Here is a 446,783-nt window from a genome sequence, read left to right as displayed (position 1 = left end):
CCACGACGTCGCGTCGGACTGCTCCAGCCGCCACTCGCCGAGCATCGGCTCGGACCTGTTGACCGGTCCGATGTTGTCCATGCCGAGGAACCCGCCCTCGAACAGGTAGCTGCCGTCGGCGTCCTTGCGGTTGACCCACCAGGAGAAGTTGAGCAGCAGCTTGTGGAAGACCTTGGCGAGGAACCCGCGGTCCCTGCTGCCGTCCGCGCGGTAGACCTGCAACGCCGCCCACGCGTGCACCGGCGGGTTGACGTCGCCGAACTCCCACTCGTAGGCGGGAATCTGGCCGTTCGGGTGCATCATCCACTCACGGCAGAACAGCAGCAGCTGCTCCTTCGCGAACGCCGGGTCGACCAGCGTGAACGGGATCGTGTGGAACGCCAGGTCCCACGCCGCGAACCAGGGGTACTCCCACTCGTCCGGCATCGAGATCACGTCGGCGACGTCGAGGTGCCGCCAGTGCACGTTGCGCGCCTCGGGCGTTCTTCGGCTCGACGGCGCCTCGGGCTTGGTCGGGTCGCCGTCCAGCCAGTCGCGGGTGCGGAACCGGTAGTGCTGCTTGGTCCACATCAGCCCCGCGAGCGCGCGCCGCAGCACGTGCTTCTCCTCGGGACTCGTGCCGGGCGCGATGTCGTCGTGGAACTCGTCGGCCTCGATCTTGCGGGCGCGCATGGTCTCCTCGAAGCTCGGCCCGAACGGATCGAGGTGCCCGTCGCCACCGACGAGCCGGACCCGGATGGTCACCGTCTCGCCGGGCTCCACCGGGTCGAACGAGTACCAGGCTGCGAACTTCGTGCCCGCCGCACCAGGATCGTCCGGCCCCACGACCTGACATGTGGACGTGCTGCCGTGCACCACGTAGTTGCAGATGCCGTCCTTGGCCCACGGCGACGGGTTGCGCTCGGCCCCGAAGAGCGACATCTCGTTGCTCTCGTTGTCCGTCATGAGCATCGACGGCGAGTCGTCCAGATGCAGCGTGTACCGGCCGAGATTGCCGTGGTCGGCAGTGACCTTGCGTCCGGTCGTGGTGCTCGCCACGAGCTGGCACGGCCGTTGGTCCCGCCCCCACGCCCACGTGTTGCGGAACCACAACTGCGGCAACAGGTGCAGCGGCGCGTCCTCAGGCCCGTGGTTCGTGGCGCTGATCTCGATGCAGATGTCGTCCGTCTCGGCCTTCGCGTAGGTGACCTGCACGTCGAAGAACCGGTTCTCGTCGAGGACCCCGGTGTCCGCGAGCTCAGGCTCGCGGTTCTCCCGCCCGGCGTTGCGCGCCATCTCCCGCAGCTGGCCGTAGGGGAACTCGCGCTGCGGATACCGGTAGACCACCTGCATCCAGGAGTGGGTGGGCGTCCCGTCGGTCACCCACCAGTGCTCCTTGACGTCCTCACCATGGTTGCCCTCGTCGTTGGTGAGGCCGAAGTACCGCTCCTTGAGGATCGGGTCCTTGCCGTTCCACAGCGCCACCGCGAAGTTCATGAACCCGTGCACGTCGCAAATACCGGCGATGCCGTCCTCGCCCCACCGGTAAGCGCGCGCACGAGCGTGGTCGAACGGGAACGAGGCCCACGCGTCACCCTCGGGCGAGTAGTCCTCGCGGACCGTGCCCCACTGGCGACCCGAGAGGTACGGCCCCCACAGCCGCCACGGCGAGGTCGGTGTGTCCGACTCCGCGAGACGCGCCCGTTCCGCTTGTTCGCCCATCGTCCCAGTGTGGGACACCAGGTCGGACGGGCGGTCGGGCCCACGTCTTGTCTGAGTTTTTCCTCACTAAACAACGGGTGGAATGGAGGCCGGGTGTGACCTGTTCGGCGTACTCACCGGGTACCTGTCCACAGGTACCTCCGCTTGGGGCTCTTGGGCGCGCCTTCCGCCCTGACCAGGCCTTCCTTGATCAGCTCCTCCAGGCGGAGGAGCACCGTCGGGCGCGAGTAGCCGGTAGCCGAGATGAGCTCCTTGGCGCTCGCCGAACCGAGCGTGCGCAGTGCTTCGGCGACATCGCTCTGGGGCGGGGCGATCGTGAAGAGGTCAGGAGCCTCCGCGGATGCGCCCAGCGAGTAGGTGGCGTACCGGCGCCCGCCCGTGCGTACGGCGAGTCCCTTGTTCGCCAGGTCACGCAGCACGGCTGTCGCATCAGCTTGGCTCGCGCCGAACTGCCGAAGAGCCGCATTGCTGATCGGTCGGCCGTGGTACATCGTCGCGAGGGCGAGTTCGTGCAGCTGAGTGAGTCCTGGCTCGTGCAGCTGCGCGAGCCATCGGCGCGTTGCGGGGTCGAGCAGCTCCGACCTGCTGAACTCGACCTCGAACCGGTTCGCGAAGTTGCGGAAGATCGGTCGTGCCAGGCCTGACCGCTGCAGCTCTTTGATCATCGAAGGGACACCGGAGGCCCTGTTCTCGGCAACGAGCCGGTCGCTCACCGGGAGGTAGGTGTCGGACAGCAGGGAGGCCAGGAACGAGTTGCGCGACGAACTCACTCCTTCGGTGCCGAGATCCTCCAGCACCACCGGCCCGAAGAGCCCTCCAGGGCTGCGCACGAGCAGCCGGTCGGGATGCAGCTCGATCTGGACCTGTGTGCCACGGGTCCCACCGCTGTAGTCGCGGTGCAGCAGGGCGTTGACCACGGCTTCCCGGACGGCTTCCATCGGGTAGTCGAGCTGTTCTCGTCGACCGCTGCCGTCGACGTGCGTCCGGACTCGCATGTGCCGGCGCAGCACCGCCATCGTCTCGGACACGAGTTCTGGAACCGGACCACGAATCACCGGGTTGTCGTCGAAGCGCGGACCGGTTTCGTCGCCGCTGTACACCACGACCGACACGGTCAGTTGCGGGAAGTACTGCTGGGGATAGGTGCCGAACGTCAGCAACCCGCCGAGAGACGGCACCAACGCTCCGTCCTCGGCTCTTACCAGCACACGCAGCCGTTCCAACGCCGTGACCTCGTCCATGTCGCGGAAGGCTCGCGACGTCTGCCGCACACGTTCGATGGTGCGACCGAAGGACACGCGGTCCAGGTCGCCGATGACTGCATCGGACACGGCTTCCAGGTCGTAGCGAGGCTGACCGCGGTTGGCGATCGCCAGGCCGATCTCCGCCTGCGTCATCCTGCGATCCCCATCGCCGACACGCACGTAGGAGCCGGTGGCGATGCCTTTGGACTCCACGTAGCACGGGCGATGGTCGGAAGGCAGCGGATCGATCTCCGCCAGAACGATCGGCCGGCCCTCGAACTCGACGACATCCACCGCGATGCGCAGGGGTGGGTGAAGGCAGTCGCTCGCCATGGCGGCCAGGTCGTCGCGCAACTTGGCCGCGTCAGCGAGCTGGGCTGGACGGAAACCATCGTTTTCGTCCAGCCCGAGCACCAGCGTTCCGCCATTGGTGTTGGCGAACGCCGACAGACTTTCAGCAGCGCTCTTCGGCAAACCGCCGGCAGCGGACTTCACCTCGACGTCGCACATCTCCGCACCTGTCCGGCGCAGGCGTTCGATGAGTGACTGCAGGGTCGATGTGTCCAACTGCGCTCCAGCTCTCAACTCTCAAACGAAATTTAAGAGTACCTTAGAGTAGTTGAGAGTAGCGGAGCGTTAGTTCTGTCGAGAATGCGAGTCGAGGACCAGCGCGACGGCCTCGGTGACCCGAGCCGCGTGCGCCAGGTGCAGCCACTCGTCCGGCACGTGGCAGTTCGAGTCCGGCCCGATCACGCCCGTCACCACGAACTGAGCCTCCGGGTAGGCCTCGTGCAGCAGCCCCATGAACGGGATCGAGCCACCCAGCGACACGGTCCGCCACGGCGCGCCGAAGATCTCCTTGCCCGCCTCGTCCAGCACGGCGGACAGCCACGGGGCCAGCTCGGGCGCGTTCCAGCCGTCGGCCGACTCGACCCGGGAGAGTTCCACCGTCGCGTTGTAGGGCACGTCGGTGGTGAGCTTCTCGCGCACCGCCTCCAGGGCGGCCGCGGCGGAGGCCGTCGGCGGCAGGCGGAACGACAGCACCAGCGAGGTGAACGGCCGCAGCACGTTGCCGGCGTCGTCCGGCAGCGGCAGGCCCTCGGCCCCGGTGACGGACAGGGTCGGCCGCCACCCGGAGTTCAGCGCCAGCTCGACCTCGTCGTCGGAGACCGGCTGCAGGTCGCCGACGCGCGGCACCGCACCCCACAGCGCGCCCGGCGCGGCTTCGACGGCCTCGCGGACCTCGGCCAAGCGGTGTTCGGGGATCTCGACGTGCATCTCCGGGACCAGGATCTCGCCGGTCTCCGAGTCCTCGATCCGGTCGAGCAGCTGCCGCGCGATCCGGAACGACGACGGCACGATGCCCGACGCCATGCCGGAGTGCAGCCCGCCTTCCAGCACCCGCACGGTGGCTGTGACCTGCACCAATCCGCGCAGCGACGTGGTCAGCCACATGCGGTCGTAGTCGGAGCCGCCCGAGTCGAGGCAGACGACCAGGGACACCTGGCCCAGCCGGTCGGAGAGGTGCTCCAGGTAGGCGGGCAGATCGGGCGAACCCGACTCCTCGCCGGTCTCCAGCAGCACGACGCAACGGGCGTGTGAACCACCTCCGGCGCGCACGGCCTCGATGGCGGCGACCGCGGCATATCCGGAATAGCCGTCATCCGCCGCGCCACGCCCGTAGAGACGTCCGTCACGCAGCACGGGGGTCCACGGACCGAGCCCTTCGCTCCAACCGCCCACCGGTGGCTGCTTGTCCAGGTGTCCGTAAAGCAACACGGTGTCGTCGGACGAGTTACCGGACGCGGGCACGTCGACGAGCAGGAGCGGCGTGCGTCCCGCCAGTTGGACGACTTCGAGCGTCGCTCCAGGCAGGTCTCGTGACTCGATCCAGAGGCGCACGTGCTCGATCGCGGCGGCCAGTTCGCCGTGCTCTTCCCAGGCGGGATCGAACGCGGGCGAGATCGCCGGCACGGCGACGAGCCGAGACAGGCTCGGGACGATGTCGTCGTCCCAGAGCGTCCTGACGGTGCTGGTCACAACTGAGCGGTCCACCTCTCGATCCTGTCACGACTCCGCCTCTGCTCGCGTGCTTAGCCTCTTACCAGGAGGCCCGCAGCTAAGTTAACGATCGGTAACCGGGACAGTGTCGTCCGGTAATCGGACGGCCTAGTCGGAGGACAAAAGGTCGAACCTCCGACTGTTGTCGCTGATCAGAACGTTGACTCGTGTGTTACGAAGTGGGACGGGTCTCACCAACTCGGGTGAGGCCGTGTCAGGATGTGGTCGTAAGCCACCGTCACCGTCGACGGCTGCCTCCGGCCCCACAGGGTTGGCGGCGACCGCCGACGTCGCCGCACGAGGTCGTCACGAGCGATCAGGCGGTCGGAGTAGACAGAGGAGAAGGCGCATGTCGTCCCCTGAGCAATGGACGCACCCTGAGCCGGATGCAGCGCCGGCCGCCACTGCCGCAAAACCGACAGCGGAACAGGTGATCGCAGGCTTGCGAGCGACAGACGAGGGCGGCGCCGACCTGGTGCAGCTCCTCACCCCGGAAGGTGAGCGGGTAAGCCACCCCGACTTCGACATCGACATCACGGCGGAGGAACTGCGCGGTCTGTACCGCGACATGGTCCTGATCCGCCGGGTCGACCGCGAGGCGAACGCCCTGCAGCGCAAGGGCCAGCTCGGCATCTGGGTGCCGCTGCTCGGCCAGGAGGCCGCGCAGATCGGTGCCGGCCGTGCGATGCGCCAGACCGACATGGCGTTCCCGAGCTACCGCGAGCACGGCATCGCGTGGACGCGCGGGATCAACCCGACGGAGCTGCTCGGCATCTTCCGCGGCACGGACCAGGGCACCTGGGACCCCGTCGAGAAGCGCTTCCACCCGTACACGATCGTCATCGGCAACCAGGTCCTCAACGCGGCCGGGTACGCGATGGGCCAGAAGTTCGACGGCAAGGTCGGCGACGACGAGGGAGAAGCCACCATGTGCTTCTTCGGCGACGGCGCGACCAGCCAGGGTGACGTGCACGAGGGCTTCGTGTGGGCCGCGGTCTACGACGCGCCGCTCGTCTTCTTCTGCCAGAACAACCAGTGGGCCATCTCCGAGCCCACCGAGCGCCAGTCGCGCCTGCCGCTGTACCAGCGCGCCCGCGGCTACGGCTTCCCCGGCATCCGCGTCGACGGCAACGACGTCCTCGCGACGCTCGCCGTGACGAAGTGGGCGCTGGACGAGTGCCGGCACGGCAACGGCCCGATCCTGATCGAGGCGTTCACCTACCGGATGGACGCGCACACCACCTCCGACGACCCGACGCGCTACCGGCTGTCGGACGAGCTGGAGATGTGGAAGCTCAAGGACCCGATCGAGCGCGTGAAGGTCTACCTGGTCCGTCAGCAGTGGGCCGACCACGAGTTCTTCGACAGCGTCGAGGCCGACGCCGACAAGCTGGGCGAGGAGCTGCGGGAGTTCTGCACGAACATGCCCGATCCGCCCGCTGAACGGATCTTCAGCAACGTCTACGCCGAGGGCAACCCCAACCTCGAAGCGCAGCGCGACGAATTCCTCGACTACGTCTCGGGTTTTGCTGGAGGTGAGCACTGATGGCTGCTCCGACCATGGACCGTTCCACGGCCGCTGCCCCGGCTTCCCCGGTGCAGACGCTCACCATCTCCAAGGCCCTGAACATGGGCTTGCGGGCGGCCATGGAGGCCAACCCCAAGGTCATCATGATGGGCGAGGACATCGGCAAGCTCGGCGGCGTCTTCCGCATCACCGACGGACTGCAGAAGGACTTCGGTGAGCAGCGCGTGCTCGACACGCCGCTCGCGGAGTCCGGCATCATCGGCACCGCCGTCGGCCTCGCGATCCGCGGCTACCGCCCGGTGTGCGAGATCCAGTTCGACGGCTTCATCTTCCCCGGCTTCGACCAGATCGTGTCGCAGGTCGCGAAGCTGCACTACCGCACACAGGGCAAGATCAAGCTGCCCATCGTGATCCGCGTGCCCTTCGGTGGCGGCATCGGTGCGGTCGAGCACCACTCGGAGTCGCCGGAGTCGTACTTCGCGCACACCGCCGGCCTCAAGGTCGTCTCGTGCTCGAACCCGGCCGACGCCTACTGGATGATCCAGCAGGCGATCGACAGCGACGACCCGGTGCTGTTCTTCGAGCCCAAGCGCCGTTACTACGAGAAGGGCGAGGTCGACACCACGGCCCAGCCCGGCAAGCTGTTCGAGTCGCGGGTGCTGCGCACCGGCACGGACGCGACGCTGGTCGCGTACGGCCCGATGGTCCGCACCTCGCTCGACGCCGCAGCGGCCGCCGCGGAGGACGGGACCTCGCTCGAGGTCATCGACCTGCGCACGCTGTCGCCGCTGGACCTCGCGCCGGTCTACGACTCGGTGCGCCGCACCGGCCGCCTGATCGTCGTGTCCGAGGCGCCGTCCGAGTCCTCGATCAGCAGCGAGATTGCAGCGAAGGTCCAGCAGGAGTGCTTCTACTCCTTGCAGGCACCGGTGCTGCGGGTGACCGGTTTCGACACCCCGTACCCGCCCTCGAAGCTCGAGGAGGAGTTCCTCCCCGACCTCGACCGGGTGCTGCACGCCGTCGACCGCTCTCTCGCCTGGTAAGGGGACAACCGGAAATGCCGCAGTTCAAGCAGTTCCCCTTGCCCGACACGGCAGAGGGGCTGACCGAGGCCGACATCCTCACCTGGCACGTGAAGCCGGGTGACACCGTCAAGGTCAACCAGATCATCGTCGAGATCGAGACGGCCAAGGCCGCCGTCGAGCTGCCGTGCCCGTGGGCCGGTGTCGTGACCGAGCTCCTCGCGGAGCCCGGTCAGACCGTCGAGGTCGGTGTCCCGATCATCACGATCGACACCGACCCCGGTGGCGCGGCCGCACCCGCCCCCGCTCCCGTCGCGGCGGAGGCGAACGGCAGCTCGTCCGGCAAGATCGGCGAGGAGATGCCGGGCGGGCGCATCGCGACGCTCGTCGGCTACGGCCCGAAGTCCGGTGCCGCGAAGCGCCGCGCCCGCAAGGACGCGCCTGCCGCTCCCGCCGCTGCTCCTGCCGCGGCCGTCGTGGCCCCGCCCGCTCCTGCTCCCGTTGTGGCACAACCCGTTGTGGTGGCCGCCCCGGTGCAGACGCCGGGCGGGTACGTGCCGCTGGCCAAGCCGCCGGTGCGCAAGCTGGCCAAGGACCTCGGGGTCGACCTGTACGCGCTCACGGGCTCCGGCCCTGACGGCGTGATCACCCGCGAGGACGTCGAGACCGCGGTGGCGGCCCCGGCCGCCGCTCCCGCAGCGTCCTATGTGGACAACGGCTCGCGCGAACGCCGGGTGCCCATCAAGGGTGTCCGCAAGGCGACCGCGCAGGCGATGGTGGACAGCGCGTTCACCGCGCCGCACGTCACCGAGTTCCTGACGGTCGACGTCACGCCGATGATGGAACTGCGCGCGCGCCTGAAGAACGCGCCGGAATTCCGGGGCGTGAAGCTGACGCCGCTCGCGTTCTGCGCGAAGGCGATCGTCCTCGCGGCCCGTCGTACGCCGGACGTCAACGCGACGTGGGACGCGGCGGCGAACGAGATCGTCTACAAGGACTACGTCCACCTGGGCATCGCGGCCGCCACGCCGCGCGGCCTGGTGGTGCCGAAGGTCCGTGACGCGGACCGGATGTCGTTGAAGGAACTGGCGATCGCGCTCGACGAGCTCGCCACGGTCGCCCGCGAGGGCAAGACCTCGCCGGCCGACATGATGAACGGCACCATCACGATCACCAACGTCGGCGTCTTCGGCGTCGACACCGGCACGCCGATCCTCAACCCGGGAGAGTCCGCGATCCTCGCCCTCGGCGCGATCCGCGACATGCCGTGGGTGGTCGACGGCGAGATCAAGATCCGCAAGATCTGCCAGCTCGCGCTCTCCTTCGACCACCGCGTGGTCGACGGTCAGCAGGGCTCGCAGTTCCTGGCGGACGTCGGCGCGCTGCTGGCCGAGCCGGGCATCGCGATGACCTACTGATCACACGGGCCGGGGGTGGTTTCCGTTGCTGTGCAACGGAAACCACCCCCGACCCACTTCGTCCTACGGCTTCTGCCGAATGGTGGCCCTGACGGCCTCCAGGCGCAGACCCTGGCCCTCGGTGCCGACGATCGGGCCGAAGCCGACCGGCTGGCAGTTCGGCCCCTGCCACCCGACGAACTGCACGTGGCCCTCAGCGCACGTGGGCAGAACGGTGCTGCCGACGAACAGCGCCTCGACTCGCAGGCTCTGGCCGCTCGTGCCGACCTCCAGGACCAAGCCGTCCTGCACGCACCGCTCGCCCTGCCAGCCGATGTTCTGGACGTGCGCGTCCGCGCAGGTCAGGCCGCCCGTACCGGTGGCGATGATCTGGATCGCCTCGAGACGGAGGTCCCGGCCGGTCGTGCCCGCGTCAGCCGCCGCGTCGGGTCCGTTGTCGCAGTCCCACTCCTGCCAGCCGACGTTCTGGACGTGGCCGCGGAAGCAGAAGTACGGGTCCTCCGCGTTCAGGCCCTTCGCCTGAGCCGGGAGGTCCGTCACGGCCTTGCCGGGCGTGACCACGGCTCCCTTGACGGCGCGGCTCTGGTTGCTGTCCGGCTTGGACGGTGCGGCCCCCGCCGGTGCGACCAGCGCACCGAACAGAACGGCTGCGATACCCGCGCCGCTCACGATGGTTCTCATGGCATGCGAAACAGAACCCATTGACTCCCCCAAGAGTGAAAAGTAGTCGGCGCACAACGAACGACCTTCGTTGAAGGTCGTACTTCGATGATCGCCCCCCGGTGATACCGACATGACCACGTTTTCACAGATCGACCGGTCCCGTCACTAGGTTATTCGGACCAAACGGGCCAGTCCGCCACCACCCGTTCGGCTAATCGGGTTTGACTCTCTAGTCGGTGGAGACTGCACAGTTGTCCCCGTGACGCGCTACCAGATCGGCGAGCTCGCCAGGATGACCGGACTCACCGTCCGCACCATCAGGTTCTACTCCGACTCGGGCCTCATCCCGCCCGCGGACAGGACCACCGGCGGCTACCGCACCTACGACACCGAGGCGGTGGCGAGGCTGAAGCTCGTCCGCACGCTGCGGGAACTGGGCGTGGACCTGCCGACCGCGGGCCGCGTGCTGGCCCGCGAGGTGTCGGTGACCGACGTGGCGCGTGCACACGCTGATGCGATCGACGCGCAGATGAGGACGTTGCGGCTGCGCCGTGCCGTCCTGCGCGCCGTCGCCAAGGGAGGGGAGATGGAACTGATGAACGAGTTGGCACGCATGTCGGACGAGGAGCGCCAGCGGATCCTCGACGACTTCTTCGAGGAGGTGTTCGGGCCCTACGAGCTGGACCCGCAGTTCGAGCAGCACATGCGATCCGTGCGGATCGAGCTGCCGGACGACCCGTCGACCGAGCAGCTGGAGGCGTGGGTCGAGCTCGCGAAGCTCGTGCAGGACCAGGACTTCCGCGCCTCGGTCAAGCGGATGTCCCAGCAGCACGAGGAACAGCGCCGTGCCGGTGCGGACATGGGTCCGCCCGGTGAAGGCCAGATGGAGGCGTTCACCTTCGCGATCGCCCAGGCGCGCGAGGCGCTCGACGCCGGCATCGCGCCGGAGTCCGCCGAGGCACGTGCCGTCGTGGCCCGCGTGAACGCCAACTGGGCGGAGGCGCTCAACCTGCCGAACGACGACAGCCTCGTCGAGCGGCTGCGTGAGCTCTCCGACTTCGCGGACCCGCGTGCCGAGCGGTACTGGGTCCTGATCGCGAGGATCAACGGCTGGCCCGCCACGCCGGACCACTCGCGCGAACGGGCCTGGCTGCGCGACGCCGGCCAGCCGTTCGGCTAGATCTCCCAGATCCTTCGGGAACCAGCTGGGCGCCCAGCTCGTTTCCGTGGCAACGAAGGGGGATCGTCATGTCCGCACTGTTCGAAATTCTCGGGGGCGTGCTCGGCGAGGCCTTCGGTCCGTCCGGCGACGACTACCGCGCAGGTGACGCCGACGTGCTCGTGGACGGCGAGTGGCAGGAGGGCGAGCTGTTCTTCGGCCCCACCAGGATCATCTGGGACGAGCGGATCATCTTCAGCGACGCGGAGGGCCGCGTGGAGCTGATCGTCGACCAGGACCCGCCGCACCCGAACTTCGTGGTGCTGCACTTCCGCCGCCCACACGACGTGGTGCAACTGGCAGTGCACCGCCGCGAGCTCAAACGCGTGGGCGCAGTTCTGACCCTGCCTCTCTAAGGCGAATCCGCAGCGCGCCGGCCGATCCCGGCGTAGAAGAGCGAGCCCGAGGCGAACGCGGCAGCCAGGCCCGTCCACCCGCGCTGGTTCGCGGTCTCGTCGAGACTTCCGAAGTCGGTGACGGTCAGCAGCGGGTAAGCGAAGAGGAAGATCCCACCCCAGAACGCGATCGTCGCCGCCACGATCAACCACACCGGCAGCCTCCTGCGCAGCAGCCTCCACATCGACGGGATGCTGTCGTAGCCGAAACCGCCCTTGGACCACAGCAGCGTCCCGAACAGGACGGCGATGGAGATCACCGTCAGAACGACGTTCGCCGCCCGCGGCAACATGGGACTGCCGGTCAGGAACCCGAACACGATGACGACGACGTCGATGCACAGCACCACGAACGCGGCCCCCTGCGGCGGCAACAACTTCATGCGTCACAACAGTAGGGCCACCAGGCCGTTTACCGGGCCATAACCGGGAACCGGGATGGTTTCACCGGTGGCCCGCCGGTTCAGGGGAACGGCGGGCCATCACTTCAGCCCTTTCACGACGCTGCGCAGCTCGGCCTCCTTGCGGTACAACGTCGGCACCACCTTGGTGACCTTCGCCAGCAACACCGTCTGCTCCACCGGCGCCACCGCGTCCCACGTGAGCCCACCGGGCTTGGCCAGCTGGTCCACCAACCCGATGGCGGTCTTCGCCGTGTCCGCGGCCACCGTCAACTCGGCCTTGCCCGCCTTGAGCGGCTGGGCCTCGACCACGGCCGCGGCCTCCGTGATCGCCTTGACCTGCCCGGGCAACGTGCACGGCACGTCCGGCGAATGCAGTCCCTTTAGTCCTTGCGCGGCAACGTTGTTCGCTTCCTTGGCCTCCGCGAGGAACCGGATGCCGTTGACCGTGGGCACCGCGAGACCCTCCGCGATCAACGCGGCGTTGACCAGCGTCCCGTCCTGTGTGGACAGAGCGGCGAACGGCCCTTCCCGCGTCACGGTCACCTGCGCACCGTCCGGCAGCAACTGGCCGAGCAGCTTCCTGGCCTCCGCGTGCAGGCACTCGTCCGCAGCGGGCGCTGCGACGTTCACGAGCTTGACGACCGAGACGCGATCACCCTCGCGCACCTCGACCGTCTCCACGTCGACCACGCGCACCACGTGACTCACGACGACCGGTGGCGGACGGTCCACGACCGTCACGACGTAGGCGCTGCCCGCGGCCCCGGCCAGGACCGCGGCGGCCATCAGGAACACATCCGGGAGCACCACGATCCCCCTAACGCCGACCTACTGGGCTGATCGGCGTAGTGGGACGTGGTGTTACTCCTCAATCACTCTCAGGCATGGCTCACTTGATCTGCATGCCCGAGATCATGCGGGACACCACCAGTCGCTGGATCTCCGAAGTCCCCTCGAAGATGGTGAAGATCTTGGCGTCGCGATGCATCCGCTCCACCGGGTGCTCCCGCGTGTACCCGGCCCCACCCAGGATGTGGATCGCCCGCTCAGTGGCCCACACCGACACCTCGGAAGCCTTCAGCTTCGACATCGACCCCTCGCCGGCGGTGAACGGCACGTTGTTGCGCCCCATCCACGCCGCCCGCCACACCAGCAGCCGGGACGCGTCGATCTCCATGCGCATGTTCGCGAGGTCGAACGCGATCGACTGGTTCTCGATGATCTTGCGCCCGAACGCCTCGCGGTCCTTCGCGTAGTCGAGCGCGTACTCGTACGCGGCACGTGCGACACCGACCGCCATCGCGCCCACGGTCGGACGCGTGGTCTCGAACGTGGCCATCGCCGCCTGGCCGCCCGCCTTCAGGCCTTCACGGGCACGGGCGAGCCGCGCCTCCAGTCGTTCCTTGCCGCCCAGGACGCAGCGGCCGGGGACGCGCACGTCGTCGAGGAACACGTCGGCCGTGTGCGAGGCGCGCATGCCGTGCTTCTTGATCTTGCCGGGGGACGACAGGCCGGGTGTGCCCGGCGGGACGATGAAGCCGGCCTGGCCACGAGAGCCCAGCGCGGGGTCGATGACGGCGGTGACCACGTGCACGTTCGCGATGCCGCCGTTGGTGGCCCACGCCTTCTGGCCGTTGAGCACCCACTCGTCGGTGGCCTCGTCGTAGCGCGCGCGGGTGCGGTAGCCGGCGACGTCGGAGCCCGCCTGGGGTTCGGAGGCGCAGAAGGCGGCCAGCTTCGGGTCCGACTCGTCGCCGAAGCACTCCGGCACCCACTCGGCCAGCTGCTCGGGTTCGCCGCCCGCGAAGATGCCCGCTACGGCGAGGCCGGTGCCCATCAGGGCCAGTGCGATGCCGGCGTCACCCCAGAAGAGTTCCTCGGTGGCGATCGGCAGGGACAGGCCGATCGGGTCGGCGAACCAGGTCGCGAGGGACTCGAAGCCGTAGAGGCCGATCTTCGCCGCCTCCTGGATCACCGGCCACGGCGTCTCCTCGCGCTCGTCCCACTCCGAGGCCGCCGGCCTGATCACGTCGCGGGCGAAGCCGTGCACCCAGTCGCGCAGGTCGGTCTGGTCTTCGTTCAGCTCGAGCGAGAAGCCACCCACAGAAAGTCTCCTAAGCCTTCGGGATGTTGAACAGGCTCATGAACCCGGCCGCGAACCCCAGGTCGCCCTTGACCTTCAGCTTGCCCGTCATGAAGAGCACCGGCGCGGACGCGTTGCCGGTCGCGAGCTTCAGGAAGTCGGCGGGCGTCAGCGTCACGATGGCACGGGCCTCGCGCGTCACGCCCTTGTTGATGGTGCACTGCGCGTCTTCGATGATGGCCTCGTAGACGTCCTCGAGCACGTGGAAGTGCACGACGGCACGAGTGGCGCCCGCTCGGTCCGCGCGGAAGTGGACCTCCATGCGGCGGAACACCTCGTCCAGCACGCGCACGCGCAGGGCGGGATCCGCGACGACCGCCTCGATCTGGTCCTTCGAGGCGCGCGAGATGATGCGGGCGAAGTTGGACGGGTCCATCTTCGCCAGGTCGAGGTCGGCGCCGCCGTCGGCCAGCGCGCCCAGGGCGTTCAGCAACGCGGCGAAGTCCTCGCGACCCAGCTTCTTCGGGTCGATGCCGCGGGCGATGACGTCGATGTTCACGTCGGCCAGCGCCGGGTCGTCCGGCGGGATCTGCTGCAACGTGCTGATCAGCTCGGCCGGGCTGAGCTTCGCGATCGCCTCGGTGGTGAGGTCGAGCGTCATGTGACACACCTCCTGGTACCTACTCGCGAGTAAGACTACTGATGAGTAGATAGAGCGGCAAGCCGATCGGATAATCTTGCTGCTCCGAACCGAGGGGTAATGATGCGCACAGAAGGTCGAGCCAAGCGCTTGCCACGCGCCGTGCGTGAGCGGCAGATCATGGATGCCGCGGTCGACGTGTTCTCGCGCCTCGGCTTCCACTCGGCGTCGATGGACGAGATCTCCGAGGTCGCGGGCATCTCCAAGCCGATGCTCTACGCCTACCTCGGCTCGAAGGAGGAGCTGTTCGCGACCTGCATCCGGCGTGAGGCCACCCGCATGATGGAGGCCATCGCGACGGGGGTGGAGCCGGACCAGGAGCCCGACGTGCAGCTGTGGAGCGGCCTGCGGGCGTTCTTCGGGTTCGTCGGTGAGAACCGGGCGAGCTGGCAGGTGCTGCACCGGCAGGCGTCCACGCAGGGCGGGCCGTTCGCGGTGGAGCTCACGGACATGCGCAGCCGGGCGGTCTCACTGGTCGCCGCGCTGCTCACCCAGTCCACGAAGGCGCCGGCGACCAAGCTCGAGGCCGAGTCGCTGGCCGCCGCGCTGGTCGGGGCCGGTGAGTCGCTCGCGGACTGGTGGCTCGATCACCCGGAGGAACCGGCCGGCGTCGTCGCGGCCCGCCTCATGAACCTCGTCTGGATGGGCTTCGGCGACCTCGTCGACGGCAACGTCTGGCACCCGCCGTCACGCCGCTGAACCGACCAGGTGGGGTCCCTTGCCCCACACCGCGAACTCCCAGCCCTCGGCACCTTCGGCCGCCGAGAACTCGACACGACCGGGGATGAGCAACGGCTTCTTGAACCGGACGTCGACCGTCACGGCCTCGGGAAGCCGTCCCTCCAGCGCCGCGAGGCAGCGCGCCTTGGTCCACATGCCGTGCGCGATCGCGCGCGGGAAGCCGAACAGCTTGGCGCTCAACGGATGCAGGTGAATCGGGTTCCGGTCGCCCGACGCCGCGCCGTAACGCCGCCCGATGTCCGCGGGCACTCGCCACACCGCCGAACCGACCGGCCGCTGAAGCTCCTCGCCGGAACCGGACGAGCCGCCGGTGCGTCGCAGGTAGGTCGAAACCCCTTCCCAGACACCGGAAACCGACGTCACCACGTCCACCTGGGTGCCCTGCGGGTGCGGCCGCAGGTCGCGTGCGGACACCGTGATCTCCAACGGCTCGTCCAGCGTCAGCGGACGCGACTGCGTGATCCGGTTCGCGACGTGCACGAGGCCCGGCAACGGGAAAGGGAACCCGGCGCCGGACATCAGCTTCATCTGCAACGGAAAGCCCAGCACGTGCGGGTACGTCAGCGGCAACGCGTCGCGCAGCCCGAACCCGCACACCGCGTTGTAGGTGGCCAGGTGCTTGAGCGACACGTCGACCGTGGCCGAAACCGGTTGCGCGGCAAGCGTTTCCCCGCGCCGGAACGACGTGAGAGCGGCACGCAGCAACATCACGCCCCCAGCAGCATCTGGCCGCACACCCGCACGACGTTGCCGTTCACGCCACCCGATCCCGGCGACGCGAACCACGCCACGGTCTCCGCGACGTCGGACGGCAACCCGCCCTGCGACAGGCTGTTCATCCGCCGCCCGACCTCACGCGTCGCGAACGGCACGGCCGCGGTCATCTTCGTCTCGATGAAACCGGGTGCCACGGCGTTGATCGTGGCCCCACGAGCAGCCAGAACCGGCGCCAGGGACTGCACCATCCCGATCACGCCGGCCTTCGACGTGGCGTAGTTGGTCTGGCCGACGTTGCCCGCGATGCCGGCGATCGACGACACCCCGATGATCCGCCCACCGCTGCGCAGCACGTCGCCGTCCAGCAGCGCGTCGTTGATCCGCTCCTGGCAGGCGAGGTTGACCTCCAGCACCGAGTCCCACAGCGAGGAGTCCATGCGCGCCAACGTCTTGTCGCGGGTGATGCCCGCGTTGTGCACGACGACGTCGACGCCGCCGTGCCGTTCCAGCAGGTACGAGGTCAGGCGAGCAGGGTCGCCCGTGATGTCCAGCTGCAACGCCGACCCGCCGACGGCGTTCGCGACCTTCGACAGCTCGTCCCCGGCCGCGGGCACGTCGAGGCAGACCACGTGCGCGCCATCGCGTCCCAGAGCCGTGGCGATCGCCTCGCCGATACCCCGGGAAGCGCCCGTGACCAGCGCGACCTTGCCGTCCAGCGTGCCTGCCGGCGAGCTCCCGGACACGTGGACGACCTGCCCGGACACGTACGCGGACCGCCCGGACAGCAGGAACCGCAGCGTCGACTCGGCCCCGTCCTCGGCCCCGTCCGCCACGTGGACCAGGTTCGCCGTGCCACCGCGGCGCAGCTCCTTGCCGACCGACCGCACGAACCCTTCGAGCGCCCGTTGCGCGATGGAGTCCGGCGACCGCCCGATCACGATCACCCGGCCGCACGGCCCGAGCTGGGTGATCGCGGGGTGGAAGAAGTCGTGCAGCTGCCGCAGGTCGGCGACCGAACCGAGCTCCGACGCGTCGAACACCAGCGCACCGTAGGGGGCGGGGCCTGTTTCCAGCTGCTTCATAAAGGGCAGCCGGGAAGCGCCACCGACGAGCACCGGTGTGGCCAGAGCGGCGTCCCGGCGGAGCGGATACGGGTTCGGCAGGCCGAGCCTGCGCACGAGCTGGCGCCCCAGCCCCGACGTCGCGAACTTCTGGTACCTGTCCACGCCGCACAACCTACTCGCTAGTAAGTCTACCCGCTAGTAGGTAGTATGGCGGCATGCGAGTAGCGATCATCGGCGGCAACCGCATCCCGTTCGCCCGCTCGAACGGCCCGTACGCCACCGCGTCGAACCAGGACATGTTCACGACGGTGCTGGACGGCCTGGTCAGCCGCTTCGGCCTGCAGGGCGAACGGCTCGGCGAGGTGGTCGCGGGAGCGGTGCTCAAGCACTCACGCGACTTCAACCTCGTCCGCGAGTCCGTCCTGGGCAGCAGGCTCAGCCCCGAAACGCCCGCGTACGACCTCCAGCAGGCGTGCGGCACCGGTCTGCAGGCGATCATCGCCGTGGCCAACAAGATCGCGCTCGGCCAGATCGAGGCGGGCATCGCGGGCGGTGTCGACACCACCAGCGACGCCCCGATCGGCGTGAACGAGAACTTCCGCAAGCTCCTGCTGGAGTTCAACCGCACCCGCAAGGTCAGCCTGCTGACGAGGCTGCGCCCGAGCCACGTCGTCCCGCACCTGCCGCGCAACGGCGAGCCGCGCACCGGCATGTCGATGGGCGAGCACGCGGCCGTCACCGCCGCCCAGTACGGCATCACGCGCGAGGACCAGGACGACCTCACCGCGCGCAGCCACCAGAACCTCGCCCGCGCCTACGACGAGGGCTTCTTCGACGACCTCGTCACCCCGTACCTGGGCCTGACCCGCGACCAGAACCTCCGTCCTGACAGCAGCGCCGAGAAACTCGCGAAGCTCAAGCCGGTCTTCGGCGACACGATGACCGCCGGCAACTCGACCCCGCTCTCCGACGGCGCCTCCGCGGTCCTGCTCGCCACCGAGGAGTGGGCTCAAGCGAGAAAGCTCCCGGTCCTCGCCTACCTGACGTTCGCCGAGACCGCCGCCGTCGACTACGTGCACGGCGACGAGGGCCTGCTCATGGCACCCGTCCACGCCGCACCGCGGATGCTCGGCAAGGCGGGCCTCACGCTGCAGGACTTCGACTTCTACGAGGTGCACGAGGCGTTCGCGTCGCAGGTCCTCGCCACGCTGAAGGCCTGGGAGAAGGAGCTCGGCGAGATCGACAGGGCGAAGCTGAACGTCAACGGCTCGTCCCTCGCGGCAGGCCACCCGTTCGCCGCCACGGGTGCCCGCATCGTCGCGACCTTGGCGAAGTTGTTGCACCAGCGGGGAAGTGGGCGCGGGTTCGTGTCCATTTGCGCCGCCGGAGGTCAAGGCATCACGGCTATTTTGGAACGGTGACGCTGCAGACGCTGCTCGAGTCCCACCGAGACACCGTCCCGGCCTCGGTCGCACTCATCGCCAGAGGCGGTGACGTCGAGGTCGCGGCGGTCGGCGAGTCCCGCGAGGCGGTCTTCCCGATCGCCTCGATCAGCAAGCCGATCGTCGCCACGGCGGCGGCGCTCCTGGTGCGGGACGGGAAGATCGGGCTCGACGACCCGATCGCGACCTGGCTGCCGGAACTGGCGAACCCGCTGGTCGTCCGCACCCCGGTCAGCGAGATCACCGACGTCGTCCCCGCGGCGGGGCCGATCACCGTCCGGCACCTGCTGACGTCCCGTTCGGGCTGGGGCTTCACCGCGGACTTCTCGTTGCCCGCCACCGCCAAGCTCTTCGAAGAGGCGCATCTGCACGGCCGCGCCGACCTGCCGTCCCCGGACGAGTGGCTCACGCGGCTCGCCCAGGTCCCGCTGCTGCACCAGCCCGGCGACGGATGGCTCTACAACACCGGATACGACGTGCTCGGCGTGCTGGTCGACCGCGTCACGGGCTCGCTGCCCGGTCACCTGGCCGACCGCTTCTACGAGCCGCTCGGCATGACGGACACCGGCTTCATCAGCGACGTCCTCCCGTCCGGCGCCGGCGGCATGCTGTCCACTGTGGACGACCTGCTGGCCTTCTTCCGCTTCCTGCTGACCAGCGACCTGCTGCCGTGGCTGGCGACCGACACGATGTCCGAGCAGGAACGCGAGGCCGCGCAGATCTTCCTGGAGGGCCAGGGCTGGGGCATCGGCGGCAGCGTCGACGTCGCCGAGGTCGACCCGTGGAACTCGCCCGGCCGCTACGGCTGGGTGGGCGGCTCCGGCACGGCCGCGCACGTCGTCCCGGCACAGGGTGCGGTCACGGTCCTGCTCACCCGCACGGCCATGACGAGCCCGAGCCCGACCGCGATCATGCGCGATTTCTGGCGGTACGCGGCGGGGTAAGGCTTGCCGAACCGGACGGTCCTTCATGCACACTCACAGTGTCGCTTCGTCGCGACACTGGGGGTGGGATGCGAGACCTGCAGGTTGATCCCGAGAAAGATCCGGTGCTGGCCAGAGCGCTCGTGGGCACTCTCCGCGACGAGTGGCGACCAGCCGCCGACGCGATGCGGTCAGCGCGCGAGTGGGAGCGCCGCGCCTACATCACGCTGACGCTGGCAGCGGCCGCCCGGCGCCGCGTCGACTGGCTCAGGAACTGGCTCAAGGCGCGTCCGGACGACCGCGATGCCGCTGCGGTGCACCACGCGATGGAGTCGCTCGACGAGCCCTGACCCCAGGCTCTGCTTGCCTCACGCGGGGCCCTTTCGTACTGCATGTCGGTACGAAAGGGCCCCGCGTGAGGCAAGCAACAGGGGAGGTGGGGAGGGTCGGTGGGCTTTGTGGACGGGCGTCAGTCCAGCAACGACCACGCGGCCGTGCACGACGCGGACACGGTGATCTGCTGCGCCTTCAGGTTCAGCTGGTCCACCATCCCGGCGGGCCCGGCCATCTCGAACGACGCGGCACCGCTCATCATCCGCGGCTGGTAGTGCGCGCCACCCTCGGTGTCGCCGATCCGCAGCAACGGCCCGAGCCGCCGCCCCAACGCCGATGCGTACCCCTCGGCGCGACGCAGGGCATCGGCGACGGCTTCCCGTTGCGCCTCGCGGATCGCCTCGGTGTCGTCCACGAGCGTCCACGACGGGCCGTTGATCCAGGACGGCTCCGCCTGCACGAGCTCGGCGAGCAGGCCGTCGAGGCGGTCCAGGTCCTTCACCCAGATCACGTACTGCTGCGAGGCGCGGCTGCCGACGCGCTGGTTGTTGTCCCAGTTGTCGTGCGCGGACAGCTGCCGCGACCGCACCTCGAACTCCGTGAGCAGCGGCTCGATGGCGGAGATGCGCTGGTTGAGCGTGCTCACCGCCTCGGAGCGCTCGGCACCGAGCGCCTCGAACGTCACGTCCACCTGTGCGCGGTCGGCGGTGCGCTCGACCTCGCCGGTCCCCTTCGTCACGACTTCAGCCACGTGGGCCAGCCAACCGGCAGCCGGGTTCATCCGCAACTATTAACCTCTATTGCTCTATCACTAGATAAACGTATACAGCGGCATCCGGCCCCACTTCGAGGTTCGTCTGCGCGTCTCTACAACACGTCCTAGAAACGCGGATACGGTGCGAGCCATGGACCCGGTGCGCAACCCGTTCGCTCCCGGTGCAGGCCAGCGGCCTCCTGAGCTCGCCGGCCGGGACAAAGAGGTCGGTGCGTTCGAGGTGGTGCTCGAACGCGTGGCCCGCGGCCGTCCCGAACGCAGCCTCGTGCTGACGGGGCTGCGGGGCGTCGGCAAGACCGTGCTGCTCGGTGAGCTGCGGTCGATGGCCGTCAAACGCGGCTGGGGCGCCGGCAAGGTCGAGGCCAGGCCCGACGCCGATCTGCGCAGGCCGCTGTCGGCCGCGCTGCACCGGGCGATCCGCGATCTCGCGGTCCGGCACCGCGCGCCGGACCGGGTCGAGGCGATCCTCGGGATCCTCAAGGCGTTCGCTCTCCGAGCAGCCCCGGACGGCGCCAAGCTGCGCGACCGCTGGCAGCCCGGCATCGACGTGCCCGCCGCGTCAGGACGCGCCGACTCCGGTGACATCGAGATCGACCTGGTCGAGCTGTTCACCGACGTCGCGGAGCTCGCGCAGGACGTCGGCACGGGCGTCGCGCTGCTCATCGACGAGATGCAGGACCTCAAGCCGGACGACATCAGCGCGTTGTGCGCGGCGTGCCACGAGCTCTCGCAGATCGGCGCGCCGCTGGTGGTCGTCGGCGCCGGCCTGCCGCACCTGCCCGCGGTCCTCTCCGCGAGCAAGTCCTACTCGGAACGCCTCTTCCGCTACGTCCGCATCGACCGGCTCAGCCGCGAGGACGCCGACCGCGCCGTGCTGGCCCCGGTCGAACGCGAGGACGCGGGCATCACCGACGAGGCGCTCGACGCGTTGTTCGACGCGTCCGGCGGCTACCCGTACTTCATCCAGGCCTACGGCAAGGCCGCCTGGGACGCCGCGCCGGCCGATCCGATCACCGCGATGGACGTCTCCGTGGCCGCTCCGGAGGCCGACGCGGAGCTGGCCGTGGGCTTCTACGGCTCCCGATACGAGCGTGCAACGCCTGCTGAACGCGAGTATCTCCGGTCGATGGCCGAGTTGACCGACGGAAAGGATGCGGGCGTCAACACCGCCCAGGTGGCCGACCACCTGAAGCGCAAGCCCTCGTCGCTGTCGCCCGCGCGGGACTCGCTCATCAAGAAAGGCCTGGTCTACAGCGCGGAACGGGGTCAGATCGCCTTCACGGTGCCGCACTTCGGCCGGTTCCTGCTCGGTCGCGAGGAGTGATGGTGGCTACCCGTCGTTGTCCGGCCGTCCACGTTGTCAGCCGATGATTCATCGGCGTGTGCCCCAACTCACCGGACAATCGCGTGCGTTTGAGGGCGGGAAGGTGCATACTTAAGTCACCAGCCAAGAAGAACCTCACAGAGGGAAGTGCAGACCGAGATGAACTTCGCAGCGAAGCTCCGCGCCCGTCGTGCAGATGCGCGCAACCGGAAGGCCGTGGCTCGCGCGATCGACATGGCGACCACCCCGTCCATGCGTCACGAGCTGATGGCAATCGCCCAGGCTCAGGTCACCACCCTCCGCTGACGACGACCCGGCACTCGCACGGCGCCCCGTCGCGAGTGCCTCCCCAACGGGAACCCCTGGAGCACCTCCCGCGCTCCAGGGGTTTCATTCTGTTAAACGTGATGCGCGCCACAGTATGATGGCGTTGTAACAGCGCACGTCGGTCCGCCGATGTCACTGTTGACCTCGCGGTGCTGTCGGACCCCCGACCTGGCAGCACCGCGAGGTTTCTTGTTTGCTGGGGGACATGAAGATCGCCGTGCTCGGCACCGGCCTCATGGGTGCCCCCATCGCTGCCAACCTCGCCGCGGCCGGACACGAGGTCCGGGTCTGGAACCGCACACGCGCCAAGGCCGAACCGCTCGCCGCGCAGGGCGCCACCGTCGCGGACAGTCCCGCCGCCGCCGTCGAGGGCGCGGAGATCGTCCTGACGGTCCTCAACGACGGCGCCACGGTCACGGAGGCCGTCCAGGCCGCCGCCGAGTCCCTGGCGCACGACGCGGTCTGGATCCAGGCGTCCACGGTCGGCATCGCGGCCACCGAGGACCACATCGCGCTCGCCCGTTCGCTCGGGCTGGAGTTCGTGGACGCGCCCGTGCTCGGCAGCACGAAGCCCGCGGCCGAGGGCAAGCTCGTCGTCCTCGCGTCCGGTGCGGAAGAACTGCGTCAGCGGGTGCAGCCCGTGTTCGACGTGATCGGCGCCCGCACGATGTGGGTCGGCGAGGCCGGCACGTCGTCGAAGCTGAAGCTCGTCGCGAACAGCTGGGTGCTCGCGCTGACCGCGGCCGTCGGCGAGGCAGTGTCGCTGGCCGAGGCGTCCGGGCTCGACCCGAAGCTGTTCCTGGAGGCCATGTCCGGTGGCGCGATCGACACCCCGTACCTGCAGATGAAGGGCGGCGCGATCATCGACCGCTCCTTCGAGCCCGCGTTCACCGTCGAGAACGCGCTGAAGGACGCGCGGCTCGTCGGGGAGGCGGCGGAACGGGCGAACGTGCGCCTCGACGTCGCACAGGCGTCCGCCGAACGGCTGAGCCGCGCGGTCGACGGCGGTCACGGTGACAAGGACATGGCCGCGTCTTATTTCGCCAGCTACGAATAAGCCCGACGATCGGCCGGTCCGGCGGGGCGTGCGGGCTCAATAGCTTGGCCTGGTGAACAGACTCGCACGCTCCCTGCTGGCGTTCGGCCTGGCCTCGGCGCAGGTCGTCGCCACCGCGGCGGTCGTGTCCGCCGCTCCCGACATCAAGGACCGCATCGCCGCCATACCCGGCGTGCGGATCATCAGCGAGGGGACGTCCGGCACCGCTCGGACGTTCGTCCTCGGCATCCAGCAGCCCGCGGACCACCGCAAGCCGCGCGGCCAGAAGTTCGAGCAGCGCTTCTCCTTGCTGCACAAGGCGGAGTCGAAGCCGATGGTGCTGCACACCACCGGCTACAACCTGCCGGGCTCGGTCAGCCCGTCCGAGCCCGCCCGTCTCGTCGACGGCAACCAGATCAGCGTCGAGCAGCGGTTCTTCCCGCCGTCGCGGCCCGCGCCCGCCGACTGGGACGAGCTGAACATCTGGCAGGCCGCCAACGACCACCACAAGATCGTCAGCGCGTTCAAGAAGATCTACGGCGCGAAGTGGCTGTCGACGGGTGCCAGCAAGGGCGGCATGACGTCGATCTACCACCGCCGGTTCTTCCCGCGCGACGTCGACGCGACCATCGCGTACGTGGCGCCGAACGACGTGGTGAACGACAGGGACGTCTACGGCGAGTTCATCCGCGAGGTCGGAAACGACCCTGCGTGCAACCGCGGGCTCGAAGGCGTGCAGCGGCAGATCCTGCAGCACCGCGACGAGTTCGTCGCGCGCCTGGAAGCCAAGGGCTACACGTACAAGCAGTTCGGCAGCGCCCACAAGGCGCTGGAGATCCTGGTCCTGGACACCCCGTTCACGTTCTGGCAGTACGGCACCCAGGAGCGGTGCGCGCTGGTCCCCGGCGCCGGTGCCTCGGTGGACGACCTCTGGAAGTTCGTCGAGCAGACCGTCGGCTGGGACTTCTACACCGACGCGGGCGTCGCGCCCTACACGGCGTACTACTACCAGGCCGGAACGCAGCTCGGCTGGCCGGAGGCGGACGAGTCGGCCGTGCGCGACCTGCTGCGCTACCCCGGTTCCTCGGTGCCGCGCTCGATGGTCTCGCCGGACATCAGGTTCCCGCGGTTCGACCGGTCGGCGATGCGCGACGTGGACTCGTGGGTGCGCCACCAGGGTTCGCGGCTGCTGTTCGTGAACGGCGAGAACGACCCGTGGAGCGCGGAACCGTTCCGCCTCGGGCGGGGCACGCGCGACTCGCTGTCGTTCACGGTGCCCTCCGGCAACCACGGCGCGAACATCGCCCGGTTGCCGGAGAAGGAACGCGCTGCCGCGACGGCCGCCGTGCTGCGCTGGGCAGGAGTGTCCGCCTCGGTGGGGACTCTTTCGGTGGACGAGGGGCCTGACTCGCTCGACGCACTGCGGGCACGGCGGGGCTGAGGCACGCTGGAGGCGTGAAGCCGTTGCTCGTGGTCGACGCAGCCAACGTCGTGGGATCGGTCCCCGACGGGTGGTGGCGCGACAGGGCGGGCGCGGCCGAACGCCTCCGCGACGCGTTGCGCGGCCGGGACGAGGAGGTCGTCCTGGTCGTGGAAGGCAAGGCGCGCAACGTTTCCTCCGTCGACGACGTCCGGGTGGTCTCCGCTCCCGGCGAGGGTGACGACACGATCGTCGAGGTCGTCCGAACCGAAGGCGCCGGACGCGTCGTGACGGTGGTGACCGCCGACCGCGCGTTGCGGCAGCGGGTGATCGCGCTGGGTGCCGAGGTGGCAGGACCCACCTCGGTGCCGCGCCGCTAGAGCCTGAAGAGGCCTTCGAGGATCTGCGCGACGCCGTCCTCGGTGTTCGGTGGCGCGTGGTTGGTGCAGGCCTGCTTCACGAGCGGGTGCGCGTTGCCCATCGCGTACGCCGTGCCCGCCCAGCCGAGCACCGACAGGTCGTTGGGCATGTCGCCGAACGCGACGACCTCGTGCTTGCCGATTCCCCTTGTGTTGCACAGGGATTCGAGCGTGGCGGCCTTCGAGACGCCGGGCGGGCTGATCTCCAGCAGGCCGAGCCCGCCCGAGTGCGTGACCGACACGTGCTGCCCGACGGCCTCGCTGGCGATCTCCATCATGTGGTCGGCCTCGGCGTCCGGCGCCCACGCGAGCATCTGCACGACCTGCTGCGCCTCCGCGAGGACGTGGTCGAGCAACTCCAGTGTCCTGTGTGGATTCTTCGGGCCGAAGCCCTGGAAACCGGGCTCCGACAACACCTCGAACCCGGTCTCGACCGCGATGCCGACGTTCGGGATCACCTCGGCCAGCGCCTCCGACACCTTCCGCACGACGTCGAGCGGTACCGTCTGCGCGTGCGTGACCTCGCGGTTCGTCAGGTCGTAGATCATCGCGCCGTTGGAGCAGATCGCTGTGCCGGTCAGCTGCAGGTCCTGCACGAACCGCGGCGGCCGCGCGGTGACGACCACGACGTCCGCCCCGACCGCGTGCAGCGTGGCGCGGGTGCGATCGCTCAGCACGCCGCCCGGTTGCAGGAGCGTGCCGTCGAGATCGGTCGCGATCAACCTGAACATCGGCCGATTATCGGGCAGTGACCTCGACGGCACGAGAGCTTTTCGCTGTTAGTCCGGCACCACCGCGAACATCCCGAACCGGCCGGCCGCGATGTCCTTCACTCCGCTGATCGAGGTCTTCACGGGAGTGGTCGCCCGGCAGACAGGTCCCGACGGCGAGTCGCACGAGGTGCCGTTGCCCAGGTTGCCCGAATCATCGTTGAAGCCCCACGCCCACACCGAACCGTCGGACTTGAGGGCGAACGTGGTCCCGTCACCGCCGCTGTCGATCGAGACGGGACCGGTCAGTCCCTTGACCTCGACCGGAACGCTGGCGTCGCAGGTTTCGGGAGTGGTGCACGGCACTCCGGTGCCGAGCTGGCCGTAGCGGTTGTCGCCCCACGCCCACACCTTGCCGTCGGAGGTGCTGGCGTACCCGACCTCCCTGCCGCCCCCGATCGTGACGACACCGGTCAGCCCGACCACCTGTGCCGGGCTCAGGACCACGTTGGTCGGGTTCGCACCGGTGCCGGTCTCACCGGAGAAGTTGCTTCCCCACCCCCACGCCGTGCCGTCGGAACGCAAGGCGTAGGCGGCGTTCGTTTCTCCGGCCGCGATCGCGGTGATTCTGGTGTCTCCTGGCAGGGGCACCGCTACCTGCAGCGGCATACCCGGCATGCAGGCATGGCCTTCCGGGCAGGTGGCACCGCCCGTGACGCCGGTCCACGGTTCGCTCCACGCCCACACGGTGCCGTCGGCCTTCAGCGCCAACGCGCCCTGGTGAGTGGCGGCGATGGCCGTCACGTCGGTGAGGCCCCACACGGCCACCGGAACGTTCGAGCCTTCCTCGTCGACGTTGATGCCGAGCTGGTGGTACCGGTTCGAGCCCCACGCCCACACGGTGCCGTCGGACCTCAGCGCGTAGCCGGCCCAGGTGCCCATGGCCACCGCGGTCACGTCGGTCAGCCCGGAGACCCGCAGCGGCACGGTCGAACCGCCGCCCGTGCCTCCGGCGCCGAGCTGGCCGTCCTGGTTGTCGCCCCAGGTCCACACCGTGCCGTCGGACTTCAGCGCGACGGCGTTGTCCTGGTTCGAATCCACCGAGGTGACGCCGGACAGCCACGAACGGCGTGCAGGCCTCGTGCCGTACCCGGCGGTCCCGCCCCAGCCGTACAGGCAGTCGGCGACGCACGGCGCCGGCGTGCCGAAGAAGCCCGCGACGTCGACGATCAGCTCCGTCGAGCCCAGGTTGTTGAACAGGTTGATCCGTGCGTCGCCCTGCAGCGCGACCACGGCGCCGTTCGCCGTGTCACGTCCCGGAGTGAGGTTCAGGCTCGTCGTGATCGGTCGCTCGACGTTGGGCGAGTGCGCGGTCACGAAGCTCACCGAGGTCGGTGCGGCGGCCGTCAGGTTCAGCACCGCGGCGGCCGCGGTGGGCGCGATCCTGGAGGCGAGGTCGACGACCCTGCTCTGGCCGGGGCCGACCGGGCCGCCCGGCGCCGTGCGGGTGTCGTAGGTCCGCACCGGGGACACCGGGAAGAACCTGTGGCCCCGGTCCGGCGAGTAGTAGCCGGTCACGTCCACGATCAGGTGGGTGCTGCCGAGGTTGTTGTACAGCGTCACCCGGCGGTCGGAGCCGAGCGCGACCGTCACGAGGTTGGGCGAGGTCTGGCCGGGGACCAGGTTGAGGCTCGACGCGTCCGGTCGGGTGCCGCCGGTCGGGTAGGCGGTCACGTAGGTGGTCGACGTCGGCTGGGTGCCGGTCAGGTTGAAGGTCACCGAGGTGGCCGAGGCAGGCACCAGGTTGCCCAGGTTCACCTCCACCGACGAGGCGGGGCCGACGGCACCGGTCGTGCGGGTGTCCATCACCCTGGTCGGGGTCGTCGGCGTGAACCGCGATGAAGTGGTTTCGCTCGTGTAGTACCCAGCGACGTCCGCGATCAGGTGGACCCTGCCGGCGTTGTTGAGCAGGTAGATCCTCTTGTTCGCCGGCACGGTGACGGTGACCTGGTTGGCCCTCGTCTCCCCTGCGACGAGGTTGAGGTTCGAGATGTCCGGCACGTTCTGGTTGGTCGGCGACACCCGGATGTGGGTGTTCGACGTGGGCTGGGTGCCGGTCAGGTTCAGCACCACCGCGGTCGCGGAGGCGGGCAGCGTCCCGGAGAGGTCCAGCAGCTGGTCGGCGCCCACGGGTTGGGCGACTCCGCCGTTGCCGGTGCCGTCCCTGGTGTCGAGCACCCGCCGAGGCGGCATCGGGACGAAGGTGGTGCCCTCGTCGGCGACGGCCTGGGCCACTGGATCGGCGTGTGCCTGTGTCGTTACGGGTTGAATCACGGCCAGCGCGAGCGCACCGGCGAGCATGACTGACAAACGTCTCACAAAAATCCCCCAGATCGATGACCAGCAGGCCAGAGCCTAAACGCGGCTTTGGCCGGAATCGACCCTTACCAGCAACTTCCGGCAAGATCGATCCATGACCCATCGCATTGACGACATGCCGTTGCCGATCTGGCTGCCGGAGTCCGGTTCCGGCCCCGGCATCGTGCTGATCCAGGAGATCTTCGGCCTGGACGGGTACCTGCGCGGCGTCGCCGAGAAGCTCGCCGCGCTCGGCTACGTCGTGGCCGTGCCCGAGCTGTTCCACCGCTTCCAGCCGGGCTGGGTGGGCGAGCACGACGAGGCGGGCATCGCGAAGTCGATGGAGGTCGTCGGCAACCTCGACTTCCCGCTCGCCGTGCAGGACGTCGTGAAGTCGGTGCAGTACCTGCGCGGCCTGCCCGAGGTCACCGGCGGCGTCGGCGTGCTCGGCTTCTGCCTCGGCGGCACCCTGGCCTACGCCGCGGCCGCCGCCTCCGACCCGGACACCGCCGTGTCGTTCTACGGCTCCGGTGTGCCGGACCAGATCGGCGCGCTGGACCAGGTCTCGTGCCCGATCCAGTTCGTCTTCGGCACCGAGGACGCGTTCATCACCGGCTACCGGAAGGTCGTCGACGCCGTGCCGTCGCACGAGGGCGCCGAGATCCACCTGGAGCCCGCCGGCCACGCGTTCCTCAACCACCTCGGCCCCTGGTACGACAAGGACGCCGCCGACCGCGCCTGGGACGTGTCAGTGAAGTTCCTCGCGCGCACCCTTCCTGTCTAGGAGATGCACGGCACCGCGAGCTGCTGCGAGAAGAACCTCTCCAGCGGCTTGCGGTGCAACCGGCGCTCGACGGCGATGAGCTCGTTGCGCCGGTAGTGCCTCACCTGCGTGCTCGTGACGACGAACCCGTGCCGTTCGGTCGTGGGCATCTCGTCGTAGAGCAACGCGTGCTGTCCTTGCGTCACAACGACATCCGCCAGCCCGTCCGGGATCTCGCTCGCCCGCGTCGCGATCGTCGCCGCCAGCGCGTCCGGCCGGTTGCGCAGTCGGCGGTGCGGCCACGGCACCCCGTGGTGCTCTGCCTCCAGCGACCGGTGCAACGCCCTGGCCGCGTGCCGGATCGCCTTGATCGAGTCGCCGGCGAGCACGTGCACCTCTGGCCCGTCCAGCGCGGTGTCCCTGCGGAAGCCGGTGCACACGATGACCCGGTCGTACCGCAGCTCGCCGGTGCCGTCGATCGTGGCGACGAACTCGTTGTCCTCCTTGACGATCCGCTGCACGGTCCGCCCGACGATGTGCGTGATCCTGGCCGTGGACGCGAGGTTGTCCGCCGTCTCGAACGCGCTGTGCCCGCGTCCGATGATCAGCACCCGCTTGCCCGCGTACTCGGTCGGGTCGGTGCTGGCGGTCGCGTACGTCTCGGCGTGCTCGACCCCGGGAACGCCGGGCAGGTGCGGTTTCTTGCCGGTGGCGACGATGACGTGCCGGGCGTTGTACTTGCCCACATCGCTGACCGGTGTGTTGTAGCGGATGTTCAACGGCCGCGCGAAGTCCTCCAGATAGCGCACCAGATCGTCCGCGTTGGGGAAGGACCTCTTGCTGTAGCGCGCGAACGGCACACCCTCGAACAGCGAGTTGTCGTCCGTCATGAGCACTCGATGTCGCGGGAACTTCCGGAAGAAACCCGCCGGCTCCGGTCCCGCCTCCACGATCAGGTAGTCGCGGCCTGCACGGTGTAGAAAGCGCCCCATCTGCAAGCCCGCCGGACCCGCACCGATCACCAGGTACTCCACCATCACGCACCTCCCGGCGTCCTCTACGCCGAACACGGCGAAAAGGTTCAGACGGGCGGTCTGCGTTCCATGATGAGGGCTACCGGCGGGTTCGCGTCAACTACCGTCCGCCTCGTGGATTCCGGCCTGCTGTGGTCAATCAAGCGGCACATCGGCCTGGTTGTGCTGATCGGGCTAGCCGTCTTTGCGGCGTCCGCCGCACTTCTGTGGTCCGCCTTGGGTTTCCCGGCGGCGGCGACGTCCAGGCTCGACATCATCAAGGTCGCCCTGACCGTCGTGGCGGGCGTCGGCGGTGTGGTGGCGTTGGTGGTCGCCTACCGCAAACAGCGCATCAGCGAGTCCGCCGAGACCCGCGAACGCGTGAAGCTGCTCAACGAACGCTTCGGCGCCGCCTGCAACCAGATCGGCAACGAGGCCCCGACCGTCCGCCTGGCGGGCATCTACGCCCTGGCCTCGCTGGCCGACGAATGGCCGGAGCAGCGCCAGGTGTGCATCGACGTGCTGTGCTCGTACCTGCGCATCCCGTACGAGCCGTCGCTGGAGTCGGAGTGGTACCTCGACGCCGAGTCCGAGGTGCGCCTGGCGATCACCAGCGTGATCTCCCGCCACCTGCGCGACGGCGCGCCGGTCAGCTGGCAGGGCTACGACTTCGACCTGGTCCGAGCGGTCCTGCGTTCAGCGGACTTCTCCGGCGTCCACGTCTCGTCCGGCAGGTTCTTCCTGAGCCTGGCGCGGTTTCCCGGCGGCTGGATCTCGTTCGACGGCATGGTGGTGTGCGGCGGCGAGGTGTGGTTCGGCGGCGCCTCGTTCGACGGCGCCCGCGTGACGTTCGACGGCGCCGAGTTCCGCAGCGGTGCCGTGCGGTTCGAGGGCGCGGAGTTCAACGGCGGCTCGGTGTCGTTCCGCGGCGCCAAGTTCACCGGCGGGCTGGTCGACCTGTCCGAGGCGGTCATCACCGTGGCGCCGGTGTTCGACGAAGGCGAGAAGCCCGGTCTGCGGCTGCCGTGAATTGTCGGTGCTCCCTGCCATGATCCCCGGCATGGGCACCTGGGACATCGGTCACTTCGACAACGACACCGCCGCGGACTTCTCCGGTTCGCTGGACGACGCGGCCGAGAGCGAGCGCGAGAACATCATCCGGACCACGCTGATCCGCGTCATCGAGACCGACGAGTACCTGGACAGCGACGAGGCGTGCAAGGTCCTGGCCTCGGCCGCGTTGATCGCCGCGCAGTGTCCCGGTGGGACTCCGATCACCACGGCCTACGCACCGGACAAGCCGCTACCGGTGTTCTCGGCGGACCTGCGGGGGCTCGCTGTGCGGGCGTTGGACCGGGTGGTGGCGGCGGACTCGGAGCTGCCGGAGCTGTGGGACGACACCGAGCACGGGCCGCAGTGGCGGCAGAGCGTCGCCGACCTGCGCTCCGTCCTTCTCACCTGATGGACACCGGAACACCACGACTGTCCACAGTGTTGGATACCGCCGTGACGACTGTGAAGCGCCGTGCCCGTGTCCGTGCCCCTGAGCTGGTAGGACGCGGCTGGCTGAACACCGGTGACACCACGGTCAGCCTCAAGGACCTGCGCGGCAAGATCGTGCTCCTCGACTTCTGGACGTTCTGCTGCATCAACTGCCTGCACGTCCTCGACGAGCTGCGTCCCCTCGAGAAGGAGTTCGAGGACGTCCTCGTCACGATCGGCGTGCACTCGCCGAAGTTCGTCCACGAGGCCGACCCGGACGCGCTGAAGGCCGCCGTCGAGCGGTACGGGGTGCACCACCCGGTCCTGGACGACCCGGAGCTCACGACGTGGCAGAACTACGCCGTGAAGGCGTGGCCGACGCTGAACCTCATCGACCCCGAGGGCTACGTGGTGCACGTCGCCGCTGGTGAGGGCCACGTCGAGGCGCTCAGGACGATCATCAAAGAGCTGATCGACGAGCACGACGAGAAGGGCACGCTGCACCGCGGCGAAGGGCTGTACCAGGCGCCGGAGCCGGAGAACACGACGCTGCGGTTCCCGGCCAAGGCCATCGTCACGCCGAGCGGCACGATCCTCGTCAGCGACTCCGCCCACCACAGCATCGTGGAGCTCGAGGCGGACGGCGAGACCGTCATCCGCCGCATCGGCACCGGCGAACGCGGCAGGCAGGACGGCCTCCAGCCCACCTTCTCGGAGCCCGCCGGCCTGACCCTCGTCCCCGGCACCAACAAGGTCGTCGTGGCCGACACGGTCAACCACCTCCTGCGCGGCCTCGACCTCGGCACCGGCGAGGTCACGACGCTCGCGGGCACCGGTGAGCAGTGGCGCGACGGTGAGACCGACGGCCCGGCCGACAAGATCGAGCTGACCAGCCCGTGGGACGTCGCGTGGTGGAACGGCGGTGTCGCGATCGCGATGGCCGGCAACCACACGCTGAGCTTCTTCGACCCCGCGGAGAACACCGTCAGGAGGCTGGCGGGCACCACCGTCGAGGGCATCAACGACGGACCTGCGGAAGGCGCTTTCTTCGCGCAGACGTCCGGGCTCGCTGCGGACGGCGATCGGTTGTGGATGGTCGACTCCGAGACGAGCGCGCTGCGCTACCTCGAAAACGGCGAGGTCCACACCGTTGTCGGCAAGGGGCTGTTCGCGTTCGGGCACAAGGACGGCGACGCGGACGAGGCGCTCCTGCAGCACCCGCTGGGCGTCACGGTCCTGAACGACCACTCGGTCGTCATCAGCGACACCTACAACAACGCGATCCGGCGCTTCGACCCAGAGACGAACACGCTGACCACCATCGCCACGGACATCGCCGAGCCGTCCGACGCGCTGCTGATCGACGGCGAGCTCGTCGTGGTCGCCAGTGCCGCGCACCGGCTGGAGAGGTTCACCTCGGCCGCCACGAAGATCGACGGCGTTGCCCACGAGGTCAAGAGGCCGTCCACGGACATCGCCTCCGGGGCGTTCGAGCTGGCGGTCGTCTTCACCCCGCCGAACGGGACAAAACTGGACGAAAGGTACGGCCCCTCAACGCGTTTGGAGATCACGAGCTCCCCGCCGGAGCTGATCCTGGAGGGCGCGGGCGTCACCACCGGACTGGTACGGGCGTTGCGGATCAACGATCAGGTCACGAACGGCGTTCTGCACGTAGTAGCGCAGGCGGCCAGTTGCAGTGACGATCCTGCCGACGAACACCCCGTCTGCCGCCTGACCAGGCAGGACTGGGGCGTGCCGGTTCGAGTTGTTGCCGATGCACCTACCAGGTTGCCGTTGCTCATGGGCGGCATGGACGAGGAAGGTCCGCAAGCCACGTAGACTCCCGGGGTGCCTGATGTCAAGCTAGAGATCCAGATGCTGTACGACCGCGTCATGGTCCGCATCTCGCCGGAGGACGGCGAGCGGCGTTCCAGCGGAGGCATCGTGATCCCCGCTACGGCCCAGATGGCGAAGCGGTTGGCGTGGGGTGATGTGTTCGGAGTCGGTACCAGCGTGCGCCACGTGAAGGTCGGCGACCGGGTGATGTTCAACCCGGAAGATCAGCTTGAGGTCGAGGTGCACGGCACCACGTATCTCGTGATGAGGGAACGCGATCTGCACGCGGTTGCGACGGAGCTGACCGAACACGGTACTGGTCTGTACCTATGAGCCGCCGGTTCGTGATCGACGCCTGATAGCTACACACACAAAGCCACCTCAGGAGACAGGGCAACGGGGAGAGCTGTGCCGTACGACGCTGACAAGACGAGAGCGATGCCTCCGGTGGGTCCCGGCGGCACGTCCTCGGAGCAGACGACCAAGATCGCTCCGGTCCAGGCGAACGCCCCGACCGAGGCGTGGCCGTCTGAGGAGCCGGACTCGAACGAGCCGACCGTCACCGCGGCAGTGCCCGGTGTCGGCTTCCCGGCCGGCGATGCCGCCACGGAGTACATGAGGCCGGTGGCGCCGCCGGAGCCGCAGCCGGAGGACTCGGGCGTCTACGGGCCCGTGATGATCGAGCCGGGCGAGGAAGAGGCCCAGCCCAAGAACACCAGGAAGAAGGCGTTGATCGTGGCCGCGGCCGTGGTCGGCGCCTTCGGTCTGCTCTACGGCCTCGACATCCTGGTCTCCAGCGGCAACGTGCCGCGCGGCGTGACGGTGGCGGGCGTCGACGTCGGCGGCCTCGGCCACGACGAGGCCGAGAAGAAGCTGAGGGACCAGATCGGTCCGCGCCTGGACAAGGCCGTCGCGCTCAAGGCCGGCGACGTCACCGCGGAGCTCGACCCGAAGGCCGCGGGCCTGGAGCTCGACTGGAACGCCACGATCGATCGTGCCGGCAGCCAGCCGCTCAGCCCGTTCACGCGCGTCACCTCGTTCTTCACCAGCCGTGAGGTCGGTGTCGCGACGAAGGCGGACGACGCGAAGGTCGCCGGCGCGCTCGAGGCCCTGCGCCCCAAGCTCGACCACGAGCCGATCGAGGGCACGATCAAGTTCGAGGGCCCGAAGCCGGTCGCGGTGGACCCGCACGACGGCCAGAAGCTCAAGGCGGAGGACGCGGTCGGCGCCGTCGTCGCGAACTGGGCGTCCGGCAGCCCCGTCGAGGTCCCGATGGACTTCACCCCGGTCAAGACGACCAAGGAGGGCGTCGAGAAGGCGCTCAACGACGTCGTGAAGACCGCGGTGTCCGGTCCGGTCGTCATCAAGGGCGAGGGCAAGGACGCGACGCTCGCGCCGGAGCAGATCGCGGCCACGCTGGCCTTCACCCCCGGTGAGGGTGGCGCGCTGAACGTCACGCCGAACAAGGACAAGCTCGCCGAGGTCACCACGCCCCAGCTCAAGGACACGGTCAAGCAGGGCAAGGACGCCGAGATCGTCTTCGAGGGCGGCAAGCCGACGGTCAAGCCGTCGGTGGACGGCCTCGACCTCGACTGGGACAAGAACCTCCAGCCGTACTTCGACACGCTGAAGAAGACGGACGCGCGCGAGGTCAAGTTCGAGTACAAGCACACGCCCGCGAAGGTCACGACCGAGCAGGCGAACAAGATGGGCATCAAGGAGGTCATCGGCGAGTTCCAGACCGGTGGCTTCGCCCCCGCCTCTGGCGTCAACATCCGGGTCGTGGCCGAGAAGGTCAACGGCGCGATCGTGAAGCCCAAGGAGACGTTCAGCCTCAACAAGTACACCGGCCCCCGCGGTACCGCGCAGGGCTACGTCGAGGCGGGCATCATCGAGAACGGCATCCCCGGCATGGCGGTCGGTGGCGGCATCTCGCAGTTCGCGACCACGCTCTACAACGCGTACTACTACGCGGGCATGAAGGACGCGGGCCACAAGGAGCACAGCTACTGGATCACGCGGTACCCGAAGGGCCGCGAGGCCACCGTGTTCATGGACGGCGCGGGCAACAGCCTGATCGACATCGCGTTCACGAACCCGGACGACACTGGCGTCGCCATCCAGACGATCTGGACGGGCTCCTCGATCAAGATCGTGTTGTGGGGCACCAAGAACTACGACGTCACCGGCTCCACCAGCGGCGACTTCAACCCCACCCAGCCGCAGGAGAAGAAGGTCAACAAGGCGGGGTGCTCGCCGAGCAACGGCGCCCCCGGCTTCTCGGTGACGGACACGCGGACGATCACGGACCGCCGCAGCGGCCAGACGCGCAACGAGTCGCGCACGGTCCGTTACGACCCGCAGTTCAAGATCGTCTGTGAGCCGCCGCCCGGCGGCTGAGCAAGAGTTTCAGGTTCACAGTGGCCACGCGGGGGTATTCACCCCTTCGTGGCCACTGTTGCGCAGCAAGCGCGAAGACACCCCGTCGTCCAGACCCTGGGCCGGGCGGGAATGGTGTTGTACGGGGTCGTCCACGTCCTGGTGGCGTGGCTGGCGATCCAGGTCGCGTTCGGTGACTCCGAACAGGCCGACTCGAAGGGCGCCGTGAGCGACATCGCGCAGGGCGGCGTCTGGCTGCTGTGGGCCCTCGGCATCGGACTCGTGTTCTTCGCCTTGTGGCAGCTGCTTCTCGCGTTCGTGGGCTACACGTACATCGGGAAGAAGCGGAAGCGGATCTCCAAGCGCATCGGGTCCGCGGCCCGCGCCATCACGGCGACCGGTATCGCGTTGGGTGCCTTCAAGTACGCGACGGGTTCCGGTGGAGGCGGCGACCAGAACCAGCAGCAGCAGGAACTGACGGCACAGGTGCTCGCCCTGCCGGCGGGCCAGTTCCTCGTCGGCGCCGTGGCGATCGGCATCCTCTCCATCGCCGGCGTGATCATCTACAAGGGCATCAAGAAGTCCTTCGAGAAGGACCTCGACATGAGCCGCGCACCGTCGTGGATCGAGCCGGTCGGCAGGATCGGCTGGATCGGCAAGGGCGCCGCGTACGGCGTGATCGGCGTCCTCGTCGGACTCGCCGCCATCAACGCGGACCCGCAGCAGTCCGGCGGCATGGACAAGGCGCTGAAGACGTTGGCAGCACAGCCTTACGGCATGTTCTTGCTGTCCGCCGTGGCGATCGGCATCGCCGCGTTCGGCGTCTACTGCTTCGCCGCCGCGCGAGCGCTCAAGGAGTGACGTCGGCGGCCGCGCGCCTGTGCCGATGCCGGGCCGCGGCTGCCTGCGCCTCCACCGTCATCGACGCCAGCACCTGTCCCGCCGCCACGTAGAAGACGTTGGGGCTGCTGGAGTCCGGCCCCCAGCCGGGACTTCCGCGCAGCAGGAGGAGATCACCCGGATCCGGGTTCATCGCCTCGAACCAGCAGTCCTGCTCGATCCCGGTCCGCTGCCACGCGATCACGGCCTTGGTGCCGCTCCCCGCTCGTTGGTACACCTGCGCGACGCTCGCCAGTTCAGCTCCCGGCGACGCGTCGCGCAGCTCGTTCATGTGCTGCTCGTACCCGGACCACAGGGCGTCCTGACGTGCCCGCCTGCTCTTCAGGCGGCGCAGGACGACCGTCGCGAGCGCCACGACGCCGGCGATCGCGCACACCATCAGCAGGTACAGGAACACCGGCCAATCTTTGATTCCGAACGAGCGAGTGTCAACTGACAACGAAATCAAGCTGCATCGTGTGAGGTGGTCGCGCTACGGTGCCGGGCATGTCGAGTCCTGAGGCATCCAGGGTCGGGTCTGCGGTCTAGCCGTCAGCCCCGGTAAACCCCTTCGCCTCTCGGAGCTCCTCCGTGCCTTTTTCGCTGTACCTGCTCGCCCTGGCCGTGTTCGCCATGGGCACCTCTGAGTTCATGCTCGCCGGGCTGCTGCCCGCCGTCGCCGCCGGTTTCGACGTCCCCGTGGGCACCGCCGGCCTGCTCACCTCCGCCTACGCGGCCGGCATGGTCGTCGGCGCACCGCTGATGGCCGCGCTGGCCCGCGCCTGGCCACCGAGGCTCAGCCTGTTCGGGTTCGTCGCGGTCTTCCTCGCGGCGCACGTGCTCGGTGCCGTCACCGGAAGCTTCGGTGTGTTGCTCGGAACCAGGGTGGTCGCCGCGCTCGCGAACGCCGGGTTCCTCGCCGTGGCGCTGACGACCGCCACGGCGTTGGTGCCGCCGCATCACCGCGGACGGGCGCTCGCCGTGCTGCTGTCCGGCACTACGGTGGCCACGATCGCCGGTGTGCCGGGAGGATCGCTGCTCGGCACCGCGCTCGGCTGGCGTGCCACGTTCCTCGCCGTCGCGATGCTCTGCGTGCCGGCCGCGATCGGTGTCCTCCAAGGGATTCCGTCTCGGCAGCAGCACACCACCGTCGCGTTGCGACCTGAGCTGGCGGAGTTGCGCAAGCCGAGGCTGATGCTGGTGATCGTGCTCGCGGTGCTGGTGAACGCGGTGACGTTCGGCCACTTCACGTTCCTGGCCACGGTCGTCACCGACGTAGCGGGGCTGGGCGAGTGGTGGGTGCCGGTCGTGCTGGTGCTGTTCGGCATCGGTTCGTTCGCCGGCGTCAACCTCGGCGGACGTCTGCCGGGCTCCGCGGCACGCCCGGTCGTCGCGATCGGCGGGGTGCTGGTGCTCGCCGGGTGGCTCAGCCTCGACGTGCTCGGCCGGGAGCCGATCGTGTTGCTGCCCTTGGTGTTCGTGCTCGGCGTGCTGTCGTTCGCGGTCGGCAGCACCTTGATCGCGAAGGTGCTGCAGCACGCGCCCGGAGCGCCGACGATGGCAGGTTCGTACGCGACCGCCGCGCTCAACATCGGTGCGGTGGCCGGTCCGCTTCTCTTCGTGGCGCAATGAAAAACGGGTCCGCGCACCTCGGGCAGGAGGTGTGCGGACCCGTCGGTCCTGGTGCAGTGCTCAGAAAGCGCTCTCGTCGATGTCCATCAGCGCGTTGTCCGTGGACTCGGCGATCTTGCGACGCGAGGTGAGCTCGGGCAGCACGGTCTTCGCGAAGAACGACGCCACCGCGATCTTGCCCTCGTAGAACGCCTTGTCCTTGGCGGACGGCGTGCCACCGAGCTTCTCCAGCGCGACCTCGGCCTGGCGCAGCAGCAGCCAGCCGACGAGGACGTCACCCGCGGTCATCAACAGGCGGACCGAGTTCTGGCCCACCTTGTAGAGGTTGCGGACGTCCTCCTGCGAGGTGGTCAGGAACCCGACCAGCGCGCCGAGCATGCCCTGCAGGTCTTCGAGACCCTGCTTGAGCAGCGACCGCTCCTCCTTCAGACGGCCGTTGCCGCCCTCGTTGTCGAGGAACTTCTGGATCTCGCCGTTGATGAACGTGAGCGCCTGGCCCTTGTCGCGGATGATCTTCCGGAAGAAGAAGTCCAGCGACTGGATGGCCGTGGTGCCCTCGTACAGCGAGTCGATCTTCGCGTCGCGGATGTACTGCTCGATCGGGTACTCCTGCAGGAAGCCCGAGCCGCCCAGGGTCTGCAGCGACTGCGCCAGCTGCTCGTACGCGCGCTCCGAGCCGACGCCCTTGACGATCGGCAGCAGCAGGTCGTTGACCTGTGCCGCCAGCTTCGCGTCGTCGCCGCCGAGCATCACCTTGTCCTGCTGGGTCGCGGTGTACAGGTACACGGCGCGCAGGCCCTCGGCGTACGCCTTCTGCAGCATCAGGCTGCGGCGGACGTCCGGGTGGTTGGTGATGGTGACGCGCGGAGCGGTCTTGTCCGTCATGCGCGTCAGGTCGGCGCTCTGCACGCGCTCCTTGGCGTAGGACAGCGCGTTCAGGTAACCGGTCGACAGCGTCGCGATGGCCTTGGTGCCGACCATCATGCGGGCGTACTCGATGACGTCGAACATCTGCGCGATGCCGTCGTGCACCTCGCCCAGCAGCCAGCCCTTGGCGGGCACGCCGTGCTGTCCGAACGTCAGCTCGCACGTGGTGGACGCCTTGAGGCCCATCTTGTGCTCGACGTTGGTGACGAAGGCGCCGTTGCGCTCGCCCAGCTCACCGGTCTCCGGGTCGAAGTGGAACTTCGGCACGAGGAAGAGCGACAGGCCCTTGGTGCCGGGCCTCGCCTCGACGCCGTCGCCCTCGGGACGCGCGAGCACCATGTGCATGATGTTCTCGGTCAGGTCCTGGTCGGCGGACGTGATGAAGCGCTTCACGCCGTCGATGTGCCAGGAGCCGTCCTCCTGCTTGAACGCCTTGGTGCGGCCGGCGCCGACGTCGGAACCGGCGTCCGGCTCGGTCAGCACCATCGTGGCGCCCCAGCCGCGGTCGATCATCAGCTGGGCCCACTGCTTGTCGCGCTCGGTGCCGTTGTTGTAGACGACCGTCGCGAAGCTCGGACCAGCCAGGTACATGTAGACGGCCGGGTTCGCGCCGAGCAGCAGCTCGGACGCGGCCCACGTGACCGAGGGCGGCGTGCCGAAGCCGCCCAGCTCGTTGGGCAGGAACAGGCGGTACCACTCGCCGTCCCACACCGCCTGGTACGACTTCTTCAGCGACTCCGGCAGGGTGGCCGAGTGCGTCGCCGGGTCGAACACCGGCGGATTGCGGTCAGCGTCGACGAAGGAGTCCCCGAGGACCCCCTCCGCGAGGTTCTTCACCTCGGCCAGCACGCTGCGCGCAGTGTCCTCGTCGGACTGCTCGAACGGCCCCGTGCCGAGGTGGTCCTGCACGTTGAAGACCTCGAACAGGTTGAACTCGAGATCCCGGACGTTGCTCTTGTAGTGGCCCATCTCGTCAGCTCACTCCTCAGGGTCGCGGCGGGGTCGCCTACTGACCGGTAACAACAGAGTATTACCCGACAGTAACCCCGGCAAGGCCGACCACCCACTGGTGGCGAATCAGACAGTCCTCTGAGTGACCTGAATCGGGCATGAGGGCCGGTCAGACGCGTACCGGTCGTTCGGGGACCATCTCGAGCAGCGCAGGGTTCGTCCGTTCGGCGAAGCTGACCGAGCGCGGCAACATGACAGATTCGTAGGCCCGCACCCCGTCTCGGACACCGTCGGCGGCGATCGCGAGCGCCAGTTCGGCCGCGTCCTGCATCGCGAGGTTCGCTCCGACGCCCAGTGGGGGTTGCAGGTGGGCGGCGTCGCCGAGCAGCGTGATGCCGGGCGTGTGCTCCCAGGTGTGGGGCACCGGCAGCGAGAACAGCGGGCGGTAGGTCAGCTCGCCCTCGAGGAACGCCAGCAGCGACGGGTGCCAGCCCGTGTAGAGGTCCCTCAGCTCGGCGTTGGAGGGCCTCCAGTCCTCACGCGCGCGCAGGCACGCGAACGCGCGGATGTGATCGCCGCTGTTGCGCTGCGACCAGATCATCAGGCCTTCGCCGTCGGCGACCATCGTGCCCTGGCCGGTGAGGCCGAGCAGGCGTTCGTCGTTGTCGTGCCGGGTCTCGACGAACATCACGCCGGTGTACAGCGGCACCGCGGGCGACAGGGCCCCGCGGACCCGTGACCAGGCGCCGTCCGCCCCGATGACCAGGTCGAACGTGGCGGTGGAGCCGTCGGCGAACGTGATCTCGCCCGGCTTCGCCGAGTCGACGCCGAGGCTCCAGGCGACCGTTCCCGGCGTGAGCGAGCCGAGCAGGAGCTGACGCAGCTGGCCGCGGTCGATCTCCGGCCGGAAGTCGCCCTGCGCCGGTTCGTGCTCGATCAACGCGGCGGTGGCGTGGTCGACCCTGCGCTGCTCCTGGCCCTCGAACCGGGCGAGCGCGCGCCACTGCTCGAACAGGCCGGCGGCGCGGACGGCCTGCTGGCCGCTGTCGGCGTGCAGGTCGATGGTGCCGCCCTGCTGACGGGCCTCCGGCGAGCTCTCCCGCTCGAAGACGGTGACGTTCTCGAAGCCGTGCAGCTGGAGGACGCGGGCACAGGTGAGGCCGCCGATGCCGGCCCCTGCGATGGCGATGCGTGGTGTGGTCATGTCTCCATGAAAGCGTATCGACTACAAAAGTGCAATCACTACACTTTTGAACTCGGTCAACTCTCGGTTAGGATCGGGAGGTGACCGAACTCGGCCGCCGCGAGCGCAAGAAGCTGCAGACCCGCCAGTCGATCTCGGACGCGGCGCTGGAGCTGTTCATGGCGCGCGGGTTCGACGACGTGGGCGTGAAGGAGATCGCCGACCGCGCGGACGTGTCGGTGACGACGCTGTTCAAGCACTTCCCGAGCAAGGAGTCGCTGCTCTTCGACGAGGACGAGGAGCAGGAGTCCGCGCTGCTGGGTGCGGTGCGCGGCCGACCGGCCGGCACGCCCGTCACACGCGCGTTGCGGGACCACTTCGTCGAGGCGGCCAAGGGGCACGCCGACCACCCGCTGTTCGCCGACTTCCAGCACCTGGTGCGGTCGACACCGGCGTTGCGGGCCTACGCGCACCGGATGTGGATGCGGCACCAGGAGGCGTTGGCGAAGGTCATCGCCGCGGACATCGGTGCACCCGAGGGTGACGTGCGGTGTGCCGCGCTGGCCAGGTTCGCCCTGGAGGCGCGGGACCTGATCTTCGACCGGCCCGATCGCGAACGGGCGGCCGACGAGGTGTTCGGACTACTCGAACACGGCTGGGCGGCCGATCAGCAGTCCTGACCGATAGGCGAGCGACACCGCGTGCGTCCGGTCGCGTGCGCTGAGCTTGCGCAGGATGCCTTTGACGTGGGTCCGCACGGTCTCCACGGACACGATCAGCTCGTCAGCGACCTGCTGGTTCTCCAGCCCGTCGGCGATGAGCGTGAGCACCTCGTACTCGCGCTTGGACAGCGTCGGCCGTTCCTTCGGCCGCAGGTCGGGGTGCACGTACCCGCGCGAACGGACGGTCTCGGCGATCACCCGGACGATCTGCTCCGGCTGGGCCGATCGCGGTACGACGCCTCGGACACCTGCCTCTAACGCGGTCGTCACGTAGTTCGCGTGCGAGTGCGCGTCGCGGACCAGCCCGATGACGAGCAGGGCCGGGTCGCGTTCGACCAGCAGCCGGGCCAGGTGGCCCACCGGGTCGAGCACGGAGTCGATGAGCAGCACGTCGGGACGCAGGCGTTCGTGCAGGCGAACGGCAGCGTGCAGGTCGCCGGTCGAACCGAGCCAGCGCAGGCCGAGCGTCCTCCTGATCAGGGCGGACAGACCTTCGCGGTAGAGCGGCACGGGATCGATCAGCGCGACGCCGGGGGCAGGCCGGCCTGGCGGGAGCATCAGCACCTCCGTTCGTGCTTCCAGAGGAGTGACGTACTTCCCTCGGACGTGTGACGCGGAATAGCCGGTTCACGTAGATGAACAAGGGTCACGAATGTGATTCAAGACGGCCGAAGGTCTTCCGCCCCACCGCAACAGTCTCGTAAGACCTACGTCACATATCCCGTGCGGATGTGCCAGGTTCCGCCGCCATGAGGCCTGGTGCTCTCGCGGGCACACGTGTGTGCACGCAAGGAGGTCACATGGGCACCCTCGATTGGGTCGTGGTTGTCGGCTATTTCTTCGTGATGGTCGGGATCGGACTCTGGTCGCGCGGGCGGGTCCACAACATCGCCGACTTCTTCACGGCGGGCGGCAAGATGCCGTGGTGGTTGTCCGGCATCTCGCACCACATGTCCGGCTACAGCGCCGTCATGTTCGTCGCGTTCGCCTCCGAGGCGTACCGGCTCGGACTGACCGTCTACGTGTGGTGGTCGCTGACGATCGGCATCGGCGTCGGCATCGGCGCCTTCCTGTTCGCGCCGCGCTGGAACCGGCTGCGCTCGAAGCACGACGTCAAGTCGCCGCTCGAGTACCTGGCCAAGCGCTACAACCTGCCCACGCAGCAGGTCATGGCCTACGCGGGCGCGCTGCTCAAGGTCGTCGACATCGCCGCCAAGTGGGCGGCAGTCTCGATCCTGCTGCGCGGCTTCGCCGGTGTCCCGATCACCTGGGGCATCATCATCATCGGCCTGGTCACGATGGTCTACTCGGTGCTCGGCGGCCTCTGGGCCGACGCGCTCACCGACTTCGGCCAGTTCATCATCCAGGCGGCCGCGGGCTTCGCGATGCTCTTCGCCGTCGCCGGCCGCCTCGGCTGGGACTTCCCCGTGACGATCTGGGACAAGCTCCCTGACAGCCACAGCGACCCGCTGGCGGGCCCCTACACGTCGACGTTCCTCATGGCGCTCTTCCTGATCAAGACGCTCGAGTACAACGGCGGCATGTGGAACCTGGCGCAGCGGTACATGGCCGCGCCGTCCGGCTTCGCGGCCAAGCGCTCGGCACTGCTCTCGTCCGCGCTGTGGCTCGTGTGGCCGCTCGTGCTGTTCTTCCCGATGTGGGCGGCGCCGCTGATCGTGCCGGGCCTCGAAGGGGCCCAGGCGGAGAACGCGTACATCGAGATGGGCAAGCAGATGCTGCCCGCGGGCATGATCGGCCTGGTGCTGGCGGGCTTCTTCTCGCACACCATGGCCATGGTCTCGTCGGATGCGAACGTCATCGCCGCGGTCATCAACCGCGACATGCTGCCGCACCTCTGGAAGCGGGTGAAGACGTTCACGGCGGACAACCAGCTGAAGCTGGCGCGGATAACGACGTTCGCCTTCATCGGCATCAGCATGATCATCGCGATCGCGTCCGGAGGCCAGGGCTTCGTGCTCAAGGTGGTCGTCGACCTGGTCGCCGCCACGATGGGCCCGATCGCGATCCCGTTGATGCTCGGCCTGCTGCCGTGGTTCCGCAAGATCGGTTCGACCGCGGCGATGGCCTCGGTGATCGGCGGCCTGGGCATGTGGGCGTTCCTGTACATCGAGCAGATGAACAAGGCTGCCTGGGTCACCAAGGGCGTGCTCGTGTCGTGGCCGCTGCTGCTGTCGCTGGTGCTCTACCTGGCGATCGGCTTCCTGAAGAAGGAGCCCGACACCGAGCGCGACATCCTGCTCGACTCGCTCAACTCGGACGAGCCTGAGCCGGAGAAGGTGAAGGCGTAAGCCTTTCGTTCCGCATGATCCTCGCGGCGGCGCACCCGAACAGGGTCGCCGCCGCGAGCCACACGTAGGGCATGGGCGTGCCGGTGTAGGTCTGGGCCGTCGTCGCCAGCACCAGCGTGGCGCCCGCGACCAGCCCGGTCGTCTGCGAGACGGGCTGCTCGCTCCGCAGCACCGTGACGACCGCGATGGGCACCAGCAGGAAGCCGTAGGCGAGCACGCGCGTGATCAGGTTGGCGTGATCGGTGATCTCGTACCTGAGCGCGGGGAGGGCGAGCACGGTCAGGACCGCGCCCACCACGAGCCCGGTACCGAGACTCTTCACGCTCTGCGCTTGCCAGGAACGCGTCATGCGGTACAGGACGTATGTGTGGCGCATCGGTTGCCGTGGCGTGCGTCATCGTCACGAGACACTTGTTGCTCGCGCATGCACAGTGGAACGCATGGGTAAGTGGTCTCCCGCAGACGACGCGGAACTCGCCACGGGCTGGCGGCTCTGGCTGGAGCTGAGCGACCGCGTGTGGCCGGACCCCTCGTGGGACGGCACGCCGGCCGACGCGATCCGACAGGTCCGGTCACTGCTGGCCGTGTGCGAGGAGATCCGCCTCTCCTACCTCACCGAGACCCCGCAGCCTTCCGTGGCGCTGCTGCAACTGCTGCAGTCCATGTCGTTCGTCGCGTCGTTCGCCGTTGACCTGTGGCACGACGACACGCACCCGTTGGACGTCGAACGCGCCGAGCTGCTGCACGGGGATCTGGCGTCGTTCGCCGAGCACGTGGCCGGGGTGCGTGCGGCTCTTGCGCGTGGTGGCGGCTGGGTGGAACTGGACCGCCGTCCCTGGGGCCTGCCGGTCGACTAGTCCTGGAAGTGATTTGGGGGTCTTTCTCACGTGAGAAAGACCCCCAAGCATTTGTGCGGCGTCCGATCAGGCCTAGACCATCAGATCGGACTCGATCCGCTTGAGCTGGTGCCGCGCCAGCGCGAGGTTCGCGTTGTCTCTTTCCAGCACCAGGTAGAGGAAGAGCGAACCCCTGTTCTTCACGCCGCCCATCAGCCGGATCAGGTGGTACTGCCGGTGCAGCGTGATCAGGATGTCCTCGATGGTGTCGCTGAGACCGAGCGACTGCATCACGCGGAGCTTCGACCGGATGACCTCGGTGTTCCCCGCCGCGGCGATCTCCAGGTTCAGCCAGTCGCCTCCGCCGCTGGTGCCCAGCGACATGCCGCTGTCGTAGTCCACCAGTGCGACACCGACAGCGCCGGAGATGGACATGGCCTCTTTCAACGCGGTATCGATGTTCATCAAAATCCACTTCCCTGTGTCTTCTTGTGATCGAGACGGCGCATCCGATCTGCCGTGTCTCGGTCGTGTGCGGTTCTGCCTCCATGACGAAGGCATCATTGAAGAGAGCCATGAACCAATCGTGGACATGTACTGCGACCATTTTTCGCGCAAGTGCGTCTACGCGGACAGAATCGCGCCGACCCGTTCGATCACGGGCCTGGTCTCGTGGAGGAGCCGACCGAGGTTCAGGCCCTTGTCGCCGAGTACGACCATCAGTGACAACCGGCCGATCGCGTACACGGCCATGTAGCCCTCGCTGCCGAACACGACGGTCTGGCTGAGCGTGCCCAGACCGATCACCTCCGCGGCCTGCCGCGCGATTCCCAGATCCGCGGCGGCCAGCGCGGAGATGTGCGCGGGGTCGATGTTCTTGGCCACGTCGGCGACGATGGGTATCCCGTCGGACGCGGCGATCACCGTGTCGGTCACTCCGGCGACGTTCTCTCGAAGCTTTCTCAGTTCGGCGCTCAGCGCGTCGTAGTCCAATTCACTCCCTTCCAGAATCGGAAATGTCGAACCGCTCAGTACAAACATCACACCTCCGACGACCTCAGGGAGTTTCCGAAATCCGAACCGGCTTCCGCCCGTGGGCGCAGCGAAGCCAGCCCCCAGTGCGAGCATCTGAACGACGTCGCAGGCGGGGCCATTTCCAGCAGTCCTTCACCCAGCATCCGGGAGACCTCGACGGTCACCGAATAGAGACTCCGTCCGAGCACGAAGGCGATATCGCGCGCGGTACGTCTACCAGTCGCGTGCGCGACGATCTCCCGTCGTTCCGCGGTCAGTCCAGCCGGCTCGACTCCGCCGGCGGGAACCAGCCGGTCCCGGTAAGGAGACAGCTGTCGCGAGGCGACCACGTCCAGCCGGCGGGCGGTCTCCGGCACCAACTTTTCCGGAACGACACCCTCATCAGCAGGCAGCAGCGGCGGGTCGGCGGCTTCGTCGACGACCCATCGTTCGACCTCACCGGCGGCCGCGGCGAACGCTCCGTCCAGCACGACGGCCAGCACGAGGTCCTGGACCTCGACGATCCCCCTCGCGACCAGCGCCGCCTGAAGGGACCGCGTCTCGACGCTCTCCACCAGTGCCGCGGTCCAGTCCCCTTCCGCGATCCGGCCAGAGCTCAGCAGCAGCACCTCCGCTCCTGGTGAACCGGAACTGTCCACCGCGATCACCGCGCCGTCGCGCAAATGAAACACCCCACCCACATTGCCCACAATGCGCAATGCGCCGGTGACTCGATCCGCGTGACATTGCGCCAGGGCTTGCGCGAGGACGTCGAATGCGGCTCGATTGTCGCGTCTCAGAGGTGACTCCGGGTTAATTCGGACTTACGGAGAGGAAGCGCCTGGCGGGGTTGGTCATCCGATCGAGTTCGTCACCCGAATCGAACGAGCGACCGCCAGGGCTACTTCTTACCCGCCGATACTGTCCAGCCGCGCCAAGCGTCACCTGATCGAGTGAAGCATTCCATTTCAGCGGGCAATACGGCGGGCTCTTTCATTTTCGATGGATCAACAAGCCTGGATCGGCTTTTGACGGCCCTGTCCTCGGCAGATGCCGATGGTTAGCATTGCGAGCCATGCGCGCTGTATTCCCCGGTTCGTTCGACCCGGCCACGCAGGGGCATCTCGCCGTGGCGCGCCGGGCGGCGGACATGTTCGACGAGGTCGTCATGTGCGTCATGACCAACCCGGAGAAGACCGGGCGGCTTCCTCTCCCGCAACGTCTGGCTCTGCTGGCGGAAATGACCAGCGAGCTGGCCAACGTCACCGTGGACTCCAGCGCCGGCCGGTTGCTGGTCGACTACTGCCGTGACGTGGGTGCCGGGGTGATCGTGCGAGGCGTGCGAACCCAGCGCGACCTGGAGCACGAGGTGCCGGTGGCCCAGATGAACCGTCGCCTCAGCGGCCTCGAAACGCTCTTCGTCCCGACCGGCCCGGAGCAGGCGCACATCTCCTCGACCGTCATCGCGGCAACAACGCGCTGACAGGTCGACCGGCCTACCGCTGCGCGGACCCGATCCGCTGCCGGACCACGCCGACGAAGTCCTCACCCAGCGGCGTACCGCTCAGCGACCCGCCGCGGTAGGCGGCGCACGGCACGCTGGAGCCGTCGGTCAGCACGAGGTTGACGCGCTGCATGCCCAGGACGTTCTCCCGCTCGACGTCGGCGATCCGGTCCCAGGTGATGTGGTGGTCACGCCAAGGGTTGCGCACGATGACCTTCGCGGGCGTGAGCGTCACGCACACGCGCCACAACTGCCAGATGGCCGCCAACGTGCCCAGGACGTAGAGGGCTCCGGCCATGGCCACCCACGTCGAATCACCGAAGTTGACGGCGAGCCGCCAGGGCACCATCACCATGCCCAACACCAGGACGGCGGTGACGAACCTGCGTGGACCTCGCCTGACATAGGTCACGTTCTCCCCCACGGTTCCTCCCTCTCTCCCGAGAGTCACGCGGGGGCGGGCAGAACGGTTGCCCGGTATCGGGAGTGGGTCGAGGTCCGAGGGCGGAGCCGTTCTGGCCCCAGAAACGCCGAAACCGGTGCGGCCCGCGCTTTTCGCAGGCACACACCGGCTACCGGTCTGGAGCGGGTGACGGGAATCGAACCCGCCTCTACAGCTTGGGAAGCTGTCGTTCTACCAATGAACTACACCCGCACGAGCAAGCTCGGAGCCGATCATACACAGAGCGGCAACGTGACGTCTCACGGTGGCGGCTAGCCAACGACACCAACTCGGTTAGCCTGTCCGGGTGCTGCTGAGTGACCAGGATCTGCGCAAAGAGGTCGAGTCAGGCCGTCTCGCCCTCGACCCCTTCGACGTCGAGATGCTCCAGCCGTCGAGCATCGACGTGCGGCTGGACCGGTTCTTCCGGGTCTTCAACAACACCAAGTACACCCACATCGACCCGGCGCAGCAGCAGGACGAGCTGACCAGCCTGGTCGAGACGCCGGAGGGTGAGCGCTTCGTGCTGCACCCCGGCGAGTTCGTGCTCGGGTCCACCTACGAGATGGTGACGCTGCCGGACGACCTGGCCGGTCGGCTGGAGGGCAAGTCCAGCCTCGGCAGGCTCGGGTTGCTGACGCACTCCACCGCGGGCTTCATCGACCCCGGCTTCTCCGGTCACATCACGCTGGAGCTGTCGAACGTCGCGAACCTGCCGATCACGCTGCACCCCGGCATGAAGATCGGGCAGCTGTGCCTGTTCAAGCTGTCGAGCCCGGCGGAGCACCCGTACGGCTCGAAGCAGGCGGGCAGCCGCTACCAGGGGCAGCGCGGCCCGACGCCGAGCCGCGCCTACCTCAACTTCCACCAGACCGACACGCGCCGCTAACTCAGGTCGCCGTACCGCTCCAGCACGCGGCGGCGCAGTTCGGGATCGGTGCGCGGGACGGGTTCCAGGAAGATCTCGTCCAGGTCCGGGTACGACTCGCGCAGCTCCGCGGAGATCCGCACACAGGCGTTCTCCAACTGGTGTGCGGTCAGCGCGTCGTCGAAGTCGAGGCGGGCGCACAGCAGCACGCGGTCGGTGCCGATCGACATCGTCAGCACGTCCACGACGGCGTCGACCTCGGGCACCTCGCCCAGCCGGCGCCAGATCGCCTTCACCATCACCGGGTCCGCCTGCTGCCCGATCAGCAGGCCGCGGTTCGTGCGCGCGAGGACGTAGGCGACCACCGCGAGCAGCACGCCGATGGCCAGCGAGGCGAGGCCGTCCCACAGCGACGAGCCGGTCAGCTGGTGCAGGCCGAGGCCCGCGAACGCGAGCAGCAGGCCGATGAGCGCGGCCGAGTCCTCCAGGAAGACCGTCTTCACGGTCGGGTCGTCGGACACCCGCAGGAAGTCCCAGAACCCGCGGCCGTGCGCGGCGGACTCGGAGCGGACCTGCCGGAACGCCTGCGTCCACGAGATGGACTCCAGCACGAAGGCCAGGCCCAGCACGATGTAGCCGACCAGCGGGCGGGTCTGCTCCTCGGGTTCGCCGAAGACCGTGCGGAAGCCTTCGTAGAACGCGAACATCGCGCCCGAGGCGAAGATCGAGACCGCGGCCAGCAGCGACCAGAAGTAGCGTTCCTTGCCGTAGCCGAACGGGTGGCGGCGATCGGCGGGGCGGTCCGAGCGGCGCAGGGCGGTCAGCAGGAGCGCCTCGGTGAACGTGTCGGCCACCGAGTGCGCGGCTTCGGAGAGAATTGCGGCCGAACCGGTCAAAACGCCCGCAATGGCTTTCATGACCGCGATAGCCAGGTTGACCAGCAGTGCCAAGACGACCGTGAGGGTGCTTTCACCCGAACCCGACTGCTTCTCGCTCATGGAGATCACCCTAGGTCTCAAGGCGCGTGTCCACAGGTCAACACGAGGCGCTGACCTGGTGAAAATCACAGGTTGGTCTCGGGCGGCAACCTGTGGTGCCCGTCAAACGACTCTATCGACGACCGGCCGCGGGGGTGGCCGGCGAAATCACCGAACAAATGTGCGGCCCTATTTGTGCTGCACAGAATCCTGGGGGCAGGAAATGAAGTTCAAGATGCGCGCTGCGACCGTTCTCGCCGCGACCTCCCTGGTTGCGCTGTCCGGTACCGCCTTCGCGCAGAACGAGAACCGCCTGACGGGCCAGATCGGCGGCAGCGTGTTCAACGACCTCAACGGCGACGGCGTGAAGCAGGACGGCGAGGCTGGGATCAACGGCGTCGACGTCGTCGTGACGGGCCAGGACGGCAAGGCCGCCACCTACCGGACCGACGACCACGGCACCTGGAACGTGAAGCACGTCCCGTCCGGCGTGTACGAGGTCGGCTACGTCGACCCGAAGCTCGGCAACACCACGCCCACCTCGGTGAAGGTCGACGTCACCGACGGCAGTGAGAACGTCGTCTCCTTCGGTCTGCGCGGCGCCTCGATCTGCGGTGTCGCCTGGAAGGACGCCAACGAGGACGGCAAGCGCCAGGAGAGCGAGGGGACCGTCGCCGGTCGGCTGATGTACCTCGTGGGGCCGCTCGTCCCCGTGGTCGAGACCAAGGTCGACGGCGCCTACTGCTTCAGCGGTCTCGCGCCCGGTGAGTACCGGCTCTCCTCCAGCTTTCGGGGGACGGACCAGATGGCGCTGATCAAGCAGAGCAGCGACTCGAAGTTCGACTGGGTGAGCGGGTTGTCGCAGTCGATCAAGCTGGGCAAGGGTGAGCAGGTCAAGGGCATCGACTCCGGCTACATGACGCTGCACGACGACAAGAAGGCCGTGCAGTTGCTCATCAAGCGCGACGGTCAGGCCACTCCCCAGAGCGACTTCCGGGTGGGTGACGTCATCGAGATCTACGGCTCCGGCACGGCCGACGGCAACGCGCCGCAGAGCGTCTCCGGAGTCCTCACGCTGCCGGAGGGTCTGCGCGTCCAGGCGGTCCTCACCGAGAACGCGCACGTCCTGGGGCAGGACGTGCACATGGGCAACGGAGCCAAGTTCGAGGTGGGCGTCGTGGAAGTCCTCGGAGTCAGGGTCGTGGTGGACGCGGAGTTCGTCGCCGGCGAGATCAAGTGGGCGATGGTCCCCGACTCCGACCCCTCCGACAACGTGCTGACGCGCAAGATCACCGCGTTGTCCGCCCAGCCGCACGGCCCAGCCCCGAAGCCCGTGGCCGCGAAGACCGCCACGCTGGCGAACACCGGTGTCGACCCCGTGGCCGCGGGTGCGATCGGTCTGGGCGCGCTGGCGCTCGGTGGACTGGCGCTCTTCGGTGCCCGTCGCCGTCAGAAGGCCTGATCGTTAGGCCATTCGAGTGACATTCGCGGGCGTGGGCAACATCGACCGCCCCTGGGGTGTCTTAAGGCTGGGATCTGCTCCGGGGGGACGCTGATCACCAGGGGGTAAGACAGAACGGCCCGCGTCCGGGGAGTGACGCGGGCCGTTCTGCATGCGGGCGCAACTACCATCACGGGATGGGCAAGCGTGGTGCGGACGACACCGATGCCGAGGTCGAGTCGTGGAGGGCCATGGTTCCGGCGATCGATCCGGTGGTCGAGGGCGTGGTCGACCGGGTGCACCAGATCAGCAAGTACCTCGACTTCCTCGCCACGGAGATCGCCGCGCCGCACGGCCTCAACCGCGCCGACTACGAGATCCTCGCGCGGCTCTTCTGGATCGGGCCGCCGCACCGGCTCACGCCCAAGCAGCTCGCGAACGGCACGCTGAGCCCTGCCACCACGATCACGAGCCGCCTCGACCGGCTGGAGAAGGCGGGCCTCGTGGTCCGCGAGCTCGATCCGAGCGACCGCCGCTCGTTGCCCGCGACGCTCACCGACGCCGGCCGCGAGATCTTCCTGCGGATCGTGGCCGGCCAGGCGGAACGCGAGCGCGACCTCTTCACCGCGCTGCCGGGCGCCGATCTGGAACACCTGCGCGACCTGTTGCGGCAGGTCATGGAGGTGCTGTCCGGCGAACTGGGGCCGGCGCACCGTCGCACGAGGCTCGCACTCGACAGCAAGGAGTAATTGCTACGAACTCGTACTATCCGATATCGTGCTAACCGGCGCGAGAGGGAGGGGTGCGAGATGGGTGGTTACCCGCTGTCGGAGTGACCGGAGTCACGCAACATCGGAGGCCTCGGAATCCGATTACCCAGGTGGAGTAATCGGATTCTGGGGGACAAGTGAAGAAGCTCGGTGCCGTCGCGATGACGGCTGCGTTCGTGCTGACCGCGGTGGGAACTCCCGCACTCGCACAGGAGGAGAAGATCTCCATCGGCGGCCTGGTCTGGTTCGACCGTGACGGCGACCGCAAGGTTGGCGCCGAAGAAGCGGGTCTTGCGGGCGAGAAGGTCGTGAAGATCACCAAGGACGGCGAGCTCGTCGGCGAGTACACGACCGACGACAAGGGCATGTACTCCGCCAGGGACCTGCCCGCCGGCAAGTACGAGGTGACCGCGTCCACCGGCGGGCGGTACAAGAACACGACCCCGTACCGCGTGGTGACGGAGGGCGGGACCGTCGACTTCGGAGTGCAGGGTCGCAGCATCGCGGGCCTGTCGTTCTACGACAAGAACCTGGACGGCCGTCCCCAGGCCGACGAGGAACGACTCTCGCCGGGAACGCTCAACGGCAAGCCCATCGCGGTGTCCGGCGAGGGCGGTGTGTTCAGCGTCGAAGACCTGCCCGCCGGCAAGTACGAGTTCGTCGCGGCCGACTACACGGCCCGCGGACTGACTCTGGTCGAGCCTCTGGGGACCCTCCCGATCGACTGGGCCACCGGCAGGATCGAGTTCACGCTCGGCGAGCTCGAAGGCCCCGGACCGCTCAACGCGGTGTACGCGGACGCCAAGGCCGACATCGCGCTCGAGTTCGCGATCACGCCGGCCAAGGACGTCTACACCGTCGGCGACCAGATCGACCTCAAGGTCACGCTGTCCAACAAGGGCAACGCGCCGGTCGCACCGACCTTCGTCCTGGGCAGCTTCGGCGCGAAGCTCCTGTCGCACAGCGACAACGTGACGTTGTCACCGGGCACCGACGAGGACTTCTCCCTCAACGACAAGATCCTGCCCGGGAAGCAGGCCGAGGTCGCGCTGAAGATCGAGCTGAACGACGTCACGTACACCGAGGTGCACGCGATGGCGCGCTTCAACTTCGGTCGCCTGCCTGACGTCAACCGCAGGAACAACGTCGCGGTGAAGCCGATCAAGATCGTCGAGAAGGGCGCGGAGACGACCACGCCGCCGTCCTCGTCGACCCCGACCGCCGCGCCGACGACGACCACCACGACCGACCAGGCCGTGGCCAAGGCGGGCAACAAGTCCGGCCTCGCGTCCACCGGTGCGTCGCCGCTGGGCTTCCTCGGCCTCGGCGCGCTGCTGCTCGCGGCAGGCGTGGGAGCGTTCTTCGTGGCGCGCCGCCGCCGCTCCTGACCTCTTAGGACCGGCCACGGTTAGTCTGCGGCATGGGCATCTTGGTGCATGTGCTGCTGACTGCCGTGGCGGTCTGGGTGTCGACCGCCCTCCCCGGCATCGACCTGGGCGAGGGCTCCACCGGGTCGAGGATCCTCACGCTGATCGGCGTCGCGGTGATCTTCGGCCTGGTGAACGCGATCGTGAAGCCGCTCGTGAAGTTCTTCGGCTGCCTGTTCTACCTGGTCACGCTCGGCCTGATCGGGCTCGTGGTGAACGCGCTGCTGTTCATGTTCACCGGCTGGCTCGCGGAGCAGTTGGACCTGCCGTTCCGCGTCGACGGCTTCTGGCCCGCGTTCTGGGGCGCGATCATCGTCGCACTGACCGGCTGGGTGCTGAACGTGGTCTACGACAAGATCACCGACAACGACTGACACACCAGCGAAAAGGCCCTCGGTCCACAACGGACCGAGGGCCTTTTCCTTGTCCTGCTCAGACGCTGGCGTCTTCCGCGGCCGGCTCTGGCTGGCCCCGCTTCACGGACTCCAGCAGCATCTGCGCCACGTCCACGACCTCGACGTGCGCCCCCGCCTGGCCGTCGGCCTGACGCGCGGTCACACCGTCGGTCAGCATCACGCGGCAGAACGGGCAGCCGGTCGCGATCTTCGAGGGCGCGGTGGACAGCGCCTCGTCGACGCGGTCGACGTTGATGCGCTTGCCGATCCGCTCCTCCATCCACATGCGTGCGCCACCGGCACCGCAGCACATGGAGCGTTCCTCGTGCCGCGGCATCTCGCGCAGCTTCGCGCCCGACGCCCCGATCAGCTCACGCGGCGCCTCGTAGATCTTGTTGTGGCGGCCCAGGTAGCACGGGTCGTGGTAGGTGACGTCCTCGGTGACCGGCGCGACCGGCACCAGGCGGCGTTCGCGCACCAGCTTGTTCAGCAGCTGCGTGTGGTGCACGACCTCGTACGTGCCACCGACCTGCGGGTACTCGTTGGCGAGGGTGTTGAAGCAGTGCGCGCACGTCACGACGATCTTGCGCTGACCGGCGGGCCGGTCCTCGAACACCGAGTTGAGCACCTCGACGTTCTGCTGCGCGAGCATCTGGAACAGGAACTCGTTGCCGGCGCGGCGAGCCGGGTCACCAGTGCAGGTCTCCTCCGGGCCGAGCACCGTGTACTTGACGCCCGCGGTGTGCAGCAGCTCGGCGACGGCGCGCGTGGTCTTCTTCGCGCGGTCCTCGAACGCACCGGCGCAGCCGACCCAGAACAGGTACTCGGCGTCGCCCAGCTCGCCCTCGAACACCGGCACCTCGAAGTCGAGGCCCTCGGTCCACGCCAGGCGGTCCTTGGAGTTCTGGCCCCAGGGGTTGCCCTTGTTCTCGAGGTTCTTGAACATGCCGCCGAGCTCGGACGGGAAGTTCGACTCGATCAGCACCTGGTAGCGGCGCATGTCGACGATGTGGTCGACGTGCTCGATGTCCACCGGGCACTGCTCGACGCACGCGCCGCAGGTCGTGCAGGACCACAGCACGTCGGGGTCGATGACGCCCAGCTCGTCGGGGCCGCCGACCAGCGGGCGCTCGGACTCGGCCATCGCCAGCACGTCGATGGACTCGAGGCGCTTCTTGTAGTCCTCGTACTTGTCCTCGGTGAGACCGACCTCGTCACCGGCCATGTCGCGCGAGCCGCCGGCCAGCAGGTACGGCGCCTTGGCGTACATGTGGTCGCGCAGCTGCGTGATGACCAGCTTGGGGGACAACGGCTTGCCGGTGTTCCAGGCCGGGCACTGCGACTGGCAGCGGCCGCACTCGGTGCAGGTGGAGAAGTCGAGGACGCCCTTCCAGGTGAAGTCCTCGACCTTGCCGACGCCGAACACGTCCTTGTCCGGGTCGGCCTCCTCGAGGTCCAGGACCTTGCCGCCGGACATCATCGGCTTCAGCGCGCCCAGGGCGACGCCACCGTCGTCCTCGCGCTTGAAGTAGATGTTGAAGAACGCCGAGAACCGGTGCCAGGCCACGCCCATCGTGAGGTTCCGGCCGACGACGATCAGCCAGATCATGCCGCTGAGCAGCTTGACCAGTGCCATCACGGACACCCAGATCGCGGCGGTCGGCAGCACGTGCGAGAGCGGCTGCGTCACGAACGACGTCCACAGCGGAGCCTCTTCCAGGCCGGCCGACTGCTTGAACGCCTTGACCAGCAGGATGCCGACGCCCTCGATGATGACGACGGCCTCGACGAAGTACGCGGACTTGAAGTCGGAGCCCTGGAAGCGGGAGACCCGGTCGGCGCGGCGCGGGTGGTTGCGCTGGCGGATCACCGCCAGGGCGACACCACCGACGACGGTGCCGAGGCCCAGCAGCTCGACGAGCAGCAGCCAGACCGACCACGTGCCGATGATCGGCCAGTGGAAGTGCGGGTCGAACACCTCTCCGTACGCCTCGAACAGCACTGCGGAGCCGATGAGGAAGCCCCACATCACCATCCAGTGCCACGGGGCGACCGAGCGGAACTTCGCCATTCTCGTGTGCGCCACGAACTCGACGATCATCGTCTTCAGGCGTGGCACGAACGGCCCGAAGCGGGTGCCGTCCGGCTGGCCGAGCCGAATGATCTTGATCTGCTTCAGCACGGCGGCGACGAACACGCCCCAGGCGACGACGCTCACCGCCACGGCGACGAGTCCGAGAACCAGCTGGAGGGTCATGGCGGGATTCTAGGCCACGTTACTGATCAGTAACCACTTGGACGTGGCCGGTGTCTCCTCACGTACCGGTCAAGTATCCGGAAATTGATCAAAAACTTGTGGAACACTTGTTCAGGTATTTGTCCTGAGCAGCCGGAGGTCGCCGTGTTGTACCTGTATCTCGCCGCGGCGATCGTGGGAGAGATCGCCGCCACCGTGTCGTTGAAGCTGTCCGACGGCTTCAGCAGACTGTGGCCGTCGGTTGTTGTCGTCGTCGGTTACGCCATCGCCTTCACCGCACTTTCGCGCGCGTTGAAGTTGGGTATGCCCGTGGGCGTCGCATACGCCGTATGGTCTGCCATCGGTGTTGCAGCCGTCGCGATCATCGGCTGGAAGTTCCTCGGCGAAACCCTCAACCCCACGATGGTCATCGGCCTGGTCCTGATCATCGGAGGCGTGGTGACGCTCGAACTCGGGAGGACGCACTGACCGCGGTAGCAGAAGTGCAGAAGGTCGACGGCCGCAAGGCGCGCGGGGAGAAGAAGCGCCGCGCGATCGTCGAGGCCACCCTGCGCGTGATCGAACGCGAGGGCGTCGCGGGCGTGACGCACCGCAGCGTCGCCCGTGAGGCCGGTGTGCCCACGACGGCACCCACCTACTACTACGCGACGCTCGACGACCTGCTGATCGCCACGCTCCTGTGGTCCGCCGAAGAGCTGTGCGACGACGTGCTGCACGTGGTCGCACACGGCTCCGCACGGGAGATCGCGAAGTGCCTGGCGCGGGCCGTCGACGAGAACCGCGGCCGCACGCTCGCCGAGTACGAGCTGTACCTGCTGGCCGGACGGCGTCCCGAGCTGAAGCCCGCCGCCCGCCGGTGGCTCGACCTGGCCGTGGAGGTCGCGGAGCCGAAGGACCCGGTCGCGTTCAGGGCGTTCCTCGCGGCCGTCGACGGGCTGCTGATCCAGGGCCTGATCGCCGACGTTGCTCCGAACGAGGACGAGCTGGAGCCAATCGTGTCCTTCTTGATCTGTCGCCGCGACGATTCCGGCCTCCCGGCGAGGGAACAATAGATGCCATGAAGTTCGCGCGAGAGGTGTCGGGCATCAGCCACGGGGTGAGCCTCGGGCTGCTCGCCGCGCTGTACGTGCGCGACTCGCTGGCGTTGTCGGTCGACGTCGAGCCGCACGTGCCGGGCCTGGAACCGTCGTTGCCGGTGCAGGTGCCGCTGGGTGCCGACCGCGCGGCCGTGACCGCCGAGTGGCCGGGCTGGTGGGCCGACGCGCTGGACGCGTGCCGGCGTGGTGCCGAGCCGGGGGCACCGGAGGACGCCGAGGCGTTGCTGACGCGGCCGGCCAGCCGTGCCGTGGTGCTCGCGCTGAAGCCGGGCATCCAGGAGCTGCACCGGGTGCAGAGCCCCGCCGCGTTGCCGATAGGAGACGTGCTGCGCGGCATCGAGTCGCGCATCGGCCGGTGGGCGCAGAGCGTCGAGCTGCACATCGCCGAGGTGCCGGTCGAGGGCCTGCTGTGGGAACGCATCGCGCCTGCGCACGTGCTGGCGTCCACGCGGTTCCTCAACGACCCCGCGCGGACGGCTCCGGCGTTGCGCGCCGTGCTCGAGGACCTCGTCTGAGGCTCAGGTAGGGACAACCCCACCCCGCCTCCGGGGGCTTGCAGCCGTGTAGGTGAGCCCGGCCACCTCTAGTTTTGTGCTCATGATGAGGACTGCGCTGGTGGCGTTGGTGGTGGGGGCGGTGCTCGCGGTGACGGCCGGCTGTGGCATCCGCATCATGAAGTACGAGTTCTCCGACGACCACGTCGTCGCGGACAAGTTCACCTCGGTGAAGGTGCGCGGCGACCAGGACTCCGGGGACGTGTCGATCCGGTTCCAGGAGGGGCTGGGCGAGACGAAGATCCACCGCAAGGTCGAGCACAACAAGAACAACAAGCCCTCGGGCGTCGCGCACCGCGTCGAGGGCAGCACGCTCGTGCTGGACGGGTGCGGCAACGACTGCGAGATCAACTACGAGGTCCTGGTCCCGGCCGCGGACATCACGGTGGTCGGTGACATCGGTTCCGGTGACGTGATCGTCGAGGGGCTGGCCTCCGTCGACTTCCGGTCCGGCTCCGGCAGGGTCATCGCCCGCGACGTCGCGGGGGACGTCAAGGTGAAGACCGGATCCGGTGACTTCCAGGCGGTCAGGATCGGTGGCGCCGTCACGGCGGACATGGGGTCCGGCCGGATCCAGCTGGACGCGATCAAGGGCAAGGCGCTGCTCGTCACCGGTTCCGGGGACATCGACGGCACCTCGATGGAGAACGAGGTGATCGCGAACGCCGACTCCGGGCGGGTCAGGCTGACGTTGTCGGCGCCGAAGTCGGTGAGGGTCGTCACGGGGTCCGGCGACATCACCGTCCAGGCGCCGGGTGGTCCGTTCAAGGTCGTCGGCTCGTCGGGCAGCGGGGAGCGCTCGATCCACGTGCCGACCGACCCGGCCGCGTCGCTCGAGCTCAACCTCAACGCGGGTTCCGGCGACATCCAGGTGCTCGCGGCCTGAAGCCAGGGGGATGTGTCGAGGGCCACTCCACGTGGAGTGGCCCTCTTCGCGTTGTGAGGGAACAACCAGACTTTGTCGGCCGTTAGGACAGTCAGAAACCTTGAGTCGGGTAGGCTCAACGTTGAGCGGATGGCAAACTTGAGCCAGTAACACTCAACAAGTACTAGCGGAAGGAACTCCAATGGCGCGTGCAGTCGGCATCGACCTCGGGACGACCAACTCGGTCGTCGCAGTCCTCGAAGGCGGTGAGCCGACGGTCATCGCCAACTCGGAGGGCTCCAGGACGACCCCGTCCATCGTCGCTTTCGCCAAGAACGGCGAGGTCCTCGTGGGCCAGCCCGCGAAGAACCAGGCCGTCACCAACGTCGACCGCACGATCCGCTCGGTCAAGCGCCACGTCGGCACGACCTGGCAGACCGACGAGATCGACGGCAAGAAGTACACCTCGCAGGAGATCAGCGCGCGCGTGCTGATGAAGCTCAAGCGCGACGCCGAGGCGTACCTGGGCGAAGAGATCACCGACGCGGTCATCACCGTCCCCGCCTACTTCGAGGACGCGCAGCGCCAGGCCACCAAGGAGGCCGGCCAGATCGCGGGTCTCAACGTGCTCCGCATCGTCAACGAGCCGACGTCGGCCGCTCTGGCCTACGGCCTCGACAAGGGCGAGAAGGAGCAGACCATCCTGGTCTTCGACCTCGGTGGCGGCACGTTCGACGTCTCGCTGCTCGAGCTCGGCGACGGCGTGGTCGAGGTCCGTGCGACCTCCGGTGACAACCACCTCGGTGGCGACGACTGGGACCAGCGCGTCGTCGACTGGCTGGTCGAGCGCTTCAAGCAGGCCAACGGCATCGACCTGACCAAGGACAAGATGGCCCTCCAGCGCATCCGTGAGGCTGCGGAGAAGGCCAAGATCGAGCTGTCCAGCTCCAGCAACGCCTCGATCAACCTGCCGTACATCACGGTCGACGGTGACAAGAACCCGCTGTTCCTCGACGAGACGCTGTCGCGCGCCGAGTTCCAGCGCATCACGAACGACCTGCTCGAGCGCACCCGCGCGCCGTTCAACAACGTGATCAAGGACGCGGGCGTCTCCGTCGGCGACATCGACCACGTCGTGCTCGTCGGTGGCTCGACCCGCATGCCCGCCGTCGCGGAGCTCGTCAAGGAGCTGACCGGCGGCCGCGAGCCCAACAAGGGCGTGAACCCGGACGAGGTCGTCGCCGTCGGCGCCGCCCTGCAGGCCGGTGTCCTCAAGGGTGAGGTCAAGGACGTCCTGCTGCTCGACGTCACCCCGCTGTCCCTCGGCATCGAGACCAAGGGCGGCATCATGACCAAGCTGATCGAGCGCAACACCACGATCCCGACGAAGCGCTCCGAGACCTTCACGACCGCTGACGACAGCCAGCCGTCCGTGCAGATCCAGGTCTTCCAGGGCGAGCGCGAGATCGCGGCGCACAACAAGAAGCTCGGCATGTTCGAGCTGACCGGCCTGCCGCCCGCCCCGCGTGGCGTGCCGCAGATCGAGGTCACCTTCGACATCGACGCGAACGGCATCGTCCACGTGTCGGCGAAGGACCTGGGCACCGGCAAGGAGCAGTCGATGACGATCACCGGTGGCTCCGCGCTGCCGAAGGACGACATCGACCGCATGGTCAAGGACGCGGAGGCCCACGCGGAGGAGGACAAGCGCCGCCGCGAGGAGGCCGAGGTCCGCAACCAGGCCGAGACGCTCGTCTACCAGACGGAGAAGGTCGTCAAGGAGAACGACGACAAGCTCCCGGCCGAGATCAAGGACAAGGTCAACGCCGCGATCGCCGAGGCGAACGAGGCGCTCAAGGGCACCGACATCAACGCCATCAAGACGGCGGTCGAGAAGCTCGCGACCGAGTCCCAGGCCATCGGCCAGGCGATCTACGCCAACGCTCCTGGTGCCCCCGGCGCCGAGGCCCCTGGTGCTGACGCGCCGGGGGCCGCGGGTGCGGGTGCCGGTGCGGGCGCCAAGAAGGACGACGACGTCGTCGACGCCGAGATCGTGGACGAGGACGAGAAGAAGTGACCGAGCCGAGGCATGCCGCCCCTGACGAGGAGCAGCCTCAGGTCGTCGTGAACGACCGGCGCCGGATCGACCCCGAAACGGGTGAGGTCCGGCCGCCGGCCCACGTCGCCGAGGAAGGCACTGCTCCGGACGAACCACTGGTCGCCGAGGTCGTGGACGAGGTGGCCGCCGAGCTGAAGACCCAGCTCGACGAGCGCACCGCCGACCTGCAGCGGCTCACCGCCGAGTACGCGAACTACCGCAAGCGGGTGGAACGCGACCGCGAAGCGGTGATCACCAACGCGAAGGCGTCCGTCGCCTCCGAGCTGCTCTCGGTGCTGGACGACATCGAGCGGGCCGCCGCGCACGGCGACCTGACCGGTGCGTTCAAGGCGGTCGCGGACAAGCTCGTGTCCACGCTCGCCAAGACCGGTCTGGAGCCGTTCGCGCACGACGGCGAGGCGTTCGACCCGTCGGTGCACGAGGCCGTGCAGCACAGCACGTCCCCGGACGTCGAGGGTCCGACCGTGACCGCCGTGCTGCGCCGTGGCTACACGTTCGGTGACAAGCTCGTCCGGCCCGCGCTCGTCGCGGTGACCGACCACGAGCCTGCCGCCGCGCCGTCCGAAGAAGTCTGAATTCCTCTACGGAAAGGAGGAGACGTCCGGTGAGTCAGAGGGACTGGATCGAAAAGGACTTCTACCGCGAGCTGGGCGTCTCTTCCGAGGCGACCGCGGACGAGATCAAGAAGTCCTACCGCAAGCTCGCCCGCGAGCTGCACCCCGACGCGAACCCCGGTGACGCCAAGGCGGAGGCCCGCTTCAAGGCGGTCTCCGAGGCGTACGGCGTGCTGTCGGACCCGGCCAAGCGCAAGCAGTACGACGAGGCCCGTCGCCTGTTCGCGGGCGGCGGCGGTTTCCCGGGCTCCGGCGGCTTCGGCTCCGGCGGCTTCGACGTCAACGACCTGTTCGGCCGTGCCGCGCAGAACACCGGTGGCGGCGGCCTGGGCGACCTGCTCGGCGGCCTGTTCAACCGGCGCGGTGGCGCGGCGGCCGGCTCGCCCACGCGTCCGCGTCGTGGCGAGGACGTCGAGACCGACGTCCGCATCGACTTCACCGAGGCGGTGAAGGGAGCGACGGTGCCGTTGCGCCTGTCGTCCCCCGCCGCCTGCACGACGTGCAACGGTTCCGGCGCCAAGCCGGGCACCACGCCGCACACCTGCGCGACCTGTTCGGGTTCCGGTCTCGTCACGCGGTCGCAGGGCGCGTTCGCGTTCAGCGAGCCGTGCCGCGACTGCCGCGGCACCGGCCGGATCATCGACGACCCGTGCCCCGAGTGCGGTGGCGACGGCGTCAGCACCCGCACCCGCACGCTGACCGTGCGGATCCCCTCGGGTGTGTCCGACGGACAACGGATCCGCCTTGCGGGACAAGGCGAACCGGGGCGCAACGGTGGCCCGAGCGGCGACCTGTTCGTGCGCGTGCACGTCAACCCGCACAGCGTGTTCGGCCGCCAGGGCAACGACCTGACGCTGACCGCGCCGATGACGTTCTCCGAGCTCGCGCTCGGAACGACGTTGACCGTGCCGACGCTCGACGGCAAGGTCTCCTTGAAGGTGCCCGCCGGCACCGGCTCAGGCCGGGTGCTGCGGGCGCGCGGCAAGGGGATCACGAAGCGGGACGGGACCGCGGGCGATCTCCTGATCACCCTGGAGGTCGCCGTGCCGAACAACCTGTCGTCCGAGGCCCGCAAGGCACTCGAGGCGTACGCGGAAGTGACCGGGGACCACGACCCGCGCGGCGATCTGAACGCACTCCTTGAAGGGCGGTGAGTCCGGTGGGTTTTCCGTTCCCTCCGGGGACCGATGAGGACACGCCGTTCTTCGTGATCTCGGTGGCGGCCCAGCTGTCGGGCCTGCACGCCCAGACCCTGCGGTCCTACGACCGGCTGGGCCTGGTCTCGCCGGGCCGCACGAACGGCGGCGGCCGCCGCTACTCGATGCGCGACATCGTGTTGCTGCGCGAGGTCCAGCGCCTCTCGCAGGACGAGGGCGTCAACCTCGCCGGCATCAAGCGGATCATCGACCTGGAGAACCAGGTCGATGCTCTGCGCTCACGGGTCGCGGAGCTCCAGCAGGAACTCGCGCAGGCGTTGGCGGCAGCCGATTCCACGGCCGCCGCCGTGCACGCCTCCTACCGGCGGGACCTCGTGCCGATCCGGCAGGAGACCGCGCTGGTCGTGTGGAAGCCGAAGCCCCGCAAGTGATCGAGCGTCTGTACGAGGTCTTCGCGACGCCGCGTCCGCGCGTGGTCGAGTTCTGCGACCACTGCGTGGACGCGGCGAGCGTCGCGCCGTTCACCGAGCTTCCCCTGCGCCAGTTGACTTCCGAGCACCTCCAGAAGTTCTGGCTGAAGTCGGGGACGATCGGTGACGAGACCTTCGTGCGGTACCTGCTTCCGCGCGTGCTGGAGCTGATCGCACTCGGCGAGCTCGACGCGGACTTCTTCTGGCTGCGCCTGGTGTCCGAGACGTACGAGAAGGGCGACCCGCGCGAGCAGGCGGCAGTTCGCGACCACTTCCTCGCCACACCGATCGCGTTGGCGGGCCTGGTGCGCGAAGGGCCGGAGAACGGCCCGCTCAGCGAGTGGTCGCGCACGCCGGAAATCCTTGCTGTGCTGGAAGAAGCGGCGCTGACCGAAGCAGACCCCGGAGGAGTGCTCTCCGAGGCGCACCGCGCGCTCGAAGCTCAGCTCTCGAAGTAGAACCCGGTCTCCAGGTCCTCCAGGATGCCGGGTTCCTTCGGTTCCCAGCCCAGCAACGCCTTCGTGCGCGCACCGGACGTCGGTGCGTCCCGCGAGACCATGAACGCGAGCGGCCCGAAGTGCTCCTGGGCGCGCTCGTCCGGGATGGCCTCGACGGGCACGTTCAGCTTCCTGCCGATGACCTCGGCGATCTCCCGCATCGTCACGGCCTCCTCGGCGACGGCGTGCAGCACCGAACCGGCGGGAGCTTTCTCCGCGGCGAGCCGGTAGAGCCTCGCCGCGTCCAGCGTGTGTGCGGCCGACCAGCGGTTCGTGCCGTCGCCGGGGTAGCCGGAAACGCCTGTGGCGCGGGCGGTCCTGACCAGGATCGGGATGAAGCCCGCCGTGTCGAGTGCACTGTGGACGGTCGGCGGCAGCACGACGACCGAGCCGCGGACGTCCTGCGCGTCGATGATCGCGTTGCGGGCGGCGCCGCGCGGGCCTTCGCTCGAGACCCGCTCCTCCTCGGTGGCGGTGCGGCCGAGGCCCGAGTAGGACAGCGTGCCGCCGGTGCCGATCAGCGCCTTGCCGGTGCCGGCTAGCTCGTCCAGGAACGCCTGGACGACCGCGAGGTCGGCGTCGGAGGCGCCCTTGTAGTCGCCCGCGTACATCTCCTCGTGCTTGAACGCCAGGTGGATCACGGCGTCGGACTCGGCCGCGCCCTTGCGCAGACCGTCGAGGTCGTCCAGGTCGCCGCGCCGCACGCCGGCCCCCTGGGCTTCGAGCTTGGCCGCGGACGCGTCGGAGCGGGCGAGCCCGACGACCTCGTGGCCTGCGTTGAGCAGTTCTGGGACCAGTGCCGAGCCGACGTGGCCGCTGGCACCCGTGACGAAGACCTTCATGACACATCCTCGAAAGTGATGGGACTTGGTCTCATCAACAGTAGCAGAGTGATGGGACTGAGTCGCATCACTTAGGATGGGCGTCATGGGTCGATGGGAGCCGGACGCGCGGGAGCGGTTGGTGCGCGCCGCACTCGACCTGTTCAGCGAGCAGGGGTACGAGAACACCGCCGTCGCGCAGATCGCCGAGCGCGCGGGCCTCACGAAGAGCACGTTCTTCCGGCACTTCCGGGACAAGCGCGAGGTGCTGTTCGGCGGCCAGGAGGTGCTGGCAGAGCTGATGACCGGCGCGATCGCCGACGCCCCCGCGGGGATGAAGCCGCTGGACGTGGTCGAGGCGGCGCTGGTGGCGACGGCGGTGACGTTCACGGACGAACGCCGGGCGCACGGGCCGCAGCGGCTGGTGGTGATCGCGGGCAACGACGAGCTGCGCGAGCGGGCCGCGTTGAAGATGGTCGGGTTCGCCGTCGCGATGACGGACGCGCTGAAGCAGCGCGGAGTGCCGGAGCTGGACGCCGCCGTGGCCGCGGAGCTCGGCGTGCTGGCGTTCGACCGCGGCTACGAGCGCTGGCTGGAGACCGGCGGGGACTTCGCGGAAGTCGCCCGCCGGACCCTCGGCGACGTGCGTGCGGCCGTCAGCTCCCTAGAGGGTGCCGAGTAGCTCCTCGACCTCGGCGGCGATGCGGTCCAGCGCCTGGTCGTTGTCGTGGGCGGCGATCGCGCGGTCGATCCAGTTCGCGATCAACGGCATCTGCTCGGGCTGCAGGCCGCGCGTCGTGACGCCCGCGGTGCCCAGGCGGATGCCGGACGGGTCGAACGGCTTGCGGGTGTCGAACGGCACCGCGTTGTAGTTCAGCTCGATGCCCGCCCGGTCCAGTGCCCGCGCGGCCGGCTTGCCGCCGATCAGCTTCGACGTCAGGTCGATCAGGACCAGGTGGTTGTCGGTGCCGCCGGAGACCAGGTCGAACCCGCGCTCCAGCAACGCCTCCGCGAGCGTTTGCGCGTTCTTCACGATCATGTGCGCGTACTCGCGGAACTCCGGCTGCGACGCCTCGTGCAGCGCCACGGCGATGGCGGCCGTCGTGTGGTCGTGCGGGCCGCCCTGCAGACCGGGGAACACGGCGCGGTCGATCGCCTTCGCGTGCTCGGCGTCGCAGAGGATCATCGCGCCGCGCGGGCCCCTGAGCGTCTTGTGCGTCGTCGTGGTGATCACCGGCGCGTGCCCGACCGGCGACGGGTGCGCGCCACCCGCGACGAGGCCGGCGATGTGCGCGATGTCGGCGACCAGGACCGCGCCGATCTCGTTCGCGATCTCCGCGAACGCCGGGAAGTCGATGGTGCGCGGGATCGCCGTGCCACCGCAGAAGATCAGCTTCGGGCGTTCGGCCAGTGCCAGCGCCCTGACCTCGTCCATGTCCACGACGCCGGTGTCCTTGCGGACCTCGTACTGGACCGCGTTGAACCACTTGCCGGTCGCGGACACGCTCCAGCCGTGCGTGAGATGCCCGCCCATCGGCAGGGACATGCCCATCACGGTGTCGCCGGGCTGGAGGAACGCCAGGTAGACGGCGAGGTTCGCCGGAGCACCTGACAGCGGCTGGACGTTCGCGTGCTCCACGCCGAACAGAGCCTTCGCCCGGTCGATCGCGAGCTGTTCGACCTGGTCGACGACCTGCTGGCCCTCGTAGTACCGCTTGCCGGGGTAGCCCTCGGAGTACTTGTTCGTCAGCACCGAGCCCGTTGCCTCGAGCACGGCCCGCGACACGTCGTTCTCGGACGCGATCATGCGCAGCTTGCGGGCCTGACGGTGTTCCTCGGCCTGGATCAGGGTGGCGATCTCGGGATCGACTTGGCGCAGCACGGCATCACTCCGTGCCGGGCACCCAGGCGTTCGGTGCGCTCGGCCGTCGCTTCCCGGTGGTCAGTTCCACCCTCGGCACGCCAGTCGCTTTCGACGTGCCGAGTTTAGTCCAGCGTGAACGGGTCGTACTTGATCCGGTCGAGAGGAGTTCCGGCGACCAGCATGCGGGAGACCGTCGACCTGATCATGGCGGGGCTGCCGCAGACCAGGACGTCTCGTTCCTCCCACGCGCCGTAGCGGGTGACCACGTCGGCGAGGCTGCCCTGCTCGACACCTCGGACGCCGGGGTCCGACTCCAGCACCGGCACGACCGTGAGCCACGGGTTCGTGGTCGCGATGCGCTGCAGGTTGTCCAGGTCGTAGAGGTCCTCGCGGGTGCGGCCGCCGTAGAACAGGTGCACGCGCGGGTTCTCGCCGTACTGCGCCATCTCGTCGATGATCGCGTGCATCGGCGCGACACCCGTGCCACCGGCCACCATCAGGATGTCCTTGCCGGCCGTGCGGTCGACCGACAGACGTCCCATGGGCGGTCCGATGCGCCACGTGTCACCGGCCTGCGTGTGGCCGACCACCGAGCGGGACACCCAGCCGCCGTCGACGGACCGGATGTGGAACTCGATGACGCCGTCCTCGCGCGGTGCGTTCGCCGGCGAGAAGTACCGCCACAAGCGCTTGCGCTGCGGCGTCTCCACGCTGACGTACTGACCGGCCTTGTAGCTCACCGGGTGGTCCGGCTGCAGGCGCACGACGGCCAGGTCCCACGACACGCGCTGGTGCTCCAGCACCGTCGCGTGCCAGTACGCGGGCCCGTTGTCGGCGTCGGCCGCCTCCTGCATGGCCCTGGCCATGAGGGTGTAGGCCTCGGCCCACGCCATCTCGACCTTGGGCGTCCAGGCGGCACCGGAGAACTTCTTCACCGCGGACAGCAGTGCAGTCCCGACCGCCTCGTAGTGGACGTTGATGACACCGAACTTGCGGTGGTCACGTCCCAGCTGACGCAGGAAGGGGATGAGGTCGTCCGGGCGGTCGACCATCTGCACCACGTGCACGAGGGCGCGCAGCAGACGGCTGCGTTGCACCTCCATGTTCGCGGGGAACATCTCGCGTGTGGCAGGCGAGAGCGAGAAGAGCATGCCGTAGAAGAACTTCGCCACTTCTTCGGCGTGCGGCTCCACCACCGCGAAGCTCTCCCGGATCATCCGCACCATCGCGGTGACACCAGGCGGGGGTTCTCGGTGGGGCGGGGTAGGGATGGGGCTCAGCACAGCGTTCGCAGTCATGGTCCGCGCGCAGTCTCCACGTTCTCATTGGCGTTCAGTGGCGCCGGCAAGGCGCTGTTCGTCCTCGTCAAGCATCCGTCCCCCGACAGGGTGGACAGTAACCCCTGATCGGGCTGTTTGACCCCTTGATGCCACCTTCGAGCGAAGTCTAGTTACTCTCGGTGAGTTGTTGTTACCGCAACAGTGTGAATGTGAGGGTCCGTCTGTACCGGGTTGCGCGCTTGCGTGCTTGGGTTGGGCGCGTGTCCCTGCCTGAACTCACTGAGACCACCTCACTCGACCGTGTTGAGCAACCTGGCTCACGCGGTGAGCACTACCTCCAATGTGCCCTGGAGACGTCTGATCGCGCTACACGCTTCTACGCAGACCAGGTGCTGGATCACCTGAACGCCGCGATGGCCGAGTTCGTCGGGCGGATGGAGATGGCCTTCATCTCGACCTCCGATGCCGACGGGGAGTGCGACTCGACCCTGCGGGCCGGGCCGGCGGGGTTCCTGCGTGTGATCGACCCCAAAACCCTCGTCTACCCCGAGTACCGGGGCAACGGTGTGATGGCCTCGCTCGGCAACATCATGGAGAACCCGCACGTCGGGATGCTGATGGTGGACTTCGCCGACGACCTGATCGGGCTGCACGTGAACGGCCGTGCCCGGATCGCGCCCCTTGAGGAGTTCGACACCGAGGACAAGAAGGTGGAGCGGTGGGTGGTGGTCGAGGTGCAGGAGGCCTACATCCACTGCCGCAAGCACATCCCCCGGATGGTGCCGGTCGACCGCGTCCGGAACTGGGGGACGGACGACGTCAAGAGCAAGGGCGGCGACTTCTTCGGCGTCAAGGCGGACCAGGTGAGCGCCGCGAACGACTGAGCCGCCGCTCGCAGCCCCGTCCTCGGTGCCTTCGCGCCGGGTGGCGGGGCTGCTTGCGTGAGGTGGGCGAGACCGCGCCTTGAGCGTCTGGCACGACCCTGGGGTGTGACCCATCAGCCACCGAATTAGTTGGCCTAGCTAACTATCTCCAGATATAGTTGTATGACATCAACTAATTTGCTGGAGGTGTGCCGGTTTGAGTCGGCCCTCGTCACATCGGGAGATCCTCGAAGCGCTGTCCGGTATCTGGGTGGCGTTGCTGGTCGCGATCCTCAGCTCCACCATCGTCTCGAACGCCCTCCCGACGATCCTGGCCGAGCTCAAGGGCACGCAGACCCAGTACACCTGGGTCATCACGGCGATGTTGCTCGCGTCCACGGCCAGTACGCCCCTGTGGGGCAAGCTCGCCGATCTGTTCGACAAGAAGAGGCTGTTGCAGGCGGCGATCGTGATCTTCGTCGTCGGTTCCGTGCTGTCCGGGTTCAGTCAGAACATGGAGCAGCTCATCTCGTTCCGGGTGATCCAGGGGCTGGGGATGGGCGGGGTGCAGGCGCTGGGGCAGGTGGTCGTCGGCGCGCTGCTGAGCCCCCGGGAACGTGGGCGGTACAGCGGGTACACCGGCATGGTGATCTCCGCGGGGACCGTCGGCGGGCCGTTGGTCGGCGGGTTCCTCGTCGACTGGCCCGGCTGGCGCTGGTGCTTCTTCGTCTGCGTGCCGCTGGCGCTGGTGGCGCTGGCCGTTCTGCACAAGACGCTGCACCTGCCGGTCAAGAAGCAGCACGTGAAGATCGACTACCTGGGCGCCACGTTGATCACCGGCGGGGTGAGCCTGGTGCTGATGTGGGTGTCGTTCGCCGGGAAGGACTTCGCCTGGATCAGTGCCGAGAGCGCGCTGTTCGTCGGTGGGGCGTTGCTGGTGATCGTGAGTGCCTACTTCGTGGAACGGCGGGCGTCCGCGCCGGTCATCCCGTTGCACCTGTTCAAGAACCGGACCGTGGTGCTGGCGATGCTCGGTGGTGTCGCGGTGGGCACGGCGATGTTCGGGGCCTCGGTGTTCATGGGGCAGTACTTCCAGATCGCACGCGGGTTCTCGCCCACCAAGGCCGGGTTGCTGACCGTGCCGTTGGTGCTCGGGCTGAGCATCTCGTCGACCGTCAGCGGGCAGTTGATCGCCAAGAGCGGGCGCTGGAAGAGCTACCTGGTGTGGGGGTCGTTCTCGCTGGTCGCCGGGCTGGCGTTGCTCGGGACGATCGACCACCGGACGAACCTGGTGCTGATGGGCGCCTACCTGGCGCTGGTCGGCGTCGGAGTGGGGCTGACCATGCAGAACCTGGTTCTGGCCGTGCAGAACGGGGTGGGGATGGCGGATCTCGGCGCCGCCAGTTCCACGGCCACGTTCCTGCGGTCGCTGGGTGGGACGGCCGGCGTCTCGGTGCTCGGCGCGGTGCTGGCCGCCTCGGTCAGCACGAAGACGCTCGACCGCGGTTCCCTCTCCCCAGTGGTGCGGGACTCCTACGGCGACGCGATGGGTGAGTTGTTCCTCATCGCCGCTGGTCTCGCGGTGTTCACGGTCATCGCGGTGCTGCTGATCAAGGAGCAGCCGCTGCGCGACTCGGTGGAAGACGAAATTGTCACTCCAACGGGTTCTGGTGCACAGACGGTCGCGACTGAGCTTGATTCACCTGTGGATACTGACCTGCGGATTGTGGATAAGTCAGCACCTGCTGTGGACAAGCTGCTGGTGCTTTCGAGTGACGGCGATCAGGAGGTCGCGGCCCGCTCGGCTGCGCTGCGTTCAACGCAGAACTCGTTGCCCTCGGGATCGCGCATCGTGACCCAGCCGGTGCCGTCCGGCCTGCGCTGATCGTCGAAGACCGTCGCGCCGATGGCCTGGAGGCGTTCCACCTCCTCGTCGCGGGTGTTGCCGACCGGCTGCAGGTCCAGGTGCAGCCGGTTCTTCAGTTCCTTGCCCTCGGGGACGTTGATGAAGAGGTAGCCGAGGCCGTTCGGCAGCTGGATCAGCGACTCGGGGTCGCCCGGGTTGTCGTCGGGGTGCAACGGCAGGTCCAGCACCTTGCTCCACCAGGAGGCGATCTCGTAGGAGTCGCGCGCGTCGATCGTGATGCTGTGGATGATTGAGGTCATGAGCTGATCTTCGCCTAGTCGGCGTGTGATCTGGACCGATTTCAGGGTTGAGCGGAACACGCTCAACTTTTCTGACGTTGAGCGGGATGATGGTCCATGCTGGACGCTGACCACGAGGTGGAGGAATGGACGCTTTCAACCCGACGACCAAGACGCAGCAGGCGGTTTCCGCGGCGGTGCAGGCCGCGACGCTGAACGGGAACCCGGACGTGGGTTCCGTGCACCTGCTCAGTGCACTGCTGGCGCAGACGGACGGGTTGACCGCGCCGTTGCTGTCGGCCGTGGGCGCCGACCCGGCCCAGGTGCGCAAGGAGCTCGAGCAGCTCTCCCGCGCGCTGCCCAGTGCCTCCGGCTCGACCGTGTCCGCCCCGCAGTTCTCGCGCGACGCCGTGCGGGTGATCGGCAAGGCCCAGGAGCTCGCCACCGAGATGGGGGACGAGTACGTCTCGACCGAGCACCTGCTCGTCGGGCTCGCGCAGCACGGCGGCACGGTGGCCGACCTGCTGCGGCGGCACGGTGCCACGCCCGACGCGCTGACCGAGGCCTTCGCGAAGGTGCGCGGGTCGGCGCGGGTGACGTCGGCCGATCCCGAGGGCACCTACAAGGCGCTGGAGAAGTACGGCGTCGACCTGACCGAACGTGCGCGCAAGGGCGAGCTCGACCCGGTGATCGGCCGTGACGCCGAGATCCGCCGCGTCGTGCAGGTGCTGTCGCGCCGCACCAAGAACAACCCCGTGCTGATCGGCGAGCCCGGTGTCGGCAAGACGGCGATCGTCGAGGGCCTGGCGCAGCGCGTCGTGGCCGGTGACGTGCCGGAGTCGTTGCGCGGCAAGAGGGTCGTGTCCCTCGACCTCGGCTCGATGGTCGCGGGCGCCAAGTACCGCGGTGAGTTCGAGGAGCGGCTCAAGGCCGTGCTCAAGGAGATCACCGACTCGGCAGGGCAGGTCATCACGTTCATCGACGAGCTGCACACGATCGTCGGTGCGGGCGCGACCGGTGAGTCGGCGATGGACGCCGGCAACATGATCAAGCCGATGCTCGCCCGCGGTGAGCTGCGCATGGTCGGTGCCACGACGCTGGACGAGTACCGCCAGCACATCGAGAAGGACGCCGCCCTGGAACGCCGTTTCCAGCAGGTGCTGGTCGGCGAGCCGTCGGTGGAGGACACGGTCGGCATCCTGCGCGGCCTGAAGGAGCGCTACGAGGTGCACCACGGCGTGCGCATCACGGACGCCGCCCTCGTCGCCGCCTCGACGCTGTCCGACCGCTACATCACCGCGCGCTTCCTGCCGGACAAGGCCATCGACCTCGTCGACGAGGCCGCGTCCCGGCTGCGGATGGAGATCGACTCCCGGCCCGTCGAGATCGACACGGTCGAACGTGCCGTGCGGCGTCTCGAGATCGAGGAGATGGCGCTGGCCAAGGAGTCCGACCCGGCGTCGGTCGAACGCCTGCACGCCCTGCGCGCCGAGCTGGCGGAGAAGCGCGAGGAACTCTCGGCCCTGACCGCTCGCTGGCAGAACGAGAAGGGCTCCATCGACCGCGTGCGCGACCTGAAGGAGCAGCTCGAGTCGTTGCGCGGTGAGTCGGAACGAGCCGAGCGCGACGGCGACCTCGGTCGCGCCGCCGAACTCCGCTACGGCCGGATCCCCCAGCTGGAGAAGGAACTCTCCGTCGCCGCGGAGTCCACACAGGACGCCGCGATGCTCAAGGAGGAGGTGGGCCCCGACGACGTCGCGGACGTGGTGTCGGCGTGGACCGGCATCCCCGCGGGCAGGCTGCTGGAGGGCGAGACCGCCAAGCTGCTGCGGATGGAGGACGAGCTCGCCCGCAGGGTCGTCGGCCAGGCAGAGGCCGTGCGCGTCGTGTCGGACGCGGTGCGCCGCACCCGTGCCGGAGTGGCCGACCCGGACCGCCCGACGGGCTCGTTCCTGTTCCTCGGCCCCACCGGCGTCGGCAAGACGGAGCTCGCGAAGGCGTTGGCGAGCTTCCTGTTCGACGACGAGCGGGCGATGATCCGCATCGACATGAGCGAGTACTCCGAGAAGCACTCGGTGGCCCGCCTGGTCGGCGCGCCTCCCGGCTACGTCGGCTACGACCAGGGCGGCCAGCTCACGGAGTCGGTCCGCCGGCGCCCGTACTCGGTCGTGCTGCTGGACGAGGTCGAGAAGGCGCACCCGGACGTGTTCGACGTGCTCCTGCAGGTGCTCGACGACGGTCGCCTGACCGACGGCCAGGGCCGCACGGTCGACTTCCGCAACACGATCCTGGTGCTCACCTCGAACCTGGGCTCGCAGACCATCGTGAACCCGTCGCTGACCGAGCTGGAACGCAAGGACGCCGTGATGGCCGTGGTGCAACGGCACTTCAAGCCGGAGTTCCTCAACCGGCTGGACGACGTCGTGGTGTTCCACGCGCTCCTCACCGAGGAGCTGACGTCCATTGTGGACATCCAGATCACGCGCCTGGCGGAACGTCTCGCGGCCCGGCGCCTGACCCTGGACGTCACGACGTCGGCCCGCGACTGGCTCGCGTTGAACGGCTTCGACGCGATCTACGGTGCCCGGCCGCTGCGGCGGCTGGTGCAGTCGGCGATCGGCGACCAGCTGGCCAAGGAGCTGCTGGCCGGTGAGGTGCGGGACGGCGACACGGTGCGGGTCGACGTGCTGGACGACAACAGCGGCCTGATCGTGGGTCGCAGCAGCTGAGCCCGGATCCCCCGCGGCGGTCGGTAGGTTGGCCGCCGTGGGGGATCTTCGCTTTGTGCGTTTCCAGGCGGTCGAACCGTCGCGCAGCGGCAACCTGACCGGTGTCTTCGGACTGGTGAACGGCCTGTGGAGGGCCGGTCGGCTCACCGGGGAGCAGGAAACGTTCCGCCACACCAACGCCGACTGGTACAACGCCGCCTACACCGACCCGTCGACGGTCGATCCGACCGTGTACGACCGGGAGGTCAACCCCGGCGCCGCCGCGTGGTTCAAGACCACCTCGCCGCACCTGATCGACCGGGTCACCGGTTACCTGGCGATCCTCGACGCCCACGGCGTGCGGTGGTCCCGAGGTCAGCGGCGGCTCTCGACCGTTAGCCCACCCGACATCACCGCACGGATGTGCTCGCCCCCGAGCAGGTCGTGCGGATAACCGAGGTCGACAGCGCTGACCTCGTCGAGCCGCGCCACCTGCTCCCCGGTCAGCTCGACCGCCAGCGCCTCCAGGTTGCCCACCAGCTGCTCCGGCGTACGCGCACCCACGACAGGTGCCGTCACGCCAGGCCGCCGCAGGTTCCACGCGAGCGCTACCTGGGCAGGCGTGCACTCCACCTCCGAAGCCACCTCGCCCACGACGTCAGCGATCGCGAGCGTGCGTTCGGTGACCATCCCCAGCCCGGCGTTGAAGCTCCTGCGGTTGCTACCGGAGGAGTCGGGGCTCGAGTACTTGCCGGACAGCACCCCGCCGCCCAGCGGTGAGTACGGCGACACCCCGAGCCCCAGCGCCCGAGCCATCGGGATCAGGTCGCGTTCGGCGCCGCGGTTGATGAGGCTGTACTCGATCTGCAGCGCGACCAGCGGTGACCAGCCGCGCAGGTCCGCGACCGCCTGCATGCGCGAGATCTCCCAGGCGGGGGTGTTGGACATCCCGACGTACAGGACCTTGCCCTGCCTGACCAGGTCGTCCAGGCCGCGCAGGACCTCCTCGAACGGCGTCAGCGCGTCCCACACGTGCACGTGCAGCAGGTCGACGTGGTCCGTGCGCAGCCGGCGCAGGCTGTTCTCGACGGACGCGAACAGGTTCTTGCGGTGCGAGCCGCCGGAGTTCGGGTCGCCGGGTGTGCGCAGCGTCGAGTACTTCGTCGCCAGCACCAGGCTTTCGCGGCGGTCGCCGACGAGGTCGCCCAGCAGTTCCTCGGAGCCGCCGTAGGAGGCCGCGGTGTCGACGAAGTTGCCGCCGCGCTCCACGTAGATCTCGAACAGCCTGCGCGCGTCCTCCGGTGAGGAGCCCCAGCCCCACTCGTTGCCGAAGGTCGCCGTGCCCAGTGCCAGCGGCGAGACCCGCAGGCCGGAGCGGCCCAGCAGCCGGTAGGTGTCGAGCGACATCGTTTCTCTCCCCGTGTTCGTGGTGTGGCACCAGCCTGTGATCACCGGGAGCAGGGGGTAAGGGAGGGAACTTCCTGGGAACACGAGTCCTACCCGGACTGTTGGACCGACCATGCTCACCGACGTGACGCAGGAGCTGGCCGCGTTCCTCAGGAGCAGGCGCGAACGGCTGGACCCCGGGGACTTCGGCCTTCCCGGACGGCGGCAGCGGCGGACTCCCGGGCTGCGGCGCGAGGAGGTGGCCGAACTGGCCGGGGTGAGCGTCGACTACGTCGTGCGGCTCGAACAGGCTCGCGGGCTCCGTCCCTCGGCGGACGTGGCGGAGGCGCTCGCCGAAGCGCTGCGCCTGACCTCCGACGAACGCACCTACCTCCTCCGGCTGGCCCGGCACCGTCCTCGTGGGACGGCGGAGGCCGTCACCACCGCGGCGCCGTCGCTGGCCCGGCTGGTCGCCGACCTGTCACCGCGGCCGGCCATGCTGATGAACCACCGCTTCGACCTCCTGGCCTGGAACGCCGAGATGGCGAAGGTGCTCGTCGACTTCGGCACCCTGCCGCCGGCGCGGCGCAACGCGATCTGGCTGTGCCTGCTGCACCCGGAGATCCGCGAGTGCTACGTCGACCGCGACCGCGTCGTGCGCGAAGGGGTCGCTCACCTGCGCGCCGCCTGGGCCGCGCATCCCGACGACCGGGTGCTGGCCGGGCTCATCGCCGACTGCGCCGCCGGTGACGAGGAGTTCGCCCGGTTGTGGGCCACCCGCGAGGTCAAGATCAACGGTCGCGGGGACAAGGTCCTGCGGCATCCGCTGGCCGGTGAGGTCGCCCTGCAGTTCGAGACGTTCACGCCGCTGCAGGACCCTGACCAGTTGCTGGTGATCTACCGCGGCGCGGACGCGGAGAGTCAGGCGGTCTTGGACGCGCTGTGCGCGGTGCCGCATCCGTGCGGCGTCTTGACAGCAGGAAAGGCACACCGAGGTCACGACGCGCGGAAGTGATCTTCGTTCCTCGCCTCCGACCCACTAGGCTCTGGCTGTGGGCATACCGGCGTGGGTCTGGTTCACCGTCGCCGCGGTGGCGGGTGTGGCAGGGTTCGCCCTGCTCGCGACCGACCGGGCGCAACGAACCGCGCGTAATCGTGAACGGCGCCGTTGGGCTGCTCTGCGCGGCTGGCAGTTCGAGGAGACAGACCACGTGCTGCCGACCCGCTGGGAAGCGGGAGCCATCGCGTACTACGGCACGGGCCTCGCCCGTGACGTCGTCGCGGGCTCCACCTTCACCGCGGACGGCCGCAGGCAGGTCTACGTGCTCGACCACGAGACAGGCGGCAAGGTCAACTCCGTGCTGGTCGGGGTGCGCTGCCGCAGGGCGCTGTCGGTGGTGATCGAACTGTGGCTGTCGACGGTCCCGTTCCAGCGCGACAACGACAAGATGCCGATGCCCGACCTGCTCGGCCCGGTGGGCTCGCGGTACGCGTTCGTCACCGACGTGCCGGCGGCCCGGAAGATCATCACGCCGGACCTGATCGACGCCGCCGAGGAGATCGGTGGCGACGTCACGGTCGTCTGGATGGAGAACGACTGGGTGCTGGCCGCCGCACCGCCGAACTCGTCGCCCGCGCGCCTCGAACGGCTGCTGCGCGACGTCGGTGAGCTCGCGGACGTCATCGACCCCTTCGACCCGGACCCCTCCGAGCGCGAGGAGCCGGCGGCGGAGGAGGACGAGGGCGGCGAGGTCTACCGCCCGTCGTTCGGCCGCAAGCCCTGATCCAAAGCTTCAGCCAACGCCGCCGCCGAGACACCTCGGCGGCGGCTTTTTTGTGCCTCCCAGGCGTGGGTCATGTGACGTTGGGTGATCAGAGGGGGTATGTATCGTGTTTCGTCGCACTCCAACCAGCGGTATTCCAGACCGCATCCAAAGTGGTGTGAGCTACGTCACACGACACTCCGTGTAAAACATCGGGCCGCGATTCAGATACTCCGAGCAGTTAGCCGTCGTGTCCCCGAACCCCCGGAGGGAAGCACGATGTACGGAGGAAAGATTGTCCCGCCCGTCGCAGTCGCTGGTACGGCGTCCGTCGTGACGCTGGCCAACACGGGTGCCTCGGTCGGGTGGTTGCTGTTCGGCGGAGTGGCGATGGTCGTCTCGGGCCTCGCTCTGCGCCTGTTCGTGCTGCGCCGTCCCGCGAAGCACGAAGTGTGATCATCGGCGGCCTTCGACCCCGGCGATTTTCCGACTACCGTTCGGTGGCATGCCAACCGCACTGGTGACCGGATCGACCGTCGGGATCGGGGCCGCCTTCGCCCGCAGGCTCGCGGCAGAGGGATATGACCTCGTGCTGGTCGCGCGCACCGCGTCCGCACTCGAAGAGCTCGCGAAGCAGCTGCACGACCGCCACGGCGTCCACGTCGACGTCCTGCCGGCCGACCTCAGCGACCACGAGGACCGCCTCAAGGTCGAGAAGCGGCTCGCGGAGTCGGCCGTCGACCTGCTGGTCAACAACGCGGGCTTCGCGAACAACGGCGAGCTCTTCGCCACGGACGTCGAGAAGCTGCAGAGCCAGCTCGACGTCAACGTCACCACGGTGCTTCGCCTGTGCCGGGCCGCGATCCCGGCGATGATCGCGCGCGGCAAGGGCGACGTGATCAACGTGTCGAGCGTCGCCAGCTTCCTGCCCGGTCGCGGCACCAGCTACAGCGCCGACAAGGCGTGGGTGACGGCGTTCTCCGAGGGCACGGCACTCGCGGCGGAGGGCACCGGGGTGCGGATCATGGCGCTCGCGCCCGGTTTCGTGCGGACCGAGTTCCACAAGCGCGCGCAGATCGACATGTCCAAGACGCCGGGCTGGCTCTACGTCGACATCGACAAGCTGGTCCACGAGGCCCTGCGCGACCTGCGCCGGGGCAAGCCGCTGTCGATCCCCGGCCTGCAGTACAAGGCGATCGTGACCATCACGAGGCTGCTGCCGCGGCCGTTCGTGCGCAGGATGGCGTCGCGGTTCGCGGGTGGGCGCGGCCGCACCTGAGTGGAACCGTTCGGCCTAACGGCGCGTCGGAGCCCTCGTGAGCGAACAGTTCCATGTCGAACCGGACGAGCTGCGCGGGTACAGCGAACTGCTGGACCGCAACGCCCAGCACTTCCTGACCATCAAGGACCACGCGATCTCCAAGGGCGGTGACACCAGCGGGTTCACCGGCCTGCTGACGTTGCTGCACCCCGTCGTGACCGGTGTCGCGAACCTCTACGGGGAGACGTTGGACTTCGCCAACAAGATGATGCTCAAGGACTCCGCCGCGCTGAGGAAGACGGCGGACTCCTACGAGAAGGTCGACCAGTACGGCCTCAAGCTGATCCAGGGCGCCGGAGGTGGCCGATGACCACGGCATATGCGGACGTCCAGGACCCGTCGGTCGCGCTGAGCGCCGCCGCGGAGGACCGTCCCGGCAGGCAGACCACCAAGGAGCTCATCGAGGCCGCCGGGTGGAAGCTGCAGGGCGTCAACTGGATCTACGAGAAGGTCACCGGCGAGAACCTGATCGAGTCGCTGATCAGCCCGCTGGTCGGCGACTTCGAGAAGATCGACGCCAACGCCAACGCGTGGGACCAGGTCGCGAAGGCCCTGGACTCGGTGCGGCACAACGTCGGTGACGGCGCGGGCCAGCTCGGCCCGCACTGGGACGGCGGCGCCGCGACGGCGTTCGAGCGCCGCATGGACACCATGTGGGTCATCGCGATCGAGGCGGACTCCCAGGTCGCCCGGATCATCGGCAACAAGTTCCAGTCCATGGCCTCGGCGTGCCGGTCGGCCACGAAGATCGCCCTGTTCCTGCTCGACAAGCTCTGCACCATGCTGCTCGAAGCGGCGATGACCGCGGTGATCCCGGTCGTCGGCTGGGGCCGCGCGGTGTGGATGGTCTACGACGCGATCCAGATCGTGGACGCCGTCCGCAAGATCATCCAGTCGATCATGACGCTGATCGAGGGCGTCCAGGGCATGGTCGACGGCATCGTGGCCATGGGCACGGCGCTGATGAAGCTCAAGGACGTGCGTGACGTGAACGACGCGCTGGACGTCGTCGACGGCGTGCAGGACGGCAAGCAGAAGTTCGACAACGGCGTGGCGGCCGCGAAGTCCGGTGCGATCGGTGTCGGCCTCGGTGCCTACAGCCTCGGCAAGGCCGGAACCGCTGCGTCGGGCCGTTCCAGCTCCGCGCCCGCACCTGCCCCGGCACCCGCGCCCGCGCCCACCGGTGGTGGTCAGCAGTGACGTTCCCCTACGACCAGGCACGGCTGCAGGCGCTGTTCTCCGAGGTGGACGCCCGCGTCGACGACCTCGGCAAGGTCGCCACGGCCGCGTCGCAGGTGCAGCGCCGCTCGCGGGGCCTGAACGAACAGGACCTCGCCGAGATCGAACGGTTCGCGAAGACGCCCGGCGCGCCGAAGGAGCTCAAGGACCTCCAGCGGCGCGTGGACGCAGGCGAGATGTCGTGGGCCGACGTCGCCGCGGGCCGTGCGCTGAACGACGAGGGCGTGCAGAGGGCGCTCGCGGTCGGCGTCCCTGACCTCCAGCGCGCCTACCAGGCGATCGAGGAGGGCCAGGACATGGACGACATCATCACGTCCGGCAACCCGGCCGCGCACCAGCCGCCGCCCCGCTCGCGCCGTGACGACGACGATGAGGACGACGGCCCCAGCCACTTCCGCAAGGACGCCTGGTAGCCGGCCGTTTCTAAGCACCTGGCCGGAATTCTTGTCCGAAACCTCGTGTCCTTGCTGGTGCCGAGGCGTCTGCAAGTACCACCAACTCTTGATCGAATCGCCGTCAACCACACCCAACCTGTTCGTCGTCTGACGAACATGCGCCGTCCCCTTCAGGCCCGCAAGCCTGTTGGTGGCAGGAAGTGCCTGTTGATGTTGAGTTGGTGGTACTTGCAGACGCCGACAGGGCCAGGTGCGGGGCCGCTCGGGCGAGTAACGGACACGACTTCTGGCACCAGGCATTAGACGGGCCAGTCCACGCCGCCACTGCTGGTGTGCCTGGTCCCGGTACCGCGAACGACGTCGAAGGCGACCGCGCAGGCGGTCGCCAACGACCGCAGCGGCTCGGTCACCTGCGGGTTGATCTGCACGACGTCGCGGCGGACGCGTTTGCCGGCCCGCTTGGCACGCCCGCCGGTCTCGATCCGCGCGATGTCGCCGAAGAAGCACAGCTGCTGACCGCTCGCGTCGTGCAGCGACTGCTGCCACGCCCCGTGCGTCCTGATCGTCCCGATCAGCTGGCCGCCGGGCGTGCTGACGCGCACCTCCGGCCGCCGGCCGAACCCCTTGCCGATGTGCATGATCGGCTGACCGTGCGGCGCGACGACGTCGAGGTCGAACGTCGTCCAGCCGGAGAACCCGGTGTGGCGCAGCGGTCGCTGCAGGCCGGGGCCACTGCGTTCGCGGACGACGGCGATCGGCGCGTCGTGCTCGTCGAACACCTCCACCCGGTACTGCGGCCGGAACAACAGGCTCATCGCGGTCCACGGCTGCTCGACGTAGAGGGTGCTCACGGTGATGCAGCGTACGAGGCGTCGAGCGCGCGGGTGTGCGAAGCTCACGACCCGTGCGAACTGAAGTGGTCTTGGACTCGAACGCAAAGTCAGAACTCGCTCGTCTCGTGAGCGAATTGGCCGTGGTGCACGGCAAGGTGACCCTCTCCAGCGGCAAGGAAGCCGACTACTACGTCGACCTGCGGCGGGCGACCCTGCACCACGCGGCGGCCCCGCTGATCGGCAAGCTGCTGCGGCAGCTCACGTCCGACTGGGACTTCGTCGCGGTCGGCGGTCTCACCCTCGGCGCGGACCCCGTCGCCTACGCGATGATGCATTCCGCCGGTGCCGACGGTGACGTGCTCGACGCGTTCGTCGTGCGCAAGGCGAACAAGGCCCACGGCATGCAGCGCCAGATCGAGGGCATCGACGTGCGCGGTCAGCGCGTGCTCGCGGTCGAGGACACCTCCACCACCGGTGGTTCGGTGCTCACGGCCGTCGCGGCGCTGCGCGAGCACGGTGCCGACGTGATCGGCGTCGCCACGGTCGTCGACCGCGGCACGGGCGCCAAGGAGGCCATCGAGGCCGAGGGTCTGCCGTACCGCTACCTGCTCGACCTGAACGACCTCGGGCTCGCCTGAGGTTTTATCGAGAGCGCTTCGAGCCACCCCGTCCTAGGCTGGAGGACGGGGTGGTGCGAATGGCCAGGGTCTTTGCTGAAGCGGTCATGCTCCTGCACTTCGCGGTGCTGGCGTTCCTGCTCGTGGGTGGGTACGTCGCATGGCGGTGGCGCGGCGTGATCTACCCGCACATGGCGATCGGCGCGTGGGCGATTCTCAGCCTGCTGGTGCCCGTGACGTGCCCGTTGACGACGGCGGAGGAGTTCTTCCGCGCGCAGGCGGGGATGCCGCCGCTGGGCACGGGTTTCATCGACCACTACATCGACGGCGTCTGGTACCCGGAGAGCGCGTCGACACTGGTCCAACTGGTGCTGGGGTCGATCGTCCTGGTCTCGTGGGTCGGCTTCTATGCTGGTCACCGTGCTGCTCGAAGGCTTTCACGCTGTTAAGCACGCGTTGCGCTTCGGCGCCGACGTGCAGCCGTTGATCACGACGGACCTCGCCGCCGCGATCGGTCTCGCGCAGACGCACGCACCGGATCTGCGCGAGCGGTTCGAGGCCGCCACCGAGGTCGACCAGAACCAGTTCAAGCTCAGGGCGGGCCGCCTGCACCCGACCGGTGTGGCGGGGTTCGCGGAGCGGCCGGACCTGGCGTTCGACCGCAACGCCCCGGTCGTCCTGCTCGACAACCCGCGCAACCTCGGCAACTTCGGTGCCGCGATCCGGGTGGCTGCCGGGCTCGACGCGGGTGGCGTGATCTCCACCGGTGACGTCGACCCGTGGCACCCCAACGTGCTCAGGGGCTCCGCCGGGCTGCATTTCGCGCTGCCCGTCGCCAAAGTCACATCGCTGGACTTCGCGGGCGAACTGATCGCGTTCGACGCGGACGGCGACCTGCTCGAGGGGCCGATCCCCGACGACGCCGTGCTGGCGTTCGGATCGGAACGCCACGGCCTGTCGCAGGAGGTCCGCGCGCAGGCCTCCCGGATCGTCCGGCTGCCCATGCGCGAGAAGGTCAGCAGTTACAACCTGACAACATCTGTGGCCATGGGCCTCTACCACTGGGCGATTCACCGAGCTTCTTGATCGGTCAAGCACTCACCATGACCAAGTGGTGATCGCGAAACTGCTGGCGGCGCGAGCCGGTGTCGCTGAGCGCGCGGTGTATTCCAGGCACCTGCGGCGGGTCTGGGGTGTGCCGGGCACCCTCCTCGGAGCGAGGGCGTGGCCGCCCCTGTTCCGGGACAAGATCCACACGAGCTTCAACTACTGGTGGCAGGCGCACCTGCTCGACTGCATGATCGACGGCTACCTGCGTTCGCCCAACGAGCTGCGCAAGACGGCCATCGCCAAGGTCGTGCGGGGCATCCGGGTCCGCAACGTCCTGGGCTGGACCAACGACTTCTACGACGACATCGCGTGGCTCGGCCTCGCCCTGCAGCGCGCCCAGCACGAGGTCGGCATCGCGAAGCCCAAGGCGCTCGACGCGATCGCGGTGCGGCTGCGCGACGGCTGGACCGACCACGCCGGCGGCGGCATCTGGTGGAAGCGCAACGACGACTTCAAGAACGTCCCCGCGAACGGCCCTGCCGCGATCTTCCTGGCCCGCCAGAACGAACGCACCGACCTCGCCCGCGCGCGGTCCATCGTGGACTGGGTCGAGGAGCACCTGGTCGACCCCGGCAACGGCCTCGCGTGGGACGGTCTGCACGTCCACCCCAACGGCGAGATCCGCGAGTACGAGAAGAACATCTACACGTACTGCCAAGGAGTTCTCATCGGCGCGTGCGTCGAGCTGGCCAAGCACGGCCAGCAGGACAAGTGGCTCGACAAGGCCGCCCGCACGATCACCGCCGTGCACGACGACCTCGCCACCAACGGCGTGATCCGGGGTCACGGCGGTGGTGACGGCGGCCTGTTCGGGGGGATTCTGACGCGCTACCTCGCCGAGGCCGCGCTGACGATCCCCGATCTCGACCCCGACCGGCACGAGACCGCTGATCTGGCCAGGGAACTCGTTGTGCAGTCGGCGGAAGCGGCGTGGAACAACCGCGTGATGGCGGTGAGCGGCCCGTTGTTCGGTCCGGAGTGGACGGTCCCGGCGGACGAGAAGGAGGGCCGCGACCTGTCCGTCCAGCTCGGCGGCTGGATGTGCCTGGAGGCGGCCGCCCTGCTCGAACGCCGCGGCCTGGACGTCGCTACGGCTTGAGCCAGCTCAGCAGAGTCTTGGCGTCCGCGCGGAACTGCTCCGGCGAGTCGTCCAGCACGAACTCCAGCAGCGCGTTGCGTTCGAGGCCGTCGCGCGCCAGCTCGCTCAGCACGGGCTTCCACAGGTCTCGGCGCTCCGCGAGCGGGAACCGCTCCTTGAAGCCACCGCTACCCCACGAGAAGACGTGCGCCGTCACCGGTTCCAGCGTCCGCACCTCGTGCACGGCCGAGAACACGTCCTGGCCCCCGCGCGGCTGCCAGTACGACACGACGCCGTCGACCTCGTCCAGCAGTTGCACGGCCGAGTCCAGGGTGTCCGTCAGCGTGTTCGGGTGGTACTCGAGGGCGATCTTCGTGCCCATCGCGTCGGCATGTTCGACGGCGTGTTGCAACGCCTCGACCACCGGCGCGCGGTCGGGGCACTCGGCCGACCCCGCGGTACCCGCCCAGACCCGCACGAACGGCGCGTCGAGCTCGGCCGCGGTCTCCAGGATCGGCGCCAGGTCGGCGCGGTCGGACACGCCCGCGCGGTAGTACGACCCGTACGCGGCCACCTTCAGGCCTGTGTCCAGCGCCCGTCGCGCCGCCGCGACGTCGCCGGGCGGCACGTGCACGTCGCCGCCCCACTCGACGGCCTGCAGGCCGCACTCCGTCGCCAGCTCGCCGATCTCCTCGACCGTGAGCTGCCGGAACGTCACCGAGACGAGACCGGGGATCAGCATCCGCAGGACTGCCTGTGCCTGAGAGAGGGCGCGAGCCGGATCGTCTCCGGGGGCCTTTCGGGTTCGGCGATGCGGGAGAGCAGCAGCTTCACCGCGGTCCGTCCGATCTCCTCGACCGGCTGGGCCAGCGTGGTGAGCGGCGGTTCGATCAGGGTGGCCCACTCGACCTCGTCGTAGGCGACGACGGCCAGGTCCGTGCCGAGTTTCAGGCCGCGGGCACGTGCCTCGTGCAGCATGCCGACCGTGACGAGGTGGTCCGCCGCGACGACGGCCGTGGCCGGGTCCTCCTGGTCGAGCAGCGGCGCGAGCCAGCCGCTCTGCGACACCAGGGCCTCGTCCCACTTCAGGCCGGCGCGGCCGAGGCCGAGGCGGTAACCGAGGATGCGCTCCTCCGTCGTCGCCACGCCCGTCTGGCCGCAGACGATGCCGATCCGGCGGTGCCCGAGCTCGGCGAGGTGCTTGACCAGGCCGGAGGTGGCCTGCACGTTCTCCGGGCCGACCTGGTCGATGTCCTTGGACACGGTCAGGCGGTCCACCAGCACGGTGGGGATGCCCAGTCTCTTGAGCTCCGGCAGCACGAGACTTCCCCCGGTACCGGCCGACGGCGTGAGCAGCAGCCCGTCGACTCTTCGCGAACGCAGCATTCTGACCGCTGTCTGCTCGGACTCGGGGGTGTCTCTCGTGTCGATCAGCACGAGCGAATAGCCGTTGCGAGTCGCCTCGGACTCGATGGCGGCGATCAGCTCGGCGAAGTACGGGTGCGAGACCAGTGACACGGCCAGGCCCAGCGACTTCGTGCCGCCCATGACCAGCGAACGCGCGATCGCGTCCCCCGTGTACCCGGTCTCGTCGATCGCCTTCTGGACGCGCTCGCGCGTGTCCCCCGCGACCGGCCTCGTCTCGTTGATCACGTGTGACACCGTGGTGATGGAGACTCCCGCGAGAGCCGCTACATCCCGCATGGTGACCATGGCTCGGACCTTACCCGTTTGGAGGAAGCCCAGATGGCAGCCGTGCTGTGTGTCGGGCTCACAACTCTCGACGTGACCCAACGGGTGGACGAGTTCCCCGAACCCGGCCAGAAGATCCGCTCGCTCGGCGCGGTGCTCTCGCCGGGCGGCCCGGCGGCGAACGCGGCCCGTGCGGTCGCGGCGCTGGGCGGATCGTCGGCTCTGCTCACCGCGTTGGGTGCCGACGCACTGGGTGAATTCGTCAGGGCTTCCTTGGAGCCGGTCCAAGTGACCGCCGTACCGGGCACGACGCCCGTGAGCATGGTCGTCGTCAGAGACTCAGATGGAGAGCGCACGGTCGTTTCGCGCAACGCCTCGGTGCCCGTCACGGCGCCGGATTTGTCTGATCTTCTGCAGGTCGCGGACGTGGTCCTCTTGGACGGACACCACGAAGGCCTGGTGATCCCCGTCGCCCGGCAGGCGAAAGCCATGGGATTGCCTGTGGTGCTCGACGCCGGGAGCTGGAAACCTGTCCTCGATCACCTGTTGCCGCTGGTGGACGTGGCCGCCTGCTCTCACGGGTTCGAGCGGTCCGAGGCCGAGGTGCACTCCTACGGGGTGCCGCTGGTCATTCGCACGCAGGGTGCGAGGCCGGTCACCTGGTCCCGGAACGGCTCGACGGGAGAGCTGCCCGTGCCCGCGGTGGAGGTGAAGGACACGAACGGTGCCGGCGACGTCTGGCACGGCGCGTACGCCTACGCGCTGGCGTCAGGAGCGGACCCGGTGGAGGCCATCGGCTTCGCGTCGGAGGCGGCCGCCGTTCGCGTCGGTGCGGTCGGGGACTGGGTTGAGAGGCTGGCGCGGTGGCAGGACAGCAGGTCAGGTTCGACGAGCTGCTAGAACGGGCTCGGGTGCTCACCGACCAGGGTGAGCGCAAGATTCTCGGCATCGGCGGCGCACCCGGTTCGGGCAAGTCGACACTCGCGCGGCGGCTCGTCGAGGCACTCGACGGCCAGGCCGTGCTGGTCGAGATGGACGGCTTCCACCTCGCGCAGAGCGAGCTGGAACGGCTGCGGCTGGTCGAACGCAAGGGCGCGCCCGACACGTTCGACATCCCCGGCTACGTGGACCTGCTCGGCCGGATCAAGGCGTGCGGGCCGGACATGATCTACGCGCCGGAGTTCCGCCGCGAGATCGAGGAACCGATCGCCTGCGCGGTGCCGGTGCACCCGGACGTCCCGCTCGTCGTCACCGAGGGCAACTACCTGCTGCTCAACTACGACAAGTGGAAACGCGTCCGGATCATCCTGGACGAGGCGTGGTTCCTGTTCATCGACGAGGACGTGCGCGTGCAACGCCTGATCGACCGCCACCTGCGGTACGGGCGCACCTTGTCGGAGGCGGAGGAACGGGTGCTGCACGGCACGGACCACGTCAACGCGTTGATGGTGAACTCGTCGAAAGGATCAGCGGACCTGCTGATCACCGAGGTTCTCTAGCGGTTCGTCATCCCCCTGAACCGCACACGATGGTGAAGCAGCCGAGCGCGTCGTTGTTCGACACGTTCCTGCCGCCGTCGGTGACGGCACCCTCCGGCGCCCACATTCCGTACTGGCCGTTGTTCTCACTCGTGTTCCTGCGCACGGTGATGTCGAGTGGAATCGGCACGTCGATTCGCAGGCCGTCGCGCCGGTTGTCGGCGAATGTGTTGCGTTCGATCAGCAATGGGCCGTTGAGAGTCGACGGCGCCCGCACTGCCAGCCCGGCCTGCTGCATCTTCTCGAACCTGTTGCCGCGGATGATGCCGCTGACCGGCCGGTGGACGCCGAGCCAGTTGCCGGTGCTGAAGGTGTTGTTCAGCAGTTCGATCCGGCCTGTCGCGATCACCTCGGCGCCCTTGAGCTCGCTGCCCCGGATGGTCAGCCGTTCGAGCCCGCCGATGGTGAGGGCGTGCAGCGTGGTGTTGACGACGTCGGCCTTGAGGGCCCCGACGAAGTTGATGGCGTGCCAGCCGCCGTTCCGGAGGACCAGGTGGTCGGCGTAGATCTGGTTCAGGCTGGACGTGCTGTCCTGGAACTGGCAGTGCGTCCCGCAGAACAGCCGCCACATGGTGATCTTGCTGCGCACGAACGTCACCGTCGAGCCGGTCCAGTCGCCACCCGAGGCCGAGCTCGGCTGCCCCATGGTCATGTCGACGAACCGGGTGTTGGTCGCGCTGACCGCCTCGATGTTGCTGGGGATGGTGCCGTTCCGGACCGTCGTGCCGTCGACGTCGATCATCCTGATGGCGGGGGTGCCACTCAGGGTGTGTCCATTCAGGTTGATTCTCAACCCATTTGCTCCGACGATGAGCGCCGGCCCGTTACCGCAACCCCAATCGCCCATCAGTGTGAAGTTCTGCGTGATTACTTGACCGCATTGCGGCATCGGTTGTGCCTGTGCCGGTGTTACTGAGCCGAACAGGGCAATTAAAACCATGAATGAACAGAGCAATCGCATGACAGGCCTCCCCGCCCTTCACGTGAAAGGACAGGTAAGCACTGTTCAGGAGATTTGTCGCTAGTTCGTTCCGACTTCGACCGTTTCGTCGATCGGCTTCTGCATCTCCTGGCGGTAGCGCCAGATGCCCCACCCGGTGCCGCCGAGGAAGAACGCGATGCTGACGATGATCGCAGCGGTCTCGAGCCACGGGAACGTCTGCAGGACGCCGGCGCCGTAGTAACCGGCGAGCACGAGCGTCGGCACCCACGCGATCGCGCCGATGGTCGTGGCCAGCGTGAACCGGCGGAGGTCCATCCGCGCGGCACCGGCGATCATCGGCGCCAGCGTGCGGATCCACGGGATCCAGCGGGCGAGCACGACGGCCCAGAAACCACGCCGGTCGAGGAAGTCGCCGGCACGTTTGAGGTTGTGCCGGTTCAGCACCTTGCCGCCCTTGCGCGCGAGCATGCGCGTGCCGGTGCCGCGGCCGATGAAGTACCCGACCTGGTTGCCGACGACGGCGATGATGAGAGCCGCGAGGGACAACAACCACGCCGACAGCTCGCTGTTGTGCGTCGCCAGCACCACGCCGGCCGCGAACAGCAGCGAGTCACCGGGCAGGAAGAGCCCGAAGATGAAAGCGCACTCGACGAAGATGAAGCTCAGCACGATGACCCAGACGGCCACCGGACCCGCGGTCTCCAGCGAGGCGAAAGCATGCGCCACGGTGAGCCAGCCTACGTCGTGCTGTGCCGTCGGGACGGCGACATCGGGTTGACGGGTGGGCGAAATCTGGATTGAGCACGCTGAGTCACTGCGTGAACTCCCTTCTGTCGAGATCACCATCGAGTGAACCAGTCGAATCGGACTAGCGTGGTCGATATGGAGAGCCTGCTCGCTGAACTCCGCGCCGCAGTGGGTGACTCGGGTGTCCTGACCGATGCCGACGTCACCGCGAGCTACCAGCGCGACATGATGCCCCTGGCGCCGCACGGCAGCCCGTTGGCCGTGGTGTTCCCGCTGAACACCGAGCAGGTCCAGGCGGTCGTGAGAGCGTGCGCGAGCCACCGGGTCCCGATCGTGCCGCGGGGCGCGGGCAGCGGTCTGTCCGGCGCCGCGAACGCCATCGAGGGCTGCGTGGTCCTCGTGATGACCAAGATGAACGCGATCGTCGAGATCGACACCGACAACCGCCTGGCCGTCGTCGAGCCCGGCGTGGTCAACCTCGACCTGCGCGGCGCCGTCGAGAAGGACGGGCTGTTCTACCCACCGGACCCGAGCAGCTACGACTGGTGCACGATCGGCGGCAACCTCTCCACCAACGCCGGCGGCCTGTGCTGCGTGAAGTACGGCGTGACCACCGACTCGGTGCTCGGCCTGGAGGTAGTCCTGGCCGACGGCGAGGTGCTCACGACCGGCCGGCGCACGGTCAAGGGCGTCGCGGGCTACGACCTCACCAAGCTCTTCATCGGCTCAGAGGGCACGCTCGGCGTGATCACCAAGGCCACGCTCGCACTGAGGCCCCTCCCGCAGGCCCCCGCCACGCTGGTCGCCGCGTTCAGCAGCACCGCCACCGCGGGCGCCGCGGTCAGCAGGATCGTCCGCGAGGGCCTGGTGCCGTCGCTGATGGAGATCATGGACCGCACCTCGATCGAGGCCGTCGAGCAGTACCTGAAGACTGAGCTCGGCGCCGGACCCGGCTGCGCCGCGCTGCTGATCTGCCAGTCCGACGCGGGCGGTGAACAGGCCAGGCACGAGCTCCAGAAGATCGAGGAGATCTGCCTGGAGGCAGACCTCGTCTACTCGACCCAGGACGTCAACGAGGGCCGCGACCTGCTGACCGCGCGCCGGGCCGTGCTCACCGCGCTGGAGATCTACGGCTCGTGGCTGACGGACGACGTGTGCGTGCCCCGCACCCGCATCGCCGAACTGATCCAGGGCTGCGAGGACATCTCCAAGGAGGTCGGCCTGAAGATCGCCGTGGTCGGCCACGCCGGCGACGGCAACATGCACCCGACGATCGTCTACGACCCCGCGGACGCCGACCAGTTCGCCCGCGCGCAGAAGGCGTTCGACGACATCCTCGCCGTGGGGCTCGCGCTCGGCGGCACGGTCACCGGCGAGCACGGCATCGGCAAGATCAAGCGCGAGTGGCTGGCGAAGGAGATCGGGCCGGTCGGGCTCCGGGTCCACCGCGAGATCAAACGCGCGCTGGACCCGGAGAACCTGTTCAACCCCGGCTCGATGTTCTAGCTACTCCACGTGGAACGACGCGGTCCTGGAGACCAGGCCGTCCGCCGTCCGGCTGCGCACCTCGACGTTCGGGAACGGGTGGTCGCCGAAGTCGATCGGCAGCGTCACCGCGCCGTCAGGACCGGCGGCGACCGTCTGCTCCTCGCCGTAGTTGACGCGGTACAGGTACTCGGTGACGCCGGGCATGCCGGGCGCGAACGTGACCAGGTCGCCGTTCTTGGTCACCACGGGCTCCGAAGGCGCGACGTGGATCTCGCCGACCCCGGACTGGGTGAGATCGCCGTCCGAGTTCCTCGCCCGGACGTACAGCCGGGTCACCCACGGATCGGTGACCCGCACCCGTACCGCTGCCGCGCCGTCGACCGCGGGCACGGTGACCGAGCCCGGCGCACCGGTGATCTCGTAGACGAACGAGGTGATGTCGCGCTCGGCCGAGCGCAACGACACTTCGACCTCGGTGCCGAGCGGGATCTCGCCCTGCGGCACGGTCACGGTCGGCCAGGACGGCCGCACCCAGAAGTCGTACCGGGTCGGGGCGGAGAGGTTGCCGAGCCGGTCGACCGAGCGCACCTCGATCCGGTTGGGACCCGAGGTGGGCACCCGCATCGTGAGCGTCGCCTTGCCGCCGGGCCGGTCCGCCCGCACGGTGCCGTACTGCCCGGCGCCGTCGTAGGTGAACTCGACGGCGTCCTCGTCCCCACCCGCGTCGAAGGTGAACGTGCCGGGCAGTCCCGCGCCGGTCTGCGGGAAGTCCGTCGTCGTCACGACCGGCGCGACGGCCGGCCCGAGCAGGTCGGCCGTGAACCGGCACGGCGTGCTGGCCGGGCCGCGGTCGTACCCGTCCTCACCCTGCGCGGTCCACTCGTAGGTGTGGCCGTGTTCGGCGAACCCTGAGGGCACCACGAACGGCATGTACGCGTTCACGGTTCCCTCGTGCCGTTTCGCCGGGTCGGCCACATCGGCCACCACGTACCGGACCTGGAAGCCGGGGAAGGGGTCGGCGTCGGTGACGACCGCGGACAGCTGCGGCGGCCGGTTGACGAGGTCGCCGGTCGCGGTGCAGGGCAGGCCGTTCACCCGCGGGTCGGTCGCCGCGCTCGGCGGCGTGTTGTAGCTGACCTCGACGGACACCGGGGCGTACCGGCGGCCGTAGCCCGTGTCGAACTGCTTGCCGCCCGCCATCCGCAGGGAGAACGTGGCCTTCTCCTGGCCCGCGGCCACCGCCCTGGTGATGACGTCGGTGATCTCCCAGCTCACGTTGGCCTGGCACTGGCCGGTCACGCCGGTCTCGAACCGGGTGAGCTCCCGCGGCGCCTTGAGCCACGTGGGCTGCTCGGCGAGCTTCGTGTGCCACAGCTCGACCGAACGGGGCTTCGCGCAGTCGGTCACCGCCGTCTCGCGCGAGTAGGCGCGTGCGGTGAAGATCCTGGTGCCGCGCAGCCGGGTGAGGTCGACGGTGAAGTAGGCCTTCGAGGAGTGGAACCGGTTCTCCTCGTCGCGCCACGCGCCGACCGGGAGGTCTTTGCCGGTCTGGGTCTGGTTCGGCGTGCGCAGGTCGGTGTAGCTCTGCCCGGTCACGGGCATCGGCAACGACACCGGGTCGGCGGTGGCCGGGGCCGCGGCGAAGGCCGTGACCCCGGCAGCGATCAGCAGCGTGCTCAAGGCACGTCTCATGCGTATGTCCCCCCACGAAAGTCCGGCCCCCATGCCGGATCGGGGCAGACCCTAGCTCAGCAACACGCCTGCTGAACAGCGGTAATCGGCTCCTGAGCTGCCTTTTCCACGTCTGCGAGCATCTGCTGCCGCTCCGCCGGCCCGAGCACCCGGCCGCGCGTCAGCACGGTGTGGGTCCGTTGCGTGTTGCGGATGTCGGAGAGCGGGTTGCCGTCGAGCACCACGAGGTTCGCCGCCTCACCAGGCTTCACCGCGGCACCCCGAGTGCCGGCCTTCAACGCCGCCTTGGCCGGCAGGCCCGCCTCCACCAGCAGCTCCAGCTCGTCGTGCACCGAGAAACCGGGGAACGTGTACGGGTTGCCCGCGTCCGTGCCGGCCAGGACCTCGACGCCGTGGTCGTGCATCTCGCGGACCTGTGCCATGCGGCGCCGGAGAAACTCGGCCTGCTGCCGGATCTCCTGGTCGGTCACCGGGGCCCAGTTCTTCAGGCCGTCGCGCCAGAAGTCCCGGTAGAACGCTGGCATGTACTTCATCCGCGGGTCGTTCGCGAACCGGTCGGCGGGGCTGGCGAGCACCCGCATCGTGACCATCGTCGGCACCAGCGCGGAGTTGTTGCGTTGCAACCGTTTCGCGAGCTGCACCACCTTGCTTCGACTGTGCGACAAGGCGGCCTGGCGTTCGAACTCCAGCACCTGCTTGAACCACGCGAACGAGTTGGCCGGGTCGAGCGGCAGGTCCGCGATCGCCTGGCGCAGCTGGGTCTCCCGCGTGCTGGTGGCGAGCGGCAGGCCGTACATGTGCTCGAACGTGCGCTGGCCCAGGTCGCTCGCGTCGCCCAGCGGCACGTGGTTCGAGCAGTGCCCGGCGAACGTGATGGCCTGCCGTGAGCACTCGTCCGCGATGGCCGTGAGCGTGGCGCGGTCGAGGTACGAGTAGACCTTCACGAAGTCCGCGCCCTGCGTCTTCGCGTCCCGCACGGCCTGGCGTCCTTCGTCGGGCGTGCTGACGACCAACGCGCCGGGCAATGTCGAGTGAGGGCCGTCGATGATCGTGCTGCCGACGACCAGCTTCGGCCCGAAGACCTCGCCGCGCTCGATCCGTTCGCGCAGCTCGTAGATCGGCGGGAAACCCCACATCTCGCGGATGCCCGTCACGCCATTGGCCAGGCACAGCGGCAGCGTGATCCGGTCCATGTACGCGCCGTGCACGTGCATGTCCCACAGGCCGGGGATGACGAACTTGCCGGAGAGGTTCAGCACCGTGGATCCGCGCGGCAACGGCAGGTCGCACGAGCCGACCGCGAGAACCCTGTTGTCCGCCAGCACGATCGTCGCGCCTGGTCGAACGCCGGCCGAGTCGATGAGCGTGACGTCGCGCAACGCGGTGACGTCCGTGGAGGCGTCGGCTCGGCCAGGCAGCAGGCCCGCGCCCGCCGCCACGCCGAGTCCGGCCAGCCATCCCAGCACTTCACGTCGAGTGGTGTCGGTCATGCCGTTCAACCAACACCTTGACGCTACGTGAGACTCAAATCCTTTCGAGCACCTGCCGCGCGTCGGACGCCCAGAGCGGGCTGGCGCTGAGCTCGACGAGATCGGGCACCAGCGCCGCGCGGTGTTCGGGAGCGAGCGTCTCTGCGACGTACCTCAGCGCGGCCGACACCTGCCACGCGTCCCGGCTCCGCAAAGCCTGGCGCAGCAACGCGATGCGGTCCTCTGCCTGGTGCATCACCTAGCGGGACATGGCCTTGAGCAGCGAGTGCTGGGCGTCGTCGTGCCCGAGCTCCCACATGAACGTGCCGAGCAGACCGCGTGCGCGAGCGAAGTCCGCGCGGATCCCGATCGATCGCGGGTTCTCGTACGACACGAACTTCTTCTCCGCCGCGTTGTACAGCCACGGCGACTGCGCGACCGGGTGCCAGTACTCCTTCCAGCCCGGCGTCGCCTTCAGCTTCAGCGCCTCGTCGTAGCCGTCGACCCAGAACGCGCTGTCGTAGGCCTGGTAGAGACCGTGCTGCGGGCCTTCGGTCCTGACGTTGAAGCCGCGGCCGTAGAACGGCGTGCCCAGCACCATCTTGCGCGGCGAGACGCCGTGCCGTTCGTAGTAGTCGATGGCGCCGACGACGTTGTTCCACTTGCGGTCGGCCGCGGGCATCGGGTCGTTGGCGACCTCGCGGAACCCGGCGTTGAACGTGGCCACGGGCGAGAAACCGGTGCCCAGGTCGTAGGTCATGACATTGATGAAGTCCATGATCTGCGACAGCTCACGCAGTTCGAACGACTTCGCCGGGTCGTACGGGCCGTCGGTCTGCAGCCTGCCGGCGGGCAGTGCGGCGGTGACGAGCTTGCGCGAGCCCAGCGCCTTGCGGAAGTCGCGGGTCAGCAGCGTCATGTTGCGCTTGTCCTCGGGGCGGTCCGTGATCTCCGCCGGGCCGCCGTAGACCGGGAACTCCCAGTCGAGGTCGATGCCGTCGAACGTGCCGTCGCGGAAGAACAGGTCCACACAGGACTGAACGAGCGTCTTGCGCGAGGCAGGAGTCAGTGCGGCGTCGGAGAAACCGCCCGCACCCCAGCCGCCCAGCGAGATCAGCGCCTTCAGCGAGGACTTGCGCTTCTTCAGGTCGCGGATGTCCGCGAAGTCCTTGGCCGCGGTCACCGCCGGCATCACGCACTTGCCGTTCTCGATGAGCGAGAACGCGTAGAACAGGTGCGTGATCGGCGTGTCCGAGGGGATCGACGAGATCGGCTTCGAGCCGCTGTACCAGTTCCCGTAGTAGGCGCCCACGATCTTCCTGGGCGAGGCGTCGGCGACACCGATTCCGGCCGAGACGGAAAGCGCGGCCAGGGTGACCGCCAACCCCTTGCGGAACAACGACATCACGCGCCTCCAGTGGTCCAGACCACTAGCAACCTAGGGCCGGTGTCCGGCCTGCCGCAAGACCGCCAGCAGATACGCCTCCAACGATGCGGCGTCCGCGAGGTCCGGCCGGGTCAGCGCGCGGTAGAAAAACGCACCTCCGAGGACGTCCATCACCATGGAGAGGTCGGTCCCGGGCGGAAAACCGGGACGCATCGCCTCCTGCATCGCCGCCCGGCGGGGAGCGATGAACAGGTCCCAGTACCGCTGCACCAACCCGAAGTGGTCGGCGGAGGCACCGATGATCCGCCGCAGCAGCAACACCGCCTGCGAAGACGACATCATGTGCGCGTACGCCCGCACGGTGTCCTCGACCGGCGTGACCGCGATCCGTTCCGGATCGAGCTCCGGCAGGCCGCGCGGCAGTTCCATGACGCTGAGCAGCAGGTCCTCCTTCGTGGCGAACCGGCGGTAGACCGTCGCGCGGGTCACCCCGGCGCGACGGGCCACCTGCTCGATCGACGTGCCGTCGAGGCCGCGCTCCAGGAACAGCTCGAAAGCGGCCGTCAGGATCGCGTTGTCCGCCTCGGGGTCGCGGGGACGCCCAGCACTTCGTTCAGCCACGCGGAAAGCCTCTCGGGGGAAGTCGGGCCGCGCCAGGCGAGGTGCCCGTCGGGGCGCACCAGCAGCGTCTCGCCTGCGCGTTCATGGTGCACGACGTCGCCGAGCCGTTCGCGCGCCACCTCCAGGCAGGTCTGGGGCCCGCCAGCACCCATCTGCCCGCCTTCGCGAACAACGGCACGCGCGGCCCGCCCAGCGGACCCGAATACCGCACGTCCAGCTGTGAGGTGGCGCGGATCAGCTTCCGTTGCACCGCACCGATGTTCAGCGCGGGCCAGACGACGTTGTTCCGGAAGATCCGCGCGGCGCGCCCGGAGCCCAGGACCATCCGCGTCGCGGGCGTGGTCGACCTGAACACCTGCGCGCCGATCGGCCTGCGTTCGGCCTCATAGCTGTCCAGCAGCTGTGCGGAGGCGTTGCCCCGCACGACGAGCGCGAGCTTCCAGGCCAGGTTGTCCGCGTCGCCGAGCCCGGTGTTCATGCCCTGGCCGCCGAGCCCTCGACGTCGTGGCCGGTCCGTCGGCCGCGTCCACGACCCGTACCCCTTCCACCCCGAACTGCCGGAGTCCGCACGCCAGCGCCAAGCCGGTCGGACCTGCCCCCCATCGATGACAATACAAATACAGTACAGATCTGTATTTAAACCACGTCAGCAAAAAACCCGCCTGCCGGAACAGACGGGCTTTCGCCTGAGTCAGCGCTCCACGCGGGGGATGATCTGCGTCGAGTCGTCCTGGATCTGAGCCTGCATGACCTGCGTGATGTCGTCCGCCTCGGCCTGCACGAGCGTCTTCTTCTCCCTGCGCGCCTTGATCACCTCGATGATGATCGGCACGACCGACAGGAAGACGATGGCGAGCAGCGTGATCTCGAGGTTGTTCTTGATGAACGACACCTGGCCGAGGAAGTAGCCCAGGATCGTCAGACCCGCGGCCCACGCCACGCCGCCGATCGCGGAGTACGTGAAGTACTTCTTCGGGTCCATCTTGCCGACACCGGCCATCGCCGTGATGAACGTGCGGACGATCGGCACGAACCGGGCGAGGACGATGGCGCGCGCGCCGTACTTGTCGAAGAACTCCTGCGTCTTGTCGACGTACTCCTTCTTGAAGATCTTCGACTCGGGCTTGCTGAACAGCGCAGGGCCGGCCTTCGCGCCGATGTAGTAACCGGCGACGTTGCCGACGAACGCGCACACCGTCAGCAGCACGCAGACGAGCCAGAGCGGGGTGTCGATCGTGCCTGCCGCGACGAAGAGACCCGCCGTGAACAGCAGCGAGTCGCCGGGCAGGAAGAAACCGACGAGGAGCCCGCACTCCGCGAAGATGATGAGGCACAGCCCGATGAGCATGTACGGGCCGAGCCCGTTCAGCAGAACGGTGGGGTCCAGCCAGTCAGGGCCCAATGCAATCGTCACGGCGACAACGGTACAGGTCAGCTCAGGGTGATCACTGCGGCCACCGTGCCCGCTGCCAGGCCCAACAGCAGCGCGAGGCCCAGCACCCACCACGCGGACATGCGTGCGGGACGGTCTTCGTCAATTGGGACAGGTACGGCAAATCCGGCATTCGTGCTGGTCGCCTGCGCTCGCAACGCGTCGGTCACCAGTCGTTCCGGATCGTCCGCCATCCACCTATTCCTTGACCCACTCGCCCCTGACCATCACGTCCCTCGGCTTCAATTCTGCATCGAGGACGACGATGTCCGCAGCGAGTCCGGCCTCGAGCTTGCCCGTGTCGAGGCCGAGCAGCTCGGCTCCGCGGGTCGAGGCGGCGTGCGTTGCCTCCACGAGCGACAGTCCGCACGAGTTCACGGCGTTGCGGAACGCCATGTCCATCGTGAGCGTGCTGCCGGCCAGGGAAGCGCCTCCTGCCAACGTCGGCACCCCGTCGACGACGCGCACTTCCAGGCCGCCGATGTCGTACACGCCGTCGCCGACGCTCGCCGCCGCGATGGCGTCGGTGACGAGGACGGTGCGCTGGAGGCCCGCGTGGCGGGCGGCGAGGCGGACCGCGGTCGGGTGCAGGTGCACCAGGTCGCAGATCAGCTCGACGGTCACGCGTTCATCGTCCAGCAGCGCGCCGATCGGGCCGGGCTCGCGGTGGTGCAGCGGGCGCATGCCGTTGAACAGGTGCGTCGCCACGGACGCACCGGCGTCGACGGCCGGCCTGACCTGCGCCTCGGTCGCGTCGGTGTGGCCGATGGCGGCGAGGACGTTGTTGTCCACGAGCTGACGCACGGCTTTGACCGCGCCTTCCAGCTCGGGCGCGATGGTGACCATGCGGATGGTGCCCTTGCCCGCGTCGAGCAGCTTCGCCACCGCGGTCTGCTCCGGCGGGCACAGGATCGCCGGGTCGTGCGCGCCGCAGCGGGCGGCGGACAGGAACGGGCCCTCGAGGTGGACGCCGGCGACGACGCCCTCCTGCACGAGCTCGGCCAGTGCCGACACCTGGTCCGCGAGCTCCGGCACGGGACGCGTGACCAGTGAGGCCAGCATCGTCGTGGTGCCGTGCTTGCGATGCGCCGCCGCGGCCTTCCGGACCTTCTCCGGGTCGCTGCTGGTGAACGCGGCACCGCCACCGCCGTGGCAGTGGATGTCGACGAAACCGGGCACGATCGTGCAACCGCTGACGTCGTGCGTCTGGCCGTCGGGCGCGGCGCCCTCACCGACCGCGGCGATCCGGCCGTCGTGAACGCTGACCCACCCGTTCTCGAGCACTCCGCCCGGCGTGACGACCCGACCCCCGGTCAGGATCACGTCGACAGGTCCACCCCACGTGCTCATCACGCCTCCAGCGTGTCGATGGCCAGCAGCGCCGCGCCGAGGAAGCCCGCCTCGTCGCCGAGCGCCGCGAGCCGAAGCTCCGGTCGGCGCTGGAAGGCGATCAGCCCGTCCAGCCTTTCCTGCAGGGGCTCCACCAGCAGGTCTCCTGCGAGTGCGAGCCCACCGCCGAGCACGATGGCCTCCGGACCGAGCAGCGTTGCCAGCACCAGGATCCCCCTGGCGAGCGCGTCCACGGCCTCGTGCCACACGGCGACGGCGTCCTGCTCCCCGTCCCGCACCCTGAGTGCGACCTCAGCAGCGCCTTTGACGGGGGTGCCGGTACGTGCGGTGTACCGGCGGGCGATCGCCGCGGAGGACGCCACTGTCTCCACACAGCCGATCTGGCCACAGGCGCAGGGCACGCCGTGGCCGACGTTCACATGTCCGATCTCGCCCGCGAACCCGTCGCCGCTGAAGATCTTCCCGTCCAGCAGCAGCGCGCCGGCGATCCCGGTGCCGATGGGCATGATCACCGCGTTGCGCAGGTCCTTGGCGGCACCCATGCGGCATTCGGCCAGGCCCGCGGCGCGCACGTCGTGACCGAACGCGACGGGGACGCCCAGTCGTTCGGTGAGGACAGTGCTGAACGGGAACTGGCTCCACGGCAGGTTCGTCGTGTACACGCCGACGCCGTTCGCCTCGTCCACGATGCCCGGCGCCACGATCCCCACGGCGTCGATCTCGTGCTCGGAGGCGTTGCTGAGCTCGTCGACGAGCTCGGCGATGACGTCGAGGAGAGGCTCCAGCTCGCCGGGAGTCGCCCGGCGGGCGTGCTTCTGCGCCGCCACCGCCTCCGAGGTCCCGGTGACGAGCGCCGCCTTGGTTTCGGTGCCACCGATGTCAACGGCGACCACGTGTCTGCGTGCCACGGGAACTGATCCTGCGGCATCGAGGCCCTATTGGTCTATACCAAGTACCGATTTGGGCTCGTGGTCTTACGAGCTGAAACCGCCCGCACCGGACGAAACGGGCTCAGCTGGGGAGACGGTGAAGTTTGCTTACTGTTCCGACTACCCGGCCATGATCTTCTGGAGGGCGTCCAGCGCACGGGACGCCGTCGACTTCACGGTGCCCTTCGAGATGCCCGTGGCCTCGGCGATCTCCGCCTCGGACAGGTCGCCGTAGTAGCGCAGCACGAGCACCTCGCGCTGGCGCGGCGGCAGCTGCTGCAACGCCTTGACCACGGCCTGGTGCTCCGCGGTCAGCATCGCCAGCGACTCGGCCGAACGTGCGTTCGCCACGTGCGGCGGGATGTAGTCGCGGGCCGTCTTGCGCCGCCGCAGCACGCTGCGGGAGCCGTTGACGACGGCCGTGCGGAGATAGCCGACGGCGGCCTGTGCGTCGCGCAGGCCCTTCCAGTTGCGGTGCAGGCCGGCGAACGCCTCCTGAACCACGTCCTCGGCCGTGGACGGCTCGTCCACGAGCAGCAGCGCGAGCCTCACGAGGCGCATGCGGTGCTGCTTGTACAGGTCTTCGAGCGTGAGGGGCCCTGTGGGAGGTCCTGCGACGCCGTCCTTGATTCGCAGGTTGGTCAGGGTGTCCTGCACGGTGCGCGGAGTTTCTTCGCCAACCACAAGGTAGGACGGTACCGGTCACCGTCGCTACGGTGGTCGCATGGCCCGCTTTGCAGTCGAATTGGTGTTCGGTCCCGACCGTGAGAAGCGTCTCTCGGTACGCCCCGAACACCGCGAGTACATCACCTCTCTCGTCGAGAAGGGCGTGGTCCTCGCCTCAGGTCCGTACGCGGACGACACCGGCGCGTTGATCATCTACGAGGCGGCGGACGAGGCCTCGCTGAAGGAGATCATCGCCGCCGACCCCTACACGCCCGCGAACGTCGCCGAGTGGCACATCCGCGAGTGGAACGTGCTGCTCGGTCTTTGGCTCAACGACTAGCTGCCTGCCCGCCCGGCCCGACCAGCCCCGATGTGTCCTGCTGTGCCATCTGGCGGTCGGCGTCCGCCACCTCGGCGACCGCCTGGCGGTCCACGACCATCGGCGTGAACGCGCGGAAGTACTTCAGAGCGCCGACCCAGCCGGGGACGTGGACCGCCTTCGCGCGCTTCTCGATGCCCTTGACGACGGCCCTGCCGACGTTGCGCACGGGGTACTTCTTGCTCGCCAGTCCGGGCATGCCCTGGCGCAGCTTGCCGAACACCGGGTGCTCGTCGGCGCTGTTGACCATGTCCGTGGAGATCCACGAGAAGTACGCGGTGCCGACGTCGACGCCCAGGTGCCTGACCTCGGCGCGCAGGCTGTCCGCGAACGCCTCGCAGCCCGCCTTCGCTGCCGAGTAGGCCGCGTTGCCGGGGATGTGGACGATCGCGGCGAGCGACGAGACGACCAGGCAGTAGCCGCGGCTCTTGATCAGGTGCGGCAGCGCCGTGCGGACCGTGCGCCACACACCGAGCAGGTTGACCTCGATGACCCGTTCGAACGCCTTCGGGTCCATCGAGCGGATGAACCCGGTGGCCGCGATGCCCGCGTTCGCCACCACGACGTCGATGCCGCCGAAGTGGGCGGCGACCTCGTTCATCACGCGGTCGAGCACGTCCCAGTCGGTGACATCGGCTTCCCACGCCTTACCGCCGGTCTCCCGCGCGACCTCTTCGAGCTGGGCCTTCTCCAGCCCTACGAGCGCGAGACGTGCCCCGCGCGCGGCCAGCTGCCTCGCCACCTCGGCGCCGATGCCCCTGGCCGCGCCGGTGATCACTACCACCTTGCCCGTGACGTCCATGCTCGTCACGGTAACGCAACCTACTCCCGGTAAGCTACTGGCAAGTTAAATTGCGCTGAGGCGATCGACCTCGGCCTGTGTGAGCTCCAGGGTCAGCACCCCGACCAGGTCGCTGAGCTGCTCCACCGTGCGCGCGGACGCGATCGGCGCGGCCACCGTCGGCTGCTGGGCGAGCCACGCGAGGGCCACCGACGCGACCGAGGTCTCGTGCGTCTCGGCCAGTTCGTCGAGCACTTCGAGGACCTGCAGGCCGTGCTCGTCGAGGTACTTCGAGGCCGCGCCGGCCCGTGCGCTCTCGACCTCGACGCCCGGCCGGTACTTGCCGCTCAGGAAGCCCTTGGCGAGCGACGAGTACGTCAGCGTCGCGAGGCCGAGCTTCGCCACGGTGTCCTGCAGGTCGCCCTCGAACTTGTCGCGGCTGACCAGGCTGTACTCGGGCTGCAGCGCCACGAACCTCGCGAGGCCCTCGCGTTCCTGGATCTCCAGCGCCTTCGCCAGCCGTTCGGCGGAGAAGTTGGAGGCGGCGATGTACCGGACCTTGCCGTCGCGGACGAGCTGGTCGTACGCCGCGAGGGTCTCCTCCAGCGGCGTGTTCTGGTCATCGAGGTGGTTGTAGTAGAGGTCGATGTGGTCGACGCCGAGCCGCTTCAACGAGCGTTCCGCGGCGGTCAGCACGGTGTCGCGCTTCTGGTTGTTGAAGCCGGGAAGCATGCCGACCTTCGTGGCCACCACGATCCGGTCGCGGTCGCCGCGCCCGGCCAGCCACCTGCCGATGATCGTCTCCGACTCGCCGCCGGAGTTGCCCTCCGCCCAGGCCGAGTACGCGTCGGCGGTGTCGACGAAGTTCCCGCCGGCCTCGACGTAGGCGTCGAGCACGGCGAACGACTGGTCCTCGTCAGCGGTCCAGCCGAACACGTTGCCGCCCAGGCAGAGACGGGACACGTTCAGGTCGGAGGTGCTCAAGATCGGCATACTGCGAAAGGTAGTACGCCGCGACGATTGGGGTTCGCATGCTGGGAACGTTCGGGGTCTGGGGCTCGCACCAGGAATGGGCCGGGAGGATCGGCGAGGTCGAGGCGCTCGGGTACGGGGCGTTCTGGATCGGCGGCTCGCCGGACGTCTCCGTGGTCGAGGACGCGCTGAACACCACCGAGTCGATCACGATCGCGACCGGCATCGTCAACGTGTGGCAGAGCGAACCGGAGGTCGTGGCCGCCGAGTTCCGCCGACTCGCGAGCGACAGGTTCCTGCTCGGCGTCGGCGTCGGGCATCCTCAGCTCGACCAGGCCTACGAGAAGCCCTACGACAAGCTCGTGTCCTATCTCGACCGGCTCGACGTGCCGGAGGACCGGCTGGTGCTCGCCGCACTCGGCCCGAAGGTGCTCAAGCTCGCCGCCGACCGGACCGCGGGCGCCCACCCGTACCTCGTGCCGGTCGAGCACACCGCCGAGGCCCGCAAGGTGCTCGGCGACAAGCTCCTCGCACCCGAGGTGACCGTGGTCGTCGAGGAGGACGCGGAGGTCGCGCGGGCCATCGCGCGCGAGAAGATCTCGTTCTACTTCTCGCTCACCAACTACACGAACAACTGGCTGCGGTACGGGTTCACCGAGGAGGACATCAAGGGGTCGGACCGCCTCGTGGACGCGTTGGTCGCGCACGGCAGCCCGGACCAGGTGGCCGCGAAGCTGCGCGCGCACGTCGACGCGGGTGCCGACCACGTGGCCGTCCAGTCGCTGAACGGCCACTACGCGGAACTGGCCGGCGCCCTCGGGCTCAAGCGCTGATCTCGACGCCCTTCCAGAACGCCACGTGGCCCTTGATCTGCTTCGCCGCTTCCTTCGGCTCGGCGTAGTACCAGGCCGCGTTGGTGTTCTCGGCGCCGTCTACCTGCAACGAGTAGTAGTTCGCGTCGCCCTTCCACGGGCAGTGCGTGGTGTGGTCCGTCGGCTTCAGCACGGCCGGGTCGACGGACTCCAAGGGGAAGTAGTGGTTGCCTTCGACCACGACGGTGTCGTCGCTCGAAGCGATGATCTTGCCGTTCCACTGAGCAGTTGCCATGTCATCCACTATCCCCCTACCGGCGAGTAGTGCAGACCGGCTGGTCAGCTGGTACTTGATCGATCACTCTGTGAGGGCGGCCACTGTTACGGCCCCGTGACACCGGCTCGTAGGATGCGGACTGACACCCGTTCAGGGCGCCTGAGGAGGACCACCGATGCCCATCGCAACTCCCGAGGTCTACGCGGAGATGCTGGACCGGGCCAAGGCGAACGAGTTCGCCTACCCCGCCATCAACGTCACGTCGTCGGAGACGCTCAACGCGGCTCTGCGCGGCTTCGCCGAGGCTGAGAGCGACGGCATCATCCAGGTCTCGACCGGCGGTGCCGAGTTCGCCTCGGGCACCAAGGTCAAGGACATGGTGACCGGCGCCGTGGCGCTCGCGGAGTACGCGCACGTCGTCGCGGCCAAGTACCCCGTGAACATCGCGCTGCACACCGACCACTGCCCGAAGGACAAGCTCGACGGGTACGTGCGTCCGCTGATCGCCATCAGCCAGGAGCGCGTCGACAAGGGCGGCAACCCGCTCTTCCAGTCGCACATGTGGGACGGCTCCGCCGTCGCGCTGGACGAGAACCTCCAGATCGCGAGCGAGCTGCTCGACCTCTCGGCCAAGGCGAAGCTCGTCCTCGAGATCGAGGTCGGCGTCGTGGGTGGCGAGGAGGACGGCGTCGACAACGAGATCAACGACAAGCTCTACACGACCGCCGAGGACTACCTGAAGACCGTCGAGGCCCTCGGCTCCGGTGAGAAGGGTCGCTACCTGCTCGCCGCGACCTTCGGCAACGTGCACGGCGTCTACAAGCCGGGCAACGTGAAGCTGCGCCCGGAGATCCTCAAGCAGGGTCAGGACGTCGTCGCGGAGAAGCTGGGCCTCCCGGCCGGCTCCAAGCCGTTCGACCTCGTCTTCCACGGCGGCTCCGGCTCGTTGCTGGAGGAGATCCACGAGGCCGTGTCGTACGGCGTCATCAAGATGAACATCGACACGGACACGCAGTACGCGTTCACCCGTCCGATCGCCGCGCACATGTTCGCGAACTACGACGGTGTGCTGAAGGTCGACGGCGAGGTCGGCAACAAGAAGGTCTACGACCCGCGCAGCTACCTCAAGGCCGCCGAGACGGCCATGGGCGCCCGCATCGCGCAGGCGTGCGAGCACCTCAAGTCGTCGGGCCGCATGATCGCGGGCTGATTTCTGATCGCACGCGGGGACCTTTCGTACTGCATGAGAGTACGAAAGGTCCCCGCGTGCGGTTCGGGGGCTCAGCGGAACGCGGCCACGTGGCGGGCGGCCCAGTCGGCGAACGTGTGCGGGGCGCGGCCGAGGACCTTCTCCACGTCCGGGCTGACGCGCTGCTCGTGCTCGGTCGGTGCGCCGAGGATGTCCAGGGTGTCGTCGGCGAGCTCGCCCGGCATGAGGTGTTCCAGGCGCGCCTTGGCCTCGGCGCGGGTGAGCTCGTGGAACGCCACCGGTTCGCCCAGTGCCGCCGCGATGGCCGCGGTCTGCTCGCGCGGCGTGATCACCTCCGGGCCGGTCAGCTCGTAGACGCCGCCGTCGTGCCGGTCGTCGGTCAGGCAGGCGGCCGCGACCTCCGCGATGTCCAGCGGGTCGAGGATCGGCAGTCCCACGTCTCCGAACGGCGCGGCGACCGACCTCTGTGCGCGGACGGACTCGGCCCACCACAGGGCGTTCGACGCGAAGCCGCCCGGCCGCAGGATCGACCAGTCCAGCCCGGAGTCGCGGACGACGTCCTCCAGTTCGCGCGTCGCGATCCGCGTCGGCCCGAACGGCCTCGTCGCCACACCCTGCGTGGACAGCAGGACGATCCGCCTCACACCGCTCGCCTTCGCGTGCCCGACGACGTCGGCCGGAGCCGCACCGACCGCGTGCAGATCTCCGGACAGCAGCACGAACAACGCCTTCGCCCCCGCCAGCGGGAGCGAGTCGGGACGGGCGAGGTCGGCTTGCACGTGCCGGACGCCGGGAGGCACCTCCGCCGCGTGCCGCGACACGGCCGTCACCTGTTCGCCGGCCTCGGCCAACGCCCTGGTCAGCGGCCTGCCGATGTTCCCGGTCGCACCGGTTACCACGATCATGTCCAGCTCCTTCGTCGATGTGGGCACGACGCTAGGAACCGGGCTTACATTTCGTAAGGACGTACCTCTGGGTAAGCTCCCGACATGGCGGTCGGAGCTCAGTTCACGCGCCCTGAGAACAACGGGCGCTATGACGTGTTTCACACCAACTGCCCCGCGCGCGAGATGGTCGACCACGTCACCAGCCGCTGGGGCATCTGGGTGCTGATCTCGTTGCAGACCAACGACCTGAGGTTCTTCGAGCTGCGCGACGGCATCCAGGGCATCAGCGAGAAGATGCTGTCCCAGACGTTGCGCGGGCTCGTCGAGGACGGCCTGATCTGGCGCAGGGTCGAGCCGACGACCCCGCCCCAGGTCACCTACGGGTTGACCGAGTTCGGGCGGGACGTCGGCGAGCCGCTGGCCGACCTGTTCGGCCGGATCACCACCAGGCTGTCAGCCCAGCTTGAGGCGTGACGCGATCAGCTGCGTCTCCGGCCGGTGGATCAGCATGTCCCCGGCCGTCCACAACACCGCCAGCAGCACGGCCGTGACCGCCGCCGACGAGAACGAGATCGGCGGCCCCCACAGGTACTCCTGCTGGAACCAGATGCCGACGTACCCGACCGTCGTGACAGCAGCCGACCCGAGCACGGCCGCGGCCGGTGTGGGCATCTTGACCACGTGCGCCGCGTCGATCGCGAGCCCGACGAGGATCAGGAACAACGGCACGGCGGACTTCGGGAAGTCGATCCCGGCGAGCATCGGCCAGATCAGGCACCGGTAGGCGACGTACCCGGTGGCGACCACCGTGGCCGCCCAGCGCCTGTCGATCGTGCGCCGCGCGATGACCAGCACGAGCGCCGCCGCGACCAGCCCCCACACCGGGTAGACCCAGTCCGCGATGGGCAGCGCGAAGTGCACGACCGCCTCGCGTCCGACCGGCACACCCAGCTGGTCAGCCGCGAACTGCAGCAGAATGGGTTCGGCCTCGGCCCGGCCGCTGTCCCAGGCCTGCAACGCGCGCACGCCGTACTCCTGGTGCTGGTTGGGGAACCAGACGTTCTCCAGGAAGAAGAACCACAGCGCCGTCAGTCCGAGAGTCCGCGCGTTGCCCGCGGGGTAGTACTTCATCCACCCGCGGATCGCGCCGGCCAGCATCACCGCCGTACCCAGGTAGAGCAGCGCGTGCGACCCGCTCCAGCTCGTGATGTCGAGCCCGTTGATCCGGTGGTTGATGATGTCGATCGGCAGGGCGATGAGGAAGATCCCGCTGCCGACCTGCATCAACCGGATGGTCAGCTTGTCGCCGCCATAACCGGTGAACGTGTGGAACAACGTCAGCGCGACCACGATGACCGTGCCGACCGTGTTGATCAGGTGCGGCGGCGCCAGGTCGTCGCGCAACCACTTGAAGTGCCACGAGACGTCCCACGACGACCCGATCAACTTGAGCAGGAGACCAACGAGCCACAGCTGGTAGAGCTGCTTCGTGAGCGCTGGTGGTGTCTCCCTGCCGGGCGCGCCCCGCTCCCAGTACTGGTCCCTGAACCGCCTTGCCCCCTCAATCATCCGAACATCATGAGCTGACCAGTGGGGTCCAGCTAGGTCGAACGCCCCTGGTTTTACCCTGATGTTTCCAATTCGTGTGCACGATGGAGTGAACGAAGTTGAAGTCCGGTGGGGTGGATCGGCAAGGTGCACGGCCATGAGCTCTGACAGTTACGACGATAGGTACAAGGCGACCACGAAGCAGCGGATCATCGCCGGGGTGCTCGTCACCGTGCTGCTGCTGGCCGTTGTGGCCGCCGTCATGAGGATGTTCATCTAGCCCGGTTCGGTGCATGCGGCACGATGGGCCGCATGGTTGAGAATCTTCTCGGGCCCGAGCCGACTCGTCTTCCCGAACGCTCTGAGGCGCAGGCTGCTGCTGACGGCGGTACTGATCCGGGGAAGATCGTTCGGGCCTATCCGGACTTTTCCGAGGCTTGGGCGTTGCTGGCCGAGCGTGCGTTGCACGCCGGGGATCCTGTTGCCGCTTATGCCTATGCCCGTACCGGGTACCACCGGGGGCTCGACCAGTTGCGTCGGGCCGGGTGGAAGGGGTTCGGGCCTGTGCCGTGGGGGCATCGGCCGAACCAGGGGTTTTTGAGGGCGTTGGCCGCGTTGGCGTTGGCTGCTCGGGAGATCGGGGAGGACGAGGAGTGGGAGCGGTGCTCGAAGTTTCTCGCCGACTCTGATCCTGAGGCTCCGGCTGCGCTGGGGCTGGCCTGATCACCGCGCGCTGAGGACGGCTCGCCTTCGGCCTCGCGTGCGGCCGGGTGTGAGGTTGCTTGCCCTTGCCGCAGGTTGTGACTGGTGGCCGTTGGTTCGAGACTGGCGGCTTGCAGTGATGTACCAGCGGGCGGGGTGAGTGGTGGGCGCGGTCAAGGATGCGGTCGGGCGTGGGCTTGGCCGGTGGCGCGGGGCCGCGTTGCCGATCGTCCAAAGTGCCCTGTCCGCGGGCCTCGCCTGGCTCGTGGCGACCCTCGTCATCGGGCATCAGCACCCGTTCTTCGCGCCGATCGCCGCCGTCGTCTGCCTCGGGGTCTCCCTGGGGCAACGGCTGCGGCGCGTCAGCGAACTGGTCGTCGGCGTCTCGGTCGGGGTCGGGGTCGGCGACGCGCTGATCAGCTGGATCGGCAGCGGGCCCTGGCAGATCGCGCTCGTGGTCGCGCTGGCCATGTCGGCTGCCGTGTTGCTGGACGGCGGGTCGGTCATCGCGTTGCAGGCCGGGTCATCCGCTGTCCTCGTGGCCACCCTCCTGCCGCCCAGCGCCGGTGGTGGGTTCGACCGGATGATCGACGCGTTGACCGGTGGGCTCGTCGGGCTGGCCGTGGCGGCGCTGATTCCGGCGAACCCGATCACGGTGGCCCAGCGGCAGTTGAAGGCGCTGACCAACATGCTCGGCGGGGCGTTGCGGGACCTTGCCGGGGCGTTGGAGGAGAAGGACTCGGTCAAGGCCGCCGGGGTGCTCGCCGAGTTGCGGACCAGTCAGACGACGATCGACGACTACAAGTCCGCGTTGCAGACCGGGCGTGAGATCTCGCGGATCGCGCCTATCCGGTGGCGGTCCAAGGACGAGCTGAGTCGGTATCAGACCGCGGCTGGGCCGGTGGACTACGCGATTCGGAACACTCGGGTGCTCGCGCGGCGGGCCATGGCGGCGTTGAAGGCCGACGAGCCCATTCCGGACGGGGTGCCGGACGTGCTCAAGGACTACGCGGACGCCGTGGACTGCTTGAAGGGCGAGCTGGAGAAGGGGCTGGAACCAAGGAAGACTCGCGAGGCCGTGCGGGACGCCGCGCGGGTGCTCACCGCGCGGCGTCTCGGCGGGGACGGGTTCTCCTCCAAGGTCGTGCTGGCGCAGATCCGCAGTGTCGCGGTGGACCTGCTGCAGGCGACCGGGCTCAGCCGGAGTGAGGCGATGGAGGCGTTGCCGCCGCTCAGCCCTCCGGCCGGTTCAACAAGCCCAGCAGAAGAGAGTGCACCTGTTCGTGATCGCGAGGATCGGACAGGACGCACGAACCACCCGTGATCGCGTACCACTCTTCCGCGCCTTCATAACGGACCAGCGCGCGGAGCTTTCCGTCGTCGGAGAGTTCCGTGCACAGTTCCAGGTCGCCTGTCACGACGCCGACCTCGTCGGTCATCACGCCGCCCGGGCCCGCTACGAACAGCGCGGAGAGTGAAGCCATCAGCAGGTGCTCAGCATGCTCGTCAACGCCGCCTTTTCCGCAGAATCGGTCTTGAGGCTGTACCGGTACTTGGTGTGTACCCACATTTTGGCGTACGTGCAGTAGTAGGACGTCAGCGGCGGCTTCCACGTGCCGGGGTCCTGGTCGCCCTTGGACTGGTTGACGTTGTCCGTGACCGCGATGAGCTGCGGTCCGGACATGTCGTTGGCGAACGCCTGGCGCTGCGCCGTGGTCCAGGCGTTCGCTCCTGACCTCCAGGCCTGCGCCAGCGGCACGATGTGGTCGATGTCCACGTCGGAGGCCGCGGTCCAGGTCGCGCCGTCGTACGGCGAGAACCAGCGGCCAGAGGTGGCCGCGCACGACGAGTCCGTCACCACGTTCGTGCCGTCGCGCTTCAGCACGGCCTCGCGGGTGTTGCAGCTTCCCGACTGGGTGATCCAGTGCGGGAACAGATCGCGTGAATAGCCCGTCATCGAGCCCTCGGTGGCGACCGTCAGGCCGGCCAATTCGGACTTCGCGGTGGCGGCACTGGGGATGTTCGGCGGTGTCGCGAGTGCAGGGGAAACAAAACCAATGGTGAGAGCTGCGGTGGCAACTAAAACACCAATGGTTCGGTTAACTTTTGACATCGTCCCGACCTTCCTTGTTGGAAAGTGATCGGGACCTACCCTCAGTCACATTATGAAATTAGGCAATGCCTTCGAGTGACACTCAAGTGAATGACAGGCGGACGGCTAGACGCCTCGTACGAGCCTCAAGTCCTCGGTGTGGCGGTACCAGGTCCACTTGTCGACGGGGCGCGGGTGCTTGTGGCCGTCCAGGACCGCCGTCGTGGGCAGGCAGCCGAGCTGGAACGCGCGCGGGCGGCTCACCTTGACCCTGGAGCCGATCAGGCGCTTGTTGATGATCCGGATCTGCAGCCCGAGACCGCCGTCCGGGTCCGGCGTGCACTCGATCCGGGAGGCCTGGCCGCGCAGCACGTTGTCCGCGTCGCTGTAGCCGACGCCCCGAACGGGCGACAACACGCCGAGACCCATCAGCACTCCGCCGACGTCGTCGCGGACCAGCGGGACGGGATCTACGTCACCGTTCAGAGCGACGTCGAGGGCCCGTGCCGGGTCGGTCGAAAGCCCCCAAAGTGCGGCAACGGACGAATCGGCGACGGGCACGTAACCCAGTGCCACCGAGCCGAGCTTTTCCTTGCGCAGCAACCTGAGCGCGACCGCGGCGAGGTCGGCGTCGGTGCCGGCCACGACGATCCGGTCGGCGTCCAGATGGTGGTCGACGTGGTCCTTGCCGGGACGGGCCGGGACGACGTGGACGTCGTCACGTTGAGCGATCATTGGCAACTGCGTGTTTCCGCAGGCCAACACGATTCCGCGCACGGTCATCTCCTGGTCTACCCTCACTTACCGGCATTCGCTCGAACCAGTCCAAGTGCTTGGAGTTTCACATGCCGGCCGTCGTGCTGATCGGTGCCCAGTGGGGCGATGAGGGCAAGGGCAAGGCCACCGACATCCTCGGTGAGCGTGTCCAGTGGATCGTTCGCTACCAGGGCGGCAACAACGCGGGTCACACCGTCGTCCTCCCGGACGGTCAGAAGTTCGCCCTGCACCTCATCCCGTCCGGCATCCTCACGCCCGGCGTGAAGAACGTGATCGGCAACGGTGTCGTGGTCGACCCCGGCGTGCTGCTCACGGAGCTCGCGGGCCTGGAGGAGAAGGGCGTCGACACCAGCGGTCTGCTGATCTCATCGGACGCGCACTTGATCATGCCGTACCACGTGGCCATCGACAAGGTGACCGAGCGCTACCTGGGCAAGGCGAAGATCGGCACGACCGGCCGCGGCATCGGGCCCGCCTACCAGGACAAGCTCGCCCGCGTCGGCGTGCGCGTGCAGGACCTGCTGGACGAGAAGATCCTCCGGCAGAAGGTCGAGGCCGCCCTGGACTTCAAGAACCAGGTGCTGGTCAAGGTCTACAACCGCAAGGCGCTCGACCCCGAGCAGGTCGTCGACCAGGTGCTGGAGCACGGTCAGCACTTCGTGCACCGCATCGCCGACACCCGCCTGCTGCTCAACCAGGCGCTCGACCGCGACGAGATCGTCGTGCTGGAGGGCTCGCAGGGCACCCTGCTCGACGTCGACCACGGCACCTACCCGTTCGTCACGTCGTCGAACCCGACCTCGGGTGGCGCGACCGTCGGTTCCGGTGTCGGCCCGACCCGCATCAGCACCGTGATCGGCATCCTCAAGGCCTACACGACCCGCGTCGGCTCCGGTCCTTTCCCGACGGAGCTCAACGACGACATGGGCGAGTACCTGCGCAAGCAGGGCGGTGAGTTCGGTGTCACCACCGGACGCTCGCGCCGCACCGGCTGGTTCGACGCCGTGATCGCCCGGTACGCCTCGCGGGTCAACGGCATCACCGACTACTTCCTCACCAAGCTCGACGTGCTGTCCGGCCTCGAGAAGGTGCCGGTCTGCGTCGCGTACGAAGTGGACGGCCGCCGCACCGACGAGATGCCGATGACGCAGACCGACGTGCACCACGCCGTCCCGGTCTACGAGGAGCTGCCGGGCTGGTTCGAGGACATCTCCTCGTGCCGCACGTTCGACGAGCTGCCGGCGAACGCCAAGGCCTACGTCGAGTACCTGGAGAGCATCATCGGCGCCCGCGTCTCGGCGATCGGCGTCGGTCCGGGCCGCGACCAGACGATCGTGCGCCACGACGTGCTCAGCTGAGAGCTCTCTCCCGGGCCTCGACCAGCGCGTTCTGCGTGGCCTCCAGCTGGTCGAGGCCCTTGATGAACTCACTCGCCATCGAGCCGTCGTCGGGGCCGGAGTCCCGGAAGACGACGAGGCACGACCGCGTGCCGTTCTCCATGGCCCGCAACCCCTCTGTCCACGTGGTGGCGATCTTCGGGTCCGGTGGCAGCGGGAAGGGCTCGCGCAGCACCGGGCCGAGCTCCTCGCACCCGGCCGCGATCGCGGCCGGGTCCGCGGCCCGCACGCCCGCGAACACCTTGTCCTGGGCTCGCACCACGGCCATCATCCGGTCCCAGCCGCCACCGTAGATCCAGGTGTTCACGGCCTCGTCGGTGTCGAACTTCGTCTCCGTCGGCGGCGCCGCCTGCAACGAGGTCGCCGTCGACGCCGCGTGGGGCCACCACGCCGCGGTCGCGACACCCAGGACCGCGATTCCGGCCGCCCAGAACGGCCGTGAGCGGGCGTAGCCGCGCTGGAGGCCGTAACCACCCGCGATCAACGCCGCGAGCGTTCCCAGGACCGGCAGGACCTGGTGCGGCCGCGTCGCGAGGACGCTGTCGACCTCGGACCCGTTCAGGTGCGTCAGCCAGATCGCCGCCGTCCCCGCCAGCCCGATCAGCCACGCCGTGAGCAACGCTCCCACCCGGTCCGTCCGCGCCACCGCCACCGCGACCAGTTGGACTGCCACGACGGCGATGATCTGCCAGGCCGTGGCGTCCAGCGGCGTTCCGGACGAGCCGAGCAGCACCACCGCGGCGGCGGCCGCCACACCGCCGATCACGCCGGCCAGCGCGGCGAACCGGGGGAACTCGCGGCGCAGCACCAGCGGCACCAGCCACAGCAACGCCAGCGCCACCACCGTCGGCACCCGGTTGAAGTTCAGCAGGAACGGCAGGACCACGGCCTTCGTCACGGAGGCGTCGAGCAGGTCCAGGACCGGTATGACGTTGTTGCGCCAGACCGCCTCGGCGATGCGGATCTCGGAGAACCACGACAGCAGCGTGAACGTGACGAAGGCGATCGACGGACCGAGAACCCAGCCGTGCCAACGGGTTCGCACGAGAGTCGCGCAGTGTCCCGCCCAGACCGTCACGAGCGTGGCGGTGCCGGCCAGGGCGAGCGAACCGAGAACGGTGTGGAGGCTGATCGGGACGAAGTTGTGCGCGTCCAGCCGGTCACCGAGCACGATGCCCAGGCCGACGGCGAGCCCTGGCACCGCGAACGTGCCACGACGCGGCCCGAAAGCCGCACCGCGCCAGGCGATCAGACCTATGAGCGCGGCCATCGGCACCGCCCAGACGACCCGCATGATCAGGTGCGACCCGTTGCCCTCGTGGTACCAGGTCAGCTCGTGCAGCGCCGCCACCGTGTGACACCAGGCGACCTGCACGGCCAGTGCGCTGCCGAGCGTCTCCCAGAAACCCGGCCTCAGCAACGACTTCGGGTCCCGCATGACGGCACGGCGCCGCGCGGGCGCCGGGTGGTGGCCGAACCAGCGGCGCAGACGTCCGGTGTGCGGCAGCAGCCGGTACGGGTCGGGATCGCCCGTCCAGTGCACGACCAGCGCGTCCGCCTGCTTCTCGCGCGCCCGCAACACGGCGACGCGAGCCGCGAACGCCACGCCCACCAGCGCGATCAGGTGCCACAGCACCGCCCAGGTGTACGAGCTGTCCGGGACTCGGGGCATCCGGAACGGGGTGACCGCCCACAGCGGCTGGAACAGTGTGAGCACGTACGGAGTCAGCACCGCGACGACGTAGGCGCGCCAGATCGCGAGCGTCGCATAGGTGATCCCGACGTCTTTGCGAACGTGCGCGAGTTCGTGCAGCACGATCGTGCGAAACGACTCGGGCTCGATGCGGCGCAACGCCATCATGCCGACGTTGAGCGCCACGTACTTGCGTCGGTGCGTGCCGAACGCGACACCGCCCGCGCGCACCTTCGCCCGGTCCAGCAGGAAGATCGGTGCCCTGGCCAGCCCCGCCTCCGCGACCAGTTCGGCGAGCGGTTCGGCCAGTTCGTCGGGAACGGGAACCAGGTTCCGCCGGTAGCGCACCCATGCCGGGCGCAGCACGTAGATCAGCAGCGCCACCGAGAAGAGCAGCACCAGCCCGCCGGTGAGCCACACCGCCCTGCCGCCGAGGAAGGCGGCCATGCACGCCCGATAACCGTCCCATTTGGACTCGTCGGGATCCACCGCCATGGTCGTGGTGAGGTACAGGCCCGACTGCACCTGGCAACGGGCGCGATCGAGCGAGGTCGGCGCCGGCCAAGCGGACGCGAACTGGCCGAAGATCAGCAGCGTGGTCGCGACCGCCAGCAGCACCAACGACGCGAATCGAAGCGTGGTACCCGAAGGCACCCCGGGTCTGTCCCCCTCATCCATCCCTGCATGTTGATCGTCGCGGACCGCGCTGTCACTAAGCCGTTGGCAGGAAATATGTCCGTGCGGGGAACATCTCGATGTACGACGCGTTTTCACGATTTGGGCGCCGTTGACTCGATCCGCGGGCTCGCCTGTACTTCCGCCCATGACCTTGTCCATAGCAGGAGTGGCCGCGCGGCCGAAAACCGCGACGCCTTCGCAGGCGCGGAAGTTCAAGCTGCCGCTGCGTTGGATCAGCCCGGTGGCGCTGGTCCTGCTGTGGCAACTGGCCAGCTCAACGGGTGTGCTGTCGCCCGACAAACTCGCTTCCCCCATCACTGTCGCCCACTCCGCCGGTGAGCTGATCGCGGACGGCCAATTGGGCGAGGCGTTCGCCGTGTCGATCGGGCGCGTTTTCTTCGGATTCCTGATAGGCGGTTTTCTCGGCGTTGTCCTGGGTCTCGCCTCCGGCCTTTCCCGCTGGGGCGAGACATTGCTCGACCCGCCGGTGCAGATGTTGCGGACGCTGCCGCACCTCGGCCTGATCCCGCTGTTCATCCTCTGGTTCGGCATCGGCGAGGAGCCGAAGCTCGCGCTGGTCGCGGCCGGGGTGGCGTTCCCGCTCTACCTCAACCTGCACGCGGGCATCCGGCAGACCGACCCCGGTCTCGTCGAGGCCGCTCGGGTGCTCGGCTACAGCCGGATCGAACGGGTGGTGCACGTCGTGCTGCCGTCCGCCGTGCCGCAAACCCTGGTGGGACTGCGGATCGCGTTCGGCACCGCCTGGTTGTCGCTGATCGTCGCCGAGCAGGTCAACGCCGACGCGGGCCTCGGCTTCCTGATCAACAACGCCCGTGAGTTCCTCCGCACCGACGTCGTGGTCGTCGGCCTCGTGGTCTACGCGCTGCTCGGCCTGACGACGGACGCCCTGGTGCGGTTGCTGGAGAGGAGGATCCTGCGATGGCGAGCCCGGTGAAGTCGGCCGTGAGTGTTCGAGGTCTGCGCAAGGCTTTCGGCCCGCGAACTGTCCTGGACGGCATCGACCTGGAGGTCCGGCCCGGCGAGTTCGTCGCATTGCTGGGACGCAGTGGCTGCGGCAAGTCGACGTTGCTGCGGATCCTCGCCGGCCTCGACCGCGAGGTCGAGGGCGAGGCGGAAGTGCCCGGCACGGTGTCGATCGCGTTCCAGCAGCCGCGTCTGCTGCCGTGGCGCAAGGTCTGGCGCAACATCTCGCTGGGCCTGCACAAGCCGGACGGCCGTGCGGTCGCGTTGAAGGCGCTGGAAGAAGTGCGGCTGACCGACCACGCCGACGCGTGGCCGCTGACGTTGTCCGGCGGTGAGGCGCAACGGGTCTCGCTCGCGCGGGCGTTGGTGCGCGAGCCGGACGTGCTGCTGCTGGACGAACCGTTCGGCGCGCTGGACGCGCTGACCAGGCTCGCCATGCACCACCTGGTGGAAGACCTGTGGCTCAGGCACAAGCCCGCCGTGCTGCTCGTGACGCACGACGTCGACGAGGCGTTGCTGCTGGCCGACCGGATCCTCGTGCTCGACGAGGGCCGGATCGTCGCCACGCACCACGTCGACCTGCCCCGCCCGCGCCGCCGGGCATCCGTTGTGGAGCAGCGCACCCGCGTGCTCGCTGACCTGGGAGTGGACGTTGAAGAAGCTGCCTGACAGGAAGTTGCTCGCTCTTCTCGCCGCGATCCTCTTCACCACCGGGTGCTCGACGGCCGCGCAGTCCCCGGACGCCCCGGCCGGCGACGTCGTGCTGAAGGTCGGTGACCAGAAGGGCGGCGCCAAGTCGGTGCTGACCGCGGCCGGTCTGCTGAACGACTTCCCCTACAAGATCGAGTGGTCGACGTTCACCTCCGGCCCGCCCCTGCTCGAGGCGGCCTCGGCGGGCGCGATCGACGTCGGCGCGGTCGGCAACACACCGCCGATCTTCGCCGCCGCCGCGAGCGCCAAGATCGCCGCCGTCGGGGTGTCGAAGGGCCAGGTCGAGGCGGACGCGATCCTCGTGCCGGAGAACTCGCCGCTGAAGTCGGTCAGCGAGCTGAAGGGCAAGAACATCGCCGTGGCCAAGGGGAGTTCGGCCCACGGCCAGGTCCTGCTGACGTTGCGCGCGGCCGGTCTCACGACCAAGGACGTCACGCTGAACTTCCTGCAGCCCGCCGACGCGTACGGCGCGTTCACGCAGGGCAAGGTCGACGCGTGGGCGGTCTGGGACCCCTACACCGCGCAGGCGCAGCAGGAGGCCAAGGCCCGCGTGCTCACCACCGGTGAGGGCAGGTCGAACGGCTACGGCTTCAACGTCGCCGGCAAGAAGGCGTTGGACGACAAGGGGAAGAACCCGGCGCTCAAGGAGTACCTGATCCGGTACTACAAGGCGCAGAAGTGGGCCGACACGCACCGCGAGGAGTGGGCGAAGGCCTGGGCGGCCGAGACGGGCCTGAAGTACGAGGTCGCGCTCGCGGCCGTGCAGCGCAACGGCGACCAGGTGGTGAAGCTCGACGACACGGTGATCAAGTCCGAGCAGGAGCTCGCGGACGCGTTCACCGAGGACAAGACGCTGCCGGGCAAGGTCGACTTCGCGAAGTTCGTGGACACGAGGTTCCAGGGAGATCTGGCATGAGCATCACGCTGCACTGGTTCCTGCCGACCTCCGGCGACGGCCGCACGGTCGTGGAGCACTTCCACGCCAACCGCGCGCCCGCGGCCGGGGCACGCCGGGAGCCGGACATCGACTACCTGGCGCAGATCGCGCGCACGGCGGAGCAGGTCGGGTTCACCGGGGTGCTCACGCCGACCGGCACGTGGTGCGAGGACGCGTGGCTGACCACGTCCGCGTTGATCGCGCAGACCAAGACGCTGAAGTTCCTCGTGGCGTTCCGGCCCGGCGTGCTGTCGCCGACGCTGGCCGCGCAGATGGCCGCGACGTACCAGCGGATCTCGCGCGGGCGGTTGCTGCTCAACGTGGTGACCGGCGGCGACTCCGTCGAGCAGCAACGGTTCGGCGACTGGCTCGACAAGGACCAGCGCTACGAGCGCACCGACGAGTTCCTCCAGGTCGTGCGCGGGATCTGGACCGGCAAGCCGTACACGTTCCAGGGCAGGCACTACCAGGTGCAGGACGCCACGGTGCTGGCCGCGCCGGACCCGGTGCCGCCGATCTACTTCGGGGGCTCGTCCGACGCTGCTCTACCCGTGGCTGCCGCCCGCGCCGACGTGTACCTGACCTGGGGCGAGCCGCCCGCCGACGTGGCGGAGAAGATCGCACGGGTGCGGGCGCTCACCGATCGCCCGATCCGGTTCGGCATCCGGCTGCACACGATCAGCAGGGATACCTCGGCGGAGGCGTGGGCCGCGGCCGCGAAGCTGCTCGACGCGCTGGACCCGGCTGTGGTCGCGAAGGCGCAGGAACAGCTGGGCGCGTCGGAGTCCGTTGGCCAGCAACGGATGCTGGCACTGCACGGCGGCGACCTCAGCCGCGGCGTGCGGGGCCTGGAGATCTACCCGAACCTGTGGGCAGGCGTCGGGCTCGTGCGTGGTGGCGCGGGAACGGCGTTGGTGGGGTCGCACTCCGAGGTCGCGGATCTGGTGGAGGAGTACCACTCCATCGGGATCGACGAGTTCGTGCTGTCCGGCTACCCGCACCTGGAAGAGGCCTACTGGTTCGGCGAGGGCGTGCGGCCCCTGCTCAAGCAACGAGGGTTGCTCGACGGGGACCGCACGCTCGCACTGGCCAGTGCCACGACCGGCAACCTTCACCGCGCCTTCGACGCTCAGCAGAGCGCCTCGCGGCACTAGCGCTTGACCTTGGCCTCCACGGCCGTGTCGGGGTTGTCCGCGAACACGCCGTCGATGCCCTGCTTGAAGAACAGGTCGTACTCCTCGAAGGCCCGGCCGTACGCGGCCGGGTCGGTCGAGGAGCGGAAGTCCGCGGGCAGGAACGAGTTCTCGTTGCGGAACGTCCACGAGTGCACGATCAGCCCGACCCGGTGGGCGTCCTTGACGACCGTGGTCGGAGCCTTGAGGAAACCGTTGGCGTCACGCGGGATGATGATGTCCTTGGTGAGGCCGACACCGTCCGCGTAGGAACGGACCTCGCGCAGACCGGCCGGGGTGACCAGATCTGCGTACGTGCGCTTGTCCCCGGCCACCACGAAGTCGTACGGCGCGCCGGAACCGTTGACGAGCTGCACGATCGGCACGCGCAGCGACTTGTTGAGCTCCTTGAGGTTCGCGACCTCGAACGACTGCACGTAGACCTTGGCGCTGCTCCGGTTGAGACCGTTGCGGTTCAGCGTCTCGACGAGCTTCGGCTCCAGCGCGAGACCGATCGACTTGAAGTACGTCGGGTGCTTGGTCTCCGGGTAGATGCCGATCTCTCGGTGCAGCTCGCGGGACAGGCGCTTCGAGAGGTCGATGACCTCCTGCAGCGTCGGGATCTCGAAGCGGCCGTCGTAGAGGGTGTTGCGCGGGCGGATCGCCGGGATGCGTTCCTTGGCGCGCAACGTCTTCAGCTCGGCGAGCGTGAAGTCCTCGGTGAACCAGCCGGTGACGGCGACACCGTCGATCGTCTTGGTCTTCTTGCGGTCGGCGAACTGCGGCAACGAGCTGACGTCGGTGGTGCCGCCGATCTCGTTCTCGTGCCGGGCGACCAGCTTGCCGTCCTTGGTGGGCACCAGGTCGGGCTCGATGAAGTCGGCGCCCATGCGTGCCGCGAGCTCGTACGACGCGAGCGTGTGCTCGGGCCGGTACGCCGACGCGCCGCGGTGCCCGATGACGATCGGGCCCTTGTCGTCGTGCGCCGAGGCGGAAGGCAGCGACGCCACCACCGCACCCGCGAACACGAGGACCGCGGCGGCAAGACCTCTCCGGTACATCGTTCGACCTCCCGTTTGGTGTTGAGAGCGCACCCAAGCATCGCAACACGAAATGCAGGTGAACGGTTACTCACGGGAAAGTGCGGCTTCCTCCAAGTCGAGTTCGCGCAGCACCCGGAACAGCACCTCGTCGTCGATCTCGCCCTTGTCCCTGGCCTTGACGAACTCGTCACGTTCGGCGCTGAGCATCGCCCTGCGCAGCCTGCGGTACGCGGCCGCCGGGCTCTCCTCGTCCTGCCGCCCGAGCCGTTCCCACGCGGCGTTGCCCCGATGCTCGGCGAGCGATCGCAGCTGGTCGCGGACGTGGTCGGGGACGTCATCGGTCTCCTGGTCGAGCCTCGTCACCGCGGCCTGCGCCGCCCGGTGCTGCACCTGCGCCTCCGCCAGCGCGTCCTTGCGGGCGTCGTCGTCCTCGAAGCCGATCTTGCTGATCAGCCACGGCAGCGTCATGCCCTGCAGCAGCAGGGTCGCGACGGTGACGACGAACGCGCAGAACAGGATGACGTCGCGGCCGGGAACGTCCGCCGGGATCGCCGCCGCGGCCGCCAGCGTCACCACACCCCGCATGCCCGCCCACGAGATCACCGTCACCTGGCCCAGGTCCGGCATCCCCTCGCGTTCCCTGATCTTCTTGCTCAGCAGGACCGGCAGGTAGGCGGCTGGGTACATCCACACGAACCGGGCGAGGATCGTGGCCAGCAGCACCGCCGCGGCGCCGAGCAGCAGACCGGCGTTGAGGTCGGCGTCGGCGATGATCGACGAGACCTGCAGGCCGATGAGAGCGAAGACGAACGACTCCATCAGCGCGTCCACCGAACGCCACACGGCACCGTCCTGCAGTCGCGTCGTGTAACTGCCGCGCGGGGCGTTGTGCCCGATGTAGAGGCCGGCGACGACGACCGCGAGTACCCCGGAGACGTGGAAAGCCTCTTCCGCGAGCAGGTAGGCGCCGAACGGCACGAGCAGGCCGAGTGCGCTCTCCAGCACGCCCTCGCAGAGCCGTTTGCGCAGGAAGTGGACGACCACGCCGACGACCAGGCCGATCGCGATGCCACCGATCGTCACCTGCACGAACATCCACACGCCGTCGATCGGGTGCATGGCCGCCCCCGCCGCGGCCGCCACCGCGACCTTGAACGCCGTCAGCGCCGTCGCGTCGTTGATCAGGCTCTCGCCGACCAGCAGCGTCATCGCCCGGCGCGGCAGCCCGAGCCTGCGTCCGATCGCGACGGCCGCCACGGCGTCCGGCGGGGCCACGACCGCGCCCAGCACGAGCGCGGCGGCGAACGGCAGGTCCGGGAAGACCAGCTTCGCCGTCACGCCCACCACGAAGGTCGTGAAGAGCACGAGTCCCACCGCGAGGAGCCCGATCGGCCGCAGGTTCGCGCGGATGTTGAGGTAGGAGCTGTCCAGTGCCGCGCTGTAGAGCAGTGGCGGCAGCACCACCAGCAGGATCAGGTGCGGATCGAGCTCGAACTCCGGCACGCCGGGGATGAACGAGACGATCAGGCCGACGGCCACGAGGACCAGCGGCGCCGACCAGTTCAACCGGCGTGCGATGGCCGTGACGATCAACGCCCCGAGGAGCAGCAGCAGAAGCTCAGGCCCGTACATGCCGCTCATTCTGCGTAATGATGCAAACCATGACCTGTTCGCACGTGGAAGCGCTGCCTCAATCGGTGGAACCGGAGTCCAGCGAGGGCTGCGTGGACTGTCTCGCCCTGGGCGAGCGCAACTGGGCTCATCTGCGGATGTGTCTGTCCTGCGGGCACGTGGCGTGCTGCGACTCGAGCCCCCACCGGCACGCGACCGCGCACTTCGGCGCGTCCCAGCATCCGGTCATGCGCTCGTTCGAACCGGGCGAGGACTGGCGCTGGTGCTATGTGGACAGTGCCATCGTGTGATCTCGCTCTGAAGTCTTTGCAGTCCCTTTGGATTGATGCACTGATGCTGTGATCGCGCCCACAGTACGGTCGGTCCGTGGCCAACCCGGACCTCGCCCGCATCGTCGCGGAGCACGACGAGGAGATGCCGTCGCGTTCGCTCTCACCCAGGTGGGAGCGGGCGCTGTGGATCGCCGGCCTGCTGATCGCCCTCCTGGTGCTCAAGCAGGTGTTCTTCCCGTTCGCCAAGGGAAGCCAGTACTACCTGATCATCTTCCTGGCGGTCACGCTGCCGCTGGTGTTCCTGGCGTACGGCCGCGGGCACACGCCGCCCTGGTGGGACTGGGTCCTGGCCGGGCTCGCCTTCGTGGTGGGCGCGTATCCGCTGTTCGGGGGCTACGACGAGTTCCTGAACCGGCAGGGCCAGCTCTCGACCCTGGACGTGATCGCGGGCTCGGTGCTGCTGGTGTTGATCCTGGAGGCCTGCCGGCGCACGACCGGGTGGGTGCTTCCGGTGGTGTGCCTGGCGTTCATCGCCTACGCCTACTACGGCGGGTTCCTGCCGGCGTCGTGGTCGATATCGCACTCCGGCATCGACTTCCCGCAGATCATCAACGGGTTCTTCAACGACTCCAGCGGGTTCTACGGCATTCCGCTGGATGTCGCCGCGACCTACATCGTGCTGTTCACGATCTACGGCGCCGTGCTGAACGCCTCGGGGGCCGGCAAGTTCTTCGTGGACGTCAGCTTCGCCGCTTTCCGCAAGTCGCGGACGGCGCCCGGTCGTACGGCGGCGACCGCGGGCTTCCTGCTGGGCACGGTTTCCGGATCCGGCACGGCGACCACGGTGTCGTTGGGCGCCGTGACGTGGCCGATGCTGCAGAAGGCCGGATATCCCAAGGAGAACGCGGGAGGGCTGCTCGCGGCGTCCGGCATCGGCGCGATCCTGTCGCCGCCCACGCTGGGCGCGGCGGCGTTCATCATCGCCGAGTACCTGCAGGTCTCGTACCTGGAGGTGCTGATCTGGGCGATCATCCCGACGCTGCTCTACTACCTGGGCATCGCGCTGGCCGTCGAGGCGGACGCGCGGCGGTTCGGCGCCCGGCCCGTCGACGTGGACGCGCCGCGGTTCTTCGACGTGCTGAAGCTCGGCTGGTACCACTTCCTGTCGCTCTTCATCATCATCGTGTTCCTGGCGCTGGACATCCCGGTCTACAAGGCCGTCGTGTACGCGACGGGTGTGGCCGCGCTGTTCGCGTTGATCAACCACCGGCGTGAGTGGTTCCGGCTGATCGCCGACGCGCTGTCGGTCGGGGTGCGCTCGGCGTTCCCGGTGATCGCGGTGTGCGCGGCGGCCGGCGTGGTGACCTCGACGATCACCAAGACCGGGCTGGGGCAAGCGTTTGCGGGGTCGTTGGTGGACCTGGCTTCGGCGTTGACCTCGGAGCCCGTCGTGGTGCTGATGCTGACGGCGGTGCTCGCGGCCGTGGCGGTGTCGGTGCTCGGGCTGGCCGTGCCGGTGACGGCGTCGTTCATCATCTCGTGGGTCGTCATCGGGCCTGCGTTGATCACGCTGGGCGTCGAGCCGGCCGAGACGGCGATGTTCATCTTCTACTACGCGGTGTTGTCCGAGGTGACGCCGCCGACCGCCCTTGCCGCCGTCGCCGCCGCCGCGCTGACCGGCGGTGACGTGATGAAGACGATGTGGCAGACGTGGAAGTACACGCTGCCCGCGTTCCTGGTGCCGCTGGCGTTCGTGCTGACCGACGCCGGTGCCTCCCTTTTGCTGCGCGGACCCCTGCTGGACTCGGTGTGGGCGTTCGGTGCGTCCGCGCTGGGGGTGGCCGCTCTCGCCGTGCTGACGGGCGGCTGGTTGTTCGGTCCCGCGCGCTGGCCGGAACGTCTGCTGTGCGTGCCGGCCGCGTTGTTCCTGCTCTATCTGCAGCCGCTGACGATCGCCATCGGGGCAGGGTTCCTCGTGGTGGCCGTGGCGGTACACCTGGTGACCCGTGGGAGGGTTCGTGATGCTGCGTAAGTACGCGATCGGTGCGATCGCTTTGGCGCTCGTGGTTTCCGGGTGTGGCGGCAAGCGCACACCCACCACGCCCGACGCCTCGGGCGGCGGCGCGTCCTGCGAGGCGTCGGACGGGCGGATCACGATCGCGACCGGCAACTCCGGTGGCGTGTACTTCGTGGTCGGCGGCGGTCTGGCGAAGCTGATCTCCGACAACTCGAAGCTGAAGGCGTCGTCCGCCGAGACCGGTGCGTCGGTGCAGAACATCCAGCAGCTCGTCGCGGGCACGTACGACATCGCGTTCTCGCTGGCCGACACCGCCGCGGACGCCGTCAACGGCACCGGCGCGTTCAACGGCAAGAAGGAGAAGATCGCGGCGCTGACGCGGATCTACCCGAACTACACGCAGGTCCTCGTCCGGGCGGACTCCGGGATCAACTCGATCGCGGACATGAAGGGCAAGCGGATCTCGACGGGGTCGCCGAAGTCCGGCACCGAGGTGATCGCCGGGCGCCTGCTGAAGTCGGCCGGTCTCAACATCGACTCCGACGTGCAGGCGCAGCGGCTCGACCTCACCAAGACCGCGGACGGCATGAAGGACGGCAGCATCGACGGCCTGATCTGGTCGGGCGGGCTGCCGACGCCGCAGATCACGGACATCACCACGTCGCTCAAGGACAAGGTGAAGTTCGTCGACATCACCCCGCTCCTGCCGGAGATGAAGAAGATCAGCCCGGTGTACGACACGGCGCCGATCCCCGCGGCGACCTACGGCGTGGCCGAGGTTCCCACGATCGTGGTGCCGAACCTGCTGCTCGTCCGCGAGGACTTCGCGGCCAACAACGCCTGCGCCGTCACCAAGCTGATCTTCGACAAGAAGGCTGACCTGGAGAAGGTCCACCCGGCCGTGAAGGACATCTCGAAGGACAAGGCCTCCGCGTCCGAACCGGTCCCGCTGCACCCTGGGGCGAAGCAGGCACTCGGCTGAACTACGCTGGGCCCTCGTGCGCGTCCTGGTCATCGGGTCTGGAGCCCGTGAGCATGCCCTTGTCCTCGCGTTGTCGCGCGACCCGCAGCTGACTGCTTTGGCGTGCGCGCCTGGCAACGCCGGCATAGCCGGGCACGCCGAGATCTACGGCGTCGACGTCGCAGACGCCTCGGCCGTCGCAGGCCTCGCGAAGGAGTGGAAGGCCGACCTCGTCGTCATCGGCCCCGAACAACCGCTGGTGGTCGGGGCCGCGGACGCTGTCCGTGCGCTCGGCATCCCCTGCTTCGGTCCGTCGAAGGCCGCTGCCTGCATCGAGGGGTCCAAGGCGTTCGCCAAGGACGTCATGAACGCCGCGGGGGTGCCGACCGCGCACAGCGAGGTCGTGGACAACCCGGCCCGTCTGGACGCCGCCCTGTCCCGGTTCGGCCCGACGTGGGTCGTGAAGGACGACGGCCTGGCGGCCGGCAAGGGCGTCGTGGTGACCAGTGACCTCGCTCTCGCCCGTGCGCACGCCATGACGTTGCTCGACGGCGGCCACCCGGTGCTGCTGGAGTCGTTCCTGGACGGTCCGGAGGTGTCGCTGTTCTGCGTCACCGACGGCGAGACCGTGGTGCCGCTGATCCCGGCGCAGGACTTCAAGCGCGTCGGCGACGGCGACGCGGGCCCGAACACCGGCGGCATGGGTGCCTACGCGCCGCTGCCGTGGGCGCCGGAGGGCCTGGTGTCCGAGATCGTGTCGCGCTGCGTCCAGCCCGTCGTCGACGAGCTGCGTGCGCGGGAGACGCCGTTCGTCGGCCTGCTGTACGCGGGCCTGGCGCTGACGTCGAACGGCGTGCAGGTGATCGAGTTCAACTGCCGCTTCGGCGACCCGGAGACGCAGTCCGTGCTCGCCCTGCTGAAGTCGCCGATCTCCTCGTTGTTCCTGGCGGCGGCCGACGGCTCGCTGGCGTCCCTGCCTGCGCTGGAGTGGGAGAACGGGTACGCCGTGACCGTCGTGCTGGCGGCCGAGGGCTACCCGAACCGCCCGCGCACCGGCGACGTGATCACCGGCTCCGAGGCCGAGGGCGTCCTGCACGCGGGCACGCGCCGCCGTGAGGACGGTGCCGTGGTCTCCGCCGGCGGCCGAGTGTTGTCCGTCGTCGGCACCGGCAAGTCGTTGTCGAAGGCCCGCGACCGCGCCTACAAGCGCATCGCGGACATCCACCTCACCGGCTCGCACCACCGTTCGGACATCGCGTCGAAGGCCATCGACGGCAAGATCACGCTGCCGTGAGCCTCCTGGGGTGCGTGCTGGGCGGTGCCGTCGGCGACGGCCTCGGCGCGCCGATCGAGTTCTCGTCGATCGACACGATCCGCCGCCAGTACGGCCCCGCGGGTGTCGTCGACCTCCCCGTGCTGGAGATCACCGACGACACCCAGATGGTGCTCTTCACGCTGGAGGGCCTCCTGCTCGCCCGCCAGCACGGCGTGGACCCGCGACTGACCGTGCGGGCCGCCTACGCGCGCTGGCTGCACACGCAGGGCGGCCCTCTGGTCGCCTCGGACGGCTGGCTGATGGCGGACCAGCGCCTGCACTCACGGCGGGCGCCGGGCCACACGTGCATAACCGCGTTGAAGCACAACGAGAAGAACAACTCGAAGGGCTGCGGCGGCGTCATGCGCGCCGCCCCGGTCGCCGTCTGGTCGTCCGACGTCCGCGAGGTCTTCACCCTGGCCGCGGACACCGCCCGCATGACGCACCACCACCCGAGCGGCTACCTGTCCGCAGGCGCCCTGGCGGTGATCGTCCAAGCGTTGCTGGCGGGCTCGGACCTGCCGTCGGCCGTAGCCGTGGCACGAGCCGAACTGATCCGCTGGGACGGCCACGAGGAACAGACCTCGTTGCTGGACAAGGTGATGGGCCTGGGCCCGTTGACCCCGGAGGAGATCGAGTCGGAACTGGGCGGCGGCTGGGTGGGCGAAGAAGCCCTGGCCATCGGCCTGCACGCCGCCCTGGTCGGCAAGGACTTCGCCGACGCGGTGCGAATCGCGGTGAATCACACGGGCGACAGCGACTCGACGGGTTCGATCTGCGGCAACATCCTCGGCGCGCGCGACGGCGTCACCGTGATCCCCTCGGAATGGCTGGCCGTGCTGGAACTGCGAGACGTGATCGAACGCCTGTCCCTCAGCTGGTGACGGGAATCCACAACTCGGCCGTGGCCTGGTCACCATCGATCTGCGTGCGCAACATCGACGGCCCCTCAACGCTCTCGTAGCTGTTGGACGGGAACCACTGCGTGTACACGTCCCGCCACATGTACTGAATGGTCTCGGGATACGGCCCAGTAGCCGTGAACACCGCCCACGTGTTCTCCGGCACCTGCAGCGTCTCCATGTCCTCAGGCGCGTCCTCGCTGGTCACCACCCCCTGGAAGTAGTCGAGCATGGCGCCCTCCTCGACCCCTTCCTGGTTGAAGGTGAGCGCCAGCATCCCCTCCGGCTCCCCGTTGCTGAGCGCCTTCATCCGGTCGAGCGCCGGCATCCCGATGCCCTTCACGAACTCGACGATCGCGGGGTTCATCCCCAGGTGCACCAACGGCACCCGCGTCCCCCGCCCGACAACCCGAAACGCGTCCTTCTCGACGATCCGGTACTCCATGCTCGTACTCCCCTCGACAACAAGTCTGAACGTGAGAATCTGCTGCGACTGCAACGCCTTCCGGCTCTGGCGCGCCTCCTGGGGACCGACCTTGTGCATCGCCCTGAAAGCACGCGCAAAGGCCTCGTTGGACCCGTAACCCCATTTGACGGCAACGTCGAGCAGCGAACTCTGTCCACTGAGGACCTCGCTCGCCGCCTTCGTGAGCCTCCTGCGGCGGATGTACTCGCTCAGCGGAATCCCCGCCAGCGCACTGAACATCCGGCGCAGGTGGTACTCACTGGTGCCCGCGATCCGGGCGAGCACCTTGACGTCGACCTCGCCTTCGAGGTCGTCCTCGATGCGGGCCATGGCCTCGTTGAGTCGTTCCAGCACGTCGACAACGCTATGGGGCGCGTCGCGTTCTCACCCGACTAGCTGTGCCCTATCCGATCGCCTTGCGCACGTCACGGGCCGGACGACACTGAGCGTGATGTGGAACCGACGAAGGGTTGTCTTCGTCCAACCACAGGTACGTCTTACTCAGGCGTTGGTAGCCTGCAAGGCGGGACCGAACCGTTACCGACCGTACGGGGGTAGGACGTCGTGACACAGGAGAACGCGGGGGCGGATGCCGTTCTCGGTGCCGCTGCGGGACTGGCTGGTGGCGCGTTGGCCGGTGCGGTCAGCGCCTTCAAGGCCGCCTCGTCGGTCATGGACAGGGTCGCGGAGAACTTCGGGGGCGGCGGGACGCAGAAGTTCCACGTCGAGAAGGACACCGTCCTGAGGGCAGGCAGGGTCGTCCACGACCAGATGAGGATGCTGGAAGACCAGTACCTGGACAAAGTGGAGTTGCTGCGAATCCGGGCCGTGGGCGGCGACAAGGTCACGACGGACGTCGTCGAGGCCTGGAACGACCGGCTCGTGTTCAACGAGGATTCCTACGCGAATCGCATCTCGGCGTACATCGAGGCTCTGAAAAGCCTTTCCGATCAGCTGAAGGTGTCCGCTCAGCAGTACGGATTCAGTGAAGAAGAGATCTCCTCGTCGTTCAGGCCGAAAGTGTGATGATGCGTTTCTCCGTGCTTGCGACACTGGCCTTCTGCGCGGTTGCGATCTCAGCCTGCACACCTGGCGGCGAGAAGGGGACTCCCTCTCCCGAGCAGACGACCGGTTCGTCCGGCAACAATCCGTCGAGTGGCCTTCCAGCGCGCCCGTCCAGCCTGAAGGTCGACTCCGCCGACCCCTGCAAGCTGCTCACGGCTGACCAGATGGCGCAGATCGGGATCAAAGCCGCCACCCCCAGACAAATGGACCTGGTGGAGGGTGAGCAGTCGTCCGGCTGTCGTTTCACGGGCGACGGCGGATTCGGCTACACGGTCGGCGCGGTGACGCACAAAGGCGCTTCCTACTGGATCGAAGGCGCGGGAAACACCGACGGCAAGGTGATCGACGTCGCCGGTTTCGGTGCCGTCGAGATCACCCTCAAGGGCGGAACCGGTTTCGACTGTTCCGTGGCGATCGACGTCGCTGACGGTCAGCAGCTGATGGTCAGCTACATCCCGACCACGACCGCGGAAAAGGATCAAGCCGCCCTGTGCGGAAAGGCTGAGAAAGCCGCCGGTTTTGCGCTCGCGACCCTGAAGACATCGAAGTGAAGTGAGGGGGAGTCATGTCGGGTTATCGGCAGCTCACGGACTGGAACTTTGACGGCTGGTCCAACACGGATCTCGCGACCGAGGTCCAGAAGCTCTCGGGTAGCACCATGGCTTCTCGGTTCAGCGAGGCTTCCGCGGCCCTGCGCTCGCTGGCCGACACGCTGAGCAACGTCGACAAGACCATCCAGGCTCAGCTGCAGGAGCTGAAGATCGACTGGGGCGGCGCGGCAGGCGAGAAGGGCCAGGCGAAGACGGACGTCGTCGCCGCCGGGATCGACGAGAGCAGCCAGGCCTCGACCCAGAGTTCGCAGGCCATGGTGCAGCAGGGCGAAAGCACGAGCCAGGCTCGCTACAGCACGCCTCCCTCCCAGGACCTGCGCGGGGACACCGAGAAGAACTTCGGGGACAAGGTCGGAGGCTTCTTCGGCATCGAGACGGACCACGCCAAGGAGGTCGCGGCGACCAACGCGGCTCGCCAGCAGGCCATCGACAGCCTCAACGGCTACGTCGCGGGCAGCCAGGGCTCGCTCGACGGGTTCCGCGCACCGAGCCAGGCACCGGACATCGTGGTGACCAGTGGCGCCGTCGCCACGCCCGTCGGCCCCCCGGTCGGCACGCCCGCGGGTGGCCCTCCCGGCATCGCCGGCGGCCCCGGCTACACCGGCTCGCCCGGCAGCCCGGGCAGCCCCGGCTTCTCCGGCGTCCCGGTCACCCCGACGCCGGGTACTCCCGGCAACACCACGGGCATCCTCCCCGGTGGCGGCACCCAGAACCCGCTCGCAGCCGGCCCCGGCCTGCCCAAGCCCTTCGGCGCCCCGCCGATCGGCCTGGCAGCCGCGACCGCAGCAGCCGCAGGTCTCGCCGGCGGCACGGCCAGCGCACGTGGCGCCCAGGTCGTCGGTGGTGGACGCGGTCCGAGCCAGGCTCCCAAGACGCCCATCGCGCCCGCCGGCCCGAAGGGGGCGCCCAGCACGATCGGTGGCGGCAAGTCCGGTGGTGGCGGTGCCGGTGGCGCTGGTGCCGGCGGTACCGGGGCTGCGGGTAAGGGGCCCGGCGGTGCGATGACGCCCGGCGGCGCCACTGGCGTTGGGCCCGAGGCGAACCGCGCTGGTGCCGCTGCGGGCAAGGGTGGCGTCGGCGGTAAGGGTGCCGGGTCGCTCATGTCTCCTGCGGCCAGTGCTGCCAAGGGTGAGGGCGAGGAGGACGGCGAGCACGTGCGCAAGTACGGCGTCGACTCCGACGAGATGTTCGGTGACGACCGCATGGTGGTGCAGTCCGTCATCGGCGAAGACCCGAAGGACAAGTAGATCCCTTGAGCTCACCAGGTTCTGTGGTTCTGTCCACAGTGGAGTTCGCCGTGGTCTGGGAGGCGCAACGCCTCCCGGCCGCGCACGTCGCGCTGGACACGCGGATCCCGTCCATCACCCACACCGAGAAGTCCGAGGTGGTGAAGCGGGCCTGGGAGTCGTTGGAGGCTCGTGGGTTGGCTCGCAACGGGCGCGTCGTGCCCGAGCTCGCTGACGGGTTCGCGCTGCTGGCGAACCACCAGGTGGCCATCGACCTGTGGATCTGGGCGGATCGGCAGATCAGCGGGCTCGCCGCGTCCATCGGGGACGAGGCGATCCTGGCGGTGCAGGACCGTGACGAGATGTGGCTGATCGAGGCTCGGGGCACGGCGCTCGCCGAGGCCGCGGTGTCGGTCGCCGGGGAGATGCCCGCCGGGTTCGGGCGGTCGATCAGCATGCCCTACGACGAGCTGGTGGCGGCCGCGAAGAACGTCGGGCTCGACGCCCAGCGGATGATCACCATGCTGGAGCGGCAGGGAATGCGGCTCGGTGACGCGCAGGAGCTCGCCGGGATGCTCGACGGTATGTCCACGCGCGGGCAGTTCGGTGTGCAGCGCAACGGGCGGCGCGCCGGGCGGGTCGTCTCCTTCCACGACACGCACAACGGGCGTTATCTCCGTCAGCTCAAGCCGAGCAGCGACGGGCGCAACTGGTGCACGATCACGCCGGTCGACAACCACCGGCTCGCCGGCTCGATCTGGGAGCTCTTGCAAGAAGTCTGATCGCGGAACCTTCGTTGATGCCCGCCCGTCGAACTGACGGGCGGGCATCGTCGTCTCGAAAGAGCGAATCGGCTCACCGCCCGGCGCAATTCGTTCTAAAGTCGGCGAGTAGACGTTGAGGGGGTAGGCGCGCATGGCTGCGACGAAGTTGAACCAGGAAGCCATGGAACAGTGCCGAACGACCGTGAGCAGTCAGGCCGGACAATTCGGCGCTATCGGTGACGGCTTTTCCGGCCAGTACGGCAATCCGGACATTTTCGGGAAACTCGGCTCTTCCGGTGCGATCTCCGGCGCGGTGTCCGCAATGGACCAGGCAGGCGCGCAGGAGTTCGAGGCGGCCGAGAAGGTGCTGCGCAAGGTCGAGAGCGCGCTCGACGCGGTCCAGACCAACGTCGCGGACGTCGAGGAAACCAACAAGAACTCCTTGAAGGCGGTGTGACGTGAGCGCGATGGACGAAGTCGCGGCGTTGCCCGGCGGCGCGGACGTGGCCGCGCTCGCGGACAAGATCGAGACCGCACAACCCCAGGCCGTGCGCGACATCGCGAGCCGCTGGAAGCAGGCGGCGGGCAAGTGCGGCGACCAGACGAACGTCCTGCAGCGGTCCGTCACACAGCTCGACGGCGCCTGGGAGGGCAAGTCGGCCGACGGTTTCGTCGCCTACATGGCCAACGTGACGAAGTGCGGCACCTCGATGGCCGACGCGCTCAACGGCGCCGCGACCGACCTGGAGGCGGCCGCGAACGCGTTGGAATCCGCGAAAACGTCGATGAACAGCATCTGCGAGAACCTGCTGAGCCGCGCCCGCCAGGCACGCCAGCAGCTCCACGGCCAGCCGCAGGAGGACGTGGACAGCGTCATCCGCGGCTTCTGCGCCGAAGCCGCCAGCGACGCCAAACCGGTTGTCTCCCAAGCAGAAAGCGCGGTCAACGCCGCCGCCGGCACCCTGAAGGGCCGCCCAGGCGCGCTGAGCCCGAAGTTCTCGTCGCTCGAGGACCCGAACACCCAGTCCTTCACGCCGGCCCCCGGCAAGCCCGTCGAGTGGGCCCCGACCGCACCGCCCGACGACTCGACCAAGACGTCGTCCACAACGGACCCGAAGCCCGCGCCCGCGCCTGCGCCCCACCACGGAGGCGGCGGCGGTGGAGGTGGTGGCGGCGCGTCCGGTGGCGGCGGTGGCGGCGGAGGTGAGGGCGGCGGCATGGGCGGCCTCGGCTCCAGCGGCGGCCCGCCCTCGGGCAGCCCGCCTCCCGGCAACGTCCAGGAGTGGATCCGCGAGGCCATCAAGATCCTGCAGGCCAACGGGATCCCGGTCACCGAAGAGAACATCGACGAGATCTGGAAGATCATCGAGAAGGAGTCGAGCGGCAACCCGCACGCCATCAACCTCTGGGATTCCAACGCCCAGGCGGGAACGCCCTCCAAGGGCCTCATGCAGTGCATCGACTCGACGTTCAACGCGCACAAGCTGCCGGGCCACGACGACATCTGGAATCCCGTCGACAACATCATCGCGGGCGTCCGCTACACGTTCTCGCGCTACGGCGGCTTCGAAGGACACCCCGGTTTGAAGGCGATGTCCCAGGGCGGCGGCTACCAAGGGTATTAATGCGCACGATCGGGTGAGCTTTGTCCTGAACCCGGCACTTCTTCGTCAGGTATGTCGTGACGGAAATGTGCCGGGTTTCAGTTATCCACACCCACACGGGTAATGGATGTCCTGAAACACTGTTATCTGCGCCCGCATATTGCGGAAGCGCGGGGGATGCGACGAAGGCTGCTGCGCCCCGGGATGTCGAGAGGTGAGGTGGTGAGAGCCTCGAGGTGACGAGCCGAGGTGAGGTGCGAACGGACAGAGGTGTGGCGAGGTCGTGGGCAGTTAGCCTGACGACATGCTGACCGTGGCTGCCCGCGCCGACGTCCCGCCCTTCCACGTCATGGACGTGCTGTCCGCCGCCGCGCAGAGGCAACGGACGCACGGCGACGTGATCTCCCTGGCGGCCGGTCAGCCGTCGAGCCCCGCGCCGCGCCCGGTGCGAGCGGCCGCGGCGCGCGCGTTGGACCACCACGCGCTCGGGTACACCGAGCAGCTGGGGATTCCTGAGCTGCGGCAGGCCATCGCCGGGCATTACAAGCGGCAGTACGACCTCGACGTGACGGCCGACGACGTGGTGGTGACCACGGGTTCGTCGGGGGCGTTCACGCTGGCGTTCCTGGCGGCCTTCGACGCGGGCGATCGGGTCGCGCTGGCTCGGCCGGGGTATCCGGCCTACCGCAACATCCTCAAGGCGTTGGGGTGTGAGGTCGTCGAGTTGCCTTGCGGGCCGGAGACGCGGTTCCAGCCCACGGTCGAGATGCTCGATCCCGGGCTCAAGGGCGTGATCGTGGCCAGCCCCGCGAATCCGACCGGGACCGTCGCCGACGTCGAGCCGATCGCGCGGTGGTGTGCGGGCAACGGGGTTCAGCTGATCAGCGACGAGATCTACCACGGGATCAGCTACGGCGAGCCCCTGCGGTGTGCCTGGGAGACGTCGCGGGACGCGATCGTCGTCAACTCGTTCTCCAAGGCGTTCGCGATGACCGGGTGGCGGCTCGGGTGGATGTTGTTGCCGGAGCGGCTTCGCCGGGCGGTGGATTGCCTGACTGGGAACTTCACGCTGTGTCCGCCGGCGTTGGCGCAGTACGCGGCGGTGGAGGCGTTCCACGAGGACTCGTACGCGGAGACGGCCGGGCACCTCAAGCGGTACAAGGTGAATCGGGACCTGTTGCTCGAAGGGCTGACGGACCTCGGGATCGGCAAGCTGGCGCCGGCTGACGGGGCGTTCTACGTGTACGCGGACGTCCGGCACCTCACGGACGACTCGATGGGGTTCTGCAGGAAGCTGCTCGGCGACACCGGGGTCGCGATCGTGCCCGGCATCGACTTCGACCCCGTGGACGGGCACCACTTCGTGCGGATGTCGTTCGCGGGTGCGACCCAGGACGTCGAGGAAGCGCTCCGGCGGTTGAAGGCCTGGCTCTGATCGGGCGAGCAACCCGACGCCGAACGCCGAACGCCGAGCCGCAACAAATCCGGCCCGCCGGACGTTCACGGAGAGGAGGAAGGGGAGTCCTATGTGGGCGATCATCGGGTGGCTGGTGGCGATCTGGATCGTGCTGGCCGTCGTCGGGGCCGTCGTGAAAGGCCTGTTCTGGCTCGCTGTGATTGGAGGACTACTCCTCGCAGGCACCGCGGCTTACGGTGCGATCAAATCCAAGCGGTGACTCTGGATTAATGCCAACGCACCACTCACCATGAGGCGGTGTTGTTAGCCAACGAGGCCCGCCTCGAGCGGTGGGAGCGAAAGGTCGAGTGGCCGTTGACGGCGCTCGCCGTGCTGTTCCTCGCCGCCTACGCGTGGCAGGTTCTTGACGATCACGGGGCGATGCACGTGCCTCTGGAGATCGCGTTGTGGCTGGTCTGGCTCTTGTTCGCGGTCGAGTTCGGCATGCGGCTGACCTTGGCGCAGAACAAGTGGAAATTCCTGAAAACGCACCTGTTCGATCTTGCCGCGGTTGTTCTGCCGATGGTGCGTCAGCTCAGGGTGCTCAGGCTCATCACGGTCATCACGTTGCTGAACAAGAAGTTCCAGCACAAGATCAGGCAACGTGTCAGCATTTACGTGGCGGGTGTGACGGCAATCGTGGCGTTTTGCGCGAGCCTTGCCGTGCTGGATGCGGAAAGGCACGCGGAAAACGCCAGCATCACCACGTTCGGAGACGCGTTGTGGTGGACGCTGACCACCATGTCGACGGTCGGGTACGGCGACCGCTATCCCGTCACGGGTGAGGGCAGGCTCGTCGCCGGGTTGCTCATGGTCGGTGGCATCGCGTTGCTCGGTGTCATCACCGGCACGATCGCCAGCTGGCTGGTGGAGAAACTGCGCGGCGTCGAGGAAGCGGAGCTCGAGACCGCGCAGGAGCTGCGGAACCTACGGGCCGAGATCGCCGAACTCCGTGCGGAGCTCGGCGCGCGCCGCAGCGGCTGACGTCCACAGTCGCGCGTCCCAGCCCGCCACCAGCGCACCCTCCACATTGGACAGGCGGTCGTCCAGGAAGATCACGTCCGACGAGCCGATCACGTCCGACGCGTGCTTCCAGATCGCCGCGTCCGGCTTCGCGCAGCCGAGGTCGCCGGAGAAGATCAGGTGCCGGAAGTGCTTGGCCCACGGGACCTTCTCGGCCAGCCGCCCGAACGTCGACGGCGCGTTCGACAGCAACGCCAGCGGCAGTCCCAGCGCGGACAGGTCCTCGATCAGCGCGACCGTCTCCACCACCGGGTCGTCGAGCCAGCCCGCGTTGTCCATGGCGGTCAGCTCGCGGACGAGGGCGTCGTCGAGGGTCAGCCCCAGAGCAGAACCGATCCGCGCCCAGTAGTCGGCGTCCGAGCCGCCGCGGTCGTAGGCGTCGCGGTCCCAGTACGCCACCTCGAAGGTTTCCAGCGTCACGCCGAGCTTCGCCGCCATCGCGGGCCTGGCCGGGTTCCGCTGGCTGATCACCTCGCCGAAGTCGAACACGATCCAGCGCATCTCAGATGTCCTCTCGAAGCCGGCGAAGCACTTCGGCGATGTCGGACGAGTCCACGTCGCCGTGCGTCACGAACCGAACCTTGCCTGACATCGGACTGGCGAAAACCCCGACCTCCCGCAGCGACAGCAGCGTCTTGTCCAGGTCGGGCACGGTGGCCAGCACGATGTTCGTCGCGGGCTCTGCCACCTCCCAGCCCAATGACCGCAGTCCGGAAGCCAATACATCAGCGTTCGAATGATCGTCGGCCAGGCGGTTAATCCCCTCGAGGGCGACTAGACCCGCCGCGGCCAGCACACCGCCCTGCCGCACGCCGCCGCCCAGCATCTTCCGCACCCGCCGCGCCTCGACGACGAACGAGGCGGACCCGGCCACCACCGACCCGACCGGCGCCCCGAGCCCCTTCGACAGGCACACCTGCACGGTGTCGACCCCCATGGCCAGCTCAGCGGGTGAGACCCCAAGAGCAACGGACGCGTTCCACAGCCGCGCGCCGTCCAGGTGCACCGCCAGCCCGGCCGACCGTGCGGCAGCCACCAGAGCGGCATGATCAGAAACCGAGGTCACCGTGCCACCGGCGGCGTTGTGCGTGTTCTCCAGGCACAACAACGTGGTGCGCAGCCCGTAATAAGGAGACTCGCCACCGGCGGCCGCGAGCACGGCCTCCGGAGTGACGACGGGCAGCGCGTGCGGCATCCCACCGGCCAGCCACGCGGCTGTGCCGAGCTCGGCGTCCAGCACGTGCGCGCCCAGAGGAGTCAGGAACCGGTCACCGCGCGTCAGGTGCAGGAACAACGCGATGAGGTTGCCCATCGAACCGGAGGGCACCCAGAGGGCCGCCTCGACGCCGAGCAGCCCGGCCACCCGCTCCTCCAGAGCGGCCATGGTCGGGTCGTGGTCCAGCACGTCGTCGCCGACCTCGGCCGCCGCCATCGCGCGGCGCATGGCCTCGCCGGGCTTCGTCACGGTGTCCGAGCGCAGGTCGATGGGGGTCACGAGCTCGATCACATCACATCAGGTGAACGACCGAGGGGGTGATGTAGCTCTCCCCGATGGTTCGTGCAACCGTTGGTGACTCAGTTTCCGTCCAGTCAGTGCAACTCGAGGAACGAGCGGAGAGCAGTCCGCGTGGATCAGCGCGACGAGCAGGAGTTCGCGGAGTACTTCGTGGCTCGCCGTGAGGCCGTGCGCCGAACGGCATACCTGCTGTGCGGCGACTGGCACCGCGCTGACGATTTCGCGCAGACGGCCTTCGTAGCGGTGCACAGGAGGTGGCGGAAGATCCGGGACAAGCAGGCTCTCGACGCCTACGTCCGGCGCACCGTCGTCCGGGCGGTGATCGACGAGTCACGCCGTCCGTGGCGGCGCGAGAAGTTCACCGACGAGATGCCGGAGTCACCGACGACGGACAACGAGATCGGTGAGACCGTCGCGACGCGCCAGGCGTTGTTGAAAGGCCTGCGCAGAGTCCCGCCCAGGCAACGGGCCGTGCTCGTGCTGAGGTTCCTCGAGGGCCTCGACGTCACGGCCACGGCCGAGGCGTTGAAGTGCTCGGAAGGAACTGTGAAGAGTCAGACCGCCCGCGGCCTGGCAGCGCTGCGGGAAGCTTTGGGCGATGCCATCGACGACCTGCGACCGGCGTCGTGACCAGCGAGAGGAGGACGTAGATGGACGAGCAGAAGCTCGCGGACCTGTTCCGCGACGCGGCACACGACGCACCACCGGCGTCCTTCGACGCGGGCGACGTGCTCAAGGCCTCACGCCGCGCCACGCTGCGCAGGCGCAACTCGATCGCGGCCGGTACCACCCTGGTCGTCGTTCTCGGGTTCGGCGGGGTTTTCGCCGCGAACAGCTGGGTAAGCCAAGACGCGAGCACATTGAACAACGCGGGTTCTGGGCAGAACCGTGACAACGCGGCAGAATCGCCGATGACTCCGTTCGAAGCAGCACCCCCCACGAACTTCTCCGGCCAAAGCCAGTCCACGCAGGGGGACGGGTCGACGCCGGGAAGCACTGGTCCTTCGACCAGTGAAAACGCAGTGCAGGGCTGCGTAGGTGTGGACCGAGAGCTCGCCGACGCCCTCGCCGTCGAGCTTTCGGTCTCACCGGCCGAGGCGATCCCGCCCACCGTGACCTGTCCGCCGGACGCCCGCTCGGCCGCGTTCAGGATCGACGGGCTGACGATCACCGCGATCGTCACGCCGCGGTCGTTCGACGCCCCGCCCGGCGCGGAGAAGGCGAAGACCGCCCAGGGCCAGGACCTCTACGTGTTCACGCAGGGCGACGGGGAGCTGAAGGGGCGGGCCAAGCGGTTCGCGGACGCACTGGCCCCGCGGTTCTGATCGTCCGCCCAGTACCCTGGCTCGACTATGACGGCAGCAACTCCCAAGGGTGAGCGCAGGCGGCAGGCGCTCGTGGAGGCGGCGTCCGGCCTGTTCGCCGAGGGCGGGTTCGACGCGGTCAGGCACCGCGCGGTCGCCGAACGCGCAGGTCTGCCGCTCGCGTCGACCACGTACTACTTCGACTCGCTGGACGAGCTGATCACCGCGGCCGTCGAGTTCCACGGCCGCAGCGAGCTCGCGACCTTCCGGCAACGGCTCTCGTCGATCTCGGAGGAGATCACCGACGACGTGCTCGTCGAGTTCATGCTCGACCTGCTGGTCGGCGAGGACGCGACCGACATCGAGGCCGTGCTGCTGCGCTACGAACGCCTGGTCGCGACCGGTCGCCGCCCGTACCTGCGGCCGTTGATGCGCGCGCTGTCGACCGAGCTGCGCGAGCTGATCGCCGACGTCTTCGCGCGTTCAGGCCGTGCCATCGACGGCGACCGGGTCGAGGAGCTGATCGCGCTGGTGGACGGATCCGTGGTGAACTCGTTCATCGAGCTCAAGTCGGACCCGCGGGGTGTGGCGGACAGGATGCTCCGTTCGGCTCTTTCGCGTCACGCGTGATGCAACCTCGCGTTCCTCCGATGCGTTCCCCTGGTTGAGGACGCGAGAGGGGATCGCATGCGCAAGGCCGATGAACAGGGCTTTCGCGAGTTCGCGGCAGCCAATGCCGCGTCTTTGCGACGTACTGCGTATCTCTTCTGTGGCGACTGGCACACAGCTGAAGACTTGATGCAGTCGAGCCTCATGAAGATGTACCTGGCGTGGAAGCGCATCAAGGACCTCGACAACCTGATCGCGTACGCCCGCAAGGTGCTGCTGCGCACCTGGCTGGACGAGAAGCGCAGGCCGTGGCGCCGTGCCGAGCAGCGGGACGGAGAGCTGCCCGACGCCGCGGACGCCACCGTGGACCCCGACACGACCAGCGCGAAACTGTGGGCCCGCGAACTGGTTCACACCGCGCTGTTGCAGGTACCCCCGAGGCAACGAGCGGTGCTCGTGCTGCGTTATTTCGAGGACCTGTCAGTCGCCGAGGTGGCGGTGGCGATGGGCTGCACCGAGGGAACGGTCAAAAGCCAGACGGCGCGTGGTCTAGCGACTCTGCGCACCATCGTGGAGAAGCTCGACAACAGTTCGGGGAGGGTCGCGTCGTGAGTGAGCAGGAGATCCGCGAGGGAATGCTGCTGGCCGTCTGGGACGAGCCGCCGCTCGACTTCGACCCCGACACCCTGATCAGGCGGGTCGAGCAGAAAAAAAGTCGTCGCCGAGCGCTGGTCGCTGTGGGAGTGGCTACGGCGATGATCGCCGTGGCGTCGCTCTCGCTGCCCAGCCTGTTGCAGCGCGACCGGGACAGCCAGCTCGGCGCCGAGACCCACACCAGCTCGTCCGCGCCGCCCCAGGTGCAGTCGTCGGAGAAGAGGGCCCAGCTCGTCGGCGACAAGCTGGTGGAGCGGCTCGGCGTCCAGATGACGAACATCAACGAGCTCTACGCGTCGTTCAACCCCGGCCGCAACCCCGTCTACCCGCCGTACCAGACGAAGCCGCCGCGGTGGGACGGCGAACGCGACTACTCCGGCTACCTGTACCTGACCGACGAGATCGGACCGACCGCGCTGCGCGTGATGGTCTACACGGGCTCGTTCTCCAAGGGCGACTTCTGCTCCGGCGCGAGCTCGTGCCAGGACATGAAGACGATGGAGGACGGGTCGATCGTCTACGGGGCCGAGTTCCTCCAGGGGACCTCGAAGGTCCAGCAGTCCGGTGTCGCGCGCAAGTTCGAGAACGGGCTCGTCGTGGAGATCACCGCTTACGCGTACAACCCCTCGAACGGAAACGGGCAGCGGGAGACGGTGCCGGTGCGCGTGGCTGTGCTCACACAGCTGGTCACGGACCCGGGCATCGCCTGGTAGCGGGTCTGGGGTGCACTAATCTGAACGCGTGACGAAGCCCCGCATCGCCAACGTCCTCGCAGGTCGCTACGCCTCCACGTCGCTCGCGACGCTCTGGTCGGCCGAGCACAAGATCGTGCTGGAGCGCCAGCTGTGGCTCGCGGTGCTGCGGGCGCAGGCGGCCGCGGGCATCGAGGTGCCGGCGACGGCGATCGCCGACTACGAGCGCGTGCTGGAGCAGGTCGACCTGGAGTCGATCGCGGCGCGCGAGCGGGTCACGCGGCACGACGTGAAGGCGCGCATCGAGGAGTTCAACGCGCTCGCGGGCCACGAGCAGGTCCACAAGGGCATGACCTCGCGCGACCTGACCGAGAACGTCGAGCAGCTGCAGGTGCTGCGCTCGCTGGAGCTGATCAGGTCCAAGGCAGCCGCGGTCCTCGGCCGTCTCGCCCGCCTCGCGGCCGAGCACTCCGACCTGGTGATGGCCGGCCGTTCGCACAACGTGGCCGCGCAGGCCACGACGCTGGGCAAGCGCTTCGCGACGGGCGCCGACGAGCTGCTGGTGGCGTTCAGCAGGCTCGACGAGCTGATCTCGCGTTACCCGCTGCGCGGCATCAAGGGCCCGGTCGGCACCGCTCAGGACATGCTCGACCTGCTCGGCACGCCCGAGAAGCTGGAGGAGCTGGAGCGCACGGTCGCGGGGCACCTCGGCTTCGAACGCGTGCTGACCTCCGTCGGCCAGGTGTACCCGCGCTCGCTCGACTTCGACGTCGTCTCGACGCTCGTGCAGCTCGCCGCGGCGCCGTCGTCGGTGGCGAAGACCATCCGGCTGATGGCGGGCCACGAGCTGGTGACCGAGGGCTTCAAGCCCGGCCAGGTCGGGTCCAGCGCGATGCCGCACAAGATGAACACCCGTTCGTGCGAGCGCGTGAACGGCTTCGCGGTGATCCTGCGCGGTTACCTGTCGATGGTCGGCGAGCTCGCGGGCGACCAGTGGAACGAGGGCGACGTGTCGTGCTCGGTGGTCCGCCGGGTCGCGCTGCCGGACGCGTTCTTCGCGTTCGACGGGCTGCTGGAGACGTTCCTGACGGTGCTGGACGAGTTCGGCGCCTACCCGGCCGTCGTCGCCCGTGAGCTGGACCGCTACCTGCCGTTCCTCGGCACGACGAAGGTGCTGATGGCGGCCGTGCGCGCGGGTGTCGGCCGCGAGACCGCACACGAGGCCATCAAGGAGAACGCGGTGGCCGTCGCGCTGGCGATGCGCGAGCAGGGCCTGGCGCAGAACGACCTGCTGGAGCGGCTCGCCGCGGACTCCCGGCTGCCGCTCGACAAGGCCGCCCTGGACGCGCTGCTGGCCGACCGCCTGTCGTTCACCGGCGTGGCCGCGGCGCAGGTCGCGTCCATCGTGGAGCAGGTCGCCGCGGTGGTCGACAAGTACCCGGCCTACGAGCCGGAGCCGATCCTGTGATCGTGTCCGACCTGGTCCTCTACCCGGTCAAGGGCTGCGGCGGGTACTCCGTCGCAGCCACCGAGGTGGACGTGACCGGACTGCGTGGCGACCGGATGATGATGCTGGTCGGCGACGACGGCGTGTTCCTGTCGCAGCGCAAGGTCCCGGAGATGGCGGCGCTGCGTCCGTCCCTCGTGGACTCCTCGCTGTCGATCGGCGGTGAGTCCTTCCCTGTCGTCGTGGACGGACCGCGCGTTCCGGTGGTCGTGCACACCTGGCAGGGCACCGGGATCGACCAGGGTGAGGCTGCCGCCGCGTACTTCTCCGACGCGCTCGGGAGGTCCGTGCGGCTCGTGCGGACGCCACCGGACCTGCGCCGCGAGACGACCGGCGAGACCACCGGGCTGGTCGGGTACGCCGACGGCAACGCGCTGCTGGTGCTCTCGCTGTCCTCATTGGACGGGCTGAACGAGCGCATCCTGGAACGCGGCGGCGATCCCGTGCCGATGAACCGCTTCCGCCCCAACGTGGTCGTGTCCGGCTGGCCGGAACCGCACACCGAGGACCGGGTGCGGCGCGCGGCCATCGGTGACGTGGAACTGGCCTACGCCAAGGACTGCGTGCGGTGTGCCGTGCCGATGGTCGACCAGGGGACCGGGTTGAAGTCCGGGCCGGAGCCGATTCGTTCGCTGGCGACCTACCGCCGTGATCCGGACGGCGGTGTGACGTTCGGGATGAAGGCCCAGGTCGTGCGCACCGGCACGGTCGCGGTCGGCGACAAGATCGACGTGCTGGAGTGGCGGGCCTAGACCATCTGCCAGCGCAGGCGGTCGCCGCGGCTGGGATCCTTGCGGCACACCAGCTTCTCGCCGAGCAGCCCGATGCCGTTCGCGTTCTCGGGATCGCACCGCGCGCCCTCGTTGACCAGCAATCCCTGCTGCGGGGGCTCGGTGGTCGTCGGCTGCTGCACCGCGGGAGGGGTCTGCGCGGGTGGCGGTTTCGGCTGCGTGGTCTTCGTGGTGCTGGTGGTCGTCGTCGATGACGACGATGTCTTCACCGTGATCTCGACGCCGTCAGGGGTCGGCACGATGCTGACCGGCTGGGGCGTGCTCGAGTTCAGCGAGCCGCCGGAAGACGGGGACGAAATGGGACTGGAGTCGAAGCTCCACCCGGCCACACCCAGCACGATGAGCAGTCCCAAGCTTGCCAAAGCCGGGATCCACAAGGCCTTTCTAGGGAGCACGGGTGCACCTTAAGCTTCTTTTGCCTTGATCTGTAGTGGTGCGGGGGTGTACGTAGGTTTGCGAAACTCGGGCCACGTAGGCTGACCAGCGTGCCCACGCTCGCTGACTACCAGCACGTCGCCCGCGGCAAGGTTCGCGATCTGTACGACGTGGACGACGAGCTGCTGCTGTTCGTCGCGTCCGACCGCATCTCCGCGTACGACCACATCCTGAGCTCGGAGATCCCCGACAAGGGACGCGTGCTCACCGCGATGAGCGTGTTCTGGTTCGAGCGGCTCGCCCCGAACCACCTGGTCGCGTTCGACGACCCGCGCATTCCCGCCGAGGTCCGCGGTCGTGCGCTGCTGGTGCGCAAGCTGCGGATGGTCGACGTCGAGTGTGTGGCGCGCGGTTACCTGACGGGCTCCGGCATGGCCGACTACACCGCGACCGGTGCGGTGTGCGGGATCGAGCTGCCGGCCGGGCTGGTCGAGGCGTCCGAACTGGACCCGCCGATCTTCACGCCCGCCTCGAAGGCCGAGATCGGTGCGCACGACGAGAACGTGTCGTTCGACGTCATCGCCGAGAAGCACGGTGTCGAGCTGGCGTCGAAGCTGCGCGACCGCACGATCGAGCTGTACAGCGAGGCGCGCGCGTACGCGTTGACGCGTGGCCTGATCCTGGCGGACACGAAGTTCGAGTTCGGGCTGGACGCCTCCGGTGAGCTGATCCTCGCGGACGAGGTGTTCACGCCGGACTCGTCGCGCTACTGGCCGGCCGAGGGCTACGAGCCCGGCCGCGTGCAGCCGTCGTTCGACAAGCAGTACGTGCGCGACTGGCTGACGTCCGAGGCCTCCGGCTGGGACCGCAAGTCGGACGTCGCGCCGCCCGCGCTGCCGGCGGATGTCGTCGAGGCGACCCGTCAGCGGTACGTCGAGGCGTACGAGCGGCTCACCGGCCGGTCTTTCGCTGACTGGCTTGCGTAGTTAGCTCTGGTTTCACGCGGATGTCACCACGGCGTGGCGCACTCATACGGTGCACTCACAGCTCGTGGTCTCTCTGTCCGGCATCGGTCCGCAGACACTCGACCGATGCGCTGATCTCGCCGCGGCCCTTGATCCGCGGCAGGTGCCGTTGTCGCTGCTCGTAGCACCTCGCGAGCTCGGCAGGGCGCAGGAATGGGTGCGGCACCGCACCTCGCTCGGTGATGCCGTCGTGCTGCACGGCCTCGGCCAGCGGCGGCTGCCGGCCTACGAAGCCGGGTTGTTGCTGATGGGCGCGCGTCTGCAGATGGACGCCATCGGGCTCAGCGCCGACACGTTCGCGCCACGGCGTTGCGTGGCGTCGCCCGGGACGTTGCTCGCGCTGGCCAAGCACAGGTTCCACCGCTGCGCCGACGCGCACGCCGTCCGCGAGGTCGGCAGCGGGCTCGCGACGCTGGGGCGCCTGCACGCGCTGACCGAACGCAGCAGCTTCGGTGAGCTGCGCTCGCTCGCGCTCGTTTACGGGGCGGCCAGGTCCGCGCGCCGCGGCGGGCTGACCCGGATCACCGTCGACGCCCGTGACCTGCACCGGCCCGGTGCGCGCCAGGCCGTGCTCGACGCCGTGGACATCGCACTCGCCCACGACGCCGCGCCGACCACCTACGTCAGACTGCCGTCGCCTCGCCTGGCTCCAGCGGCCTGAACTCGGTGCCGTCCGGCTTGAGGTTCGAGATCATGCCGTAGGCGAACGCGGGCATGGCCAGCAGCTTCTCGTGGATGGGCACGGCCACCCGCGGGCGGACGGCGCGCAGGAAGTCGACGGTCTCGCCGAGGCGCATCCACGGGGCCATGGTGGGCAGGCCGAGCACGTCGATGTCCTCGTCCGGCACGAACAGGGCGTCTCCCGGGTGGTAGAACGCGCCGTCGTTGATCACGTAGCCGGCGTTCTCGATGACCGGGATGTCCTCGTGGATCACGGCGTGCTTGCCGTTGACGACCTTCACGGTGATGTCGCCGACCTTGAGCACGTCACCCGGCCGGGCGACGGTCGGGTTCTCGACCTTGGGCGCGCTGCCCTCGTCCACGATCAGCTGCGCCTGCGGGTTGGCCTTCAGCAGCGCCGGCAGCCGTTCCTCGTCGAGGTGGTCGAGGTGCTGGTGGGTGACCAGCACGGCGTCCAGGTCGCGGACGTCCTCGAACCCGGACGAGAACGTGCCGGGGTCGATCAGGATGCGCGTCGTCCCGCTGTCGAGAAGTACGCAGGCATGACCGAAATGGACAAGTTGCACGGATTCCTCCATTACCGACTTTTGGCGGGCTGACACGGTCAGGTGACGTCGGAAGTATCAAATGGCATGAGGAAAACCCTGCAACTCCTCACGGCACTGGCGCTTGCCCTGCCGATGACGACCATCGTCCCTGCTACCACCACCTCTACACCTGCTGAGGCTTCGTCGCCGCAGACGCAGGAAATCGGAACTGAGGAAAACGTCTCAGTCCGCGTGGGTGGCGCGAATCGTTCGACGTTGATCGAACGACCGGGGTCCGGATACGTGAAGCTGCATTTCACGGACCTCCGGATCCTGCCCGGTGACGTGCTCACGGTGTCGAACCCTGACGGCACCGAGAAGTACACGTACACGAGAGACCTGAAGGCCTCGCTGACCGCCACGGTCGACGCGTCGGGCTTCTGGGCCATGTCGATCACGGGTGACCGCGCTCTGGTCTCGGTGACCAACCCGCTGTCGCGCGTGCGGATCGACAAGCTCACCCGCGGCTACACCGAGGCCGAGATGTCCTCTCAGCCGTCCGTGCAGAGCATCTGCGGCACGAACGACTACAAGGACGCCGTCTGCTACCAGTCGAGCAACCCGACCGAGTGGGGCAAGACCGCGTCCGTGGCGAAGCTGCTGCGCAACGGCAGCTCGCTGTGCACTGCGTGGCGCGTCGGTCCCAACAACCGCATGCTGACCAACGAACACTGCTTCACCAGCACCAGTGGCATCGAGGTGTGGTTCAACTACCAGTGCCCGACCTGCGGCGGCACGGCCTCGGCCACCGTCACGAAGGTGCTGGCGGCTTCGGTGCTGAAGTACAGCGCCGCGCTGGACTACACCCTCTTCACCGTGAACAACTTCGCGGCCATCAGCTCGTTCGGCTACCTCGAGCTGGACGCGCGCGTTCCGGCCGTGGGTGAGGAGATGTACATCGTCGGCCACCCGGCCGGGAAGCTGAAGAAGCTGTCGTTGCGCGACAACAACAACGGCGGCGGCTACTGCGTCGTGCGTGCCGTGCGCGTGAACGGCAGCTCGTCGCAGTCCGACATCAGCTATATGTGCGACACCGAAGGCGGCTCGTCCGGCTCACCCGTGCTGTCGAGGCGCACGCACAAGGTGATCGGGCTCCACCACTTCGGCGGCTGCCCGAACCAGGGCGTGCGCATCGACCTCGTCGCAGCGCAGATCAACTCACTGCTGTAGCGCGCTGAGGATCTCCGCCTCCTCGTCCGGCGTCAGGCCGGCGTTGCGGGGCCTGTCCAGCCCGAGGCCGCGCTCGTACTCCAGCGAGTCGAGCGCGGTCTCGGCCAGCGGCCGCACGCGCAACCCGTTCGCCAGCGCGTTGCTGACATCGCGGCCGACCATCTTGGCCCACTCCTGCGGCAACCACATCGGCAACGACCGCGGCCCGGCCCACGGGTTGATCGACAGCTCCTTCAACAGGCTCTCGGGCACCGGCACGAGCTGCGTCCCGGCGGGCGCCGTGGCCCCCGCGATCTCGCCCATGGCCATCTGGAACGGCATGACGGGCCCCGTCGAGTCGTACGTGCCGGTGACCCGCTCCTCGGCCGCGAACACGATCCACTGCGCCAGATCCCGCGCGTCGATGTGCTGGAACCCGAGGTCAGGGCTGTCCGGCACGACCACGCGCCCACCCCGCGCCATCCGCGCGGGCCAGTACCCGAACCGGTCGCTCGGGTCGTCGGGCCCGGTGATGAGCCCGGCCCTGACGATGAACTCCCTGCTGGCCACGGCCTCGCGGACCGCGATCTCGCTGGCCACCTTGACGCTGCCGTACCGCTCGGAGGTGAACTCCTCGTTCGGGTCGTCCTCCAGCGGCGGCAACAGCTCGTCGCTGCCCGTCGAGTGGTCCGCGTAGACGGAGATGCTGGACACGAACGTCCAGTGCGGCGTCGTGGCCCCGAACGCCTCCAGCGCGTCCCGGACCCAGTTCACCGAGTACTTCGACACGTCGATCACGGCGTCGAACTGCTCGCCGGCCAGCGCGTCGAACGCACCGGGTCTGTTCCGGTCGACCTGGACCAGCGTGGCTCCGTCCGGCACCCCGCCCGAGGCACCGCGGGCAGCGCAGACCACGTCGTGGCCGCGGCGGACGGCCTCCGCCGTGATGGCCTTGCTGAGGAACACGGTTCCGCCGAGCACGAGGATCTTCATGATCCCCAGCATCCGTCCGATCGGGCTCGGCTGCCACCGGTCTCGCTTTCGGCGAAATAGCTTGGTGGAATAGGTCCAACATGGAGTCGTTCGGACCCGATCGGTTGGAGCTGCTGAACTGGCGTTCGAGGTCGGCCGATGAACGTTCCGTGAGTCTGCACGCCTTCGTCGACGAGTCGCGGCGAAACAACACGTACCTGCTGGCCGCCGTCCTCGTCGACCCCGGAGACCTGGCGCGCACGCGAAAAGCGCTGCGCCGGTTGCTGTTCCCCGGTCAGCGAGAACTTCACTTCAAGAAGGAGAAGACCGATCGGCGCAAGCTGATCGTGTCCAAGCTGGTGTCCATCGGAGCCGCTGTGCACATCTACACCTGTGACTGCTCCGCCGGCGAGGAAATCGCACGTCAGGAGTGCCTCATCGCACTCGTCCACGATCTCGTCGACCTGAAGGCGAGGAGGCTGGTGCTCGACAGCCGGGAAGAGCGCAATCTCCACGACGCCCAGACGATTCGCACGACGCTCGGCAAGCGGCCGAGTCACTCGAACATCACCTACGAGCACTTGGAGAGCTCACACGACGAGTTGCTCTGGATCCCTGACGTGGTGGCGTGGTGCCATGGTGCGGGAGGTGACTGGGCGAGGCGGGTGCGCTCGCTCGTCGCGAAGGAGACTGCCGTGGACAAATGGTCCAGATAGCGCAAAGCACGGCGGCCGACCGTCCGGACGGGCACCGTGCTCACTTCCTCGGCCTACGGGGCCTCGGCGACCTCAACTCTACCAAACGGCCCCGCCGAGGCAAGGTCATTCACCTGATGGTGAGTCGGTGACGATGTGCCCCCGAACACGTGTCGCGAGGATGAACGCACAGGTCAGATAGGCTCCCGAGGTACCGCCAGCCCCTCAAACCCGGGAGCAGTCTGTCGTGGCCCGAGTCGTCGTCGACGTCATGCCGAAGCCCGAAATTCTCGACCCCCAAGGCCAGGCGGTGGCGAACGCGCTGCCCCGTCTCGGCTTCGAGGGCGTCACCTCCGTCCGTCAGGGCAAGCGCTTCGAGCTGGAGGTCGCCGACGACGTCGACGACGCCACGCTCGCCAAGATCGCCGAGACCTTCCTCGCCAACCCCGTGATCGAGGACTGGACCGTGCGCAGGGTCGAGGCATGAGGGTCGGTGTCATCACCTTCCCCGGCACCCTCGACGACGTCGACGCCCAGCGGGCGGTGAAATACGCCGACGGTGAGGCGGTGCCGCTCTGGCACGGGGACCACGACCTGAAGGGCGTTGACGCGGTCATCGTGCCCGGTGGGTTCAGTTACGGCGACTATCTGCGGTGCGGTGCCATCGCGCGGTTCGCGCCCGTCATGCAGGAAGTGGTCGAGGCCGCGAACAAGGGGATGCCGGTTCTCGGCATCTGCAACGGCTTCCAGATCCTCGCCGAGGCCCATCTGCTGCCCGGCGCGCTGACCCGCAACCACAAGCTGCACTTCGTGTGCCGCGACCAGTGGCTCAGCGTCGAGAACAACACCACGGCGTGGACCGGCCGGTACGACCTCAAGGCCGAGATCCTCGTGCCGCTGAAGTCGGGCGAGGGCGGCTACCAGGCCGACGCCGACACTCTCGAACGCCTCGAAGGTGACGGCAGGGTCGTGTTCCGGTACGTCGGGGACAACCCGAACGGCAGCCGCAACAACATCGCGGGCATCAGCAACGCCAGGGGCAACGTCGTCGGCCTCATGCCGCACCCCGAGCACGCCATCGACGCGCTCACCGGCCCCACGGACGACGGACTGGGCGTGTTCCTGTCCCTGCTCGACACGGTGGTGAAGGCATGATCGACACCGTCAAGAACGCCGAGGCGACACCCGACCAGGAGCAGCCCTACAAGGAGCTGGGCCTGAAGGACGACGAGTACACGCGCATCAAGGAGATCCTGAAGCGCCGCCCCACCGACGCCGAGCTGGCCATGTACTCGGTCATGTGGAGCGAGCACTGCTCCTACAAGTCGTCCAAGGTGCACCTGAAGTACTTCGGCGACACCACGACCGACGAGATGCGCAGCAAGATGCTCGCGGGCATCGGCGAGAACGCCGGCGTCGTCGACATCGGGGACGGCTGGGCCGTCACGTTCAAGGTCGAGAGCCACAACCACCCGTCGTACGTCGAGCCCTACCAGGGCGCCGCGACGGGTGTGGGCGGCATCGTCAGGGACGTCCTCGCGATGGGTGCGCGGCCGCTCGCTGTCATGGACCCGCTGCGGTTCGGCAAGCCGGACGCCGAGGACACGAAGCGCGTGCTGCCCGGCATCGTCGCGGGTGTCGGCGGCTACGGGAACTGCCTCGGCCTGCCGAACATCGGCGGCGAGGTCGTGTTCGACGAGTCGTACCAGGGGAATCCGCTGGTCAACGCGCTGTGTGTCGGCGCGATGCGCGTCGAGGACCTGCACCTCGCGCACGCGTCAGGCACCGGCAACAAGGTCATCCTCTACGGCGCGCGCACCGGCCTCGACGGCATCGGCGGAGTGTCGGTACTCGCGAGCGAGACGTTCGACGACTCCGCGGGCAAGCGCAAGAAGCTGCCCAGCGTGCAGGTCGGCGACCCGTTCACCGAGAAGGTGCTGATCGAGTGCTCGCTGGAGCTCTTCGAGAAGGGCATCGTCGCGGGCATCCAGGACCTCGGCGGCGCGGGCCTGTCCTGCGCGACGAGTGAGCTGGCGTCCGCCGGTGACGGTGGCATGCACGTCTACCTGGACCGGGTCCCGCTCAGGGCGAAGAACATGACCCCGGCCGAGATCCTCTCCAGCGAGTCCCAGGAACGCATGTGCGCGGTGGTCGAGCCGGCCAACGTCGAGGCGTTCATGGCCGTCTGCGCGAAGTGGGACGTCATCGCCACCGAGATCGGTGAGGTGACGGAAGGCGACCGGCTGGTCATCACCTACCACGACGAGATCGTCGTGGACGTGCCTCCGCGCACCGTCGCGCACGAGGGTCCGGTCTACCACAGGCCGATCGAACGCCCCGCCGACCAGGACGAGCTCCAGCAGAACACGCCGGACAGCCTCCCCAGGCCGGACGACCTGCTGGAACTGATCAAGACCATGGCGGCCAGCCCCAACCTGGCCTCCAAGAAGTGGGTCACGCAGCAGTACGACCGGTACGTCCGCGGCGGCACGGTCCTCGCGCAGCCCAGCGACGGCGGCATGATCCGCATCGACGAGGAGACCGGCCGCGGTGTCGCGCTCTCCACGGACTGCAACGGTCGCTACACCAAGCTCGACCCGTACGAGGGTGCGAAGCTCGCGCTCGCCGAGGCCTACCGCAACGTCGCGGCCACCGGTGCCACGCCGGTCGCCGTCACGAACTGCCTCAACTTCGGCTCGCCGGAGGACCCGGCGGTCATGTGGCAGTTCGAGCAGGCCGTGAAGGGTCTCGCGGACGGCTGCGCGGAGCTCGGCATCCCGGTGACCGGCGGCAACGTCAGCTTCTACAACCAGACCGGCTCCACGGCGATCCTGCCGACGCCGGTCGTGGGTGTGCTGGGCGTGATCGACGACGTGCGGCGCCGCATCCCCACCGGGATCGGGGCAGAGGCCGGCGAGACGTTGCTGTTGCTCGGCGAGACGCGCGACGAGTTCGGCGGGTCGGAGTGGGCGCACCACGTCCACGGCCACCTGGGCGGACTGCCGCCCAAGGCCGACCTGCAACGGGAGAAGCTGCTCGGCCAGGTCCTCGTCGCGGGCTCGCGCGACGGCATGGTCTCCGCCGCGCACGACCTGTCCGAGGGCGGTCTGGCCCAGACGCTGGTCGAGACGTGCCTGATCGGCGAGGTGGGTGCGCGCGTCTTCCTCGAAGGCGACCTGTTCACCGCGCTGTTCAGCGAGTCCGCCGGCCGCGTGCTGGTCGCCGTGCCACGCACGGAGGAGCAGCGCTTCACCGACATGTGCACCGCGCGCCGGCTGCCGTGGCGCAAGGTCGGTGTCGTCGACCCGGAGTCGAACGCCCTGGAGATCCAGGGTCTGGGCGAGCTCCCGCTGGACGAGCTGCGCGAGGCCTGGGAGGGCACCCTCCCGGCCCTGTTCGGCTAGGTTTTTGTCGCACGCGGGGCGCTTTCGTACTGCATGTCGGTACGAAAGGGCCCCGCGTGTGGTCAAGTGGAGTCAGCTCGCGGCGATGCGCTGGAGCTGCTCGAACCTGCCGTTGAACAGGTTCTGGTCACCGGGGAAGAGCCCGGCCGCCTGCCACTGCCAGATCGTGTGGAAGTCGAACCCGACCGGCAGCGCCCCGAGCTTCGAGGTGTAGTGCGCGATCCACAGCGGGTTGGTGTCGCCGAACTTCACCGAGCCGCCGACGCACTTGTTCCACCAGCTCGTGGACGTGTAGATCGCCGGATAACGGCTGGTGCGCGCGAAGACCGTGTCGCTGAACTCCTTGACCCACGCCGTCATCGCGGTCTGGTTCATGTTGTAACAAGTGTCGCCGTACGGGTTGTACTCCATGTCCAGCGCGGGCGGCAGCGTCCTGCCGTCGGGTGACCACCCGCCGCCGTTGTCCACGAAGAAGTTCGCCTGCTGCACGCCGTTCGCGCGGTCCGGCAGCGCGAAGTGGTAGGCACCGCGGATCATGCCGATGTCGTAGGAACCGTTGTACTGCTGGGTGAACTTGGGGTTCCGGTAGTGGACGCCCTCGGTCGCCTTGACGTAGGAGAACCGGGCGCCCTTGTCCCAGGAGGACCGCCAGTCGACGTCACCCTGGTGGCTGCTCACGTCCATGCCGGGGACTTTGCCCTCGGTGGGCGGGGAGTCGTCCGATCGAAGGTCACCCGCGCCTTCGTGTTTGAGGATCTGGGATCCCGCGGTGTGGTCCGCGGAGCCCTCGGGCAAGGGCGCCGCGGACGCGGGTGCCGGCGTCATGCCGGCGACGATCGCCACGATGCTGATCAAGGTCCGCATGGAGTAGATCGTGCGACCATTTGTCGCAATTTGCTACCGGGGTCACCCGTCCAGGCGGGACAGCTCCTCGGCGGACAACTCCAGGTGGGTGGCCGAGGCCGAATCCTGGATGCTCGCCGGTCGAGAAGCACCCGGAATGGGGACTACCACTTCGGACTTCGCGAGCATCCACGCGAGACAGACCTGGTGGGCGCTCACGCCGTGGGCGTCACCGACCTCCTTGAACGGACCGGCCAGCGCGCCCGCCTTGCCGATGCCGCCGAACGGGCTCCACGGCAGGAACGCGATGCCGAGCTTGTCGCACAGCTCCAGTTCGGGCTCACTCGATCGGAACGACGGCGAGAACTGGTTCTGCACGGCCGCGAGCCGCCCGTCGAGGATCTCGTTGGCGAGCACGATCTCCTCGGGGTTGAAGTTCGAGACGCCCGCGTAGCGGATCTTGCCGTTGTCCAGCAGTTCCTTCAGCGTGCCGACGGACTCCGCGATCGGCGTCTTCGGGTCCGGCCGGTGGAACTGGTAGAGGAAGATCTGGTCCACGCCGAGCCGCTGCAACGACCCGTCGACGGCCTTGCGCAGGTACTCGGGGCGTCCGTCGAGCTCCCAGCCGCCGCCGGCCACGCGCGTGTGCCCGCCCTTGGTCGCCACGAACACCTCTTCGGAACGGCCGCGCAGCCCTTCGGCGATGAGCGACTCGTTGTGGCCGAAGTCGGTGTTGTCGAGCGAGTAGGCGTCGGCGGTGTCGATGAACGTCACGCCCGCGTCGAGCGCGGCGTGGATGGTCGCGATCGCCTGTGCGCGCTCCGGCCTCCCCTGCACGGAGATGGGCATGCCGCCCAGGCCGATGGCGCTGACTTCCACTTCTCCGATACGACGCTTCTGCATGTCCTCCACTCTGGACCCTGACGATTAAGCTGTCCAACGCAGAGAAGTGATCTCATTGAGCGGCGCAGGTGATTAATCGTGGAACTCAGGCAGCTCGAGTACTTCGTCGCGACCGCCGAGGAGTGCCATTTCACCCGAGCCGCGCGCCGCATGCACGTCACCCAGTCCGCGCTCTCCGCGTCGATCCGCGCGCTGGAGGTGGAGCTCGGCGCGCCGCTGTTCCTGCGCACCACCCGCCAGGTCGAGCTGACCGAGGCAGGACGGGCGCTGCTGCCGGAGGCCCGGCGTGCCCTGGGCAGCGTCGAGTCGGCCAGGGACGCGGTCGCCGCCGTCCAGGGGCTGCTGCGCGGCACGTTGTCCGTCGGCAGCCTGCAGTGTCTGCACGTCGTGCACCTGCCCGCGGTGCTCGCGCGGTTCCACGAGCTGCACCCCGGCGTGGAGATCAGGATGCGCCAGTCCGGCAACGCCGAGCTGGTCGAGGACGTCCGCGCGGGCCGCCTCGACGTCGCGTTCGTCACGCGGCAGCCGAAGATGGCAGACGACCTGCGAACGTCCACTTTGGCCAGTGAACCGCTGGTGCTCGCGTGCGCGCCGGAAAGTCCTTTCGCCGCAAGGGAGTCCGTAGAGCTCGCCGAGCTGGCCGGGCAGTCGTTCGTCGACTTCAACGCCGACTGGGGCACGCGCGACGAGGCCGACAGGGCGCTGGCCGCCGCCGGTGTCGAGCGCAGGGTCGCCGTCGAGGTCAACGACGTGCACTCGCTGCTCGACTTCGTCGCCTTCGGGCTCGGTGTCGCGTTAGTCCCGCAGTCCTTCGCCCTCAAGACCGACCGCGCGCACTTCGTCGGCCTTCGCGGGACGGTGCCCGTTGCCGAGACCGTCGTCGTCACCGCGAACACCGTCGGCGCTGCCGCGAGCGTCCTGCTCGACGTGGTCCTGCAGGCCAGGTCGGGCCGCCTCCGCGTCGCCGGTTAGCTGCCAGCCGGTAGCCGGCCTGCGGAACTCGGTGCCCTCCAGGACCTTCATCTCGCCGTCCTGCTCGGCGGGAGGTTCCGGGGACGGGTGGAAGAACCTGCCCACCTCCGCGAAGCCCATCTTCTGGTTGCCCAGGTTGACCACGCCGGCGAACTTGGTCTCCTGGAAGGAGATCCCGCCGTGGAACTTGCCGTTCTCCAGCTGCAGCCTGCCGTGGAACTTGCCGCCGGAGAACAGCGTCACGCTCTTGACCTGCACGTTGCGCAGGTTCGTGATGCCGTAGAACTGCGCGCGCCTGGCGACGAACCGGTTGACGTAGCGGCCGTCCAGCGAGAAGTACTCCAGGACCGCGCCGGTCAGGTCCAGGTCGTAGGACAGGTGCTTGCGCTTCTTGCCCCACGACAGGGTGTCCTTGATCAGCCGTTGCGCGGTCAGCCGGACCTGGTGCTCCAGCTGGATCTCCGGCGACACCTCGCCGAAGTCCTGGTCCGGGTCCTCCGGCCTGGCCTTGTGCGCGGGGTGCTCGAAGGGGCGGCGCAGGTAGGCGCACAGCACGTCGATCACGGTCTGCCGGTAGCGGGGCGTCGACCTGGCGAGCCACGCCAGCGCGTGCATCGCGCCCACCCGCACCTGGTCGGCCTCGTTGCCCAGCAGCTCGACCGAGCGCGCGAACCGTTCGTCGGCGACCTTCTCGCTCTCCAGGAAGTGCTTGCGGTCGTTGAGCCACAACGCGTAGAGCGCGACGACGGCACCACCGGCGACACCGGCGGTCTTCACGATCTCCACGGCCGGCGCCTTGACCACCCAGAGCAGGATCGCCGTCGCCGCGGTCACCACAGCGGCGGCGAGAACCGCGAAAAGCCACTTCACGTCAGTTCCTCCACGCTTCCGGCAGATCGGCTTCCTGGGCGAACGTGCAGCCGTCCGCCTTCACGTCCGCCCACTCCGAGTTCGCGAACTTGGTCTCGCCGCCGAACTTCGTCTCCGTGAAGACGGCGATCCCCTGCGCCTTGAACCTGCTGAACCAGGCCCTGCCCACGATCTCCGTGTGGTGCATGTGGAAGCGGCCGTTCATCTTGGCCTCGGTCACGTAGAAGTGGCCGTGGATCTTCATGTGGTGGAACGAGTTCGAGTCCTCGAAGTTCGCGACCCGCATGTAGAGGTCGCCGACCTGCCGGTATGACAGGTCCATGAACTCCAGGTGCGCCTTGGTCAGGTTGAGGTCGTAGATCGGCGGGTCCTTCTGCTCCAGCCGCGGCAGCAGGTCCTCGATCAGCCGCTGCGAGGTGAGCCGGACCTCCAGCTCGATCTCCTCCTGGTCGTTGCGCGTCTTCTTGTACGGCTGACGCAGGTACGCGCAGAGGATGTCGAGCACGGTCTGCGTGTAGTCGGCCTTGGACTTCGCGAGGCCGGCCAGCGCGTGCATCGCGCCCACCCGCACCTGCGCGGTCTCGTGGCCGAGCAGCTCCACGGCACGCGCGAACCGTTCGTCGGCCACGCGGGACCGGTCGTGCTCGATGCGCTGGCTCTCGAGCTCCTGGCGGGCTTCCTCGACCTTGCGGCGCCGGTCGTTGAGCCACAGCGCGTAGAGAGCGACGATCGCGCCGCCCGCGAGACCGCCCGTCTTGATCGCCTCGTGCTTGGGCGCGCCGGGGTCCACGAGCAGCAACGCGCCGCCGACCAGCACAAACGCGCCGATGGACGCGAGAATGGTCGACAGCAGCAAACTTTTCCTCACGAGGTCGGCATTCTGCCAAGGACCGGGTGCATGATGGGCTGGAACGGTCCGAACGCGGGTGGGGTGAGCTGGTGGAGCGGCCGAACTGGGCGCCGGGGGACATCGACCTGGAGCGGCCTAGCGTCGCGCGCGTCTACGACTACTGGCTCGGCGGCGCGCACAACTTCGCCGCGGACAGGGCCGTCGCCCAGAAGACCCTCGAGACCATGCCCGAGCTGCGCGGCGTCGTCCTCAACCATCGCGCGTTCCTGCGCAGGGCCGTCCGCTACCTGCTCGGCCGCGGTGTCCGGCAGTTCCTCGACCTCGGTTCCGGCATCCCGACCGTCGGCAACGTGCACGAGATCGCGCAGGCGGCCGACCCCGAGTGCCGGGTGGTCTACGTCGACATCGACCCGGTCGCCGTCGCGCACAGCCGCTCGTTGCTCAACGGCAACGACCAGGTGAGCGTGCTGCAGGCCGACGTGCGCGACGCGGCGGGCGTGCTGACCTCCTCCGAGGTCGACAAGCAGCTCGACTTCGACGAGCCGATCGGCGTGCTGATGATCGCGCTGCTGCACTTCGTGTCCGACGAAGAGGACCCGTGGGGCATCATCGGCGGCTATCGCGACCGGCTGGCTCCTGGCAGCTTCCTGGCGATCTCCCACGCGGGTTACGAGGCGGACGAGGAGACCGACGCCTCGCGGGAGGCCCGCAAGATCTACAACCGCGACGTCACGCGGATGACGTTGCGCGACAAGACAGAGCTCAGCCGCCTGTTCGGCGGGTTCGTGCTGGTCGAGCCCGGTGTGGTCAGGGTGCCCGCCTGGCATCCGGAGTCACCCGCCGACGTGGAGGAGGCAGGGAAGGACTTCCCGGGGTTCGCCGCGCTGGGCCGGAAGGCTTAGAGATGACTCCGGACGGCGACCGGCCGTATGCTGCGCGTTCGTGGCGTTAGGGCCGAGAAGATGACCGATCGGGTTGACCAGCGGGTGCGTGAGGATCGCTCTCCTTTGAGCCCGGCCGTACAGGCCGGTGCCGAGGCGTTCGCGCGCGGCTGGGCCACGGCCGTGATCGGGTCGAGCTACGTGCCGATGACCAGGGCCGAGGTCGCGCAGCACCTGCAGGACCTCACCGAGCTGCTGGTCGAGGCGCTGTTCGCGAGCCCGTTCCGCACCGCGCCCGGTTACGAGATCGGCTCACGGCTGGTCGACGCGCACTTCACCGGCACCGACACGCTGGGCCGCACCGTCCAGCTGCTCGGCGACGACCTGCTGGCCGAGCTGGGCTTCTCCGGCGACGACAGGCTGACGTCCCGCCTGGCCGCCCTGCAGGGCGCGCTGGCCGCCGGGTACGCCCGCGCGCTGCGGGAACGCACGCTCGCCGAGCAGGAGGCGATCAGGGCCGCCGTCCTGGACGCCCGCGACCAGGCCGAATCGATGCTGAGGGCGTCCGAGGCCCGGTTCCGCGCCATGTTCACCGAGGCCGCGATCGGCATCGGCATCGCCGCCATCGACGGCCGGATCCTGGACGTCAACCAGGCCCTGCAGGACATGCTCGGGTTCAGCGTCGAGGAGATGCGCCAGTACAACGTGCGCGACCTCATGCACCCCGAGGACGCGGGCAGCGTGTGGCGGCTCTACGACCAGCTCATCGCGGGCGAGTGCGACCACTACCGCGCCGAGAAGCGCTTCCACCGCGCCGACGGCGAGCAGGTGTGGACGCACCTGACGTTGTCGCTGGTCCGCGACGACCACGGCGAGCCGCAGTACCAGGTCGCGATGATCGAGGACGTCACCGACCGCCACCTGCTGCAGAACCGCCTGCGCTACCAGGCGTTGCACGATCCGCTCACCGGTCTGCCCAACCGCGCGCTGTTCCTCGAACGCCTCGGCCGTGTGTTCAACAACCGCGCCAAGCACGTGCGGGCCGGTCTCTGCTACCTCGACCTGGACGGCTTCAAGGTCATCAACGACTCGCTGGGCCACGACATAGGGGATCAGCTGCTGGTCGAGGTCGGCCGCCGGCTCGACCACTCGGTGTCCAGCGAGGGCAAGCTGGTCGCGCGCATGGGCGGCGACGAGTTCGTGATCCTGGTCGAAGGCTCGTCGGGCGAACAGGACATCGTGGACGTCGCGGACCGGGTCCTGACCGAGCTGGAGGCACCGATCCGCATAGCGGGCCACGAGCTGTCCGTCTCGGCGTCGATCGGCATCGTCGAACGGCAGCTCTCCGGCACCACCTCCGCCGACCTCATGCGCGACGCGGACATCACGCTCTACTGGGCCAAGGCCGACGGCAAGGCGCGCTGGGCCCTGTACGACCCGGAGCGCAACGCCCGCGAGGTAGCCCGCTTCACGCTGTCCGCGACGATGCCGCGCGCGTTGGAACGCGGCGAGTTCTACGTCGAGTACCAGCCGCTCGTGCGCCTGGAGGACTCCACCGTCACCGGTGTCGAGGCCCTGGTCCGCTGGCAGCACCCGGAGTTCGGGCGGCTCGCGCCGGACCGGTTCATCGAACTGGCCGAGGAGACCGGCCTGATCGTCCCCTTGGGACGGTGGGTGCTGCGCAAGGCGTGCGAGGAGGCCAGGCGCTGGCTGGAGGAGTTCGGCGACGCGGCACCGTTCGTGTCGGTGAACCTGGCCGTGCGGCAGTCCCGCGACCCCGAGCTCGTGCGCGATGTGAAGCAGATCCTCGACGAGTGCGCGCTGCCCCCGCACCACCTGCAGCTGGAGCTCACCGAGTCGGCGATCATGGGCACCGCCGACGAGCCGCTGGAAGCGCTGCGGGCATTGTGCGACATGGGTGTGCGCATCGCGATCGACGACTTCGGCACCGGCTACTCGAACCTGGCGTACCTCAAGCACCTGCCCGTGCACGAGCTGAAGATCGCCGGCTCGTTCATGGAGGGGTTGCGGGCCGAGAACGAGGAAGACCCGGTCGACGCGCAGATCGTCGCGACGCTGGTGCAGCTGGCGCACGCACTCTCGTTGGGTGTCACGGCCGAGGGCGTGGAGACGCCCGCGCAGGCCGCCCGATTGCTGCGTCTCGGGTGTGACACGGGGCAGGGCTGGTTCTTCGCCCGGCCCGGTCCGCCGGAGAACATCGACAGCCTGTTGCGTGGTGATCTCTAGGTCGGGGAACTCCCAGGGGCATGAAGTCATTGGCCCTGGTCGTGCTCCTGCTGGTCATGTCGGCCCCGGTCGCCCGTGCGGCCGAGGTGGTTCCACTGCCCGCGGACAAGCAGGCGTTCGGCACGGCCAGGTCCGCGGCCAGCCCGGTGTGGTTCACCCTCGGCCACCAGGGCCTCTCCGAGATCTTCTTCCCCGACCTCAGCACGCCCGCGACGCGCGAGACCCGGCTGCTGGTCGACGGAAAGCCTGGTCAGGCGTACACCGAACCGGCGGACGACAGGTCGCTGACGTTCCGGCAACGGGTGCGCGGCGACGGCTGGCGCGCAGAGATCACCTACGTCACCGATCCGCGGCGTGCGGCCGTGCTCGCGGACGTGACGGTCACGGCCCAACGCCCGGTCCGGCTCTCCGTCGAGCACGTGCCGATGAAGGGCTCCAGCGAAGTCAAGACCACCCTGCCGACCGAGCCGGTGCGACGCGCGCACGGCACGTTCGCGGTCGGGTTCGGCGAGGGTGTCGCCCAAACCGCACTGGACCGGGGATTCCGCGCCAGTGCGAAGGAGTACGCGCAGGCCTGGCACTCCTACCTCGACGGGCTGAAGCGCCCCAGGTCGGCGGACCGCCGGCTTTACGACATGTCCGTGATGGTGCTGGCGGCGACCGAGGACAAGGCCCATCCCGGCGCGTCGATCGCGTCGCCGAGCTTCCCGTGGGCCTTCGGGTTCGACCGGGAGCTGGCGCCCGAGCTCGGCCCGTACGCGCTGGTGTGGCCGCGCGACCTCTACCACGTGTCGACGGCCATGATCGCGGCCGGAGATCGTGGGTTCGCCAAGCGTGCACTGGACTTCATGCTGCGTGAGCAGCAGGAACCGGACGGCCATCTGCCGCAGAACACCCGCGTGGACGGCACCCCCGTGTGGACCAAGGTCCAGCTCGACCAGACCGCGGCACCGCTGCTGCTGGCCTGGCAGCTGAACGAACGAGATCGGTCCACAATGGACTCGCTGCGGCGCTCGGCCGACTACCTGCTGAGCTATCCGGACTCGCCGTTCAGCGAACAGGAGCGCTGGGAGAACCAGGACGGCTACTCGCCCGCCACGATCGCCTCGGTCGTCGCCGGTCTGGTGTGCTTCGCGGATCTGTTGCAGCGCAACGGGGAGAACGCGGACCGGTACCTCAAGGCGGCCGACGAGTGGCAGCGGAAGGCCGAGGGCTGGACCGCCACGAAGACCGGGCCGTACGAGCCCAAGCCGTACTACCTGCGGCTCACCAAGGACGGGCAGCCTGACCAGGGCACGAAGTACAACCTGGGCGACAACAACCCGACCGACATCGACCAGCGCGCGGTCGTCGACCCGAGCTTCCTCGAACTGGTGCGGCTCGGCGTCAAGCGCGCCGACGACCCCGTCATCGCGAACACCGTGCGAGTCGTGGACCAGCGGCTGAAGGAGCAGGGCTACTGGCACCGGTTCACCCAGGACGGCTACGGCGAGACCGCGGACGGCAGGCCGTGGGGCATCAACTGGCCGACGCCGACGCGGACCTACGGCCGGTTGTGGCCGTTGCTGAGTGGCGAACGCGGCGAGTACGAGCTGCTCAAGGGCGACAAGAACAGTGCCGCGAAACGGCTGAAGGAGATCGCCGCGACCGCGAACAGCGGCCTCATGCTGCCCGAACAGGTGTGGGATGGCCGAGGAACCCGATCGGCCACCCCACTCGCCTGGACGCACGCGCAATACGTGCGGCTGGCGTGGTCGCTGGACGCGGGCCGTCCCGTGGAACGGCCCGACGTCGTCGCGAACCGCTACGGCGGCTAGCGCTTGCTCACGTTGTGCCCGGACACCTCGACCACCGGCTGTGCGCCACCGAGGTCGGACGTCCGGTACTCGGCCCGCAGCGTCTGCGTCTCACCGGGGAACAGCGTGACGTAGTTGTCGGACCAGTCGGCCGGCAGCACCTCGGGACCGCCCTGGCCCTTGCGCAGTGACGCGCGCAGGAAGAACGCCACGGACGTGCCGGTGTTCTTGATGGTCACGCTGGTGGCCTGCTTGCCGTTCGTGCCCGGCGTCGTGGTGGTGGACACCGACACCTGGCCCGCCCTGAGCGAGCTCAGCGACTTCAGGTCCGTGTACTGGGCCTGCGGGGTGTACCACCAGTCGCCGGCGTTGTAGTTCAGCGTGTCGGCCTTGGTGGACAGCCAGTAGACGTTGCGGTCCACCTCGTTGCCGTTCGCGTCCTTGAGCAGCAGCCGCACGAAGTACGCCGGTGAGAGGCCGGACGGCTGCGGGAGGGTGCCGACCCGCACGGAACCGTTGGCCTTGGCCGGGACCGAGCGCGTCTCGTTCGCCTTCTGCGTGCCGTCGGAGTTGAAGACCGTCACCTGCAGCTGCAGGCCCTGCTTGGCCTCCAGACCCATGTTGACCACGGCGAGCGACTTGTCGTCGTAGGAGTACTGCGCGTGCAACGCCTTGTTGGCCGTCTTGGCGCCGAAGTACGAGCCCGCGGTCGCGAGGTTGTAGTTGTAGAGGTGCCAGAAGAGCTTGGGCCACGGGTCGTTCTGCATCCAGTAGATGACGCCCTGCGCCTGGTTCGCGCCGGTGTCGGAGAAGTCGCGGCCGAACGCCTCGAACTGCGCGCGGTTCGTCTCGTACTGCTGCAGCTGCGCCTTCTTGACGAAGTCGTCCACTGTGGACGGCTTGCCGTAGCGGTTGTCGAGTGCGGTGCCCCAGAAGCCGATCTTGCTGAAGTTGCCGGACGGCGACAGGTGGTACTGCGAGGCGTTGTAGTCCGTCAGCTTGTTGATCTCGGCTTGCGGCAGGAACTTCTTGAGCTCGTCCATCTCCGGGATCGCGAGGCCGGGGCCGATCTCCGACGCGAAGCCCGCGCTGCCGCCCTTCTGGTTGTTGTACCAGTAGACCGGCGGCTCCCACCAGTACGGGCCGTCCATCTTCATGCCCGAGTCACCGAGCTGCGGTGAGCTGCGGCGGGCGGCCGCGGTGATGATCGGCGTCTGCCAGTCGGCGCGCTTGAGGGCGTCCAGGTAGATCTTCTCGACGTCGGCGACCGGTGCCTCGTCCGAGCCGATCAGGAACGTGAACACGCTGGGGTGGTTGCGGATCCGCTTGGCCTCGCCCTCGGCGGACGCGCCGGCGACCCTCTTGTCCTCCGCCGTGAAGCCGCCGGTGTTCTGCCACTTCGAGCAGCACTCCCAGCCGGTCATGAGCAGCACGCCCGCGCGGTCGGCCAGGTCGTAGATCTCGTCGTTCTCCGGCTTGCCTTCAAGGCGGATCGTGTTGAGGCCCATGGACTTCGTCAGCTGGATCTCGTCGGCGATCTTCCGCACGTCGGTGCGCAGGAAGAGGTCGGACGCCCAGCCGCCGCCGCGGATCAGGATCGGCTTGCCGTTGATCTGGTACTGGACGTTGCCGCTGATCATCTTCGAGGTGACCTCGCGGATGCCGAACGTCGTCTTCTGCTGGTCCGACAACGCGCCGGCCACCGTCGCCGCGGCCGTCGCGTCGTACAGCGGCTGGCCGCCCATCTGGAACGGCCACCAGATCTGCGGGTTGGTGACGGTGAGCGTGAACGTGACGGTCTTCGTCTCGTTCGCGGCCAGGCTCACGTTCTGGCTGTAGTTCTGGCCCGCGGCGCTGCCGGCGACGGTCGTGGTGACCGCGCTGCCGGTGTTGTTGCGCGCGTCGACCTTCACGGTGACCGTGGCGGTGTTCAGGTTCGGCAGCGGCAGGTCGGACAGGACGTGCAGGCCGCGCAACGAGACCGCGCCGCTCTGCGCGATGTCGACGTCGCGGAACAGGCCCTGGTTGCGGTCGGGCGGGAGCTGCGCCCAGTCGATGAAGTGGATCACCAGGTCCTTGGCCGGGTCGGACGGCGACGCCTTGATGGCGAGCGCGTTGTCGCCCTTGCGCAGCAGGCTGGTGACGTTGAACTCGAACGTCGGGTACGCGCCGATGACGGTGTCCGTGCCGGCGACCTTCGTGCCGTTCAGCCACACCTCACCGCGGGAGATCACGCCGCCGTTGAGCTTGAGGAACGTGTTGACGCCCGGCTGCGGGTCTGCCTGGAAGACCTTGCGGTACCACCACGGCACCTTGAAGTCGTTGGGGTTGGCCTTCTTCAGGTTCTCCGAGTAGTTGACGTCCCCGTACTTGTTGTTCGCGATCAGGCCTGCCATCACGGTGGACCGCGCGGGCACGGTCAGCCACCCGGAGTCCGAGTAGGACGGGCCGGAGATCACGCTGCCGGCCTGCGTGGCGGTGGCGCTGGTCTGCATGCGCCAGTCGGGGACGGTGGCGGTCTGTCCCGGGACGGCGGCCACTTTCAGCGCCGCTCCCGTGCCGGGTACGGGGCCCGCGTTGGCTGAGGTACCTGGCACCAGCAGGGCCAGACCCACCGCCGCCACGACCAGGGTCGGTAGTGGTCGGTTGCGCAGCATGTCGCTCCTCGACGCATCGGGGCGGCGGCGCTTCGGGGTATCGTAAAGAAGGTTTCCTTTTTGTGAGGTCACCGGCAATGCGCCTTACGGGTGACGCGGGACACGTCGTTCGCCACCCTCCGTGCCCGGAGATCCGATATTTTGGCCCGCATGCGTCGACTTGCCGTCCCGTTCCTGCTGGCAGCGGTCCTGGCCGGGTGTTCATCGCCCACGCCGGGCAAGCCCTCCGCGAACGACCAGACGGGCTCCGCCCCGACGACCGGAACTTCTGCCGGTACCGCCCCGGTGAACAGGCCCAGGGCCGTCGACCTGAAGGCCGTCGAGCCGTGCTCCCTGATCACGCCGGAGCAGAAGGCGGCTCTGGGTTTCAACGCCGTCAAAGCGGGTACCCCTCGACCCGAATACGGGGAGGGGAGCCAGCGGTGCAACCAGACCTACGTGGACCACAAGTACATCGCCGACATCCACACACTGCTCAACGGCGGTGTGGACAGGCTGAAGAAGACAACGGGTGAGTCCAAGCTCACCGCTCTTCGGGTAGCGGGATATCCCGCCTACCTCACGCGGACGGAGTCGCCGGGTACCGCTGGTGCGTGTGAGATCTACATCGACGCGAACGACGGTCAGTTGTTGCTGGTCAGCGGCATCGCTGGTATCGGTGAGGACAGTGCCACCGTGGACGGCGCGTGCGAGCGGGCGAAGGCGTTGGCGGAGGCCGCGGGTGCCGTTCTCGCCACCAAATGACAGTTGAGTAGAAGTACGCACCTTGTACCGGGAACCGGTCACTCGCGTAATGCATCAGAGCTAAGGTCGTCACAAAAGCACACACGGCCCGATTTTCTGGGGGGCCGTCACTGAGGAGGGTGTGCCGTGTTTCTCGCGGATGGTGGTGGAGGCGCGTCGTCGCCGCCTGAGTTCGGGCAGCGCAAGCTCAAGGTGGACCCGTCCGCCATTCCACAGGCGAGGAAGGCCTTCGAGCAGGCGCTGGCGGAGTTCGAGGAGAAGATCGCCCCGGCGGTCGCCGACCTGCCCACCAGGCCGTGGGCTGCCGACCCCATCTCCAGCGAGACCTCGAAGGCGTTCAACGAGCAGACCTCCGAGAAGGCGCTGGCCGCGCTGACCTTCTACAAGAAGCAGCTCGTCGGCGTCATCGACCAGCTCAAGGCCATCGAGCAGCAGTACATCCTGACCGAGGGCGACAACGCGGCCATGTGGGGCAAGCACCTGCGGGACCAGGGCTGAGAGGGGGACTGACCGATGACTGACCACCGCTTCCAGGGCTACGGCCACCCCGAGCTGTACAAGATGATCAACTCCGGCCCCGGCGTCGCCGCGTCCATCCCCGTCGAACAGGGCTGGAAGAAGATCGCCGCGACGCTCGCCCAGATCGACGCCGACCTGCACACCGGTCTGACCAAGATGGGTGCGGACTGGGAGTCCGACGCCGCCGACGCCGCCCAGGGCGCGCTGTCGCCGCTGGCGGAGTGGGCCGGGTTCGCCGAGACCGGCGCCACGACCATGGAGTCCTCCGCGCGCCTGCAGGGCGAGTACATCGCCGACGCGCGCAAGAAGATGCCCGAGGTCGTCCCCGTCACGACCGAGAAGCCCGGCTTCCTCGACATCGCGGCCGGCGCGCTGACCGGTCCCGTCGGCATGGCGCACGTGGTCAGCCAGCAGGTGGACCACGAGCGGCAGGAAGCCGCCGCGGACAACGCCGCAGCCCAGGCCGTCAAGGTCATGGAGGACTACCAGTCGGACAGCCGCTGGAACTCCTCGACGCTCGGCGACTTCCCGACGCCGCCGCAGGTCGTGATCGACACGCCGCCGCCCGCCGACACGGGCACCGGCAGCACGCGCGTCGGCTACAGCCCGTCGGGCACCGGTGCTCCGAACGGCCACAACACGACTACCCCGTCGTGGACCGGCACGCCGACGCCGACCCCGCAGCAGCAGGTCTCGACCGGCTGGACGCCTCCGCCGACCGACACCACGCACACCTCGTGGACGCAGCCTCCGACGACGACGCCGCCTCCCACGCACACCCCGCCTCCCACGAACCTGCCCACCCCGACGCCGACCCCCACCCCGACGCCGACTCCTGGCGGCCCGGTGTTCACCCGGCCCGGCACGGGCGGTCCTGGTGGTCCCGGCGGCGCTCGCGGTGGCCCCGGCGGCTCCGCCGGCGTTCGCGGTGGCCAGCTCGGCACCGGTGGCGGCAAGGCGTTCGGCCCGATGTCCGGCTCGCTCGGCGCGTCCGGCCAGCAGGGCGGCATGAAGCCCGGTGGCATGCCCGGTGGCCTGTCCGGCATGGGTGCCGGCGCTGACGGCGTGCGCGGCGGTGCCATGGGCTCCGGTGCGGGCGCGGGCAAGGCCGGTGCGGCCGGTGCCGGTGCGGGTGGCGGCGGTGCCCACGGCCAGAAGGGCGAGGGCGAGGACGACATCGAGCACAAGGCGGCCGACTACCTGGTCGAGACCGACGACGTGTTCGGCGACGAGCGCATGGTCGCGCCACCGGTCATCGGTGGCCTGTCGGAGTGAGTCTGTTCGGCGCTGCGGCGGAGAGGGAACCGATCACTCTCTCCGCCGAGGAGTTCGACGTGTTGTGGGAACGCATGAACGTCGGCCCCATGCCGCTCATTCTGAAAGTTCCCACGCCTGGCAAGACGCGTGACGAGCGCATCCAGCTCGAGAACCGCGTCTACCAGCAGTTGGACCAGCGGCGCCTGGGCAACTCGCGGGCGCTCTCGTCCGAGCTGGACGGGCTCCTGCGCATGTTCGTCCGGCCCGAGCGGGAGGCGGACGGCCGCATCTGGCTCGGGCACAGCGTCCGCGTCCTCGCCGTGGCGAACGGCGACTGGGGCGCGCTGGCGACGCTGCGGGACGACCAGCTGACGTTCCAGCCGTGGGCGGGCTCCGGGCTCGCCTCCGCGGTGCTGTCCGTGCTGCCCGCGCACCCCGCGGGGACGGGTCTCTCGGTGACGCTGCCGAGCGAGGACGTCGAGAAGGCGATCGCGCGGACCGACGGTTCGCCGAAGTCGATGGAGGCCGCGTTCCGGGAGGTCGGGCTGCGCGAGGCCGACGCGAAAGCGCTGGTCACGATGTTCACCGGGCTCGTGCACACCGGGAACTTCGGCGCGGCCGCCCGCGACAAGTACGGCAAGCGCTGGCGGCCCGAGCGCGTGGTGGCGTTCTTCGACACCGAGGAAGGCCGCTACCTGCAGCAACGCCGTGCCTCGAACGGCCAGCCGCCGTGGAGCACGTTCACGCCGACCGACGCGCGCCGGATGATGCACCAGGTCGACGAGCTGATCTCCGAAGCGGTTCGTTCCGCAGGGGCCTGATCTCTGGTTTGATCTGACCACCGCCGCCGTGGCCAAGACCCCTTGGAGACGGCGAAATGAGCATCGACAGAAGGCTGTTCCTGCTGGCTACAGGGGCTGCACTGGTCGGGACGTCGACGATGACGGGGACTGCCGCTGCCGCGCAGTCCTCAGCCTCGCTGTGGCAAGAGTTCGTTGCCGACCCGTACAACCACCCGCAGATCCCGAACATCGCCTACGCCGGCTACCGGACGGGCGAGAAGCCCGCCCGCCGCCCTGTTCTCGCCAACGTCCTCTTCTTCGGCGCGCGCCGCGACGGTTCGGCCGACGCGTCCGCCGCGATCAACAAGGCGATCGAGTTCGTCGGCCGGTTCGGCGGTGGCACCGTCTACGTGCCGCCGGGCCGTTACCGCATCGACGACATCATCCGCATCGGCTACGACAACGTGGTGCTGCGCGGCGCGGGCAGCGCGAAGACGACCTTCTACGCGACCAGGTCGCTGGAGGAGATCGTCGGCATCAACCGCAGCCGGTACGGCTCGGAGAACTCGGCGTGGAGCTGGTCGGGCGGACTGGTGTGGGTCTGCCACCGCGACCGCTACCAGCCGCTGGTCGACGCGATCAAGGCGAAGAAGTGGCCGTTCGAGGGCTGGACCGGCAACGAGCTGGAGCAGGGCTCGACGCTGACGGCCGTGACCGGTGCGGCGGCACGAGGATCGTTCGTCGTGACCGTCGAGAACGGACGTTCGTTGCGGGCGGGCCAACGCGTGCTGCTGCGGCTGGAGGACTCCGAGTACTCGCTGCCCAAGCACATGTGCGGCGACATCCCCGGCACGGCGAGCTACCGGTGGGACGACAAGGACAAGCTCCTGTCGTACTTCCCGTTCCTGTGGCCGGTGCGCGTGGAGTGGGTGCGCGGCAACAGGGTGAAGCTCGCGCAGCCGTTGCCGCTGGAGATCCGCCCGGAGTGGAAGGCACGCCTGACCACGATGGCGCCGGTCGTCACGGGCGCGGGCGTCGAGGGCATCAAGATCGAGATGTTCAAGGTGCCGACGCCGAAGCACCTGCTGGACAAGGGGTACAACGGTCTCGCGTTCCAGTGCGCGTGGGACTGCTGGGCCGACGACGTGCACGTCCAGGACGTCGACAACGGCTTCCTGCTGGTGTCCTCCAAGGGGATCTCGCTGCTGAACACGCGCGTGTCCGGCCGCGGCCACCACCACGCGTACGCGGTGCGCGAGCAGTCCCACGACAACCTGACCGACGGGTTCGTGATCGAGGCGCCGTCCGAACCCTCGCAGGCGGGCGCCGGCAACCACGGCCTGAACGTCGAGGGCCTGTCCTGCGGCAACGTCTGGACGCGCGGCCGCATGGACCACGACGTCTTCGACACCCACCGCGGCCTGCCGTTCGCCAACGTCCGCACCGAGATCACCATCAACAACGTCGGCGCGCACGGCGGCAGCGCCAACGCGGGCCCGTTGTACGGAGCCAGGTTCGCGCACTGGAACGTCACCGTCACCAACCAGCGCGCCGGCAACGTCCGCATCGACCAGGTGGCGCCGTGCAGCGCGACCGTCGCGATCTCCGAGGTCCGCGACTTCGGTCAGATCGACAAGCCGGACTTCACCGGCGAGCTGAACTCCCGGCTGGAGCTCTACGGCACGACCACCGTGACACCGCGCAACCTCTATGACGCACAACGGAAGTTGCGCCGCTCATGAGGATTCCTCAGACCATGCTCTGAGTTGTGGCGCCCGGTCGGCGACAACCAAGTCGGCAGGGGCTACCGCCGGGCTGGCGGGATGTCAGGTCTGTGGAGCTTGTGCAAGACCGTGGGCGGCACACCGTCCCTTGCTGGTAACCCAGGCGGCGACGGGCCGTGAAGCAGAAAACTCGACCCGCGAGGGAAGAATCTCCCTGCTTCAGCTGGGAGAGAGGTCAAGAGCTAGACATCGCCACGGGCAACGACCACACGACGTCGTTCAGGTCGGTGGGGAGCGCGAACCTCTCCACCGACCGCCCGATCCGTCGCGTCCAGCCCTCGTCGGTCAGCTCCAGCCGGTACGACCCGTGCTCGCTCGGGGTCGTGTCGGACAGCAGCAGGTGCTGACCGTAGGTGCGTCCCGCGGTGGCCAGGGTCTGCAGGACCTCGCGGAACTCCGGACGTTCCTCCAGCAGGGCGTGCACGCCGTCGACGCAGATCAGCAGCTCCGGCAGGACGAGCCCGGCGGCGCGGTAGTCCCAGATGGTGCGAAAGTTGTTGTGCGCCAACGTCCGGGCCCGTTGTTCGTGGTCCTCCAGCAGGTCCACGATGCCGTGCCGGACGTGCGGTGCGCCGTCGATTCCCGCGAACACCCCGTTGCCGTGGAAGTCGATGAGGACGACCTCCAGCTCGGTCGGTGAATGCCGCGCCATCTGGCCGAGAACCACCGCGCGAACGCCTTCCGCCCGTCGCTCGTCCGGCGCCACGATCTCGCCGTGCGGGCCCATGCCGTCTTGCAGGTGCTTGGACTTCAGGTCTACCTCGACCGGTTGCCCGAACTCGTCCACCCCCACCGGGGCCCGGTACTGCAACCTGACCGGGCGTGGCCTCCACGCGTGCCTGTTCGGCATCTCGTGCAGGGCGAAGAAGTCCGGTGCCGGTTCCTCCTCGCGCATCAGCAGTGGCAACGACCTCGCCATCTCGTCGAGGTTCGCGGGCGCCGCGCAGTCGTCGACCAGCAGGTCCGTCAGCTCGCTCTGACCGTCGAGGAGGAGCTGCATCCCGGACTTGCCGACGTCCGCCGAGATGGCGGCGAACGCGGGCTCCCCGATGTCCGCGAACCCGCTGACGCACACCAGGAGCTGCGGCAGCACCTGGTCGAAACCGCGATGGTCGAAGATCGTCCAGGTGTTGCCGACGACGTCCAGTCGGCGTTCCGACTCGGCGGCGAGCAGTTCCGCGATCCCCTGCGGGTCCCGTGCCGCGTGACGATGATGAGCCACGACGTGCGGAGCCTGGTCGAGTCCCTCGAACACACCCGAGTCGTGCGCGTCGATGAAGACCGCCTGGAACAACTTGGGCGAGTGCGTGGTCATCAGCCCGAGCACGAGACTCCGGAACGCGTCCGGTGTCGTGACGCTCAGATGCGACCCCGTGCGCCACTTCCCGTCGGCGAAGTGCGTCAGCTCCGCGACCACCGGCCTGCCGTCCGCGCCGACGCCGACCGGAACCTTCCACCACCGGCCCTTCCAGGCGAGCGCCTTGGTGAAGCGCCTCAACCCGTGCAGCGCGAGGAAGTCCAGCACCTCGATCCGCAACGGCATCCGCTCCGGCAGCTCGTCCACCGACCGCGCGGTGACGATCACCCGGACGTTCCACACCCTCGCCGCGATCCACCGGACGGTGTCGGCGAGCCCGGGATCGCTTTCGCTGCAGTACTTCCAGTCGTCGACCAACAGGGTGGCGCCGGGTTCGGCCCCGCGCTCGAACCACGCCAGCAGATTCTGCCGCCGCCGTTCGTCGCCGGGGTCGAAGCTCACCGCGACGCCCGCCACGTCACCCTTGCCGATGCGGTAGACCCCTTGTATCGCCCCGATTCGGGACGCGACGGCGTCAGGCGGGCCGATGAGCGCGAGATGGTTCACGGCAGCGCGATCTGTGCGGGGAAGCGGTTCGGGTAGTAGTCGAGGCGGAAGGCGAGGCAGTAGCCGGGCCGGTCCGGCACCCCTGCGGCCAGGTCGTCCTCCATCATCGACCTGGCCGGGTCGTCGAGCCTGAACTCCAGCACGAAGCTCATCGTGTTCCAGACGAACGACGGCACCTGGTCCCAGGAGCGCGCGGTCAGCACGACGAAGCGTTCCGGGTCGAACTGCTCGCCGGGGCCGTCGAGCAGCTGGTACTTCGGCAGGTCGTCACCCAGGGCCCTCGCCAGTGCGCGCAGGGCCGTGGTCTTGCCAGAGCCCGCTTTGCCGACGATGACTCCGAAGCGGCGTTGCGCGTCGAAGGCGGGAACGAGCGGTTCTCGATGCTGGGCCCACCTCTCCACCAGGCCGATGGCGCCGGCGGGCAAAGCGTCCTGCCCGAGTTCGAGGTGGTCGTCGTGCAGTGACGGCAACACGATCCGCCGCGCGGACGGGCCGGAGCCGGTCAGCGCCTGCGGCAGTACGTCCGCCCACTCCTCCAGGTCGTGCGACGGCACCGCGAACGGCCACTCCTCGCACGACTGGACTTTCAGCCCTTCGGGGAACGCCGCGCCGGAGTAGAGCAGGAACATGCCCATCATGCGGCCCAGCCCGGTGATGCGGTCGAACGCGTCCCGGAACGCCGGAAGCCGTTCCAGCAGCACCTCGGCGCTGTCGACGCAGATCAGCAGGGCGGGCAGGGGTTCGAGGCCGGCGCCGGCCTCGAGCTCCTCCCGGTACTGGTACCAGCCCCGGCATCCGGCCTTCTGCACGATCTCGGTCCGCCGTTCGACCTCCCAGTGCAGGCCGGCCTGGAACTGTGCCAGGACCTCGTCCGAGGTGTCACCGCTCAGGCTGAACGCCACGTGCGGCGCGTGCTCCAGCCCGTCGAACGCGCCCGTGTTCTCCATGTCGAAGCAGCAGATGTTCAGGTCCACCGGCGAGTGTGTGATCACGAGGCCCAGCAACGCGGAGAGCAGCTTCTGCTCCCGTTGCGCAGGCGTGCCGAAATAGGCGCCCATGGGACCGTCGTAGCCCGCGCCGACCTGCAGGTAGACCGGCCATCCGCGCTCGTCGGAGCCGACGGCGGCCTTCAGGTCGTGGCGCCCGTACTTGTTGCTCAGGTCGGCCTCGATGCCCTGCAGCCCGAGGAAGTCCGTGGCTTCACCGTGCAGCACCCGCCGCAGCCGGTCCGGCACGGCCGACCACTTCCGCGCCGTGACGACCGTCTGCACACCCCGCGCCGGACCGAACGCGGCGATCCACTCGACGGTCCTGTCCAGCTCCGGGTCGAAGTCGGCGCACAGCTCCCAGTCGTCCACCAGCAGCACCGCACCCGCCGGGGCACCGCGTTCGAACCAGTCCAGCAGGCTGCGGCAACCAGGCTGGTCCGCCGGGTCGAAGGTGGCCGAGACGGGCAACGGGTCGGCGCCACGCCCGATCCGGTACACCGAGATGCCCGGCGCGGCCCCTAGAGCCGCCGTCAGCCGTTCCCTGGTCGCCTGCCCGGGACCGACGACGGCGAAGTTCCTGATCACGCCCCAGATATACCAACTGCCGGGGGACCGTCGCCGCCCCCTGGCTAATGTGGGCCGCGTGCCAGCCAAAGCCGTCGACCCCGCCGAGATGCGAGCAGCGGTCCAGGTCGTGCTCCCCTGGTTGCGAGGCGAGGCTGACCAGCCAGAACGTCCCGTGCTCGCCGCCGCCGTCCGGCTGAGCCTGCGCACCCTCGAACGGATCGCGCCCGGCCGCAGCGTCGAGGTGCGCGTTCCGCCGTTCGCCGCCGTGCAGTGCGTCGAGGGTCCGCGCCACACCCGCGGCACGCCCCCGAACGTCGTGGAGACCGACCCCCGCACGTGGCTGGAGCTGGCCGTCGGCGCGCTCGGCTGGGCCGACGCGCTGGACGGTGCCCGGGTCACCGCGTCGGGGACCCGGGCCGACCTCTCCGCCCTGCTGCCGGTCGTGAAGTTCTAAGAGCCTGTTGCCAGTAGTCGTGTCCGTTGCTCGCCCGAGCGGCCCCGCGCCTGGCCCTGCTGGCGTCTGCAAGTACCACCAACTCAACATCAACAGGCACTTTCCTACTACCAACAGGCTTGCAGGGGCTGGAAAGGGACGGCGCCTGTTCGTCAGGCGGCGAACAGGTTGGGTGTGGTTGACGGCGATTCGATCAAGAGTTGGTGATACTTGCAGACGCCTCGGCACCAACCAGGACACGAGGTTTCGGACAAGACCTCTGGTCAGGTGCCTAGAACCACGACCCGATCGTCTTGATCGCGCCGCCGACACCGTCGACGACGTCCTTGCCGAGCTCCACCGCGTTGCCGACCGTGTCGACCACGACGTCACCGGCATCGCTCGCGAGCTCCCCGACCGTGTCCACCGCGTGCCCGGCCGCGTCGCCCCAGCGGCCGTTCGAGACGTCGTCCACGACCTGACCGCCACCGCGCCAGACGTCCTCGCCCATGTCGACGACCTCCTTGCCGGTGTTGACGCCCCAGTCGATGATCGGGCCCGCCACCGGCAGGTCCGAACCGGGCACCTCACGTGGCGTGGGCGCGTCCTGCCAGCGCTGCTCGGTGACGCTGGCGCCGTCGCCGTTGGCGATCTTCGCGATGTTGCTGAGCGACTCGGTGCCCTTGTCGTAGTACGAGGAGTGGGCGTGCCCGATCCAGGACTCACCGGAGGTGCCGAAGGTCTTTCCGCCGAACGAGGAGTCGTAAGGACCGGTGGACGACCCGTCCTTGGTGAACCAGTCCCCACTCGTCGCCTGGATGACCGGGTCGTGTTCCGTGCCGCCGACGTAGACGTGGCCGCCACCGGCCGACAGCTGGTCGACGTTGGACGCGCCGACGCCCGGCGAGCCGACGAACACGATGTCGTCCGCCTTCAAGCCGTTGTCCATCGCGGAGTAGCCGACGACCGTGCTGCCGTAGCTGTGGCCGATCACGGTGACGTGGGCGTTCGGGTTGGCGGTGCGGTAGCCCTCGACGTCCTTCGCGAGGATCGCGCCACCCTCGCGGGCCTGCTCCGGGTCGTTCACCTGGCCGGGCAGGAACTCCGGCGCGTCGTAGCCGAGCCACTGGATCGCGGCGCCGTCCGGGCCCATCTCGTTGCTGAGGTTCGAGGCCTGGTCCAGGCCGAAGCTGCTGAGCGTGGACGTGGTGCCGGGCACGCACACCGCGACGTTCTTCGCGGTGTCCGGGTTGCCGAACGCGACCGCGATCGCTCCTTCCTTGGCGCCGGCGCCGTCAGGGCTCCACGCGAGAACGTACGCCTGCTTGCCGCTCTCCTCGCTCAACTGTCCGGCCTTGTGCAATGCGCCCACCGCGTCATCCGCGTTCTTCGCGCGACGGGCCGCCTCGTCGTACTGCGACATCAGCTGTGAGCCCTGCGCGTCGTTGCGCAGAGCCCGCTGGCCCTCTGACGAGTTCGGGTCGACGCCGAGTTCGCGGGCACGGTCGGCCAGCTGCTGCTTGAGCTGGTCCTTCTCCGCGTTGAACCGGGCCGCGTCCTCGGGGATCCGCTTGCGGTTCGCGGCATCCAGCACGTCGGCGGGCAGGCCGCGGAGCTGGCCCAGCTCCTGGTACTTGGTGTTCTTGAGCGCTTCCTGCTGCTCCTTGCTGAGGGACTTCCACCAGTCCGCGACGGCCTTCGGGTCGGAACCCGGCGGCGGCACCGGTGGCAGGGCGCCGCCCGCACCACCGCGCTGGGCGGCGCGGTCCCAGCCGCAGTCGGTGCGCGCGGACTCCTCGAAGCCCGGCGGGATCTTGGTCAGCGCACTCGCGTAGGAGCGCAGAACGTTGTTGTAGCCCGACTTCACCTTGTCCAGGTGCTCGTTGACCTGATTGGCGAGCTGGCGGGTCTGCTGTTCGTCCATGCCTGGCGGACGGCCGCGCCACACACCGATCGCGTGGTCCGCGGCACCGCGCATCTGTCCGTAGGCACGCGAAGCGGCCTGAACGATGTCGACGCCGGCGCCAAGTCGTTCGGCGGCGGCCTTGGCGGCGGTCGCCGAGAGCTGGGCTCGCGCGGTGAACTTCGTGGCGGCGTCGCCGGTCCAGTTGCTGACGGCGGTCTTGCCACCGTTGGCGACGGACTCGCCCGCCCGCCCGACCGCGCTGATCGCGCCGGTGATCGGGTCCGCGGCGGCGGCGATGCGGCCGACGTCGCCGGACGCGAGCCTGCCGTACAGGCTCTCGGGATCCGTGTAGCTCACTGACCGCCCCCAAGTCCTGAGAAGAGCTTCTTCAGCGCTGCCGCGTGGTCTTCGTCGGTGCGCTGGTAGGCCTCGGCATTCGACACGAGACCCTCTGCCGCGTCGGTGAACCACGAGGACCCGCGCTGCAGGTCCTGGGAGTGGGTGCCTACGAACCTCGACAGCGCGTCCGCGAACTCCGCGGCGGCGTCGACCTCGCCGAACGCACCCGCGTCGAGCTGGAGCATCGAGATCATCTCCGCCGCCTCGCGCACCGCGTCGGAGCCGTTGCCGAACTCCTTGGACGCGGTGCGCAGCACCTCTGGCTCAACGCCGAACATCGCCACCCCCGTGTTGGTCACCGATCAATGCGACGCAGATACATGATGGCCGGTTCCGCCTTCGCCGGTGGACGCTTTCGGGCACGATGTCGTTCATGGTGCAGACAGGGTGGACGGCCCAGCGGTGGACCGCTGTGTTCATCGAGCAGGCGGAGTTGTTCCGCAAGGCAGTTGCGGACGCGGACCCGGCGGCCGAGGTGCCGACCCGGCCCGGTTGGACCGTCCAGGACCTGGTGATCCACCTCGCGCGCTTCCTGGAGACCTCCACCGAGTACCTGCGCACCGGCAGCCGCACCGCGATGCGGCCGTCGCCCCCTCCCGCCGGACTGTCGCCGCTGCAGTACCTCGACCTGCAGCTGACCGCAGCCGCGGAGATCCTCACGGCCGTGCCGGGAAACCGCCCGGTGTGGACGTTCTCGCCGGCCGCCCCCGACCTGGCCTGGGTGTGGCACCGGCGGATCGCGCACGAGACGGTGCTGCGCCGGTTCGACGCGCAGACGGTCGTCCGTCAGGTCGTGGCCACGGACACCGACCTCTGCGTCGACGGCATCGACGAGGTGCTGAGCACGATCGTCGCGGCCAACCTCGACGGAGACGTGCCGAGCACTGTCACCGGCACCGCGGTGGTGCGTCCCACCGACGTACCGGAGTCGTGGCTGATCTCCCTGAGGGCGGGTGAGGTGCCCGAACTCCGTGCCGCGGCGCCGGGTGAAGAGGGGGACGCGCAGGTGACCGGCGAGGCCGAGGTCGTCTACTTCTGGCTCTGGAACAGGATGAACTTCAAGGAGATGACCGGCGACAAGCGCGTGCTGGACGTTCTCCAGGTCGGACGGGGGCACTGATGCGCAAACTGGTCGTGGTCCTGTTGAGCTGCCTCGCGCTGACCGCCTGCGGCGACAAGAGGTACGAGGGCGACGTGAAGTTCAAGGTCACCAAGGCGGACTCCGAGGGGTACGAGCTCGCCCTGGCGCAGGAGCAGCCGGTCGACATGATCAGCGACTGGTACTCGGGCCGGGTCCTCGCCAGGGAGTTCTCCGATCCCGTCGCGGTCGGCGAGGTGGTGAAGTGCCACGTCACCCAGGAGCAGGTCAACGAGAAGCACATCTCGACCCGCACCCAGGTCACGAACTGCAAAAAGGCTTGATGCGCAAGACCATCGCGGTGCTCGCGGCCTGCCTCGTCCTGGCCGGCTGCGGGCTCGGCCGCTGGGAAGGCGAGATCCGCTTCAAGGTCACCAGCATCAACATCTGCTACAGCGGCTACAGCGACGTCATCTGTGCCACCCGCATCTACCTCGACCTCGCGGGCAACCTGCCCGGCGGCGCACCCGGCAAGAGCTCCTTCAAGGGTGCCTTCGCGGAGCCGGACGACTTCGAGGACGAGCAGAAGGCGCGCGACGAGGTGGCGGTGGGCGACGAGATCATCTGCGTCGGCCAGGAACAGTCCGAGGGCTTCGAGTACCTCAACGGCATCCCGCTGCAGCTCTCGAAGTGCCGGATGGCATGAGTTTCATCACCTCACCAGGGGTCTGGAGGGGGTGGTTGGCCCCCTGCTCCACTTACACTCGGGTTGCAGCCAGCCCCATCGTGAGGGAGCCAATTCGGTGGTCGACGACCATTCCCAGTCCGAACAGGAACCCCGTGAGGAGTGTGGCGTCTTCGGCGTCTGGGCTCCGGGTGAAGACGTCTCCAAGATGACCTACTACGGGCTCTACGCCCTGCAGCACCGCGGTCAGGAGGCGGCGGGCATCTCGGTCGGGGACGGATCGCAGGTCGTCGTCTTCAAGGACCTCGGACTCGTCAGCCAGGTGTTCGACGAGCAGGTCCTGCAGAGCCTCAAGGGCCACGTGGCCGTCGGGCACTGCCGTTACTCCACCACCGGGTCCACGACCTGGGAGAACGCGCAGCCCACGTTCCGCACCACCGCCGCGGGGTCCGGTCTGAGCCTCGGCCACAACGGCAACCTCGTGAACACCGCCGAGCTGCTGGAGAAGGCCAAGGGCCTTGGCATCGTCGAGCGCAACGGCGCCACCACCGACTCGGACATCCTCTGCGGCCTGCTCGCCCACGCGGCGGCCGACAAGGGCATCGAGCAGGCGGCGCTGGAGCTGCTGCCGACGGTCAAGGGCGCGTACTGCCTGACGTTCTCCGACGAGTCCACGCTGTACGCGGCGCGCGACCCGCACGGTGTCCGCCCGCTGGTGCTCGGCCGGCTGGAACGCGGCTGGGTCGTGGCGAGCGAGACCGCGGCGCTCGACATCGTCGGCGCGAGCTTCGTGCGCGAGGTCGAGCCGGGTGAGCTGATCGCGATCGACGCCGACGGGCTGCGGTCCAGCCGGTTCGCGACGCCGGAGCCCAAGGGCTGCATCTTCGAGTACGTCTACCTGGCGCGCCCGGACACGACGATCTCCGGCCGCGGTGTGCACGCGACGCGCGTCGAGATCGGCCGCCGCCTCGCCAAGGAGCACCCGGTCGAGGCCGACCTGGTGATCCCGGTGCCGGAGTCCGGCACGCCGGCGGCCATCGGCTACGCGCAGGCCAGCGGCATCCCGTACGGGTCGGGCCTGGTCAAGAACGCCTACGTCGGCCGGACGTTCATCCAGCCGTCGCAGACCATCCGCCAGCTCGGCATCCGGCTGAAGCTGAACCCGTTGCGCGACGTCATCCGCGGCAAGCGCCTGGTCGTCGTGGACGACTCGATCGTGCGCGGCAACACCCAGCGCGCGCTCGTGCGCATGCTGCGCGAGGCCGGTGCGCTCGAGGTGCACGTGCGGATCGCGTCGCCGCCCGTCAAGTGGCCGTGCTTCTACGGCATCGACTTCGCCTCGCGGGCGGAGCTGATCGCGAACGGCCTGGACGACGACGGCATCCGGCGTTCGGTCGGCGCCGACTCGCTCGGGTACGTGTCGCTGGAGCAGCTGGTCGCGGCGACCGAGCAGCCCAAGTCACGGCTGTGCTCCGCCTGCTTCGACGGCGACTACCCGATCGAACTGCCGCAGGACGCGCTCATCGGCAAGCACCTGCTCGAGGGCCTCAAGGGCGTGTCGGGCTCAGCCGCTCCCGTTCTGGCGAGCGGCTATGGTGCCGAAGACGCCCTGCGTCGCCCTTAGGCATCCCAGATCCAAGTGGAAGAAGTTGACGTGACCGACAGCGCCAAGGCCACCTACGCCGCCGCCGGAGTCAGTATCGCCGCAGGTGACGAGGCGGTGGAGAAGCTCAAGCCGTGGGCGGCCAAGGCGCATCGCCCCGAGGTGCTCGGTGGCATCGGTGGCTTCGCCGGCCTGTTCCAGCTCAAGCTCGACCGCTGGAAGGAGCCGATCCTCGCGTCCTCCACGGACGGCGTCGGCACCAAGATCGCGATCGCGCAGGCGCTCGACAAGCACGACACCATCGGCATCGACCTGGTCGCCATGATCGTGGACGACCTGGTCGTGTGCGGTGCGGAGCCGCTGTTCGTGCAGGACTACATCGCGGTCGGCAAGGTCGTTCCCGACAAGATCGCGGCGCTGGTCAAGGGCATCGCGGAAGGCTGTGTCCAGGCGGGCTGCGCGCTGCTCGGCGGCGAGACGGCCGAGCACCCCGGTCTGATGGGCGACGACGACTACGACGTCTCCGGCACCGGCGTCGGCGTGGTCGAGCACTCCAAACTGCTCGGCCCCGACCGGGTCCGCGACGGTGACGTCGTGATCGCGATGGGGTCGTCCGGCCTGCACTCCAACGGCTACTCGCTCGCCAGGCACGTGCTGCTGGAGATCGCGCGGATGCCGCTGGAGGGCCACGTCGAGGAGTTCGGCCGCACCCTCGGCGAGGAGATGCTGGAGCCGACCAAGATCTACGCCAAGGACTGCCTCGCGCTGATCGCCGAGACGGAGGTCCGCTGCTTCTCCCACGTCACCGGTGGTGGCCTGGCCGCGAACCTGGCCCGCGTGCTGCCGGAGGGCCTGCACGCGACGCTCGACCGCGGCACCTGGACGCCCGCGCCGGTGTTCCAGCTCATCGCCCAGCGCGGCCGCGTGGAGCGCGAGGAGATGGAGAAGGCGTTCAACATGGGCGTCGGCATGGTCGCCGTCGTCGCGCCGGAGGACGTCGACCGCGCGCTGGCCGTGCTCACCGCCCGCCACGTGCCGGCGTGGGTGCTCGGCGAGATCACCAAGTCCGAGCAGGGCGGCGCCAAGCTGGTCGGCGACCACCCGCGTTTCTGAGGCAACCTCCTGACGAGGTCGCCGCGTACTAAGCGGCGACCGAGGAGGGGGCACTTGGACCGCGACCGCGAGTTCGGGGAGTTCGTCGACGCACGCGCTCTTGTCATGCGCCGCACGGCCTATCTGCTGTGCGGCGACTGGCATCGCGCCGAGGACATCGTCCAGACCGCGCTGATCAAGATGTACGTGGCCTGGTCGCGCGTGCGCAAGGACAGCGTCGACGCCTACGCCCGCAAGGTGCTGGTGCGCACCGCCATCGACGAGACCCGGCGCGGGTTCTTCCAGCGCGAACGCATCGTCGACGCCGTGCCGGAGAGCGCTGTCACGGACGCGGCCTCCGACGTCGACCTGCGCAGGGCTCTCGACGCGTTGCCACCGGGGCAACGCGCCGTCGTCGTGCTGCGGTACTGGGAGGACCTGAGCATCACCGAGACCGCCCGCATCCTCGGCAGGACGGAGGGCACGGTGAAGAGTCAGGCCGCCAAGGGCCTCGCCGCGTTGCGCGACCTGCTCGAGAACGAGCCGGTGTCGCGGATCTACACCTCGGAGGTGATCCGCAAGGGCAGGACCAGACTGGTCCGCCGCCGCACCACGATCGCGGCGGCCCTGTCGTTCGTGCTGCTGGCAGGGGCGGGCATGACCGGGTACTTCGCCACGTCGCCGCAGAAGACCTCGGCCCCGGCGATGTCGGACTCGGGCTCAGCGGCCGACCGCAACGCCCAGCTCACGGCGTTGCTCCAGAAGGGCTATCGGCTGCCGCCGGGCATCACCGCCGAGGGCGTTCCCGAGATCAGGGCCGACGCGTTCGTGTTCTTCACCCGCGACACGAACACGCCCGACAACAAGCGACGAGCCGTGGCCAGGCTGCGAGACGCACAGGGCACCGGCGGCGTCACGATCGCGATCGGCCGTGCCACGAGCCCCGACCCGGGCAACTGCGACGATCCGTCGTGCCGCATCGAGGAACGTGACGGCATCAGGATCCGCAGCATCCAGCTGCCGAGCACGACCCCAGGGGCGCAGATCGTGTACGTCGACGCCATCCGCCCCGACGGCACGAGCATCATGCTCAGCAGCGACAACATCGGCCGCTTCAGCAACGCGGTGTGGGGCGACCCGGACATCGGCGGGGCTCCGCAGCGGCCCGCGCCGGTGCTCGACCGCGAGGAGCTGATAAAGATCGCGACACTTCCGGGGTTGACCTTCTAACCTTGCAGACATGAACGACGTGACCGTGACGAGGACGCTGGTGGTGCCGGCGTCCGAGCTGCGCGAACGTTTTTCCAGGTCAGGTGGGCCGGGCGGGCAGGGAGTGAACACGGCGGACAGTCGTGTGGAGCTCTCGTTCGACCTGGCTGCCTCGCCGTCGATCCCCGCTCACCTCAAACAGCGGATGCTCGACCGGCTGGCCGGCAGGCTCGTCGACGGCGTGCTCACGATCGCCGCCTCCGAGCACCGCGCGCAGCTGCAGAACCGCGCCGCCGCCCGCGAACGCCTCGCCGTGATCCTGCGCGAGGCCGCTGCGCCACCGCCTCCGGTGCGCAGGGCGACCAAGCCCACCAGGGGTTCGCAGGAACGCCGGATCGCCTCGAAGAAGCGCCGTGCGGACACCAAGCGCGGCCGCGGCCGTTCAGGCTCCTGGGACTAGCGCGTAGATCCGTTCCGGCCGGCCGGTTCCGCCGTAGCGCAGCCGGACCTCCGCCCGTCCCGTCGACACGAAGTGCTCCAGGTACCGGCGCGCGCTGACCCTGGCGACACCCGTGGAGGAAGCGCACTCCGACGCCGACTGTCCTTGCGGGTTGGCCTTCAGCGCGTTCTCCACGAGTCGCGCGGTCTCCGGCGTCAAACCCTTGGGCAGCAACGGCTTCGAGGTCGGCCGCGCCCCGAACACCTGGTCCACGTCGGCCTGCCCGGCCGAGTCCAGCCGATGCAGCTTGTCCCGCAACGACGCGAAGTGCGCGAGCTGGTCGCGCAGGGCCGAGTAGTCGAACGGCTTGATCAGGTAGTGCAGCACGCCGCCGCGCATCGCACTGCGCACGGTCTCGACGTCGGTCGCGGCCGTGATCACGATGACGTCCACGTCCTCGTTGGCGCGCAACGACTTCAGCACTTCGAGGCCGTTCACGTCCGGCAGGTAGACATCGAGCAGCACGAGGTCCGGCTTCAGCTCCCGCACCAGCCGCAGCGCATCGCCACCGGTGTGCGCGACCCCGGCCACGACGAACCCGTCGGTGCGCGCGACGTAACCGCTGTGCACCTTGGCCACCATGAAGTCGTCGTCGACGACCAGCACCCGGATCACCAGGGCAGCCTTGCCGTGAAGACCGAACCGGACACGCTCACCGAACCGCCGCGCCGCAGGCAGGCCCGCCTGATCAGCGCGAGCCCGATGCCGCGTTCGCCGTGGGATGCCGCCTTGGTCGTGAACCCGTGCCGGAACACCTCTTCCGCGAGCTCCGGTGCCACCCCGGGACCCGAGTCGCGCACCACGACCTGGACCTCGTCGTCCAGCTGCATCACACCCACCTCGATCCACTTCCCAGCGCCGTTCGTGTTCAGCGAGCCCAGCGCGTCCAACGCGTTGTCGACGAGATTTCCCAGCACCATCACCAGATCCGCGGACAGCGCCTCGTCGACCCTGCCCAGCACGCTGTCCGGGCCCATCCGCAGCGCCGTGCCGCGTTCGGCCGCGAGCGATGCCTTGGCGATCAGCAGCGCGGCCACGGCGGGGTCGCCGATCGACGAGCCGACCTCGGTCCGCCACTGGTCCTGCGCCGAGCTGATCTGGTGAATGTAGTTGGTGACCTCGTCGTACTCCTTCAACGAGATCAGGCCGGCGATGGTGTGCAGCCGGTTCGCGAACTCGTGCGCCTGCGCCCTCAGCGTGTCCGTCGCGTGCTGCGAAGCGTCGAGTTCGTGTTGCAGCGCAAGGAGTTCCGTGCGGTCTCGCAATGTCACGACCGCGCCGGCGCCGTCGATCGGCATGCGGTTCAGCGTCAGCACCACGCCCTGCCGCAGCACGAGCTGGTCGACACCGGTCGCGCGGCCGGTCAGCACGTCCCGCAGCCGGTCGTTGAGCTCCAGCTCCTCGACCGAGCGGCCGACCGCGTCCTCCGGCAACGCCAGCAGGTCGCTCGCGTGGTCGTTGACCAGCGTGATCCGGTGCTGCCCGTCGAGCCCGACGACGCCCTCGCGGATGCCGTGCAGCAACGCCTCGCGGTTCTCGACCAGCGCGGTGATCTCGTGCGGCTCCAGCCCGAGCGTCTGGTTCTTCACCCGGCGGGCCAGCAGCAACGACCCGGTGACGCCGATGATCAGCGCGATCGCCAGGTAGCGCAGCACGTCGACCGGCTGCTCCAGCGCGCCGGCGAAGATCCCGGGGTCCTCCGCGCCCGCGACCACCATGCCGTTGACCTGGCGGCTGATCGGGTCGAACACCGGCACGTGCGCCTCGATGGAGTCGCCGCTCGTGCCCGTCCAGGAACGGCCGTCCAGCGCCGTGGTGCGAGTGTCCAAAGTGGTCCCGATCTGCGCCGGGTCCGGTGAGGCGATCACGAGCCGCTTCTCGTCGAGGATCAGCACGTAGGAGGCGCCGGACAGGCTGCGGGCGGTCTCGGCGGGCGCGGACAGCAGCCGCCAGTTGCCCATCTCCTCCTGGACCAGCGAGTTCGCGGCGACGGTCTCGGCGACCGAGAGCATTCGGCGTTCCTCGTTGGAGCGAAAGTTGCTGCCCGTCTGGACGACAGTCAGCGCGCCCACCGCGCCCAGTAGCAGCGTGACGACTACGAGTTGCCATGCGAGGAGTTGGCTGGCCAGGGAACGGCGGCGACGCATGAGACCTCCCGTGACCAGAAAGACCGAAAGAAACCTTAGAAGCGCAAGAGCGACATCAAGGTTTACACGAGAGCAACATGTCCAACCACGCGGACGAGAGGCGGGGATCACAGTGTCGGTGAAGGTGTGGGTGGCGGTGGCGGCGGCGTTGCTCGCCGTCCTGCTCGTGCCACCGCTGCTGACGCCGGGTGCGGACAGCGGCGAGAGCAGCCAGGTGCGGGCGTTGCGGGTGCTGGTGCCGAACGCGCCGGGCGGCGGTTACGACATCACCGCGCGCACGGCGGCGAAGGCCATGGAGGACGCTGACCTGCTGCGCAACGCCGAGGTGTTCAACCTCCCCGGCGCGGGCGGCACGGTGGGACTCGGGCGGACGGTCGGTGAGCGCGGCAACGGCAAGCTGATCATGTCGATGGGTCTGGGCGTCGTGGGCGCGGTGTACACGAACAAGTCGCCGAACTCCCTGCTCGACACCACCCCGATCGCGAAGCTGATCGAGGAACCGGACATCGTCGTGGTCGCGAAGGACTCGCCGTACACGTCGATGCAACAACTCGTCGACGCCTGGAAGGCCAACCCCGGCACGGTGACCGTCGGCGGCGGTTCCGCTCCCGGTGGCCCCGACCACCTCGCGCCGATGCTGATCGCGAAGGCCGTGGGCCTGCAACCCAAGACCGTCAACTACATCCCGTTCGACGGTGGTGGCGAGCTGCTGGCCAGCGTTCTGGGCGGCAAGGTCGCGTTCGGCGTCTCCGGCGTCGGCGAGTACCGCGACCAGATCCAGGCCGGCACGTTGCGCGTCCTCGCGGTGACGAGCAAGGACCGCATCGACGGCATCGACGCGCCGACGCTGCAGCAGTCCGGTGTGGACGTCGAGTTCACCAACTGGCGCGGCATCGTCGCGCCGCCGGGCATCTCGGCGACCGACAAGGCGAAGCTGGTCGAGGTGTTCCAGAACCTCCAGCGGACGCAGCAGTGGAAAGAAGCGTTGCAGCGCAACGGCTGGACGGACGCCTTCGCGCCGGGAGACGAGTTCAGGACCTTCCTGGAGAACGAGAACAAGCGGGTGGCAACGGTGCTCAAGGACTTGGGGCTGGCATGACGACCGTGACGAAGCCGGAGCGCAAGAGCTGGCTCCGCGAACACTCCGAGCTGGGCATCTCCGCCCTGCTGGTCGTGCTCGGCGTCTTGGTGCTCACCGACGCGATGCGCATCCCCACGGACTTCGCCCAGCGCGGCCCCGTCGGCCCGAAGGCGGTGCCGATCCTGGTCGGCTCGCTGCTGCTGATCGTCGCGGCGCTGCTGGCCCGTGACGTGCTGCGCGGCGGCCGCGGCGAGGCGGAGGCCGGCGAGGACGTCGACCTGTCCGCACCCGCCGACTGGCGCACGGTCCTGCTGCTGTGCGGCGCTTTCCTCACGAACGCCGCGCTGATCGGCGTGGTCGGGTTCCCGATCTCCGGCGCGATCCTGTTCTGGGGAGCGGCCTACGCCCTGGGCAGCCGCAACCTGGTGCGCGACCCGTTGATCGCGGCCGGACTGTCGATCTTCACCTTCGTGGTGTTCAACAACCTGCTCGGAGTCCCGCTCCCCGGTGGCCCGTTGATGGAGGTGTTCTAGGTGGAACAACTGCTCGACGGCTTCGCGACCGCGCTGACGCCGACACATCTGCTGCTCGCCGCGATCGGCGTGCTGCTGGGCACCGCGATCGGCGTCCTGCCGGGCATCGGCCCGGCCATGGCGGTGGCCCTGTTGCTGCCCGTCACCTACGGCATGGAGCCGACCGGCGCGTTCATCATGTTCGCGGGCATCTACTACGGCGGCATGTTCGGCGGTTCGACCACGTCGATCCTGCTGAACACACCGGGTGAGAGCGCCGCCGTGGTGGCCGCGTTCGAAGGCAATCCCATGGCCCGCAAGGGACGTGGTGCGCAAGCGCTTGCCGCCGCTGCCATCGGCCACTTCACCGGCGGCATCATCGGCACGATCCTGATCGTCCTGCTGGCGCCGTTCGTGGCCAAGCACGCCGTCGACATCGGCGCGCCCGACCTGTTCGCCGTGATGGTGCTGGCTTTCATTGCCGTGACCTCGGTGCTCGGCGCCTCCCGGATCCGCGGTGTCGCGTCGTTGCTGATCGGTCTCACCCTCGGCCTGGTCGGCCTGGACGAGATGACCGGCCAGCAGCGCCTGACGTTCGGCTCGCTGCACCTGGCCGACGGCATCGACATCGTCGTGGTCGCGGTGGCGCTGTTCGCGGTCGGCGAGGCCCTGTGGGTCGCGGCCCACCTGCGCCGCAAGCCGTTCGAGCCGATCCCGGTCGGGCGTCCGTGGCTGTCGAAGGCGGACCTGAAGCGCACCTGGAAGCCGTGGCTGCGCGGCCCGGTGATCGGGTTCCCGTTCGGCGCGATCCCGGCGGGCGGCGCGGAGATCCCGACCTTCCTGTCGTACGTGACGGAGAAGCGGCTCTCCAAGCACAAGGACGAGTTCGGCAAGGGCGCCATCGAGGGCGTCGCGGGCCCGGAGTCCACGGCTTCCGCTTCTGCCGCAGGCACTCTCGTCACGATGCTGACGCTGGGCCTGCCGACCACGGCGGTCGCGGCGGTCATGCTCGCGGCGTTCCAGCAGTACGGCATCCAGCCGGGACCGCTGCTGTTCCAGCGCGAGTCCGGCCTGGTGTGGGCGCTGATCGCGTCGCTGTTCATCGGCCTGACGCTGCTGCTGGTGCTGAACCTGCCACTGGCACCGCTGTGGGCGAAGCTGCTGCGCATCCCGCGGCCGTACCTGTACGCGGGCATCCTGTTCTTCGCCTCGGTCGGCGCCTACGCGGTCAACGCGGACATCTTCGACCTGCTGCTGATGTTCGTGATCGGCGTGTTGGGCTTCGCGATGCGCCGCTACGGCCTGCCGGTGCTGCCCGCGATCATCGGCGTGATCCTCGGCCCGGCCGCGGAACAGCAGATGCGCCGCTCGTTGCAGCTGTCGGACGGGTCGCTCACCGGTCTGGTCAACAGCCCGATGGCGGTCATCGTCTACGTGATCATCGTGGTGATCCTGTTCTTCCCGTTGCTCAAGCGGTTCCTGCCGAAGCCGCCTGCCGCGGCGGAGCCGGAACGCGAGAAGGTCGACGCCTGATCGCGTTGTGCGAACGCCCCCGCTCAGGAACCGAGCGGGGGCGTTCTCATGCGCTGCGCACGATGAGGATCGCGAACGGCTTCTCGTCCTCCGGCCCGCGCACCGCGAGCTCGGTCTGCTCGCGCAACGTCGCCCACAACTCCATCACGCGGGCAACCTGCGGCTCCGGCATTCCGCAGATCGTCACGAACGCCCGCACCTGCTCGGGTTTCGTCGGCAGCTTGCCGCGCTTGAGCAGGGAGTAGACCTGGCTGCGCGGCAGCCGTCTGCCCGCCCGCCGGTGGATCTCCGGCAGGGTCAGGCCCGACCGGACCTGGATCGTCCGCAGCAGCTCGATGAACTCGGCCTCGGTCGCTGCTCGCAGTTCGGCGGTCGAGGTCGCGATCAGCGGCTTCGCCGGCTGAGGATCGAAGCCGAGTTCCGCTCCGATGATCACGCTCATCTCGCGGTAGGCCGCGATCGCCTCCGCACGCCTGCTCGATCTCGACAGGCCGAGCAGGAGCTGCGGCCAGAGCCGGTGCAGGCGTTCGAGCGGATCGCCCTCCGGGTAGGTCATCGCTGCTCTTCCGGCCAGACCACCATCGGGCTCGCGGGCGGCAGCGGGCCGAACCTCGCGGTGAACGGACGGCTGCGGCCCAGCGTGATCGTCACGGCCAGCACGGCGGCCGTGGTGGACACGGAGACGACCGGCGAGTGGTCGTGCGCGAGCATCCACGCGGTGAAGACGAACGCGGCTGTCGCCAGCATGACCGTGCTGGCGCCGGAGGTGGAGCACCGCCGGCGCGGGTGAAGGGCCCCGTTGTAAGGGGTGGTGGTCATCAGAAACTCCTGGATGGGGTCGGCGCAGGCGTCACCGCGCGCCGGGTGGACCAACTGATTTGCAGAACAGCGAAAAGCCGTATGTGTGGAAAGCGTCCGTGCGGGCAATTGGCGTTGCCGCCGGACCCGGCGACATAACGGCTTGACCACGAGCATGTCACTCACACGGGTGATTGCCAACTGAATCAGCGTCCAGGTTTTTCATGTCCAGTACAACGGTGTCCAGCTCCGTCCAATCAGGTCCAACTGGCCAGTTTCTGACCATTTTTCCGCAGTCGCTGACCACGCCCTGGCCGATTGGTCGTATTGTCCAGGTCCAATGCCGTCCAATTCTCTGGCCGGAGCTGTGGCCGACCGTTAGGCTCGCGAGCGCACCGGAATGCTATTCCGGTGGTGAGGAACCCCTGGCCGAGCTTTGGACCAGCTGAGCAGCGGGGTGCGGCCTCCTGTTGGCGCGGGAGGCCGTTACGCGCCGCCACTGCTCCACCCAGCCGTCGTGCGTCGCCGGTGGCTCTCCGCAGCCGGTCAGGAAAGCTCTGAGCGGGTCCTCCTGCTTCGGGAGCCGGTAGGTGCACATCGCGTGCGCGCTGCTCTTCGCCAGCGCCAGGTCGCCCGCGTTGAGCGAGACCTGCCGGTACGACAGCCTCCTCGACGTGCGCAGCCGGTCGAGCGCATGGATGAATTCGGAACGGTTGGTGGCGCGGCATGCCGTCGCGAACGGACTGTCGTCCTCGCTGGGCGACATCGTGTTCGGTCCTCCTGCTGAGGCGTACTTCTCCCTTTGTGCGGGTGTAACGAACGGGGCGGCGCCCGCGAGAAAGGGAGCGGTGTTCGACTGTGTGAACGCGGATCCTACCTCCGTGTCCAGCACCTTTGTCGAACTGATCCGTCGTGTCCTGATATTCCAAGATCAGTGAAATTGACGGCGTTTTCAACAGGACAATCGTTCGCTTAGTTCGTTTGTCCAGATCAGCGAGTTGTCCGGCCTTCTATTGGTTCGTACCAAATGGAAACGGCCACCCTGTTCGCCTGAGGCGGACGGGGCGGCCGTTGCTCCGAACGGATCAGCCGTGGGTGGGGAAACCCAGATTCACGCCGTGCTGCTGCGGCCACCGAGCCGTGACCGCCTTGGCTCGCGTGTAGAACTTCACGCCCTCAGCACCGTGCACGTGCGTGTCGCCGAACAGCGAATCCTTCCAGCCACCGAACGAGTAGTAGGCCATCGGCACGGGGATCGGCACGTTGATGCCGACCATGCCGACGTGCACGCGCCGCTGGTACTCGCGGGCGGCCAGACCGTCACCGGTGTAGATGGCCGTGCCGTTGCCGTACTGGTTGGCGTTCACCAGTTCCAGCGCGTCCTCGAACGTCTCGGCGCGCACGACGGTCAGCACCGGGCCGAAGATCTCGTCGGTGTAGATCGTCATGTCACGGGTGACGTGGTCGAACAACGTCGGCGCGAGCCAGAAGCCATCCGGGTGTCCTTCGGGCGCATAGCCGCGGCCGTCCACGACCAACGACGCACCGGCCGCCTCTCCAGCGTCCACATAGGACCGGACGCGATCCCGGTGGACACCGGTGACCAGCGGCCCCATCTGGGCGGCGGGATCGGTGCCCGGCAGCACCGACGGATGCAGGTCGCGGGTCCGCGAGGCGATCTTCTCCACGAGCGCGTCGCCCGTCTCACCGACCGCCACGACCACCGAGATGGCCATGCAACGTTCGCCGGCGGAGCCATACCCTGCGGAAACCGCGGCGTCGGCGGCCACGTCGAGATCGGCGTCGGGCAGCACGACCATGTGGTTCTTGGCGCCGCCCAGGGCCTGCACGCGCTTGCCGGCCGCCGTGCCGCGCGAGTAGACGTGCCGCGCGATCGGGGTCGAGCCGACGAACGACGCGGCGGCGACGTCCGGGTGGTCGAGCAGCGCGTTGACCGCGAAGGCGTCGCCCTGCAGGACGTTCAGCACGCCGTCGGGCAGCCCGGCCTCCTTGAACAGCTCGGCCAGCCGCAGCGAAGCGGACGGGTCGCGCTCGGAAGGCTTGAGCACGAACGTGTTCCCGGTCGCGATGGCGATGGGGAACATCCACATCGGCACCATCACGGGGAAGTTGAACGGCGTGATGCCCGCGACGACACCGAGGGGCTGCCGGAACGAGTACGCGTCGACCCCGCGCGAGACCTGCTCGGAGTGCTCGCCCTTCAGCAGCTGCGGGATGCCGCACGCGAACTCGACGACCTCGAGCCCGCGCTGCACCTCACCGGCCGCGTCCGAGAGCACCTTGCCGTGCTCGGACGTGATGATCGCGGCGAGCTCGTCGCGGTGGGTGTGCAGCAGGTGCCGGTACTCGAAGAGGATCCGTGAGCGCGTCGACAGCGACGACTCGGACCAGGACTGCGCCGCCTTCAATGAAGAGGACACGGCGAGGTCGACGTCGGCCTGCTCGGCCAGCACGACCTGCGCGGCGACGGAGCCCGTGGCTGGGTTGAAGACGTCGGACGTGCGGGACGACACCCCCGTGGTGCGGGCGCCGTCGATCCAGTGGGGGATGGTGCTCAACGCGGTCCTCCTGGGGGAGCTGTCGTGGTGCGGACTACGAGCGAGGGGTTGAGGAGATGGCGCACGGGTTCGGTGCGCTCTTCACGAACGCGCTGCAGAAGCGCGTCGGCGGCCAACCGGCCGAACTCGGCACGGGGCTGGTCGATCGTGGTCAGCGAGACGTGGCGCAACGCGGCCAGCGAGGTGTTGTCGTACCCCACCACGGAAACGTCGGCCGGCACGCGCAGCCCGGCGTCCTCCAACGCCGAAATGGCACCGACCGCGTTGAAGTCGTTGCAGGACAAGATGGCCGTCGGCAGGGCGTCGTCCTCGATCAGTGAACGGATCGCCCGCGCGCCGGCGGCATCGGTGTACTCGGACGACACGACCTGCGGCACGAGTCCGTGGTCTTCCATCGCGGCGACGTACCCGCGCCGACGAGGTCCGGCCTGGGTGCCTTCACCGCCGTCTAAATGCGCAATGTGCTTGTGCCCCAAAGAGACCAGGTGGTCGACGGCCAGTCGTGCGCCCTGCTCGCCGTCGTCGTTCACTGTGTCCACAGTGGACACCCGGGACGACCGCGCGACCAGCACGACGGGAAGTTGTTCGGCGGCCTTGCCGATGGCGGTCGCCGGCACGACGGGCGACAGCAGGATCAAACCGGCGGGGCGGAACGACAGCAGTGACTCCAGCGCGCGGCGCTCACGGGCGGGTGAGCGGCCACCGGTGTTGATGATGATGTCGAACCCCTGCTCGCGCGCCACCTCGTCGATGCCGTCCACGACCTCCGCGAAGAACGCGTTGTGCAGGTCGGACACCATCACGCCGAGCACGGTCGACGTGCGCGAGGCCAGCGACCGCGCCATGGCGTGCGGGGAGTACCCCAGTTCCTCGGCGGCCTTCAGAACAGCGGTGCGTCGCAGCTCGCTCACCTTGGGTGAACCGCGCATCACCAGTGACACCAGTGCGCGGGACACGCCCGCCCGCAGAGCGACGTCTTCCATCGTCGGCCTGACCACCTGGAACCACCTCCCCTCACGTCACGGACTGGAAACCCACCCTTGACACCCGTGTGACGGAAGCTACAGCATTAGAGCGCTCCAACCAATAGAGCGCTCTAACACATCACGTCGATGAACAGGGGAAACCTGCGATGCGGATCGGAGTAGCAGGTGTCGGCAGGATCGGCACCATGCATGCGACCAACCTCGCGGCACTGGATCGAGTCGACGAGGTGCAACTCTTCGACCCAGTGCCCGGCAGGGCAGCGCAGGCGTCGGCTGAGCTCGCCGGGACCAAGGCGGTCGACGACCTCGACACCCTCCTGGGCAACGTCGACGGCGTCCTGCTCGCCACCCCCACGAACACGCACCCCGAGATGCTGCGCGCGGCGATCGGCAAGGGCGTCCCCACGCTGTGCGAGAAGCCGATCGCGAGCGACGTCGCCGAGATGGCCGCGCTGATCGCGGACGTCGAGAAGTCCGGCGTCGAGGTGCTCGTGGGCTTCCAGCGCCGGTTCGACCCTGCCGTCTACGAGCTCCACCGCCGCATCCGCGCGGGTGAGGTCGGGAACATCTACCTGGTCAGGGCCGTCGGCAACGACGCGAACCCGCCGGACTTCTCCTACCTGCCCGCCTCCGGTGGCATCTTCCGCGACCTGCTGATCCACGACCTGGACTGCGTGCCGTGGCTGGTCGGCGAGCCGGTCGTCGAGGTCTACGCGAGCGGTTCCGTCCTGGTGCACCAGGCGTTCGCGGACGCCGACGACGTGGACAACGCCGTCGTGATGCTGAAGTTCGCCGGCGGTGCGCACGCCACGCTGGCCGGTGGCCGGCACGACCCGGTCGGCTACGACCACCGCATCGAGGTCCTCGGCAGCAAGGACTCGCTGGTCGCCGGCGTCGACCCGCGCACCCCGCTGAACTCGCTGGAGCCCGGTGGCCACGTCGCCGGACCGGACGCCTATCCCGGCTTCCCCGAGCGTTTCCACCGCGCGTACGTCAACGAGATGAACCTGTTCACGCAGGTCATCAAGGGCGAGGTCGCGAACCCGTCCCCGGCGCGAGAGAGTTTGATCAGCCTCCGCCTGGCTGAAGCTTGTGAGCAGTCGCGTCGCAGCGGCGCACCGGTGAGGATCGAGGGGAACTAGGCATGGCGAAGATCGCTGGGGCACCGATCTCCTGGGGCGTGTGCGAGGTGCCGGGCTGGGGCAACGTGCTCCCGTCCGACACGGTTCTAGCCGAGATGCACTCCCTGGGTCTCACCGCCACCGAGCTCGGCCCGCCCGACTACCTGCCGGCCGACCCCGAAGCGTTGAAGACCCTGCTGGCGGGCCACGACCTCACGCTGGTCGGCGGCTTCCTCGCGGTCACGCTGCACACCGACGTCCAGTCCACTCTGGACGAAGCAGACCGCGTCGCCGCGATCCTGAAGGCCGGTGGCGCCGAGGTCCTCGTGCTCGCCGCCGCGACCGGCCTGGACGGGTACGACGAGACGTCGAAGCTCAGCGACGAGGAGTGGGACACCCTCGTCGCAACCTGCGCGAAGATCCGTGAGATCGCCGCCGCGCACGGCCTGAAAACCGTGCTGCACCCGCACGTGGGCACCCACGTCGAGCGGGAGGCGGAGGTCGACAGGTTCCTCGCGGACTCCGATCTCCAGCTCTGCCTGGACACCGGCCACCTCCTCATCGGTGGTACGGACCCGGTCGAGCTGGCGCGCCGCTACCCGGACCGCATCGGTCACGTGCACCTCAAGGACGTGCGTGACGAGATCGCGGCGAAGGTGCGCAGCGGCGAGCTCAGTTACAACGATGCCGTGGAACAGGGCATCTACGTGCCGCTCGGGGACGGCGACGTGGACGTGGAAGCGCTGGTGAAGCTCGTCCAAGAGGCGGGCTACACCGGTTGGTTCGTGCTTGAGCAGGACACCCAGCTCAAGGACGGAAGTCCAGTGGACAAACCACTGAAGGACACCGGGCGCAGCCTCGCGCACCTCAGCAAGATCCTCTGAAGGGACTGGAGACGATGAAGTCTCGTCTGGTCATCCGTGCGGGCGTCGCGCTTGCCGGTGTTGCTCTACTGGCCGCGTGCAGCGGCCCCACGGGAACGAACTCCCAGACCACGCAGAACAACAGCGCGCCGGCGTCGGGTGATCTCAAGGTCGCCGTCATCACGCACGGCACCGCGGGTGACGCGTTCTGGAGCGTCGTCAAGGTGGGCGCCGAGGACGCGGGCAAGCAGCTCGGCGTCGGCGTCACCTACAACTCCGACGGCGACCCCGGCGCGCAGGCCAAGCTGATCGACAACGCCGTGTCGCAGAAGGTCGGCGGCATCGTGGTGTCGATGGCGAACCCGGACGCGTTGAAGACCTCCATCGAGAACGCGGTGAAGGCGGGCATCCCGGTCATCACGATCAACTCCGGCAGCGCGAAGAGCGCGGAGTTCGGTGCCATGGCGCACGTCGGCCAGGAGGAGTCGATCGCCGGTGAGGAAGCCGGCAAGAAGCTCAAGGCCGCCGGCAAGACCAAGCTGCTCTGCGTGATCCACGAGGCCGGCAACTCGGGCCTCAACCAGCGCTGCGACGGTGCCCGCACCGGTTTCGGCGGAGCGGTGGAGAACCTGCAGGTCGACATCTCCAACCCGACCGACATCGAGGCCCGCATCAAGGCCAAGCTGCAGTCCGACACCGCTGTCGACGGCGTGCTGGCGCTGAACCCGCAGGTCGCCGTGAACGCGGCCGCCGCCATCAAGGGCGCTGGCTCGAAGGCGCAGGTCGCGACGTTCGACCTGAACGCCGACGTGGTCAACTCGATCAAGTCCGGTGAGGTGCTCTTCGCCGTCGACCAGCAGCAGTACCAGCAGGGTTACCTGCCGATCGTGATGCTGAAGCTCTTCAAGGACAACGCCAACACCCTCGGTGGCGGCAAGCCCGTCCTCACCGGTCCCGGCTTCGTCGACAAGTCCAACGTGGACAAGGTCGCGGAGTACGCCAAGAACGGCAAGAGGTAAGGAGGAGGCGGGGAGATGACCGTGACGGCAACAGCTCCACCGGCCGCGGACGAACGGCTGAGCAAACCCAGGGCGATGGATCAGCTGGTCAAACGCCCGGAGATCGGCGCCATGCTCGGCGCACTGCTCGTGTTCCTGTTCTTCTCCGTGGCCACCGAGCAGTTCCTGAGCGTCGGTGGTGCGGCCACCTGGCTGGACGACGCCTCCATGCTCGGCATCATGGCGGTCGCGGTGGCGATGCTCATGATCGGTGGCGAGTTCGACCTGTCCGCCGGTGTCATGACCGCGTCCACCGCGCTCGTCACGGCTCTCCTCGCCACCCAGCTGGGACTCAACGTCTGGCTGGCGTTGCTGGTGTCACTCGCCTTCGCACTGGCGGTGGGCGCGCTCAACGGCTGGCTCGTGATGCGCACGGGCCTGCCGAGCTTCATCGTGACGCTGGGCAGCTTCCTCGCGTTGCAGGGCCTCAACCTCGGCATCACGCGCCTGGTGACGGGCAGCGTGCAGGTGTCGGGCATGCGGGAGACCGCCGGCTACGAGTCGGCGGGCTTCCTGTTCGCCTCGACGTTCCAGATCGCCGGCGTCAGCTTCTACGTGTCGATCATCTGGTGGGTCCTGTTCACCGTCGTCGCCTCGACGGTGTTGATGCGCACCAGGTTCGGCAACTGGATCTTCGCGATCGGTGGCGCCGCGCAGAGTTCGCGTGCGGTCGGTGTGCCGGTCGTGCGGTCGAAGATCCTGCTGTTCATGACGACGGCGTTCGCCGCGTGGCTCGTGGGCTCGATCAACATCCTGCGGTACGCGAGCGTGCAGGCGAACCAGGGCATCGGCCTCGAGTTCCAGTACATCATCGCGGCGGTGATCGGCGGGTGCCTGCTCACCGGTGGCTTCGGCTCCGCGGTGGGTGCGGCGATCGGCGCGCTGATCTTCGGCATGGCCCGGCAGGGCATCGTCTACGCGGGCTGGAACAGCGACTGGTTCCAGCTGTTCCTCGGCGTGATGCTGCTGGCCGCCGTGCTGGTGAACAACATGCTGCGCCGCCGAGCGGAAAGGGTCCGGCGATGACGTCCCTCATCGAGACCGAGAACATCGGCAAGACCTACGGCAGCGTCATCGCGCTCAGTGATGTGTCCACTGTGGTCAACGCGGGTGAGGTCACCTGCGTGCTCGGCGACAACGGCGCCGGGAAGTCGACCCTGATCAAGATCCTGGCCGGTGTCCATCAGCACGACCAGGGCTCGTTCAAGGTCGAGGGCGAGGAGATCCGCTTCTCGTCGCCACGCGAGGCCCTGGACCACGGCATCGCGACCGTGTACCAGGACCTCGCGGTGGTGCCGCTGATGTCGGTGTGGCGCAACTTCTTCCTGGGCTCGGAGCCGACGACGAAGTTCGGCTTCCTGGACACCAAGAAGGGCAAGGCGGTCACGAAGAAGGCGTTGTCCGACATGGGCATCGACCTCCGCGACGTGGAGCAGCCGGTCGGCACGCTGTCCGGTGGCGAACGGCAGTGCGTCGCCATCGCCCGCGCCGTGCACTTCGGTGCCAAGGTGCTGATCCTCGACGAACCGACGGCCGCGCTGGGCGTGAAGCAGGCAGGAGTGGTGCTGAAGTACGTGGCCCAGGCACGTGATCGTGGCCTCGGCGTCGTGCTGATCACCCACAACCCGCATCACGCCTACCCGGTCGCCAACCGGTTCCTGCTGCTCAAGCGCGGCCGTGCGCTGGGCAGCTACGAGAAGGACGAGATCGACATCAACGAGCTGACGCGCCAGATGGCAGGCGGTGCCGAGCTCGAGGCGCTGGAGCACGAGCTGCGGGGTGTCGAGGCGTGACGTCGCTGGAGGTGCTGACCGTCGGCCGGGTCGGGGTGGATCTGTACCCGGAGCAGTCCGGGGTGCCGCTGGCCCAGGTCAGCACGTTCGCCAAGTCGCTCGGCGGGACCGCGACCAACGTCGCGGTCGCCGCCGCGCGGCTCGGCCGTCGTGCCGGGGTGCTGACGAAGGTCGGCCCGGATGGCTTCGGCACCTACGTCCGTGAGGCGCTGGAAGGCTTCGGGGTGTCGTCGAAGTACGTCGGCACCTCGCCGGACCTGCTGACCCCGGTGGTGTTCTGCGAGCTCAACCCGCCCGCGGACCCGCCGCTGCTGTTCTACCGCCTGCCGACCGCGCCGGACCTGACGATCGGCGAGGACGACGTGCCGTGGTCGCTCACGCGCGAAGTCCCGCTGTTGTGGGTCACCGGCACCGGCGTTTCCGCCGAACCTGCCCGCACGTCGCAACGGATGATGCTGGCGAACCGGGCGCGCAGCGGGCACACCGTGCTGGACCTGGACTACCGGCCGATGTTCTGGCCGGACGTGGAGACCGCGCGGGCCGAGATCGGCTGGATGCTCGACCACGTGACGGTCGCCGTGGGCAACCGGACCGAGTGCGAGATCGCGGTCGGCACGTCCGACCCCGACGAGGCCGCCGACCGGCTGCTGGCGCGCGGGATCTCGTTGGCGCTGGTCAAGAAGGGCGCCGACGGCGTGCTCGTGGCCACGCCGGACGGCCGCTGGACGGTCGAGCCGAACCCGGTCGAGGTCGTCTGCGGCCTCGGGGCCGGTGACGCGTTCGGCGGCTCGGTGGTGCACGGCCTGCTGTCGGGCTGGGACCCGGTGAAGATCGCCCGCTATGCCAACGCGGCCGGCGCGATCGTGGCGTCCCGGCTGGCCTGTGCTGACGCGATGCCCGACCAGAAAGAGATCGAGGAACTGATGTGATCACCGATGGCCAGTGGCGCGAGCTGTTGTGGCGGCGGGCCGAGGACCCCGGCTCGATCAGGCGGGCCTACCAGGCACGCAAGCGGCGAAACTCGTTGCTGAACGGCAAGTCCACGCTGTTCCTGGTCGCGGCGGACCACCCCGCGCGCGGTGCCCTCGGCGTCGGCGGCGACCCGATGGCGATGGCCGACCGGCGTTCGTTGCTGGCCCGGTTGCTGACGGCGCTGGCCAATCCCGACGTCGACGGAGTGCTCGGCACACCGGACGTGATCGAGGACCTCCTTCTGCTGGACGGCCTGAACGACCGCGTGGTCATCGGCTCGATGAACCGCGGCGGCCTCGCCGGTGCGGACTGGGAGATCGACGACAGGTTCACCGCGTACGACGCGTCGTCCATCGCGACGTTCGGGCTCGACGGCGGCAAGATGCTGCTGCGCCTGGTCGACTCGGACCCCGGCACGATCCCGACGCTGGAAGGCTGCGCGCGAGCCGTCACCGAACTGGCCGAGCACGGCCTGATGGCGATGGTCGAACCGCTGCCGTACAAGCGTGACCACAACGACAAGCTGGTGCTGCAGAAGGACTCTGCAGCTCTTTCCCGCGCCTCGGCCGTTGCCGCCGGGCTGGGGTCGACCTCCGCGTACACCTGGCTGAAGCTGCCCGCGCCGGAGGAACCGGAGATCGTGCTGGACACCACCGCGTTGCCCGCGCTGGTGCTCGGCGGTGTGCCGTCCGCGAACCCTCAGGACGACCTCGCGTCGTGGGGCCGATCCCTGGGCCACCCGACGGTGCGCGGCCTGGTCGTCGGCCGGGCGTTGCTCTACCCGCCGGACGGCGACGTCGCCTCCGCCGTCGCCGCTGCCGCCGAAATCCTCCGTACCGCGAAGGGGATCACGGAATGACCCTGCACCGTCCACACGGGACTCTCTCGACCTCGACCGACGTCATCTACCTGACGCCGGAGGACGCGGCCTGGACGTACACCGGCCTGCGCGTGCTGAAGATCGAGGCCGGCTGGGTGCGCACGATCGAGACCGGCGAGTTCGAGGCGTTCGTGCTGCCGCTCTCCGGGTCGCTGACGGTCGAGGTCGACGACGAGCGCTACGAGCTGCAGGGCCGTGACTCGGTCTTCACCCGCGTCACGGACTTCGCCTACGTGCCGCGCGACGCCTCGGTCAAGCTGTCCTCTGTGGACGGATGTGAGGTCGCCCTCCCGATGGCCCGCTGTCAGAACCGCCTGACGCCGAGGTACGGCCCGGCCGACGGCGTGCCGGTCGAGGTGCGCGGCTCCGGCAACGCGACCCGCCAGGTCACGAACTTCGGCACGCCGGGCGTGTGGGACCACGCGGACAAGCTCAACGCCTGCGAGCTGATCACCCCGGACGGCAACTGGTCCTCGTACCCGCCGCACAAGCACGACGAGTCCGAGCCGTGCGAGGTGAACAACGAGGAGATCTACTACTTCCGCATCGCCGACCGGGACCAGGTCACCCCGTCCCGCACCGGCTTCGGTTTCCACCGCACGTACACCGACGACGGCACGATCGACGAGGACGTGACCGTGCGGGACGGCGACGTCTTCCTCATCCCGCGCGGCTATCACGGGCCGTGCGTCGCGGCGCCGGGATATCCCATGTACTACCTGAACGTCCTGGCCGGGCCTGGGGACGAGCGTTCGATGGCGTTCTGCGACGACCCGGCGCACACCTGGATCCGGGACAGCTGGGCAACGCAGGAGCTCGATCCCCGTTGCCCGGTCACGACTGCTGAGGGGCGGGTCAAATGAGGCTCACGACCGCGCAGGCACTGGTCCGCTGGATGCTGGCCCAGCGCACCGAACTCTTCGACGGCACGCAGGCGCCGCTGTTCCCCGGCGTGTTCGCGATCTTCGGCCACGGCAACGTCCTCGGCCTGGGCAACGCCCTGGAGGAGGTTCGCGACCGGCTCCCGGTGTGGCGCGGCCACAACGAACAGGGCATGGCACTGGCCGCGGTCGGCATCGGCAAGGCCACCCACCGCCGCCAGGTGGGCGTCGCCACGTCGTCCATCGGCCCCGGCGCCCTGAACATGGTCACCGCGGCAGGCGTCGCGCATGCGAACCGCCTGCCCCTGCTGCTCCTGCCAGGCGACACCTTCACCGGCCGCGCCCCGGACCCCGTCCTCCAGCAGGTCGAGCACTTCCACGACCCGACCGCCACGGTCAACGACGCGTTCCGCGCGGTCAGCCGCTACTTCGATCGGATCACCCGCCCCGAGCAGCTCCTCTCGACGTTGCCGCAGGTGGCGAGGGTCCTGACCGACCCTGCCGACTGCGGCCCGGTGACCCTGGCGCTCCCGCAGGACGTCCAGGCGGAGTCCTACGACTTCCCCGAGGCCCTGTTCGCCCCCGTCCTGCACCGCCCGCTGCGCCAGCGCCCGGACCTGCTCGCACTGGCCGAGTCCGCGTCGGCGATCCGCAACGCCTCGCGCCCGCTGCTGGTCCTGGGCGGCGGCGTCCGCTACTCGGGCGCGGCAGGCCGAGCCCTGCGCTTCGCCGAACAGCACAACATCCCGGTGGTGGAGACCACGGCGGGCCGAACCCTGATCCCGCACGACCACCCGCTGCACGCGGGCCCGCTGGGCATCACCGGCTCCACGTCGGCCAACGTCCTGGCGGGCGAGGCGGACCTGGTCATCGCCGTCGGCACCCGCCTGCAGGACTTCACCACCGCCTCGTGGACCGTCTTCTCCCCGGACGCCCGCCTGCTCTCCCTGAACGCGGCCCGCTTCGACGCCGTGAAACACGGCTCGTTCGCCCTGGTCGCCGACGCCGACGAGGGCCTGCGCGAACTGACCGACGTCCTGGGCTCCTGGCAGGCCTCGGCGGACTGGGCCGGCCGCGCCCAGACCGAACGCACGAAGTGGGACGCCCACATCACGTCGCTGCGCACACCCGGCACCGGCCTCCCCACGTACGCCCAGGTGGTGGGCGTGGTGAACGAGGTCAGCGAGCCCACCGACTACGTCATGACGGCGTCCGGCGGCCTCCCCGGCGAGCTGATCGGCGGCTGGCGAGCGACCGGCGAGTCCACAATGGACGTCGAGTACGGCTTCTCCTGCATGGGCTACGAACTGGCGGGAGCCTGGGGAGCCGCGATCGCCCATACCCAGGGCGTCGTCACGACCCTGCTCGGCGACGGCTCGTACCTGATGCTGAACTCCGAGCTCTTCTCGGCGGCCTTCGCGGGCCACGGCTTCGTGGCCGTCGTCTGCGACAACGACGGCTACGCCGTGATCCACCGCCTGCAGACGGGCCAAGGCGGCGTGGGCTACAACAACCTCTACGCGGACTGCACGACCGGCCACTCCGAACCGCCGCGCACCGACTTCGCCGCCCACGCCGCGGCGATGGGCTGCGCGGTCTTCCCCGTCGACTCGCTGGCCGACCTGGAAGGCGCTTACCGCAAGGCCCGCGAGGTGGCCGTCGCCGAGCAGCGGCCCGCCGTGGTCGTGATCCGCACGCACCCGTCGTCGTGGACAGAGGCCGGAGCCTGGTGGGAGGTCGGCGTGCCGGAGGTCTCCCACCGGTCCGAGATCGCCCGGGCCCGCGAAGAAGTGCTGGAGGGCAAGTCCAAACAGGTCCGCTATCTCAGCTGAACTCCAACAGCGGATACCGCTGAGCGCGTGCCGTCACGAGGATGACTCTCCGTGAGCAAGCGGATGTTCAGGCTCGGCGCGGTCGCCCTGATAGCACTCGGCGTCGTACTGGTGCTGCCGCAGAGCGCTCCCCGAACGACGTCACTGCTGCTCCTCGGCGCTGTGCTGATGGTCGCCGGGGGCGCGCTGGGCTGGCACCAGGTCAGGGACGGCCAGATCGTCGATCGGTACCGCGTCGCCGTCGAGCACCTCGGCAGCGACCAGGCCGAGGTCAGGCTCGGTGGGCTGCACGAGCTGGAACAGATCGCGAAGGAGTCGGCGCGCAGCCGGCAGCTCGTGGACGACACCATCGGGGACTTCCTGCGCGAGAGATCTCCCTGGACGGCCGCGGCGCCGTCGGACCTCGCCGTCAGGAGTCCGGACGTCGAGTTGGCCCTGGCGATCATCACCCGGCGGCCCGGCGTGGTGATCGACCTGTCCCACGTCGACCTGCGCGGCGCCGACCTGGGCAAGCAGGAGCTCGCGGGAGCGGTGTTCCGCCGGTCGAACCTCGCCGGTGCGCGGTTGCTCGGCACGCGGCTCGACCGCTCGGTCCTCGATGCCACGGACCTGCGTGACGCGGACCTGCGCGGGGTCTCCCTGCGCGAGGCGTCGCTGCGGGTCGCCTGCCTCGAGGGTGCCGACCTCCGCGCCGCCGACCTCACCGACGCTGACCTGCGCGGGGCCGACATGCGGGCGTTGAACCTGGACAAGGCCGTCCTGACCGGGGCACGCGTCAACCGCGGGACCCTGTGGCCGCCCGACTTCACACCGGCCCGTGTCTCTGCGTCGCTGTTCAGTGACTGAGATGCCTCACATCCGGGAACAACACGCCGGGACACACCCCTTGAACGGTTCGTAGCACTACGAACATTCCAAGGGAGCCTCTCGTGAGTCTGCTGTTCTCCCCGCTGACCCTCCGGTCGGTCACCCTGTCCAACCGCATCGTGGTCAGCCCGATGTGCCAGTACTCGGTGACGAAGGAGGACGGCGTGCCGACCGAGTGGCACCTCGTCCACCTGGGCTCCCGCGCCGTCGGTGGCGCCGGGCTGGTCATCGCCGAGGCCACCGCCGTCGAGCCGCGCGGCCGGATCTCCCCGCAGGACGTCGGCATCTGGAACGACGAGCAGGTCGCGGCCTGGAAGCGGATCACGACGTTCATCAAGGAGCACGGCTCGGTGCCCGGCATCCAGCTCGCGCACGCCGGCCGCAAGGCCATCGGGGACTGGGTGCCGGTGGCGCCCACGACCGAGCCGTTCCCCGGCGGTAACACGCCCGAGAAGCTCGACAACCACACTGGGATCGTGAAGGCCTTCGTCGACGGCGCGCTGCGGGCGATCGAGGCCGGCTTCGAGGTCCTGGAGATCCACGCGGCCCACGGCTACCTGCTGCACGAGTTCTACTCGCCGCTGACGAACGAGGGCAGCCTCGAAGAGCGCATCGCCCCCTCCGTCGAGGTGACGGCGGCGGTGCGCGCGGCTGTCGGCCCAGACGTGCCGGTGATCGTGAGGATCAGCGGCACCGACTGGGTCGACAACGGCTGGACCGCCGACGACAGCGTTGTGCTGGCTCAGGCGCTCAAGGCCGCGGGTGCGGACCTGATCGACGTCTCCAGCGGTGGCAACACCGCGCAGGCGGACATCCCGATCGGGCCCGGCTACCAGGTGCCGCTAGCCGAAGCTGTGCGACGCAAGGCAGACGTGCCCACGGGTGCGGTCGGCCTGATCACCGAGGCGAAGCAGGCCGAACAGATTCTGACGGACGGTTCCGCCGACCTGGTCCTGCTCGCACGTGAACTGCTCCGCGACCCGTACTGGCCGCTGCACGCGGCACAGCAGTTGGGTGAGGAGATCCACGCACCGAAGCAGTACGCCAGGGCGTTCTGAAAGAGCCCTCAGAGTTCAAGGGTTGGGCGCCGGTGAACCGGACGCCCAACCCTTGAACTCCGAAGGCTGAATTCAGCGACGGTAGTCGTCGTAGTCGTCGTACGGGTCGTCGTGTGGCTCATCGCCACCACCACTCCCGTTCGGCGACCTTTCATCAGTCGACAGCTCGCGCTGCAACGCAGCGAAGTCGGTCTCATGAGAGCTGTATTTGAGCTCCCTGGCGACCTTCGTCTGCTTGGCCTTAGCTCGGCCGCGCCCCATGGCTCGACCCCCTCGCACAGGGACGGGGGCGGCCGGGGGAACGGCGGCCCCACTCGTCTCGACAACTGATTCCTGGTAACTACCGTACCGTGCCGATGGGGTTCCTCGCGACGCGGTAGGCGTGACACGTACCGCCAAATCTCATGGCCGCCCTCGCGTGGAAGGATGCACACGTGCCCAGACCGTTCGTCGCCTACCTACGGGTGTACGAACCGTTATCGGTGTTGGACGCAACGCTAGCTTCCAAGGTCGAAAAAGCCCTGGAAGAAGGCCCTGTCCCCCGGTCGGAGGTAGGCGAGAGGGAACGGGCCCTGTGGTTGCGATCACAGTTGGGCCGAAAGCTCCTCCCGGGCGAGTCGTTCGACGTCATGACGATCAGTCCGGCCGAGGTTCCGACCTCTGAGGCCGCCCGTGTCGGCCCCGGACCGCTGGTCTGCCCGCTCGATCTCAGGGCGAGGTCCGCCGCCGCCCTGGTGGGCTTCCTGGCCTCCGCGCCGCCGATCCTGCAGGACGCGGCCCTCAGCCTCTCCCCGGAAACGGTCCGGGCACGCGCGTCCGCCGTGATGGCCGAACTCTCCGCCGGCGCGGTCCACGTGATCTCCACGACCTGGACGATCCCGCTGCCGTGGTTCGCCCTCGTCGACCCCGCCCAGCGCCGCGTGGTGCTCGCCAGCGCCCAGGACGACCCCGAACGGCAGGTGTCGTGGCGGGTGGCCATGGCCGACGCCCGGCGACGGGTCGCGCGGGCGCTCAAGGTCGTGAAGGGCTCGCTGGGCGAGGACGGGCCGGCCAAGGTCCTCTCCGACACCGGCCGCTGGCTGGAGCACTTCCACCCGCACTCCGCGGTCGAGCTCGACTACGGCGGCCTGGTGCAGCTGCTGGAGGACAAGGACCTGCTCGAGGACACCTCGGCGGCCGACGTGAACGCCATCGTGGACGCACTCGAAGCGGACGACGCCGAGGAGGTCGCGTTGCGCTACGAGACGCTGCGCGAGTTCTGGGGCGAGCTGGCCCGCAGGGAACGCCACGGCTGAAGCAGCACCCTCGCCGTGCCACCCGCGGCGGCGGCCAGCAGCATCGCCGCAGGCCAGGCCACGTGCACCGCGACGAAGCTCGCGACGAACGGGGTCACTGCCGCACTCAGGTAGTTCGCGGAGTTCTGCATGGCGATCGCGGTGGCGCTGCGGCCCTCCGGAGCGAGCTCACCGGCCTCGGTGACCGCCAGACCGTTCCAGCACAGCGCGAGCATCGACGTCGGCACCAGGACCGCCACCAGCACCGGTATCGGCGCCTGGTCCAGTACCGCGACCAGCACGAACCCGATCGCGGTGAGCACCGAGACGATCTTCAGCGGCCCGATCCGGCTGCGTGCCCGGTCCGACCACACCCCGGCCGCCAGCCGTCCGGCCCCGCCGAGCACCTGAGCGACGGCGAACACGGCGGCCGCCGCCGTCACGCTCATGCCGCGGTGTCCGTGCAGGAGTGGCACCAGCAGCGCGGTGGCGGTGAACTGCGGCACCACGAGCAGTCCGCTGGCCAGCGACAGCCGGAGCAGCCGCGGGTCCTTGAGCACCAATCCGTGCGCTGAAGTGGCCCGGATCGCCCCCGGCGGCTCCCTGACCAGCAGCGCGACCGCGAGAGCCACGAACGCCGTCACGCCGGCCAGCACCACGAACGCCGTGGGTATCCCGGACGAGAGGGCGATCCCCGGCAGGACGGCCGCGGTGAGGGCCGCGCCGAGCGGGGTCGCCGTCTGCCGGACGCCCATCGCGAGCCCGCGCGACTCCTTGCTGAACCACGACATCACCGCCCGCCCGCTGGCCGCGTTGACGCTGGCCCCGAACAGACCGGCCCCGAGCAGCGCGAGCCCGGCGAGCCAGGCGTTGCCGAGCGCCACGGCGAGAAGACAGGCGGCGGCACCTACGCCGCCGATGGTCATCACGAGGCGTTCGCCGCGTCGGTCCGCGACGACCCCCCACGGCACGAGGGCGATCATCGTGCCGAGGTTGACCGCGCCGAGAAGAAGCCCGACCTGCGGCAACGTCAGCGAGAAGTGCTGCTGGAGCTGCGGGCTGATCGCGGGCAGGCCGAGGAACACGGCCGCGTTCGTACCCTGCGCCAACGCCCCGACAGACAGAACGACCCAGCGGTACCCCATGGGGGCACGCTAGGTCGGCTGCTCAGAAAGTGGAAAGTTCGTCTTACCTCTTGGGACGGTGGTGTCCGCGCTCAGCGGCCAGCAGCTCGTCCACCGACGCGCTCCCGCGCTGGTAGCGCGCAGCGATCTCGGCGTTGAGCCTGTCCACGACCACCTGCACCTCGCGCCGGCGCACCGACACGGACGCCTCTTCCGAGATGAACGTCTCCAGCGCCTCGCCGAGGCGATCGTCCGGCAACGAGCTCACGTCGGAGAGGTCCACGTCGGAGATGAGCGCCTCGACGTGCCGTTGATGCGCATCGGCACGTGACGGCTCATGGGTCTGATAGCGACCCAGTCCGGTCGCGGGGCCCACGGCGTTCGTGGAGAGGATCGTGGCCAGCTGGTCGACCACGGCCGAACCACCTGAACTGCGGCGCTCTTGCTCCGCACGCACGATGTCGATGCGCGCGTGCAACAGCCGCCGCAGGTAGGACAGATCTGTCTCTTCCTGCGCAGCTTCGTCGCGGAGTTCGCGCACCTCGACGAGCGGGCGCTGCTCGACGCCCTCCGTGTAGTCGGGGGCGAGCACCCTGTCGATTCGGCGGCGCCCGCCAGGACGCACCTCGATCACGTGTCCATCCTGCGGTAGATCCTCCCTACCCGCCAACACATCCCATGCACCAAACTTGTCTCAAATGTGCACGCCCAGCAGCTTTCGCGCCTCATCAGGTGTCAAAGCGGGTCGCTGAGCGATCTTGGAGAGACCTGCGGCACGTGCCACGAGCTGTGCGTTGTCCCGCACCGGCACCCCCCGCGAGTAGCTGATGGTGTCCTCCATACCCACTCGGAGGTGGCCACCCGCACCCAAAGCGGTGAACATCACGGGCAGGGTGGTCCGGCCGATCCCGGTGGCGGAGAACGTTGCCCCGTCCGGCAGAGCGTTGACTGCGGCGACCAGAGTCGCGGCGTCACCGGGCATGCCGCCGGGCACGCCCATCACGAAGTCGACGTGCACGTGACCGCCCGCGGGCAGCCCGTGCTGGTCCAGCAGGCGCTTGAGCGAGGCGAGCTGCCCGATGTCGAAGATCTCGTACTCCGGGACGATCGAACGCTCCTGCATGCCCTTGTGCAGGGAGACGATGAACTCCCAGCGGTTCATGAACACGTCGTCACCGAAGTTGACGGTGCCCATCGTGCAGGACGCCGAGTCCGGCATCGCCTCCAGCACGCGCAGCCGGTCCGACTCCGGGTCGTGCACCGACCCGCCGGTGGAGAGCTGCACGACGAGGTTCGTCTCGGCGCGCAACGCCTCGACGGTGGCCTTCAGGAGACCGAGGTCCAGCGACGGCTTCGCGTCCGCGCCACGGATGTGGACGTGGATCATCGCCGCGCCGACCTGCTCGCACGTCCGAGCCGTCGAGACCAGCTCTTCCAGGGTCACCGGAAGCTGCGGGACGTCGGCTTTCGCGTGCTCCGCTCCTGTGGGAGCGACAGTGATCAGCGTGCCCAGGGACATGTACCGGACTGTAGCGGTCCGGCCGGGGTCATCCCCGCAGGTTGCGCACGGCTTCCCGGCCCAGACCGGGGGTGTCCGCGGGCACCGAGTCGGGGTCGATTCGTGCCGGAACCTCCCTTTCGGGGGCTCCGGCGATGAGCTCCGCCTCGATCGGTACGGACCGCTTGACCAGCGCCAACGCGACCGCGCCGAGCTCGTGGTGCAGCACCACGCTGCCCACACGGCCGACCACGCGCCCGTCCAGCGTCACCGGGTCACCGGTCTCCGGCTGGGCGTCGGCAGAACCATCCAGGTGGAGTAGGAGCATTCGCCTGGGCGGGCGTCCCACGTTGTGGACCTTCGCGACCGTCTCCTGGCCGCGGTAGCACCCCTTGCTCAGGTGCACGGCCGGATCGATCAGACCGACCTCGTGCGGGATCGTGCGCTCGTCGGTGTCGATGCCCTGACGTGCCCGCAACGACTCGACCCGCAACGCCTCGAACGCGTAGCTGCCCGCAGGCCGTGCGCCGGCGTCCGTGATGCGCTGCCACCAGTCCGCGCGCTCGGCACGCGGGACCAGCAGGTCGACCGCGTTCTGGCCGGGCCACGACGTCCTGCGCACGAAACCCTCACCGAGCGCGTCCACGTTCGACGGCAGCGGGATGCCGAGCTTCTCCAGCACCGCGGGGACGTCCGGGCCGACGAGCGTCAGCAGCGCGAACTCCTCGGTGGCGTCACGCGGCTCCACCTTGGACCAGAAGACCATCTTCTTCAGGTACGCCAGCAGGTCGTCGACCTTCTCGACGTCGAGGAACACCGTGCCGCCGACGTTCGCGACGACCATGTGGTGCTCCAGGCGGCCCTGGGCGTCGAGGATCAGCGCCTCGGTGGCCTCGCCCTCGTGCAACTGCTCGAAGTGCTGGCTCGTGAGCTGGTGCAGCCACGTGAGCCTGTCCTCGCCGGGGATCGCGATCACACCGCGGTTCGAGCGGTCGAAGACGACCGCGGAACGGACGGCGGAGCGTTGCTCGGCGAACGGGTCGCCGTAGTGCCAGGCGATGCCTGCGTCCGGGGAATCGTCGGGCGGCGGGACGGCTCCTGGGAGGGTCACTCGGTCTCCTGCTCCTGCTTCAAACAGTCGCGGCACGTGCCGGACAGCGCGAGATGGCTTGCATCAAGTTCGAACCCTTCGCGCTCCCGCAATGTTCCGACCAGCGGGTCGAGAAGCTCACACGGGATCTCCTGGATCGAGCCGCAGACGTGGCACACCAGGTGAACGTGCTGGTGGTCGTCGACCGAGTAGCTCGGTGCACCGTGGCCGAGGTGCGTGTGCCGCACCAGTCCGAGCCGGTCGAGCAGGTCGAGCGTGCGGTAGATCGTCGTGATGTTGACCGTCGGTGCCGTCTCCTGGACGCGCTGACAGATCTGTTCCGGCGTCGCGTGTTCGAGCGACCTGACCGCGTCCAGCACGAGCTGACGCTGCGGCGTCATCCTCATGCCGCGGTCGTGCAGGGTTTTGCGCAGCCCTCTTGCGGTCTCCACACCGGTGATGTTAGTAGGCTCGTTCCATGCGCGTGCTGGCACTGCTCGACGGAACCCTCGCTGACCCCGACTCGCCGCAGATCCGCGTCGAGGACCTCGGTCTCATGCGCGGTGACGGTGTGTTCGAAACGATCCTCGTGGTCGACGGGAAACCCCGCGAACTCACGCCCCATCTCGACCGGCTCGACCGGTCCGCGGCCATGCTCGACATGGCGCCGCCTCCCCGTGCGGAGTTCGAGCGCGCGGTCGAGCTCGTCATCGGCAACTGGACCGGTGGCACGGAGTTCGCCCTCAAGCTCGTCTACACCCGCGGCGTCGAGGGCGGTGACGGCACGCCCACCGGCTTCGCGCTCGGTCTCGAGATCGGCGCGAAGGTGCTCAAGCAGCGCGCCGAGGGCCTGTCGGCCGTGACGCTGGACCGCGGCATCGACGCGGACCTCGCCGACCGCGCGCCGTGGTTGCTGCTGGGCGCCAAGACGTTGTCGTACGCGATCAACATGGCCGCCCTGCGCGAGGCCGAGCGCCGCGGTGCCGCCGAGGTCATCTTCACCACGTCGGACGGTTCGGTGCTCGAGGGCCCGACCTCGACGCTGATCCTGGTGCGCGGCAAGACGCTGGTCACGCCGCCGTCGAAGCTCGGCATCCTGCCCGGCACCACGCAGTACGCGTTGTTCCGCGCCGCCGAGCGCGCCGGCTGGACCGTGCTCGTGGAGCCGATCCAGACCGGCGAGCTCTACGACGCCGAGGGCGTGTTCCTCGCGTCCAGCGTCCGCAAGATCACGCGGGTGAACGTGCTGGACGGCAAGCAGCTGCCCGACTCGGCGGCCCTGCTGACCGAGCTGCAGGGCCTGTACGAGTCCGAGTACTGATCCTTATTTCAGACCGGCGTCGACCGCGGCCATCAACGGGCCGCGGTCGCCCGACATCTCCCAGAACATCGCGCCCAGCAGGTTCTTCGACTTGAGCCACGCGGTCTTCTTCTGGATCGACCAGACGTCGTCGAAGGTCCACCACTGGTTGCCGGTGTAGCAGGACGTCGCCACGGCCACCTCGTCGTGGAAGACGGTGCAGTTCGGCACGGACGCGACGAGGTTGGCGTACCCGCGCGTGCCCGACTCCTCCGGGAACTGGCCCGGTGCCGCACCACCCGCGGTCTGCCACTCGCCGTTCTTCCCGCCGTTGACCACGTTCTGCCAGCCGCGGCCGTAGAACGCGAGTCCCAGCGTGATCTTGCGCGACGGCACGCCCGCGTCCAGATAGGCCTGCACGGTGCTCTCCACGCTGAACTTGGTCGTGTAGGGGTCGTCCGGGTCCGGGTAGAGGTTGCCCTGGTGGCCGGTCCGGTTGGGCTCCCACGAGTTGTCGCTGCCGGAGCCGTGGAAGTCGTAACCCTGGACGTTGAAGATGTCCATCGACTGCGCGACCCGCCCGAGCTCCCAGCCCGCCGCGATCTTGGCCGGGTCGGCCGGGGTGAACGCGGTGAGCTGGTAGCGCTTGCCCGTGGTGGTGCTGTAGGCGTCCATCTGCCGGCGGAACTCCTCGATCAACAGGGTGTTGTTGACCTTGTCCTGCGGGCCGAAGTGGTTGCCCGCGTGGCCTTCCGCGCCCGGCCACTCCCAGTCGAGGTCGAAGCCGTCGAAGATGTTCGCCGCGGTGCCGGGGCCGCCGGCGCCGTTGTACACGGGCAGGTTTCCCTTGAGGTACACGTCGATGCACGACGCCACGAACTTCTTGCGCGCCGCGTCCGTCGCCGCCACGTCGGAGAAGTACTTGGAGTACGTCCAGCCGCCGAGCGAGATCAGCACCTTGAGGTTAGGGTGCTTCGCCTTGAGCTTCTTGAGCTGGTTGTAGTTGCCGCGCAACGGTTCCCAGCCACTGTCCGCGACACCGTCGACGGACTGCGACGCGCTCATCGGCCTGCTGTAGTCGGCTTCCGCGTCACCCGCGCCGTCACCCTGGTTCGGGTCCTGCGGGTTCGGGCTCGTGCCCTTCGTGACGCCGTGCAGGCACGTCAGGTTGACCGGGTCGATGTTGCCGAACGCGTAGTTGACGTGCGTCATCTTCGCCGCGTCCATGTCCTTCACGAAGTACTGGCGTCCGTAGATGCCCCACTGCACGAAGTACCCGACACGGGCATAACCGCCGACGATGTCACCAGTGCGCTCGTTCAGCGCGTTGCTCGCCGCGGACACGTTGTCGTAGAGATCCCGTGCCTTGACGGTGAAGGTGTAGTTCGTGGACGGCGAGAGGCCGCTGACCGTGGCCGACGTGCCGGAGACCGTCGTCTTCACGGTCGAGCCCACGTAGACGTCGTAGTTCGCGATCCCGCTGTTGTCCGTGGAGGCGTTCCACGCCAGCGTGACGCTGCCCGCGTCCTTCGCCGTCGAACGCAGGTTGCCCGGCGCGGTGGGGGGCGTGGTGTCGTTGGCGGGGTTGTTGGTGGTGACGCTCAGCGCGGCGCTCGCGGCGCTTTGCGTTCCCTTGGAGTCCTTGGCCCGCACCGTGAACGAGTACGCGGTGTTCGGGGTCAGGCCGGTGATGATCGTCGACGTCGTGGTGGAGCTGCCGGCGAGGCTCGTTCCGTTGTAGACGTCGTAGCCGGCGACCGGCAGCGAGCCCGGCGTGGAGGCGTTCCACTGCAGGCTCACCGTGCGCGTGGTCTTCGCCGGTGACGTGAGACCCGTTGGCGTGCTTGGCGGAGTGTCCGCGCTGCCGTCGCAGTTCGCGTTGTTGATCCGGCACGTCACCGGTTCGACGTTCTGGCTGATCGAGAACGCCGGGCTGTACGGCTCCGTGCTCGCGCCGGCGTTGATGGTCTTGTTGTAGTGCGCAGGGGTGATCGTGACCGCGTTGCCGTTCTGGGCGACCGTGCCGTTCTGGCCGTTGCTCACCGTCACGCCGTTGGGCAGCGTGAAGGAGATCGACCAGTCGGTGACCGCGGCGGAGGAGTGGTTGCGCACGACGAACTTCGCCGCACCACCGGCCGCCGAGTACTCGGCGGTCAGCCCCGTCGGTGCCGGCGGAGCGGTACCGCTGCCGTCACACGCCATGTTGTTGATCGTGCAGGTGGTCGGGTCGGCCGCGGCGCTCAGCGTGAACGTCGGGCTGTAGGGCTCGGTGTTGCGTCCGGCCGGAAGGTTGTTGATGTAGAAGGCCGGAGTGAGCGTCACTCTCGTGCCGTTCTGGGTGATCGTCGCGTTCTGCGGGTTGCTCGCCGTGACACCGGCGGGCAGGTCGAACTTGACCGACCACCCGTTGAGCGCGGTGGTGCTCGCGTTGGCGACGACGAACTTGCCCGTCGTACCGCTGCGGGAGAAGGTCGCGGTGATGCCCGTGGCGGCTTGTGCAGGGACCGCCAGGGCCAGCGCGGCTATCAGAACTGCTAGGAGGGCAGGGATCCGGCGCATGCGGAACTCCAGTTTGGTAGAGATTCCGCGGCGGCTGAGAGTTACGGTATTTGGTCTGGACCACCTCCGTCAACGGCGTGGTTCCTCAGTCGACCGGGCGGAACCTGACCTCCGTGCCCGGCCGCGCCTGCCCGAGAAAACGCAGGTGATCCTTGTCCACCACACCGATCACGGGATAGCCGCCCGTCGTCGGATGATCGTTCAGGAAGACCACGGGCTGCCCGTCCGGCGGCACCTGAACCGCACCGGTGATCATTCCCTCGCTGGGAATCTCCCCGTCACGACGATTCAGTGCAGTCCCCTGCAACCGCGCGCCCACCCGGTTGCTGCGGTCCGACACCGTCCAGGACCCTTGCCGCAGCTGGGTTTCCGCGTCCTCGAACCAGTCGTCGCGCGGCCCGAGCCGGATCGGGATGACCAACGTTTGCAGCGCGCGCATCGGCGGCACGACATCTGCCCCGTTGGGCAGTCCGGGTGTACCGAGATGCAGGACGTCGTTGTCCCGCAACGGGTCTGGACCGATTCCGGAGAGCAGGTCGGTGGAGCGGCTGCCGAGTTCCGCCGGCACTTCGATGCCACCGGAGATCGCGAGATAGCTGCGCAGGCCGGTCTGTGGGGTGCCGATCTCGAGGACGTGTCCGGGTTCGAGGTGGACCGGCTGGTGCGAGTCGGCCAGCCTGCCGTCGACCTTGAGCTCGGTGGCCGGCCCGGTGACGGCGATGGTGCAGCTCGCGTTGGCCTTGATCGTGAGGCCGCCCAGCAGGAGCTCCAGGCCCGCTGCCTGTTCGGGGTTGCCGACGAGGCGGTTGGCGAGCTTGAGGGAGTCCTGGTCCAGCGCGCCGGACGGGGGCACGCCCAGGTGAGCGTTGCCGGGCCTGCCGAGGTCCTGGATCAGTGCCTGGGGGCCGGTCCTGATGATCGTGACGCTGCGGTTCATGCGACCACGAACCTGACCTGGTCGCCCGGCTGCAGCAGCGCGGGGGTCTCGGCCTTGGCGTCGAACAGCGTTATCTCGGTGCGGCCGATCAGCCGCCAGCCGCCCGGCGTTGGCCTCGGATAGGCGGCGGTGAACTCGCCCGCGATGCCGACCGAGCCCTGCGGGACCTTCGTGCGCGGGGAGTCGAGCCGCGGTTGTTGGAGGCATGTCGGCAGGCCCGTGAGATAGCCGAAGCCTGGCGCGAAGCCGCAGAACGCGACCTCGTAGACGGCCTCCGTGTGGAGTCTGACCACTTGTTCCGGGGTGACGCCGGCTGTCTCGGCGACGAAGTCGAGGTCCGGGCCGTCGTAGATGACCGGGATGGTGACCTCGCGCGAGTGCGTGGTGGGGGCCTTGGTCAGGTCGACGGTCTTGAGCGTCTCCCTGACTTCGTGCAGGGAGCCCTTGACCAGCACCGTTCGAGCGGCCGGGACCAGTTCTTCGATGCCGTCGAGGTGTTCGAGGGCTGCACGGACGGCCGCGACCTCACTCAGTGAGTCCACCTCGACCAGGAGGGCGTCGGTTCCGCAGCGCCGCAGAAGCATGGACCCATGTTACGGGGAATCGTGGGATTGTTGAACAATCCGACACGCAAATTGTTCAACAACCCCACCTCCCGCCCACCCTCTTGACCGCACGCGGGGACCTTTCGTACTGCATGACAGTACGAAAGGGCCCCGCGTGCGGTCAGGAGGCGGGGGTGGCGTCAGCCGACGATGCGCTTCAGGTGCGCCGACGCGTGCGGCTGCATCTCCTGGCCCATCATGGCGCGCTCCTCGACGTACGCGAGGTCGCCGTTCACCACGCCGTACAGCCGCTGCGCACCCTTGACCTCCTTGGCCGTGGCCGAGCGGATGATCGCGTCCGTCTCGAACTCCCACGACGTCTGGGTGCGCACCTTGCCGTAGTACAGCTCGACGATGCCCGTGTTGTGCGTCAGCAGGAGCTCGATCGTGTCGTCTTCCTGCGGACGCCAGAAACCCTGTTCACGGGCTGCCGGGCGGATGACCTCACCGGCCTCGTTGAGCAGCCACGACCGCGCCTCGTACACGAGGAACGGACGGCCGTCGTGGGCGAAGGTGATCTGCTGGCCGAAGCGGAACGGGCCGTCGATCGTCGGGTAGACGATCTCGCCCTCGCCGCGCCAGACACCTACGAGGGGGAGGACGCCCAGCAGGGCGTCGTTCAGGTCAGCGCCTTCTCGCAGGTTCGCCGTGTCCGCCGGGATCGGCATGTCGGTGAACTGCGGGAGGTTGCGCTGCTTCGTGGCCGCCGCTCGTTCCTCGGCCAGGCGGATGGCCTCGTCGCCGCTGGTCATCGCTGGTCGGAGTAGAGGCGGTAGACGACGTAGCCGGCGAACCACATAACGGCGATCGTCACTAGCACCAGGAGTCCGGTGAAGATGTGTTCCACGGGGAGAGGATATCTCGCGTGGTTTGACGTGCAGGGTTGTGGTGGCGGAGGACACCGGGGTGTTGGGGGTTGAGGGCGCGCCGGTCGGGCGGTTCGTCTCCCTGTTGCGTCGGCGACCTGTGGTCGCGAGTTCGCAGTTGGTCACCTTGCGGGCGGATGGTTGCGCTGATTCCTGGGCGCCGCCCCAGACCCCGCCGATCTGATTCGGCGTCGCTCGAGGACGGCTCGCCTGCGGCATCGCGGGCCATCAGTCGCCCAACCCGGTTGCCCAGCCCTGCGCAAGGCCGCCCAGACGCCGAAGACCCCGGCGGTGCATCACCGCCGGGGCCCTCGTCTCTACCAACCAGGTCGTAAGAGCTAGGCGACCGCGATCTCCACCGCGTGCACGCCCGGACCGGAGGCCGACACGTCGGCCTGCCCGTTGCCCGTGCGGTGCAGCGCGCGGACGGTCCAGCTGCCCGGTGCCGCGAAGAAGCGGAAGTCGCCCTCCGGCGAGGTGACCACCTCGGCGGTGAACTCGCCGGTCGAGTCCAGGAGGCGGACGAACGCGCCGCCCACCGGGGTGCCGTCGGAGACGACCTTGCCCTCGAGGACCGTTTCCGTCGTGGAGACGTCGATCGTGCCGCCCTGAGCGGGGGCGCCGCAGCCGTTGGTCATGGGGATCAGGCCTCCTTGCCGGAACCGAGCTCGATCGGCACGCCGATGAGCGAGCCGTACTCCGTCCAAGAACCGTCGTAGTTCTTGACGTCTTCGTGGCCGAGCAGCTCGCGCAGGGCGAACCAGGTGTGCGAGGAGCGCTCGCCGATGCGGCAGTACGCGATGGTCTTGCGGCTGCCGTCGAAGCCCGCTTCCGCGTAGAGGGCGCGGAGGTCCTCGTCGGACTTGAAGGTGCCGTCCTCGTTGGCCGCCTTGGACCACGGGACGTTCACCGCGGACGGGATGTGGCCGCCGCGCTGCGCCTGCTCCTGCGGGAGGTGGGCCGGGGCGAGCAGCTTGCCGGAGAACTCGTCGGGGGAGCGCACGTCGACGAGGTTCTTGTTGCCGATGGCGTCGACGACCTCGTCGCGGAAGGCGCGGATCGAGAGGTCCTGCTCCTGGGCGGAGTACGAGGTGGCGTCGCGGACGACCTCCTCCTTGTCCAGGGGGCGGCCGTCGAGCTCCCACTTCTTGCGGCCGCCGTCGAGGAGCTTGACGTTGGTGTGGCCGTAGAGCTTGAAGTACCAGTACGCGTAGGCCGCGAACCAGTTGTTGTTGCCGCCGTAGAGGACGACGGTGTCGTCGTTGGAGATGCCCTTGGCCGAGAGCAGCTTCTCGAAGCCCTCGCGGTCGACGAAGTCGCGGCGGACCGGGTCCTGGAGGTCGTTCTTCCAGTCGATCTTCACGGCTCCGGGGATGTGGCCGCCGTCGTACGCGGTGGTGTCCTCGTCGACCTCCGCGAACACGACGCCGGGCGCCTGGAGGTTTTCCTCGGACCAGGCGGCCGAGACCAGCACGTTCTCACGGCTCATGGGAAGTTGCTCCTGTGTTTTAGTGCGAGTGCTTGTCGTTATTGCGGGCGTGCGAGGGCGGGTACGTGCCTGCGCAGCAGCAGGTACATCTCGCACCCGAGGCACAGGCCGAGCGACGCGTTGAGCAGTGCCGCGACCAGGGCGAGGCCGGTGGCGACCATGCCGAGCGTGGTGAGGCCCGTCGCGTAACCGAGGGTGCCGATCAGTGCGAAGACGAAGCCGACTCCCTGCGCGAACCGCAACGGGCCGGCTTCCTCGCGCTCGGTGGTCGGGATCAGGCGCGGCTGGATCGCGTAGCGGTAGACGTGACCCCACGGGTTCAACTTCAGCGAGATGAACGCGCACATCGCGAAGAGCACCGTCTGCGCGGCGAGGAGGCGCCACCATCCGGTCAGCAACACGACCGCGAGGATGACGGTGGTCATCCAGGCGGAGAAGCGCGGTCCGCGCGGGTCTACAGGGGAGTCTTTGGACACGACGACCTCCGGGCAAACGGACGAGGGGATTCAGTCCGGCAGAGGTAGCTGATGGGCGTCAAGCAGCCCGGTTCAGCTCGTCGTGCGACACAGGCTGCTGCGCGTGCGGCACAGGTCAACCGCGCGTCGCTTCGTGAGCAGCAAGGTCATGCCAGCGAGGGTAGCCCTCAATCCCTCGGTGCGGGAGGTATGTCCATCTGGTGGAACAACGCAGGTTCACCCGACCGGATTAGGGCAAATGCGGGCGCAGGGCGGCCAGCAACGTGTCCCGTTTCGGCACGCCGCCGACCCGCAACACCTCGGTCCCGTCGGCGGTCAGGGCCAGCGTCGTGGGGGTGCGCATGACGCCCAGCGACGCGGCGACGTCCGGGAGGTTCGTGACGTCGAGCTCGGCGTGCGTGAGGCCGTCGGTGCGGTCGGCCAGGTCGCGCAGGATCGCCTTCGCGTGCCTGCACGGCGCGCAGAAGGTGGTGGAGAGCTGGACCAGCGTCACCCCCGGCGCGAGCAGGTCGCGCACGGGGGCGGGCAGGTCGACCGTGTCCTTGCGGGAGATGCGGCCCTCGCGGACCTTGAGCAGCACACCGATCGCGCCGGCCACGGCCAGCGCGCCCAGCAGCGCCCACACACCAGTCATCGTTGGACCAACGGTACATCCGCGATCTCGCCGGACAGCTTGAACGAACCGCTCTCCACCTCGACGGCGGTGGGCGTCGCGCCGAACGGCAGCGTGCCGGGGTCGATCTTGATCGCGAGCGCCTGGCGCAGCTGCGGGATGATCTGCTTGAGCGAGGCGTCGTCCAGCTCGATGTCGTCGATGTTGATCTGGATGGCACCGCTGACCAGTGCGATCTGGCCGTACGCGGTGAGCGTGATGACCTTGCCCGCGACGTTGGTCTGGCCGGAGAGCTTGATCGCGGCCGTCGTCTTGGGCGCCTTCGGGTCGGCAGGGGCCGTCGTGGCGACGCGGTTGTCCGGCTCGATCGAGAGCTTGTCGAACGGCGTCACCTGGTTCGCCAGCCGGTTCAGGTCCAGCGCCTTGATCCGGACGCTGCCCTTGACGGTGTCGATGGTCGCCTTGGAGACGTTGCCCGCCAGCAGGTCCGCGAGCTCGACGCGGGTGTGCAGCAGGTCCGCCTCGACGTCGAGGTCGCGCAGGTCGACGCCCTGCTGCTCGTTGCGGATCGGCACGCCGTACGCGCGGATCTCCACGTGCTGGTAGTCGCCGCGCAGCGCCTGCAGGATGAACGGGAATCCGTTGATCCGCACCGCCGGGTCCTCGCTGAGCTGCAGTTTCTCCCGCATCCGCTGGGCGATCTGGTACTCGCCGGCCGCCGCGAGCGCGAAGTCGGCCGCGACCAGCAGCACGCCCAGCACGATCACGGTGATGACGAGGAACTTCCCGCGCCGTGACTTCTTCTTCCGCGGCCTTGCAGGCGTGTGCGCAGTCATCCCTCGTCCTCGACGTTAATGGCGATCCATGCCGCCATCCGGTCTACCAGGTCTGGAGTCGCGGCCGATTCCGCGTGCCGCATGCCGGGTTCGATCCACAACTCGGCATGTCCTGAGGACGCGCGGTGCAACGACCTGGCGTGTTCCACGGAGAAATAGTGGTCCAGGTCACCGTGCACGATCAGCAGTGGGGTGGGCGTTATGCGTCCGACCACCTCCAGCGGACTCTCCGGCGGTTGTACCCAGCTGTCGCCGAGCCGAACCCCGAGCGCCCGCGCGGCCAGCTTTCCGTGCGGCTGCTCCAGCAGCCAGTGCACGCGGCGCATGGGAGAGGTCTCACGAGACCACCACCGGGCAGGACCGCTCACGGAGACGACGGCGTCCGGCCTGCCGTCCCCCAGCACCGCGTGCCGCAGCACGATCGAGGCACCCATCGAGAACCCGATCGTGGCGATCTTCGAGTACCCGAGCTCGCGGGCCTTGCGAACGCCGGCCTCGATGTCGTGGATCTCGTCGGCGCCGACCGTGGAACGCCCTTCCGACCGGCCGTGGCCGCGGAAGTCGAACGCGACGACACCGGCCTTCCTGGCCAATCGGGCGAGGACGCGCGCGACGTAAGGCCTGCGCACGTTGTTCGTGAACCCGTGCCCCACAACGAAAGCGAGATCGCTTTCACTCTTGTGGTGGACGCCGTGCAGACGCACCCCGTCATGTGACATGGATGTAACAGGCATGACGCTTGTGGAAACAAGTGTGAGCACGGCTTCTTGACCTGGGACTTTCTCGGGGTGCACCGGTATTGTCTCCGTCATCCGCAGGCAACGGGGCCCGGTCACCGTACGCCGCTGGTCTGGTCCAGGTGACCGACCACGGCCGATTTTGGAGGGCGCCGCGAATGAGCATCGACGTGCTTCTGCTGACGACAGACCCGGACCCGGAGGCCGTGCTTCCCGCGCTGGCTCTGCTCCCGCACGCCGTGCGGCCGTTGCGTCCCGAGGTCTCCGCGCTTCTCGAGGCGGGTCCCCACGACATCGTGCTGGTCGACGCCCGCACCGATCTGGTCGGCGCACGCTCGCTGTGCCGTCTGCTCGACTCGTCCGGTGTGGACGTGCCCGTGGTGGCCGTCGTCACCGAGGGCGGTCTGGTCGCGGTCAACTCCGACTGGTCCGTCGACGAGATCCTGCTGCCGAACTCCGGCCCGGCCGAGGTCGACGCACGCCTGCGCCTGGTGCGCTCGCGCCGCGGCACGACCCAGCCCGGTGGCGACGGGGCGATCCAGCTCGGCGACCTCGTGATCGACGAGGCCACCTACACCGCGCGCCTCAAGGGCCGCCCGCTCGACCTCACTTACAAGGAGTTCGAGCTGCTCAAGTATCTCGCGCAGCACGCGGGCAGGGTCTTCACCCGCGCGCAGCTGCTGCAGGAGGTCTGGGGCTACGACTTCTTCGGTGGCACCCGCACGGTCGACGTCCACGTGCGACGGCTGCGCGCCAAGCTCGGCCCCGAGCACGAGGCGCTCATCGGCACGGTCCGCAACGTGGGCTACAAGTTCGTCCGCCCGCCGCGTCCCGGCTCGTCGCGCCGTCCCGCCGAGCTGACCGAGGTGGAGATCGACGACTCCGCCCAGGTCCTGGATGAGCGTTTGATCGCGCGGTAGGTTCGCCTGTGTGGCGCAACTGAGCTGGTTCGAGGAGCTGACGGCCGACCAGGCCGCCGAGGTGACCGGGTTGCTGGAGGCAGCCCGGGCGACCGACGGCGTGGCCCCGGTCGGCGAGGCCGTGCGACTGCGGTTGCGCCCCGGCGCGACAGGCAGCAGGCACCTCCTCGCGCACCTGGACGGCGAGCTGGCCGGGTACGCGCACGTCGATCTCATCGGTGACTCCGGTGGCAACCAGGTCGCCGAACTCGCCGTGCACCCGAAGCACCGCCATCAGGGCGTGGGCGAGGCGCTGGTGAAAGCGCTCCCGCAGGAGTCCCTGCGGATCTGGGCGCACGGTGGCCACCCGGACGCGGAGAAGCTCGCCGGCAAGCTCGGCTTCCGCAAGGTGCGCGAGCTGCTGCGGATGCGGCTGCGCGTCGAGAACGACCTGCCGGAGCCCAAGCTGCCGGAGGGCATCACCATCAGGCCGTTCGTGCCCGGCAAGGACGAGGCCGCGGTCGTCTACGTGAACCACCGCGCGTTCGACTGGCACCCCGAGCAGGGTGCGATGTCCATCGAGGACGTTCGCGCGAAGGAAGAAGAGCCCTGGTTCGACCCCGAGGGCTTCCTGCTCGCGTTCGACGCCGACGACGCGCTGGCGGGCTTCCACTGGACGAAGGTGCACACGCCCCAGCTGGGTGAGGTCTACGTCGTGGGCGTCGACCCGGATCGCCAGGGCGGTGGCCTGGGCAGGGCGCTGACCCTCGCGGGCCTGCGTCACCTGCGCGAACAGGGCGTCAAGGAAGTGATGCTCTACGTCGAGTCGGACAACACGGCGGCGGTCCGCGTGTACACGAAGCTCGGATTCACCCTTTGGGACGCCGACGTCCAGTACGCCCGGTAGTCAACGTACCGTCACAAAACGCATACGCGCTGGTCACGCGGTCACTCTTTTGGCCGTGTGACCCGTCACTTCCCGTTCGGTGTTCACCTCCCGTTCACCCTGACTAGGTGGGCTGTCCATTCTGGCTACCTACCTTCCGTAGCGAGCGGCGGCGTCCGTCGCGAACCGCTAATGCTTTCCGCAAGGTGGAGGACCAAGGTGAAGATCCAGCGGCACGGTGCCGTTCTCGGCCTCGTCGCGGCCAGCGCGCTGCTGCTCGGTGCGTGTGGCAGTGACAACAACGCGCCGACGGGTGGCACGAACCCCTCGTCGAACGCCGCCTCCGTCCCGGTCGAGTGTGGCGGCAAGACCAAGCTCAACGCCGAGGGCTCCTCCGCGCAGAAGAACGCGGTCGACGCGTTCGTGCAGGCCTACCAGGCCGCCTGCCCCGGTGTGGACCTCGCGTACAACCCGTCGGGCTCCGGCGCGGGCGTGAAGAACTTCAACGCCGGCCAGGTCGACTTCGGTGGCTCCGACTCCGCGCTCAAGGACGGTGCCGAGACCGAGGCGGCCACCAAGCGCTGCAAGGAGAACCCGGCCTGGAACCTGCCGCTGGTCTTCGGCCCCGTCGCCGTCGGCTACAAGGTCTCCGGTGTGGACAGCCTCGTGCTGGACGCCAAGACCACCGCCGCGATCTTCTCCGGTGCGGTCAAGAAGTGGAACGACCCGGCCATCAAGGCGCTGAACGGCTCCGCGACCCTGCCGGACAAGGACATCTCGGTCATCTACCGCTCGGACGAGTCGGGCACGACCGACAACTTCCAGAAGTACCTCAAGGTCGCCGGTGGCTGGACCAAGGGTGACGGCAAGCAGTTCAAGGGTGGTGTCGGCGAGGGCAAGGAGAAGTCCGCCGGTGTCGCGCAGGCCGTCGGCTCCATCGACGGTGCCATCACCTACGTCGAGTGGTCGTTCGCGCAGGACAACAAGCTCTCGATCGCCAAGATCGACTCTGGTGCCGGCGCCGTCGAGCTGACCGCCGAGTCGGCCGGCAAGGCCATCGACGGTGCGAAGATCAAGGGCGAGGGCAACAACCTGGTCCTCGACCTCGACTCCATCTACGGCTCCAAGGCCGCCGGTGCGTACCCGCTGCTGCTCGCGACCTACGAGATCGTCTGCTCGAAGGGCTACGACGCCGACACCGCGAAGGCCGTCAAGGCGTTCCTCACGGTTGCGGCCACCACCGGCCAGGCGCAGCTCGCCGACGCCGGCTACGTGCCGCTGCCCAAGGCGTTCCAGGACAAGCTCCTGGCCGCCGTGAAGGCGATCGCCTGAGGTTGATGCGAGACTTCGACACACGCTGACGCGATGAATGATCCCGTCGTGGCCAGGCGCCCCGCCGGCTCCGGTTCAGCCGGAGCCGAGCGGGGCGTTGCGGCTGCTCCCACCGCCTCGGAGGCTCCGATTCCCCCGACACCGGAAGCTCCAGTAACGACCAAGGCACCTCACGTCCGGCCTGGTGACCGCATCTTCCGCGGCCTGGCGACGGGGTCCGGTGTCTTCATCGTCGTCCTCATCGGCGCGATCGGCCTGTTCCTGATCCTGCAGGCGATCCCGTCGCTCGGGCTGGACAACGTCAACTTCCTGACCAGCCGCGAGTGGAACACCACCGACCCGACGAACCTGCGGTTCGGCATCCTCGACCTGGCGCTCGTCACGGTCGTGGTCGCACTCGTGGCCCTGCTGATCGCCATGCCGATCGCCCTGGGCATCGCGCTGTTCCTCACGCAGTACGCGCCGCGCAACCTCGCCCGGCCGTTCGCCTACGTCATCGACCTGCTGGCGGCCGTGCCGTCGATCGTCTTCGGTCTCTGGGGCCTGTTCGTCCTCGGCCCCGTGCTCTTCCCGTTCTCCGAGTGGCTGATCGCGAACCTCGGCTGGATCCCGATCTTCGCCAAGGGCAACGTGAACGTGCAGCTCGGCGGCACCATCTTCACCGCGGGCATCGTCGTCGCGGTGATGATCCTGCCGATCATCACCGCCGTCAGCCGCGAGGTCTTCGAGCGCACGCCCACGATGCACGTCGAGGGCGCCATCGCGCTCGGCGCGACCAAGTGGGAGGTCGTGCGCACGACCGTCCTGCCGTTCGGCAAGGCCGGTTACGTCAGCGCCTCGATGCTCGGCCTCGGCCGCGCACTCGGTGAGACCATCGCCGTCGCGATCATCCTGAGCACGGCCACCAGCTCGTTCGGCTGGTCGCTGTTCGACGGTGGCTCGACGTTCGCCTCGAAGATCGCGCTGGCCGCGCCCGAGTTCAACGACGCGCGCTCGGCCGGTGCCTACATCGCCGCCGGTCTGGTGCTGTTCGTGCTGACCTTCGTCGTGAACGCCATCGCGCGCTCGATCGTCGCCGGCCACAAGGAGTACGAGTGAGCACGAATCTCGCGGATCCTCAGCGCCTCGCGACGCCGCCGACCTTCCAGGCGGTCAGCGCGTCCCGCCGGATCAAGAACGGCATCGCCACCGGCCTGGTCTGGGGCGCGTTCCTGGTCGCCATCATCCCGCTGGTGTGGGTGCTCTACACCGTGATCCAGCGCGGCTTCCCGGTCATCCTCGACGGTGACTGGTGGCAGAAGTCGATGTCGGGCCTGCTGGCCCGCCAGCAGGGCGGTGGCGCGTACCACGCGATCTACGGAACGCTGGTCCAGGGCCTCGTCTGCGCCGTGATCTCGGTGCCGATCGGCATCATGATCGCCATCTACCTCGTCGAGTACGGCGGCCGCTCACGGCTGTCGAAGGCGACGACGTTCATGGTCGACATCCTCACGGGTGTCCCGTCGATCGTCGCGGCGCTGTTCGTCTACACCGTGTGGATCACGACCTTCGGCCTCAGCCGCAGCGCGCTGGCCGTGTCGCTCGCGCTGGTGCTGCTGATGGTGCCGGTCATCGTGCGCACCACCGAGGAAATGCTCAAGATCGTCCCGGACGAGCTGCGCGAGGCCTCCTACGCGCTCGGCATCCCGAAGTGGAAGACGATCGTCAAGATCGTCATCCCGACGGCGCTGTCCGGCATCCTGACCGGCATCATGCTGGCGCTCGCCCGCGTCATGGGTGAGACCGCGCCGGTGCTGGTGCTCGCGGCGTACGCGCCGTTCATCAACTACAACCTGTTCGAGGGCCCGATGGCCTCGCTGCCGTTGATGATGGTGAACGAGCGCAACAACCCGACGGCGGCGGGCTTCGACCGCATCTGGGGAGCGGCGATCACGCTCGTCGTCCTCATCACCCTGTTCAACCTCCTGGCGACCGTGATCTCGCGGGCGCTGGCGCCGAAGACGAAGTGAGCGGGCGGACATGGCCAAGCGACTCGACATCAAGGACCTGAACCTCTTCTACGGCAAGTTCCACGCCGTCGAGAACGTCTCGCTCGCGGTGCCGCCGAAGAACGTGACCGCGTTCATCGGCCCCTCCGGCTGTGGCAAGTCGACCGTGCTGCGGTCGCTCAACCGCATGCACGAGGTCGCCCCCGGCGCCCGGTGCGAGGGCAAGGTGCTGCTCGACGGCGAGGACATCTACGCGTCCACTGTGGACCCGGTCGAGGTGCGCCGCACCATCGGCATGGTGTTCCAGCGGCCGAACCCGTTCCCCACGATGTCCATTCGCGACAACGTGGTGGCGGGCCTGCGGCTCTCGGGCGTGAAGGACAAGAAGAAGCTCGACGAGGTGGCGGAGCGCTCGCTGCGCGGCGCCAACCTCTGGAACGAGGTCAAGGACCGGCTCGACAAGCCGGGCGGCGGCCTCTCCGGTGGTCAGCAGCAGCGTCTGTGCATCGCGCGTGCCATCGCGGTGCAGCCCGACGTGCTGCTCATGGACGAGCCCTGCTCGGCCCTGGACCCGATCTCCACGCTGGCGATCGAGGACCTGATCACGGAGCTGAAGAAGGAGTACACGATCGTCATCGTGACCCACAACATGCAGCAGGCGGCGCGCGTGTCCGACCAGACCGCGTTCTTCAACCTGCTGGGTGTCGGTCAGCCGGGACAGCTGATCGAGGTGGACGACACGGAGAAGATCTTCTCCAACCCCAGCCAGAAGGCGACCGAGGACTACATCTCCGGCCGGTTCGGCTAAGTCGGCGGGTTCGGCTATCTTGCTGGCGTGAGCCCGCAAAGCAAGCCCCGCAAGAAGAAGCAAGGCAAGGCACCCGGCCGCAGGCCCGAGCAGCAGTCCCCGTACGGGGCGCTGCTCGAGTCGGCGGCCGCGCTGCGTTCGGAGTCCTGGTTGCTCGCGGACGCCTGGGCCAGTGAGCTCTACGCGACGCTCTGGCTCGCCGGCTCCGGCACCGAGCCGTTGGTCGAGGCGCTGCAGAAGATGGACGACCCCGCGGCGCTCACCGCGTTGCGCGCGCTGGCCGGTGTGGGCTCTGAGGAGAACAGGACCGCCGCGTTCGCCGCCGCGGAAACCGTTGCGGCACGCGGTGTCGCCGAGCCGTCCTGGTACGTCGCCGACACCGTGCCCGACTTCCGCGACGCCTTCCTCGTCACGAACCTCCTAGGAGACGTGGAGGTCATCGCGATCACCCAGGAACGCGCCGCCGTCGGCGAGACCGTCCTGTTCATGCGCCAGCCGGTGCTCGGAGCCACCGCGATCGAGCTGTTCTCGACGCCGGACGAGGGCACCGTCGCCCTGCTGGAGGACATGATCGCCTCCACGCCCGAGGCGTTCCGCGACGAGATCACTCCCCTGAGCGCCTCGGACGTCTACGACCGCGTGTGGCCGGACATCGTGCAGTTCTGGGAGGACGGGCCCGACGAGGAGGCCGAGGAAGGCCTGATGGGCGAGGAGGACGTGCGGCACCCCGTGCAGCTCATCGCGCTCGCCGACGCCCGCGTGAGTGCGTTGGTGCCCAAGGAGTACGAGATCCCCGCCGTCAGTCCGGAAAGGACGGACGAGGTCGTCGAGGCGTTCCTGGCCTCACCACACGGAATCGCCGACGTCGAGGCCGCGCGGGCGTTCGCGCGCATCGTCGCCTCCGCCGCGGTGGAGCAGAACCGGGACCCCGTCGTCTACGGGCCGGCGTCGCTCACCGCGGTGCTGATCCTCAACGTGGCCGCGAAGCTGCACGTCTCCGAGGCGGATCTGGCTCTGCTGCCGGAGATCGTGCGGGCGTGGGCGTACTTCACCGTGGACGTGCGGGATCTGCCGCGCGACGAGGCGCGGGCGGAGTGGGACGAAGAACTGCCCACCGTGCTCGCCGAGTTCTCCGAGGCCTACGCCGATCCGGAGCTGGTGGCAGAGCGCGATGGGCAGTTTCGCTGATTTCTGAAGGAACTAGAGGTTCTCGTCGTCGCCGTAGCCGGGCATCCGGCCGGTGACGACGAAGACCGTGCGCTTCGCGACCGACACGGCGTGGTCGCCGTAGCGCTCGTAGAAGCGGCCGAGCAGCGTCACGTCCACCGCGGCGGGGACGCCGTGCTGCCACTCCTTGTCCATGATCACGGAGAACAGGTGGCGGTGGATGTCGTCCATCGCGTCGTCCTCGTCCTCGAGGCTGCGCGCGCGGGCGACGTCCTTCTCGCGGATGATCGACGCGGCTTCGTTCGCGAGCTTGACCGCGATGCGGCCCATCTCGGCGAAGTACGGCTGCACGTCCTCCGGCAGCGCCGACGCCGGGTGCCGGCGGCGCGCGGCCTTGGCCACGTGCAGAGCCAGGTCTCCCATGCGCTCGACGCTTTCGGCGGCGTGGATCACCGCGAGCACGGTGCGCAGGTCGGTCGCGACCGGCGCCTGCAGTGCGAGCAGTGCGTACGACTGCTCCTCGATGCTGGAGCGGACGTCGTCGACCTTCTGGTCGCCGCTGATGACCTGCTCGGCCAGGCCGAGGTCGGCCTGCAGCAATGCCGTGGTCGCGTTCTGCATCGCCTCGGCGACCATGCCGGTCATGTCGGCCAGCTGGTCGGCGAGCTGTTCAAGCTGGTCGTGGTAGGCCTCGCGCATGGCGCTCAGCCTACGTCGCGACCATCGCGGCAGCGACATGCCAGAGTGAACCGGAGGTGAACCCCAGGCGAATCACTTCGCCGCGCAGGGGTCCTGTGCCGCGTTCACAATGGACAGACCGTCGCCCGGCTGACCAGCCTTCTGACCCTGCGGCGTGCCCTGCGGGGTACCCCCCTTGGGCGGCTGGACCTTCTCGTCGAAGTTCGCGCCGATCACCAGCTGGATCGCCCCACCCATCTCGGGTGCCTCGACCAGGTCCGCGCTGGGCACCGCCGCCTTGAGCGTCACGGCCTTGTTCTCGTTGCCCTTGGCGTACCTGATGACCGTCCTCGGTGCGTTCGCCGGCGCGTTGTCCCGCCTCGCCACCTTGAAACCCTGCTGCTCCAACGCGTTCGACGTCCTGGCGACGGCGCCGCCGTTCGTCGGGTCCCCGTTGAGCACCTGGATGGTGACCTCCTTGGGGTCGATCACCGTGCCTGGCTGCTGGGCGGGAGGGTTGGCGTCACCGGGCTTCGGCTCGACCTTCTCCTGCGGCAACGGCGTTCCGTCGATGATCGTCTGGAACAGCGACTTGACGTCGTCGTCCTTCAAACGCTCGATGTTGTCGTCGTTCGACTTCGTCGGGCCCTCGTCGGTCCAGTGCGGCATCGTCACGAACGAGACGCGGCCGGCGTCGAGGCTCTGCAAGGAGTTCGCGAGCTCCAGCAGCTGCGCGACACCGATGTTGTCGCCGACCGTGGACTTCGTCAGCGCGTTGATGAAGTTGTTGAGCTTGGTCGGGCTCAGCAGGACCTCGTTCGACAGCGCCTGACGCAGCATCGCCGACAGGAATCCCTGCTGGCGCTTGATGCGGTCGAAGTCCGTGCCGCTGTCACCCTTGGCCTGGACCTTGCGGGCGCGGACGTACTGCAGCGCCTGGTCGCCCTTGAGCGTGTGCTTGCCGGCCTTGTCGAGGACGACACCGAGCTCGTCGTCGATGATCGGCGTGGGAGAGCAGATCTCCACGCCGCCGATCGCCGTCGACATCTCGCGGAAGCCGATGAAGTCGATGCTGACGAAGTGGTTGATCTTGAGGCCGGACAGCTGGGTCATCAGGTTGGCGACGCACTCGGGTCCACCGTCGTTGTAGACGGAGTTCGCCATGACCGCCTGCGCCGGCGCCAGCGGGCCCGCGTACTGCCCGTTGTCCGGGTTGTACGTGCGGCACGCGGGACGGTCGACGCGCACGTCGCGCGGCAGCGAGACGATGACCATGCGCTTCCGGTCGGCGGGGATGTGCGCGAGCATGATCACGTCCGACCGCGCGCCACCCTCCTGCGCCTGAGTTCCGACGTTGTCGCTGGCCTTCGCGCCCGCCCTGGTGTCAGAGCCGACCAGCAGGAAGTTCTCGTCGCCGAGCTGCTTCTCCGCCTGCTGCACCGCCTGCGAGTTGCCGCCGAGCGCGTCGATCTTCTGGATCTTGGAGTCGGCCCACTGCATCGCACCCCAGCCGATGCCCGTCGACGCGAACACCACGGCCGCGGCGGCGATCGCCCCGATCCTGGCGGTGCGCATCAGCTTGCGCTGCTGGGGCGTGCGGCCGGTGGGGCGCCGCTCGCCGTCTTCCTCACCGAGTACGACGGGCTCCGCGAACTGCGTGGCCTCGTCGACCAGGTCGTCCTCGTCGCCGTCCTTGACCCACGGCATGAGCTTGGCGCGCCGCTCCTTGCGCTGGCGCTCCTGCTCGAGCAGCTCGTCGTGCACCGCGGAGAACCGCGCGAGGGTGTGGTCGACCTCGCGACGCTTCTTCACGTCGTCGCCGATGGCCTCCATCTCGGTGGTGAGGCACAACGGGTCCATGTCTTCGCGCTTCTCGACCTTGGCCACACCCGCCGCCGGAGCGATCTGGGTTGCCTCGGGACCGGGCGCGTCGGCCTGGGGCTCGTCCACGGGCTCGGACGCGCCGAGCCGGTTGGTGAGTCCGCCGGGAACGGGCCGGGGACCGCTGGACTCCGCCCTCGGGGGCATCGGCCGGGGACCGCTCGACTCCGCACGCGACGGCATCGGCTGCCTGCCCGGCACGTCCCCGTTCGGGGGCATGGGGCGGCGGCCGGTGTTCTCCGGTGCCTCGCCGGGGACGGGAGGACGCGGAATGCCGGTGGAGGACGGTGCCTCGCCCGCCAGGAGGCGGCGAGGGGCAGGACCGTCCGGCGCCGCACCCGGGACAGGCGGGCGCGGGATGCCGCTGGAGCCGGCGTCTCCCGGTGCCTGCGGGCGCTTCGGACCGGCGGGCTCACCGGGGACCGGTGGGCGCGGGATGCCGTTGGACGACGGGACGTCGCCGGGAGGCATGCGCCGCGGTGCGCCGTTGACCTCGGGTCCCGGCCTGCGGATCGTGCCGGCGGGCATGCCGTTCGCCTCGGGCACACCGGGCGCGGGACGCCGGGGGATGCCGTTCGACGAGGGCGCGTCGCCGGGAGGCATGCGCCTCGGGTCGCCGGGAGCCGGCGGCCTGGGCATGCCGTTGGAGGTGGCGTCGGGTGCCGGCGGGCGCTTCAGGCCGTTGGGCTCGCCCGGTGCCGGTGGGCGCGGGATGCCGTTGGACGACGGGACGTCGCCGGGGGCGGGCCTGCGCTGCGGGGCACCGTTGGGCGGCATCTCGCCGGGCACGGGGCGCCGGACGGGACCGCTCGGCGTCTCGCCGGGGACAGGACGGCGTTGCATGCCCGTCGCGTCCGGCCTCGGACGTGGGGGCTGCTCGACGCGGTAGGCGCCGCTCTGCTCCGGGTTCTGGGCAGGCCTCGGCCGCGGACCGGTCTGCTCACCGGGAGCGGGACGCGGGCGTGCCGGGGGCTGCTGAACACCGTTCGGCTCGGGCGGGGCGTCCGCCCTGCGCCGCCTGCCGGTCGGTTCGCCGGTGAAGTTCTGCGGGGCCGCCTGTTCAGGCCGCGGGCGCGTACCCGTCTGCTCACCAGGCCGGTGAGCCGCGGGTGGCTGCTGCCGCGGAGCCTGAGGTGGCTGCTGCTGGTGGACCGGCGGATCAGGCAGAGCACGCCTGCCCGTGGCCGCGGGTGGTTCCGGCAGGGCGCGCCTGCCTGTAGTGGAAGCGTCGGGCGAGCCTGGCGGGACGGGTCGGGGGATGTTCGTCCTGCTGTGCTGCTCGATGAGGTCCGAGACGCTCAGGCCCCCAGAGCCTTCCATCGAGCGACGTCTACGGCCGGTCGGCTGGTCGTGCTGGGGATCCTGATCACCACGGGAAGAGGGGCCGCCACGTCGGGGGTCGTCGGGCACCCAATCTCCCTTCTGGGTCAGAAGCAAAAGCGGTTCGTCATTACGAAGTGACGACGACCGGGACACAAGGGTTGCATCACCGGCGTGTCAGTTGCGCCCGCGATACTACGGATGTAGGCGACTTCTGACGACCACTCCGGGTGATACAGCTGCGGTCTGTACGCAATTACGAGCAGTCCGCATGCCCTGAACGGGTGAGCCAGGTCACTCAGTAGTAACCGAGAACACGTGTCTCAGTGATCGCACGCCTGCCAGCGGCAGCACCTGCGAGGCGAACCCGTCCATCGGCACGGTACGCCACCGCGTTGCGTCCCGACTGCTTAGCTGTGTACAGGAGGCTGTCGGCGCGCAGCAACTGCTGCTCGGCACCGACCGGTGGCCGCTGCGGAGCCTCGTCCGCGGGCGGCTCGTACGCGAGGCCCGCGCTGACCGTCACACGCAGCCCTGGCGCGATCTCCTGCCACGGGTGACGCTCGACACGTTCCCTGGCCGCCTCGGCGATCTCCACGGCGCTGGAGGCGTCCACGCGGGGCAGCACGAGCACGAACTCCTCGCCGCCGTAGCGGGCGCAGAAGGCACCCTCCGGCAGGCCCTGCTGCAGCAGCTCGACCACGCGCTGCAGCACCCGGTCGCCCAGGAGATGGCCGAAGGTGTCGTTGACCTGCTTGAACCAGTCGAGGTCGATCAGTGCGATGGCGAGACCGTGCCGGCACGCTCCGTGCTCGGTCAGCAGGTCCATCAGCCGTTGGTCGAGGTAACGGCGGTTGTAGGAGTCGGTGAGGCTGTCGCGCAGGCTCTGCTCGCGGGCCTCGGCGTGCTCCCGGCGCAACAGCTCGACCTCGCGGCGCAGCTGTTCCGGGACGTGCGGCTCCTCGCCCTGGTCCGCGAGGACGAGGTCGAGCGCGGAACGCAGGTGCTGGTACGCCTGGCGCCACTGGCCGCGGGAGGCGAGCAACGTCGCGATGGACTCGTGCAGCCCCACAAGGCCAGGACCCTGCTTGTCGACTGGGGCGTCGGCCTGCTGGGTCTCTGCGGTTTCGGGTCGCAGCGCGGTCATCGCGGTCACCTCCTTACCTGCCAGGTGTCGTCCCCCAGGGGGCGACGCTTGAGCCGGAAGGACACGAGCGGGGAGGATTTCCCCCGTCCGGTTGACCGTCAGCTGCTCCGATCCAGTGAGCTTGGAAGATCAACAACCCGTTCAGCCACCGAGGCAGGGCGCGAACCCGTACACCTCGTCGTCCAGGAGCACGACGTGCATCGAGCCGATCTGGCTGCCGATGGCCTGATCCTGCTGGCGCAGCGTGATCGTGACGGCGACGACGTAGACGTCGCCCCGCGGATGGGCCTTCTCACCAGGGGGAGCCCAGTCGGCGTCCATGCGCAGCGTCCCCCACGTCGGCTCGACCTTGATGGTCGCGCCGCGCAGGTCGCACGCTTTCTGCCGGAAGTCGGGATGTTGCGTGTCCTTCAGCAGTTTCGCCTGCTGGGACGCGCCCTCGTCCCCCGCCTTGTTGACGCGGGTGTAGTAGTCCTTGAACTTGGCGCGGTCGTCGTCGCTCAGCCGGACCGGCATCGCCGTGCCCGCGACAGGACCGCCACAGCCCGCGAGCAGCGCGAGCGAGGCCAGGAGGACCGCGACCCGTTCAGCCACCGGAATGCATCACGTCCGCACCGGAGGGCACCGTGGCGTCCTCCGGGTCGTCCAGCCAGCCCTCCGGCAGCACGACCTTCGCCGACGAGCCCTGCCTGCCGCGCGGCCCCTCCGCGTTCTCGGGGAACGGCACGGTCTTGTCCAGGGTGCCGATCAGGTCGTCCAGCTCCTGCAGGCTCGACACCATGGCGAACGCGCGCCGCGTGTCACCGCCCACCGGGAAGCCGTGCCAGTACCAGGCCATGTGTTTGCGCAGGTCGCGCAGCCCCTTGTGCTCACCGTCGTGGGCCGCGAGCAGCGCGGCGTGACGGCGCAGGACCTCGGCGACCTCACCGAGGCTCGGACCCTCGGGGATCGGCTCACCGCGGAACGCCGCCTGCAGGTCGCGGAACAGCCACGGCCTGCCGAGACAGCCACGTCCGACGACCACGCCGTCGCACCCGGTCTGAGCGACCATGTCGAGTGCGTCCTGAGCACTGAAGATGTCACCGTTGCCGAGCACCGGAATGCTCGTCACGGCCTCTTTGAGCCGCGCGATGGCGGTCCAGTCGGCCTTGCCGGAGTACCGCTGCGACGCCGTGCGCGCGTGCAGTGCCACGGCCTGTGCGCCCTCATCTGCCGCGATACGTCCGGCGTCGAGGTACGTCAGGTGGTCGTCGTCGATGCCGATGCGGAACTTGACGGTGACCGGCATGTCGCCGGCGTTGCGCACCGCGGCCCGCACGATCTGCCGGAACAGTTCGCGCTTGTACGGCAGCGCGGCGCCACCGCCCTTGCGCGTCACCTTGGGCACCGGGCAGCCGAAGTTCATGTCCATGTGGTCGGCGAGGTTCTCGTCCACGATCATCTTCGTGGCCTCGCCGACGTTCTTGGGATCCACGCCGTAGAGCTGCATCGACCGGGGGCTCTCGCCCTCGTCGAACGTGATCATGTGCATGGTCATCGCGTCACGCTCGACCAACGCCCGCGCAGTGATCATCTCGCAGACGTAGAGGCCGGCTCCGTACTGACGGCACAGCTGCCGGAACGCCACGTTGGTGATGCCGGCCATGGGGGCCAGCACAACGGGCGGGTCGACGGCGAACGGGCCGATCTTCAGCGTGGAGGGAACGGACACGCCCTTCAGGTTACGGCACTGACCTGCCGTGATCTTCACCGAGAGTGACCGCGATGGCGTCCAGGACGGCCATCTGCCTGCGACATTCGTCACCCGGGCCGTTGGACCAGTAGTGCTCCTGCCCGCACGTCCACTGCGGTTCGTCGTCGCGGTCCTCGCTGAAATCCCAGGCGAGTGCGAGGAGACCCGCCTTCCACGCCGCCCCGGCCTCCGGCGTCGGGCAGCCGTTCACGGTGGGCCTCGCCTCGCCCCCGCAGGTCGGGCACCACTCCCGCACCGGTTCGGCCAGCGCCGCGCGGAGCAGGTCGCGGGTCTCCTCGTCGAACGCCACCAGCCGGATCTCGTCGATGATCGCCAGGGAGCGGACCGCGATCGCGGCGGTCTTCGCCGCTCGTTCGGCTGGGAAGCCGTAGACGTCGGTCGAGATCGCGGGGAACGCGATGCTCCCGGCTTCGAGCTCCTCCGCGAGCCGCAGCGAGTTGAGGTAGCAGTTCGTGAGCACCAGGTCCTCGCCCTGCTCACCGCCCTCCCAGACCGGCCCCACCGCGTGGATCACGTGCTTGACCGGCGCGAGCCCGAACGCGGGCGTGGCGACGGCCTTGTCCGGTTCGCACGGCGCCACCGCCGAGCAACGACTCGTTGGCCGCCGTGACGATGACGTCAACTTCTTGTTGCGTGATGTCGCCGAGCACCACTTCGATCGTCCCCGTGCTGACCAGCGTGGCAGCAGATTCGTTGCGACATCGGGGTCTTCACCGAACGCGAACAACCCCGGTGCCCCGATCGGGTGTCGGGGTCGTCTGCCAACATGCAGTCGGAGGTGGCCTAGCTCATGGGGGCGGTTGCACTGATCAGGTCCGGGTTCGAGCGGCTCTTCGTCGACGGTCCGGTGGGCGCGTCGACAGGTGGCGGCGAACAGCAGGTCATCGCTGTCGAGCACGTGGGTGAGCTGGCCCTGCCGACGGGCAGACTCGTGGCGGCGGACCCGTTCGTCGTGTGGCCGGAGGACGCGGAGGCGTTCACGGACACCGTCGAGCCGGGCAGCTACCCGGTGTCCGTCTCGCTGGTCTCCTACATCGACGGCGACGGCCAGCCAGACGAGCGGCAGGGTTATCGCGTCGCGGCGGCCAGGGTGATGATCAGCGATGAGCCCGCGTACTCGTGGCGCCCCGCGGTCGTGCCGGGCGAGCACGTGCCGATGCTGCCGGTGATGCCGGAGTTCGGGTACGACGTGAAGTCGAGCACCGGCGCGTTCTTCGACCTCGCCGCCGCCTCGGCGGTGGACCGCATGGTCAGCGACGACGAGCTGGGCAACTGCGACCTGATCGACGCGCTCGGCGCGGTCGGCGGCGGCCGTGGTCCGGCCAACGTGACGGACGCCCGGTCCGGGTTGAACGTGGTGGCGTTCTCGACGGGCTGGGGTGACGGCGTCTACCCGACGTGGGTCGGCCGCAACACCGCGGGCGACCCCGTCGCGTTCGTGACTGACTTCTTCGTCGTCAACAAGGTCTAGAAGTCGACGTTCACGCACGCCAGTCGTGGCCCGGCGGTGCCTGCCTCGCCGGGCGAGGTGTGCGTGTGTTCGTTGTGCAGCACCACGGACCGCGCGTGCCGTTCGGTGAACTGCCAGTCCACAGTGGATTCCGTGTGGGCGAACCCGTTGGCGTCGGTGTGAACGTCGAGCCAGATCTCGTTGCGGGAGTTGGCATAGGCCGGGTCGACGGACGGCTGCACGGGGTCGGCGACGTTCTGGAAGTGCGGCCCGGAGTCAGCAGGAGCCGCACCGCACTTCTTCACGTGGACGTGCGCGCCGTACGCCCGATTCGGCAGCAATCCTTTGAGCACCAACAACACCGACGTCCCTCCGCTGACCGCCGGCACCCCGACGACGGTGACACGTGCACCGTTCGGCACCTTGGCGTCGTACGTGACGGCCTTCGCCGTGGCGCTGTAGCTCTCGAACTTGGCGGACGTGTGGGCGACCTTCGCGGGATCGGCGTGCGCGGCCGGGGTGAACAAGAGCGCGGCGGCGGCCGCGACTGCGAGCGTCTTCATGGATCACCTGCTTAGTGCCAACGGCCCAGCTCCGCCATTTCTGGTGTTTCAACGGGTGAATCGGCGGGTAGGCGGGTTTGGTGAGCGAAGCCGAGGAGTCCGACCAGCGCAGACTGGCGCGCAACCTCAACGAGCTGCTCCAGGAGCTCCGCGTGGCCCAGGCCGGCGTGCAGATCCTGTTCGGTTTCCTGCTGTCCATCGCCTTCACCGACAAGTACGCCTCCGTGAGCGGCTACATCCGCGTCACCCACCTCGTCACGGTGCTGTGCGCGGCGGCGGCCGTCGCCTTCCTCACCGCGCCCGCCGCGTGGCACCGCGTGCTGTTCCGCCAGGGCCGCCGCGAGGAGGTGGTCCGCTCCGGCAACACGTTCGCCCTGGCAGGCCTGGCCTTCCTGGCCCTGGCCATGACCGGCACCGTCCTGTTGCTCGCCGAGGTGGTCCTCGGCGGCTGGCCCGCGATTCTCGTCGGCGTGCTGGCGTTCATCGTGTTCGCGGGCCTCTGGTTCGCGCTGCCGTTCGCCTCATCCGAGCGTGCTGAGGACGGCGAGCGCGCCTAGCCCCAGCGCCACAGGCACAGCCGTCAGCACGTTCTTCCGCGTAGGCCGCGGCTGCTCGCGCAACACCTGAATCCCCAACGGCACCAACGCAACGCACAGCCCGGTCGTACCGATGACCGACACCACCTCGGTCCCCTTCAACACCCCGAGCGGCAGCAACCCCATGGCCGCCAACGCCACCGCACGGATCTTGCCGAGCACCCCGCCGCGGTGAGCCCCGAACGCCAGCACGTACCAGCCGAACATGATCGTGAAGGACAGGAAGCTGAACAGGTGCAGCTCGCCGTACCCGCGCGCCACCAGCTCCGTCGCCTGCTCGACGCCCAGGTGCCTCGTGGCGTTGAAGGCCGCCTGGTCGACCCCGGCGTGAAACGTCCTCGCGAACAGCCCGACCGTCACCAAGATTCCGCCCCAAGCCGCCCACCGGGGACTTCGGACTCCGATCCGCTGCGCCAGGCACGCCACCGCCGCCCACATCACGACGTGGCCTGCCAGAAACGCGGTGTAGGCCGCCCGCATCAACCCCGGATGCTCGGCCACCGCCCGCAGCTGGTCGGGGAAGAAGAAGTTGAACGGCGACCGCAAGAGCGTGCCCACCAACAACAACACGGGCCCGGCGATCAGAGCCGCGCCACCAACCCATCCGTTCGGAAACTTCATGGTCGTCGACGCTGTCACCGTTGGCGCGGCTTGTGATCGGCCCGCGGTCCGAGTTCGGTCTCAGACCGTGGTCCGATGGTCCCCCAGCACGTCGGTGAAGATCTCGTGCGCCAGTTCCTCGCTGTTCACGCTGTTGGTCAGCACGACCACCGCGGTTCCGGTCTCCGGCACGACGCGGAGGAATGCCTTCTGCCCCTTCGAGACCCCGGTGTGCCCGACGACGCCGTCGCCGAAGAGCATCCACCCGAGTCCCCAGCCGACGGCACCGATGCCGAGGTCCGGAACGGCCTCGACCTGGCTCTCCCGCAACACCGCGAGCTTCGGGTCGTCGAGGTGCAGCCGCACGAACTCCAGCAGTTCACGCGCGCTCATCGCTAAATGCGACCCGCTGGGCGCTGTGCCGTAGGCGACCGCCCAGTTGCCGACCGGCAAGCCGTCCTCGCCGTGCCTGACCGCGACCCGGTGCAGGATCGCCTCGTCCGCGTCGGTGGCGACGGCCCGCAACCCGAGCGGCTCGACCAGCCGTTCGCGCAGCACGTCGTGGAACGGCTTGCCGCTCAGCACCTCCACCAGCCTGCCGAGCACCACGAACCCGCTGTTGGAGTACGAGAAGACCGTGCCGGGCGGATGGGGATGCTCCGCCGCCGCGATCGCGTCGGTGTACTTCTCGAGCGCGTCGGCGTTGCGTCCGGTGTCGAAGAAGTGGTTGCTCTCGATCCCGCCCGTGTGCGTGAGGAGATGACGTGCGGTGAGGGTGGCCGGGAACCCCGGGAGGTGATGGCGGACCGGACGATCGAGCTCCCACTGCCCTTCGTCCACCAGCCGCTGCACCAGAGTCGCCGTCCAGATCTTGGTGATCGACCCGATCTTGAACAGGGCGTCGCTCGTGACCTCGACCTGCGTGTTCGTGCTCAACACGCCCGCGGCCTCGTCCTGTATCTCCCCGCCGGCCAGCACGGCCACCTGGGCGCCCGGCACCCCGTGTTCGGCGATCCGCTCGCCCAGACTCCACCCCATCCGAAAAACCTACGGGCCGGCATGTCGATTCGCGGTCGGGCGGTTCGACGTACAGGTAGACGGACGAGAAACCGGGTGAGACCGGGGCGGCGATGAGGAACACTCGGGGTGTACCGATGAGTTCCTACAGCGTTGCAGGTCTCCTCCGGTGTCGCGAAGAACCTGATGCCAGCAACCTAGTGAGGGCCTGACATGCCTGCTGCGATCCAAGACCGACCGACCGCACAAGCGGGCAAAACCCCTCTGGTGGTGCGCCTGCTGGTGCTGGCGACGTTCGTCGTGATCCTCAACGAGACGCTGATGATCAACGCGATCCCGCGCCTCATGGAGTCGATGAACGTCACCGAACAGGCCGCGCAATGGGTCTCGACCGCGTTCATGCTCACCATGGCCGCCGTGATTCCCGTCACCGGCTGGTTCCTGCAGCGCGTCACCACCCGCCAGGGCTACACGATCGCGATGGGCGTCTTCCTGGCCGGAACCGCCCTCTGCGCCGTAGCGCCGACGTTCACGATCCTGCTGCTCGGCCGCATCGTGCAGGCCGCGGGCACCGCCGTGATGATGCCGCTGCTCATGACCACGCTGATGACCGTCGTCCCGGAACAGGACCGCGGCCGCGTGATGGGCAACGTGACCCTGGCGATCTCGGTCGCTCCGGCCCTCGGCCCGGCCATCTCGGGCCTGATCCTGCAGTTCGGCTCGTGGCGCCTGCTGTTCGTCGCTGTACTCCCGATCGCCGGCGCCGTGACGTACTTCGGCCTCCGACACCTCCGCAACATCGGTGAGCCCCAGGTCAGCACCCTCGACTGGGCGAGCGCCGCCATGGCGACCCTCGGCTTCGGCGGCCTGGTCTACGGCCTGAGCCTCTTCGGCGAGGGCGAGTCGAACCTCGGCCCGAGCATCGGCATCGTCGTCGCGGGCGCCGCCACCATCGCGTTCTTCGTGCTCCGCCAGCTCAAGCTGCAGCGCACCGGCGCCCCGCTGATGGACCTCCGCACCCTCACGCACCGCACGTTCGCACTGTCGCTGGCCCTGATGTGCATCGCGTTCCTGGCGATGATGGGCTCGATGATCCTGCTGCCGCTCTACCTGCAGAACCTGCGAGGCCTCACCCCGTTGCAGACGGGCCTGCTCCTCATGCCGGGCGGCCTGGCCATGGGCCTGCTGGGCCCGACCGTGGGACGCCTCTACGACCGCCTGGGCAGCCGCCCGCTGGTCCTCCCGGGCTCGATCGGCATCGTGGCGTCACTCGCGGGCTTCACGCAGGTCTCGATGACCATGCCGTACTGGCAGGTCCTTGCCCTGCACGCACTGCTGATGATCAGCCTCGCGGCGACGTTCACCCCGATCTTCACCCTCGGTATGGGCGCCCTCCCGCCGAACATGTACCCGCACGGCAGCTCGATCCTCGGCACCCTCCAGCAGGTAGCGGCAGCCCTGGGCACCGCCCTGGTCGTGACAGTGATGTCCGCCCGAGCCGGCCACCTCGTCGCCGAAGGCGCCACCGCGGCCTCAGCACAGCTGAGCGGCATGAAGGTGGCCTTCGTGATCGCCACCGTCCTGGCCGCGGCAACGATCGTGGTGGCGGCCCTGCTGCCGAGCCGCACCACGACGTCCGGCGAAGTGATGGCTCACTGAGCACTTGGACGTCGTCGAGCAGGAGATCACCGGTGCCGTGCAGGGCGTGCTGGTGCGCCCTCGTGCAGGAAGCCGTGCGGGAGTGCTTGTCCTGCACGGCTCCTACGGCCCCGGCACGCTCGACCGCTGCCGGCTCCTCGCCCGCTCCGGCCTGACGGCGTTGGGACTTCGCTGGTACGGCGGCGAGGGCCAGCCACCAGGAATCTGTGAAGTCCCGCTGGAGACGTTCAGCCGAGGCCTCGACCTCCTCCAGACCGAAGGCGCCGAAAGGCTGTCCGCGCTGGGCCTGTCCAAGGGCGCAGAAGCGGCACTGTGGCTGTCCGTCCTGGACCAGCGCACCGCCGCCGTGGTGGCCCTGTCCCCACCTTCGGTGACCTGGGCGAACCTGGGCGCGGGAACAGACGGCCACAGCCACCCGTGGCGCTCGTCGTGGACCTGGCAGGGCGAACCGCTCCCGTTCGTGCCACGCGACGAGACCTGGAAGCCCGCACCACGTGAGGACGGCCTCGTACCCCTACGAGCCTGGTACGAACGCAGCCGCGAGCTCTACCCCGACCACTACGAGGCCGCAGCCATCCCCACCGCCGATGCCGACCTCGTCCTGGTAGCCGGCGGAGACGACCAGACCTGGCCCTCCCTGCCCGCCGCGAGAACACTGCGAGACCGCAGGCTCGCCGCCGGACTCACCACCGTCCTGGTCGAACGGCCCGCCGCAGGCCACCGCCCCCGCCTGCCGGGGGAGAAACCCGCAAGCCCGTCGACGTACCTCTGCTACGGCGGCACCGACGCCGACGACGCCGCCCTGGGCGCAGCCGCCTGGCCACACGCCCTGCACGGCACCTGAACGCGGATGGGGCCCCGGACATGTCCAGTCCAGGGCCCCGTTTGGCCGCCCATTTGCGCACACCAGCGACGTTTAAGAGTCGGATCAGTCCTTAGGTCGCCGCGCTCTTCCGTTGAGCTACGGCCGCATGAACAGAGCGGCCAGCAGGATTCGAACCTGCACCTCGGCGAGTCTTGTCCGGTCTCGATTGATCTGGCGTTCGGCGGTAATGCTGATTCTGGAGCGAGAGTCTGAGCTTGATCCCGGCTGCCTCTACCGATTGGGCTACCCCGGCACGATGGTGCCGGGAGCAGGATTCGAACCTGCACTGTGACCGAGTGGTTCAGGCTGACGTTTCAGTTTCAGCTTTCACGCTCCCAATGGGAGCGCACCCCCGCGCTCCAGCGGGGGAGTCTGTGGACGCTACCGGAACAGGTAGTCGAAGACGACCTCACCGACGCGCTGGTCGGTGATCTCCATGTTGTTGGCTTCCTCGCGGGCGAACTTCACCGCGTGCTGAAGCTTCTCCACCCGGTCGACGAGCTCGTTGACCCGCCGGGCAGGCAGCGCACCGGAGAACTTCACCGTGGTCCAGTACCCCACCGGAATGTCCTCGTAGTACACCTCGACCTGCGCCGGGTGCTTCTCCGTCGCCTCAGCCTTGACGTGGTTGCGCGGCACCTTCTTGGTACGAATCGTCCGCACCTGCTCGGTGCGCCAGTAGTCGGCGGACTCGTCGAAGTTCCAGTCCTCGGCCGCGTCCAGCAACGGCAGCTTCTTCACGAAGGTGTGCAGGTCGGTCAGCTGCTTCTCGAGGAACAGCAAGTACGACACAGGCACGTCGCGCAGCAACGTCTGCCCATCGACCACCACATCGGCCTTGGCGACGCAGTTGGCCCAGTCCTTGGTCGCAGTGACGTCGAAGAGCCGAGTCATCACGCCGGCGGTCTTCCGCAGCACGTCCTCGGCCTTGATCTGCACGCGAGTGGACTCCGGCGGCAACACCTCGCCGTCCTCGTCCTTCGGCTGGTACGTCCGGGAGATACCGGCCAGCAGCGCGGGCTTCTGCAGCCCGTGGTGCGCGTCGGTGAGGTCCCGAAGCGTGCCCCCTTTGACACTCTTCTCCACCGCGATGATCTGGTTCAGCTTCGTCATGCCGCACCCCCCTTTGGTCTCGCGGCACCCTACTTGCCGGAAAGCCGTGCCTGCACGCGATTTCGGCTCGTTGCACCGGGTGGCTGCCGCGCCAGCGCCGTGGGTCGCCAGGGACTCGACCTCTGAACCCGAGACTTCCGGAAGTCGATCGGCGTTCTTCGGTGATCTTCACCGACAGTGCTTGCTACCTGCGCGGATGCGGTCTTGATCTAAGCACTGTGGACAGTCGCTTCTCGACGTTTATCGACGTTTTACGAGACTAAAGCGCATCATGATCTTGGTCCTTCTGGACCGTCCACACCCTGCCGTCATCCCGACCAGGGTCATCGATCGCTTTCGGCTCAAGACTGAGATTGCGTATGACTGACGACTGCAGCGGCTATGAGCGCTACGAGGTTGTCGGTCCAGCAGTCCGACTCCTTGGTGGCGACCTCGGCACCGCAGCCTGCACAGACGAGGTTGGGGCCGTCCTGGCCGTGAAGTCCGCAGCAACCGGCGCGTCGGCTGAGGTCGGGATGCAAAGCAGTGCCTGGCACGTCGTCAGGATGCAGGATGAACAGCGTGGCGTTGTAGTTAATCGCGTACGTGCCCTGCGCCACCCGCGGCTCTGCGATGCGATAGTCGGACAGGTGATCTCCAGCCGGGAATGCCTCTGACTCCAGGAGATCGCCGGTGAGAGGGTGCTCGCAGCTCGCGCAGACATAGAGGGTCACCGGGACATTGTGCGGAATCACGACCTCAGTTTGAGCGAGACCGCTCAAACTGGCCGACCAAGCCCGTGAAGTTGGCTGGAACAGCGACCGGGTCAGCGAACACCCCGCTGCGTGCTGCCGTTCAACACTCGCCCACCGGCGCCTTGCTCGCGCCGTCAGGCGTCGGCCTGGTGCTCGCTGGGCGTTTACGGTGCTTCGTCCCGGACCTTCGTTCGGTGGCAAGGCGGCGCAGCCGCCGCGGCAGTCGAGCGCCGTGCCCAGCACCCTGCGGTGACCCTGCTGGCGCTCGTAGGGAGCTGCTGGACGACTTAGCTCCACGGGGTGAACTCGCTGGCTGAGGTGAGGCCGGAGTTGCGGCGCGCTGCGCCGCCCGGCCGGCCGGCGCAGCGAAGCGGATGCCGGGAGTGCCGGGATGGATGTTGTTCGCCGGAAGGCCCGGACGCGCCGCCAGCGGCGACGCCTTGATGACGCAGGACGTCTACTTCGCTCGCAAGGTGGTGGACAAGCGAGCCGCTGATGCTCTTGAGAGCGCGTTCGGCACCCCGAAACGAGACGCTGAAGAGGGCGAAGAGGACCAGGCCCAGGACGGTCCGCCTGATGCCGCAGCTTGAGAGTCAGAGGAGCAAAGCGTGCCAAAGGTGTGCCAGCGATCTTGAAATGCGAAACCCCCAGGTCTGTGACCCGGGGGTTTGGTGGGCCGCCAGGGACTCGAACCCTGAACCCGAAGAGTAAGAGCCTTCGCTTGGCGTTGTTCGCCGATCTTCCTCGACAGTGCTCACTACCTGCGCTGATGCCGTCTTGATCTGAGCACTGTGGACAGTCGCTTCGCGACGTTTATCGACGTTTTACGAGACTAAAGCGCATCATGATCTTGATCCTTCGGGCCTGCTCCAGGCCTCTCCAGCATCCCGGCCCGACCGCCTGTTTCAGTCTGCTGGCTGGCGTGAGCATGCGCCCGGTACTCGTCCACAAGGCGGAAGAACAGGACGAGCGGATCTTCCGTGCCGGCATTCTCGGTGATGGCCTGAGCCCACCCACATGACATCCCCCAGTCGAAACGCGCGTGAAGCCACTCGCTGAACGGACCGCCGGGGTTCAGGTGGAACGACTCGTTGATGCCATGAACTTCGAGCGCGACGCCGTAACCCAAGAAGATGGTTTCCAGTTCGCGAAGCTGGCGTCCACGGACCCACATGCTCGGCCTCAGCCGAACCTGATCGAGGATGCTCCAGACGTCCGCACACTCGGCCAGCGACACGTCGCTTGCGGTCATGGGCCGGATTCTACGGAGCGCTGGCACCGTTGATCGGTGGCAAGGCGGCGCAGCCGTCGCGGCAGTCGAGCGCCAGGACCACAAGTCCGCGGTGACCCTGACGGCGCTCGTAGGGAGGTGCTGGCCGGCATAGCGCTGTGGATGACGTCGTCGGTTGGGGTAAGGCCGGAGGACGGCGCGCAGCGCCGCCCGGCCGACCGGCGGAGCGAAGCGGATGCCGGGAGTGCCGGGACGGAAGGTGTTCGCCGCACGCGCGGAGCGCGCCGCCAGCGGCGGCCTTGATCCTGTAGAGCCAAATTCGGCAAGCTTTATGATGTAGAGGCGCCGTGCTACAGCTATGCGGCGACTGGAACCAGGTCGCGAACAAAGTCGCGGATGTCATTTTGGTGGAGGGAAAGGCCAGCAGCGGCATCGCGGATGCTCACCTTTCCTGTCGGGCCAAACATCACTTTTCGAAGCAGTTGAGACGTCTCAGGGATGATGCCCCCTGGCTCCGACGATCGGTATCCTTGATCCGACAAAGTCATGCAGGTATTTCGATATTGCCAGTCCGAGAGAAGGTGTAGCTCATGTAGGCGGTGCGTCATTGCCATTGCTGACACTTTCCAGTATGAACGAGCAGCAAGGATGCGGGCCATGCTGGCGCTTCTCATGGATTGAGTCAGAACTGCGCTGCGGGGCATCAGGAAGCTGGCTGCGAAGCGATTGGCCTCAGATTCCCGTTCCTTCGACGTGCTCAATTCCATGTCTTGCTCGCTGTGTAGTGCCAGGTGCGCGAGCTCATGCGCGAGGTCAAAGCGTTGGCGTTCCGCTGACTTGGAAGTGTTCAGAAAGACGTAAGGCGTGCTGTCTCGAATGAAGCAGAACGCGTCTACATCAACGAAAGAGTGCTGGATGGCGGCAACTCGAACTCCATTAGATTCGAGTAGATGAACCATGTTGGTGATGGGGCGGTCACCTAGATTCCATCGGCGCCGGACGAATTCGGCGGCAAGCTCGGGAGAAAACTTGTCAAGCGATGGAATACTGGATTTGGGAAGCTTGAACTTCTGTTCGATCACTGAGAAGAACTCGACAGCAAGGCTGGCGCTGGCCAGTACGGCATCACGTCGTGTCGAAGTTGTCCTACTCAGCTTGCGGAAGCTGGCAGCCTCAACCGGAACAGGCTCAACCGACTCGCGTTCGAAGAACTCAGGCGGAACCGCCAGAGTATTGGCGAGTTTGAAGAGGATCTCGTCGCTAGGGGTCTTGCCGTTCTCGTAGCTGGTCAGGGAGCGAAGCGACACGCCACTTTCGCTGGCCAGCCTTGTGAGGGTCCACGCGAGTCGTTGGCGCGCGACCTTAAGGCGAGATGGATTGAACATGTGTGGGGTGAGTTGTGTTGCGGTCAGTGAGGCTCGACAGTGACGTTGTAGGGACCGGTGCCGTCGTCCGGGTCATCGAAGATCGACAGGTCTCCGTCAAGATCCAGGAACCCGATGATGATCCGGTCGTCCCACTCTGTCACAACTCCGCTGGAGGTCATCTTGGCGGGGCGGGACAGCTCAAGGTTGAGACCGCGCTCTGTGCGCTCATGGACTAGCAACCACAGCGGTGCCGCCTCGGCTGCGGCGACCAGGTTCGGATCTTGTGGAGTTGCAGGCACCTCGAACAGCGCCTCCATGAGTTCCGCCCGCGGTCCGGCCAGCGAATCGCGTGTCGCTTGGCCCTTGCGTCGAGTACGGGGCTGCTGGCGCCGGTCGGCATTCGCGACGTTGGTGCCTGAGGCGATGGTGAAGGAGTGGACACCCTTCGGGTGGAGCAGGCGTGGCTGCTGCTTCACGTACACCAGCTGCCAGCCGGCGTTGGCGAGTAACAAGTGAAACTGCTCCATCGCATCGTGGTAGACGTCGGTTCCTGGGGTTGAACGCAGTGCCATCGACGTGCGGTTAGCCGCACGCGAGAGTCCGGGACGTAGCGCGGTGTGGACGATGTCAGTGGACAGGCCGAAGGCGCGCAGACGACGTTCGCCGTCTGGAGGCGTTGCAGAGGTGGGAACCGAGCGCGTCATGGCAACCTCCTAGGAGCAGGTTGCGCGAAACGCTACCACGATCGTGGTTGGTTTTCGCGCAACCACGCACCTTGAGGGCGGCGTGCGGGCTCCGTGGTGCCAGCGAGGAGGAGCAGGGGCCAGCGTGCGCAAGCAAGCTCCCCAGCTGCTGAGAGGCTAATCAGGCCGCAGCACTTCGGTGGATGAAGCAACGATTGAACTGTTGGTAGCCCTAAAAGGCTTGGTTGCCCCGGAGGCGCTCTCTCAGTTCGGCAATACGCCGTGCGTCAAGTGTTGAAACACTCAGGCTTTGCAATGAATTATCATCTAGGTGTTCAAGAGAAGATCTTGCAACCAGCCATTCTGTGCCCAGAGTGTCGGCAACAAGGTTCGCACCATTCCGAGTGACTCCGCAGATGTTAACCAGCTTAGAGGCTGTTTCGGATGCGACCCCTTGCTCGATACATTGCCGTATAAAGGGCGGGATCAGGTCATTCGCATCGCCTAGCATTGCCTTTGACGCCGACCATGTCCACGATGTAGGTAGTGCCAGTCGGCCAAGGTACTCGGACGCGTCTGACGAACGCTTCGATACATTTGTTCCTCGGTACAGACCGTTGTTGCCCTGAACAACAGGGGCTATCTGACCAAGTTCTGTGTAGGAAGCGCCGCGGATCCACCGTGAGAGCAGTTGCACGTCGCTTTGGAACATCTCGTCTGATAGGGGCCAGGGACGTGTTCCATCAACAATTTCGCGAAGTGCCGCTTCGGAGGCCTCTGTACTGGGAAAGCGAACCTTCAGCCAGAGTGAATGTTGTAGGCTTTCAATTGATGACAGACATAACCGAGCGATCTCTATGGCTTGTTCGTCGCTGACCTCAGTTGCGCCTACAAGAGAATCGAATAACGGAGTGTAGGCGTTTCGAACTAGCTGGTCCAATCGCAAGCAGCTAAAGCTGCACAATCCTGCGATTCGAGATCTGCTGCCTAGATCAGTAAGCGCGTACGGGCTGGCAGAGCGCGCCAATCCCTCGTCTTCGAGTTGTCGGAGTGCTCGATCCACCAGAAGACGAACCGACTGGGCTGCTCTAGGGTCGCGCCTGCTGGTCAAAGTTGCGTTCGATAGAGCGAGAGGCTGGTCTTCGAGTTGGTTTCCAGCCTCACCAATCCAAGCGAGAATCTGAGTTTTGAACTCTTCAAACTCGGCGGAGTAGAACTCGGCTGGTGCAGACAGTAGGGCATCTAGTCTGCCATGTACCGCACTCGGCTCTGCGGCACTCCATAGACCGTTTTTAACCCAACTCGCCAAGGTCTTTGCGCTTGTCTCCAAGACAAAGACCATGCCTTCCATCGCTACGCCCGCCCGGCCTGCTCTTCCAACGATGTTCTGGTAAAGATCGCGTTCTAGGCGACGTGTTGCGGAAGGGAAATTCAAATGAGGGATGATTACGACACGGAAGGGCAGGTCTGCGCCCTCGGCCACGGTGGTTGTTGCGGATAGAACGCGAAGGATTCGTCGAGAGCACAGCATTTCAATGTGGCGTAAGACGTGAGAGGGTAGACCAGCGTGATGGTACGCGATTCCTTCTTGGAGTAATTCGGCTAGATGGTGCTCCTCGCCAAGAAGCGTGCGGGTTTCTTCTATTGCGGACTCAAGGAGCTCTCGATCCGGTTCTGAAAGTGACTCGCGCCAGGTCTCTCCTGCGCGAGTATTTGCTTTCAACACCTTGCGAGCAAGACTTTCGGCCAGTGGTCGAGAGGTCATTACCGCAAGAATCGGTGCGTACTCGCTGTCAAACTGCAGGATCAACTTTGCGGCGTCGTCGGAGGCGTTCCTGCGGGAAATATCACCGATCCTGGATTCAAGGTTTCCTACGCGCTGCATGATTCTTCCGGTGGTTTCCCACCTTAGCTCGATTGTCCCTGTTGGCCGCTTGGCGCCCGTGACCGGAGCGTCACCACTAATCCAATCGGCCAACGTGTCGGTACCGTAGGTTGCGGCCGCGAGGCCAAGGATATTTATTGAGGGATAAGACATCCTCAACCTTGTGAGAACCAGCTCGAACCGTTGTCCTCGCCCTTCACGTCCGAGAAGTTGTATCTCGTCAAACACGATAACCTTGGTGCTCGCAAGTAGTTCTCGTGCTTCGTCGCTTCCTGGTCTGGTTGTAGTCGACAGCCTGAGCAGGGCATCAAGGCGTTCAGGTGTGGCGACGGCGACATCCGGTAAGCCGTGCGCGAAATCCTCGGACGTAACTTCGGTGTCAAATGACGAGCCGAGGTCGGCCACCTGGAAACTTAAAGGACGAAGACCAGTTCGAAGTGATCTCTCAACTTGCCTTGAAAGCAGTCTATAGGGGGCGATATAGATAGCCCTGCTTCCCGGATTTCGTACAAGTGTAGCGGCGATGCGAAGTTCGGCTATGAAAGTTTTTCCGCTCGAAGTTGGTAGAGCGACAACTTTGTTGATGTCTTCTGTTATGCCTGCTTGTAGAGCTTGAATTTGCGAAGGAAAGAGTGTGTCCACTCCTCGCTCTGCGAGGTACTGCTGGAGAAGGGGAAGCTGATAGGAAGAATCATGCGCGGATGTATGTGTGATGGTGCTGGCTTCTGAGGACGCATCAATCAGTGACTCTACTGCGTCACTGAAGGCCAAAAGTACCGGATTGTTGCTCGCGATTGCTATTTTTCGGGAGTTTGTAAGACCGCTTCGATCTGCGGCTGAGAATGCGGAGTGCAGCGCAGCAAGAGCAAGTAGGTCGTGCAGATTCTCTGTTGTCCTTGGCAGAGCGGCCTGTGTAGGGCCTCCTCTAGCGAGGCCAAGTGCGCTGGTCATTTTCGCGACTGCGCGATTTGTTTGTCCATCAAGAAGGTCCGCGAGAGAGTCGGTGGCGGCCCGCAAGTATACGCGGTCCTCGTTGAGGCGAGTTGCTATCGACCGCAGGCGAAGTTTTAGTGTTCGCATTCGGGCGAACTGCCCGTCATTAGCAAGAACACGAATGCATAAAAGAAGCACTATCAGGCGGTCCAGGTCTGGTTCAGTTTCCTCGACTTGCGCAATCGAGCAGACGCTATCTACTTGCCACTCGGCGAGTGAGTCAAACCGGATGGTGGTGTTATCCGCGTGCCGGAGGAGTAGCTCCAGGAGCTCCTCTCGGGCACGCAAAGCTTCGTCCGCTAGCTGCATGTTGAGCGCTCGCCCGATGCGTGCTCTACGCAGAGTGTTGCGGGCTGGGGTGTAGCGACCCGGCGCGGTCACGGGCGGCACCTGTCATGAAGTTGCGCAAGGTTAGGTATGACGATTGCGCGGACTGCATGGTTGGCTACAGTTCGCGCTGGCAAGTGTCTTGTCAATTGGTCTACCAGATCCGGCAAGAGTTCGGGGCTGACGGCTGCGACGCCGTGGATTCGAACGTTTTCGTTCTGCACGAACTGATCAATGAAGAAGAATATTCGTGAGCTATTCGGAATGCTCACCTGATCCAGATGGCCTTTTAGGACTCTGAGTTGAGCAGCCAGGTAGGTTGGAGTTAGCTCGACATCCGAAACAGACGCAATGAGGTCTCGTCTTAGTGTGCTGGATGACGCCTGCAGGGTGTGCTTTACGCTGCACACGTACAGCTTTTCGTCTTGGGAGAGAGGCGTGTTGGGGCCGGCGGACGGGTCCAAGCTGGCAGCCATCGCATCGATCCCGGAGTCGCTCTTCTTCCGGCTCATCTTTGGTACGTTGGGCGTGTACAGTGTGTCAACCGGCCAGTTATCGGCCTTGATCAAGGCTGCAATCGCAGCAATCTCGATCGCATCAGATCGGGTAACTAGTGCCAGTGAGTCATTATCGGCGATCAGCAGTTCATCGATAGGGATTCCGAGACGCTTGAGTTCGTCTTCGACCGTGCTGTCGATATCGCCTCTGAGCACTGCAAGGTATGCCTGAGCTAGCAGATCGACTTGGCTGTCATCGAGATGCCACTCGTCAACCGTCCAACCGCTGATGTCTGAAGCTGTATTCGGGATGCATGCATCGGCCAAAGTGTGTATCTCGGCGAATGCGTGGATGATCAACTCTGCTCCAAGGTCCCGACGTACCCTTCTGATCGTCAGAACCTTGTGTGTAGTTACAGCTTTCTCAATCGTGAGACTGGCACTGGTCCATGAGGGTGATGTCGGTGGCTCAGCTGAAGTACGGCTCACTTCGTCTACTAAGCCCATGCTCGATCCGCAATCGGACAGATGGGTGAATATCCAGTCCGAGGAGTCGGGTTGTGTCCACCCACTCGACCTCTTTGGACTCCGCGCTCGTCTTGAGGGAGCCGGCCACTGGTTTGGCTCGAAAACATATGGAGAATTCCTGGCGGATCTCGCCGTCGTCGTAGGCAATAACGTGGTCTGGGTTGGAGTACAGGCCGACTAGGCCGGTCACTTCGATGTCGATACCGGTCTCTTCTTTGACTTCTCGTGCCGCAGCTTGTGCAAGGGTCTCGCCAACCTCTTGCTGCCCACCTGGGATCGCGTACTTGTCATTGTCGGTTCGACGGATCATCAGGATCCGTCCTTCCTGGTCCTGGACGAACGCGCTCACTGCGGGGCGCAAGCTGTTGGCTTTAGGGGCGTTCGGGTCGTGGAAGTAGTCCACGCGGGCCATGTGGCTCCCTCAGAACGTTGCTGGCTTGGACAGGTTCCAGACGTGCTCGAAGCTCTCAGAGTAGGTCTCGAAGAGATCACCCGCAGCGAGCCGCCTAAGGTGCAGCGCCGGAGCGTGTGCGGCCTGGAAGCCGTAGACGTGCGTGTTGACAACCATCTCGTCATCGAAGCGGAAGATCGAGTTGTAGAGCGTGGTCTTGTGGAAGCGCATCTCCACACCGTCCACACCCACCAAGGGTCGATAGAACGCCAGTGCGTTGCGGATGCGAGAGCCGAGTGTGCCCTTGCCGAGCTGCTCTTCGTCGCTGCGCTTGGCAACCTCGCGGCTGGCCGGGTCACCGAAGATCAGCCGGATACGGGCACCGTTCGCGGCTTTGTTGGCGAGGTCGCGCATGAACGTCGGCCGCTCCACCAAGAAGATGCCGGCGTGCACCAGCACTTCCACGTGCCGGGTGGCATTGGTGATGAGGTGGTCCCACAGGTCTGGGGGGATCGAGTTCCGGTGTGGGTAGAGCTTGACCACCTCGGACTCGGTGATCTCTGCCTTCCTCTCCGGGGCGACCGCGTCCGGCCACAGGTACGTCTCGGTCTCCTTGACCATCGAAGCGATGGTGTTGCGGTGGCGCGGGTACGGCGCTCGGCCCTTCGTGATCCAGCGTTCGACGGTCTTCTGGTCGACGCCCGTGGCCTTGGCTACCTGCTCGTATGTGAGTCCGTTGCGCAGCAACGCATCTCGTAGTCGCTCGTTCGCCATGATCGCTCCTCTCGGACGTCCTCGGGGACGTTAGGGACGTCTTACGTTAGTAGGGACGTCTCTAGAAGTCCCGCCATGCGGTGCTCACGTCCCGGTTTTCAGCCGAAAGTCGTAGGTGTCGAGAACTCCAGACAACCGGTCTGGACGACACCTACGACAGGAGAGCCACGATGGCGATCACAGGTGGGAGCAGGCTCCCTGCGGGTCACGACTTCGTGTTTCCCAGGGGCGCGCTCGTGATGGGCGTTGAGCCCGTGCTCAAGTTCCAGTCCGCCGAAGAGCGGTCGAAGGGGCTGCCGCCCGAGCAGGAGAAGGACAAGGAGACTGGTCTCCTCGTGTGGTCTGTGCTCGTCATCGACCAGGCTGCGGAGCGCAAGACGGACGCGGTCGTCACGGTCAAGATCTCCGCGCCTCACCAGCCGGTGCCACCGGAGGCAATCCCCGGCACGGACGTCCGGCCGGTCGTGTTCGAGGGGCTGACGGTCACGCCGTGGATCGATGACAAGGGCTGCCGTGGGGTGCACGCGGGTGAGCGTCACCGCTGCCGCGCGAAGCTCGGCTACAGCCTGCGGGCCTCCGGCATGAAGCCGGTCGTCGGCAAGCCAGCTGCCAAGGCGGCGTGATGCCTGACCTGGTGCGCGTTCACCTCACCGACGGCGTGCCGATGCGGCCGCTCGCGATGCCGTTCGCCGACCGGATCGAGATCCGCTTCGGCAACGCCTTCCCCGCCGTGCTCGTGGTTGATCGGGATGTGGTCCCGCAGCTGCGGGATGTCCTCGACCAGGGGTGGCGCGCTCTCCAGGCTTCGGCCGCTCGGCAGGAGGGGCGTCATGCCCTGGCGGAGGAGGCTTCCGATGCCCGCGACTGAGGCCAAACACTGGGGCCTCGCTGAACAGGTCCGGACGCTGAGCGAGGCGCACGACGTGCTGAGCAAGCTCCTGCCCAACCCCAAGGCCGCTCCCGCCGTTCTGCGGGACTACTACCTCCGCTCCGCTGCGATCTACGCGCGAGTCGCTGAGAGCGACCGCAGCCACCACCACGAGGCCATGTATTGGGCGAACCGTGAGCGCGAGAAGGGGGAGGCGATCAAGGTCACGAAGACGGCGAAGAAGTAGAAGAAGTCCTTATTGGACAGAGCGCGTGACTCTGCTGGGTCACGTGGCGATGCCGCACGTCTTGTTGCGGTGCAAAGAGAACGTGAGACGCAGGAGCGGAACCCGGCTACCAACCTCGCCGCTCCTGCGTTGTCCACCCAACTCAGGAGTGAACAAGATGAGCGTAGAGCCTGGGCGCATTCCTGCGCCAGACAGGGCCACAAAGCAACTGCTGTGGGATCGGATGATCTCCAGCAAGCAGACCGTCTCCAGTTACGTCGTAATGCTCGACGGCGGCAGTCTGGAGACGTTGGAACTCACGGCCGCGCAGGCTGAGGGCTTCGAGTGCCTGACCTGCAAGACACAGCACACCACTGAGTCGGGAGCGTTTCAGCCTGTTGGGCGCATCCCGAGTGTTGGCAGCGTCTTCCAGTGCCTCAAGTGCGCTGGCGGTGCGCGATGAAGGGCAACCGTTGGGTCGATCCTGCGCCGTTCGAGGGCGCACGTCCGCAGGTCCCGTGGTGGGTGTGGCTGCCCGGCTGGATCAAAGTCGTACTCGCGCCGTTCGCGCTGATCTGGCTCGCCGGCCGACTGGCCGTGAAGCTCGTCGTGGTGACGGTTCGGTACCCGGTCGCGGTCACGGCCTGCCTCGGTGGCTACATCGGCTATCGCGAGTTCGGGCTGTCGCCGCTGGTCCTGGCCCTGCTGTCGCTCGTGTGCGCGCTGACGGTCTGGTACGGCCTCGATCGCGGCTCGTTCCTGCGGTACGGCTGGTACCGCGTCCTGACCGAGTGGCGGCGGCTCACGGTCTACGTGCCGCACTGGCGCACCGTGATGCGGCTGGCTGAGCTGGCCAAGGAGAACCGTGGCAGGGAGTACCGCCCGAAGCTGCGGCGCGTTTGGTCGGAAGGCTGGCGGGACAAGGTCCGGGTTCGCATGATCCCGGCGCAGTCTCCGGAGCAGTGGGAGGCGCGGCGGGACAACCTGGCGCACTCGTTCAACGCGCGGTCCTGCCGGGTGCGGGTGCTGCGGCCGAGCGTGCTTGAGCTCGACTTCATCCACTCCGATCCGCTGTCGCTTCCGGTCGCGGTGCCGCAGCTCGCCGCTGTCGGGGACGTTGACCTCAAGCGCGTCGTCGTCGGCCGCACCGAGACCGGTAAGCCCTGGAGGCTGAAGCTGCTCGGTTCTCAGGTCCTCGTGGTCGGGGTGCCTGGCGCTGGCAAGGGCTCGGTTCTCTGGTCGATCGTCTGGCAGCTCGCCCCGGTCATTAAGGCTGGCGTGGTCCGACTCGTCGGGATCGATCCCAAGGGCGGCATGGAGTTGGGGCAGTGTCCGGACGCGTTCGAGAAGGTGATCTACGACAACGGACCTGAAGCTGTTGCGCTGCTTGAAGAAATCGCCGCAGAGGTCAAGGAACGGGCGGCGCGGTACCGGGGCATCCGGCGCCTGTGGACGCGCGGCACGGGCGAGCCGTTCACGGTCCTGATCGTGGATGAACTGGCGGACCTGATCGCCTATCAGCCCGACCGGAACCTCCGCGAACGTGCGACGCGCGCCGTCCAGACGATTACCTCGCAGGGACGTGCTCCTGGCTACGCCGTTGTCGGCCTGGTCCAGGACCCGCGCAAGGAGGTCGTCTCCTTCCGGCACCTGTTCACCACCCGCGTTGCGCTGCGGCTCGATGAGCCGGTCCAGGTCGACATGGTGCTTGGCGATGGCGTCCGGCAACGTGGCGCGGCTGCTCACGAGATCAGCGAGAACACGCCTGGCGTCGCCTGGCTCAAGGATGACGGGCAGCGCGAACCGGAACGCGCGAGGGCCTTCCATGTCACGGACGCGGACCTGGTCGAGCTTGGCGTCTACCTCGCCCCGGCCACCGTGCACGAGTTCCCGACCAGCGATGAAGGGAGGGCGGCGGCGTGACCGAGTACCTGACTCGCTCGGAGCGGATGAAGCAGCCGGCCGCGCTCGACATCGCTCGGGCCGTCGCTGAGGAGCATGGCGTCTGCGTCCGGCCGCTGGCCAAGGAACGGATCGATCTCGACACCGGACGCGTCGACATCGTCCCGGTGCCGTGCGGCTCGACCGTAGCCAGCGTGTGCCCTACCTGCGCGGAGAAGAACCGGCGTCTGCGGATGGCGCAGTGTCGCGAGGGATGGCACCTCTCCGAGGAGCCTGACTTCACGTCGGACGCTCCGAGCGACGATCAGCGGGAGCTGACCGCCTACCGGGCTGACCTTGTGAAGGCCTTCCGCCTGGCCCTCGATGAGGGTGACGAAGTTGGGGCCGAAGAGGTCCGGGAAGACGTCGCGGAGGTCGACGCCGAACTTCGGCAACTCGGAGTCCGCGGTTCACTCCCCTCCCTGGAAGTGCCGCTCAAGGCACCTCGGAAGCGGTCGACCAGGCGGCGGCAGGACGCGCCCAACCTGCCTCGGCGACCGGTCAGCAAGCGCACGGTCGGGAAGGTGTTCGGGGGCAAGTACCAGCCTTCGACGTTCCTCACGCTGACGCTCGACACCTACGGCAAGGTCCGCAGCGACGGCACGCCCGTTGACCCGGCGAGCTACAACTACCGGCGTGCGGCTCGGGACGCGGTGCACTTCGCGGCGCTGCTCGATCGGTTCGTCCAGAACCTTCGCAGGTGTGTCGGGTGGGAGGTCCAGTACTTCTCGGCGGTCGAGCCACAGCGGCGGCTCGCTCCGCACTGGCACGCGGCAGTTCGGGGCTCGATCTCGCGGGCGGAGCTGCGGGCGGTTGCTGAGGCCACGTATCACCAGGTCTGGTGGCCTGAGCATGACGAGATCAAGTACGGCGGCGACAGCCTGCCGGTGTGGGACGTCCGGGCCAAGGGCTTCGTTGATCCGCAGACGCGAAAGGTCCTGCCTACCTGGGAAGACGCGCTCGACCAGGTGGAGCGACCCGCCCACGTGGCGCGGTTCGGGGTGCAGGTGCACTCCAGGGGCATCCTCGGCGGCACCGAAGAGGCCGGCCGACACATCGGCTACCTGACGAAGTACCTGACCAAGAGCATCAACGAGTGTTTCGAGGCGCAGACGGCCCGCCAGGAGGACCACGCCGAACGGCTCTGCGCTGAGCTCGCGGTCACGCCATGCTCGCCGAACTGTCCGATCTGGCTGCTTTACGGCGTCCAGCCTCGCGGGGCTCGGCTGTCCACGGTGCCGGGCAAGTGCAAGGGGAAGGCGCACAAGAGGACCACGCTCGGCGTTGCTGGGCGGCGGGTGCTCGTGTCGCGGAAGTGGTCCGGGAAGTCGCTCGCCGACCACAAGCACGACCGGAAGACGTTCGTTCGGCAACTGCTCGCGGACGTCGGGATCAAGCCCGAGGACCAGCCCCAACGGGTCGTCTGGAACAACATCGAGCCCGGTGACCCGAACGTGCCGCCTCGAGCACACCTGCTGCTGAGTGCCGTCGCTGAGCGGCGGAGGTGGAAGGCCGAATACACGGCCGCGCTGCTCGCATCTGCCGGACCTCCGGGGAGTTCGGCAACTCCGCACGCTGCTTGATCTAAAGGGGGAACATCATGGAGACACGTCAGTTCGAGCCACTGTGGACAGTCAGCGACGTTGCGGCCTACCTGAACGTCCCGGTTCACACGCTCTACGGCTGGAGGACCAAGAACTACGGCCCGCCCGCACGGCGCTTGGGGAAGCACCTGCGGTACTTGCCGTCCGAGGTGCGGAGCTGGTTCGAGCACCTGCTTGAGGAGGCGGCCTGATGGCTCGTCCGCCGCTCGACATCGGTACGTACGGCAAGATTCGTTGCAATCAAACGGAAGCAGGCTGGACGGCCGTCGCGAACTACCGCGATTTCGATGGTAAGACGCGGCCGGTGCTTCGCAGGGGGAAGACCAAGTCTGAGGCTGAGCGGAGGCTCAAGAAGGCGCTCGCTGAGCGCAAAGGTCCGACGGGAGACTCGTTGACGCCAGACAGCCGGTTCAAGGATGCGCTTGAGGCGTGGCAGGTGAAGTTCCAGAAGCTCGTGGACATGGGCAAGCGGTCGCCTAGCAGCCTCGACACCTACCGGAGCATCCTCGGCCGGCATGTCCTCCCGGGCCTCGGTGAGCTGCGGATTCGTGAGATGACCGTTGCGCGGATCGATGCGTTCCTGGGCTCGGTGTGGCGGTCGGTCGGGGTCGACAGCGCCAAGACGGCGCGCTCGGTGATCTCGGGTGCCCTGCGGATCGCTGTGCGGGATCGGGCGCTCGACACGAACCCCGTGAGGGACACGGACCCGCTGGAGAGCGGCCGGAAGAAGAGCCCCAGGGCACTCACGCGGGAGGAGCGTCTGTTGTGGTTGGAGATGCTGGAGTCCGACCCGGCGGCGGTTCGGAAGGACCTGCCTGACCTGTCGCGCTTCATGATGGCCACGGGCGTGCGGATCGGTGAGGCGCTGGCCGTCTACTGGGACGACGTCGACTTCGAGGCCGGAACGGTCGACGTGAACTACACGGTCATCCGGGCCGCTGGGCTCGGGCTGATCAGGAAGTCGACCAAGACGGAGGCGGGAGAGCGGACGCTCCCGCTGCCCAGGTGGGCGCTCGACATGTTGCGGCGACGACGCGCGGTCACGTTGTTCCCGAACGGACCGGTCTTCCCGAACAGCCTCGGAGGCCTGCGCGACCCGTCCAACACCCGCAGGGACATCCGGAAGGCTCGGGGAGGGGACGAGTTCGCCTGGGTGACCTCGCACGTCTTCCGCAAGACGGCGGCCACGATCCTCGATGAGGCGGGGCTCTCTGCGCGGGTTGTCGCGGACCAGCTCGGGCACGCCCGGCCGTCCATGACCCAGGACACCTACCTCGCGAGGAAGGCGGTCGACCGGAAGGCGGCTGACGCGCTGGAAGGGGCGCTCGACCGGCCTGAGCAGGGCGAACCCAAGAAACGCGCAGATTGAGAGTCAGGGAGTAAAGCGCATCAAAGGCGTATCAGTGATCTTGAAATGCGAAACCCCCAGGCCTGTGACCTGGGGGTTTGGTGGGCCGCCAGGGACTCGAACCCTGAACCCGAAGATTAAAAGTCTCCTGCTCTGCCAATTGAGCTAGCAGCCCTCGCCGGGACAGCCTACCGATCTCCACCTCCGCATGTCCTCCGGGTTGCCAACCTCACGGTTGACGCACCACCGACACGCCCAGACCAGGCCCAAGCACCCCGCGACAAGAGGATCAGGCAAGAAGGCAGCGGGATCGTCCGTACCACCGAGAACCGGCAGCAACTGGAATCGGAGGCACCAGAAACCGGCCACGAGGAGCCAGGAAGTGCCGCTCGATCACTACGTGACCCTGGGCCGGTCCGGACTACGCGTCAGCCCGTTCGCACTGGGCGCGATGACCTTCGGCGAAGACCCCGGAGCCGCTGGGTGCAGCGTCGAGGAGTCCGAGAAGATCCTGCGGACCTACCTCGACCGCGGCGGGAACTTCATCGACACCGCCGACTTCCACACCAAGGGGCACTCGGAGAAGATCCTCGGCGACTTCTTCAGCGGCAACGGGAACCGCGACCGGGTGGTGCTGGCCTCCAAGTTCTTCTTCAACGTGCACCCTGGCGACCCCAACGTGGGTGGTGCGGGCCGTGCGGCGGCAGCTCGAGGAGACGTTGCGGCGGCTCAACACCGACTACCTCGACCTTTACTGGATGCACAACTGGGATCGGAACACGCCGATCGAGGAGACCATGCGGGTCCTCGACGACCTGGTGGGATCGGGCAAGGTGGGGTAAATCGGGTTCTCCAACACGCCTGCCTGGGTGACGGCGCAGGCTCAGACGATGGCGCTGCTCAACGGGTGGACGCCGTTGGTCGCGTTGCAGGTCGAGTACTCGTTGTCGGCGCGGACTGTTGAGGGGGAGATCGCGCCCTTGACGAGGGACATGAACATGGCGCTGGTGCCGTGGAGTCCGCTCGAGAACGGGTTCCTGTCGGGCAAGTACGCGCGGAACGTGCAGGTCAGCGACTCGGAACGGGCCAAGTTCGTGGGTGGGCCGAGTGAGGCGGCGTTCAAGGTCATCGACGTGGTCGCCGAGATCGCGCACGAGAGCGAAGCGACAGCGGCGGCTGTGGCGTTGGCCTGGTTGAGGGCGCAGCCCGGGACCGTGGTGCCGATCATCGGGGCGCGGAAGCTGGAGCACCTCGAGAGCAACCTGGACGAGGTCGTGCTGACGGAGGAGCAGATCGCCAGGCTCAGCGATGTCTCCGAACCCGAGCTCAACTACCCCGCGAATCTCCATGGGGAGTTGCGGGCGATGTTGCAGTTCGCTGGTACGACGGTGGATGGCGAGGCGTCGAACGTCTATCCGCCGTTGCTGCAGAGCGACGTTCGCTACTGAGGTAGAGCCTGCTCCACCCCGAGAACGGAAGCGTGCGTGACTGCGGCACCGGGGTCGAAATTGGAAACCTGTCCTCACCACGGCAAGGGGAGGCACAGGATGAAGAAGACGCTGGTAGGAGTGCTGGCAGCGGCCATGTTGTTCAGCGGAACGGCGATGGCCGCGCCGGCTGGCGGCGGGGTGCAGAAGCAGCTGGACGGGCTCACGACGCAGCACGAGTTCCCGGCGGCGCTGGCGACGATCACCGAGGCCAACGGGCGGACGAACGCCTACACCTCGGGCACGGCCGAGCTGAACAAACGCACCCCCGTGCCCAGGAACGGGCAGGTGCGCGCCGGGTCGAACACCAAGGCGTTCGTGGCCACCGTGGTCATGCAGCTCGTGGGTGAGGGCAAGGTCGAGCTCGACAAGCCGATCAACCACTACCTGCCCGGCGCGGTCAAGGACGATCGGATCACCGTCCGGCAGCTGCTCAACCACACCAGCGGGCTGGCGAACTACACGGAGTTCTTGGGGCTCGACAAGTTCGAGGAGCAGCGGCACCGGTACTTCGAGCCGCGTGAGCTGCTGGACGTCGCCAACGCGCATCCCGTCACCGGGGAGCCCGGTGCGAAGTTCAAGTACAGCAACACGAACTACGTGCTTCTCGGCCTGCTCACGCAGAAGGTGACCGGGCGGCCGATCGCGGAGAACGTCGACCAGCGCGTCATCCGCAAGATCGGGCTCAGGGACACCTACTGGCCCGGTGTCGGTGACGAGACGATCCGCGGCAAGCACGCTCAGGGATATGCGCGGACCGGCAACGGTATCGAGGACGTGACCGAGCTCGACCCCAGCTGGGGCTGGGCGGCCGGTCAGATCATCTCCACCACCAAGGACCTCAACTCCTTCTACCGCGCGCTGCTCAAGGGTGAGCTGATGCCGCAGGCCCAGTTGAAGGAGATGCAGAAGACCGTTGACACCAACGGTGAGATGCCGGCGGGTGCGGAGTACGGGCTCGGCATTGCCAGCACGCCGCTGTCGTGTGGTGGCCGGGCTTGGGGGCACGGCGGTGACATCCACGGGTACGAGACGCGGGGTGGTGTTGCGCCGGACGGCCGGGCGTTCTCCGTTGCCGTCACGGCATTGCCGGGTACTTTCCAGGACACGCCCGAGGACGCGATGAAGGCGCACGACGCTGTTGTGGCCACTGTGGACGCTGCTCTGTGTGGTGCCAAGTGATCGCGGTGGCCGCGGTCGCGGCGCTCAGTCTTCTTGTCCCCCAGCAACTCGACCAGATCGTCAAGGAAGGCACGCCCGGCGTCGAGGCCCACGTGAACGGGCGCGACGAAGCCAGGGGCAACGCGCCGGTCAACGGGCAGGTGCGCATCGGGAGCATCACCAAGTCGTTCGTGGCGGTCGCGACGCTGCAACTGGTCGCCGACAACAAAGTCGAGCTGGATGGGCCCGCGAACAGGTACGTGCCGCACATCAAGGACGGTCGCATCACCGTGCGCCAGGTCCTCCAGCACACCAGCGGGCTGCCGGACTACGTGCTGGACGTCGGTGTCCCGAAGATCGCCGACATCCGGGACCGGTACTTCGCGCCGCACGACCTGCTGGACGTCGCACTGGCCAAGCCGGCGAGCTTCCAGCCGGGCGAGAAGTACGAGTACAGCAACACGAACTACGTCGTCGCCGGGTTGCTCATCCAGAAGGTCACCGGACGCCCGGTCGGCGAGGCGATCCAGAAGGTCATCACCAAGGCCGGCCTCAAGGACACCTACTGGCCGAACCAGGGCGAGCAACGCATCCGCGGCCGCCACGCCCAGGCCTACGCGCTGAGCGACCTGCTCGACCCGAAGTCGAAGGTGGTCAACGCGACGGAGATCGAGACGTCCGCCGCGTGGGCGTCCGGCGCGATGGTCTCCACGCCCGCTGACGTCGCCAAGTTCTTCAAAACGCTTCTGCAGGGCGGGCTGCTGGCAAAGCCGCAGCTCGACGAGATGCGCAAGGCCGTCACGGTCGACGAGAAGAGCGCCTACGGCCTCGGCCTGGAGAGCACGAAGCTCAGCTGCGGCGGGGTCTGGTGGGGGCACGGCGGGTCGATCCACGGCTGGGCGTCGCTGGGCGGTGCGACCGACAGCGGCAAAAGTGCGGCGGTCACGCTCACCGCGTTGCCCGGCACGTTCGGCGACGACCCGATGAAGAAGTTCCAGCGGGTGTTCGACGTGATCGACACCGCGCTCTGCCGGAAGTGACGTCAGCGGGCGTACCGGAGCACCCAGAGCATGTCCTGCTCGGTGACCGGTCCGTCCGCGACGCACGCCGTCAGCCAGTCCGTCAGCGCCTCCGGATCGATGCCAGCCCCGATCAGCACCAGCTGAGTCGGGGCGTCGTCGACCGGCGTGAACGAGACCGACGGGCCGACGGTGTGCAGCATGAACGTGCCGAGCGGGAAACGCACGAAACCCTTGGCGCGGAACAACCCCTCCGGCCGCGCGCTCAGGAAGTCCATGAACAGCTTGGGGTGCAACGGATCCTCGAGCTCGAAGGACACGCTGTCGTACGAGGCGTGCGCGTGCGTGGAGTGGTCGTCCAGGTCGTCGAACGACAGCTGCCGCGGGCCGAGGTCCGGTGGTCGCACCTCGAACAGCAACGCCGGGTCGATCCGCCCGAACGAAACGGGCAGCACGGGAGCCGGACAGGGCAGCGAAGGCAACGACGAGACCTGGTCGACCTTGTTCAGCACCACCAGATCCGCCAGCGCGAGATCGCGTTCCAGGTGAGGCACGGCGCCGAGCTCCACCGCGTCGACCACGTAGATCAGCCCGCCGTAGGACACCCCTGGCGCCTGCAGCACCATCCGCACCATGGCCGCCGGCTCGGCCAGACCGGACGCCTCGATCACGATGACGTCCAGGTCCGCCGACGAGAGCTTCTCCAGCATGGCGTCGAGCTCGGTGCCGTCGACCGCGCAGCACAGGCAGCCGTTCGACAGCGACACCATCGAGTCGACCTGGGCCGAGACGGAGAACGCGTCGATGTTGATCCGCCCGAAGTCGTTCACCACGACGCCGATCCGCGTGCCGCCGGACGTGCGCAGCAGGTGGTTGAGCAGGGTGGTCTTGCCGGAACCGAGGAAGCCGGCGAGCACGACGACGGGGATCACGACGTCCGAGGCTAGCCGGTGAACTCCGCGTTCCGGCGCAGCACCTCTTCCACGGTGCCGTCGAACATCGGCGGGTAGATGACCAGCTCGTCCACGCCGAGGTCCTCGTACTCCCTGACCACTGCCCGAGTCAGCGGCACCTGCGCGGACACGCTGATCCGGAACCCGGCCGGGCGGGACGGGAACCGGGCCAGGTGGCCGCGGATGTCGTCGGGCGTCCCGATGCCGAACCACCCCTGCGCACGGGTCACGGCCCGCCGGAACGCCGAACCGCTGTGCCCGCCGACGACCACGCGCACGTTGGACGGCCGCGGATGCGCGTCCACCCCCGAGAACGACACGAACCTGCCGGCGAACGACGGCGAGGGCGCGTGCCAGAGCTGGTCCATCGCGTCCAGGTACTCGTCGGTCCGTGCGCCGCGGTCGTCGAACGACACCCCGACCGCGGTCATCTCCGGTTCGAGGTAGCCGGCCCCGACGCCGAGCGTGAACCGGCCGCCGCTGAGCAGGTCCAGCGAGGCCACCTGCTTCGCGAGCACGAGCGGGTTGCGCTGGGGCAGGATCACGATGCCGGTGGCGAGCTCCAGCGTGGACGTGACCGCCGCCACATAAGCCAGGTGGGTCAGGGGATCCACGATCACGGCGTCCGGTTCGGACGGTGACGGGTCTACTCGTGGCGACGGCAGCACCACGTGGTCGGACGCCCACCACGACCGGTAGCCGAGTGACTCGGCCAGTTGGGCGAGCCGGCGCGTCTCGTCCGGTCCCGCGTGGCCGCCGATGTTGAGCCCCTGCACCCCGATGTCCATGACGGGGCCAACCATCGACCTGCATCGATCATTCCCGAAAGTGCAACGGATTCGGAGTTTCGTGCATCAGAATGTCGAGAAGGGGGGCGATGATGACCGAGTTCCTGGCTGCCGCGCTGGCGTTTCCGACCGTGGTGTTCAGCTTCGCGTTGCTGATAGTGCTGGCGTACTGGCTCACGGTGGCGTTGGTGGGCCTGGACTTCGACGCCCCGGTGATGCCGATCTCCATCTCGATGTTCGTCGTGATCACGTGGTTCGCCGCGCTGGTCGGCACGGTGCTCACGCCGGAGGGCTCGCTCCGGTACGCGATCCTCGCCGGATCGCTGCTCGTGGGCGCCCTCGTCACAAAGATCCTTCTCATTCCGGTCAGGAGCTGGACGAAACCGGAGAAACCGGCGTCCCGCAACGACTTCGTGGGTCGCACCGCGATCGTCAGGACGACCAGGGTCACCGAGCGGTACGGGCAGGCCGAGGTGACCGCCGACGACGGCGGTACGGCGGTCGTTCAGGTGCGGGCGGCGCAGAGCACCGATCTCAAAGCGGGACAGACCGCGTTGATCTTCGACTACGACGCAGAGGGCGAGTTCTTCTGGGTCGTGGACATCACCACAGGGGGCTGAACATGGGTGCGATCTCTACGGGGCTGGTCGTGCTGATCGCCGTGATCGCATTGGTGCTGATCCTGGCACTGATCACGCTGAGCAGATTGTTCAAGAAGTGCGAGCAGGGCAAGGCCCTGATCGTCTCGAAGATGCGCAAGGTCGACGTGACGTTCACGGGAACCGTTGTCCTGCCCGTGCTGCACAGGTGCGAGACGATGGACATCTCGGTGAAGACCATCGAGATCCGCAGGGCCGGCAACGAGGGCCTGATCTGCAAGGACAACATCCGCGCGGACATCCGCATCACGTTCTTCGTGCGGGTCAACAAGACCGTCGAGGACGTCATCAAGGTCGCGCAGGCGATCGGCACCGAGCGCGCGAGCCACGAGGCCACGCTGCAGGAGCTGTTCAACGCCAAGTTCTCCGAGGCGCTCAAGACCGTCGGCAAGCAGCTCGACTTCGTGGACCTCTACACCCACCGCGACGAGTTCCGCGACCGGATCGTGCAGGTCATCGGCACCGACCTCAACGGCTACAGCCTCGAGGACGCGGCCATCGACTACCTGGAGCAGACGCCGCTCAAGCAGCTCGACCCGGCGAACATCCTGGACGCGCAGGGCATCCGCAAGATCACCGAGCTGACCGCGATCGAGCACGTCAAGACCAACGAGTTCACCCGCAACGAGGAGAAGGAGATCACGCGCCAGAACGTCAGCGCGCGTGAGGCGATCCTCGAGCTCGAACGGCGCCAGGCCGACGCGGAGATCAAGCAGAAGCGCGAGATCGAGACCGCCCGCGCGCAGCAGGAGGCGGAGACGCAGAAGGTGCAGGCCGAGGAACGCCTCAAGGCCAACACCGCCTTCATCCGCACCGAGGAACAGCTCGGCATCCAGACCGAGAACAAGGCCCGCGAGATCGCCGTCGCCGAGAAGAACCGCGAGCGCGTGATCGCCGTCGAGACCGAGCGCATCGAGAAGGACCGCATGCTGGAGGTCATCGCCCGCGAACGCGAGACCTCGCTGCGCATGATCGAGAAGGACAAGGAGCTCGAGCACGAGCGCCGCGCGATCGCCGACCTGGTGCGCGAGCGCGTCGCCGTCGAGAAGACGGTGGCCGAGCAGGAGGAGAACATCAAGCGCCTGCGTGCGGTCGAGGAGGCCGAGCGCGACCGTCAGCAGATCATCATCCGCGCCGAGGCCGAGGCGCAGGAGTCGCTGGTCAAGGACATCAAGGCCGCCGAGGCCGCGGAGCAGTCGGCGCAGCACAAGGCACGGGAAGAGGTCGTGCTCGCCGAGGCGCGCAACCAGGCCGCCGAGCTGGACACCCGTTCCAAGATCCGTCTCGCCGAGGGCACCCAGGCCGAGGCCGCGGCGAAGGGCCTCGCGGACGCGCTGGTCAAGGAACGCGACGCCGCCGCGTCCGAGGCGCTGGGTCGCGCCGAGGCCGTCGTCGACCGCGAGAAGGCCCTGGCCGACGCCGAGGGCATCAAGGAACGCCTCAAGGGCGAGGCGGAAGGCCTGTCGCACAAGGCGGAGGCGATGGCCGCGCTCGACACCGCGACCCGCGAGCACGAGGAGTACCGGCTCCGTCTCGAGGCCGAGAAGGAGATCCGCCTCAGGGGCATCGACGTGCAGCGCGAGATCGCCGAGGCCCAGGCCATGGTGCTCGCGGCCGGCCTGGAGAAGGCCGACATCGACATCATCGGTGGCGACACGATGTTCTTCGACCGGATCGCCAGCTCGATCACCGCGGGCAAGCAGGTCGACGGCTTCGTCGGCGGCTCCGACGTGGTGCAGGCGCTGGGGTCCAAGTGGATGGACGGATCGGCCAGCTTCCCGGAGGACCTGACCAAGATCCTCAGCTCCTTCACCACGGGTGACGCGCAGAACATCGCCGCCGCCATCGCGCTCACCCAGATGGCCAAGAACAACGGCCCTGCCGCATGACGGTGCCCAATCCCCCTGGGCTGGACGCCGGAACCTACGAGGTGCTGCGAGCCCGGCTGGCCGAACAGGCGGCCGGGCTCGCGAAGAGCACCGAGGCGCTGAACGCCCAGCGCGTCGAGACGTTCGGCAGCACGGCCCTCGAACTCGTCGCCACCGAACGCATCCGCACCGAGAACAACTGCGTGCCACGCGACATCGTGGCTCTCGGCGACGTGATGCTGTTCGGCTACAACGTCTTCATGGGCCTCAAGCCCGAGACCGAGGTCAAGGACGTTTTCGCGGCGCACGGCAGGGACTTCGCCACGGTCGAGGCGGAGTTCCTGCAGGACCCGAGGTTCCGCAACGACTTCGCGGAGCTGTACCGGTACTACCGCGAAACGCGGCTGCTCCAGCTGCGCACGGTCGAGTCACGGCTGCTCGCGGTGTTCCAGACCGGTGCGCGGATCGAGGACATCCGCGTGCTGCGCTGGGACATCAAGGTCGACGGCAGCGTCACGTACGTCGACAACCGCGGCGACCGCGACCACGTCTTCCCGCCCTCGCACGACTTCACGTGGGTGGAGACGACCCGCGAGCAGCACGTGCTCGGCCGGCACCCGCACATCGCGATCGACAACGAGGTCTTCGTCGAGACGGTCGGCGGCACGCTGACCGTCAAGATCGAGGACAACACCGAGTCCGGCGAGGGCGTCTACGAAGAGCCCGTCGACGAACCGCTGCAGAGCCTCGCGGACGCCGAGATCCACTACGCCCGCGTCGGCCCGCTGATCCTCCTCAAGATCCTGCCGTACAAGGAGACGGCGTGGCGGCACCTCGTCTTCAACACCCGCACCAAGGTGGTGACGAGGCTCGACGGCATCGGCCAGGCCTGCCAGCGTCTGCCAGAGGACCAGGGGATCATCTTCCCCGGCGGCTACTACCTGGTCACGGGCGCGGACAAGACGTTCGACGTCGACACCGACGAGCTGGAGTTCGAACGGGTCGTGCGGTCCGCGAACGGCGAGGACGTGCTGTACGTCTTCCACGCCCGCCGCGAGGGCCGCAGCCTCCTGCTGCCCTACAACGTGATCCGCAAGGAGGTCGCGAACCCCATCACGTGCCACGGCTACTCGCTCTTCGCCGACGGCACGCTGGTGGTCTTCCGCGAGACCGGCGTGGAGGCCGTGCGCGTGCACCCGATGCAGGTGTGGCGCACGCCGTTCCTGCACGACGAGGAGCTGCCGGAGCAGGCGGGCCCGCTCGCCCGCATCGGCAACGCCGAGCTCGTCCGCGGCATCTCGGACTGCCTGTCCATCACCAGGATGAGCGCCGAGATGACGCCGAGCGCGCCGGTGTTCGAGGGCCTGATCGCCCTGTGCACCAGGGTGATCGACGGCGTGCACTGGCTCGACGAGCTGGGCTTGAAGCAGGCCGTTCAGGCCGTCCGCGCCACCGCTGAGCAGGTGCTGGACGAGTTCGAGGCCGTCCGCACGCTCACCGAGCATGCCGCCCAGCAGCTCCACAACGCAGCCGAGAAGCTGGCGTCGCTGGTCAGGCTCGCCAGGTCGGCCGCACCGCGCAGCGCCGACGAGTGGGTGCGGCTGCTGGCCGATCTGCGGTCGGCCCAGGGCCGGCTGATCACCCTCAAGGACCTGAAGTACGTCGACACCGCGGAGATCGACCGCCGCGAGGCCGAGCTCGTCGAGGAGCTCGGTGCGTCGGCACGCAGGGCGGTCGCGTTCCTCAGCGGTGAGGGCGCGTTCTCCCAGTACCACGAGGAGATCACCCAGATCGCGGCCGCGGAGCTGAAGACCGCGGCCGAGGCGAAGCCGTTGCGCGAACGCCTCGCGCAGCAGCAGACCGGCCTGGAGGTGCTGACCGAGGTGGTCAGCACGCTCGACGCCGCCGACACGACCACCCGCACGCAGATCCTCGCGAGCATCGGCGAGGTGCTGGCGGCGGTCAACCGCGCACGGGCCACTGTGGACGGTCGCAGGGCGCAGCTCGCGAACGCGGAGGGCCGCGCCGAGTTCGCGGCGGAGTTCGCGCTGCTCGGCCAGGCCATCACCGGCGCGCTGTCGGTCGCGGACACCCCGCAACGCTGCGACGACCAGCTCGGCAGGCTGTTGCTGCAGCTGGAGAACCTGGAGTCGCGGTTCGGCGAGTTCGACGACTTCCTCGCCCAGGTCGGCGCCAAGCGCACGGACGTCTACGAGGCCTTCTCGGCTCGCAAGCAGACGCTGCTCGACGAACGGGCGCGAAAGGCCGACCGGCTCGTGCAGTCCGCGGAACGGGTGCTCGGCACGATCCGCCGCCGCGTCGGGAAGCTGACCTCGACCGACGAGATCAACACGTACTTCGCAGGCGACCCGATGGTCGCGAAGGTCCGCACGGTCGGGGAACAGCTCAGGGAACTCGGCGACGTCAGGGCCGACGAGCTCGACGCGAGTCTGCGCGATGCCCGGCAAGAGGGAGGCCGGGCACTGCGCGACCGGGCCGATCTGTACGACGGCGCGTCGATCGTGCTCGGTCGTCATCGCTTCCCGGTGACGACCGAGCCGATGAACCTCACCCTCGTGCCGCGCGACGGCCGGCTCTACTACGCCGTCACCGGCACCGACTACCGCAGCGAGGTCACCGACCAGGAGTTCAGCGGCACCAAGGCGTTCTGGGACCAGCTGCTGGTCTCCGAGACGGAGCACGTCTACCGCTCCGAGCACCTCGCCGGGTGCCTGCTCGCCGAAGGCCGCACGGACGTCACGAACGCCGCCGCGGAACGGTACGACGAGGGCTACGAGAAGGGCGTCCACGACCACGACGCCGAGAAGATCCTCGCTGTCCTGCAACGACTTCAAGCGGGCGCCGGACTGCTCAGGTATCCGCCGCGCACCCGAGCGGAAGCGCAGATCTTCTGGTCCGAGCAACGAGAGGACCAACGCGCGGTGTGGGCGCGCAAGGCCGAGTCACTGGCCCGAGCGCGCACGATCTTCGGCGGCACGCACGGGATTCCCGAGCTGTGCAGGCAGTTCGGGCTCGACGACCTCACCGCCGAGTACCTGTTCGAGGAACTCGCCTGCGAGCCCAGGGGGTTCGTCACCAGCAAGGCCGCCCGCACGGTGATCGACAGGTTCCGCGCGGTCGTCACCGAGGAGCTCCACGACCGCGACCTGATCGAGGCCTGGCTGAAGGCGTTCCTCAAGGGTGAGGACTGCCCGGAGTTCCCCGAGGTCGTCGCCGTCCTGCTCACCGATCTGCCGCGCTACGACTCCAGCGCCTCGCTGACCGAGACCGTCACGGGCCTGCTCGGCACGCACCCGCGCGTGCACGACCAGTCGATGGACCTGCGTCTGGACGAGACCCTGACCAGGCTCCGGGAGTTCAACACCCAGCAGGTGCCCGCCTTCCGCGCGTACCAACGCCAGCGCGACGAGCTGCTGGCCGAGGAACGCCGCAGGCTCCGGCTCGACGACTACAAACCGGCCGTTCTGAACACGTTCGTGCGCAACAGGTTGCTGAACGAGGTCTACCTGCCGTTGATCGGCGACAACCTCTCCAAGCAGCTGGGCGACGGTACCGGCCTGCTGATGCTGATCTCGCCGCCCGGCTACGGCAAGACGACGCTCATGGAGTACGTCGCGAACCGCCTGGGCATGGTGTTCGTCAAGGTCAACGGCCCGGCGCTGGGGACGGGCGTCACCTCGCTGGACCCTGCCGACGCACCGAACGCCACCGCACGCCAGGAGGTCGAGCGGATCAACTTCGCGTTCGCCCTGGGCAGCAACGTCCTGCTGCACCTGGACGACATCCAGCACACCTCACCGGAGCTGCTGCAGAAGTTCATCTCGCTGTGCGACGCCCAACGCCGGGTCGAAGGCGTCTGGGACGGCGAGTCGCGCACGTTCGACCTGCGGGGCAAGCGCTTCGCGGTGTCGATGGCCGGCAACCCGTACACCGAGACCGGCCGGGCGTTCCGCGTTCCCGACATGCTCGCGAACCGCGCGGACGTGTGGAACCTCGGTGACGTGCTGTCCGGCCGCGACGCGCTGTTCGCGTTGAGCTACCTGGAGAACGCGTCCGGCTCGAACCCGACGCTGGGCGGGGTCGACGTGGAACCGCTGGTGCGCATGGCGAACGGCGAGAGCGTCCGGCACGAGTACGAGACCGTCGAGCTCGAACGCATGCTCTCGGTGGTCCGGAAGCTGCAACGGATCCAGCAGGTCGTGCTCGCGGTCAACCAGGCCTACATCGCGTCCGCGGCGGACCCGAGCGAGCAGCCGTTCCTGTTGCAGGGCAGCTATCGCAACATGAACAGGATGGCCGCGCGGATCGTGCCGGCGATGAACGACGACGAGGTCGAGGCGTTGATCGACGACCACTACCTCGGTGAGGCCCAGCTGCTCGGCTCGCTGGCGGAGGCGAACCTGGCGAGGCTCAGGGAGATCATGGCCTAGCGCCGCGGTCGCGGCGCTAGTTGTCGTCGTCGCAGGTCAGCTCGAACTGGTCGAAGTGGTCGAACCGGCCACCGCCGGGCTCGCGCAGGTCGATCGGTTCGAGCTGGTGCTCCTCCAGGAACTCGCAGAACTCCTCGGCGTCGAGCGGCCACCGCAGGCAGTGCTTGAAGTCGTCGCCGAAGAGCTTCGAGTCGCAGCGCAGCAGGTCGTACAGGTTGGGTCTGGGCTTGCCCGGTGGCGGCGGAGGCGGCGGTCTGCGCCCCGGCGGAGGGGGCGGCGGCCGGTCGGCGTCACCGGGTGGCGGAGGCGGCGGGGGTGGTGGCGGCGGAGGTTCCGGCCGCTGGACACCGATGGCGGAGACGGTGGTCGTGGCGGTCGCCGTGATGACCTCGGGCGGCAGAGGCGGCGGGGCGACGAGGCGGATGTCGACGGGCTTGTCCGGGGGTGCCGCGAACAGGGCAGCGATCAGCGCCGCACCCGTCACCGCCACCGCGGCTGCGAAGTAGCCGCGGCGTCTGACACCACTCATTGCTTCTCGCTCCCCAGGTTCCGCCTGCCCGGTAGCCGCCGTCCCCGTGGAATCGTTGTCCCCGCTAACGGTGTTACAGGCTCAGCCCGTCCTGTCCGGCCCGGCGGAGGTCAGCGAGATGCGCAGGATCACGCGCTGCTCACGCTGCATCGCGGCCCGGTAGTCGTTCCAGTCGGAGTGCTCGCCGGAGATCGTGCGGTAGTACTGGACCAGCAGGTCCATCGCCTCCGGCAACGGCACGACGGTCGCGGTTCCGTTGATCTGGATCCAGCGCCCGAAGAAGCTGTCCGGCAGCACGCACAGCGAGACGTGCGGATCGCGCTCGACCTGCTTCGTCTTGTACGCCGTCGCTCGCGTGGAAACGAGCACGTCGCCGTTGTCGTCCAACGCGACGAGCACGGGCGACATGGCCGGCGTGCCGTCCGACTTCGGTGCGCAGAACACCGCGCGGTGCTGGCTGCGGAGCACTTCCCGTGCCTGATCGAGGTCCATGGTCTTCATCCTGACGAGGCGGGACGATGTCCGCATGCCCGATCCGAACTCCGTCAGCTGGCAGATGCACGCGGACCCGATGATGTGGATCGCCGGGATCGCGAGCCTCCACCTGCAGGCACTGCACCCCGAGGCGGTCGCAGGTGTCGTGCAGAACTCGAACTTCCAGGCCGATCCGCTCGGCAGGCTCAAGCGCACGGCCGATTTCGTGGGCCTCGGCGTCTACGGCACCGACGAGGAGATCGCGACCGCCGCGGCACGGGTGCGCGCCACGCACCGGACCCTGCGGGGCGTCGTCGACGGCAGGACGTTCCGCGTCGACGAGCCCGAACTGCTGCTCTGGGTTCATTGCTCGGAGGTTTCGTGCTTCGAAACAGTGCTCGACCGCGCGGGGTACGGGCTGTCCGGGCGGCAGAAGGACCTCTACTACGCCGAACAACGATCTGCGGCCGCTTTGGTCGGATTGCACCCGGATGAAGTACCGGGATCCAGGCGTGAAATGGCCGAATACTTCGACCGGATGCGTCCCGTTCTGCGTCGAACGACCGATTCCGATGTGATCTACGACTTCTTGCACGGCCCTCCGGTGCAAGGTTGGGTCCGCCACGGGCTGCCCGTGTACCGGGTTCTCGTAGGCCACCTGGCGTATTCGGCGCTACCCGACTGGGCGCTCGAACTGCACGGCCGCGAACCGTACGCGCACGCCGATCGATGGCTGCGAATGATGCGCCGAGCTGCGCTTTTGGTGCCCGGCAAGATCAGGAGGCTTGCCCCGCCCGTTCATCTGAGGCGCGCGATCGAACGGCACGGAAGGCATGTGACACCCAGTAAAGCGAGGCTTCCGTAGTTGTCATACATCACAGTCGATCATCGCCGCAGGTCCGTAGCATTGCGCACGAATCCACAACACCCCCGGAAGGCCTGTCGTGATCCGTCGTGCCGCGCTCCTGACTGCCGTAGCGGTGTTCGCCACCGCCTGTGGGAGCGGTGACACCAGCACAGTCATCGGACGTGCTGACTCCGGGAAGCTGACCATCGGCATCCGCTACGACCAGCCGGGCCTGAGCGAACGGCGGCTGGACGGCCGATATGTCGGGTTCGACGTGGACGTCGCCAGGTACGTGGCGAGCGAGCTCGGCGTGAAGGACACCGGCATCACGTTCAAGGAGGCCCGCGGCGCCGCCCGCGAGTCGATGCTGGAGAACGGCGAGGCGGACCTGATCATCGCCTCGTACTCGATCACGGACGCCCGCAAGGAGAAGGTCGCCTTCGCCGGCCCGTACTTCGAGACGGGCCAGGGCATGCTGGTGCGCTACACCGAGAACTCCATCCAGGGCCCCGAGACCATGAACAACCGCAAGCTGTGCTCGGTCAAGGGATCCACCTCCGCGCAGAAGGTGAAGACGGACTTCTCGAAGCAGGTGCAGATCGTCGAGTACGGCCAGTACTCCGACTGCGTGATCGCTCTCATGGCGGGCAACGTCGACGCCGTCACGACCGACGAGGTCATTCTCGCCGGGTTCGCCGCGGAGAACCCCGAGCTGCTCAAGCTCGTCGGCGAGACGTTCTCCAAGGAGCGCTACGGCATCGGCGTGCCGAAGGGTGACGCCAAGTCCCGTGAGGCGGTCAACGAGGCCATCGAGAAGATGATCTCCAGCGGCGAGTGGAAGCGGGCCCTCGAACGCAACGTCGGTCCGTCGGGTTACGAGATCCCGCAGCCACCGCAGATCACCGAGAAGAGCTAGGACGTGGCGGCGGACTTCGACGTCCAGGTCGCCCAGTCGAACGCCCAGTCGTAGTAGTCGCCGTCCGACGCCTGCAACGGCTGCGACGAGCCGACGACCTCGACCGGGTCACCGAGCATCGTCAGGTCGTAGAAGATCTTCGCGTTCTGGCCGGACAGGTTCGCGCACCCGTGGGAGACGTTCTTCTTGCCCTGCGACGGGATCGTGCCGTTGTTCTCGTGCACGAACTCGCCGTTCTGCGAGATCAGGACCGCCCAGGTGACCGGGATGTCCTTGTACCCGAACACCGCGTTGGTCATCGTCCGCGAGGCTTCCTTCATCTGCACGACGTGGATACCGCCGCGGGTCTCGGCCCGCTTGTCGTTCTCCATCCCGTACGACGCGGGGAAGTCGTGCAACAGCACGCCGTCGCGGTAGATCTCGAACCGATGCGTCTGCGTGTTCGCCTTGGCCACCAGCGCCCTGTCCGCGATCTTGAACTGCGCGTGCAGGTCGGACGCCCCGTACGCGCCGCCCCCGAACGGCACGCCGTAGACGTTGACGTCGACGGAGACCTCGGTGTTCGGCTTCCAGTACTCCCGCGGCCGCCAGTGCGCTTCCTTGTCCGAAAGCCACGCCCACGCGCCCTCGGTCGGGGTGGAGGTCGTGACGGTCATGGCCTTCTGCGCCGCGGCCTTGTCCTGCACCGGCGCGCTGAAGGTCACCTTGACCGGCATCGCGATGCCGTACGTCTGGTGGTCGCCGACGTTCAGCGACGCGCTGGTGAGCCGCTGCGGCTTGACCGTGCGGAACGACCCAGAGACGGGAACCTCCGCGCCGTCCTCGCCCTTGCCGGAACCGGACCACGTGTAGGCCTTGTCGTAGCCCAGGTCCTCGGTGGCGACCCAGCGGCCGGCGGTGAGCTCCCCCTTCACCACGCGGCCGTCGGCACCGGTGAGTGCGACGGCGGTCAGCGCGCCACCGGTCATTCCGACCTGGAATGGTCCGGCGGGGCTGATCCCCTCACCTGACTCCGGAGTCACCGTCAGCACGGCCTTCGCCTTCGTCTCCCCAGACGGCGCAGCGGTCGGCGAACCGGTGCCGGACGCGCCGTCAGGCGCGGCGCTGCAGGCGGTCAATCCCAGTAGCAGAACCAAAATCAGTGGCCGGAACACGTACTCCCCCAAGATCCCCTCGTCCAATGCTCAAGAGGACGCGCGAGGGTGGATCACGTTGCTCGCGAAATTGCGATCACCCACCCGGACCAGCGGCTTTCCTCCTATTGAGGCACCCAACCGGCCAGTAATGACCTGTAGTGCTATGACCAATCACACGTTAGGCTGACCCGCGCAGGCCGTGGTTTCTGTGTTCGTGCTTCACACGCTCGCGGAACGACACGCGGGCGTGCGGTGCGCTCTCAGCGAGTTTGCCGAACGCCCCCGGGACGGCCGGGGTTGCACGGTGCAGCCCCAAGCTTTCCTGCGATGGAGGCAGGTACATGGCACAGGGCACTGTCAAGTGGTTCAACTCCGAGAAGGGCTTTGGTTTCATCGCCCAGGACAACGGCGGCGCTGACGTCTTCGTCCACTACTCGGAGATCCAGGGTCAGGGCTTCCGCACCCTGGAGGAGAACCAGCGAGTGGAGTTCGAGGTCGGCCAGGGCACCAAGGGTCCGCAGGCCCAGAACGTCCGCGCGGTCTGAGGTTTGTAGTTCGCCGCAACTGAGTCGTACGTGAGAAGGACCCTCGACCGGGCTCGGTCGAGGGTCCTTCTTCGTGGTTCGCTGGGTCTAGTGGCCGCGCTGCCGCGCTTCCCACTCCAGGCGCTGCATGACCCACTCCGTGGCGAGAGCCTGCGGGGAGGTCTGACGTTCGGCGGCGAGCTCCTTGAGCTGCTCGTTGGCCATCAACTGCAGCCTCAGCTGGTACACCTGCGCGCTGCCGAAACCCGACGCGGTGGTCTCGTTGTCCGCGTCCGGGGCCAGGGCGGCCAGGTAAGAGGTCAGCTCTTCGTCGTGCGACGTCTCCGGTTGCTGCGGTTCGTCCGCGGGGCGGTGACGGCCGGACTTGGAGCGTCCGAGGGATCCAATGGGCACCGGGACACGATAACGGCTCGGTCACGGAAGCCAAACCCCTGTGAGCCGGGTCACCCCAAGGTGTAAATGGCTCTACTCAGAGTGGATCTCCAGCAGGGCGCCCCAGGCACGGAGAGGCCCCCGCGCCAGGGGGAGGAACGCGGGGGCCGGAGGGGATCTCCACAGGCGCTGACCGGGGGTGTGTCAGCTTTTGGATTGTTGCACGCACACGCGCTTGTTGGGGAGTGTTCGCAGCGAACTTCTTAAGCTGCCGATGGACGGAAACCCCGTAGTCGCAAGCTGTTGGTAACAACGAACACGCTGCTGAAGGCCATTGCGGCCCCCGCGATCATGGGGTTGAGCAGACCCAGTGCCGCGAGTGGAAGTCCAGCGACGTTGTAGGCGAACGCCCAGAAAAGATTCCCCTTGATGGTGGCCAATGTCTTGCGCGACAACCGAATCGCGTCCGCCGCCGCGCGCAGGTCGCCGCGCACCAGCGTCAGGTCGCTCGCCTCGATGGCCACGTCCGTCCCGGTTCCCATGGCCAGCCCCAGATCAGCGGCCGCGAGCGCCGGCGCGTCGTTCACCCCGTCGCCGACCATGGCGACAACTCGGCCCTGTGCCTGGAGATTCCGAACCGCTTCGACTTTGCCGGACGGCAGGACGTCGGCGATGACCTCGGTTATGCCCACCTCGGCCGCGATCTCGGCGGCCACGGAGGCGTTGTCGCCGGTCAGCAGGACCGGCCGCAAACCGAGTTCCTTCAGTTCCTGAATCGCTTGTGCGGACGTGGGTTTCACGACGTCCGAGACGACGACGATTCCGACAACCTTGTCATCAAAGGAAACCGCGACAACAGTCCGAGTTGTGTGGGCAACCAGGGCCTCGGTCAATTCCGGCGGAAGGGAAACGTTGCGCACCCGGCCCACGACGACGCGCCGGCCCTCGACCACTCCGCTGACGCCCACGCCGTCCGTGGAGACGAAGTCCGACACCGGCGGCACGTCGCCCGCCTCGCGGACGATCGCCGCGCCGATCGGGTGTTCGGACGCGTCCTCGACCGCCGCTGCGAACCGCAGCACCTCGTCGCGGGACTCGCCGGCCGCGGGGATCACGTCGACCAGCGTGAGCCGGCCGGTCGTGACGGTGCCGGTCTTGTCCAGCACGACGGTGTCCACGCGCCGCGTCGACTCGAGCACCTCGGGACCCTTCACCAGGATCCCCAGCTGGGCGCCGCGCCCGGTGCCCACGAGCAACGCCGTCGGCGTCGCCAGGCCCAGCGCGCACGGGCACGCGATCACGAGCACGGCCACCGCCGTCGTCACCGCGAACTCCAGCGGGCGACCGGCCAGCAGCCACGCGCCGAACGACGCCAGCGCGATCAGCACGACGACCGGGACGAAGACGGCGGACACCCGGTCCGCCAGCCGCTGCACCTGGGCCTTGCCCGCCTGGGCCTGCTCGACCAGCTTCGCCATCCGCGCGAGCTGCGTGTCCGCGCCGACGCTGCGCGCCTCGACGATCAGCCGTCCGCCCGCGTTGACGGTCCCGCCGACCACCGAATCGCCCGCGCCGACCTCGACCGGCACCGACTCGCCGGTGACCATCGAGCGGTCCACAGCCGAACTGCCCTCGACCACTAGGCCATCAGTGGCGATGCGCTCACCCGGACGGACCACGAACCGTTCGCCGACCCGGAGGTGGCCGATCGGCACGCGGGTCTCCACGCCGTCGCGCAGCACCGCCACGTCCTTGGCGCCGAGCGCGAGCAGCGACCGCAGGGCCGCACCCGCGCTGCGCTTCGAACGGGCCTCCAGCCAGCGTCCGAGCAGCAGGAACACGGTCACGCCGACCGCGACCTCCAGGTAGATGTCACCGGAGGTGGTGGGCCGCGGCAGCAGGCTGAACTCGTGCCGCATGCCGATGACGCCGGCTTCGCCGAACACCAACGCGTAGAGCGACCAGAGGTACGAGACCGTGACGCCCATCGAGACGAGGGTGTCCATGGTGCTGGCGCCGTGCCGTGCGTTGACGAACGCCGCGCGGTGGAACGGCCAGCCGCAGACCCACACGACCACGCTCGCCAGCGCCAGCGACACCCACTGCCAGGTGGGGAACTGCCAGGCCGGGACCATCGAGAACGCGATCACCGGCACGCCGAGCACCGCGGCGAGGGTGACCCTCAGCCGCAGCTCACCGGCCTCGTCGACCTCGGGAGCCTCCGGGCGGGGCTCCTCGGCGTCGTACCCCGCCGCGCGCACGGTCGACACCAGGTCGTCCACGCGCAGTCCGTCCGGGAACTGAACGCTGGCCTTCTCGGTCGCGTAGTTCACGGTGGCGGAGACGCCGTCGAGCTTGTTCAGCTTGCGTTCGATGCGGTTCGCACAGGAAGCGCACGTCATGCCGCTGATGGCGAGCTCGACGTGACGAGGCTCGGTCGTGGTCATCAGGCGACCTTGTACCCGGCCTCGGTCACGGCGGCGACGACCTCGTCACGACCGAGCTCGCGGTCGCTGGTGACGGTCACGGCGCCGGTCTCGAGGACGACGTCGACGCCCGTCACGCCGGAGACCTCGGTCAGCTCCTCGGTGACGGAGCTGACGCAGTGACCGCAGGTCATGCCGGTGACGGTGTAGGTGGCAGTGACGGACATGAGAGCCCTTTCTCTGTACGGGGCTCCGATTCTATACCCCCCTGGGGTAAAGGATCTACTGAGGACTGTCGGGTCCCTGCTGGTCCATGTTCTTGAGGTCGCCCTCGATCTTGTTGACCAGCTCGTCGAGGCCCTCGAGCATCTTGTCGAGCTCGGCCATCCGCGAGCCGAACGCGGACTCGATGTCCGCCTCGATGGTGTTCAGGTTGATGCCGCTGAGCGCCTGGAAGATCGCTTCCTGGTCGACGGCGGGCGGTATCTGGGACGCGTTTTGGCCCTCTGCATCGGGGGAAGGCTCCGGCGTGGGGTCGGTCATCGGTCCATCATCCACTGGCCAGTTCCCCACCGGGCGCGGACGCACCAGTACAGAAAGTAACGCTGGGTGTCGGTGGAATCACTCTGCGGGGGGCTGCGGCCGTTGTCCCAGGTCGCTTAGCCTCGCGCCAACCTCAAGTCGGGGAGGGTGCTCATGAGCGGGTCACTGGAAGTGCGGAAGTTCCTGTTCACACAGGACGACAGCATGTCGCGACAGGGCGGGCCGAACGTGCCGGCCCAGAGGAGCGGAGAACCCTCGCGGATCTCCGACGACCAGGTCCACCGGGCCAGGCTCGCGGTCGCGCGCAGCGCGCTGGGAGCCGAGGACTGCCGGATGTTGCTGGACATGCTGGGCCTGTCACCGGGCGAGGACGGCGGGTTGCCACCGGCACAGCGGTGAAAGGCGTGCGTACGCGAAAGCGGCCCTGACTCCAGGCGCGCACCCCCCGGAGCGCGTCTGCAGAACAGGGCCGCATCTCGAAACATACCCACGGGTCTCTTTAGCGGCAACGGCTAACCTTGTCCCATGCCCCAGCAGGACCGGGCGCACGCGACACGCGAGGCGATACTCCGTGCCGCGGCGGAGGAGTTCGACCGGCTCGGCTACGAGCGCACGTCGCTGACCGCCGTGCTCGCGCGCGCCGGACTGACCAAGGGCGCGTTCTACTTCCACTTCCCCTCCAAGGCCGCGGTCGCGGACGCCCTCGTCGAACGGCAGAGCGAACTGTGGGCGCAGCTGAGGGAGTCCTGGCGGGCACGCGGCCTCGATCCGCTCAGTGCGTTGCACGGGATGTTCGCCGAGTCGGCCGACCGGATGGCGGCCGACGTGGTGCTGCGTGCCGGCGTGCGGCTCAACGCCGATCGCGAGGTCGGTTATCCGGGCGTCCCGAGCACGCACGTCATGTGGGAGAAGCTCGTCGCCGCCTACGTGATCGAGGCGGCCGAGCGCGGAGACCTCCGTGCCGGCGTCGATCCGGAGGCCGTCGCGCGGACGTTGTGCAGCGCGGCTCTCGGTTCGCGGTTGATCTCCTCGGCGACGACGGCGTGCGCCGACTTCCCCTCGCGGATCCGCGAGGTTCTGGGGCACGTGCTGCCCTGCGTCGCGTCCTCCGCGTGGAAGTTGTCTGGATCACAAACTGCTTCTGAACCGTCGTGAACGGCTCCGAACGCCCTGAACAGGCATTTGTTGATCTGAGCGATCTGGCTCTGGAGGGGGTTTTGGCAGGTCAGCGCATAAGTGGGACCCCCGTTTTGGAGGTGCGCGGACCTATGGCATATGCTTACGATGCTTCCAGAGACCAGCTAGTCCCCATCATCTAGCGGCCTAGGATCCCGCCCTTTCAAGGCGGTCGCGCGGGTTCGAATCCCGTTGGGGGCACGCAGTAAAGTACGGTACGGTAAGACCAGCAAGAGCAAGGCCCAGTGGCGCAGTTGGTTAGCGCGTCGCCCTGTCACGGCGAAGGTCGCGGGTTCGAGTCCCGTCTGGGTCGCTTTACTTTTCTCATGGCCAGGTAGCTCAGTTGGTACGAGCGACCGCCTGAAAAGCGGTAGGTCGGCGGTTCGACCCCGCCCCTGGCCATACCTCCTTCGAAAGAAGCCCCGAAGCGTGCTGCGGGGCTTCTTTCGTTATGTCGTGATCCTCGCGATTGCCTGGTCGTCGTGCGTTTTGTAGCGCGGCCAACGCTTGTGCTCCGAATCACCGCGCTCTGCTTCGCGGATTCGGTCGAGCACTTCCCCGAGCGGTAATTGCCTCAGGTCCTCCCAGTCGAAGAGTCCGTACTCGGACACTCCACACGAGACGCCGTCGGTGAGAGCGATCACAGTCGTGACCTCCTCGCGTGGCCAGGTCGCGGTCAGAGCCTGATGTCCCGCAACGGGATCGGCCTCCGCGACCCAGTACCCGCCCGGCTTGTTCCTCCACCGCAGGATGTCCGGGTCCGGCCGGAGGTCTTCGAGCCTGGTGTCCTCGAGCACTCGGGTCGACTGTCCGAACGCGACGATCGGGGTGTCGCACAGGACGAGCGCGTCGATCGTGTCGTCGTTCCAGCGGACCATCGACGCCGTGCAGGACGGGGAGTCGCCGGGGATCAGGTCGTGCTCGGCGACGAGGTTTGTGATGGCTCGGGCGAGAAGGTCGGTCAACGGGTCGGTGTCGTTGATCAGCCGGGCCAGCTCGTCGGCGAGTTTCGTGGCGTACCAACCACCGTTGCGATCTGGTGGCCTGGTTCGCGATGTCACGCCGTCGAGCACGACGACGGCGTTCGGCAGGACCCTGATCCGGTCCTCGGTGACTCGGCCCGGAGCCCCCTGCTCAGCGGTCTCGATCTTCACGGCTCCACCGTACGTGTCAACGTCGGTTGACGGATCGCGGTTGTCAACGTACGTTGACATCATGACGGAAGCGACGGATCTCGCCACAGCGGCTGGGGATCGTGACCCGAAGGTCGGGTTGCGGGCCGTCAGCGCGTTGCGGCGACTGCTGGAACATCTGGAGGCCGCCCAGGTCCGCAGTGCGCGGGCACAGGGCTGGTCGTGGCAGGACATCGCGGCGGAGCTCGGGGTCTCCCGCCAGGCGGTCCACAAGAAGCACGGGGGTCGATGATGATCGCGGAGAGGTTCACCAAGGAAGCCCGCGAGGCGGTCAAGGCCGCGGTGCGGGAAGCGGAACAGGTGCACGCCGGCGAGGTGGGCGTCGAGTTCCTGCTGCTGGCGCTGCTCGACGCGCCGGTGCTGGAGGGGTTCGACCTGCCGCGCGACGAGCTGGAGACGGCGTTCCGGGACTACCGGCGCAAGGGCGGGCTGACCAAGGCCGACGCGGAAGCGTTGCGGGGCTTGGGGATCGACGTCGACGCGGTGATCGACTCGGTCGAGCAGTCACTCGGCACCGGAGTGTTGCGGCCGGGGCCTGGCAGGCGGTGGTTCGGGATGCCGCTGGAGCCGGCGTTCAAGAAGGCGCTGGAGACCTCGTTGCGCGAGTCGCGCGACCTCGGCCACAACTTCCTCGGTGCGGAGCACATCCTGCTGGCTCTGTTGCAGGGCAAGGGAATCGTGGCCGAGGTGCTGGTCGAGCGAGGCGTCACGTACGAGGAGATTCGCAAACGGGCCGCGAGCGCTCGCGCCAGGTGAGCGCGGGCAGGAACAGCTGCGCGAGCGGGCCGATGCCGAGCGCGTAGAGGATCGTGCCGATGCCGACCGTGCCGCCGAGCAGCCAGCCGGTGCCGAGGACGAGCAGTTCGACGACGGTCCTCGTGAGGCGCAGGGAAATGCCTGTGCGGCGGCAGAAGCCGGTGACCAGGCCGTCGCGCGGGCCCGGTCCGAGGCGGGAGCCGACGTACGCGGCGAACGCCACGGCGTTGAGGACGATGCCCAGTGTCAGGAACACGATCCTGGGCAGCAGTCCTTCCGGTGCGGGCAGGATCGCGAGCGTCACGTCGACGCTGACGGCGATGAGCACGACGTTCGCGATCGTGCCGATGCCCGGTTTCTGTCTGAGCGGGATCCAGGCGAGCAGCACCAGGACGCCGGTGATGGCGGTGATCAGGCCGAAGCTCAGGCCGGTGCGTTTCGCGAGGCCCTCGTGCAGCACGTCCCACGGGTTCAGGCCGAGGGTCGCCCGGATCTGCATCGCCATGCTCGCGCCGTAGAGCCACAGCCCTGCGACGAGCTGCGGGAGGCGACGGGCTGGTGAGATCCGGACGGAGACCTGGTGGAGTGCGGTCATGGAGGCCATGTGGCCATGTTGCGCCTCGATTGGCCTGGTAATCCATAGCCAATTCGGGATAATTGGCCTCATGCTCCCACCAGGTGGACGTATATCCGGTGCTCGACTGGCCCGACTGCTCGGCGAGTGGCGTCGTGGCGGGGCCCGGCAGTGTGCCGCCGACCTCGTCGCGGCACTGAAACTGCTGGTCGCGGACGGGCGGCTGCCGGTGGGGACCCGGCTGCCGTCCGAGCGGGAGCTCACGGAGGCGTTGCCCGTGAGCCGCACCACCATCACCGCCGCGCTGGACCAGCTGCGGGCCGAGGGGGTGGTGGAGTCGCGGCGCGGGGCCGGGTCGTGGATCAACGGACCCGTCGGTGCCGGGGGTGGCATCACGGGGGCCGACGACACGTTGATCGACCTGTCCCGCGCCGCGCCGCCCGCGTTGCCGTCCGTGCGGCTCGCGATGGACGTCGCGCTGGGGCAGATGCCGGAGCACCTCGCGTCGCACGGGTACGACGAACGGGGGCTTCTCGTGCTGCGGCAGCGGATCGCGGACCGCTACGCCGCTCGCGGGCTGCCGACCTCGCCCGACCAGATCGTGGTGACGTCCGGGGCGCAGCACGCGTGGGCGTTGGTGCTGCGGCTATTCGTCGGTCCCGGCGACCGGGTGCTGGTGGAGCAGCCGAGTTATCCCAACGCGCTGGAGGCGGTGCGGGCGTCGTTCGGGATCCCCGTGCCCGTGCCGATGCTGAGCGACGGCTGGGACCTGGACGGGTTCGAGGCCGCGCTGCGTCAGGCAGGCCCCCGGCTGGCCTATCTGATCCCGGACTTCCAGAACCCGACCGGACTGCGGATGTCGTCCGAGTCGCGGGAGGCGCTCTCCGCCGTGCTGCGCAAGGCGCGCACGCCGTGGGTCGTCGACGAGACCTTGGTGGAGCTCGCGCTGGATTCGGCGGAGCCGCCGTTGCCGATGACCGCGTTCGGCGGGGATTCGGTGGTGACGCTGGGATCCGCGAGCAAGTCGCACTGGGGTGGACTGCGGATCGGGTGGATCAGGGCGTCCGCGGAGATCGTGCACCGGCTGCTGTCGACGCGGGCGGCGATCGACCTGGGCACCCCGGTGTTCGAGCAGCTCGTGCTGGCGGCGTTGCTGGAGTCGCCGGAAGCCGTTCTGGAGCAACGGCGTGCGGAGGCGCTGGCGCAACGGGACGTGGCCGTCGCGGCGTTGCGGGAACATTGTCCACAGTGGAGCTTCGAGGTGCCGGCCGGTGGGCTCGGCGTGTGGTGCACGCTCGACGGGCCGGTGAGCACGCGCGTCGCGGTGGTGGCGCAGAACCACGGCCTGCGGCTTGTCCCTGGTCCCCGGTTCGCGGTGCACGGCGGGTGCGAGCAGATGCTCCGAGTGCCGTACACGCAGTCGCCCGAAGTGCTGCGTGAAGCCATCGCCCGTTTGGGTGTGGTGGCTGCATCTGTTGCCGGTACAGGGTTTCCGGCGGATGCCGACCTGTCGGTACCGGTCGCGTGAAACACGTCGGCCCGGTCTCCCGCAGCGGGGGAGACCGGGCCGACGAACCAAACAAACGAGAGGCCTGCGGCGGGGGACGTCCCAGGGATTGACGTCCCCCGTCCGCAGGTTTCCCGTGCGGTCCGAGACTGCGGGGGCAGCGCGGCACTCGGACCAGACCCGACCTGCCAGGGCGCGGTTGGCAGGTCAGGAAGACTGGGGGTTCCTTGCGTACAACGGGAAATAAGAGGAGGAGTTACTGGCGCGACGGAACGAGACGGTCACAAATCGCGCAGAGGGCAGACTGGTCCTGTCGGACTCAGTCGGGTGACGTGCTGGGCAGGCCCGGAATGCTGCCGGGCTCAGTGCCGTCGCGACGCTCCTCGACCGACCACGTGGCGGGCGGGAAGAGCGAGTTGTGCGACGTCAGAACGGCGAGCACGCCTCGCGTGCCGCCGGAGTTGTCGGTGTGGCTCGACGACGCTGAGGCCGTCGCGACCACGGGAGTCTGCTGCGGTGCGGGCAGCGGGGCGTCCGGACCGGGAACCGACCAGTTGTAGTCGCTCACCGGTGCGGGCTCGGTCTTCGCGGGCGCGGGCGCCGGAAGGTCGGGCAGGAGTTGCACCGCCTTCTTGGCCACCAGCACGGGTGCGGCGGGCGGCGGAGGAGGCGGGGGCGGGGGAAGTTCGAGTGCGAGCTTCGCGGCGATCTTGGCGGCGCGGACCTTCGCCTTGGCGGCGATGACCTCGGGCGGCGCCTCGTTCGAGACGGAGCCGGACCGGGTGTTGCCCTGCGAGCCGCCGGTGAAGTCGAGGATCGGACCCTCGTCGGGTTCTTCTTCGGGTTCTTCCGCGGGCTTCGTCGCGACCGGCGGCACGAACCTGGCCGGCTGGTGCTTCTCGATCACCGACGCGGTGAAGGCCTCTGCCCACCCGGCGGGATCCTCGAGCAGCTGCGGCGCCTCGGCGGCGGTCTCGGTGGTGATCTCGACGGCAGGGGGTTCCTCCGGGCTGGCGGACGCGGACGTCCCGCTCAGCAACCAGGCGGCGGCGGTGAGCCCGCCGAGCGCAGCGGTCCGCAGCAGCAGTGCACCAACTCCACCACTCGCCACAGGATCACCACCCCGTCCACCGTGTCAGGTCACCCTCAACGCACAGCGCCGTCGGAGGTCGACGTAGAGCTATGTCTAGCACCGGTGAGTGACTTTGCGAACCAACTCGGCGCGAAACACCCGGAAGGGCGGTCTCGTGCGGCTGTCCGTGTTGCCCTGATCAGGCATGAACACCGTCAGTGTCGTCATCGGATCGAGTGACTTTGCGCCGCAGTCCCCTGTGGACCGTGTCGCGGCGGGGGATGGTGTCCGATGTGGACGCGCCCAAGCAGGTCAACAGCCTCTCTGAGCTGGCCGATCACGCCGCCAGTGCACTCGGCCCCGTGCTCGTGCACGATCCGACGGGCCCAAATGAATGCTTGGTCCGTTTGGGGGAACTGGTCGTGCTGCCGGCGGACGCACCCACTGTGCGCAAGCGTTTGCGGGGCGTCTACTCGCACGAGGAGATCTCCGCGGGGGCCATCCGCATGCATCTGAAGGCGTCCGAACGGGAACGCGTCGTCGCCATCGCCGCCGAGGTCGGCGCGACCCCGAACCACGTCCACCTCGCCTGCCCGATCATGATCGGCACCTCCCGCCCGGTGATGGGCGAACGCCTCCCCGAGTTGCTGGGCGAGGGCACGGTCGCGTTGCTCGACACCTCTCTCGACGCGCCGCACGGAACGTTGGTCGCCGGCGTTCTCCGCCACCACGGCGCCTCGGTGCGCCCGTTCCCCGTCCTGTGCTCCTCGGGCTTCGGCGACGACCTGACCCTGGCCGCGGCCCTGAAGGCCACCCGCGACCTGCCGGTGGTGCTCGTCGCGTCCGGCACCTACTCGTTCGACGACCAGTGCCCGCCGGTGCTGGCCGGCTGCGGCGGCAACGTGGTGGCCGCGGCGGGCAACGGCGATTCCGCGCGACCCTGGTGGCCCGCCGCACTGCCCGACGTTGTCGCAGTGGGTGCCTCCGAGCCCTTCTCCGGGCACGGGCCGTGGGTGGACGTGGTCGTGTCCGGCGTCGACGTGCCGGCCACCGTTGGTACCTCGCAGCTGCTGTGCACCGGCACGTCGTTCGCGGCCGCCCTTCACGCCGCGACCCTGGTGCCGGTGCCGTAACAGCTGAACCCGAGATGCGCGACGGCTCTGGCCGCCTCCGCGGGGTGGTCGATCAGGCGGTGCACCTCGGCCATGGCCTCGCCGACCAGCGCGTCCGGCACCGGCAGGACGCTGGCGATCACGGCCCTGGTGCCGGCGTCGAGAAACGCGCGGGCCAGCCCCGACTCGCAGGCCGACAGGACGACTATCTCGGGCGGGTGTTCGATTCTGGCGATGTCGTAGCCGTAGAGCGGGCCGTCCTGGAGGTCGAGGCAGGAGAACAGCGGGTTGTCCGGGTGGACGTGCCCGTGGGCGGCGATGTGCGCGATCTTCGCACCTTCCAGTCCGCGCAAGGTGGAATCCACAGTGGACTTCGCTCGGGTTCCGCCGTGCTCCCGTTGGAGCGCTGTCACTTCTTCGTGCGGCAGGCCGGGGCCGGTGACCCAGGCTCGGTGGCCGACGCGGCCGTTCGGACGCCAATGCCTCAGCGAGGGGAGGACGTGGATCCGGCGGCCGAGTGCTGCCCACGGCATGTCGTTGAGCACGCCGTCCGGGATGACGATGACTTCCTCGACGTCTGGCAGCAGGTCTGTGGTGACCGTGCGGCCTGCGCGAAGTGCGAGTCTCGCGGTGCGGACGAGTTCCGCTGGTTCTGGGACGGTGCGCATGCGGGCACGTCCGTTGATCAGCGTGACCGCGGTCATCTGTCCTTCGTGGACGATGAAGCTGACCAGCGGGAGGTCGGGCGGTGTTGTGGCGCTGTGCTTTGCGCGGTTCGCAGAGGCCAGCGTCAACCTCCGGACGTCCCGCTCCAGTGCCTCCCACGGCAGGCCGAACGCTCTCGCCCGCCTGAGGTTCGTGAGTGCCTGCGCGAGCTCGGGTTCGTTGGGAGGCAACGGCGTGAAGCGCCGATGCTGCTCTGACCAGTGCAGCACCTCGCGCGCGGTCCTGGCGAGCCCCAGCGCGTGCCTGGTCAGCTCCCGGCGAGGCCAATCCCCGTGGTGCTCGTCGAGCAGCTTGAGTCCAGCCCGACAAGCCGCGAGCGCCCCTCGCCGATCTGATCTTCGTGCCTGCGCGAGCCACCCGAGCGCCCGAGTCTGCACCGGCCCGCGAAACCGATGCGCCGCAACGGCATCGAGCTTCCCAGCGGCGAGCATGAACTCGACGTCCGAACCGCCCAGTCGCTTCGCCGGCGCCGGATCTCCGTCGCGCAAGGCACACCGAGCACTCAACACCGCTAGCTCGGGCACGTGCCGGTTGCACCGGCTCAGCAGTTCGAGCGCGGGAGCCAGCACCCGCCGCGCTTCGGTCACGAGTCCGCTGGCGAGCAAAGCCTCAGCCCGATCGACCAGCGCCTCAGGCCGGCTCGTCGAGTCGAGCCCGGACTTCGCCGCCTCCTCGTACCGGCGCAGGGCGAGCGGCAGGTCCCCGGCGAGCATCGCGACGAACCCCCTGTTGTGCAAGCACATTGCCGCACGCCCGGGCTCACCTGTCGCCTGCAGCAACGTCTGCGCGGCCCGGAAGTCGTCCTCGGCAGCTGCGAGCCTGCTGGCGTTGCACCGGGCGATCCCACGCCCGACGAGCGCATTGGCCAGCCACCGCTCGTCGCCATGCCTCCGCAGCTCCTTGATGACGGACGTGAGCTCGGCGATCGCCAGCCGTGGTTCGGCCGACTGACAGAGGTGCAGCCCGCGCAGACACCTGGCCCGCGCCAGTTCCCTGCCCCGCAGGTGAGGAGTGGCGAGGTCCAGGTGGTGCAGGCTCTGCTTGCGGCGCCCCCGATCCAGGTCGATCCACGCGAGCGTGAGGTGGAACCGAGCCTCGCCGGTGAGCCGCAACCCGCGCCGGGCGAACCGGGCGGCGACGTCCAGATGCCCCAGCTCGACGTGGGCGATGCTGAGGTCGTGCAGGGCGTCGGCGCGCTGGGACTTCGTGCCGCGCACCTCGGTCGTGTCGATGGTCGCCTGCGGGTTGGCGCTGGCGCTCATGCGACGAACCAGCCCGTCGTGAGGCCCAGTTCGGGGACGGTCACGCACACCGGGCCGGGCTTGACGGTGGCGCGGAACCAGCCCTCGGGGTCCGGTCGCAGGGCTTGGACGGCGGACGGCGAGTGGATCTCGACGGAGACGCCGGGGTCGTCCAGCACGCCGGTCAGGTGGCCTGGGTCGAGCTGCAGGTGCAGGCGGCCGGTGCCCAGGTGGAAGACGAGCTGGTGGGAGGGGCCGCGGACTGGTTCGTCCACAGGGGTCATGGGTTCGAGGCCCGTTGGGCGCGGGGTGAGGGCAGGTGGGGGTGCGTCGGAGTGGAAGAGGCCGGCGATCTCGTCGAGCAACGGGTCCCTCATCGCAGTCCCTCCACCTTCCGCCGCAGCTCAGCCAGGCAACGGCTGCGCGTCGACCCAACGCTCCCCACCTTCATCCCCAGGGCGTCGGCAACCTGTGCATAACTCAGTTCGGGGCTGTGGGCAGCGATCCGCAGCAGCCGCTGGCAGCGCTCGTTCAAGGTCGTCAGCGCGGACCACAGCCGGCGCTGCCGATCGGTCGTGATCGCGACCTCGTCGGGAGTGGGAAGGGTCGAAGCCGGCTCCCACAGGTCGTAGGAGACCTCGCGTCCGCGGGCACGCACCACCGCGATCGACTGGCGGGTGGCGGTACGGACCAGCCACGTCCCCAGGTGTTCGGGCGAGCGCAGTCGGGTCAGGTGTTCGGCCAGGCAGAGCCACGTGCATTGGTAGACGTCGGCGGCGTCCGCGTGGCTCAGGCGGAACGATCTGGGCACCGACCAGACCAGGCGGGAGTAGCGCTCGACCAGTGCGTCCCAGCCGCAGGAGCCGGAACGCCACCCCACGAGAACCTCAGTGTTCGAGTCCATGCCATTTGGAGTCGAACTCCGGACGCACGGCTCCGCGGCTCACCCGAAAGTGGGTTGTCCACAGTTGTGGAGAAACTCATCCACACCTGTGGACAACTACAGCTTGTGGAGGCGCTCCACCGCTTCGTCGATCACGGCGTCCTGCTTGCAGAACGCGAAGCGGATCAGGTGCTGCCAGTCCGCGGGGCGGTCGGTGAACACCTGGACGGGTACGGCCGCGACGCCGATCCGGGCGGGCAGCTCACGGCACAGGGCGAGGCCGTCCGTGTAGCCCAACGGCCGCACGTCGGCGCAGATGAAGTAAGTGCCCTCCGACGAACGCACCTCGAAACCGGCCGCACGCAGGCCCTCGGCCAGACGCGCGCGCTTCGCCGCCAACGAGTCGCGCAGACCGGCTACCCAGTCCAGTTCGGCGGTCAGGGCGTGGGCGACGGCGGGCTGGAACGGTGCCCCGCCCACGAAGGTCATGAACTGCTTGGCCGCGCGGACGGCGGCGACCAGCTCGGCGGGGCCGCACACCCAGCCGATCTTCCAGCCCGTGCAGTTGAACGTCTTGCCGGCGCCGGAGATCGACAGCGTCCGCGGCGCCATGCCCGGCAGCGAGGCCAGCGGGATGTGGACGAGCCCGTCGAACACCAGGTGCTCGTAGACCTCGTCGGTGATCGCCAGCAGGTCGTGCTCGACGCACAGGGAGGCGATCGCTTGGAGCTCCTCCAAGCGGAACACGGTGCCGGTCGGGTTGTGCGGCGAGTTGACCAGGATCGCCCTGGTGCGGGGCGTCACGGCCGCGCGCAGGGCGTCCACGTCCAGCGCCAGGCGGCCTGAGGCGTCCTCGCGCAGGCCGACCGTCACCCGCGTCGCGCCGGCCAGGGCCACGGAGGCTGCGTACGAGTCGTAGTACGGCTCGATCAGGATCACCTCGTCGCCGGCCTCGACGAGCGCGAGCAACGACGCCGCGATCGCCTCCGTGGCGCCCACGGTCACCAGGACCTCGGAGTCCGGGTCGTAGGAGAGGCCGTAGCGCGAGCGGTGGGCGGCGACGGCGCGGCGCAGCACCGGCATGCCGGGGCCCGGTGGGTACTGGTTCACGCCCGACGCGATCGCCGACTGGGCGGCCGCGAGCATCGACGCAGGACCGTCGGAGTCGGGGAAGCCCTGACCGAGGTTGACGGCGTCGTGCTGCACGGCCAGCGCCGTCATCTCCGCGAAGATGGTCGACGTGAACGGCTGCAACCGAGGAACTAGCGCTGGTACCCGCACAACGCAGGATCTTCACGGACAATGTGGTTGTGGAGCAACTGACCGCCGCTGACCAGCGCAAGCGCACGGACCTGCGCAAGATGAAGCTCGTCGCGACGAGCTTCCTGATAGGCGCGACGGTCATCTTCTTCGGCACGCACGCCTTCGAGGGCGCCTGGGTCGGTTACGTGCGGGCCGCCGCCGAGGCGGGCATGGTCGGCGCGCTCGCGGACTGGTTCGCCGTCACGGCCCTCTTCCGCAGGCCACTGGGGTTGCCCATCCCGCACACCGCGATCATCCCCGAGCGCAAGAACATGTTCGGCCAGACGCTCGGCGACTTCGTGGGCGTCAACTTCCTGAGCCCCGAGGTCGTGCAGGACAAGCTGCGCAGGGCGGGCATCGCGGAACGCGCCGGCGCCTGGATCAAGCAGCCGGAGAACGCCGAACGCATCACCAACGAGCTCGCGAACGTCATCAAGGGCGCGATCACGGTCCTCAAGGACGAGGAGGTCCAGGCCGTCGTCGAGCAGGCGATCGTCAAGCGCGTCACGGCGAAGCCGTGGGGTCCGCCGCTGGGCAAGCTGCTCGGCCAGGTCCTGACCGACGGCGCGCACCACAAGCTCGTCGACCTCATGTGCGACCGCGCCTACGAGTGGGTGCGCGACAACTCCGACAAGGTCAGCCTCATCGTCACGGACCGCGCGCCCACCTGGTCGCCCAAGTTCGTCGACGCGCTGCTCGGCGACAAGGTCTACAACGAGCTCGTCAACTTCGCCTGGGCGGTCAAGACCGACGTCAACCACCCGATGCGGCTCGCCGTCGACCAGTTCCTGATCGAGTTCTCCACCGACATGCAGACCGACCCGGCCACCATGCAGCGCGCCGAGCAGGTCAAGCAGCAGGTGATCGGCCACCCGGACGTGCAGAAACTGATCAGCAGCGCGTGGGGCACGGCCAAGAAGATGCTCATCGACGCCGCCGAGGACCCGTCCAGCGAACTGCGCAAGCGCGTCACGCAGGGCCTGATCACGCTCGGCACGAACCTCACCGACGACCTCGAGTTGCGTGCCAAGGTCGACGGCTGGCTGGAGCAGGCCGCCGGGTACGTCGTGAGCAACTACCGCGCGGAGATCACCACGCTGATCACGGACACGGTCGAGCGCTGGGACGCGGAGGAGACCTCGCGCAAGATCGAACTGCAGGTCGGCAGGGACCTGCAGTTCATCCGGATCAACGGCACCGTCGTCGGCGCGCTGGCCGGCCTGGTGATCTACACCGTGGCCAACGTGCTGTTCTGAGGCGGGTTCTGGGCCCGGGTCCGTTTTCGGAACGTGCGGGCCTTCTCCCGGTTCCCGCACACCTGCATCGAGCACCAGGTGCGCGAGCGGTTGCGGGATCTGTCGAAGAACGCACGCAGGCAGTCGTCGGCTGGACAGATCTTGAAGCGCTCCCACGAGCCGAGCACGGCCAGGCGCGCGGACGCGGCGAGCACCGCGCCGAGCGCGTCCGTGCTCGACAGCACCGGGACGCCGTCGGTGAGCTCGATGTGGACCACGCCCGCCGCCGTCTGAGGCCCTGACGACCCCTCGATGGACGACCGCAGCGCCGCCCGAGCGGCGCGCGCCTGCGCGATTTCACTGCTCCGCCCGAGGCCGCGCTCGGTCACCCACGCGCGCCAGGAGGCTTCACTGTCCAGTACGTGTCGAGTGTTCAGGAAGTCGAGCAGGAGCTCGACGTCGTGATCCCAGCCGACAGTCAGACCAGTCACCCCACCACTGTAGGCGCCACGGCGGTTGCGCGTCAGGGCTTCGGACGAATACACCCGGTGTATACATCGTGTGTATAGTTCTCCTCATGTCGATCGGACACGCACTGTTGGGCCTGCTAGAAGGCGGTCCAAGGCACGGATACGACCTGAAGCGCGCGTACGACGAGCGTTTCGGGCAGGACCGGCCGTTGCACTACGGACAGGTGTATTCGACCCTGTCGAGACTGCTGAAGAACGGCCTCGTGAGCGAGGCGGGGGTGGAGTCGGGGGACGGTCCTGACCGCAAGCGGTACGCGATCACGGACGCCGGGGTCACCGACGTCGAACGCTGGCTCGGCACTCCGGAGAAGCCGGAGCCGTACCTGCAGAACACCCTCTACGCGAAGGTCGTGCTGGCCCTGCTGTCCGGCCGCAGCGCGACCGAGGTGCTCGACACCCAACGCGCCGCGCACCTCACCACGATGCGCGAGCTGACCAAGCGCAAGGCGGACGGCGACCTCGCCGACCAGCTCATCTGCGACTTCGCCCTGTTCCACCTCGAAGCCGACCTGCGGTGGCTCGAACTGACCGCGGCCCGCCTGGACTCACTCGCCAAGGAGGTGGCCCGATGACATCCCTGCCGGAGAACCTGCTCAGTGCTGAGGGCCTCTGCAAGTCGTTCGGCAAGACGAACGCGCTCGACGGCGCCGGCATCACGATCCGCGAGGGCGAGGTCGTCGCGATCATGGGCCCGTCCGGGTCCGGCAAGTCCACCCTGCTGCACTGCCTCGCGGGCATCCTGCCGCCCGACGCCGGCACGGTCACCTACCGCGGCCGCGAGCTGACCACCATGAACGACGGCGCCCGCAGCGAGCTGCGGCGGACCGAGTTCGGGTTCGTCTTCCAGTTCGGTCAGCTGGTGCCGGAGCTGACCTGCCTGGAGAACGTCGCCCTGCCGCTGCGGCTCAGCGGCATGAAGCGCAAGGAGGCCGAACGGGCCTCGAAGGAGTGGATGGCCCGGCTGGAGGTCGACGCGGTCGCCGACCAGCGGCCCGGTGAGACCTCCGGTGGCCAGGGACAACGCGTCGCGGTCGCCCGTGCGCTGGTCACGGCGCCGAAGGTGATCTTCGCCGACGAACCGACCGGCGCGCTCGACTCGCTCAACGGCGAGCGGGTGATGCACCTGCTCACGACTGCGGCCAGGGAGACCGGCGCGGCGGTCGTGCTGGTCACGCACGAGCCTCGGGTCGCCGCCTACTCCGACCGCGAGGTCGTGGTGCGCGACGGTCGTTCACGGGACGTGGAGTTCGTCAGGTGAACCGGGTCCTGAGCGACCTCGCCCTGGGGGTCCGGCTGGCCGTCGGGGGCAGCCGGAAGTCCTGGGTGAGGCTCGCGCTGCAAGGCATCGGCATCGGCATGTGCGTGGCGGTGCTGCTGCTCGCCGCGTCCATCCCGACCGCGTTCGGCAACCGCGACCAGCGGGGAGACGCCCGCAACGTCGTGGAGGAGGGCACCGGGCCGGCGCCGCTGCTGCTGGAGAACGGGTCGGTCGCCTACCGGTCCGACTTCATCAGCGGCTCGTACGTGCGCGCCGTGGTGGCGGACGCGCCCAAGCCGCCGGGAGTCGACCGGCTGCCGGGGGACAACGAGATCGTCTTGTCGCCCCGGCTCGCGGACCTGCTGGCGAGCGCCGAGGGCGAACTGCTGCGGCCGAGGTTCCCGCAGAAGGTCATCGGCACGTTCGCGCCGGAGGGCATGGACGGGCCGCAGGACCTCAGGTTCCTCGCGGGCGACTCGCAGATCGAACCGAACGACGGCAACCAGGTCTACGCGTTCGGACTGACGTACGCCGGCGGCGGGCTGCCGACGATCCTGCTGATGCTCAGCATCGTGGGCGCGGTCGTGCTGCTGTTCCCCGTGCTGGTCTTCGTGAGCGTCGCGACCAGGCTGGCCGCCGCTCAGCGAGACCGACGACTGGCGGCGTTGCGGCTGGTCGGCGCCGGTGCGGCACGGGTGCGGCTGATCGCGTCCGGCGAGGCGCTGGCCGGTGCGGTGGTGGGGCTCCTCGTCGGGTTCGGGCTGATGTTCGCGATCAGGCCCCTCGCCGACGACATCCCTCTCCCCGAGGTGGCGTCGTTCCCGAGCGACCTCACACCGACGTTGCCGTTGACGCTCGTCGTGGTGATCTCCGTGCCGGTTCTGGCCGTGCTGACCTCGGTGTTCGCCATGCGCCGCACGATCGTCGAACCGCTCGGCGTCGTTCGCGAGCAGAAGCCGGTGAAGCGCAGGCTGTGGTGGCGGGTCGTGCCCGCGCTGGCCGGTGCGGCGCTGCTGGCGAGCCAGTTCGGCAAGTTCGGCGGGGAGGGGAAGCCGGAGGAGTGGCCGATCATCGCCGGCGTCGTCCTGCTGATGTTCGCCGTCCCGGCGTTGCTGCCCTGGCTGGTCGAACGGGCCGTGCACCGGATGACCGGTGCCACGCCCGCGTTGCAGCTGGCCGTGCGCCGGTTGCAACTCGACGCGGGCACGGCGGCACGGGTCGTCGGCGGGGTCTCGGTCGTGCTCGCCGGCACCGTGACGCTGCAGGTGATCCTCGCGGGCGTCGAGAGCGACGTGAAGGCCGAGGACACGCGGTCGGTGCACAGGAACTCCCTCAGCGTCTCGGTGAACGAGGCCACCCCGCTCCCGGACCTGCCGGACGTGCTGGCGAGGACACCGGGCGTGGTCGGAGTGCAGAGCCTCCTGCGCACCTGGGCGACAGCGCCCGACAAGGGCCACACCACCATCGCGGTCGGAACGTGCGCCGCGATCAAGACGGTGGTGGACCTCGCGGACTGCACGGACGGCAAGACCTACCTCGTGCCGAGCGGCAACGGCATCGGTGATCCCAAGGCCGGTGACGTCGTCGAGTTCGAGGAGACCGGTGCCACCTGGACGGTGCCGGCGTTCGAGCGCCGGACCGGTACCCACAACGGCGTCTTCGTCACCCCGGCCGCGGCCGGGAACCTCGACCTCACCCGCGCGCACGCCGAGATCCAGGCCGAGATGGACATGACGCGGCCGGACGTCGCGGAGCACGTGCGCAACGCCCTCGCGCCCTACTCGTGGCGGGTGTACACCGTCTTCTTCGGTCAGGAGAACTCGTCCGAGATCGAGCAGGTGTTCCTGGCGGTGCGCAGGGCGCTCTACGGGGCCGCGTTGATCACGCTGCTGCTCGCGGGAGCGTCACTGCTGGTCGTCGGGCTGGAACAGGTGCGGGAACGCCGCCGCCCGCTCGCGACGATGGCGGCCAGCGGGGTGCCGCGCGGCACGCTCGCCCGGTCGCTGGTGTGGCAGAACGGGATCCCGCTGGTGATCTCCACGGTGGTGTCGGTGGGCACCGGCATCCTGCTCGGGGTGCTGGTCACGAGGGCGTTCGACGCCGAGGTGCACTACGACTGGGCGGGCATCGGCTTCGTCACCGGCATCTCGGTGGGGCTGGTCGTGGTGGTCACCGCTCTGACGTTGCCTTCGCTGAGAAGGGCGACCGGAGCACTTGGCCTGCGGACCGAGTAGTCCTGCTCGTCGCCTCGTGCTCTGCCAGGCGGTCCTGCACCAGTCCGTGCCGGAACTGGTAGCAGGCCCCCGCCCGGCAGAGCACGCCGAGCTTGCGCGAGTCCTCCAGGAACACCATCAGCTCCCACGGCAGCTTTCCGCGCAGTGCCAGCCAGATTCGCGCGACGGTGAACCACCACCAGCGCAGGTGCAGCACGGCCAGCGCGAAGCCGAGCATCAGCCCGGACGCGAGTCCCAGCCCGACCATGCCGGTCTGGGCGGGGCCGAAGACCAGTGCCGCCGCCGATCCGAACACCACGGCCAGCACGAGGGACCCGGTCCACACCGCGATCCGGTCGCGCGCCATCGTCCACTGAGGACTGGAGGCCTGCGAGAGCTCCGCGGCGCTCGACAACGCGAACCGCAGCGCGGTCGCGACGGCGAGCCCCAGCCCGACCACGAGTCCGGCGGCAAGCCCGTACAGCGCACCGAAAACGAGTCCGGCGGCGAGTCCCAGCACACCGGGCACGAGCAGCAGGCTGCGCCAGATTCCCAGGCGTGGCTTGGCTTTGCGTTCCTGTGACGCGGTCAGCGCGGCCGCGCCGACGCCGATGCCCGCCACCAGACCGGTGATCGGGGCGAGCGACGGCGTGATCGAGTACGCCATCAGCCAGCCGACGCCGAACCCGCCGATCGCGCCCAGCACCAGCGCGCCGAGCAGGGCGAGCCACGTGTTGCCGACCGAGCGGCGCAGCTCCCACCAGGCCAGTTCGCGGATGCCGCGGTCGCGCATCTCGTGGGCGAGGAACTCGAGCCACTTGCGGGCGCGGTCGCGCGGCCAGACCTGCGTGGCCCCTGCGTGGTGCGCGAACCCCCTGTTGCCGAACGCGCGCGACACCAGTTCGTCGCAGAGGTGGTCGGAGATCGCGCGTGCGTCCGGGAAACGGCCGCGGTCGAGCAGTTCGGTCGGCTCCGCCTCGCTGTCGGCGTAGACGATGCCGGCCAGCCACATCGTGAGCGGCGTGGACAGCGCGTCCGCGAGCCTGCCGTCCGGTTCCTCGCGCAGCTGGATGAACACCGGCTCCCAGCGGGCCGCGCCCCAGCTGTCGGCGCTCGCCCGCAGGTAGGCGGCGACCTCGTCCAGGTCGAGCGGGGCCAGCTCGACGACGTCCGCGCCGGGCAGCGGACCTGCCTGGTGGACGGCCTGCGCGAACTCGTCCGTGCGGCAGGTCAGCACCAGCGGCCGGTTCGCGCCGAACGCCTTCGAGATCCGGGCGAGAGCGTCCGCGCGCTGGTGGGCGGGGATGTCGTCCAGACCGTCGAGCACGGGCAGCACCAGGTGCTGCTCGATCAGCAGATCGGCCGCGTAGCTGCCGTACAGCTCGGTGTTGCGCAACGCCGGGTGGTCCTCGTACAGCCTGCGCGTGAGCCACGTGCGGACGTCCTCGACCGCCGGGTTCCACGTCGACAGCGGCAGCAGCACCGGCACCATGCCGCCGTCGTAGCGGTCCAGCAGGCCGCACGTCAGCAGCATCGCGACCGTCGACTTGCCGGTGCCGGCCTCGCCGATGAACACCATCCGCCGGTTGATCTGCCGTTCGAACGCGCCCACCACGGCGTCGCTGCGCCCGGGCGGCGCGTCGGGTTCGTCGCTCACGTCCAGCTCGGGTGCGAGCCAGTGCAGCTCGAGCACGTCCGTGTCGGTGAGGCCGCGCGAACGCACCTCCTCGTTCCACTGCGACTGCAGGCCGACGGCGAGCGCCCTGCACGCGGCGTCGAGGTGCTCGTCGGTGCTCAGCGCGGCGTTGTGCCTGCGCCGGACCCACGGGTCGAGCAAGGCCAGGAAGCCCAGGAACGCCACCGCGAGCACGATCAGCCACAGGTGGGGGTCGATGCCGTGGTCGGACGCGATCAGCCCGGCCGCGGTGAGCAACGCGGTCAGCACGCACCCGGCCAGCAGCGCCCGCTGACGGAATCTGGACATGCGAGGCATCATGACGCACCGCATCCACCTGGGGTCGATTCAGTGACCCGTGTCGTGACGTTCAGTTGTTGATCACAGATGCCACTGGAGATCGCCCAGTGTCAGGTGCTGTCCGTCGCCGCCGATCGTGATCCCGAACTGGCTGCGGCGCGGTTTGCCCAGGTCGTGCCAGTCGATGAGCGCGTTCTCCGCGATGTTCCACAGCCGGCGAGGGCCGCCCTGGTCGACGTGCGAGCCGTGGTGGTGCACCCAGGATCCGTCCGAATGGGCCAACCAGTTGTGCCCCGCGACGACGTCCGGCAGCGAGATGCCCGCGAAGAACTCGAACGGACTGGCGGGATCGATGACCGTGTCGAGTCGCAATGTCGTGGTGCGGCGGTCGTACGAGCCCGTTCCCGCCAGCGCCGGTGGGTGGGCGTGCGCGCGCAACGGCATGAAGCGCCCGTCCTCCGGGAGCACGCGGCCTTCGCCCGTGCCGTCGCCGTTGGAGACGATCAGCACCAGCCCGGCGCCGATCGGCCTGTGCAGCGTCGTCACGACCAGACCGCCCTGCCTCGTCTGCTCCAACCAGGCGGGCGGGATGGACGCGACGGAGCAGGTGGCCAGCAAGCGGTCGTACGGCGCTCGTTCGGGGTGGCCGAGCGCGCCGTCGCCGGTCACGCAGGTCGGGAAGAAACCGTTGCCGTGCAGGCGTTCCCGTGCCCGCTGGGAGAGGTGCGGGTCGACGTCGATCGTCGTCACGTTGCCCGAACCGACGGCGTGGCACAGCAGTGCGGCGTTGTAGCCCGTGCCGGTGCCGACCTCGAGCACCGACTGTCCGTTGTGGACGTCCAGTGCCTCCAGCATGATCGCCATGATCGTGGGCATGCTCGACGAGCAGGTCGGTGTGCCGCCGGTCACCGTGTCGTCGCCGTCGAACTGGGTAACCCAGACGCGGTCGGCGTAGACGAGCTCCAGCCAGCCGGGGTCGTCCGCGGTGATCTGTTCCCAGTCGCCGCCGCGCAGCTGGCGGTAGAAGCGCGGCAGGAACTCGTGCCGCGGGACGGCGCGGAAAGCCTTGAGCCACTTGGGGTCGCGCAGCACTCCGTCACCGAGCAGCTGGTCCGCCAGCTCGGCGCGCAGGGCCCCGGAGTCGTCCATGTCACCCCCACGGTATCCCTGTGGCGGAGCACACGCAGCGATTGCTAGCAGAGTGCTTGCAACAGCTAGCACTCGTCGCTAATGTTGTTGGTGGCACGAGGAACGGGAGCGGGAACAGTGGACAAGTCCATCGACAAAGCAGTCGCGGACCTCGGCCGCAACATCGGTGAGTACATCCGCGAGCAGCGCAACACCGCCAAGATCTCCTTGCGGGAGTTGGCGAAGCAAGCGGGAGTCTCCAACCCATACCTCAGCCAGATCGAGCGAGGACTGCGCAAGCCCAGCGCGGAGATCCTTCAACAGATCGCCAAGGGGCTGCGCATCTCGGCCGAAGTGCTCTACGTCGAGGCCGGGATCCTCCAGCAGCGCGAAGGCGGTGCGTTGGCGGACGCCATCGTCGCCGCGACCGATCTGACCGAGCGGCAGAAACAGGTGCTGCTCGACGTATACGAATCTTTCAGGCGGGAGAACACCGCCACCAACGAGGAGGACTGATCTCCATGCCGAAGCTCACCCAGGACGACGTTCGCAAGGCCGCCGAGCAGGGCGCCCACGCCGCACGCCAGGCACTGCTCGCCGCTCTCGGCGCCGGTGACCTCGCCGCCAAGGCCGTGGTCGAGGCCCTCACCAAGGCCAAGGAGCGTGCAGAAGAGGCCCGCACCCAGGCCAAGGACCTCCCGACCGAGCTGAACGACCTGCGCGACAAGCTGCAGCCGGCCGAGCTCAAGAAGCTCGTCGACGCCTACACCGCCTCCGCGGTGAACCTGTACACCTACCTCGCCGACCAGGGCGAGCAGACGCTGGAGCAGATCAAGGCCCAGCCGCAGGTCAAGCAGGCCGTGGAGCAGGTCGAGCACGCCGTCGAGGCCGCGCAGAAGCGCGCCGAGTCCGCTGCCGCCGACGCCCGCGAGCTCGCGGACGACGTCCTCGGCAAGGTCACCCGCCGCACCCGTTCGGTCGGCGAGAAGGTCGCCCTCGAGGTCGAGGACGCCGCCGAGAAGCTGGCCGAGGAGATCGTCGAGGCCGGTGGCGAGGCCGCGCACGAGGTCCGCAGCACCGCCCGCAAGACCGCGAACCGCACGGCGCCGCGCAAGCCGGCGACGACGACCCGCACCACGGGCACGACCGCCGCGGCCAAGAAGACCACGACGAACACCACCAAGTGAGTCGCTGAACCTTCACCGGGAGGGGAGCAGTCCGAGAGGGCTGCTCCCCTCCCGTCTTGCGTGCACGTAGTCTGGATGGGTGTTCCAAATCCCGATCTTCAGCATCTGGTACCTCGACACCGTCGTGTACTTCGTGTTCGACCTCGGGTTCAGCATCCTGGGGCTGTTCGCGTTCTTCCACGCGCTGACCCAGCGGGTGGACGCCTATGCGGCGATCGAGCGCATGACCAAGCCCGCGTGGCTGGGCATCACCGGCGGCGGCACGGCGGCGTTGCTGCTGTTCGGCCCAGGCGGTGTCGGCTCGATCTTCTGGCTGGCCGGCCTCGTCGCGGTGCTCGTGTACATGGTGGACGTCCGCCCGAAGCTGATCGAGGTCCAGCGCGGCCCGCGTTGGTGATCACCCACTCGTACGGCTCCGGCTCGCCGGTGACGCTGGTCGCCCACGGGCTCGGCGCCACGCCCGGCGAGGCGCGGATCCCCGCTTCTGGGCTGCCCGGCACCCGTGTCGTGGTGACGTTGCCGTCCCACGGCGACGCGCCGGACGCGCCCGCGGGCTACTGGGACTACGGCCGGATCGCGGCCGATCTGGGGACCGTTCCCGCTGATCACGCCGTTGGCGTGTCGCTGGGTGCCGGTGCGCTGATGCGGCTGCTGTCGCTCGAACCTGATCGTTTTTCCCGTGTGGCCCTCCTGTTGCCGGCAGTGCTGGACCAGCGGCACGAGTCGTTCACGTTGCAGCAGCTTTCCGACCTGACCGTCGGGCCGCCCGCCTACGTTGCCGAGCGGCGGGCCGCGTTGCAGCGTCTTGAAGCCGCTGCCGAGCAGCTGCCTGGTCAGGTGGCTGTTCCTGATGCTTCCGTGCTGGCTGCTGTCTCGGCTCCGGTGCTGGTCATCGGGGCTGTCGGCGACCCGCTGCACCCCGAGGCCGTGGCCAAGGCGACCGCTGCCGCGTTCCCTCAGGGGGAGCTGTGGCTGATCGACTCGCCGTCGCCGATGATCACTCACCGGGCCGAGGTCCGGCGCCGGTTGGTCTCCTTCTTCGCCGGGTAGCCGAAATGCATGGCTGAACAGAAGAAGATCGCGTTCCTGGTGGCAGAAGAGGGCATCGAGCAGGTCGAGCTCACCGATCCGTGGGCCCACGTCGAGAAGGCGGGCGGCGTGCCGCGACTGCTCGCGCCGAAGCTCGGTGAAGTGCGCGGCTTCCACCACCTGACCCCCGCCGACGCGTTCCCCGTCGACACGACCTTCGCCGACGCCGATGCCGCCGACTACGACGGCGCGGTGATCCCGGGCGGCGTCGCCAACGCCGACTTCCTGCGCATGGACAACGACGCCGTCGAACTGATCCACGCCCTGGTCGCCGCGGGCAAGCCGATCGCCTCCATCTGCCACGGACCGTGGCTGCTGGTCGAGGCGAACGTGGTGCGCGGCAAGATGCTGACCTCGTTCCCGAGCCTGCAGACCGACATCCGCAACGCGGGCGGCGACTGGGCCGACCAGGAGGTCCGGGTGTGCGACATGAACGGGTGGACGCTCGTGACGTCCCGCAATCCCGACGACCTGCCGGCGTTCAACCGAGAGGCTCTGAAGGCCTTCGGCCTGTGATGCGGGATCTGCAGCTCCCGCATCGTTCCTAGAGGCGCGTCCCGGCGTAGTGCGCCATGGCGTCACGCGTCCACTCGGCCATGTTGCCGCCGCCCTCGACCTCGAAGTTGACCCGGAACTCGTCCGAGTCGACGTAGAGGTCGCCGAGGCCCTTGTAGGACTCCCGGTCGGGCGTCCAGCTCAGGCAGATCCAGCGGTAGTGGCGGTCGATCTGCTCCTGCGTCTCCGGAGCGTCGATCGCCGTGCCCGCCGTGTACAGGGCACCGAGCTTCTGCGCGATGTCCCGCCACTCGGCCATGAACTGGTCCGCGTCGGCACGCGTCCAGCCCTTCATCTTCTTGCGGCTCTCGGCGATGTGCTCCCGCGCACCCTCGCCGTACCGCTCGACGAGTTCGGCCTCGTGCCGTTCCTGCTTCTTCGCGTCGAAGCCGTCGAACAGCTCTTCCAACTTCACTTCGTCCCCTCCTTCCAGTTCTTCGATCGTGCGCGCGACGGTGTGGGCGAGCCGGTCCAGCCGTTGCTTCTCGTCCTGCAGCCACCGGTGGTGGTTGCGCAGGACGGTCAGCTGGTCCGTGCCGTCCAGCACCTTCGCCACCACGTCGAGGCCCAGGCCCAGGTCGCGCAGCAGCAGGATCTGCTGCAGGCGGTGCACCTGTTCCTTCTCGTAGTAGCGGTAACCGTTGTCGCCGATCCAGGCCGGCGGCAGCAGCCCGATCGAGTCGTAGTGCCGCAGCGTCCTGGACGTCACCTTCGACATCCGGGCCACCTGGGCGATCGACCAGGCCATTCCGGTTCCTCCTTCGCGCTCGCCACTGACGCTAGAGGTTGACGCAACGTCAAAGTCAACGCGACTTTTCACTGCACGCGGGGACCTTTCGTACTCTCATGCAGTACGGAAGGTCCCCGCGTGCGCAAGAAAGCCAGGGGGATGGGCTGGCAGGATGGGTGCGGTGTGGACCATCGCTGGATCGTTGGAACCCGTCCCCGTGCTCTCCCGCCTCGACCTGGTGCCGGAACCGGTCGCGCTCGCGCTGAAGACCCTGGACGGCGCTGACCGTGTCGCAGTGGCCGAGATCGACCCGACCCTCGCCGACACCGCCGAGTTCTGCGCGCACTACGGCTCACCGCTGGAAGCCTCGGCGAACTGCGTGGTCGTCGCGGGCAAGCGAGGCGAGGTGGTCCGTTTCGCGGCCTGCATGGTGCTGGCGACCATGCGTGCGGACGTGAACGGCGTCATCCGCAAGCGGCTCGACGCGCGCAAGGCGTCGTTCGCGCCGATGGACGAGGCCGTGGCCTTGACCGGCATGGAGTACGGCGGCATCACGCCCATCGGCGTGCCCGCGGACTGGCCGATCCTCGTGTCGCCCGAGGTGGCCGCCGCCCCCGAGCTGATCGTGGGCAGCGGCATCCGGGGCAGCAAGATCCTGATCCCCGGTGACGTGCTGATGAAGCTCACCGGGGCGGAGATCCTGCCGGACCTGGCGCGTTAGCAGCCGGACGCGCACAGCCGGGCGATCACCTTCGCCGGGTCGAGGTGCCACCTGATCACCCGCGGGTCCGGGCCGGACGACGTGAGGTCGCCGTCGGCGTCGAACAGCACGGCGTTGACGGGGCCGGTGTGCCCGGTCAGCGTCGCGACCTGCGCGCCGTCGGCGACCTGCCACAGCGTGATCAGGCTGTCGTTCGCGGCCGCCGCCACGGTCGTGCCGTCCGGGCTGGCGGTGACCGCTCCGATGGCACCCCGTCCGGTGACGAGGGTGCGTGGCCTGCCGTCGCGGCCCCACAGTGCGACCTCCCCGCCCGCGTCGCCCACCACCAGCAGGTCAGAGCCCGGTACTGCGGCGATCGACTTCACCGCGGGGCCGGTCTCCCTGACGACCTCGACCTGGTCGCCCGTCCACCGCAGCACCCTGCCGTCGGCTCCGCCCGAGACCACGACGTCGCCGAGCAACGCCACGGTGTTCACCGGGCCCGAGTGGCCTGCGGGCAGCGGACGGCCCGGTTCCGCGGAGCTCAGGTCCCACACCACGACCGCCGCGTCTGCGCCGCTGGTCACCGCGCGGTCGCCCGCCAGGACCAGGCTCTTGATCGCGCCGCGGTGCCCTTGCCACGTGTGCAGGAGCCGGCCGTCCGTGTGCCACGACGAGAGCACACCGCGCACGTCGGCGACCACGATCTCGGTGGCGGTCCGGAATGCCAGCGCCGTCACGTGCGCGGGGACGTCGATGCGGCCGATCTGCCTGCCCTCGCGGTTCCACAGCAGGACCATCCGGTCGCGCCCGCCGGTGGCCAGCACCGCACCGTCCGGGGAGAGCGCGATGCCGTCCGGCGGGCTCGTGTGCCCGGTCAGCGGCGGCAGCGGCAGGCTCCAGAGGCTCACGCTCTCGTCGCCGCCCGCCGCGAACCAGGCTCCGTCCGGGCTGAGCGCCGCCACGTAGAACGGATGCGTGCGGGTGATCAACCCGGTCAGCCACCCGCCGTCGGGCACCGTCCACCAGCGGATGCTGCCGTCGTCGCTGGTCGACACGAGCTTGGTGCCGGTCGCGTCGAACTGCACCGAGTGCACGCCGCCGACGTGCCTGCGCAGCCCGGACGTCTTGCCGGTCGCCAGCACCCGCAGCACCACCTGGTAGTCGTCTCCGCCCGATGCGAGCACACGGCCGTCCGGACTCAACGCCACGGTGCGGACGGCCGAGATGTGATCGGTGAACGTGCGCGGGACGCCGTTCTCCACCACCAACGTGCCCTTCTCGCCACCTGCGGCGAGCACGGATCCGTTCAGCGCCAACGCGTGGACCTCGCCCAGTTCGTGCAGGACGGTGCCGGTACGCGTCCAGTCCTGCGTGCGCCACAAGGAGATCAGGCCATCGGCTGTGGCGACTGCGGCGGTCGTTCCGTCCGCTGAGAGCACAAGAGCCCGTACCGCGGAGTCGAGGAAGATGGTGCGCAACGGCAGGCGCGTTCTGGTGTCCCACAAGATGATTCGCTGGTCGTCACCCGCGGAGAGCAGGGTCGTGCTGCCCGGCATGAACGCGAGGGCACGCACGGTTCCGTTGTGCTGCGCCAAAATCGCCGGCGCGGCGGCGGAGGAAGGCGACCGCAGCAGCACCGAGTGGTCTTCGCCTGCCGTAGCGAACAACGAGCTGTCCGCGTTGAACGCAACCGCGCGAACCGGTCCGCGATGATCCTTCAACACCGCCCGTGCGGGCTTGTAGGCCGCGGTGCTCAGCAGTGCTCCGCGCGCTTCCGCGGTCGCCGACGTGCGGTAGGCGTCCACGGCGAGTTGCGCGGCGGCGTCCGGCCACGACGCACTGAGGTCCTGTGCCTGCACCGCGATCTGACGTGACTCGGCGACCTGCTGTTCTCTCAGCGCCGCGTTGCCCTGCACGACGGCCACGGACATCACCACCAGGCACGCCACCGTCAGCACGGCCAGTGACTTCACCAGCGTGCGCAACCGGCGGGACTGCCGGTCCGCCGCCTGTCGGGAGGCGCTCTCCTCGTCCACCGCCGCCTGCAGGAACTCGCGTTCCAGTTCGTTGGACGACACCGGCCACTCGATCCGGCCCGCCAGCTCGCGCATCGCGGCGAGCCGGGCGCCCCGGTAGAGCTCGCCGGGATCGCGGCCGGCCGACTGCCAGGCCGCGGCGGCGGTGGTGAAGTCGCGGTGCAGCCGCAACGACTCCCGGTCGTCGTCGATCCACTGCCGCAACCGGGGCCACGCGCGCACCAGTGCTTCGTGTGCGAGCTCCACAACGCCGTCCGCGACGACGATCAGCCGTGCGTTCGCGAGGACGTTCACGACGTGCGCGGTGTCGGCCGGTCGGCCCGCCGCCATCACCTCGTCGAGCGGGGCCCGGCGGCGCAGGTCGTTCACGTCGTCGTGGGTCTGCACGAGCCTGAGCAGCACCGCGCGTGCCACGGCCTGCCCGCGCGGGGACAACTCGGCGTAGGTGCTCTCGGCCGTGGCGGCGACGGCACCGGTGACCCCGCCGCTCGCCCGGTACCCATCGAGGGTCAGCCGGCCCCGTTCGCGTCTTCGCCACGTCTCCAGCAGCGCGTGCGACAGCAACGGCAGCGCGCCCGACTGCCCGCGCACGTCGGCCATCACGGCCGCGAGCATGTCCGGTTGCACCTTCAGCCCGGCGCGCTCGGCCGGTAGTTCTACGGCGGCCCGCAGTTCGTCGTCGGTCATCGGGCCGACCAGCACCTGGGCGTCGCGCAACGCGGCCACCAGCGCGGGCACCGCGGCGCAGTGGCCGAGGAAGTCGGCCCGCACGGCGAGCAGCACCCGGTTGCCGCCGTCGAACAGCGACGCGACGAACGCCTCCTGGTCGACCGCGCTGTCGAAGTGGGTGAACAGCTCCTCGAACTGGTCGACCACCACGAGGTCGGCCTGGCCGCCGCGCCAGGTCGTCGGTGTCGCGGTGAGGACGGTCCAGTCGGTCAGCGCCGGCAGCACCCCGGCGTGGATCAACGAGGACTTGCCCGATCCGGACGGACCGAACACGCCGACGACGCGCTGGCTCCGGATTCGACCGGCGATGTCGGCGGCGAGGCCGTCCCGCCCGAAGAACCGGTCCGCGTCCTCGATCCCGAACGCCGTCAGCCCGAGGTAGGGCGTCGAGTCGTGCTCTCCCGCGGCGGCTTGACGCCAGCGCTGCTCCCAGTGGGCCACATCGCCTTCGCACGCCTGGACGTACGCGAGCGCCACCGCCAGCGACGGCAGCTGTTCTCCCGCGGCGGCCTGCGACAGCGCCGTGGCGGAGTAATGAGCGCGCAGGGCGAGCGTCCGGTAGTTCGGCGAGCCTGCCTTCTCCCGCAGTTGCCGCAGCTCCCACGCGAACCGCTGGACCGGGCCTTCCTCGGGATCGATCGGCCGCTCTCGTCTGCCCACGCGGACTCCAGTTGATCTGAGTTGATTGATCAGCGCCCGCGTCACTGCCTGATCAACCCGGCCCGCTCTAGACCTGAAGCCGCAACGACTTCGGGCTGAGCAGGAGCGATGATGACCAGACGCTGGCGCACAGCACTTCTAGTGGCGTTGACGGGTGCGCTGAGTGCGGCGTTGCCCGCCCAGGCACAAGAGGCGGCAGACGACCTAATCCACAGCCGCCCAACGGGTGCGTTCGCATTGACGCCCGATTGGAGTCTGGAGTCCTCCGCGGCGCAGTTGCAGACCGCGGTCGGCACCACGACGTCGGTCGCCGCACTGCTGCGCGACGCCAACCGGGACATCGCCTCCTGCAACAGCGCGCAGCAGCAGGCGCTCCCGGAGAACTACGACCGGACGGACTACCCGCTGACGTCCGGGCAGATCCTGCACAGCAGCGAGAAGTTCTGCTGGGACCCCGGCGACAGCAAGGTCGACTACTGGATCCCCCAGGGCGTCACCGGTTCGTCGGACGCGGACGACGACGGTCTGTGGGGCGAGAACCGCATCCTGCTCGTCAGCTGGCACTACAAGGCGTCCGGTCCGGACAAGGGCGTGCGGATCTCGTTCGTCGACATGAAGAACCGCAAGTACCGGCACGTGCTGCTGGTCGAGCCGACCGCGAACGCGAACTACAAGGCGGTGCCGATCCACGCCGGCGGGCTCGCCTGGCTCGGCCACTACCTCTACGTGGCCGACACCTCCGGCGGCCTGCGCGTGTTCGACGTCGAACGTCTCCTCGAGGTGTCCGACGCGCAGGACAGCATCGGCAAGAGCGGCAGCAACTACTACGCCTACAACTACAAGTACGTGCTGCCGCAGGTCGGCTGGTACCGGCAGCCGGTGCAGACGGAGTGCGAGACGCCGAGTGCCGTCCAGCTGTGCTTCTCGTCGTTGTCGCTGGACCGCAGTTCCACGCCGGACACGCTCGTCGTCGGCGAGTACCGCAACGAACGCAGCACCGACGCCGCCGTCGACGGTGGCCGGGTGGTCCGCTACCGCGTCGACGCCTCGTCCCGGCAGCTCACGCTGACCAGCGGCAAGGCCGTGCCGCAGGACGTGGTGACCGTGCCGCGCAGCAACCTCCAGGGCGTCCAGACCTGGAAGGACACCTACTACCTCGGCCGCAGCTCGAACCGCAGGCACAGCTGGATGCACTTCGGCTCCCTCGGCGGAACCACGAGCACCAACAGCTGGGCCATCGGCGGAGAGGACCTCTACCACGAGCACGGCCCGGGGATCACCGCCGGAAAGCTCTGGACGGTCTCCGAGCACGCCTGGACCGAGGACCGCAGCACGTTCATCGACCGGCGAGCGATCTTCGCCGTGCCGCTCAGCCAGATCGGCTGAGCCCACTCGACTTCCGCCTCCTCCGAGGCGGGAAACCCTGACGAACTGGAGGAAATCTCTATGCGCAAGCTCGTGCTCGCAGTCTCCATGGCCTTTCTGGCCGTGATGGGCTCCCTGATGCCCGCGACCGCCTCGGCGGAGGCCACGTCGGTGCAGGCGGTGTCCGAGATCGGCGTGGCGGCCGACGGCGTCGAGTTCGCCGTCGCCGGCACGCTGCCGCCCCGCTCGCAGCTGACGTGCCACTCCTACACGGCCGTCGAGATCTGCTACGAGAAGGGCGGCGACCACTGGTGGGTGCAGGACCAGGACTCCGACGGCGCGTCCGCCGGTGTGTACTGGGAGAACATCCGCAACGGCTCGCTGTACCGCAACGGCACCTGCATCACCAGCCTCGGCAAGGGCAACTGGGGTCAGTGCAACAAGGACTACTACGAGGACAGCGTGCTGAACGGCTTCCCCTGCACCTGGAACCGCGGCGCCGGCGGCGACATCATCTGCTCGTCTTCGGGCTACCGCTACCAGTGACGTCTAGGACTGGTACTTCTGCAGTAGTGCGATCGCCTCGTCCACGTCGTCGGTGACGAGGATCCACTGCTCGGCCTCCCGGCCCGCCGCGAGCTTCATCACCAGCGGCGCGGCCGGGATCTCGTCCGTCCAGAACGCCCTGCCCAGGAAGATCATGGGCGCGGCAGGGCCGACGCTGCCGTAGTAGTTCTGCGTGAAGTCCTGGAAGACCTCCTGGACCGTGCCCGCCTTGCCCGGCGTGTAGACGATGCCGCCGGTCGCGACGGTCAGCAGGCCCTCCTCACGCACCGAGTTCGCGAAGTACTTCGCGTGCAGCTCGCAGGCCGGGTTGGGCGGCTCGTGGCCGTAGAACCAGGTGGGGATGCCGATCGTGCGAGGGGTCTCGAAGCTCGGGATCTCCGGGAACGCCGCCAGCCACCGGCCGATCGACTCGTCGTCGTGGCCGAACGTCGGGGCCTGCGCGATGGTGTCGAGGACGTCGGCGTTGACCTCGCCGAGCCGCACACCCAGTGGCACGGCCTCCATCGCGCCCGGTCCGCCGCCCGTCAGGACGGTGAAGCCCGCGTTGCCGAGTGCGGCGCCCAGTGCGACGGCGCTGCGGTAGCCGTCCGAGCCGCGGGCCAGGGCGTGGCCGCCCATGACCGCGACCGGCGAGCCCGTCAGCGTCTCGTCGAGCGCCTCGGTGATCGAGTGGTCGTGCAGGCGTTCGGCCAGCGCGTGCAACGGGTCCGGGTGGTGGCCCTGCTGCCTGCTGTGCCGGTAGATCTCCGCGTCCGGGGTGTCCGCGTACGACTTGGGGTCGGCCGGGTCGAACCCGGCGAACAGCTCCTTCGGCGTGTACAGGGCCGACCGGTACACCTCGTAGGGCAGGTCGGGGATGACCGGGAAGATCAGCGCTCCCGCGGCCTCCGCCCTGCGCTGCATGCTCTCGCTGAGGGTGCAGCCGAGCAGCAGCGCACCGTCTAACGGCACCCGCACGTCCTCGCGAGTGAGGTCCAGCCCGATGATGACGGCTTTGCGCAGGTCAGGGGCTGCCCGCAGCTGGTCGAGGTCGGTGATTTCGATCCGCACGGGAAAAAGCCTATGCCCAGGGCGAACCAACGTGGCCTGGAATCCGAATGAGTTTGTGGGAACTGAGGTCCGCTCGCCATCCCGACGAGCGGCCGCGGGCCGCGCTGCCCAGGAAAGGGTTCCCGTTTTGGCTGCTGAACTGCTGACCGGATGCGCCGCGAGAGGCGCGCGAGTGGTCGACCCCCACCGAGTCGAGTACCTGGACTGCGGCGGGTACGGAGTCCCTCTGCTCGGCCACGCCCACCCGGCCGTGGTGCAGGCGGTGGTCGGCCAGGTGCGCCGGCCGTCGCTGCTGGACCGCCTGATGCTCGACCTGGTCACCCCCAACGGGCTCGACCACATCCACACCTTCCCGTCGGCCTCCGAGGCAGCCCAGTTCGCCGTTGCCCTCGCACAGGCGAACGGCCGCCCACGCGTGCTGACCACCGGCGACGTCCCGTACGGCGGCATCGACGCGTTGCGCGCCACCCTGGCCTCCGGACCGTCGGCCTGCGTGCTCCTCGAACCGGTCCGCGGCGCCTCGCTCCCGCCGACCGGCTACCTGAGCGCCGTGGCCGAGGTGTGCCGCGAGTCCGGTGCCCTGCTGGTCGTGGACGAGACGCGCTCGGGCCTGGGCCGCCTCGGCGTGTGGTGGGGCGTCGACCTCGACGGCGTGACGCCGGACATCCTGCTGGTCGGCGAGGGCCTGTCCGGCGGTGTGCTCCCGATCGCGGCCGTGGTCGCCACGGCCGCGGTCGAGGTGCCACTGCTGCGCGGCTCGGAAGCCGTGTCACCGCTGGCGTCGGCCGCGGTGAACGCGTGCCTGCGGGTCACGGCCGCTGAGGGGCTGGTGGAGCGCGCCAAGCTGCTCGGCGACGAGTTGTTGTACGGGTTGCGGGCTGTCGTCTCTGGCAAGGCGCATGCGACCGGGCGCGGCCTGCTGCTCGGCGTGGAACTGCCGGACAAGCAGGCCGCCGACGTGTTCACCGGCGAGTTGCTGCGCAGGCGCGTGCTGGCGGACTTCCGCGGCCTCACGGTCAGCTTCACCCCGCCCGCCGTGATGTCGGCGGAGGACGCGGGATGGATGATCGAGGCGGTGGGGATGGCGGCCAACAAGATCTGACAGTTCGCTGGGCCTGCCAGGGCTAGCTATGCCGGGGCGCCGTGTAGGCGCCCCGGCGCTCGCTTGGGCAACACCCTGCCTGTACTGCCTACTCGTTCAAAACACAGCGCGGGTGTCTTCTAGAAGATCACCGTCTGGTTGCCGTGCACCAGCACGCGGTCTTCCAGGTGCCACCGCAACCCGCGCGCCAGCACGACCTTCTCGATGTCCCGCCCCTTGCGCACCATGTCCGCCACCGAGTCCCCGTGGTGCACTCGCATCACGTCCTGCTCGATGATCGGCCCGGCGTCCAGGTCCGCCGTCACGTAGTGGCAGGTGGCGCCCACGAGCTTCACACCGCGCCGGTGCGCCTGGTGGTAGGGGCGCGCGCCGATGAACGACGGCAGGAAGCTGTGGTGGATGTTGATCGTGCGGCCGGTCCAGGCCGCGCAGATCTCGGGCGGCAGGATCTGCATGAAGCGGGCCAGCACCACGGCGTGCGGGTCGTGCTTCTCCACGAGCTGACGGAGTTCGGCGAACGCCGCCTGCTTGCCCATGGGGTCGTTCGACGGGAACGGCACGTGGTGGAACGGGATGCCGTGCGCGCGCGTGATGTCGCCGAGCTCCGGGTGGTTGCCGATGACGGCGGACACCTCGACGTCGAGCTCGCCGGTCGCGACGCGCGCCAGCAGGTCGTAGAGGCAGTGGCCTTCCTTCGACACGAGAATGACCACGCGCTTGCGGGAGCCCGTGTCGGTGACCGTCCACGTCGACTGCGCGCCCAGGGCGGCGGCCACCTCGGTGAACCGGGTGCGCAGCTCGTCCACGCCGAACGGCAGGGAGTCCGCGCGGACCTCCTGGCGCGTGAAGAACCAGCCCGTCTCCGGGTCCGTGTGGTAGGCGGCCTCGACGATCCAGCCGCCGTGCTCCGCGAGGAACGACGAGATCCTCGCGATGATGCCGGTGCGGTCGGGGCAGCCGAAGGTGATCACATAGCGGCGTTCAGGCGATGACACGCCGCAGAAGTATTCACGGCCTGGGCAGACCCGCCAACAGCGACTCGTCTCCGGTCACGATCGCGTGGCTCGGACGGCCCCACAGCGCGCGGTACACCGCGTCGGCCGTACCCGCGAGGGTGACGTCGGCGTCCACTGCCGAGTCCAGCACCCCGGTCACGACCAGCGGCTCACCGGGCGCGAGCCAGACCTCCCACGTGCGGCCCGCGTCGGCGGCGTGCACGAGCACCCGGCCGGTCGCCTCGATCACCCTGCCCAGCACCAGCTGGCGGGGCATCATGATCGTGAGCATCTCGTCGATGCCGTCCGCGGCGAACTCCGAGTCGAAGACCAGCGACGGCAGCTCGTGACCGGTCGCGAGCTCCGCGTCCAGGCGGTGGATCGACGTCTCGTGCGCCTGCCTGCGCGCCCAGAACCCCGCGTGCGAGGGGCCCTGGAACGTCCACGCCGGACGGTCGCCGGGAGTGTCGCGCAGGCGCGTGACGAGGGTCGACAGACCGTTGTCCCACCAGGCAAGCGCCTCGTCCCAGTCCTGCGGGGCCTTGGGCCACTCCGGCCGGCCCGCCTCGGGATCGGTGACGACGGCCTGCGCGGCCCACGTGTGGACCTCGGCCATGTGCCGCACCAGTTTCCGCACCGTCCACTCAGGACAGGTGGGCACCGGGGCGTCCGGACCGGCTTTCACAGCGGCCGAACGCAACAACGAAGCCTGGGTCTCGATCTGCGCGACGAAGTCCACGCGATCCACCTTAGTGCTGTGACCGCCGACCTCCACCGCGTATTTCGGCGCTCAGCAGGGCACCTCGCGGTGCCGACCCCGCGCCCCCGTACAACCAGTACGAGGACGCGGGGTCGGCACCGCGATGCACCCGTCTGACCGTCGAAATACGGGGCGAAGGCCAGCGGTCACAGCACTAGGGTGCGACGGCCGCCCATTCGAGCGTGATTTCGCCGAGCCGCCACCGCCGCCGGTCGTCCAGCACGGGCCAGCCCCGCTCGGCCAGCAGCCGAGCCGACTCCACCCACCGCGCCCGAGGCCCGAACGGGGCGAACGGCGCGGCGGTGGCCCAGCAGGCGTCCAGCTCGGCCAGCAGCGCGTGCACGCGCTCACCGGGCACGTTCTTGTGGATCAACGCCTTGGGCAGCCGTTCGGCCAGGTCGGAGGGCACGTCGATGCCGGACGGCTTGCAGGCCAGCGTGAACCGCAACGGCCCGTCCGCCGACAGCGTCACCCACGTGCACCGGCGGCCGATCTCGTCGCAGGTGCCCTCGACGATCAACCCGCCGGGAGCCATGCGGCCGAGCATCGTGTCCCACGCCTCGAACGCCTGCTCCTCGGTGTACTGGCGCAGCACGTTGAAGGCGCGCAACAACACCGGCCGCGCACCGGCCAGCTCGAAGCCGCCGCGCCGGAAGTCCAGGAACGGTGGTGAGGCGACTGCCTTGCCCGCCTCGACCCGGTCCGCGTCGATCTCCAGCCCGAGCACGCGCACGTCCGGCCGCACCGAACGCAGCCGGGACGCCATCTCCACGGTCGTGATCGGTGTCGCGCCGTAGCCGAGGTCGACCACGAGCGGATCGGCCGCGCCGGCGAGAAAACCGGACAGCGTGCCGGTCATCCACCGGTCGACCCGGCGCAGGCGGTTCGGGTTGGTCGTGCCGCGGGTCGGAACGCCGAGCGCGCGGGCCCTGCCGGCCGCTAGCCGCGGTTTGCGAGCCATTGGGAGGTGAACTCGCTCTCCTTGTCGAGCAGCACCGCGACCTGCTCCGCGATCAGCTTCTCGATCTTGCCGCCGACGAAAGGGATGCTGACCTTGACCTCCCCCGAGAGGGTGAGCTTCGTGCCCGATCCGTTGTCCAGGACGGTGAACGAGCCGTCGAGCCGGCCGGGCACGCCGCCCACCGCCACCTCGACCGTGCCCGCGCCGGCGGCCCAGGTCTCCGTGCGCTGGATCACCAGGTCGCCACCGAGCACCGCCTTGACCGCCGACGGCACGTGCTCCGCGGGCACACCCTGCTTGAGCTGGTACGACGTCCGCTCATCGGTGCTGGAGAACGTCATGAGCTCGGCACCGGGGCCACCGATGGCCGCCAGCCGGTCGCGCAGATAGGTCTCGTCGACCATCGCGCCGTAGACCTTCTCCGCCGAATGGGGTGACGTGGTGTGGTGCTCGATGCGGCGTGCCATGTCGCGGAGGCTACCGTTGACGTCTGTGACCACCACGCAGTCCGTACCTCTGGCCGAGCGCACCACGCTCCGACTCGGTGGCCCGGCCGCGCGGTTCGTCCACGCCACGACCGCCGCTGAGCTGGTCGAAGCCGTGCGAACAGCCGACGCGGCCGCCGACGAGAAGGTCCTCGTGCTCGGTGGCGGCTCCAACCTCGTGATCTCCGACGGCGGCTTCGACGGCACGGTCGTGCACGTCGCCACCAAGGGCTTCCGGCTCGACCCGCTGGGCGGCGGCATCGTCCAGTTCACCGTCGAGGCCGGCGAGGAGTGGGACGCGGTCGTCGCCGAGGCGGTCGCGCAGGGCCTCGGCGGGCTCGAGTGCCTGTCGGGCATCCCCGGCCTCAACGGCGCCACGCCCGTGCAGAACGTCGGCGCGTACGGCGTCGAGATCTCCCAGGTGCTGCAGTCGGTGGATCTGCTGGACCGCCGCAGCGGCAAGGTGCACCAGGTGCCCGCAGCCAAGCTGGGCCTCGACTACCGCACCAGCGTGCTCAAGGGCACGGACAACGCGGTCGTGCTGCGCACCAGGTTCTCGCTGACGTCCGGGGGCATGTCCGCGCCGATCCGCTACGGCGAGCTGGCGCGCGTTCTCGGTGTGGCGCAAGGTGATCGCGTACCGGCCGACGAGGCGCGCAAGGCCGTGCTCGAACTGCGGCGCGGCAAGGGCATGGTGCTCGACGCCACCGACCACGACACGTGGAGCGCGGGCTCGTTCTTCACCAACCCGATCATCGACGACTCGACGTTCAACGGCGTGCTGATCCGCATCGCCGAACGCCTCGGCGCCGACGTCGACGTGCCGAGCTACCCGGCCGGCCACGGCCAGAAGAAGCTCTCGGCCGCGTGGCTGATCGAACGCGCCGGGTTCCGCAAGGGCCACCAGGGTCCCGGCGGCCGGGTGTCGTTGTCCGGCAAGCACACGCTGGCCCTGACCAACCGCGGCGGCGCCTCGACCGAGGACCTGCTCGACCTGGCGCGCGAGGTGCGCGACGGCGTGCGGGCGGCGTTCGGCGTGGAACTGCACCCGGAACCGGTCTTCGTAGGCGTTCAGTTGTAAGTCCGTCGGTTGTAAGTCCGTCTGGGTGACTCCGTGTGACGAACCGCTACTTCCCGTGTTTCATTGAGGTAGGACCGCTGGAACGGGGGTCGCCGTGAGCTACCTCGACGAGAACGCGCGTGAGGTCATCAGGCCGGTCAAGCGCATGGTGGAGGACGAGTTCCTGTCCCGGCCGGGCGTGATCGGTGTCGACATCGGCGAGAAGGTCACCCGCGGCCGCCCGACGGGCAAGGCCGCGATCGTCGTCTACGTGTGTGCCAAGGGACCTGACCACCCGCAGCAGATCCCGGCGGAGGTTCGCGGAGTACTGACTGATGTGGTCGCCGAGTCGATCGTGCTGCACCGCGCCAGGATCAGCAGGGCCGCCGGCGAGCAACCCGTTGCGGCGGAACGGCATCCGGTGCTGCGCGGAGGGATCGGCGTCGGCCCGGCCAGGTCGTTCAGGGTCGTGCCGCCCGAGGTCGAGCGGGCCGGCGAGTACGTGATCGCGGGCACGCTCGGGGCGTTCGTGATCACCCGGGGCGAGCCCCGCAAGGTGTTGGGGCTCACCACTTTCCACGTCGGGTGTGTCGACGACTCGTGGTCGGTGGGCGACGAGTTCGTGCATCCGTCCAGAGTGGACGGCGGGGTGCCCGGCGCGGACCAGGTCGCCGTGCTGGACAGGGCCGCGCTCGCGGGGGCGGTCTCCGCGGCGGGGCTGCGGATGGGCGCCAGGCCGTTCCGCGCGGAGGTGCTCGACGTCGGCGCGATCATGGGCAGCGCCACGGCCAGGATCGGCTCGACCGTGCGCAAACGCGGCCGCACCACCGAACTCACCTACGGCGTGATCGAGTCGACGGACTCGACGCTGCGGCTCGACTTCGGCGACGGGATCGGCTTCCGGACCCTGCGCGACCAGATCCGCGTGCACTCGTCCGAACGCTTCGGCGACCACGGGGACAGCGGCGCCGTGCTGGTCGACGCGGACAACTTCGTCGTCGGCCTGTACGTCGCCGGATCGGGCTCGACGGGATTCGCGAACCCCATCGAGCCCGTACTGCGTCAGCTGGACGTGGACCTGCTCACTCCCGGTGTGCCCGAGTCGCGGAGGCCTGGGCCCGCGGCTTGAGCACGATGGTGTCCAGGTTCACGTGCGAGGGCCGGGTGACGGCGAACGCGATCACGTCCGCCACGTCGTCCGCGACCAGCGGCGTGATGCCCTGGTAGACCTTGGCCGCGCGCTCGGTGTCGCCGGCGAACCGGTTCGCCGAGAAGTCCGTCTCGACCATGCCCGGCTGGATCTCGGTGATCCGCACCGGCTGGCCCAGCAGCTCGCCCCGCAGCGTGCGGTGCAGCGCCGACTGGGCGTGCTTGGCGCTCGTGTACCCGGAGCCGTTGTCGTAGGCCTCGTACGCCGCGATGGACGTCACGGACACGATGTGCCCGTCCCCGGACTCGATCAGCTTCGGGATGAACGCCTTGGTCACCAGCAGGGTGCCCAGGACGTTCGCCTCCCACATCCAGCGCCACTCGTCCGCGACGCCCTCGGCGACGGTCGAGAGCCCGCGCGCGCCACCCGCGTTGTTCACGAGGACGTTCGCCTGGGGTACCCGGTCCGCGAAGGCGGCGACGGAGGCCTCGTCGGTGACGTCCAGCTCGATGGCCGTCCCGTCGATCTCCTTCGCGATAACGTGGAGAAGTTCCAGGCGACGTGCGCCGAGCACGACGTGGAAGCCCTCGGCGGCGAGCCGCCGCGCGGTGGCCTCGCCGATGCCCGCGCTTGCTCCGGTCACAACTGCGACAGGTCGATTCACGACTTCGATCGTAGGTGGAGAACGGGGTGTGACTGACATCACTCACACCCTGATGGGGTTCTGGACGTCCACCATGGTGGGAGGTCGAAACCGTGAAGAGAACACTTGTCGCGCTGGTCGCCGGACTGACGCTGCTGACCGGCTGCTCGAGTGTCGAGGCGGGCACACCCAAGGCTGACAGCTCGCTGCCGTCCGCCAAGGTGACCCTGTCCCCGGTCGACGGAACCAAGGACGTGCAGGTCACGACCCCGGTCCAGGTCACAGTGGTGGACGGCAAGATCGAGTCCGTGGCGCTGAAGTCACCGGAGGGCGCCGCCGTCAAGGGCACCCTCACCGAGGACAAGTCGGGCTGGACGACGGCCGAGCCGCTGGGCTACGGCAAGACGTACAGCTTCGAGGGCAAGGCCGTCGGCTCCGACGGCAAGCCCGTCGAGCTCAAGGGCTCGTTCACCACCGTCGCGCCCGGTTCGCAGACCCGCGCGACGCTCTGGCCCTCCGACAACCAGACGGTCGGCGTCGCCGCGCCGATCATGGTCAAGTTCGAGGCGCCGGTCGAGGACAAGGCCACCGTCGAGAAGGCCCTCAAGGTCACCAACTCGGCGAACGTCCAGGGCTCGTGGGCCTGGCTCAGCGCCCAGGAGGTGCACTACCGGCCCCAGCAGTACTGGCCCGCGAACACCACGGTGAAGGTCGAGGCCAAGCTCTACGGCGTCAACTACGGCGGCGGCGCGTTCGGCAAGGCCGACGTGACCAGCGACTTCACCATCGGCCGCAACCAGGTCGTGAAGATCGACAACCCGACGCACCGGCTCAAGGTGTTCCGGGACGGAGCGCAGGTCGCGGACTACCCGGCGTCGTTCGGCAAGGACGCCGACCCCGAGCTCACGACGCCGAACGGCACGTTCGTGGTCATGTCGAAGAACGACACGTTCTCGTTCGACAACCCGCGCTACGGCTACACCAACGTCGTGAAGAAGTGGGCCGTCCGGTTCTCGAACCACGGCGAGTTCATCCACGAGAACAACGACAACGCGGCCAACATCGGCAACAACAACACCTCGCACGGCTGCGCGAACCTGCTGGAAGCCGACGCGAAGGCGTACTACGACTCGGCGCTGGTCGGTGACCCGGTCGAGGTGACCGGCTCGATCACGACGCTGCCCGCCCAGTTCGACTGGTACGACTGGCAGCTCTCGTGGGACCAGTGGAAGGGCAAGTCCGCCATCAAGTAGGACCGGCGGGAATGCGTCCCCCGACCAGGTCGTTCGTACTTGTGTGCATCTGACACACGTGACGGCGGCCGGCGGGGGACGACTGGCCGTACGTGAATCAGGTCCGGCCGGCGCGCCGCCCGTGGTGCTGATCCACGGCTGGGCGCAGACGGGTGCGGTCTGGGACCTGCCCGACTTCCACACCTACGCCGTCGACCTGCGAGGACACGGCGAATCCGACGACTTCGGCGACTACCGCGACTCCTCTCAGTGGGCCGCGGACCTGAAGGCCGTGCTCGACCACACTGGGCCCGCGACCGTCGTCGGGTGGTCCTACGGCGGGCTCGTCATCGCCGACCACCTCCGCTTCCACGGCACCGCGGGCATCACCGCGCTGGTGTTCGTGAGCGCGATCACCGAGATCGGCCGCGGTCGCCCAGGAGGCGAGACCGGGCCGGTGATGCGGGACGCGCTGCCCGGTGCGCTCACCGACGACGTCGTGATGGCGAAGTTCTGCGAGGCCATGGCACCTTCCCTGTCCTCGGGGACGGTCGCCGAACTCACAGCCGCCGCCCTCTCCGTCAGCCATAAAGTGCGAGGCGAGCTGTTCCGCAGGGATGTGGGCAGCGCTGACGTGCTGAAGGCCGTCGACGTGCCGACCCTGGTCGTGCACGGGACTCAAGACGAGGTGGTCGCCCCTGCCGCCGCCGAGTACTCCGCCGCCCTGATCCCCGGAGCCGAGTTGAGCCTGTACCCCGAGACCGCGCACGCGCCCTTCCTGGAGCGGCCCGCGCGGTTCGCCGCCGATCTCCTGCGAGTCGCCCGATGAGGCGCATAGCGGTGCTCTCAGTGCACACCTCGCCGCTCGAACAGCCGGGGACGGGTGATGCGGGCGGGATGAACGTCTACATCGTGCAGACGGCCACCCGGATGGCCCAGCGCGGTGTCGAGGTGGAGATCTTCACCCGTGCCACGTCCTCCGAACTGCCGCCGGTGGTCGAGCTGGCGCCGGGTGTGCGCGTCCGCAACGTCGCCGCCGGTCCGTTCGAGGGGCTCGGCAAGGAGGAGCTGCCGAGTCAGCTCTGCGCGTTCTCCGCGGGCGTCCTGCGGGCGGAGGCACGGCACGAGCCCGGCTACTACGACGCGATCCACTCCCACTACTGGCTGTCCGGGCAGGTCGGCTGGATCGCCCGCGAACGCTGGGGTGTGCCGTTGGTGCACACCGCCCACACGCTGGCCAAGGTGAAGAACCTGGCGCTGGCCGAGGGCGACACGCCGGAGCCCAAGATGCGGGTGATCGGCGAGGACCAGGTCGTCGCCGAGTCGGACCGGCTCGTGGCGAACACCGACATCGAGGCCGGCGAACTGATCAAGCTCTACGACGCGGAGCCGTCCAAGGTGGCCGTCGTGCCGCCCGGTGTGGACCTCGACCGCTTCACGCCGGGGGACCAGAGCGCGTCGCGGCAGAGGCTCGGCATCCCGCAGGACGCGATCGTGCTGGCGTTCGTCGGCAGGATCCAGCCGCTGAAGGCCCCTGACGTGCTGATCCGGGCCGCCGCCGAGATGCTCGTGCGCGATCCCGGGCTGCGGTCGAAGCTCGTCGTGCTGATCGTCGGCGGGCCGTCGGGCAGCGGCACCGAACGGCCGAAGGCGTTGGAGGAGCTGGCCGCTCAGCTGCAGATCACGGACGTCGTGCGGTTCCTGCCGCCGCAGCCGGGTCCGGCGCTGGCGGAGGTCTACCGGGCAGCGGACCTGGTCGCGGTGCCGAGCTACAACGAGTCGTTCGGCCTCGTGGCCCTGGAGGCCCAGGCCTGCGGGACGCCCGTGGTCGCGGCGGCCGTCGGCGGGTTGCCGGTGGCGGTCAACGACGGCGTGTCCGGGGTGCTCGTGCACGGGCACGAGGCCGGTGAGTGGGCCTCCGCGATCAACGGGGTCGCGTTGCCGCAGCGGGAGCACCTGGCGAGCAACGCCGTGGGGCATGCGCGACGCTTCTCGTGGGACCGCACGACTGATGCCCTGCTGGCGGGGTATCAAGAGGCGGGAGAAGTGTTCCGCCGGGAGGTTTTCGCTTGAGCATCGATGGCGTCATCAAGGCTTTTCTGGACGAGCGGGAGCTGAAGTACGACCGGAAGGAGCCCGGCAAGTTCTTCGTGACGCTGCCGGGCACCAAGAAGCTGCAGACCAACCTGTGGCTGGTCGAGACGAAGCACGCGCTGGTGGTCGAGGCCTTCGTGTGCCGGCGGCCGGACCAGTCGTTCGAGGACGTGTACAGGTTCCTGCTGCGGCGCAACGCACGGCTGTACGGCGTGCACTACACGATCGACGCCGAGGGTGACATCTACCTGGTCGGACGGGTCGGCAAGCACGCCGTGACGCCTGATGAGCTGGACCGGGTGCTCGGGCAGGTGCTGGAGGCGGCGGACGGCGACTTCAACCCGTTGCTCGAGATCGGGTTCGCCGACGCGATCCGGCGGGAGTGGGCGTGGAGGGTGTCGCGCGGCGAGTCGCTGGCGAACCTGCAGGCGTTCGAACATCTCGTTTCGGAGTAGCGGGCAACTCGTTTCGGCTTCCCCGGCAACCCCCTGCCCTGCCCGGCCCGTCCGATGGGCATGCGCAGACCAGGGGTTTGGGTGGGAATCGCGTTGCTGGCCCTTGTTGCCACGGGGTGCGGTAGCAGCAGCAACATGAGTGGGACGTCGGCGAAGGACGCCGCCGCGCCACCGCAGGCGGCGCAGCAGAACAAGGCGCCGCAGCAGGAGAACAACGCCGCCGCGCAGGGCGTGCAGCCGGTGCAGCAGCAGGAACGTCAGCTGGTGCGCACGGCGAACGTCGACCTGCGCAGTGACGACGTGTTGAAGGCGATCGGCCAGGTCAAGGACCGTGCCGCGGCCGTGGGCGGGTTCGCGGGCGAGGAGAACTCGACCAAGAGCTCCGGGTCCGTGACCGTGCGGGTGCCGTCGGCTGAGCTGGACAAGGTCGTGCGGGATCTCACGAGTGTGGGCGAGGTCACCCGCAGCGAGGTGCGCAGCGACGACGTCACCGACCAGCTCGTGGACGTCGAAGCGCGGATCGCGACGCAGAAGGCCAGCGTCGAGCGGCTGCGCGTGCTGTTCGAGCGGGCCGGGTCGACGTCCGAGGTCGCGCAGGTCGAGCAGGAGCTGACCAAGCGGCAGGCCGATCTGGAGTCGATGCAGCGGCGCAGCGCGTCGTTGAAGGGCCAGGTCGCGATGGCGACGCTGACCGTCCGGGTCGCGACGGTGCCGATCGCGGCGCCCGAGCCGGAGAAGGTCGGGTTCTTCGGCGCTCTGGCCGGCGGCTGGAACGCGCTGGTCTCCGTCGTGGGTGTGATCTTGATCGGTGTCGGCGCGATGTTGCCGTTCCTGGTGGCACTCGGAGTGCCCGCCGCGCTGGTGGTGTACCTGCTGCGCAAGCGCAGGCGTGTCACCCGAATGAACGAAGCGGCGTGATCAAGTTCTACTGAGAGTGTGCCTTTGTTATGCGCGGAACGGCTCGGGAGAGAGGGGGAGTCGCATCGAGCCGTCCCGCGTCAAAGGTCCCCGCTGCTGTGGATCCGTGGACGGGGGGAGCCTGCGGATCCCAAGCGGGCCACGCGATTCGACGGGGGATGACGAACCGCGCTCGGTGCCTCGCGCTCGTCGAGTAAGCGTGGGAGCCGACTCGCGGAGGCGGTATCAACTTCTCAGATACATCCTTGCGATCACAAGTGCTTGTATTACTCCATTCGAGTGTATTTAGCCGCGCGAAGTAACGTATCTGTAGCGATCGAGCAGTCCTTGACCAGCCCAGTGGCCTGGATCACGATGAGCCAACAGGCTGGGTGTACAGCGCTGTACAGCGAGTGAATGAGGTCGCCGCATGGTCTTTCGCAGTCCGTACCCCGATGTCGAGATCCCCGATGTGTCGCTGCACCAGCTGTTGTTCGGCGACATCGCCGACCGGGTGGACCGGGTTGCGCTGATCGACGGCATGTCCGGCGCCACGATGACCTACGGACAGTTGGCCGGGGCCATCGACCGCATGGCCGCCGCACTGGCCGCGCGAGGTATTGGCAAAGGTGATGTCGTCGGCATCCTCAGCCCGAACACGCCGTACTACGCCGTCGTGTTCCACGGCATCCTGCGCGCGGGCGCCACGGCCACCACGATCAACGCGCTCTACACGCCCGACGAGGTTGCGCACCAGCTGCACGACGCGGGCGCGAAGATGCTGTTCACGGTCTCGGTGCTGCTCCCGAACGCCGCTCCCGGCGCCGCGAAGGCCGGCGTGACCGACGTCGTCGTCCTGGACGGCGCAGAGGGCTACCCGTCGCTGCCGGAGCTGCTGGCGAACTCGCACCCGGTGCCCGAGGTGACGATCAACCCGTCCGAGGACCTCGCGGTGCTGCCGTACTCGTCCGGCACGACCGCGCTGCCCAAGGGCGTGATGCTGACGCACCGCAACCTGGTCGCGAACCTCGTGCAGTGCGGCCCGATCCTGTCCGACGTGGGCGAGAACACCCGGATCCTCGCCGTGCTGCCGTTCTTCCACATCTACGGCATGCAGGTCCTGATGAACAACGGCCTGTACATCGGCGGTGTCGTCGTGACACTGCCGAAGTTCGAACTGCCGGAGTTCCTCCGCGTGATCGCCGAGCACAAGACCGACCGCGTGTACATCGCGCCACCGGTGGCCGTGGCGCTCGCGAAGCACCCGATCGTCGACAACTACGACCTGTCGCCGTTGCACACGCTGTTCTCCGGCGCGGCCCCGCTGGACGAGGACCTCGCCGCCGCGGTCCGCAAGCGCATCGGCTGCCGAGTCGTCCAGGGCTACGGCATGACGGAGATGTCGCCCGTCAGCCACGCCATCCCGGACGGCCGCGACGACATCTCGGTCGGCACGGTCGGCGTGATCATCCCGAACCTCGAGTGCCGCCTGGTCGACCCGGCCACCGGCGAGGACGTCGGCGTGGGCGAGCGCGGCGAGCTGTGGTGCAAGGGCCCGAACATCATGAAGGGCTACCTCAACAACCCCGAGGCCACCGCCGCCACCATCGACGACGACGGCTGGCTGCACACCGGCGACGTGGCCGTGATCGACGCGGACGGCATCGTCTCGATCGTCGACCGCGTCAAGGAGCTCATCAAGTACAAGGGCTACCAGGTCCCGCCGGCCGAGCTCGAGGCCGTGCTGCTCACGCACGAGGAGATCGCCGACGCGGCGGTCATCGGCGTGCGCGACGCGGACGGCGAGGAGGTCCCGAAGGCGTTCGTGGTGCGCCAGGCGGGGTCGTCGATCGAGGGCGACGCCGTGATGGCGTTCGTGGCCTCGCACGTGGCGCCGCACAAGAAGGTGCGCCAGGTGGAGTTCATCGAGGCGATCCCGAAGTCGGCCGCGGGCAAGATCCTGCGCAAGGACCTCAGGGCCCGCGAACAGGCCTGATCAGCGCGGCGCGGCGGCTCCCAGGGGTCGTCGCGCCGCGTTTCCGCTTCAGCCGGAATAGACTGCTCGGCCATTTCCGCTGCAGCCGGAATTGCTCCGAGCTTTTTGAAGAAGAGGCGCGAGCAGCAGGTTGTCGAGAAGCTGCGGAGCTTTCGCGACGACGAGGATGCGCGTGCCGCACTCGCTCATGCCGCGCTCCTCCCTTGTCAGCTGTCCAGCAGTGTCGCCTGCAGGGTGGTCGTCAGCCAAGCCTGGTAGCGGTCGGCCGGCCAGCCCAGGACCTGGTGCACGTGCGGTGACAACATCGTCACCAGCACGTCCGCCACCTCTGCGGCGTCGAGCTCCGCCCGCACCTCCCCGGTGGCCACCAGCGCCTCCGCCAGCGCCAGGCAGTTGGCGCGCATCGCGTGCTCACCCTCGTCCGAGATCCGTCGCATGTCCGCGTCGGCACCGGACGACTCGATCCCGGCCATGATCAACGCACCCGCGCGCTCCTGCGCCACCCCGTTGCGCCCCACCATCTCGGCGATCAGCTCACGGGCGGACGGCGCAGCGAGCACGCCGGCGAACTCCGGCCGGTCCCGCATCGCGACCGGTTCCTCGTCGCCCGCGATGGCCACGTTCAGGGCGTCCTGGAAGATCTCGACCTTGTTCCGGTAGTGCGTGTAGACGGTCCGCTCGGACACGCCCGCCTCGGCCGCGATCCTCCTGATCGACGTCGCCACGAACCCGTCCCGCACGAACAGCCGATGGCCCGCCTCGCGCACCAGCAGGCGCGTCTGGGCCGCCGCCTGCTCCCGCAGCGGTGAGCTGTACGAACGCTTGACTTCCTCATTCATCGAGCGCAGCCTATCTGTATTCGTTGCATCAAGTCTGCACTCAAATGGAGGAACCCGCGATGGCGCAGCTCAGAGGTATCAGAGGCGTGAAGATCCCGGTGACCGACCTCGCCAGGAGCATCGACTGGTACGGCCGGGTCTTCGGCTTCCGGGTCGAGTGGGAGTTCGAGGACGCGGACGGGGTCGTGCGGGGTGTCGCGGGCTCGGTGAGCGACGGGGCGGCCGGCCTGAGCCTGCGGCTGAACCCCGAGAAGGCACGGGCCATCGCGGGGTTCGACCCGGTCAACTGGGCCGTGGAGACCAGACAGGACCTCGAGGACTGGATCGCGCTCCTCGACGAGCTGCAGATCCCGCACTCGCCGGAGATCGAGGCGAGCATCGGCTGGCTGCTGGTCTTCAACGACCCCGACGGGCTGGAGATCCACGTCTACACCGACGAGTCCCATGGCGTGGATCACGGTGACCTGCCCGGGTACGGAAGGAGGGTCGGCATGGCAGGCTAGCCGCCATGTCTGTCGGAACTTTGATCCTGCTCCGCCACGGCGAGAGCACGTGGAACGCGGAGAACCTCTTCACCGGCTGGGTGGACGTTCCCCTGTCGGAGAAGGGTGAGAAGGAGGCCCGCCGCGGTGGCCAGCTGCTGCGCGACGCGGGTGTCCTGCCGGAGATCCTGCACACGAGCCTGATGCGCCGCGCGATCATGACCGCGAACCTCGCGCTCGACGCCGCCGACCGGCACTGGATCCCGGTCAAGCGCGACTGGCGCCTCAACGAGCGCCACTACGGCGCGTTGCAGGGCAAGAACAAGAAGCAGACGCTGGAGGAGTTCGGCGAGGAGCAGTTCATGCTCTGGCGCCGCTCCTACGACACGCCCCCGCCGCCCATCGAGCCCGGCAGCGAGTTCAGCCAGGACACCGACCCGCGCTACGCGGGCCTCGGCCCCGACCTGCCGCTGACCGAGTGCCTGCTCGACGTGGTGAAGCGCATGCTCCCGTACTGGGACGAGGCGATCGTGCCGGACCTGCGCACCGGCAAGACGGTCCTCGTGGCCGCGCACGGCAACTCGCTGCGCGCCCTCGTGAAGCACCTCGACGGCATCTCGGACGAGGCCATCGCGGGGCTCAACATCCCGACCGGCATCCCGCTGCGCTACGACCTCGACGAGGACCTGAAGCCGATCAAGCCGGGCGGCGAGTACCTCGACCCGGACGCCGCCAAGGACGCCATCGCGGCGGTGGCGAACCAGGGTCGCTGACCACATTTCGAGAAAGGCGCATCCGGTCTCCGGGTGCGCCTTTTCCGACGAACTCGCCGTCGTCTGCGAAGCAGCGACCACGGGTAGAGTCACGGTTGGGTGAACGGCGCCTGACCAGCGACGGAACAACCGTCCATTGAGGTGTCGCGGGTGTCACGGTTCACGCTTCCGCACTAGGCCAAGACACCTCTGGGCTGCTTACCATTCGCCTTGTGACCACAACGGGTTATCTCGCTGTGTCGATCGGCCTCGCGCTCATCGGCGTGATCGCCGCTTTCCTCATCGGCCGGTTCACCGCTCCGAAGCACCCGAAGAAGCCGGAAGGCCTCACGGTCGCCGACCTGATCCAGCAGATCGTGCACGACTCCCACGACGGCATCGTGGTGCTGAACCACTTCGGTGACGTCGTGCTGCACAACCCCCGCGCCGAGGACCTCGGCATCGTCCGCAACAACCGCGTGGACGACCGGGCCCGCAAGGCCGCGGAGGGTGTCCGCAACAGCAACGAGGTCGTGTACGTCGACCTCTCGCCGCTGGACGGCTATCGGACCGGACGGCAGCCGGAGGCGGTGCACGCCGAGGTCAGGCTGCTCATCGAGGACTTCACGGTCGTGGACGCCACGGACGAGTCGGAGTCGGTGCGGCTGGAGAAGACCCGGCGCGACTTCGTGGCGAACGTCAGCCACGAGCTCAAGACCCCCGTCGGCGCGCTGGCGCTGCTCGCGGAGGCCGTGCTGGACGCGAGTGACGACCAGGACGAGGTCCGCCGGTTCAGCGCGAAGATCATGCAGGAGGCCACCCGCCTCGGCACGCTCGTCACCGAGCTGATCGCGCTCTCCCGCCTGCAGGGCGCGGAGAAGCTGCCGGAGCTGTCCGACACCGAGATCGACGTCGTGATCAACGAGGCGCTCTCGCGGTCCAAGCTCGCCGCCGAGTCGGTCAACATCTCGATCAACGTCGACGAACCGAGCGGGTTCGTCGTGCCCGGCGACCGGTCGTTGCTGGTCACGGCGCTGACGAACCTCCTGGACAACGCTGTCGCGTACTCGCCTCCCGGCAGTCCGGTCAGCGTGAGCCGCAGGCTGGTCGACGGACACGTCGAGATCGCGGTGACCGACCGCGGCATCGGCATCGCCGAGGACCAGCAGATCAGGGTCTTCGAGCGGTTCTACCGCGTCGACAAGGCCCGTTCGCGCGCCACCGGAGGCACCGGTCTCGGGCTCGCGATCGTCAAGCACGTCGCCGCCAACCACGGCGGCGAGGTGAAGCTCTGGAGCCTGCCAGGAACGGGATCCACCTTCACGCTGCGGCTTCCGGCCGCGGCGACCGAACCCAACCCGACCCTCGTCCCCACCGGCGCGGGTGACACTGGAGGAGAGCTGTGACCAGGGTGCTCATCGTGGAGGACGAGGAGTCCTTCGCCGATCCGCTCGCCTTCCTGCTGCGCAAGGAAGGGTTCACCGCGGCCCTCGCCGCCACCGGCCAGGAGGCGCTCGAGGAGTTCGACCGCAACGGTGCCGACATCGTGCTGCTCGACCTGATGCTGCCCGGCATGAGCGGCACGGACGTGTGCAAGCAGCTGCGTCAGCGCTCCGCCGTCCCCGTGATCATGGTGACGGCCCGCGACAGCGAGATCGACAAGGTCGTGGGGCTCGAGCTCGGCGCCGACGACTACGTCACCAAGCCGTACTCGGCGCGGGAGCTCATCGCCCGCATCCGCGCGGTGCTGCGCCGCGGCGGCGAGTCCGAGGACCTGCTCCCGCAGATCCTCGAGGCCGGTCCGGTGCGGATGGACGTGGAACGCCACGTCGTCACCGTCGCCGGCCAGGACATCAGCCTGCCGCTCAAGGAGTTCGACCTCCTGGAGTACCTGCTGCGCAACGTCGGCCGCGTCCTGACCAGGGGACAGCTGATCGACCGCGTGTGGGGAGCGGACTACGTGGGCGACACGAAGACGCTGGACGTGCACGTCAAGCGGCTCCGTTCGAAGATCGAACCCGACCCGTCGGCCCCGCGCCACCTGGTGACGGTCAGGGGTCTGGGTTACAAGTTCGAGTCCTGACGGACACGACCAGGTACCGTTTCCGGCGTGCGCCTGGGCGTTCTCGACGTGGGTTCCAACACCGTCCACCTACTGGTGGTGGACGCGCATCGTGGTGCCCACCCCATCCCGATGACGTCGGAGAAGACGATCCTCCGTCTTGCCGAGCAGCTGGATGACAAGGGACTGCTCCGCAAGGCGGGCGCTGACCAGCTGGTTCGTGCCGTGGCCGCCGCGAAGGCGTCGGCCAGGAAGTCCGGCTGCGACGACCTGATGGCGTTCGCGACCTCGGCGGTGCGCGAGGCGGGCAACTCGGGAGAGGTGCTCGACCGGGTGCGCACCGAGACCGGGGTCGACCTCAAGGTCCTGTCCGGCGAGGACGAGGCGAAGTACACGTTTCTCGCGGTCCGCCGCTGGTACGGCTGGTCCGCGGGCAAGTTGCTGAGCCTCGACATCGGTGGCGGCTCGCTGGAGCTCGCCATCGGCCGTGACGAGAACCCGGATCTGGCCTTCTCCGTGCCCCTCGGCGCGGGACGGCTCACCAGGACCCGGTTCAAGAAGGATCCGCCCCGGCGCTCGGAGGTCCGCGAGACCACCGACTGGCTCGCCGAGCAGCTCGCGCCCGTGGCGCGGAAGCTGAAACGCGCGGGTGAACCCGATCGAGTGGTTGCGACCTCGAAAACTTTCCGAACGCTGGCGCGGCTCACCGGGGCCGCGCCATCGTCTGCCGGGCCCAGGGCACGACGCGTGCTCACCGATGCGGGCCTGCGGCAGCTGATCGCGTTCATTTCCCGGATGTCGGCCCACGACCTCGCGGAGCTGGAAGGCGTGAGCACTTCACGCGCCCATCAGCTCGTCGCGGGGGCGTTGGTCGCGGAGGCCACAATGCGAGCCCTGTCACTCACCCAGCTGGAGATTTGCCCCTGGGCACTCCGGGAGGGTGTCATCCTCCGACGGCTGGACCACACTGACGGGACGGACCAGAGCGATACTGGACGGACTGGCCAGACCGGGGCACGGTGGAGTTGATGAGTCGAGAGAGCGGATCGGACCAGACGCAGCGCACAGTCGCTGAGCTGCTCGCCCAGTACGGGGGCAGCGCAGAGAGTGCGCCACGTCGGCGACGCCGCCGGGCTGACGACGAGGACGACGTCCAGCAGCCGGAGACCGCGCCCCAGACGATCATCGAGCGGGTGCTGTCCGACAGCGGCCGCCTGATGGCGATCCGCGACGACGACGTGCCGCAGCCGGGCCGTCGCGCCGCCCCCGAACCGCAGGCACCCCCGCCTGCCGCAGCCGAGCGCACGGCGTACCAGCCGAAGCCGCCGGTCGCGCCGCCGCAGAAGGCACCGCAGAAGGCGCCGCAGCCCTCGCAGCAGATGCCGGTGCCGCAGGCCCCGCCGCCACTGGTCCGCAGACCGTCCCCGCCGCAGCCGGCGCCCAAGCCCGCGCCGGTGCCGCCGCCTCCCGCGGCCGCCGAGCAGACCCGGCAGGTGCCGCAGGTCCGCGACCAGCCGTCGAACTCCGGCATGCCGCGCCCCGAGGTGCCCGGCCGCCTGGAGTCGAGGCTCGACCAGGCGGGCTCGCCGTCGCGCACGAACATCACCCGGCCGCCGAAACCGGTGCCGCCGTCGGTGCAGATGCCGGTCCCCGGCCCGCCGCGCGAGGCGATGACCGAGCAGCTCCCGCGCATCCCGGCGAAGGCGCCGGTGGACAAGATCGCCGCGCTCGAGACCGAGTCCGTGCTGATCGTGCCGCCCGCCCCGCCGAAGCTGCCGGAGCCGTTGCCGGGCAACGTGCCGGACGCCTGGTTCAGCGACGACGACGCGCAGGCCAAGACCGACCTGTCGATGGCGCCGATGGAGTCGACCGCGGCGCACCCCGGCCCGTACGTGGACGACGACTCGCAGGAGTACGCCGCCTACCGCGCCGAGGACGACTACCTCGCGGACGACGACGAGGACGGCGAGGACGACGACGAGGGTCCCGCCGGCCTCGACGACGCCGGTGAGGCGGACGAGGACCCGGAGGACGCCGAACCGCGCTCGGCCGGCAAGGAATGGCTGATCATGATCGGCCAGCTCGCCGTCGGCGTGCTGGGCGGTGCCGGCCTGTGGCTCGCGTTCAACTTCCTGTGGCGCTCGGTGCCCGCCGCCGCACTCGTGGTGGCCCTGGCGGTTACCGTGGGTCTGGTGTTGCTGGTGCGAAAGATCCGCAGGGCGGACGATCTGCAGACCACCGTCCTGGCCGTGCTCGTAGGCCTCATCGTGACCGTCTCACCAGCGGCGATGCTGCTGGTGAAGAGTTGACCGCCCGCATCCCGGTCGGGCTTTCCACGGCATCGGTCTACCCGCAGCCCGCCGGAGCGGCGTTCGAGATGGCGTCCGAGCTCGGCTACGACGGCGTCGAGCTGATGGTGTGGGCCGACCCGGTGTCGCAGGACATCCGCGCGGTCGACCGCCTGTCGGCCCGGTCGGGCATGCCGGTGCTGGCCGTGCACGCGCCCTGCCTGCTCATCTCGCAGCGCGTGTGGTCACCGGACCCGTCGGAACGCCTGCGCAGGGCCGTCCAGGCGGCTGCGGACCTGAGCGCGCCGACCGTGGTGCTGCACCCGCCGTTCCGGTGGCAGCGCAAGTACGCGGACGGGTTCGCGGAGCTGGTGTCGTCCCTGGAGGACGAGAGCGGGATCGCGATCGCCGTGGAGAACATGTTCCCGGTGCGCCGGCCGCTGGGCCGCGGTCGCACGGTGGAGATGAACGCGTTCAAGCCGTCCGTGGACCCGACCGACGTCGGGCACCGCAACTACACGCTCGACCTGTCGCACTCGGCCGCCGCGCACATGGACGCGCTGGAACTGGCCAAGCGGATGGGCGACGGGCTGCGGCACATCCACCTCGCGGACGGGTCCGGGGCGCCCAAGGACGAGCACATGGTGCCGGGGCGCGGTACCCAGCCGTGCGCGGAACTGTGCGAGATGCTCGCCAGGGGCGGGTTCGACGGCCAGGTCGTGCTGGAGGTCAACACGCGGCGGGCCGGGTCCGCCTCTGCGCGGCGGGAGATGCTCGCGGAGGCGTTGCTGTTCGCGCGGCTGCACCTCGACTGGTCGACAGAAGGTGGTCCTGGCAAGGGTCGTTCGGCACTGTCGCGGTGAGTCCGGGTTAGGGTTTCCGGTGTGAACCCGCTGCGAGCGTTGATCATGGCCGCGTCTCGCAACGAGACGGTCCGCCACCTCGTCGCCAACGCGCCCATCAGCCGTGATGTCGTCAAACGGTTCGTCGCCGGAGAGACCACGGCGGACGCCGTGGAGGTCGTGCGGGGCCTCGGGCTGCCGGTGACGCTGGACTACCTCGGCGAGGACACCACGGACAAGGCCCAGGCCGAGAAGACCGTTCAGGCGTACCTGGAACTGCTCGACGCGCTGCACGCGGCGGGGCTGTCCCGCAACGCAGAGGTGAGCGTCAAGCTGTCCGCAGTTGGACAGTCTCTCGACGAAGCCCTCGCCCTGACGAATGCCTCCCGGATCTGCGCCGCCGCCGAGCAGTGCGGCACCACGGTCACGCTCGACATGGAGGACCACACCACCACCGACTCGACGCTGCGGATCCTGCACGAGCTGCGCCGCAGCTGGCCGTGGGTGGGCGCGGTGCTGCAGTCGTACCTGCACAGGACGCTGGACGACTGCAAGGCGCTCGCAGGGCCCGGGAGCAGGGTCAGGCTGGTCAAGGGCGCCTACGCGGAGCCCGCCGAGGTTGCGATTCAGGATCCATCCGAGGTTGATCTGAACTACGTGCGGTGCCTGAACGTTCTCCTCGCCGGAGAGGGGTACCCGATGTTCGCGACGCACGACCCGCGCCTGATCGAGATCATTGGCGAACGAGCCCGCTGGTATGACAAAACTGATTTCGAGTACCAGATGCTCTACGGCATCCGGACCGAGGAGCAGAGGCGTCTCGGCACTCGTGTTTATGTCCCCTACGGCGAGCAGTGGTACGGATATCTCATGCGGCGACTTGCGGAACGGCCCGCCAACGTGACCTTTTTCCTGCGGTCGCTGGCCAGCCGCTCATGACCTTCTCGAAGTCCAGTGCGGTGCGGTCGCTCGGTGACGGAACCTTCACCGCTTCCCTGCCCGCCGAGTGGACCGTGGGCCCCAAGCCCCACGGCGGTTTCCTCCTCGCGGTGATGACCCGTGCCGCGGCACAGGTCGCGGACGGTGATCCGCTGGCCGTGGCCGCCCAGTTCCTGCGTGCGCCGGAGGTGGGGCCCGTGCTGGTCCGCACCGACGTGCGCAAGGCGGGGCGGACGGCGACGGTCATCGCGGTGTCGCTGGAGCAGCGCGGCCAGGTGTGCGTGGAGGCGTCGGTGACGACGGGGCGGATCCCCGAGCACCGCGCCGACTACGTGAACCTGCCGACGATGCCCGCCGCACCCCCGCCCGGCTCGGTGGAGATGGCGACGTTCCCGACCGGCGGGACCTACCGGGTGGGAGCGCTGTGCGACCTGCGGGTGGACCGCGAGTCGGCGACGTTCCTCGACCGGCGCACGGACGGGCCGCTGACGCTCAAGCTCTGGGCGCGGCCGACCGACGAGCAGCCGGACCCGTACTTCGCGTTGCTCGCGGGCGACCTGTCGATGCCGGTGACGTTCAACCTCGGCCGTTTCGGCTGGTCGCCGACCGTGCAGCTGACGGCGTTGCTGCGGGCCCGCCCGGCGCCCGGCTGGCTGCGCATCCACGTCACCTGCCAGGCGGTGCACGGCCAGTGGTTCGACGAGGACGCCACGGTGATCGACTCGGCGGGGCGCCTCGTGTGCCAGGCACGACAGCTGGCGCTGACCCCCGCTGTGTGAGACTTGACCGATGACGAAGATCGCGGTGCTCGGCGCGGGCAAGATCGGTGAGGCGCTGCTGTCCGGGCTGCTGCAGGGTGGCCGCGCGGCCACCGATCTGATGTTCACGGAGAAGCACGAGTCCCGTGCCCGCTCGCTCACCGAGCAGTACGGGTTCGAGGCCGTCACGATCGCGGGCGCGGCCGCCAAGGCCGACGTGCTGGTCGTGGCGGTCAAGCCGCAGGACATCGAACCGCTCCTCACCGAACTCGGCCCGGTGCTGCGTCCCGGCACGCTGATCGTGTCGCTGTGCGCGGGCCTGCCGACGGCCCTGTACGAGCGCAGGCTGCCCGAGGGCACCCCGGTCGTGCGGGTCATGCCGAACACGCCGATGGTCGTCGGTGAGGCCATGAGCGCCGTCTCAGGCGGCTCCAACGCCACGCCTGAGCACCTCGCGGTCGTCGAGGAGCTGCTGTCGACCGTGGGCAAGGTCGCGGTCGTGCCGGAGTCGCAGCAGGACGCGGTGACGGCGCTGTCGGGCTCCGGTCCCGCGTACTTCTTCTTCCTGGTCGAGGCGATGATCGACGCGGGCATCCTGCTCGGCATCCCGCGCGACCTGGCCTCGCAGCTCATCATCCAGTCCGCGGTGGGTGCCGCGACGATGCTGGCCGAGGGCTCGAACCACCCGGTCATCCTGCGTGAGGCCGTCACGTCGCCCGCCGGCACGACCATCATGGCCATCCGCGAGCTGGAGAAGCACGGCGTCCGCGCGGCTCTCATCGCGGCCATCGAGAGCGCCCGCGACCGTTCCGCCGAACTGGGCCGTCAGCACGAGGACTGACCTCACGCGGGGACCTTTCGTACCGTCATGCGGTACGAAAGGTCCCCGCGTGAGGTTGCCAAGTGAGGGGCGAACCCCACTTGGACGTCGCAGGAGTCACACCAGTCCCGCTACTCTCAGGGCAGCACGTGCGTGTCGAACCGTCGGTGGGGAAGACCGACGGCACGACACGTGTCGAAGGATGCGGTGATGTATGCCTGCGAAGGAGAACGAACGAACAGGTCTCGCTCAGGTCCAGTTCCTGACCGTGGCCGAGGTGGCGTCGATGATGCGGGTCTCCAAGATGACCGTGTACCGCCTGGTGCACTCCGGTGAGCTGCCCGCTGTGCGGGTCGGCAAGTCGTTCCGGGTGCCCGAGAAGGCGGTCCACGCCTACCTGGAGAACGCGTACTTCGACGCTGGCTGAAGGCTGGTGAACCTCGCCGGGTAGACTGGTAGGCCGATCGTGCTTACCGGCGCGCCGTGCTTGACACGGCCAAGGCTGGGGCGCGCCAGTCAAAGCAACGTCTAGAGCTAAGGAACCCGCATGGGCTCGGTCATCAAGAAGCGCCGCAAGCGCATGTCGAAGAAGAAGCACCGCAAGCTGCTGCGCAAGACCAGGGTCCAGCGCAGGAAGCGCGGCAAGTAAGCCCGCATGCGCTCTACCGCCGCCGGTCTCCTCACGGAGATCGGCGGCGGTTGCGTTTCCCGGGGTGCCCAGGTGGTACCCGCACGGGTGCTTGCAGGGGCACGGATATCACCCACTGAGACGAACCCGCGGAAACACGGGATCGGTCGCCTCCGTTCGGGTGATTAGCCGGTAAAGGCTGCGTGACCTGCGTCAAGACGGCGTTCCGGCCCCCTCCGGTTCTCGAATTGGTCTGTAGCATCGACCAATCGCAACGCTCACCGTGCTTGGAGTCGCATGACGCCCAAGGTCGTCCTCGTCACCGGAGTCAGCCGCTTCCTAGGCGGCCATCTCGCCGCGCGCTTCGCCGCGAACCCGGACATCGAGCGCGTGCTCGGTGTGGACACCGAGCCGCCGCCGCGCGATCTGCTGCGCCGCATGGGCAGGGCCGAGTTCGTGCGGGCGGACATCCGCAACCCGCTGATCAGCAAGGTCATCTCCACCGCGAACGTGGACACGGTCGTCCACGCCTCCGTCACCGCGAACCCGGCCGGGCCCACCGGTCGCACCGCGATGAAGGAGATGAACGTCATCGGCACCATGCAGCTGCTGGCCGCGTGCCAGAAGTCGCCCAAGGTGCAGAAGCTCGTCGTGAAGTCCACCAGCGCCGTCTACGGGTCCAGCAGCCGCGACCCGGCGGTGTTCACCGAGGACATGGGCCCCAAGGACCTGCCGTCGTCCGGCTACGCCAAGGACGCGGTCGAGGTCGAGGGCTACGTGCGCGGGTTCGGCCGCCGCAGGCCGGACGTGAACGTCACGACACTGCGTTTCACGAACTTCATCGGCCCGCGCATCGACACGGTCCTGACGCGCTACTTCGCCCTACCGGTCGTGCCCACCGTCCTGGGCTACGACGCACGTGTGCAGCTGCTGCACTCCGAGGACGCCCTGGCGGTCCTGGAACGCGCGACGCTGCACGACCTGCCCGGTGTGTACAACGTGGGCGGCGACGGCGTGCTGCTGCTGTCGCAGGCGATCAGGCGGGCGGGCAGGCTGAACCTGCCGGTGCCCAGTGCCGCCGTGCCCACGGTCGGAGGCTTCTTCCGGAGCGCCCGGCTCGTCGACTTCTCGCCAGACCAGATGAGGTTCCTCAACTGGGGGCGTGTGGTCGACACCACCCTGCTGCGCAAGGAGTTCGGGTTCACGCCGCGGTGGACCACCCAGCAGGCGTTCGACGACTACGTGAGCGGCCGAGGTCTGAAGCCGCTCATCGACCCGGAGACGGTCGAAGCCGCGGAGCGGGGAATCCTCGACGCGGCCGCTCGTTTCCGCTGATCTTTGCTTTGAGGAGATGAACGCAGTGGCAGGAGCACGCGTTATCCCGCTGCACAGCCCGGAACGCGACGCCGCGAGGAGATCGCGCCACGTCGAGGTGGTTCCCGAACCCGAGCAGCAGCAGTCCGAGACACCGGACTGGGAACGCAGGCTGGCCGACCTGCTGTCGTTCGCGCGCAGGCGGATCGCGGGCGACTACCAGATCGACGAGTTCGGGTTCGACCGCGACCTCACCGAGAACGTGCTGATGCCGCCGCTGAAGCCGTTGTACGAGAAGTGGTTCCGCGTCGAGACCATCGGCCTGAACAACATCCCGACGGCCGGCGGCGCGCTGATCGTGGCGAACCACTCCGGGGTGGTGCCGCTCGACGCCCTGATGACGTCCTACGGCATCGCGTCCGAGCACCCGGCACACCGCCACCTCCGCGGCCTGGGCGCAGACCTGGTGTTCCGCACCCCGCTGCTCGGCGCCCTCGCGCGCAAGGGCGGTCAGACGCTGGCGTGCAACCCGGACGCCGAGCGGCTGCTGTCGTCCGGTGAGCTCGTCGGTGTGTGGCCGGAGGGGTTCAAGGGTGTCGGCAAGCCGTTCAAGGACCGGTACAAGCTGCAGCGCTTCGGTCGTGGCGGGTTCGTGTCCGCGGCGTTGAAGACGGGCGTGCCGATCATCCCCTGCTCGATCGTCGGGGCCGAGGAGATCTACCCGATGATCGGGGACATCAAGGCGCTGGCCCGGTTGCTGGGTTTCCCGTACTTCCCGGTCACGCCGTTCTTCCCGCTGCTCGGGCCGCTGGGGGCCATTCCGCTGCCGTCCAAGTGGTACATCGAGTTCGGTGAGCCGATCCGGACGGATGTGTTCGGGGAGAACGCCGCGGACGACCCGATGCTCGTGTTCAACCTCACCGACCAGGTGCGGGAGACCATCCAGCAGACGCTGTACCGGCTGCTGACCCAGCGTCGGAACGTGTTCCTCGGCTGATCAGGTCCTGGGTCTCTTCGTAGGTGAAGGACTTTGCGGTGGGTTCGCCGTCGCGTACCGCTGTTGCGGTCGCGACGGTGTGGTGCAGGGCTGCTCTGAACAGCAGCGAGCCGGTGCTGATGCGCTTCACGCCGAGGTTTTTCAGCTCTTGTGGTGTGCGTTGCTGGGCCAGGACGTTCAGCGGGGCCAGGGTTGCGAGCTTCTCGATGTCTCTCGGCTCGGTCAGGCCCGCCACGAAGATCCCGTCCGCGCCGGCGTCCACGTAGCGGCGCGCCCGGTCCTCGGTCTCCTCCAGGGCGATGCCCTGCCAGTGGGTGTCGATTCGGGCGTTGAGGAAGACGCCCGGTGCGCGTTCTTTGACGGCTCTGATCAGTTCTGCCTGCTCTTGCGGGCTGGCCAGGCCGTGCGGGCGGCCGTCTTCCAGGTTCACGCCCGCTACGCCGAGATCCGCGACCAGTTCCGCTACCTCTGCGGGTGCCTTGCCGAAGCCCGACTCCAGGTCTGCGGTGACCGGGCACGGGAACGTGGCCAGGAGCTTGGCCAGGGCTGTCGCCTGGTCGCCGGCCTTGCCCATGCCGTCCGGGATGCCGTGGGCTGCCGCCACTCCCAGGCTTGTCGTGCCGATTGCCCGGAAACCTGCTGCGTGCAGGGCTGCGGCTGAGGCGTGGTCCCAGGCGTTCGGGAGGATCAGCGGGTCTTCCTGGTGGTGCATGGCCTTGAACGCCATGTTCTTGGCGATTCTCGTGGCCAGGGCGCGGCCTGGGCAGGCGTGGGGGCCGTGGCCGAACGGGTGGTCCGTGAGGCTCACCTCGATGGTGCCTACGGCCGTTGCTCGTCGTGTGATCGGGACTGCCGGGGTTGGATCACCTGTGCGCAGGCGGTCGGCCAGTGTGCGGGTGGCTGCCCAGGCCTGCACCAGGAGGCCGATCCTTGCCGCGGTCACCTCGTCGTGGCCGGGTGCCAGACGTTCTACCGCTGCGTCTGCCTCTGGGGTGATGGGCTCGTGGAGCTGGTAGCTGCCGGCGATTGTGGCTATGTCGTCCAGCGCGCCGGGGAGGGCCAGTCGGGTGGCCAGTTCTTCGAGGGTGGTGGCGGTGACGTTCTCGAGGAGCTGGGTGGTCAGGGCGCGTCTGCGGAGGTGTTCTTCGCCGTTGCTGAACCTGACCACCGATGACCTGAGCCATGCCACGCCCGCATCTCCTGGCTGGGGGTGTGGGACCGGGAGGTTCAGCAGCTCTTTGGTCATGTGCTCGACGGTAGGGCGTGGACCGTTCGGTGTCGGCCGAAGTGTTCTGGTCGCATGATGGCGGGGTGGAGGCACTTGCCCAGGTTGCTGGGCTGCTTGCGGATCGGACTCGCGCTGCCATGTGCGGGGCGCTGCTGGACGGGCGGGCTTGGACTGTCCGGGAGTTGGCTGTCCATGCCGGGGTGGCTGTGTCCACCGCCAGTGAGCATTCGACCCGGCTGGTCGAGGGTGGGGTGCTGGTCGAGCATCGGCAGGGGCGGCACCGGTACCTGGCGTTGGCCGGGCCGCATGTTGCCGAGTTGCTGGAGAGCTTGGTGGCCTTTGCCGGTCCCGGTTCGCGGCCGCGCGGGTTGAAGGCGGCTGCTGTTTCCGAGGCCATGGCTCGGGGGCGGACCTGTTACGACCACTTGGCTGGCCGGCTGGGGATTGCGTTGACGTCCGGGCTGGTGGGGCTGGGGGTGGTCACGGCTGAGCTCGTTGTCACCGAACCCGGGATGGTTTGGTTGAAGGAGCTCGGGTTCGAACCGTCTCAGCGTCAGGTCAGCCGGGGGTGTCTGGACTGGACTGAGCGGGTGCCCCATCTCGCTGGGGCGGCCGGGGCCCACTTGTGTTCTTCGTTCTTCGAGCGTGGGTGGGTTCGGAGGATCGGGTCTTCCCGGGCTGTCGTTCTGACGGCCGGTGGGGAAGCTGGGTGGCGTGGGCTCGGGATCGACGTGCCGGTCGCGAGTTCGTAGGTGGTCGCCTCGCGTGCGTCCTGTGGCGGCTGATTCCTTGCTCCGGCGTCGCGTCTGATCGGTGTGGCCGGCTATTTCACGCGACGCCGGTATGCCATCGTGGCTGCTACCGCGCCTGCCAGGGCTCCTGCTCCCAGCACTGACGGGACGCCGATCTTCGCTGCCTTTCGGCCGGTTCTGAAGTCTCGGATCTCCCAGCCCTTGCGGCGGGAGACTTCGCGCAGCTGTGAGTCCGGGTTCACGGCCACTGCCGTGCCCACCACCGAGAGCATCGGGACGTCGTTCGAGGAGTCCGAGTACGCGGTGCAGCGGCGCAGGTCCAGGCCCTCTTTCGCCGCCAGGGAGCGGACCGCCTGTGCTTTGGCCTTGCCGTGCAGCAGGTCGCCCACCAGGCGGCCCGTGTAGACGCCGTTCTCCGATTCGGAGACGGTGCCCAGGGCGCCGGTCAGGCCCAGGCGGCGGGCGATGATCTGGGCGAGTTCCACCGGGGTGGCGGTGACCAGCCAGACTCGCTGGCCTGCGTCCAGGTGCATCTGGGCCAGGGCTTGGGTGCCCTTCCAGATGCGGTCGGCCATCAGTTCGTCGTAGATCTCCTCGCCCAGGGAGACGAGTTCGGCGACGCTTCTGCCCGCCACGAAGGAGAGTGCCTGTTCGCGGCTCGCCTTGACGGATTCCGGGTCTTCCCGGCCGCCTACCCGGAACTTCAGCTGTTGCCAGACGAAGCCTGCCAGGTCGGACGAGGAGAAGTACTTGCGCGCGGCCAGGCCTCGGGCGAAGTGGAAGATCGACGCGCCCATCATCATCGTGTTGTCCACGTCGAAGAAGGCCGCTGCCGTCAGGTCCGGCGGGACCGTCAGGGAGGCGTCGAGTTCTGGCGCCATCGCAGCAGCCTGGATCGCCGCGTCTGCCGATGCCTCGCCGGCTAGTTCGGCCAGCCGGTCGCTCTCCAACTCACGCTTCCCTGCCATGTCGCAAGCGTAGCGATCAGGTTCGTCGGAAAGCGCCCGACTCAGCCGAAGCTGATGCCGGGGAGAAGCGGAAGCGAGATGCTGGGGAGCGGTAGCGGGAGCGGGATCGTGATTCCCGGCTTGCTCGTCGACGGGGTCGTGGGGGTGCCCGGCTTGGACGGCGTGGGGGCCGTCGAGCCCGGATTCGCCGACTGGGTGGGCTGGACCGAAACCGGGGCCGAGGCCGACGGGTTCGGCTGGCCCGACTGCGTCGGCTGTGCCGCGGAGGGCTTGCTCGACGTGGACGGGGACGGGTCGGTTGTCGCCGACGCGCACTCGTCCTTGGCCGGCAGCGGGCCGAGCGGGTCGGAGGAACCGCTGGTCACGGCGTCGCAGGTGGCTCGTGCCGCCAGGTCGTGGGCCCGTTGGGCGATGCTGGCCAGCAGCCACATCGTCGTGTCGGCGTGGGCGCCGGCGTCGCCTGGGAGGCGGGGGCGCAGGGTGCCGATCTTCACGTACTGGGCGAGGGCCCAGTCGCGGAGGACCGGTAGGGCGGTCTTGTCGGACGACGTCGCGTAGGTGGTCAGGCGGCGGGCGCCCTCCACCGCGTCGGTGTCCAGGTCGGTCAGGGCCGTGAGCTGGGCTGACGAGTCGGAGGAGCGGTCGGCCAGGGTTTCCATCTCGGTGACCCTGGACGTGGCGAACTCCAGGTGCTTGAAGGCCCGGTCCTCGTCGTCGAAGGTCAGGCCCAGCGAGGCGCTTTCGGTGGTGCGCTTGATGCCGTAGAGCGGGTCTCCCGGGAGCGCGTCACGGCTGAGCAGCACGCTCATGCCTGCGAGTGACATCAGCAAGCAGAGGACCGCGGCCGCTGCGACCGCTAATCGTGCGCGCGCTCCCACCCGTCTTACCGACGAGAGCACCAGTGGCTTCTCCGGTGGGGGCGCGGTGAGGACGCGCTGTCTCATCCGTTCGCGCGCCTCGGCGTCCGGGCCGACGTCCATCTGCCGGAGGAGTTCGACGATCGCGAGGTCATCAGCGAGGTCGTCGTTGCCTACCGGCTGTGGGCCGCCTTCAACGGCACGGGCGAATCGCTCGTGCTCCGTGTGCCGCCACCGCGGTGTTCTTCCCTTGCCGTCCATCTCAGCCCGAGTAACGAAGTTGATCTGCTTTGGGTTACGCCCTTGCGATCGCTATCACCGCAACCAGGACGGGAGGATCTGTGCGAGCCGCCTCACGGCTCGGTGTTGCAAAGCCTTCACGGCGCCCTCGTTGCGGTCCATGAGCTGCGCGACCTCGGACACCGACTTGCCTTCGATGAACCTCAGCACGATGCACTCGCGCTGGTCGTCACCCAACTGTGAGACGCACCGGAGCAGCTCCGCGTTGGTCGCCTCGGTCATGACCTCCTGCTCGGGGCCGCTCGTCTCCTCGCGGTTGTCCTGCAGTTCGGCGGTCGTGACCTCGAGCCGGTAGCGGCTCGACTTCACGTGGTCGAACACGATGTTGCGGGCGATCGTGACGAACCACGCGCCCACGTCGCGGCCCTGGTAGCTGACCGAACCGATGCTGCGCAGAGCCCGGAGGAACGTCTCGCTCGTCACGTCCTCGGCGAACGCGCGGTCGCCGCCCACCCGGAAGAGGACATAGCGAAAAACCATGTCGACGTACTTGTCGTACAGCACTCCGAACGCCCCGGTGTCACCCTCTTGGGCGGCCTTGACGAGCTGCCACGGCTCGTCGGCGGCGTTGTCGTGCTGACCCCCCGTCATGGTTCGGGTGGTCCTGATCGTGTTCGGTCGTGCCCGCGCGGTCATCGGCTCGCGGCACCTCCACAGAGTCGCCGTGGCGGCAGCATACGTGTTGTTACTCCGTAGTAGGTAGCGGACGGGGTTGCGAGTGAGAGACGAGCCAACCGTGACTTCATGACGCTCGTCACGCGTGGAAGACTGCTCGAAGCGTCCAGTTGTTCATGAGGAGGCCATGTTGACTTCCGCTCGCAATGTGTCAGATCTGGTCCGTGCTTCGGCACAGCGGGGACCCAGCCACGTCGCCTTGGTGGACGTAGCGAGCGGTAAGAGCCTCACGTGGGAAACCATCGACGGCGCGACCGATGCTTTCGCCCGCCGTTTGGCCGATTCCGGACTCGAACCGGGCGACCGAGTGGCGGTACGGCTGCCCACGAGCCCCGAGTTCGTGGTCGCCGTGTTCGGAATTCTGCGCGCGGGTGGTGTCGTGGTGCCCACCGGCCCCGGCAACCCGCCGCGTGAGCTCCAGCGGATCCTGGCCGACTCCGGCGCCGCGCTGCTCGTGGGCGACGGCGAGGGGTCGGACGCCCAGGTGCTCGACGTCCCGGACGTCACCGCCACCGCGGAGCCGTTCGAGGCCGTGCGCGGGGGCGAGGACCTGGCCGTTCTCGGCTACACCTCGGGCACGTCCGGCGTGCCGCGCGGCGCGATGCTGTCGCACCGGGCGTTGCTCGCGAACGTCTCGCAGTGCGCCTCGCTGCGCCCCGCCCCCGTCACGGCGGGCGACCGGGTGCTGCTCGCGCTGCCGTTGTTCCACGTCTACGGCCTCGGCCCCGGCCTGCTGCAGGTGGCGGGCGCCGGTGCCACGGCGGTCCTGATGGAGCGCTTCGACCCGGCCGCGGTGCTGGACGTCATCGAGGAGCACCGCGTCACCACGATGGTCGGCGTGCCGCCCATGTACCGGGCGCTGCTCGCCCACCCGGCCGAGGTGCTGCGCGAGAAGCTCGCCACCATCCGCCTGTTCACCTCCGGCGCCGCCCCGCTGCCCGCGGGTGTCATCGCCGAGATGCGCGGTGCCATCGGCATCCCGATCTACGAGGGCTACGGCCTGACCGAGACGGGCCCGGTGCTCACGTCGACGCTGGTCGGCGGCGTGCCGAAGCCGGGATCGGTGGGCCAGGCGCTGCCGGGCGTCGAGATCCGGCTGGTCGACACCGACGGCTCGGTGCTCGACATCGACGAGGACGAGCCGGGCACGGGCCTGGTGTCCGCGAAGGGCGACAACCTCTTCAGCGGCTACTGGCCCGACGGCGTGCACGGCCCGGACGGCTCGGGCTGGTTCCGCACGGGCGACGTGGGCTTCATCGACGCCGACGGCGATCTGCACCTGGTCGACAGGGCAGGCGACCTGATCATCGTCAACGGCTTCAACGTCTACCCGCACGAGGTCGAGCAGGTCATCGGCGAGATGGCCGGCGTCCTGGAGGCCGCGGCCGTCGGCGTGCCGGACGAGAAGACCGGCGAGTCGGTGAAGGTCGTCGTGGTGCTGCGCGAGGGTGCCGAGGCGTCGACCGAGGACGTCGTCGCGCACTGCGCCGCCCGCCTGGCCAAGTTCAAGGTGCCGACGGTGGTGGAGTTCGCCACCGCCCTGCCGCACTCGCCGACGGGCAAGCTGGCGCGCGCCGTCCTGCGCAGGCCTTTGGGAGCATGACGGGCATGACCCACCACGTGACGTTGATGAGCCGGGTGTCGTGCCACTCCTGCGAGGAGGCCGCCGTCGAGATCGAGCGGATCTGCGCGGAGCTGGGCGCCACCTGGTCCGTCGAGGACGTCGACTCCGATCCCGAGCTGCGCGCCGAGTACGGGGACCGGGTGCCGGTGTTCCTGGTCGACGGGGCCGAGCACGGGTACTGGAAGGTGGAGGAGGACCGCCTGCGGGCGGCTCTCGCGTAGAAGTTGATTACCGAGGGCTTACGACCTGAGCGAACCAGGGCCCCGCGGGTGTCGAATGAGAGACATGAAGCCCGCCAAGGCCGCCCTCACCGGACTGCTCGCGCTCGTCGCCGCCCTCGCGGCCGGGCACCTGGTGGCCGCCTTCGTGGGCCTGAGCGCGTCGCCGTACCTCGCGGTCGGCAACGCGGCGATCGACCTCACGCCGTCCTGGCTCAAGGACTTCGCGGTCACGACGTTCGGCACCGCTGACAAGCTCGTCCTGCTCATCGGCATGGGCCTCGTGCTGGCGGGCATCGGCGTGGGTGCCGGGCTAGCCAGCAGGAACTCTCCCGCGCCGGGGACGCTGGTGACCGTGCTGCTCGGGTTCGTGGGCGTCGCGGCGGTCGTGACCAGGCCGGACGTCGGCCAGCTCGCCGTTCTCGCCCCCGTGGCCAGCACCGCCGCGGGCGTCTACGTGTTCCGCTACCTGCACAGGGAGGCCGAGGAGAGCGAGAGCCGGCGCGGCTTCCTGATCACCGCGGGGCTGGCGGTCTTCGCCGGGGTCGCGGGGCAGCTGTTCGGCAACCGGACCGACGTCGAGGGCTCGCGCAACGCCGTGGGCGACCTGACGCCGAAGGTCAAGGCGCCGGAGATCCCGTTCAACGCCGACTTCGTCAAAGACGGCACCCCTAGCTTCATCACCAGCAGCAAGGAGTTCTACCGGATCGACACCGCGCTGAGCGTGCCGCGGATCCGGGCGGAGGAGTGGGCGCTGCGGGTGCACGGCATGGTCGAGCGGCCGATGGTGCTGACGTTCGAGGAGATCCGCCAGCGGGACCTGGTCGAGGAGACCGTCACGCTGACCTGCGTCTCCAACGAGGTGGGCGGGCCGTACATCTCCACGGCCAACTTCGTCGGCATCAAGATCGGCGACGTGCTGCGGGAGGCCGGTGTGAAGGCCGGCGCGGACCAGCTGTTCAGCACCAGCGACGACGGGTTCACCGCGGGCAGCCCGCTCGACTACGTGCTGGAGAACGGGCTGATCGCGATCGGCATGAACGGCGAACCACTGCCCGCCGAGCACGGGTTCCCCGCGCGGCTCGTCGTCCCCGGCCTCTACGGCTACGTCTCCGCGACCAAGTGGGTCACCGACCTCAACGTCACCACGTTCGCGAAGGAACAGGGCTACTGGATCCCGCGCGGGTGGGCCACGAGGGCGCCGATCAAGGTGTCGTCGCGCATCGACCGGCCCCAGCGGATGGGCAAGGTGCAGGGCAAGGCGGTCATCGCGGGAACGGCGTGGGCGCAGCCCAAGGGCGTGGCCAAGGTCGAGGTCAGGGCGGACGGCGGGCCCTGGCAGGAGGCCGAGCTCGCGGCCGACGTCAGCGACAGCACGTGGCGGATGTGGAAGATCGAGATGGACCTGAAGCAGGGCAGTCACACGGTCGAGTGCCGGGCCACCGACAAGTCCGGGTTCACCCAGGACCAGGCACGCCTCGACCCCGTTCCCGACGGTGCGACGGGATGGCACTCGGTCACCTTCTCGGTCGAGTAGCGGCTCACCCGTAGTGATCATGAACAGAGGAAGCGCTGGTCACGCCCTGTCACCAGTGCTGTGACACCTGATCACCGACTTTGTGCATGCGTTCACAAGCGGTACGGTGTGAGCATCACCAACGCCGCGGGGTCACTGCGGTGAACCACACCCGGAGGTCGGAGAGCGTGGCATCACAGCGGGGCGAAGGTGAGACGACCACCACCCCTGTGGAGCCTGCCGACAGGGAGCGCGCTCGTGCGATCCCCGAGGCGGCCGTGGCCCGGCTCGCCGTGTACCTGCGCGTGCTGTCCGGCATGGCCGACCAGGGTGTGAACGCGGTCTCGAGCGAGGAACTGAGCCAGGCCGCCGGCGTCAACGCGGCGAAGCTCCGCAAGGACCTGAGCTACATCGGCAGCTACGGCACGAGGGGCGTCGGCTACGACGTCGAGGTCCTCGTGAGCCACATCGAGCGCATCCTCGGCCTCACCCGGAACCACTCCGTGGCCGTCGTCGGCATCGGTAACCTTGGTCACGCTCTCGCGAACTACGGCGGGTTCCCCGGCCGTGGATTCCCGGTCACCGCCCTCTTCGACGTGGACGACGATCTCGTCGGAATCCCTGTTGGGGGCATTCCGGTCAACCACATCGACGAGATCACGTCGGTCTGCATGGAGCGCGAGGTGTCGATCGGTGTCATCGCGACGCCGCCGCCTGCGGCTCAGTCGGTTTGCGACCGTTTGGTATCTGCGGGCGTCCAGTGCATTCTGAACTTCGCACCAGTTGTTCTTCAGGTTCCAGACAACGTCGAGGTGCGCAAGGTTGACTTGGCGGTCGAGATGCAGATCCTTTCGTTCCACGTCGCTCGACGTGCGGACGAGGCTGCCAATGTCTCGGTCGGCAACAACGGACTCGGTGTGGACGGGATGGTGATTCGCCCGTGAGCGTGAGCCAGACGGCTCCGGCAGACGTGGTGACTGCATGAGCGTGCTCGTAGTCGGTCTGTCGCACCGCACCGCCCCAGTTCCGGTCCTGGAACGCGTCACGGTGGCCGAGCCGAACCTGCCCAAGGTCCTCGGCCAGCTGCTCGCCGCGCCCAGCGTCTCCGAGGCGATGGTGGTCTCGACCTGCAACAGGGTCGAGGTCTACGCCGTCGTCGAGTCGTTCCACGGCGGCATGTCCGAGGTCGTCGACGTCCTCGCGCAGCACGCCCAGATCGAGCCCCACTCGCTGTACGAGCACTTTTACGTGCATTACGCCGCCGCTGCCGTCGAGCACCTGTTCTCCGTCGCGGCCGGCCTCGACTCGATGGTCGTCGGCGAGTCCCAGATCCTCGGCCAGCTGCGCGGTGCGTACGCGGCGGCGGACGAGGCGGGCACCGTCGGCAGGACCGTCCACGAGCTCACCCAGAACGCGCTGCGCGTCGGCAAGCGCGTGCACAGCGAGACGGGCATCGACCACGCCGGTGCGTCGGTCGTGTCCGAGGCCCTCGGCGACGCGGAGGCCCACCTGGGCACCCTCGTCGGCAAGCGCGCGTTGCTCGTCGGCGCCGGTGCGATGGGGGGACTGGCGTCCGCCCACCTGCGCCGAGCGGGCATCGGCGAGGTCGTCATCGCGAACCGCACGCAGGCCAACGGTGTGCGTCTCGCCACGTCGCTGAAGGCCGAGGGCGTCCCCGCGACGGCCGTCGACCTGACCGCGCTGGCCTCCGAGATCGACCTCGCGGACATCGTCTTCGCGTGCACCGGGTCGGTCGACACGGTGGTCCGCGCGGACATGATCAGCGAGCGCTCGCGGCCCCTGGTCGTGTGCGACCTGGGCCTGCCCAAGGACGTCGACCCGGCCGCCGCCGAGCTGTCGAACGTTCGTGTGGTGGACCTGGAAACGTTGCAGCGCCGTCTTTCCGACGCGCCCGCAGGCCAGGACGCCCGCCTCGCGGCCACGCTGGTCGCCGGCGAGGTGAAGGCCTACCTCGCGAGCCAGCGGTCCGCCGAGGTCACGCCGACCGTCACGGCCCTGCGCAAGCGGGCGGCCGAGGTGGTCGACGCCGAACTGCTCCGTCTTGATTCGCGACTTCCCGAACTGGACTCCGCGACACGCGGTGAATTGGCCAAGACGGTGCGCCGCGTTGTAGACAAGCTCCTGCACACGCCGACCGTCAGGGTGAAGGAGCTCGCCTCCGCCCCTGGTGGTACCGGCTACGCGGAGGCTCTCCGCGAACTGTTCGGGCTCGACCCCCAGACGCCTGGGGTTGTCAGTCAGACCAAGCAAGCTCCTGTGGATGGTGAAACGCGGTGACCCGCACCCTACGGATCGGTACCCGAGGCAGCGCACTGGCGCTCGCGCAGACGGGGACCGTGGCCGAGGCGCTGAAGGCTGCCGGAGCACAGGTCGAGATCGTCGTCATCAAGACGCCGGGCGACCTCTCCGACGCTCCGATCGCCCAGATCGGCATCGGCGTCTTCACGTCGGCCCTTCGCGACGCCCTCGCGAACGGTGAGATCGACGTCGCCGTCCACTCCTACAAGGACCTCCCGACCGCGCCGGACCCCCGTCTGACGCTCGCGGCAGTGCCCCAGCGCGAGGACCCGCGCGACGCCCTGGTGGCGCGCGACGGCCTCACGCTCGGCGAGCTGCCGGTCGGCTCCACAGTGGGCACCGGATCGCCGCGGCGCGCAGCCCAGCTGGAGGCCCTCGGCCTCGGGCTGGACATCGTTCCGTTGCGCGGCAACGTGGACACGCGGATCGGGAAGGTCAGGGGCGGCGAGCTCGACGCGGTGGTGCTGGCTCGCGCCGGCATCGCGCGGCTCGGCCGCACGAGCGAGATCACCGAGAACCTGGAGCCCATCCAGATGCTTCCCGCACCCGCGCAGGGTGCGTTGGCAGTCGAGTGCCGGGTCGACGACGTCGACGCCGAGCACCTGATCCAGTCCACTTTGGACGATTCGGCCAGCCGGGCCGCTGTGACCGCCGAGCGCGCCATGCTGGCCGCGCTCGAAGCGGGCTGCAGCGCGCCGGTCGGCGCGCTGGCCGATGTGGTGGAAGACCTCGATGACGAGGGGCGGGTCGTGTACCGACTCTCCCTGCGCGGGGTCGCAGCGACGCCGGAGAACGATCTCCTCCGTGCGTCCGCCACCGGTGACTTGACCGAAGCTGAGGGACTCGGCCGGGCGCTGGCCGCCGAGTTGCTCGACCTCGGGGCCGCGGTTCTCAGCGGTCCAGAGGCGTAATCGATGGGGAGTGCCCTGATGACCCGCGCACGCAAGACCCCCGGACGCATCGCCTTCGTGGGCTCCGGCCCCGGCGACACCGGGCTGCTCACGGTCCGGGCCCACGACTTGCTCACCAGGGCTGAACTCGTGGTCACCGACCCGGACGTTCCTTCGGACGTCCTCGCGACCGTGCCGGAGGGAGTCGAGGTCCGCCCCGCTGTCGGCGAGTCCGCCGACGTGGCCAAGGACCTGGTGAACGAGGCGCGCAACGGCGCGACCGTCGTTCGTCTCGTCGCGGGTGACCCGCTGACGCTCGACTCGGTCGTCAAGGAGGCGCAGGCCGTCGCGAAGTCGACGATCCCGTTCGACGTCGTTCCCGGTGTGCCCGCCGGCACCGCGGTCCCGGCGTACGCGGGTGTCGCTCTCGGTGGCGTGCACACCGAGGTCGACGTGCGCGCCGTGACGGACTGGGCCGGCCTCGCCGCCGCGCCCGGCACGCTGGTGCTGCACGCGACCGGCTCGCACCTGGCGGAGGCCGCGTCGAACCTGGTCGAGAACGGCCTCGCGCCGCAGACCCCGGTCGCCGTCACCGCCGAAGGCACCGGCTTCCAGCAGCGCACCATCGACACCACGCTGGCCGCGGTCGCGGCCGACGCCGGTGAGATGGGCGGCCCGCTGGTCGTCACGGTCGGTGCCGCCGCCGCCAACCGCTCGAAGCTCTCCTGGTGGGAGTCGCGGGCGCTGTACGGCTGGCGCGTGCTGGTCCCGCGGACCAAGGAGCAGGCCGGCGCGATGAGCGAGCGTCTGCACTCGCACGGCGCGATCGCCGTCGAGGTGCCGACGATCTCCGTCGAGCCGCCCCGCAGCCCCGCGCAGATGGAGCGCTCGGTCAAGGGTCTCGTCGACGGCCGCTACCAGTGGGTCGTCTTCACCTCGACCAACGCGGTTCGCGCGGTGTGGGAGAAGTTCCGCGAGTTCGGCCTGGACGCCCGTGCGTTCTCCGGCGTGAAGATCGCCTGCGTCGGCGAGGCCACGGCCGCGAAGGTGCGTTCGTTCGGCATCATCCCGGAGCTCGTGCCGTCGGGTGACCAGTCGTCCGAGGGCCTGCTGAACGACTTCCCGCCCTACGACGACATCCTCGACCCGGTCGACCGCGTGCTGCTGCCGCGGGCCGACATCGCCACCGAGACGCTGGCCGCTGGCCTGCGCGAACGTGGCTGGGAGATCGACGACGTGACGGCGTACCGCACCGTGCGTGCGGCCCCGCCGCCCGCCGACACCCGCGAGATGATCAAGTCCGGTGGCTTCGACGCGGTGTGCTTCACCTCGTCGTCGACCGTGCGGAACCTGGTCGGCATCGCGGGCAAGCCGCACGCCCGCACGCTCGTCGCGTGCATCGGCCCGCAGACCGCCGAGACGGCGCGGGAGTTCGGCCTCCGGGTCGACGTGCAGCCCGAGGAGGCGAACGTGCCCGCGCTGGTCGACGCGCTGGCCGCCCACGCAGCCCGGTTGCGCGCCGAGGGAGCGCTGCCTCCTCCGCGCAAGACCAAGCGTCTGCGCCGCAGCTGAAGTTCATGAAGCCGTCGGGGCCACTCAAGATCCTTTGAGTGGCCCCTTCGACTCTCTCCGACAGGGAGTCCGCCGTGTACCCACTTCACCGGCCGAGGCGTCTGCGCACGACGCCCGCCATGCGCCGCCTGGTCAGCGAGACCGAGGTGCGCCCGAGGCAGCTCGTACTGCCGATGTTCGTCAAGGAAGGCCTGGCCGAGCCTGCTGAGATCAGCAGCATGCCGGGCGTCCTGCAGCACTCCCGCGACTCGCTGCGCAAGGCCGCGGTCGAGGCCGTGCAGGCAGGCGTCGGCGGCATCATGCTGTTCGGCGTCCCTGCCGTGCGCGACGCCGTCGGTTCCGGTGGCACCGACCCGGACGGCATCCTCAACGCCGCGCTGGGCGACCTGCGGGCGGAACTGGGCGACAGCACCGTGCTCATGTCGGACTGCTGCCTCGACGAGTTCACCGACCACGGCCACTGCGGCGTGCTCACCGCCGACGGCAGCGTGGACAACGACGCGACTCTGGAGATCTACGGCGAGATGGCCGTGGCCCAGGCGCGCGCGGGTGCCCACGTCGTCGGCCCCAGCGGCATGATGGACGGTCAGATCGCCTTCATCCGCAACGCTCTGGACCAGGCGGGCCTGGCCGACACCGGCATCCTCGCCTACTCCGCCAAGTACGCGTCGGCGTTCTACGGCCCGTTCCGCGACGCCGTCGAGTCGCAGCTCTCGGGTGACCGCAAGACCTACCAGCAGGACCCGGCGAACGCCCGCGAGGCGATCCGCGAGGTGCAGCTGGACCTCGCAGAGGGCGCGGACATGGTCATGGTCAAGCCCGCCCTGCTGTACCTGGACGTGCTGCGGTCCGTCGCCGAGATCTCGGACGTTCCCGTTGCGGCGTACCAGATCTCCGGCGAGTACTCGATGATCGAGGCCGCTGCCGCGAACGGCTGGATCGACCGCGAGCGCTCGATTCTGGAGTCGCTCACGTCCATCCGCCGTGCCGGCGCGGACATCGTGCTCACCTACTGGGCAACCGAAGCCGCCCGATGGCTGGACCGGTAGCTCCCGCTCCTGTCCCGAAGCTGATCGACGTCGCGCGCTGGCTCTGGATCGCCAGCGCGTGCGTCGGCATGCTGCGGTTCGTGGCCCAGCTCTTCGACCGCGAGACGCTCGTGGCCGAGGCGCGACGCCAGAACCCGGCGATGGGACAGGACCAAGTCGATGCCGGCGTGAACGGCGGTGTCCTCTTCGGACTGCTGATCGCCGTCGCCGTGCTGCTCGCGTACACACGGCTGGCGAACGCGATGGCACGCGGCCGGAACTGGGCCAGGATCGTGCTCACGGTGCTGGGTAGCGCTTCCGTCGCGTTCGGACTGTTCCGGCTGGGGGCGTGGGCCAGTGGGGTCGCCGCCGAGGTGGGCGTGGAGCTGACGGCGGTCGATCTGGCCGTCACGGCGGTCACCATGGTGCTGGACGCGACCGCGATCGTGCTGATGTACCGGGTGTCCGCGCACTTCAGGAAGCGGGTCGCGGTGGACAGCGCCTTCCTGCGGACCTAGGTTTCGAGCGTGACGTCTCCGAAGGAATCGGGCACCCCTCGCACCATCACCGCGGGCTACTGGCTCGTCGTGACCGGTGTGGCCCTCAGTGTCCTGGCCGCGCTGTACGTGCTGCTGAACAAGCAGGTGCTGATCGAAGCGGCCGTCAGCGGCAACAAGGACGAGAAGGTCACGCGGGACATGATCGCCTCGACCGTCAACGGCCTGGTGACCGTGTCGCTGGTGGTGACCGTCGTGATCGCGGGCCTCGCGGTGTGGCTCGCCGGCAAGGTCAAGGGCGGCCTGAAGAAGAGCAGGACCGGCCTGATGATCACGCTGCTGATCGGCCTGTTCTTCCAGATGATCACGAACACCCTGGGGATCGTGACGGTGCTGGTCGCCGTCTCCGGCCTGGTGCTGTTCTACTTCAGGCAGTCGACCGACTACCTGACCGAGCACGAGCAGGCGGCGTGAACGACGCTCCCCTGCAGGTCCGCATCGCCGTCGGCCTCTGGTCGGCGATCGCCGTCTTCGTGGTGTTCACCACGGCCGGGCTGTGGTTCCAGCGCGGTGAGGTGCAGCGGCTGACCGACTGGACCTCGGGGCAGGTCACGGGCTTCCTGGCCACGCTGACCGCGGTCGCGCTGGTCTTCGTGGCGGCCTACGCGTGGCTGACGCGGCTGTTCCTCAAGCGCAGGAACTGGGCGCGGATCGCGTTGTCGTTCATCGCGATCGCCCACATGATCTGGATCTTGTTCGTCGGCATCAGCGCGTCGAACTTGGTCACACTGCTGCTCATCTGTGCCGCAATCGTCTTCACGTGGCAGGCGCGTACGGCACAGTGGCTCGCGGAGGTGCGTGAGCAGTGACCAATCCGCAGGACCCGAACCCGTGGCAGCCGACCCAGGAGTACGCGCAGCCGCAGGTCCCGTCGGCACCGCCCGCCGGTGACGTCCAGTGGCAGAACCCCGACAACGTCCAGTGGCAGAACCCCGCGGGCGCCTATCCCGTGGCGCCGGCCCCCGCCGGGCAGTACCAGGTGAACCAGGTCGGGCAGGCGAGCTTCTCGATGGCACCGCTCTCACCGGTGCTGCCGCACGAGATGGCGCCGCCGCGGCCCGCCACGATCACCGCCGCGATGTGGATCTGGATCGCGGGCGCCGTGCTCTCCGTGGCCGTGCTGCCGGTGATGCTGCTCGCCAACGCGGACTTCTTCGTCACCCAGGACAGCGTCGTCACCGAGCAGGACCGGCAAGCCGGCGAGTTCGGCGTGCGGGCGCTGGCGATCATCCTCGGCTTCGCCATGCTGGTCGCCGCCGCGCCGTACATCGCGTTCGCGGTCGTGCTGCGCAACGGGCAGAACTGGGCGCGCATCCTGCTCACGATCCTGGGCGTGCTCGGGTTCCTGTCGATGATCGCGATCATGTTCATCTCGATCGGCGCGACGGTCTGGCAGCCCAGCGTGGCGATCTGCATCGTCGTGATCGGGCTGACCATCGCGGCCGTGGTGCTGCAGTTCCTGCCGCCCTCGAACAGGTTCGTCCGCTAGTGCTCTACCGAGAGTCCGGCAGCAGCTGGTGGCCACTCCTGTGGGGACCGGCGTTCGCCGTGGCCGGGTATCTGATCGAGCTCATCACCGGGCCCGCGTCCGTGGCGCTGTGGACGATCGTGGGGCTCGTGCTGACGCTCTGCGCGGTGTTGTGGGTGAACCTGAGGGTCAAGACCGGCAGCATCGCGCTGACGGCCGAGGAGGCCCAGTTCGGGCGGGAGAAGCTGCCCGTCGCCATGATCGAGGCCTGCACCGACGTCGGCGCGCCCACCGGCGCGAAGGTGCTCGGCGGTGGCTGGTCGGTGCCCAAGGGGACGACGGCGGTGCCGTTGCGGCTGGTCGGCGGCACGGTGGTGCTGGCGTGGGCGCGCGATCCGCAAGCCTTCCTCGCGGCGCTGCGCCGGGTCGTGAGAGGGTGAGCGACGTGACAGAGGCCGTGACTGAGCCGGAGTCGGACACCGTGGTGGAGGAGCCTGAGCAGGCCCCGCCGGCCGGTCCGAGCCTGCACCAGCCCAGGCGGTGGCTCATCGCCGCGGGCGAGGCCGTCGCGATCGTCGTGCTGGTGATCGTGGCCGTGTGGTGCTGGAACCGCGGCATCGTGCGGCTGGAGTACCCGATCGAGGGCCGCGAGACGCTGGTCTCCGCGCGTTACCACGGCAACTGGCTGGGCACCGCCGTCGGCGCCGCCACCCTCGCCCTGCTGCTCGCTCTCGACGCGGTGAGGCAGATCATGCTGGCCGTGCGCGCCCGGCCGCAGAAAGCCGCCGACTCCGACATGTGAGACTGGGGTACGTGACTGCGAGTCGATCCCAGGCCCTGTTCGAGCGCGCGTCGACGCTGACCCCCGGCGGGGTCAACTCTCCGGTGCGGGCGTTCCACTCCGTCGGCGGCACCCCGCGCTTCATGGTGCGCGGCGAGGGTCCGCACCTGTGGGACGCGGACGGCAACCGCTACGTCGACCTGGTGGCCTCGTGGGGCCCGATGATCCTCGGGCACGCCCATCCGTCCGTGGTCGAGGCGGTGCAGAAGGCCGCGTCGTTCGGTCTGTCGTTCGGCACGCCGACCGAGGGTGAGATCGACCTCGCGGCCGAGATCGTCGACCGCGTCGAGCCGGTCCGTCAGGTCCGCCTGGTCAACTCGGGCACCGAGGCCACGATGAGCGCGATCCGCCTCGCGCGCGGCTTCACCGAGCGCCGCAAGGTCATCAAGTTCGCCGGGTGCTACCACGGCCACGTCGACGCGCTGCTCGCCCAGGCGGGCTCCGGCGTCGCGACCCTGGGCCTGCCGTCCTCGCCCGGCGTCACGGGTGCGCAGGCCGAGGACACGATCGTGCTGCCGTACAACGACATCGAGGCCGTGCGCGCGGCGTTCGCGGAGAACCCCGGCGAGATCGCCTGCGTGATCACCGAGGCCGCGGCGGGCAACATGGGCGCGGTCGCGCCCGGTGCCGACTTCAACGCGGGCCTGCGCGAGATCTGCGACGCCGACGGCGCGTTGCTGATCATGGACGAGGTCATGACCGGCTTCCGCGTCTCGCGCGCCGGCTGGTTCGGCCTGGAGCGCGTGCGCGGCGACCTCTACACGTTCGGCAAGGTCATGTCCGGTGGCCTGCCCGCGGCGGCGTTCGGCGGCCGCGCGGACGTCATGGCGAGGCTCGCGCCCTCCGGCCCCGTCTACCAGGCGGGCACGCTGTCCGGTAACCCCGTCGCGGTCGCCGCCGGCCTGGCCACGCTGAAGGCCGCCGACGAGGACGTCTACCGGGCGCTCGACCGCAACGCCGCACGCCTCGGCGCGCTGTTCACGGCGTCGCTGACGGACGCGGGCGTCGAGCACCGGGTGCAGTTCGCCGGGAACCTGGTGAGCGTGTTCTTCGGTTCATCCGAGGTGACGGACTACGCGGGTGCGCAGGCGTGCGAGACGTGGCGCTTCCCGCCGTTCTTCCACGCGTTGCTGGAACGAGGCGTGTACGCCCCGCCGTCGGCGTTCGAAGCGTGGTTCGTGAACGCCGCCATGGGCGAAGAGGAGTTCGCAGTGATCGCCGACGCACTGCCGCACGCGGCTCGTGCCGCCAAGGAGGCCCGCAAGTGACCCGCACCGTCGTCCACCTGCTCCGCCACGGCGAGGTGCACAACCCGACCGGCATCCTGTACGGCCGCCTGCCCGGCTTCAAGCTGTCCGAGCGGGGCCAGAAGCAGGCGCTGACCGTGGCCGAGCACCTGGCGGACCACGACATCGTGCACGTCGTGGCGTCCCCATTGGACCGTGCACAGCAGACCGCCGCGCCCATCGCCGACTCGCACCGCCTGGAACTGGCGACGGACGAGCGGCTGATCGAGGCCGACAACCAGTTCGAGGGGTTGAAGGTCGCGGTCGGCGACGGCGCGCTGAGGTCTCCGCAGCACTGGCCGAAGCTGGTCAACCCGTTCAAGCCCTCCTGGGGCGAGCCGTACATCGAGATCGCCCACCGGATGCTCGGTGCCGTGCAGAAGGCCCGTGCCGCCGCCGAGGGCCACGAGGCCGTGTGCGTGTCGCACCAGCTGCCCATCTGGACCGTGCGCCGGTTCCTGGAGGGCAAGCGGATGTGGCACGACCCCCGCAAGCGGGAGTGCTCGCTCGCCTCGCTGACCTCGTTGATCTTCGAGGGCGAACAGCTCGTGCGGATCGCGTACACCGAGCCCGTGGGCGCCACCAACCCTCGGGTGACCGGGGCATGAAGCGTTTCCTCGTGCTGCTGCTGGTGCTCGCCGGCTGCACGACCGGGAAGGACGCGGCCCAGGTCGGGGCGGGGGACTTCTACCTCGTCGCGCCGGGTGGGCAGGTCAACATCCGGTACGCGCCCGGTGAGCGCAAGGAGCTCAAGGGTCTCGAGGGCGAGTCCCTGCTCGAAGAGGGCAAGACCGTCAAGCTCTCCGACTACGCCGGCAAGCCCGTCGTGATCAACATCTGGGGAGCCTGGTGCGGGCCCTGCCGCACCGAGGCGCCGGAGATGCAGAAGATCTTCGACGCCGGTACGCAGGTCATCGGGCTGGACGTCAAGGAGACCTCGAAGGAGCACCCGCGGGACTTCATGAAGTCCCGTTCGCTGACCTACCCGTCCATCTACGACGCCTCGGCGCGCAGCTTCATCAACGTCTTCCGTGGCGTTCCGGCGAACAGCGTGCCGTCGACGTTCATCGTGGACAAGGAGCACAAGGTGGCGGCTGCGTTCCTGGTGCCCGTGCTGGCCTCCGACCTGCAGCCGGTGCTCGACGAGCTCGCCAAGGAGTGAGCGTCAGCCGAACGTGCGGATGTTGACGAGCGCGGGCACGGTCTGCAACAGCGTGTCCACCACCTCGCGCAGGTTCTGCGCTGTGTGGTGCGCCGGCAGGTGCAGCGACTGCAGGAAGGCGATCCTCCTGATCTCCTCCGGCAGGTCCTCCGCCAGTGGCCGGGAACGGGCGCCGACCAGCACCGGCGCCACGTGCACCTGGTGGCGGAACGCAGTGGCGATCTCGCGCCGCACCCAGTCGTTCGGGTCGTCCAGCGGCCGGGTGCCGTAGGCGTTCTCCCAGTGCCTGCCGATGACCGAGACCATCACCGGGCAGGTCGCTGCGCGGTGGAGCAGCTCCGCCGTGAACTCCGTGCCGACGGGCATCTTCCCCGCGCGGAACACGGCACCCTTGCCGAGCCGCCGGGTGAGCTCGCCCTCGAGGTCGTACGCCGCCCGTTCGTCCGGACTGCGGTAGTTCACGAAAATCAGCGGCGGGCCGGTGAACTCGTGCGACCGCTGCGCCTGCCGGAATGCTTCCGCAGCGGCGCCTTTGTTCACCGTGCTGTTGTCGCCGTACTGGGTGATGTTGTCGCCGACGTGGAATCTCTCGCTCATTTGTTCACCACGGAGTTGTCGCCGTGCTGGTTGATGTTGTCGCCGAGGTGGAAGTTGTCCACCCTCATGTGGAATTCCGCCGCCGGGTTGTTGATCGCGGCGGTGATCCGCGCGACGAGGTCGCGCACGACCGACGGGTCCCTGCTCACCAGGGCGGTGGTCGACGAGCTCGCGGTCTCGATGTCGAGCTTGTGGAACGTGAACCTGAGCCAGGAGGCCAGCCGCACCGCCTTGATCACGGTCACCACCACCAGTGCGACGAACACCAGCGGGACCAGCTGGTTCAGCATCGAGTCGGCGGGGATCAGCAGGGACGACCGGAGCACGGCGACCCCAGCTGCGACCAGGAAACCGGTGAACCACCAGCCGACGACGGACTTCACGAACTCCCAGACGAGATAGGCGCGGCGCGGCACCCAGGTCCTGGACCCGACCCTCGTGATGCCTTTCAGCGGGTACGCGTCGGAGCCGATCCACAGTATCTGCTGGCTCACGCTCACGTCGATGACATCGTGTTTGATGGCCATTCCGGGCGCCTTTCACCATGGTTTCGCGGCAGGCACGAAATAGTAGCTCCGCAGCGCGACGGGGAAAGCGGGTTCCGGAAGGGCATCCGCGAAATGTCAACTTGTTGTCCGGAATCAGTCCTCTTATAGGTGGTAGGAGAAGAAAAAAGGACCCGGAGATCCGGGTCCTTTTTTCTGTCGTGCGGCCACCCGCTAGTTCGCGGGAGGCACCACCGGCTCGGTCAGCGACGGGATCTTGGCCTTGAAGGCCTTGACCATGGCGTCACGGCCGATCGAGTTGAACTGCTTGCCCAGCGTGCGCATGATCGAGTTGCCGGTCGGCCGGTAGAGCCCGGTCTTGTAGTAGCGCGCACCCTCGACCGGGGCGATCACGCCGCCGTCCGGGGAGGGCTGGCCGAGGTACTCGCCCCACTTCGCGCCGGTCGGGTCCTTGGTCACGTTGATCTCGCGCGGTTCGGAGCCCGTGTAGTTGGCGTAGGGGTAGTCGTACTCGTCGGCGAGGCCGCCGATGGAGTGGCCGAGCTCGTGGATCGCGATCTGGCCGGCCTGCGCGTTCGAGCCGGAGGCGGTGGCGACCGAACCACCCGCGCCGCCGTACTTGGAGGTGTTGCCCAGTGCGATCACCTGGTCGGCCTGAGGGGCGAGGGCCGCGAACTCCTTGGCCTTGGTCTCGTTGACGCAGAGCAGGCGCTCGGTGTTCGCGTCCCGGCCCTGGCACCAGAAACCCATGTCCAGCGCGGTGTTCTTGAGCAGGCCTTTGGTCGGGTCGTGGTCCACACCGGACTCGGCGGAGACGACGTTGACCTGCCAGACGTTGAAGTACTCCTTGTAGCTCGCGAAGGGCTCCACCGCGGAGAGCTCTTCCCACTTGCTCTTCACGTTGCCGGTGTAGGTCTCCAGGTCGTCGGCCGTGTAGCCGTCGCCCACGAAGACGAGGTCGAAGCGGTCCGCCGAGTCGCCGGTCACCTGGACCGGGATCACGTCCGCCGCGGCCAGTGCGCGGAAGTTCGTCGATTTCTCGGCTGGTGCCTTCGGGGTCAGGGCCTGCGTGATGGAGCCGTCCTCGTTGAAGACTTCGCGCCATTCCATCGCCGGGGCAGCGCCACCGGCCGGTACCTGCGCGAACAGTGCCAGCGCCGCGACGGTGAACGCGGGGAGTAGCAGCCGGGAACGATGCATGAGCTGACGCTAAGCAACCGTGATGTCACCCACAAGCGGCAATTGTTGGCACTTTTGGCCCAAGCCTTGTATCGGGTCAAAAGCGATGCCGGTCGTCGCGTGATCTGGGCAACTACCTACTCTGAGATCCGTGAACCCCACTGATCTGGTGATCTCCGGGCCGTTGCTGCTGGCCACGGGGGTTGCTCTGCTCGCTGGATTCATCTCGTTCGCCTCGCCCTGCGTAGTGCCGCTCGTGCCCGGATACCTGGCGTACCTCGCCGGTCTGGTCGGTGCCGAGGCGCCTCGGGTGGAGGCGAACGAGCCGGCCAGGCAGGGCCGGTTGCGGGTCGCCGGTGCCTCTTTGTTGTTCGTGCTCGGGTTCACGGTCGTCTTCGCGCTGGCCTCGATGGCGATCCTCGGGACGACGGAGGCGTTGTTCCTCAACGCCGATCTGTTCCAGCGCATCGGCGGGGTCGTCACGATCCTGATGGGACTGGTGTTCATCGGTCTCGTCCCGGCGCTGCAGAAGGACGTGCGGTTCCACACCAAGCCGCGGGCCGGTCTGCTCGGCGCCCCGGTGCTCGGCGCCGTGTTCGCGCTCGGCTGGACGCCGTGCCTCGGGCCGACGCTGGCCGGGGTGCTCGCGCTGTCGAACGGCACCGAGGTCGGGTCGTCGACCGTGCGCGGCGGTTTCCTCGTGCTCGCTTACTGCCTGGGCCTCGGGTTGCCGTTCGTGGTGCTCGCACTCGGCGCGCGCTGGGCGCTGGGCGTGACGAAGTGGCTGCGCACGCATGCCAGGCAGGTGCAGATCTTCGGTGGTGTGCTGCTGATCCTGGTCGGGATCGCGCTGGTCACCGGGCTCTGGGGTGAGTTCGTCGGGTGGCTGCGCTACTCGTTCGTCGACGTCGTGAGGCTGCCGCTCTAGTGATCGCCTTCCTCCGCAACACGTGGCGCGGGCTCACCTCGATGAGGACCGCGCTGACGTTGCTGTTCCTGCTCGCGCTCGCGGCGATGCCCGGCGCGTTGCTGCCCCAGCGGTCGCTCAACTCGGCCAAGGTCGACGACTACATCGCCCAGAAGGGCTGGTGGGGCGAGCTCCTGCTCAAGCTCGGGTTCTTCGAGGTGTACGCCACGCCGTGGTTCGCCGCGATCTACCTGCTGCTGTTCACCTCTCTCGTCGGGTGCCTGCTGCCCCGCACGTGGGAGTACTTCAAGCAGATGCGCGCGAAGCCGGTGCTGACGCCGCGCAACCTCTCGCGCATGCCGCACCACGCGCAGGCCGAGCTCGACATCACGCCGGACGAGGCTCTCGCCAAGGCGAAGAAGACCATGCGCGGCTGGCGGATGGAGACCGGCGAGGGCACGGTCAGCGCCGAGCGCGGGTTCCTGCGCGAGACCGGCAACCTGGTCTTCCACTTCGCGCTGCTGGGCCTGCTGGTGTCGTTCGCGCTGGGCAAGATGTTCAGCTACGAGGGCCAGGTCATCGTCCAGGCCGACGGCGGCCAGTTCTGCAACGGCGGCATCTTCAACTACGACCAGTTCCGGCCGGGCCTGCGGGTCGACGGCACCGACCTCACGCCGTTCTGCGTGGAGATCGGCAAGTTCTCCGCCGAGTACCTCGACAACGGCCAGCCCGTCGGCTTCAAGGCGGACATCCGCTACCAGTCGGGCGAGAGCCTCGCCTCGAACACCTGGAACCCGTACACGCTGCAGGTCAACCACCCGTTGCGCACCGAGGGCGACCGGCTCTACCTGCTCGGCCACGGGTACACGCCGACGTTCACGGTGACGTTCCCCAACGGCGAGAAGCGCACGCAGGGCATCCAGTGGCTGCCGACCGACCAGCTCACGCTGGCCTCGGAGGGCGCGACGAAGTTCGACCCGCCCGGCGTGACCGACTCCGAGACGCGGCGCAAGGGACAGATCGCGGTGACGGGCCTGCTGGCACCGACGCCGTTGCTGCACGGCAGCATCCTGAGCTCGAAGTTCCCCGCCCTGAACAACCCGATGGTCGCCGTCGACGTCTACCGCGGCGATCTCGGCGTGGACGACGGCCGCGGCCAGTCGATCTTCTCCATCGACCAGAAGATGGTCGAGCAGGGCCGGTTGCAGAAGGTCGCGCGCAAGAACCTCGCGCTGGGCGAGGAGATCGCGCTCGACGACGGCACCAAGGTGCGGTTCGACGCCGTGAACGACTGGGTGTCGTTGCAGGTCTCGCACGACCCGACCCAGGGATTCGTGCTGGTGTTCGCCATCCTGATCATCCTCGGCCTGGGGGTCTCGCTGACCGTCAAGCGCCGCAGGGTGTGGGTCCGTGCGACCCGTCTCGACGACGGGCGTACTTTGGTCGAGGTCGGCGGGCTCGCCCGCACTGACCAGGCAGGATACGGCGAGGAGTTCACGCGGCTCGCCCGCGCGGTGCTGAACGAGGAGAAGTCCTGATGCCGGTCAACGAGACCCTCGCGACCTACAGCGACTGGCTGTACCGCAGCGCGCTGGGTGTCTACCTCTTCGCGATCCTGCTCTACGCGGTCGAGCAGGCCTTCGCCCGCGCGCCGCGCAAGGCGCTGGTCGGCGCCGGTGGGCCGGACGTCCTCGTCGACGAGCCCAAGGTCGAGCTGACCAGGTCCGAACGCATCGGCCGCATGGGCGCCGCGATGACGATCCTCGGCGCGGTGCTGCACCTCGGGTCGCTGGTCATGCGCGGTCTCTCGGCCGGGCGCGCGCCCTGGGGCAACATGTACGAGTACATGTCGCTGCTGTGCCTCGCGGCCGTGGTGACGTGGATCGTGCTGATGGCGAAGTTCCCGATCCGCCGTCTCGGCGTGTTCGTGCTGCCGCCGATCCTGGTCCTGCTGTTCCTCGGCGGCACCGTCCTGTACGCCGAGGCCGCGCCCGTCCAGCCGGCGCTGCGGTCGTACTGGCTGGTGATCCACGTCTCGGTGATCTCGATCTCGTCCGGCGTGCTGCTGATCCCCGGTGTGACGTCGATCCTCTACCTGCTCAAGGACAGCAAGGCCGACCGCTTCCCGAAGCTGCCGTCCGCCGACGTGCTCGACCGCATGTCGTACCGGACCACCGTGCTGGCGTTCCCGCTCTTCACGGCCGGGATCATCCTCGGCGCGATCTGGGCGGAGGCGGCGTGGGGCCGGTTCTGGGGCTGGGACCCGAAGGAGACGGTCGCGTTCGTCTCGTGGGTGGTCTACGCGGCGTATCTGCACGCGCGTGCGACGGCCGGATGGCGTGGCCGTGGGGCCGCTTGGATCAACATCGCGGGCTTCGCCCTGAACGTGTTCAACCTGTTCTTCATCAACTTGGTCACTAGCGGGTTGCATTCGTACGCGGGTCTCTAACGAGTTAAGCCCCCAGGTCGATGGAACCGTTGCCGGTTGCGTACCGTCGCAACCCGGGGGTCGGGGAAGTCTCGGTCCCTCTTGCTCAGGGAGGGCCACAGCGGTGACATGGCAACCACCGGGTGAGGAACAGGGCTCCGGCCCGCAGTACGTCGACCCGCAGTACGTCGACCCGCAGGCGGCCTCCTACCTCGACCCGCAGCAGTCCGGCCCGCAGCACGTCAGCGGCGGCCAATCCGGCCCGTACAACCTGGCGAACCAGTCGGGGTCGTACCCGGTGCCCGGCAACGCCTCCGGTCCGTACCAGGTGCCGGGCAACGCGTCGGGTCCGTACCCGGTGCCCGGTGCCCAGTCAGGCCCGTACCAGGTGGGCGGCGGCCAGTCAGGGCCCCACCACACCGGTCAGCACACGGCGCAGTACGGCCAGTTCGCCGGCCAGCAGTACCCGAACAACTTCCCGCAGCAGGAGTACCGCTCGCAGGCGCAGGAAGTCTCGTCGCAGCAGCTGATCAAGAAGGAGAAGCGCCCGCCGACGTCCGGCTGGCGCAAGTCCCTGCACTCGATCACCGGCGGCGCGATCAACCTGGGCGAGAGCCCGGCCGACGTGCGCAGGCGTGAGCTCATCGGGCGGATCAACCAGCCGCTGCGCGGGTGCTACAAGATCGCGATGCTGTCGCTGAAGGGCGGCGTCGGCAAGACCACGACGACCACGACGCTGGGCTCGACGTTCTCGTCGCTGCGCGGTGACCGGGTCGTCGCCGTCGACGCGAACCCCGACCGCGGCACGCTGGCGTTGAAGATCCCGCGCGAGACCACCGCGACCGTGCGTCACCTGCTGCGCGACGCCCCGCGGATCAAGAAGTACAGCGACGTGCGCGCGTACACCTCGCAGTCGCCGGCGCGTCTCGAGGTGCTCGCGTCCGAGCAGGACCCGTCGGTGTCGGAGGCGTTCAGCGAGGACGACTACCGCCGCACGGTGGAGCTGCTCGAGCACTTCTACAACATCGTGCTGACCGACTGCGGCACCGGTTTGATGCACTCCGCCATGAAGGGCGTGCTGGACGAGGCGGACTCGCTGGTCCTGGTGTCGTCCGGCTCGGTCGACGGCGCGCAGACGTCAGCCGCGACGCTCGACTGGCTCGAGGCGCACGGCTACCGCGACCTGGTCGCGAAGTCCGTGTGCGTGATCAACTCCGTGCGCCCGAAGTCGGGCAAGGTCGACCTCGACAAGCTCGCCGCCCACTTCCAGCAGCGTTGCCGTGCCGTGGTCCGCCTGCCGTTCGACGAGCACCTCGAAGAAGGCGCCGAGATCGCGCTGGACCAGCTCGCGCCGGAGACCCGTCTGGCGTTGCTGGAACTCGCCGCCGTGGTGGCGGACGACTTCCCGCACGCCTGAGCGGGGTCTCGACAGTGGCGGAAAGGGGTCCTGTGATCAGGGCCCCTTTTCCGTTCACTCGTCGCGCTTGCGCTGCTCGTCGAGCTTGCGCAGGAACTCCGGGTCGTCGTCGGGTGCGATCACCTTGCGGCCTGGGGTGTACTCCGAGTGCTGCGGGGCGAACGCTCGCCACACGAGCACAGCCACGGTGAGCGCACCGATCACCGCCAGCAGGTAGATCATCGTGTCGCCACCTCCCTTTGCCACGAGATTACCCGCGGCACAGGGGTAACTACGGTTTCAGTGGCGGACAGGTTCAGTTGCCTCGGTCGTGAGCTCCGACAGCAGAGCCTTCACCTCGGTCTCACGGAACCTGCGATGTCCTCCAGGGGTGCGGATCGAGCCGATGCGACCTGCGGTGGCCCATCGGGTCACGGTCTTCGGGTCGACCCGGAACAGATTGGCGACTTCCCCAGGCGTCAAGAGCCGCTCGGTGGCTGCAGTCACTCGTCCTCCTCAGATCAGACGTTCCGGTCTGATCGTGGCATCTGACCCATCAGGTACTCGAACGCTTGTTTTTTGGTAAAGAGGTAGTAAGGGACGACCGGCGCGAACCGGACATGCCTCACCGCACGCGGGGCGCTTTCGTACTGCATGTCGGTACGGAAGGTCCCCGCGTGCGGACAGGGCATAGGGTGTCGCGGGTGGATGCTCTTGATCGACAGATCATCGCCGCACTTCGTGCCAACGGACGGGCCACGTACGCCGATCTCGGCAGGCAGGTCGGCCTGTCCGCCTCCGCCGTGCACGAGCGGGTCGGCAAGCTCGAGTCCAGCGGCGTGATCGTCGGGTATCACGCGGTCGTCGACCCCAGCGCGGTCGGCCTGGGCGTGACCGCCCTGATCGGCATCCATCCCACCGACATCGCGGACGACAACGAGGTCGCGGTCGCGTTGGCCGAACTCCACGAGGTCGAGTCCTGCTACCGGGTCGCGGGCGACGAGTCGTTCATCGTCAAGGTCAGGGTGTCGACGGTGGACGACCTGGAGCGCGCGCTCGGCCGGTTGCGGCGCATCCCCGGCGTGGCCCGCACGCGTACGACCGTGGTGCTCTCCACACGTTTCGAAGGGCGCCCGAACACCGGCGACGAGGACGGCGACGTAACCTGAACGGGTGCTCGCTCGTGATGTGACGCTCTACGTCCTCGCCCGCCTCGGCCTCGTGGTCGTGGTGATGGGCGCGCTCATGTTGTTCAAGGTTCCTTTGCTGCCCGCCCTCGCCGTCGGTGTGGTCGTGGCGTTGCCGGCCTCGTTGTTCATCTTCAAGGGGCTGCGGCAGCGGGTCGCGGCGGGCCTCGACGCCCACCAGGCCGTGCGCAAGGCCGAGCGCGACAAGCTGCGTTCCGAACTGCGTGGTGACGAAGGTCCTCTCACCCAGGCGTAGGACGTCTGCCCGGTTATCGTGCGGGCTGTGAGTACCTCCGTTGACCGCGTTTGCAGCAGGACCAGGCACTGGGTGTGCGAGGCCGTCGGGATCATCGAGGCGGACGCGAACCGCAGCGCGGACACCCACCTCCTGCGCTACCCGTTGCCACTCGAGTGGGGCATCGACCTCTACCTGAAGGACGAGTCCACGCACCCCACGGGTTCGTTGAAGCACCGGTTGGCGCGCTCGCTCTTCCTCTACGCGATCTGCAACGGCTGGATCACCGGTGGCACGCCCGTGATCGAGGCCTCCTCCGGCTCGACGGCGGTGTCCGAGGCGTACTTCGCACGACTGCTGGGGCTGCCGTTCATCGCGGTGATGCCCCGCTCGACCTCGCCCGAGAAGGTCGCGCTGATCGAGCGCCAGGGCGGCAGGTGCCACTTCATCGACGAGCCGTCGGCCCTGTACGACGAGTCGCGGCGGCTGGCCTCCGAGCTCGGCGGGCACTTCATGGACCAGTTCACGCACGCCGAGCGCGCGACGGACTGGCGGGGCAACAACAACATCGCCGAGTCGATCTTCGAGCAGATGAGGCTGGAGCCGTCGCCCACCCCCGACTGGATCGTCGTGGGCGCGGGCACGGGCGGCACGTCGGCCACGATCGGCCGGTACATCCACTACCAGAAGCTGAACACGCGGCTGGCCGTCGTCGACCCGGAGCACTCGGTCTTCTTCGACGCGTGGCGCGACGGCAACCGCGACCTGGTGGCGACGCGGGGTTCGGGCATCGAGGGCATCGGGCGGCCGCGGGTGGAGCCGTCGTTCATCGGTGAGGTCATCGACCGGATGATCAAGGTGCCGGACGCGGCGTCCGTTGCGACGATCCGGTACGTGGAGGACCTGCTCGGGCGGCGGGTCGGCGGATCCACGGGTACGAATCTCTGGGGAGCGTTCCAGATCGTGGCCGAGATGCGGCAGTCTCGTACGCGCGGGAGCGTGGTGACGTTGTTGTGCGACGGTGGCGAGCGTTACGCGAACACCTATTACGACGACACATGGGTATCCGCACAAGGCATGCATCTCGACCCGTGCCTTGACCGCCTGAACAACTTCCACCGCACGGGGAACTGGTGACGAGAATCGTGCGTCACAGCGTGACCTGAGCACCTGAGTCCGCAGGGGGGACGCTGTGTCGTCGCTGTTCACCGACGCGGCCGAGATGCGCGCGTACGCCGAGTACCTGCGCACCGAGGCCCAAGAGTTCGAGACGATCCGCAAGTACGTCCACGCCACGGCGTGCGACAAGGCGGGCTTCACCGGCCTGCTGACGTTGCTGCAGCCGGGCGTCGACATCGTGCGGGCGCTGTTCGACGAGTCGCTCGACTTCGGCAAGTCGAAGCTCGAGGGCGCGGCCGCGGCGGTGGACACCTCGGCGAAGGTCTACGAGGACATCGACGCCGCCCAGCGCCGCATGTTCGACGGGCTGCTGAAATGACGGCGACGGACTACCGGGCCGTGCGCCCGGTCGCGGCCTCCCTGAAGCAGCCGGACGTCGACACGGCGTCGCTGAACGACGTCCTGCGCGACCAGGGCTGGGGTGTGCAGGCGGTCAACTGGGTGTTCGAGGCGGTGACCGGCGAGTCGCTGGTCTCCACGATCATCACGCCGATCACCGGCGACTGGTCGAAGATCCGCGCGGACGGCGACGCGTGGCGCATGGTCGGCAACGCCATGAACGACGTCTCGTACAACCTCACGGACGCCGTGGGCAAGGTGCGCGGCCACTGGGACGGCGAAGCGGCACGTGCCCACGAGAAGTACATCGCCCTGGGCTGGAAGGCGGGCCTGCTCGCCGAGATGGGCGTGGCCCAGCTGATCGCGAAGGGCTTCGACACGGTCGCGTCCGGCGCCGAGGCACTGGGCAAGCAGGCGGCCAGGCTGCTGGACTACCTGGTCAACAAGCTGCTGGAAGCTGCCGCCACCGTCTGGATCCCGGTCGCGGGCTGGATCAAGGCCGCCGAGATGGTCTGGAACGCGTACCAGATCTACCGGCGCGTCATGGACATCATCGACACGGTCCAGAAGCTCATCGCCGACGTGAAGTCGCTCTTCGACGCCGTCGGCCGCGTCTTCTCCGCCATCGGCAAGCTGAAGGACGCCGACTCCCTGGCCGAGGCCATGAACGCCACCCAGGAGGTGGCCGAGGCGGGCCGCGACGTCCGCAACGCCGTCAGGGACATCCACGACGACTTCGGCTCCATCAAGGACTCGGCCACCGAGATCGCCGACCGCGGCCACGACATCGGCTCGAAGGTCCGCGAGGTCTACACCCCGCCAGGCGGCGACGAGGCCACCAAACCGGCAGCCGTCTCGGCCGTGGCCCCCGGCGGCGCCCAGGTGGCCGCCCCACCGACCCTGCCCGCCGGCCACGACACCCCGACCACCACGCACGCCGCGGCAGCCGCAGGCCCCGCCGCGTCCGCACCGCCGTCGTTGGGCGGCGGCGGAGGTGGCGGCATGCCGACCGGTGGCGTCCCCACAGGCGGCCACTCCGGTTCGGGCGGAGCACCTTCACCCGGCCACGCGACCCCACCCAGCGTCAACACCACCCACGCGGCCGGCGCGGCCCCCGCCGCAGCGCCACCGTCGTCGCACCAGACCCCCATGGGCGGCGCGATGCCGATGGGTGCCCCCATGGCCCCGGGTGCCGGCGGCGGCGACCAGACCAGGAGCTCCGGCTCCCGCCCTGGCGCGGGCGGCGTGCCGTCCTTCCCGAGCGCGGGCGCTCCGGCCGGCCCCAAGGCCCCCACGGGCCTGCCGACCCCTCCCGGCCACGCCTCAGGCCTTCCCAGCCCGCCCTCGACGCCCGCGTCGGGCACCGGCCCCCGCCCCGGCGGCTCCGGCCTGCCCACGCCCCCGTCGGGCCCCGGCACGTCCGGCAACAGCCACCCCGGCACGCCGGGCAGCAGCCACCCCGGCACGCACCCGACGCCCGGTTCCGCCGGCACACACCCGGCCCCTGGCTCGGGCAGCGGCCTCCCGACCCCGCCGAACTCGGGCACGCACGGCTCTGGCAGCGGCTTGCCGACCCCGCCGAACACGGGCGGTCACCCGGCGCCTGGATCGGGCAGCGGCCTGCCCACGCCTCCTGACCACCCGAGCGCCAGCTCGGGCACGGCAACGGCCCCCGCCCCGTCCCACACGGGCGGCGGCCTCCCGTCGCCTCCCGGACACCCGACCCCGAGTGCGGGCGGTGGCCTGCCCTCGCCTCCCGGTCACCCGAGCCCCACCACGGACCACTCGACGCCGAGCGGTTCGGGAGCCTCGACGACGCCGCACGACGGCGGCACGCGTCCCCACGACACGACTCCGTCCGGCACCGTCCCGCACGACCCGTCGAGCCCGCGTCCGCACGACACCACGCCCAACGGGTCGACGGACACCAAGCCCCACGACACGTCAGACGGCACCAAGCCGCACGACACCGACACCCGGCCGCACGACGCTGACCCGAAGCCTCACGACACCGACACCAAGCCCCACGACGGTGCCGAGAAGCCCCACGACAGCGACCCCAAGCCGCACGACACGGACCCCAAGCCCCACGACACCGACGCGGCCGGCGCCGACGACGTCAAGCCCCACGACCCCCAGCCGGACCACGACCCGGCCCAGCCCGCCCACGACACCGACCCCAAGCCGGGCAACGACGACGCCACCCCCGGCCACCACGACAACGGCGACAACAGCACCCCGCCGCCGCCCACCGCCCCGGACCTCAAGGGCCACTTCGACGCAGCCGCCATGGCCGCGCAGGGTCAGGGCTACCAGCACCAGCTCGACCAGATCCTGCCCAACCAGGCCGACCGCGACCGCTACGTCGAGCTGAGCCAGAAGCTGTCCACCGACCTGAGCCCGAGCGAGGCCCAGCACGTGGCCGACGTCCGCAACCAGATCAAGGTCGACACCGGCGACATCGTCACCAAGGCCCTCAACCCGAGCGCGGTCAGCACCTACCTGCCCGACCAGCCGCACGCGGCCGGCAGCAAGCAGGAGACCTGGCAGAACCAGATGGGCGGCTCGATCGCCCGCGGTCAGGACGTGGTCGACGTCAACACGCCGCAGGGGCTGCGGGACAGTCTCGCGCTCGACGACAAGGGCAAGGGCTGGACGCCCATCCCGGCGGGCGCGCAGACCGCGATGCAGCTGCGGTACGAGATCACCGACCAGAACGCCGGCGCGCACAACGTGCCGTTCGGCGGGCCGAAGAAGGACACGCCGGACTTCACCCAGCCGGGGCCGTACCCGGCGGACCAGTACCAGTCGCCGCAGGAGAAGGCGCACTACGAGGCGTCGCAGCAGCAGATGGCGGCGGCCGGTGGCGCGACGAAGCCGTACGACGGCTACGACCCGTTCACCGGTACCGGTTCGACGATGGGCGGCATGCCGGAGTGGCGTGTCGACGGCGGCACACCGTTGCCCGATCGTGCCGAGATCTGGCAGGTGAACGCGGACGGAACTGAGAAACTGCACGCCGTGTACGACCGCAAGTTCGGCTGGACGAAGCTCTGATGACCCAGTACTCCCAGGAGATGGCCGAGTACCGCGGCGAGACCTACTTCGCGGGCGCGGAGGGCGAGCACGTCTGGATCCGCAAGATCCCGGGCGTGACCTATGCGAACGCGGAAGGGTTCCAGACCTACGGCAACCGTGAGCTCAAGACCGTGGCGGTAAAGGAACTCCAGGCCTGGTACCTGGAGACCTGCAAGGCCACGTGGCGCGGGCAGCCGTTCAACGTCGTCAGGACGGCGAACGGCAAGGCGGAGGCCGGGTACGCGGGCGGCGAGTACGTGTGGGCCGCGCAGAACGGGCTCGAAGGCGACCAGTACAACGGCTACACGGGCACGCTCGACGTCGACGAGCTCGAGAACGTGCAGGTCGACCGCACCGACTTCCTGGCGCGGTGGAAGGAGAAGAACCCGGGATGAGCACCCCTCAGGCCGTCCGCAAGGCGGCCGGCATCGGGCCGGAGACGATCCTGCAGATGATCGTGCACCCGGCGATCGCGCAGCTCTACCTGGGCAACGTCGTGGTGTCCGGCAAGTTCGAGCCGCACCGGGCCGCCGGGTTCGTGACGCGCGGGCAGGACTTCCCGCAGGGCACCTCCGACCAGTTCGCGGAGGTGTTCGGCGTCGACAAGGTCGCGGACTGGCCGAAGGGCACGCAGTACCTGCTGCGCTTCCTGGCGCACACCACCGAGCTCTTCGACACCAGCTTCGGCGGACCGACGCTCGACGGCGCGCGGAAGATGGGCACCACCCGCGTCTACCCGCTCCCGTTCACCGGCACCGGCTACACGCCGAGCGCGAACCCGATCCCCGAGTACGTCATGGAGCTCACCGAACTCCCCGCCGGCACGGAGCTCTGGCGCTTCGAGCCCACCGGTGAAGGCCGCAGCGTCGGCAAGTACCTCAACCGCCAGGTCGGCTGGATCCCCACTGCGGACGTCGGCTTCGGCCCCGGAAGGTACTGGCAGGCCCCGGTTCCGCACCGGCCGACCGTCCGTCGTGGACTGATCGGCAACTACCGCGGCCAGGCCTTCGACATCGACTTCGGGCCCGCGCCAGGATCGGTCCTCCTGCACCCGCTGGCCGGCCAGCCCGCACCGCCGGACTTCACCGACGAGTACGGCGCCCGGTTCCTCGAGGTGCCGGACGCGGTCGTGGAGGACCTCCAGCTCGTCCGCACGCTCTGCACGTACCAGGGTGCGGAGTTCGAGATCATCGGCGTCCTGGGCGACCAGGCCGTGCTGCACTTCCTCGGTGAGAACTACGAAACGGCCCAGCGGCTCGGTCTGTCCGAAGTAGACTTCCGCCAGTGGCGCACCCTCGCTCAGCGGGGCGATGTGAGCGACATCCGCGGTGAGGCCAGGCCGATTCAGCGCGGGCTCTTCGCGAGGGAGAACTGAGATGACCACCCCGAACGACAGCTGGAAGTCCCCTGAGCTGCGGGCGGCGGAGGCGCAGGTCGACGCGCGCTTCAAGGAGGCGCAGGACCTCGCGAACCGCCTGAAGGACACGCCGCTGCCTCCCGTTCCGCCGGTCGACTTCAAGGCGATCGCCCAGCAGGTCGAACGGGCCGCGCAGGAGCGGGACGCGCCGGAGCAGCTCAAGGCGTTGAAGCGCAAGGTGGACGCGGGCGAGTTCACCTGGGAGGACGTCGTCTCCGGCAAGGCCGCGCAGGACCCCGACGTGCAGGCCATGCAGCAGGAGAACGTCAACAAGATGAAGCAGGCGTTCCAGATGCTGCAGGAGGGCCTGACCGCGGACGAGATCATGGCCGCCCAGGACCCGCGCAGGAACCGGGGTGACGACGGCGACGAGAACGCCCCCGACATCTTCACGGAGGACAAGTGGTGATGACGGCCTGGCGGACACCGGACATCTCAGCGGCGGAGGACTTCCTCAGCAACGCCGTCGCCCAGGCGAACCGTGCGATGCAGGCCGCCCAGCAGAACCTGAGGGGCAAGGAACCGTCCACTGAGGACATCCGCAGGGTGATGCAGTTCGCGAAGTCGAGCGACGCCTCACCGGCGATGCGTCAGCTCGCCGACCGCATCGCCCGCGGCGCCGGCCTGAGCTGGCGTCAGGTCCTCACCGGCGAGGCCGGCCACGATCCGCTGGTGCGCCAGGCACTCGACGCCGACCGCGCCAGGCTGGACGAGCTGATCAAGGGCGAGACGGCCCCGCCGCCACCCCCGCGCAGGCCTGTGCGGACGGACGACGACGAGCCCACTCAGTTCACCGAGGACGCCTGGTAGCGGCTAGTCCAGCACCAGGCCGACGCTGACCAGCACGGCCCACGCGAGCATCGCGATCCCGGTGAACTGCAGCACCGGGATCAGGTCACGCCCGCCACGCCCCGCGGCCACCCGGCGCACGGCGGGCAGCAGCACCGGCGCCGCGAGGAACCCGAGCAGCGCGTACGGCACCCGCACGACCATCCCGAGCGCGATCAGGAACGGCACCGCGACCAGCGCCAGGTACAGCCTGCGCGTGTCCTTGTCGCCCAGCACCACGGCCAGGGTCCGCTTGCCCGACACGGCGTCCGTCGGGATGTCGCGCAGGTTGTTCGCCACCAGCACCGCGGCCGAGATCGACCCCATCGCGATGGACGCCCCGATGCCGATTCCGGTGATCTCACCGGTCTGCACGTACAGCGTGCCCAGCACCGCGGCCGGTCCGAAGAAGAGGAACACCGCGATCTCGCCGAGCCCCGCGTAGCCGTACGGACGCTTGCCGCCCGTGTAGAACCACGCCCCGGCGATGCACACGGCACCGAACGCGAGCAGCCACCAGTACCCGGACAACGCCACCAGCGCCACACCGGCCAGCGCGCCGACCCCGAGCGAGATGAACGCCGCCAGCCGCACCTTCGACGCCTCGGCCGCACCGGACCCGGTCAGCCGGAACGGCCCCACCCGGTTGTCGTCCGTGCCGCGGATGCCGTCGGAGTAGTCGTTCGCGTAGTTCACGCCGACCTGGAACGCCACCGAGACCACGAGGGCGAGCACCGTGTAGAGCACGTTGAACTCGTCGATGTGGTGCGCCGCAGCAGCTCCCACGACCACCGGGGCGATCGAGTTCGGCAGCGTGCGAGGGCGGGTCCCCTGGATCCACTGGACGACTGAGGCCATGCCTCCATCCTCCGGTATGGCTCCTGAGGACCCGCCGAAGGGGGTATCAGCAGGCAGTCGCGCCGCTCACACCCGCGACGTACGCCTTGGCGATGTGCTTGCCGGAGGCGATGCGGTACCAGACGTTCGACGTGCCCTGCGTGCCCGACACCGACTCGCCCGTGAGCTGGCAGGTCACCCTGACCTGGGCGTAGTTGCCGGCCAGGCCCACCTGCGACGACGAGGAGTTCGCGCCGCTGCGGACGTTCACCGTGCCGTTCGCGGCCGAGGTGCGGACCGTCCCGACAGGACCGGAGCCCGTCCACAGGTACGTCACGGTGACCCACGAGTTCGTGGTCAGCTTCAGGCCGTCCCAGAACGTGCCGTCGGCCAGGTCGATGCCCGCCGGGTTCGCGACCTCACGGCCGTACTGGTCCTTGCCACCGTTGTAGTTGTCCTCGTACGCGGCCTGGGCTTCCGGCTTGCCCTGCGGCAGGTCCTTCCACATCTCGCGGGTCGCGGACGCGTTCCAGTAGTCGTCCTTGGTGTTCCACGGGCCGACGTCCCACACGGGCGCCCATTCGCAACGGCCGTTCGACGCGCACACCTGCACGCTGTAGTTGCCGGAGTTCTTGTTCGCCAGGCCACGCCGCGACGGCAGCGCGACGAAGTGGTCGCGCGAGACGATCGTGTGGCCGTTCGCCGTGGTGCCGCCGACCAGACCCTCGCGCGTCGCGTAGACCCGGTACGAACGTCCAGCCGCAGCAACGGAAACGTCATCCGCGGCAACGGTGACGGGCGCCTGCGTCGCGGTCAGCTTCACCCGCGATGCCTTGCCACTGCTCAGAACCACGCGCGTCTCGATGGTGGACGTGGTCACCGGCAACGTCGCCGGCGCCTCCAGCCACTCGGTCCACTGCCCGTCCGCACGCAGGCCGCGCACGTCGACGACACCATCGCCGGTCACCGCCGCCGTGACCGCGTTGGCGGGCTGAGCGAGTCTGTGCGTCCCGACCTGGATCAGGCCGATCCGCGGGGAACCGCCCCACGTGACGGTGCGGCCGCTGACGTCGGCGGTCCACTCGTTCGAGGCGGCCGCCGCCTGAGCGGGGGACACCAGTCCGACCACCAGCGTGGCACCGGCGACCAGCGGTAACAGGTAGCGCATGAAGAAACCCCCATCGCTAACGCGCACGGCCTAGGCTGCCGTGCGCTTCGCGGGGAGAGTTGTCCTCAGCGGTAAAGGTTCACCTAAAGAGGTCGGTGACGGCCGTCCGGTTCACCTTGCCCGGCCCGCGCAACGGCAGCTCGTGCACGAACCGCACCAGCTTCGGCGTGGCGGCTCGCCCCACGGCCTCCGCGACCGCGGCCTTCAGTTCGTCGACCGACGGCTCGGTGCCACGAGCGACCACGGCCGCGGCCACGACCTGCCCCCACTCGGCGTCTGGCACGCCCACGACACACGCCTCCAGCACGCCCTCGACGGTCGCCAGAGCCCGTTCCACCAGCACCGGAGGCACCTTCTCGCCGCCGGTGACGATCACGTCGTCCGCGCGCCCCAGCACCTCCAGCCGCCCGTCGCGCAGCCGCCCGAGGTCCCCGGTGCGGAACCACTCGCCGAACGGCTCCGGGTTGCCGCGATATCCCAGCGCCAGCACCGGCCCGCTGATCTCGATCACGTCGTCGGTGCGCAACGAGACCCCGCGCAACGGCGTGCCGTCGTACACGCACCCGCCAGAGGTCTCGCTCATGCCGTACGTCGTGACGACCTGCACGCCGAGTTCGCGCGCCTGCTCCAGCAGCTTCGGCGGCGTGGCGGCCCCGCCGATCAGCACGCCGTCGAACTGCCGCAGCGCCTCCAGCCCCGGCCCCTCGCCCACGACGAGCCGGGAGAGTTGCGTGGGCACCAGCGCGGTGTAGTGCCGTCCCGGCTGGGCCAGCACGGGCCGCGCGGCGTGCGCGAAACCCATGGCGCGGAAGCCCTTCGACATGTCGAGCACACCGGGCGTGGTGCCGGCGACGATCGACCGCACCAGCACCTGCACCCCGGCGATGTGGCCGGTCGGCAACGCCAGCAGCCACGTGCCGGGGCCGCCGAGCCGTTCGTAGGTGGCCTCGGCGGACGTCGTCAGCGCGTCCGCGTCGAGCAGCACCGTCTTCGGCTCGCCCGTCGACCCGGAGGTGGGCACGCCGAGCACGGCCCGCTTCTCCCAGCCGTCGAGGGGGCCGTCCACCAGCGGGTCGCCGCCCTGGAGCGCCGCGCGCAGTTCGTCGAGCATGCTTTACCTGCTCAGAAGTAGTACGGGTAGTTCGACCAGTCGGGGTCGCGCTTCTCGAGGAAGGAGTCCCGGCCTTCCACCGCCTCGTCGGTCATGTACGCGAGCCTGGTCGTCTCGCCGGCGAAGATCTGCTGTCCCACCAGGCCGTCGTCGATCAGGTTGAACGCGTACTTGAGCATCCGCTGGGCGGTCGGCGACTTGCCGTTGATCTCGCGCGCCCACTGCAGCGCCGTCGTCTCCAGCTCGGCGTGCGGCACGACCTCGTTGACCGCGCCCATCTTGTACATGTCCTCGGCGGAGTACGTGCGGCCGAGGAAGAAGATCTCGCGGGCGAACTTCTGCCCGACCTGCCGGGCGAGGTAGGCCGACCCGTAGCCGCCGTCGAACGAGCCGACGTCCGCGTCCGTCTGCTTGAACTTCGCGTGCTCGGCGCTCGCGATCGTGAGGTCGCACACGACGTGCAGGCTGTGCCCGCCACCCGCCGCCCAGCCGGGGACGACCGCGATGACGACCTTCGGCATGAACCTGATCAGCCGCTGGCACTCCAGGATGTGCAGCCGTCCCGCACGCGCGGGGTCGACGCTCTCCGCCGTCTCACCGGAGGCGTACTGGTAGCCGCTGCGACCACGGATCCGCTGGTCACCGCCACTGCAGAAGGCCCAGCCGCCGTCCTTGGCGCTGGGGCCGTTGCCGGTCAGCAGCACGCACCCGACGTCGGACGACATCCGCGCGTGGTCCAGCGCCCGGTACAGCTCGTCCACCGTGTGCGGCCGGAACGCGTTGCGCACCTCGGGCCGGTTGAACGCGATCCGGACGGTGCCCTGGTCGAGCGCGCGGTGGTACGTGATGTCGGTGAAGTCGAAGCCCTCGATCGGCTTCCACAACGACGGGTCGAAGAGCTCCTGATCTGCCACGCACGAGACTCTAAGGGCCGGAGGCCGAGACCAGCGGGCGACCTCTCAGGTGTCCCGGTGACAATTGAGGGATGAACCCGTCCACGACGCAGGCGAGGGTGATCGTCGACGAGCTGGTGCGCAACGGCGTGCGTCACGTCGTGCTGTGCCCCGGCTCGCGCAACGCCCCGCTGTCGTTCGCGCTGCACCAGGCCGAGCAGAAGGGCCTGCTCACGGTGCACGTGCGCATCGACGAGCGCAGCGGAGGGTTCCTCGCGCTGGGTCTTGCGAAGACCGGCGAACCCGCTGTGGTGACGTGCACCAGCGGCACCGCCGTCGCGAACCTGCACCCGGCCGTCATCGAGGCGCAGCTGACGAACGTGCCGTTGATCGCGTTGACGGCCGACCGTCCGGTCGAGCTCTACCGCACCGGCTCCAGCCAGACGATCAACCAGCACGACCTCCTCGGCATCCCGACGCTGCACATGCCGGAGGGCGCCGACGAGCCCACGACCCGTTCGTTGATCTGCCGCGCCATCGCCACGGACGGTCCGTCGCACGTCAACGTGCCTTTCCGGCCGCCGCTCACCCCGGCCGACGACGAGTGGCCGTCCTCGGATCGTGGCGCGTGGACCGAGACGGACCGCACGTTCACCGTCGAGACCCGCCCGTCCGACCTGCCCGCCCGCACGCTGGTGCTGCTCGGCGACGACCGTCCGGAACGGCTGCGGAGGGCGTCGGAGCTGGGCTGGCCGGTGATCGCCGAGCCGACCGCGCCCGGCGGCCTGCGCCACGGTTCGTTGCTGCTCAACGCCGGCCTGCCGGAGCACCTGCGGCCCGACGCGGTGCTCGTTGTCGGGCGCGTGACCCTGTCGAGGGGGCAGCAGGCGCTGCTGGGCGCCACTCCGATCGTGCACGCGGTGGGGGAGCAGGCGCAGTGGCCGGACGTCCAGTTCACCGCGACGCGGGCCTCGACCTGGCTGCCGGAGCCCCAGGCGCTCGACGGCGAGTGGTCGCAGGTGTGGCAGAGCGCGGTGAAGGACGTCAGCGTCGCCGTCGACGACCTCCTGGACGCCGAGCCGTGGCCGACCGGCCTGCACGTCGCCCGCGACCTGGTCCAGGCGATGCCGCCGGGGTCGCTGCTGTTCGTGGGCTCGTCGAACCCGATCCGCGACGTCGACTTCGCGAGCGAGCGGCGTCCGGACGTCACCGTGCACGCCAACCGGGGCGCGGCCGGCATCGATGGGAGCGTGTCCACGGCCGTAGGGCTGGCCTGGAACCACGACGGCCCCGCGTACGCGCTGATGGGCGACCTGACGTTCCTGCACGACAGCAACGGCCTGCTCGCCGACCGACTGCCGGACCTCACGATCGTCGTGCTCAACGACGACGGCGGCGGGATCTTCTCGTTGCTGGAACAAGGCGCTCCGGAGTACGGCGGGAGTTTCGAAAGAATTTTCGGCACTCCGCACGGGACTGATCTGACCGCTTTGTGCGCGGGCTACCGAATTCCGCACTCCATTGTGGACGGGCAGGACGAGTTCCGTAGCGCGATTGCGTCGCCCAAAGGCCTCCAAGTGGTCGAAGTGCAGGCAAAACGTGACGAACTGCGCTCACTGCACCAGCGTCTCAAGGCGACTGTGTCAAATGTTTTCACCAAGTAGGAAACATACGTAAGTCGGTAGGCGGGTCTAGATCGTCTGGATAGCGTCCGCCGCATGTCGATCAGATCAAAGACGACGGCCGCGGTGGCGTCCGCGGCCGCGATGACGCTCTTCGCGGGGACGGCGCTGGCGGCGTCTCCGGGCGCTCCCGGAGCCGGCGACCCGTACTTCCCCACGTACGGCAACGGCGGGTACGACGTCTCCCACTACGACATCAGGCTCAACTACAACCCGACCGGCGACCAGCTGTCGGGCACCACGACGATCCTGGCGAAGGCCACCCAGGACCTCACGCAGTTCAACCTCGACTTCCTGCTCAAGGTGAAGTCGGTCCGCGTGAACAACGTCCCGGCCTCGTTCGTCTCGGACGAGGGCGAGCTCACGCTCACCCCGCGCGGCGGCGTCCGCAAGGGCCAGGACCTGACGATCGTCGTCACGTACGCCGACAGCCCGTCCACCGTGAAGGACCGCAACGGCTTCACGGCCTGGACGAAGACCGTCGACGGCGCGCTGGCCATCGGTGAGCCGGAGATCGCCTCCTGGTGGTTCCCGTCCAACGACCACCCCACCGACAAGGCCACCTTCGACGTCAACGTCGCCGTCCCGAACGGCGTCGAGGCGATCTCGAACGGCACCTTCCTCGGCCAGACCCGCCAGATCAACGGCTACACCCGCTGGAACTGGCGCAGCACCAAGCCGCAGGCGACGTACCTGACGTTCCTGACCATCGGCCAGTTCGAGCTCCGCCAGGGCACCACGCCGTCGGGCCAGCCGTACGTCAACGCGTACTCCGAGCGCCTCGGCGAGAACACCGACGCCGCGAAGGCGAGCATCGAGCGCACGCCGGAGATCAACGAGTTCCTCGCGGAGAACTTCGGCCCGTACCCGTTCGAGGCACAGGGCGGCGTCGTCACCCCGAACCTCGGCTACGCGCTGGAGAACCAGACCCGCCCGACCTACGACACGGCCTTCTTCCGCCGCGGCGCCAACACCTACGTCGTCGCGCACGAGCTGGGCCACCAGTGGTTCGGCGACTCGGTCTCGGTCCACCACTGGCGGGACATCTGGCTGAACGAGGGCTTCGCCTCCTACGCGGAGTTCCTGTGGTCCGAGTACATCGGTGAGGGCACGGCGCAGGAGAACGCCGACTACACCTACGACCTGTACCCGGCCGACAGCGAGTTCTGGAACGTCCTGCCCGGCGACCCCGGTGCCGGCGCGGTGTTCGACGGCGCCGTCTACGACCGCGGCGCGCTGGCCGTGCACGCCCTGCGCGTGGCCGTGGGCGACGAGAAGTTCTTCGAGATCCTCAAGACCTGGGTCGCGGAGAAGAAGTACTCGGACGCCACGATCGAGGAGTTCATCGCGCTGGCGGAGCGGGTCTCCGGCCAGCAGCTCGACCAGCTGTTCCAGACGTGGCTGTTCACGAAGGGCAAGCCGGCCGAGGCTCCCGGACGTTCGGCCGACGTCGCCGCGAAGACGCTCTCGGTCACCGCGGAACCGAAGTCCCGCGCCAAGATCCAGCTGACGCACGAGCTGCTGGACGCGCACAAGTAACTCGGTGGCGGACACCGGCCGGTGACGAGCACGATCAACGAGTGAATCCTCGTGTCGCGCTCGTCACCGGCGCCGGTTCCGGCATCGGCGCCGGAACAGCCAAAGCCCTGGCAGCCCAAGGCCACCGCGTGGCCGTAGTGGACAGATCCGACCGCGCACACGCCGTGGCCGACGAGATCACCGAGTCCGGCGGAACAGCCCTGGCGGTGCTGGCGGACATCAGCGACCCGGACGCCGTCACGCAGGCCGTCGCCGAGGTGACAGCCCGCCTGGGCGCAGTCGAGATCCTGGTCAACAACGCGGGCTTCGCGAGGGACAACATGGTCCTCGACATGCCGCTCGCCGACTGGGACGCCGTGATGGCCACCCACCTGCGCGGCGCGTTCCTGCTGCTCAAGGCCACCGCCCCGGCCATGCGCGACGCCGGCTGGGGCCGCGTCGTCAACATCTCCAGCATCTCCGCCCTGGTGGACGACGACCGCGCCAACTACGTCGCCGCCAAGGCCGGCCTGGAGGGCTTCACCCGCGCCACGGCCCTGGACCTGGCGCCGTTCGGCATCACCGTGAACGCCATCGGCCCCGGCGTGGTGGTGACCGAGATGACGAAGGTGTCCGCGGCTCGCGCTGGACGCACGCTCGACGAGCACATCGAGGCGCAGCGGCGGTCCATCCCGCGGGGCCGTGTGGGGACGCCGCACGACATCGCCCGTGCGGTGCTGTTCTTCGCGGCGGAGGACGCCGACTACGTGACGGGCCAGGTCATCTATGTCAGCGGCGGGCCGCATGGGTGAGCCGTTTTCACCCGAACGAGCCCGTATCGTGGAATAATTCCACGTCATAGCGTCGATGGCATGGCACCAAGCACTTCATCCACCGCATACAGCCGGGATCTGGGCGACGAACTACGCCGGTTGCGCGAGAACTGCACCAACCTCAAAGGAGCCGAGGCGGCCGCTCGCCTCGGCTGGCACCCCAGCAAGATCTCGACCATCGAACACGGCAAGGCACGTCCCAGCGAGGTCGACCTGGTCCAGTTCCTCACCCTGTGTGGCAAGGACATCGACTTCTTCGAAGTCTTCAAGCAGCGGTACCGGCATGCATTCGACGAGTACATCGTGCAGGCGGCGGACTCGCTGCGCACAGCCGTCATGGCGGAGTCCACGGCCGCGAAGATCAGCAGTTACGAGACGCTGACCCCACCGGGCCTCATGCAAACGCGGGCGTACGCGGATTGCCTGTACCGAGGAACCGGTATCGCGACCGAGGAGCAGATCCCCGGGCTCGTACAGATGCGGACCGATCGCCAGGCAGTCCTGCAGCGCCACGATCGGGCGGATTGCGTGTTCTACATCCATGAGATCGCGCTGCAGCAGGAGGTCGGTGACGCCCAAGTCATGGAGGACCAGTATCTGCGGTTGCTGTTCAACAGCCACCTGGTTCGGATCGTGCCAGAGGAGGTGATCGCAGTCTCGGCCGGTTTCGTTCTGTGGGAGTACGAGGCGGCGAAGGCAATCGCCTACAGCGAAACCGAGTTCTCGCGGGTGTTCGTGCAGGACGCTGGTGCCGTCGCCAGGACGCGGCTGCACTTCAACCGCTTGGCTGAGGTCGCTCTCAACGAGGAGCAGACCCGGAACAAGCTCATGGAGTACATCGGTCGGCCCCGAGAGGAAATCGACCTCCTGCGGAGTAGGTGGCGCACGGCGCGATAGCTCCCGCCACACACACGACTCCGCCGGGTTCCCCCAAAATCAACACTAGCAAGCGGGTCTGACAGTTTGGGCAGGTCGCAGCCGAGGCGCTGACCTCAGCACCTCGGCCTGCGCACATTCGTCGAAGGGTGAACGTTGACCAAGGACGCGCCCGCATGGGCTTATGAACGGGCCGAACTGCACCCGCACGACCCGCGATGGACCGATCGCGCGGCAGCGGAACGCGACAGCCTCCTGCACCTGCTGAAGCCCTGGCTGGTCGACGGCGTCGAACACATCGGCTCGACAGCCGTCCCAGGCCTGGCGGCCAAGCCGATCGTCGACCTGATGGCCTCGGTCACCGACCTGGACACCGTCGTCGCCAACGCACCCTTGGCCGCGGCCGGCTGGGCCTACGTGCCCCCGGAACTGGACAACCGCCCGTACCGCCGCTTCTTCGTGAAACCGGATGCCACCGGCCAGCGCCGCGAAGCCCACCTCCACCTGATCCAGGCAGGCCATCAGAGGTGGGCGGACCAGATCAGCTTCCGCGACGCCCTGAGAAACGACCCGGTCCTGGCCCAGGCCTACGAAGACCTGAAACACCGGCTGGCCGACCAGAACGGCCACGATCGCGAGGCCTACACGGAAGGCAAAGCAGCCTTCGTGGCCAGGGTTACAGGCCTTCCAGCGCCTCACGCATAGGCCGCATCTTGGCGTGCGCCTCCTCCACCTCGATGTCCGGATCCGAGTCGGCCACCAGCCCGCACCCGGCGAACAACCGAGCCGTCGACCCGGAGATCTGCGCACACCGCAGCGCGATCCCGAGCTCCCCGTCGCCGTTCCCGTCGATCCACCCGACGGGCCCCGCGTAGCGCCCGCGATCCATGCCCTCCAGCTGTGAGATCAGCTGGGTGGCGTCCAGCCGCGGCGTCCCACCCACGGCGGCGGTCGGATGCACGGCCTCGCCGAGGTGCAGCAACGACACCGACGACTCCAGCGTCCCGATCACGTCCGAAGACAGGTGCGAGACGTTCGGCAGCCTCAGCACCGAAGGCCCCTCGACCGACATGGTCGTGCAAAAGGGCCGCAACGTCTCCGCGAGAGAGGTGACCGCGTAGTCGTGCTCTTCGAGGTTCTTCTCCGACGACATCAACGCCGAGGCGAGCTCCTCGTCCGAAACACCGTCGTGCGGCCACGTGGTCCCGGCCAGCACGCGTGAGTCCACCACCGAGCCGGTCCGGCGCAGCAGCAGCTCAGGCGTGGCGCCGACCAGCCCGTCCACCGCGTAGGCCCAGCACTCGGGGTAGCGCCGTGCGAGCCCCTGCAGCACGAACCGCTGGTCCAGCCGGCGGTCGGTCATAGCGATCAGGTCGTGGGCCAGCACCACCTTGTCCAGCTCGCCGCCGCGCATCCGCTGGACGGCCTTGCGCACGGCCTCGCGGTACTGCGTGACCGGCAGCTGACCGTTCGAGTACCGGACGGTCGACGGCCGCGACAACGGCGTGACCAGCGGCGCGGGGTCGGAGGCGCCGATCGTGGTGACCCACTGCTCGCCGTTGCGGCGTCCTACGACGACCTCGGGCACGATCAGCACCGAGTCGCCCGGTGAGTCGGCGAAGGCCATCGAGACGAAGGCCACAGGTCCGCTGCCCGGTACGCCCAGCTCGTCGTCCACGTCGAGGTGGGAGACGAACTCCTGCCACCACTTGTCGGCCTGCGCGAACCGGTCGGGGCCGCTGACCTCCAGACGAGCTGCCTCACCCCAGCCGACCAGGCCGGACCCGTCGCGCACCCAGGCGAGCGCGCGCTCGGGGTCGGGCAGCATTCCGAGCAGGTCACCGGCGGTGTCCCGCTTCGACCGGACGCGGATTCGCTGCCGTGCTCGCGATGTCGGTGCTGAGGTCACTCTCCGACTGTATGGATATCAACCTGAAAGCGCGGCATCCGCCCGGCTCTAGACTTCTCAGTTGTGGTGGAGGACGCAGTGACCAAGACGCCCCGCGGTGTACGCGTCCGCCGTGCGGTCTGCAGGGCTTTGTTCGTCGTCGGTGGCGTGATCACGCTCGTCTGCGTGCTCCTGCCGATCGCGTGCTGGCGTGACGACGTGGCCATCGAGCGGTCGATGGGGCAGGCGGTCGCGCAGGTCGACTCCGTGTCCTTCAACCGGACCGTTGTGCGCTACGCCACACCGGACGGGCGCGTGATCATCCCGTCGCAGGGGGTGCTGTACCCGGCCGGGCTCAACGTCGGCGACAACGTGCGGGTCGAGTACGACCAGACGAACCCCGAACTGACGCGCGTGGCGGGCCGGACCGCGACGCTCAGCCTGCTTCCCGTTGGAACCTTCCTCGTGTCCGTCTGGATCGTCATCGCCGCCGTTGTGACAGTTCTACGCAGATTCGGCGTCCGGGTGTAACATCGGGGGCATGGCGGATGACCTGGAGCTGCGTTTCGAACGCACCGTGCAGTCCGAGGCGCGCATCGAGCCGCGCGACTGGATGCCCGACGGCTACCGCAAGACCCTGATCAGGCAGATCGCCCAGCACGCACACTCCGAGATCATCGGGATGCAGCCGGAGGGCAACTGGATCAGCCGCGCGCCCTCGTTGCGGCGCAAGGCGATCCTGCTGGCGAAGGTGCAGGACGAGGCGGGCCACGGCCTGTACCTGTACTCGGCGACGGAGACGCTCGGCGCCGACCGCGAGGACCTGACGACCAAGCTCATCGAGGGGCGCCAGAAGTACTCCTCGATCTTCAACTACCCGACGCTCACGTTCGCCGACGTCGGCGTCATCGGCTGGCTGGTCGACGGCGCCGCGATCTGCAACCAGGTGCCGTTGTGCCGCACGTCCTACGGGCCGTACGCGCGCGCCATGATCCGCATCTGCAAGGAAGAGTCGTTCCATCAGCGTCAGGGCTACGAGCTGCTGATGACGATGATGAGCGGCACCCAGCAGCAGCGCGACATGGTGCAGGACTCGGTGAACCGCTGGTGGTGGCCGGCGCTGATGATGTTCGGCCCGCCGGACGCCGAGTCGACGAACACCGAGCAGTCGATGGCGTGGCGGATCAAGCGCGACACCAACGACGAGCTGCGGCAGAAGTTCGTGAACATGAGCATGCCGCAGGCCGAGAAGCTCGGCGTGACGTTCCCGGACCCCGAGCTCAAGTGGAACACCGAGCGCGGCGAGTACGACTTCGGTCAGCCGGACTGGGACGAGTTCTGGCAGGTCGTCAAGGGTGGTGGCGTCTGCAACGAGCAGCGCATCGCCCACCGCCGCAAGGCGCACGACGACGGTGCGTGGGTCCGTGAAGCTGCGGCCGCGCACGCCGCGAAGCACGCACGTAAGGAAGGTGCCGCGTGAGCACGTCTTGGCCGCTGTGGGAAGTGTTCGTGCGCGGCAAGCGCGGGCTGAACCACGTGCACGTCGGTTCGCTGCACGCGCCGGACGCGGAGATGGCGCTGCGCAACGCCCGTGACGTCTACACGCGCCGCAACGAGGGCGTGTCGATCTGGGTCGTGCCCGCCACGGAGATCACCGCGTCGTCGCCGGACGAGAAGGACCCGTTCTTCGCACCGGCGGGGGACAAGGTCTACCGGCACCCGACGTTCTACTCGATTCCCGAGGACGTGCCGCACCTATGAGCTTCGACAATGCCTACGAGTCGCTTCTCGGCAATGAGGACGCGCACTGGGCGTTCGGAACGGGCTTCTCGGAGGCCCTGTCCGGCGTCGACCGCGAGTTCGCGGCCGGGGTCGATCGCGAAGCCCTTGCCGCGTACTGCCTGATGCTCGGCGACGACGCGCTGATCTACTCGCAGCGCCTCTCGGAGTGGTGCTCGCGCGCTCCTGAGCTGGAAGAGGACATCGCGCTCGCCAACATCGCACTGGACCTGCTCGGCCAGGCGCGCATGCTGCTGACGCGCGCCGGCGAGGTGCTCGGTCGTGACGAGGACGCCCTGGCATACCTGCGCGACGAACGCGAGTTCCGCAACGTGCACCTGACCGAGATCGACTGCGGTCCCGGCCCCGGCGGCGACTTCGCGACGACCATCGCGCGCCTGCTGGTGTTCTCGTCGTGGCGGCTGGCGCTCTTCTCACGCCTGCGCGGCTCGGCAGACCCTGTCCTCGCTGCCATCGCCGAGAAGGGCCTCAAGGAGCTGGCCTACCACCGCGACCACGCCGCTCAGTGGACCGTTCGCCTCGGCGACGGCACCGACGAGTCGCACCGCCGCATGCAGGCGGGCCTGGAGCGGGTGTGGCCGTTCGTGGACGAGCTGTTCGCGACGCACTCGGTCGAGACCGCGCTCCAGGGCGTCGCCGTCGACCCGGCCTCGCTGCGGTCCGAAGTGGACGGTGTGCTGGAGGCGGTGCTCAGCGCTTCGGGCCTGACGCGTCCCGCGGACACGCGCGCCGCCCGTGTCGCGGGCATGGCGGGCCGCGACGGCGTGCACACCGAGGCCATGGGCTACCTGGTCGCCGAGATGCAGCACCTGCACCGTTCCCTGCCGGGAGCGGTCTGGTGACGACGGCACTGGAGGTCGCGTCGGCCGTGCGGGACCCGGAGCTCCCGGTCCTCACGCTCGCCGACCTCGGCGTGCTGCGCGAAGTGTCCGAAGAGGACGGTCGCGTCGTCGTCACCATCACCCCGACCTACTCGGGCTGTCCCGCGATCGACGAGATGGGCGCCGACCTGCGCCGATCGCTCGTCGGCGCCGGTTACGCCGAGGTCGAGGTGCGCCTGTCGCTCTCCCCGGCCTGGACCACGGACTGGATCAGCGACGAAGGCCGCTCGAAACTGGCAGCCGCCGGCATCGCGCCGCCGTCCCGGATCGGACCGGCGGTCGCGGGCCCGGTGCCGCTGAACCTCGTGCCGCCGTCACGCCAGGTCGCGTGCCCGCAGTGCGGTTCGCTGAACACCTCGGAGATTTCACGGTTCGGCTCGACCGCGTGCAAGGCCCTGCGCCGCTGCCACGCCTGCGCCGAACCGTTCGAGCACGTCAAGGAGATCTGAGTTGTCGCGCCGCGCCGCCTTCCACAAGCTCACGGTCGCCCACGTCGACCGCCTCTGCGACGACGCCGTCGCCGTCACCTTCGACGTGCCGGGCGAGCTCTCGGACGAGTTCGCCTTCGCCGCCGGCCAGTACCTGACCCTGCGCCAGGGCGACGAACGCCGCTCGTACTCGATCTGCGCCCCGGCGGGTGCTCCTCCGCGCATCGGCGTCCGCCGCGTCGACGGCGGCCAGTTCTCGACGTGGCTGGTCGACCGCCTGGTCCCGGGTGACGTGATCGAGGTGCTGCCTCCGCTGGGCAAGTTCACCCCGTCCGGCACCGGCACCCACCACGGCCTGGTGGTCGCGGGCTCCGGCATCACCCCGGCCCTGTCGATCGCCGCGACCGTGCTCGCCACCGGCGCCCGCGTGACCCTGATGTACGGCAACCGCAGCACCAACACGGTGATGTTCGCCGACGAGCTCGCCGACCTGAAGGACCGCTACCCGGCGACGTTCCAGCTGATCCACGTGCTGTCCCGCGAACCGCGCGACGTGGAGCTGTTCTCCGGCCGCCTGACCGCTGAGAAGCTGACGGCCCTGTTCGGCAGCGTCGTCCCGTTCGACGCCATCGACGAATGGTGGCTGTGCGGTCCGTACGAGATGGTGCAGGACGCCACGGCCGTACTGCGCGATCGCGGCGTACCGCAGGACCGCGTGCACCACGAGCTCTTCTACGTGGATGAGCCCCCGCCCCCACCGCGCCGCAAGGAAGCCGTGGTGGACGCCGCCGCCTCGGTCACGGTCGTGCTGGACGGCAAGTCGACCACGCTCCCGTTGCCCGCCGGCGAACCGATCCTGGACGCCGCCCAGCGCGTGCGCGCCGATCTGCCGTTCGCCTGCAAGGGCGGGGTGTGCGGCACGTGCCGGGCGCTCGTCACCGAGGGCAGCGTGGAGATGCGGCGGAACTACGCGCTCGACGCGTCCGAGGTGGCGGCCGGGTTCGTGCTGACCTGTCAGGCGCTGCCGACCAGCGAGTGCGTGACGGTCGACTTCGACGCCTGAACCTGAGATCTGCTGCTCGCGATCTCAGATAAGACCACCAACCGGCCGTGGACGTGGCACGATCGATCGCATGTTGGTCGTCCGTTCAGCTCTCTGGGGTGCCTTGATCGGCACCGTGCTGATGGGCGTCCTCACCGCGGTCATAGACGCGTCCACCCCCAGCGACACGTCGTCGTCGGTCTTCATCACGTTCATCGCGATCGCTTTCGTCTCCGCGCTCTTCGGCGGCGTTCCCGGAGCCGTCGTCGGCACGATCGTGGGCGCCGTCCGCACGTCGATGCAGCAGCCACGGCGCGTGCCGCAGCCGATGTACCACCCGCCGGTACCGCAGCAGCCCTACGACATGTGGTCCGACCTGGTCGAACGCTGCGCCGAGTCCACCCGCAGGGTCGCGGCGGCGATCCAGACCGTGCCGAACTCGCCGGCCAAGGACTGGCTGTGGAGGATCAGCGAGCAGCTCACCAAGGAGCTCGACGACGTGCGCGGCATCGCGCAGCTCGGCAGGGCGCTGGGTGCCGTCGACCGGCAGCACCCGGTCTACCAGCGGCTGCTGAAGGCCACGCACGACTTCCACCAGTTCGAGAACGAGGTCGGGCGCGTGGCCCTGCAGATGTTCGACCACCCGGAGCTGGACGAGGCCCGCACGCACCTCGAGGTGCTGGAGAACCAGCTTCCTCAGCTGTCGACCTGAAGCGCGGACTGCCACCAGCCCAGCACCTCGTCGGCTGCCTCCGGGGCGGCGACCAGCAGGCCGTCCACGGGCAGTTGGGCGCCCTCGCCGCGTCTGTCGAGCACGACCGCACCTGACTCCACGGCCAACGACACCGCACCGGCCACGTCCCACTCGTGGTAGCCGTGCAGCACGGCTGCAGCCACGTGACCCAACGCCACCTGTGCGACGGCGAGTGCCTTCGAACCGAGGACGCGCACGCCCGTGCCTGCTGTCGCGGCCGTGGAGATGAACTCGCCCATGCCGGGCCATGGGCCGGTACGGGTCATCTCGGTGCACACGACGAGGGAGTCGCCTTGGCGTTCGGCCAGGCGGACCGGTGTGCCGTTCGCGCGCATGCCACGGCCTCGGGCGGCGGCGTAGATCTGCGAGCGGTACGGGTCGGCGACCACGCCCACAACGGGGCCCCAGCGGTCCACCAGCGCGAGGCTGTAGGCACACCAGGGCATGCCCGCCGTGTAGTTCGCGGTGCCGTCCACGGGGTCCACGACCCAGCGGAACTCCGAGTCACCGGGGACGTCGCGATCGGAGTTCTCGCAGAACACGGGGATCGAGGGGAACTCGGCGGTGAGCACGCGCCGGGTGTGGCGTTCCAGGGTGCGGTCGGTGTCGGTGACCCAGTCGAACGGTGACTCGTCGGAGTCGGGACGCACGCCGCGGCCGGCGGTGGCCATGATGACGTCCGAGGCGTCGTTCGCCAGGCGACCGGCCACTTCCAGCGCGATGGACACCAGGCCGGGGTCTACCGGGTGCGCGGGACGGGACGACAAGACGGTCATGCTGGCCTAGTTTCACCGGGTCGGATGTCCGGCAACCTAAGCGCAGATGACGAAACGACGATCACCTGGCCACGACGTGAGGTGTTCCGTCCACGTCAAATTTCGTGTCACGCGGACTTCATGCGCGCACTTCATGGTGTCCCTGTGCGAGTAGCGATCGTGACCGAGAGCTTCCTGCCTCAGGTGAACGGCGTCACCAACTCCGTGCTCCGCGTGCTGGAGCACCTGCGCCGCAACGGCCACCAGGCGCTGGTCGTGGCGCCTGGCGCCGGTGCGGACGAGCACCACGGCACCCCCGTCATCAGAGTCTCCTCCGTCGACGTGCCCATGGTGACGAGTCTTCCCATCGGCGTGCCCAGCCCGAGAGTGCTGCACGCGCTCGCCGAGTTCCAGCCCGACGTCGTGCACCTCGCCTCACCGTTCGTGCTCGGCGCGTACGGCCTCAGAGCCGCGCGCAAGCTCGACGTGCCCACGGTCGCGGTCTACCAGACCGACGTCGCCGGGTTCGCGGGCAACTACGGTCTCGGGCTCACCAAGCGCGCCGCGTGGCGGTGGATGAAACGCCTGCACACGCTGGCGGACCGGACGCTGGCGCCGTCGAGCTCCGCGGTCGAGGCGCTGGAGCAGCACGGCGTGCCGCGCGTGCACCGGTGGGGCCGCGGTGTCGACATCGACCTCTTCCACCCGCGCCCGAAGCACAACGACGAGCTCACCGTGGGCTACGTCGGCCGTCTCGCGCCGGAGAAGCAGGTCCAGCGGCTGCGCGAGCTGCACGACCTGCCCGGCGTGAGGCTGCGCATCGTCGGCGACGGTCCCGACCGCGAGCAACTGGAGAAGGACATGCCGAACGCGGAGTTCCTGGGCTTCTGCACCGGCCAGGAGCTCGCGGAGGCCTACGCGTCGCTCGACGTCTTCATCCACACCGGCCCGCACGAGACGTTCTGCCAGGCCGTGCAGGAGGCGCTGGCGACCGGGTTGCCGGTCCTCGCGCCGAACGCAGGAGGCCCGCGCGACCTGGTTCGCCACGGCCGCACCGGGTACCTGTTCGAGGACGACATCGCGCAGTACGTGGACCTGCTGCGCGACCCGGTGGTGCGCAAGCGGTTCGGGCTCGCCGCCCGCAAGTCGGTGCTGACCCGCACCTGGCCGGCGATCTGCGACGAGCTGATGGGCCACTACGCCGCTGTGATCGGAATCTCTCACCGGGCGGCCGCTTGAGAATCGTGCAGCTCGCCAACTTCTACGGACCCAAGTCGGGCGGTCTCCGCACGGCACTGCACCACCTGGGCACGGGCTACGTGCAGCTGGGGCACGAGGTGGTGCTGGTCGTGCCCGGCCCGCGGCACGCCGACGAGCGACTGCCCGGCGGCGTCCGGCGCATCACCCTCCCGGCGGTGAAGATCCCGTACACCGGCGGCTACCGCGTGGTGGACCCGTGGCGGGTCAAGTCGCTCATGCAGGACCTGCGCCCGGACCGGCTGGAGGTCTCCGACCGACTGACGCTGCGGGGCATGGGCGCGTGGGCGAGCGAGCGCGGCATCCCGAACATCGTGATCTCCCACGAACGCCTGGACCGCCTGCTCCAGTTCGTGCTCCCGGCCTCCCCGGCTGAACGCGGCGCGGACTGGGCGAACCGCCGCATGGCCGCCTCCTACGACACCGTCGTCTGCACGACCGGGTTCGCCCGCGAGGAGTTCGACCGCATCGGCGCCGAGAACGTCACCCAGGTACCGCTGGGCGTCGACCTCGCCACCTTCACTCCGAGCAGGCACTCGTCCGAACTGCGGCGGGATCTGTTGCAGGGCAGCGAGAAGCTGCTGATCCACTGTGGACGCCTGTCACCGGAGAAGCACGTGGAACGCTCCGTCGACACGCTCGCCGAGCTCCACGAACAGGGCCACTCCGCACGCCTGGTGATCGCCGGTGACGGCCCGCGCCGCGCCTTCCTGGAGAAGCGCGCGGCGGGTCTGCCGGTGACGTTCCTGGGCTTCGTGAAGTCCCGTTCGGACGTCGCCTCCCTGCTGGCCTCCGCGGACCTCTCCCTCGCTCCCGGCCCGCACGAGACGTTCGGGCTGGCGGCCCTCGAAGCCCTGGCCAGCGGCACACCGGTGGTCGTCAGCCGGAGCAGTGCGCTGAAGGAGATCGTCCAGCCGTCCTGCGGCGCGGCCGTCTCCGACGACGCCCCCGCCTTCGCCTCCGCCGCCCGGCGCCTGCTGGCGTCGGGCTCCAGGGAGGCGGCACGGGCCCGCGCCGAGGAGTACCCGTGGCACGCGGCCGTCGACGGCATGCTCAGCGCGCTGAAGGTGCCCTGAAGAAGATCTCAGCGGCGCTGACTTAGTCTCTAAGGCATGTCGCGTGCCGGCTTGGACAAGAACCCCCGCGAGGTCGCCGAGATGTTCGACGGCGTGGCCAAGGGCTACGACCGCACGAACTCGGTCATGACGCTGGGCTTCGACCGCCGCTGGCGGGACTGGAGCAGGCGCGTGCTCGACGCCCGCCCCGGCGAGAAGGTCCTCGACCTGGCCGCCGGCACCGCCGTGTCGACCGTCGAGTACACCGCGTCCGGCGCCTGGTGCGTGGCCGCGGACTTCTCCGTGGGCATGCTCTCCTCCGGAGCGCACCGCCGGGTCCCGAAGGTGGCCGCGGACGCCCTGCGGCTGCCGTTCAAGGACGAGTCGTTCGACGCCGTCACGGTGTCCTTCGGCATCCGCAACTTCAACGACACGGTCGTGGCCCTGAAGGAGATGGCCCGCGTCACGAAGCCGGGCGGCCGCATGGTGATCTGCGAGGTCTCCACACCGGTCTGGAAGCCGTTCCGCTTCGTCTACATGCGGTACCTGCTCAAGCTGCTGCCGCTCATCGCGAGGTTCGTGTCGAGCAACCCCGTCGCGTACTCCTACCTGGCCGAGTCCATGGCCACGTGGCCGGACCAGCGCACGCTCGGCGAGCTCATCTCGCAGGCGGGCTGGGAGGACGTGGCCTGGTTCAACCTGACCGGCGGCGTGGTGGCCCTGCACCGCGCGACCAAGCCCAAGCCGAAGGCCGCAGAACCCGTAGAGCAGTAGCCCGCTCACCAGCGCAAGCCCCCGATCCACCCTCTCTGCCTTTCCTCACGCGGGGCCCTCCCGTACCGACATGCAGTACGAAAGCGCCCCGCGTGCCGCTCAAACAGGCCGCCACAGCGTCGCGCTGACGTTCGGGCGTGGACGCTGCGCCGCAACGTTGTACGCGCCACGTAGCTCTGCCAGGACCTTCGCGGGCTCTGTCTTCAGACGCGAGGGAACCGTGTGCACGGTCATCACGCCGTTGGCGAGCAGCGCGGAATGTTGAGCCATCGTGCGTGCGTAGTCGTTCGGGGAAAGGTGGAACTCCATCGAGTCGATCTGCCACGCCAGCCCGACTTCCTCCCACCAGGCGTCGACGATGGCCAACTGGCCACCGGTAGCTGACCTGATCGAGACGTTCCACGTGGGCGCGGGCAGAGCGGAGTGCCTGATCAACGAACGTGACCACGCTTCCGCCGCAGACCGGACGCCGTCGCTGATCTCCTCCAACACCCGCCGCGGCAGAGCAGTGCCGCTCAACCGGAGATCCCGCAACTCGGCCGCGACGTCCTCAGCGGAGCAGAGCTGTTTCTGCACGGCGTCCGCGATGAAGGCTCGAATCACGTCGAGACGGGACTCCCGCCTGGCTGCGTCGATGAGTGCGCGGTTGAGGGTGGCCACCGGAAAACCGTTGATCATGGTGCCCGTCCACGGACGATTCGTGCGTTCGACGAGCATGGAACCCTGGCTGGTCACCCGGCGCCCGTGAGGGACCAGGACGTGGATTCGCTGATCGTCCGGAGTGCGCCGGACGCCGTGGAGCCGCACAGCCTGCAGGCCGGTCAGGAACGTGAGCGGACCTGCTCTCAGCAGAGCGCCTCGAACCAGTTGACTGCGGCTCGGTGATCCGCCGGTCAGCAGGTACACGCCGAGGAACAGACGTGTCCAGCCGCCTCCTGGGCGGCATTTGTGGGCCAGGGTGTTGCCGCTGAAGCCGAGGCCCAGCAGGTCACGACGGGTCGCGACCCCCTCTTCGAACCAGTCGCTCAGCACCGCGTAGTCGATGGACCGCTTCTTCGCCATCTGACCAATCATCAACACACGGCGCGACAGCTCAAGCGGCATTGATCAACTTGTGGACAACTCGCGATCTTGAAAGGCACGCGGGGCGCTTTCGTACTGCATGTCGGTACGGGAGGGCCCCGCGTGCCGGAGCGGCAGGAGTGGCTGGCGGCTCTGGTCTCAGCTTGCGACGGTTAGAGTCGCGGAGGAGTCACGGCACACGTTAGGGAGTCTGGATGAGCAGGCGCGGGATCAACGAGGACGCCGACGTCATCGTGGTGGGGGCGGGACCGGCGGGCTCGACCGCGGCGACCTACCTCGCCAGGGCGGGCCTCGACGTCCTCCTCCTGGAGAAGAGCACCTTTCCGAGGGAGAAGGTCTGCGGCGACGGCCTGACCCCCCGTGGCGTGAAGCAGCTCATCGACCTGGGCATCGACACCCGCGAGAGCAACGGCTGGCTGCACAACAAGGGCCTGCGCGTCGTCGGTGGCGGCGTCACGATGGAGCTCGACTGGCCGGACCTGGCCACGTTCCCCAACTACGGCGTCGTGCGCCCGCGCATGGACTTCGACGAGATGCTCGCGAACGCCGCCAAGGCCGCCGGTGCGCGCATGCACGAGCACACGACGGTCACCAAGGCGATCATCGAGAACGGCCGGGTCGTCGGCGTCGAGGCCAAGCAGGGACCGGAGAAGAACCCGGTCACCTACCGGGCCCCGATCATCGTCGGTTGTGACGGTGTGTCAGCTCGTTTGGCCCTGTCCGTCGGCCTGCAGAAGGACGACGCGAAGCCGATGGGCGTCGCGGTCCGCCGCTACTACTCCAGCCCGCGCACCAAGGACGACTACCTCGAGTCGCACCTGGAGCTGTGGGCGCCGGACGGTCAGCTGCTGCCAGGCTACGGCTGGATCTTCGGCATGGGTGACGGCAGCGTGAACGTCGGCCTCGGCATTCTCAGCACGTCAAAGGCCTACGGCACCACCGACTACCGCCAGCTCCTGCGCAGCTGGCTCGACGGCACGCCGGAGGAGTGGGGCTTCCGCGAGGAGAACGCGACGAGCCGCATCGGCGGCGCCGCGCTCCCCATGGGCCTCAACCGCAAGCCGCACTACCGGGCGGGTCTGCTGCTCGTCGGCGACGCCGGCGGCATGGTCAACCCGTTCAACGGCGAGGGCATCGGTTACGCCATGGAGTCGGCCAAGATCGCCTCCGAGTCGATCGTCCAAGCGCTTGCGCGGACGGGCGTCAACCGTGAACGGGCGCTGCACGGCTACCCGGTCCGGATCGAAGAGGCGCTCGGCAGTTACTACCGGCTCGGGAACGTCTTCTCGAAGCTCATCGGAAACCCGGCGATCATGCGGACCGCAACGAAGTACGGAATGCCGCGGAAACGCCTGATGAAACTGGTGCTCAAGCTCCTCGCGGGCCTGTACGACCCCAAGGACGGCGACTCAATGGACCGCCTGATCGTGGCTGCCACGAAGCTCGCTCCCAGCGCGTAAATTACTCCGAATAGGTGACGGCACCGGCTCAATACGAGCCGGTGCCGTTTCGCATGTGTCGGCCACGTTAAACCCCCAGGTCAGACCCTGTGATCCAGGTCATTTACAGGCGTTCTACACTGGCGAGCGACCTTGTGAATCACTTCACAACAGTCTGAACAAGCTTGTGAACTGTTTCACAAGCGTTTGTTAGGTTCGCCTAACAAACGTGCAGCAGAACAACACCCTTAGGGTGCGGGCGACCGCGAGGAAAGGACGACGGAGCGTGCTTGACCCTTACCTCCCCCTCGTATTGATGTTCGCGCTCGCCGGGGCGTTCGCACTGTTCTCGGTGACCGCGGCTCCCTACATCGGACCGCGCCGCTACAACAAGGCGAAGCTCGACGCGTACGAGTGCGGCATCGAGCCGAGCCCGCAGCCGGTCGTGGGTGGTGGGCGCATGCCCGTCGCCTACTACCTGACGGCGATGCTGTTCATCTTGTTCGACATCGAAATGGTCTTCCTCTACCCGTTCGCCGTAGCGGCCGACAAGCTCGGCCTGTTCGGGCTGGTGGAGATCGTCCTGTTCGTCGCCACGGTCGGCTTCGCGTACGTCTACGTGTGGCGTCGCGGCGGCCTCGACTGGAACTGAGGAAGTCATGGGTCTCGAGGAGAAGCTCCCGAACGGCATCCTGCTGGTCAGCGTCGAGAAGCTGGTCAACTGGACCCGCAAGTCCTCGCTCTGGCCTGCCACCTTCGGCCTGGCCTGCTGCGCCATCGAGATGATGACGACGGGTGGTCCGCGATACGACCTGGCCCGCTTCGGCATGGAGGTCTTCCGGGCCTCACCGCGCCAGGCGGACCTGATGATCGTGGCCGGCCGCGTCACCAACAAGATGGCGCCGGTGCTGCGGCAGATCTACGACCAGATGCCCGAGCCGCGCTGGGTGCTGGCCATGGGCGTGTGCGCCAGCACTGGCGGCATGTTCAACAACTACGCGGTGGTGCAGGGCGTCGACCACGTCGTGCCCGTCGACATGTACCTGCCGGGCTGCCCGCCGCGGCCGGAGATGCTGATGGACGCGATCCTCAAGATCCACGCCAAGATCATGGACGAGCCGCTCAACGCCGTGCGCGCCAAGGCGCTCGCCGACTCGGGCTACCGCACCGATCTCATCCCGTCGTCCGAGCGTTTTGCGAGGAAGAAGTGACCGAGCCAGGGGGCGAGCACTCCAGCGTCAACCGCGCGGGAGAAGACCTCGAGAAGACCAATCCGACAGACGCGCAGGCGAAGGCGCCGATCCTCGCGGGCAAGGAGCGCCAGGGACTCTTCGGCGTCTCCGGCTCCGGTGACACGTCGGGCTTCGGCGGCCTGCGGCTGCCCGGCCACGTCGCCGCGCCCGCCGAGCGCCCGTTCGGCGGCTGGTTCGACGAGGTCGCGGACGAGCTGTTCGCCTCGATCTCCGACAAGGGCCTGCCTGCCGACACGGTGCAGCAGGTGACGGTCGACCGCGGCGAGATCACCTTCTACCTCAAGCCGGAGACGCTGCTGGAGGTCGCGCGGATCTTCCGCGACACCCCGGCGCTGCGCTTCGAGCTCTGCAGCTCGGTGTCCGGTGTGGACTACGGCGCCGACGTGCCGCAGCGCCTGCACTCGGTCGTGCACCTCACGTCGATGACGTACCGCCGCCGCGTGCGGCTGGAGGTCGCGGTCGACGTCGAGCACCCGCACGTGCCGAGCCTCGTCGAGGTCTACCCGACGGCGGACTGGCAGGAGCGCGAGACCTGGGACATGTTCGGGATCATCTACGACGGTCACCCCGGACTGACCCGCATCCTCATGCCGGACGACTGGGACGGACACCCCCAGCGCAAGGACTACCCGCTGGGTGGCATCCCGGTGGAGTACAAGGGCGCGGAGATTCCTCCGCCGGACCAGAGGCGGTCCTACTCATGACCGAGCGGCTTTCCGACGTGACCACGGGCACCGACACGAGCGGTCCCGGTCGCGACTCCGTGGAGACCAAAGAGACTCCGGAGATCGCCGACTCCCGCAAGACCACCGAGGGCACCGTCTACACGGTGACCGGCGGCGACTGGGACGAGGTGCTCGCGGACGCGGTCCACGACGAGCGCATCGTCATGAACCTCGGCCCGCAGCACCCCTCGACCCACGGCGTGCTCCGCCTGGTCCTGGAGCTCGAGGGCGAGACGGTCACGCACGCCCGCAGCGTCATCGGCTACCTGCACACCGGCATCGAGAAGAACCTCGAGTACCGGAACTGGGTCCAGGGCGTCACCTTCATCACGCGCACGGACTACCTGGCGCCGCTGCACCACGAGGCCGCGTACTGCATGGCCGTCGAGAAGCTGCTCGGCGTCACGGTGCCGGACAAGGCGCAGGCGATCCGCGTGCTGCTGATGGAGGTCAACCGGATCAGCTCGCACCTCGTCGCGCTCGCCACCGGCGGCATGGAGCTCGGTGCCCTCACCGGCATGACCTCCGGCTTCCGCGAGCGCGAAGAGGCGCTGCACCTGCTGGAGCACCTCACCGGCCTGCGGATGAACCACGCGTTCATCCGTCCCGGCGGTCTCGCGCAGGACCTGCCCGACGACGCGGTCGAGAAGATCACCGCGTTCGTCAAGATCATGGAAAAGCGGCTGCCGGACTACGACAAGCTGCTCACCGGCCAGCCGATCTGGCGCAACCGCATGGCGGGCGTGGGGTACCTGCCCGTCGACGCGTGCCTCGCGCTCGGCATCACCGGCCCGATCCTGCGCTCCGCCGGCCTCGCCTGGGACCTGCGCAAGATCGAGCCGTACAGCGGCTACGAGAACTACCAGTTCGACGTGCCTACCTCGAACGCGGCGGACTGCTTCGCGCGGTACCTGCTGCGGCTCGAGGAGATGCACCAGTCGCTGCGGATCATCAAGCAGGTCGTGAAGACCCTGCCGACCGGTCCGGTCATGGTCGAGGACGCCAAGATCGCGTGGCCCGCGCAGCTCACGATCGGCAGCGACGGCATGGGCAACTCGCTCGAGCACGTCCGCAAGATCATGGGCCAGTCCATGGAGTCCCTCATCCACCACTTCAAGCTGGTGACCGAGGGCTTCAAGGTGCCGGCGGGTCAGGTCTACGTGCCGGTCGAGTCGCCGCGCGGCGAGCTCGGCTACCACGTCGTCTCCGACGGTGGCACCAGGCCGATGCGCGTGCACCTGCGCGAACCAAGCTTCGTGAACCTCCAGTCGATGCCCGCGATGTGCGAAGGCGGCATGGTCGCCGACGTCATCGCCGCCGTCGCCTCGATCGACCCGGTGATGGGTGGTTGCGACCGATGACTCAGGCACAAGAAACCGCTTTCGACCAGTCCACCGTGGACCGCGCGCAGGCGATCGTCGCCCGCTACCCGCAGGCCCGCAGTGCGCTGCTCCCGATGCTGCACCTCGTGCAGTCGGTCGAGGGCTACGTCTCCCAGGACGGCATCCGGTTCTGCGCCGGACAGCTCGACCTGAGCGAGGCCGAGGTCAGCGCGGTCGCGACGTTCTACACGATGTACAAGCGCAAGCCGTGCGGCGAGCACCTGGTCAGCGTGTGCACGAACACGCTGTGCGCGGCGCTGGGCGGCGACGCCATCTACTCGACTCTCAAGGACCACCTCGGGGTGGGCCACGAGGAGACCGCGGGCGAGCCGGGCACGCAGGGTTCGATCACGCTGGAGCACGCGGAGTGCCTCGCCGCGTGCGACCTCGGCCCGGTGCTCCAGGTCAACTACGAGTTCTACGACAACCAGACGCCCGAGAAGGCGCTGGGACTCGTGAAGGCGTTGCAGTCGGGGGAGAAGCCCGCCCCGACGCGCGGTGCCCCGCTCACCGACTTCAAGCAGGCCGAGCTCCAGCTCGCCGGGTTCTTCGAGGGTCGTGACGCCGACCTCGACGGCCCGTCGGCGGCGCCGGAGACGCTGGCCGGTGCGCAGATCGCCAAGGAACGCGGATGGGACGCGCCGGCCATGCCGGCCAACGCCGAGTTCCCCGCCCTGCCGGAAAAGAAGTAGGGGAACACCAATGGTTGACCCGCTGACTCCTGTTCTCACCAAGCGCTGGACCGAGCCCAGGTCCTGGACGATCGAGACCTACGAGCGCACCGGTGGCTACACCGCCCTGCCCAAGGCGCTGAAGGCCCACCCGGACCAGCTCATCCAGCAGTGCAAGGACTCCGGACTGCGCGGCCGTGGCGGCGCGGGGTTCCCCACCGGCATGAAGTGGGGCTTCATCCCGCAGGGCGACGGCAAGCCGCACTACCTCGTCATCAACGCCGACGAGGGCGAGCCGGGCACCTGCAAGGACATCCCGACGATGATGGCGGACCCGCATTCGCTGATCGAGGGCGTGATCATCACGTCGTACGCGATCCGCGCGAACTTCGCGGCGATCTACGTCCGCGGCGAGGTCCTGCACTGCATCCGCCGCCTCAACGCGGCGGTGCGCGAGGCGTATGCCAAGGGCTACCTGGGCAAGGACATCCTCGGCAGCGGGTTCGACCTCGACGTCGTGATCCACGCCGGCGCCGGCGCGTACATCTGCGGTGAGGAGACCGCGCTGCTCGACTCGCTGGAGGGCCGTCGCGGCCAGCCGCGGCTCAAGCCGCCGTTCCCCGCGACCTCGGGCCTCTACGCGTCGCCCACTGTCGTGAACAACGTCGAGACCATCGCGTCGGTTCCCTTCATCGTCAACGGTGGCGCGGACTGGTTCCGCGAGATGGGTCGCGACCGCTCACCCGGTCCGAAGATCTACTCGCTGTCCGGCCACGTCACGCGGCCCGGCCAGTACGAGGCGCCGATGGGCACCACGCTGCGGCAGCTGCTCGACATGGCCGGTGGCATGAAGGACGGCATCCCGATCAAGTTCTGGACGCCGGGTGGCTCGTCCACCCCGCTGTTCACCGCGGAGCACCTCGACGTGCCGCTGGACTTCGAGGGTGCCGCCGAGGCCGGTTCGATGCTGGGCACCACCGCCCTGCAGATCTTCAACGAGACCGTGTCCGTGCCGTGGGCCGTCATGAAGTGGACGGAGTTCTACAAGCACGAGTCGTGCGGCAAGTGCACGCCGTGCCGCGAGGGCACGTACTGGCTCGTGAAGATCCTGCAGCGGATGGTGGCGGGCAACGGCACGGCGAGCGACATCGACACGTTGCTCGACGTCTGCGACAACATCCTCGGCCGCTCGTTCTGCGCGCTGGGTGACGGTGCCGTCAGCCCGATCACCAGTGGCATCAAGTACTTCAAGGACGAGTTCCTCGCCCTGTGCGACCAGAACTCCAAGGTCCTGGCTGGAGCGAACGCATGACCATCGCGCCTGACAAGCCCACCGAGGCTGAGGTCGTTGTCCCGGAAGGACACGTCAAGCTCGTCATCGACGGCGAGACGGTCGTCGCGCCCAAGGGCGAGCTGCTGATCCGCACGGCCGAGCGCCTCGGCACGGTCATCCCGCGCTTCTGCGACCACCCGCTGCTGGAGCCCGCGGGCGCCTGCCGCCAGTGTCTCGTCGAGGTCGAGATGGGCGGCCGGCCGATGCCGAAGCCGCAGGCCTCCTGCACGATGACGGTCGCGGACGGCATGGTCGTGAAGACCCAGCTGACGTCGCCGGTCGCGGACAAGGCCCAGCAGGGTGTGATGGAGCTGCTGCTCATCAACCACCCGCTGGACTGCCCGATCTGCGACAAGGGCGGTGAGTGCCCGCTGCAGAACCAGGCGCTCGCCCACGGCCGCAGCGACTCCCGCTTCCACGAGCACAAGCGGACGTTCCCGAAGCCGATCAGCATCTCCACGCAGGTGCTGCTCGACCGCGAGCGTTGCGTGCTCTGCCAGCGCTGCACCCGGTTCTCCGCGCAGATCGCCGGCGACCCGTTCATCGAGCTGCTGGAGCGCGGTTCGCAGCAGCAGATCGGCATCGCCGAGGAGAAGCCGTTCCAGAGCTACTTCTCCGGCAACACCATCCAGATCTGCCCGGTCGGTGCTCTGACGAGCGCGGCCTACCGCTTCCGCGCCCGGCCGTTCGACCTCGTGTCGGCGCCCGGTGTGTGCGAGCACTGCTCCTCCGGTTGCGCCGAGCGCACCGACTACCGGCGGGGCAAGGTGCAGCGCAAGCTCGCCGGCGACGACCCGCAGGTCAACGAGGAGTGGATCTGCGACAAGGGCCGGTTCGCCTTCCGCTACGCCACGACCGGTGACCGCATCAAGCGCCCGCTGGTCCGCGACGCCGAGTCCGGTGAGCTGCGCGAGTCTTCCTGGACCGAGGCGCTGCAGGTCGCGGCGGCCGGTCTGACGGCGGCCCGCGACGCGAACGGCGTCGGCGTGCTGACCGGTGGCCGGCTGACCGTCGAGGACGCCTACGCGTACTCGAAGTTCGCCCGGATCGCGTTGCACACCAACGACATCGACTTCCGCGCCCGGCCGCACAGCGCCGAGGAGCTGGAGTTCCTGTCCGGCACCACGGTGTTCACGAACCCGGACAACGGCGTCACCTTCCAGGGCATCGAAGCCGCACCGGCCGCGCTGCTGGTCGCGTTCGAGCCGGAGGAAGAGGCACCGATCGTCTTCCTGCGTCTGCGCAAGGCCGCTCGCAAGGGCACCACGAAGGTCTTCCACCTCGGCCAGTACACGACCCCGGCCGTGGAGAAGACCTACGGCACGCTGCTCGCCTGCCTGCCCGGTGCCGAGGCGAACGCCCTCAACGCGTTGCCGGAGCACGCTGCCGACGTCGTCGAGCTGCTGGGCAAGCCCGGTGCGGTGATCCTCGTCGGCGAGCGCGCCGCCGAGATCCCCGGCACGTTCACCGCGGTCGCCCGGCTCGCGGAGCACACCGGTGCCAAGGTCGCGTGGATTCCCCGCCGTGCCGGGGAGCGCGGTGCGCTCGCGGTCGGTGCCACGCCGAACCTGCTGCCCGGTGGCCGCCACGTCGCGAACGCCGCGGCGCGCACCGAGGTCGAGCGCACCTGGGGCGTCGAGGAGGGCTCGCTTCCCGCGACGCCCGGCCGCGACACCACGGGCATCCTCGAGGCCGCCGCGAACGGCGAGCTGTCCGGCCTGGTGGTCGGTGGCGTCGACCCGTTCGACCTGCCCGACCCGCGGCTCGCGGAGAAGGCGTTGGCAGGGGCCGGTTTCATCGTGAGCCTGGAGCTCCGCCCCAGCGCCGTCACCGCCTACGCCGACGTCGTGCTCCCGATCGCCCCCGCGGTCGAGAAGTCCGGCTCGTACCTCAACTGGGAGGGTCGCCACCGCGAGTTCGGTGCGACGCTCGAGGGCACCGGCGCGCTGCCGGACTGCCGCGTGCTCGACACCCTCGCGGTGGAGATGGACGCGGACCTGTTCACGCAGACGCCGGCCGCCTCCGCTGCCGACCTGGCCCGGCTGGGCGAGGGCGCCCCGAGCGGTTCCTCGCTCAACGTCGCCGCGCCGCTGGTGTCCCCGGCCGGTGCCGGCAAGGCCGTGCTCGCCACGTGGCACCGCCTGCTGGGCAACGGCTCGCTGCAGGTCGACGAGCCGAACCTCGCCGGCACGGCACGCCCGGTCGTCGCGAAGGTCGCCGAGGCCACCGCGCAGCAGTTCGGTCTGCAGACCGGCGGTCAGGTCACCGTGTCCACCGACCGCGGCGCGATCACGCTCCCGGTCGAGACCGACGACCTGCCGGAGGGCGTCATCTGGCTGCCCACCAACTCGGGTGACGTGACCGTGCGCCGCACGCTCGGCGCGGGCCACGGTTCGATCGTCTCCGTCAGTGGGGTGAACTCATGACCCAGCACGTCTACGCAGCGGAGATCGGCGAGACCGCCAAGCTCCTCGCGGACGACCCGATCTGGCTGGTGCTGATCAAGGTCGTGGCGATCTTCGCGTTCCTCGTGGTCATGACTCTGTTCATGATCAACTGGGAGCGCAAGGTCGTCGCGCGGATGCAGCACCGCCCCGGCCCCAACCGGGTCGGCCCGAACGGCTGGCTCCAGTCGCTCGCGGACGGTCTGAAGCTCGCGTTCAAGGAGGACATCCGTCCCGTCCTCGCGGACAAGTGGGTGTTCTTCCTCGCGCCGGTGATCTCCTGCATCCCCGCGTTCCTCGCGTTCTCGGTGATCCCGCTCGCGGGCGAGGTCAACCTGTTCGGCGAGCAGACCGCGCTGCAGCTCGTCGACCTCCCGGTCGGCGTGCTCGTGGTGCTGGCCTGCTCCTCGATCGGCGTCTACGGCATCGTGCTGTCCGGCTGGGCGTCCGGCTCGCCGTACCCGCTGCTCGGCGCGCTGCGGTCGGCCGCGCAGGTGATCTCCTACGAGATCGCGATGGGCCTGTCGATCGTCGCGGTGATCATGTTCACCGGCTCGATGTCGACCGGTGACATCGTCGGCGCGCAGGCGACCACCGTGCTCGGGTTCGCGCCCGGCTGGTTCGGCCTCCTGCTCTTCCCCAGCTTCGCGATCTACGTCGTGTCGATGGTCGGCGAGACCAACCGCGCCCCGTTCGACCTCCCCGAGGCCGAGTCGGAGCTCGTCGGTGGTTTCCACACGGAGTACAGCTCGCTGAAGTTCGCGCTGTTCTTCCTCGCCGAGTACGTCAACATGGTCACCGTCTCGGCGCTCGCGACCACGCTCTTCCTCGGCGGCTACCACGCCCCGTGGAGCGGCGAGTTCATGAACACCGGCTGGTGGGGCCTGCTCTGGTTCATCATCAAGACGCTGGGCTTCCTGTTCATCTTCATCTGGCTGCGCGGCACGCTGCCCCGCATGCGCTACGACCAGTTCATGCGCCTGGGCTGGAAGGTGCTGGTCCCGACCAGCCTCGTCTGGATCATGGCCGTCGCGGTCATCCGCACCGGCGCGATCCAGCAGCTCTCCACCGCACAGCGGCTCATCGCACTGGGCGTGATCGTCGGCCTCGTGCTGCTGGTCTCGTTCCTGCTGCCGGACAAGAAGGTCCAGGACACCAAGGGCGTTCCGCTCGCGGGTTCCGGCTTCCCCGTGCCGCCGCTCGACCTCGTCGTTCCCAAGGCCGCGCCCAAGCGCAAGGTCAAGGTCGCCACTCTTCCCAAGGAGACGGCAGCCGTCACCACCGGTAAGGAGGCTGAGTAGGGATGTTCGAGTCCCTGAAAGGCTTCGGCGTCACCTTCGGCACCATGTTCAAGAAGGTGGTGACGGAGGAGTACCCCGAGGTCAAGAAGGTGACCGCGCCGCGGTTCCACGGCCGTCACCAGCTGAACCGGCACCCGGACGGGCTGGAGAAGTGCGTCGGCTGCGAGCTGTGCGCGTGGGCCTGCCCTGCGGACGCGATCTTCGTGGAAGGCGGCGACAACACCGAGGAGGCGCGTTTCTCCCCCGGTGAGCGCTTCGGTGCCGACTACCAGATCAACTACCTGCGCTGCATCGGCTGCGGCCTGTGCATCGAGGCGTGCCCGACCCGTTCGCTCACGATGACGAACGAGTACGAGCTCGCCGACGACAACAGGCAGGACCTGATCTTCACCAAGGAGGACCTGCTCGCCCCGCTGCTGCCCGGCATGGAGCAGCCGCCGCACCCGATGCGGCTCGGCGAGAACGAGCAGGACTACTACGTGAACGGCCCGCGGCTGGCCAAGGAGGCCCAGCAGTGAGTCTTCTCGTCAGCTTCCTCGCTCAGCAGCCGGAGCCCGTGCAGCGCGTGGTCGACACCGTCACCACGGGCGAGGCCATCGCGTTCTGGGTCCTCGGCCCGCTCGCGCTGGCCGGTGCGCTCGGCATGCTCTTCGCGCGCAACGCGGTGCACTCCGCGCTGTGGCTCGTCGTGACGATGCTCAGCCTCGGTGTGCTGTACATGATCCAGCAGGCGCCGTTCCTCGGCTTCGTGCAGATCATCGTCTACACCGGCGCGATCATGATGCTGTTCCTGTTCGTGCTGATGATGGTCGGCCGCGACAGTTCGGACTCCGTCGTCGAGGTCATCCGCGGCCAACGGCTCGCGGCCGCGCTGCTCGGCATCGGTTTCGCCGTGCTGCTGGTCGGCTCGGTCGGCCGCGCGCTGAACGGTGTCGACGCCCGCGGCCTCGCCGAGGCGAACACCACCAACGGCGGCAACGTCGGCAACATCGGCCAGAAGCTCTTCACGGACTACCTGTTCGCGTTCGAGCTCACGTCGGCGCTGCTGATCACCGCCGCCCTCGGCGCGATGATCCTGGCCTTCGTCGGCCGCGACGGGAAGCCCTCCAAGAAGACGCAGAAGGAACTCGTCGAGGAGCGCTTCCAGGACGGCTCGCGGGTCGGCTCGCTGCCCGGCCCCGGCGTCTTCGCCACCGCCAACTCGGTGGCCACCCCCGCCCTGCTGCCCGACGGCACCGTGGCGGAGGAGTCGCTGTTCGAGGTCATCGAGGCGACCGACAAGTCCACTCTGCAGGACGACGTCGCCGAGGTGGCCGGCACCGCCCACGAGGCGGACGCGCACGCGCTCAAGGGAAGTGAGTCGTGACTCCCACGTACTACCTGCTGCTGTCGGCACTGCTGTTCAGCATCGGCGCCGTCGGCGTCCTGGTGCGCCGCAACGCCATCGTGGTCTTCATGTGCGTCGAGCTCATGCTCAACGCGGTCAACCTGAGCCTCGTGACGTTCGCGCGCATCAACGGCTCGCTCGACGGTCAGGTGATGGCGTTCTTCGTGATGGTCGTCGCCGCGGCGGAGGTCGTCGTCGGCCTCGCGATCATCATGTCCATCTTCCGGACGCGTCGCTCGGCCTCGGTCGACGACTCGAACCTGCTGAAGTACTGAGGGGTCACCGGTGACGGAACCTGTTGTCGCCAGCGGGGTCGCGAGCTTCGCCTGGTTGTTGCTCGCGCTGCCCGCGTTCGGTGCGGCGGTGCTGTTGGTCAGTGGCAGGCGCGCCGACAAGTGGGGCCACCTGCTCGGCAGCGCCACGCTGCTGGCGTCGTTCGGCTACGCGCTCGCGCTGTTCTTCTCGACGGTCGGCATCTCGAACGCAGAGGAGCGGGTGCAGAACCTGCACCTGTTCAACTGGATCGACGTCAACGCGCTGACCGTCGCGTTCGGACTGCGGATCGACCCGCTGTCGCTGACGTTCGTGCTGCTGATCACCGGTGTGGGCTCGCTGATCCACATCTACTCGATCGGCTACATGGCGCACGAGGAAGGCAGGCGGAAGTTCTTCGCCTACCTCAACCTCTTCGTCTCGGCGATGCTCCTGCTGGTGCTGGGCAACGGCTTCGTGACCCTGTACTTCGGCTGGGAGGGCGTCGGTCTCGCCTCGTACCTGCTGATCGGCTGGTACCAGTACAAGCCGGAAGCGGCATCGGCGGCCAAGAAGGCCTTCCTGATGAACCGCGTCGGTGACCTGGGCCTCGCCATCGCGATCTTCCTGATGTTCAACAAGCTCGGGACCACGCAGTACACCGAGGTCTTCAGCCGCGTCGGCGAGTTCTCCTCCGCCGAGGTCCTCGCGATCACGCTGCTGCTGCTCCTGGGTGCCTGCGGCAAGTCCGGTCAGTTCCCGCTCCAGGCCTGGTTGCCGGACGCGATGGCCGGCCCGACCCCGGTGTCCGCGCTGATCCACGCGGCGACCATGGTCACCGCGGGCGTGTACCTGATCGCCCGCTCCAACCCGCTCTACAACCTGAGCGAGGACGGCCGCCTGGTCGTCATGATCATCGGTGGCGTCACGCTGCTGATCGGTTGCATCATCGGTTGCGCCTACGACGACTTCAAGAAGGTCCTGGCGTACTCGACGGTCTCGCAGATCGGCTACATGATCCTCGCGGTGGGCCTCGGCCCGATCGGGTACGCGCTGGGCATCATGCACCTGCTGACGCACGGTTTCTTCAAGGCCGGGCTCTTCCTCGGTGCCGGTTCGGTCATGCACGGCATGAACGACGAGGGCAACATCCGCAGGATGGGCGGGCTCTACAAGTTCCTGCCGATCACCTTCGTCACCTGGACGCTCGGTTACCTCGCCCTGATCGGCATCCCGCCGTTCGCGGGCTACTTCTCGAAGGACGCCATCATCGCGGCGGCGTTCACCGGGGAGGGCTGGCGCCCGTACGTCTTCGGCGGCGTCGCGCTGCTCGGTGCCGCGCTGACCGCGTTCTACATGACGCGCCTGCTGATCCTCGTCTTCCTGGGCAAGCCCCGCTGGAAGGAACTGAAGTCCGAGGACGGCCGCGAGTACCACCCGCACGAGTCCCCGCTGACGATGACCGTTCCGATGATCATCCTCGCGGTCGGCTCGATCGGTGGCGGTTGGTTCCTCTCCTCCGGCGGACGTCTGGCCGGGTGGCTGGAGCCCTCGCTGGGCGAGCTGAAGGAAGAGCACGGCGTGATCTCGCACGGCATGGTCGGGATCCTGACCGTCGTGCTCGCCCTCGTCGGCGCCGGTCTCGCGTTCCTGCTCTTCGGCCGCCGCAAGCAGCCGGTCGAGCGTCCGGTGCGCGTGTCCTGGCCGGTGCGCGCGGCCCGTGCGGACCTCTACGGCAACGCACTGAACGAGGCGCTGTTCGCGCGGCCGGGCACCTGGCTCACCCGCGCGCTGGTGTTCCTCGACCTCAAGGGCGTCGACGGTGCGGTCAACGGCACCGCGGCGCTGCTCGGCGGTAGCTCCGGCCGGTTGCGCAGGCTGCAGACCGGGTTCGTCCGCTCCTACGCACTGTCCATGCTGCTGGGCTCGATCTTCGTGCTCGGGGCGCTCCTGGTGGTGAGGTTCTCGTGACCTGGGTTCTGATCGCACTGCTGGTGGTGCCGCTGGTCGGCGCCCTGGTGGTGGCGTTCCTGCGCAAGGACGACAAGAAGGCCAAGCTCGTCGCGCTGGCGTTCTCGCTCGTCGAGCTCGTGCTCGCCGTGCTGCTGTGGGTCGCCTACGACCCGGACGGCGACCGCATCCAGCTCGCCGCCGGCGTGGACTGGATCCCGGCGTTCGGCGTGCGGCTGCAGTTCGGCATCGACGGCATCGCGCTGGTGATGATCGCGGTCATCGCGCTGCTGATCCCGCTGGTGATCGGTGCCGGCTGGACGGAGAAGCTGCCCGCCGGCCGTTCGCAGGGCGGGTACCTCTCGCTGATCCTGATCCAGGAGGCCGTGACGGTCGCGGTGTTCGCCGCCACCGACGTCTTCCTGTTCTACGTGCTCTTCGAAGTCATGCTGATCCCGATGTACTTCCTGATCGGCGGCTACGGCGGCGCGCGCAGGCAGTACGCGGCGGTCAAGTTCTTCCTCTACTCGTTCCTCGGCGGCCTGATCATGCTGGCCTCCGCGATCGGCGCCTACGCGATGGCGTCGGACGAGCTGGGCAAGGGCACGTTCGACTGGGCGACGCTGGTGAAGGTGGTCAGCGACGCCGACTCGACGACGCAGACGTGGCTGTTCCTCGGCTTCTTCCTGGCGTTCGCGATCAAGGCGCCGCTCGTGCCGTTCCACACCTGGCTGCCCGACGCGGCCGCCGAGGCGCCCATCGGCGTCACGGTGATCGTCGTCGGCATCCTGGACAAGGTCGGCACGTTCGGCATGCTGCGCTACCTGCTGCCGATGTTCCCCGAGGCGTCGAAGAACCTGGCGCCGTACGTGCTCGTGCTCGCGGTGGCCGGTGTCCTTTATGGATCGCTGCTCGCCACGGGCCAGCGGGACATGAAGCGGTTCCTCGCCTACGTCTCGATCGCGCACTTCGGCTTCATCGCGCTCGGCATCTTCTCGTTCACGTCGCAGGCGGGCGTGGGCTCGGTGTCGTACATGCTCAACCACTCGATCTCGACCGGCATGCTGATCCTCGTGGTCGGCATGGTGATCGCGCGCGGTGGTTCGTCGCTGATCTCCGACTACGGCGGCATGTCGAAGGTGGCCCCGCTGCTCGCGGGCATGCTGCTGCTGTCGGGTCTGACCACCCTGTCGCTGCCGGGCACGAACTCGTTCGTCTCGGAGTTCCTGGTGCTGATCGGTTCCTTCCCGACGCAGCCGGTGTTCACGATCATCGCGACGGTCGGCATGGTGCTCGCGGCGCTCTACGTGCTGTGGCTCTACCAGCGGATCATGACCGGCCCGCTGCGCGGCGACGCGCTGCTGGGTGCGGCCGCCGGACCGGGTGCGGTTGGCGACCCGGAGAAGAAGACGGCCATCGGCGACCTCAACAAGCGTGAGATCGCAGTGCTGGCACCGCTCGTTGTCATCGTGCTGGCGCTCGGGTTCTACCCGCAGCCGGTGCTCGACGTCATCACCCCGACCGTTGGGGCGACGCTGACCGAGGTCGGCGTGACCGACCCGGTCACCGTGCAGGAAGGCAAGTGACGTGAACCTTCTCGTCGCTCAGGCGCAGACGATCGAGGCGCCGGAGATCGATTACGGCGCCATCGCGCCGCTGCTGATCGTGCTCGGCGCCGCATGCGTCAGCGTGCTGCTGGAAGCGTTGCTGCCCAAGCATCAGCGGTGGGCCGTGCAGCTCGTCCTGACGCTCGTGACGCTGGTCGGTGCCGTTGGCGCGCTGATCGTCTACGCGACGTCGGAGCGTCCCGAGCAGGGCGTGGCGACGCTGGCGGGTGCGATCGCGGTCGACTCGCCGTCGCTCTTCCTGTGGGCCACGTTGCTGGTGCTGGGCTTCGGCTCGGTGCTGCTGATCGCCGACCGCTCGGTGGAGCCCGGTGGCGCGTTCGTGGCGCAGGCCGCGATCCGTCCCGGCACCGTGCAGGACCGCGCGCAGGCGACGAAGACCGGCATGCAGACCGAGGTCTTCCCGCTCACGCTGTTCGCGCTCGGCGGCATGATGACGTTCGTCGCGGCGAACGACCTGCTGACGATGTTCATCGCGCTGGAAGTCCTGTCGCTGCCGCTGTACCTGCTGTGCGGCCTGGCTCGCCGCCGTCGCCTGCTCTCGCAGGAAGCGGCCGTGAAGTACTTCCTGCTCGGCGCCTTCGCCTCCGCGTTCTTCCTGTACGGCGTGGCTCTGCTGTACGGCTACGCGGGTTCGGTGAAGCTCTCGGCCATCGCGACCGCGGCCGGCGGCACGGACCGTTCCGACACGCTGCTGTTCGCGGGCTTCGGCCTGCTGGTGGTGGGCCTGCTGTTCAAGGCCGCCGTCGGCCCGTTCCACGCCTGGACCCCGGACGTGTACCAGGGCGCGCCGACGCCGGTGACGGCGTTCATGGCCGCGTGCACCAAGGTCGCCGCGTTCGGCGGCATCCTGCGCGTGCTCACGGTGGCGTTCGAGAACACGCAGTGGGAATGGCGTGGCGTGCTCTACGGCGTCGCGGTCGTGTCGATGGTGATCGGCGCGATCCTGGGCCTCACCCAGACCGACGTGAAGCGCATGATCGCGTACTCCTCGGTGGCGCACGCGGGCTTCCTGCTGATCGGCTCGATCGCGCTGACCCCCGAGGGCGACAACCCCGGTGTGAGCGCGACCATGTTCTACCTGCTGGCGTACGGCTTCACCACGATCGCCGCGTTCGGCATCGTGTCGCTGGTCCGCAACTCGGACGGCGAGGCGACGCACCTGTCGCAGTGGGCGGGTCTCGCGAAGCGGTCGCCGATCGTGGCGGCCACCTTCACGTTCCTGCTGCTGGCACTGGCCGGCATTCCGCTGACGTCCGGCTTCATCGGCAAGTTCGTCGTGTTCAGCGCGGCGATCGACGCCGGCCTGACGCCGCTCGTGGTGATCGCACTGGTGGCCTCGGCCGTCGCCGCGTTCTTCTACCTGCGGGTGATCGTGCTGATGTACTTCAGCGACCCGGCCCCGGACGGCCCGACCGTGACGGTGCCAGGAGCGTTCACGACGATCGCGATCACGTTGGGTGCCGTGGTCACCTTGGTGCTGGGTTTGTGGCCCACCTTCGTGCTCGATTGGGCGGGTACCGGCACCTTCCTCAGCTAGGTGTACGTAGTCTGCTGGTGTGACCAGTAGCGAGCATGAGGGACCGGGGTTCGCGTTGGTGGACCCCGTGCTCACCGAGGTAGTCCAGGACGGCCTGGCCGAGGTGGAGCGCATCCTGCACGACGTCGTGCAGAGCGAGTTCCACCCGGTCACGGAAACCTCGCTTCACCTTGTGGAGGCGGGCGGCAAGCGGATCCGCCCGCTCTTCACACTGCTCGCATCGCAGTTCGGCGCCGACTGGGACCGGGAGAAGGTCATCAAGGCGGCCGCTGTGGTCGAGCTCACCCACCTCGCGACGCTCTACCACGACGACGTCATGGACGAGGCGACCATGCGCCGCGGAGCGGTCTCCGCGAACGTCAAGTGGGACAACAGCATCGCGATCCTGACGGGCGACTTCCTGTTCGCCCACGCGTCCCGGCTCACCGCCGACCTGGGCACGGAGGCGGCGCGGATCATCGCGGAGACCTTCTCGGTCCTGGTGACCGGTCAGATGCGCGAGACCGTCGGCCCGCAGCCCGGCGAGGACCCGATCTCCCACTACCTCAGGGTGATCGAGGAGAAGACCGGCGTCCTGATCGCCACCGCCGCCAGGTTCGGCGGCATGTTCTCCGACGCGACCGACGAGCAGACGGACGCGCTGCGCCGCTACGCCGAGGTGATCGGGGCCGCGTTCCAGATCTCGGACGACGTGATCGACATCGCGTCGCCGTCCGTGGAGTCGGGCAAGACCCCCGGCACCGACCTGCGCGAGGGCGTCAAGACGCTGCCGATGCTCTACGCGCTGGCCGACCCGTCCGAGACGCGGCTCGCCGAGCTGCTGGCGGGGCCGATCACCGATGACGAGCTGGTGGACGAGGCCCTGACGCTGCTGCGCAAGTCGTCCGGCATGGACAAGGCCCGCGAGACGCTCGACGACTACGCGGACCGGGCTCGCACCGAGCTCGGCAAGCTGCCGGAGTGCGCCGCCCGCGACGCCCTCGAGGAGCTCGCCACCTACGTGGTGGAACGCTCCCGCTAACTGCTCGCTGACCGCACGCGGGGACCTTTCGTACCGTCATGCAGTACGAAAGGTCCCCGCGTGCGGTTCGTCAGCCCGTCGACCGTGAAGATCGCGAGCGCCAGCCACACCAGTGCGAACCCGATCCACCTGCTGGGCGGCATCAGCTCGTGCACGACGAACACGCCCCAGGCGAACTGCAGCACCGGAGCCAGGTACTGCAGCATGCCCATCGTGATCAGCGGGACCCGCTGCGCGCCCGCACCGAACAGCACCAGCGGGACCGCCGTGACGATGCCGGTGCTCAGGATCAGCAGCGTGTGGCCGGTGCCCTCGGTGGTGAACGTGTTCGCGTCGCCGAGGACGAGCAGGTAGACGAGCGCGATCGGGGCGATCACGGCGCTCTCCGCGGTGAGGCTGGTGATGGAGTCCAGCGGCACCTTCTTCTTGAGCAGGCCGTAGACGCCGAACGAGAAGCCGAGGATCAGCGAGATGATCGGCAGCCTGCCGTAGTCGACGGTGAGCACGATCACAGCGACGACGACCACGGCGATCGCTACGGTCTGCGGCAGCCGCACCCGCTCCTTCAGGAAGATCATGCCGAGCGCGACGCTCACGAGTGGCGTGATGAAGTAGCCGAGCGCGGCCTCCACGACGTGGTGGGCGTTGACCGCGTAGATGTAGGTGCCCCAGTTCACCGTGATCAACGCGGCCGCTGCGGTAACGATCAGCCAGCCTTTTCCGGATAGTTCGAGGAAAGGGCGCCACCGTCGGAGGATCATGACGACGATGGCGAGCGTGACGAACGACCAGACGATCCGGTGTGCGAGCACCTCGATCGGCTGGGCGGGTACGAGGAGTGGCCAGTACGCCGGGAACAGGCCCCAAAGGACGTAGGCGAGTGCGCCGTAGGTGATCCCTCGCCCCTGGGTGTGAACTTCTGGCGAAGTGATGGCCGAGGTTGTCAGAGGGGGCACAAAATCCCACTCTACGCTGGGCTTTCCACCCGTTATTTGCGCTGAACGGCGTAGTGACGGAGCATCATCAAAGGCACTGTAGTTTGGCCGTGCTCACCCTTCCGAGTGAGTGGGGTCGGTGTGGTCGTAGAAGGGGCTTACCCGTGAACATCTTCGGGCAGGTCTGGCTGTGGAGCCTGCTGTCCTTCGTTGCGGGAGTACTGCTCACCTGGTTGGTGATGGTGCGCCCCGCACGAAAGCAGATTGCCGACCTGGATGATCAACTTCTCGACGCGCGAAGGTCGGCTCCACCGATCGCGGCGCCCGCTCCCGTCGACGACTTCGTGGTCGACGAGTGGGACGCGCCGCCGAGGTCGCTGAGCGACGAGGTGCTGACGCCGCCGGCGCCCGTGCCCGCGCTGCCGCCGGCACCCGCGCCGTACGCGGAGCCGCCCGCCTACTTCGGTGAGCCCGTGCCGGCTCCCGCACCGGCGCCGCTCCCGGTTCCGCCGCCTCCTGTCGTCGAGGACACCAAGCAGTACGAGCACTCGACGTACGAGCAGGTCGCCCCGTACGAACAGGACAAGTACGAGCAGTCCACGTACGAGACCGCGACCTTCGAGGCCCAGCCAGAGGTCGAGGAGGAGCCGGCCTCGCCGGTCCGCCAGTACCTCGAGCCAGAAGAGGCCCAGCGCCGCTTCGAGGAGCAGCTGGCCGAGGAGAAGGCACGCGCCGAGGCCGAGGACGACCGCCCGCGATCGCTCTTCGAGCGGCTGGGGCCGGAGGACGTTCCCGCCGAGACCCCCGCGGAGCAGACGACGGTCCTGTCGCAGTCCGGCCTCGAGGCCGCGGACTTCGACAACGAGCCGGAGCTTCCCGCCGAGACGACGTCGTACGTGCCCACGGTCGAACCGGTCGCCGAGCCCGGTGCCCCGGCCGCGCAGCCGACCGCGGGTCCCGAGGTCGACGAGCAGGGTGACGACTTCATCTACCAGCCCCGCGAGGTCTGGGCGCAGGACGAGCCCGAGACGTTCCTCGACGAGGCCGCCGAGCAGGAGGACGAGCCCGCCCGCACCCGTTCCGAGCAGACGACGTTCATCGCCGTCGAGCAGGGCGGCTGGCCGGACAACGACCTCACCGGCGAGTACCCCGGCATGCGGGACGAGATCTCCGGCCAGCTGGACGGGTTCTCCGAGCCCCGGCACGAGGTGGAGCCGGAGTCGCCCGCCGAGCAGACCGGGCTGATCGAGCCGATCGTCGAGCCGGTCGACCTGGACGCGCCGAGCGTGCGCAACGGCGTCTTCGAGTCGACGCTGGCCGAGGAGCAGTCGTTCACGGAGCCCGACGCCGAGCCGGAGCAGGAGTCCGCGCACGCGCTGCGCGAGGAGCCTGAGCCGGAGCAGGCCGACGAGCCCGAGCAGGTCTTCGAGCCCGAGCAGGCCTACGAGCCGGAGCAGGTCTTCGACGAGTTCGTCGAGCCGGAGGCCACCTACTCGCAGTCCCTGTTCTCCCAGCCCTTCTCGACCCCCGGTGCCCCGCCGCCCGCGCCGTTCTCGGCGTTCGAGCCGCGGGTCGAGACCGACGAGGTCCCGGAACGCACCCCGCGTGCGGTCGGTGCCGCGTTCTCGCACGGCACCGAGGTGCCCGCCGCCGCGCCGCCGGCCCCGGTCGCCGAGCACCGGCGTTCGCTGTTCGAGCCGCTGCTGGACGCCGACGAGCCGTTGCCGGCGCTCGGCCAGACCCGCACGCTCCCGGACACGAGCAACGACCAGCCGTTCGTGCCGAAGTTCGTGCCGAGCAACGAGCCGCTGCTCGCCGCCCCGCCGGAGCCGGAGCCCGAACCGGTCGTCGAGGACCTGCCGCAGCGGCACACCGAGGCGGGCCTGCCGATCCGCGAGGCCCGTCGCACCACGCCGCAGCGTCAGCAGAGCTTCCCGGCGTTCTCCGCGTTCGAGTCGCCGAAGCAGGAACCCCAGCCCACCCCGGCGGCGGCACTGCCGACGCGGCCGCGTCCGGTCGGCTTCTCGCCGTCCACCGGCGGCCGTCCGAACGGAACGCCCGCGGCACCGTCGTCGGGGGCGCGGTTCCAGCAGCCGGAGGGCTTCAACCCGCGCTCGCCGTTCGGTCCCGGTTCGGTGCTGCCGAAGTCGGACGGCCACGCGCCGGCCGCGGACTTCGCGGTGAAGGCCACGCTGACCGGCCGCCGGTACTACTCCGAGGGTTCCGCGAACTTCGGGGACACTCGGGCGGACGTGTGGTTCCGCACCGAGGCGGACGCCGAGAAGGCCGGTTTCCGCCCGGCACCCTGATCGATCACCGCCAAATGGAACGCTGTTCTGGCTGCGGATGACATGCGTCGATAGCTTCGACGCATGTCATCCGAGCTGGCGAAATCCCAGATCTCATCGACCATCGTGGACTCGATCGAGAATCTGAAGGGCACCCACCACGGCTTCCGCCGCGCCCACGCCCGAGGCTTCGTCTACGAGGCCCTGTTCACGCCCAACGACGCCGCCGCTCCGTTCACGACCGCCCCGCACCTGCAGGGCGCGCCGGTCCGCGCGACCGTCCGCTTCTCGCACACCGACGCGAACCCGCACGCGTTCGACAGCGACCGTTCGGTGCGCGGGTTCGCGACGAAGTTCCACCTCGCCGACGGCACCAACACCGACCTGGTGATGGTGAACGTGCAGCGGTTCGTCGCGGCGACGCCCGAGGCGTTCGTGGAGTTCATCAAGGCCGCCAAGGCGGACACCGACGCCCAGGACCCGTCCGTGCCGCACATCAAGTCGTTCGTCGGCGCGCACCCGACCGTCGGGCCCGCCCTCGTGGCGGCCAAGACCATCGCGATCCCGGCCAGCTACGGCACCACGCAGTACTGGGCCATCCACGCGTTCCTGTGGCGTGACGCCGCCGGTGTGGTGCGCCCGATCCGCTACTCGTGGGTGCCGGAGGCGGGCATCGTCGACGCCGCCGACCCCGCGTCGTGGACGCCGCACCACCTCACCGAGGAACTGCGCGACCGGCTGCCGATCTCGTTCGTGCTGCGCGTGACGTTCGGCGAACCCGGCGACCCGACGCACGACTCGACGGTGGCGTGGCCGGACGACCGCCGGTCCGTCGACGTCGGCCGGATCGAGATCATCGGGGAGGCGCCGGACCAGGAGTACTGGCAGTCGCAGGTGTTCGACCCGACCTCGCTGGTCTCCGGCATCGAGCTCTCGGACGACCCGGTGCTCGCCGCCCGCAGCACGATCTACGCGGTCTCGTACGACCGCCGCTCGCACCAGAGGTGAGCAAAAGGCCCCCACCGCGTTCGGTGGGGGCCTTTCGCCGGGCTCGTGGTCAGCCGACCACGGTCCAGGTGTCCTTGCCGTGCAACAGCTTGCTCAGGTTCGCGGCCTTGGCGTTCTTGGCCTCGTTGACCTGCGCGCGCACCCCGTCGTCGTACGTCGGACGGTCCGCCCGCCGGAACACACCCGTGACGGTGTGCGTGAGGTCCTGCGTCGACAGCCGCGAGAGCGCGAACGACAGGTTCAGGTCCGACGCGTCGTGGATGACGACATCACTCGCGTCCACGTCCGCCGACTTGGCGACCGCGAGCCCGAAGCCCTCGCGGATCACGCAGTACTCGCCCTCACGACCGAACCGGATCGGCTCGCCGTCGACGACGTTGATGATCCGCCGCTGTGCCTCGTCCGCGTCCTTCAGCACGTCGAACGCGCCGTCGTTGAAGATCGGGCAGTTCTGGTAGATCTCGACGAGCGCCGACCCGCGGTGCTCAGCGGCCTGACGCAGCACCGAGGTGAGACCGGCCTTGTCCGAGTCCATCGCGCGACCGACGAACGAGGCCTCCGCGCCCAGCGCCAGCGACACCGGGTTGAACGGGTGGTCGACCGACCCGAGCGGGGTCGACTTGGTGACCTTGCCCGGTTCCGAGGTCGGCGAGTACTGGCCCTTGGTGAGGCCGTAGATCCTGTTGTTGAACAGCAGGATCTTGAGGTTCACGTTGCGCCGCAACGTGTGGATCAGGTGGTTGCCGCCGATGGACAGCGCGTCACCGTCACCGGTCACCACCCACACGCTCAGGTCCGGCCGTGCCACGGCGAGACCCGTGGCGATGGCCGGCGCACGGCCGTGGATGGAGTGCATGCCGTACGTGTTCATGTAGTACGGGAACCGGGACGAGCACCCGATGCCCGAGACGAACACGATGTTCTCGCGCTTGAGACCCAGCGACGGCAGGAACGACTGCATGGTGTTGAGCACGATGTAGTCGCCACAGCCGGGGCACCAGCGAACTTCCTGGTCCGACTTGTAGTCCCTGGCCGTCTGCTTCTCGTCAGTGGTCGGAACCCCGGTCAGGCCGGGGAGTCCGATGTCGATCGCAGTCACGCCGACACCCCCTTGATCACGTCAGCGAGCACGTCCTGCAGCTCTTCCGCCTTGAAGGGCAGGCCCTGCACCTTGGTGTACGACACGGCGTCCACCAGGTACTTCGCCCTCAGCAGCAACGCCAGCTGGCCGAGGTTCATTTCCGGCACGATGACCTTTTCGTACGACTTCAGCACGTCGCCCAGGTTCTTGGGGAACGGGTTGAGGTGCCGCAGGTGCGCGTGCGCGACCGGGAGGCCGAGCTTGCGGACCCGGCGCGCCGCCGCGCCGATCGGGCCGTAGGACGAACCCCAGCCGACGACCAGGACCTTCGCGTTGCCGTCCGGGTCCTCGACCACGACGTCCGGCACCTCGATGCCGTCGATCTTCGCCTGGCGCAGGCGGACCATCTTGTCGTGGTTCTCGGGGTCGTAGGAGATGTTGCCGGTGATGTCCTGCTTTTCCAGACCACCGATGCGGTGCTGCAGACCAGGGGTGCCCGGCACGGCCCACGGACGGGCCAGCGTCTCCGGATCACGGGAGTACGGCTGGAAGTTCTCCGGGTCGGTCGCGAACTCGACCGTGAGGTCGGGCAGCGTCTCGACGTCGGGGATCATCCACGGCTCGGAGCCGTTCGCGATCGCTCCGTCGCTCAGGAACAGCACCGGCGTGCGGTACTTCAGCGCGATCCTGGTCGCGTCGACCACGGCGTCGAAGCAGTCCGAGGGGGACTGCGGCGCCACGATCGGCACGGGCGACTCGCCGTTGCGGCCGAACATCGCCTGCAGCAGGTCGGCCTGCTCGGTCTTCGTCGGCAGACCGGTGGACGGGCCACCGCGCTGCACGTCGATCACGAGCAGCGGCAGCTCGGTCATCACGCCGAGGCCGATGGTCTCGGACTTCAGCGCGATACCGGGACCGGACGTCGACGTCACGCCGATCGCACCGCCGTAGGACGCGCCGAGGGCGATGCCGATGCCCGCGATCTCGTCCTCCGCCTGCACGGTGGTGATGTCGAAGTTCTTGTGCTTGCTCAGCTCGTGCAGGATGTCCGACGCCGGCGTGATCGGGTACGTGCCGAGCACGACCGGCAGTCCCGACAGCTGCGCCGCCGCGACGATGCCGTACGCCGTCGCCGTGTTGCCGGTGATCTGGCGGTACGTGCCGACGTTGAGCTTCGCGGGCGCCACCTCGTAGGTGACCGCGAAGGCCTCCGTCGTCTCGCCGTAGTAGAAGCCTGCGCGGAACGCCAGGACGTTGGCCTCGGCGATGTCGGGCTTCTTCGCGAACTTCTCGCGCAGGAACCGTTCCGTGCCTTCGGTCGGCCGGTGGTACATCCACGACAACAGGCCGAGCGCGAACATGTTCTTCGCGCGTTCGGCGTCCTTCTTGCCGAGGCCGGTCTCTTCGAGAGCACCGATGGTCAGCGTCGCCATGGCGACCTTGTGCACCTGGAACTTCTCGAGCGAGTCGTCTTCCAGCGGGTTCGAGTCGTACCCGACCTTGGTCAGGTTCCGCTTCGAGAACTCGTCGGTGTTGACGATCAGGATGCCGCCGTCCGGCAGGTCGACGACGTTGGCCTTGAGCGCGGCGGGGTTCATCGCGACGAGAACGTCGGGACGGTCGCCGGGCGTCAGGATGTCGTAGTCGGCGAAGTGCAGCTGGAACGACGAAACGCCGGGCAGCGTGCCCTGTGGTGCGCGGATCTCGGCGGGGAAGTTGGGCTGGGTGGCGAGGTCGTTGCCGAACGCCGCCGCTTCCGACGTGAACCGGTCTCCGGTGAGCTGCATGCCGTCACCGGAGTCGCCGGCGAAGCGGATCACAACGCGATCCAGCTTGCGAGTCTCAGTGCTCATTCCTACGCCGATACCTCTCTCCAAGGGTGGCCGTGCCCCACCACGAGGGTAGTCGCCAGGACCGCCTGCGAGACGGGCCGTGTACCACCAGGCGAGACGAACTGTCCCATCTGCCGCACCGGGTCCTTAACTAGACGGTAAGCACAGCGCTACCAGCGGATACCCGAATGCGGCGGACGTCACCCTCGATACCTGTTACCCAAGGTAACACCTAACGTCCGCTGATCCGAGCCTTCATCGCGGCAAGCCTCGCAGCGAACTCTGGAGTGTCGATCGAAACCACCTGTGGTGCGAGCTCGGTCTCGACCGCCTCCGCGTGGTCGTCGAGAACATCGGTCACGCGCATCGTGGCCTTGATGGTCCGGACGAGTTCGCCTGGTGCCTCAGCAGCGGCCCTCGCCAGCTCTTTGGCCGCTGCCACCGGATCTTCGGCGGTCGCGTAGACGAGCCCCTTTTCGAGCGCCTGGCCGGCGTCCAGGATCTGCCCGAAGAGCGTCATGGCCGTCGCGGTCTGCCGGTTCGTGATCCTCTGCAACATCCACGTCATGCCACCGCCGGGGTGGATGCCGAGCTGCAGGAACCGGGCGTCGAACCGCGCTTTCGGCCCGGCGATCCGCACGTCGGCGGCCAGCGCGAGGTTGAGCCCAGCCCCGACCGCAGCACCGTTGACCGCGGCGATCGTCGGGATCTTCGCGTCGGCCACCGCGAGAAAGCCCTGGTAGATCTTCCTGAGGCCTTCGTCCTTGGAGTTGCCGAGCTGCGTGAGGTCCGCGCCGGCGCAGAACGCGGGCGGCGCCCCCGTGATGATCAGCGCGTTGGCTTCTCGTTCTGCTTGGGCGACCTTGTCCGCGAGCTCCTGCGACAGGTCGATGGTCAGCGCGTTGCGGCGCTCCGGGTCGTTGATCGTGATCACCGCGACGGACTCGTCGTACTCCAGCAGAACCTCAGCCATGGCCCGAACCCTAGGGCGCGAGCGGCCGGTCCAGGAGCCGGGACAGCACAACCGTGGACACCGTCCGATCGATGATCTCCACAGCCCTGAGGCGCTCCAGCGCCGTCTCCAGGTGATGGATGTCCGCCGCCCGCAGGTGCACGATCGCGTCCGCAGCCCCGGACACCGTGTAGGCAGCACTGACCTCCGCCATCGGCTCGAGCCGGTGCTGGATGTCGTGCGGCGCGACGTTCCCCTTGCAGTGCACCTCGACGAACGCCTCGGTACCCCACCCGAGCGCCTCCGGGTCCACCACCGCCGTGAACCCGCGGAGCACCCCGCTGTCCAGCAGTTTGTCCACCCGCCGCTTCACCGCGGGGGCACTCAGCCCGACCTCCTTCCCGATCTCCGCGTAGCTGGAACGAGCGTTGGCCATGAGGCACGAAATGATTCGCTGGTCGATGCTGTCCACACGCAACATTCTGCCCTAGTTAACGCAATGTCGCGGCGTTGATCGATGGTCTAACCGCCGTTTACATTTCGATCCATGACCGTATCCATCTCCGGGCCCGGCGAGCCGATCACGCTGGACATCGCCACGCCCCTAGCGCCGACGCGCATGCCGACCACCCGTCGGTACCTCATGTGCCCGCCGACGTACTTCACGGTGGAGTACGCCATCAACCCGTGGATGGATCCCACCCAGCCGACCAGCACGTCCCTGGCCGTAGAACAGTGGACCGCGCTGAAGGAAACCTACGAACGCCTCGGCCACGACGTACAGGTCATCGAGCCAGTCCCCGGCCTGCCCGACATGGTCTTCTCGGCCAACAGCGGCACCGTCATCGACGGCCGAGTCCTGGGCTCCCGCTTCCGCGCGGCCCAGCGCTCAGCCGAGGCCGACCACTTCCGCCGCTGGTTCCTGTCGTCGGGCTACAACTCGGTCGTCATGCCCACCGCGGTGAACGAGGCAGAGGGCGACTTCACCTGGACCGGCTCGTTGTTGCTGGCCGGCACGGGCTTCCGCACCGATCCTCACGCGCACGGCGAGGCCCAGGAGGTGCTGGGCGTCCCGGTCGTGTCCCTGCAACTGGTCGACCCGCGCTTCTACCACCTCGACGTGGCCCTGTTCATGCTCGACGACCAGTCGCCCACCCCTCTGGTCGCCTACTACCCGGAGGCCTTCTCCCCGGGGTCGCAGCAGGTGCTCCGCCGGCTCTTCCCGGACGCTGTGATCGCCAACGACGATGATGCCGTCTGCCTGGGGCTCAATGCGGTGTCCGACGGCAAGCACGTGGTGATGCCGGTCGAGGCCACTCACCTCGCCGAGCAGGTGGCACGGCGCGGGTTCGAGCCCGTGCTCGTGGACATCTCGGAGCTGCGCAAGTCGGGCGGCGGCCCGAAGTGCTGCACGATGGAACTGCGCGGCTAGACCTCGCCCACGCAGTGCCGTTCCGCTGTTCCTGCGTCGAGGCCCGAAATGCCGGTTGACCTGCTCGGATGCTGCCAACGACGTCAGCGCCGCAGGTCACCGTCTGCCGCTAACTGCGGCCTTCTGCGGCTGTCTCTGGAACATGTGTGGAACAAGAAGAGCCCTCGGCGATTAACTCGCCGAGGGCTCTCTGTCTTTCCTACCTGCAGCTATAGCTTCCTTCAGGTCGCCATTCGCCGTGAGTGGATGAGGCCGCATGACTTGCTGGTACGCTGCTCTGTTCTCGCTTCTGCGGCAGCTGTGTTCCTGGGCAAGTCCGCAATGACACACGATGTTGCTTCATCGGCTGGACGGCGGGCGGGCTCATCCGTCAACCTGTTGTTAGGGCAGATCAGTTCGTGACTGACCTCAATGTCCCTCACTCCACCGAGTGAATGCAATAGTCTCGCGAAAGGGATCCTGGTTGAGAGTGTGTGAGGTAGCTCGGCGACGGAAAGCGTTTAGGCTGTGAGGTAGGAGCAGATAGGTAGTCCAATCTTCTTCGTCCACTATCGACGGGTTGCTCATTGCGTTGCTCAGCCGGAGTGTGATGACTTTTTTGCTTGGATTGGAACGGCACTTTCATTGATGGTGGCGGTCAAGCTGTTGACTGCTCGATTCGTGAGGCATCGACAAAGGTTATGACTGCAAAGCGCGGCAGGAAGCGCAATCCCTTGCCTGAAGGGCTTGACGGGCCCACCATGCAAATCCTGACGGAGATGCGTGCAGCCGCTGATGAGTGCGGCATCTCGTTGCGTGGGGCCGAGGCAGTGCTTCGCATGTCTGGTCGCTGTTCTCGTGGCCCCGTTGAGCGACTCCTGTCGGGGAAGGTCAGCCCGATCGGTAAGTCGTACGTGGAAGCGTTTGTTGAAGGCCATGGTCTCGATTTGGAATATTGGCTATCCCGCTACCAGTCATATGTTCATGAGTCCAATGCTTTGGCGCGTAGGGATGTTGTTCGTGCGGCCGCCACGCGGGCGATTTCTGCTGCCGTGACGAACTCCATCATTGCGGTCATGTTCGCGGTTTCTGTGGGTGTTTCGACGACGTCGGTCGGAATTTCCAGGAGTTGGGTTAACGAGATTACAAATATACGCCTCGGAACGAATTCCATGCGGTTCGGGTAAGGCCGATTCTCGGCAGTGTATTTGTTGGGATTAGGTAGACTGGTGTGTTGTTGTAGGTGGCATGGATACCTGGGGGTCCAATTTTCGGAGACAAGCTGCCATTCTTATTTCGCAGGGGTTTGCGTTAGGTTTATTAATTCGAATTTCTCGCTATAAGTCTTGTGAGCTTGGGTGGTGCATGCAGATGGTGCATCCAGGCCCGGCTCTGTGTGAAAGGGGACAACCTTGCCGAAGCCCAAGCCGCTGTCCGCGCTAGGAGACCCTGGTTGGTCGCCTACGCCCCAGGGACAGCCGCCTGATGACTCGAAGTGGGTGCTTTGGCTGGCGATTGCGACCCTCGCATCGCTAGGGATCGGAGTCGTGGCTGGTGTCCTAGACAGGCAGAGCGGTAAGCCGGTCTCGGAGGCCGTGTTGACCGGCGGTCTCTACTTCGCTGGTGCTTTGACGCTGGCTTTGCTGATCATGAGTTTCTTTCGTGGGCGCTAGTAGCGAGCTGTCGTATCCGATGAATGCGCACCAGGGACTTGCGAGGCTGGCAGCCGCGACGAGCGAACCTACGACGCAATCAAGATAGCGTCGATCTTCTGGTTCGACTTCTCCCGCTGCCCGTCCAGCACCTTCGCGTGGACCTTCAACAGAACGTCGACCGTGTGGCCAGCCCGCTCCGCGACCTCAGCCGGGGGTAGGCCGGCCGCAAGCCACGTCGAGACCGCCGCGTGCCGGAGCGAGTAGGGCGTGTCCGCCAGCGGCGACTCGAACTGCTCTGGTGATAGCGCGAGCTCACGCACGCGCCCCCACTCGTGGGTGTAGACCGTCGCGTTGATCGGTCCGCCGCTGATCGTCCCGCGGAACAGCCGCCCATCTGGCGTGGTCCCGAAGGTCTCCAGGTGCCACCGGAGGATCGCCGCCAGCACCGGTGGAATCGGCACGCATCGGACGGCACCCTCAGCCTGCCGCTTCAGCGAGCGCGTCTCCCACAACTCGCCGGAGTCGGTGTACCGCCCGTTCGCCCGCGAAGCCGACTTCTCCAGGACGAGTTCACCCCAGCCGGTCTCAGGCAGCTTGCAGTCAGGCTCCCGCAGCCGGTTGACCTCACACGGCCGCAGAGCCGCGTAGTACATCGTCGCGAAGAACCCGTACAGGTAGTCGTACTGTCCGGTCGTGGTGCCCGCGTAGGTCACGGCCGCGAGGCACTGGCGACCTTGAGCCGGGTTCACCACCGATCGCGGGTCAACCTCACTCGTGCCCCGTTTCGTCGAGGACTTCAGACCGGTCACCGGATTCGCATCAAGTTCGCCGACGTCGACCGCGAACCCGAGCAGGTGGTGAAGCACGCCCCGCCGAGTTCGTGTCGTCCAAGCCGCCGCAGCCTTGCCATTGAGGTTCCGGCCAAGCGACCGCAGCAGCCGACCAGTCTCGATCTTGTCGGCGAGTTCCCGAACCAGACGCGAGTTCGCCTCGATCCAGCCTGCCGCGTCCTGCTCTGCACCCGACAACGACCGGTTCCGCGTGTTGTCCGGCAGGAGACAGGTCGTCAGCACTCGTCGGAGCACCCGAACCGGAGGAGCGCCTTTCTGCGTCCCCACGAACGCGGCCACCGGGATGGCCAAGGTGTCGACGTAGCGCTTCCGCGTGTTGGGCGCCGCCTCCTCCCACGACTCGCTGATGAACTCCTGTGCGAGCTTCAACAGCGACCGCGCGGACTGCTTCTTTACCTCCGATTCCGGCAGCCCCGTCGTGATGTCGAAGGCTTCGCCCTTCCTGACGAACTGCTTCAGATCGGAGCGCCGGTTGTCCGCGAGCGCCTTGGACTTGTACCACTCCGAGTGCTGCTTTCCGGCCGTCGCCCGGCGGACCCCGTACGGCTTCGGACGGACCTTCCCGTGGGCGTCCGGCTTGAGAACCTTCAGCGCGTAGATGCTGACCTTGTATGTGAGGTTCACGCGGCATCACTCCGCAGCCCGAGCAGCCACGCGGCGAAGTCAGCGCCGGAGATACGCAACGCCCCGTTCCGCATCTTGTGCACGACAGGAGCGGCACCGGGAATCTGCCGCCACTTGTAGAACGTGTCCTTCGAGATGCGCATCCGGGCGCAGAACTCGTCGGCTGTCATGAAGTCGTCCGGGTTAGGCAGCTTGGACATGGTGAGGTCCCCCCTCCTGTTCGTACTTGCGTAGGCGTTGAGCTCGGACCCGTTCGGCGATGCCGGCTGCGAGTTCGCGTTCCGCGTCGTTGTCGTAGCCGGATCCGGCGTACTGCCAGTCGTTGACGACGACCACGGCCGCGGGATCGAGTTCGAGCCGCTCGAACATTTCGAGCGTGCGGAACGTTCTGCGCTCCTCACGGATGGCGCGGAACGTGGTCGAGTAGTGCTTGGACTTTGTGAGGAAGTGGCCGCGAAACCCGAGCATGTGCGCCCACTTGCGCAAGTTCAGTTCCTCGAAGTCGGCCAGGACGCCGAGGTCCCAAGCCGTTTGCACCATCCGTCGGTGGTGTTCGGAGATCTGGAGGATGTCGATGTCCAGCTGGGAGCGGATCGGCCGGTCCGCTGTGTACGTGACGGCAGCCAGGATCTGCCGACCCTGTTTCGGGTTGAGCAATCGCGCGCGGGGCGGTATCTACGACTGCTGGGGTTGTCCCGTTGGCTTGCTGGATCAGGCCGTCGCGGTCGTCAGGACACTGCGAACCAGCTGATCTGTGTGGCAGCCGAGTACTCGGTGACGGGTTCGCGGGGCTCGATCTGCGCTCGGTGAAAGTTGAAGCCGGCTTCCGCCAGCGCAGATCGATCGCGTGGGAACGTTCCGCTCGTCTCTCGCGTCAACGTCCCGATTCTCGAATGAGTCACACGCTTTGCAGCGGCGGGTACGGCTCATCGGGGTTTGACGGGGGCGTGAGCTTGGCGTTGAGCGCCTGAGCTTCCTGAAGCTGGTCTTCCAGGGTGACGATGCGGCACGCCGCATCCAGTCCCGTGCCCTGGTCGACCATCGCACGCACACGGGCGGCCAGACGCAGTTGGTGACGGCTGTACCGGCGGTGGCCGCCGGCCGAGCGCTGCGGCTCGATGAGCTTCGCCTCGTCCAGGCTGCGCAGGAAGTTCGCTGAAGTGCCGAGCATTTCCGCGGCCCGGCCCATCGAGTAGGCGGGGTAGTGCTCGTCGTCGAACTTCTCCGCAGTGGTCTGCGGTTCGTTGTTCACAGACTCGTTGCTGTCTGGGGTCATCGCGCCTCCGCGTCACGAGGGGCCCCGGTGCCGTAGCACCGGGGCCCCAGGGTTGTTGGGTTTCACTTCCACCTAGCCGACCGTGAGACCGGCTTCCTCTGTCCGCATGCCCCGTACTAGAAGCGGGCTCTGCGGGGATCGCATGTGCTTAACCGAAGACCACCTTCCAATCTGATGGAACTGCGGTACCCGTCCGGCCGAGTTCAGCCGAAGGCGGGCGATCCGATGGTGTGCAACCCGTCCCTTCTCCTCTGATTACTACTTTCGTTCCTCACGTGGCTGTCGGCACCGGACCTCATGCACCTGCCGGCTTCAACGCACCGACTGCCCTCGGTCACCTGCCAGAACCCCTTCCACTGATCGGCTCCGGCACATCTGACCGTCCTGCACTTGCAACTCGTACTTCAACTGCGTACTGCACTTGCTGATCACTCGGCCGTCGGCTCTGGTCTTGCGTACTGCTGACCGACCGCCCTTGGTCACCTGCCTGGAGCCCTCGAACTACTGCTCCGGCACACCTGACCGTCCTGCGTTCATCTCACGGGTAGTTCGTCATCTCCCGTGCCATGTTTTCTCTCGTCGAACAAGAAGAACTCTACACATGCCTGGAAGAGAATGTCTACCTCGGCGAACATAGATTTCCTCGTTCGGGTGACGTAGGTGCGCTCACCTGGCCTGATCCGGTCAGGCTGCCGTGCATGCGTGTCTGCACCTGGGCCTTGCGCCGCCGGAGCAAGGCGCGAACGACGAACCCCACGATGCTCCTAGCTCGACGGTGTTCTGTCTGCGCAGCTGAATAATGGTCAATCAATCCAGATTGATGTAATTTAGACGCGTGGTCGTCGACCGTCGAAGTCCGGGCCCGCCGCAGTTCCTCCGCCTGGCTGGGGAGCAGCTGCGCTGGAACCTGCTGCGTGAGCTGGCCAGGAGCGACCAACGGGTCAGCGACCTGATCACCGCGGTGGGCCAGCCGCAGAGCCTGGTGTCCTACCACCTGCGCAAGCTGCGCTCGGGAGGCCTGGTCTCCGGCCGCCGCAGCTCCGCCGATGGCCGCGACACCTACTACCGCCTGGAGCTGGGCCGGTGTGCGGAGCTGCTCGCCGACACGGGACTGGGCCTGCATCCGGCCTTGGAACTCGTACAGCCGGCACCACCGGCGGGGGAGTCGGTGCGAGGCAGGGTGCTGTTCCTGTGCACGGGCAACAGCTCCCGTTCCCAGATGGCCGAAGTGCTCCTGCGTCACCGTGCGCCGCACGTCGAGGTCGCGAGCGCGGGCAGCCACCCGAAACCACTGCACCCCAACGCGTTCGCGGTGATGCACGAACACGGCATCGACCTGTCCGGGCATCGCAGCAAGCACCTCGACGAGTTCGCCGGGCAGCGCTTCGACCACGTCATCAGCCTCTGCGACAAGGTCCGGGAGGTGTGTCCGGAGTTTCCCGGCCATCCCGGCCTCGTGCACTGGAGCATGCCCGACCCCTCCGCGGCAGGTGGCACCCCCGAGGCCGGCTACCTCGCCTTCCGTCGGACCGCCGACGAGCTGACGACCCGAATCGGGTTCCTGCTGCAGAACCTGGCCCACTCACAGGAGACGCGATCATGACTGAGGACCTCGCGCACGTGCGCTACCTGGTCGACGACGTCCAAGCCGCAGTCGACTTCTACACCACTCACCTCGGGTTCACGCAGCGTTCGTCGGCGGCTCCGGCCTTCGCCGACGTCGTGCGCGGGCCGTTGCGGTTGTTGTTGTCCGGCCCGACGAGTTCCGGCGGGCGCCCCATGCCGGACGGTGAGGTTCCCGAGGCAGGGGGCTGGAACCGGATCCACCTCGTCGTCGACGACCTGGACGCCGAGATCGTCCGGCTGCGTCAGGCCGGGGTCCGCTTCCGCAACGACGTCGTCAGCGGGCCCGGCGGCCGCCAGATCCTGCTGATCGACCCCGCCGGAAACCTCGTGGAACTGTTCGAGCCGCGCCGTTGACCACACCACAGCCGGCACTCACGTACGCCGTCCCGCGCCCCTGGTCGGCATGATCGAGCTTCAGCCCTCCAACGCCCACCGGACGTACCGCGTCGAAGCGCCGAAACCGGCCCGCTCGAAGATCCCGAACGCACCGGTGGAGTTCGCCGAGTCCACGCTCAACGAAGCGCGGTCATAACCCTGGTCCACAGCGGCCCGCAGCGCGTGGCCGAGCAGAGCGCTGGCGACCCCCTGCCTCCGGTGCTCCGGCAGCGTTCCGATCACCATGAAGTGTGCGTCACGAACACCAGTGGCCTCGGTGTCGGCCTCCCAGTTCATGGTCACCAGCACCCCAACCGCGGCCCCGCCGGCACCCCGCAGCAGAAAGCTCATCGCGGGCCGGAACGTCTGATTGGTGATCTTGTTCTTCCAGAGCTCCACAGGCATGGGCGTCGACCCCCAGTTCCCGCGGTACGCCTCGTTGCGCACCAGCCGGAACTCCTCGTCAGCAGCCTCGGACCAAGGCTCGATCGGCAGCCCGTCAGACGTCCCAACGCTCTGCAGCGAGTGCTCCATGCGCTGGAAATACCGAACCGGCGCGAAGCCCTCGGCACCGAGAAGCTCAGGCAGCCCCGAGATGTGCTCGGCCTTGTGGACGTTGATCGCCAGCTTCAGCGTCGGATGATGCAGTGCATGCAGGACGCGTGCCGACGCGATGCCGGCCCGTACCAGCCGCGTACCGATGCCCTGACGGCGATAGGAAGGGTGAACACCGCCATCCAAGGAGACACCGTGGACCTCTGAGGCGGTCGGCCGGTACTGGATCTTCATGTACCCGACCATGAGGTCGCCGTCGAAGACCGCGAGGCTTCCGCGCTCCAGGTCCACGTAAGGATCGACCAGCTCGGTGAGGGTGTCCTCCGCCGTGTAGTTCTCGCCGATCTTGTCGGCGGTCTCCATCGCGTTGAGGAGGTCGGCCGACGTCTGCGCGTCGTCGCGAGTGAGCGGTCGCCACGTGAGGCCTTCAATCATGCGCCCGAACGTAACCACGCAAGCGCGCGCCGTCGCGCCAGTTTCGCGCCAGTGAAAGCCTGGCCGCATGGATGCCCGCATGATCGCCGCGGAGGCCCTGGGCCGCGATCCCGGCCCGCTGACACCAGTGGACAGCAGATCGCACCACGTCCACGCAGGCGCGGACATCATCGTGAAGCTCATCCCAGCGAACGACCACAACAGGCTGAACCGGGAGATCGCGCTCGCCGAGCACCTGCCACCGAACCTCACACCCCCACTGCTGGCGAGCGGGCAACTGAACGACATCCGGTACGCCTGCTACACCCGCGCCCCAGGCACCACACCCGGCATGGGCCTCCCCAACCTCGACGAACGAACCGCGCTGGTCCTGGCCCAGCAAGCGATCCAACGCCTCAACACCCTGCACGCCTGGACACCACCGGAACCCGCCAGGCAGGTCCTGTCCGAGGTCCTGGACCACGGCGGCTTCACCGGCAGACAAGCGCTGACAGCCCGAACCGAGAACCTCGTCCCGCCGAGCGTCCGAGAAGGCCTGAAACAAATCGCGGCACGCGCGCCAGAGCACGCCCAGAACGCCACCCCGGTCCACGCCGACTGCCACTGGGGCAACTGGCTGGCGAACGGCACCGAACTCACCGCACTGCTGGACTTCGAGTGGGCCCGCTTCGGCGATCCGCTGGACGACTGGTTCTTCCTGGCCAGGTTCAGCGGCCCGCACATGCACGCCGTGCTCGACCTGATCGCCGACACGACCGGGATCCCCCTGGACGTCCTCCGCGTCGAGTGCGAGGTGCGCGAGGCGTCGCACCTCATCGCGGACCTCCCCTTCGACCCGGAAGGGGTCCTGAAGCTCCTCGAACAGCTCGTGGCCGGCATCTGGTGGCCGCAGTAGCTTCGGACGGTGCCCAACATCCTCGCGATCGGTTTCGATCCCCACACGATCCCCGGCTTCGACCCCGCGCCCGTCGCCGCCGGCATCGAGCAGGCCAGCAGGAAGTTCGTCGAGCTGGGGATCGCGGAAGACCTCCTCCTCATCGACTTCGACGAACTGGACGGACGCGCCCAGGCCAAGCTCGTCGAGAAGCTCCAGGGCAGGTCGTACGACGCCGTCCTGGTCGGCGGCGGCATCCGCAAGGGACCGGGTCTGCTGGAGCTCTTCCAGATCGTGGTCAACCTCGTGCACTGGCATCAGCCGGACGCCGCGATCGCCTTCAACGACAGCCCGGACTGGGTCCTGAAGGCCCTCGAACAGCGACGCGGCCGCTAGAACAGCAGCTGGGGCCAGAAGCCGAGCAACGGCGCCGCCACCCACAGCGCGACGAACCCGAAGGCGGCCACCGCGGCGGTGGCCAGCCGTCCTCGCCTGCGCTCGCGGAAGAACTCCACCCCGCCGTAGATCAGGAACGCCGAGCAACCCGCCACCAGCACCAGGGTCGGGATGGGCGCCGCCTCGTACGCGGCAACGACGAGCAGACCGGCAACGGCGACGAACACGAGCGCGGCAACGGCGAGGAGCAGGTCGGAGAGCTCCGAACCCAGCTCGCGCCCCCACCACCGCAGCGAACGCCGCAGTCTCGACGGCACGGCCGAGAACCAACGGTGGAACTGCCTCTGCCACCAGGGACGCGCAGCCTCCTGGCGGGCCTGCAGCACGGCCTCCCGGGCTGCCTGGCGGCGCGCGGTCTGGTCATCCATCTGGAACCCCCAATTGGAGTGAACCGCCGACGCGGTCTCTCCGTACCCCTCTTCAGATTAAGAAAAACGCTGTCCAGCGATCAAGTCCCCGCAGGTCAGCACCCCGCACCCCGATAAAGCTACGAAGCGTGACCGCATCACTCGATCGCGTGGTCGTGGACGTAACCCATAACAAGAGCCGGGCTAGCAGCGAACTAACAGACAGCTCCGCCAGTTCGTCAGGAGGCAACGATGGACTTCAGCAGGACGCCAGCGACTAGCTGACTGTCTGTCAGCGACGGATAGCCCAACTCATCGGAAACGTGACGAGAGTCACCCAACGGGCGCTCAAGCTTGCCTGCGCTCGTGACGCGAGGTTACGTTCTCGCCCGCCGATAACGGTTTGGTCACCGGCAGGACACAGGAGCCGCAGCACTAAGGGTCCAAAGTCCCCCGGAAACCCCCGCCCGGGTTTGCCGGAGACCAAGCTCCCCGACGCAGGAGGCTCCCCCTTGGCCCGGCACAGCAAAGCCGATGGCCGAACCGTGTACACGGTCGTGCCCAGACAGGAAGTCAAGCCCGGCGCTCACCGCGTCGAGGACGACAAGGTTCCGCTTGCTCACCGTGTGAGCGCGATCGTCGTCGCAGCAGGTGTCGCCGCCGGCACCGCCGCCATCGCCAACGCCGCCACCAGTGGCTCCTCGACCGAACTCGCCGCGGGTGCGGCCGAGCTGGGCGCTCTCCCCGACCAGCAGGTCAAGAACATCCAGACGGTGCACGACGTGAACCCGGGCAGCCAGGTCGGTCGTCTCCTGCAGTTCCAGCAGATGTACGCGCAGCAGACGTTCGAGCAGGCCACGAAGGTCGCCGCGGACGCACACGCTCAGCGCGAGGCGGCCGCCAAGGCCGAGGCCGAGCGTCAGATCGAGATGCGCAAGCCCGCGAAGCAGCGCGAGGTCGAGGGCTGGATCAAGGAAGCCATCAAGGTCCTGCAGGCCAACGGCACCAACATCGACAACGGCAGCGTCGACGAGATCTACACGATCATCATGAAGGAGTCGAACGGCAACCCCAACGCCGTCAACAACTGGGACTCCAACGCGATGCGCGGCACGCCGTCCAAGGGCCTGATGCAGTGCATCGACCCGACGTTCCGCGCCTACAAGCTGGCCGGTTACGACAACATCCTCGCGCCGGTCGACAACATCATCGCGGGCGTTCGCTACACCTACGCGCGCTACGGCGGCTTCCACAACCACCCCGGTCTGGTCAGCATGGGCCTCGGTGGCGGGTATCTGGGGTACTAAAGAAGCCAAACTCGCCGTGTCGGGGTGCGCAAAACCTATCGGCGGACGATGCTGTCAAACAGGTTCACCCACAAGCATGGCGGCCCTAGCGGGCACACGCCCGGTAGTGCTCCCATCGAACGCGATCCCCGAACGCAGGGAGTGGCCGATGAACGAGCAACAGGCACGCGACGACGAGCTGGAGAAGATCCGCTCGGAGGCGACGAGCTGGCTGGCCAAGATGGCCAAAGGCCAGCAACGCCCCAAAGTCGAGCAACGGCAGCCTGAGCACGACGCCATGACACCCGCGAAGAAGTAGGAAGAAGAAGCACCAGCGCCTCGGCTACGGCCGGGGCGCTTCTGCTTGGAAGGCCGACCACAGCAGGTTCAGAGGGTGATCGGCCGGATGCTTCGACAGCTCATCCGTTCGGGCGAAAACGCCCACAAGCCGCTCCAGCGAGTCATCTGCGAGCTCGACGACGCGGAGGCCCCCGCCCTCCCGGAGCTCGTTGTTCGACGCCACCACGCCCAAACCAGACGTCACGATCATGGCTCCCTGGACGAGGTTGGAGCGCAGCAGCGAGATGCCGTACTGGATCTCGTCGATCTCGGCCGCGATGTCGAGCCCCTGCCGGTAGTCCTGCCCGAACCAGCCCCGCAGGAACTCCGCGATCAACCCCGCCCCCGGCACGACCAACGGGACCGACCTCAGCTGAGGTACCCGCACGCGTTCGCCGACAACCGTCTCCGGCAGGTTCGTCAGCAACGCGAGCCCACCGCGGCGCCACTCGATCACGTCGAACTCGGGCCGCTCCCAGCCCGCGCCGGCCCGCGTCACGACGCTGCCGCACACGACGTCGACCTCCCGCGTCTCCAGCTTCGCCCAGATGTCCTTGGTGCGGATGTGCACGACCTTGAGGTCCACGTCGCGCTCGCGGAACTCGTCCGCCACGTGGTGCCAGGCCTTCGCGAGCGTGTCCAGCATGTATCGCGTCGTGCCCACGGTGACGGTCGTGCCGAGCTTGCGGCGGCACTCGTGAATTCCGTCGAGCCACTCCGCGAGCGTCTCCCGCGCCAATTCGACGAGCGACTCACCAGTGGGCGTGAACAGCACGTCTTTTCCGCGGCCCTGCTTCACCACGAGCGCTTCGCCGCACAGTTCCAGGAAGTTCCTGTTCAACGTGTCGAGCTGCTTCTGCACGCTCGACTGCTCGCGTCCCAGCGCCCTGGCGGCGCGTAGGGCCGAACGGGTCTCGTGCACCGTCAGCAGGGTCCTGAGCTGGTCCATCGTGGTATCCAGTAGTGCACCGGGCATGTTCAGCAAACGGTGCAGCGAGGTGCTGGTGGGAAGCACCAACTGGGACGAGCCGGACATCGAGACCCTCTCTGATGTTCTGTCGATCAGTTGAACTGAACTTGACCGCATTTCGCCGACAAATTATCTGCAGATCCTGTTGGCAAATCCCTGGACAGCTATAGCCCGGTGTACAAAGCTATATCCGGCGACCATGCGTGGGAGCCGATTCCGGGGGGAATCATTGGGGGGTGGGGGTCCGCAGGTGCAAGCCGGCGGGCCCCCAAGTATTACCCTCAGCCGTTGTGACGGCTTCCGCTCGCCTGGAATGGGGCACCACCTACCAGGTCACCGTGCTCGAACTCGGACTCGCCTGCTGCGGAGTCGAAGTGATGGCAGCTCTCGACCGCCTTCCAGGCCTCGGCGTGACGCCTGTCGACGGCGCGGGTGAGGCGCACGTCCTCATCGTCTCCGGCACGGTCACGGACGTCATGTTGCCCGCTGTCCTCCGCAGTTTCGAGGCCATGCCCGAACCTCGTTACGTGATCTCCGTGGGCGCCTGCAGCAACACCGGCGGCCCGTACTGGGATTCCTACAGCGTCACCAAGGGGATCGACCAGGCCCTGCCGGTCCACGTCGCCGTTCCCGGCTGCCCACCGCGGCCGGAAGCGCTGCTCGAAGGCCTCAAGGCGCTGCACCGGCTGGTGAACGCGTGACGACCCCGAAGACCGCGTTCGGCCAGACCGTTCACCACGTGGAGCTCGCCGGCTGGCTGGCCACCGCGACCGAACACCACCAGGCAGGCCGCGTGATGTTCGACTGGCTCGGCGTCGAGGACGCGGGCAGGCCGGGCGCCGCGGGTCAGCGCCACGCGGTGTTCCTGCACGTCATCGACCCGGACACGCGCGAGGGCGTGATGCTGCGCACCGAGTTGGGGGAGACCGACGCGCTGCCGAGCGTCGCCCACCTCTGGAAGGGCGCGCGGTGGCACGAGCGCGAGGCCGCGGAGATGTTCGGCATCGAGATCGACGGCGAGCATGAGCACCTGCTGCTGCCCGAGAGCTTCCAGGGCCACCCGCTGCGCAAGGACTTCGTGCTCGCCTCCCGCGTCGTTCGTCCCTGGCCGGGCGCGCTGGAGCCGGGCGAGGACAACGCGAGCGCGCCGAGCCGCCGCCGCACCGCACCACCTGGCGTTCCGGACCCGTCCTGGGGCCCGCGCCGCGAAGAGGAGAGCACGTCGTGACGAACCTTCCACCGCGCACGCGGGGCGTCATCGCGCTGCTGGAGGCGAACTGCACGGTCTGCATGATCTGCGCGCGCGAGTGTCCTGACTGGTGCATCCACATCACGTCGCACACCGAGGTCGAGGAACAGCCCGGCAGCGCCCGCCCGCGCAGCCGCAACGTGCTCGACCGGTTCGCGATCGACTACGGCCAGTGTCTGTACTGCGGCATCTGCGTCGAGGTCTGCCCGTTCGACGCCCTGCACTGGGCGCCGGAGTTCGGTTATCCGGGCACGGGCTCGATCGACGGCGAGGGTGCCGTCGCGGAGCTCGTCCACGAACGGGACGTGCTGTCCACCTGGGTGGAGAAGGTCCCGCCGCCGCCCGCGCTCGACCCGGCCGCGGAGGCCGCGCCCGAAACGGCCACAGGAACCGGACGACGGCCTGGTTCGTTGAGGGGTAGGACGTGAAACCCGGAGGCGAAAACCGTGCACAAGCACTTCAACGGGTTGAAGACGGCCGTGCTGCTCGGCGGGATGAGCGCGCTGATCGTACTGATCAGCAGCCTGTTCGGCCGGACGGCACTGGTCATCGGCCTGCTGTTGGCCTTGGGCGTGAACGCCTACGCGTACTTCAACTCTGACAAGCTCGCGCTGCGTGCGATGCGGGCGGTCCCCGTGTCGCAAGTGGAGCAACCACAGCTCTACGCCATCGTGCGCGAGTTGTCGCAGAAGGCGCGCCAGCCCATGCCCAGGCTCTTCCTGAGCCCGACGATCGCGCCGAACGCGTTCGCGACGGGCCGCAACCCGCGCAACGCCGCCGTGTGCTGCACCACGGGCATCCTCGACCTGCTCGACGAACGCGAACTGCGCGCCGTCCTCGGCCACGAGCTCTCCCACGTCTACAACCGCGACATCCTGATCAGCTGCGTGGCCGGCGCGCTGGCCGGCGTGATCACGATGCTCGCGAACCTCGCCCTGTTCGCCGGGATCTTCGGCGGCGCCGACTCCGACGACGACGGCCCCGGCCCGCTGGGCCTGCTGCTGGTCGCGTTGCTCGGCCCGATCGCGGCCACCGTCGTGCGCCTGGCCGTGAGCCGCTCACGCGAGTTCCAGGCAGACCAGTCGGGTTCAGAACTCACCGGCGACCCGCTGGCGCTCGCGAGCGCACTGCGCAAGATCGACCTGGGGACGCGGGCGGCGCCGCTCGCACCGGAGCCGGGGGTGGTGTCGCAGAGCCACCTGATGATCGCGAACCCGTTCCGTTCGGGGGAGCAGTACGCGAAGTGGTTCTCGACCCACCCGCCGATGGCCGACCGCATCCGCAGGCTTGAAGAGATGGCGCGCCGTTAACGCCCTGCCGACGCCACGGCCATGAGGTACTCGCCGTACCCGGACTTGCCGAGCTTCTCGCCGAGCGCGTAGCACTCCTGCGCGGAGATGAAGCCCATGCGCAGCGCGACCTCCTCGGGACACGCGATGCGCACGCCGGTCCGGTGCTCCAGCACCTGCACGAACTGCCCGGCCTCGAGCAGCGAGTCGTGCGTGCCGGTGTCGAGCCACGCGAACCCGCGGCTCAGGTCCACCAGCCGCGCCCGCCCCTCGCGCAGGTAGTGCAGGTTGACGTCGGTGATCTCCAGCTCGCCGCGAGGCGACGGCTTGAGGTTCCGCGAGATGTCCACCACGCCGTTGTCGTAGAAGTAGAGACCGGTGATCGCCCGGTTCGACCTCGGCTCCTTCGGCTTCTCCTCGATGGACAACAGCTTGCCGGTCGAGTCGACCTCGCCCACGCCGTACCGCTCGGGATCCTTCACCTGGTAGCCGAACAGCACGCAGCCGTCCAAAGAGGACGCGTGCTGCTGCAGCGTGGTGGAGAAACCCTGGCCGTAGAAGATGTTGTCGCCCAGCACCAGCGCCACATCGTCGTCACCGACGAAGTCAGCGCCGATGATGAACGCCTCAGCGAGCCCGTTCGGCGCGGCCTGCTCCGCGTAGGCCAGCTCCATGCCCCACTGGGACCCGTCGCCGAGCAACCGCCGGAACTGCGGCAGGTCCGTGGGCGTGCTGATGATCAGCACCTCCCGGATGCCGGCCAGCATGAGCACCGACAGCGGGTAGTAGATCATCGGCTTGTCGTACACCGGCAGCAGCTGCTTGGAGACGGCCTGCGTGATCGGGTGCAGGCGCGTCCCACTGCCACCGGCGAGGACGATGCCCTTCACCGGTAGTTGGTGAACTGGAGGGCGATGCCGAAGTCGGAGCTCTTCAACAGCGTGATGACGTCCTGCAGGTGGTCCTTCTTCTTGCCGGACACCCGCAACTGGTCACCCTGGATCTGCGCCTGAACGCCCTTGGGCGCCTCGTCGCGGATCTTCTTGGCGATCTCCTTGGCCTTCTCGGACGTGATGCCCTGCACGAGATTTCCCGTGACCTTGAACACCTTGCCGGAGATCGCGGGCTCACCCACCTCGAACGCCTTCATCGAGATGTTGCGCTTGACCAGCTTCTCCTGGAAGACGTCGATCGCCGCCTTGCAGCGCTCCTCGGTCTCCGAGGTGAAGGCGATCGCCTCCTCGCCTGCCCAGGCCACGGTGGTGTTGGTACCGCGGAAGTCGAAGCGCGTGCTCAGCTCCTTGGAGGCCTGGTTGAGCGCGTTGTCGACCTCCTGCCGGTCCACCTTGCTCACCACGTCGAACGACGGGTCCGCCACGACTTCACTCCTCAACGGTCTCGGGTTCACAGCCAGCGTCGATGCTACTGGGGTACCCCGATTTGGGGCCTCCCGGCGGGGTTATGTATTGTTCTGCCCGCACCGTTACGGCGGTGTGGGGCGGGTTGCCCGAGCGGCCAATGGGAGCGGACTGTAAATCCGTCGCGAAAGCTACAGAGGTTCGAATCCTCTACCCGCCACGCAGGACTGATGGGCCTCTGACCGAACAGGTCAGGGGCCCATCGTCGTACGGACTCGAGGGGGCTCTCAGTGCGCACGCAGATGGCGACAGAAGCCGGCAGAACGACGGCGCCGAGCGAGGACCGGGCGCTTGTCGGCCCGAACCTGCTCGCCGTGCTCGACGGCGTGACGGCGAAACCCGAGACCGGGTGCGAGCACAGCGTCGGGTGGTTCGCCGACCAGCTCTCCGCGGAGATCCTGCGGTTCGCCCACCTCGAACCGGCCGCCGCACTCGCCGAGGCCGTCGCGCAGGCCGCTGAGCTGCACTCCGGCACGTGCGACCTCGATCATCCGGACTCGCCGAGCGTGGCGATCGCGATGGTGCAGACCAAGGACGACGTGCTGCGGTACCTGGTGCTGGGCGATGCCACGGTCGTCGTCGACACCAAGAGCGAGCTGCTCGTGGTGAGCGATACGCAGACCCAGCGCACGGCCGGTGCGAAGGTCGACGACGTCGCGCACGCGCTTACTGGTGAGGTGCCGTTGCAGGACGTTCGGCGCGTTGCCGTGCTGTCTGACGGGGCTGCTCGTGCGGTCGACCTGTTCAATCTCTTCGATTGGCGTCAGGCGCTCGAACTGATGGCGGCGAACGGGCCGGACGACCTCATCCGGAAAATGCGCGCGGTCGAAAAGGAAGACGCAAAGGCCGTTGATTGGCCGCGCACGAAGATTTCCGACGACGCGACTGTCGTGTACCTCGACCGGTGACGGCCGGGCTGTCCGCGCTCGACGCTGTTCTGCGGAAAGCGTCGAGCGTTCGTTTCGCCGAGGTCAGCTGGTCTGACGAGGTGGTCGAGGCGGTGCTGGACGACGGTCTGCGCGCTGCCATGGCGGCGAAGTCGTTGCCGGGAACGGTGTACGCGTGTCTGGGTGATGTCCGCTTCGAGTTCCTCGACGCACGGCGGGAAGTGCTTGCCGTGGTGGCCTTCCACCACGGGGGGCGCGCTCGCCTGGGACGGGTGGCGCAGCCACGCGATCCTCGTCGACGAGGAGGCGGTGACCCGCTGGCTCGAGAGGCAGGACGAGCTGCCGAGTTACCCGGAGTGGGTCGCCGCGGTCCCTCCCGCGCTGACGTGGACGACGCAGCGGATGCTCCGGCCGGTGCGGCGGACCATTGGCTCCAGCCTCATCGCTCACGCGCACAAGCGGCTGGACAGCAATGATCCGGTCACCAAGGTGCTGCAGCTGTTGGTGTGGCGCGGTTCTGGCAGAGGTGAGCACCTGCACGAGGAGATTCCCGGACTGCTGCTGTGCGGCATGCCGATCTCGAAGATCGGCGCTGCGTTGAAGGACCCGCGCGCCACCGAACAGCACTACGCGGGCGCCGTCCGGCACCTCCTCGGCCCGGACGGCAGGGAGAAGCAGCGGCTCGACGTGGCCCGGCTGCCCCGGTCCGTCCGGATCCGACTGAGCGAGGCAGCGGGCACCGAGGTCCCGCAGTGGGCGGTCCCGCTGCTCAGTGCCTAGGCGCCGGCTCCACGCCACGGCGGCGCGCGATCGCCTGCATGTTGTCCTCGCCCCAGTCTCCCAACGGAAGCAGCGCCTCGTTCAGCCGCTCGCCCAGCGGGGTCAGCGAGTACTCGACGCGCGGCGGCACCTCGTGGAACACCTCGCGGTGCACGATCTTGTCGGCTTCCATCTCGCGCAGCACCTGGATCAGCATCTTCTCGCTGATGCCGGACACCGAACGCCGTAGCTCGCCCGTGCGCACGGGGCCGTGGTGCAGTGCCCAGAGGATCAAGGCCTTCCAGCGGCCACCGATCACGTCGATCGCTGCGTCGAGGCCGCACGAATACTGTCGTGGCTTCATCCAGGATCCTTACCAAAAGGTGGGTACCTGACAAAATAGTAGGTACTTGCCGCTGAGTCAGCATCAGAACGAGCATTCACGGCATGGGGATCAAGAAGACCGTGAGCGTGCTCGGCCTGGGCCGGATGGGCAGCGCGCTCGCGAAGGCCCTCGTCGAAGAGGGCTACGAAGTGACCGTGTGGAACCGCACGCCCAAGGCACTGAAGAACACCAGAAGTGTTGCCACGCCTGAAGAAGCGTTCAAGAGCGACGTCGTCGTCACCTGCCTGTCCACGTACGACGTCCAGCAACCGTTGCTCACCAACGAGATCAAGACCCTCGTCAACCTCACGTCCGGCACGCCGGAGCAGGCCAGACGAACCGCTCAGTGGGCGAAGGACAACGGCGTCGAGTACGTCGACGGCGTGATCATGGCTGTGCCGCAGCAGATTCGCACGCCGCAGGCGAGGATCTTCTTCAGCGGCAACGAGAACCATCACGTCCTGCAGGCGTTCGGCGAGCCGGTGTACGTGGGTGAGGACGCGGGGCTCGCCGCGCTTTACGACTTGGCGCTGCTCGGCATCATGTGGGCGACCTTCGGCGGGTACCTGCAGGCGGTCGCGCTGATGGGTTCCGAGGGCATCAAGCCGGCGCAGTTCACGCCGATGGCGATGAGCTGGCTGAACGAGATGAGCACCCTCCTGCCCGAGATGGGTGCGGTCACCGAGACGCGGAACTACGAGACCGACGTGTCCGCGCTGGACATCAACGTGTCCGGACTGCGCCTGCTCGCCGAGGCCAACGAGGAACAAGGCCTTGACGCCACCATCCCGCGGGCCCTGCACGACCTGTTCGAACGGGCCCGGCGCAACGGCCACGGCAACCACAGCATCGCGAGCGTCATCGAGGAGATCCGCAAGTGAGGTACCTGGGGAAGAAGGCCGTCGTCACGGGCGGCACGCACGGCATGGGTCGCGCGACGGTCGAGATGCTCGTCGACAACGGCGTCGAGGTCGTGCTGACCGGTCGGACCACGGACAAGGCCGAAGGCCTGAAAGCCCACGCCATCGCGTCCGACGCGGCGGACCTCGGTGACATCGCCGAGCTCAGGACGCAGGTCGCCCAACGGCTTCAGGACATCGACCTGCTCTTCGTCAACGTCGGGTTCTCCACCCTCACGCCGTTCGCCGAGGCGACCGAGGCCGACTACGACCGCACGTTCGACGTGAACACCAAGGGCGCGTTCTTCACGGCCCAGCACCTGGCGCCGTTGGTGAAGGACGGCGGCTCGATCGTCTTCACCACGAGCGTCGCCACGGTTCTGGGGTCGCCCGGCCTGAGCGTCTACGCGGGCGCGAAGGCGGCGGTGCGGGCGTTCGCGCGCGGGCTCGCGGCCGAGCTGGCGCCGAGGAACGTCCGGGTCAACGTCGTCAGCCCCGGCTTCATCGACACGCCGTCGATGGGCGTCACGGGTGTGCCGCAGGAGGTGCTCGACCAGTTCAAGGAGGAGGGCGACCGCATCACGCCGCTCAAGCGCCACGGCTCGATGGACGAGGTGGCGAGCGCCGTCCTGTTCCTGGCGTTCGAGGCCACGTTCACGACCGGGGCGGAGCTCGCTGTCGACGGTGGTCTCGGCCAGGGGATCAGCGCCTAGAAAGAAGTCCAAAAAACCTGTCACACCTTCGTCGCCCGCCGGGTCGAGAGGGCAAAGGACGACGAAGGCGAACGAAGATGAGGATCGCCAACCCCATCATGTCCGTGCCCGGCGCGATGAAGGCGCTGCTGGACCTGTCCGCGGCCGCCGAGAAGACGGGGCTGGACAAGGACTACGTCGAGTTGATCTGCCTGCGGGTCAGCATCATGAACGGCTGCGGCATGTGCATCGACTACCACACCAAGCTGCTGCGTCAGGCCGGCGTGGCGGACGAGAAGGTCTACGCCGTCGCGGGGTGGCGGGACGTGCCGTACTACAGCGACGCCGAGAAGGCCGGGTTCGCGCTCGCCGAGCAGATCACGCACGTGCAGGTGAGCGACGACGTGTGGGACGAGGCCGCGAAGCACTACGGCGAGGAGGAGCTCTCGGGCCTCCTGATCGCCATCGGCGCGATCAACCTGTGGAACCGCATGAACGTGGCCACGCAGCAGAAGGTCGCCTGAGGAAAGGTGAAGCCGGCGCGCAAGAGCTTCCTCTCTCTTGCGTGCCGGCTTCAGCGCGGAGCATACCCCATGTCGAACAGATGTTCGATCATCGGGCGATCAACACGCGGATCAGATCGCGGCCAGGGCCGCTCGGCCGTCGTCCGTCAGTTCGGCGCAGACGCGCAGGCCGAAGCTCGTCGGCTGCGAAGGGCGCAGCAGTCCCGCGTGCACGAGGTCATGCGTTGCCATCTGGTCGCAGCAGGGCAGTCCGTCGACGTACAGATCGGGCTCCACCCCGCCTGTGACCTCGGCTCGTCCCGCGGCGACAGCTCGCAGCATCGCCTTCGCTCTTCCGCTGAGTTCCATGTCGACCCCCCAGGAGTGTTCGAATCCGCTAACCCCTTTGTCGATATAGAGGCCGGATTCGTTCCACAAGTACGGGTTCGTTTGGGTTCTTCGCTTGTGTGAACGGGTAGATCATGTCCCACTGGGCCGTTGGGGTGACGAAGACACGCCGGACGACGAGCGCAGCGCGGGGCGGCGAGCCCACACCGTCCAGCGCGGCCGGTAGCCGTTCGAGTACCAGAACGGCGTCGAGCGCGGGTTCGGCAGAGCGTGGTGGAGCAGCGTCGACGCCACGCCCGCGGCGTCCAGGACGGCGTGCGCGTGCGCCGCGAGGGCAGTGCCCGCCCCGGTGCCCCGCACGTCCGGCCGGACGCCGAGATGCCCGAGGTAGGCGAACGGGCGCGCGGAGGCGAACCGCTCCAGCCACCCCGAGTCCTGCGGCATGTCGACGTAGACCATGCCGACGGGCGTGTCGCCGCTCAGCGCCAGCCACATCGCCTCGTGGTCGCGGTCGAGCACCTCGGCCAGCGCGGTCCGCAGGTGCTGCGCGGTGTTCGGGCGTTCGGTGACCAGGCCGAACGCCGCATCGTACCGGACGGTGTGCATGTTCAGCTCGACGGCGACGTCCAGGTCGGCGGCAGTCGCTGGGCGGATCTGCACGGTGGACGGCCGCGCGGCGGGGGCACGTCCGGCGAGGCGTTCGGCGATCACCGTGAGCGGCGCGAAGCCGTGGTGCACCAATGGCCGCGCGGCGGCGGTCTCGTGGCTCGGCACCGTCACGATCGCCACGGTCTCGGGGTCGTCCAGGCCGGTGAGCCGGGTCTCCCACTCGTCGAGCAACGCCGGCAGGTCGCAGCCTGGCTGCCACGTCAGGCTGTGCGTGCGCCGGGCGCCCCAGGTGAGCAGGAGGGAGTTCGGATCCGTCTCGCGGTAGGAGAAAATCTCGGTCACGTCCCATCTGACCATGGCAGGGTCGGGACGGTGGAGATCTACGTTGTGGATTCGTTCACCAACAGGCCCTTCGCGGGCAATCCCGCCGGAGTTGTGCTCCTCACCGAACCGCGCGACGACGCCTGGATGCAGCAGGTCGCCGCCGAGATGAAGCACGCGGAGACGGCCTTCGTCACCCCGGACAACCACCTGCGCTGGTTCACGCCGGAGGCCGAGGTGGACCTCTGCGGACACGCCACCCTCGCGACCGCTCACGTGCTAGGCGGCGAGCAGGCGTTCACCACGCGTAGCGGCGTGCTCACATGCGCAAATGACGATGGGTGGGTGCGGATGGACTTCCCGGCGGACCCGCCAGAGTTGACTGACCCGCCAATCGGGCTAGCGGAAGCGCTGCCACATGCGGCGATCAAGTCCGTGTCGCGTGGGCGGTTCGACTACCTGATCGAGTTGGAGAGCGCCGCGGAAGTCCGTTCCTTGCGCCCTGATGTCCAAGGACTGGCACAAATCTCGTCACGCGGAGTAATCGTGACGGCCGTCGGCGACGGAGATGCAGACATCGTCAGCCGCTGCTTTTATCCGGCTGTCGGCATCCCGGAGGACCCCGTCACCGGATCGGCCCACTGCACCCTTGCGTCCTATTGGGTGCCTCGGCTCCAGCGGGCTGACCTGCTGGCGGAGCAGGCGTCGCCGCGTGGAGGGTTCGTCAGGGCGACCCTCGCGCAAGATCGCGTACTGCTCTCGGGGCAGGCCGTGACGGTGCTCCACGGACACCTCAGCGTGTAGCCACGTCTGGGTGAATCGATGTCACTAGACGTGCTCGACCTGCCATTTCGTCCCCCGAGCGGGGTACATTGGTGCCCCTGGAGGGGTCCTGATCGCCAAGTGCGGGACCCCTCAGTCACGCCTAGAGGTTCCCCCACCCAGGCCGACGAGGAGGCTGGATGTCCGACCGAGCGTCGGCCCCCGTGTCGGACTCGGCCGCCTGGTCGGCCAAGTCGACCAACCGCGCGTTCAGCGCGTTCGCCGTCACCCTCCTGGTGGCAGGTGTCGTCTGTGCGGGCATGGTCGCTGTCTGGCTGCCGGAGAGGGAGACGACCTCTCTCTTCTGGATCGGCCCTCTCCTCGTCGTCGGCTTCCTGCTGGCGGAACAGCTCGCGATCAACGTCGACGTCCGCAGCGGTGTCGCGTGGACGATCTCCTTCACCGAGATCCCGCTGGTGCTGGGCCTGCTCGTCGCCCCGTTCGAGATCGTGCTCGCCGCGCACGTGGTCGCCGGCGTGGGCACGTTGCTCGGCAGGCGGATCCTCGACAGGGCCGTCTACAACGCGGGCCTCATGTTCATGGAGATCTCCGTGGCGTTCGCCGCCGCGGAGGCCGTGAACCGGATGATCGGCGCCGGCGGCCCGTTCTGGGCCGGCGCGTTCGTCGGCACCATCACCGTGCCGCTGCTCGCCAGCGTGCTGGGCCTCTGCGCGTTGCGCCTCATGGGCAAGTCGATGCGCGTGGGCAACAGCGTCCGTCTCGTGCTGCAGACGCTGGTCGTGGCGCTGCTGAACACCTCGGCCGGCCTCGTCGGCTACCAGATCGTCGCCACCACGCCGTGGGGCGCCGCACTGATCCTCCTGGTGCTCGCGGGCATCGTGGCCACCTACCTCGCCTACTCAGGACTGCTGCGCGAACAGCGCGACCTGGAGGCGTTGAGCGAGGTCAGCCTTCGTGTCGCGAGGTCGGGACAGCACGGCACCGGCCCGCGCCAGCCCGACGACGACCTCACCACGGGCGTCGAAGAGGACGAGTGGCAGCTCATCGCGGAACGCATCCGTGAGCAGCTCAACGCGAACAGGGTCGTGCTGCGCCTGCGCACCGACCCGCAGGAAGCCATGATCACCCTCGTCGCCGGCGAACCGCTGCCCGAGGAGATGACCGCGACGGACCCTCGGGCCGTGCGCGAAGACCCGGTACTTCAGCTGCCCGGCACCCACGTCCGCTACTACCGCGTGGCCGACGCGACCGAGGACGTCACCGAGGCCCTGCTGCGCCGCGACGCGCAGGAAGCCCTCGTCGTCCCGTTGCGCGGCGCGACCCAGCTGCTCGGTGCTGTCGAGGCGCACGACCGGCTGTCGCGCTGGCGCGGTTTCGGCAAGGCGGACATCCAGCTGCTGCGCACACTGGCCTCGCACCTCGCGACGGCCGTCGACAACCGCCGCCTGCTCGCCCGGCTGCGCCACGACGCCTACCACGACCCGCTGACCGGCCTGCTGAACCGGCCGGGCTTCCGCGAGGCGTGCGCGGAGCCGTTGCGCGAGTCCAAGCGGGGAGTGGTGCTGCGGATCGACCTCGACATCCTGTCGACGGTCTCCGACGCACTGGGCCAGGCCTGGGGCAACCGGATGGTCGTCGCCGCCGGACGCCGGCTGCGCGACGCACTCGGCGCCGACGTACCGCTCGCTCGGCTCGAGGGTGGCGCGTTCGCCGCGTACCTCGACGATGAGCGTGCCGCGACAGCTCACGAGACCGCGGAACGCTTGCGTGCCGGGCTTTCCGTGCCGTACCCCGTCGACCGGCTGACCGTCGAGGCCTCCGCGGTCGTGGGCTACGCGTCCAAGGCGGACTCCGAGACCGAGGACCCGGACCCCGACGTGTTGCTGCAGCGGGCAGATGTCGCCGTGCGCGCCACGTCCGAGGGCACGCCGGTGAAGGCCTACGCGCCGTCGATGGGCCACCTGTTCCTGCGCCGCTTCCAGCTCGTCACGCAGTTCCGCCAGGCCGTCGAGACCGGGCAGATCTCGGTGCACTACCAGCCGAAGGTCGCCCTGCCGTCACGTCAGGTCGTCGGCGCGGAGGCGTTGGTGCGCTGGACACATCCGGAGTTCGGCCGCGTCGACCCGGACGAGTTCGTGCCGGCCGTCGAGGCCACCGGTCTCGTGGACGTGCTGACGGACTTCGTGATGGATCGAGCGCTGGAACGCGTGCGCCGCTGGCTCGACCGCGGGCTGCGGATGTCCATCGCGGTGAACCTCTCGGTGCGCACGTTGGGCGACGAGGACTTCCCGAACCGCGTCGAGGCCGCGTTGCAGCGCCACGACGTGCCGTCCGGGCTGCTGACCTTCGAGCTCACCGAGTCGGGCGTCATGGCCGATCCCGAGCGCGCTCTGCCGGTGCTGCGGCGCCTGCACGCCATCGGTGTCGTGCTGGCGGTCGACGACTTCGGCACGGGCTACTCGTCGCTGGCGTACCTGCGGCAGCTGCCGGTGGACGAGGTGAAGATCGACAAGTCGTTCGTGCTCGGGATGGGCACGGATCTCGGCGACATGGCCGTGGTCCGGTCGATCGTGGAGCTCGGGCACTCGCTCGGTCTCGTGGTCGTGGCCGAGGGCGTCGAGGACGACGCCGCGCGCGATCAGTTGGTGGGCATGGGTTGCGACGTCGCGCAGGGGTACTTGATCTCGCGGCCGCTGTCCGAAGATCGCTTCGAGGCCTGGCTGCGTGCACGAACCGTGCAGGTCAGGGGTGCTCGCGATGAGACGGTGCTCACCTTGGTCCACTAAGAGGACCCCCGGATTTCGTTCTTGGTTGAGGCGTGTTGTAGAGTTGTCCTCGCTCGGCAAGAACGAAAGAGCAAGCCCCTTTAGCTCAGTCGGCAGAGCGTCTCCATGGTAAGGAGAAGGTCTACGGTTCGATTCCGTAAAGGGGCTCCACTACTGGCCGCAGTGCTGTGCGCTGCGGCTTGTGGTTGTGTTAAAGCGGTGTAGCTCAGTTGGTAGAGCAAGCGGCTCATAATCGCTGTGTCGCCGGTTCAAGTCCGGCCACCGCTACGCGAGTGGGTGTGGCCTGTCGGCGGAAAGCGCCGACCGTCCTCGCTCCGCATGATTTTGGGGGCCAAGCCCCCAAGCCCCCGGTGCGTAGGTCGACCGGGAAGTTTGCTCCGGGCAGCAACCTCGTTGCCCGCCCCCGCCGGGCGGTAAGCCCGCACCGGTCGCCTCTTCCGAGGTCGGGGTACGTGTGCTCTCAGGAAGGCAAGGACCGTGGCTGCAACCGACGTACGCCCGAAGATCACCCTCGCGTGCGAGGAGTGCAAGCACCGGAACTACATCACCAGGAAGAACCGGCGCAACGACCCGGACCGCCTGGAGATCAAGAAGTTCTGCCCGAACTGCAAGACGCACCGCGCACACAAGGAAACCCGCTGAGCGCGTAGCCACTCTTCGACGAGGCCCGTCCCACACCGTGGGGCGGGCCTCGTCGCATATACGCTCAACCGGTGCCTCTCGACCCCGTTTTCATCGGACGCAGTTATCCGCCGTCGCAGCCGTACGACGTGAGCCGCGAGAAGATCCGCGAGTTCGCCGAGGCCGTCGGCGCGACCAGCCCGGCCTACCTCGACGCGGAAGCCGCGAAGGCGTTGGGGCACAGGGACGTCATCGCGCCGCCCACGTTCGCGATCGTCGTGTCGATGAAGTCGAACGAGACCGTCATGTTCGACCCGGAGCTGAAGCTCGACTACAGCCGCGTCGTGCACGGCGACCAGAACTTCACGCACCACCGCCCCATCACCGCGGGCGACCAGCTCGTGTGCGTGGCGCACATCGACGCCATCACGTCCCGCATGGGCAACGACATGGTGACCGTGCGGACCGAGATCAGCACGGTCGACGGCGAGCCCGTCACCACCGCCAGGTCGATGCTCGTCGTGAGGGGAGAAGACGCGTGACCGTCGAAGTCGGAACCGAACTGCCGGCGCTGTCCATGCGCCTCAAGCGCGGCGATCTGGTGCGTTACGCGGGTGCCTCGCTGGACTTCAACCCGATCCACTGGAACGAGAAGACCGCGAAGGACGTCGGCCTGCCGGACGTGATCGCGCACGGCATGCTGACCATGGCCGTGGCCTCGCGGATCGTCGAGGAGTGGATCGGCGATCCCGGTGCGATCGTCGAGTACGGCTGCCGCTTCGGCCGGCCCGTCGTGGTGCCCAACGACGACGAAGGTGCGCTGGTCGAGGTCACGGCGAAGGTCACCAAGGACTTCGAGGACGGAACTGTGAAGGTCAACATCGTCGCCGCTTTCGAGGGCAAGTCGGTGTTGACAGGCGCTTTCGCCCGCGTGCGCGTCGCTTGATCTTGTGATCAAGAACACCACCGGGCGAACGGGTCCGGTGGTGTTTGCGGTGCTCAAGGGAGATTCAGGGCTCCGTCGCACCTCAGTTGCACGACCCTGATTCGTCTTCTCCCGCGCCGTATGGGTAGGCTGTGCGACAGGCCGCTCGGCAAGTGCTTGAGCGGTCTGGTTGGAATGGACGGGACAGGCTCCCGTACACTTCCTGCTTGGCCAGGGGATCTCATCTGGGATCTCAAAGGGGTGTAGCTCAACTGGCAGAGCAGCGGTCTCCAAAACCGCAGGTTGCAGGTTCAAGTCCTGTCGCCCCTGCTGTCGAAGCGCGTCATGGGTGGAGTGGAGGCACGGCATGAGCGAGGGCCGCGAGCAGGACCAGCCGGAGGAGCGCGAAGGCGCTGTCCGGCCGTCCACTGCTGCGGCGCGACGTGAACGTCGTGCCTCCTCCCGCCCGGCCGCCCGCAAGGACGGCAGCAGCGCTGAGTCGAAGAAGAGCGTCGCCAAGTCCGAGGAGTCGGACGAGGACGCGAAGAAGGGTCGCCCGACCAAGACCCGTGAAGGGCAGGAGAAGCGTCCCTCGCTGATCGGGCGAGGCTTCCGCTACCTCCGCGAGGTCGTCAGCGAACTCCGCAAGGTGATCTGGCCGACGCGCAAGCAGCTCGTCACCTACACCGGCGTCGTGCTGGTGTTCGTGGTCTTCATGGTTGCGCTGGTGTGGGCTCTCGACCTCGGCTTCGGCGCGGCTGTTTTCGAGTTGTTCGGCTGAGCCGGACAGCTGCCGCTGCAATCAGGAAGCGAGATCCACAGTGACCTCCGATAACGGCGTCGACGCCCAGGAGAAGACCGACCTCATCGACGACGAGGTGTCCGAGGACACCGCTGCCGACGAGACGGTCGAGTCGGAGGCTGTGGACTCCGCGGACACTGACACCGCGGACGAGTCCGAGGAAGACGCCGACGTTCTCACGATCGACGAGACGCCGATCGACGAAGAGCCCGAGGACCCCGCCGAGGAGCTGCGCCAGGCCCTGCGCCGCGCGCCCGGCGACTGGTACGTCGTGCACTCGTACGCGGGCTACGAGAACAAGGTCAAGGCGAACCTCGAGACTCGTATCCACACGCTCGACATGGAGGACTACATCTTCCAGGTCGAGGTGCCGACCGAAGAGGTCACCGAGATCAAGAACGGCCAGCGCAAGCTGGTGCAGCGCAAGGTGCTGCCCGGCTACATCCTGGTCCGCATGGAACTCACCGACGCGTCCTGGAGCGCCGTCCGCAACACGCCGGGCGTCACCGGGTTCGTCGGAGCCACCTCGAAGCCCTCGCCCCTCACGATCGACGAGGTGCTGAAGTTCCTGCTCCCGCAGCAGGAGCAGAAGCCGGCCGAGGGCAAGAAGACCGCCTCCACCACCGTGTCGAAGCCGACCATCGAGGTCGACTTCGAGGTCGGCGAGTCGGTCACCGTCATGGACGGCCCGTTCGCCACGCTGCCCGCCACCATCAGCGAGGTCAACGCGGACGGCCAGAAGCTGAAGGTCCTGGTGTCGATCTTCGGCCGGGAGACGCCGGTCGAGCTGTCGTTCAGCCAGGTCTCCAAGATCTGAGCGGTTTTCCCTCACCGGAAGACCGATCGGCCACGCTGCGGCTGGCAGAGCCGCGCGCGGACACTGCAATAACAGGAAGTACGGACAATGCCTCCCAAGAAGAAGAAGCTGTCAGCGATCATCAAGCTGCAGATCAAGGCTGGTGCCGCCAACCCGGCGCCTCCCGTTGGTCCCGCGCTGGGTCAGCACGGCGTCAACATCATGGAGTTCTGCAAGGCCTACAACGCCGCGACCGAGTCGCAGCGCGGTCAGGTCGTGCCGGTTGAGATCTCCGTGTACGAAGACCGCTCGTTCGACTTCAAGCTGAAGACCCCTCCGGCCGCGCGACTCATCCTCGCCGCCGCTGGTGTCGACAAGGGCAGCGGCGAGCCGCACCGCGTCAAGGTCGCCAAGGTGACCATGGAGCAGGTGCGCAGCATCGCGCAGGTCAAGATGGTCGACCTGAACGCGAACGACATCGACCAGGCCGCGAAGATCATCGCCGGCACCGCCCGTTCCATGGGCATCACGGTCGAAGGCTGACCACACCCTCTTTCTAGCAAGCGTGGGAGAGCCCAGCGCGGCTCATTCACCACGAACTGATCCACGAAGGACAGAGTTATGAAGCGCAGCAAGGCCTACAAGGCCTCCGCAGAGCTGGTGGACCGGGAGCGGCTGTACTCGCCGCTGGAGGCCGCCAAGCTCGCCAAGGAAACGTCCAAGGTGAAGCTCGACGCCACCGTCGAGGTCGCGATTCGCCTCGGCGTCGACCCTCGCAAGGCCGACCAGATGGTCCGCGGCACCGTGAATCTGCCGCACGGTACGGGCAAGACCGCCCGCGTGATCGTCTTCGCAACCGGTGACAAGGCCGCTGAGGCCGAGGCCGCCGGTGCGGACGCTGTCGGCTCCGAGGACCTGATCGAGCGCATCCAGGGTGGCTGGCTCGACTTCGACGCCGCGATCGCTACCCCCGACCAGATGGCCAAGGTCGGTCGCATCGCCCGCATCCTCGGCCCGCGTGGCCTGATGCCGAACCCGAAGACCGGCACCGTGACGCCCGACGTCTCGAAGGCCGTCAACGAGATCAAGGGCGGAAAGATCAACTTCCGCGTTGACAAGCAGGCCAACCTGCACTTCGTCATCGGCAAGGTGTCGTTCGACTCCGAGAAGCTGGTCGAGAACTACGGCGCCGCGCTGGACGAGATCCTCCGCGCGAAGCCGTCCGCGGCCAAGGGCCGGTACGTCAAGAAGGTCACCGTCTCCACGACGATGGGCCCTGGCATCCCGGTCGACCCGAACCGCACCCGCAACCTGCTGGTGGACGAGGCCTGAGCCTCCCCGGTTCGCAGTGTGATCTGAGAAAGGCCCCCGGTTCGCCGGGGCCTTTCTGCTTGTCAGCGGTGTGAGAACGCCTGCCGGTAGTCGCTGGGGGACTGCCCCACCTGCTTCAGGAAGTGGTGGCGGAGGTTGTTCGCCGTGCCGATGCCACTGAGCCCCGCGATCTTCTCCATCGGCAGGTCGGTGGACTCCAGCAGGACCTGCGCCCTGGTGATGCGTTCGTTGAGCAGCCACTGCAACGGTGTCGTGCCGGTCGTGGCGTGGAGCTTGCGGTAGAACGTGCGCGGGCTCATCGCGGCCTTGCGGGCCAGATCCTCGATCGTCAGCGGCTCGTCCAGGCGAGCGCGGGCCCAGTCGAGCACCGGCGTCAGGCCCTGTTCGTCGCTGGCCGGGACCGAGAAGTCGACGAACTGGCCCAGGTGACCAGGTCGATGTCCGGGGACGACCATCCGGCGGGCGAGCTGGTTCGCGACGTGGGCGCCCAGGTCGCGGCGCACCAGGTGCAGGCAGACGTCCATCCCGGCGCTCATGCCCGCGCTGGTCAGCACGTCACCCTCGTCGACGTAGAGCTTCGTGTCGTCCACGTGGATCTTCGGATAGCGCTCGGCCAGCAGGGCGGTGTGCATCCAGTGCGCGGTGGCCCGCCGTCCGTCGAGCAGGCCGGCCTCGGCCAGTGCGTACGCGCCGACGCACGCCGACACGATTCGCGCGCCGTTGTCGTGAGCGTCGCGCAGTGCGGAGACCAGCTCGGGCGGAACAGGTGCGTTGTCCTCGATGACCTCGTCCGGCACCCACGACACGATGACGGTGTCCGCGTTCACGACGTCGTCCAGCCCGTGCGTGCTGTGCAGGGTGAATCCCGGCTTGGTGTCGCGGGTGCGGGTTCCGGTGCTGCACAACCACAACTCGTACCAGGGATCGGCGAGGTCGGGCTGCGGCGTGCCGAAGACGGCCGCGGGAACGCCCAGCTCGTAGAGGTCCATGACACCGAAGTCGCTGGGCACGATCAGGGCGACGGATCCAGCGCTCATGGGATCCAGCCTATGGCAGGAATTTGGTGAAAGGGGTCATTCCGGTCACTGGTCGAGTTGATCACCCGCGGCGAAGCTGGACGCATGACTTCTGAAGCGATCACCGTGCTGGGCCTGGGCAATCTCGGACGCGCCCTGGCGGAGGCGTTCCTGCGGGCAGACCGTGCCGTGACGGTCTGGAACCGGTCTGCCGCGAAGGCCGAGGGACTCGCGGCGACCGTCGCGAACACTGCGGCGGATGCGGTGGCGGCGAGTGGGCTCGTGGTCGTCGCCATGCTCGATCATCAAGCGGCACAACAGGTTCTGGCTGGCGTTGACGTGCGTGGGCGGGCGTTGGTGAACCTCACCTCCGGCACTCCCGGCGACGCTCGTGAGCTGGCTGAGTGGGCTGCGGCGAACGGGGCCGAGTATCTCCACGGTGCGGTGTACGCGGTGCCCCAGACGATCGGCACCGATGCGTCGTCGATCATCTACAGCGGATCCGCGGTGGTGCACGAGCGGTGGCGGAAGTCGTTGACACTGCTGGGGAAGGTCACGTTCCTCGGGGATGACGCCGGTCGAGCCTCCGGGTACGACGTCGCGATCCTGTCCGGGATGTACGGGCTGCTCGGCGGGTTCCTGCACGCGGCCGCGCTGGCGCGGGCCAACGGGATCGACGTCGGTGAGCTCACCCCGATGTTGTTGTCCTGGCTGACGGATCTTCAGCCCGCGCTGACCACGTTCGCGGGAGAGATCGACGGCGGGAGCTACGCCGGCGGGGAGTCGAGCCTGGCGATGAACCAGTCGGGGCTCGCCACCTTGATCCGTGCCGCTGGGGCGCAGGGTGTGCCGTTCGCCGCGCTCGACGCGTTCAAGGCGTTGGTCGATCGGCAGGTCTCCGAAGGGCGCGGGGAGGAGAGTCTCGCCCGCGCCGTCGAGTCGTTCTAGTGGTGTGGCTCGGAACGTTGCCGGGGGAATGCGCGGTCAGACGAGGTGCCCTGCTGAGCGTGGATTACCTCGCCAACGTTCCGAGACGTACCACTAGCCGCAGGTGCTTTCGGACCAGTCGGTGATGACCCAGCCCGCGTTGACCTTCTCCACGGTGAACGTGCCCAGGCGCGGGCCGCCCTCGACGGTCAGGGCGCAGGAGTCGATGGTGACCTTGGTGGTGGTCGGGGTCTTGAGCATGTCCGGCGGGAACATCACCTGCTGGTACTTGTCCACGCTGGTGACCTTGGTCTTCAGCGTCTTGACCGCCTCTGCGCAATCGCTTGCGCCATAAGCGTTCGCGAACTTCTTGCGGGTGTCGTCGCGCAGGATGAGAGTGCAGGCGCGGGTCGTGTCCGCGAACGAGACGTGCTTGTAGAACATGCCGACGGTGCCCTGCAGACCAGCCGGTGCGGCCAGGCCCTGGGCCGCGCCGGTCACGCCGCCGCTGTCCTGGGCGATGTCGCCGGGGTCGTCCACGCCGAAGAAGTGGTTGTAGGCCCAGACCGCGGAGAAGACGACGAGCAGGAAGAACAGCGCCCGCCAGAAGAGTCCGCTGCCGAGCACGACGAGCCACCAGCGCTTGCCGCCGGGCTGCTTCGGGGCCTGAGGTGCCTGGCCCGTCGCCTCCTGGTAGCGCTGGAACTCCTGGAAGCGCTGGAACTCCTGGAACTGCCGCAGCTGTTCCGGATCCATCTGGGGTGCGGGCGGATCCGTCTGCGGGGCGGGCGGCTGCGGCTGGCGGGGCGCGAGGTCCTTGCCGGGCTCGTCGGTCACACGTCACATCATGCCGATTTGGATCGGCAGTACACAGTCGAGTACTGTTTTGCTCGGTTCTACCGAAGACCGCAGGTGTTCTCCGCAAGGAGAGCGAAGGCCCCGTTGCAACACGGGCGGCCCGCGCAGGGAGGACGAGGTCAGTCTTGCGACGCCCCGTGCTGCTTGTGCGCGAGGGCGTTTTTGTTGTTTCGGGACCCTCTCACCGGCGATCTAACCCAGCCCAGAGAGGAGGCGATCATGGCGAAGCCCACGAAGGTTACGGCGGTCGCTGAGCTTGCGGATTCGTTCCGCACCAGCTCGGCAGCGGTTGTCACTGAGTACCGTGGCCTCTCCATGGCGCAGCTCACCACGCTGCGTCGCGCTCTCGGCGCGGGCACCAAGTACACCGTCGCGAAGAACACGCTCGTCAAGCTCGCTGCTGCGGACGCCGGTGTGGAGGGCCTCGAGGCCCTTCTGTCCGGTCCGACCGCCATCGCGTTCGTCGAGGGCGAGCCCGTCGACGCCGCCAAGGCGATCCGCGACTTCGCGAAGGACAACAAGGCCCTGATCATCAAGGGCGGCTACATGGATGGCCGCCCGCTCTCGGTCGACGAGGTCACCGCTATCGCGGACCTCGAAACCCGTGAGGTGCTGCTCGCGAAGCTCGCGGGCGCGATGAAGGGCAACCTGGCCAAGGCCGCGGGTCTGTTCAACGCCCCGGCTTCCCAGGTCGCTCGCCTGGCTGCTGCCCTGCAGGAGAAGAAGGCCGCTGCCGCGGCCGACGCTCCCGCCGAAAGCTGATCACCCAAAGACACGCCCGACGCTTTCGCGCGGGAGATAGAAAGGAACGCCGATCATGGCGAAGCTCAGCACCGAAGAGCTGCTCGACGCTTTCAAGGAGATGACCCTCCTGGAGCTGTCCGAGTTCGTGAAGCAGTTCGAGGAGACCTTCGAGGTCACCGCCGCCGCCCCCGTCGCCGTTGCCGCCGTTGGTGGCCCGGCCGCCGCTGCGGACGAGGCCGAGGAGCAGACGGACTTCAACGTCGTCCTCGAGTCCGCGGGCGAGAAGAAGATCCAGGTCATCAAGGTCGTCCGCGAGGTCGTCTCGGGTCTGGGCCTGAAGGAGGCCAAGGAGCTCGTCGAGTCGGCTCCGAAGGCCATCCTCGAGGGCGTGGCGAAGGACGTCGCCGACGCCGCCAAGGAGAAGCTCGAGGCTGCCGGCGCCAAGATCACCGTCAAGTGATCTGGGCCCCTTCGGGGGCTGGCGTTCTGCCTTGCAGTGCCTGAACGGGCGTGCATCCACTTGTGGGTGCACGCCCGTTTTTGTTGTTCGCGGCCTTTTGGGGTGGCTGGCTCGCGGGCGGCGAGTTTCTGCTGAGGACGGCTCGCCTTCGGCGGCGCGTTCGGATGGGCGCGGCCCGGTGTGTTTGGAGTCACAGCAGTCTCGAAAGTCCCGGTTGTCGGGTGGTGGTCTACGGCCTCGTGCCCGTTTTGCGAGGTCACCCTGTGTGGTGTTATCTGAACGCAACCGCCATTAGGCCAACTGGTGAGTAACCTGCCGCGAACGAACTCGTTGCCCAGATGTGACGCCGATCGCTGCGGCGTCCTCGGGCGTGTGCGGAGGTGCGGATGGGCGTCGAGGTGGTCGTCGAGGGTCTGACCAAGTCCTTCGGCAAGCAGACCATCTGGCAGGACGTCACGCTCACCATCCCGCCTGGTGAGGTCAGCGTGATGCTCGGGCCATCTGGTACCGGCAAGAGCGTGTTCCTGAAGTCTCTGGTCGGGTTGCTGAAGCCGGAGCAGGGCAAGATCGTCATCAACGGCACGGATCTGGTGAAGTGCTCCGAGCACAAGCTTTACGAGATTCGGAAGATGTTCGGCGTGCTGTTCCAGGACGGTGCGTTGTTCGGGTCGATGAATCTGTACGACAACATCGCCTTTCCGTTGCGGGAGCACACCCGCAAGACGGAGGCCGAGGTTCGGCGGATCGTCCTCGAGAAGATGGAGATGGTCGGTCTCGTCGGGGCGGAGAAGAAGCTGCCCGGTGAGATCTCCGGCGGTATGCGCAAGCGGGCTGGTCTTGCCCGTGCGCTGGTGCTCGACCCCGAGATCATTCTGTGCGACGAGCCCGACTCCGGGCTGGACCCGGTGCGCACTGCGTACCTGAGTCAGTTGTTGATCGATCTGAACGCGCAGATCGACGCGACCATCCTGATCGTCACGCACAACATCAACATCGCGCGGACCGTGCCGGACAACCTCGGCATGTTGTTCCGGCGCGAGCTCATCATGTTCGGGCCTCGTGAGGTGTTGCTGACCAGCGACGAGCCCGTGGTCGAGCAGTTCCTGAACGGGCGGCGGCTCGGGCCCATCGGCATGTCCGAGGAGAAGGACACGGCGACCATGGCGGCCGAGCAGGCGCACGCTGACGCCGGGCATTCCGACGGGTCGCCTGAAGGCGACGTTCGCGGGATCGTGCCGCAGTTGGAGCCGACGCCCGGGTTGCCGTACCGGGACGCTGTGCGGCGGCGCAAGGACCGGGTCATGTCGATCATTCACCAGCTCCCGCACGAGGCGCAGCAGGGGATCATCGAGAGCCTCACCGCCGAGGAGCAGGTGCGGTACGGCGTTCACGCCGGTGCGCA

The 446,783-nt window shown here is 68.4% G+C and carries 467 protein-coding genes, 9 tRNA genes, 6 pseudogenes and 1 riboswitch (2 of these 483 cut by a window edge); of the genes and pseudogenes, 303 read left to right on the top strand and 179 right to left on the bottom strand.

Going from position 1 to position 446,783, the window contains the following annotated elements; translation table 11 throughout:
* The 3 genes from ACSHWB_RS13190 to ACSHWB_RS13180 form a co-directional block, all read right to left on the bottom strand.
* A protein-coding gene (locus ACSHWB_RS13190) for an MGH1-like glycoside hydrolase domain-containing protein (protein ID WP_439662320.1) crosses the window boundary here: on the bottom strand, positions 1-1,701 show its 5' portion. 954 nt of this gene lie to the left of the window's left edge; the window shows 1,701 of its 2,655 coding nt (coding positions 1-1,701); its start codon is at positions 1,699-1,701; its stop codon lies off the left edge, out of view.
* 113 nt (positions 1,702-1,814) lie between these two features.
* Positions 1,815-3,512 (bottom strand): ATP-binding protein, encoded by a 1,698-nt coding sequence (locus ACSHWB_RS13185; RefSeq protein WP_439662319.1) that lies wholly within the window; start codon positions 3,510-3,512, stop codon positions 1,815-1,817.
* 69 nt (positions 3,513-3,581) lie between these two features.
* A complete protein-coding gene (locus ACSHWB_RS13180) occupies positions 3,582-5,000 on the bottom strand; it encodes a M20/M25/M40 family metallo-hydrolase (protein WP_439662318.1) in 1,419 nt (472 codons plus the stop codon).
* Between the two features lie 355 nt (positions 5,001-5,355).
* Here ACSHWB_RS13180 and pdhA point away from each other — a divergent pair, with 355 nt between their 5' ends.
* Genes pdhA through ACSHWB_RS13165 form a run of 3 tightly spaced genes read left to right on the top strand, consistent with a single transcriptional unit; the run spans position 5,356 to position 8,974 of the window.
* On the top strand, positions 5,356-6,552 hold the full coding sequence (pdhA, locus tag ACSHWB_RS13175) for a pyruvate dehydrogenase (acetyl-transferring) E1 component subunit alpha (protein ID WP_439662317.1): 1,197 nt from the start codon (positions 5,356-5,358) through the stop codon (positions 6,550-6,552).
* Positions 6,552-7,577, top strand: coding sequence for an alpha-ketoacid dehydrogenase subunit beta (locus ACSHWB_RS13170; protein ID WP_439662316.1), 1,026 nt, complete (start codon positions 6,552-6,554; stop codon positions 7,575-7,577). Before pdhA ends, ACSHWB_RS13170 begins: the two co-directional genes overlap by 1 nt.
* Positions 7,578-7,591: 14 nt before the next feature.
* Positions 7,592-8,974 (top strand): dihydrolipoamide acetyltransferase family protein, encoded by a 1,383-nt coding sequence (locus tag ACSHWB_RS13165; RefSeq protein WP_439662315.1) that lies wholly within the window; start codon positions 7,592-7,594, stop codon positions 8,972-8,974.
* A 63-nt stretch (positions 8,975-9,037) separates the two neighbouring features.
* Here ACSHWB_RS13165 and ACSHWB_RS13160 read toward each other — a convergent pair whose 3' ends face one another.
* A complete protein-coding gene (locus ACSHWB_RS13160; RefSeq protein ID WP_439662314.1) occupies positions 9,038-9,655 on the bottom strand; it encodes a hypothetical protein in 618 nt (205 codons plus the stop codon).
* A 241-nt stretch (positions 9,656-9,896) separates the two neighbouring features.
* On the opposite strand from ACSHWB_RS13160, the gene ACSHWB_RS13155 reads away from it, so the two are divergent.
* Positions 9,897-10,817 carry a MerR family transcriptional regulator gene (locus ACSHWB_RS13155; protein WP_439662313.1) on the top strand — a complete coding sequence of 307 codons (921 nt, stop codon included), beginning with the start codon at positions 9,897-9,899 and terminating at the stop codon, positions 10,815-10,817.
* Between the two features lie 68 nt (positions 10,818-10,885).
* On the top strand, positions 10,886-11,212 hold the full coding sequence (locus tag ACSHWB_RS13150) for a hypothetical protein (protein ID WP_439662312.1): 327 nt from the start codon (positions 10,886-10,888) through the stop codon (positions 11,210-11,212).
* Here the strand turns inward: ACSHWB_RS13150 and ACSHWB_RS13145 are convergent.
* The 4 genes from ACSHWB_RS13145 to ACSHWB_RS13130 form a co-directional block, all read right to left on the bottom strand.
* Complete coding sequence (locus ACSHWB_RS13145) at positions 11,209-11,634, bottom strand: hypothetical protein (protein ID WP_439662311.1); 426 nt, start codon at positions 11,632-11,634, stop codon at positions 11,209-11,211. The genes ACSHWB_RS13150 and ACSHWB_RS13145 overlap by 4 nt on opposite strands.
* A gap of 99 nt (positions 11,635-11,733) precedes the next feature.
* Positions 11,734-12,465 (bottom strand): hypothetical protein, encoded by a 732-nt coding sequence (locus tag ACSHWB_RS13140; RefSeq protein WP_439662310.1) that lies wholly within the window; start codon positions 12,463-12,465, stop codon positions 11,734-11,736.
* Between the two features lie 79 nt (positions 12,466-12,544).
* The gene (locus ACSHWB_RS13135; RefSeq protein WP_439662309.1) at positions 12,545-13,759 is read right to left on the bottom strand and encodes an acyl-CoA dehydrogenase family protein; all 1,215 of its coding nucleotides are present in this window, start codon (positions 13,757-13,759) and stop codon (positions 12,545-12,547) included.
* 10 nt (positions 13,760-13,769) lie between these two features.
* Complete coding sequence (locus ACSHWB_RS13130) at positions 13,770-14,399, bottom strand: SCP2 sterol-binding domain-containing protein (RefSeq protein WP_439662308.1); 630 nt, start codon at positions 14,397-14,399, stop codon at positions 13,770-13,772.
* Positions 14,400-14,498: 99 nt separating this feature from the next.
* Here ACSHWB_RS13130 and ACSHWB_RS13125 point away from each other — a divergent pair, with 99 nt between their 5' ends.
* Positions 14,499-15,137, top strand: coding sequence for a TetR/AcrR family transcriptional regulator (locus ACSHWB_RS13125; protein WP_439662307.1), 639 nt, complete (start codon positions 14,499-14,501; stop codon positions 15,135-15,137).
* Here the strand turns inward: ACSHWB_RS13125 and ACSHWB_RS13120 are convergent.
* On the bottom strand, positions 15,126-15,887 hold the full coding sequence (locus ACSHWB_RS13120) for a MaoC family dehydratase (protein ID WP_439664586.1): 762 nt from the start codon (positions 15,885-15,887) through the stop codon (positions 15,126-15,128). The two genes, ACSHWB_RS13125 and ACSHWB_RS13120, sit on opposite strands and share 12 nt — an antisense overlap.
* Positions 15,887-17,122 carry a 3-oxoacyl-ACP reductase gene (locus ACSHWB_RS13115; RefSeq protein WP_439662306.1) on the bottom strand — a complete coding sequence of 412 codons (1,236 nt, stop codon included), beginning with the start codon at positions 17,120-17,122 and terminating at the stop codon, positions 15,887-15,889. Before ACSHWB_RS13115 ends, ACSHWB_RS13120 begins: the two co-directional genes overlap by 1 nt.
* Before the next feature lie 53 nt (positions 17,123-17,175).
* On the opposite strand from ACSHWB_RS13115, the gene ACSHWB_RS13110 reads away from it, so the two are divergent.
* The 3 genes from ACSHWB_RS13110 to ACSHWB_RS13100 all read left to right on the top strand — a co-directional run bounded on the left by ACSHWB_RS13110 (position 17,176) and on the right by ACSHWB_RS13100 (position 19,675).
* Positions 17,176-18,381 (top strand): acetyl-CoA C-acetyltransferase, encoded by a 1,206-nt coding sequence (locus ACSHWB_RS13110; RefSeq protein WP_439662305.1) that lies wholly within the window; start codon positions 17,176-17,178, stop codon positions 18,379-18,381.
* Positions 18,378-19,346: a serine hydrolase domain-containing protein gene (locus tag ACSHWB_RS13105; protein WP_439662304.1), complete on the top strand. Its 969-nt coding sequence runs from the start codon at positions 18,378-18,380 to the stop codon at positions 19,344-19,346. The genes ACSHWB_RS13110 and ACSHWB_RS13105 overlap by 4 nt, the downstream gene beginning before the upstream one ends.
* A gap of 68 nt (positions 19,347-19,414) precedes the next feature.
* Complete coding sequence (locus ACSHWB_RS13100) at positions 19,415-19,675, top strand: hypothetical protein (RefSeq protein WP_439662303.1); 261 nt, start codon at positions 19,415-19,417, stop codon at positions 19,673-19,675.
* A 119-nt stretch (positions 19,676-19,794) separates the two neighbouring features.
* Here ACSHWB_RS13100 and ACSHWB_RS13095 read toward each other — a convergent pair whose 3' ends face one another.
* Positions 19,795-20,409: an SIMPL domain-containing protein gene (locus ACSHWB_RS13095; RefSeq protein WP_402904323.1), complete on the bottom strand. Its 615-nt coding sequence runs from the start codon at positions 20,407-20,409 to the stop codon at positions 19,795-19,797.
* 154 nt (positions 20,410-20,563) lie between these two features.
* On the opposite strand from ACSHWB_RS13095, the gene ACSHWB_RS13090 reads away from it, so the two are divergent.
* The 5 genes from ACSHWB_RS13090 (at position 20,564) to ACSHWB_RS13070 (ending at position 24,920) form a co-directional block, all read left to right on the top strand.
* Positions 20,564-21,757, top strand: coding sequence for an AAA family ATPase (locus ACSHWB_RS13090; protein WP_439662302.1), 1,194 nt, complete (start codon positions 20,564-20,566; stop codon positions 21,755-21,757).
* Between the two features lie 159 nt (positions 21,758-21,916).
* Positions 21,917-22,063 carry a hypothetical protein gene (locus tag ACSHWB_RS13085; RefSeq protein WP_439662301.1) on the top strand — a complete coding sequence of 49 codons (147 nt, stop codon included), beginning with the start codon at positions 21,917-21,919 and terminating at the stop codon, positions 22,061-22,063.
* A 226-nt stretch (positions 22,064-22,289) separates the two neighbouring features.
* Complete coding sequence (locus ACSHWB_RS13080) at positions 22,290-23,141, top strand: NAD(P)-dependent oxidoreductase (RefSeq protein ID WP_439662300.1); 852 nt, start codon at positions 22,290-22,292, stop codon at positions 23,139-23,141.
* Between the two features lie 52 nt (positions 23,142-23,193).
* Positions 23,194-24,561, top strand: coding sequence for a S28 family serine protease (locus ACSHWB_RS13075; RefSeq protein ID WP_439662299.1), 1,368 nt, complete (start codon positions 23,194-23,196; stop codon positions 24,559-24,561).
* A gap of 14 nt (positions 24,562-24,575) precedes the next feature.
* Entirely contained in the window at positions 24,576-24,920 is a 345-nt protein-coding gene (locus ACSHWB_RS13070; RefSeq protein ID WP_439662298.1) for an NTP pyrophosphohydrolase, read from the top strand.
* Here the strand turns inward: ACSHWB_RS13070 and ACSHWB_RS13065 are convergent.
* Both ACSHWB_RS13065 and ACSHWB_RS13060 read right to left on the bottom strand, forming a co-directional pair.
* Positions 24,917-25,690 (bottom strand): Cof-type HAD-IIB family hydrolase, encoded by a 774-nt coding sequence (locus ACSHWB_RS13065; RefSeq protein ID WP_439662297.1) that lies wholly within the window; start codon positions 25,688-25,690, stop codon positions 24,917-24,919. The two genes, ACSHWB_RS13070 and ACSHWB_RS13065, sit on opposite strands and share 4 nt — an antisense overlap.
* 48 nt (positions 25,691-25,738) lie before the next feature.
* Positions 25,739-28,048 carry an RCC1-like domain-containing protein gene (locus tag ACSHWB_RS13060; protein ID WP_439662296.1) on the bottom strand — a complete coding sequence of 770 codons (2,310 nt, stop codon included), beginning with the start codon at positions 28,046-28,048 and terminating at the stop codon, positions 25,739-25,741.
* A 94-nt stretch (positions 28,049-28,142) separates the two neighbouring features.
* Here ACSHWB_RS13060 and ACSHWB_RS13055 point away from each other — a divergent pair, with 94 nt between their 5' ends.
* Positions 28,143-28,811 carry a dienelactone hydrolase family protein gene (locus tag ACSHWB_RS13055; protein ID WP_439662295.1) on the top strand — a complete coding sequence of 223 codons (669 nt, stop codon included), beginning with the start codon at positions 28,143-28,145 and terminating at the stop codon, positions 28,809-28,811.
* Here the strand turns inward: ACSHWB_RS13055 and ACSHWB_RS13050 are convergent.
* Positions 28,808-29,860 (bottom strand): NAD(P)-binding domain-containing protein, encoded by a 1,053-nt coding sequence (locus tag ACSHWB_RS13050; RefSeq protein ID WP_439662294.1) that lies wholly within the window; start codon positions 29,858-29,860, stop codon positions 28,808-28,810. The two genes, ACSHWB_RS13055 and ACSHWB_RS13050, sit on opposite strands and share 4 nt — an antisense overlap.
* 78 nt (positions 29,861-29,938) lie before the next feature.
* Here ACSHWB_RS13050 and ACSHWB_RS13045 point away from each other — a divergent pair, with 78 nt between their 5' ends.
* The 6 genes from ACSHWB_RS13045 (at position 29,939) to ACSHWB_RS13020 (ending at position 36,361) form a co-directional block, all read left to right on the top strand.
* On the top strand, positions 29,939-30,832 hold the full coding sequence (locus ACSHWB_RS13045; RefSeq protein ID WP_439662293.1) for a pentapeptide repeat-containing protein: 894 nt from the start codon (positions 29,939-29,941) through the stop codon (positions 30,830-30,832).
* Between the two features lie 31 nt (positions 30,833-30,863).
* Positions 30,864-31,265, top strand: coding sequence for a DUF4259 domain-containing protein (locus tag ACSHWB_RS13040; protein WP_439662292.1), 402 nt, complete (start codon positions 30,864-30,866; stop codon positions 31,263-31,265).
* Positions 31,265-33,124, top strand: a complete 1,860-nt coding sequence (locus tag ACSHWB_RS13035) for an NHL domain-containing thioredoxin family protein (RefSeq protein ID WP_439662291.1) — start codon at positions 31,265-31,267, stop codon at positions 33,122-33,124. The genes ACSHWB_RS13040 and ACSHWB_RS13035 overlap by 1 nt, the downstream gene beginning before the upstream one ends.
* 36 nt (positions 33,125-33,160) lie before the next feature.
* The gene (locus tag ACSHWB_RS13030) at positions 33,161-33,454 is read left to right on the top strand and encodes a GroES family chaperonin (protein WP_084401587.1); all 294 of its coding nucleotides are present in this window, start codon (positions 33,161-33,163) and stop codon (positions 33,452-33,454) included.
* Between the two features lie 282 nt (positions 33,455-33,736).
* Positions 33,737-35,521 (top strand): VanW family protein, encoded by a 1,785-nt coding sequence (locus ACSHWB_RS13025; RefSeq protein ID WP_439664585.1) that lies wholly within the window; start codon positions 33,737-33,739, stop codon positions 35,519-35,521.
* A 48-nt stretch (positions 35,522-35,569) separates the two neighbouring features.
* Positions 35,570-36,361, top strand: coding sequence for a DUF1206 domain-containing protein (locus ACSHWB_RS13020; RefSeq protein WP_439662290.1), 792 nt, complete (start codon positions 35,570-35,572; stop codon positions 36,359-36,361).
* Here the strand turns inward: ACSHWB_RS13020 and ACSHWB_RS13015 are convergent.
* Entirely contained in the window at positions 36,351-36,797 is a 447-nt protein-coding gene (locus ACSHWB_RS13015; RefSeq protein ID WP_439662289.1) for a hypothetical protein, read from the bottom strand. The genes ACSHWB_RS13020 and ACSHWB_RS13015 overlap by 11 nt on opposite strands.
* 173 nt (positions 36,798-36,970) lie before the next feature.
* Between ACSHWB_RS13015 and ACSHWB_RS13010 the strand changes: the two are divergent.
* Positions 36,971-37,996 (top strand): annotated as a pseudogene (locus tag ACSHWB_RS13010) (Cmx/CmrA family chloramphenicol efflux MFS transporter); the annotation flags it as partial.
* Between the two features lie 75 nt (positions 37,997-38,071).
* On the opposite strand, the gene ACSHWB_RS13005 reads toward ACSHWB_RS13010, so the two are convergent.
* A complete protein-coding gene (locus ACSHWB_RS13005) occupies positions 38,072-39,907 on the bottom strand; it encodes an acyl-CoA dehydrogenase (protein WP_439662288.1) in 1,836 nt (611 codons plus the stop codon).
* Between the two features lie 151 nt (positions 39,908-40,058).
* Complete coding sequence (locus tag ACSHWB_RS13000) at positions 40,059-41,093, bottom strand: FAD-dependent oxidoreductase (protein ID WP_439662287.1); 1,035 nt, start codon at positions 41,091-41,093, stop codon at positions 40,059-40,061.
* An 80-nt stretch (positions 41,094-41,173) separates the two neighbouring features.
* Between ACSHWB_RS13000 and ACSHWB_RS12995 the strand changes: the two genes are divergently transcribed.
* Positions 41,174-41,752 (top strand): TetR/AcrR family transcriptional regulator, encoded by a 579-nt coding sequence (locus ACSHWB_RS12995; RefSeq protein WP_439662286.1) that lies wholly within the window; start codon positions 41,174-41,176, stop codon positions 41,750-41,752.
* Here the strand turns inward: ACSHWB_RS12995 and ACSHWB_RS12990 are convergent.
* Positions 41,714-42,352, bottom strand: a complete 639-nt coding sequence (locus ACSHWB_RS12990) for a response regulator transcription factor (protein ID WP_439662285.1) — start codon at positions 42,350-42,352, stop codon at positions 41,714-41,716. The two genes, ACSHWB_RS12995 and ACSHWB_RS12990, sit on opposite strands and share 39 nt — an antisense overlap.
* A gap of 242 nt (positions 42,353-42,594) precedes the next feature.
* Between ACSHWB_RS12990 and ACSHWB_RS12985 the strand changes: the two genes are divergently transcribed.
* Entirely contained in the window at positions 42,595-44,103 is a 1,509-nt protein-coding gene (locus ACSHWB_RS12985) for a sodium:solute symporter family protein (protein ID WP_439662284.1), read from the top strand.
* Here ACSHWB_RS12985 and ACSHWB_RS12980 read toward each other — a convergent pair.
* Complete coding sequence (locus ACSHWB_RS12980; RefSeq protein WP_439662283.1) at positions 44,063-44,452, bottom strand: hypothetical protein; 390 nt, start codon at positions 44,450-44,452, stop codon at positions 44,063-44,065. The two genes, ACSHWB_RS12985 and ACSHWB_RS12980, sit on opposite strands and share 41 nt — an antisense overlap.
* A gap of 91 nt (positions 44,453-44,543) precedes the next feature.
* Here ACSHWB_RS12980 and ACSHWB_RS12975 point away from each other — a divergent pair, with 91 nt between their 5' ends.
* Positions 44,544-44,960 (top strand): hypothetical protein, encoded by a 417-nt coding sequence (locus ACSHWB_RS12975; RefSeq protein ID WP_439662282.1) that lies wholly within the window; start codon positions 44,544-44,546, stop codon positions 44,958-44,960.
* Between the two features lie 72 nt (positions 44,961-45,032).
* On the opposite strand, the gene ACSHWB_RS12970 is transcribed toward ACSHWB_RS12975, so the two are convergent.
* The 3 genes from ACSHWB_RS12970 to ACSHWB_RS12960 form a co-directional block, all read right to left on the bottom strand.
* Positions 45,033-45,404 carry a hypothetical protein gene (locus ACSHWB_RS12970; protein ID WP_439662281.1) on the bottom strand — a complete coding sequence of 124 codons (372 nt, stop codon included), beginning with the start codon at positions 45,402-45,404 and terminating at the stop codon, positions 45,033-45,035.
* Between the two features lie 159 nt (positions 45,405-45,563).
* Positions 45,564-45,980 carry a roadblock/LC7 domain-containing protein gene (locus tag ACSHWB_RS12965; protein WP_439662280.1) on the bottom strand — a complete coding sequence of 139 codons (417 nt, stop codon included), beginning with the start codon at positions 45,978-45,980 and terminating at the stop codon, positions 45,564-45,566.
* Positions 45,980-46,582 carry a hypothetical protein gene (locus ACSHWB_RS12960; RefSeq protein WP_439662279.1) on the bottom strand — a complete coding sequence of 201 codons (603 nt, stop codon included), beginning with the start codon at positions 46,580-46,582 and terminating at the stop codon, positions 45,980-45,982. Before ACSHWB_RS12960 ends, ACSHWB_RS12965 begins: the two co-directional genes overlap by 1 nt.
* A gap of 446 nt (positions 46,583-47,028) precedes the next feature.
* On the opposite strand from ACSHWB_RS12960, the gene coaD reads away from it, so the two are divergent.
* Positions 47,029-47,436: a pantetheine-phosphate adenylyltransferase gene (gene coaD / locus ACSHWB_RS12955; RefSeq protein WP_439662278.1), complete on the top strand. Its 408-nt coding sequence runs from the start codon at positions 47,029-47,031 to the stop codon at positions 47,434-47,436.
* A gap of 13 nt (positions 47,437-47,449) precedes the next feature.
* On the opposite strand, the gene ACSHWB_RS12950 is transcribed toward coaD, so the two are convergent.
* The gene (locus ACSHWB_RS12950) at positions 47,450-47,881 is read right to left on the bottom strand and encodes a PH domain-containing protein (protein ID WP_439662277.1); all 432 of its coding nucleotides are present in this window, start codon (positions 47,879-47,881) and stop codon (positions 47,450-47,452) included.
* A gap of 157 nt (positions 47,882-48,038) precedes the next feature.
* Positions 48,039-48,112 (bottom strand) — tRNA-Gly (locus tag ACSHWB_RS12945).
* A gap of 94 nt (positions 48,113-48,206) precedes the next feature.
* Here ACSHWB_RS12945 and dcd point away from each other — a divergent pair.
* The gene (dcd, locus tag ACSHWB_RS12940) at positions 48,207-48,788 is read left to right on the top strand and encodes a dCTP deaminase (protein ID WP_439662276.1); all 582 of its coding nucleotides are present in this window, start codon (positions 48,207-48,209) and stop codon (positions 48,786-48,788) included.
* On the opposite strand, the gene ACSHWB_RS12935 is transcribed toward dcd, so the two are convergent.
* On the bottom strand, positions 48,785-49,765 hold the full coding sequence (locus tag ACSHWB_RS12935; RefSeq protein WP_439662275.1) for a cation diffusion facilitator family transporter: 981 nt from the start codon (positions 49,763-49,765) through the stop codon (positions 48,785-48,787). The two genes, dcd and ACSHWB_RS12935, sit on opposite strands and share 4 nt — an antisense overlap.
* Before the next feature lie 214 nt (positions 49,766-49,979).
* On the opposite strand from ACSHWB_RS12935, the gene ACSHWB_RS12930 reads away from it, so the two are divergent.
* The 4 genes from ACSHWB_RS12930 (at position 49,980) to ACSHWB_RS12915 (ending at position 53,756) form a co-directional block, all read left to right on the top strand.
* A complete protein-coding gene (locus ACSHWB_RS12930) occupies positions 49,980-51,206 on the top strand; it encodes an SdrD B-like domain-containing protein (RefSeq protein ID WP_439662274.1) in 1,227 nt (408 codons plus the stop codon).
* A 176-nt stretch (positions 51,207-51,382) separates the two neighbouring features.
* A complete protein-coding gene (locus ACSHWB_RS12925) occupies positions 51,383-51,934 on the top strand; it encodes a MarR family winged helix-turn-helix transcriptional regulator (protein ID WP_439662273.1) in 552 nt (183 codons plus the stop codon).
* A 158-nt stretch (positions 51,935-52,092) separates the two neighbouring features.
* Positions 52,093-53,343: an SdrD B-like domain-containing protein gene (locus tag ACSHWB_RS12920; protein ID WP_439662272.1), complete on the top strand. Its 1,251-nt coding sequence runs from the start codon at positions 52,093-52,095 to the stop codon at positions 53,341-53,343.
* 32 nt (positions 53,344-53,375) lie between these two features.
* A complete protein-coding gene (locus ACSHWB_RS12915; protein WP_439662271.1) occupies positions 53,376-53,756 on the top strand; it encodes a phage holin family protein in 381 nt (126 codons plus the stop codon).
* A gap of 58 nt (positions 53,757-53,814) precedes the next feature.
* Here ACSHWB_RS12915 and ACSHWB_RS12910 read toward each other — a convergent pair whose 3' ends face one another.
* Positions 53,815-56,034 carry a (Fe-S)-binding protein gene (locus ACSHWB_RS12910; protein ID WP_439662270.1) on the bottom strand — a complete coding sequence of 740 codons (2,220 nt, stop codon included), beginning with the start codon at positions 56,032-56,034 and terminating at the stop codon, positions 53,815-53,817.
* Between the two features lie 144 nt (positions 56,035-56,178).
* Here ACSHWB_RS12910 and ACSHWB_RS12905 point away from each other — a divergent pair, with 144 nt between their 5' ends.
* The 9 genes from ACSHWB_RS12905 to ACSHWB_RS12865 all read left to right on the top strand — a co-directional run bounded on the left by ACSHWB_RS12905 (position 56,179) and on the right by ACSHWB_RS12865 (position 63,368).
* The gene (locus tag ACSHWB_RS12905) at positions 56,179-56,502 is read left to right on the top strand and encodes a DMT family transporter (RefSeq protein WP_439664584.1); all 324 of its coding nucleotides are present in this window, start codon (positions 56,179-56,181) and stop codon (positions 56,500-56,502) included.
* A 14-nt stretch (positions 56,503-56,516) separates the two neighbouring features.
* Positions 56,517-57,086 carry a TetR/AcrR family transcriptional regulator gene (locus ACSHWB_RS12900; protein WP_439662269.1) on the top strand — a complete coding sequence of 190 codons (570 nt, stop codon included), beginning with the start codon at positions 56,517-56,519 and terminating at the stop codon, positions 57,084-57,086.
* Positions 57,087-57,091: 5 nt separating this feature from the next.
* Positions 57,092-57,646, top strand: a complete 555-nt coding sequence (locus tag ACSHWB_RS12895; RefSeq protein ID WP_439662268.1) for a hypothetical protein — start codon at positions 57,092-57,094, stop codon at positions 57,644-57,646.
* Between the two features lie 82 nt (positions 57,647-57,728).
* Positions 57,729-58,571 (top strand): DUF4097 family beta strand repeat-containing protein, encoded by an 843-nt coding sequence (locus tag ACSHWB_RS12890; protein WP_439662267.1) that lies wholly within the window; start codon positions 57,729-57,731, stop codon positions 58,569-58,571.
* A gap of 181 nt (positions 58,572-58,752) precedes the next feature.
* Positions 58,753-60,627, top strand: a complete 1,875-nt coding sequence (gene dnaK, locus ACSHWB_RS12885; RefSeq protein ID WP_439662266.1) for a molecular chaperone DnaK — start codon at positions 58,753-58,755, stop codon at positions 60,625-60,627.
* Entirely contained in the window at positions 60,624-61,244 is a 621-nt protein-coding gene (gene grpE / locus ACSHWB_RS12880) for a nucleotide exchange factor GrpE (RefSeq protein ID WP_439662265.1), read from the top strand. The genes dnaK and grpE overlap by 4 nt, the downstream gene beginning before the upstream one ends.
* Positions 61,245-61,273: 29 nt before the next feature.
* Positions 61,274-62,437, top strand: coding sequence for a molecular chaperone DnaJ (gene dnaJ, locus ACSHWB_RS12875; protein WP_439662264.1), 1,164 nt, complete (start codon positions 61,274-61,276; stop codon positions 62,435-62,437).
* A gap of 5 nt (positions 62,438-62,442) precedes the next feature.
* Positions 62,443-62,871: a heat shock protein transcriptional repressor HspR gene (locus ACSHWB_RS12870; protein ID WP_360040674.1), complete on the top strand. Its 429-nt coding sequence runs from the start codon at positions 62,443-62,445 to the stop codon at positions 62,869-62,871.
* A complete protein-coding gene (locus ACSHWB_RS12865) occupies positions 62,868-63,368 on the top strand; it encodes a hypothetical protein (protein ID WP_439662263.1) in 501 nt (166 codons plus the stop codon). The genes ACSHWB_RS12870 and ACSHWB_RS12865 overlap by 4 nt, the downstream gene beginning before the upstream one ends.
* Here the strand turns inward: ACSHWB_RS12865 and ACSHWB_RS12860 are convergent.
* Positions 63,353-64,249: an SDR family oxidoreductase gene (locus tag ACSHWB_RS12860; protein ID WP_439662262.1), complete on the bottom strand. Its 897-nt coding sequence runs from the start codon at positions 64,247-64,249 to the stop codon at positions 63,353-63,355. The genes ACSHWB_RS12865 and ACSHWB_RS12860 overlap by 16 nt on opposite strands.
* Positions 64,250-64,334: 85 nt before the next feature.
* On the opposite strand from ACSHWB_RS12860, the gene ACSHWB_RS12855 reads away from it, so the two are divergent.
* Complete coding sequence (locus tag ACSHWB_RS12855; protein WP_439662261.1) at positions 64,335-64,910, top strand: TetR/AcrR family transcriptional regulator; 576 nt, start codon at positions 64,335-64,337, stop codon at positions 64,908-64,910.
* Here the strand turns inward: ACSHWB_RS12855 and glyA are convergent.
* Positions 64,893-66,110, bottom strand: a complete 1,218-nt coding sequence (gene glyA / locus ACSHWB_RS12850; RefSeq protein ID WP_439662260.1) for a serine hydroxymethyltransferase — start codon at positions 66,108-66,110, stop codon at positions 64,893-64,895. The genes ACSHWB_RS12855 and glyA overlap by 18 nt on opposite strands.
* Before the next feature lie 13 nt (positions 66,111-66,123).
* A riboswitch (ZMP/ZTP riboswitch) is annotated at positions 66,124-66,208 on the bottom strand.
* 6 nt (positions 66,209-66,214) lie between these two features.
* Entirely contained in the window at positions 66,215-67,318 is a 1,104-nt protein-coding gene (locus ACSHWB_RS12845; protein ID WP_439662259.1) for an FAD-binding oxidoreductase, read from the bottom strand.
* 443 nt (positions 67,319-67,761) lie between these two features.
* Here ACSHWB_RS12845 and ACSHWB_RS12840 point away from each other — a divergent pair, with 443 nt between their 5' ends.
* Both ACSHWB_RS12840 and ACSHWB_RS12835 read left to right on the top strand, forming a co-directional pair.
* On the top strand, positions 67,762-68,256 hold the full coding sequence (locus ACSHWB_RS12840; RefSeq protein WP_439662258.1) for a pyridoxamine 5'-phosphate oxidase family protein: 495 nt from the start codon (positions 67,762-67,764) through the stop codon (positions 68,254-68,256).
* Positions 68,257-68,452: 196 nt separating this feature from the next.
* A complete protein-coding gene (locus tag ACSHWB_RS12835) occupies positions 68,453-70,120 on the top strand; it encodes an MDR family MFS transporter (RefSeq protein ID WP_439662257.1) in 1,668 nt (555 codons plus the stop codon).
* On the opposite strand, the gene ACSHWB_RS12830 is transcribed toward ACSHWB_RS12835, so the two are convergent.
* Positions 70,018-70,401, bottom strand: coding sequence for a VOC family protein (locus tag ACSHWB_RS12830; protein WP_439662256.1), 384 nt, complete (start codon positions 70,399-70,401; stop codon positions 70,018-70,020). The genes ACSHWB_RS12835 and ACSHWB_RS12830 overlap by 103 nt on opposite strands.
* A gap of 125 nt (positions 70,402-70,526) precedes the next feature.
* Between ACSHWB_RS12830 and clpB the strand changes: the two genes are divergently transcribed.
* Together clpB and ACSHWB_RS12820 are read left to right on the top strand one after the other, a co-directional pair.
* The gene (gene clpB / locus ACSHWB_RS12825; RefSeq protein WP_439662255.1) at positions 70,527-73,109 is read left to right on the top strand and encodes an ATP-dependent chaperone ClpB; all 2,583 of its coding nucleotides are present in this window, start codon (positions 70,527-70,529) and stop codon (positions 73,107-73,109) included.
* A gap of 37 nt (positions 73,110-73,146) precedes the next feature.
* Complete coding sequence (locus ACSHWB_RS12820) at positions 73,147-73,542, top strand: hypothetical protein (RefSeq protein WP_439662254.1); 396 nt, start codon at positions 73,147-73,149, stop codon at positions 73,540-73,542.
* Here the strand turns inward: ACSHWB_RS12820 and ACSHWB_RS12815 are convergent.
* Positions 73,464-74,495, bottom strand: a complete 1,032-nt coding sequence (locus tag ACSHWB_RS12815) for an aldo/keto reductase (RefSeq protein WP_439662253.1) — start codon at positions 74,493-74,495, stop codon at positions 73,464-73,466. The genes ACSHWB_RS12820 and ACSHWB_RS12815 overlap by 79 nt on opposite strands.
* Positions 74,496-74,607: 112 nt before the next feature.
* On the opposite strand from ACSHWB_RS12815, the gene ACSHWB_RS12810 reads away from it, so the two are divergent.
* From ACSHWB_RS12810 to ACSHWB_RS12780, 7 genes are all read left to right on the top strand, one after another.
* Positions 74,608-75,489 carry a helix-turn-helix domain-containing protein gene (locus tag ACSHWB_RS12810; protein WP_439662252.1) on the top strand — a complete coding sequence of 294 codons (882 nt, stop codon included), beginning with the start codon at positions 74,608-74,610 and terminating at the stop codon, positions 75,487-75,489.
* 37 nt (positions 75,490-75,526) lie between these two features.
* A complete protein-coding gene (locus ACSHWB_RS12805) occupies positions 75,527-76,258 on the top strand; it encodes a hypothetical protein (RefSeq protein ID WP_439662251.1) in 732 nt (243 codons plus the stop codon).
* A gap of 312 nt (positions 76,259-76,570) precedes the next feature.
* Entirely contained in the window at positions 76,571-76,693 is a 123-nt protein-coding gene (locus ACSHWB_RS12800; RefSeq protein ID WP_439662250.1) for an LPXTG cell wall anchor domain-containing protein, read from the top strand.
* 49 nt (positions 76,694-76,742) lie between these two features.
* On the top strand, positions 76,743-77,516 hold the full coding sequence (locus ACSHWB_RS12795; RefSeq protein ID WP_439662249.1) for an SDR family NAD(P)-dependent oxidoreductase: 774 nt from the start codon (positions 76,743-76,745) through the stop codon (positions 77,514-77,516).
* Positions 77,517-77,553: 37 nt separating this feature from the next.
* Positions 77,554-77,868 (top strand): hypothetical protein, encoded by a 315-nt coding sequence (locus ACSHWB_RS12790; RefSeq protein WP_439662248.1) that lies wholly within the window; start codon positions 77,554-77,556, stop codon positions 77,866-77,868.
* The gene (locus tag ACSHWB_RS12785; protein ID WP_439662247.1) at positions 77,865-78,758 is read left to right on the top strand and encodes a WXG100 family type VII secretion target; all 894 of its coding nucleotides are present in this window, start codon (positions 77,865-77,867) and stop codon (positions 78,756-78,758) included. Before ACSHWB_RS12790 ends, ACSHWB_RS12785 begins: the two co-directional genes overlap by 4 nt.
* Positions 78,755-79,210, top strand: a complete 456-nt coding sequence (locus ACSHWB_RS12780) for a hypothetical protein (protein WP_439662246.1) — start codon at positions 78,755-78,757, stop codon at positions 79,208-79,210. Before ACSHWB_RS12785 ends, ACSHWB_RS12780 begins: the two co-directional genes overlap by 4 nt.
* Before the next feature lie 281 nt (positions 79,211-79,491).
* On the opposite strand, the gene ACSHWB_RS12775 is transcribed toward ACSHWB_RS12780, so the two are convergent.
* Complete coding sequence (locus ACSHWB_RS12775) at positions 79,492-80,043, bottom strand: hypothetical protein (RefSeq protein WP_439662245.1); 552 nt, start codon at positions 80,041-80,043, stop codon at positions 79,492-79,494.
* A 65-nt stretch (positions 80,044-80,108) separates the two neighbouring features.
* On the opposite strand from ACSHWB_RS12775, the gene pyrE reads away from it, so the two are divergent.
* From pyrE to ACSHWB_RS12755, 4 genes are read left to right on the top strand one after another with little or no spacing between them, the layout of a single operon-like run.
* Positions 80,109-80,663: an orotate phosphoribosyltransferase gene (gene pyrE, locus ACSHWB_RS12770; protein WP_439664583.1), complete on the top strand. Its 555-nt coding sequence runs from the start codon at positions 80,109-80,111 to the stop codon at positions 80,661-80,663.
* A gap of 59 nt (positions 80,664-80,722) precedes the next feature.
* Positions 80,723-81,091: a DUF2784 domain-containing protein gene (locus tag ACSHWB_RS12765; RefSeq protein ID WP_439662244.1), complete on the top strand. Its 369-nt coding sequence runs from the start codon at positions 80,723-80,725 to the stop codon at positions 81,089-81,091.
* On the top strand, positions 81,051-81,728 hold the full coding sequence (locus tag ACSHWB_RS12760; RefSeq protein ID WP_439662243.1) for a TrmH family RNA methyltransferase: 678 nt from the start codon (positions 81,051-81,053) through the stop codon (positions 81,726-81,728). The genes ACSHWB_RS12765 and ACSHWB_RS12760 overlap by 41 nt, the downstream gene beginning before the upstream one ends.
* A gap of 25 nt (positions 81,729-81,753) precedes the next feature.
* Positions 81,754-82,851: a glycoside hydrolase family 76 protein gene (locus ACSHWB_RS12755; RefSeq protein WP_439662242.1), complete on the top strand. Its 1,098-nt coding sequence runs from the start codon at positions 81,754-81,756 to the stop codon at positions 82,849-82,851.
* On the opposite strand, the gene ACSHWB_RS12750 is transcribed toward ACSHWB_RS12755, so the two are convergent.
* Positions 82,841-83,572, bottom strand: a complete 732-nt coding sequence (locus ACSHWB_RS12750; protein WP_439662241.1) for a sugar phosphate isomerase/epimerase family protein — start codon at positions 83,570-83,572, stop codon at positions 82,841-82,843. The genes ACSHWB_RS12755 and ACSHWB_RS12750 overlap by 11 nt on opposite strands.
* Complete coding sequence (locus ACSHWB_RS12745; protein WP_439662240.1) at positions 83,566-84,543, bottom strand: LacI family DNA-binding transcriptional regulator; 978 nt, start codon at positions 84,541-84,543, stop codon at positions 83,566-83,568. The genes ACSHWB_RS12750 and ACSHWB_RS12745 overlap by 7 nt, the downstream gene beginning before the upstream one ends.
* A 33-nt stretch (positions 84,544-84,576) precedes the next feature.
* Here ACSHWB_RS12745 and ACSHWB_RS12740 point away from each other — a divergent pair, with 33 nt between their 5' ends.
* Entirely contained in the window at positions 84,577-85,422 is an 846-nt protein-coding gene (locus ACSHWB_RS12740) for a PfkB family carbohydrate kinase (protein WP_439662239.1), read from the top strand.
* Positions 85,386-86,021, top strand: coding sequence for a nucleoside/nucleotide kinase family protein (locus tag ACSHWB_RS12735; protein ID WP_045315649.1), 636 nt, complete (start codon positions 85,386-85,388; stop codon positions 86,019-86,021). The genes ACSHWB_RS12740 and ACSHWB_RS12735 overlap by 37 nt, the downstream gene beginning before the upstream one ends.
* A 7-nt stretch (positions 86,022-86,028) precedes the next feature.
* On the opposite strand, the gene ACSHWB_RS12730 is transcribed toward ACSHWB_RS12735, so the two are convergent.
* On the bottom strand, positions 86,029-87,021 hold the full coding sequence (locus tag ACSHWB_RS12730; RefSeq protein WP_439662238.1) for a right-handed parallel beta-helix repeat-containing protein: 993 nt from the start codon (positions 87,019-87,021) through the stop codon (positions 86,029-86,031).
* 60 nt (positions 87,022-87,081) lie between these two features.
* Positions 87,082-87,729, bottom strand: coding sequence for a DedA family protein (locus ACSHWB_RS12725; RefSeq protein WP_439662237.1), 648 nt, complete (start codon positions 87,727-87,729; stop codon positions 87,082-87,084).
* Between the two features lie 156 nt (positions 87,730-87,885).
* On the opposite strand from ACSHWB_RS12725, the gene ACSHWB_RS12720 reads away from it, so the two are divergent.
* The gene (locus ACSHWB_RS12720; RefSeq protein WP_439662236.1) at positions 87,886-89,256 is read left to right on the top strand and encodes an FAD-binding oxidoreductase; all 1,371 of its coding nucleotides are present in this window, start codon (positions 87,886-87,888) and stop codon (positions 89,254-89,256) included.
* Here ACSHWB_RS12720 and ACSHWB_RS12715 read toward each other — a convergent pair whose 3' ends face one another.
* The 12 genes and pseudogenes from ACSHWB_RS12715 to ACSHWB_RS12660 all read right to left on the bottom strand — a co-directional run bounded on the left by ACSHWB_RS12715 (position 89,257) and on the right by ACSHWB_RS12660 (position 98,802).
* A complete protein-coding gene (locus ACSHWB_RS12715) occupies positions 89,257-90,930 on the bottom strand; it encodes a hypothetical protein (protein WP_439662235.1) in 1,674 nt (557 codons plus the stop codon).
* A gap of 56 nt (positions 90,931-90,986) precedes the next feature.
* Entirely contained in the window at positions 90,987-92,420 is a 1,434-nt protein-coding gene (locus ACSHWB_RS12710; RefSeq protein ID WP_439662234.1) for an amidohydrolase family protein, read from the bottom strand.
* A gap of 34 nt (positions 92,421-92,454) precedes the next feature.
* Complete coding sequence (locus ACSHWB_RS12705) at positions 92,455-92,655, bottom strand: hypothetical protein (RefSeq protein ID WP_439662233.1); 201 nt, start codon at positions 92,653-92,655, stop codon at positions 92,455-92,457.
* A 3-nt stretch (positions 92,656-92,658) separates the two neighbouring features.
* Positions 92,659-93,804, bottom strand: a complete 1,146-nt coding sequence (locus ACSHWB_RS12700) for a glycoside hydrolase family 18 protein (protein WP_439662232.1) — start codon at positions 93,802-93,804, stop codon at positions 92,659-92,661.
* Positions 93,805-93,837: 33 nt separating this feature from the next.
* Positions 93,838-94,407 carry a TetR/AcrR family transcriptional regulator gene (locus tag ACSHWB_RS12695; protein ID WP_439662231.1) on the bottom strand — a complete coding sequence of 190 codons (570 nt, stop codon included), beginning with the start codon at positions 94,405-94,407 and terminating at the stop codon, positions 93,838-93,840.
* Positions 94,350-94,559, bottom strand: a complete 210-nt coding sequence (locus tag ACSHWB_RS12690; RefSeq protein WP_439662230.1) for a hypothetical protein — start codon at positions 94,557-94,559, stop codon at positions 94,350-94,352. Before ACSHWB_RS12690 ends, ACSHWB_RS12695 begins: the two co-directional genes overlap by 58 nt.
* 251 nt (positions 94,560-94,810) lie before the next feature.
* Positions 94,811-94,885 (bottom strand): annotated as a pseudogene (locus ACSHWB_RS12685) (FAD-dependent monooxygenase); the annotation flags it as partial.
* A 213-nt stretch (positions 94,886-95,098) separates the two neighbouring features.
* The gene (locus ACSHWB_RS12680) at positions 95,099-95,815 is read right to left on the bottom strand and encodes a DedA family protein (RefSeq protein ID WP_439664582.1); all 717 of its coding nucleotides are present in this window, start codon (positions 95,813-95,815) and stop codon (positions 95,099-95,101) included.
* Between the two features lie 23 nt (positions 95,816-95,838).
* Positions 95,839-96,033: a hypothetical protein gene (locus ACSHWB_RS12675; protein ID WP_439662229.1), complete on the bottom strand. Its 195-nt coding sequence runs from the start codon at positions 96,031-96,033 to the stop codon at positions 95,839-95,841.
* A gap of 4 nt (positions 96,034-96,037) precedes the next feature.
* Positions 96,038-97,189, bottom strand: coding sequence for an N-acetylglucosamine-6-phosphate deacetylase (gene nagA / locus ACSHWB_RS12670; protein ID WP_439662228.1), 1,152 nt, complete (start codon positions 97,187-97,189; stop codon positions 96,038-96,040).
* Positions 97,189-98,097, bottom strand: coding sequence for an ROK family protein (locus ACSHWB_RS12665; protein WP_439662227.1), 909 nt, complete (start codon positions 98,095-98,097; stop codon positions 97,189-97,191). Before ACSHWB_RS12665 ends, nagA begins: the two co-directional genes overlap by 1 nt.
* A 141-nt stretch (positions 98,098-98,238) precedes the next feature.
* Positions 98,239-98,802 (bottom strand): SigE family RNA polymerase sigma factor, encoded by a 564-nt coding sequence (locus ACSHWB_RS12660; protein ID WP_093595593.1) that lies wholly within the window; start codon positions 98,800-98,802, stop codon positions 98,239-98,241.
* A 40-nt stretch (positions 98,803-98,842) separates the two neighbouring features.
* Here ACSHWB_RS12660 and ACSHWB_RS12655 point away from each other — a divergent pair, with 40 nt between their 5' ends.
* Entirely contained in the window at positions 98,843-99,124 is a 282-nt protein-coding gene (locus tag ACSHWB_RS12655) for a YciI family protein (RefSeq protein WP_439662226.1), read from the top strand.
* On the opposite strand, the gene ACSHWB_RS12650 is transcribed toward ACSHWB_RS12655, so the two are convergent.
* Together ACSHWB_RS12650 and ACSHWB_RS12645 are read right to left on the bottom strand one after the other, a co-directional pair.
* Positions 99,114-99,965, bottom strand: a complete 852-nt coding sequence (locus ACSHWB_RS12650; RefSeq protein WP_439662225.1) for an SDR family oxidoreductase — start codon at positions 99,963-99,965, stop codon at positions 99,114-99,116. The genes ACSHWB_RS12655 and ACSHWB_RS12650 overlap by 11 nt on opposite strands.
* Before the next feature lie 45 nt (positions 99,966-100,010).
* On the bottom strand, positions 100,011-100,937 hold the full coding sequence (locus tag ACSHWB_RS12645) for an aldo/keto reductase (protein WP_439662224.1): 927 nt from the start codon (positions 100,935-100,937) through the stop codon (positions 100,011-100,013).
* A 38-nt stretch (positions 100,938-100,975) separates the two neighbouring features.
* On the opposite strand from ACSHWB_RS12645, the gene ACSHWB_RS12640 reads away from it, so the two are divergent.
* A complete protein-coding gene (locus tag ACSHWB_RS12640; protein ID WP_439662223.1) occupies positions 100,976-101,749 on the top strand; it encodes an LLM class F420-dependent oxidoreductase in 774 nt (257 codons plus the stop codon).
* On the opposite strand, the gene ACSHWB_RS12635 is transcribed toward ACSHWB_RS12640, so the two are convergent.
* On the bottom strand, positions 101,739-102,023 hold the full coding sequence (locus ACSHWB_RS12635; RefSeq protein ID WP_439662222.1) for a DUF427 domain-containing protein: 285 nt from the start codon (positions 102,021-102,023) through the stop codon (positions 101,739-101,741). The two genes, ACSHWB_RS12640 and ACSHWB_RS12635, sit on opposite strands and share 11 nt — an antisense overlap.
* A 157-nt stretch (positions 102,024-102,180) precedes the next feature.
* On the opposite strand from ACSHWB_RS12635, the gene fbaA reads away from it, so the two are divergent.
* A complete protein-coding gene (gene fbaA, locus ACSHWB_RS12630; RefSeq protein ID WP_439662221.1) occupies positions 102,181-103,215 on the top strand; it encodes a class II fructose-bisphosphate aldolase in 1,035 nt (344 codons plus the stop codon).
* Between the two features lie 71 nt (positions 103,216-103,286).
* Here fbaA and ACSHWB_RS12625 read toward each other — a convergent pair whose 3' ends face one another.
* Complete coding sequence (locus ACSHWB_RS12625; RefSeq protein WP_439662220.1) at positions 103,287-104,120, bottom strand: SDR family oxidoreductase; 834 nt, start codon at positions 104,118-104,120, stop codon at positions 103,287-103,289.
* A gap of 84 nt (positions 104,121-104,204) precedes the next feature.
* Between ACSHWB_RS12625 and ACSHWB_RS12620 the strand changes: the two genes are divergently transcribed.
* Positions 104,205-104,576 carry a winged helix-turn-helix transcriptional regulator gene (locus tag ACSHWB_RS12620; protein WP_439662219.1) on the top strand — a complete coding sequence of 124 codons (372 nt, stop codon included), beginning with the start codon at positions 104,205-104,207 and terminating at the stop codon, positions 104,574-104,576.
* Here ACSHWB_RS12620 and ACSHWB_RS12615 read toward each other — a convergent pair.
* Positions 104,556-105,671: a hypothetical protein gene (locus tag ACSHWB_RS12615; protein WP_439662218.1), complete on the bottom strand. Its 1,116-nt coding sequence runs from the start codon at positions 105,669-105,671 to the stop codon at positions 104,556-104,558. The genes ACSHWB_RS12620 and ACSHWB_RS12615 overlap by 21 nt on opposite strands.
* 136 nt (positions 105,672-105,807) lie before the next feature.
* Between ACSHWB_RS12615 and ACSHWB_RS12610 the strand changes: the two genes are divergently transcribed.
* From ACSHWB_RS12610 to ACSHWB_RS12600, 3 genes are all read left to right on the top strand, one after another.
* A complete protein-coding gene (locus tag ACSHWB_RS12610) occupies positions 105,808-105,930 on the top strand; it encodes a hypothetical protein (protein ID WP_330271993.1) in 123 nt (40 codons plus the stop codon).
* 32 nt (positions 105,931-105,962) lie between these two features.
* On the top strand, positions 105,963-106,373 hold the full coding sequence (locus tag ACSHWB_RS12605; RefSeq protein ID WP_439662217.1) for a DUF3151 domain-containing protein: 411 nt from the start codon (positions 105,963-105,965) through the stop codon (positions 106,371-106,373).
* Between the two features lie 142 nt (positions 106,374-106,515).
* Positions 106,516-107,676 (top strand): FUSC family protein, encoded by a 1,161-nt coding sequence (locus ACSHWB_RS12600; protein WP_439662216.1) that lies wholly within the window; start codon positions 106,516-106,518, stop codon positions 107,674-107,676.
* 159 nt (positions 107,677-107,835) lie between these two features.
* On the opposite strand, the gene ACSHWB_RS12595 is transcribed toward ACSHWB_RS12600, so the two are convergent.
* Positions 107,836-108,465 carry an HNH endonuclease family protein gene (locus ACSHWB_RS12595; RefSeq protein WP_439662215.1) on the bottom strand — a complete coding sequence of 210 codons (630 nt, stop codon included), beginning with the start codon at positions 108,463-108,465 and terminating at the stop codon, positions 107,836-107,838.
* Positions 108,466-108,570: 105 nt separating this feature from the next.
* Positions 108,571-109,179, bottom strand: a complete 609-nt coding sequence (locus ACSHWB_RS12590) for a hypothetical protein (protein WP_439662214.1) — start codon at positions 109,177-109,179, stop codon at positions 108,571-108,573.
* A gap of 110 nt (positions 109,180-109,289) precedes the next feature.
* On the opposite strand from ACSHWB_RS12590, the gene ACSHWB_RS12585 reads away from it, so the two are divergent.
* Positions 109,290-110,579, top strand: coding sequence for an adenylosuccinate synthase (locus ACSHWB_RS12585; protein ID WP_093595627.1), 1,290 nt, complete (start codon positions 109,290-109,292; stop codon positions 110,577-110,579).
* Here ACSHWB_RS12585 and ACSHWB_RS12580 read toward each other — a convergent pair.
* A complete protein-coding gene (locus ACSHWB_RS12580) occupies positions 110,572-112,989 on the bottom strand; it encodes a M48 family metalloprotease (RefSeq protein WP_439662213.1) in 2,418 nt (805 codons plus the stop codon). The genes ACSHWB_RS12585 and ACSHWB_RS12580 overlap by 8 nt on opposite strands.
* Positions 112,990-113,134: 145 nt before the next feature.
* Between ACSHWB_RS12580 and ACSHWB_RS12575 the strand changes: the two genes are divergently transcribed.
* From ACSHWB_RS12575 to ACSHWB_RS12560, 4 genes are read left to right on the top strand one after another with little or no spacing between them, the layout of a single operon-like run.
* The gene (locus ACSHWB_RS12575) at positions 113,135-113,944 is read left to right on the top strand and encodes an ABC transporter permease (RefSeq protein ID WP_439662212.1); all 810 of its coding nucleotides are present in this window, start codon (positions 113,135-113,137) and stop codon (positions 113,942-113,944) included.
* Positions 113,929-114,642 (top strand): ABC transporter ATP-binding protein, encoded by a 714-nt coding sequence (locus ACSHWB_RS12570; protein WP_439662211.1) that lies wholly within the window; start codon positions 113,929-113,931, stop codon positions 114,640-114,642. Before ACSHWB_RS12575 ends, ACSHWB_RS12570 begins: the two co-directional genes overlap by 16 nt.
* Positions 114,626-115,600 carry an ABC transporter substrate-binding protein gene (locus tag ACSHWB_RS12565; protein WP_439662210.1) on the top strand — a complete coding sequence of 325 codons (975 nt, stop codon included), beginning with the start codon at positions 114,626-114,628 and terminating at the stop codon, positions 115,598-115,600. The genes ACSHWB_RS12570 and ACSHWB_RS12565 overlap by 17 nt, the downstream gene beginning before the upstream one ends.
* Positions 115,597-116,775 (top strand): LLM class flavin-dependent oxidoreductase, encoded by a 1,179-nt coding sequence (locus ACSHWB_RS12560; protein WP_439662209.1) that lies wholly within the window; start codon positions 115,597-115,599, stop codon positions 116,773-116,775. The genes ACSHWB_RS12565 and ACSHWB_RS12560 overlap by 4 nt, the downstream gene beginning before the upstream one ends.
* On the opposite strand, the gene ACSHWB_RS12555 is transcribed toward ACSHWB_RS12560, so the two are convergent.
* Together ACSHWB_RS12555 and ACSHWB_RS12550 are read right to left on the bottom strand one after the other, a co-directional pair.
* Positions 116,772-117,854: a glycerophosphodiester phosphodiesterase gene (locus ACSHWB_RS12555; protein ID WP_439662208.1), complete on the bottom strand. Its 1,083-nt coding sequence runs from the start codon at positions 117,852-117,854 to the stop codon at positions 116,772-116,774. The genes ACSHWB_RS12560 and ACSHWB_RS12555 overlap by 4 nt on opposite strands.
* A gap of 66 nt (positions 117,855-117,920) precedes the next feature.
* Positions 117,921-119,477: a Na+/H+ antiporter gene (locus ACSHWB_RS12550; RefSeq protein ID WP_439662207.1), complete on the bottom strand. Its 1,557-nt coding sequence runs from the start codon at positions 119,475-119,477 to the stop codon at positions 117,921-117,923.
* 20 nt (positions 119,478-119,497) lie between these two features.
* On the opposite strand from ACSHWB_RS12550, the gene ACSHWB_RS12545 reads away from it, so the two are divergent.
* The 5 genes from ACSHWB_RS12545 (at position 119,498) to ACSHWB_RS12525 (ending at position 124,917) form a co-directional block, all read left to right on the top strand.
* Entirely contained in the window at positions 119,498-119,758 is a 261-nt protein-coding gene (locus ACSHWB_RS12545) for a UBP-type zinc finger domain-containing protein (RefSeq protein WP_439662206.1), read from the top strand.
* A 124-nt stretch (positions 119,759-119,882) separates the two neighbouring features.
* Positions 119,883-121,772, top strand: a complete 1,890-nt coding sequence (locus ACSHWB_RS12540) for a TRAP transporter permease (RefSeq protein WP_439664581.1) — start codon at positions 119,883-119,885, stop codon at positions 121,770-121,772.
* Positions 121,762-122,739 (top strand): TAXI family TRAP transporter solute-binding subunit, encoded by a 978-nt coding sequence (locus tag ACSHWB_RS12535; protein WP_439664580.1) that lies wholly within the window; start codon positions 121,762-121,764, stop codon positions 122,737-122,739. Before ACSHWB_RS12540 ends, ACSHWB_RS12535 begins: the two co-directional genes overlap by 11 nt.
* Positions 122,740-122,755: 16 nt before the next feature.
* The gene (purD, locus tag ACSHWB_RS12530; protein WP_439662205.1) at positions 122,756-124,012 is read left to right on the top strand and encodes a phosphoribosylamine--glycine ligase; all 1,257 of its coding nucleotides are present in this window, start codon (positions 122,756-122,758) and stop codon (positions 124,010-124,012) included.
* Positions 124,009-124,917 carry an ADP-ribosylglycohydrolase family protein gene (locus ACSHWB_RS12525; RefSeq protein WP_439662204.1) on the top strand — a complete coding sequence of 303 codons (909 nt, stop codon included), beginning with the start codon at positions 124,009-124,011 and terminating at the stop codon, positions 124,915-124,917. The genes purD and ACSHWB_RS12525 overlap by 4 nt, the downstream gene beginning before the upstream one ends.
* Here the strand turns inward: ACSHWB_RS12525 and ACSHWB_RS12520 are convergent.
* Positions 124,907-125,755, bottom strand: a complete 849-nt coding sequence (locus ACSHWB_RS12520; RefSeq protein ID WP_439662203.1) for an AraC family transcriptional regulator — start codon at positions 125,753-125,755, stop codon at positions 124,907-124,909. The two genes, ACSHWB_RS12525 and ACSHWB_RS12520, sit on opposite strands and share 11 nt — an antisense overlap.
* 276 nt (positions 125,756-126,031) lie before the next feature.
* Between ACSHWB_RS12520 and ACSHWB_RS12515 the strand changes: the two genes are divergently transcribed.
* The 9 genes from ACSHWB_RS12515 (at position 126,032) to ACSHWB_RS12475 (ending at position 133,111) form a co-directional block, all read left to right on the top strand.
* Positions 126,032-126,427, top strand: a complete 396-nt coding sequence (locus ACSHWB_RS12515; RefSeq protein WP_439662202.1) for a hypothetical protein — start codon at positions 126,032-126,034, stop codon at positions 126,425-126,427.
* Complete coding sequence (locus ACSHWB_RS12510; RefSeq protein WP_439662201.1) at positions 126,427-127,017, top strand: DUF3558 domain-containing protein; 591 nt, start codon at positions 126,427-126,429, stop codon at positions 127,015-127,017. Before ACSHWB_RS12515 ends, ACSHWB_RS12510 begins: the two co-directional genes overlap by 1 nt.
* Positions 127,018-127,031: 14 nt before the next feature.
* On the top strand, positions 127,032-128,324 hold the full coding sequence (locus tag ACSHWB_RS12505; protein ID WP_439662200.1) for a hypothetical protein: 1,293 nt from the start codon (positions 127,032-127,034) through the stop codon (positions 128,322-128,324).
* A gap of 23 nt (positions 128,325-128,347) precedes the next feature.
* Positions 128,348-129,085 (top strand): ESX secretion-associated protein EspG, encoded by a 738-nt coding sequence (locus ACSHWB_RS12500; protein ID WP_439662199.1) that lies wholly within the window; start codon positions 128,348-128,350, stop codon positions 129,083-129,085.
* Between the two features lie 133 nt (positions 129,086-129,218).
* Positions 129,219-129,524, top strand: a complete 306-nt coding sequence (locus tag ACSHWB_RS12495; RefSeq protein ID WP_439662198.1) for a hypothetical protein — start codon at positions 129,219-129,221, stop codon at positions 129,522-129,524.
* 10 nt (positions 129,525-129,534) lie between these two features.
* On the top strand, positions 129,535-130,692 hold the full coding sequence (locus tag ACSHWB_RS12490; protein ID WP_439662197.1) for a transglycosylase SLT domain-containing protein: 1,158 nt from the start codon (positions 129,535-129,537) through the stop codon (positions 130,690-130,692).
* A gap of 283 nt (positions 130,693-130,975) precedes the next feature.
* A complete protein-coding gene (locus ACSHWB_RS12485) occupies positions 130,976-132,106 on the top strand; it encodes a pyridoxal phosphate-dependent aminotransferase (RefSeq protein ID WP_439662196.1) in 1,131 nt (376 codons plus the stop codon).
* A gap of 91 nt (positions 132,107-132,197) precedes the next feature.
* On the top strand, positions 132,198-132,347 hold the full coding sequence (locus tag ACSHWB_RS12480; RefSeq protein WP_166049133.1) for a hypothetical protein: 150 nt from the start codon (positions 132,198-132,200) through the stop codon (positions 132,345-132,347).
* A gap of 38 nt (positions 132,348-132,385) precedes the next feature.
* Entirely contained in the window at positions 132,386-133,111 is a 726-nt protein-coding gene (locus tag ACSHWB_RS12475; RefSeq protein WP_439662195.1) for a potassium channel family protein, read from the top strand.
* On the opposite strand, the gene ACSHWB_RS12470 is transcribed toward ACSHWB_RS12475, so the two are convergent.
* Positions 133,055-133,651 carry an HAD family hydrolase gene (locus ACSHWB_RS12470; RefSeq protein ID WP_439662194.1) on the bottom strand — a complete coding sequence of 199 codons (597 nt, stop codon included), beginning with the start codon at positions 133,649-133,651 and terminating at the stop codon, positions 133,055-133,057. The two genes, ACSHWB_RS12475 and ACSHWB_RS12470, sit on opposite strands and share 57 nt — an antisense overlap.
* A gap of 1 nt (position 133,652) precedes the next feature.
* Positions 133,653-134,594: a GntG family PLP-dependent aldolase gene (locus ACSHWB_RS12465; RefSeq protein ID WP_439664579.1), complete on the bottom strand. Its 942-nt coding sequence runs from the start codon at positions 134,592-134,594 to the stop codon at positions 133,653-133,655.
* 183 nt (positions 134,595-134,777) lie between these two features.
* On the opposite strand from ACSHWB_RS12465, the gene ACSHWB_RS12460 reads away from it, so the two are divergent.
* Genes ACSHWB_RS12460 through ACSHWB_RS12430 form a run of 7 tightly spaced genes read left to right on the top strand, consistent with a single transcriptional unit; the run spans position 134,778 to position 140,184 of the window.
* A complete protein-coding gene (locus ACSHWB_RS12460) occupies positions 134,778-135,296 on the top strand; it encodes a SigE family RNA polymerase sigma factor (RefSeq protein WP_439662193.1) in 519 nt (172 codons plus the stop codon).
* Positions 135,297-135,316: 20 nt separating this feature from the next.
* On the top strand, positions 135,317-135,991 hold the full coding sequence (locus ACSHWB_RS12455) for a hypothetical protein (RefSeq protein WP_439662192.1): 675 nt from the start codon (positions 135,317-135,319) through the stop codon (positions 135,989-135,991).
* Between the two features lie 27 nt (positions 135,992-136,018).
* Complete coding sequence (locus ACSHWB_RS12450) at positions 136,019-136,600, top strand: TetR/AcrR family transcriptional regulator (RefSeq protein WP_439662191.1); 582 nt, start codon at positions 136,019-136,021, stop codon at positions 136,598-136,600.
* Between the two features lie 57 nt (positions 136,601-136,657).
* The gene (locus tag ACSHWB_RS12445; RefSeq protein WP_089918696.1) at positions 136,658-137,191 is read left to right on the top strand and encodes a SigE family RNA polymerase sigma factor; all 534 of its coding nucleotides are present in this window, start codon (positions 136,658-136,660) and stop codon (positions 137,189-137,191) included.
* Complete coding sequence (locus ACSHWB_RS12440; protein WP_439662190.1) at positions 137,188-137,946, top strand: hypothetical protein; 759 nt, start codon at positions 137,188-137,190, stop codon at positions 137,944-137,946. Before ACSHWB_RS12445 ends, ACSHWB_RS12440 begins: the two co-directional genes overlap by 4 nt.
* A 28-nt stretch (positions 137,947-137,974) precedes the next feature.
* On the top strand, positions 137,975-139,393 hold the full coding sequence (purB, locus tag ACSHWB_RS12435; RefSeq protein WP_439662189.1) for an adenylosuccinate lyase: 1,419 nt from the start codon (positions 137,975-137,977) through the stop codon (positions 139,391-139,393).
* Positions 139,394-139,395: 2 nt separating this feature from the next.
* The gene (locus ACSHWB_RS12430; protein ID WP_439662188.1) at positions 139,396-140,184 is read left to right on the top strand and encodes an MOSC domain-containing protein; all 789 of its coding nucleotides are present in this window, start codon (positions 139,396-139,398) and stop codon (positions 140,182-140,184) included.
* On the opposite strand, the gene ACSHWB_RS12425 is transcribed toward ACSHWB_RS12430, so the two are convergent.
* The gene (locus ACSHWB_RS12425; protein WP_439662187.1) at positions 140,181-140,585 is read right to left on the bottom strand and encodes a hypothetical protein; all 405 of its coding nucleotides are present in this window, start codon (positions 140,583-140,585) and stop codon (positions 140,181-140,183) included. The genes ACSHWB_RS12430 and ACSHWB_RS12425 overlap by 4 nt on opposite strands.
* 123 nt (positions 140,586-140,708) lie before the next feature.
* On the opposite strand from ACSHWB_RS12425, the gene ACSHWB_RS12420 reads away from it, so the two are divergent.
* On the top strand, positions 140,709-141,584 hold the full coding sequence (locus ACSHWB_RS12420) for a phosphoribosylaminoimidazolesuccinocarboxamide synthase (RefSeq protein WP_439662186.1): 876 nt from the start codon (positions 140,709-140,711) through the stop codon (positions 141,582-141,584).
* A gap of 49 nt (positions 141,585-141,633) precedes the next feature.
* Positions 141,634-142,284, top strand: a complete 651-nt coding sequence (locus tag ACSHWB_RS12415) for a DUF2334 domain-containing protein (protein WP_439662185.1) — start codon at positions 141,634-141,636, stop codon at positions 142,282-142,284.
* Here ACSHWB_RS12415 and ACSHWB_RS12410 read toward each other — a convergent pair.
* The gene (locus tag ACSHWB_RS12410) at positions 142,247-142,870 is read right to left on the bottom strand and encodes an MBL fold metallo-hydrolase (RefSeq protein ID WP_439662184.1); all 624 of its coding nucleotides are present in this window, start codon (positions 142,868-142,870) and stop codon (positions 142,247-142,249) included. The two genes, ACSHWB_RS12415 and ACSHWB_RS12410, sit on opposite strands and share 38 nt — an antisense overlap.
* Positions 142,871-143,134: 264 nt before the next feature.
* On the opposite strand from ACSHWB_RS12410, the gene ACSHWB_RS12405 reads away from it, so the two are divergent.
* A complete protein-coding gene (locus ACSHWB_RS12405) occupies positions 143,135-144,061 on the top strand; it encodes a trypsin-like peptidase domain-containing protein (RefSeq protein ID WP_439662183.1) in 927 nt (308 codons plus the stop codon).
* Here ACSHWB_RS12405 and ACSHWB_RS12400 read toward each other — a convergent pair.
* Positions 144,050-145,033: an NAD-dependent epimerase/dehydratase family protein gene (locus tag ACSHWB_RS12400; protein ID WP_439662182.1), complete on the bottom strand. Its 984-nt coding sequence runs from the start codon at positions 145,031-145,033 to the stop codon at positions 144,050-144,052. The two genes, ACSHWB_RS12405 and ACSHWB_RS12400, sit on opposite strands and share 12 nt — an antisense overlap.
* A 149-nt stretch (positions 145,034-145,182) precedes the next feature.
* Here ACSHWB_RS12400 and ACSHWB_RS12395 point away from each other — a divergent pair, with 149 nt between their 5' ends.
* The 4 genes from ACSHWB_RS12395 to purL all read left to right on the top strand — a co-directional run bounded on the left by ACSHWB_RS12395 (position 145,183) and on the right by purL (position 149,111).
* Positions 145,183-145,728 carry a hypothetical protein gene (locus ACSHWB_RS12395; protein WP_439662181.1) on the top strand — a complete coding sequence of 182 codons (546 nt, stop codon included), beginning with the start codon at positions 145,183-145,185 and terminating at the stop codon, positions 145,726-145,728.
* Positions 145,729-145,954: 226 nt separating this feature from the next.
* Positions 145,955-146,194 (top strand): phosphoribosylformylglycinamidine synthase subunit PurS, encoded by a 240-nt coding sequence (gene purS, locus ACSHWB_RS12390; protein ID WP_439662180.1) that lies wholly within the window; start codon positions 145,955-145,957, stop codon positions 146,192-146,194.
* Positions 146,191-146,862, top strand: coding sequence for a phosphoribosylformylglycinamidine synthase subunit PurQ (gene purQ / locus ACSHWB_RS12385; RefSeq protein WP_439662179.1), 672 nt, complete (start codon positions 146,191-146,193; stop codon positions 146,860-146,862). Before purS ends, purQ begins: the two co-directional genes overlap by 4 nt.
* On the top strand, positions 146,859-149,111 hold the full coding sequence (gene purL / locus ACSHWB_RS12380) for a phosphoribosylformylglycinamidine synthase subunit PurL (RefSeq protein ID WP_439662178.1): 2,253 nt from the start codon (positions 146,859-146,861) through the stop codon (positions 149,109-149,111). Before purQ ends, purL begins: the two co-directional genes overlap by 4 nt.
* A 72-nt stretch (positions 149,112-149,183) precedes the next feature.
* Here purL and ACSHWB_RS12375 read toward each other — a convergent pair whose 3' ends face one another.
* Positions 149,184-149,975, bottom strand: a complete 792-nt coding sequence (locus tag ACSHWB_RS12375; RefSeq protein WP_439662177.1) for a lysozyme — start codon at positions 149,973-149,975, stop codon at positions 149,184-149,186.
* A 42-nt stretch (positions 149,976-150,017) separates the two neighbouring features.
* Positions 150,018-150,857: an aldo/keto reductase gene (locus tag ACSHWB_RS12370; protein ID WP_439662176.1), complete on the bottom strand. Its 840-nt coding sequence runs from the start codon at positions 150,855-150,857 to the stop codon at positions 150,018-150,020.
* A 78-nt stretch (positions 150,858-150,935) separates the two neighbouring features.
* Here ACSHWB_RS12370 and ACSHWB_RS12365 point away from each other — a divergent pair, with 78 nt between their 5' ends.
* On the top strand, positions 150,936-151,829 hold the full coding sequence (locus ACSHWB_RS12365; protein ID WP_439662175.1) for a LysR family transcriptional regulator: 894 nt from the start codon (positions 150,936-150,938) through the stop codon (positions 151,827-151,829).
* Positions 151,830-152,700: 871 nt separating this feature from the next.
* Here ACSHWB_RS12365 and ACSHWB_RS12360 read toward each other — a convergent pair.
* Positions 152,701-153,567, bottom strand: a complete 867-nt coding sequence (locus tag ACSHWB_RS12360) for a pentapeptide repeat-containing protein (protein ID WP_439662174.1) — start codon at positions 153,565-153,567, stop codon at positions 152,701-152,703.
* Positions 153,568-153,593: 26 nt separating this feature from the next.
* Here ACSHWB_RS12360 and ACSHWB_RS12355 point away from each other — a divergent pair, with 26 nt between their 5' ends.
* From ACSHWB_RS12355 to ACSHWB_RS12345, 3 genes are read left to right on the top strand one after another with little or no spacing between them, the layout of a single operon-like run.
* A complete protein-coding gene (locus tag ACSHWB_RS12355; protein ID WP_439662173.1) occupies positions 153,594-154,451 on the top strand; it encodes an SAM-dependent methyltransferase in 858 nt (285 codons plus the stop codon).
* A 60-nt stretch (positions 154,452-154,511) separates the two neighbouring features.
* Positions 154,512-156,677: a putative bifunctional diguanylate cyclase/phosphodiesterase gene (locus ACSHWB_RS12350; RefSeq protein WP_439662172.1), complete on the top strand. Its 2,166-nt coding sequence runs from the start codon at positions 154,512-154,514 to the stop codon at positions 156,675-156,677.
* Positions 156,678-156,697: 20 nt separating this feature from the next.
* On the top strand, positions 156,698-158,494 hold the full coding sequence (locus ACSHWB_RS12345; RefSeq protein ID WP_439662171.1) for a glycoside hydrolase family 15 protein: 1,797 nt from the start codon (positions 156,698-156,700) through the stop codon (positions 158,492-158,494).
* Here ACSHWB_RS12345 and ACSHWB_RS12340 read toward each other — a convergent pair.
* Positions 158,491-161,130, bottom strand: a complete 2,640-nt coding sequence (locus tag ACSHWB_RS12340) for a glycosyl hydrolase 2 galactose-binding domain-containing protein (RefSeq protein ID WP_439662170.1) — start codon at positions 161,128-161,130, stop codon at positions 158,491-158,493. The two genes, ACSHWB_RS12345 and ACSHWB_RS12340, sit on opposite strands and share 4 nt — an antisense overlap.
* Before the next feature lie 150 nt (positions 161,131-161,280).
* Here ACSHWB_RS12340 and ACSHWB_RS12335 point away from each other — a divergent pair, with 150 nt between their 5' ends.
* From ACSHWB_RS12335 to ACSHWB_RS12315, 5 genes are all read left to right on the top strand, one after another.
* Positions 161,281-161,874: a DUF3558 domain-containing protein gene (locus ACSHWB_RS12335; RefSeq protein WP_439662169.1), complete on the top strand. Its 594-nt coding sequence runs from the start codon at positions 161,281-161,283 to the stop codon at positions 161,872-161,874.
* A 126-nt stretch (positions 161,875-162,000) separates the two neighbouring features.
* Complete coding sequence (locus tag ACSHWB_RS12330; RefSeq protein WP_439662168.1) at positions 162,001-162,372, top strand: transcriptional regulator; 372 nt, start codon at positions 162,001-162,003, stop codon at positions 162,370-162,372.
* Between the two features lie 15 nt (positions 162,373-162,387).
* Complete coding sequence (locus tag ACSHWB_RS12325; protein ID WP_439662167.1) at positions 162,388-163,668, top strand: PPE domain-containing protein; 1,281 nt, start codon at positions 162,388-162,390, stop codon at positions 163,666-163,668.
* Positions 163,665-164,471 carry an ESX secretion-associated protein EspG gene (locus ACSHWB_RS12320; protein WP_439662166.1) on the top strand — a complete coding sequence of 269 codons (807 nt, stop codon included), beginning with the start codon at positions 163,665-163,667 and terminating at the stop codon, positions 164,469-164,471. Before ACSHWB_RS12325 ends, ACSHWB_RS12320 begins: the two co-directional genes overlap by 4 nt.
* A 56-nt stretch (positions 164,472-164,527) precedes the next feature.
* On the top strand, positions 164,528-166,174 hold the full coding sequence (locus ACSHWB_RS12315) for a glycosyl hydrolase family 28-related protein (RefSeq protein ID WP_439662165.1): 1,647 nt from the start codon (positions 164,528-164,530) through the stop codon (positions 166,172-166,174).
* Between the two features lie 217 nt (positions 166,175-166,391).
* On the opposite strand, the gene ACSHWB_RS12310 is transcribed toward ACSHWB_RS12315, so the two are convergent.
* Positions 166,392-168,080 carry a hypothetical protein gene (locus ACSHWB_RS12310; protein WP_439662164.1) on the bottom strand — a complete coding sequence of 563 codons (1,689 nt, stop codon included), beginning with the start codon at positions 168,078-168,080 and terminating at the stop codon, positions 166,392-166,394.
* On the bottom strand, positions 168,077-169,654 hold the full coding sequence (locus tag ACSHWB_RS12305) for a hypothetical protein (protein WP_439662163.1): 1,578 nt from the start codon (positions 169,652-169,654) through the stop codon (positions 168,077-168,079). The genes ACSHWB_RS12310 and ACSHWB_RS12305 overlap by 4 nt, the downstream gene beginning before the upstream one ends.
* A gap of 88 nt (positions 169,655-169,742) precedes the next feature.
* On the opposite strand from ACSHWB_RS12305, the gene ACSHWB_RS12300 reads away from it, so the two are divergent.
* Complete coding sequence (locus ACSHWB_RS12300) at positions 169,743-170,090, top strand: sterol carrier family protein (RefSeq protein ID WP_439664578.1); 348 nt, start codon at positions 169,743-169,745, stop codon at positions 170,088-170,090.
* A gap of 271 nt (positions 170,091-170,361) precedes the next feature.
* On the opposite strand, the gene ACSHWB_RS12295 is transcribed toward ACSHWB_RS12300, so the two are convergent.
* Together ACSHWB_RS12295 and ACSHWB_RS12290 are read right to left on the bottom strand one after the other, a co-directional pair.
* Entirely contained in the window at positions 170,362-172,332 is a 1,971-nt protein-coding gene (locus ACSHWB_RS12295) for an alpha/beta hydrolase (RefSeq protein ID WP_439662162.1), read from the bottom strand.
* Complete coding sequence (locus ACSHWB_RS12290) at positions 172,329-172,673, bottom strand: type VII secretion target (protein ID WP_439662161.1); 345 nt, start codon at positions 172,671-172,673, stop codon at positions 172,329-172,331. The genes ACSHWB_RS12295 and ACSHWB_RS12290 overlap by 4 nt, the downstream gene beginning before the upstream one ends.
* Positions 172,674-172,747: 74 nt before the next feature.
* Here ACSHWB_RS12290 and ACSHWB_RS12285 point away from each other — a divergent pair, with 74 nt between their 5' ends.
* The 7 genes from ACSHWB_RS12285 to arfB all read left to right on the top strand — a co-directional run bounded on the left by ACSHWB_RS12285 (position 172,748) and on the right by arfB (position 178,501).
* Entirely contained in the window at positions 172,748-173,494 is a 747-nt protein-coding gene (locus ACSHWB_RS12285; RefSeq protein WP_439662160.1) for a maleylpyruvate isomerase N-terminal domain-containing protein, read from the top strand.
* The gene (locus tag ACSHWB_RS12280; protein WP_439662159.1) at positions 173,494-173,796 is read left to right on the top strand and encodes a hypothetical protein; all 303 of its coding nucleotides are present in this window, start codon (positions 173,494-173,496) and stop codon (positions 173,794-173,796) included. Before ACSHWB_RS12285 ends, ACSHWB_RS12280 begins: the two co-directional genes overlap by 1 nt.
* Positions 173,796-174,158: a hypothetical protein gene (locus tag ACSHWB_RS12275; RefSeq protein ID WP_439662158.1), complete on the top strand. Its 363-nt coding sequence runs from the start codon at positions 173,796-173,798 to the stop codon at positions 174,156-174,158. The genes ACSHWB_RS12280 and ACSHWB_RS12275 overlap by 1 nt, the downstream gene beginning before the upstream one ends.
* A gap of 97 nt (positions 174,159-174,255) precedes the next feature.
* Positions 174,256-175,761: an amidophosphoribosyltransferase gene (purF, locus tag ACSHWB_RS12270; RefSeq protein WP_439662157.1), complete on the top strand. Its 1,506-nt coding sequence runs from the start codon at positions 174,256-174,258 to the stop codon at positions 175,759-175,761.
* Positions 175,762-175,791: 30 nt separating this feature from the next.
* On the top strand, positions 175,792-176,853 hold the full coding sequence (gene purM, locus ACSHWB_RS12265; RefSeq protein ID WP_439662156.1) for a phosphoribosylformylglycinamidine cyclo-ligase: 1,062 nt from the start codon (positions 175,792-175,794) through the stop codon (positions 176,851-176,853).
* A gap of 54 nt (positions 176,854-176,907) precedes the next feature.
* A complete protein-coding gene (locus tag ACSHWB_RS12260) occupies positions 176,908-178,062 on the top strand; it encodes a SigE family RNA polymerase sigma factor (RefSeq protein ID WP_439662155.1) in 1,155 nt (384 codons plus the stop codon).
* Between the two features lie 10 nt (positions 178,063-178,072).
* On the top strand, positions 178,073-178,501 hold the full coding sequence (arfB, locus tag ACSHWB_RS12255) for an alternative ribosome rescue aminoacyl-tRNA hydrolase ArfB (protein WP_439662154.1): 429 nt from the start codon (positions 178,073-178,075) through the stop codon (positions 178,499-178,501).
* Here the strand turns inward: arfB and ACSHWB_RS12250 are convergent.
* Together ACSHWB_RS12250 and ACSHWB_RS12245 are read right to left on the bottom strand one after the other, a co-directional pair.
* Entirely contained in the window at positions 178,484-179,155 is a 672-nt protein-coding gene (locus ACSHWB_RS12250; protein WP_439662153.1) for a response regulator, read from the bottom strand. The genes arfB and ACSHWB_RS12250 overlap by 18 nt on opposite strands.
* A complete protein-coding gene (locus ACSHWB_RS12245; protein WP_439662152.1) occupies positions 179,152-180,687 on the bottom strand; it encodes an ATP-binding protein in 1,536 nt (511 codons plus the stop codon). The genes ACSHWB_RS12250 and ACSHWB_RS12245 overlap by 4 nt, the downstream gene beginning before the upstream one ends.
* A gap of 130 nt (positions 180,688-180,817) precedes the next feature.
* Between ACSHWB_RS12245 and ACSHWB_RS12240 the strand changes: the two genes are divergently transcribed.
* Genes ACSHWB_RS12240 through ACSHWB_RS12230 form a run of 3 tightly spaced genes read left to right on the top strand, consistent with a single transcriptional unit; the run spans position 180,818 to position 183,813 of the window.
* Positions 180,818-181,786 carry a Bug family tripartite tricarboxylate transporter substrate binding protein gene (locus tag ACSHWB_RS12240; protein ID WP_439664577.1) on the top strand — a complete coding sequence of 323 codons (969 nt, stop codon included), beginning with the start codon at positions 180,818-180,820 and terminating at the stop codon, positions 181,784-181,786.
* Positions 181,783-182,301, top strand: coding sequence for a tripartite tricarboxylate transporter TctB family protein (locus ACSHWB_RS12235; protein ID WP_439662151.1), 519 nt, complete (start codon positions 181,783-181,785; stop codon positions 182,299-182,301). Before ACSHWB_RS12240 ends, ACSHWB_RS12235 begins: the two co-directional genes overlap by 4 nt.
* Entirely contained in the window at positions 182,302-183,813 is a 1,512-nt protein-coding gene (locus tag ACSHWB_RS12230) for a tripartite tricarboxylate transporter permease (protein WP_439662150.1), read from the top strand.
* A gap of 46 nt (positions 183,814-183,859) precedes the next feature.
* Here the strand turns inward: ACSHWB_RS12230 and ACSHWB_RS12225 are convergent, their stop codons facing one another.
* The 5 genes from ACSHWB_RS12225 to ACSHWB_RS12205 form a co-directional block, all read right to left on the bottom strand.
* Positions 183,860-184,369 (bottom strand): BTAD domain-containing putative transcriptional regulator, encoded by a 510-nt coding sequence (locus tag ACSHWB_RS12225; RefSeq protein ID WP_439662149.1) that lies wholly within the window; start codon positions 184,367-184,369, stop codon positions 183,860-183,862.
* Complete coding sequence (locus ACSHWB_RS12220) at positions 184,366-184,632, bottom strand: hypothetical protein (protein WP_439662148.1); 267 nt, start codon at positions 184,630-184,632, stop codon at positions 184,366-184,368. The genes ACSHWB_RS12225 and ACSHWB_RS12220 overlap by 4 nt, the downstream gene beginning before the upstream one ends.
* A gap of 382 nt (positions 184,633-185,014) precedes the next feature.
* Complete coding sequence (locus ACSHWB_RS12215; RefSeq protein ID WP_439662147.1) at positions 185,015-185,377, bottom strand: hypothetical protein; 363 nt, start codon at positions 185,375-185,377, stop codon at positions 185,015-185,017.
* A gap of 319 nt (positions 185,378-185,696) precedes the next feature.
* Positions 185,697-187,190 carry a CoA-acylating methylmalonate-semialdehyde dehydrogenase gene (locus tag ACSHWB_RS12210; protein ID WP_439662146.1) on the bottom strand — a complete coding sequence of 498 codons (1,494 nt, stop codon included), beginning with the start codon at positions 187,188-187,190 and terminating at the stop codon, positions 185,697-185,699.
* Positions 187,187-188,188: a LacI family DNA-binding transcriptional regulator gene (locus ACSHWB_RS12205; protein ID WP_439662145.1), complete on the bottom strand. Its 1,002-nt coding sequence runs from the start codon at positions 188,186-188,188 to the stop codon at positions 187,187-187,189. The genes ACSHWB_RS12210 and ACSHWB_RS12205 overlap by 4 nt, the downstream gene beginning before the upstream one ends.
* A 134-nt stretch (positions 188,189-188,322) precedes the next feature.
* Between ACSHWB_RS12205 and ACSHWB_RS12200 the strand changes: the two genes are divergently transcribed.
* From ACSHWB_RS12200 to ACSHWB_RS12150, 11 genes are all read left to right on the top strand, one after another.
* The gene (locus ACSHWB_RS12200) at positions 188,323-189,318 is read left to right on the top strand and encodes a Gfo/Idh/MocA family protein (RefSeq protein WP_439662144.1); all 996 of its coding nucleotides are present in this window, start codon (positions 188,323-188,325) and stop codon (positions 189,316-189,318) included.
* A 2-nt stretch (positions 189,319-189,320) separates the two neighbouring features.
* Entirely contained in the window at positions 189,321-190,181 is an 861-nt protein-coding gene (locus ACSHWB_RS12195; RefSeq protein ID WP_439662143.1) for a TIM barrel protein, read from the top strand.
* Between the two features lie 14 nt (positions 190,182-190,195).
* Entirely contained in the window at positions 190,196-191,179 is a 984-nt protein-coding gene (locus tag ACSHWB_RS12190; RefSeq protein WP_439662142.1) for a sugar ABC transporter substrate-binding protein, read from the top strand.
* Between the two features lie 75 nt (positions 191,180-191,254).
* The gene (locus tag ACSHWB_RS12185) at positions 191,255-192,244 is read left to right on the top strand and encodes an ABC transporter permease (RefSeq protein WP_439664576.1); all 990 of its coding nucleotides are present in this window, start codon (positions 191,255-191,257) and stop codon (positions 192,242-192,244) included.
* A complete protein-coding gene (locus tag ACSHWB_RS12180; RefSeq protein ID WP_439662141.1) occupies positions 192,241-193,011 on the top strand; it encodes an ATP-binding cassette domain-containing protein in 771 nt (256 codons plus the stop codon). Before ACSHWB_RS12185 ends, ACSHWB_RS12180 begins: the two co-directional genes overlap by 4 nt.
* Positions 193,008-193,940 (top strand): 5-dehydro-2-deoxygluconokinase, encoded by a 933-nt coding sequence (gene iolC / locus ACSHWB_RS12175; protein WP_439662140.1) that lies wholly within the window; start codon positions 193,008-193,010, stop codon positions 193,938-193,940. The genes ACSHWB_RS12180 and iolC overlap by 4 nt, the downstream gene beginning before the upstream one ends.
* Positions 193,937-194,842, top strand: a complete 906-nt coding sequence (locus ACSHWB_RS12170) for a Cgl0159 family (beta/alpha)8-fold protein (RefSeq protein ID WP_439662139.1) — start codon at positions 193,937-193,939, stop codon at positions 194,840-194,842. The genes iolC and ACSHWB_RS12170 overlap by 4 nt, the downstream gene beginning before the upstream one ends.
* Complete coding sequence (gene iolB, locus ACSHWB_RS12165) at positions 194,839-195,726, top strand: 5-deoxy-glucuronate isomerase (RefSeq protein WP_439662138.1); 888 nt, start codon at positions 194,839-194,841, stop codon at positions 195,724-195,726. The genes ACSHWB_RS12170 and iolB overlap by 4 nt, the downstream gene beginning before the upstream one ends.
* Positions 195,723-197,576, top strand: a complete 1,854-nt coding sequence (iolD, locus tag ACSHWB_RS12160) for a 3D-(3,5/4)-trihydroxycyclohexane-1,2-dione acylhydrolase (decyclizing) (protein ID WP_439662137.1) — start codon at positions 195,723-195,725, stop codon at positions 197,574-197,576. The genes iolB and iolD overlap by 4 nt, the downstream gene beginning before the upstream one ends.
* A 51-nt stretch (positions 197,577-197,627) precedes the next feature.
* Entirely contained in the window at positions 197,628-198,422 is a 795-nt protein-coding gene (locus tag ACSHWB_RS12155; RefSeq protein WP_439662136.1) for a pentapeptide repeat-containing protein, read from the top strand.
* An 83-nt stretch (positions 198,423-198,505) separates the two neighbouring features.
* Positions 198,506-199,501, top strand: coding sequence for an NADH:flavin oxidoreductase/NADH oxidase (locus ACSHWB_RS12150; protein ID WP_439662135.1), 996 nt, complete (start codon positions 198,506-198,508; stop codon positions 199,499-199,501).
* Positions 199,502-199,573: 72 nt separating this feature from the next.
* On the opposite strand, the gene ACSHWB_RS12145 is transcribed toward ACSHWB_RS12150, so the two are convergent.
* Complete coding sequence (locus ACSHWB_RS12145) at positions 199,574-199,762, bottom strand: DUF3073 domain-containing protein (protein ID WP_434452324.1); 189 nt, start codon at positions 199,760-199,762, stop codon at positions 199,574-199,576.
* A gap of 173 nt (positions 199,763-199,935) precedes the next feature.
* On the opposite strand from ACSHWB_RS12145, the gene ACSHWB_RS12140 reads away from it, so the two are divergent.
* On the top strand, positions 199,936-200,796 hold the full coding sequence (locus ACSHWB_RS12140; RefSeq protein WP_439662134.1) for a hypothetical protein: 861 nt from the start codon (positions 199,936-199,938) through the stop codon (positions 200,794-200,796).
* Here ACSHWB_RS12140 and ACSHWB_RS12135 read toward each other — a convergent pair.
* From ACSHWB_RS12135 to ACSHWB_RS12115, 5 genes are read right to left on the bottom strand one after another with little or no spacing between them, the layout of a single operon-like run.
* Positions 200,739-201,920 carry an MFS transporter gene (locus tag ACSHWB_RS12135; RefSeq protein WP_439662133.1) on the bottom strand — a complete coding sequence of 394 codons (1,182 nt, stop codon included), beginning with the start codon at positions 201,918-201,920 and terminating at the stop codon, positions 200,739-200,741. The two genes, ACSHWB_RS12140 and ACSHWB_RS12135, sit on opposite strands and share 58 nt — an antisense overlap.
* Before the next feature lie 43 nt (positions 201,921-201,963).
* Positions 201,964-202,533, bottom strand: a complete 570-nt coding sequence (locus ACSHWB_RS12130) for an RsiG family protein (RefSeq protein ID WP_439662132.1) — start codon at positions 202,531-202,533, stop codon at positions 201,964-201,966.
* 60 nt (positions 202,534-202,593) lie between these two features.
* The gene (locus ACSHWB_RS12125) at positions 202,594-203,418 is read right to left on the bottom strand and encodes a 3-keto-5-aminohexanoate cleavage protein (protein ID WP_439662131.1); all 825 of its coding nucleotides are present in this window, start codon (positions 203,416-203,418) and stop codon (positions 202,594-202,596) included.
* A gap of 28 nt (positions 203,419-203,446) precedes the next feature.
* Positions 203,447-204,508, bottom strand: a complete 1,062-nt coding sequence (gene ygfZ, locus ACSHWB_RS12120; protein ID WP_439662130.1) for a CAF17-like 4Fe-4S cluster assembly/insertion protein YgfZ — start codon at positions 204,506-204,508, stop codon at positions 203,447-203,449.
* Positions 204,505-204,894, bottom strand: coding sequence for a Fur family transcriptional regulator (locus ACSHWB_RS12115; RefSeq protein WP_439664575.1), 390 nt, complete (start codon positions 204,892-204,894; stop codon positions 204,505-204,507). The genes ygfZ and ACSHWB_RS12115 overlap by 4 nt, the downstream gene beginning before the upstream one ends.
* 71 nt (positions 204,895-204,965) lie before the next feature.
* Here ACSHWB_RS12115 and ACSHWB_RS12110 point away from each other — a divergent pair, with 71 nt between their 5' ends.
* Positions 204,966-205,808, top strand: coding sequence for an aminodeoxychorismate lyase (locus ACSHWB_RS12110; protein ID WP_439662129.1), 843 nt, complete (start codon positions 204,966-204,968; stop codon positions 205,806-205,808).
* Between the two features lie 3 nt (positions 205,809-205,811).
* On the opposite strand, the gene ACSHWB_RS12105 is transcribed toward ACSHWB_RS12110, so the two are convergent.
* The 11 genes from ACSHWB_RS12105 to ACSHWB_RS12055 form a co-directional block, all read right to left on the bottom strand.
* Entirely contained in the window at positions 205,812-208,346 is a 2,535-nt protein-coding gene (locus ACSHWB_RS12105; protein ID WP_439662128.1) for a glycosyl hydrolase family 18 protein, read from the bottom strand.
* An 85-nt stretch (positions 208,347-208,431) separates the two neighbouring features.
* A complete protein-coding gene (locus ACSHWB_RS12100) occupies positions 208,432-209,283 on the bottom strand; it encodes a biotin-dependent carboxyltransferase family protein (RefSeq protein ID WP_439662127.1) in 852 nt (283 codons plus the stop codon).
* Complete coding sequence (gene pxpB, locus ACSHWB_RS12095) at positions 209,280-209,867, bottom strand: 5-oxoprolinase subunit PxpB (protein ID WP_439662126.1); 588 nt, start codon at positions 209,865-209,867, stop codon at positions 209,280-209,282. Before pxpB ends, ACSHWB_RS12100 begins: the two co-directional genes overlap by 4 nt.
* Positions 209,868-210,028: 161 nt before the next feature.
* The gene (locus tag ACSHWB_RS12090) at positions 210,029-210,640 is read right to left on the bottom strand and encodes an FABP family protein (protein ID WP_330272083.1); all 612 of its coding nucleotides are present in this window, start codon (positions 210,638-210,640) and stop codon (positions 210,029-210,031) included.
* 452 nt (positions 210,641-211,092) lie between these two features.
* A complete protein-coding gene (locus ACSHWB_RS12085; protein WP_439662125.1) occupies positions 211,093-211,392 on the bottom strand; it encodes a DUF1416 domain-containing protein in 300 nt (99 codons plus the stop codon).
* Positions 211,393-211,397: 5 nt separating this feature from the next.
* Positions 211,398-212,243 carry a sulfurtransferase gene (locus tag ACSHWB_RS12080; protein ID WP_439662124.1) on the bottom strand — a complete coding sequence of 282 codons (846 nt, stop codon included), beginning with the start codon at positions 212,241-212,243 and terminating at the stop codon, positions 211,398-211,400.
* A gap of 38 nt (positions 212,244-212,281) precedes the next feature.
* Positions 212,282-212,719, bottom strand: coding sequence for a DUF4395 domain-containing protein (locus tag ACSHWB_RS12075; RefSeq protein ID WP_439662123.1), 438 nt, complete (start codon positions 212,717-212,719; stop codon positions 212,282-212,284).
* A 72-nt stretch (positions 212,720-212,791) separates the two neighbouring features.
* The gene (locus tag ACSHWB_RS12070) at positions 212,792-212,869 is read right to left on the bottom strand and encodes a putative leader peptide (protein ID WP_360045477.1); all 78 of its coding nucleotides are present in this window, start codon (positions 212,867-212,869) and stop codon (positions 212,792-212,794) included.
* A 79-nt stretch (positions 212,870-212,948) separates the two neighbouring features.
* Positions 212,949-213,353, bottom strand: coding sequence for a thioredoxin family protein (locus ACSHWB_RS12065; protein ID WP_439662122.1), 405 nt, complete (start codon positions 213,351-213,353; stop codon positions 212,949-212,951).
* The gene (locus tag ACSHWB_RS12060) at positions 213,350-214,168 is read right to left on the bottom strand and encodes an LmeA family phospholipid-binding protein (protein WP_439662121.1); all 819 of its coding nucleotides are present in this window, start codon (positions 214,166-214,168) and stop codon (positions 213,350-213,352) included. Before ACSHWB_RS12060 ends, ACSHWB_RS12065 begins: the two co-directional genes overlap by 4 nt.
* The gene (locus tag ACSHWB_RS12055; RefSeq protein ID WP_439662120.1) at positions 214,165-214,821 is read right to left on the bottom strand and encodes an alpha/beta hydrolase family protein; all 657 of its coding nucleotides are present in this window, start codon (positions 214,819-214,821) and stop codon (positions 214,165-214,167) included. The genes ACSHWB_RS12060 and ACSHWB_RS12055 overlap by 4 nt, the downstream gene beginning before the upstream one ends.
* A 242-nt stretch (positions 214,822-215,063) precedes the next feature.
* Between ACSHWB_RS12055 and ACSHWB_RS12050 the strand changes: the two genes are divergently transcribed.
* The 7 genes from ACSHWB_RS12050 (at position 215,064) to ACSHWB_RS12020 (ending at position 222,006) form a co-directional block, all read left to right on the top strand.
* Complete coding sequence (locus tag ACSHWB_RS12050; RefSeq protein ID WP_439662119.1) at positions 215,064-215,825, top strand: winged helix-turn-helix domain-containing protein; 762 nt, start codon at positions 215,064-215,066, stop codon at positions 215,823-215,825.
* Positions 215,826-215,835: 10 nt separating this feature from the next.
* Positions 215,836-216,711, top strand: a complete 876-nt coding sequence (gene mshD, locus ACSHWB_RS12045) for a mycothiol synthase (protein WP_439662118.1) — start codon at positions 215,836-215,838, stop codon at positions 216,709-216,711.
* A 198-nt stretch (positions 216,712-216,909) separates the two neighbouring features.
* On the top strand, positions 216,910-218,022 hold the full coding sequence (pstS, locus tag ACSHWB_RS12040; RefSeq protein ID WP_439662117.1) for a phosphate ABC transporter substrate-binding protein PstS: 1,113 nt from the start codon (positions 216,910-216,912) through the stop codon (positions 218,020-218,022).
* Between the two features lie 33 nt (positions 218,023-218,055).
* Positions 218,056-219,120, top strand: a complete 1,065-nt coding sequence (gene pstC / locus ACSHWB_RS12035) for a phosphate ABC transporter permease subunit PstC (protein WP_439662116.1) — start codon at positions 218,056-218,058, stop codon at positions 219,118-219,120.
* Positions 219,117-220,031 carry a phosphate ABC transporter permease PstA gene (gene pstA / locus ACSHWB_RS12030; protein WP_439662115.1) on the top strand — a complete coding sequence of 305 codons (915 nt, stop codon included), beginning with the start codon at positions 219,117-219,119 and terminating at the stop codon, positions 220,029-220,031. Before pstC ends, pstA begins: the two co-directional genes overlap by 4 nt.
* A 10-nt stretch (positions 220,032-220,041) precedes the next feature.
* Entirely contained in the window at positions 220,042-220,818 is a 777-nt protein-coding gene (gene pstB / locus ACSHWB_RS12025; RefSeq protein ID WP_319976685.1) for a phosphate ABC transporter ATP-binding protein PstB, read from the top strand.
* A gap of 27 nt (positions 220,819-220,845) precedes the next feature.
* Positions 220,846-222,006, top strand: a complete 1,161-nt coding sequence (locus ACSHWB_RS12020) for a hypothetical protein (RefSeq protein WP_439662114.1) — start codon at positions 220,846-220,848, stop codon at positions 222,004-222,006.
* Between the two features lie 12 nt (positions 222,007-222,018).
* Here ACSHWB_RS12020 and phoU read toward each other — a convergent pair whose 3' ends face one another.
* The 6 genes from phoU to ACSHWB_RS11990 form a co-directional block, all read right to left on the bottom strand.
* On the bottom strand, positions 222,019-222,684 hold the full coding sequence (gene phoU, locus ACSHWB_RS12015) for a phosphate signaling complex protein PhoU (RefSeq protein WP_439662113.1): 666 nt from the start codon (positions 222,682-222,684) through the stop codon (positions 222,019-222,021).
* Between the two features lie 72 nt (positions 222,685-222,756).
* On the bottom strand, positions 222,757-225,864 hold the full coding sequence (locus ACSHWB_RS12010) for an LCP family glycopolymer transferase (protein WP_439662112.1): 3,108 nt from the start codon (positions 225,862-225,864) through the stop codon (positions 222,757-222,759).
* A gap of 298 nt (positions 225,865-226,162) precedes the next feature.
* Positions 226,163-227,011 carry a GGDEF domain-containing protein gene (locus tag ACSHWB_RS12005; protein WP_439662111.1) on the bottom strand — a complete coding sequence of 283 codons (849 nt, stop codon included), beginning with the start codon at positions 227,009-227,011 and terminating at the stop codon, positions 226,163-226,165.
* Positions 227,012-227,152: 141 nt separating this feature from the next.
* Positions 227,153-227,605 carry a hypothetical protein gene (locus ACSHWB_RS12000; RefSeq protein WP_439662110.1) on the bottom strand — a complete coding sequence of 151 codons (453 nt, stop codon included), beginning with the start codon at positions 227,603-227,605 and terminating at the stop codon, positions 227,153-227,155.
* A complete protein-coding gene (dusB, locus tag ACSHWB_RS11995) occupies positions 227,598-228,722 on the bottom strand; it encodes a tRNA dihydrouridine synthase DusB (protein ID WP_439662109.1) in 1,125 nt (374 codons plus the stop codon). The genes ACSHWB_RS12000 and dusB overlap by 8 nt, the downstream gene beginning before the upstream one ends.
* Before the next feature lie 10 nt (positions 228,723-228,732).
* Positions 228,733-229,344: a macro domain-containing protein gene (locus ACSHWB_RS11990; RefSeq protein WP_439662108.1), complete on the bottom strand. Its 612-nt coding sequence runs from the start codon at positions 229,342-229,344 to the stop codon at positions 228,733-228,735.
* A gap of 210 nt (positions 229,345-229,554) precedes the next feature.
* On the opposite strand from ACSHWB_RS11990, the gene ACSHWB_RS11985 reads away from it, so the two are divergent.
* Positions 229,555-230,235: a DUF4241 domain-containing protein gene (locus ACSHWB_RS11985; protein WP_439662107.1), complete on the top strand. Its 681-nt coding sequence runs from the start codon at positions 229,555-229,557 to the stop codon at positions 230,233-230,235.
* Here the strand turns inward: ACSHWB_RS11985 and ACSHWB_RS11980 are convergent.
* Positions 230,232-230,777: a superoxide dismutase gene (locus ACSHWB_RS11980; protein ID WP_439662106.1), complete on the bottom strand. Its 546-nt coding sequence runs from the start codon at positions 230,775-230,777 to the stop codon at positions 230,232-230,234. The genes ACSHWB_RS11985 and ACSHWB_RS11980 overlap by 4 nt on opposite strands.
* An 80-nt stretch (positions 230,778-230,857) precedes the next feature.
* Between ACSHWB_RS11980 and ACSHWB_RS11975 the strand changes: the two genes are divergently transcribed.
* The gene (locus tag ACSHWB_RS11975) at positions 230,858-231,334 is read left to right on the top strand and encodes a DUF6328 family protein (RefSeq protein WP_439662105.1); all 477 of its coding nucleotides are present in this window, start codon (positions 230,858-230,860) and stop codon (positions 231,332-231,334) included.
* On the opposite strand, the gene ACSHWB_RS11970 is transcribed toward ACSHWB_RS11975, so the two are convergent.
* Both ACSHWB_RS11970 and ACSHWB_RS11965 read right to left on the bottom strand, forming a co-directional pair.
* Entirely contained in the window at positions 231,299-231,994 is a 696-nt protein-coding gene (locus ACSHWB_RS11970) for a hypothetical protein (protein ID WP_439662104.1), read from the bottom strand. The two genes, ACSHWB_RS11975 and ACSHWB_RS11970, sit on opposite strands and share 36 nt — an antisense overlap.
* A 60-nt stretch (positions 231,995-232,054) precedes the next feature.
* A complete protein-coding gene (locus ACSHWB_RS11965) occupies positions 232,055-233,011 on the bottom strand; it encodes a serine hydrolase domain-containing protein (RefSeq protein ID WP_439662103.1) in 957 nt (318 codons plus the stop codon).
* A gap of 246 nt (positions 233,012-233,257) precedes the next feature.
* On the opposite strand from ACSHWB_RS11965, the gene ACSHWB_RS11960 reads away from it, so the two are divergent.
* Both ACSHWB_RS11960 and ACSHWB_RS11955 read left to right on the top strand, forming a co-directional pair.
* Positions 233,258-234,649 (top strand): MDR family MFS transporter, encoded by a 1,392-nt coding sequence (locus ACSHWB_RS11960; protein ID WP_439662102.1) that lies wholly within the window; start codon positions 233,258-233,260, stop codon positions 234,647-234,649.
* 4 nt (positions 234,650-234,653) lie between these two features.
* Positions 234,654-235,493 (top strand): acyl-CoA thioester hydrolase/BAAT C-terminal domain-containing protein, encoded by an 840-nt coding sequence (locus ACSHWB_RS11955; protein WP_439662101.1) that lies wholly within the window; start codon positions 234,654-234,656, stop codon positions 235,491-235,493.
* Positions 235,494-235,895: 402 nt separating this feature from the next.
* Here ACSHWB_RS11955 and ACSHWB_RS11950 read toward each other — a convergent pair whose 3' ends face one another.
* Both ACSHWB_RS11950 and ACSHWB_RS11945 read right to left on the bottom strand, forming a co-directional pair.
* On the bottom strand, positions 235,896-236,627 hold the full coding sequence (locus ACSHWB_RS11950; protein ID WP_093595949.1) for a DUF7873 family protein: 732 nt from the start codon (positions 236,625-236,627) through the stop codon (positions 235,896-235,898).
* A 341-nt stretch (positions 236,628-236,968) separates the two neighbouring features.
* Positions 236,969-237,340, bottom strand: coding sequence for a hypothetical protein (locus tag ACSHWB_RS11945; RefSeq protein WP_439662100.1), 372 nt, complete (start codon positions 237,338-237,340; stop codon positions 236,969-236,971).
* 416 nt (positions 237,341-237,756) lie between these two features.
* On the opposite strand from ACSHWB_RS11945, the gene ACSHWB_RS11940 reads away from it, so the two are divergent.
* The gene (locus ACSHWB_RS11940; protein ID WP_439662099.1) at positions 237,757-237,951 is read left to right on the top strand and encodes a hypothetical protein; all 195 of its coding nucleotides are present in this window, start codon (positions 237,757-237,759) and stop codon (positions 237,949-237,951) included.
* Positions 237,952-238,193: 242 nt separating this feature from the next.
* Here ACSHWB_RS11940 and ACSHWB_RS11935 read toward each other — a convergent pair whose 3' ends face one another.
* The 7 genes from ACSHWB_RS11935 to ACSHWB_RS11905 all read right to left on the bottom strand — a co-directional run bounded on the left by ACSHWB_RS11935 (position 238,194) and on the right by ACSHWB_RS11905 (position 246,037).
* Positions 238,194-238,613 carry a hypothetical protein gene (locus ACSHWB_RS11935; RefSeq protein ID WP_439662098.1) on the bottom strand — a complete coding sequence of 140 codons (420 nt, stop codon included), beginning with the start codon at positions 238,611-238,613 and terminating at the stop codon, positions 238,194-238,196.
* A gap of 335 nt (positions 238,614-238,948) precedes the next feature.
* Positions 238,949-239,977 (bottom strand): ImmA/IrrE family metallo-endopeptidase, encoded by a 1,029-nt coding sequence (locus tag ACSHWB_RS11930; RefSeq protein ID WP_439662097.1) that lies wholly within the window; start codon positions 239,975-239,977, stop codon positions 238,949-238,951.
* Positions 239,978-240,000: 23 nt separating this feature from the next.
* The gene (locus ACSHWB_RS11925) at positions 240,001-240,663 is read right to left on the bottom strand and encodes a hypothetical protein (RefSeq protein WP_439662096.1); all 663 of its coding nucleotides are present in this window, start codon (positions 240,661-240,663) and stop codon (positions 240,001-240,003) included.
* Positions 240,664-240,874: 211 nt separating this feature from the next.
* On the bottom strand, positions 240,875-243,829 hold the full coding sequence (locus ACSHWB_RS11920) for a DEAD/DEAH box helicase (RefSeq protein ID WP_439662095.1): 2,955 nt from the start codon (positions 243,827-243,829) through the stop codon (positions 240,875-240,877).
* Positions 243,830-243,897: 68 nt separating this feature from the next.
* Positions 243,898-244,704, bottom strand: a complete 807-nt coding sequence (locus tag ACSHWB_RS11915) for a hypothetical protein (RefSeq protein ID WP_439662094.1) — start codon at positions 244,702-244,704, stop codon at positions 243,898-243,900.
* 109 nt (positions 244,705-244,813) lie between these two features.
* Complete coding sequence (locus ACSHWB_RS11910; RefSeq protein WP_439662093.1) at positions 244,814-245,284, bottom strand: NUDIX hydrolase; 471 nt, start codon at positions 245,282-245,284, stop codon at positions 244,814-244,816.
* A 9-nt stretch (positions 245,285-245,293) separates the two neighbouring features.
* Positions 245,294-246,037, bottom strand: coding sequence for a DUF5919 domain-containing protein (locus ACSHWB_RS11905; protein ID WP_330271191.1), 744 nt, complete (start codon positions 246,035-246,037; stop codon positions 245,294-245,296).
* Between the two features lie 170 nt (positions 246,038-246,207).
* Here ACSHWB_RS11905 and ACSHWB_RS11900 point away from each other — a divergent pair, with 170 nt between their 5' ends.
* The 7 genes from ACSHWB_RS11900 to ACSHWB_RS11870 all read left to right on the top strand — a co-directional run bounded on the left by ACSHWB_RS11900 (position 246,208) and on the right by ACSHWB_RS11870 (position 252,045).
* Positions 246,208-246,660: a hypothetical protein gene (locus ACSHWB_RS11900; RefSeq protein ID WP_439662092.1), complete on the top strand. Its 453-nt coding sequence runs from the start codon at positions 246,208-246,210 to the stop codon at positions 246,658-246,660.
* The gene (locus ACSHWB_RS11895; protein ID WP_143091657.1) at positions 246,660-246,905 is read left to right on the top strand and encodes a hypothetical protein; all 246 of its coding nucleotides are present in this window, start codon (positions 246,660-246,662) and stop codon (positions 246,903-246,905) included. Before ACSHWB_RS11900 ends, ACSHWB_RS11895 begins: the two co-directional genes overlap by 1 nt.
* The gene (locus tag ACSHWB_RS11890) at positions 246,892-247,152 is read left to right on the top strand and encodes an AMED_5909 family protein (protein WP_439662091.1); all 261 of its coding nucleotides are present in this window, start codon (positions 246,892-246,894) and stop codon (positions 247,150-247,152) included. Before ACSHWB_RS11895 ends, ACSHWB_RS11890 begins: the two co-directional genes overlap by 14 nt.
* Positions 247,153-247,590: 438 nt before the next feature.
* Positions 247,591-249,054, top strand: coding sequence for an FtsK/SpoIIIE domain-containing protein (locus ACSHWB_RS11885; RefSeq protein ID WP_439662090.1), 1,464 nt, complete (start codon positions 247,591-247,593; stop codon positions 249,052-249,054).
* 26 nt (positions 249,055-249,080) lie between these two features.
* Complete coding sequence (locus tag ACSHWB_RS11880) at positions 249,081-250,655, top strand: replication initiator (RefSeq protein WP_439664574.1); 1,575 nt, start codon at positions 249,081-249,083, stop codon at positions 250,653-250,655.
* Between the two features lie 17 nt (positions 250,656-250,672).
* A complete protein-coding gene (locus ACSHWB_RS11875) occupies positions 250,673-250,867 on the top strand; it encodes a helix-turn-helix domain-containing protein (protein WP_319989996.1) in 195 nt (64 codons plus the stop codon).
* A 245-nt stretch (positions 250,868-251,112) separates the two neighbouring features.
* Positions 251,113-252,045: a site-specific integrase gene (locus tag ACSHWB_RS11870; RefSeq protein ID WP_439662089.1), complete on the top strand. Its 933-nt coding sequence runs from the start codon at positions 251,113-251,115 to the stop codon at positions 252,043-252,045.
* Positions 252,046-252,123: 78 nt separating this feature from the next.
* Here the strand turns inward: ACSHWB_RS11870 and ACSHWB_RS11865 are convergent.
* A tRNA-Lys gene (locus ACSHWB_RS11865) sits at positions 252,124-252,199 on the bottom strand.
* Between the two features lie 33 nt (positions 252,200-252,232).
* Between ACSHWB_RS11865 and ACSHWB_RS11860 the strand changes: the two are divergent.
* From ACSHWB_RS11860 to ACSHWB_RS11845, 4 genes and pseudogenes are all read left to right on the top strand, one after another.
* Positions 252,233-252,625 (top strand): annotated as a pseudogene (locus tag ACSHWB_RS11860) (aldo/keto reductase); the annotation flags it as partial.
* An 82-nt stretch (positions 252,626-252,707) separates the two neighbouring features.
* A pseudogene (locus ACSHWB_RS11855) lies at positions 252,708-253,472 on the top strand (aldo/keto reductase).
* Between the two features lie 99 nt (positions 253,473-253,571).
* The gene (locus ACSHWB_RS11850; protein ID WP_439662088.1) at positions 253,572-254,693 is read left to right on the top strand and encodes a serine hydrolase domain-containing protein; all 1,122 of its coding nucleotides are present in this window, start codon (positions 253,572-253,574) and stop codon (positions 254,691-254,693) included.
* Positions 254,690-255,712: a serine hydrolase domain-containing protein gene (locus ACSHWB_RS11845; RefSeq protein WP_439662087.1), complete on the top strand. Its 1,023-nt coding sequence runs from the start codon at positions 254,690-254,692 to the stop codon at positions 255,710-255,712. The genes ACSHWB_RS11850 and ACSHWB_RS11845 overlap by 4 nt, the downstream gene beginning before the upstream one ends.
* 2 nt (positions 255,713-255,714) lie before the next feature.
* On the opposite strand, the gene ACSHWB_RS11840 is transcribed toward ACSHWB_RS11845, so the two are convergent.
* On the bottom strand, positions 255,715-256,623 hold the full coding sequence (locus ACSHWB_RS11840; protein ID WP_439662086.1) for a CobW family GTP-binding protein: 909 nt from the start codon (positions 256,621-256,623) through the stop codon (positions 255,715-255,717).
* Between the two features lie 11 nt (positions 256,624-256,634).
* Positions 256,635-257,432, bottom strand: coding sequence for an LLM class F420-dependent oxidoreductase (locus ACSHWB_RS11835; RefSeq protein WP_439662085.1), 798 nt, complete (start codon positions 257,430-257,432; stop codon positions 256,635-256,637).
* A gap of 89 nt (positions 257,433-257,521) precedes the next feature.
* Between ACSHWB_RS11835 and ACSHWB_RS11830 the strand changes: the two genes are divergently transcribed.
* From ACSHWB_RS11830 to ACSHWB_RS11820, 3 genes are read left to right on the top strand one after another with little or no spacing between them, the layout of a single operon-like run.
* Complete coding sequence (locus tag ACSHWB_RS11830; protein WP_439662084.1) at positions 257,522-258,052, top strand: hypothetical protein; 531 nt, start codon at positions 257,522-257,524, stop codon at positions 258,050-258,052.
* 2 nt (positions 258,053-258,054) lie between these two features.
* Complete coding sequence (locus ACSHWB_RS11825) at positions 258,055-259,980, top strand: flotillin family protein (RefSeq protein ID WP_439662083.1); 1,926 nt, start codon at positions 258,055-258,057, stop codon at positions 259,978-259,980.
* Positions 259,977-264,410, top strand: coding sequence for a DNA repair ATPase (locus tag ACSHWB_RS11820; protein WP_439662082.1), 4,434 nt, complete (start codon positions 259,977-259,979; stop codon positions 264,408-264,410). Before ACSHWB_RS11825 ends, ACSHWB_RS11820 begins: the two co-directional genes overlap by 4 nt.
* Before the next feature lie 16 nt (positions 264,411-264,426).
* On the opposite strand, the gene ACSHWB_RS11815 is transcribed toward ACSHWB_RS11820, so the two are convergent.
* Both ACSHWB_RS11815 and ACSHWB_RS11810 read right to left on the bottom strand, forming a co-directional pair.
* Positions 264,427-264,939 carry a hypothetical protein gene (locus ACSHWB_RS11815; RefSeq protein ID WP_439662081.1) on the bottom strand — a complete coding sequence of 171 codons (513 nt, stop codon included), beginning with the start codon at positions 264,937-264,939 and terminating at the stop codon, positions 264,427-264,429.
* A gap of 81 nt (positions 264,940-265,020) precedes the next feature.
* Positions 265,021-265,431 carry a PPOX class F420-dependent oxidoreductase gene (locus ACSHWB_RS11810; protein WP_439662080.1) on the bottom strand — a complete coding sequence of 137 codons (411 nt, stop codon included), beginning with the start codon at positions 265,429-265,431 and terminating at the stop codon, positions 265,021-265,023.
* Here ACSHWB_RS11810 and ACSHWB_RS11805 point away from each other — a divergent pair.
* Entirely contained in the window at positions 265,430-266,278 is an 849-nt protein-coding gene (locus ACSHWB_RS11805) for an oxygenase MpaB family protein (protein WP_439662079.1), read from the top strand. The genes ACSHWB_RS11810 and ACSHWB_RS11805 overlap by 2 nt on opposite strands.
* An 82-nt stretch (positions 266,279-266,360) precedes the next feature.
* The gene (locus tag ACSHWB_RS11800) at positions 266,361-267,176 is read left to right on the top strand and encodes a glutamate ABC transporter substrate-binding protein (RefSeq protein WP_439664573.1); all 816 of its coding nucleotides are present in this window, start codon (positions 266,361-266,363) and stop codon (positions 267,174-267,176) included.
* On the opposite strand, the gene ACSHWB_RS11795 is transcribed toward ACSHWB_RS11800, so the two are convergent.
* Entirely contained in the window at positions 267,173-268,294 is a 1,122-nt protein-coding gene (locus tag ACSHWB_RS11795) for a L,D-transpeptidase (RefSeq protein ID WP_439662078.1), read from the bottom strand. The genes ACSHWB_RS11800 and ACSHWB_RS11795 overlap by 4 nt on opposite strands.
* 359 nt (positions 268,295-268,653) lie before the next feature.
* Here ACSHWB_RS11795 and ACSHWB_RS11790 point away from each other — a divergent pair, with 359 nt between their 5' ends.
* Positions 268,654-268,857 carry a cold-shock protein gene (locus tag ACSHWB_RS11790; protein WP_030477903.1) on the top strand — a complete coding sequence of 68 codons (204 nt, stop codon included), beginning with the start codon at positions 268,654-268,656 and terminating at the stop codon, positions 268,855-268,857.
* Between the two features lie 87 nt (positions 268,858-268,944).
* Here the strand turns inward: ACSHWB_RS11790 and ACSHWB_RS11785 are convergent, their stop codons facing one another.
* The 4 genes from ACSHWB_RS11785 to ACSHWB_RS11770 all read right to left on the bottom strand — a co-directional run bounded on the left by ACSHWB_RS11785 (position 268,945) and on the right by ACSHWB_RS11770 (position 272,198).
* Complete coding sequence (locus tag ACSHWB_RS11785) at positions 268,945-269,250, bottom strand: hypothetical protein (protein WP_030477904.1); 306 nt, start codon at positions 269,248-269,250, stop codon at positions 268,945-268,947.
* A 242-nt stretch (positions 269,251-269,492) separates the two neighbouring features.
* Positions 269,493-271,676, bottom strand: a complete 2,184-nt coding sequence (locus ACSHWB_RS11780; RefSeq protein WP_439662077.1) for a heavy metal translocating P-type ATPase — start codon at positions 271,674-271,676, stop codon at positions 269,493-269,495.
* Complete coding sequence (locus tag ACSHWB_RS11775) at positions 271,676-271,882, bottom strand: heavy-metal-associated domain-containing protein (RefSeq protein WP_319976724.1); 207 nt, start codon at positions 271,880-271,882, stop codon at positions 271,676-271,678. Before ACSHWB_RS11775 ends, ACSHWB_RS11780 begins: the two co-directional genes overlap by 1 nt.
* Before the next feature lie 55 nt (positions 271,883-271,937).
* A complete protein-coding gene (locus ACSHWB_RS11770) occupies positions 271,938-272,198 on the bottom strand; it encodes a hypothetical protein (RefSeq protein WP_439662076.1) in 261 nt (86 codons plus the stop codon).
* Between the two features lie 153 nt (positions 272,199-272,351).
* Between ACSHWB_RS11770 and ACSHWB_RS11765 the strand changes: the two genes are divergently transcribed.
* The 5 genes from ACSHWB_RS11765 (at position 272,352) to ACSHWB_RS11745 (ending at position 273,776) form a co-directional block, all read left to right on the top strand.
* Positions 272,352-272,597 (top strand): hypothetical protein, encoded by a 246-nt coding sequence (locus tag ACSHWB_RS11765; protein WP_093605799.1) that lies wholly within the window; start codon positions 272,352-272,354, stop codon positions 272,595-272,597.
* Between the two features lie 126 nt (positions 272,598-272,723).
* Positions 272,724-273,353: a ScbR family autoregulator-binding transcription factor gene (locus ACSHWB_RS11760; protein WP_439662075.1), complete on the top strand. Its 630-nt coding sequence runs from the start codon at positions 272,724-272,726 to the stop codon at positions 273,351-273,353.
* Between the two features lie 149 nt (positions 273,354-273,502).
* Positions 273,503-273,575 (top strand) — tRNA-Glu (locus ACSHWB_RS11755).
* Positions 273,576-273,613: 38 nt separating this feature from the next.
* Positions 273,614-273,687: transfer RNA gene (locus tag ACSHWB_RS11750), tRNA-Asp, on the top strand.
* 15 nt (positions 273,688-273,702) lie between these two features.
* Positions 273,703-273,776 (top strand) — tRNA-Phe (locus ACSHWB_RS11745).
* A gap of 47 nt (positions 273,777-273,823) precedes the next feature.
* Here ACSHWB_RS11745 and ACSHWB_RS11740 read toward each other — a convergent pair.
* Positions 273,824-274,528 (bottom strand): protein phosphatase 2C domain-containing protein, encoded by a 705-nt coding sequence (locus ACSHWB_RS11740; RefSeq protein ID WP_439662074.1) that lies wholly within the window; start codon positions 274,526-274,528, stop codon positions 273,824-273,826.
* 61 nt (positions 274,529-274,589) lie between these two features.
* On the opposite strand from ACSHWB_RS11740, the gene ACSHWB_RS11735 reads away from it, so the two are divergent.
* A complete protein-coding gene (locus ACSHWB_RS11735) occupies positions 274,590-274,799 on the top strand; it encodes a helix-turn-helix domain-containing protein (protein ID WP_030473166.1) in 210 nt (69 codons plus the stop codon).
* Positions 274,796-275,323 carry a Clp protease N-terminal domain-containing protein gene (locus ACSHWB_RS11730; RefSeq protein WP_439662073.1) on the top strand — a complete coding sequence of 176 codons (528 nt, stop codon included), beginning with the start codon at positions 274,796-274,798 and terminating at the stop codon, positions 275,321-275,323. The genes ACSHWB_RS11735 and ACSHWB_RS11730 overlap by 4 nt, the downstream gene beginning before the upstream one ends.
* Here ACSHWB_RS11730 and ACSHWB_RS11725 read toward each other — a convergent pair.
* Complete coding sequence (locus ACSHWB_RS11725; protein ID WP_439662072.1) at positions 275,274-275,927, bottom strand: YczE/YyaS/YitT family protein; 654 nt, start codon at positions 275,925-275,927, stop codon at positions 275,274-275,276. The genes ACSHWB_RS11730 and ACSHWB_RS11725 overlap by 50 nt on opposite strands.
* A 61-nt stretch (positions 275,928-275,988) precedes the next feature.
* Between ACSHWB_RS11725 and ACSHWB_RS11720 the strand changes: the two genes are divergently transcribed.
* The gene (locus ACSHWB_RS11720) at positions 275,989-277,425 is read left to right on the top strand and encodes a PLP-dependent aminotransferase family protein (RefSeq protein WP_439662071.1); all 1,437 of its coding nucleotides are present in this window, start codon (positions 275,989-275,991) and stop codon (positions 277,423-277,425) included.
* 298 nt (positions 277,426-277,723) lie between these two features.
* Here ACSHWB_RS11720 and ACSHWB_RS11715 read toward each other — a convergent pair whose 3' ends face one another.
* A complete protein-coding gene (locus ACSHWB_RS11715) occupies positions 277,724-278,515 on the bottom strand; it encodes a hypothetical protein (RefSeq protein ID WP_439662070.1) in 792 nt (263 codons plus the stop codon).
* A gap of 227 nt (positions 278,516-278,742) precedes the next feature.
* Here ACSHWB_RS11715 and ACSHWB_RS11710 point away from each other — a divergent pair, with 227 nt between their 5' ends.
* Positions 278,743-279,609 (top strand): S8/S53 family peptidase, encoded by an 867-nt coding sequence (locus tag ACSHWB_RS11710; protein ID WP_439662069.1) that lies wholly within the window; start codon positions 278,743-278,745, stop codon positions 279,607-279,609.
* Here the strand turns inward: ACSHWB_RS11710 and ACSHWB_RS11705 are convergent.
* From ACSHWB_RS11705 to ACSHWB_RS11690, 4 genes are all read right to left on the bottom strand, one after another.
* Entirely contained in the window at positions 279,579-281,576 is a 1,998-nt protein-coding gene (locus ACSHWB_RS11705; RefSeq protein ID WP_439662068.1) for a CHAT domain-containing protein, read from the bottom strand. The genes ACSHWB_RS11710 and ACSHWB_RS11705 overlap by 31 nt on opposite strands.
* Positions 281,573-281,932 carry a hypothetical protein gene (locus tag ACSHWB_RS11700; RefSeq protein WP_439662067.1) on the bottom strand — a complete coding sequence of 120 codons (360 nt, stop codon included), beginning with the start codon at positions 281,930-281,932 and terminating at the stop codon, positions 281,573-281,575. The genes ACSHWB_RS11705 and ACSHWB_RS11700 overlap by 4 nt, the downstream gene beginning before the upstream one ends.
* A complete protein-coding gene (locus ACSHWB_RS11695; protein WP_439662066.1) occupies positions 281,929-282,459 on the bottom strand; it encodes an RNA polymerase sigma factor in 531 nt (176 codons plus the stop codon). The genes ACSHWB_RS11700 and ACSHWB_RS11695 overlap by 4 nt, the downstream gene beginning before the upstream one ends.
* Before the next feature lie 96 nt (positions 282,460-282,555).
* On the bottom strand, positions 282,556-283,719 hold the full coding sequence (locus tag ACSHWB_RS11690) for a pyridoxal phosphate-dependent aminotransferase (protein ID WP_439662065.1): 1,164 nt from the start codon (positions 283,717-283,719) through the stop codon (positions 282,556-282,558).
* Positions 283,720-283,748: 29 nt separating this feature from the next.
* Between ACSHWB_RS11690 and ACSHWB_RS11685 the strand changes: the two genes are divergently transcribed.
* Complete coding sequence (locus ACSHWB_RS11685) at positions 283,749-284,996, top strand: DUF445 domain-containing protein (protein WP_439662064.1); 1,248 nt, start codon at positions 283,749-283,751, stop codon at positions 284,994-284,996.
* Here ACSHWB_RS11685 and ACSHWB_RS11680 read toward each other — a convergent pair.
* Positions 284,969-285,466 (bottom strand): CGNR zinc finger domain-containing protein, encoded by a 498-nt coding sequence (locus ACSHWB_RS11680; protein WP_439662063.1) that lies wholly within the window; start codon positions 285,464-285,466, stop codon positions 284,969-284,971. The genes ACSHWB_RS11685 and ACSHWB_RS11680 overlap by 28 nt on opposite strands.
* A gap of 86 nt (positions 285,467-285,552) precedes the next feature.
* On the opposite strand from ACSHWB_RS11680, the gene ACSHWB_RS11675 reads away from it, so the two are divergent.
* From ACSHWB_RS11675 to ACSHWB_RS11665, 3 genes are read left to right on the top strand one after another with little or no spacing between them, the layout of a single operon-like run.
* On the top strand, positions 285,553-286,077 hold the full coding sequence (locus tag ACSHWB_RS11675; RefSeq protein ID WP_439662062.1) for a PadR family transcriptional regulator: 525 nt from the start codon (positions 285,553-285,555) through the stop codon (positions 286,075-286,077).
* On the top strand, positions 286,074-286,763 hold the full coding sequence (locus tag ACSHWB_RS11670; RefSeq protein WP_439662061.1) for an ABC transporter ATP-binding protein: 690 nt from the start codon (positions 286,074-286,076) through the stop codon (positions 286,761-286,763). Before ACSHWB_RS11675 ends, ACSHWB_RS11670 begins: the two co-directional genes overlap by 4 nt.
* Positions 286,760-288,997 carry an FtsX-like permease family protein gene (locus tag ACSHWB_RS11665; protein ID WP_439662060.1) on the top strand — a complete coding sequence of 746 codons (2,238 nt, stop codon included), beginning with the start codon at positions 286,760-286,762 and terminating at the stop codon, positions 288,995-288,997. Before ACSHWB_RS11670 ends, ACSHWB_RS11665 begins: the two co-directional genes overlap by 4 nt.
* Here ACSHWB_RS11665 and ACSHWB_RS11660 read toward each other — a convergent pair.
* Positions 288,933-290,960: an NACHT domain-containing protein gene (locus tag ACSHWB_RS11660; protein WP_439662059.1), complete on the bottom strand. Its 2,028-nt coding sequence runs from the start codon at positions 290,958-290,960 to the stop codon at positions 288,933-288,935. The two genes, ACSHWB_RS11665 and ACSHWB_RS11660, sit on opposite strands and share 65 nt — an antisense overlap.
* Before the next feature lie 72 nt (positions 290,961-291,032).
* Positions 291,033-292,100 (bottom strand): methyltransferase domain-containing protein, encoded by a 1,068-nt coding sequence (locus tag ACSHWB_RS11655; protein WP_439662058.1) that lies wholly within the window; start codon positions 292,098-292,100, stop codon positions 291,033-291,035.
* An 81-nt stretch (positions 292,101-292,181) separates the two neighbouring features.
* Between ACSHWB_RS11655 and ACSHWB_RS11650 the strand changes: the two genes are divergently transcribed.
* From ACSHWB_RS11650 to ACSHWB_RS11630, 5 genes are all read left to right on the top strand, one after another.
* On the top strand, positions 292,182-292,595 hold the full coding sequence (locus ACSHWB_RS11650) for a helix-turn-helix domain-containing protein (protein WP_439662057.1): 414 nt from the start codon (positions 292,182-292,184) through the stop codon (positions 292,593-292,595).
* Between the two features lie 5 nt (positions 292,596-292,600).
* The gene (locus tag ACSHWB_RS11645) at positions 292,601-293,266 is read left to right on the top strand and encodes a hypothetical protein (RefSeq protein ID WP_439662056.1); all 666 of its coding nucleotides are present in this window, start codon (positions 292,601-292,603) and stop codon (positions 293,264-293,266) included.
* Between the two features lie 103 nt (positions 293,267-293,369).
* Positions 293,370-293,663, top strand: a complete 294-nt coding sequence (locus tag ACSHWB_RS11640; protein WP_439664572.1) for a DUF2516 family protein — start codon at positions 293,370-293,372, stop codon at positions 293,661-293,663.
* Complete coding sequence (locus tag ACSHWB_RS11635) at positions 293,660-294,316, top strand: alpha/beta fold hydrolase (protein WP_439662055.1); 657 nt, start codon at positions 293,660-293,662, stop codon at positions 294,314-294,316. Before ACSHWB_RS11640 ends, ACSHWB_RS11635 begins: the two co-directional genes overlap by 4 nt.
* A 9-nt stretch (positions 294,317-294,325) precedes the next feature.
* Complete coding sequence (locus tag ACSHWB_RS11630; protein WP_439662054.1) at positions 294,326-294,871, top strand: DJ-1/PfpI/YhbO family deglycase/protease; 546 nt, start codon at positions 294,326-294,328, stop codon at positions 294,869-294,871.
* Positions 294,872-294,899: 28 nt separating this feature from the next.
* On the opposite strand, the gene ACSHWB_RS11625 is transcribed toward ACSHWB_RS11630, so the two are convergent.
* A complete protein-coding gene (locus ACSHWB_RS11625) occupies positions 294,900-295,658 on the bottom strand; it encodes a MerR family transcriptional regulator (RefSeq protein WP_439662053.1) in 759 nt (252 codons plus the stop codon).
* A 154-nt stretch (positions 295,659-295,812) separates the two neighbouring features.
* Between ACSHWB_RS11625 and ACSHWB_RS11620 the strand changes: the two genes are divergently transcribed.
* Positions 295,813-296,361, top strand: a complete 549-nt coding sequence (locus ACSHWB_RS11620) for a YbaK/EbsC family protein (protein ID WP_439662052.1) — start codon at positions 295,813-295,815, stop codon at positions 296,359-296,361.
* Here ACSHWB_RS11620 and ACSHWB_RS11615 read toward each other — a convergent pair.
* Entirely contained in the window at positions 296,358-299,768 is a 3,411-nt protein-coding gene (locus ACSHWB_RS11615) for an nSTAND1 domain-containing NTPase (protein ID WP_439662051.1), read from the bottom strand. The two genes, ACSHWB_RS11620 and ACSHWB_RS11615, sit on opposite strands and share 4 nt — an antisense overlap.
* Positions 299,769-300,005: 237 nt before the next feature.
* Between ACSHWB_RS11615 and ACSHWB_RS11610 the strand changes: the two genes are divergently transcribed.
* A complete protein-coding gene (locus ACSHWB_RS11610; RefSeq protein ID WP_439662050.1) occupies positions 300,006-301,154 on the top strand; it encodes a hypothetical protein in 1,149 nt (382 codons plus the stop codon).
* 60 nt (positions 301,155-301,214) lie between these two features.
* Positions 301,215-301,679 carry a hypothetical protein gene (locus tag ACSHWB_RS11605; RefSeq protein ID WP_439662049.1) on the top strand — a complete coding sequence of 155 codons (465 nt, stop codon included), beginning with the start codon at positions 301,215-301,217 and terminating at the stop codon, positions 301,677-301,679.
* A gap of 3 nt (positions 301,680-301,682) precedes the next feature.
* Here the strand turns inward: ACSHWB_RS11605 and ACSHWB_RS11600 are convergent, their stop codons facing one another.
* A complete protein-coding gene (locus tag ACSHWB_RS11600) occupies positions 301,683-302,750 on the bottom strand; it encodes an LOG family protein (protein WP_439662048.1) in 1,068 nt (355 codons plus the stop codon).
* A 127-nt stretch (positions 302,751-302,877) separates the two neighbouring features.
* Here ACSHWB_RS11600 and ACSHWB_RS11595 point away from each other — a divergent pair, with 127 nt between their 5' ends.
* The gene (locus ACSHWB_RS11595; RefSeq protein ID WP_439662047.1) at positions 302,878-303,852 is read left to right on the top strand and encodes an aminotransferase class III-fold pyridoxal phosphate-dependent enzyme; all 975 of its coding nucleotides are present in this window, start codon (positions 302,878-302,880) and stop codon (positions 303,850-303,852) included.
* Between the two features lie 119 nt (positions 303,853-303,971).
* Here ACSHWB_RS11595 and purU read toward each other — a convergent pair whose 3' ends face one another.
* From purU to ACSHWB_RS11575, 4 genes are all read right to left on the bottom strand, one after another.
* A complete protein-coding gene (purU, locus tag ACSHWB_RS11590) occupies positions 303,972-304,847 on the bottom strand; it encodes a formyltetrahydrofolate deformylase (protein WP_439662046.1) in 876 nt (291 codons plus the stop codon).
* A 13-nt stretch (positions 304,848-304,860) separates the two neighbouring features.
* A complete protein-coding gene (locus ACSHWB_RS11585; protein ID WP_439662045.1) occupies positions 304,861-305,586 on the bottom strand; it encodes a maleylpyruvate isomerase family mycothiol-dependent enzyme in 726 nt (241 codons plus the stop codon).
* A 175-nt stretch (positions 305,587-305,761) separates the two neighbouring features.
* On the bottom strand, positions 305,762-306,568 hold the full coding sequence (locus ACSHWB_RS11580) for a class I SAM-dependent methyltransferase (protein WP_439662044.1): 807 nt from the start codon (positions 306,566-306,568) through the stop codon (positions 305,762-305,764).
* Positions 306,547-307,035 (bottom strand): DUF2505 domain-containing protein, encoded by a 489-nt coding sequence (locus tag ACSHWB_RS11575; protein WP_439662043.1) that lies wholly within the window; start codon positions 307,033-307,035, stop codon positions 306,547-306,549. The genes ACSHWB_RS11580 and ACSHWB_RS11575 overlap by 22 nt, the downstream gene beginning before the upstream one ends.
* Between ACSHWB_RS11575 and ACSHWB_RS11570 the strand changes: the two genes are divergently transcribed.
* Entirely contained in the window at positions 307,034-308,134 is a 1,101-nt protein-coding gene (locus ACSHWB_RS11570) for a UDP-N-acetylmuramate dehydrogenase (protein ID WP_439662042.1), read from the top strand. The genes ACSHWB_RS11575 and ACSHWB_RS11570 overlap by 2 nt on opposite strands.
* 94 nt (positions 308,135-308,228) lie before the next feature.
* Entirely contained in the window at positions 308,229-309,242 is a 1,014-nt protein-coding gene (locus ACSHWB_RS11565) for a hypothetical protein (protein ID WP_439662041.1), read from the top strand.
* On the opposite strand, the gene ACSHWB_RS11560 is transcribed toward ACSHWB_RS11565, so the two are convergent.
* Positions 309,196-309,927 (bottom strand): SDR family oxidoreductase, encoded by a 732-nt coding sequence (locus tag ACSHWB_RS11560; protein WP_439662040.1) that lies wholly within the window; start codon positions 309,925-309,927, stop codon positions 309,196-309,198. The two genes, ACSHWB_RS11565 and ACSHWB_RS11560, sit on opposite strands and share 47 nt — an antisense overlap.
* Before the next feature lie 92 nt (positions 309,928-310,019).
* Between ACSHWB_RS11560 and ACSHWB_RS11555 the strand changes: the two genes are divergently transcribed.
* The 6 genes from ACSHWB_RS11555 to ACSHWB_RS11530 all read left to right on the top strand — a co-directional run bounded on the left by ACSHWB_RS11555 (position 310,020) and on the right by ACSHWB_RS11530 (position 316,580).
* The gene (locus tag ACSHWB_RS11555) at positions 310,020-311,159 is read left to right on the top strand and encodes a L,D-transpeptidase (protein WP_439662039.1); all 1,140 of its coding nucleotides are present in this window, start codon (positions 310,020-310,022) and stop codon (positions 311,157-311,159) included.
* Positions 311,160-311,202: 43 nt separating this feature from the next.
* Complete coding sequence (locus tag ACSHWB_RS11550; protein WP_439662038.1) at positions 311,203-311,967, top strand: alpha/beta fold hydrolase; 765 nt, start codon at positions 311,203-311,205, stop codon at positions 311,965-311,967.
* Positions 311,964-313,211, top strand: a complete 1,248-nt coding sequence (gene mshA / locus ACSHWB_RS11545; protein WP_439662037.1) for a D-inositol-3-phosphate glycosyltransferase — start codon at positions 311,964-311,966, stop codon at positions 313,209-313,211. Before ACSHWB_RS11550 ends, mshA begins: the two co-directional genes overlap by 4 nt.
* A complete protein-coding gene (locus ACSHWB_RS11540) occupies positions 313,208-313,687 on the top strand; it encodes a YbjN domain-containing protein (protein WP_439662036.1) in 480 nt (159 codons plus the stop codon). Before mshA ends, ACSHWB_RS11540 begins: the two co-directional genes overlap by 4 nt.
* 135 nt (positions 313,688-313,822) lie before the next feature.
* A complete protein-coding gene (locus ACSHWB_RS11535; RefSeq protein ID WP_439662035.1) occupies positions 313,823-314,605 on the top strand; it encodes a DUF4349 domain-containing protein in 783 nt (260 codons plus the stop codon).
* A 409-nt stretch (positions 314,606-315,014) separates the two neighbouring features.
* Entirely contained in the window at positions 315,015-316,580 is a 1,566-nt protein-coding gene (locus ACSHWB_RS11530) for a 4-coumarate--CoA ligase family protein (RefSeq protein ID WP_439662034.1), read from the top strand.
* 48 nt (positions 316,581-316,628) lie between these two features.
* On the opposite strand, the gene ACSHWB_RS11525 is transcribed toward ACSHWB_RS11530, so the two are convergent.
* Both ACSHWB_RS11525 and ACSHWB_RS11520 read right to left on the bottom strand, forming a co-directional pair.
* Positions 316,629-316,769 (bottom strand): hypothetical protein, encoded by a 141-nt coding sequence (locus ACSHWB_RS11525; RefSeq protein ID WP_439662033.1) that lies wholly within the window; start codon positions 316,767-316,769, stop codon positions 316,629-316,631.
* A gap of 17 nt (positions 316,770-316,786) precedes the next feature.
* Positions 316,787-317,419, bottom strand: a complete 633-nt coding sequence (locus ACSHWB_RS11520) for a TetR/AcrR family transcriptional regulator (RefSeq protein ID WP_439662032.1) — start codon at positions 317,417-317,419, stop codon at positions 316,787-316,789.
* A 59-nt stretch (positions 317,420-317,478) separates the two neighbouring features.
* On the opposite strand from ACSHWB_RS11520, the gene ACSHWB_RS11515 reads away from it, so the two are divergent.
* From ACSHWB_RS11515 to ACSHWB_RS11450, 14 genes are all read left to right on the top strand, one after another.
* Complete coding sequence (locus ACSHWB_RS11515; RefSeq protein WP_439662031.1) at positions 317,479-317,922, top strand: VOC family protein; 444 nt, start codon at positions 317,479-317,481, stop codon at positions 317,920-317,922.
* A gap of 5 nt (positions 317,923-317,927) precedes the next feature.
* Positions 317,928-318,674: a phosphoglyceromutase gene (locus tag ACSHWB_RS11510; RefSeq protein WP_439662030.1), complete on the top strand. Its 747-nt coding sequence runs from the start codon at positions 317,928-317,930 to the stop codon at positions 318,672-318,674.
* Positions 318,675-318,886: 212 nt separating this feature from the next.
* On the top strand, positions 318,887-320,059 hold the full coding sequence (locus ACSHWB_RS11505; RefSeq protein ID WP_439662029.1) for a sensor histidine kinase: 1,173 nt from the start codon (positions 318,887-318,889) through the stop codon (positions 320,057-320,059).
* A complete protein-coding gene (locus ACSHWB_RS11500; protein WP_030477953.1) occupies positions 320,056-320,736 on the top strand; it encodes a response regulator transcription factor in 681 nt (226 codons plus the stop codon). The genes ACSHWB_RS11505 and ACSHWB_RS11500 overlap by 4 nt, the downstream gene beginning before the upstream one ends.
* Before the next feature lie 27 nt (positions 320,737-320,763).
* The gene (locus ACSHWB_RS11495) at positions 320,764-321,744 is read left to right on the top strand and encodes a Ppx/GppA phosphatase family protein (protein WP_439662028.1); all 981 of its coding nucleotides are present in this window, start codon (positions 320,764-320,766) and stop codon (positions 321,742-321,744) included.
* A complete protein-coding gene (locus tag ACSHWB_RS11490; protein ID WP_439662027.1) occupies positions 321,744-323,024 on the top strand; it encodes a hypothetical protein in 1,281 nt (426 codons plus the stop codon). The genes ACSHWB_RS11495 and ACSHWB_RS11490 overlap by 1 nt, the downstream gene beginning before the upstream one ends.
* Positions 323,021-323,866: a sugar phosphate isomerase/epimerase family protein gene (locus ACSHWB_RS11485; protein WP_439662026.1), complete on the top strand. Its 846-nt coding sequence runs from the start codon at positions 323,021-323,023 to the stop codon at positions 323,864-323,866. The genes ACSHWB_RS11490 and ACSHWB_RS11485 overlap by 4 nt, the downstream gene beginning before the upstream one ends.
* Positions 323,867-323,887: 21 nt before the next feature.
* On the top strand, positions 323,888-324,784 hold the full coding sequence (locus ACSHWB_RS11480) for a proline dehydrogenase family protein (RefSeq protein ID WP_439662025.1): 897 nt from the start codon (positions 323,888-323,890) through the stop codon (positions 324,782-324,784).
* Positions 324,781-325,563, top strand: a complete 783-nt coding sequence (locus ACSHWB_RS11475) for a thioesterase family protein (RefSeq protein WP_439662024.1) — start codon at positions 324,781-324,783, stop codon at positions 325,561-325,563. Before ACSHWB_RS11480 ends, ACSHWB_RS11475 begins: the two co-directional genes overlap by 4 nt.
* A gap of 10 nt (positions 325,564-325,573) precedes the next feature.
* The gene (gene proC, locus ACSHWB_RS11470) at positions 325,574-326,383 is read left to right on the top strand and encodes a pyrroline-5-carboxylate reductase (RefSeq protein WP_439662023.1); all 810 of its coding nucleotides are present in this window, start codon (positions 325,574-325,576) and stop codon (positions 326,381-326,383) included.
* A gap of 193 nt (positions 326,384-326,576) precedes the next feature.
* The gene (locus tag ACSHWB_RS11465) at positions 326,577-326,789 is read left to right on the top strand and encodes a helix-turn-helix domain-containing protein (protein WP_030477960.1); all 213 of its coding nucleotides are present in this window, start codon (positions 326,577-326,579) and stop codon (positions 326,787-326,789) included.
* A 120-nt stretch (positions 326,790-326,909) separates the two neighbouring features.
* Positions 326,910-327,011, top strand: a complete 102-nt coding sequence (locus ACSHWB_RS11460) for a 30S ribosomal protein bS22 (RefSeq protein WP_015105422.1) — start codon at positions 326,910-326,912, stop codon at positions 327,009-327,011.
* Positions 327,012-327,287: 276 nt separating this feature from the next.
* Positions 327,288-328,325 carry an NAD-dependent epimerase/dehydratase family protein gene (locus ACSHWB_RS11455; RefSeq protein ID WP_439662022.1) on the top strand — a complete coding sequence of 346 codons (1,038 nt, stop codon included), beginning with the start codon at positions 327,288-327,290 and terminating at the stop codon, positions 328,323-328,325.
* A gap of 16 nt (positions 328,326-328,341) precedes the next feature.
* Positions 328,342-329,301 (top strand): lysophospholipid acyltransferase family protein, encoded by a 960-nt coding sequence (locus ACSHWB_RS11450; RefSeq protein ID WP_439662021.1) that lies wholly within the window; start codon positions 328,342-328,344, stop codon positions 329,299-329,301.
* Here the strand turns inward: ACSHWB_RS11450 and ACSHWB_RS11445 are convergent.
* The 4 genes from ACSHWB_RS11445 to ACSHWB_RS11430 all read right to left on the bottom strand — a co-directional run bounded on the left by ACSHWB_RS11445 (position 329,222) and on the right by ACSHWB_RS11430 (position 334,042).
* Positions 329,222-330,547: an isocitrate lyase/phosphoenolpyruvate mutase family protein gene (locus ACSHWB_RS11445; RefSeq protein ID WP_439662020.1), complete on the bottom strand. Its 1,326-nt coding sequence runs from the start codon at positions 330,545-330,547 to the stop codon at positions 329,222-329,224. The genes ACSHWB_RS11450 and ACSHWB_RS11445 overlap by 80 nt on opposite strands.
* A gap of 805 nt (positions 330,548-331,352) precedes the next feature.
* Complete coding sequence (locus ACSHWB_RS11440; RefSeq protein ID WP_439662019.1) at positions 331,353-332,249, bottom strand: HAD family hydrolase; 897 nt, start codon at positions 332,247-332,249, stop codon at positions 331,353-331,355.
* 41 nt (positions 332,250-332,290) lie between these two features.
* On the bottom strand, positions 332,291-333,367 hold the full coding sequence (locus ACSHWB_RS11435; protein WP_439662018.1) for a DUF5667 domain-containing protein: 1,077 nt from the start codon (positions 333,365-333,367) through the stop codon (positions 332,291-332,293).
* A gap of 54 nt (positions 333,368-333,421) precedes the next feature.
* On the bottom strand, positions 333,422-334,042 hold the full coding sequence (locus ACSHWB_RS11430; RefSeq protein WP_090094590.1) for a sigma-70 family RNA polymerase sigma factor: 621 nt from the start codon (positions 334,040-334,042) through the stop codon (positions 333,422-333,424).
* A gap of 166 nt (positions 334,043-334,208) precedes the next feature.
* Between ACSHWB_RS11430 and ACSHWB_RS11425 the strand changes: the two genes are divergently transcribed.
* From ACSHWB_RS11425 to ACSHWB_RS11345, 17 genes are all read left to right on the top strand, one after another.
* Positions 334,209-335,684 (top strand): AMP-binding protein, encoded by a 1,476-nt coding sequence (locus ACSHWB_RS11425; protein WP_439662017.1) that lies wholly within the window; start codon positions 334,209-334,211, stop codon positions 335,682-335,684.
* 5 nt (positions 335,685-335,689) lie between these two features.
* A complete protein-coding gene (locus ACSHWB_RS11420) occupies positions 335,690-335,926 on the top strand; it encodes a glutaredoxin family protein (protein WP_394615166.1) in 237 nt (78 codons plus the stop codon).
* A 64-nt stretch (positions 335,927-335,990) separates the two neighbouring features.
* Entirely contained in the window at positions 335,991-337,460 is a 1,470-nt protein-coding gene (locus ACSHWB_RS11415) for a molybdopterin-dependent oxidoreductase (protein ID WP_439662016.1), read from the top strand.
* 167 nt (positions 337,461-337,627) lie between these two features.
* The gene (locus tag ACSHWB_RS11410; RefSeq protein ID WP_439664571.1) at positions 337,628-338,383 is read left to right on the top strand and encodes a redox-sensing transcriptional repressor Rex; all 756 of its coding nucleotides are present in this window, start codon (positions 337,628-337,630) and stop codon (positions 338,381-338,383) included.
* 37 nt (positions 338,384-338,420) lie between these two features.
* Complete coding sequence (locus tag ACSHWB_RS11405; RefSeq protein ID WP_439662015.1) at positions 338,421-339,737, top strand: glutamyl-tRNA reductase; 1,317 nt, start codon at positions 338,421-338,423, stop codon at positions 339,735-339,737.
* Entirely contained in the window at positions 339,734-340,669 is a 936-nt protein-coding gene (gene hemC, locus ACSHWB_RS11400; RefSeq protein WP_439662014.1) for a hydroxymethylbilane synthase, read from the top strand. Before ACSHWB_RS11405 ends, hemC begins: the two co-directional genes overlap by 4 nt.
* Positions 340,670-340,687: 18 nt before the next feature.
* Positions 340,688-342,220, top strand: coding sequence for a uroporphyrinogen-III synthase (locus ACSHWB_RS11395; RefSeq protein ID WP_439662013.1), 1,533 nt, complete (start codon positions 340,688-340,690; stop codon positions 342,218-342,220).
* Between the two features lie 74 nt (positions 342,221-342,294).
* A complete protein-coding gene (hemB, locus tag ACSHWB_RS11390; protein WP_439662012.1) occupies positions 342,295-343,269 on the top strand; it encodes a porphobilinogen synthase in 975 nt (324 codons plus the stop codon).
* On the top strand, positions 343,254-343,766 hold the full coding sequence (locus ACSHWB_RS11385; RefSeq protein WP_439662011.1) for a hypothetical protein: 513 nt from the start codon (positions 343,254-343,256) through the stop codon (positions 343,764-343,766). The genes hemB and ACSHWB_RS11385 overlap by 16 nt, the downstream gene beginning before the upstream one ends.
* A gap of 9 nt (positions 343,767-343,775) precedes the next feature.
* Entirely contained in the window at positions 343,776-344,219 is a 444-nt protein-coding gene (locus ACSHWB_RS11380; RefSeq protein ID WP_439662010.1) for a hypothetical protein, read from the top strand.
* On the top strand, positions 344,216-344,614 hold the full coding sequence (locus ACSHWB_RS11375) for a hypothetical protein (protein WP_439662009.1): 399 nt from the start codon (positions 344,216-344,218) through the stop codon (positions 344,612-344,614). The genes ACSHWB_RS11380 and ACSHWB_RS11375 overlap by 4 nt, the downstream gene beginning before the upstream one ends.
* The gene (locus tag ACSHWB_RS11370) at positions 344,611-345,294 is read left to right on the top strand and encodes a hypothetical protein (RefSeq protein WP_439662008.1); all 684 of its coding nucleotides are present in this window, start codon (positions 344,611-344,613) and stop codon (positions 345,292-345,294) included. Before ACSHWB_RS11375 ends, ACSHWB_RS11370 begins: the two co-directional genes overlap by 4 nt.
* Complete coding sequence (locus tag ACSHWB_RS11365) at positions 345,294-345,713, top strand: DUF3093 family protein (RefSeq protein ID WP_439662007.1); 420 nt, start codon at positions 345,294-345,296, stop codon at positions 345,711-345,713. The genes ACSHWB_RS11370 and ACSHWB_RS11365 overlap by 1 nt, the downstream gene beginning before the upstream one ends.
* A 5-nt stretch (positions 345,714-345,718) precedes the next feature.
* Positions 345,719-346,075, top strand: a complete 357-nt coding sequence (locus tag ACSHWB_RS11360; protein WP_439662006.1) for a hypothetical protein — start codon at positions 345,719-345,721, stop codon at positions 346,073-346,075.
* Positions 346,076-346,086: 11 nt separating this feature from the next.
* Complete coding sequence (gene hemL, locus ACSHWB_RS11355) at positions 346,087-347,382, top strand: glutamate-1-semialdehyde 2,1-aminomutase (protein ID WP_439662005.1); 1,296 nt, start codon at positions 346,087-346,089, stop codon at positions 347,380-347,382.
* A complete protein-coding gene (locus ACSHWB_RS11350) occupies positions 347,379-348,008 on the top strand; it encodes a histidine phosphatase family protein (RefSeq protein WP_439662004.1) in 630 nt (209 codons plus the stop codon). The genes hemL and ACSHWB_RS11350 overlap by 4 nt, the downstream gene beginning before the upstream one ends.
* Positions 348,005-348,562, top strand: a complete 558-nt coding sequence (locus tag ACSHWB_RS11345; RefSeq protein ID WP_439662003.1) for a TlpA family protein disulfide reductase — start codon at positions 348,005-348,007, stop codon at positions 348,560-348,562. The genes ACSHWB_RS11350 and ACSHWB_RS11345 overlap by 4 nt, the downstream gene beginning before the upstream one ends.
* A gap of 3 nt (positions 348,563-348,565) precedes the next feature.
* Here the strand turns inward: ACSHWB_RS11345 and ACSHWB_RS11340 are convergent, their stop codons facing one another.
* From ACSHWB_RS11340 to ACSHWB_RS11330, 3 genes are all read right to left on the bottom strand, one after another.
* Positions 348,566-349,159, bottom strand: coding sequence for a hypothetical protein (locus tag ACSHWB_RS11340; RefSeq protein ID WP_439662002.1), 594 nt, complete (start codon positions 349,157-349,159; stop codon positions 348,566-348,568).
* Positions 349,156-349,653 carry a DUF6232 family protein gene (locus ACSHWB_RS11335; RefSeq protein ID WP_439662001.1) on the bottom strand — a complete coding sequence of 166 codons (498 nt, stop codon included), beginning with the start codon at positions 349,651-349,653 and terminating at the stop codon, positions 349,156-349,158. Before ACSHWB_RS11335 ends, ACSHWB_RS11340 begins: the two co-directional genes overlap by 4 nt.
* Positions 349,654-349,878: 225 nt before the next feature.
* Complete coding sequence (locus ACSHWB_RS11330) at positions 349,879-350,865, bottom strand: M64 family metallopeptidase (protein ID WP_439662000.1); 987 nt, start codon at positions 350,863-350,865, stop codon at positions 349,879-349,881.
* 121 nt (positions 350,866-350,986) lie between these two features.
* Between ACSHWB_RS11330 and ACSHWB_RS11325 the strand changes: the two genes are divergently transcribed.
* The 4 genes from ACSHWB_RS11325 to ACSHWB_RS11310 all read left to right on the top strand — a co-directional run bounded on the left by ACSHWB_RS11325 (position 350,987) and on the right by ACSHWB_RS11310 (position 355,596).
* Positions 350,987-351,772 carry a cytochrome c biogenesis CcdA family protein gene (locus tag ACSHWB_RS11325; protein ID WP_439664570.1) on the top strand — a complete coding sequence of 262 codons (786 nt, stop codon included), beginning with the start codon at positions 350,987-350,989 and terminating at the stop codon, positions 351,770-351,772.
* A gap of 41 nt (positions 351,773-351,813) precedes the next feature.
* A complete protein-coding gene (resB, locus tag ACSHWB_RS11320; RefSeq protein ID WP_439664569.1) occupies positions 351,814-353,289 on the top strand; it encodes a cytochrome c biogenesis protein ResB in 1,476 nt (491 codons plus the stop codon).
* Entirely contained in the window at positions 353,289-354,200 is a 912-nt protein-coding gene (gene ccsB / locus ACSHWB_RS11315) for a c-type cytochrome biogenesis protein CcsB (RefSeq protein WP_439661999.1), read from the top strand. The genes resB and ccsB overlap by 1 nt, the downstream gene beginning before the upstream one ends.
* Before the next feature lie 103 nt (positions 354,201-354,303).
* Complete coding sequence (locus ACSHWB_RS11310) at positions 354,304-355,596, top strand: AAA family ATPase (protein WP_439661998.1); 1,293 nt, start codon at positions 354,304-354,306, stop codon at positions 355,594-355,596.
* 54 nt (positions 355,597-355,650) lie between these two features.
* Here ACSHWB_RS11310 and ACSHWB_RS11305 read toward each other — a convergent pair whose 3' ends face one another.
* Together ACSHWB_RS11305 and ACSHWB_RS11300 are read right to left on the bottom strand one after the other, a co-directional pair.
* Positions 355,651-355,818 (bottom strand): hypothetical protein, encoded by a 168-nt coding sequence (locus ACSHWB_RS11305; protein ID WP_086667950.1) that lies wholly within the window; start codon positions 355,816-355,818, stop codon positions 355,651-355,653.
* A gap of 57 nt (positions 355,819-355,875) precedes the next feature.
* Positions 355,876-356,082: a BldC family transcriptional regulator gene (locus ACSHWB_RS11300; RefSeq protein ID WP_030473853.1), complete on the bottom strand. Its 207-nt coding sequence runs from the start codon at positions 356,080-356,082 to the stop codon at positions 355,876-355,878.
* Between the two features lie 197 nt (positions 356,083-356,279).
* On the opposite strand from ACSHWB_RS11300, the gene ACSHWB_RS11295 reads away from it, so the two are divergent.
* Genes ACSHWB_RS11295 through ACSHWB_RS11255 form a run of 9 tightly spaced genes read left to right on the top strand, consistent with a single transcriptional unit; the run spans position 356,280 to position 363,820 of the window.
* Positions 356,280-356,744 (top strand): Lrp/AsnC family transcriptional regulator, encoded by a 465-nt coding sequence (locus ACSHWB_RS11295; RefSeq protein WP_439661997.1) that lies wholly within the window; start codon positions 356,280-356,282, stop codon positions 356,742-356,744.
* A gap of 4 nt (positions 356,745-356,748) precedes the next feature.
* Positions 356,749-357,018 (top strand): DUF4229 domain-containing protein, encoded by a 270-nt coding sequence (locus ACSHWB_RS11290; protein WP_439661996.1) that lies wholly within the window; start codon positions 356,749-356,751, stop codon positions 357,016-357,018.
* A gap of 27 nt (positions 357,019-357,045) precedes the next feature.
* Positions 357,046-358,134, top strand: coding sequence for a PLP-dependent cysteine synthase family protein (locus ACSHWB_RS11285; RefSeq protein ID WP_439661995.1), 1,089 nt, complete (start codon positions 357,046-357,048; stop codon positions 358,132-358,134).
* Between the two features lie 55 nt (positions 358,135-358,189).
* Positions 358,190-358,495, top strand: coding sequence for a hypothetical protein (locus ACSHWB_RS11280; protein WP_439661994.1), 306 nt, complete (start codon positions 358,190-358,192; stop codon positions 358,493-358,495).
* The gene (locus ACSHWB_RS11275) at positions 358,492-361,572 is read left to right on the top strand and encodes a hypothetical protein (RefSeq protein WP_439661993.1); all 3,081 of its coding nucleotides are present in this window, start codon (positions 358,492-358,494) and stop codon (positions 361,570-361,572) included. Before ACSHWB_RS11280 ends, ACSHWB_RS11275 begins: the two co-directional genes overlap by 4 nt.
* Positions 361,572-361,988, top strand: coding sequence for a hypothetical protein (locus ACSHWB_RS11270; protein ID WP_439661992.1), 417 nt, complete (start codon positions 361,572-361,574; stop codon positions 361,986-361,988). The genes ACSHWB_RS11275 and ACSHWB_RS11270 overlap by 1 nt, the downstream gene beginning before the upstream one ends.
* On the top strand, positions 361,985-362,968 hold the full coding sequence (locus tag ACSHWB_RS11265) for a hypothetical protein (protein ID WP_439661991.1): 984 nt from the start codon (positions 361,985-361,987) through the stop codon (positions 362,966-362,968). The genes ACSHWB_RS11270 and ACSHWB_RS11265 overlap by 4 nt, the downstream gene beginning before the upstream one ends.
* Position 362,969: 1 nt before the next feature.
* Positions 362,970-363,419 (top strand): hypothetical protein, encoded by a 450-nt coding sequence (locus tag ACSHWB_RS11260; RefSeq protein WP_439661990.1) that lies wholly within the window; start codon positions 362,970-362,972, stop codon positions 363,417-363,419.
* Positions 363,419-363,820 carry a hypothetical protein gene (locus ACSHWB_RS11255; protein WP_439661989.1) on the top strand — a complete coding sequence of 134 codons (402 nt, stop codon included), beginning with the start codon at positions 363,419-363,421 and terminating at the stop codon, positions 363,818-363,820. The genes ACSHWB_RS11260 and ACSHWB_RS11255 overlap by 1 nt, the downstream gene beginning before the upstream one ends.
* 3 nt (positions 363,821-363,823) lie before the next feature.
* On the opposite strand, the gene ACSHWB_RS11250 is transcribed toward ACSHWB_RS11255, so the two are convergent.
* The 4 genes from ACSHWB_RS11250 to ACSHWB_RS11235 form a co-directional block, all read right to left on the bottom strand.
* On the bottom strand, positions 363,824-364,696 hold the full coding sequence (locus tag ACSHWB_RS11250; protein ID WP_439661988.1) for a 1,4-dihydroxy-2-naphthoate polyprenyltransferase: 873 nt from the start codon (positions 364,694-364,696) through the stop codon (positions 363,824-363,826).
* 46 nt (positions 364,697-364,742) lie between these two features.
* The gene (locus ACSHWB_RS11245) at positions 364,743-365,843 is read right to left on the bottom strand and encodes a hypothetical protein (protein WP_439661987.1); all 1,101 of its coding nucleotides are present in this window, start codon (positions 365,841-365,843) and stop codon (positions 364,743-364,745) included.
* Between the two features lie 79 nt (positions 365,844-365,922).
* On the bottom strand, positions 365,923-366,954 hold the full coding sequence (gene menE, locus ACSHWB_RS11240) for an o-succinylbenzoate--CoA ligase (protein WP_439661986.1): 1,032 nt from the start codon (positions 366,952-366,954) through the stop codon (positions 365,923-365,925).
* An 11-nt stretch (positions 366,955-366,965) separates the two neighbouring features.
* Positions 366,966-367,868 (bottom strand): 1,4-dihydroxy-2-naphthoyl-CoA synthase, encoded by a 903-nt coding sequence (locus ACSHWB_RS11235; RefSeq protein WP_093605881.1) that lies wholly within the window; start codon positions 367,866-367,868, stop codon positions 366,966-366,968.
* Between the two features lie 71 nt (positions 367,869-367,939).
* Here ACSHWB_RS11235 and menD point away from each other — a divergent pair, with 71 nt between their 5' ends.
* From menD to ACSHWB_RS11210, 5 genes are all read left to right on the top strand, one after another.
* Positions 367,940-369,511: a 2-succinyl-5-enolpyruvyl-6-hydroxy-3-cyclohexene-1-carboxylic-acid synthase gene (menD, locus tag ACSHWB_RS11230; RefSeq protein ID WP_439661985.1), complete on the top strand. Its 1,572-nt coding sequence runs from the start codon at positions 367,940-367,942 to the stop codon at positions 369,509-369,511.
* Positions 369,512-369,565: 54 nt separating this feature from the next.
* Positions 369,566-371,068: a M1 family metallopeptidase gene (locus ACSHWB_RS11225; protein WP_439661984.1), complete on the top strand. Its 1,503-nt coding sequence runs from the start codon at positions 369,566-369,568 to the stop codon at positions 371,066-371,068.
* Between the two features lie 41 nt (positions 371,069-371,109).
* Positions 371,110-371,859 carry an SDR family NAD(P)-dependent oxidoreductase gene (locus ACSHWB_RS11220; RefSeq protein ID WP_439661983.1) on the top strand — a complete coding sequence of 250 codons (750 nt, stop codon included), beginning with the start codon at positions 371,110-371,112 and terminating at the stop codon, positions 371,857-371,859.
* 60 nt (positions 371,860-371,919) lie between these two features.
* Positions 371,920-372,777, top strand: a complete 858-nt coding sequence (locus ACSHWB_RS11215; protein WP_439661982.1) for a helix-turn-helix domain-containing protein — start codon at positions 371,920-371,922, stop codon at positions 372,775-372,777.
* A gap of 135 nt (positions 372,778-372,912) precedes the next feature.
* Positions 372,913-373,461: a GrpB family protein gene (locus ACSHWB_RS11210; RefSeq protein WP_439661981.1), complete on the top strand. Its 549-nt coding sequence runs from the start codon at positions 372,913-372,915 to the stop codon at positions 373,459-373,461.
* On the opposite strand, the gene ACSHWB_RS11205 is transcribed toward ACSHWB_RS11210, so the two are convergent.
* Positions 373,433-374,665 (bottom strand): isochorismate synthase, encoded by a 1,233-nt coding sequence (locus tag ACSHWB_RS11205; protein ID WP_439661980.1) that lies wholly within the window; start codon positions 374,663-374,665, stop codon positions 373,433-373,435. The genes ACSHWB_RS11210 and ACSHWB_RS11205 overlap by 29 nt on opposite strands.
* Positions 374,666-374,743: 78 nt before the next feature.
* Between ACSHWB_RS11205 and ACSHWB_RS11200 the strand changes: the two genes are divergently transcribed.
* The 7 genes from ACSHWB_RS11200 (at position 374,744) to ACSHWB_RS11170 (ending at position 379,507) form a co-directional block, all read left to right on the top strand.
* Positions 374,744-375,175, top strand: coding sequence for a DUF3592 domain-containing protein (locus tag ACSHWB_RS11200; protein WP_439661979.1), 432 nt, complete (start codon positions 374,744-374,746; stop codon positions 375,173-375,175).
* Positions 375,176-375,185: 10 nt separating this feature from the next.
* Positions 375,186-376,124, top strand: coding sequence for a 1,2-phenylacetyl-CoA epoxidase subunit PaaA (gene paaA / locus ACSHWB_RS11195; protein WP_439661978.1), 939 nt, complete (start codon positions 375,186-375,188; stop codon positions 376,122-376,124).
* Positions 376,121-376,405 (top strand): 1,2-phenylacetyl-CoA epoxidase subunit PaaB, encoded by a 285-nt coding sequence (paaB, locus tag ACSHWB_RS11190; protein ID WP_439661977.1) that lies wholly within the window; start codon positions 376,121-376,123, stop codon positions 376,403-376,405. Before paaA ends, paaB begins: the two co-directional genes overlap by 4 nt.
* Entirely contained in the window at positions 376,402-377,286 is an 885-nt protein-coding gene (gene paaC, locus ACSHWB_RS11185) for a 1,2-phenylacetyl-CoA epoxidase subunit PaaC (protein WP_439661976.1), read from the top strand. Before paaB ends, paaC begins: the two co-directional genes overlap by 4 nt.
* Positions 377,283-377,774, top strand: a complete 492-nt coding sequence (gene paaD, locus ACSHWB_RS11180) for a 1,2-phenylacetyl-CoA epoxidase subunit PaaD (RefSeq protein ID WP_439661975.1) — start codon at positions 377,283-377,285, stop codon at positions 377,772-377,774. Before paaC ends, paaD begins: the two co-directional genes overlap by 4 nt.
* 1 nt (position 377,775) lies before the next feature.
* Positions 377,776-378,816, top strand: a complete 1,041-nt coding sequence (paaE, locus tag ACSHWB_RS11175) for a 1,2-phenylacetyl-CoA epoxidase subunit PaaE (RefSeq protein ID WP_439661974.1) — start codon at positions 377,776-377,778, stop codon at positions 378,814-378,816.
* 70 nt (positions 378,817-378,886) lie between these two features.
* Positions 378,887-379,507 carry a hypothetical protein gene (locus ACSHWB_RS11170; RefSeq protein WP_439661973.1) on the top strand — a complete coding sequence of 207 codons (621 nt, stop codon included), beginning with the start codon at positions 378,887-378,889 and terminating at the stop codon, positions 379,505-379,507.
* On the opposite strand, the gene ACSHWB_RS11165 is transcribed toward ACSHWB_RS11170, so the two are convergent.
* Entirely contained in the window at positions 379,492-380,325 is an 834-nt protein-coding gene (locus ACSHWB_RS11165; RefSeq protein WP_439661972.1) for an inositol monophosphatase family protein, read from the bottom strand. The genes ACSHWB_RS11170 and ACSHWB_RS11165 overlap by 16 nt on opposite strands.
* A gap of 144 nt (positions 380,326-380,469) precedes the next feature.
* On the opposite strand from ACSHWB_RS11165, the gene ACSHWB_RS11160 reads away from it, so the two are divergent.
* Genes ACSHWB_RS11160 through ACSHWB_RS11150 form a run of 3 tightly spaced genes read left to right on the top strand, consistent with a single transcriptional unit; the run spans position 380,470 to position 383,390 of the window.
* Positions 380,470-381,543, top strand: a complete 1,074-nt coding sequence (locus ACSHWB_RS11160; RefSeq protein WP_439661971.1) for a glycosyltransferase family 4 protein — start codon at positions 380,470-380,472, stop codon at positions 381,541-381,543.
* Positions 381,540-382,637, top strand: coding sequence for a glycosyltransferase family 4 protein (locus ACSHWB_RS11155; RefSeq protein ID WP_439661970.1), 1,098 nt, complete (start codon positions 381,540-381,542; stop codon positions 382,635-382,637). Before ACSHWB_RS11160 ends, ACSHWB_RS11155 begins: the two co-directional genes overlap by 4 nt.
* A gap of 36 nt (positions 382,638-382,673) precedes the next feature.
* Complete coding sequence (locus ACSHWB_RS11150; protein WP_439661969.1) at positions 382,674-383,390, top strand: demethylmenaquinone methyltransferase; 717 nt, start codon at positions 382,674-382,676, stop codon at positions 383,388-383,390.
* A gap of 99 nt (positions 383,391-383,489) precedes the next feature.
* Here the strand turns inward: ACSHWB_RS11150 and ACSHWB_RS11145 are convergent, their stop codons facing one another.
* A complete protein-coding gene (locus ACSHWB_RS11145; RefSeq protein WP_439661968.1) occupies positions 383,490-384,452 on the bottom strand; it encodes a hypothetical protein in 963 nt (320 codons plus the stop codon).
* 215 nt (positions 384,453-384,667) lie between these two features.
* Here ACSHWB_RS11145 and ACSHWB_RS11140 point away from each other — a divergent pair, with 215 nt between their 5' ends.
* The 16 genes from ACSHWB_RS11140 to ACSHWB_RS11065 all read left to right on the top strand — a co-directional run bounded on the left by ACSHWB_RS11140 (position 384,668) and on the right by ACSHWB_RS11065 (position 402,796).
* Positions 384,668-385,933, top strand: a complete 1,266-nt coding sequence (locus ACSHWB_RS11140) for a geranylgeranyl reductase family protein (protein WP_439661967.1) — start codon at positions 384,668-384,670, stop codon at positions 385,931-385,933.
* 265 nt (positions 385,934-386,198) lie between these two features.
* Complete coding sequence (locus tag ACSHWB_RS11135; RefSeq protein ID WP_030478224.1) at positions 386,199-386,564, top strand: NADH-quinone oxidoreductase subunit A; 366 nt, start codon at positions 386,199-386,201, stop codon at positions 386,562-386,564.
* Positions 386,565-386,571: 7 nt separating this feature from the next.
* Positions 386,572-387,123 (top strand): NuoB/complex I 20 kDa subunit family protein, encoded by a 552-nt coding sequence (locus ACSHWB_RS11130; RefSeq protein WP_086666372.1) that lies wholly within the window; start codon positions 386,572-386,574, stop codon positions 387,121-387,123.
* The gene (locus ACSHWB_RS11125) at positions 387,120-387,869 is read left to right on the top strand and encodes an NADH-quinone oxidoreductase subunit C (RefSeq protein ID WP_439661966.1); all 750 of its coding nucleotides are present in this window, start codon (positions 387,120-387,122) and stop codon (positions 387,867-387,869) included. Before ACSHWB_RS11130 ends, ACSHWB_RS11125 begins: the two co-directional genes overlap by 4 nt.
* Positions 387,866-389,251 carry an NADH-quinone oxidoreductase subunit D gene (locus ACSHWB_RS11120; protein WP_439661965.1) on the top strand — a complete coding sequence of 462 codons (1,386 nt, stop codon included), beginning with the start codon at positions 387,866-387,868 and terminating at the stop codon, positions 389,249-389,251. Before ACSHWB_RS11125 ends, ACSHWB_RS11120 begins: the two co-directional genes overlap by 4 nt.
* Positions 389,248-389,964 carry an NADH-quinone oxidoreductase subunit NuoE gene (nuoE, locus tag ACSHWB_RS11115; protein ID WP_439661964.1) on the top strand — a complete coding sequence of 239 codons (717 nt, stop codon included), beginning with the start codon at positions 389,248-389,250 and terminating at the stop codon, positions 389,962-389,964. The genes ACSHWB_RS11120 and nuoE overlap by 4 nt, the downstream gene beginning before the upstream one ends.
* Before the next feature lie 10 nt (positions 389,965-389,974).
* Positions 389,975-391,255, top strand: coding sequence for an NADH-quinone oxidoreductase subunit NuoF (gene nuoF, locus ACSHWB_RS11110; RefSeq protein WP_439661963.1), 1,281 nt, complete (start codon positions 389,975-389,977; stop codon positions 391,253-391,255).
* Positions 391,252-393,702 carry an NADH-quinone oxidoreductase subunit G gene (locus ACSHWB_RS11105; protein ID WP_439661962.1) on the top strand — a complete coding sequence of 817 codons (2,451 nt, stop codon included), beginning with the start codon at positions 391,252-391,254 and terminating at the stop codon, positions 393,700-393,702. Before nuoF ends, ACSHWB_RS11105 begins: the two co-directional genes overlap by 4 nt.
* A 23-nt stretch (positions 393,703-393,725) precedes the next feature.
* A complete protein-coding gene (gene nuoH / locus ACSHWB_RS11100) occupies positions 393,726-395,021 on the top strand; it encodes an NADH-quinone oxidoreductase subunit NuoH (RefSeq protein ID WP_439664568.1) in 1,296 nt (431 codons plus the stop codon).
* 2 nt (positions 395,022-395,023) lie between these two features.
* The gene (gene nuoI, locus ACSHWB_RS11095; protein ID WP_090065930.1) at positions 395,024-395,539 is read left to right on the top strand and encodes an NADH-quinone oxidoreductase subunit NuoI; all 516 of its coding nucleotides are present in this window, start codon (positions 395,024-395,026) and stop codon (positions 395,537-395,539) included.
* Positions 395,536-396,387, top strand: a complete 852-nt coding sequence (locus tag ACSHWB_RS11090; RefSeq protein WP_439661961.1) for an NADH-quinone oxidoreductase subunit J — start codon at positions 395,536-395,538, stop codon at positions 396,385-396,387. Before nuoI ends, ACSHWB_RS11090 begins: the two co-directional genes overlap by 4 nt.
* The gene (nuoK, locus tag ACSHWB_RS11085; RefSeq protein WP_030473209.1) at positions 396,384-396,683 is read left to right on the top strand and encodes an NADH-quinone oxidoreductase subunit NuoK; all 300 of its coding nucleotides are present in this window, start codon (positions 396,384-396,386) and stop codon (positions 396,681-396,683) included. Before ACSHWB_RS11090 ends, nuoK begins: the two co-directional genes overlap by 4 nt.
* Before the next feature lie 10 nt (positions 396,684-396,693).
* Complete coding sequence (gene nuoL / locus ACSHWB_RS11080; protein ID WP_439661960.1) at positions 396,694-398,631, top strand: NADH-quinone oxidoreductase subunit L; 1,938 nt, start codon at positions 396,694-396,696, stop codon at positions 398,629-398,631.
* Positions 398,628-400,196, top strand: coding sequence for an NADH-quinone oxidoreductase subunit M (locus ACSHWB_RS11075; protein ID WP_439661959.1), 1,569 nt, complete (start codon positions 398,628-398,630; stop codon positions 400,194-400,196). Before nuoL ends, ACSHWB_RS11075 begins: the two co-directional genes overlap by 4 nt.
* 1 nt (position 400,197) lies before the next feature.
* A complete protein-coding gene (gene nuoN, locus ACSHWB_RS11070) occupies positions 400,198-401,775 on the top strand; it encodes an NADH-quinone oxidoreductase subunit NuoN (RefSeq protein WP_439661958.1) in 1,578 nt (525 codons plus the stop codon).
* A 55-nt stretch (positions 401,776-401,830) separates the two neighbouring features.
* Positions 401,831-402,796, top strand: a complete 966-nt coding sequence (locus ACSHWB_RS11065) for a polyprenyl synthetase family protein (protein ID WP_439664567.1) — start codon at positions 401,831-401,833, stop codon at positions 402,794-402,796.
* On the opposite strand, the gene rarD is transcribed toward ACSHWB_RS11065, so the two are convergent.
* The gene (gene rarD, locus ACSHWB_RS11060) at positions 402,793-403,752 is read right to left on the bottom strand and encodes an EamA family transporter RarD (RefSeq protein WP_439661957.1); all 960 of its coding nucleotides are present in this window, start codon (positions 403,750-403,752) and stop codon (positions 402,793-402,795) included. The two genes, ACSHWB_RS11065 and rarD, sit on opposite strands and share 4 nt — an antisense overlap.
* A gap of 143 nt (positions 403,753-403,895) precedes the next feature.
* Between rarD and ACSHWB_RS11055 the strand changes: the two genes are divergently transcribed.
* A complete protein-coding gene (locus ACSHWB_RS11055) occupies positions 403,896-406,040 on the top strand; it encodes a sunset domain-containing protein (RefSeq protein ID WP_439661956.1) in 2,145 nt (714 codons plus the stop codon).
* Between the two features lie 63 nt (positions 406,041-406,103).
* Complete coding sequence (locus tag ACSHWB_RS11050) at positions 406,104-407,027, top strand: catalase family peroxidase (RefSeq protein ID WP_439661955.1); 924 nt, start codon at positions 406,104-406,106, stop codon at positions 407,025-407,027.
* A gap of 49 nt (positions 407,028-407,076) precedes the next feature.
* Here ACSHWB_RS11050 and ACSHWB_RS11045 read toward each other — a convergent pair whose 3' ends face one another.
* The 4 genes from ACSHWB_RS11045 to ACSHWB_RS11030 form a co-directional block, all read right to left on the bottom strand.
* Complete coding sequence (locus ACSHWB_RS11045) at positions 407,077-408,126, bottom strand: 2-oxoacid:ferredoxin oxidoreductase subunit beta (RefSeq protein ID WP_439661954.1); 1,050 nt, start codon at positions 408,124-408,126, stop codon at positions 407,077-407,079.
* Positions 408,123-409,961 (bottom strand): 2-oxoacid:acceptor oxidoreductase subunit alpha, encoded by a 1,839-nt coding sequence (locus tag ACSHWB_RS11040; RefSeq protein WP_439661953.1) that lies wholly within the window; start codon positions 409,959-409,961, stop codon positions 408,123-408,125. Before ACSHWB_RS11040 ends, ACSHWB_RS11045 begins: the two co-directional genes overlap by 4 nt.
* 211 nt (positions 409,962-410,172) lie before the next feature.
* Complete coding sequence (locus ACSHWB_RS11035; protein WP_439661952.1) at positions 410,173-410,913, bottom strand: enoyl-CoA hydratase; 741 nt, start codon at positions 410,911-410,913, stop codon at positions 410,173-410,175.
* 10 nt (positions 410,914-410,923) lie between these two features.
* On the bottom strand, positions 410,924-411,364 hold the full coding sequence (locus tag ACSHWB_RS11030) for an Lrp/AsnC family transcriptional regulator (protein ID WP_065921141.1): 441 nt from the start codon (positions 411,362-411,364) through the stop codon (positions 410,924-410,926).
* Positions 411,365-411,511: 147 nt separating this feature from the next.
* On the opposite strand from ACSHWB_RS11030, the gene ddaH reads away from it, so the two are divergent.
* Together ddaH and ACSHWB_RS11020 are read left to right on the top strand one after the other, a co-directional pair.
* Positions 411,512-412,324: a dimethylargininase gene (gene ddaH, locus ACSHWB_RS11025; RefSeq protein ID WP_439664566.1), complete on the top strand. Its 813-nt coding sequence runs from the start codon at positions 411,512-411,514 to the stop codon at positions 412,322-412,324.
* Between the two features lie 602 nt (positions 412,325-412,926).
* Complete coding sequence (locus ACSHWB_RS11020) at positions 412,927-413,490, top strand: hypothetical protein (RefSeq protein ID WP_439661951.1); 564 nt, start codon at positions 412,927-412,929, stop codon at positions 413,488-413,490.
* A gap of 554 nt (positions 413,491-414,044) precedes the next feature.
* Here ACSHWB_RS11020 and ACSHWB_RS11015 read toward each other — a convergent pair.
* The 3 genes and pseudogenes from ACSHWB_RS11015 to ACSHWB_RS11005 all read right to left on the bottom strand — a co-directional run.
* On the bottom strand, positions 414,045-415,433 hold the full coding sequence (locus ACSHWB_RS11015; RefSeq protein WP_439661950.1) for a tyrosine-type recombinase/integrase: 1,389 nt from the start codon (positions 415,431-415,433) through the stop codon (positions 414,045-414,047).
* Entirely contained in the window at positions 415,430-415,633 is a 204-nt protein-coding gene (locus tag ACSHWB_RS11010; RefSeq protein WP_439661949.1) for a helix-turn-helix transcriptional regulator, read from the bottom strand. The genes ACSHWB_RS11015 and ACSHWB_RS11010 overlap by 4 nt, the downstream gene beginning before the upstream one ends.
* Positions 415,617-416,039 (bottom strand): annotated as a pseudogene (locus ACSHWB_RS11005) (replication initiator); the annotation flags it as partial. The gene ACSHWB_RS11010 and the pseudogene ACSHWB_RS11005, both read right to left, overlap by 17 nt.
* Here ACSHWB_RS11005 and ACSHWB_RS11000 point away from each other — a divergent pair.
* Complete coding sequence (locus ACSHWB_RS11000; RefSeq protein WP_439661948.1) at positions 416,002-416,184, top strand: DUF6196 family protein; 183 nt, start codon at positions 416,002-416,004, stop codon at positions 416,182-416,184. The pseudogene ACSHWB_RS11005 and the gene ACSHWB_RS11000 overlap by 38 nt on opposite strands.
* A 147-nt stretch (positions 416,185-416,331) precedes the next feature.
* On the opposite strand, the gene ACSHWB_RS10995 is transcribed toward ACSHWB_RS11000, so the two are convergent.
* Positions 416,332-416,709 (bottom strand): MerR family transcriptional regulator, encoded by a 378-nt coding sequence (locus ACSHWB_RS10995; protein ID WP_439661947.1) that lies wholly within the window; start codon positions 416,707-416,709, stop codon positions 416,332-416,334.
* An 835-nt stretch (positions 416,710-417,544) separates the two neighbouring features.
* Here ACSHWB_RS10995 and ACSHWB_RS10990 point away from each other — a divergent pair.
* Positions 417,545-418,312 carry an ArsR family transcriptional regulator gene (locus ACSHWB_RS10990; protein WP_439661946.1) on the top strand — a complete coding sequence of 256 codons (768 nt, stop codon included), beginning with the start codon at positions 417,545-417,547 and terminating at the stop codon, positions 418,310-418,312.
* Positions 418,309-418,689: a VOC family protein gene (locus ACSHWB_RS10985; RefSeq protein ID WP_439661945.1), complete on the top strand. Its 381-nt coding sequence runs from the start codon at positions 418,309-418,311 to the stop codon at positions 418,687-418,689. The genes ACSHWB_RS10990 and ACSHWB_RS10985 overlap by 4 nt, the downstream gene beginning before the upstream one ends.
* A 60-nt stretch (positions 418,690-418,749) precedes the next feature.
* On the opposite strand, the gene ACSHWB_RS10980 is transcribed toward ACSHWB_RS10985, so the two are convergent.
* On the bottom strand, positions 418,750-419,700 hold the full coding sequence (locus ACSHWB_RS10980; RefSeq protein ID WP_439661944.1) for a GNAT family N-acetyltransferase: 951 nt from the start codon (positions 419,698-419,700) through the stop codon (positions 418,750-418,752).
* 67 nt (positions 419,701-419,767) lie between these two features.
* On the opposite strand from ACSHWB_RS10980, the gene ACSHWB_RS10975 reads away from it, so the two are divergent.
* Together ACSHWB_RS10975 and ACSHWB_RS10970 are read left to right on the top strand one after the other, a co-directional pair.
* Entirely contained in the window at positions 419,768-420,595 is an 828-nt protein-coding gene (locus ACSHWB_RS10975) for a phosphotransferase (protein WP_439661943.1), read from the top strand.
* 9 nt (positions 420,596-420,604) lie between these two features.
* The gene (locus ACSHWB_RS10970; protein WP_439661942.1) at positions 420,605-420,970 is read left to right on the top strand and encodes a hypothetical protein; all 366 of its coding nucleotides are present in this window, start codon (positions 420,605-420,607) and stop codon (positions 420,968-420,970) included.
* Here ACSHWB_RS10970 and ACSHWB_RS10965 read toward each other — a convergent pair.
* On the bottom strand, positions 420,967-421,398 hold the full coding sequence (locus tag ACSHWB_RS10965) for a hypothetical protein (RefSeq protein ID WP_439661941.1): 432 nt from the start codon (positions 421,396-421,398) through the stop codon (positions 420,967-420,969). The genes ACSHWB_RS10970 and ACSHWB_RS10965 overlap by 4 nt on opposite strands.
* 935 nt (positions 421,399-422,333) lie before the next feature.
* On the opposite strand from ACSHWB_RS10965, the pseudogene ACSHWB_RS10960 reads away from it, so the two are divergent.
* Both ACSHWB_RS10960 and ACSHWB_RS10955 read left to right on the top strand, forming a co-directional pair.
* Positions 422,334-422,684 (top strand): annotated as a pseudogene (locus tag ACSHWB_RS10960) (transglycosylase SLT domain-containing protein); the annotation flags it as partial.
* Positions 422,685-422,832: 148 nt separating this feature from the next.
* Complete coding sequence (locus tag ACSHWB_RS10955) at positions 422,833-422,982, top strand: hypothetical protein (protein ID WP_439661940.1); 150 nt, start codon at positions 422,833-422,835, stop codon at positions 422,980-422,982.
* Positions 422,983-423,006: 24 nt separating this feature from the next.
* Here the strand turns inward: ACSHWB_RS10955 and ACSHWB_RS10950 are convergent, their stop codons facing one another.
* Positions 423,007-423,951, bottom strand: a complete 945-nt coding sequence (locus ACSHWB_RS10950; protein WP_439661939.1) for a LysR family transcriptional regulator — start codon at positions 423,949-423,951, stop codon at positions 423,007-423,009.
* Between the two features lie 311 nt (positions 423,952-424,262).
* Here ACSHWB_RS10950 and ACSHWB_RS10945 point away from each other — a divergent pair, with 311 nt between their 5' ends.
* Genes ACSHWB_RS10945 through htpX form a run of 4 tightly spaced genes read left to right on the top strand, consistent with a single transcriptional unit; the run spans position 424,263 to position 426,531 of the window.
* Complete coding sequence (locus ACSHWB_RS10945; RefSeq protein ID WP_439661938.1) at positions 424,263-424,673, top strand: NADH-quinone oxidoreductase subunit B; 411 nt, start codon at positions 424,263-424,265, stop codon at positions 424,671-424,673.
* Positions 424,670-425,200 carry an NADH-quinone oxidoreductase subunit C gene (locus tag ACSHWB_RS10940; RefSeq protein ID WP_439661937.1) on the top strand — a complete coding sequence of 177 codons (531 nt, stop codon included), beginning with the start codon at positions 424,670-424,672 and terminating at the stop codon, positions 425,198-425,200. The genes ACSHWB_RS10945 and ACSHWB_RS10940 overlap by 4 nt, the downstream gene beginning before the upstream one ends.
* Entirely contained in the window at positions 425,197-425,649 is a 453-nt protein-coding gene (locus ACSHWB_RS10935; RefSeq protein WP_089915449.1) for a 4Fe-4S binding protein, read from the top strand. Before ACSHWB_RS10940 ends, ACSHWB_RS10935 begins: the two co-directional genes overlap by 4 nt.
* Before the next feature lie 18 nt (positions 425,650-425,667).
* Complete coding sequence (htpX, locus tag ACSHWB_RS10930; RefSeq protein WP_439661936.1) at positions 425,668-426,531, top strand: zinc metalloprotease HtpX; 864 nt, start codon at positions 425,668-425,670, stop codon at positions 426,529-426,531.
* On the opposite strand, the gene rfbA is transcribed toward htpX, so the two are convergent.
* Positions 426,528-427,400, bottom strand: a complete 873-nt coding sequence (gene rfbA, locus ACSHWB_RS10925) for a glucose-1-phosphate thymidylyltransferase RfbA (RefSeq protein ID WP_439661935.1) — start codon at positions 427,398-427,400, stop codon at positions 426,528-426,530. The two genes, htpX and rfbA, sit on opposite strands and share 4 nt — an antisense overlap.
* A complete protein-coding gene (locus ACSHWB_RS10920) occupies positions 427,397-427,888 on the bottom strand; it encodes a YajQ family cyclic di-GMP-binding protein (protein ID WP_439661934.1) in 492 nt (163 codons plus the stop codon). The genes rfbA and ACSHWB_RS10920 overlap by 4 nt, the downstream gene beginning before the upstream one ends.
* Positions 427,889-428,007: 119 nt before the next feature.
* Between ACSHWB_RS10920 and ACSHWB_RS10915 the strand changes: the two genes are divergently transcribed.
* From ACSHWB_RS10915 to ACSHWB_RS10905, 3 genes are all read left to right on the top strand, one after another.
* Positions 428,008-428,088 (top strand) — tRNA-Tyr (locus ACSHWB_RS10915).
* Positions 428,089-428,158: 70 nt separating this feature from the next.
* Positions 428,159-428,836, top strand: coding sequence for a protein phosphatase 2C domain-containing protein (locus ACSHWB_RS10910; RefSeq protein WP_439661933.1), 678 nt, complete (start codon positions 428,159-428,161; stop codon positions 428,834-428,836).
* A gap of 165 nt (positions 428,837-429,001) precedes the next feature.
* Complete coding sequence (locus ACSHWB_RS10905; RefSeq protein WP_439661932.1) at positions 429,002-429,595, top strand: hypothetical protein; 594 nt, start codon at positions 429,002-429,004, stop codon at positions 429,593-429,595.
* Here ACSHWB_RS10905 and ACSHWB_RS10900 read toward each other — a convergent pair.
* A complete protein-coding gene (locus ACSHWB_RS10900; RefSeq protein WP_439661931.1) occupies positions 429,585-429,938 on the bottom strand; it encodes a winged helix-turn-helix transcriptional regulator in 354 nt (117 codons plus the stop codon). The two genes, ACSHWB_RS10905 and ACSHWB_RS10900, sit on opposite strands and share 11 nt — an antisense overlap.
* 83 nt (positions 429,939-430,021) lie before the next feature.
* On the opposite strand from ACSHWB_RS10900, the gene ACSHWB_RS10895 reads away from it, so the two are divergent.
* The 3 genes from ACSHWB_RS10895 to ACSHWB_RS10885 all read left to right on the top strand — a co-directional run bounded on the left by ACSHWB_RS10895 (position 430,022) and on the right by ACSHWB_RS10885 (position 432,074).
* A complete protein-coding gene (locus tag ACSHWB_RS10895) occupies positions 430,022-430,840 on the top strand; it encodes an NAD(P)-dependent oxidoreductase (RefSeq protein ID WP_439661930.1) in 819 nt (272 codons plus the stop codon).
* Positions 430,837-431,571, top strand: a complete 735-nt coding sequence (locus ACSHWB_RS10890; RefSeq protein ID WP_439661929.1) for an SDR family NAD(P)-dependent oxidoreductase — start codon at positions 430,837-430,839, stop codon at positions 431,569-431,571. Before ACSHWB_RS10895 ends, ACSHWB_RS10890 begins: the two co-directional genes overlap by 4 nt.
* Positions 431,572-431,648: 77 nt before the next feature.
* Positions 431,649-432,074 carry a carboxymuconolactone decarboxylase family protein gene (locus ACSHWB_RS10885; RefSeq protein WP_439661928.1) on the top strand — a complete coding sequence of 142 codons (426 nt, stop codon included), beginning with the start codon at positions 431,649-431,651 and terminating at the stop codon, positions 432,072-432,074.
* 111 nt (positions 432,075-432,185) lie between these two features.
* On the opposite strand, the gene ACSHWB_RS10880 is transcribed toward ACSHWB_RS10885, so the two are convergent.
* Positions 432,186-432,422 carry a hypothetical protein gene (locus ACSHWB_RS10880; RefSeq protein WP_439661927.1) on the bottom strand — a complete coding sequence of 79 codons (237 nt, stop codon included), beginning with the start codon at positions 432,420-432,422 and terminating at the stop codon, positions 432,186-432,188.
* Positions 432,423-432,533: 111 nt separating this feature from the next.
* Positions 432,534-433,352: a GNAT family N-acetyltransferase gene (locus tag ACSHWB_RS10875; protein WP_439661926.1), complete on the bottom strand. Its 819-nt coding sequence runs from the start codon at positions 433,350-433,352 to the stop codon at positions 432,534-432,536.
* Between the two features lie 30 nt (positions 433,353-433,382).
* Here ACSHWB_RS10875 and ACSHWB_RS10870 point away from each other — a divergent pair, with 30 nt between their 5' ends.
* From ACSHWB_RS10870 to rplA, 12 genes are all read left to right on the top strand, one after another.
* Positions 433,383-434,135 (top strand): PhzF family phenazine biosynthesis protein, encoded by a 753-nt coding sequence (locus ACSHWB_RS10870; protein ID WP_439661925.1) that lies wholly within the window; start codon positions 433,383-433,385, stop codon positions 434,133-434,135.
* A gap of 158 nt (positions 434,136-434,293) precedes the next feature.
* Entirely contained in the window at positions 434,294-436,900 is a 2,607-nt protein-coding gene (locus tag ACSHWB_RS10865) for a putative bifunctional diguanylate cyclase/phosphodiesterase (RefSeq protein WP_439661924.1), read from the top strand.
* A 74-nt stretch (positions 436,901-436,974) separates the two neighbouring features.
* Positions 436,975-437,050 (top strand) — tRNA-Thr (locus ACSHWB_RS10860).
* A gap of 44 nt (positions 437,051-437,094) precedes the next feature.
* A tRNA-Met gene (locus ACSHWB_RS10855) sits at positions 437,095-437,167 on the top strand.
* Between the two features lie 210 nt (positions 437,168-437,377).
* Entirely contained in the window at positions 437,378-437,542 is a 165-nt protein-coding gene (gene rpmG / locus ACSHWB_RS10850) for a 50S ribosomal protein L33 (protein ID WP_015105301.1), read from the top strand.
* A 71-nt stretch (positions 437,543-437,613) separates the two neighbouring features.
* A complete protein-coding gene (locus tag ACSHWB_RS10845) occupies positions 437,614-438,063 on the top strand; it encodes a MaoC family dehydratase N-terminal domain-containing protein (protein ID WP_439661923.1) in 450 nt (149 codons plus the stop codon).
* A gap of 35 nt (positions 438,064-438,098) precedes the next feature.
* Positions 438,099-438,467 carry a MaoC/PaaZ C-terminal domain-containing protein gene (locus ACSHWB_RS10840; RefSeq protein ID WP_439664565.1) on the top strand — a complete coding sequence of 123 codons (369 nt, stop codon included), beginning with the start codon at positions 438,099-438,101 and terminating at the stop codon, positions 438,465-438,467.
* A 236-nt stretch (positions 438,468-438,703) separates the two neighbouring features.
* Positions 438,704-438,776 (top strand) — tRNA-Trp (locus ACSHWB_RS10835).
* Positions 438,777-438,813: 37 nt separating this feature from the next.
* Positions 438,814-439,227 carry a preprotein translocase subunit SecE gene (gene secE / locus ACSHWB_RS10830; RefSeq protein ID WP_319976890.1) on the top strand — a complete coding sequence of 138 codons (414 nt, stop codon included), beginning with the start codon at positions 438,814-438,816 and terminating at the stop codon, positions 439,225-439,227.
* Positions 439,228-439,267: 40 nt separating this feature from the next.
* Positions 439,268-440,065 (top strand): transcription termination/antitermination protein NusG, encoded by a 798-nt coding sequence (nusG, locus tag ACSHWB_RS10825; protein ID WP_439661922.1) that lies wholly within the window; start codon positions 439,268-439,270, stop codon positions 440,063-440,065.
* An 87-nt stretch (positions 440,066-440,152) separates the two neighbouring features.
* Positions 440,153-440,587, top strand: coding sequence for a 50S ribosomal protein L11 (gene rplK / locus ACSHWB_RS10820; protein WP_030478269.1), 435 nt, complete (start codon positions 440,153-440,155; stop codon positions 440,585-440,587).
* A 78-nt stretch (positions 440,588-440,665) separates the two neighbouring features.
* Entirely contained in the window at positions 440,666-441,376 is a 711-nt protein-coding gene (gene rplA, locus ACSHWB_RS10815) for a 50S ribosomal protein L1 (RefSeq protein ID WP_439661921.1), read from the top strand.
* A gap of 62 nt (positions 441,377-441,438) precedes the next feature.
* Here the strand turns inward: rplA and ACSHWB_RS10810 are convergent, their stop codons facing one another.
* On the bottom strand, positions 441,439-442,413 hold the full coding sequence (locus ACSHWB_RS10810; RefSeq protein ID WP_439661920.1) for a GlxA family transcriptional regulator: 975 nt from the start codon (positions 442,411-442,413) through the stop codon (positions 441,439-441,441).
* 84 nt (positions 442,414-442,497) lie between these two features.
* Here ACSHWB_RS10810 and ACSHWB_RS10805 point away from each other — a divergent pair, with 84 nt between their 5' ends.
* A complete protein-coding gene (locus tag ACSHWB_RS10805) occupies positions 442,498-443,340 on the top strand; it encodes an NAD(P)-dependent oxidoreductase (protein ID WP_439661919.1) in 843 nt (280 codons plus the stop codon).
* 93 nt (positions 443,341-443,433) lie between these two features.
* Here the strand turns inward: ACSHWB_RS10805 and ACSHWB_RS10800 are convergent, their stop codons facing one another.
* The gene (locus ACSHWB_RS10800) at positions 443,434-444,156 is read right to left on the bottom strand and encodes a hypothetical protein (protein ID WP_439661918.1); all 723 of its coding nucleotides are present in this window, start codon (positions 444,154-444,156) and stop codon (positions 443,434-443,436) included.
* 240 nt (positions 444,157-444,396) lie between these two features.
* Here ACSHWB_RS10800 and rplJ point away from each other — a divergent pair, with 240 nt between their 5' ends.
* The 3 genes from rplJ to ACSHWB_RS10785 all read left to right on the top strand — a co-directional run.
* Entirely contained in the window at positions 444,397-444,939 is a 543-nt protein-coding gene (rplJ, locus tag ACSHWB_RS10795; RefSeq protein ID WP_439661917.1) for a 50S ribosomal protein L10, read from the top strand.
* A 55-nt stretch (positions 444,940-444,994) separates the two neighbouring features.
* The gene (gene rplL / locus ACSHWB_RS10790; protein ID WP_439661916.1) at positions 444,995-445,381 is read left to right on the top strand and encodes a 50S ribosomal protein L7/L12; all 387 of its coding nucleotides are present in this window, start codon (positions 444,995-444,997) and stop codon (positions 445,379-445,381) included.
* 386 nt (positions 445,382-445,767) lie between these two features.
* A protein-coding gene (locus ACSHWB_RS10785) for an ABC transporter ATP-binding protein (RefSeq protein WP_439661915.1) crosses the window boundary here: on the top strand, positions 445,768-446,783 show its 5' portion. The gene runs 46 nt beyond the window's last position; the window shows 1,016 of its 1,062 coding nt (coding positions 1-1,016); its start codon is at positions 445,768-445,770; its stop codon lies off the right edge, out of view.

It is taken from the genome of Lentzea sp. HUAS TT2 (assembly GCF_051853195.1).
In the GTDB taxonomy this organism is placed as follows: Bacteria; Actinomycetota; Actinomycetes; order Mycobacteriales; family Pseudonocardiaceae; genus Lentzea.
The sequence above is the reverse complement of the archived record's forward strand: the minus strand, read 5'-3'. Positions and strand labels throughout refer to the sequence as shown.

Excerpts from the sequence above, each read along its gene's own strand:
- pdhA (WP_439662317.1), top strand. The coding sequence starts at position 5,356 with ATGTCGTCCCCTGAGCAATGGACGCACCCTGAGCCGGATGCAGCGCCG.
- ACSHWB_RS13170 (WP_439662316.1), top strand. The coding sequence starts at position 6,552 with ATGGCTGCTCCGACCATGGACCGTTCCACGGCCGCTGCCCCGGCTTCC.
- ACSHWB_RS13165 (WP_439662315.1), top strand. The coding sequence starts at position 7,592 with ATGCCGCAGTTCAAGCAGTTCCCCTTGCCCGACACGGCAGAGGGGCTG.
- ACSHWB_RS13160 (WP_439662314.1), bottom strand. The coding sequence starts at position 9,655 with ATGAGAACCATCGTGAGCGGCGCGGGTATCGCAGCCGTTCTGTTCGGT.
- ACSHWB_RS13150 (WP_439662312.1), top strand. The coding sequence starts at position 10,886 with ATGTCCGCACTGTTCGAAATTCTCGGGGGCGTGCTCGGCGAGGCCTTC.
- ACSHWB_RS13145 (WP_439662311.1), bottom strand. The coding sequence starts at position 11,634 with ATGAAGTTGTTGCCGCCGCAGGGGGCCGCGTTCGTGGTGCTGTGCATC.
- ACSHWB_RS13130 (WP_439662308.1), bottom strand. The coding sequence starts at position 14,399 with ATGACGCTCGACCTCACCACCGAGGCGATCGCGAAGCTCAGCCCGGCC.
- ACSHWB_RS13125 (WP_439662307.1), top strand. The coding sequence starts at position 14,499 with ATGATGCGCACAGAAGGTCGAGCCAAGCGCTTGCCACGCGCCGTGCGT.
- ACSHWB_RS13120 (WP_439664586.1), bottom strand. The coding sequence starts at position 15,887 with ATGTTGCTGCGTGCCGCTCTCACGTCGTTCCGGCGCGGGGAAACGCTT.
- ACSHWB_RS13110 (WP_439662305.1), top strand. The coding sequence starts at position 17,176 with ATGCGAGTAGCGATCATCGGCGGCAACCGCATCCCGTTCGCCCGCTCG.
- ACSHWB_RS13100 (WP_439662303.1), top strand. The coding sequence starts at position 19,415 with ATGCGAGACCTGCAGGTTGATCCCGAGAAAGATCCGGTGCTGGCCAGA.
- ACSHWB_RS13090 (WP_439662302.1), top strand. The coding sequence starts at position 20,564 with ATGGACCCGGTGCGCAACCCGTTCGCTCCCGGTGCAGGCCAGCGGCCT.
- ACSHWB_RS13085 (WP_439662301.1), top strand. The coding sequence starts at position 21,917 with ATGAACTTCGCAGCGAAGCTCCGCGCCCGTCGTGCAGATGCGCGCAAC.
- ACSHWB_RS13080 (WP_439662300.1), top strand. The coding sequence starts at position 22,290 with ATGAAGATCGCCGTGCTCGGCACCGGCCTCATGGGTGCCCCCATCGCT.
- ACSHWB_RS13065 (WP_439662297.1), bottom strand. The coding sequence starts at position 25,690 with ATGTTCAGGTTGATCGCGACCGATCTCGACGGCACGCTCCTGCAACCG.
- ACSHWB_RS13055 (WP_439662295.1), top strand. The coding sequence starts at position 28,143 with ATGACCCATCGCATTGACGACATGCCGTTGCCGATCTGGCTGCCGGAG.
- ACSHWB_RS13040 (WP_439662292.1), top strand. The coding sequence starts at position 30,864 with ATGGGCACCTGGGACATCGGTCACTTCGACAACGACACCGCCGCGGAC.
- ACSHWB_RS13035 (WP_439662291.1), top strand. The coding sequence starts at position 31,265 with ATGGACACCGGAACACCACGACTGTCCACAGTGTTGGATACCGCCGTG.
- ACSHWB_RS13030 (WP_084401587.1), top strand. The coding sequence starts at position 33,161 with ATGCTGTACGACCGCGTCATGGTCCGCATCTCGCCGGAGGACGGCGAG.
- ACSHWB_RS13025 (WP_439664585.1), top strand. The coding sequence starts at position 33,737 with ATGAGGCCGGTGGCGCCGCCGGAGCCGCAGCCGGAGGACTCGGGCGTC.
- ACSHWB_RS13005 (WP_439662288.1), bottom strand. The coding sequence starts at position 39,907 with ATGGGCCACTACAAGAGCAACGTCCGGGATCTCGAGTTCAACCTGTTC.
- ACSHWB_RS13000 (WP_439662287.1), bottom strand. The coding sequence starts at position 41,093 with ATGACCACACCACGCATCGCCATCGCAGGGGCCGGCATCGGCGGCCTC.
- ACSHWB_RS12990 (WP_439662285.1), bottom strand. The coding sequence starts at position 42,352 with ATGCTCCCGCCAGGCCGGCCTGCCCCCGGCGTCGCGCTGATCGATCCC.
- ACSHWB_RS12985 (WP_439662284.1), top strand. The coding sequence starts at position 42,595 with ATGGGCACCCTCGATTGGGTCGTGGTTGTCGGCTATTTCTTCGTGATG.
- ACSHWB_RS12980 (WP_439662283.1), bottom strand. The coding sequence starts at position 44,452 with ATGACGCGTTCCTGGCAAGCGCAGAGCGTGAAGAGTCTCGGTACCGGG.
- ACSHWB_RS12975 (WP_439662282.1), top strand. The coding sequence starts at position 44,544 with ATGGGTAAGTGGTCTCCCGCAGACGACGCGGAACTCGCCACGGGCTGG.
- ACSHWB_RS12970 (WP_439662281.1), bottom strand. The coding sequence starts at position 45,404 with ATGAACATCGATACCGCGTTGAAAGAGGCCATGTCCATCTCCGGCGCT.
- ACSHWB_RS12965 (WP_439662280.1), bottom strand. The coding sequence starts at position 45,980 with ATGTTTGTACTGAGCGGTTCGACATTTCCGATTCTGGAAGGGAGTGAA.
- coaD (WP_439662278.1), top strand. The coding sequence starts at position 47,029 with ATGCGCGCTGTATTCCCCGGTTCGTTCGACCCGGCCACGCAGGGGCAT.
- ACSHWB_RS12935 (WP_439662275.1), bottom strand. The coding sequence starts at position 49,765 with ATGAGCGAGAAGCAGTCGGGTTCGGGTGAAAGCACCCTCACGGTCGTC.
- ACSHWB_RS12930 (WP_439662274.1), top strand. The coding sequence starts at position 49,980 with ATGCGCGCTGCGACCGTTCTCGCCGCGACCTCCCTGGTTGCGCTGTCC.
- ACSHWB_RS12925 (WP_439662273.1), top strand. The coding sequence starts at position 51,383 with ATGGGCAAGCGTGGTGCGGACGACACCGATGCCGAGGTCGAGTCGTGG.
- ACSHWB_RS12915 (WP_439662271.1), top strand. The coding sequence starts at position 53,376 with ATGGGCATCTTGGTGCATGTGCTGCTGACTGCCGTGGCGGTCTGGGTG.
- ACSHWB_RS12910 (WP_439662270.1), bottom strand. The coding sequence starts at position 56,034 with ATGACCCTCCAGCTGGTTCTCGGACTCGTCGCCGTGGCGGTGAGCGTC.
- ACSHWB_RS12895 (WP_439662268.1), top strand. The coding sequence starts at position 57,092 with ATGAAGTTCGCGCGAGAGGTGTCGGGCATCAGCCACGGGGTGAGCCTC.
- ACSHWB_RS12890 (WP_439662267.1), top strand. The coding sequence starts at position 57,729 with ATGATGAGGACTGCGCTGGTGGCGTTGGTGGTGGGGGCGGTGCTCGCG.
- dnaK (WP_439662266.1), top strand. The coding sequence starts at position 58,753 with ATGGCGCGTGCAGTCGGCATCGACCTCGGGACGACCAACTCGGTCGTC.
- ACSHWB_RS12860 (WP_439662262.1), bottom strand. The coding sequence starts at position 64,249 with ATGAAGGTCTTCGTCACGGGTGCCAGCGGCCACGTCGGCTCGGCACTG.
- ACSHWB_RS12855 (WP_439662261.1), top strand. The coding sequence starts at position 64,335 with ATGGGTCGATGGGAGCCGGACGCGCGGGAGCGGTTGGTGCGCGCCGCA.
- ACSHWB_RS12845 (WP_439662259.1), bottom strand. The coding sequence starts at position 67,318 with ATGGTGCGGATGATCCGGGAGAGCTTCGCGGTGGTGGAGCCGCACGCC.
- ACSHWB_RS12830 (WP_439662256.1), bottom strand. The coding sequence starts at position 70,401 with ATGACCTCAATCATCCACAGCATCACGATCGACGCGCGCGACTCCTAC.
- clpB (WP_439662255.1), top strand. The coding sequence starts at position 70,527 with ATGGACGCTTTCAACCCGACGACCAAGACGCAGCAGGCGGTTTCCGCG.
- ACSHWB_RS12815 (WP_439662253.1), bottom strand. The coding sequence starts at position 74,495 with ATGTCGCTCGACACCTACCGGCTGCTGGGCCGCTCCGGCCTGCGGGTC.
- ACSHWB_RS12810 (WP_439662252.1), top strand. The coding sequence starts at position 74,608 with ATGCTCACCGACGTGACGCAGGAGCTGGCCGCGTTCCTCAGGAGCAGG.
- ACSHWB_RS12795 (WP_439662249.1), top strand. The coding sequence starts at position 76,743 with ATGCCAACCGCACTGGTGACCGGATCGACCGTCGGGATCGGGGCCGCC.
- ACSHWB_RS12785 (WP_439662247.1), top strand. The coding sequence starts at position 77,865 with ATGACCACGGCATATGCGGACGTCCAGGACCCGTCGGTCGCGCTGAGC.
- ACSHWB_RS12765 (WP_439662244.1), top strand. The coding sequence starts at position 80,723 with ATGGCCAGGGTCTTTGCTGAAGCGGTCATGCTCCTGCACTTCGCGGTG.
- ACSHWB_RS12760 (WP_439662243.1), top strand. The coding sequence starts at position 81,051 with ATGCTGGTCACCGTGCTGCTCGAAGGCTTTCACGCTGTTAAGCACGCG.
- ACSHWB_RS12750 (WP_439662241.1), bottom strand. The coding sequence starts at position 83,572 with ATGCTGATCCCCGGTCTCGTCTCGGTGACGTTCCGGCAGCTCACGGTC.
- ACSHWB_RS12745 (WP_439662240.1), bottom strand. The coding sequence starts at position 84,543 with ATGGTCACCATGCGGGATGTAGCGGCTCTCGCGGGAGTCTCCATCACC.
- ACSHWB_RS12740 (WP_439662239.1), top strand. The coding sequence starts at position 84,577 with ATGGCAGCCGTGCTGTGTGTCGGGCTCACAACTCTCGACGTGACCCAA.
- ACSHWB_RS12730 (WP_439662238.1), bottom strand. The coding sequence starts at position 87,021 with ATGCGATTGCTCTGTTCATTCATGGTTTTAATTGCCCTGTTCGGCTCA.
- ACSHWB_RS12720 (WP_439662236.1), top strand. The coding sequence starts at position 87,886 with ATGGAGAGCCTGCTCGCTGAACTCCGCGCCGCAGTGGGTGACTCGGGT.
- ACSHWB_RS12715 (WP_439662235.1), bottom strand. The coding sequence starts at position 90,930 with ATGAGACGTGCCTTGAGCACGCTGCTGATCGCTGCCGGGGTCACGGCC.
- ACSHWB_RS12710 (WP_439662234.1), bottom strand. The coding sequence starts at position 92,420 with ATGACCGACACCACTCGACGTGAAGTGCTGGGATGGCTGGCCGGACTC.
- ACSHWB_RS12705 (WP_439662233.1), bottom strand. The coding sequence starts at position 92,655 with ATGCACCAGGCAGAGGACCGCATCGCGTTGCTGCGCCAGGCTTTGCGG.
- ACSHWB_RS12700 (WP_439662232.1), bottom strand. The coding sequence starts at position 93,804 with ATGTCGTTGTTCCGCAAGGGGTTGGCGGTCACCCTGGCCGCGCTTTCC.
- ACSHWB_RS12690 (WP_439662230.1), bottom strand. The coding sequence starts at position 94,559 with ATGGGTGCTGGCGGGCCCCAGACCTGCCTGGAGGTGGCGCGCGAACGG.
- ACSHWB_RS12675 (WP_439662229.1), bottom strand. The coding sequence starts at position 96,033 with ATGGCGGACGATCCGGAACGACTGGTGACCGACGCGTTGCGAGCGCAG.
- nagA (WP_439662228.1), bottom strand. The coding sequence starts at position 97,189 with ATGAGCACGTGGGGTGGACCTGTCGACGTGATCCTGACCGGGGGTCGG.
- ACSHWB_RS12655 (WP_439662226.1), top strand. The coding sequence starts at position 98,843 with ATGGCCCGCTTTGCAGTCGAATTGGTGTTCGGTCCCGACCGTGAGAAG.
- ACSHWB_RS12650 (WP_439662225.1), bottom strand. The coding sequence starts at position 99,965 with ATGGACGTCACGGGCAAGGTGGTAGTGATCACCGGCGCGGCCAGGGGC.
- ACSHWB_RS12645 (WP_439662224.1), bottom strand. The coding sequence starts at position 100,937 with ATGCCGATCTTGAGCACCTCCGACCTGAACGTGTCCCGTCTCTGCCTG.
- ACSHWB_RS12640 (WP_439662223.1), top strand. The coding sequence starts at position 100,976 with ATGCTGGGAACGTTCGGGGTCTGGGGCTCGCACCAGGAATGGGCCGGG.
- ACSHWB_RS12635 (WP_439662222.1), bottom strand. The coding sequence starts at position 102,023 with ATGGCAACTGCTCAGTGGAACGGCAAGATCATCGCTTCGAGCGACGAC.
- fbaA (WP_439662221.1), top strand. The coding sequence starts at position 102,181 with ATGCCCATCGCAACTCCCGAGGTCTACGCGGAGATGCTGGACCGGGCC.
- ACSHWB_RS12625 (WP_439662220.1), bottom strand. The coding sequence starts at position 104,120 with ATGATCGTGGTAACCGGTGCGACCGGGAACATCGGCAGGCCGCTGACC.
- ACSHWB_RS12620 (WP_439662219.1), top strand. The coding sequence starts at position 104,205 with ATGGCGGTCGGAGCTCAGTTCACGCGCCCTGAGAACAACGGGCGCTAT.
- ACSHWB_RS12615 (WP_439662218.1), bottom strand. The coding sequence starts at position 105,671 with ATGATTGAGGGGGCAAGGCGGTTCAGGGACCAGTACTGGGAGCGGGGC.
- ACSHWB_RS12610 (WP_330271993.1), top strand. The coding sequence starts at position 105,808 with ATGAGCTCTGACAGTTACGACGATAGGTACAAGGCGACCACGAAGCAG.
- ACSHWB_RS12605 (WP_439662217.1), top strand. The coding sequence starts at position 105,963 with ATGGTTGAGAATCTTCTCGGGCCCGAGCCGACTCGTCTTCCCGAACGC.
- ACSHWB_RS12595 (WP_439662215.1), bottom strand. The coding sequence starts at position 108,465 with ATGTCAAAAGTTAACCGAACCATTGGTGTTTTAGTTGCCACCGCAGCT.
- ACSHWB_RS12590 (WP_439662214.1), bottom strand. The coding sequence starts at position 109,179 with ATGATCGCTCAACGTGACGACGTCCACGTCGTCCCGGCCCGTCCCGGC.
- ACSHWB_RS12585 (WP_093595627.1), top strand. The coding sequence starts at position 109,290 with ATGCCGGCCGTCGTGCTGATCGGTGCCCAGTGGGGCGATGAGGGCAAG.
- ACSHWB_RS12580 (WP_439662213.1), bottom strand. The coding sequence starts at position 112,989 with ATGGATGAGGGGGACAGACCCGGGGTGCCTTCGGGTACCACGCTTCGA.
- ACSHWB_RS12575 (WP_439662212.1), top strand. The coding sequence starts at position 113,135 with ATGACCTTGTCCATAGCAGGAGTGGCCGCGCGGCCGAAAACCGCGACG.
- ACSHWB_RS12570 (WP_439662211.1), top strand. The coding sequence starts at position 113,929 with ATGGCGAGCCCGGTGAAGTCGGCCGTGAGTGTTCGAGGTCTGCGCAAG.
- ACSHWB_RS12560 (WP_439662209.1), top strand. The coding sequence starts at position 115,597 with ATGAGCATCACGCTGCACTGGTTCCTGCCGACCTCCGGCGACGGCCGC.
- ACSHWB_RS12555 (WP_439662208.1), bottom strand. The coding sequence starts at position 117,854 with ATGTACCGGAGAGGTCTTGCCGCCGCGGTCCTCGTGTTCGCGGGTGCG.
- ACSHWB_RS12550 (WP_439662207.1), bottom strand. The coding sequence starts at position 119,477 with ATGAGCGGCATGTACGGGCCTGAGCTTCTGCTGCTGCTCCTCGGGGCG.
- ACSHWB_RS12545 (WP_439662206.1), top strand. The coding sequence starts at position 119,498 with ATGACCTGTTCGCACGTGGAAGCGCTGCCTCAATCGGTGGAACCGGAG.
- ACSHWB_RS12540 (WP_439664581.1), top strand. The coding sequence starts at position 119,883 with ATGCCGTCGCGTTCGCTCTCACCCAGGTGGGAGCGGGCGCTGTGGATC.
- ACSHWB_RS12535 (WP_439664580.1), top strand. The coding sequence starts at position 121,762 with ATGCTGCGTAAGTACGCGATCGGTGCGATCGCTTTGGCGCTCGTGGTT.
- ACSHWB_RS12510 (WP_439662201.1), top strand. The coding sequence starts at position 126,427 with ATGATGCGTTTCTCCGTGCTTGCGACACTGGCCTTCTGCGCGGTTGCG.
- ACSHWB_RS12505 (WP_439662200.1), top strand. The coding sequence starts at position 127,032 with ATGTCGGGTTATCGGCAGCTCACGGACTGGAACTTTGACGGCTGGTCC.
- ACSHWB_RS12495 (WP_439662198.1), top strand. The coding sequence starts at position 129,219 with ATGGCTGCGACGAAGTTGAACCAGGAAGCCATGGAACAGTGCCGAACG.
- ACSHWB_RS12490 (WP_439662197.1), top strand. The coding sequence starts at position 129,535 with ATGGACGAAGTCGCGGCGTTGCCCGGCGGCGCGGACGTGGCCGCGCTC.
- ACSHWB_RS12485 (WP_439662196.1), top strand. The coding sequence starts at position 130,976 with ATGCTGACCGTGGCTGCCCGCGCCGACGTCCCGCCCTTCCACGTCATG.
- ACSHWB_RS12480 (WP_166049133.1), top strand. The coding sequence starts at position 132,198 with ATGTGGGCGATCATCGGGTGGCTGGTGGCGATCTGGATCGTGCTGGCC.
- ACSHWB_RS12470 (WP_439662194.1), bottom strand. The coding sequence starts at position 133,651 with ATGCGCTGGATCGTGTTCGACTTCGGCGAGGTGATCAGCCAGCGGAAC.
- ACSHWB_RS12465 (WP_439664579.1), bottom strand. The coding sequence starts at position 134,594 with ATGCGCCGCGCGATGGCGGCGGCCGAGGTCGGCGACGACGTGCTGGAC.
- ACSHWB_RS12455 (WP_439662192.1), top strand. The coding sequence starts at position 135,317 with ATGGACGAGCAGAAGCTCGCGGACCTGTTCCGCGACGCGGCACACGAC.
- ACSHWB_RS12450 (WP_439662191.1), top strand. The coding sequence starts at position 136,019 with ATGACGGCAGCAACTCCCAAGGGTGAGCGCAGGCGGCAGGCGCTCGTG.
- ACSHWB_RS12445 (WP_089918696.1), top strand. The coding sequence starts at position 136,658 with ATGCGCAAGGCCGATGAACAGGGCTTTCGCGAGTTCGCGGCAGCCAAT.
- ACSHWB_RS12400 (WP_439662182.1), bottom strand. The coding sequence starts at position 145,033 with ATGAAGATCCTCGTGCTCGGCGGAACCGTGTTCCTCAGCAAGGCCATC.
- purQ (WP_439662179.1), top strand. The coding sequence starts at position 146,191 with ATGAGGGTCGGTGTCATCACCTTCCCCGGCACCCTCGACGACGTCGAC.
- purL (WP_439662178.1), top strand. The coding sequence starts at position 146,859 with ATGATCGACACCGTCAAGAACGCCGAGGCGACACCCGACCAGGAGCAG.
- ACSHWB_RS12375 (WP_439662177.1), bottom strand. The coding sequence starts at position 149,975 with ATGCGGACCTTGATCAGCATCGTGGCGATCGTCGCCGGCATGACGCCG.
- ACSHWB_RS12370 (WP_439662176.1), bottom strand. The coding sequence starts at position 150,857 with ATGCAGAAGCGTCGTATCGGAGAAGTGGAAGTCAGCGCCATCGGCCTG.
- ACSHWB_RS12350 (WP_439662172.1), top strand. The coding sequence starts at position 154,512 with ATGACCGATCGGGTTGACCAGCGGGTGCGTGAGGATCGCTCTCCTTTG.
- ACSHWB_RS12345 (WP_439662171.1), top strand. The coding sequence starts at position 156,698 with ATGAAGTCATTGGCCCTGGTCGTGCTCCTGCTGGTCATGTCGGCCCCG.
- ACSHWB_RS12340 (WP_439662170.1), bottom strand. The coding sequence starts at position 161,130 with ATGCTGCGCAACCGACCACTACCGACCCTGGTCGTGGCGGCGGTGGGT.
- ACSHWB_RS12335 (WP_439662169.1), top strand. The coding sequence starts at position 161,281 with ATGCGTCGACTTGCCGTCCCGTTCCTGCTGGCAGCGGTCCTGGCCGGG.
- ACSHWB_RS12325 (WP_439662167.1), top strand. The coding sequence starts at position 162,388 with ATGACTGACCACCGCTTCCAGGGCTACGGCCACCCCGAGCTGTACAAG.
- ACSHWB_RS12315 (WP_439662165.1), top strand. The coding sequence starts at position 164,528 with ATGAGCATCGACAGAAGGCTGTTCCTGCTGGCTACAGGGGCTGCACTG.
- ACSHWB_RS12300 (WP_439664578.1), top strand. The coding sequence starts at position 169,743 with ATGCGAGCAGCGGTCCAGGTCGTGCTCCCCTGGTTGCGAGGCGAGGCT.
- ACSHWB_RS12285 (WP_439662160.1), top strand. The coding sequence starts at position 172,748 with ATGGTGCAGACAGGGTGGACGGCCCAGCGGTGGACCGCTGTGTTCATC.
- ACSHWB_RS12280 (WP_439662159.1), top strand. The coding sequence starts at position 173,494 with ATGCGCAAACTGGTCGTGGTCCTGTTGAGCTGCCTCGCGCTGACCGCC.
- ACSHWB_RS12275 (WP_439662158.1), top strand. The coding sequence starts at position 173,796 with ATGCGCAAGACCATCGCGGTGCTCGCGGCCTGCCTCGTCCTGGCCGGC.
- arfB (WP_439662154.1), top strand. The coding sequence starts at position 178,073 with ATGAACGACGTGACCGTGACGAGGACGCTGGTGGTGCCGGCGTCCGAG.
- ACSHWB_RS12245 (WP_439662152.1), bottom strand. The coding sequence starts at position 180,687 with ATGCGTCGCCGCCGTTCCCTGGCCAGCCAACTCCTCGCATGGCAACTC.
- ACSHWB_RS12235 (WP_439662151.1), top strand. The coding sequence starts at position 181,783 with ATGACGACCGTGACGAAGCCGGAGCGCAAGAGCTGGCTCCGCGAACAC.
- ACSHWB_RS12225 (WP_439662149.1), bottom strand. The coding sequence starts at position 184,369 with ATGACCTACCCGGAGGGCGATCCGCTCGAACGCCTGCACCGGCTCTGG.
- ACSHWB_RS12220 (WP_439662148.1), bottom strand. The coding sequence starts at position 184,632 with ATGACCACCACCCCTTACAACGGGGCCCTTCACCCGCGCCGGCGGTGC.
- ACSHWB_RS12215 (WP_439662147.1), bottom strand. The coding sequence starts at position 185,377 with ATGTCGCCCAGCGAGGACGACAGTCCGTTCGCGACGGCATGCCGCGCC.
- ACSHWB_RS12200 (WP_439662144.1), top strand. The coding sequence starts at position 188,323 with ATGCGGATCGGAGTAGCAGGTGTCGGCAGGATCGGCACCATGCATGCG.
- ACSHWB_RS12195 (WP_439662143.1), top strand. The coding sequence starts at position 189,321 with ATGGCGAAGATCGCTGGGGCACCGATCTCCTGGGGCGTGTGCGAGGTG.
- ACSHWB_RS12190 (WP_439662142.1), top strand. The coding sequence starts at position 190,196 with ATGAAGTCTCGTCTGGTCATCCGTGCGGGCGTCGCGCTTGCCGGTGTT.
- ACSHWB_RS12185 (WP_439664576.1), top strand. The coding sequence starts at position 191,255 with ATGGATCAGCTGGTCAAACGCCCGGAGATCGGCGCCATGCTCGGCGCA.
- ACSHWB_RS12180 (WP_439662141.1), top strand. The coding sequence starts at position 192,241 with ATGACGTCCCTCATCGAGACCGAGAACATCGGCAAGACCTACGGCAGC.
- iolB (WP_439662138.1), top strand. The coding sequence starts at position 194,839 with ATGACCCTGCACCGTCCACACGGGACTCTCTCGACCTCGACCGACGTC.
- iolD (WP_439662137.1), top strand. The coding sequence starts at position 195,723 with ATGAGGCTCACGACCGCGCAGGCACTGGTCCGCTGGATGCTGGCCCAG.
- ACSHWB_RS12145 (WP_434452324.1), bottom strand. The coding sequence starts at position 199,762 with ATGGGGCGCGGCCGAGCTAAGGCCAAGCAGACGAAGGTCGCCAGGGAG.
- ACSHWB_RS12135 (WP_439662133.1), bottom strand. The coding sequence starts at position 201,920 with ATGGGGTACCGCTGGGTCGTTCTGTCTGTCGGGGCGTTGGCGCAGGGT.
- ACSHWB_RS12125 (WP_439662131.1), bottom strand. The coding sequence starts at position 203,418 with ATGTCCCTGGGCACGCTGATCACTGTCGCTCCCACAGGAGCGGAGCAC.
- ACSHWB_RS12115 (WP_439664575.1), bottom strand. The coding sequence starts at position 204,894 with ATGAGGATGACGCCGCAGCGTCAGCTCGTGCTGGACGCGGTCAGGTCG.
- ACSHWB_RS12110 (WP_439662129.1), top strand. The coding sequence starts at position 204,966 with ATGCGCGTGCTGGCACTGCTCGACGGAACCCTCGCTGACCCCGACTCG.
- ACSHWB_RS12105 (WP_439662128.1), bottom strand. The coding sequence starts at position 208,346 with ATGCGCCGGATCCCTGCCCTCCTAGCAGTTCTGATAGCCGCGCTGGCC.
- ACSHWB_RS12100 (WP_439662127.1), bottom strand. The coding sequence starts at position 209,283 with ATGAACCGCAGCGTCACGATCATCAGGACCGGCCCCCAGGCACTGATC.
- pxpB (WP_439662126.1), bottom strand. The coding sequence starts at position 209,867 with ATGCTTCTGCGGCGCTGCGGAACCGACGCCCTCCTGGTCGAGGTGGAC.
- ACSHWB_RS12090 (WP_330272083.1), bottom strand. The coding sequence starts at position 210,640 with ATGACCAGCGGCGACGAGGCCATCCGCCTGGCCGAGGAACGAGCGGCG.
- ACSHWB_RS12085 (WP_439662125.1), bottom strand. The coding sequence starts at position 211,392 with ATGACCAACGGCTGCGGCGCCCCCGCTCAGGGCGGCACGATCGACGTC.
- ACSHWB_RS12080 (WP_439662124.1), bottom strand. The coding sequence starts at position 212,243 with ATGAGCCGTGAGAACGTGCTGGTCTCGGCCGCCTGGTCCGAGGAAAAC.
- ACSHWB_RS12070 (WP_360045477.1), bottom strand. The coding sequence starts at position 212,869 with ATGACCTTGCTGCTCACGAAGCGACGCGCGGTTGACCTGTGCCGCACG.
- ACSHWB_RS12065 (WP_439662122.1), bottom strand. The coding sequence starts at position 213,353 with ATGACTGGTGTGTGGGCGCTGCTGGGCGCGCTGGCCGTGGCCGGCGCG.
- ACSHWB_RS12060 (WP_439662121.1), bottom strand. The coding sequence starts at position 214,168 with ATGACTGCGCACACGCCTGCAAGGCCGCGGAAGAAGAAGTCACGGCGC.
- ACSHWB_RS12050 (WP_439662119.1), top strand. The coding sequence starts at position 215,064 with ATGAGCATCGACGTGCTTCTGCTGACGACAGACCCGGACCCGGAGGCC.
- pstC (WP_439662116.1), top strand. The coding sequence starts at position 218,056 with ATGAATGATCCCGTCGTGGCCAGGCGCCCCGCCGGCTCCGGTTCAGCC.
- pstB (WP_319976685.1), top strand. The coding sequence starts at position 220,042 with ATGGCCAAGCGACTCGACATCAAGGACCTGAACCTCTTCTACGGCAAG.
- phoU (WP_439662113.1), bottom strand. The coding sequence starts at position 222,684 with ATGCGCGAGGCCTACCACGACCAGCTTGAACAGCTCGCCGACCAGCTG.
- ACSHWB_RS12010 (WP_439662112.1), bottom strand. The coding sequence starts at position 225,864 with ATGGAAGGCTCTGGGGGCCTGAGCGTCTCGGACCTCATCGAGCAGCAC.
- ACSHWB_RS12005 (WP_439662111.1), bottom strand. The coding sequence starts at position 227,011 with ATGACCGCGCTGCGACCCGAAACCGCAGAGACCCAGCAGGCCGACGCC.
- ACSHWB_RS11985 (WP_439662107.1), top strand. The coding sequence starts at position 229,555 with ATGGGGGCGGTTGCACTGATCAGGTCCGGGTTCGAGCGGCTCTTCGTC.
- ACSHWB_RS11980 (WP_439662106.1), bottom strand. The coding sequence starts at position 230,777 with ATGAAGACGCTCGCAGTCGCGGCCGCCGCCGCGCTCTTGTTCACCCCG.
- ACSHWB_RS11970 (WP_439662104.1), bottom strand. The coding sequence starts at position 231,994 with ATGAAGTTTCCGAACGGATGGGTTGGTGGCGCGGCTCTGATCGCCGGG.
- ACSHWB_RS11965 (WP_439662103.1), bottom strand. The coding sequence starts at position 233,011 with ATGGGGTGGAGTCTGGGCGAGCGGATCGCCGAACACGGGGTGCCGGGC.
- ACSHWB_RS11950 (WP_093595949.1), bottom strand. The coding sequence starts at position 236,627 with ATGACGAAGCTGAACCAGATCATCGCGGTGGAGAAGAGTGTCAAAGGG.
- ACSHWB_RS11940 (WP_439662099.1), top strand. The coding sequence starts at position 237,757 with ATGTTGTTCGCCGGAAGGCCCGGACGCGCCGCCAGCGGCGACGCCTTG.
- ACSHWB_RS11935 (WP_439662098.1), bottom strand. The coding sequence starts at position 238,613 with ATGACCGCAAGCGACGTGTCGCTGGCCGAGTGTGCGGACGTCTGGAGC.
- ACSHWB_RS11930 (WP_439662097.1), bottom strand. The coding sequence starts at position 239,977 with ATGTTCAATCCATCTCGCCTTAAGGTCGCGCGCCAACGACTCGCGTGG.
- ACSHWB_RS11925 (WP_439662096.1), bottom strand. The coding sequence starts at position 240,663 with ATGACGCGCTCGGTTCCCACCTCTGCAACGCCTCCAGACGGCGAACGT.
- ACSHWB_RS11920 (WP_439662095.1), bottom strand. The coding sequence starts at position 243,829 with ATGCAGCTAGCGGACGAAGCTTTGCGTGCCCGAGAGGAGCTCCTGGAG.
- ACSHWB_RS11910 (WP_439662093.1), bottom strand. The coding sequence starts at position 245,284 with ATGGCCCGCGTGGACTACTTCCACGACCCGAACGCCCCTAAAGCCAAC.
- ACSHWB_RS11905 (WP_330271191.1), bottom strand. The coding sequence starts at position 246,037 with ATGGCGAACGAGCGACTACGAGATGCGTTGCTGCGCAACGGACTCACA.
- ACSHWB_RS11900 (WP_439662092.1), top strand. The coding sequence starts at position 246,208 with ATGGCGATCACAGGTGGGAGCAGGCTCCCTGCGGGTCACGACTTCGTG.
- ACSHWB_RS11895 (WP_143091657.1), top strand. The coding sequence starts at position 246,660 with ATGCCTGACCTGGTGCGCGTTCACCTCACCGACGGCGTGCCGATGCGG.
- ACSHWB_RS11890 (WP_439662091.1), top strand. The coding sequence starts at position 246,892 with ATGCCCGCGACTGAGGCCAAACACTGGGGCCTCGCTGAACAGGTCCGG.
- ACSHWB_RS11885 (WP_439662090.1), top strand. The coding sequence starts at position 247,591 with ATGAAGGGCAACCGTTGGGTCGATCCTGCGCCGTTCGAGGGCGCACGT.
- ACSHWB_RS11880 (WP_439664574.1), top strand. The coding sequence starts at position 249,081 with ATGAAGCAGCCGGCCGCGCTCGACATCGCTCGGGCCGTCGCTGAGGAG.
- ACSHWB_RS11875 (WP_319989996.1), top strand. The coding sequence starts at position 250,673 with ATGGAGACACGTCAGTTCGAGCCACTGTGGACAGTCAGCGACGTTGCG.
- ACSHWB_RS11850 (WP_439662088.1), top strand. The coding sequence starts at position 253,572 with ATGAAGAAGACGCTGGTAGGAGTGCTGGCAGCGGCCATGTTGTTCAGC.
- ACSHWB_RS11835 (WP_439662085.1), bottom strand. The coding sequence starts at position 257,432 with ATGGACATCGGGGTGCAGGGGCTCAACATCGGCGGCCACGCGGGACCG.
- ACSHWB_RS11830 (WP_439662084.1), top strand. The coding sequence starts at position 257,522 with ATGATGACCGAGTTCCTGGCTGCCGCGCTGGCGTTTCCGACCGTGGTG.
- ACSHWB_RS11825 (WP_439662083.1), top strand. The coding sequence starts at position 258,055 with ATGGGTGCGATCTCTACGGGGCTGGTCGTGCTGATCGCCGTGATCGCA.
- ACSHWB_RS11820 (WP_439662082.1), top strand. The coding sequence starts at position 259,977 with ATGACGGTGCCCAATCCCCCTGGGCTGGACGCCGGAACCTACGAGGTG.
- ACSHWB_RS11815 (WP_439662081.1), bottom strand. The coding sequence starts at position 264,939 with ATGAGTGGTGTCAGACGCCGCGGCTACTTCGCAGCCGCGGTGGCGGTG.
- ACSHWB_RS11805 (WP_439662079.1), top strand. The coding sequence starts at position 265,430 with ATGGTCTTCATCCTGACGAGGCGGGACGATGTCCGCATGCCCGATCCG.
- ACSHWB_RS11810 (WP_439662080.1), bottom strand. The coding sequence starts at position 265,431 with ATGGACCTCGATCAGGCACGGGAAGTGCTCCGCAGCCAGCACCGCGCG.
- ACSHWB_RS11790 (WP_030477903.1), top strand. The coding sequence starts at position 268,654 with ATGGCACAGGGCACTGTCAAGTGGTTCAACTCCGAGAAGGGCTTTGGT.
- ACSHWB_RS11780 (WP_439662077.1), bottom strand. The coding sequence starts at position 271,676 with ATGACCACGACCGAGCCTCGTCACGTCGAGCTCGCCATCAGCGGCATG.
- ACSHWB_RS11775 (WP_319976724.1), bottom strand. The coding sequence starts at position 271,882 with ATGTCCGTCACTGCCACCTACACCGTCACCGGCATGACCTGCGGTCAC.
- ACSHWB_RS11770 (WP_439662076.1), bottom strand. The coding sequence starts at position 272,198 with ATGACCGACCCCACGCCGGAGCCTTCCCCCGATGCAGAGGGCCAAAAC.
- ACSHWB_RS11765 (WP_093605799.1), top strand. The coding sequence starts at position 272,352 with ATGAGCGGGTCACTGGAAGTGCGGAAGTTCCTGTTCACACAGGACGAC.
- ACSHWB_RS11760 (WP_439662075.1), top strand. The coding sequence starts at position 272,724 with ATGCCCCAGCAGGACCGGGCGCACGCGACACGCGAGGCGATACTCCGT.
- ACSHWB_RS11735 (WP_030473166.1), top strand. The coding sequence starts at position 274,590 with ATGACGGAAGCGACGGATCTCGCCACAGCGGCTGGGGATCGTGACCCG.
- ACSHWB_RS11730 (WP_439662073.1), top strand. The coding sequence starts at position 274,796 with ATGATGATCGCGGAGAGGTTCACCAAGGAAGCCCGCGAGGCGGTCAAG.
- ACSHWB_RS11725 (WP_439662072.1), bottom strand. The coding sequence starts at position 275,927 with ATGGCCTCCATGACCGCACTCCACCAGGTCTCCGTCCGGATCTCACCA.
- ACSHWB_RS11720 (WP_439662071.1), top strand. The coding sequence starts at position 275,989 with ATGCTCCCACCAGGTGGACGTATATCCGGTGCTCGACTGGCCCGACTG.
- ACSHWB_RS11705 (WP_439662068.1), bottom strand. The coding sequence starts at position 281,576 with ATGAGCGCCAGCGCCAACCCGCAGGCGACCATCGACACGACCGAGGTG.
- ACSHWB_RS11700 (WP_439662067.1), bottom strand. The coding sequence starts at position 281,932 with ATGAGGGACCCGTTGCTCGACGAGATCGCCGGCCTCTTCCACTCCGAC.
- ACSHWB_RS11695 (WP_439662066.1), bottom strand. The coding sequence starts at position 282,459 with ATGGACTCGAACACTGAGGTTCTCGTGGGGTGGCGTTCCGGCTCCTGC.
- ACSHWB_RS11675 (WP_439662062.1), top strand. The coding sequence starts at position 285,553 with ATGTCGATCGGACACGCACTGTTGGGCCTGCTAGAAGGCGGTCCAAGG.
- ACSHWB_RS11670 (WP_439662061.1), top strand. The coding sequence starts at position 286,074 with ATGACATCCCTGCCGGAGAACCTGCTCAGTGCTGAGGGCCTCTGCAAG.
- ACSHWB_RS11660 (WP_439662059.1), bottom strand. The coding sequence starts at position 290,960 with ATGTCCAGATTCCGTCAGCGGGCGCTGCTGGCCGGGTGCGTGCTGACC.
- ACSHWB_RS11655 (WP_439662058.1), bottom strand. The coding sequence starts at position 292,100 with ATGGACGACTCCGGGGCCCTGCGCGCCGAGCTGGCGGACCAGCTGCTC.
- ACSHWB_RS11650 (WP_439662057.1), top strand. The coding sequence starts at position 292,182 with ATGTTGTTGGTGGCACGAGGAACGGGAGCGGGAACAGTGGACAAGTCC.
- ACSHWB_RS11645 (WP_439662056.1), top strand. The coding sequence starts at position 292,601 with ATGCCGAAGCTCACCCAGGACGACGTTCGCAAGGCCGCCGAGCAGGGC.
- ACSHWB_RS11630 (WP_439662054.1), top strand. The coding sequence starts at position 294,326 with ATGGCTGAACAGAAGAAGATCGCGTTCCTGGTGGCAGAAGAGGGCATC.
- ACSHWB_RS11625 (WP_439662053.1), bottom strand. The coding sequence starts at position 295,658 with ATGGCCTGGTCGATCGCCCAGGTGGCCCGGATGTCGAAGGTGACGTCC.
- ACSHWB_RS11620 (WP_439662052.1), top strand. The coding sequence starts at position 295,813 with ATGGGTGCGGTGTGGACCATCGCTGGATCGTTGGAACCCGTCCCCGTG.
- ACSHWB_RS11605 (WP_439662049.1), top strand. The coding sequence starts at position 301,215 with ATGCGCAAGCTCGTGCTCGCAGTCTCCATGGCCTTTCTGGCCGTGATG.
- ACSHWB_RS11580 (WP_439662044.1), bottom strand. The coding sequence starts at position 306,568 with ATGGCTCGCAAACCGCGGCTAGCGGCCGGCAGGGCCCGCGCGCTCGGC.
- ACSHWB_RS11570 (WP_439662042.1), top strand. The coding sequence starts at position 307,034 with ATGTCGCGGAGGCTACCGTTGACGTCTGTGACCACCACGCAGTCCGTA.
- ACSHWB_RS11575 (WP_439662043.1), bottom strand. The coding sequence starts at position 307,035 with ATGGCACGCCGCATCGAGCACCACACCACGTCACCCCATTCGGCGGAG.
- mshA (WP_439662037.1), top strand. The coding sequence starts at position 311,964 with ATGAGGCGCATAGCGGTGCTCTCAGTGCACACCTCGCCGCTCGAACAG.
- ACSHWB_RS11535 (WP_439662035.1), top strand. The coding sequence starts at position 313,823 with ATGAGTGGGACGTCGGCGAAGGACGCCGCCGCGCCACCGCAGGCGGCG.
- ACSHWB_RS11530 (WP_439662034.1), top strand. The coding sequence starts at position 315,015 with ATGGTCTTTCGCAGTCCGTACCCCGATGTCGAGATCCCCGATGTGTCG.
- ACSHWB_RS11525 (WP_439662033.1), bottom strand. The coding sequence starts at position 316,769 with ATGAGCGAGTGCGGCACGCGCATCCTCGTCGTCGCGAAAGCTCCGCAG.
- ACSHWB_RS11520 (WP_439662032.1), bottom strand. The coding sequence starts at position 317,419 with ATGAATGAGGAAGTCAAGCGTTCGTACAGCTCACCGCTGCGGGAGCAG.
- ACSHWB_RS11515 (WP_439662031.1), top strand. The coding sequence starts at position 317,479 with ATGGCGCAGCTCAGAGGTATCAGAGGCGTGAAGATCCCGGTGACCGAC.
- ACSHWB_RS11510 (WP_439662030.1), top strand. The coding sequence starts at position 317,928 with ATGTCTGTCGGAACTTTGATCCTGCTCCGCCACGGCGAGAGCACGTGG.
- ACSHWB_RS11490 (WP_439662027.1), top strand. The coding sequence starts at position 321,744 with ATGAGTCGAGAGAGCGGATCGGACCAGACGCAGCGCACAGTCGCTGAG.
- ACSHWB_RS11475 (WP_439662024.1), top strand. The coding sequence starts at position 324,781 with ATGACCTTCTCGAAGTCCAGTGCGGTGCGGTCGCTCGGTGACGGAACC.
- proC (WP_439662023.1), top strand. The coding sequence starts at position 325,574 with ATGACGAAGATCGCGGTGCTCGGCGCGGGCAAGATCGGTGAGGCGCTG.
- ACSHWB_RS11465 (WP_030477960.1), top strand. The coding sequence starts at position 326,577 with ATGCCTGCGAAGGAGAACGAACGAACAGGTCTCGCTCAGGTCCAGTTC.
- ACSHWB_RS11460 (WP_015105422.1), top strand. The coding sequence starts at position 326,910 with ATGGGCTCGGTCATCAAGAAGCGCCGCAAGCGCATGTCGAAGAAGAAG.
- ACSHWB_RS11455 (WP_439662022.1), top strand. The coding sequence starts at position 327,288 with ATGACGCCCAAGGTCGTCCTCGTCACCGGAGTCAGCCGCTTCCTAGGC.
- ACSHWB_RS11450 (WP_439662021.1), top strand. The coding sequence starts at position 328,342 with ATGAACGCAGTGGCAGGAGCACGCGTTATCCCGCTGCACAGCCCGGAA.
- ACSHWB_RS11445 (WP_439662020.1), bottom strand. The coding sequence starts at position 330,547 with ATGACCAAAGAGCTGCTGAACCTCCCGGTCCCACACCCCCAGCCAGGA.
- ACSHWB_RS11440 (WP_439662019.1), bottom strand. The coding sequence starts at position 332,249 with ATGGCAGGGAAGCGTGAGTTGGAGAGCGACCGGCTGGCCGAACTAGCC.
- ACSHWB_RS11435 (WP_439662018.1), bottom strand. The coding sequence starts at position 333,367 with ATGGACGGCAAGGGAAGAACACCGCGGTGGCGGCACACGGAGCACGAG.
- ACSHWB_RS11430 (WP_090094590.1), bottom strand. The coding sequence starts at position 334,042 with ATGACCGCGCGGGCACGACCGAACACGATCAGGACCACCCGAACCATG.
- ACSHWB_RS11425 (WP_439662017.1), top strand. The coding sequence starts at position 334,209 with ATGTTGACTTCCGCTCGCAATGTGTCAGATCTGGTCCGTGCTTCGGCA.
- ACSHWB_RS11420 (WP_394615166.1), top strand. The coding sequence starts at position 335,690 with ATGACCCACCACGTGACGTTGATGAGCCGGGTGTCGTGCCACTCCTGC.
- ACSHWB_RS11415 (WP_439662016.1), top strand. The coding sequence starts at position 335,991 with ATGAAGCCCGCCAAGGCCGCCCTCACCGGACTGCTCGCGCTCGTCGCC.
- ACSHWB_RS11405 (WP_439662015.1), top strand. The coding sequence starts at position 338,421 with ATGAGCGTGCTCGTAGTCGGTCTGTCGCACCGCACCGCCCCAGTTCCG.
- ACSHWB_RS11395 (WP_439662013.1), top strand. The coding sequence starts at position 340,688 with ATGACCCGCGCACGCAAGACCCCCGGACGCATCGCCTTCGTGGGCTCC.
- ACSHWB_RS11385 (WP_439662011.1), top strand. The coding sequence starts at position 343,254 with ATGGCTGGACCGGTAGCTCCCGCTCCTGTCCCGAAGCTGATCGACGTC.
- ACSHWB_RS11345 (WP_439662003.1), top strand. The coding sequence starts at position 348,005 with ATGAAGCGTTTCCTCGTGCTGCTGCTGGTGCTCGCCGGCTGCACGACC.
- ACSHWB_RS11340 (WP_439662002.1), bottom strand. The coding sequence starts at position 349,159 with ATGAGCGAGAGATTCCACGTCGGCGACAACATCACCCAGTACGGCGAC.
- ACSHWB_RS11330 (WP_439662000.1), bottom strand. The coding sequence starts at position 350,865 with ATGCATCGTTCCCGGCTGCTACTCCCCGCGTTCACCGTCGCGGCGCTG.
- resB (WP_439664569.1), top strand. The coding sequence starts at position 351,814 with ATGAGGACCGCGCTGACGTTGCTGTTCCTGCTCGCGCTCGCGGCGATG.
- ccsB (WP_439661999.1), top strand. The coding sequence starts at position 353,289 with ATGCCGGTCAACGAGACCCTCGCGACCTACAGCGACTGGCTGTACCGC.
- ACSHWB_RS11305 (WP_086667950.1), bottom strand. The coding sequence starts at position 355,818 with ATGATCTACCTGCTGGCGGTGATCGGTGCGCTCACCGTGGCTGTGCTC.
- ACSHWB_RS11275 (WP_439661993.1), top strand. The coding sequence starts at position 358,492 with ATGACGGCGACGGACTACCGGGCCGTGCGCCCGGTCGCGGCCTCCCTG.
- ACSHWB_RS11270 (WP_439661992.1), top strand. The coding sequence starts at position 361,572 with ATGACCCAGTACTCCCAGGAGATGGCCGAGTACCGCGGCGAGACCTAC.
- ACSHWB_RS11265 (WP_439661991.1), top strand. The coding sequence starts at position 361,985 with ATGAGCACCCCTCAGGCCGTCCGCAAGGCGGCCGGCATCGGGCCGGAG.
- ACSHWB_RS11260 (WP_439661990.1), top strand. The coding sequence starts at position 362,970 with ATGACCACCCCGAACGACAGCTGGAAGTCCCCTGAGCTGCGGGCGGCG.
- ACSHWB_RS11255 (WP_439661989.1), top strand. The coding sequence starts at position 363,419 with ATGACGGCCTGGCGGACACCGGACATCTCAGCGGCGGAGGACTTCCTC.
- ACSHWB_RS11250 (WP_439661988.1), bottom strand. The coding sequence starts at position 364,696 with ATGGCCTCAGTCGTCCAGTGGATCCAGGGGACCCGCCCTCGCACGCTG.
- ACSHWB_RS11245 (WP_439661987.1), bottom strand. The coding sequence starts at position 365,843 with ATGCGCTACCTGTTACCGCTGGTCGCCGGTGCCACGCTGGTGGTCGGA.
- menE (WP_439661986.1), bottom strand. The coding sequence starts at position 366,954 with ATGCTCGACGAACTGCGCGCGGCGCTCCAGGGCGGCGACCCGCTGGTG.
- menD (WP_439661985.1), top strand. The coding sequence starts at position 367,940 with ATGAACCCGTCCACGACGCAGGCGAGGGTGATCGTCGACGAGCTGGTG.
- ACSHWB_RS11225 (WP_439661984.1), top strand. The coding sequence starts at position 369,566 with ATGTCGATCAGATCAAAGACGACGGCCGCGGTGGCGTCCGCGGCCGCG.
- ACSHWB_RS11215 (WP_439661982.1), top strand. The coding sequence starts at position 371,920 with ATGGCACCAAGCACTTCATCCACCGCATACAGCCGGGATCTGGGCGAC.
- paaA (WP_439661978.1), top strand. The coding sequence starts at position 375,186 with ATGGCGGATGACCTGGAGCTGCGTTTCGAACGCACCGTGCAGTCCGAG.
- paaC (WP_439661976.1), top strand. The coding sequence starts at position 376,402 with ATGAGCTTCGACAATGCCTACGAGTCGCTTCTCGGCAATGAGGACGCG.
- ACSHWB_RS11170 (WP_439661973.1), top strand. The coding sequence starts at position 378,887 with ATGTTGGTCGTCCGTTCAGCTCTCTGGGGTGCCTTGATCGGCACCGTG.
- ACSHWB_RS11165 (WP_439661972.1), bottom strand. The coding sequence starts at position 380,325 with ATGACCGTCTTGTCGTCCCGTCCCGCGCACCCGGTAGACCCCGGCCTG.
- ACSHWB_RS11150 (WP_439661969.1), top strand. The coding sequence starts at position 382,674 with ATGTCGCGTGCCGGCTTGGACAAGAACCCCCGCGAGGTCGCCGAGATG.
- ACSHWB_RS11145 (WP_439661968.1), bottom strand. The coding sequence starts at position 384,452 with ATGGCGAAGAAGCGGTCCATCGACTACGCGGTGCTGAGCGACTGGTTC.
- ACSHWB_RS11140 (WP_439661967.1), top strand. The coding sequence starts at position 384,668 with ATGAGCAGGCGCGGGATCAACGAGGACGCCGACGTCATCGTGGTGGGG.
- ACSHWB_RS11130 (WP_086666372.1), top strand. The coding sequence starts at position 386,572 with ATGGGTCTCGAGGAGAAGCTCCCGAACGGCATCCTGCTGGTCAGCGTC.
- ACSHWB_RS11120 (WP_439661965.1), top strand. The coding sequence starts at position 387,866 with ATGACCGAGCGGCTTTCCGACGTGACCACGGGCACCGACACGAGCGGT.
- nuoE (WP_439661964.1), top strand. The coding sequence starts at position 389,248 with ATGACTCAGGCACAAGAAACCGCTTTCGACCAGTCCACCGTGGACCGC.
- nuoF (WP_439661963.1), top strand. The coding sequence starts at position 389,975 with ATGGTTGACCCGCTGACTCCTGTTCTCACCAAGCGCTGGACCGAGCCC.
- ACSHWB_RS11105 (WP_439661962.1), top strand. The coding sequence starts at position 391,252 with ATGACCATCGCGCCTGACAAGCCCACCGAGGCTGAGGTCGTTGTCCCG.
- nuoI (WP_090065930.1), top strand. The coding sequence starts at position 395,024 with ATGTTCGAGTCCCTGAAAGGCTTCGGCGTCACCTTCGGCACCATGTTC.
- ACSHWB_RS11050 (WP_439661955.1), top strand. The coding sequence starts at position 406,104 with ATGTCATCCGAGCTGGCGAAATCCCAGATCTCATCGACCATCGTGGAC.
- ACSHWB_RS11040 (WP_439661953.1), bottom strand. The coding sequence starts at position 409,961 with ATGAGCACTGAGACTCGCAAGCTGGATCGCGTTGTGATCCGCTTCGCC.
- ACSHWB_RS11035 (WP_439661952.1), bottom strand. The coding sequence starts at position 410,913 with ATGGCTGAGGTTCTGCTGGAGTACGACGAGTCCGTCGCGGTGATCACG.
- ddaH (WP_439664566.1), top strand. The coding sequence starts at position 411,512 with ATGCCGACCACCCGTCGGTACCTCATGTGCCCGCCGACGTACTTCACG.
- ACSHWB_RS11010 (WP_439661949.1), bottom strand. The coding sequence starts at position 415,633 with ATGTCCAAGCTGCCTAACCCGGACGACTTCATGACAGCCGACGAGTTC.
- ACSHWB_RS11000 (WP_439661948.1), top strand. The coding sequence starts at position 416,002 with ATGTCGATGTCCAGCTGGGAGCGGATCGGCCGGTCCGCTGTGTACGTG.
- ACSHWB_RS10995 (WP_439661947.1), bottom strand. The coding sequence starts at position 416,709 with ATGACCCCAGACAGCAACGAGTCTGTGAACAACGAACCGCAGACCACT.
- ACSHWB_RS10985 (WP_439661945.1), top strand. The coding sequence starts at position 418,309 with ATGACTGAGGACCTCGCGCACGTGCGCTACCTGGTCGACGACGTCCAA.
- ACSHWB_RS10980 (WP_439661944.1), bottom strand. The coding sequence starts at position 419,700 with ATGATTGAAGGCCTCACGTGGCGACCGCTCACTCGCGACGACGCGCAG.
- ACSHWB_RS10975 (WP_439661943.1), top strand. The coding sequence starts at position 419,768 with ATGGATGCCCGCATGATCGCCGCGGAGGCCCTGGGCCGCGATCCCGGC.
- ACSHWB_RS10965 (WP_439661941.1), bottom strand. The coding sequence starts at position 421,398 with ATGGATGACCAGACCGCGCGCCGCCAGGCAGCCCGGGAGGCCGTGCTG.
- ACSHWB_RS10955 (WP_439661940.1), top strand. The coding sequence starts at position 422,833 with ATGAACGAGCAACAGGCACGCGACGACGAGCTGGAGAAGATCCGCTCG.
- ACSHWB_RS10950 (WP_439661939.1), bottom strand. The coding sequence starts at position 423,951 with ATGGACCAGCTCAGGACCCTGCTGACGGTGCACGAGACCCGTTCGGCC.
- ACSHWB_RS10905 (WP_439661932.1), top strand. The coding sequence starts at position 429,002 with ATGTCCGCTTCGAGTTCCTCGACGCACGGCGGGAAGTGCTTGCCGTGG.
- ACSHWB_RS10900 (WP_439661931.1), bottom strand. The coding sequence starts at position 429,938 with ATGAAGCCACGACAGTATTCGTGCGGCCTCGACGCAGCGATCGACGTG.
- ACSHWB_RS10895 (WP_439661930.1), top strand. The coding sequence starts at position 430,022 with ATGGGGATCAAGAAGACCGTGAGCGTGCTCGGCCTGGGCCGGATGGGC.
- ACSHWB_RS10885 (WP_439661928.1), top strand. The coding sequence starts at position 431,649 with ATGAGGATCGCCAACCCCATCATGTCCGTGCCCGGCGCGATGAAGGCG.
- ACSHWB_RS10880 (WP_439661927.1), bottom strand. The coding sequence starts at position 432,422 with ATGGAACTCAGCGGAAGAGCGAAGGCGATGCTGCGAGCTGTCGCCGCG.
- ACSHWB_RS10865 (WP_439661924.1), top strand. The coding sequence starts at position 434,294 with ATGTCCGACCGAGCGTCGGCCCCCGTGTCGGACTCGGCCGCCTGGTCG.
- ACSHWB_RS10840 (WP_439664565.1), top strand. The coding sequence starts at position 438,099 with ATGCGCCTCAAGCGCGGCGATCTGGTGCGTTACGCGGGTGCCTCGCTG.
- secE (WP_319976890.1), top strand. The coding sequence starts at position 438,814 with ATGAGCGAGGGCCGCGAGCAGGACCAGCCGGAGGAGCGCGAAGGCGCT.
- rplK (WP_030478269.1), top strand. The coding sequence starts at position 440,153 with ATGCCTCCCAAGAAGAAGAAGCTGTCAGCGATCATCAAGCTGCAGATC.
- rplA (WP_439661921.1), top strand. The coding sequence starts at position 440,666 with ATGAAGCGCAGCAAGGCCTACAAGGCCTCCGCAGAGCTGGTGGACCGG.
- ACSHWB_RS10810 (WP_439661920.1), bottom strand. The coding sequence starts at position 442,413 with ATGAGCGCTGGATCCGTCGCCCTGATCGTGCCCAGCGACTTCGGTGTC.
- ACSHWB_RS10805 (WP_439661919.1), top strand. The coding sequence starts at position 442,498 with ATGACTTCTGAAGCGATCACCGTGCTGGGCCTGGGCAATCTCGGACGC.
- rplJ (WP_439661917.1), top strand. The coding sequence starts at position 444,397 with ATGGCGAAGCCCACGAAGGTTACGGCGGTCGCTGAGCTTGCGGATTCG.
- rplL (WP_439661916.1), top strand. The coding sequence starts at position 444,995 with ATGGCGAAGCTCAGCACCGAAGAGCTGCTCGACGCTTTCAAGGAGATG.